This is a genomic window from Serratia sp. Z4 (genome assembly GCF_009900725.1).
In the GTDB taxonomy this organism is placed as follows: Bacteria; Pseudomonadota; Gammaproteobacteria; order Enterobacterales; family Enterobacteriaceae; genus Serratia; species Serratia nematodiphila.
On the sequence record NZ_JAAABD010000002.1, the window covers coordinates 917,332 to 1,284,674 of the forward strand.

At 59.5% G+C, this 367,343-nt stretch carries 339 protein-coding genes, 10 tRNA genes, 2 other RNA genes and 1 pseudogene (1 of these 352 running past the window's edge); 141 read left to right on the plus strand and 211 right to left on the minus strand.

Annotated features, from left to right (window positions below; genetic code table 11):
* Positions 1–807: the 3' portion of a LysR family transcriptional regulator gene (locus tag GT753_RS12215; protein ID WP_004935498.1), read on the plus strand. 102 nt of this gene lie to the left of the window's left edge; only the last 807 of its 909 coding nucleotides appear in the window; its start codon lies beyond the left edge, outside the window; its stop codon occupies positions 805–807.
* A gap of 122 nt (positions 808–929) precedes the next feature.
* Here the strand turns inward: GT753_RS12215 and GT753_RS12220 are convergent, their stop codons facing one another.
* Positions 930–1,232 (minus strand): XRE family transcriptional regulator, encoded by a 303-nt coding sequence (locus tag GT753_RS12220; RefSeq protein ID WP_004935502.1) that lies wholly within the window; start codon positions 1,230–1,232, stop codon positions 930–932.
* Positions 1,233–1,236: 4 nt separating this feature from the next.
* On the minus strand, positions 1,237–1,590 hold the full coding sequence (locus GT753_RS12225; protein WP_160125615.1) for a type II toxin-antitoxin system RelE/ParE family toxin: 354 nt from the start codon (positions 1,588–1,590) through the stop codon (positions 1,237–1,239).
* A 438-nt stretch (positions 1,591–2,028) separates the two neighbouring features.
* Between GT753_RS12225 and GT753_RS12230 the strand changes: the two genes are divergently transcribed.
* Together GT753_RS12230 and GT753_RS12235 are read left to right on the plus strand one after the other, a co-directional pair.
* Positions 2,029–3,324, plus strand: coding sequence for an MFS transporter (locus GT753_RS12230; protein WP_004935508.1), 1,296 nt, complete (start codon positions 2,029–2,031; stop codon positions 3,322–3,324).
* 26 nt (positions 3,325–3,350) lie between these two features.
* Positions 3,351–4,157, plus strand: a complete 807-nt coding sequence (locus GT753_RS12235) for a substrate-binding domain-containing protein (RefSeq protein WP_160125616.1) — start codon at positions 3,351–3,353, stop codon at positions 4,155–4,157.
* On the opposite strand, the gene GT753_RS12240 is transcribed toward GT753_RS12235, so the two are convergent.
* The 3 genes from GT753_RS12240 to GT753_RS12250 all read right to left on the minus strand — a co-directional run bounded on the left by GT753_RS12240 (position 4,132) and on the right by GT753_RS12250 (position 6,845).
* Positions 4,132–5,031, minus strand: a complete 900-nt coding sequence (locus GT753_RS12240) for a LysR family transcriptional regulator (protein ID WP_015378480.1) — start codon at positions 5,029–5,031, stop codon at positions 4,132–4,134. The genes GT753_RS12235 and GT753_RS12240 overlap by 26 nt on opposite strands.
* 104 nt (positions 5,032–5,135) lie before the next feature.
* A complete protein-coding gene (locus tag GT753_RS12245; RefSeq protein WP_004935528.1) occupies positions 5,136–5,501 on the minus strand; it encodes a diacylglycerol kinase in 366 nt (121 codons plus the stop codon).
* Between the two features lie 219 nt (positions 5,502–5,720).
* Positions 5,721–6,845 (minus strand): hypothetical protein, encoded by a 1,125-nt coding sequence (locus tag GT753_RS12250; protein WP_016927031.1) that lies wholly within the window; start codon positions 6,843–6,845, stop codon positions 5,721–5,723.
* A gap of 738 nt (positions 6,846–7,583) precedes the next feature.
* On the opposite strand from GT753_RS12250, the gene GT753_RS12255 reads away from it, so the two are divergent.
* The 4 genes from GT753_RS12255 to GT753_RS12270 are packed head-to-tail and all read left to right on the plus strand — an operon-like array spanning position 7,584 to position 11,685.
* Positions 7,584–9,323 carry a fatty acyl-AMP ligase gene (locus GT753_RS12255; RefSeq protein ID WP_075686272.1) on the plus strand — a complete coding sequence of 580 codons (1,740 nt, stop codon included), beginning with the start codon at positions 7,584–7,586 and terminating at the stop codon, positions 9,321–9,323.
* Positions 9,320–10,234, plus strand: a complete 915-nt coding sequence (locus GT753_RS12260; RefSeq protein WP_004935535.1) for an NAD(P)-dependent oxidoreductase — start codon at positions 9,320–9,322, stop codon at positions 10,232–10,234. The genes GT753_RS12255 and GT753_RS12260 overlap by 4 nt, the downstream gene beginning before the upstream one ends.
* A 31-nt stretch (positions 10,235–10,265) precedes the next feature.
* The gene (locus GT753_RS12265; RefSeq protein WP_015378483.1) at positions 10,266–10,526 is read left to right on the plus strand and encodes an acyl carrier protein; all 261 of its coding nucleotides are present in this window, start codon (positions 10,266–10,268) and stop codon (positions 10,524–10,526) included.
* Entirely contained in the window at positions 10,513–11,685 is a 1,173-nt protein-coding gene (locus GT753_RS12270; RefSeq protein ID WP_004935542.1) for an aminotransferase class I/II-fold pyridoxal phosphate-dependent enzyme, read from the plus strand. The genes GT753_RS12265 and GT753_RS12270 overlap by 14 nt, the downstream gene beginning before the upstream one ends.
* Before the next feature lie 70 nt (positions 11,686–11,755).
* Here the strand turns inward: GT753_RS12270 and GT753_RS12275 are convergent, their stop codons facing one another.
* Positions 11,756–12,487, minus strand: coding sequence for an ATP-binding protein (locus GT753_RS12275; protein ID WP_015378484.1), 732 nt, complete (start codon positions 12,485–12,487; stop codon positions 11,756–11,758).
* A gap of 372 nt (positions 12,488–12,859) precedes the next feature.
* On the opposite strand from GT753_RS12275, the gene GT753_RS12280 reads away from it, so the two are divergent.
* The 10 genes from GT753_RS12280 (at position 12,860) to GT753_RS12325 (ending at position 22,384) form a co-directional block, all read left to right on the plus strand.
* Positions 12,860–13,585 carry an ATP-binding protein gene (locus GT753_RS12280; RefSeq protein ID WP_015378485.1) on the plus strand — a complete coding sequence of 242 codons (726 nt, stop codon included), beginning with the start codon at positions 12,860–12,862 and terminating at the stop codon, positions 13,583–13,585.
* Positions 13,586–13,615: 30 nt separating this feature from the next.
* Positions 13,616–14,410 (plus strand): hypothetical protein, encoded by a 795-nt coding sequence (locus GT753_RS12285; RefSeq protein WP_004935550.1) that lies wholly within the window; start codon positions 13,616–13,618, stop codon positions 14,408–14,410.
* A gap of 72 nt (positions 14,411–14,482) precedes the next feature.
* Positions 14,483–15,820 (plus strand): lipopolysaccharide biosynthesis protein, encoded by a 1,338-nt coding sequence (locus GT753_RS12290; RefSeq protein WP_004935553.1) that lies wholly within the window; start codon positions 14,483–14,485, stop codon positions 15,818–15,820.
* Entirely contained in the window at positions 15,817–16,686 is an 870-nt protein-coding gene (locus tag GT753_RS12295) for a hypothetical protein (protein WP_088381771.1), read from the plus strand. Before GT753_RS12290 ends, GT753_RS12295 begins: the two co-directional genes overlap by 4 nt.
* A gap of 20 nt (positions 16,687–16,706) precedes the next feature.
* Entirely contained in the window at positions 16,707–17,273 is a 567-nt protein-coding gene (locus tag GT753_RS12300; protein WP_015378488.1) for a YtfJ family protein, read from the plus strand.
* 28 nt (positions 17,274–17,301) lie between these two features.
* Positions 17,302–18,372, plus strand: coding sequence for an LPS export ABC transporter permease LptF (gene lptF, locus GT753_RS12305; RefSeq protein ID WP_004935565.1), 1,071 nt, complete (start codon positions 17,302–17,304; stop codon positions 18,370–18,372).
* Positions 18,369–19,448: an LPS export ABC transporter permease LptG gene (lptG, locus tag GT753_RS12310; RefSeq protein ID WP_004935566.1), complete on the plus strand. Its 1,080-nt coding sequence runs from the start codon at positions 18,369–18,371 to the stop codon at positions 19,446–19,448. Before lptF ends, lptG begins: the two co-directional genes overlap by 4 nt.
* Positions 19,449–19,550: 102 nt before the next feature.
* Entirely contained in the window at positions 19,551–20,300 is a 750-nt protein-coding gene (locus tag GT753_RS12315) for a glycosyltransferase family 2 protein (protein ID WP_049242484.1), read from the plus strand.
* Between the two features lie 407 nt (positions 20,301–20,707).
* Positions 20,708–21,466 (plus strand): ankyrin repeat domain-containing protein, encoded by a 759-nt coding sequence (locus tag GT753_RS12320; RefSeq protein WP_166445254.1) that lies wholly within the window; start codon positions 20,708–20,710, stop codon positions 21,464–21,466.
* A gap of 144 nt (positions 21,467–21,610) precedes the next feature.
* The gene (locus GT753_RS12325; protein WP_160125617.1) at positions 21,611–22,384 is read left to right on the plus strand and encodes an ankyrin repeat domain-containing protein; all 774 of its coding nucleotides are present in this window, start codon (positions 21,611–21,613) and stop codon (positions 22,382–22,384) included.
* Positions 22,385–22,490: 106 nt separating this feature from the next.
* On the opposite strand, the gene GT753_RS12330 is transcribed toward GT753_RS12325, so the two are convergent.
* Positions 22,491–23,798 carry a serine hydrolase gene (locus tag GT753_RS12330; protein WP_160125618.1) on the minus strand — a complete coding sequence of 436 codons (1,308 nt, stop codon included), beginning with the start codon at positions 23,796–23,798 and terminating at the stop codon, positions 22,491–22,493.
* 107 nt (positions 23,799–23,905) lie between these two features.
* On the opposite strand from GT753_RS12330, the gene GT753_RS12335 reads away from it, so the two are divergent.
* The gene (locus GT753_RS12335; RefSeq protein WP_160125619.1) at positions 23,906–24,796 is read left to right on the plus strand and encodes a LysR family transcriptional regulator; all 891 of its coding nucleotides are present in this window, start codon (positions 23,906–23,908) and stop codon (positions 24,794–24,796) included.
* A gap of 345 nt (positions 24,797–25,141) precedes the next feature.
* Here the strand turns inward: GT753_RS12335 and GT753_RS12340 are convergent, their stop codons facing one another.
* Both GT753_RS12340 and GT753_RS12345 read right to left on the minus strand, forming a co-directional pair.
* The gene (locus GT753_RS12340) at positions 25,142–26,236 is read right to left on the minus strand and encodes a hypothetical protein (protein WP_160125620.1); all 1,095 of its coding nucleotides are present in this window, start codon (positions 26,234–26,236) and stop codon (positions 25,142–25,144) included.
* A gap of 153 nt (positions 26,237–26,389) precedes the next feature.
* Positions 26,390–27,898 carry an AAA family ATPase gene (locus tag GT753_RS12345; RefSeq protein WP_160125621.1) on the minus strand — a complete coding sequence of 503 codons (1,509 nt, stop codon included), beginning with the start codon at positions 27,896–27,898 and terminating at the stop codon, positions 26,390–26,392.
* A gap of 581 nt (positions 27,899–28,479) precedes the next feature.
* Here GT753_RS12345 and GT753_RS12350 point away from each other — a divergent pair.
* Positions 28,480–29,484: a LacI family DNA-binding transcriptional regulator gene (locus tag GT753_RS12350; RefSeq protein WP_160125622.1), complete on the plus strand. Its 1,005-nt coding sequence runs from the start codon at positions 28,480–28,482 to the stop codon at positions 29,482–29,484.
* A 6-nt stretch (positions 29,485–29,490) separates the two neighbouring features.
* Here GT753_RS12350 and araD read toward each other — a convergent pair whose 3' ends face one another.
* The 8 genes from araD to GT753_RS12390 all read right to left on the minus strand — a co-directional run bounded on the left by araD (position 29,491) and on the right by GT753_RS12390 (position 38,420).
* On the minus strand, positions 29,491–30,183 hold the full coding sequence (gene araD / locus GT753_RS12355; RefSeq protein WP_033632583.1) for an L-ribulose-5-phosphate 4-epimerase: 693 nt from the start codon (positions 30,181–30,183) through the stop codon (positions 29,491–29,493).
* Complete coding sequence (locus GT753_RS12360; RefSeq protein ID WP_160125623.1) at positions 30,177–31,046, minus strand: L-ribulose-5-phosphate 3-epimerase; 870 nt, start codon at positions 31,044–31,046, stop codon at positions 30,177–30,179. Before GT753_RS12360 ends, araD begins: the two co-directional genes overlap by 7 nt.
* Complete coding sequence (locus tag GT753_RS12365) at positions 31,033–32,520, minus strand: FGGY-family carbohydrate kinase (protein WP_160125624.1); 1,488 nt, start codon at positions 32,518–32,520, stop codon at positions 31,033–31,035. The genes GT753_RS12360 and GT753_RS12365 overlap by 14 nt, the downstream gene beginning before the upstream one ends.
* Before the next feature lie 8 nt (positions 32,521–32,528).
* Entirely contained in the window at positions 32,529–33,518 is a 990-nt protein-coding gene (locus GT753_RS12370; RefSeq protein WP_015378500.1) for an ABC transporter permease, read from the minus strand.
* Positions 33,515–35,005 carry a sugar ABC transporter ATP-binding protein gene (locus GT753_RS12375; RefSeq protein WP_160125625.1) on the minus strand — a complete coding sequence of 497 codons (1,491 nt, stop codon included), beginning with the start codon at positions 35,003–35,005 and terminating at the stop codon, positions 33,515–33,517. The genes GT753_RS12370 and GT753_RS12375 overlap by 4 nt, the downstream gene beginning before the upstream one ends.
* A gap of 54 nt (positions 35,006–35,059) precedes the next feature.
* Positions 35,060–35,977: an ABC transporter substrate-binding protein gene (locus GT753_RS12380; protein ID WP_015378502.1), complete on the minus strand. Its 918-nt coding sequence runs from the start codon at positions 35,975–35,977 to the stop codon at positions 35,060–35,062.
* Positions 35,978–36,114: 137 nt separating this feature from the next.
* The gene (locus GT753_RS12385) at positions 36,115–37,182 is read right to left on the minus strand and encodes a zinc-binding dehydrogenase (protein WP_033632578.1); all 1,068 of its coding nucleotides are present in this window, start codon (positions 37,180–37,182) and stop codon (positions 36,115–36,117) included.
* Positions 37,183–37,466: 284 nt separating this feature from the next.
* On the minus strand, positions 37,467–38,420 hold the full coding sequence (locus GT753_RS12390; RefSeq protein ID WP_075686129.1) for a LysR family transcriptional regulator: 954 nt from the start codon (positions 38,418–38,420) through the stop codon (positions 37,467–37,469).
* Between the two features lie 139 nt (positions 38,421–38,559).
* Between GT753_RS12390 and GT753_RS12395 the strand changes: the two genes are divergently transcribed.
* Both GT753_RS12395 and GT753_RS12400 read left to right on the plus strand, forming a co-directional pair.
* Positions 38,560–39,741 carry a M20 aminoacylase family protein gene (locus tag GT753_RS12395; RefSeq protein WP_015378504.1) on the plus strand — a complete coding sequence of 394 codons (1,182 nt, stop codon included), beginning with the start codon at positions 38,560–38,562 and terminating at the stop codon, positions 39,739–39,741.
* 22 nt (positions 39,742–39,763) lie between these two features.
* Complete coding sequence (locus GT753_RS12400; protein WP_015378505.1) at positions 39,764–40,552, plus strand: ABC transporter substrate-binding protein; 789 nt, start codon at positions 39,764–39,766, stop codon at positions 40,550–40,552.
* A 158-nt stretch (positions 40,553–40,710) separates the two neighbouring features.
* On the opposite strand, the gene tmaR is transcribed toward GT753_RS12400, so the two are convergent.
* The 3 genes from tmaR to GT753_RS12415 form a co-directional block, all read right to left on the minus strand.
* On the minus strand, positions 40,711–41,028 hold the full coding sequence (gene tmaR, locus GT753_RS12405; protein ID WP_004935612.1) for a PTS system regulator TmaR: 318 nt from the start codon (positions 41,026–41,028) through the stop codon (positions 40,711–40,713).
* A 160-nt stretch (positions 41,029–41,188) separates the two neighbouring features.
* A complete protein-coding gene (locus GT753_RS12410; RefSeq protein WP_021505906.1) occupies positions 41,189–42,256 on the minus strand; it encodes an FUSC family protein in 1,068 nt (355 codons plus the stop codon).
* 94 nt (positions 42,257–42,350) lie between these two features.
* On the minus strand, positions 42,351–43,118 hold the full coding sequence (locus GT753_RS12415) for an N-acetylmuramoyl-L-alanine amidase (protein WP_021505907.1): 768 nt from the start codon (positions 43,116–43,118) through the stop codon (positions 42,351–42,353).
* Positions 43,119–43,294: 176 nt separating this feature from the next.
* Here GT753_RS12415 and GT753_RS12420 point away from each other — a divergent pair, with 176 nt between their 5' ends.
* Entirely contained in the window at positions 43,295–44,041 is a 747-nt protein-coding gene (locus GT753_RS12420; RefSeq protein ID WP_004935623.1) for a helix-turn-helix transcriptional regulator, read from the plus strand.
* 36 nt (positions 44,042–44,077) lie between these two features.
* On the opposite strand, the gene GT753_RS12425 is transcribed toward GT753_RS12420, so the two are convergent.
* Positions 44,078–45,187 (minus strand): SDR family oxidoreductase, encoded by a 1,110-nt coding sequence (locus GT753_RS12425; protein WP_049189265.1) that lies wholly within the window; start codon positions 45,185–45,187, stop codon positions 44,078–44,080.
* A 258-nt stretch (positions 45,188–45,445) separates the two neighbouring features.
* On the opposite strand from GT753_RS12425, the gene GT753_RS12430 reads away from it, so the two are divergent.
* The 3 genes from GT753_RS12430 to sbcB all read left to right on the plus strand — a co-directional run bounded on the left by GT753_RS12430 (position 45,446) and on the right by sbcB (position 47,413).
* Positions 45,446–45,652 carry a hypothetical protein gene (locus GT753_RS12430; RefSeq protein ID WP_044030834.1) on the plus strand — a complete coding sequence of 69 codons (207 nt, stop codon included), beginning with the start codon at positions 45,446–45,448 and terminating at the stop codon, positions 45,650–45,652.
* A gap of 54 nt (positions 45,653–45,706) precedes the next feature.
* Positions 45,707–45,895, plus strand: a complete 189-nt coding sequence (locus GT753_RS12435; RefSeq protein WP_004935635.1) for a DNA polymerase III subunit theta — start codon at positions 45,707–45,709, stop codon at positions 45,893–45,895.
* A gap of 90 nt (positions 45,896–45,985) precedes the next feature.
* Positions 45,986–47,413 carry an exodeoxyribonuclease I gene (sbcB, locus tag GT753_RS12440; protein WP_015378509.1) on the plus strand — a complete coding sequence of 476 codons (1,428 nt, stop codon included), beginning with the start codon at positions 45,986–45,988 and terminating at the stop codon, positions 47,411–47,413.
* A gap of 71 nt (positions 47,414–47,484) precedes the next feature.
* On the opposite strand, the gene GT753_RS12445 is transcribed toward sbcB, so the two are convergent.
* A complete protein-coding gene (locus GT753_RS12445) occupies positions 47,485–48,852 on the minus strand; it encodes an APC family permease (RefSeq protein WP_004935642.1) in 1,368 nt (455 codons plus the stop codon).
* 535 nt (positions 48,853–49,387) lie between these two features.
* Complete coding sequence (locus GT753_RS12450; protein ID WP_031300715.1) at positions 49,388–50,806, minus strand: glutamine synthetase family protein; 1,419 nt, start codon at positions 50,804–50,806, stop codon at positions 49,388–49,390.
* Positions 50,807–51,201: 395 nt separating this feature from the next.
* Here GT753_RS12450 and puuR point away from each other — a divergent pair, with 395 nt between their 5' ends.
* From puuR to GT753_RS12475, 5 genes are all read left to right on the plus strand, one after another.
* Entirely contained in the window at positions 51,202–51,759 is a 558-nt protein-coding gene (gene puuR, locus GT753_RS12455; RefSeq protein WP_004935648.1) for an HTH-type transcriptional regulator PuuR, read from the plus strand.
* A 157-nt stretch (positions 51,760–51,916) separates the two neighbouring features.
* The gene (locus GT753_RS12460; protein ID WP_160125626.1) at positions 51,917–53,428 is read left to right on the plus strand and encodes a sugar ABC transporter ATP-binding protein; all 1,512 of its coding nucleotides are present in this window, start codon (positions 51,917–51,919) and stop codon (positions 53,426–53,428) included.
* Complete coding sequence (locus GT753_RS12465) at positions 53,425–54,420, plus strand: ABC transporter permease (RefSeq protein WP_075685454.1); 996 nt, start codon at positions 53,425–53,427, stop codon at positions 54,418–54,420. Before GT753_RS12460 ends, GT753_RS12465 begins: the two co-directional genes overlap by 4 nt.
* A gap of 244 nt (positions 54,421–54,664) precedes the next feature.
* Positions 54,665–56,653: a ligand-gated channel protein gene (locus GT753_RS12470; protein ID WP_004935657.1), complete on the plus strand. Its 1,989-nt coding sequence runs from the start codon at positions 54,665–54,667 to the stop codon at positions 56,651–56,653.
* Positions 56,654–56,708: 55 nt separating this feature from the next.
* Positions 56,709–57,656 (plus strand): siderophore ABC transporter substrate-binding protein, encoded by a 948-nt coding sequence (locus GT753_RS12475; RefSeq protein WP_075685456.1) that lies wholly within the window; start codon positions 56,709–56,711, stop codon positions 57,654–57,656.
* 33 nt (positions 57,657–57,689) lie between these two features.
* Here the strand turns inward: GT753_RS12475 and GT753_RS12480 are convergent, their stop codons facing one another.
* Complete coding sequence (locus tag GT753_RS12480) at positions 57,690–58,478, minus strand: ABC transporter ATP-binding protein (protein WP_004935663.1); 789 nt, start codon at positions 58,476–58,478, stop codon at positions 57,690–57,692.
* The gene (locus GT753_RS12485) at positions 58,475–59,557 is read right to left on the minus strand and encodes an iron ABC transporter permease (RefSeq protein WP_004935667.1); all 1,083 of its coding nucleotides are present in this window, start codon (positions 59,555–59,557) and stop codon (positions 58,475–58,477) included. The genes GT753_RS12480 and GT753_RS12485 overlap by 4 nt, the downstream gene beginning before the upstream one ends.
* Before the next feature lie 364 nt (positions 59,558–59,921).
* On the opposite strand from GT753_RS12485, the gene GT753_RS12490 reads away from it, so the two are divergent.
* Positions 59,922–61,022: a GGDEF domain-containing protein gene (locus GT753_RS12490; RefSeq protein WP_015378516.1), complete on the plus strand. Its 1,101-nt coding sequence runs from the start codon at positions 59,922–59,924 to the stop codon at positions 61,020–61,022.
* 45 nt (positions 61,023–61,067) lie between these two features.
* Here the strand turns inward: GT753_RS12490 and GT753_RS12495 are convergent, their stop codons facing one another.
* From GT753_RS12495 to GT753_RS12505, 3 genes are all read right to left on the minus strand, one after another.
* Positions 61,068–62,546 carry an amino acid permease gene (locus GT753_RS12495; RefSeq protein WP_015378517.1) on the minus strand — a complete coding sequence of 493 codons (1,479 nt, stop codon included), beginning with the start codon at positions 62,544–62,546 and terminating at the stop codon, positions 61,068–61,070.
* A 221-nt stretch (positions 62,547–62,767) separates the two neighbouring features.
* The gene (gene yieE, locus GT753_RS12500; protein ID WP_021505917.1) at positions 62,768–63,634 is read right to left on the minus strand and encodes a DNA-binding transcriptional regulator YeiE; all 867 of its coding nucleotides are present in this window, start codon (positions 63,632–63,634) and stop codon (positions 62,768–62,770) included.
* 98 nt (positions 63,635–63,732) lie between these two features.
* Positions 63,733–63,930: a hypothetical protein gene (locus tag GT753_RS12505; protein ID WP_015378519.1), complete on the minus strand. Its 198-nt coding sequence runs from the start codon at positions 63,928–63,930 to the stop codon at positions 63,733–63,735.
* 192 nt (positions 63,931–64,122) lie between these two features.
* On the opposite strand from GT753_RS12505, the gene GT753_RS12510 reads away from it, so the two are divergent.
* Complete coding sequence (locus GT753_RS12510) at positions 64,123–65,196, plus strand: YeiH family putative sulfate export transporter (protein WP_015378520.1); 1,074 nt, start codon at positions 64,123–64,125, stop codon at positions 65,194–65,196.
* Between the two features lie 89 nt (positions 65,197–65,285).
* Positions 65,286–66,125: a deoxyribonuclease IV gene (nfo, locus tag GT753_RS12515; protein WP_004935697.1), complete on the plus strand. Its 840-nt coding sequence runs from the start codon at positions 65,286–65,288 to the stop codon at positions 66,123–66,125.
* 61 nt (positions 66,126–66,186) lie between these two features.
* On the opposite strand, the gene fruA is transcribed toward nfo, so the two are convergent.
* From fruA to fruB, 3 genes are read right to left on the minus strand one after another with little or no spacing between them, the layout of a single operon-like run.
* Entirely contained in the window at positions 66,187–67,872 is a 1,686-nt protein-coding gene (gene fruA / locus GT753_RS12520; RefSeq protein WP_160125627.1) for a PTS fructose transporter subunit IIBC, read from the minus strand.
* A gap of 11 nt (positions 67,873–67,883) precedes the next feature.
* Entirely contained in the window at positions 67,884–68,825 is a 942-nt protein-coding gene (gene fruK, locus GT753_RS12525) for a 1-phosphofructokinase (protein ID WP_004935702.1), read from the minus strand.
* Complete coding sequence (fruB, locus tag GT753_RS12530) at positions 68,822–69,955, minus strand: fused PTS fructose transporter subunit IIA/HPr protein (RefSeq protein WP_015378524.1); 1,134 nt, start codon at positions 69,953–69,955, stop codon at positions 68,822–68,824. Before fruB ends, fruK begins: the two co-directional genes overlap by 4 nt.
* A 247-nt stretch (positions 69,956–70,202) precedes the next feature.
* On the opposite strand from fruB, the gene GT753_RS12535 reads away from it, so the two are divergent.
* From GT753_RS12535 to torA, 3 genes are all read left to right on the plus strand, one after another.
* Positions 70,203–70,625, plus strand: coding sequence for an NUDIX hydrolase (locus tag GT753_RS12535; RefSeq protein WP_004935707.1), 423 nt, complete (start codon positions 70,203–70,205; stop codon positions 70,623–70,625).
* 233 nt (positions 70,626–70,858) lie between these two features.
* On the plus strand, positions 70,859–72,019 hold the full coding sequence (locus GT753_RS12540) for a NapC/NirT family cytochrome c (RefSeq protein ID WP_015378525.1): 1,161 nt from the start codon (positions 70,859–70,861) through the stop codon (positions 72,017–72,019).
* Between the two features lie 12 nt (positions 72,020–72,031).
* Positions 72,032–74,506 carry a trimethylamine-N-oxide reductase TorA gene (torA, locus tag GT753_RS12545; RefSeq protein ID WP_118891851.1) on the plus strand — a complete coding sequence of 825 codons (2,475 nt, stop codon included), beginning with the start codon at positions 72,032–72,034 and terminating at the stop codon, positions 74,504–74,506.
* 237 nt (positions 74,507–74,743) lie between these two features.
* On the opposite strand, the gene GT753_RS12550 is transcribed toward torA, so the two are convergent.
* A complete protein-coding gene (locus GT753_RS12550; RefSeq protein ID WP_015378527.1) occupies positions 74,744–74,998 on the minus strand; it encodes a YkgJ family cysteine cluster protein in 255 nt (84 codons plus the stop codon).
* A 265-nt stretch (positions 74,999–75,263) separates the two neighbouring features.
* On the opposite strand from GT753_RS12550, the gene mtr reads away from it, so the two are divergent.
* Positions 75,264–76,508, plus strand: a complete 1,245-nt coding sequence (mtr, locus tag GT753_RS12555; RefSeq protein ID WP_160125628.1) for a tryptophan permease — start codon at positions 75,264–75,266, stop codon at positions 76,506–76,508.
* Positions 76,509–76,634: 126 nt separating this feature from the next.
* Positions 76,635–77,207, plus strand: coding sequence for an elongation factor P-like protein YeiP (gene yeiP, locus GT753_RS12560; protein WP_004935725.1), 573 nt, complete (start codon positions 76,635–76,637; stop codon positions 77,205–77,207).
* A gap of 42 nt (positions 77,208–77,249) precedes the next feature.
* On the opposite strand, the gene uxuA is transcribed toward yeiP, so the two are convergent.
* Positions 77,250–78,440: a mannonate dehydratase gene (uxuA, locus tag GT753_RS12565; protein ID WP_015378529.1), complete on the minus strand. Its 1,191-nt coding sequence runs from the start codon at positions 78,438–78,440 to the stop codon at positions 77,250–77,252.
* Between the two features lie 292 nt (positions 78,441–78,732).
* Between uxuA and GT753_RS12570 the strand changes: the two genes are divergently transcribed.
* Entirely contained in the window at positions 78,733–80,205 is a 1,473-nt protein-coding gene (locus GT753_RS12570; RefSeq protein WP_160125629.1) for a mannitol dehydrogenase family protein, read from the plus strand.
* A 62-nt stretch (positions 80,206–80,267) separates the two neighbouring features.
* Here the strand turns inward: GT753_RS12570 and GT753_RS12575 are convergent, their stop codons facing one another.
* Positions 80,268–80,576: a type 1 fimbrial protein gene (locus GT753_RS12575; protein WP_004935734.1), complete on the minus strand. Its 309-nt coding sequence runs from the start codon at positions 80,574–80,576 to the stop codon at positions 80,268–80,270.
* 318 nt (positions 80,577–80,894) lie between these two features.
* On the opposite strand from GT753_RS12575, the gene GT753_RS12580 reads away from it, so the two are divergent.
* The 8 genes from GT753_RS12580 (at position 80,895) to yejF (ending at position 91,262) form a co-directional block, all read left to right on the plus strand.
* Positions 80,895–81,869, plus strand: a complete 975-nt coding sequence (locus GT753_RS12580; protein ID WP_160125630.1) for a GTP-binding protein — start codon at positions 80,895–80,897, stop codon at positions 81,867–81,869.
* Between the two features lie 77 nt (positions 81,870–81,946).
* Positions 81,947–82,657, plus strand: a complete 711-nt coding sequence (locus GT753_RS12585) for a phosphatase PAP2 family protein (protein WP_004935741.1) — start codon at positions 81,947–81,949, stop codon at positions 82,655–82,657.
* 410 nt (positions 82,658–83,067) lie between these two features.
* Complete coding sequence (gene mepS / locus GT753_RS12590; RefSeq protein WP_025303553.1) at positions 83,068–83,643, plus strand: bifunctional murein DD-endopeptidase/murein LD-carboxypeptidase; 576 nt, start codon at positions 83,068–83,070, stop codon at positions 83,641–83,643.
* 411 nt (positions 83,644–84,054) lie between these two features.
* Positions 84,055–85,641, plus strand: a complete 1,587-nt coding sequence (locus tag GT753_RS12595) for a cyclic di-GMP phosphodiesterase (protein WP_160125631.1) — start codon at positions 84,055–84,057, stop codon at positions 85,639–85,641.
* A gap of 89 nt (positions 85,642–85,730) precedes the next feature.
* A complete protein-coding gene (locus GT753_RS12600) occupies positions 85,731–87,539 on the plus strand; it encodes an extracellular solute-binding protein (protein WP_015378533.1) in 1,809 nt (602 codons plus the stop codon).
* Positions 87,540–87,548: 9 nt separating this feature from the next.
* On the plus strand, positions 87,549–88,640 hold the full coding sequence (locus tag GT753_RS12605) for a microcin C ABC transporter permease YejB (RefSeq protein WP_015378534.1): 1,092 nt from the start codon (positions 87,549–87,551) through the stop codon (positions 88,638–88,640).
* On the plus strand, positions 88,637–89,662 hold the full coding sequence (locus tag GT753_RS12610) for an ABC transporter permease (protein WP_015378535.1): 1,026 nt from the start codon (positions 88,637–88,639) through the stop codon (positions 89,660–89,662). The genes GT753_RS12605 and GT753_RS12610 overlap by 4 nt, the downstream gene beginning before the upstream one ends.
* Before the next feature lies 1 nt (position 89,663).
* Positions 89,664–91,262 carry a microcin C ABC transporter ATP-binding protein YejF gene (gene yejF, locus GT753_RS12615; RefSeq protein WP_160125632.1) on the plus strand — a complete coding sequence of 533 codons (1,599 nt, stop codon included), beginning with the start codon at positions 89,664–89,666 and terminating at the stop codon, positions 91,260–91,262.
* 8 nt (positions 91,263–91,270) lie between these two features.
* On the opposite strand, the gene GT753_RS12620 is transcribed toward yejF, so the two are convergent.
* The 3 genes from GT753_RS12620 to rsuA all read right to left on the minus strand — a co-directional run bounded on the left by GT753_RS12620 (position 91,271) and on the right by rsuA (position 94,161).
* On the minus strand, positions 91,271–91,615 hold the full coding sequence (locus tag GT753_RS12620) for a YejG family protein (RefSeq protein ID WP_004935763.1): 345 nt from the start codon (positions 91,613–91,615) through the stop codon (positions 91,271–91,273).
* 594 nt (positions 91,616–92,209) lie between these two features.
* Positions 92,210–93,406, minus strand: coding sequence for a Bcr/CflA family multidrug efflux MFS transporter (locus GT753_RS12625; protein WP_160125633.1), 1,197 nt, complete (start codon positions 93,404–93,406; stop codon positions 92,210–92,212).
* Between the two features lie 41 nt (positions 93,407–93,447).
* Complete coding sequence (rsuA, locus tag GT753_RS12630; RefSeq protein WP_004935770.1) at positions 93,448–94,161, minus strand: 16S rRNA pseudouridine(516) synthase RsuA; 714 nt, start codon at positions 94,159–94,161, stop codon at positions 93,448–93,450.
* Positions 94,162–94,480: 319 nt separating this feature from the next.
* Between rsuA and GT753_RS12635 the strand changes: the two genes are divergently transcribed.
* Together GT753_RS12635 and rplY are read left to right on the plus strand one after the other, a co-directional pair.
* Positions 94,481–96,238: a DEAD/DEAH box helicase gene (locus tag GT753_RS12635; RefSeq protein ID WP_160125634.1), complete on the plus strand. Its 1,758-nt coding sequence runs from the start codon at positions 94,481–94,483 to the stop codon at positions 96,236–96,238.
* A 162-nt stretch (positions 96,239–96,400) separates the two neighbouring features.
* Positions 96,401–96,685: a 50S ribosomal protein L25 gene (gene rplY, locus GT753_RS12640; RefSeq protein WP_004935776.1), complete on the plus strand. Its 285-nt coding sequence runs from the start codon at positions 96,401–96,403 to the stop codon at positions 96,683–96,685.
* Between the two features lie 84 nt (positions 96,686–96,769).
* Here rplY and yejK read toward each other — a convergent pair whose 3' ends face one another.
* Positions 96,770–97,777, minus strand: a complete 1,008-nt coding sequence (yejK, locus tag GT753_RS12645) for a nucleoid-associated protein YejK (RefSeq protein ID WP_004935779.1) — start codon at positions 97,775–97,777, stop codon at positions 96,770–96,772.
* Between the two features lie 211 nt (positions 97,778–97,988).
* Between yejK and GT753_RS12650 the strand changes: the two genes are divergently transcribed.
* The 3 genes from GT753_RS12650 to GT753_RS12660 all read left to right on the plus strand — a co-directional run bounded on the left by GT753_RS12650 (position 97,989) and on the right by GT753_RS12660 (position 100,162).
* The gene (locus GT753_RS12650; RefSeq protein WP_004935782.1) at positions 97,989–98,216 is read left to right on the plus strand and encodes a YejL family protein; all 228 of its coding nucleotides are present in this window, start codon (positions 97,989–97,991) and stop codon (positions 98,214–98,216) included.
* 9 nt (positions 98,217–98,225) lie between these two features.
* On the plus strand, positions 98,226–100,007 hold the full coding sequence (gene yejM, locus GT753_RS12655; RefSeq protein WP_076740595.1) for an LPS biosynthesis-modulating metalloenzyme YejM: 1,782 nt from the start codon (positions 98,226–98,228) through the stop codon (positions 100,005–100,007).
* Positions 100,008–100,085: 78 nt separating this feature from the next.
* Positions 100,086–100,162, plus strand: a tRNA-Pro gene (locus GT753_RS12660).
* 458 nt (positions 100,163–100,620) lie between these two features.
* Here the strand turns inward: GT753_RS12660 and GT753_RS12665 are convergent.
* From GT753_RS12665 to GT753_RS12680, 4 genes and pseudogenes are all read right to left on the minus strand, one after another.
* A protein-coding gene (locus GT753_RS12665) for an IS3 family transposase (RefSeq protein WP_160125635.1) occupies positions 100,621–101,741 on the minus strand; the annotation gives its coding sequence in 2 pieces (ribosomal slippage) (positions 100,621–101,483 and positions 101,483–101,741; 1,122 coding nt in all).
* Positions 101,742–101,890: 149 nt separating this feature from the next.
* Positions 101,891–102,370 carry a hypothetical protein gene (locus tag GT753_RS12670; protein WP_160125636.1) on the minus strand — a complete coding sequence of 160 codons (480 nt, stop codon included), beginning with the start codon at positions 102,368–102,370 and terminating at the stop codon, positions 101,891–101,893.
* The gene (locus tag GT753_RS12675; protein ID WP_160125637.1) at positions 102,370–102,645 is read right to left on the minus strand and encodes a hypothetical protein; all 276 of its coding nucleotides are present in this window, start codon (positions 102,643–102,645) and stop codon (positions 102,370–102,372) included. Before GT753_RS12675 ends, GT753_RS12670 begins: the two co-directional genes overlap by 1 nt.
* A 113-nt stretch (positions 102,646–102,758) precedes the next feature.
* A pseudogene (locus GT753_RS12680) lies at positions 102,759–102,965 on the minus strand (ISNCY family transposase); the annotation flags it as partial.
* 467 nt (positions 102,966–103,432) lie between these two features.
* Between GT753_RS12680 and GT753_RS12685 the strand changes: the two are divergent.
* On the plus strand, positions 103,433–104,746 hold the full coding sequence (locus GT753_RS12685; protein ID WP_160125638.1) for a nucleotidyltransferase: 1,314 nt from the start codon (positions 103,433–103,435) through the stop codon (positions 104,744–104,746).
* The gene (locus GT753_RS12690; protein WP_054179553.1) at positions 104,739–105,293 is read left to right on the plus strand and encodes an SLATT domain-containing protein; all 555 of its coding nucleotides are present in this window, start codon (positions 104,739–104,741) and stop codon (positions 105,291–105,293) included. The genes GT753_RS12685 and GT753_RS12690 overlap by 8 nt, the downstream gene beginning before the upstream one ends.
* 172 nt (positions 105,294–105,465) lie before the next feature.
* Here GT753_RS12690 and GT753_RS12695 read toward each other — a convergent pair whose 3' ends face one another.
* Together GT753_RS12695 and GT753_RS12700 are read right to left on the minus strand one after the other, a co-directional pair.
* Positions 105,466–106,797 (minus strand): DUF4062 domain-containing protein, encoded by a 1,332-nt coding sequence (locus GT753_RS12695; RefSeq protein ID WP_160125639.1) that lies wholly within the window; start codon positions 106,795–106,797, stop codon positions 105,466–105,468.
* Between the two features lie 157 nt (positions 106,798–106,954).
* On the minus strand, positions 106,955–107,800 hold the full coding sequence (locus tag GT753_RS12700; protein WP_160125640.1) for a DUF6387 family protein: 846 nt from the start codon (positions 107,798–107,800) through the stop codon (positions 106,955–106,957).
* Between the two features lie 251 nt (positions 107,801–108,051).
* On the opposite strand from GT753_RS12700, the gene GT753_RS12705 reads away from it, so the two are divergent.
* A non-coding RNA gene (locus GT753_RS12705) (RtT sRNA) lies at positions 108,052–108,170 on the plus strand.
* Positions 108,171–108,896: 726 nt separating this feature from the next.
* Positions 108,897–109,043, plus strand: a complete 147-nt coding sequence (locus GT753_RS12710; RefSeq protein WP_160125641.1) for a hypothetical protein — start codon at positions 108,897–108,899, stop codon at positions 109,041–109,043.
* A 559-nt stretch (positions 109,044–109,602) separates the two neighbouring features.
* On the opposite strand, the gene ttrA is transcribed toward GT753_RS12710, so the two are convergent.
* From ttrA to ttrB, 3 genes are read right to left on the minus strand one after another with little or no spacing between them, the layout of a single operon-like run.
* On the minus strand, positions 109,603–112,674 hold the full coding sequence (ttrA, locus tag GT753_RS12715; protein ID WP_160125642.1) for a tetrathionate reductase subunit TtrA: 3,072 nt from the start codon (positions 112,672–112,674) through the stop codon (positions 109,603–109,605).
* Positions 112,667–113,692 carry a tetrathionate reductase subunit TtrC gene (gene ttrC / locus GT753_RS12720; RefSeq protein WP_088381794.1) on the minus strand — a complete coding sequence of 342 codons (1,026 nt, stop codon included), beginning with the start codon at positions 113,690–113,692 and terminating at the stop codon, positions 112,667–112,669. Before ttrC ends, ttrA begins: the two co-directional genes overlap by 8 nt.
* A complete protein-coding gene (ttrB, locus tag GT753_RS12725; protein WP_015378545.1) occupies positions 113,689–114,426 on the minus strand; it encodes a tetrathionate reductase subunit TtrB in 738 nt (245 codons plus the stop codon). Before ttrB ends, ttrC begins: the two co-directional genes overlap by 4 nt.
* A 196-nt stretch (positions 114,427–114,622) precedes the next feature.
* On the opposite strand from ttrB, the gene ttrS reads away from it, so the two are divergent.
* The 3 genes from ttrS (at position 114,623) to GT753_RS12740 (ending at position 117,282) form a co-directional block, all read left to right on the plus strand.
* Positions 114,623–116,374, plus strand: coding sequence for a tetrathionate respiration histidine kinase TtrS (gene ttrS / locus GT753_RS12730; RefSeq protein ID WP_160125692.1), 1,752 nt, complete (start codon positions 114,623–114,625; stop codon positions 116,372–116,374).
* Complete coding sequence (gene ttrR, locus GT753_RS12735) at positions 116,349–116,948, plus strand: tetrathionate respiration response regulator TtrR (protein WP_021505932.1); 600 nt, start codon at positions 116,349–116,351, stop codon at positions 116,946–116,948. Before ttrS ends, ttrR begins: the two co-directional genes overlap by 26 nt.
* 91 nt (positions 116,949–117,039) lie before the next feature.
* Positions 117,040–117,282 carry a DinI family protein gene (locus GT753_RS12740; RefSeq protein WP_004935803.1) on the plus strand — a complete coding sequence of 81 codons (243 nt, stop codon included), beginning with the start codon at positions 117,040–117,042 and terminating at the stop codon, positions 117,280–117,282.
* Positions 117,283–117,469: 187 nt separating this feature from the next.
* Here GT753_RS12740 and GT753_RS12745 read toward each other — a convergent pair.
* The 4 genes from GT753_RS12745 to blaSPR form a co-directional block, all read right to left on the minus strand.
* Positions 117,470–117,545: transfer RNA gene (locus tag GT753_RS12745), tRNA-Thr, on the minus strand.
* 6 nt (positions 117,546–117,551) lie between these two features.
* Positions 117,552–117,639: transfer RNA gene (locus GT753_RS12750), tRNA-Ser, on the minus strand.
* Positions 117,640–117,796: 157 nt separating this feature from the next.
* A complete protein-coding gene (gene osmE, locus GT753_RS12755) occupies positions 117,797–118,126 on the minus strand; it encodes an osmotically-inducible lipoprotein OsmE (protein ID WP_004935874.1) in 330 nt (109 codons plus the stop codon).
* Between the two features lie 102 nt (positions 118,127–118,228).
* Entirely contained in the window at positions 118,229–119,128 is a 900-nt protein-coding gene (blaSPR, locus tag GT753_RS12760; RefSeq protein WP_160125643.1) for an SPR family subclass B3 metallo-beta-lactamase, read from the minus strand.
* Positions 119,129–119,210: 82 nt separating this feature from the next.
* On the opposite strand from blaSPR, the gene GT753_RS12765 reads away from it, so the two are divergent.
* A complete protein-coding gene (locus GT753_RS12765; RefSeq protein ID WP_015378549.1) occupies positions 119,211–120,113 on the plus strand; it encodes a LysR family transcriptional regulator in 903 nt (300 codons plus the stop codon).
* Between the two features lie 6 nt (positions 120,114–120,119).
* On the opposite strand, the gene GT753_RS12770 is transcribed toward GT753_RS12765, so the two are convergent.
* On the minus strand, positions 120,120–120,587 hold the full coding sequence (locus GT753_RS12770) for a nuclear transport factor 2 family protein (protein WP_160125644.1): 468 nt from the start codon (positions 120,585–120,587) through the stop codon (positions 120,120–120,122).
* A gap of 105 nt (positions 120,588–120,692) precedes the next feature.
* On the opposite strand from GT753_RS12770, the gene GT753_RS12775 reads away from it, so the two are divergent.
* Positions 120,693–121,271, plus strand: coding sequence for a TetR/AcrR family transcriptional regulator (locus GT753_RS12775; RefSeq protein ID WP_015378550.1), 579 nt, complete (start codon positions 120,693–120,695; stop codon positions 121,269–121,271).
* Here GT753_RS12775 and GT753_RS12780 read toward each other — a convergent pair.
* Positions 121,265–121,681: a VOC family protein gene (locus GT753_RS12780; protein ID WP_015378551.1), complete on the minus strand. Its 417-nt coding sequence runs from the start codon at positions 121,679–121,681 to the stop codon at positions 121,265–121,267. The genes GT753_RS12775 and GT753_RS12780 overlap by 7 nt on opposite strands.
* Before the next feature lie 153 nt (positions 121,682–121,834).
* On the minus strand, positions 121,835–122,965 hold the full coding sequence (gene ompC / locus GT753_RS12785) for a porin OmpC (RefSeq protein WP_031300730.1): 1,131 nt from the start codon (positions 122,963–122,965) through the stop codon (positions 121,835–121,837).
* Between the two features lie 695 nt (positions 122,966–123,660).
* Here ompC and GT753_RS12790 point away from each other — a divergent pair.
* From GT753_RS12790 to rcsB, 4 genes are read left to right on the plus strand one after another with little or no spacing between them, the layout of a single operon-like run.
* Complete coding sequence (locus GT753_RS12790; RefSeq protein ID WP_160125645.1) at positions 123,661–124,068, plus strand: DUF4186 domain-containing protein; 408 nt, start codon at positions 123,661–123,663, stop codon at positions 124,066–124,068.
* 54 nt (positions 124,069–124,122) lie between these two features.
* A complete protein-coding gene (locus tag GT753_RS12795; protein WP_031300733.1) occupies positions 124,123–125,277 on the plus strand; it encodes an MFS transporter in 1,155 nt (384 codons plus the stop codon).
* A gap of 20 nt (positions 125,278–125,297) precedes the next feature.
* Complete coding sequence (gene rcsD / locus GT753_RS12800) at positions 125,298–128,000, plus strand: phosphotransferase RcsD (protein WP_160125646.1); 2,703 nt, start codon at positions 125,298–125,300, stop codon at positions 127,998–128,000.
* Positions 127,993–128,643 (plus strand): response regulator transcription factor RcsB, encoded by a 651-nt coding sequence (rcsB, locus tag GT753_RS12805; RefSeq protein WP_004935900.1) that lies wholly within the window; start codon positions 127,993–127,995, stop codon positions 128,641–128,643. Before rcsD ends, rcsB begins: the two co-directional genes overlap by 8 nt.
* Before the next feature lie 61 nt (positions 128,644–128,704).
* On the opposite strand, the gene rcsC is transcribed toward rcsB, so the two are convergent.
* Both rcsC and gyrA read right to left on the minus strand, forming a co-directional pair.
* Positions 128,705–131,566, minus strand: a complete 2,862-nt coding sequence (rcsC, locus tag GT753_RS12810) for a two-component system sensor histidine kinase RcsC (protein ID WP_160125647.1) — start codon at positions 131,564–131,566, stop codon at positions 128,705–128,707.
* A 166-nt stretch (positions 131,567–131,732) separates the two neighbouring features.
* Positions 131,733–134,375 carry a DNA topoisomerase (ATP-hydrolyzing) subunit A gene (gene gyrA / locus GT753_RS12815; RefSeq protein ID WP_060388057.1) on the minus strand — a complete coding sequence of 881 codons (2,643 nt, stop codon included), beginning with the start codon at positions 134,373–134,375 and terminating at the stop codon, positions 131,733–131,735.
* A 212-nt stretch (positions 134,376–134,587) separates the two neighbouring features.
* Here gyrA and ubiG point away from each other — a divergent pair, with 212 nt between their 5' ends.
* The 4 genes from ubiG to yfaE all read left to right on the plus strand — a co-directional run bounded on the left by ubiG (position 134,588) and on the right by yfaE (position 139,502).
* Positions 134,588–135,313: a bifunctional 2-polyprenyl-6-hydroxyphenol methylase/3-demethylubiquinol 3-O-methyltransferase UbiG gene (gene ubiG, locus GT753_RS12820; protein WP_075684550.1), complete on the plus strand. Its 726-nt coding sequence runs from the start codon at positions 134,588–134,590 to the stop codon at positions 135,311–135,313.
* Between the two features lie 438 nt (positions 135,314–135,751).
* Positions 135,752–138,040: a class 1a ribonucleoside-diphosphate reductase subunit alpha gene (gene nrdA / locus GT753_RS12825; RefSeq protein WP_004935912.1), complete on the plus strand. Its 2,289-nt coding sequence runs from the start codon at positions 135,752–135,754 to the stop codon at positions 138,038–138,040.
* Positions 138,041–138,107: 67 nt separating this feature from the next.
* Positions 138,108–139,238: a class Ia ribonucleoside-diphosphate reductase subunit beta gene (gene nrdB / locus GT753_RS12830; RefSeq protein ID WP_004935915.1), complete on the plus strand. Its 1,131-nt coding sequence runs from the start codon at positions 138,108–138,110 to the stop codon at positions 139,236–139,238.
* A gap of 3 nt (positions 139,239–139,241) precedes the next feature.
* Positions 139,242–139,502, plus strand: a complete 261-nt coding sequence (gene yfaE / locus GT753_RS12835; protein ID WP_015378558.1) for a class I ribonucleotide reductase maintenance protein YfaE — start codon at positions 139,242–139,244, stop codon at positions 139,500–139,502.
* 59 nt (positions 139,503–139,561) lie between these two features.
* Here the strand turns inward: yfaE and GT753_RS25930 are convergent, their stop codons facing one another.
* The gene (locus GT753_RS25930; RefSeq protein WP_004935921.1) at positions 139,562–139,714 is read right to left on the minus strand and encodes a Hok/Gef family protein; all 153 of its coding nucleotides are present in this window, start codon (positions 139,712–139,714) and stop codon (positions 139,562–139,564) included.
* A gap of 217 nt (positions 139,715–139,931) precedes the next feature.
* Positions 139,932–140,753, minus strand: coding sequence for a helix-turn-helix domain-containing protein (locus GT753_RS12845; protein WP_160125648.1), 822 nt, complete (start codon positions 140,751–140,753; stop codon positions 139,932–139,934).
* A 116-nt stretch (positions 140,754–140,869) separates the two neighbouring features.
* On the opposite strand from GT753_RS12845, the gene GT753_RS12850 reads away from it, so the two are divergent.
* Entirely contained in the window at positions 140,870–142,078 is a 1,209-nt protein-coding gene (locus GT753_RS12850) for an NAD(P)/FAD-dependent oxidoreductase (protein WP_230857997.1), read from the plus strand.
* A 3-nt stretch (positions 142,079–142,081) separates the two neighbouring features.
* Here GT753_RS12850 and GT753_RS12855 read toward each other — a convergent pair whose 3' ends face one another.
* On the minus strand, positions 142,082–143,278 hold the full coding sequence (locus tag GT753_RS12855; protein WP_075684552.1) for a nicotinamide mononucleotide deamidase-related protein YfaY: 1,197 nt from the start codon (positions 143,276–143,278) through the stop codon (positions 142,082–142,084).
* Between the two features lie 245 nt (positions 143,279–143,523).
* On the opposite strand from GT753_RS12855, the gene tyrP reads away from it, so the two are divergent.
* Positions 143,524–144,732, plus strand: a complete 1,209-nt coding sequence (gene tyrP / locus GT753_RS12860; RefSeq protein ID WP_015378562.1) for a tyrosine transporter TyrP — start codon at positions 143,524–143,526, stop codon at positions 144,730–144,732.
* A gap of 61 nt (positions 144,733–144,793) precedes the next feature.
* Here tyrP and GT753_RS12865 read toward each other — a convergent pair whose 3' ends face one another.
* A complete protein-coding gene (locus GT753_RS12865) occupies positions 144,794–145,333 on the minus strand; it encodes a YfaZ family outer membrane protein (protein WP_004935943.1) in 540 nt (179 codons plus the stop codon).
* 338 nt (positions 145,334–145,671) lie between these two features.
* Between GT753_RS12865 and katA the strand changes: the two genes are divergently transcribed.
* Entirely contained in the window at positions 145,672–147,108 is a 1,437-nt protein-coding gene (gene katA, locus GT753_RS12870) for a catalase KatA (RefSeq protein WP_015378563.1), read from the plus strand.
* A 43-nt stretch (positions 147,109–147,151) separates the two neighbouring features.
* Here the strand turns inward: katA and menE are convergent, their stop codons facing one another.
* From menE to GT753_RS12940, 14 genes are all read right to left on the minus strand, one after another.
* Positions 147,152–148,537: an o-succinylbenzoate--CoA ligase gene (menE, locus tag GT753_RS12875; protein WP_160125649.1), complete on the minus strand. Its 1,386-nt coding sequence runs from the start codon at positions 148,535–148,537 to the stop codon at positions 147,152–147,154.
* Positions 148,525–149,508: an o-succinylbenzoate synthase gene (gene menC / locus GT753_RS12880; protein ID WP_160125650.1), complete on the minus strand. Its 984-nt coding sequence runs from the start codon at positions 149,506–149,508 to the stop codon at positions 148,525–148,527. Before menC ends, menE begins: the two co-directional genes overlap by 13 nt.
* Positions 149,508–150,365: a 1,4-dihydroxy-2-naphthoyl-CoA synthase gene (gene menB, locus GT753_RS12885; RefSeq protein WP_015378566.1), complete on the minus strand. Its 858-nt coding sequence runs from the start codon at positions 150,363–150,365 to the stop codon at positions 149,508–149,510. The genes menC and menB overlap by 1 nt, the downstream gene beginning before the upstream one ends.
* A gap of 11 nt (positions 150,366–150,376) precedes the next feature.
* Positions 150,377–151,147 (minus strand): 2-succinyl-6-hydroxy-2,4-cyclohexadiene-1-carboxylate synthase, encoded by a 771-nt coding sequence (gene menH / locus GT753_RS12890; RefSeq protein WP_076740587.1) that lies wholly within the window; start codon positions 151,145–151,147, stop codon positions 150,377–150,379.
* Positions 151,144–152,820, minus strand: a complete 1,677-nt coding sequence (gene menD, locus GT753_RS12895) for a 2-succinyl-5-enolpyruvyl-6-hydroxy-3-cyclohexene-1-carboxylic-acid synthase (protein WP_160125651.1) — start codon at positions 152,818–152,820, stop codon at positions 151,144–151,146. Before menD ends, menH begins: the two co-directional genes overlap by 4 nt.
* A 380-nt stretch (positions 152,821–153,200) precedes the next feature.
* Complete coding sequence (gene elaB, locus GT753_RS12900) at positions 153,201–153,512, minus strand: stress response protein ElaB (protein ID WP_004935964.1); 312 nt, start codon at positions 153,510–153,512, stop codon at positions 153,201–153,203.
* An 81-nt stretch (positions 153,513–153,593) separates the two neighbouring features.
* Positions 153,594–154,625, minus strand: a complete 1,032-nt coding sequence (idnD, locus tag GT753_RS12905) for an L-idonate 5-dehydrogenase (RefSeq protein WP_021505555.1) — start codon at positions 154,623–154,625, stop codon at positions 153,594–153,596.
* Positions 154,626–154,647: 22 nt separating this feature from the next.
* Entirely contained in the window at positions 154,648–155,412 is a 765-nt protein-coding gene (gene idnO, locus GT753_RS12910) for a gluconate 5-dehydrogenase (RefSeq protein ID WP_033632515.1), read from the minus strand.
* Positions 155,413–155,775: 363 nt separating this feature from the next.
* Positions 155,776–156,285: a DUF1097 domain-containing protein gene (locus GT753_RS12915; RefSeq protein ID WP_004935976.1), complete on the minus strand. Its 510-nt coding sequence runs from the start codon at positions 156,283–156,285 to the stop codon at positions 155,776–155,778.
* Between the two features lie 234 nt (positions 156,286–156,519).
* Positions 156,520–157,764, minus strand: a complete 1,245-nt coding sequence (locus tag GT753_RS12920) for an MFS transporter (RefSeq protein WP_004935980.1) — start codon at positions 157,762–157,764, stop codon at positions 156,520–156,522.
* A 137-nt stretch (positions 157,765–157,901) separates the two neighbouring features.
* A complete protein-coding gene (locus tag GT753_RS12925) occupies positions 157,902–158,438 on the minus strand; it encodes a DUF2938 family protein (protein WP_160125652.1) in 537 nt (178 codons plus the stop codon).
* A gap of 19 nt (positions 158,439–158,457) precedes the next feature.
* Complete coding sequence (locus GT753_RS12930) at positions 158,458–159,321, minus strand: DMT family transporter (RefSeq protein WP_044030799.1); 864 nt, start codon at positions 159,319–159,321, stop codon at positions 158,458–158,460.
* A 43-nt stretch (positions 159,322–159,364) separates the two neighbouring features.
* Positions 159,365–159,790, minus strand: coding sequence for a cupin domain-containing protein (locus tag GT753_RS12935; protein WP_160125653.1), 426 nt, complete (start codon positions 159,788–159,790; stop codon positions 159,365–159,367).
* A gap of 82 nt (positions 159,791–159,872) precedes the next feature.
* Positions 159,873–161,702 carry a thiamine pyrophosphate-binding protein gene (locus GT753_RS12940; protein WP_160125654.1) on the minus strand — a complete coding sequence of 610 codons (1,830 nt, stop codon included), beginning with the start codon at positions 161,700–161,702 and terminating at the stop codon, positions 159,873–159,875.
* A 347-nt stretch (positions 161,703–162,049) separates the two neighbouring features.
* Between GT753_RS12940 and GT753_RS12945 the strand changes: the two genes are divergently transcribed.
* Positions 162,050–162,922, plus strand: a complete 873-nt coding sequence (locus GT753_RS12945) for a LysR family transcriptional regulator (protein ID WP_004935995.1) — start codon at positions 162,050–162,052, stop codon at positions 162,920–162,922.
* Positions 162,923–162,982: 60 nt separating this feature from the next.
* On the opposite strand, the gene nuoN is transcribed toward GT753_RS12945, so the two are convergent.
* From nuoN to lrhA, 14 genes are all read right to left on the minus strand, one after another.
* On the minus strand, positions 162,983–164,440 hold the full coding sequence (nuoN, locus tag GT753_RS12950) for an NADH-quinone oxidoreductase subunit NuoN (protein WP_004936000.1): 1,458 nt from the start codon (positions 164,438–164,440) through the stop codon (positions 162,983–162,985).
* 6 nt (positions 164,441–164,446) lie between these two features.
* Positions 164,447–165,976, minus strand: a complete 1,530-nt coding sequence (gene nuoM / locus GT753_RS12955) for an NADH-quinone oxidoreductase subunit M (protein ID WP_004936002.1) — start codon at positions 165,974–165,976, stop codon at positions 164,447–164,449.
* Between the two features lie 95 nt (positions 165,977–166,071).
* A complete protein-coding gene (gene nuoL / locus GT753_RS12960; RefSeq protein WP_015378577.1) occupies positions 166,072–167,919 on the minus strand; it encodes an NADH-quinone oxidoreductase subunit L in 1,848 nt (615 codons plus the stop codon).
* Positions 167,916–168,218 (minus strand): NADH-quinone oxidoreductase subunit NuoK, encoded by a 303-nt coding sequence (nuoK, locus tag GT753_RS12965; protein WP_004936014.1) that lies wholly within the window; start codon positions 168,216–168,218, stop codon positions 167,916–167,918. Before nuoK ends, nuoL begins: the two co-directional genes overlap by 4 nt.
* Positions 168,215–168,772 carry an NADH-quinone oxidoreductase subunit J gene (nuoJ, locus tag GT753_RS12970; RefSeq protein ID WP_004936018.1) on the minus strand — a complete coding sequence of 186 codons (558 nt, stop codon included), beginning with the start codon at positions 168,770–168,772 and terminating at the stop codon, positions 168,215–168,217. The genes nuoK and nuoJ overlap by 4 nt, the downstream gene beginning before the upstream one ends.
* A 13-nt stretch (positions 168,773–168,785) precedes the next feature.
* Positions 168,786–169,328: an NADH-quinone oxidoreductase subunit NuoI gene (gene nuoI, locus GT753_RS12975; RefSeq protein ID WP_004936019.1), complete on the minus strand. Its 543-nt coding sequence runs from the start codon at positions 169,326–169,328 to the stop codon at positions 168,786–168,788.
* A 14-nt stretch (positions 169,329–169,342) separates the two neighbouring features.
* On the minus strand, positions 169,343–170,320 hold the full coding sequence (gene nuoH, locus GT753_RS12980; protein WP_004936022.1) for an NADH-quinone oxidoreductase subunit NuoH: 978 nt from the start codon (positions 170,318–170,320) through the stop codon (positions 169,343–169,345).
* Entirely contained in the window at positions 170,317–173,055 is a 2,739-nt protein-coding gene (gene nuoG, locus GT753_RS12985) for an NADH-quinone oxidoreductase subunit NuoG (protein WP_080347707.1), read from the minus strand. Before nuoG ends, nuoH begins: the two co-directional genes overlap by 4 nt.
* Positions 173,056–173,132: 77 nt before the next feature.
* The gene (gene nuoF, locus GT753_RS12990; RefSeq protein ID WP_004936030.1) at positions 173,133–174,479 is read right to left on the minus strand and encodes an NADH-quinone oxidoreductase subunit NuoF; all 1,347 of its coding nucleotides are present in this window, start codon (positions 174,477–174,479) and stop codon (positions 173,133–173,135) included.
* A complete protein-coding gene (gene nuoE / locus GT753_RS12995) occupies positions 174,476–175,027 on the minus strand; it encodes an NADH-quinone oxidoreductase subunit NuoE (RefSeq protein ID WP_004936034.1) in 552 nt (183 codons plus the stop codon). The genes nuoF and nuoE overlap by 4 nt, the downstream gene beginning before the upstream one ends.
* A 2-nt stretch (positions 175,028–175,029) precedes the next feature.
* On the minus strand, positions 175,030–176,826 hold the full coding sequence (nuoC, locus tag GT753_RS13000) for an NADH-quinone oxidoreductase subunit C/D (RefSeq protein WP_004936036.1): 1,797 nt from the start codon (positions 176,824–176,826) through the stop codon (positions 175,030–175,032).
* 96 nt (positions 176,827–176,922) lie between these two features.
* The gene (locus GT753_RS13005) at positions 176,923–177,597 is read right to left on the minus strand and encodes an NADH-quinone oxidoreductase subunit B family protein (protein ID WP_004936039.1); all 675 of its coding nucleotides are present in this window, start codon (positions 177,595–177,597) and stop codon (positions 176,923–176,925) included.
* Positions 177,598–177,612: 15 nt separating this feature from the next.
* On the minus strand, positions 177,613–178,050 hold the full coding sequence (gene nuoA, locus GT753_RS13010) for an NADH-quinone oxidoreductase subunit NuoA (protein WP_004936040.1): 438 nt from the start codon (positions 178,048–178,050) through the stop codon (positions 177,613–177,615).
* Between the two features lie 707 nt (positions 178,051–178,757).
* Positions 178,758–179,702, minus strand: coding sequence for a transcriptional regulator LrhA (gene lrhA / locus GT753_RS13015; RefSeq protein ID WP_004936045.1), 945 nt, complete (start codon positions 179,700–179,702; stop codon positions 178,758–178,760).
* A gap of 855 nt (positions 179,703–180,557) precedes the next feature.
* On the opposite strand from lrhA, the gene GT753_RS13020 reads away from it, so the two are divergent.
* Both GT753_RS13020 and yfbR read left to right on the plus strand, forming a co-directional pair.
* Positions 180,558–181,772: a pyridoxal phosphate-dependent aminotransferase gene (locus GT753_RS13020; RefSeq protein ID WP_004936047.1), complete on the plus strand. Its 1,215-nt coding sequence runs from the start codon at positions 180,558–180,560 to the stop codon at positions 181,770–181,772.
* 107 nt (positions 181,773–181,879) lie between these two features.
* On the plus strand, positions 181,880–182,479 hold the full coding sequence (gene yfbR, locus GT753_RS13025; RefSeq protein WP_015378582.1) for a 5'-deoxynucleotidase: 600 nt from the start codon (positions 181,880–181,882) through the stop codon (positions 182,477–182,479).
* Positions 182,480–182,506: 27 nt separating this feature from the next.
* Here the strand turns inward: yfbR and GT753_RS13030 are convergent, their stop codons facing one another.
* From GT753_RS13030 to yfbV, 4 genes are all read right to left on the minus strand, one after another.
* Positions 182,507–184,357, minus strand: a complete 1,851-nt coding sequence (locus GT753_RS13030; protein WP_071796811.1) for an SLC13 family permease — start codon at positions 184,355–184,357, stop codon at positions 182,507–182,509.
* 79 nt (positions 184,358–184,436) lie between these two features.
* Positions 184,437–185,093: a sugar phosphatase gene (locus GT753_RS13035; protein ID WP_015378584.1), complete on the minus strand. Its 657-nt coding sequence runs from the start codon at positions 185,091–185,093 to the stop codon at positions 184,437–184,439.
* Positions 185,094–185,110: 17 nt separating this feature from the next.
* Positions 185,111–185,605 (minus strand): YfbU family protein, encoded by a 495-nt coding sequence (locus tag GT753_RS13040; protein ID WP_004936059.1) that lies wholly within the window; start codon positions 185,603–185,605, stop codon positions 185,111–185,113.
* 142 nt (positions 185,606–185,747) lie between these two features.
* Positions 185,748–186,203, minus strand: a complete 456-nt coding sequence (gene yfbV, locus GT753_RS13045) for a terminus macrodomain insulation protein YfbV (RefSeq protein WP_160125655.1) — start codon at positions 186,201–186,203, stop codon at positions 185,748–185,750.
* A 358-nt stretch (positions 186,204–186,561) separates the two neighbouring features.
* Between yfbV and ackA the strand changes: the two genes are divergently transcribed.
* A complete protein-coding gene (gene ackA / locus GT753_RS13050; RefSeq protein ID WP_004936063.1) occupies positions 186,562–187,764 on the plus strand; it encodes an acetate kinase in 1,203 nt (400 codons plus the stop codon).
* 74 nt (positions 187,765–187,838) lie between these two features.
* Positions 187,839–190,001: a phosphate acetyltransferase gene (gene pta, locus GT753_RS13055; RefSeq protein ID WP_031300545.1), complete on the plus strand. Its 2,163-nt coding sequence runs from the start codon at positions 187,839–187,841 to the stop codon at positions 189,999–190,001.
* Between the two features lie 63 nt (positions 190,002–190,064).
* On the opposite strand, the gene GT753_RS13060 is transcribed toward pta, so the two are convergent.
* The 5 genes from GT753_RS13060 to GT753_RS13080 form a co-directional block, all read right to left on the minus strand.
* Positions 190,065–191,024 (minus strand): transketolase family protein, encoded by a 960-nt coding sequence (locus tag GT753_RS13060; RefSeq protein WP_021505560.1) that lies wholly within the window; start codon positions 191,022–191,024, stop codon positions 190,065–190,067.
* Entirely contained in the window at positions 191,017–191,868 is an 852-nt protein-coding gene (locus GT753_RS13065) for a transketolase (protein WP_004936071.1), read from the minus strand. Before GT753_RS13065 ends, GT753_RS13060 begins: the two co-directional genes overlap by 8 nt.
* 13 nt (positions 191,869–191,881) lie before the next feature.
* The gene (locus GT753_RS13070) at positions 191,882–193,261 is read right to left on the minus strand and encodes a PTS ascorbate transporter subunit IIC (protein ID WP_043140091.1); all 1,380 of its coding nucleotides are present in this window, start codon (positions 193,259–193,261) and stop codon (positions 191,882–191,884) included.
* Positions 193,262–193,284: 23 nt separating this feature from the next.
* Complete coding sequence (locus GT753_RS13075) at positions 193,285–193,566, minus strand: PTS sugar transporter subunit IIB (RefSeq protein WP_015378585.1); 282 nt, start codon at positions 193,564–193,566, stop codon at positions 193,285–193,287.
* 92 nt (positions 193,567–193,658) lie between these two features.
* Positions 193,659–194,102, minus strand: a complete 444-nt coding sequence (locus GT753_RS13080) for a PTS sugar transporter subunit IIA (RefSeq protein ID WP_021505562.1) — start codon at positions 194,100–194,102, stop codon at positions 193,659–193,661.
* 310 nt (positions 194,103–194,412) lie between these two features.
* Between GT753_RS13080 and GT753_RS13085 the strand changes: the two genes are divergently transcribed.
* Positions 194,413–195,432, plus strand: a complete 1,020-nt coding sequence (locus GT753_RS13085) for a LacI family DNA-binding transcriptional regulator (protein WP_004936083.1) — start codon at positions 194,413–194,415, stop codon at positions 195,430–195,432.
* A gap of 55 nt (positions 195,433–195,487) precedes the next feature.
* Here GT753_RS13085 and yfcD read toward each other — a convergent pair whose 3' ends face one another.
* Together yfcD and yfcE are read right to left on the minus strand one after the other, a co-directional pair.
* Positions 195,488–196,033 (minus strand): NUDIX hydrolase YfcD, encoded by a 546-nt coding sequence (yfcD, locus tag GT753_RS13090; protein WP_004936086.1) that lies wholly within the window; start codon positions 196,031–196,033, stop codon positions 195,488–195,490.
* A 99-nt stretch (positions 196,034–196,132) separates the two neighbouring features.
* Positions 196,133–196,684, minus strand: coding sequence for a phosphodiesterase (yfcE, locus tag GT753_RS13095; protein WP_021505564.1), 552 nt, complete (start codon positions 196,682–196,684; stop codon positions 196,133–196,135).
* A gap of 233 nt (positions 196,685–196,917) precedes the next feature.
* Here yfcE and yfcG point away from each other — a divergent pair, with 233 nt between their 5' ends.
* The 3 genes from yfcG (at position 196,918) to GT753_RS13110 (ending at position 198,963) form a co-directional block, all read left to right on the plus strand.
* Positions 196,918–197,547, plus strand: a complete 630-nt coding sequence (gene yfcG, locus GT753_RS13100; protein ID WP_004936091.1) for a GSH-dependent disulfide bond oxidoreductase — start codon at positions 196,918–196,920, stop codon at positions 197,545–197,547.
* 113 nt (positions 197,548–197,660) lie between these two features.
* Positions 197,661–198,032: a dihydroneopterin triphosphate 2'-epimerase gene (gene folX / locus GT753_RS13105; protein WP_004936094.1), complete on the plus strand. Its 372-nt coding sequence runs from the start codon at positions 197,661–197,663 to the stop codon at positions 198,030–198,032.
* Positions 198,033–198,048: 16 nt separating this feature from the next.
* Positions 198,049–198,963, plus strand: coding sequence for a TIGR01777 family oxidoreductase (locus GT753_RS13110; protein ID WP_004936096.1), 915 nt, complete (start codon positions 198,049–198,051; stop codon positions 198,961–198,963).
* Positions 198,964–198,970: 7 nt separating this feature from the next.
* On the opposite strand, the gene hisP is transcribed toward GT753_RS13110, so the two are convergent.
* The 15 genes from hisP to GT753_RS13185 form a co-directional block, all read right to left on the minus strand.
* Complete coding sequence (gene hisP / locus GT753_RS13115) at positions 198,971–199,744, minus strand: histidine ABC transporter ATP-binding protein HisP (protein WP_004936098.1); 774 nt, start codon at positions 199,742–199,744, stop codon at positions 198,971–198,973.
* 20 nt (positions 199,745–199,764) lie between these two features.
* Positions 199,765–200,469 (minus strand): ABC transporter permease, encoded by a 705-nt coding sequence (locus tag GT753_RS13120; protein ID WP_015378589.1) that lies wholly within the window; start codon positions 200,467–200,469, stop codon positions 199,765–199,767.
* On the minus strand, positions 200,466–201,152 hold the full coding sequence (locus GT753_RS13125; protein ID WP_015378590.1) for a histidine ABC transporter permease HisQ: 687 nt from the start codon (positions 201,150–201,152) through the stop codon (positions 200,466–200,468). Before GT753_RS13125 ends, GT753_RS13120 begins: the two co-directional genes overlap by 4 nt.
* 82 nt (positions 201,153–201,234) lie before the next feature.
* Positions 201,235–202,017, minus strand: a complete 783-nt coding sequence (gene hisJ, locus GT753_RS13130) for a histidine ABC transporter substrate-binding protein HisJ (RefSeq protein ID WP_004936109.1) — start codon at positions 202,015–202,017, stop codon at positions 201,235–201,237.
* 304 nt (positions 202,018–202,321) lie between these two features.
* The gene (locus tag GT753_RS13135) at positions 202,322–202,894 is read right to left on the minus strand and encodes a UbiX family flavin prenyltransferase (RefSeq protein WP_004936112.1); all 573 of its coding nucleotides are present in this window, start codon (positions 202,892–202,894) and stop codon (positions 202,322–202,324) included.
* 132 nt (positions 202,895–203,026) lie between these two features.
* Complete coding sequence (gene purF / locus GT753_RS13140; protein WP_004936117.1) at positions 203,027–204,544, minus strand: amidophosphoribosyltransferase; 1,518 nt, start codon at positions 204,542–204,544, stop codon at positions 203,027–203,029.
* Between the two features lie 21 nt (positions 204,545–204,565).
* Positions 204,566–205,066, minus strand: a complete 501-nt coding sequence (gene cvpA, locus GT753_RS13145) for a colicin V production protein (RefSeq protein ID WP_004936119.1) — start codon at positions 205,064–205,066, stop codon at positions 204,566–204,568.
* A 234-nt stretch (positions 205,067–205,300) separates the two neighbouring features.
* Positions 205,301–206,038: a cell division protein DedD gene (gene dedD / locus GT753_RS13150; RefSeq protein ID WP_015378591.1), complete on the minus strand. Its 738-nt coding sequence runs from the start codon at positions 206,036–206,038 to the stop codon at positions 205,301–205,303.
* A complete protein-coding gene (folC, locus tag GT753_RS13155) occupies positions 206,039–207,304 on the minus strand; it encodes a bifunctional tetrahydrofolate synthase/dihydrofolate synthase (protein WP_160125656.1) in 1,266 nt (421 codons plus the stop codon).
* A 190-nt stretch (positions 207,305–207,494) separates the two neighbouring features.
* Complete coding sequence (gene accD, locus GT753_RS13160; RefSeq protein WP_004936126.1) at positions 207,495–208,403, minus strand: acetyl-CoA carboxylase, carboxyltransferase subunit beta; 909 nt, start codon at positions 208,401–208,403, stop codon at positions 207,495–207,497.
* A 232-nt stretch (positions 208,404–208,635) separates the two neighbouring features.
* A complete protein-coding gene (locus tag GT753_RS13165) occupies positions 208,636–209,298 on the minus strand; it encodes a DedA family protein (protein ID WP_064289764.1) in 663 nt (220 codons plus the stop codon).
* Between the two features lie 78 nt (positions 209,299–209,376).
* Entirely contained in the window at positions 209,377–210,198 is an 822-nt protein-coding gene (gene truA / locus GT753_RS13170; RefSeq protein WP_015378593.1) for a tRNA pseudouridine(38-40) synthase TruA, read from the minus strand.
* Positions 210,198–211,208 carry an aspartate-semialdehyde dehydrogenase gene (locus GT753_RS13175; RefSeq protein WP_015378594.1) on the minus strand — a complete coding sequence of 337 codons (1,011 nt, stop codon included), beginning with the start codon at positions 211,206–211,208 and terminating at the stop codon, positions 210,198–210,200. The genes truA and GT753_RS13175 overlap by 1 nt, the downstream gene beginning before the upstream one ends.
* A 110-nt stretch (positions 211,209–211,318) precedes the next feature.
* Positions 211,319–212,440 (minus strand): 4-phosphoerythronate dehydrogenase PdxB, encoded by a 1,122-nt coding sequence (gene pdxB / locus GT753_RS13180; RefSeq protein WP_160125657.1) that lies wholly within the window; start codon positions 212,438–212,440, stop codon positions 211,319–211,321.
* Between the two features lie 53 nt (positions 212,441–212,493).
* Positions 212,494–213,267, minus strand: coding sequence for a helix-turn-helix domain-containing protein (locus GT753_RS13185; RefSeq protein WP_015378596.1), 774 nt, complete (start codon positions 213,265–213,267; stop codon positions 212,494–212,496).
* A 117-nt stretch (positions 213,268–213,384) separates the two neighbouring features.
* Between GT753_RS13185 and GT753_RS13190 the strand changes: the two genes are divergently transcribed.
* Entirely contained in the window at positions 213,385–214,305 is a 921-nt protein-coding gene (locus GT753_RS13190; protein WP_004936141.1) for a DMT family transporter, read from the plus strand.
* Here GT753_RS13190 and GT753_RS13195 read toward each other — a convergent pair.
* The 3 genes from GT753_RS13195 to GT753_RS13205 all read right to left on the minus strand — a co-directional run bounded on the left by GT753_RS13195 (position 214,302) and on the right by GT753_RS13205 (position 216,794).
* Positions 214,302–215,720, minus strand: coding sequence for a sensor histidine kinase (locus tag GT753_RS13195; RefSeq protein ID WP_004936144.1), 1,419 nt, complete (start codon positions 215,718–215,720; stop codon positions 214,302–214,304). The genes GT753_RS13190 and GT753_RS13195 overlap by 4 nt on opposite strands.
* Positions 215,707–216,381, minus strand: coding sequence for a transcriptional regulator TctD (gene tctD / locus GT753_RS13200; RefSeq protein ID WP_004936146.1), 675 nt, complete (start codon positions 216,379–216,381; stop codon positions 215,707–215,709). The genes GT753_RS13195 and tctD overlap by 14 nt, the downstream gene beginning before the upstream one ends.
* Positions 216,382–216,548: 167 nt before the next feature.
* The gene (locus GT753_RS13205; protein ID WP_021505572.1) at positions 216,549–216,794 is read right to left on the minus strand and encodes a hypothetical protein; all 246 of its coding nucleotides are present in this window, start codon (positions 216,792–216,794) and stop codon (positions 216,549–216,551) included.
* Positions 216,795–217,154: 360 nt separating this feature from the next.
* On the opposite strand from GT753_RS13205, the gene GT753_RS13210 reads away from it, so the two are divergent.
* Genes GT753_RS13210 through GT753_RS13220 form a run of 3 tightly spaced genes read left to right on the plus strand, consistent with a single transcriptional unit; the run spans position 217,155 to position 220,111 of the window.
* Complete coding sequence (locus tag GT753_RS13210) at positions 217,155–218,135, plus strand: tripartite tricarboxylate transporter substrate binding protein (protein WP_015378599.1); 981 nt, start codon at positions 217,155–217,157, stop codon at positions 218,133–218,135.
* A 15-nt stretch (positions 218,136–218,150) separates the two neighbouring features.
* A complete protein-coding gene (locus tag GT753_RS13215) occupies positions 218,151–218,582 on the plus strand; it encodes a tripartite tricarboxylate transporter TctB family protein (protein ID WP_004936154.1) in 432 nt (143 codons plus the stop codon).
* A gap of 11 nt (positions 218,583–218,593) precedes the next feature.
* A complete protein-coding gene (locus tag GT753_RS13220) occupies positions 218,594–220,111 on the plus strand; it encodes a tripartite tricarboxylate transporter permease (protein WP_015378600.1) in 1,518 nt (505 codons plus the stop codon).
* A gap of 34 nt (positions 220,112–220,145) precedes the next feature.
* Here the strand turns inward: GT753_RS13220 and GT753_RS13225 are convergent, their stop codons facing one another.
* Positions 220,146–220,775 carry a CatB-related O-acetyltransferase gene (locus GT753_RS13225; protein ID WP_015378601.1) on the minus strand — a complete coding sequence of 210 codons (630 nt, stop codon included), beginning with the start codon at positions 220,773–220,775 and terminating at the stop codon, positions 220,146–220,148.
* A 156-nt stretch (positions 220,776–220,931) separates the two neighbouring features.
* Positions 220,932–221,927: a DMT family transporter gene (locus GT753_RS13230; protein WP_015378602.1), complete on the minus strand. Its 996-nt coding sequence runs from the start codon at positions 221,925–221,927 to the stop codon at positions 220,932–220,934.
* 172 nt (positions 221,928–222,099) lie between these two features.
* Here GT753_RS13230 and GT753_RS13235 point away from each other — a divergent pair, with 172 nt between their 5' ends.
* Positions 222,100–223,566: a PLP-dependent aminotransferase family protein gene (locus GT753_RS13235; RefSeq protein WP_044030784.1), complete on the plus strand. Its 1,467-nt coding sequence runs from the start codon at positions 222,100–222,102 to the stop codon at positions 223,564–223,566.
* Here GT753_RS13235 and GT753_RS13240 read toward each other — a convergent pair.
* From GT753_RS13240 to GT753_RS13255, 4 genes are read right to left on the minus strand one after another with little or no spacing between them, the layout of a single operon-like run.
* Positions 223,563–224,048: a protein disulfide oxidoreductase gene (locus GT753_RS13240; RefSeq protein WP_160125658.1), complete on the minus strand. Its 486-nt coding sequence runs from the start codon at positions 224,046–224,048 to the stop codon at positions 223,563–223,565. The genes GT753_RS13235 and GT753_RS13240 overlap by 4 nt on opposite strands.
* Entirely contained in the window at positions 224,041–224,757 is a 717-nt protein-coding gene (locus tag GT753_RS13245; RefSeq protein ID WP_015378605.1) for a DsbA family protein, read from the minus strand. The genes GT753_RS13240 and GT753_RS13245 overlap by 8 nt, the downstream gene beginning before the upstream one ends.
* Entirely contained in the window at positions 224,754–226,790 is a 2,037-nt protein-coding gene (locus tag GT753_RS13250; RefSeq protein WP_160125659.1) for a protein-disulfide reductase DsbD, read from the minus strand. The genes GT753_RS13245 and GT753_RS13250 overlap by 4 nt, the downstream gene beginning before the upstream one ends.
* Positions 226,791–226,839: 49 nt before the next feature.
* On the minus strand, positions 226,840–227,202 hold the full coding sequence (locus GT753_RS13255; RefSeq protein ID WP_015378607.1) for a hypothetical protein: 363 nt from the start codon (positions 227,200–227,202) through the stop codon (positions 226,840–226,842).
* A gap of 205 nt (positions 227,203–227,407) precedes the next feature.
* Here GT753_RS13255 and flk point away from each other — a divergent pair, with 205 nt between their 5' ends.
* The gene (gene flk, locus GT753_RS13260) at positions 227,408–228,436 is read left to right on the plus strand and encodes a flagella biosynthesis regulator Flk (RefSeq protein WP_021505579.1); all 1,029 of its coding nucleotides are present in this window, start codon (positions 227,408–227,410) and stop codon (positions 228,434–228,436) included.
* A gap of 4 nt (positions 228,437–228,440) precedes the next feature.
* Here flk and GT753_RS13265 read toward each other — a convergent pair whose 3' ends face one another.
* On the minus strand, positions 228,441–228,896 hold the full coding sequence (locus GT753_RS13265) for a rhodanese-like domain-containing protein (RefSeq protein ID WP_021505580.1): 456 nt from the start codon (positions 228,894–228,896) through the stop codon (positions 228,441–228,443).
* Between the two features lie 93 nt (positions 228,897–228,989).
* Between GT753_RS13265 and GT753_RS13270 the strand changes: the two genes are divergently transcribed.
* Positions 228,990–230,423 carry a PLP-dependent aminotransferase family protein gene (locus GT753_RS13270; RefSeq protein ID WP_174242126.1) on the plus strand — a complete coding sequence of 478 codons (1,434 nt, stop codon included), beginning with the start codon at positions 228,990–228,992 and terminating at the stop codon, positions 230,421–230,423.
* Between the two features lie 27 nt (positions 230,424–230,450).
* Here the strand turns inward: GT753_RS13270 and GT753_RS13275 are convergent, their stop codons facing one another.
* Positions 230,451–231,347 carry an endonuclease/exonuclease/phosphatase family protein gene (locus tag GT753_RS13275; protein WP_015378611.1) on the minus strand — a complete coding sequence of 299 codons (897 nt, stop codon included), beginning with the start codon at positions 231,345–231,347 and terminating at the stop codon, positions 230,451–230,453.
* 217 nt (positions 231,348–231,564) lie between these two features.
* Between GT753_RS13275 and pepT the strand changes: the two genes are divergently transcribed.
* Positions 231,565–232,812, plus strand: coding sequence for a peptidase T (gene pepT / locus GT753_RS13280; protein ID WP_004936192.1), 1,248 nt, complete (start codon positions 231,565–231,567; stop codon positions 232,810–232,812).
* Here pepT and GT753_RS13285 read toward each other — a convergent pair.
* Positions 232,809–233,921, minus strand: a complete 1,113-nt coding sequence (locus GT753_RS13285) for an SLC13 family permease (protein WP_060559993.1) — start codon at positions 233,919–233,921, stop codon at positions 232,809–232,811. The genes pepT and GT753_RS13285 overlap by 4 nt on opposite strands.
* Before the next feature lie 152 nt (positions 233,922–234,073).
* On the opposite strand from GT753_RS13285, the gene apbE reads away from it, so the two are divergent.
* Positions 234,074–235,105: an FAD:protein FMN transferase ApbE gene (apbE, locus tag GT753_RS13290; protein WP_160125660.1), complete on the plus strand. Its 1,032-nt coding sequence runs from the start codon at positions 234,074–234,076 to the stop codon at positions 235,103–235,105.
* A 52-nt stretch (positions 235,106–235,157) separates the two neighbouring features.
* On the opposite strand, the gene GT753_RS13295 is transcribed toward apbE, so the two are convergent.
* Together GT753_RS13295 and fabB are read right to left on the minus strand one after the other, a co-directional pair.
* Entirely contained in the window at positions 235,158–235,379 is a 222-nt protein-coding gene (locus GT753_RS13295; protein WP_004936201.1) for a hypothetical protein, read from the minus strand.
* A 212-nt stretch (positions 235,380–235,591) separates the two neighbouring features.
* The gene (fabB, locus tag GT753_RS13300; protein ID WP_004936203.1) at positions 235,592–236,812 is read right to left on the minus strand and encodes a beta-ketoacyl-ACP synthase I; all 1,221 of its coding nucleotides are present in this window, start codon (positions 236,810–236,812) and stop codon (positions 235,592–235,594) included.
* A gap of 170 nt (positions 236,813–236,982) precedes the next feature.
* Between fabB and mnmC the strand changes: the two genes are divergently transcribed.
* Entirely contained in the window at positions 236,983–239,004 is a 2,022-nt protein-coding gene (mnmC, locus tag GT753_RS13305; RefSeq protein WP_160125661.1) for a bifunctional tRNA (5-methylaminomethyl-2-thiouridine)(34)-methyltransferase MnmD/FAD-dependent 5-carboxymethylaminomethyl-2-thiouridine(34) oxidoreductase MnmC, read from the plus strand.
* A 40-nt stretch (positions 239,005–239,044) separates the two neighbouring features.
* On the opposite strand, the gene GT753_RS13310 is transcribed toward mnmC, so the two are convergent.
* The 6 genes from GT753_RS13310 to prmB form a co-directional block, all read right to left on the minus strand.
* Positions 239,045–239,326 (minus strand): YfcL family protein, encoded by a 282-nt coding sequence (locus GT753_RS13310; RefSeq protein ID WP_004936209.1) that lies wholly within the window; start codon positions 239,324–239,326, stop codon positions 239,045–239,047.
* Positions 239,327–239,358: 32 nt separating this feature from the next.
* The gene (locus GT753_RS13315; protein WP_015378615.1) at positions 239,359–239,916 is read right to left on the minus strand and encodes an elongation factor P hydroxylase; all 558 of its coding nucleotides are present in this window, start codon (positions 239,914–239,916) and stop codon (positions 239,359–239,361) included.
* Positions 239,917–239,996: 80 nt separating this feature from the next.
* Complete coding sequence (locus GT753_RS13320; protein WP_015378616.1) at positions 239,997–240,803, minus strand: sulfite exporter TauE/SafE family protein; 807 nt, start codon at positions 240,801–240,803, stop codon at positions 239,997–239,999.
* A 3-nt stretch (positions 240,804–240,806) separates the two neighbouring features.
* Positions 240,807–241,634 (minus strand): penicillin-insensitive murein endopeptidase, encoded by an 828-nt coding sequence (mepA, locus tag GT753_RS13325; RefSeq protein WP_160125662.1) that lies wholly within the window; start codon positions 241,632–241,634, stop codon positions 240,807–240,809.
* Positions 241,635–241,639: 5 nt separating this feature from the next.
* Positions 241,640–242,725 carry a chorismate synthase gene (aroC, locus tag GT753_RS13330; RefSeq protein WP_004936219.1) on the minus strand — a complete coding sequence of 362 codons (1,086 nt, stop codon included), beginning with the start codon at positions 242,723–242,725 and terminating at the stop codon, positions 241,640–241,642.
* A gap of 65 nt (positions 242,726–242,790) precedes the next feature.
* Positions 242,791–243,723 carry a 50S ribosomal protein L3 N(5)-glutamine methyltransferase gene (gene prmB / locus GT753_RS13335; RefSeq protein ID WP_025160157.1) on the minus strand — a complete coding sequence of 311 codons (933 nt, stop codon included), beginning with the start codon at positions 243,721–243,723 and terminating at the stop codon, positions 242,791–242,793.
* A gap of 170 nt (positions 243,724–243,893) precedes the next feature.
* On the opposite strand from prmB, the gene smrB reads away from it, so the two are divergent.
* Positions 243,894–244,424: an endonuclease SmrB gene (gene smrB / locus GT753_RS13340; RefSeq protein WP_004936226.1), complete on the plus strand. Its 531-nt coding sequence runs from the start codon at positions 243,894–243,896 to the stop codon at positions 244,422–244,424.
* Positions 244,425–244,493: 69 nt separating this feature from the next.
* On the opposite strand, the gene sixA is transcribed toward smrB, so the two are convergent.
* From sixA to GT753_RS13360, 4 genes are all read right to left on the minus strand, one after another.
* On the minus strand, positions 244,494–244,976 hold the full coding sequence (gene sixA / locus GT753_RS13345; protein WP_004936230.1) for a phosphohistidine phosphatase SixA: 483 nt from the start codon (positions 244,974–244,976) through the stop codon (positions 244,494–244,496).
* Between the two features lie 388 nt (positions 244,977–245,364).
* Complete coding sequence (gene fadJ, locus GT753_RS13350; protein WP_160125663.1) at positions 245,365–247,530, minus strand: fatty acid oxidation complex subunit alpha FadJ; 2,166 nt, start codon at positions 247,528–247,530, stop codon at positions 245,365–245,367.
* Positions 247,530–248,840, minus strand: a complete 1,311-nt coding sequence (fadI, locus tag GT753_RS13355) for an acetyl-CoA C-acyltransferase FadI (RefSeq protein WP_004936237.1) — start codon at positions 248,838–248,840, stop codon at positions 247,530–247,532. Before fadI ends, fadJ begins: the two co-directional genes overlap by 1 nt.
* A gap of 197 nt (positions 248,841–249,037) precedes the next feature.
* Positions 249,038–249,334 carry a YfcZ/YiiS family protein gene (locus GT753_RS13360; protein WP_004936240.1) on the minus strand — a complete coding sequence of 99 codons (297 nt, stop codon included), beginning with the start codon at positions 249,332–249,334 and terminating at the stop codon, positions 249,038–249,040.
* Between the two features lie 405 nt (positions 249,335–249,739).
* On the opposite strand from GT753_RS13360, the gene fadL reads away from it, so the two are divergent.
* Entirely contained in the window at positions 249,740–251,062 is a 1,323-nt protein-coding gene (fadL, locus tag GT753_RS13365) for a long-chain fatty acid transporter FadL (protein WP_004936243.1), read from the plus strand.
* Between the two features lie 117 nt (positions 251,063–251,179).
* Here the strand turns inward: fadL and mlaA are convergent, their stop codons facing one another.
* The 10 genes from mlaA to ccmA all read right to left on the minus strand — a co-directional run bounded on the left by mlaA (position 251,180) and on the right by ccmA (position 259,033).
* Positions 251,180–251,938, minus strand: a complete 759-nt coding sequence (gene mlaA / locus GT753_RS13370; RefSeq protein ID WP_044030769.1) for a phospholipid-binding lipoprotein MlaA — start codon at positions 251,936–251,938, stop codon at positions 251,180–251,182.
* A 28-nt stretch (positions 251,939–251,966) separates the two neighbouring features.
* Complete coding sequence (gene ccmI, locus GT753_RS13375; protein WP_021505591.1) at positions 251,967–253,181, minus strand: c-type cytochrome biogenesis protein CcmI; 1,215 nt, start codon at positions 253,179–253,181, stop codon at positions 251,967–251,969.
* The gene (locus GT753_RS13380) at positions 253,181–253,648 is read right to left on the minus strand and encodes a cytochrome c-type biogenesis protein (protein ID WP_015378622.1); all 468 of its coding nucleotides are present in this window, start codon (positions 253,646–253,648) and stop codon (positions 253,181–253,183) included. The genes ccmI and GT753_RS13380 overlap by 1 nt, the downstream gene beginning before the upstream one ends.
* Complete coding sequence (locus tag GT753_RS13385) at positions 253,645–254,196, minus strand: DsbE family thiol:disulfide interchange protein (protein ID WP_015378623.1); 552 nt, start codon at positions 254,194–254,196, stop codon at positions 253,645–253,647. The genes GT753_RS13380 and GT753_RS13385 overlap by 4 nt, the downstream gene beginning before the upstream one ends.
* On the minus strand, positions 254,193–256,163 hold the full coding sequence (locus tag GT753_RS13390; RefSeq protein WP_160125664.1) for a heme lyase CcmF/NrfE family subunit: 1,971 nt from the start codon (positions 256,161–256,163) through the stop codon (positions 254,193–254,195). The genes GT753_RS13385 and GT753_RS13390 overlap by 4 nt, the downstream gene beginning before the upstream one ends.
* Positions 256,160–256,654 (minus strand): cytochrome c maturation protein CcmE, encoded by a 495-nt coding sequence (ccmE, locus tag GT753_RS13395; protein ID WP_004936264.1) that lies wholly within the window; start codon positions 256,652–256,654, stop codon positions 256,160–256,162. Before ccmE ends, GT753_RS13390 begins: the two co-directional genes overlap by 4 nt.
* Positions 256,651–256,887, minus strand: a complete 237-nt coding sequence (ccmD, locus tag GT753_RS13400; RefSeq protein ID WP_004936267.1) for a heme exporter protein CcmD — start codon at positions 256,885–256,887, stop codon at positions 256,651–256,653. The genes ccmE and ccmD overlap by 4 nt, the downstream gene beginning before the upstream one ends.
* The gene (locus GT753_RS13405) at positions 256,884–257,621 is read right to left on the minus strand and encodes a heme ABC transporter permease (protein ID WP_004936270.1); all 738 of its coding nucleotides are present in this window, start codon (positions 257,619–257,621) and stop codon (positions 256,884–256,886) included. The genes ccmD and GT753_RS13405 overlap by 4 nt, the downstream gene beginning before the upstream one ends.
* Positions 257,622–257,741: 120 nt before the next feature.
* The gene (gene ccmB, locus GT753_RS13410) at positions 257,742–258,401 is read right to left on the minus strand and encodes a heme exporter protein CcmB (protein ID WP_015378625.1); all 660 of its coding nucleotides are present in this window, start codon (positions 258,399–258,401) and stop codon (positions 257,742–257,744) included.
* Positions 258,401–259,033: a cytochrome c biogenesis heme-transporting ATPase CcmA gene (gene ccmA, locus GT753_RS13415; protein ID WP_015378626.1), complete on the minus strand. Its 633-nt coding sequence runs from the start codon at positions 259,031–259,033 to the stop codon at positions 258,401–258,403. The genes ccmB and ccmA overlap by 1 nt, the downstream gene beginning before the upstream one ends.
* A 229-nt stretch (positions 259,034–259,262) precedes the next feature.
* Between ccmA and GT753_RS13420 the strand changes: the two genes are divergently transcribed.
* On the plus strand, positions 259,263–260,189 hold the full coding sequence (locus GT753_RS13420) for a formate/nitrite transporter family protein (RefSeq protein ID WP_160125665.1): 927 nt from the start codon (positions 259,263–259,265) through the stop codon (positions 260,187–260,189).
* Between the two features lie 129 nt (positions 260,190–260,318).
* Positions 260,319–260,393: transfer RNA gene (locus tag GT753_RS13425), tRNA-Arg, on the plus strand.
* 93 nt (positions 260,394–260,486) lie between these two features.
* Here the strand turns inward: GT753_RS13425 and GT753_RS13430 are convergent.
* The 4 genes from GT753_RS13430 to GT753_RS13445 all read right to left on the minus strand — a co-directional run bounded on the left by GT753_RS13430 (position 260,487) and on the right by GT753_RS13445 (position 264,479).
* Positions 260,487–261,761 (minus strand): lactonase family protein, encoded by a 1,275-nt coding sequence (locus GT753_RS13430; RefSeq protein ID WP_230857998.1) that lies wholly within the window; start codon positions 261,759–261,761, stop codon positions 260,487–260,489.
* A gap of 20 nt (positions 261,762–261,781) precedes the next feature.
* The gene (locus tag GT753_RS13435; RefSeq protein ID WP_160125666.1) at positions 261,782–262,582 is read right to left on the minus strand and encodes a helix-turn-helix domain-containing protein; all 801 of its coding nucleotides are present in this window, start codon (positions 262,580–262,582) and stop codon (positions 261,782–261,784) included.
* Between the two features lie 702 nt (positions 262,583–263,284).
* Positions 263,285–263,506, minus strand: a complete 222-nt coding sequence (locus tag GT753_RS13440) for a hypothetical protein (RefSeq protein ID WP_004936288.1) — start codon at positions 263,504–263,506, stop codon at positions 263,285–263,287.
* Between the two features lies 1 nt (position 263,507).
* Positions 263,508–264,479, minus strand: a complete 972-nt coding sequence (locus GT753_RS13445) for a hypothetical protein (RefSeq protein ID WP_015378630.1) — start codon at positions 264,477–264,479, stop codon at positions 263,508–263,510.
* 227 nt (positions 264,480–264,706) lie between these two features.
* Here GT753_RS13445 and GT753_RS13450 point away from each other — a divergent pair, with 227 nt between their 5' ends.
* The 3 genes from GT753_RS13450 to dsdC all read left to right on the plus strand — a co-directional run bounded on the left by GT753_RS13450 (position 264,707) and on the right by dsdC (position 267,988).
* Entirely contained in the window at positions 264,707–266,203 is a 1,497-nt protein-coding gene (locus GT753_RS13450) for a helix-turn-helix transcriptional regulator (RefSeq protein ID WP_160125667.1), read from the plus strand.
* A gap of 134 nt (positions 266,204–266,337) precedes the next feature.
* Positions 266,338–266,589, plus strand: coding sequence for a CsbD family protein (locus GT753_RS13455; protein ID WP_004936297.1), 252 nt, complete (start codon positions 266,338–266,340; stop codon positions 266,587–266,589).
* 466 nt (positions 266,590–267,055) lie between these two features.
* Positions 267,056–267,988: a DNA-binding transcriptional regulator DsdC gene (dsdC, locus tag GT753_RS13460; protein WP_160125668.1), complete on the plus strand. Its 933-nt coding sequence runs from the start codon at positions 267,056–267,058 to the stop codon at positions 267,986–267,988.
* A gap of 11 nt (positions 267,989–267,999) precedes the next feature.
* On the opposite strand, the gene GT753_RS13465 is transcribed toward dsdC, so the two are convergent.
* From GT753_RS13465 to GT753_RS13475, 3 genes are read right to left on the minus strand one after another with little or no spacing between them, the layout of a single operon-like run.
* Positions 268,000–268,302: a hypothetical protein gene (locus GT753_RS13465; RefSeq protein WP_015378633.1), complete on the minus strand. Its 303-nt coding sequence runs from the start codon at positions 268,300–268,302 to the stop codon at positions 268,000–268,002.
* Between the two features lie 3 nt (positions 268,303–268,305).
* On the minus strand, positions 268,306–269,229 hold the full coding sequence (locus tag GT753_RS13470) for a DMT family transporter (protein WP_031300558.1): 924 nt from the start codon (positions 269,227–269,229) through the stop codon (positions 268,306–268,308).
* A gap of 46 nt (positions 269,230–269,275) precedes the next feature.
* The gene (locus GT753_RS13475) at positions 269,276–269,566 is read right to left on the minus strand and encodes a hypothetical protein (RefSeq protein ID WP_015378635.1); all 291 of its coding nucleotides are present in this window, start codon (positions 269,564–269,566) and stop codon (positions 269,276–269,278) included.
* 397 nt (positions 269,567–269,963) lie between these two features.
* Between GT753_RS13475 and GT753_RS13480 the strand changes: the two genes are divergently transcribed.
* Positions 269,964–271,115, plus strand: coding sequence for a porin (locus tag GT753_RS13480; protein WP_015378636.1), 1,152 nt, complete (start codon positions 269,964–269,966; stop codon positions 271,113–271,115).
* Positions 271,116–271,172: 57 nt separating this feature from the next.
* On the opposite strand, the gene mltB is transcribed toward GT753_RS13480, so the two are convergent.
* Positions 271,173–272,261, minus strand: a complete 1,089-nt coding sequence (gene mltB, locus GT753_RS13485) for a lytic murein transglycosylase B (protein ID WP_088381823.1) — start codon at positions 272,259–272,261, stop codon at positions 271,173–271,175.
* 285 nt (positions 272,262–272,546) lie between these two features.
* Here mltB and GT753_RS13490 point away from each other — a divergent pair, with 285 nt between their 5' ends.
* A complete protein-coding gene (locus GT753_RS13490; protein WP_015378638.1) occupies positions 272,547–273,002 on the plus strand; it encodes a DUF805 domain-containing protein in 456 nt (151 codons plus the stop codon).
* On the opposite strand, the gene pgaD is transcribed toward GT753_RS13490, so the two are convergent.
* Genes pgaD through pgaA form a run of 4 tightly spaced genes read right to left on the minus strand, consistent with a single transcriptional unit; the run spans position 272,999 to position 279,240 of the window.
* Positions 272,999–273,439: a poly-beta-1,6-N-acetyl-D-glucosamine biosynthesis protein PgaD gene (gene pgaD, locus GT753_RS13495; RefSeq protein ID WP_015378639.1), complete on the minus strand. Its 441-nt coding sequence runs from the start codon at positions 273,437–273,439 to the stop codon at positions 272,999–273,001. The two genes, GT753_RS13490 and pgaD, sit on opposite strands and share 4 nt — an antisense overlap.
* Positions 273,436–274,770, minus strand: coding sequence for a poly-beta-1,6-N-acetyl-D-glucosamine synthase (gene pgaC, locus GT753_RS13500; protein WP_160125669.1), 1,335 nt, complete (start codon positions 274,768–274,770; stop codon positions 273,436–273,438). Before pgaC ends, pgaD begins: the two co-directional genes overlap by 4 nt.
* Positions 274,767–276,773 carry a poly-beta-1,6-N-acetyl-D-glucosamine N-deacetylase PgaB gene (gene pgaB / locus GT753_RS13505; protein ID WP_015378641.1) on the minus strand — a complete coding sequence of 669 codons (2,007 nt, stop codon included), beginning with the start codon at positions 276,771–276,773 and terminating at the stop codon, positions 274,767–274,769. The genes pgaC and pgaB overlap by 4 nt, the downstream gene beginning before the upstream one ends.
* Before the next feature lie 10 nt (positions 276,774–276,783).
* Entirely contained in the window at positions 276,784–279,240 is a 2,457-nt protein-coding gene (pgaA, locus tag GT753_RS13510; RefSeq protein ID WP_160125670.1) for a poly-beta-1,6 N-acetyl-D-glucosamine export porin PgaA, read from the minus strand.
* 580 nt (positions 279,241–279,820) lie between these two features.
* On the opposite strand from pgaA, the gene GT753_RS13515 reads away from it, so the two are divergent.
* Positions 279,821–280,258 carry a hypothetical protein gene (locus GT753_RS13515; protein ID WP_004936322.1) on the plus strand — a complete coding sequence of 146 codons (438 nt, stop codon included), beginning with the start codon at positions 279,821–279,823 and terminating at the stop codon, positions 280,256–280,258.
* Positions 280,259–280,532: 274 nt separating this feature from the next.
* On the opposite strand, the gene GT753_RS13520 is transcribed toward GT753_RS13515, so the two are convergent.
* The gene (locus GT753_RS13520) at positions 280,533–281,306 is read right to left on the minus strand and encodes a CDP-diacylglycerol diphosphatase (protein WP_076740565.1); all 774 of its coding nucleotides are present in this window, start codon (positions 281,304–281,306) and stop codon (positions 280,533–280,535) included.
* Between the two features lie 364 nt (positions 281,307–281,670).
* Between GT753_RS13520 and ypdK the strand changes: the two genes are divergently transcribed.
* Positions 281,671–281,745: a membrane protein YpdK gene (gene ypdK / locus GT753_RS13525; RefSeq protein ID WP_099782600.1), complete on the plus strand. Its 75-nt coding sequence runs from the start codon at positions 281,671–281,673 to the stop codon at positions 281,743–281,745.
* Positions 281,746–281,811: 66 nt separating this feature from the next.
* Here ypdK and GT753_RS13530 read toward each other — a convergent pair whose 3' ends face one another.
* The 3 genes from GT753_RS13530 to GT753_RS13540 all read right to left on the minus strand — a co-directional run bounded on the left by GT753_RS13530 (position 281,812) and on the right by GT753_RS13540 (position 284,335).
* Positions 281,812–282,336, minus strand: coding sequence for a cytochrome b (locus tag GT753_RS13530; protein ID WP_044030756.1), 525 nt, complete (start codon positions 282,334–282,336; stop codon positions 281,812–281,814).
* A gap of 110 nt (positions 282,337–282,446) precedes the next feature.
* Positions 282,447–283,676 (minus strand): alanine transaminase, encoded by a 1,230-nt coding sequence (alaC, locus tag GT753_RS13535; protein ID WP_004936329.1) that lies wholly within the window; start codon positions 283,674–283,676, stop codon positions 282,447–282,449.
* A gap of 119 nt (positions 283,677–283,795) precedes the next feature.
* Positions 283,796–284,335 (minus strand): GNAT family N-acetyltransferase, encoded by a 540-nt coding sequence (locus tag GT753_RS13540; RefSeq protein ID WP_015378646.1) that lies wholly within the window; start codon positions 284,333–284,335, stop codon positions 283,796–283,798.
* A 168-nt stretch (positions 284,336–284,503) separates the two neighbouring features.
* On the opposite strand from GT753_RS13540, the gene GT753_RS13545 reads away from it, so the two are divergent.
* From GT753_RS13545 to GT753_RS13555, 3 genes are all read left to right on the plus strand, one after another.
* The gene (locus GT753_RS13545) at positions 284,504–285,748 is read left to right on the plus strand and encodes a DUF1479 domain-containing protein (RefSeq protein ID WP_044030753.1); all 1,245 of its coding nucleotides are present in this window, start codon (positions 284,504–284,506) and stop codon (positions 285,746–285,748) included.
* 92 nt (positions 285,749–285,840) lie between these two features.
* Entirely contained in the window at positions 285,841–287,532 is a 1,692-nt protein-coding gene (locus tag GT753_RS13550; RefSeq protein WP_033632451.1) for a sensor histidine kinase, read from the plus strand.
* Complete coding sequence (locus GT753_RS13555; RefSeq protein ID WP_004936341.1) at positions 287,529–288,263, plus strand: LytTR family DNA-binding domain-containing protein; 735 nt, start codon at positions 287,529–287,531, stop codon at positions 288,261–288,263. Before GT753_RS13550 ends, GT753_RS13555 begins: the two co-directional genes overlap by 4 nt.
* 4 nt (positions 288,264–288,267) lie before the next feature.
* Here GT753_RS13555 and GT753_RS13560 read toward each other — a convergent pair whose 3' ends face one another.
* On the minus strand, positions 288,268–288,600 hold the full coding sequence (locus GT753_RS13560) for a DUF2502 domain-containing protein (protein ID WP_033632450.1): 333 nt from the start codon (positions 288,598–288,600) through the stop codon (positions 288,268–288,270).
* A gap of 397 nt (positions 288,601–288,997) precedes the next feature.
* Here GT753_RS13560 and GT753_RS13565 point away from each other — a divergent pair, with 397 nt between their 5' ends.
* Positions 288,998–290,227 (plus strand): OFA family MFS transporter, encoded by a 1,230-nt coding sequence (locus tag GT753_RS13565; RefSeq protein ID WP_160125671.1) that lies wholly within the window; start codon positions 288,998–289,000, stop codon positions 290,225–290,227.
* A gap of 69 nt (positions 290,228–290,296) precedes the next feature.
* On the opposite strand, the gene glk is transcribed toward GT753_RS13565, so the two are convergent.
* Positions 290,297–291,259, minus strand: a complete 963-nt coding sequence (glk, locus tag GT753_RS13570; RefSeq protein WP_015378652.1) for a glucokinase — start codon at positions 291,257–291,259, stop codon at positions 290,297–290,299.
* 310 nt (positions 291,260–291,569) lie between these two features.
* Between glk and GT753_RS13575 the strand changes: the two genes are divergently transcribed.
* Positions 291,570–292,817, plus strand: a complete 1,248-nt coding sequence (locus GT753_RS13575) for an ion channel protein (protein ID WP_021505606.1) — start codon at positions 291,570–291,572, stop codon at positions 292,815–292,817.
* Here GT753_RS13575 and GT753_RS13580 read toward each other — a convergent pair.
* Together GT753_RS13580 and GT753_RS13585 are read right to left on the minus strand one after the other, a co-directional pair.
* Positions 292,814–293,506 carry an aspartate/glutamate racemase family protein gene (locus GT753_RS13580; RefSeq protein ID WP_015378654.1) on the minus strand — a complete coding sequence of 231 codons (693 nt, stop codon included), beginning with the start codon at positions 293,504–293,506 and terminating at the stop codon, positions 292,814–292,816. The genes GT753_RS13575 and GT753_RS13580 overlap by 4 nt on opposite strands.
* A 66-nt stretch (positions 293,507–293,572) precedes the next feature.
* Positions 293,573–294,025, minus strand: a complete 453-nt coding sequence (locus tag GT753_RS13585) for a multidrug/biocide efflux PACE transporter (protein ID WP_160125672.1) — start codon at positions 294,023–294,025, stop codon at positions 293,573–293,575.
* Positions 294,026–294,124: 99 nt separating this feature from the next.
* Between GT753_RS13585 and GT753_RS13590 the strand changes: the two genes are divergently transcribed.
* The gene (locus GT753_RS13590; RefSeq protein ID WP_044030749.1) at positions 294,125–294,994 is read left to right on the plus strand and encodes a LysR family transcriptional regulator; all 870 of its coding nucleotides are present in this window, start codon (positions 294,125–294,127) and stop codon (positions 294,992–294,994) included.
* Here the strand turns inward: GT753_RS13590 and GT753_RS13595 are convergent.
* Positions 294,991–296,652 (minus strand): alpha-keto acid decarboxylase family protein, encoded by a 1,662-nt coding sequence (locus tag GT753_RS13595; protein WP_160125673.1) that lies wholly within the window; start codon positions 296,650–296,652, stop codon positions 294,991–294,993. The genes GT753_RS13590 and GT753_RS13595 overlap by 4 nt on opposite strands.
* A 188-nt stretch (positions 296,653–296,840) precedes the next feature.
* Between GT753_RS13595 and mgrA the strand changes: the two genes are divergently transcribed.
* Together mgrA and GT753_RS13605 are read left to right on the plus strand one after the other, a co-directional pair.
* Positions 296,841–297,830 (plus strand): L-glyceraldehyde 3-phosphate reductase, encoded by a 990-nt coding sequence (gene mgrA / locus GT753_RS13600; RefSeq protein ID WP_160125674.1) that lies wholly within the window; start codon positions 296,841–296,843, stop codon positions 297,828–297,830.
* 222 nt (positions 297,831–298,052) lie between these two features.
* Positions 298,053–298,463 carry a DUF2502 domain-containing protein gene (locus GT753_RS13605; RefSeq protein ID WP_004936369.1) on the plus strand — a complete coding sequence of 137 codons (411 nt, stop codon included), beginning with the start codon at positions 298,053–298,055 and terminating at the stop codon, positions 298,461–298,463.
* Positions 298,464–298,504: 41 nt separating this feature from the next.
* Here GT753_RS13605 and GT753_RS13610 read toward each other — a convergent pair whose 3' ends face one another.
* The gene (locus GT753_RS13610) at positions 298,505–299,740 is read right to left on the minus strand and encodes an Nramp family divalent metal transporter (RefSeq protein WP_004936371.1); all 1,236 of its coding nucleotides are present in this window, start codon (positions 299,738–299,740) and stop codon (positions 298,505–298,507) included.
* Positions 299,741–300,117: 377 nt separating this feature from the next.
* Between GT753_RS13610 and GT753_RS13615 the strand changes: the two genes are divergently transcribed.
* A complete protein-coding gene (locus tag GT753_RS13615; protein WP_004936373.1) occupies positions 300,118–301,305 on the plus strand; it encodes a NupC/NupG family nucleoside CNT transporter in 1,188 nt (395 codons plus the stop codon).
* 118 nt (positions 301,306–301,423) lie between these two features.
* On the opposite strand, the gene GT753_RS13620 is transcribed toward GT753_RS13615, so the two are convergent.
* Positions 301,424–301,499, minus strand: a tRNA-Ala gene (locus GT753_RS13620).
* A gap of 59 nt (positions 301,500–301,558) precedes the next feature.
* Positions 301,559–301,634: transfer RNA gene (locus GT753_RS13625), tRNA-Ala, on the minus strand.
* Between the two features lie 308 nt (positions 301,635–301,942).
* Here GT753_RS13625 and GT753_RS13630 point away from each other — a divergent pair.
* A complete protein-coding gene (locus GT753_RS13630) occupies positions 301,943–302,728 on the plus strand; it encodes a formate/nitrite transporter family protein (RefSeq protein WP_015378658.1) in 786 nt (261 codons plus the stop codon).
* Between the two features lie 70 nt (positions 302,729–302,798).
* On the opposite strand, the gene gltX is transcribed toward GT753_RS13630, so the two are convergent.
* Entirely contained in the window at positions 302,799–304,214 is a 1,416-nt protein-coding gene (gene gltX / locus GT753_RS13635; protein WP_004936379.1) for a glutamate--tRNA ligase, read from the minus strand.
* A gap of 294 nt (positions 304,215–304,508) precedes the next feature.
* Between gltX and GT753_RS13640 the strand changes: the two genes are divergently transcribed.
* The 9 genes from GT753_RS13640 to GT753_RS13680 all read left to right on the plus strand — a co-directional run bounded on the left by GT753_RS13640 (position 304,509) and on the right by GT753_RS13680 (position 309,416).
* Positions 304,509–304,584, plus strand: a tRNA-Val gene (locus GT753_RS13640).
* A 29-nt stretch (positions 304,585–304,613) separates the two neighbouring features.
* Positions 304,614–304,689: transfer RNA gene (locus GT753_RS13645), tRNA-Val, on the plus strand.
* Between the two features lie 39 nt (positions 304,690–304,728).
* Positions 304,729–304,804, plus strand: a tRNA-Val gene (locus GT753_RS13650).
* A gap of 7 nt (positions 304,805–304,811) precedes the next feature.
* Positions 304,812–304,887 (plus strand) — tRNA-Lys (locus GT753_RS13655).
* A 75-nt stretch (positions 304,888–304,962) separates the two neighbouring features.
* Positions 304,963–305,086: non-coding RNA, RtT sRNA (locus tag GT753_RS13660), on the plus strand.
* Positions 305,087–305,279: 193 nt separating this feature from the next.
* On the plus strand, positions 305,280–306,287 hold the full coding sequence (gene fepB, locus GT753_RS13665; protein ID WP_004936399.1) for a Fe2+-enterobactin ABC transporter substrate-binding protein: 1,008 nt from the start codon (positions 305,280–305,282) through the stop codon (positions 306,285–306,287).
* Positions 306,288–306,499: 212 nt separating this feature from the next.
* Complete coding sequence (gene fepD, locus GT753_RS13670; RefSeq protein ID WP_015378660.1) at positions 306,500–307,555, plus strand: Fe(3+)-siderophore ABC transporter permease; 1,056 nt, start codon at positions 306,500–306,502, stop codon at positions 307,553–307,555.
* Entirely contained in the window at positions 307,555–308,592 is a 1,038-nt protein-coding gene (gene fepG, locus GT753_RS13675) for an iron-enterobactin ABC transporter permease (RefSeq protein ID WP_004936405.1), read from the plus strand. The genes fepD and fepG overlap by 1 nt, the downstream gene beginning before the upstream one ends.
* Positions 308,593–308,609: 17 nt before the next feature.
* On the plus strand, positions 308,610–309,416 hold the full coding sequence (locus GT753_RS13680) for an ABC transporter ATP-binding protein (protein WP_075684646.1): 807 nt from the start codon (positions 308,610–308,612) through the stop codon (positions 309,414–309,416).
* 28 nt (positions 309,417–309,444) lie between these two features.
* Here the strand turns inward: GT753_RS13680 and GT753_RS13685 are convergent, their stop codons facing one another.
* From GT753_RS13685 to budA, 3 genes are all read right to left on the minus strand, one after another.
* Positions 309,445–311,031: an ABC transporter substrate-binding protein gene (locus GT753_RS13685; RefSeq protein ID WP_004936411.1), complete on the minus strand. Its 1,587-nt coding sequence runs from the start codon at positions 311,029–311,031 to the stop codon at positions 309,445–309,447.
* 140 nt (positions 311,032–311,171) lie between these two features.
* Entirely contained in the window at positions 311,172–312,857 is a 1,686-nt protein-coding gene (alsS, locus tag GT753_RS13690; RefSeq protein ID WP_004936413.1) for an acetolactate synthase AlsS, read from the minus strand.
* A 32-nt stretch (positions 312,858–312,889) separates the two neighbouring features.
* The gene (gene budA / locus GT753_RS13695) at positions 312,890–313,669 is read right to left on the minus strand and encodes an acetolactate decarboxylase (protein ID WP_004936416.1); all 780 of its coding nucleotides are present in this window, start codon (positions 313,667–313,669) and stop codon (positions 312,890–312,892) included.
* Positions 313,670–314,119: 450 nt separating this feature from the next.
* Here budA and GT753_RS13700 point away from each other — a divergent pair, with 450 nt between their 5' ends.
* Complete coding sequence (locus tag GT753_RS13700; protein WP_049188764.1) at positions 314,120–315,022, plus strand: LysR family transcriptional regulator; 903 nt, start codon at positions 314,120–314,122, stop codon at positions 315,020–315,022.
* Here GT753_RS13700 and eutC read toward each other — a convergent pair.
* On the minus strand, positions 315,001–315,792 hold the full coding sequence (eutC, locus tag GT753_RS13705) for an ethanolamine ammonia-lyase subunit EutC (protein ID WP_160125675.1): 792 nt from the start codon (positions 315,790–315,792) through the stop codon (positions 315,001–315,003). The two genes, GT753_RS13700 and eutC, sit on opposite strands and share 22 nt — an antisense overlap.
* The gene (locus tag GT753_RS13710; protein ID WP_160125676.1) at positions 315,789–317,174 is read right to left on the minus strand and encodes an ethanolamine ammonia-lyase subunit EutB; all 1,386 of its coding nucleotides are present in this window, start codon (positions 317,172–317,174) and stop codon (positions 315,789–315,791) included. The genes eutC and GT753_RS13710 overlap by 4 nt, the downstream gene beginning before the upstream one ends.
* Before the next feature lie 159 nt (positions 317,175–317,333).
* Between GT753_RS13710 and GT753_RS13715 the strand changes: the two genes are divergently transcribed.
* Both GT753_RS13715 and GT753_RS13720 read left to right on the plus strand, forming a co-directional pair.
* The gene (locus GT753_RS13715; RefSeq protein ID WP_015378665.1) at positions 317,334–317,882 is read left to right on the plus strand and encodes a nucleotidyltransferase family protein; all 549 of its coding nucleotides are present in this window, start codon (positions 317,334–317,336) and stop codon (positions 317,880–317,882) included.
* A gap of 52 nt (positions 317,883–317,934) precedes the next feature.
* The gene (locus GT753_RS13720; RefSeq protein ID WP_044030741.1) at positions 317,935–318,402 is read left to right on the plus strand and encodes a FlxA-like family protein; all 468 of its coding nucleotides are present in this window, start codon (positions 317,935–317,937) and stop codon (positions 318,400–318,402) included.
* Position 318,403: 1 nt separating this feature from the next.
* Here GT753_RS13720 and GT753_RS13725 read toward each other — a convergent pair whose 3' ends face one another.
* The gene (locus GT753_RS13725) at positions 318,404–319,324 is read right to left on the minus strand and encodes a LysR family transcriptional regulator (RefSeq protein WP_075684643.1); all 921 of its coding nucleotides are present in this window, start codon (positions 319,322–319,324) and stop codon (positions 318,404–318,406) included.
* 97 nt (positions 319,325–319,421) lie between these two features.
* On the opposite strand from GT753_RS13725, the gene GT753_RS13730 reads away from it, so the two are divergent.
* The gene (locus GT753_RS13730; protein ID WP_085337354.1) at positions 319,422–320,420 is read left to right on the plus strand and encodes a bile acid:sodium symporter family protein; all 999 of its coding nucleotides are present in this window, start codon (positions 319,422–319,424) and stop codon (positions 320,418–320,420) included.
* A gap of 28 nt (positions 320,421–320,448) precedes the next feature.
* On the opposite strand, the gene GT753_RS13735 is transcribed toward GT753_RS13730, so the two are convergent.
* The 3 genes from GT753_RS13735 to zipA all read right to left on the minus strand — a co-directional run bounded on the left by GT753_RS13735 (position 320,449) and on the right by zipA (position 323,790).
* Positions 320,449–320,664, minus strand: coding sequence for a DUF3820 family protein (locus GT753_RS13735; RefSeq protein ID WP_004936441.1), 216 nt, complete (start codon positions 320,662–320,664; stop codon positions 320,449–320,451).
* Positions 320,664–322,685, minus strand: a complete 2,022-nt coding sequence (gene ligA, locus GT753_RS13740; protein WP_103086342.1) for an NAD-dependent DNA ligase LigA — start codon at positions 322,683–322,685, stop codon at positions 320,664–320,666. Before ligA ends, GT753_RS13735 begins: the two co-directional genes overlap by 1 nt.
* 79 nt (positions 322,686–322,764) lie before the next feature.
* Positions 322,765–323,790, minus strand: coding sequence for a cell division protein ZipA (gene zipA / locus GT753_RS13745; protein WP_021505621.1), 1,026 nt, complete (start codon positions 323,788–323,790; stop codon positions 322,765–322,767).
* A 221-nt stretch (positions 323,791–324,011) separates the two neighbouring features.
* Between zipA and cysZ the strand changes: the two genes are divergently transcribed.
* From cysZ to crr, 5 genes are all read left to right on the plus strand, one after another.
* On the plus strand, positions 324,012–324,770 hold the full coding sequence (gene cysZ, locus GT753_RS13750; RefSeq protein ID WP_033632432.1) for a sulfate transporter CysZ: 759 nt from the start codon (positions 324,012–324,014) through the stop codon (positions 324,768–324,770).
* Positions 324,771–324,955: 185 nt separating this feature from the next.
* A complete protein-coding gene (gene cysK / locus GT753_RS13755; protein ID WP_004936453.1) occupies positions 324,956–325,924 on the plus strand; it encodes a cysteine synthase A in 969 nt (322 codons plus the stop codon).
* 399 nt (positions 325,925–326,323) lie between these two features.
* Positions 326,324–326,581: a phosphocarrier protein Hpr gene (gene ptsH / locus GT753_RS13760; RefSeq protein WP_004936458.1), complete on the plus strand. Its 258-nt coding sequence runs from the start codon at positions 326,324–326,326 to the stop codon at positions 326,579–326,581.
* A gap of 46 nt (positions 326,582–326,627) precedes the next feature.
* On the plus strand, positions 326,628–328,355 hold the full coding sequence (gene ptsI, locus GT753_RS13765; RefSeq protein WP_015378671.1) for a phosphoenolpyruvate-protein phosphotransferase PtsI: 1,728 nt from the start codon (positions 326,628–326,630) through the stop codon (positions 328,353–328,355).
* Positions 328,356–328,404: 49 nt separating this feature from the next.
* Positions 328,405–328,914: a PTS glucose transporter subunit IIA gene (gene crr, locus GT753_RS13770; RefSeq protein WP_004936467.1), complete on the plus strand. Its 510-nt coding sequence runs from the start codon at positions 328,405–328,407 to the stop codon at positions 328,912–328,914.
* Positions 328,915–328,998: 84 nt separating this feature from the next.
* Here crr and GT753_RS13775 read toward each other — a convergent pair whose 3' ends face one another.
* From GT753_RS13775 to GT753_RS13820, 10 genes are all read right to left on the minus strand, one after another.
* Positions 328,999–330,321 carry an ATP-binding protein gene (locus tag GT753_RS13775; protein WP_160125677.1) on the minus strand — a complete coding sequence of 441 codons (1,323 nt, stop codon included), beginning with the start codon at positions 330,319–330,321 and terminating at the stop codon, positions 328,999–329,001.
* 6 nt (positions 330,322–330,327) lie between these two features.
* Positions 330,328–331,008 carry a response regulator transcription factor gene (locus GT753_RS13780; protein WP_021505622.1) on the minus strand — a complete coding sequence of 227 codons (681 nt, stop codon included), beginning with the start codon at positions 331,006–331,008 and terminating at the stop codon, positions 330,328–330,330.
* A 256-nt stretch (positions 331,009–331,264) separates the two neighbouring features.
* Positions 331,265–332,146, minus strand: a complete 882-nt coding sequence (gene cysM / locus GT753_RS13785; RefSeq protein ID WP_004936477.1) for a cysteine synthase CysM — start codon at positions 332,144–332,146, stop codon at positions 331,265–331,267.
* An 81-nt stretch (positions 332,147–332,227) separates the two neighbouring features.
* Entirely contained in the window at positions 332,228–333,316 is a 1,089-nt protein-coding gene (cysA, locus tag GT753_RS13790) for a sulfate/thiosulfate ABC transporter ATP-binding protein CysA (protein WP_033632430.1), read from the minus strand.
* The gene (cysW, locus tag GT753_RS13795) at positions 333,306–334,181 is read right to left on the minus strand and encodes a sulfate/thiosulfate ABC transporter permease CysW (RefSeq protein ID WP_033632429.1); all 876 of its coding nucleotides are present in this window, start codon (positions 334,179–334,181) and stop codon (positions 333,306–333,308) included. The genes cysA and cysW overlap by 11 nt, the downstream gene beginning before the upstream one ends.
* A complete protein-coding gene (gene cysT / locus GT753_RS13800; RefSeq protein WP_060560017.1) occupies positions 334,181–335,020 on the minus strand; it encodes a sulfate/thiosulfate ABC transporter permease CysT in 840 nt (279 codons plus the stop codon). Before cysT ends, cysW begins: the two co-directional genes overlap by 1 nt.
* Positions 335,021–336,043, minus strand: coding sequence for a sulfate ABC transporter substrate-binding protein (locus GT753_RS13805; protein WP_033632428.1), 1,023 nt, complete (start codon positions 336,041–336,043; stop codon positions 335,021–335,023). It lies immediately after the preceding gene.
* Between the two features lie 200 nt (positions 336,044–336,243).
* Positions 336,244–337,143 (minus strand): Dyp-type peroxidase, encoded by a 900-nt coding sequence (locus GT753_RS13810; RefSeq protein ID WP_160125678.1) that lies wholly within the window; start codon positions 337,141–337,143, stop codon positions 336,244–336,246.
* Positions 337,144–337,320: 177 nt separating this feature from the next.
* Positions 337,321–337,908 (minus strand): RpoE-regulated lipoprotein, encoded by a 588-nt coding sequence (locus GT753_RS13815; protein WP_004936494.1) that lies wholly within the window; start codon positions 337,906–337,908, stop codon positions 337,321–337,323.
* A gap of 156 nt (positions 337,909–338,064) precedes the next feature.
* Positions 338,065–338,529: a DUF2919 domain-containing protein gene (locus tag GT753_RS13820; RefSeq protein ID WP_048324662.1), complete on the minus strand. Its 465-nt coding sequence runs from the start codon at positions 338,527–338,529 to the stop codon at positions 338,065–338,067.
* A 173-nt stretch (positions 338,530–338,702) separates the two neighbouring features.
* Here GT753_RS13820 and GT753_RS13825 point away from each other — a divergent pair, with 173 nt between their 5' ends.
* On the plus strand, positions 338,703–339,101 hold the full coding sequence (locus GT753_RS13825; RefSeq protein ID WP_004936500.1) for a YgiW/YdeI family stress tolerance OB fold protein: 399 nt from the start codon (positions 338,703–338,705) through the stop codon (positions 339,099–339,101).
* A gap of 41 nt (positions 339,102–339,142) precedes the next feature.
* On the opposite strand, the gene GT753_RS13830 is transcribed toward GT753_RS13825, so the two are convergent.
* Positions 339,143–339,568 carry a GNAT family acetyltransferase gene (locus GT753_RS13830; protein WP_004936504.1) on the minus strand — a complete coding sequence of 142 codons (426 nt, stop codon included), beginning with the start codon at positions 339,566–339,568 and terminating at the stop codon, positions 339,143–339,145.
* Between the two features lie 205 nt (positions 339,569–339,773).
* Here GT753_RS13830 and amiA point away from each other — a divergent pair, with 205 nt between their 5' ends.
* The 3 genes from amiA to GT753_RS13845 all read left to right on the plus strand — a co-directional run bounded on the left by amiA (position 339,774) and on the right by GT753_RS13845 (position 342,096).
* Complete coding sequence (amiA, locus tag GT753_RS13835; protein ID WP_021505629.1) at positions 339,774–340,655, plus strand: N-acetylmuramoyl-L-alanine amidase AmiA; 882 nt, start codon at positions 339,774–339,776, stop codon at positions 340,653–340,655.
* A gap of 65 nt (positions 340,656–340,720) precedes the next feature.
* Positions 340,721–341,641 carry an oxygen-dependent coproporphyrinogen oxidase gene (hemF, locus tag GT753_RS13840; RefSeq protein WP_015378680.1) on the plus strand — a complete coding sequence of 307 codons (921 nt, stop codon included), beginning with the start codon at positions 340,721–340,723 and terminating at the stop codon, positions 341,639–341,641.
* The gene (locus GT753_RS13845) at positions 341,641–342,096 is read left to right on the plus strand and encodes a YaiI/YqxD family protein (RefSeq protein ID WP_004936514.1); all 456 of its coding nucleotides are present in this window, start codon (positions 341,641–341,643) and stop codon (positions 342,094–342,096) included. Before hemF ends, GT753_RS13845 begins: the two co-directional genes overlap by 1 nt.
* 22 nt (positions 342,097–342,118) lie before the next feature.
* Here the strand turns inward: GT753_RS13845 and GT753_RS13850 are convergent, their stop codons facing one another.
* The 4 genes from GT753_RS13850 to GT753_RS13865 form a co-directional block, all read right to left on the minus strand.
* Positions 342,119–344,380, minus strand: a complete 2,262-nt coding sequence (locus tag GT753_RS13850; protein ID WP_004936517.1) for a TonB-dependent receptor domain-containing protein — start codon at positions 344,378–344,380, stop codon at positions 342,119–342,121.
* Between the two features lie 122 nt (positions 344,381–344,502).
* A complete protein-coding gene (locus tag GT753_RS13855) occupies positions 344,503–346,629 on the minus strand; it encodes a S9 family peptidase (RefSeq protein WP_160125679.1) in 2,127 nt (708 codons plus the stop codon).
* A gap of 54 nt (positions 346,630–346,683) precedes the next feature.
* A complete protein-coding gene (locus GT753_RS13860; RefSeq protein WP_021505631.1) occupies positions 346,684–347,481 on the minus strand; it encodes a TonB family protein in 798 nt (265 codons plus the stop codon).
* A 102-nt stretch (positions 347,482–347,583) separates the two neighbouring features.
* Positions 347,584–348,423: a ChaN family lipoprotein gene (locus GT753_RS13865; protein WP_015378685.1), complete on the minus strand. Its 840-nt coding sequence runs from the start codon at positions 348,421–348,423 to the stop codon at positions 347,584–347,586.
* A 177-nt stretch (positions 348,424–348,600) separates the two neighbouring features.
* Between GT753_RS13865 and mmuP the strand changes: the two genes are divergently transcribed.
* On the plus strand, positions 348,601–350,010 hold the full coding sequence (mmuP, locus tag GT753_RS13870; protein ID WP_015378686.1) for an S-methylmethionine permease: 1,410 nt from the start codon (positions 348,601–348,603) through the stop codon (positions 350,008–350,010).
* A complete protein-coding gene (gene mmuM, locus GT753_RS13875) occupies positions 350,000–350,938 on the plus strand; it encodes a homocysteine S-methyltransferase (RefSeq protein WP_021505634.1) in 939 nt (312 codons plus the stop codon). Before mmuP ends, mmuM begins: the two co-directional genes overlap by 11 nt.
* A gap of 9 nt (positions 350,939–350,947) precedes the next feature.
* Here the strand turns inward: mmuM and GT753_RS13880 are convergent, their stop codons facing one another.
* The 7 genes from GT753_RS13880 to GT753_RS13905 form a co-directional block, all read right to left on the minus strand.
* A complete protein-coding gene (locus GT753_RS13880) occupies positions 350,948–351,304 on the minus strand; it encodes a type II toxin-antitoxin system death-on-curing family toxin (RefSeq protein ID WP_044030725.1) in 357 nt (118 codons plus the stop codon).
* On the minus strand, positions 351,301–351,612 hold the full coding sequence (locus GT753_RS13885; protein WP_226883089.1) for a type II toxin-antitoxin system Phd/YefM family antitoxin: 312 nt from the start codon (positions 351,610–351,612) through the stop codon (positions 351,301–351,303). The genes GT753_RS13880 and GT753_RS13885 overlap by 4 nt, the downstream gene beginning before the upstream one ends.
* A 7-nt stretch (positions 351,613–351,619) precedes the next feature.
* Entirely contained in the window at positions 351,620–353,899 is a 2,280-nt protein-coding gene (maeB, locus tag GT753_RS13890) for an NADP-dependent oxaloacetate-decarboxylating malate dehydrogenase (protein ID WP_004936542.1), read from the minus strand.
* Positions 353,900–354,113: 214 nt separating this feature from the next.
* Complete coding sequence (locus GT753_RS25715; RefSeq protein WP_165385135.1) at positions 354,114–354,287, minus strand: hypothetical protein; 174 nt, start codon at positions 354,285–354,287, stop codon at positions 354,114–354,116.
* Entirely contained in the window at positions 354,268–354,648 is a 381-nt protein-coding gene (locus tag GT753_RS13895) for a DUF2570 family protein (protein WP_160125680.1), read from the minus strand. Before GT753_RS13895 ends, GT753_RS25715 begins: the two co-directional genes overlap by 20 nt.
* Entirely contained in the window at positions 354,645–355,046 is a 402-nt protein-coding gene (locus tag GT753_RS13900; RefSeq protein WP_033643981.1) for a M15 family metallopeptidase, read from the minus strand. The genes GT753_RS13895 and GT753_RS13900 overlap by 4 nt, the downstream gene beginning before the upstream one ends.
* Positions 355,036–355,362 (minus strand): phage holin, lambda family, encoded by a 327-nt coding sequence (locus GT753_RS13905; RefSeq protein WP_004936551.1) that lies wholly within the window; start codon positions 355,360–355,362, stop codon positions 355,036–355,038. Before GT753_RS13905 ends, GT753_RS13900 begins: the two co-directional genes overlap by 11 nt.
* 294 nt (positions 355,363–355,656) lie before the next feature.
* Here GT753_RS13905 and GT753_RS13910 point away from each other — a divergent pair, with 294 nt between their 5' ends.
* The gene (locus tag GT753_RS13910; RefSeq protein ID WP_160125681.1) at positions 355,657–357,156 is read left to right on the plus strand and encodes a glycosyl hydrolase family 18 protein; all 1,500 of its coding nucleotides are present in this window, start codon (positions 355,657–355,659) and stop codon (positions 357,154–357,156) included.
* Between the two features lie 85 nt (positions 357,157–357,241).
* On the opposite strand, the gene GT753_RS13915 is transcribed toward GT753_RS13910, so the two are convergent.
* Positions 357,242–358,183: a LysR family transcriptional regulator gene (locus GT753_RS13915; RefSeq protein ID WP_015378692.1), complete on the minus strand. Its 942-nt coding sequence runs from the start codon at positions 358,181–358,183 to the stop codon at positions 357,242–357,244.
* Between the two features lie 404 nt (positions 358,184–358,587).
* On the opposite strand from GT753_RS13915, the gene GT753_RS13920 reads away from it, so the two are divergent.
* A complete protein-coding gene (locus GT753_RS13920) occupies positions 358,588–359,181 on the plus strand; it encodes a lytic polysaccharide monooxygenase (protein ID WP_004936574.1) in 594 nt (197 codons plus the stop codon).
* Between the two features lie 63 nt (positions 359,182–359,244).
* Here the strand turns inward: GT753_RS13920 and GT753_RS13925 are convergent, their stop codons facing one another.
* The 6 genes from GT753_RS13925 to GT753_RS13950 all read right to left on the minus strand — a co-directional run bounded on the left by GT753_RS13925 (position 359,245) and on the right by GT753_RS13950 (position 365,247).
* Positions 359,245–360,207: a sugar-binding transcriptional regulator gene (locus GT753_RS13925; RefSeq protein WP_004936575.1), complete on the minus strand. Its 963-nt coding sequence runs from the start codon at positions 360,205–360,207 to the stop codon at positions 359,245–359,247.
* 95 nt (positions 360,208–360,302) lie between these two features.
* A complete protein-coding gene (dhaL, locus tag GT753_RS13930; RefSeq protein ID WP_004936578.1) occupies positions 360,303–360,959 on the minus strand; it encodes a dihydroxyacetone kinase subunit DhaL in 657 nt (218 codons plus the stop codon).
* 3 nt (positions 360,960–360,962) lie between these two features.
* Positions 360,963–361,964: a dihydroxyacetone kinase subunit DhaK gene (locus GT753_RS13935; protein WP_004936581.1), complete on the minus strand. Its 1,002-nt coding sequence runs from the start codon at positions 361,962–361,964 to the stop codon at positions 360,963–360,965.
* A 29-nt stretch (positions 361,965–361,993) separates the two neighbouring features.
* The gene (locus GT753_RS13940) at positions 361,994–362,764 is read right to left on the minus strand and encodes an SDR family oxidoreductase (protein ID WP_131165018.1); all 771 of its coding nucleotides are present in this window, start codon (positions 362,762–362,764) and stop codon (positions 361,994–361,996) included.
* 35 nt (positions 362,765–362,799) lie between these two features.
* Positions 362,800–364,068: an MFS transporter gene (locus tag GT753_RS13945; RefSeq protein ID WP_004936588.1), complete on the minus strand. Its 1,269-nt coding sequence runs from the start codon at positions 364,066–364,068 to the stop codon at positions 362,800–362,802.
* A 66-nt stretch (positions 364,069–364,134) separates the two neighbouring features.
* On the minus strand, positions 364,135–365,247 hold the full coding sequence (locus tag GT753_RS13950) for an alcohol dehydrogenase catalytic domain-containing protein (protein WP_031300581.1): 1,113 nt from the start codon (positions 365,245–365,247) through the stop codon (positions 364,135–364,137).
* 318 nt (positions 365,248–365,565) lie between these two features.
* Between GT753_RS13950 and rpiB the strand changes: the two genes are divergently transcribed.
* The 3 genes from rpiB to GT753_RS13965 form a co-directional block, all read left to right on the plus strand.
* The gene (gene rpiB / locus GT753_RS13955) at positions 365,566–366,024 is read left to right on the plus strand and encodes a ribose 5-phosphate isomerase B (RefSeq protein WP_004936593.1); all 459 of its coding nucleotides are present in this window, start codon (positions 365,566–365,568) and stop codon (positions 366,022–366,024) included.
* 193 nt (positions 366,025–366,217) lie between these two features.
* Positions 366,218–367,168 carry a transaldolase gene (tal, locus tag GT753_RS13960; protein ID WP_004936597.1) on the plus strand — a complete coding sequence of 317 codons (951 nt, stop codon included), beginning with the start codon at positions 366,218–366,220 and terminating at the stop codon, positions 367,166–367,168.
* An 18-nt stretch (positions 367,169–367,186) separates the two neighbouring features.
* A partial coding sequence (locus GT753_RS13965) for a hypothetical protein (RefSeq protein WP_174242134.1) occupies positions 367,187–367,343 on the plus strand: 157 nt, incomplete at its 3' end.

A 367,343-nucleotide genomic window follows, 5' to 3' on the forward strand; every position in this document is an offset into this window, starting at 1 on the left:
TTAAGCCAGATCGTCCGCCGCATCGAAGAACGGCTGGGGTTTCGTCTGCTGACGCGCACCACGCGCAGCGTAGTGCCCACCGAGGCCGGGGAGCAGCTCTTGTCGACCCTGGGTCCCATGCTGCAAGACCTGGATTCCGTCATGACTTCACTGGGCGAGCTGCGCAACCGCCCTTCCGGCACCATACGCATCACCACGGTGGAGCATGCCGCTAAAACCCTTTTGCTGCCCGCCATGCGCATGCTGCTGAAATCTCACCCAGAAATTAACGTGCAGCTCATCATCGATTATGGTCTTAGCGATGTGGTCGCAGAACGTTTCGATGCCGGCGTCCGTCTGGGGGGAGAGATGGATAAGGATATGATTGCCGTGCGGATTGGGCCTGATATTCCGATGGCGATCGTTGGCGCGCCGGATTATCTTGCCCGGCGAGGCACCCCGACCTCGGTGGCGCAACTGGTCGATCATCAGGCGATTAACCTCTATCTTCCTACATCGGGCACCGCCAACCGTTGGCGGCTCATGCGCGGGGGACGTGAAGTTCGGGTTCGCATGGAAGGTCAACTGTTGTTAAACACCATCGACCTGATCCTGGACGCCGCTCTCGACGGGCACGGCCTGGCCTACCTGCCTTGCGATCAGGTGCAGAACGCCCTTGACGAGAAAAAACTCGTCCGCGTGCTGGACAAGTTCACCCCGGACTTGCCGGGGTATCATCTTTACTACCCACACCGCAAGCACCCAGGATCGGCCTTTTCTTTGCTTATCGATGTGCTTAGGTTTAACGACGCGCAGAAGCCCAAATAGCGTGCTGCCGCCTGCATCCACTCCGACAGGCACAGGTATCGTCTCCTGTCAGAGAAACTCTGGTTGAGAAAAGCCCGCTCAGGAAGACCTGAGCGGGCTTTGTGCTTTTCTGCCGTTAGCGCTTACAGCACAAATTCGTAGTGCGAACCGTCCGGCAGTTCGACATCCAGGCGCAGTTTGCCGCCCGCCGCCTCAACATAGCGTTTGAGCGAAGACAGTTTCAGATCGCGGCCCGGTTTTTCCATCACGGCGACGGTCGGTTGCCTGATACCCAGCGCCTGCGCCATTTCAACCTGGGTTTTCTGCACCTTCTCGCGCAGCTCGGCAAGATGGATGTTCAGCATAATGTCCGTCGCCATTGCCTGCGCTTCGGCCACGACCTCGGGCTTTTCCTCCGCAATAAGCTGTTCCAGCGTTCTGCCCATCGCGTCACTCCTTCTCTTTTAGTGTGTTCAGCCAATTCGTGAATTCCCGATCGGCAATCTGCAGCATTCGATCGTAAAAACGTTTTTCATCGCCCGCTTTATTGCCCGCGCAAAGCACCATGCCGACGCGGTACGGATCGAAGGCGAAAAATGCCCGCAACGGTTCGCCACGGCTCTGAATACGCAGCTCTTTCATGTTGCTGTAACGCGAGCCTTTAACCGTATCGGCATAGGGCCTGGACAAGCCGGGCCCTTTTTCCCGCAGGACCATCAATGCAGCAAGCACGCAGGCCCGGTCGGCATCGCTGAGTGATCTGAACCAATGATCAAATGCATCCGTTGTTTTAATTTCCCACACGGGACCCCCCTAAAATATAGATCAATAGCTATATAGATGTAAAGCTATAGCAGAGAGGCGCTGGGATAGCATGCAAAGGCATGCGTTGTTACTGCAAGGCTGAACGTACATCCACGCATTTTGCAAACGCAGTACGGGGCATTCACCTTTTTACGCGCGGTATCGAATAATCGTTCAGAGGCACGGGGCGTTTCCCCGCCGCCCCTTTATGAACCCTGTCACAAAAAGCGCATAACGTTTTCGGCGTTCTGCGCTGCGGGCGGTGAGCGGCAAACTTGTTAACGCCACGTTACATCGGGTTAGGCAACATTGTTAACGCCGATTGATGCGTCAAACGCATCGCGCCATGCGTTTATTGCGCTTATTTACTTTATTTTCCTGAGCGAGTCTTCAGCAACAGGCGCGGCGTCAGGCGCCAATAACAAACTGGAGATAACGATGCATTCCTCTACCTCACCCATGACCATCCGGGCCAGATCCGGCGCGATACTGCGCGTCACCTCCGGCAACTTTTTAGAGCAGTTCGATTTTTTCCTGTTCGGCTTTTACGCTACCTACATCGCACACACCTTTTTCCCGGCCAGCAGCGAGTTCGCCTCGCTGATGATGACCTTCGCGGTATTCGGCGCGGGCTTTTTGATGCGCCCGATCGGCGCCATCGTGCTGGGCGCTTACATCGATAAAGTCGGCCGCCGCAAAGGGCTGATCGTCACCCTGTCGATCATGGCCGCGGGCACCTTCCTGATCGTGCTGATTCCCTCTTACCAAAGCATCGGGCTTTGGGCGCCGCTGCTGGTGCTGTGCGGGCGTCTGTTGCAAGGCTTCTCGGCGGGCGCGGAGCTGGGCGGCGTGTCCGTCTATCTGGCCGAAATCGCCACGCCGGGCCGTAAAGGCTTCTACACCAGCTGGCAGTCCGGCAGCCAGCAGGTGGCGATCATGGTGGCGGCGGCCATGGGCTTCGCGCTCAATGCGGCGCTGGAAGAAAGCGCCATTCGCGAATGGGGCTGGCGCCTGCCTTTCCTGTTCGGCTGCCTGATCGTTCCCTTCATCTTTTTCCTGCGCCGCAAGCTGGAAGAGACGCAGGAATTTACCGCTCGCCGTCACCACCTGGCAATGCGCGACGTGTTTAAAACCCTGCTGAAAAACTGGCCGGTGGTGATCGCCGGCATGCTGATGGTCGCCATGACCACCACCGCGTTTTACCTGATCACCGTGTATGCGCCAACCTTCGGCAAAAAGGTGCTGCTGCTCAGCGCCTCCGACAGCTTGCTGGTCACCCTGCTGGTGGCGATCTCCAACTTCATCTGGCTGCCCATCGGCGGCGCGCTGTCGGATCGTTTCGGCCGCAAACCGGTGCTGGTCGCCATGACGTTGCTGACGTTGGCCACCGCCTACCCGGCGCTGAGCCTGCTCGCCGCCGCCCCCAGCTTCGGCATGATGCTGGCCGTGCTGCTGTGGCTGTCCTTCATTTACGGCCTCTACAACGGCGCCATGATCCCGGCGTTGACGGAGATCATGCCAACGGAAGTGCGGGTGGCCGGGTTCTCGCTGGCCTACAGCCTGGCGACGGCGGTGTTCGGCGGCTTTACGCCGGTAGTCTCCACCGCGTTGATCGAATACACCGGCGACAAGGCTTCACCGGGCTACTGGATGAGCTTCGCCGCGCTGTGCGCCCTGCTGGCGACGCTGTATATGTATCGCCGCATCGCCATGCCGCTGCAAACCGCGCGCTAAGCCGCCATCTCAAAAGGAATGATGCCATGCAAAAACTCACTCGTTCGATCCTCGCCGCGCTGGTGTGCGCCTCCTGCAGTACGGCGGCGCTGGCCAAAGACGTGACCGTCATGATCTCCGGCGGCTTCAAAGCCGCACTAGAGAAGCTGGCTCCGGAATATGAAGCTCAAAGTGGCGACAAAATCATTCTGGTGTCCGGCCCCTCGATGGGCAAAACGCCGCAGGCGATCCCCGCGCGGCTGGCGCGCGGAGAGCAAGCCGATGTGCTGATCATGGTGGGCGACGCGCTCACCCAACTGGAAAAAGAGCGCTGGACCCAGCCGGGTTCGCGCGTGGAGCTGGCCGATTCGCCGATCGGCATGGTGGTCAAACGGGGCGCGCCCAAGCCGGTGATAAAAACGGATGCCGACCTGCGCAATGTCTTGCTGCAGGCTGACTCTTTCGCCTATTCCGACAGCGCCAGCGGCCGCTATGTCAGAGGCCAACTGTTCAAAAAGCTGGGCATCGAGGAACAGGTGAAAGGGAAAGCACATAAGGTTGAGCGCATTCCGGTGGCCTCTGAAGTAGCGCAGGGGAAATACGCGCTGGGCTTCCAGCAGGTCAGCGAATTGCTGCCCGTGGCGGGCGTCACCTTTATCGGCGAGCTGCCGGAAAACGTGCAGTACATCACCCGCTTCGCGGGCGCGGTGACCGCCAAGGCGGAGCACCGCCGCGAAGGCAAAGCGCTGCTGGACTTCCTCGCTTCCCCTCAGGCGCAGCCGACCATTCGCGCGACCGGCATGCGAACCGTGCCGGCGCCGCAGCCGGTCAGGCAGAGTGATATTGTTCAGTAATCAGCTTTTCCAGCTCGGCGGCGACGAAAGACTGCATGCGGCCGCCGCGTCTGATGAGACCCACGGTACGTTTCACCACCGGATCGACCAGCGGCACCGACGTCAACACCGAGTGCTCTGAAGCAGGCATCGACATGGCGGGCACGGCGGCAATGCCGATGCCCGCCTCAACCATGCCCAGCATGGTCGTCACATGGCGAGTTTCACACACGCTGGGGCGTTCCGGCACGAGGTGTTCCAGGCGCTGATCGAGCAGATTGCGATTGCCGGAGGTTTTATCCAGCGAGACGTAATCCTGCTGATAGAACTCTTGCCAGGTGAGGCTCTTTTTAGCGGCGAGCGGATGGTCGCGCCGGCAGGCGGCCACGTAGACGTCCCCCACCAACGGCACAAATTCAAGATTAGGCTGCAGCCGCCCGGCGAAGCAGATGCCGAAATCGGCCTGGCCGCCGGTGACCGCCTCGATGACATGACCTGCGCTGCCGTCGATCAGCTTGACGCGCACGCGCGGATAGCGCAGCCGGAAACGGCGTATCACGTCGGGCATGAAATAGTAGGCCGCCGAGGGCACCGTGGCGACGGTAACCAGCCCCACCCGCTCCTGGCTGACCTTGTCGATATCGGCCAACACCGCTTCGACGTTCATCAGCAGCTGATCCGAACGCTCGGCAAAAGCCTGCCCGTACAGCGTCAAGGTCACGCGCCGGGTGGTGCGATCGAACAGTTTGCTGTCCAGCGCGTTTTCCAGCTTCTCAATCCTGCGGCTCAGCGCCGACTGCGACAGGCAGATGGACTCTGCGGCCAGCCGAAAATTGCCGTACTCCACCAGCGCGCGAAACGCATAGAGATCGTTGAGATCAAAATTCACGGGCATAACGACCAACTCTCCTTGCTGAAAATGGCAGAAGACGCAAAACAGCGATGATAACCGCTTATATCGCCACGTTCACCGACTGGGTGGTTGAACCACCCAAGCCCCTATCGCCCCAGCAGCACCATTCCCCAAATAATGATAGTCATCACCACGGCTACCAGCTGCGCTGCGCCGCCCAAATCTTTGGCGCGTTTGGATAACGGATGCAATTCCAGCGAAATGCGATCGACCACGGTTTCAATCGCCGTATTAAGCAGCTCAACCACCAATAGCAGAAAACTGCAGGTGATTAATAACAGCCTTTCTATATTTGTAATATCTAAACCAAATGTAACAACCAGTAAAATGGCGTTAATAACCAATAATTGGCGGAACGCATCTTCGGTAAGCACAGCATCAATAAACCCGGCCCAGGAATTCCTAATGCTGTAGGTTAATCGGCTTATTCCTTTTTTCTTTTCCACAGGCATACAATCAGCTCTCGTCAAAACTACGACAGTCACTCACAAATAAATCACGCAGCGTGAATTTATCTCGAGTTTATTAATTAAAAACCTTAACCGTTCTCTTTCAGGAAACGATGCATTCACTCACTCGCCGTCCCCCTGCTCCTGAAACGCCACCGCCCGAAAATGCCCTGGCGCGGTTATTATTCTGGGAGCGTAAAAAGGGGACGCGATATCAGCCGCTTAAAGCGTTTTCTCGTACAAGCGGTAACGCTTGTACGGCACCGCGCCGATGCGTTCTAAAATCGTCCGCATGCCGGTATTGGTTTCCAGGATCCACGACATTTCCAGCGCGTCGATATTGCGCTTCGCGAAAGGCTCGCGCAGCGCCTCAATCAGCAGCAGCGCAATAATGGGCCCGATGCGGCTGAATTGATATTCCTGGCGTACGCCCATCAACGGCACGCGCGCGGTGCGCACGCCGCTGACTTTCAGGCGCCACAATAGCTTCGCCCAGCCGAACGGCAATAAACGCCCCTGCAGATCGGCAATCGCTTCGTTAATGTTCGGCAGACCGACGATAAAGGCGCAGGGGGCGCCATCCACCTCGGCGATATGGATCATATCGTCGGGCACCAGGAACTTCAGCTGATCCCCCATGGTGGCGAACTCGTGCTCGGTGAACGGGACAAACCCCCAGTTATGTTGCCACCCGGAGTTGAACACCTCGCGCAGCACCTGCATCTCCTCGCGAAAGCGCTTGCGATTGAGACGGCGGACGGTCACCTTTTTACGCACCTGATCCATCATCCGGGTTAACGACGGCGAAAAATGCAGGTCGGTTCTTTTCATCCAATAGGCAAGCAAATCAATCCCTTCACTGTAGCCCTGCTGCGCTATCTGGGCCGCGTAGTAAGGTTTCGCGTGCGTCATCAGGGCGGAAGGCGGGGTATCGAACCCTTCGACCAACAGGCCGCTTTCCTGATTGATATTGAGGCTGAATGGCCCGGTGATTTTACGCGCGCCTTTCGACCTCAGCCACTCCTCCGCTACCGTGAATAAGGTGCTGAACACGGCGGGATCGTCAACGGCGTCAATCATGCCGAAATGGCCGGTATCCTCACCATGCAGCTCCCGGTGCAGAGAATCGATTTGCGCAGTGATGCGCCCAACCACTTTGCCCTGTTTTTTGGCCACCCATGCCTGCCATTCAATATGGTCGGTCCCGGGATTCTTCTTTGACAGGTGCTCTTCGCGCTCTACATGCAGCGGCTCAATCCAGTTCGGATCATCGCGAAACAGTTGCGAGGGGAAAGCAATAAATTCTTTAAGTTCGCGTTTATCCAGAACTTTCTCAATACGGATCATAAATAGCCTTACGTTTTAATAAAATAATTAAATAAGCACGCGACAACGCCTTTAGCATTTTTTATGCTGTTGCCTTTTATTGAATTGTGTATTGCCTCCGGCTCACTGATAAGAAAAACCGAATATTCCCCCCCGGCGAATCAGCAACGTGTTGCCTGACATTCACCCTGTGATGTCCATAATTGATAAAAAAAGGAAACAGAAAGCGGCGCAGCCAGGCTACGCTAATAGTGCTCTTTTATTATTTCGTGCTGTTATGGTAAAAGAAACTCGCCGCTTTTAGTGTACCGACTTTAATCAGGAGGTGCGCCGCCATTTTTACCACTTAATGCTATTTTTAAGATTAGCCTTAAATGAATCGTTCACTTTTGAATTTCTTGCGGCATACTGTTTAGGAAGTGTTTAAGTTCCAAGATAGCCATGCATGAGGTCATAACCTATGAGCCGACAGTTATTTCCTGCCCGACAGATGCAGACTAAAGAACGGCGAAGTCCGGATATTACAATAGTCTCTCATATCTCGCCAGGGTGCCGCTCAAGGCTGATGACTCGGGCTACTTACGTTCTGCCCGGTTAATAACCGGCATGCCGCTCGAGCACGGCAATATACGCTGTTCGCGGAATGAAGATGGTTGAATAACAAACTTATTCAAAACCTATTCATAGTAAAACATCAATTACCTCGCCAAGAGTGATTTCTCTCTTTTGGTGATTTTTAATCTATGGCTAAGTTTGTCTATGTCTGAAACAAGTTCCGTTCATTCTCTTCCCATGCGCTATGCGGACTTCCCCACGTTAGTGGACGCGTTGGATTACGCGGCACTCGGTAATACGGGAATGAATTTTTACGACCGTCGCAATCAACTCGTGACCGTTCTCGACTATCGCACGCTGCAGCAAAAAGCGATCGCGGGCGCGCGGCGTTTATTGTCCCTGAAGCTCAAGAAAGGCGATCGCGTGGCGCTTATCGCCGAAACCAGCCCGGGCTTCGTCGAAGCCTTTTTCGCTTGCCAATATGCCGGCCTGGTGGCGGTGCCGTTGGCGATCCCGATGGGCGTTGGCCAGCGCGACTCCTACACCGCCAAACTGAAAGGGTTGATCGCCAGCTGCAACCCTGCGGCGATCATCAGCAGCGAAGAGTGGACACCGCTCATCTCGTCGGCCACGGAAAACTCTTCGGCGATGCACATCCTCAGCGACGCAGACTTTAACGCCTTGCCAGAACCGGAAATCGCGTTGCCGGCGCCTTCGCCCGACGATATCGCCTATCTCCAATACACCTCGGGCAGCACCCGCTTTCCGCGCGGCGTGATCATTACCCAGCGGGCGGCCATGGCGAACCTGAACGCGATCAGTCGCGACGGGATCAAGTTGCGCGCCGGCGACCGCTGCGTTTCGTGGCTGCCCTTCTATCACGATATGGGCCTGGTCGGTTTCCTGCTTACGCCGGTGGCGACCCAGCTGTCCGTCGACTACCTGCGCACGCAAGATTTCGCCATGCGCCCGATGCAGTGGCTGAAACTGATCGCCAAGAATCGCGGCACGGTGTCCGTCGCCCCGCCGTTCGGCTACGATCTGTGTCTGCGCCGCAGCAACGCCAAAGAGCTGGCCGATCTGGATCTTTCCAGCTGGCGGGTTGCGGGCGTGGGCGCCGAGCCGATCCCGGCCGAGCTGCTCGCCCAGTTTGGCGAACACTTCAGCAGCATCAACTTCGACAGCAAAGCCTTCATGCCGTGCTATGGCCTGGCCGAGAACACCCTGGCGGTGAGTTTTTCCGACCCTTGCTCCGGCCCGCAAACCAACGAGGTCGACCGCGATATTTTGGAATACGAGGGTAAAGCGGTCGCGCCGGGCAAGAAGACCCGCGCCGTCTCGACCTTCGTCAACTGCGGCCGTGCGCTGCCCGGCCACCGCATCGAGATCCGCAGCGAAACCGGGCAACCGCTGCCGGAACGTCAGGTCGGCCATATCACGATTTCCGGCCCCAGCCTGATGAACGGCTATTTCTGCGACGATGAGTCCCAGCAGCAGATCCAGGTGACCGGCTGGATGGACACCGGCGATCTCGGCTATCTGCTGGACGGCTATCTGTACGTCACCGGCCGCAAGAAGGATTTGATCATTATTCGCGGCCGCAATATCTGGCCGCAGGATATTGAGTACGTCGCGGAATCCGAACCGGAAATCCGTTCCGGCGATGCGATTGCCTTCGTGACCGAAGAACACGACGAAGCGGCCAGGATCATTTTGCAGATCCAGTGTCGAGTCAGTTCGGAAGAACGCCGTGAACAAATCGTGCATTCGCTGAGCGCGCGCATTCAAAGCGAGTTCGGCATCGCGGTGGACATCGAGCTGCTGCCGCCGCACAGCATTCCCCGCACGTCGTCGGGCAAACCCGCACGCGCGGAGGCCAAGAAACGCTGGCTGAGCGCTTCGCTCTACCCGCAAATGCCGCAGCTGGCCGGTTTCGCGCAATGAGCGGCACCGTGGCAGTGACGGGCGCGACCGGCTTTATCGGCCGGCACATCGTCCAGGAACTGCTGGCGCAAGGGTTTAGCGTGCGCGCCCTGACGCGGCAAGCCGGAAAAGCCGCCGCAGACAACCTGCAGTGGATCCCCGGCGCGCTGGAAGATCGGCCCTCGCTCACCGAACTGGTGCGCGGCGCGGAGTGCGTCGTACATTGTGCGGGCCAGGTGCGCGGGCATGCGGAAGCGGTGTTCACCCGCTGCAACGTCACCGGCAGCCTGAATTTGATGCAGGCGGCCAAACAGAACGGCCGCTGCAATCGCTTCTTGTTCATGTCGTCGCTGGCGGCCCGCCATCCGGCGCTGTCCTGGTACGCCCATTCAAAACAGGCCGCCGAGCAGCAACTCATCGCCGCCACGGGCGATATCGCGCTGGGGATTTTCCGCCCGACGGCGGTTTACGGGCCCGGCGATAAAGAGCTGAAACCGCTGTTCAACGGCCTGCTGCGCGGCGTGCTGCCCCGGCTGGGCGCGCCTGACGCCAGGCTCTCTTTTCTGCACGTGAGCGATTTGGCAAAGGCGGTCAGCCAATGGGTGCAAACCGAACCCGCGCAGCCGAATATTTACGAACTGTGCGACGGCGTGGCCGAAGGCTATAACTGGCTGCGCCTGCGGGACATCGGCGCCGCCGTGCGTCACGGGCCGGTGCGTCTGGTGGGCATTCCGCTGCCGCTGCTGAAAGCCCTGGCGGATATCAGCGTGGTGTGGAACCGCCTGGTAAAAAAAGAGCCGATGCTGACGCGCAGCAAAATACGCGAATTAACGCATCGCGACTGGTCCGCCAGTAATCAGGCGCTGTCGCAACAGATTAATTGGTTTCCACAGGTGAGTTTGGAACGCGCGCTGCGTGAAGGGCTGTTTTAATTATTCCAAGTAGAGGTGTGTCAACGTTCTTATGCTAAATCGCGATGCTGTAATGGATTATATCCTGACGTGTTTGCAAGGTATCGTCGAAGGCGGAGTGGAAATAAAACCTGATAGCGATCTCGTCAATGATCTTGGCCTGGAATCCATCAGAGTCTTGGATCTGCTGATGATGCTGGAAGATGAATTAGATATCTCCATTCCTATCAATATATTGCTTGATGTCAGAACGCCTGAGCAACTGCTTGACGCGCTGCGCCCTTATCTGGAGAAAAACCATGGGACTGTATGATAAGTTTGCGCGGCTCGCCAATGACCGTGAACAATTTCAAACGTCCGGTCTGAATCCGTTCGGCACCTGTATCGACGAAGTGTATTCCGCCACCCAAGGGCGCATCGGCGATCAAAAGATTGTCCTCGCCGGCACCAATAATTACCTTGGCCTGACGTTCGATGCGCAGGCGATCGCCGCCGGCCAGGCGGCTCTGGCCGCGCTCGGCACCGGCACCACCGGCTCGCGCATGGCGAACGGCAGTTACGGATCGCACCTGACGCTGGAACGGGAGCTGGCGGAATTCTTCGATCGCCCGAGCGCCATCGTGTTCTCCACCGGCTATACCGCCAACCTGGGCGTCATCAGCACGCTGGCGGGGCCGGGTGCCGTGGTGCTGATCGACGCGGACAGCCACGCGAGCATTTACGACGCCTGCGCCCTCGGCGGCGCGGAAATTATTCGCTTCCGCCACAATGACGCCGCCGATCTGGAGCGCCGCATGGTGCGCCTGGGCGAACGCGCCCGCGAGGCGATCATTATCGTGGAAGGCATCTACAGCATGCTGGGCGACGTCGCCCCGCTGGTGGAAATCGTCGACATCAAGCGGCGATTGGGCGGGTATCTGCTGGTCGACGAAGCGCACTCCTTCGGCGTGATGGGCGAGCACGGCCGCGGCCTGGCCGAAGCGCTGGGCGTCGAGCAAGACGTGGATATCATCCTGGGCACCTTCAGCAAAAGCCTGGCTTCGATCGGCGGCTTCGCCGTCGGCGGCAAGGGGATGGACGTGCTGCGCTACAGCAGCCGGCCGTATATCTTTACCGCTTCGCCGTCGCCGTCCAGCATCGCTTCGGTGCGCACGGCGCTGCAAAAAATCGCCCGCCATCCCGAGCTGCGGGAAAAACTGTGGAGCAATGCGCACCGCCTGTACCACGGCCTCGCCGAGCTGGGCTATACCCTGGGGCCGCGCATCAGCCCGGTGGTGCCGGTGATGATCGGTTCAAAGGAAGAAGGGTTGCGTTTCTGGCGCGAGCTGATCGCCCACGGCGTCTATGTGAACCTGGTGCTGCCACCGGCCGCGCCGGCGGGCGTGACCCTGCTGCGCTGCAGCGTCAATGCCGCGCACAGCGATGAAGAAATCGACACCATCGTGCGCGCCTTTGCGGCGCTGAAAAAATAAAGCCTTTCCTTCTCGGCCGCGGCGGCGGTGCCGAAAATGGCCACGCCGCCCTGCCGAACCGATGCGCACCTCAGTGCGCAGCCGTTGATACTCCATCAGCCGAATAGCGATACCCCTGCGCCGCCATAAATTCCGCGATGGCTTTTTCCGCCGCCGAAAGCACCTCCTCGATCGGCCGATCGGCATCGAGATCCACGATGTCGGCGCCTTCGAACGTCAATAGCGGCGTGACGGCGATCTTCTTCTCCAGCGCCGCTTTGCGGTGATCGGGTTTGCGCGCGCAGGCCACGTCCAGACTGACATTCAGCTTGAGCACCAGATCCGGTTTTTGCCCCGCCATCCATTGAAACGCCGCCCGTTCACGCGCCGCCAGCCAACGGACGAAACGGCTGCCTTCAACGTCGACGGGAAAAACCGTGCCGTCGTAAGCGCCAGGGATCTGCGCCTGCGGAAAACGGTCGGTCAACACGATGAACCCTTGCCGGCGATACGCCAGCATGCGGCGAAAACGCAGCAGCCGCCGCCCCACGAAAGCGATGATCACCGCCGACGGCAACAGGCCGATCCGGGATTTTTTCGTTTTGACTTTTTTGGTATTGCTCTCGATAGCCTTGCCCACCGAGCGCCCGAGCAGCGGCAATTTCGCCGCCGCGCGCCCGACATTGCCCGCCTGTTTGCCCAGATGCACCTGCACCGCCGGGCCATAATGTTTCACATACTCGATCAGATGTTCACAAACGGTGGACTTACCCGATCCGTCGCTGCCGATAACCGCAATCAGCGGCGGAAATTTTGCACTCATAATAAGACTCTCTTTCAATACACCAGAAACGGCGTGCCATATTTGAAGCGAACGATCGCTTATCATTGCCGCGGTGGCTGCGTGAAAAAAAATTTGCCATACGCAGCGCCAAAAAGCACAAAAGATTAAGCGAAAATTGAAAACCTCTGCTCTTTTTTCGCCGTGAGCCATGCCGAGAATTAACATAAAAAGCGAAACCAGCCCACGCACGAAAAATTAGCACAAAATAACAAGAACAAACGCCATGAATATCAATTCAAATAACGAAAAGGAATACCGATCTCATTATTTTATCGCAGCAAAGCACAATAAATATCTTGAACCCAAGGCGTATTGGAATACAATAGTTTTTTTCGCATTGGATCAATTATTGTGAGTCAGCAGATAAGACCTTCATCTGATCGCTCGCCCGTGCGCGTAATAGCGATAACCGGCTGTGACGGCTCGGGAAAATCCACGTTAGCCGCCAGCCTGGTCAACGCTTTATCGGCACAAGAACCTGCCGAACTGCTGTATCTCGGCCAGTCTTCCGGGCGTATTGGCGAATGGATCAGTTCGCTGCCGATTATTGGCGCGCCCTTCGGGCGTTATTTGCTGAAGAAATCGGAACGCGTGCATGAGCGCCCTTCCACACCGCCGGATAATGCCACGGCGCTGGTGATATTTTTACTCTCCTATTGGCGCGTTTATAAATTCCGTCGCATGCTGAAGAAAAGCCGCAGCGGCGCATTACTGATCACCGATCGTTATCCGCAAGCCGAAGTGGCGGGGTTTCGTTTCGATGGCCCGCAGCTGGCGAAAACCGCCGGCGGCAATCGCTGGATCCGCTGGCTGAGAAAGCGCGAACAAAACCTGTACCAATGGATGGCGTCTTATCAGCCCTTATTATTAATTCGGCTGGATATTGACGAACAAACGGCCTATTCACGCAAACCCGATCACTCGCTGACGGCGTTGCGTGAAAAGATCGCCGTCATCCCGCACCTGACGTTTAACGGCGCTAACATATTGGATTTAGACGGCCGCGAACCGGCTGACCGTATTTTCGACGCATCGCTGCGCGCCGTTAAAATATCGCTGAGGGCCGCCAATGCCTAGCCGACAAATAACCTTTCCGTACCGAAACAGATGAAAAAAAATAAACTCACCGCCGAACAGGATACCTCTCCCACCTGCATCACCGGGCTGATTGCCGTGGTGGGCAGCGACGGTACGGGCAAGTCCACGCTGACCGCCGACCTGGTGAAAAACCTGCAGCAACATCGCCCCACGGAGCGGCGCTATTTGGGGCTGATCTCCGGCGAAGACGGCGACAAAATCAAGAAGTTGCCGTTCATCGGCGTGTGGCTGGAACGGCGCCTGGCGGCCAAGTCCGACAAAACCCAGCGCATGAGCAACAGGCCGCCGGCGCTGTGGGCGGCGCTGATCATGTACGGCTTTTCGCTGTGGCGCGCATCCAACCTGCGCAAGGTGCGGCGGCTGGCGCAGAGCGGCGTTCTGGTGATCAGCGATCGCTACCCGCAGGCGGAAATCTCAGGTTTTTACTACGATGGGCCCGGCATCGGCGTGGAACGCGCAAAAGGGTGGCTATTAAGCCGCCTGGCGGCGCGCGAACGCCGTTTATATCAACGCATGGCCGTCTATCGGCCGGAGCTGATCATTCGCCTTGATATCGACGTCGATACGGCCTTTTCCCGCAAGCCCGATCACAGTTACGAAGAGCTGAAAGACAAGATCGCCGCCATGGTGCGCCTGCAATACAACGGCTCGCGCATCATCGAGCTGGACGCCAGAGCCCCTTACGACGAGGTGCTGAGCAATGCGCTCAACGCCATTTCCGCCGTGGTGAACCCCGCGAAGCGCCCGCAGAGCGATCTCGGGCAACCCGGCGAGAACGCCGGTAAAGAAACTCAGGTTTATTAAACGAATACAGGGCAAACGCATGACTGCGGAACACAAAATGCAGCAAAACAACGATAACGGCTGGTTTGGGCTATGAAACGGTGGTTTTCCGACGGCGCGTTTCGTTCCATTTTACGTAATGCCGCCTACCTGGGCTCCGGCAGCGTCGCCAGCGCGCTGCTCGGCCTGCTGGCGCTCTCCTGCGCCGGTAAAGGCATGTCGCCTGAAATGTTCGGCGTGCTGGTGGTGATTCAGGCCTATACCAAAGCGGTCAGCGATTTCATCAAATTCCAGACCTGGCAGTTTGTGGTGCAATTCGGCACTCCGGCGCTGGAACATCAAAATACCGGGCGCTTCCGCGACGTCGTCGCCTTCTCCTTTGGCCTGGATATCGCCAGCGGCGTCATCGCCGTGCTGGGCGGCATGATCATGCTGCCGTTCTTGTCTCACGCTCTGGGGCTGGACAGCGAAAGCTTCTGGCTCGCCATGCTGTACTGCACCCTGATCCCATCGATGACCTCGTCCACGCCGACCGGCGTGCTCCGCGCCTTCAACCGCTTCGATTTAATCGCCATCCAGCAGGCGATCAAACCGTTCCTGCAGGCGGTGGGCAGCGTCATCTCCTATTATTTCGATCTGGGGTTCCCCGGCTTTATCGTCACCTGGTACGCCTCTAACCTGATCGGCGGCACGCTGTTTTGGTGGTTCACCGCGCGCGAGCTGCGCCGCCGCGATATCCATGGCGCGCTGAGGCCGCGCCTGTTCAACGTCGCGCGCCGCATCGAGGGCGCCTGGAACTTCGTCTGGACCACCAACATCGCCCATACCATCTGGGCCGCCCGCAACTCCTGCACCACCGTGCTGGTGGGCGTGGTGCTCGGCCCGGCCGCCGCCGGGCTGTTCAAGATCGCCATGACCTTCTTCGATGCGACGGGCACCCCGGCCAAGCTGCTGGAGAAAAGCTTCTATCCCGAGATCATGCGCCTGGATCCGCGCACCAAGACCCCGTGGCTGCTCGGCCTGCGCTCTTCGCTGCTGGCCGGCGGCATCGGCCTGGCCGTTGCGGTGTTGATGTTGCTGGTGGGCAAGCCGCTTATTTCCGCGGTATTCGGGCAGCAATACCTGGAAGCCTATGACCTGATTCAAATCATGCTGGGCGCGATCATCGTCTCCATGATGGGCTTCCCGCAGGAATCCTTACTGTTTATGGCGGGCAAACAGCGCGCCTTCCTGATCGCGCAGGCGACGGCCTCGGCGGCCTACATTGCGCTGCTGGTGTCGATGGCGTATGCCTTCGGCGTGCAGGGCGCCGCCTTCGCTTATTTACTTGGGCAATGTTTAGACGTTCTGTTATCCCTGATACCGACGATCGGCGCCTACCGCAATCGCTTTATGTTGGGGCTGAATGTGCCCAAAGAGAGTAATCAATGACCGCTAGCAATAATTGGAAAAAGTTCTCAGCCGAAACCACCCAGGCGCTGTTTGTCGCGGTGGAAGAGGACGACCTGGTTGAGGCGAATATCAGCCTGCCGCAGCAGATTGATCTGGAATGCTCCCCCGAGAGCATTCGGGACAACTACGCGCTGTGCCTGCAGTTTTGGGAAGACGGCTTTTCCCGCCGCGAGCTGCTGCAATTGGTGAACGGTTTCCTGCAAGACCCGCAGTTGGCGGCGGCTACCCGCATGCGCTACAAATATATCCGCGCCCGCTATAAGCACCTGCGCTTCGCCCAGCAGCTGTACGGCGCCCCGCACCGCGCCAACCGCCTGTTCCACACCACCACCGTGGTGCTCGGCCATTTTCAGGACGCGTTTCGCAACGGCAACCAGAAGAACCTGACGCTTTACGGCAACCTGCTGCGGCTGCTGCTCAGCAAGCCGGTGTGGTCTTACGTGCGCTATGCGCTGCGCCACACCCGGCTGGAAAGCGCACAGGGCTTTATCGCCTACCGCCAGGAGCAAATGCGCCAGCTGCAAACGCTGATCGCCGGCCCGTCGCTGACCGGGCATCAGTTCCATGACGTGCGCAAAATCGTCAGCCGCCAGGTCTCGTTCTACGACACGCTGAGATCGATCGATCCCGACAACCGCGAGGCCCGACAGATCTCGCGCTTCCTGGCGGCGATTAACGGCCTGATGGGCGACCGGCATGACGTGATGGTGGCGGACAAGCTGGCCGGCGGCGATATCTATGATCGGCCGGCGATCCTGGATATCGACATCCGCCAGCGCCTGGAGCTGCTGCTGGCGCGTTTTCCGCTGTCGTTTTCCCAGCCGGCCATCGCGGCGGGCAGATAAGCGGGTTGCACGGAGCCATGATGACGTTACGTCGCTTGCTGACCCTTGCGCTGCTGCTGTCGCCGCTGACGGCATCTGCACATAACTTCGTGCATGGCCGGCCGGTGGCGCCGATCGCCATCGCCGATCGCGGCGAGCTGCTGCTGCGCAACGGCGATTTCAGCTACCGGCCGTGGAACAGCGCAAAACTGGCGGGCAAGGTGCGGGTGATCCAGTACATCGCCGGGCGCACCTCCGCCAAAAAGAAGAACTCGCTGCTGATCAACGCCGTTAAGGACGCGAACCTGCCGGGCGATCGCTTCCAGCCGACCACCATCGTCAACACCGACGACGCGATACCGGGCTCCGGCTTCTTCGTGCGCGGCAAGATCGAGAAAAACAAGCGGCATTACCCCTGGGCGCAATTCATCGTCGACAGCGACGGGCTGGGGCGCATGGCCTGGCGGCTGCCGGAGGAGAGCTCCACCATCGTAGTGCTGGACAAGGCCGGGCGCGTGCAGTGGGCGAAGGACGGCGCACTCACCCCGCAGGAAGTTGACCAGGTGATCGCCCTGCTGCGCGCGCTGATCGCGCAGGAGACGCCATGAAGCGCACGCCGCCGGGAACCGATAACGCATGTCTTTGATTGAACGCTATATCACGGTTGAGATCCGCCGCCTGGTGATGATGATCGCCGGGTTTCTGATCTTCATGTTCGCCAGCTACTCCGCTCAGCGCTACCTGACCGACGCCGCCAACGGCACGCTGGCGCTGCGGGTGGTGGCCGACGTGGTTTTCTATAAGTCGCTGATCGCGCTGGAGATGATATTGCCCGTCGCGCTGTATGTCTCGGTGGCGGTCGCGCTGAGCCAGATGTACAGCGATGCGGAGATCACCGCCATGCTGGCCGCCGGCGCCAGCCCGCTGCGGCTGTACAAGGCGGTGCTGATACTCGCCGTGCCGCTGGCGATAGCGGTCACGCTGCTGTCGCTGTATGGCAGGCCCTGGGCGTATGCCAATATTTATCAGCTGCAGCAACAGTCGCAATCGGTGCTGGACGTGAGCCACCTGCAGGCCGACAAATTCAACGTCAGCGGCAACGGCCGCATGATCCTCGCCAGTCACGTCGACAAAACGGCCAACCACCTGACGGACGCCCTGATTTATGTGCGCGGCGGCCATCACACCAACCTGTACCGCGCGCAGTCGGTGGAGGTGCTCGACGCCTCCCCCGCCAGCCCCGCCGTGCGGCTGAAAACCGGCACCGCCTATGTGCTGGATCGTGAGGGCACCGACGACAACGGGCAGAACTACGACAACTTCGACATCGCGCTCAAACCGTTCGTGCCCAGCGCCGAGAGCCGGCACAAGTCGGCCTCGCCGGCGGAACTGGCGCGCTCCGCCGATCCGGGCGACGCCGCCGAACTGCAATGGCGCGAGAGCCGCGGGCTGACCACCGTGCTGATGGTGCTGCTGGCGATCCCCTTTAGCCGCATCAAGCCGCGGCAGGGGCGCTACGCCGCGCTGCTGCCCCTCACGGTTCTGTTTACCGTGATTTTCTATGGCGGCAACATTTGCCGCACGCTGGTGGCCAACGGCTCTCTGCCGACGATCCCCGGCGTTTGGCTGGTGCCGATAGCGATGGCTGTCGGTATCGCCCTGCTGCTGGCGCGCGACCTCTCCCTGCTGCGGAAACCCTCCCGATGACCCTTTTTAGCCGCTATCTGATCCGCAACGTGTTCATCGGTTTCGCCGCCGCGGCCGGGCTGCTCATCCCGCTGTTCACCACCTTTACGCTGATCAACGAGCTGGAGGACGTGACCCCAGGCGGCTACCGCTGGCAGCAGGCGCTGCTGGTGACCGTGATGACCCTGCCGCGCAGCCTGGTCGATCTGGGGCCGTTTATCGCGCTGCTCGGCGGCATCGTTGGGCTGGGGCAGCTCTCCAAGAGCCTGGAGTTGACGGCGATCCGTTCCGCCGGGATGTCGATATTCCGCATCGCGCTGGTGATGCTCGCCGCCGGGCTGCTGATGAACCTCTCGCTCGGCGCCCTCGATGAATGGGCCGCCTCGCCGCTGCAGCAACGCGCGCTGCAAATGAAGAATAACGCCCTGGCGCAGTCGAATAATAACGACGTTACCGTTAACCCGCTGTGGGCGCGGCGCGGCAACGAGTTTGTGACAGTGAAGACCGTCGATGAGAACGACCAGCCCCACGGCATTGAGATCTTCCGTTATCAAGCCAACCGCGCGCTGGAGTCTTACATTTACGCCGACAGCGCCAGCACCGCCGCCGACGGCAGCTGGCTGCTGCACAACGTGATGCAGAAAAGCTGGCAAGGCAGAAAGGAGACGATTGCGCGACAAGACAGCCTGCTCTGGCGCTCACTGTTCGCCGTGCCGAGCCTGAAAGAGCTGACCCTGCCGGCGGGCAGTTTCTCGCTCCAACAGCTGGATCGCTATATCGATTACCTGCAAGGCTCGGGGCAACCCAGCACCGAATACCGCCTGGCGCTGTGGAAAAAACTCGGCCAGCCCCTGCTGGTGCTGGCGATGATTTTGCTGGCCATCCCGTTTACCTTCACCGCCCCGCGCGCCCCCGGCATGGGCAGCCGGCTAGCGCTTGGCGTCATCATCGGGCTGCTGACCTACATCGCTTACCAGATCGTTCTCAACCTGGGGTTGCTGTTCGCCCTCAACGCGCCCTTCACCGCCCTCGCCCCACCGCTTTTGCTCCTGGCGTTGGCGCTGGCGCTGGTTTATCGGTTTGACCGGCGGGGTTAAGCATTTTCTGAGGTTGATAAGGGATAAGAAGAGAATCGCAATTTCCATTCCAGAGAAAACATCACGCACTCACCTGCTCGCGATTTTTAAGGATGTTAGTTAATGGCAAAGATAGCTGTTTGTATACTGACTTTTAACTCCTCTCGTTTATTACACGAGGTGCTTTCTCCACTCATGGGCATTGCGGATGAGTGGATTGTGGTGGACTCCGGCAGTACGGATAAAACGCTGTCTATTTGCCAAAGCTTTGGAATAAGCCCTATTTATCATCGTTTCGAGACTCACGGACGGCAAATGAACTTTGCGATTTCTCAAGCTCATCATGACTGGGTGTTGTGCCTGGACAGCGACGAAATTCTTGATGCCGAAACCATAGCGTCCATTTTAAAATTCAAAGCGCAGGAAAACCCACCGCCACAGCAAGCCTTTAGAATTAAAAGGAATTGGTTTGTTCTCGGACAGCCAGTCAGAACGATTTATCCCATCTCCTCACCGGACTACCCCGTTCGGCTGTTCAATAGAACGCAGGTCAGGTTCAATGATGCTCCGGTAGATGATGCCGCTGAAGGCTATATTCACACGTCGGTCATTCCCGGCAATGTTAAGCACGATACCTTTTACTCTCTCCATGAAATATTCAACAAGCTCAATAGCTATACGACAAGAGTAGTAAAATACAGAAACATTAGGCCCTCGATATTTCGTGGTGTCGTTAGCGCGATCGGCGCATTTTTCAAATGGTATGTCCTGAGCGGCGCATGGAAGGAAGGCAAAGTCGGCGCCGTCACTGGGTTTTATGCCGTGGCCTACAGTTTCCTGAAGTATTTTAAATCCTGGTATGGCAAAGATTGATAACGTTAAGGACAGAAACAGGGGCACATCTCCGCCGATACTGATCCTGGCGTTGGTTTATCGATTTATGCGGCGGAGTTAACACCCTACAGCAGCCTTTAGAAAACAAGAACTTTCCGGTTAATAGTTGGCCGGCTTTACAAATTGGCCTGAGCCGTTATCATCCTTTATTTGGTGTCCTATGCGCCGTTAGCTATCGCTGGCTGCCGTTCGATAACATGCCCCTCAGGGGGCCATCGAGTGCAAGGAGTGCGAGCGCCCGCCTGAACAGGCCAAGACGCAGCAAGCAAAGGAAGAGACACACTATGTTTTCCAGTTTGAAACTGCTGTATATCGCCGATGATATTATTTCACCTGATGATTGAAGATCAGAAAGACGAGGATGTCGCCACTATCAGGGGGAGAATATGAGCAAATTGATAATGGCAATGGCGTTACTGTTTACTGTTCTCATGATGCAAGGATGCAAAAAAAACATGGAATATGAACCACAGGATTTTTTTGAAGGCCGTCAACTGGACATCGCACAGCTGATTTATGATGGCGATGAAGTGAAACTGAAAGAGAAACTTCCCTCTGTCAGCAAGGAAGAACTGAATCGACCGGTTAAGGCGGACATGACCCTGCTGTTTTGGTCGGTGCTAAACTCAATCTATGATAAAAACACGCCAGAAAGGCTGAAAATAATAACCGACCTGGTAAAAGCGGGCGCAGACCCGCTGCAACCCAGACCAGAAGGAGGAAGCAGCCCAGCGGAATTCGTCATGAAAGCCGACAAGGGGATTTGGGTCAAAGCCATGCTCGACGGCGGTTTACCGCCAAACGCAAAAGATAAGGTATTCAATGAACCCATTGTATTCCAAACAATCAAAGCAAAAAACACTGAAACGTTAAAGGTGATGCTGGAGTACGGAGCGGACATAAATATCAGAGACTCCTTGCAACAAACCTTATTAATGGATGCTTTTTTTAGCTCAGCCTTTGAGCACATGACCCTACTGCTCAATCGGGGTGCGAATCCTAACCCAGTAAATATAAACAATCTTTCGCTGTTAACAGCAGTGAATCGGCAAATAAAAGACAGCCAAGATGGCTCAGAATACAATGAACAGTGTAAGAAAATACTCGAGCTCATGCTTTTGAAAGGGGCAAAGGAAACGCAGTAATTTCATCAACGCAGATCTGACAGTTGCCGGTTATTTATACTGAGGCTGTCAGATGGCATCTGGCTTTAGCTAAACACGCTATAGACCACACAATAAAACTGATTGAAGAGACGAGGATGTCACTATTTATTCTCAGGGGAAAACATGAGCAAATTGATAATGGCAATAGCGCTGCTGTTCACTGTTCTCATGGTGCAAGGATGCAACAAAAGCATGGAATATGAGCCACAGGATTTTTTTGAAGGCCGGCAGCTGGACATCGCACAGCTGATTTATGATGGCGATGAAGTGAAACTGAAAGAGGAGCTTCCTTCTATAAGCAAGGAAGAACTGAATCGACCGGTTAAGGCGGACATGACCCTGCTGTTTTGGTCGGTGTTGAACTCAATCTATGATAAAAACACGCCGGAAAGGCTGAAAATAATAACCGACCTGGTAAAAAGTGGCGCAGACCCGCTGCAACCCAGACCAGAAGGAGGAAGCAGCCCAGCGGAATTCGTCATGAAAGCCGACAAGGGGATTTGGGTCAAAGCCATGCTCGATGGCGGTTTACCGCCAAACGCAAAAGACAAAGTATTCAATCAACCCATTATATTCCAAACAATCAAAGCCAAAAACCCTGAAACGTTAAAGGTGATGCTGGATTATGGCGCAGATATAAATACAAGAGACTCATTGGGAAACACCTTGTTAATAAGCTCATTGGATTCTCATTCGTTTGATCATACGATTATTTTGTTAGAGAGAGGTGCGGATAGTAAAATCAAAGGGAAGTTTGGTTGGACTATGGGCAATCAGCTTCAGCGCTTTATAGATAGAGGTGTAGGCGACACCGAGGATAAAGAAAAAATCAACAAGATAAAAGAATTGTTAATTAAGAACGGGGGAGACTGGCCTCCACTACCTATAGAGAATTGATACACCCCTCCCCTACGGCATGGATAGGTCGACGTCGAAGACATGTAACATGCCGCTCAGGGGCTGAATGGCAACCGCCATCCAGCCCCTGCTTGCCCAGCCGACGTTAACGCAACTCCTTCGCTATCGCGCTAAACATCAGCGACGCCTCCAGCGGTTGGGCGCTGAAAGAAGGTTCCGCCTGCGGCCAGGTGGACCACTGGACGATCACCAGATTCTCCGCCTGATTGACCATAATCATCTGGCCGAAAATCCCCAGCGCCCACAGGGAATGCTTGAGGGACGCCTGCGGAGTGGGTTCTACGTTAGTCGCATTCACCGGCACTTCATTGTTCCACCACTGGAAGCCGTAAATGCCGTCAGGATACGCCGCCGATACCGAGCCCGCCGCCCGTGTCCAGTTGGCCGACTGGGCTACCCAATCTTCCGGCAGGATCTGTTTGCCGTTCGGCAACGTTCCGTTATGCAGAATGAATTCGCCGAAGCGCCCCCAGTCTTCCAGCGTGGCGTTGAACCCGTGCGCGCCCACGTCGTGCTTGCCTTTCGCGTAGGCATGCCACACGCCATCGCTCGCCATGCCGTACGGCTGCCAGATGCTTTGCTGCAGATAGGCCGCCAGCGGCATGCCGGTGGCACGCTCCAGCACGTCGCCCAGCAGCCAAGCGCCGCCGGAGGAGTAAGACCAGTTCTGCCCGGCCGGATGCGCACGCTGCAAACCGGCCACCAGCTTGCGCACGCAGGCATAGGTGCCGGGTTTGGCTTCACACTCGGTCAGCTGCGCGAAGTCCGATTTCGGGTTGGTGTAATCCTCATTCCACGCCACGCCGGAGGTGTGGGTGATCAGCTGCCTGAGGGTCACGCCGTCCCACGCGGTGCCTTTCAGGTCGGGTTCGTATTGGGTGATGAGATCGTCGAGCGAGTGGATTTTGCCCTGTTTAATCGCCACGCCTACCAGCGTGGCGACCACGGATTTGCCCACCGAACGCGACGTCCACAGGGTAGCGTCGGTATTGCCCTGCCCCAGATATTTCCAGGCGATTTTGCCGTCTTTCAATACCAGCATGCCGCTGACGTTCTGGCGCTGCAGGTAATCCTGCAGGTGGTAGGTTTTGCCATTAACCCGATAGCTGGCGTCGGTTAAAGGTTTAGCGGCAGCCGGCAGCGGTGTGGCATTGCTGTGGTGAAATACATCCCCGGCATAGTTGCGGTAGTCGTTACGAAAACCGATCACCCGGTCGCTCTGGCTCCAGGTGAGCATCTTGTGCGTGTCCGGTAATTGCGCATCGAAAGGCGCAGGACAGGCGCTGAGTTCGGTGCCCGCGCAGGCGGCCAGCGCGGCGGGCGCCAGCAGGCCGCTGCAGAGACTGATGACGACGCCCGCCAATAGGCTGCGGTTAAACACTTTGCTTTTCATATTATTTCTCGCATAGCTCAGGAAGGCGTTCAGCTTAAAAAAACGCGGCCTATAATAAAAAACGCCTGATGGGGGAAAATCCCCCGAAAAATCGACGGGAGAACCGCGTGCCGAGCCTGATTTATTCCTTTGCCCAACTGGAAGCCTTCACCGCCGTGGCCGAGCACGGCAGCCTGGCGAAAGCCGCGCTCAAGCTGGGCAAAGACCGCACGACGCTGCGCGATTTGATTGATTTTCTCGAGGATGGCTTGGGCTATGCGCTGTTCCTGCGCGAGGGGCGCAGCCTGCACCTGACGCCGGAGGGCGAACAGCTGCAGCGCCAGGCGCACCTGCTGATGCGGCAGGTGAAAGCGTTTGAGGCATTTGCCAAAGACGTGCCGAACAGCGCGGCGCAGGAAATCTCGCTGGTCTACGATCCCTTTACGCCCCGCGCGTTGCTGCAGGCGCTGATTGCCGCCATGGCCCAACGCAACACGCGCCTGAGCCTGATTAACGCCTCGCGCGACGAAGCGGAAAGGCTGCTGGCAAGCGGCCAGGCCGATTTGGGCATCTGCCAGGCGCGCAACCGCAGCGTGGGCGACACCATGGAGTGGCGCGCCCTAGGGGCGATAGAGATGGATTTTTACGCCTCCGAAGCGCTTTTCCCCGGCGCGGAACAGCCGCTTTCGCTGCTGGAGCTCTCGCTCACGCCGCAGGTGATCATGCACCCGGATTCTGACGAACCGGTGGCGCGCCGCCTGCAAATTTCCGGGCACACTATCTTTACCAACGAACTGGAGATGCTGCGCGCCCTGCTCGAACAGGGCTGCGGCTGGGGATTCTTACCGACGCATATGCATGCCGAACAGTGGAAAAACGTCAACACGCTGCGCACCGAAGTAGGCAGCCAGGGGATCAGCCAAACCATGGTGACCATCTGGAAGCCGGGCAATGACCGGCGGGCGCTGATTGATGAGACGTTGGGGTTGTTGCCGGGGTTGTGGGGGGGTTGGGAGTGAAAAGCCGCTGCTAGATTAGTGGTGGTGTTGTTACCGGTAGTCGATCGTGGAACTCATCGTCCGCGTTGCTTTTTCGATCGTTCTTTAGCGGGGATTGTTGTTTTCACCCAATGAGAGCCCCTCACCACCATCGTTCCAGCGCTGCTGGCGCTGGTTTGTTGCTTTGATAGGCGGCATTTGAGGGGGGGCTTTGAGCGAAGAGCGGAAGTTGTACTTCTTTTGGAGTTGTCTAAGCAGCACAGTTGAATAAATGTTGAATCCGAACCGTGCTGCTATAGGTGTGTATGATTTCAACACAAATTAATCATAATATTTTAAATGGCTAGTTAATTACAGACCGTTCTGTTATGAACGTTTTTTTAGATTCGGCTTTACTTGCTCCCAAAAATCAAGATAGAACTTACCTTTTTGATAATAAGGTATTTCATTGCTGTTTTTCGGTATTTTTTGCCTTCCACACGCGTAAATTTGGTCTTCTATTTCTTGTAAACTTCTATCTCTATAGTTAAATATCTCATTCAAAAAAACACTAATCTCACCTTTATATTCTTGATATCGATTCTCAAGTTGCAAATCAATTGCTGTTGTGTCATTAACTCTTGCAGATTGCTCGTTGATGCCTAGATTTAAATTAGTGACTTCAGAGTTCCCCATAAGTGTTGCCATTAGGATATCTTCCTTACTAAAATTAAACTTGTAATGAGAATCAAATGAATCAGCATAAGGGTTAATATGTGTAGTTATGTCAAATTCTTTTGTGGAGCGAATTCGGCTATTACATATACCACAGCACGGTATGAGGTTATAAAAAGACAAGGATAGAAAAGGATACTTACTTTTTAAATAAAAATGGTCCAAGTCGAAAAGAATTTTATTATTTCCGTCTCTATAGTTATTATTTATGGTTGGTTTTATATTTGATATAACTTTCAGATCATAAATTCCGCAGTAAAAGCAATGCATTCTTTTAATGTGAGTGTTTTTATAAAACTCAACACATTTAGAACTACTTCTAAATGTGTCATAGAAAAACACTCGTCTTAATAAAAGTTCTCCAAGTTTAATCGGCTGCCAAACTCCATTTACACATTGAGAAATATCGTCAGCTTCTAAAATATTAAAAGCCTCACGAATTCTAATAGGGAAGTACTGAGGCTCTGAGGTTATTAATTCTTTTAATTTCTTGTAATTATTGAATTCTAACCTTTGAAGGTATTTTATATGGCGTTTTTGCGTTTGTTTGGAGCCTGATGCGGAAGTATTTAAGTGCTGCCCGAGCCTATATTCGGTCAATAACTTGGAAAGTCTGCCACATAAAGATTTTTTAAATAACTCATTATTTTTTGTTCGCGGATTTAATACATCCCAAAACTCTGACACCTTACCATTCAAATATACCTTAGGGTTAGCAGATGAAATACTATTTATAAACTTAATCATTCTCAACCCCCTTATTTATTCTTGGGGTGCTTTCATTTTCATAAAGCATAGCCTTTAATTGGTTATGAAGAAACTTATCACCAATCATATTTATGAATTTATTGATCTCTTCTTTTTCTAAGTTACTATAGGATCGGTTGGAAATTTTTCGTATTATTTTTTTATATGGTTAGTTGCAAACGTACCATATCTTTGGTTGTCAAGAAAAAATATGGTTGAGTATAAATCATAAATATTAGAGCCAAAAGTTCTGACATCCTTATTTTCAGAGAGCAGAACACTTTCCTCTTCCAAAATTATCACATTACTATGTGGCAAATCTGTCAACAAAAAAGGAGAATGTGATGTAAGCACTAACTGAATATTATAATTCGAAAAGTTAGGAAGCATTTTATTTAAATTATTTAAGAAGTCAATCTGCCATGAAGGATGTAGATATAAATCCCCTTCATCAATACATATTAAAGTATCAGTTCTTACATTCTTCAATCTTTCTCTAAGCACAGTAAATAATGTTAAATAAGCTTTTGAACCTGAACTAACACCTTCCCAATCGGCCCGAAAATCCCCTCTTTTCCCGAAGAGATAGTTTATATCTTTAATTACCTCTAAATTTTTCTCACTTACTTCTATCGTATAGCGAGTGTAAGAACTGAAACCACTAACCGTATTATTAATAATTGGATTGATCGTATTTAGATTATTTTCAATTTTAGAAAGATCACTAAAACCTGCCTGTAAATCAGAGTATTTTTCATGCTTTTTATTATCTATTTTACAACCATCTATAATTTCAGCAATGCAACCAGATACTTGCTCGCCAATTTTTTGCAGATATAAATCCGTTGATTCATTGTCCATTGATTCGAAATTAATTTGTTCTAGATGTTTTTTTTCAAAATCATTTGATATATTGTTTATTAGTTTAACTAAAAACATATACTTTAAAGAGTGGATGAATTTATTTTTAGGGTTAACAATATCTTTAATCCTTTTTCTTACCAGGCTTGTGAAGTTTTGACCGTCTTCAAAATCCAGTTTCTCGGAAAAAACGTATAAGTCTATCCCAAGAGATGTAGGTATCGATATTTTAATTTCATTTTTTAGAATGGTTCGATGTTTTGTAATTAAATCTATTTGTGAAGATAATAAGTTAACCTTGTCTCCGCTTGAACTGTAATTACGATAGCCATAGTTATTATTTGAAGTGGCATATGTAATCTCTCGACCAAAATTATACCTCCTGTTATCATGAATATTTGAGAAGAACATCCCCCTAATTCCTTTTATTTTACTTCTATCTGACTCATATTCATAATCAAAGTTAGCTTCAATACCTTGTTCTAGATTGTGATAAATAGTGTATTTTTTCTCATCATCTTCTACAATAGCCAAAAAACTTGTGTTGTACTGACGCATGGTTCCTTCTAGGATAGTACATATCAACTCTAAGCAATTTGTTTTCCCAACACCATTTTTTCCAACAATGGCTGTGACATCTGTTATTTTAGTAGAGAATAAATTAGCAATGTAATTTTCATTGTCCATCATATTTAATGAACATGAGTCTTGATTGTATGAAAACCTCTTATCGCTTGCTAAATTTATGGCGAAATTCGTAAATCCTTTATATTTCTCAACCCATACATATGAAATTTTCATTCTAAAACCCTTACCATTGTTGTTATTTAGAGCTGTATTGGTGTTTATCCTAGCTTATTGCATGGACAGCTAGAATGCATTGGCTTAATTTAACATTTATTTCAAAAATGTAAACTTACATAAGAGGAAGAGCTACAGTACTTTGACTTGCACTATTTCTTTAAGAAACCAGAACATTAAAACCTGTCCATTTCTGACTGGGGCTGCTTACAGTTGCAGCTTGACCATTTTAGACTTCAATCGACTCAGTGGTCTCCAACGCATCATCGGCTTTATTCGCGCCCCATTTTTTGACACACAATTGCTATAGAAACGTCCGCTCCTGGCATAAAGCAATCATTGTTACCTAACTTTGACCATGAAACACACCTTACCAAACTCTCCGTCAACAAAATATAGACACATAAAATGATTTAATTTGTAACTAATAAATAAATGAAATTATTACTTTCGTTTTCATTTCGTTATTTTCCCTTTCCCACTTCAAAAGCACCCAACCATCCCCCCAACTCCCCCCTAGCACCGCCCCCGCCCTTTCCCTACAATAAGGGATCTGTTGAGGCATAACGCAAGGAAAGACGGTGTCGAAAGCCAATCCCAATGCCACTATCGTGGATATCGCCCGCCGCGCCAGGGTGACCAATATCACCGTTTCCCGCGCCTTCAATAAGCCCGAGCTGGTCAAGCCGGAAACCCGCGAGCGCATTCACGCCATCGCCAAAGAGCTGAACTATGTGCCCAACGCCTTTGCGCAGGGGCTGAAAAGCAGCAGCAGCCAGATTATCGGTATCGTTACCAGCAGCATGTACAACCCGTTCTATTCCGGCCTGATCAAGACCGTGTCGCGCATTGCGCGCCAGCAGGGCTACCAGATCATGCTGTTCGACACCGACGGCAGCGAAGAGGCGGAAATGCGCGCCATTCAGGCGCTGTTCGGCTACAAGGCGCGCGGCATCCTGCTCTCGGCGGTACGCGACGACAAGCGCTACCGCCCCGCCTATCTCGAGCTGGCCGAGGTGTACGGCGTGCCACTGATCCTGATCGACCGCGATCTTTACGATCAGCAGCTGAGCGGCGTGTTCCTCGATAACCGCGAGATTGGCGTGCTGGCTGGGCGTTTTCTGGCGGAGCAGCCGGATAAGAAGCTTTTGATTATCGGCGGCCCGGCGGATTCGGAAATTACGCTAACGCGCACCGCCGGCATCGTCGCGGCGCTGCAGGGCAGCGGGCGTGAGATTCATATCATCAATGGCGACTACGATTTCACCTCGCAAGAGAGCGAGGTGCGCGCCTATCTGGCGCAGCCGGAGAACCGCCCGGATTACATCATCGGCCTGAACGGCATCATCACGCTGGGCGCCATCGCCATCTGCCACGAGATGGGGCTTTATGAACAGGTGAAGTTCTTCTCGATAGACGAACCGCCGCGCGCCGGCGCTTACGGCCTGCATATTCCGGGGGTGTATCACGATACGCAGAAACTGGGAGAGATCGCCGCGGAGCTGCTGTTCAGCGCCATTCACAGCCCGCGCGGCGAGCTGCCGGTGCGCAGAGAGTTCTTCACCGGCTCGCTGTTGAATCGCTGACGGGCGCTATTGCCCGTAGTAGGCGTGTTTGCCGTGCTTGCGCAGGAAATGTTTGTCCAATAGCTCCGGCTGCATCGGGGCGATGGCCGGCGCCAGCTGGCGCGTCGCCATCGCCATGATCGCCACCTCTTCCAGCACCACCGCGTTGTGCACCGCATCCGCCGCGTCCTTGCCCCAGGCGAACGGGCCGTGGGAGTAAACCAGCACCCCCGGCACCTGCTGCGGATCGCGCCCCGCCTGATTGAAGGTTTCGATAATCACCTTGCCGGTTTCCCCCTCGTAATCGCCGGCGATCTCCGCCTCGCTCATCGGCCGGGTGCAGGGAATGTCGCCGTAAAAGTAGTCGGCGTGGGTGGTGCCCAGCGCCGGAATCGGCTGCCCGGCCTGCGCCCAGATGGTGGCGTTGCGGCTGTGGGTGTGCACCACGCCGCCGATGTCGGCGAAGGCGCGGTACAGCGCCAGGTGGGTGGCGGTGTCGGATGAGGGCTTGCGGTGCCCTTCGCGCACCTTGCCCTCCAGATCCACCACCACCAGATCCTCCAGCGTCATCGCCTCGTAGGCGATGCCCGAAGGCTTGATTACCACCAGCCCGCTCTGGCGGTCGATCGCCGAGACGTTGCCCCAGGTAAAGGTCACCAGCCCGTATGCCGGCAGGCTGAGGTTAGCGGCCAGCACCTGCCGCTTGAGTTCGTTCAGCATGCGATGCCTCCCTCATTCATCTGTTGTTCGATCCAGGCCTTGGCCTGGGCGATGCGTTGCTTGTCCTGCCCGTCTTCGCGCGCCCACATCTCCAGCAGGTAGGGGCCGCGATAGCCGAGCGCATTGAGCACGGAAAAGGCGTGGGCAAAATCCACGCAGCCCTCGCCGAACGGCACGTCGCGGAACTGCCCGGCGCTGCCCGGCCCCACCGCGACGGTGTCTTTGAGGTGCACGGCGGTGATGCTGCCGATGCCCAGCGCCAGCTCGGCGGCGACGTCGTTGCCCCAGGCGCTGAGGTTGCCGAGATCGGGATACACCGTGAACCACGGGCTGTTGACGTGGCGGGCGATGTCGCGCCATTTGCTGATGCTGTTGATGAACGGCGTGTCCATCACCTCCACCGACAGCATCACTTGCGCCCTGGCGGCCTGCGCCGCCGCCCACTGCATGCCCTCGATAAAGCGCTCGCGGCTGTGGCGATCGGCGGGTTCGTAATAGACGTTGTAGCCCGCCAGCTGGATGTTGCGGATGCCGAGATCCGTCGCCAGTTCCAGCGCCTTGCTCATCAGCATTCGCGCCCGTTCGCGGGTGGCAGCCTCGGCGCTGCCGAACGGATCGCGCCGGTGTGCCGACAGGCACAGGCTCGGCACCGTCACCCCACTGTCGAGCCGCGCCTGGATAAACGCCAGCCGCTGGCGGCGATCCCAGTCCAGCCGCTGCTGGCGCGCCGGCTGCTCGTCGATCGACATCTCCACAAATTCAAAGCCCAGCTCGGCGGCGGTGGCCAGCCGCTGCGGCCAGCTCAGTTCGGCGGGCAGCGCCTTTTCATACAGCCCCAGACAGGCGGCGTTAGTCGTTTGCATCAGTCACCTCACTCAAAGCCTGAGCGACCGCCAGATAGCGCGCCTGCTGGGCGCGCAGGCGCCGATGGGCGGCGGTCGCGGGATAATAACAGCGCAGTTTGGGCGGCGCGGCGGCGATCGCTTCGGCGAACCCGGCGTACTCCCCGGCGCCGACGGCGGCGCACAGGGCGGCGGCGCGGCAGCCGCTCTGGCGCGTTTCCACCACCTCGAGCGGCAGGTTGCCGGCGTCGGCGTACATCTGCATCCACACCTCGGACTGCGTCGGCCCGCCGGTCATGCGCACCCGCTCGATGCGCGGGTTCAGCTGCACCATGCGCTCCTGATGGATCAGGTGCGAGAACACGATGCCCTGGTAGATCGCCTGCACCACGTCCGCCATCTCGTGGTGGGCGCTCAGACCGATCAGCCCGCCCGGCGTGTTGCCGCCGAGGTTGGAGCCGTACAGATAAGGCAGGAACAGCAGCCCGCTGGGCTGCTCGCGGCGCTCGTCCACCCAGGCGTTGAACTGGGCGTAGCGCTGCCGGTCGTCGGCGCAGAACTGGCGCAGGAACCAGGCCAGGTTGCCGGCCGAGGTCGGGCTGCCTTCGTGCACGAAATAGCGGCCGTCGATACAGTAGCGCCCCCAGGCGTAGGGGTAATCGGCGGGAATGATGCGCTCGGCCACGCAGGTGGCGATCGACCAGGTGCCCGCCACCGCGCTGAGCGTGCGATCGTCGGCCACGCCGGAGCTGAGCGCCGCGCCCACCACGTCGAACAGGCCGCCGTACACCGCGGTGCCCGCTCGCAGGCCGCACTGCGCCGCCGCAGCGGCCGTCACCCGCCCGGCCAGCTGCGCCGAGCCGATCGTTGGCGCGGTCTTCTCCTGCGCCTCTTCGATGCCGAAGGCGGCCATCAGCGCCGGATCGTAAGCGCCGCTGCGCTGATTGAACAGGTTGCTGCCGGAGATGTTGGTCACTTCGGCCGCCGCCTCGCCGGTGAGGCGAAAGCGCAGGTAGTCGTGCGCCATCAGGATGCGATCGACGGCGGCGTACTGCGCCGGTTGCCGCTGCTTCAGCCAGCGCAGCAGCAGCGCCGGGTGGCTGGGCCACAGCGGCTGCAGGCTGCGCGGGTAGCTCTGCGCGTCCACCCCGGCGCAGCGCAGCTCAGCCACCGTGGCCGCCGCGCGGTTGTCCGAAGACAGAATGCCGTTGCCGACCGGCTTGCCGTGGCGGTCGATGGCGTACAGCCCTTTGCCGTGCGCCGAAAAGCTGACGCCGCGCACCTGCCCGGCCGCCAGCCCCGCCGCGTGCAGCGTCTGGCGGATCGCCGCGCACACGTCATCCCACAGCGCGTCCATATTGCGTTCGCTAAAGCCCGGCTGGGCGGCAATCGCCGCGCCGTCGCGCTCGGCGATCGCCAGCTCTTCGCCGCTTGCCCGGTACAGCCCGGCCTTGATCACCGTGCCGCCGACGTCTATGCCAAGAAAGACTGACATCGCGCCTCCTATTTGCGCCGCACGGAGCTGAGGTAGATGGCGGCCAGGATGATGCCGCCCTTCACCACGTTCTGGATATACGGCGACACGTTCATCAGATTGAGGCCGTTGTTGAGCACCCCGAGCATCATCGCCCCCACCAGCGTGCCGACGATGGCGCCGCGCCCGCCGGAGATCGCCGCCCCGCCCAGCACTACGGCGGCGATGGCGTCCAGCTCGAAGCCTTCGCCGGCGTTGGGCTGCCCGCTCATCAGGCGCGAGGTCAGCACCAGTCCGGCCAGCGCGGCGGTCAGGCCGCTTATCACGTACACCAGCATCTTGTAGCGCGGCACGCGGATGCCGCTCAGGCGCGCCGCCTCTTCGTTGCCGCCCATCGCGTAGACGTAGCGGCCGAACGGCAGCTGGTTGAGCATCAGCCAGGCCAGCAGGTACACGCCGAGCATGATCAGGATCGGCACCTGAATGCCCAGCACCGTGCCGCGGCCGAAGAACGAGAAGACGTCGGGCAGGCCGGAGATCGGGTAGCCGCCGGTATAGAGCAGCGCCAAGCCGCGGGCGATGCCCATCGACGCCAGGGTGACGATGATCGGCGGCATGCGCAGGTAGGCGATGCAGGCGCCGTTGGCCAGGCCGAACAGCGCGCCGAGCGCCAGCGCGGCCACCATCGCCAGCGGGATCGGCACCGCCGCCAGCATCAGCCCGGCGGCGACCGAGCCGGCCAGCGCCATCACCGGCCCCACCGAGAGATCGATGCCGCCGGTCAGGATGGCGCAGGTCATGCCCACCGCGATGATGGCATTGATCGACACCTGGCGTGCCACGTTGGTCAGGTTGTTGACGCTGAGGAAGCTGTCGTTCAGCAGGCTCATCAGCACGAACAGGACAGCGAAGCCGATAAACGGCAGGACCGCCGGGTGATGCAGCAGTTTTTCCCAGCGCTTGCCGAGGCTGGGGCCGGCGGCGCGGCGCGCCACGGCGGGTTGTTCAATTCCGATCATAAGGCACTCCCGGTCGCGTGAAGCATGATGTGGTTGGATTCGATGTCGTCGCCGGTCAGCTCGGCGACGATGTGGCCGCCGCGAAACACCAGCACGCGGTCGCACACGCCGATGATCTCCGGCAGTTCGGAGGAAATCATGATGATGGAGATGCCCTGCTGGGTCAGTTGCTGCATCAGCTGGTAGATCTCGGCCTTGGCGCCCACGTCGATGCCGCGCGTCGGCTCGTCGAAGATCAGGATGTTGCAGTCGTTGTTGAGCCAGCGGGCGATCACCACTTTCTGCTGGTTGCCGCCGCTCAGGGTGCTGACGGCGGTCTCGGCGTCCGGGGTTTTCACCCCCACGGCGCGGATCAGCCGCTGCACCACGTCGCGATCCTTGCGGGCGCTGACGAAGATCTTGCCGCGCCGGTGGTGCCGGTTGAGGGTGATGTTCTGCGCCACCGAAAACGGCAGCACCAGGCCCTCGGTTTTGCGGCTCTCCGGCAGCAGGCCGATGCCCTGCGCCAGCGCCTGCGCCGGGGAGCGCAGCGCCGCCGGTTGGCCGCCGAGGCTGACGCGTTTGCGGTGGCAGCGGCTGGCGCCGATCAGCGCCGAGACGGTCTCGGTGCGCCCGGAGCCCACCAGCCCGGCGAAGCCGAGGATCTCACCCTTGTGCAGCCGAAAACGGTCGGTCGCGCCGTGCTTCTCGCGCTGGATCTCCGCCTCCAGCAGCACCGTCTCGGTATCAACCGGATGCTGTTTCACCGGGAAGGCGTTCTCGATTTTGCGCCCGACCATCAGCCGCACCAGCTCTTCCACGTTGGTGTCACTGGTGGCCAACGTTTCGATGTAGGCGCCGTCGCGCAGCACGGTGATGCGATCGCAGATGGTGAAGATCTCGTCCAAATGGTGCGAGATAAACACCATGCCAACGCCCAGCAGCCGCAGATCGTTCATCACGCTGAACAGGTGTTCGGCCTCGCCCGGCGTCAGCGTGGCGGTCGGTTCGTCCAGCACCAGCACCCGCGCCTCCAGCGACAGCGCCTTGGCGATCTCCACAAACTGCTGCTGCGCCACGCTCAGCTGCTCCACCGGGCAATCGAGATCGATAGCCACCGTCAGCCGCTTGAAGATCGTCTCGGCCTTGCGCCGCATCGCCCGCCGATCCAGCAGGCCCCAGCGGTTCCTGATCTCCCGGTTGAGGAAGATGTTGTCGATGGCGCTCATGTAGGGAATCAACGAGAATTCCTGAAAAATAATGCCGACCCCGGCCTCGATCGCCTGGCGATAGTTGTTAAAGCGGCGCTGCTCGCCGTCGATAAAAATGTCGCCCTCGTCCGGCTGATGGATGCCGCACATGATTTTCACCAGCGTCGATTTGCCGGCGCCGTTTTCGCCCAGCAGGGCGTGCACCTCGCCCCGTTGAATGGCCAGATCGATGCCGTCCAGCGCCTTCACGCCGGGAAAGCTCTTTTTTATTCGCTTCAGTTCCAGTAAAGGTGTCACCGCATTGCCCTCCGCGCCGAACGCCCCGCCGCAGCGGGGCGAACCTGGCCGCTGTTACCAGCTAAAGCCGGCCGCATTGCTGCGGTCGATCAGCTTCACTTTGACCGGCACGGTTTTCGGCACCGTGGCGCCCCAGTAGCGGGCCAGCGCAATGCCGAGCGCGATGCGCAGCTGGTCGCGCGGGAACTGCGCCGAGGTAGCGATGAACGGCGAATTCGGCTTAAGGATCTCTTTGATGGCTTCCGGCTGGCCGTCGACGCTCACCAGCTTGACCTTGGCGCCGTTGCTTTCGATCGCCGCCAGGGCACCGAGCGCGCCGACGTCGTTGACGCTGAAGATGCCCGCCAAATCCGGTGCCGACTGCAGCATGTTTTCGGTGACGGTCAGCGCGGTGTCGCGCTCCTGCTTGCCGTTTTGTTTGGTGACGATCTTGATGTCGGGGTATTTTTTCATCGCCGCTTCAAAGCCGCGCACGCGCTCCAGGATCGGCACCACCGGGATGCCGTCGAGGATCGCCACCTTGCCTTTGCCGCCCAGCGCTTTCGCCAGGTATTCGCCCGCCTGGAAGCCGGCGTCGTAGTTTTCCGAGCCGACGAACGAGTCCAGCGGCCCTTCGGCCTGCGCGTCGATCGCCACCACCACCGCGCCGGCCTTATGGGCGGAGATCACCGCCGACTGCACCCCCACCGAGTCGGTCGGGTTGATCAGCAGGATATCCACCTTCTTCTGCAGCATGTCTTCCACGTCGCCGATCTGCTTGGCGACGTCATGGCGGGCATCGGCCACATACACCTTGGCGCCGATATCCGCCGCCGCCTGATCCAGCGCCTGCTTCATGGTGACGAAGTAGTCGTTGTTCATTTCCTGGAACGACATACCGATAGTGATTTGCTTGGCCAGCGCCCCATGGCTGGCCGCCAACATTCCACCGGCGACGATAAAAGGCAGGGTCTTTTTGAATAATGAAAACATAGCCAATTCTCCTGTAGGGAAGCTTCTTGTTGTGGTTATCAGAGCAACAGCATGTCTTTACGTTTGGCCGACCGGCCGGCCCCTCCATTGCGGAGCGGGCCGGCGATCGTGACTGCAACAGCGGTACGGCGGGAGGGTCAGGGAACCAGGATCACCTTGATGGAGTCGGTCGAGTCCGCCAGGGCGAAGGCTTCGTCCCAGTCGTTCAATGAATAGCTGTGGGTGACCACGCCGCTTGAGGTCACCAGCCCGCGCTCGAACAGATCGATGGCGATCTCATAGCTGTAGGGCGCCAGGTGCGCGCCGCGAATGTCCAGTTCCTTGCGATCGCCGATGATCGACCAGTCGACGGTGGTTTCCTTGCCGAACACGCTGAACTCCACGAAGCGGCCCAGCTTGCGGATCATCTGCAGCCCCTGAGTAACGCCGATCGGCGCGCCGGTGGCCTCGATGTAGACGTCGCAGCCGTAGCCGCCGGTCAGCGATTTGACGATCTGGTCGGCGTCTTCCTTCAGCGGGTTGATCACCACGTCGGCGCCAAACTCCTTCGCCAGCGCCAGCCGCTCGTCGATGGCGTCGATCACGATCAGTTTCTTCGGCGTTTTCAGGCGTGCCACCTGCACCATGCACAGCCCCAGCGGCCCGGCGCCGGCCAGCACCACCACGTCGTCCAGCTGAATGTCGCCGCGCGCCACGGTGTGAATGGCGCAGGCCATCGGCTCGATCAATACCGCGTCTTCATGGCTCAGGCTTTCCGGGATCTTGTGCACGATGGCGTTCTCGGAAAAGCGCATGTATTCCGCCATGCCGCCCTCCGCCACGTCTTTCTGAAAGCCGTAAATGTTATGCGTCTCACACATCCAGTAACTGCCGGATTTGCAGTAACGGCACTCCCAGCACGGCACGATCTGCTCGGCAATCACCCGCTCGCCGATCCGGTATTTGCCTTCCGCGCCCTCGCCCAGCGCGGCGATGCGGCCGTAGAACTCGTGCCCCGGCACCACCGGCGGTTTGACCCACGGGGTCTCCCCCCAAAACATCTGCGCGCCGTTCTTGCACTTGCAGTCGCCGGCGCAGATGCCGCAGCCTTCCACCTTGATCACCAGCTCGCGCGCCTTCGGCAGCGGCGTGGGCACCTGTTCGAAACGGTAGTCCTGCGGGCCGTGGCAAACGACCGCGCGCATTTTTTCCGGCAACTGGCTCATCTATCCCTCCAATATTCTCGTTAAACGCTTGAAAATTATAAATGTTGACGTTGTCATTTTTATCAAACAAAAAACAAACTGAGTTATAAAATTATAAATTTCAACAAATTAACCATTACACATCCCGATAACTAAAAATGACAACGTGAACATAGAGCGACATATAACCAAAGCTGCAAAAATAATTATTTGAGCAAAATCACAGTTCGTTAACATTGCGGCTAAAAATGCTACAAATGCGGATCGCGATCCCATTTACGGAATCGGCGATCCGGGCAGATCCGCTAAATCAGCAGGCGCACGCGATCGTAGATCTGGCGATCCTCCGGCCGCGACGATCGCACCTGCTGGCGCAGGGTGCGCACCAGCGTGTCGATAAACGCATGGGCGGCGGCGCTCAGAATGCTGTTGCGCCGGGTGACGATATTCAGCTGCGCCGGTTGGCAGCTCTCGCGCAGCGCCAGCGGCTGCACGCGGGAGGCAAACTGCGGCAGCGCGGCGATCGGCCGCGGGCACCAGGTACACATCTCGGCGGACTCCACCAGCGCCTGCAGCATGCCGAACGAGTGCGCCTGGATAATGCGCTGGCGCGGCAGGCGCACGCCGTGGCGGTGGAACACCTCGTCGAGCAGCGCATCGAAACTTTCCTGGGTATAGCTCATCACCCAATCCTGCTCCAGCAGCTGATGCAGCGAGGTGCTGTGCGCCAGCGGGTGGCCGCGCCGCACCATGTACGCCGTTTCATACTCCAGCAGCGGCTCGCAGTGAAACTCCTGCGGCGCCGACGACGCCGGCAGCGGCGTGATGGCGAAATCCATCGTGCCCTCACGCAGCTGCGACTGAGCGTTGGCCATCAGGCTTTCCGACAGTTCCAGCCGCACCGCCGGCACCTTGCTGCGAAACGCCATCACCGCCGGCGGCAGCACCGTCAGCATCAGCCAGGGGGTAATCGCCGCCTTGACCAGATCCGCCGCACTCCCGCGCAGCGCCGCCATTTCGCCCTGCGCCTGCTCCAACTGGTTCAGCACCAGCCGGGCGTGCGCCAGCAGGGTTTTGCCGTAGGGGGTAAAACCCAGCCCGGTCGGCGTGCGGATCAGCAGCGGCAGCGCTTGTTCTTGCTCCAGTTCGCGCAGTGCGCGGGTCACCGCCGCCTGCGACAGCCCCAGATGCCGCGCCGCCGCGCGAATGCTGCCGCTGTCGGCGCTGGCCACCAGCGCCTGCAGTTGGTGCAGTTTCATGTCCACCTCCTGACAATCATAGGTTGTCAGCATAACCGAACGGCGGCTACCCGGCAAAAACGGAGTTTGCTAGTCTCGATGCCTGTCCCTCTGCCTCGTTCCGTGCCCGTTGGCCGGAATCCTTTTGCCGGAGACCGTGATGAACCCTTCACTGGTACTGCCTGAGATCGCCGCCGTTCATGATGAGATGGTCGCGCTTCGCCGCCACATTCACGCCCACCCGGAGCTGGGCTTCCAGGAGTTTGCGACGTCGGATCTGGTGGCGCAGCGGCTGGAGGAATGGGGTTACCGCGTCACGCGCGGCGTAGGACAAACCGGCGTTGTCGCCACACTGCAGCGCGGGCCGGGAAAATCGCTCGGCATCCGCGCCGACATGGACGCCCTGCCGATTGCCGAAACGACCGGCTTGCCGCACGCCAGTACCCATTCCGGGGTGATGCACGCCTGCGGCCACGACGGGCACACCGCCATGCTGCTGGCGGCGGCGCGCTATCTGGCGCGGCAGCCGAACTTTTGCGGCACGCTGCACCTGATCTTTCAGCCGGCGGAAGAAGGCGGCGGCGGCGCCAGAGTGATGATTGAAGACGGCCTGTTTGAGCGCTTCCCCTGCGACGCGGTGTTCGCCATGCACAACGTGCCCGGCTTACCCACCGGCCACCTGGGCTTCGCCTGCGGCCCCTTCATGTGCTCGGCCGATACGGTGCACATCACCCTGCACGGCCACGGCGGCCACGGCGCGGTGCCGCAGAGCACCGTCGATCCGGTGGTGGCCTGCGCAGCCATCGTTATGAGCCTGCAAACCATCGTGGCGCGCAATATCGATCCGCAGGAAACGGCGATCGTCACCGTGGGGGCGATGCAGGCCGGCCAGGCCGCCAACGTGATCCCGGCGACCGCCACCCTTACGCTCAGCGTGCGCGCGCTGACGGCGGCGGTGCGTGCGCGGCTGGAACAGCGCATCACCGAACTGGTCACGGCGCAGGCCGCCAGCTTCGGCGCCCGCGCGGAGATCGACTATCAGCACGGCTACCCGGTGCTGGTGAACCACCCGGCAGAAACCGAACTGGCGCGCGCGGTGGCGCTGGAATGGGCCGGAGAGAGCCGAGTGCTCCCCACGCTGCGGCCGTTCACCGCCAGCGAAGATTTCGCCTTTATGCTGGAGAAGTGCCCGGGCAGCTACATCTCGATCGGCAACGGCCCCGCCACGCCGGGCAATTCCCTGCACAACCCCGGTTATGACTTCAACGACGACAGTCTGTCGTTGGGCGCCACTTACTGGGTCAAATTGGTCGAGCGCTTTTTGGCTCGCCCCGCGGTTTAATCGCCAACACAGAGGAAATGACATGAAAATCATCAAAGGGCTGTTGTTGTTGCTGCCGCTGGCCGCGAGCTTTCCCGCGCTGAGCGGTGAATTCAGCGGCAAAGTGATCAAGCTGGGCATCGATCCCACCTTTCCGCCGCTGGAGTATAAAAATCCGCAGGGCAAGCTGACCGGCTTCGGCGTCGATATCGCCCAGGCGCTGTGTGACCAGATGCAGGCCAAATGCGTGTGGGTGGAAAGCAGCTGGGACGGCATGATCCCCGGCCTGCAGGCGAAGAAGTTCGACGCCATCGCCTCGTCGATGACCATCACGCCGCAGCGCCGGCAGCAGATCGCTTTCTCCAGCAAAGTCTCCAACGCCCCGGCGCGGCTGGTGGCGCATAAAGGCAGCAATCTGCAGCCTACCGCCGCCTCGCTGAAGGGCAAATCGGTCGGCGTGCAGCAAGGTTCCAGCCAGGAGGCCTACGCCAACGCGCTGTGGCGGCCGGCCGGCGTCAACGTGGTCGCCTACCAAAGCCAGCAGGAGGTGAACGAAGATCTGGCCAACGGCCGCCTGGATGCGTCGCTGCTGGCCAGCGTCAGCGCCAGCGAATTCTTCAAAACGCCTGGCGGCAAAGACTTTGCCTTTATCGGCGCCGAATTGAGCGACAGCAAGTACTTCGGCGTCGGCGACGGCATCGGGGTGCGCAAAGAGGATACCGCGCTGCTTAACGCCTTCAACGCCGCGCTGCAGGCGATCCGCGCCAACGGCACTTACAAGAAAATCAACGACAAGTATTTCGACTTCGACATGTACGGCGCGGAGCAGTAACACGCGTTCCCCGGCGGTCACCTGCAGGTCCTGCAGGATGGGGAGGCGCCTTCGGCCGCCGGGGAACGCCCCAACGGAAACGGCAGTGTCGGCAAGAACGGAAAATCAGGCGGGACAAGGATGCGGGCCAGGCAGGACGCCCGGCCCGCTAAAGCGGGTTACTTCACTTCGCCCATCGCTTTCAGCTTTTTGGACAGCTCGCGGCGTTCTTTGGACAGATCGGCATTTTTGATGATGTAGTCATCAACGCGATCTTCGTAGTCGCTGCGCATGTTGGCGATGATGCCCTGAATGTCTTCAATGCTCATGCCGGGCTTGATGTACTCACTCAGGTTGTCGAGCAGCAGCACGCGCTTCTGGTTATCACGAATTTTCTTTTCGTTGTCGACGATCTCGCGTTGCAGTTTGTTTTTGCGGCGGAACATACGCACAAACTCCAGCACGTCCTGGAAACTCGGCTTATTTGCATTATCCATCTTTATACCCTTGCTTTAGTAATACACAGATTCATTTGCTTACGGCCACATGGCACCAAGATACAGGTTTGTGGCGGTCCGGCACAACAGTGATTGGCTTATCTTACCCACTTTGCCCCGGCGGCCAAAACCCAAAGCGCCGCCTTCATGATCTGACCCCTTATTCGCGCCCGGCGGCGGTGCAGACCTGGAGCAGATCCCCCAACTCTTCCAACTGCTGCGCCAGCTCCATGCTGAGCCAGACATAGCCGTAAATCGGCGCTTCGCCGTGCTGGCCAAGGCTGACCTCTTGCATCAGCGTTTTCAGCTCGCCGGCGATCTCCGCCAACTGCCCCGCCGCCGCCTGCCGCTGCGCCTGCGGCCCTTCGCGCATCAGCACCGCCAACGACTCCAGCGAGCTCAGCGTCAGCAGCTGGGTGCTGCGCAGCGTGCGGGCGTTCAACATAATGAAGTGCGTTTCGCGCGAGGCCCAGTAGGCGTCGGCCATCAGTTCCAGCGTGCACACCAGATTGCGGCTGAGGGTTTGCACCGCCTCGAACACCGCTTTGGGGATGCGGGTTTCCTTGCTGGCGGGCACGATCAGGCTGCGCAGCTTCACCACCTGATTCAACAGATCCTTGAGCTGCGGCTCCAGCCGCGGCCGCTCAATGACGTTCGGCGAAAAATACGCGCCGTAGATACGGGCGGCGGTTTGCAGACAGTCCGCCATTTGCATGCGCCACAGAATATAGGCGCGCTGCGGGTAGATGCTGGTGAACAGCAGCGCCAGCAGCGAGCCGAAGATCACGTCGCCGCTGCGCCACAACGCGGTGTGCATGTCACCGGCGCCCGCGCCGCACACCACCGCCAGCGTGATCCCCACCAGCAGCGCCATATACGGCCGTTTGCCGAGCGTCAGGTAACCGCAGACGAACATCACCACGCCGCACCATGCCAGCATCAGCGGCAGCGAATAGAGTTCCAGATACAGGGCGATCAGGCCGGAAGCCGCGCCGAACACCGTGCCGGCAATGCGTTGCAGCGCCCGCTGCAGCACGTTGCCCCAAAACGAGATCGGCCCCATCACCACCACCAGGGTGATCAGCGGCCAGGTGCCTTCGGGCACCGCCAGCAGGCGGATCAGCAGAAAGGTCAGGATAAACGCCAGCCCGATGCGCACGCCGTGAACGATGCGATAGTGGCGATAGGTCAGCAGTTCAAGTGAAGAGATTTTTCGATCGAGGCGCACAGTGCCTCCGATAAACACCAGCCAGGCCGCTATTTTAGCGGAGGAAGCCCGGCAAGGAAAAGGCGAATGAGGCGTCCCTCATTCGCACTCAGGCTCAGGCGGCGTATTTGTCGACCAGCGCGCGCAGAACGGCGGCGGTTTCAACATCCATCACGCCGTCATACTTCTGCGGACGGAAGTGCAGCTGGAACGCGCGCACCAGCTGGCGATAGCCTTCTGCGGTGTTCGCCGCCGAGGTGTCGTAGCCGTATTGGGCGAACAGTTTCAGCAGCTCAGCCTGCGCCGGCAGACCCTGGCTGCAGTATTCCTGCTGGCGCTGCTGCTTGGTCGCTTCGTCATACCAGGCGCCGACGCCGGCCTGATACAGCTGCTGCCACGGGAACTGCGGGCCCGGATCGCTCTTGCGGCCCGGCGCGATGTCGGAGTGCGCCACCACGTTCACCGGCGAGATGTCCGGATAACGCTGCAGGATGTTCTGCGCCAGCTGGGTGACCGCCTCGATCTGCTGCGGATTGAACGGCGGGAAGGTGATGTTTCCACCGTCGCCGCTCGCCAGGTTGACGATCTCGATGCCGATCGAGGTGTCGTTGATATTGCTGCGGGTGCCCCACTGGCTGGTGCCGGCATGCCAGGCGCGCTCGTTCTCGTCCACCAGGTTGAAAATGCGCACGCCGCTGAAGCCGGCGGCCTGATAGGTGGCATCGGTCGGATCCGGCACCAGATAGTGCGCGCTGACCGATTTTCCGGTCAACGACGTCACCGAGTCGGCGAAGTTTTGCGCCGTGTAGTGCAGCACCAGAAAGCGCACGCGGTGGCCGAAGCTGGCGACCGATCGGTAGCTATTGTAATCAATCTTGTACATCGTAAAGTCCCTCTCTTGTTTGATTTCACTGAGCGGCCTCTCATCATGACAGGCCGCTCCGCACAGGTGAACCCTTGGCTCACCCTTTTTGTTTTAGCTAATTGCTAAATAATGCGCAAGCGTTTTTTAGCAAAACCGTTATTTACCTTTTTGCTAAAGAGTGCGATCATTGCACGATGGAAACTAAAGAAATCAGGCGCAACAATCTGCGCGAATTAATGGCCCGCTACGCCCGGCAAGGCGTCAACCAGAATGAGTTCGCCACGCTGGTTGAGTCTTCCGCGCCGACGCTGAGCCAAATCATCGGGGAAAAATCCTCCCGCAATCTTGGCGACAATCTGGCCAGGCGGATCGAGGCCAGGCTGAATTTGCCCAAGGGCTGGTTCGACGTGTTTCATGAAAAGCAGCTGGTGCGCCCGTTTGACAACGTGGCGGCGGAGTCGGACTTCCAGCCCGCCCGCTTGAAACCGGTGGTATGGGAAGATACCGAACAAGACAAGGAAGAGTTTGTGGAGATCCCGCTGCTGGATATCGATTTTTCCGCCGGCGACGGCTGCTACGAAATCGTCGATCGCGAGGAGTTTTCGCTGATCTTCCGCCGTTACTATCTGCACAAGATGGGGGTGGCGGTCAACGCCGCGCGCATTATCCGCATCTCCGGCTCCAGCATGGAACCGCGTCTGCAGGACGGCGACGTGGTCGGCATCAATACCGACGACACGCGCATCCGCGAGGGCAAGACCTACGCCATCCGCCACGGCAATTTGCTGCGGGTGAAGGTGCTGATCGAACAGCCGGACGGCGGCGTCGTCATCCGCTCCCTCAACCGGGAAGAGTACCAGGACGAGCATCTCAGCTATCAGCAGCGCAAGGAGCAACTGGTGGTGCTCGGCCGCGTCTTCTGGTCGTCTTCGTCCTGGTAACGGACGGTAACCTCGGGCGCCCGTTGCGCCCGGCGGTTATTTGAAGTCCACCACCATCTGCTGCTGGATAGACAGCCCGCGCGTCGACTGCACGCAGCCGGCGATGTAGTCGGTGAAACGCGGCGGTTTCGGCATGCCCAGCTTGAGGATCTTCTCGTTGCTGAAACGCACGTTGAGCATGGCGAACGATCCGTACAGGCGCATCGCCTTCAGCATCAGCCGCTCGTTGCACGGGCCGAAAATGTCTTTCAGCTGGCGGCGCATTTTCACCAGCGCGTCATAGGTCACCTGCGCATACTCATCGCCCACCGGCGCTTTTTCCAGGGCCGCCGCCATGGCGTTGTCAATTTCGGCAAAGCTGACGCTGCTCTCCTCACCGGCAGAGATGTGATAAACGTCGTTCTCCAGCGTTTCGCTGTTCATCAGCATCACCAGCGCATCCGCGCAGTAGTCCGCCGGGATCACGTCGATATTGTCCTGCAGCGAGCACATGAACTTGCGCAGCATCAGCGCCATGCCAAACACCCAGAAAATGCTGCTGGAAGGCTGGCAGCCCAGGCGGGTGTGCCCCACCACGATCGACGGACGAGCGATGGTCAACGGCATTTGCGGGCAGCGCTGGCGCATCAGCTGTTCGATGGTGGATTTGGAACGGGTATATTCCACCAGGTGTTCGGCGTCTTCCTCAAACTCGCCGCTCTCCGCCACCAGCGAACCCGGCTCCGGCGAACAGGACATGGCGGTGCCGACGTGCAGGAAACGTTTTAATCCCGGCACCTGCGCCATTCTTTCGGCAAAGGCCAGAGTGCCTTCTACGTTTACCTTCCAAATGAGCGGGTTATTACCAAATGAAGCAACGGCCGCGCAGTTAATAACGTGCGTAACATTGTTAATACGAGCGTCAGTTAAAAAGTCGGCCGGCTCGGAAAGGTCGCCCAATAATATATTTTCAATCGTAATTTTAGACAGCAGATTCGCATCGATATTAAACTTTTCCATATTCGTGCGAATACGGGCCAGCCCTTGCTGCGCATCGTCTGCACGCACCAGCAAAAGATAATTAACAGACTGATTTTCAATCAATAATTTTTCGAGAACCGCACCACCAAGAAAGCCGGTAGCGCCGGTCAACAGTAGCGTTTTCATCATTGTCACCCACATTGGCATTGAATGTGGTTGATTGTATCCGCGGATATTTAAACAAATATTAAATAGAATTACGGCGCCCTTAAACACTTTTCTTAATATTATCTTAAGGAATCTTTTGAAACATCCATCATGGGTTTAGTAACAAAAGAACCGCGTAGACTCCATGATTAATCTCCGCCGTTTAAATACCATTGATGTAGTGCCTGATTAAATTTAACGGTCAATGTTATTTCTCTTCTCGTCCGTGGAGGACTTATGACCTATAACCAAAAAATCTGGTTGGGGGTTTTGCTGCTGTGCACCCTGTTTTGGGCGGCAGTGATAAGCGGCGCCTGTTCGCTGTATAATCGGGCAGATCGCCTCAATGCGCACCAGGCGCAGAGCGAGTTCGCCGCCCGCCACAGTCTGCCCCCCTGCCCGCAGCAAAGCGTTCAGGCCTCCGCCGCCCCCCGGAATGGGTAGGGACAAGACCAGCTAACGATCCTATTATACCCTAAGATTAACAGGGAGATAACGATGGCTCGAAAGCTGGATAGCTTACCGCAGGCGCAACGCGAGAAAATAGAAACCGATTTGCTGGCCATCAGCGTGATCTACAACGAGCGCTACGGCATCGCCTCGACCCAGACGGAAACGGAACAACAGATCCCCGACCACCTGCTCCCCTACTTTCATCAGCGGCTGGATTACTATCGCCGTGCGTAATTGCGCGCATTTCGCTAACCGCCGCTTGGCATCGCTCCCCACGCCGTTACAATAGAGGCATATTGTATCCGCCACTGAAGAGACGCGATTTTGAGCAGCAAGGCAACGGCCACATTTTATATTCACGATTACGAGACCTTCGGCAAGAGCCCGTCGCTGGACCGCCCGGCGCAGTTCGCCGGCGTGCGCACCGATATGGATTTCAACATTATCGAAGAGCCGCTGGTCATCTACTGCGCCCCGGCCGACGATTACCTGCCGGAACCCGAGGCGGTGATGATCACCGGCATCACGCCGCAGGTGGCGCGCGCCAAAGGCGTTAACGAGGCCGAGTTCACCCGCCAAATCCATCAGGCCTTCAGCGTGGCCGGCACCTGCATTCTCGGTTACAACAACATCCGCTTCGATGACGAAGTGAGCCGCAATATCTTCTATCGCAACTTCTACGATCCCTACGCCTACAGCTGGCAAAACGGCAACTCGCGTTGGGATCTGCTGGATGTGATGCGCGCCTGCTACGCCCTGCGCCCGGACGGCATCGTCTGGCCGGAAAACGAAGACGGTTTCCCCAGCTTCCGCCTCGAACACCTCACGCACGCCAACGGCGTCGAACACACGCAGGCTCACGACGCGATGTCAGACGTATACGCCACCATCGCCATGGCCAAGCTGGTTAAGCAGGCGCAGCCGCGGCTGTTCGATTTCCTGCTGCAGCACCGCAACAAGCACAAACTGAACGCCCTGATCGACGTCGCCGAAATGACGCCGCTGGTGCACGTCTCCGGCATGTTCGGCGCGGCGCGCGGCAACACCAGCTGGGTGTCGCCGCTGGCCTGGCACCCGGACAACAAAAACGCGGTGATCATGTGCGATCTCGCCGGCGACATGACGCCGCTGCTGACGCTGAGCGCTGAGCAGCTGCGTGAACGGCTCTACACCCGCCGCGACGATCTGGCGCCGGATCAGACGCCGGTGCCGATCAAGCTGGTGCACATCAACAAATGCCCGGTGCTGGCGCCGGCCAAAACCCTGCTGCCGGAGAACGCCGAGCGGCTGGGCATCGATCGCCAGGCCTGCCTGCAAAATCTGCAGCTGCTGAAACAGCACCCGGAAGTGCGCGAGAAAGTGGTGGCACTGTTCGCCGAAGCCGAGCCGTTCAAAGGTTCCGAGGACGTCGACGCCCGCTTGTACGACGGTTTCTTCAGCGACGCCGACAAGGCGGCGATGAGGATTATCCAGCAGACCAAGCCGCAGAACCTGCCGGCGCTGGATCTGGCCTTCAGCGACGGCCGCATGAAAGAGCTGCTGTTCCGCTTCCGCGCGCGCAACTATCCGAATACGCTGGACGACGCCGAGCAGCGCCGCTGGCTGCAACACCGCCAGGAAACGTTGAGCGCGGAGCGCGTGCAGAGTTACCTGCTGCAGCTCGAATCGCTGTATAACCTGCACGAAGGCGACAAAGAAAAAACCGCCCTGCTGAAAGCGCTGTTCGATTACGGCAAAGAGTTGGTGGGATAAAACCCGCAGCAAGCAGAAAAGGAAAAGGCCGCGAAAGCGGCCTTTTTTGTGGCTGAGGAGACGGCTCGCGCTTAGGCGGCGTCTTCGCTCGCTTGCGGCACCGGCAGACGGAAGCTGCGGGTAACGAAGGCCAGGTAGATCAGACCGATGGCCGCCCAAACCAGGCCCAGCGTCATCGAGCTGGCTTCCAGGTTGATCCACAGCGCGCCGACGGTCAGTGCGCCCATCACCGGCAGGATCAGGTAGTTGAACGTGTCCTTCACGGTGCGGTTCATCTTGTCGCGAATATAGAACTGCGAGATCACCGACAGGTTGACGAAGGTGAAGGCCACCAGCGCACCGAAGTTGATCAGCGCGGTCGCGGTCACCAGGTCAAACGACACCGCGGACAGCGCGATGGCGCCAACCAGCAGCACGTTCAGCGCCGGGGTACGCCACTTCGGATGCACATAGCCGAAGAAGCGAGTCGGGAACACGCCGTCGCGGCCCATCACGTACATCAGACGCGAAACGCCCGCGTGCGCCGCCATGCCTGACGCCAATACCGTCACGCAGGAGAACACCAGGATCACCGACTGGAAGAACTTGCCCGCCACGTACAGCATGATTTCAGGCTGCGACGCGTCAGGATCCTTGAAGCGCGAGATGTCCGGGAAGTACAGCTGCACGAAGTAAGACACCACGATAAAGATGATGCCGCCGATCAGCGCCGTCAGGAAGATGGCTTTCGGGATCACTTTCTCTGCGTCTTTGGTTTCTTCGGACAGCGAGCTGATGCCGTCGAAGCCCAGGAACGAGAAGCACAGGATGGTCGCGCCGGTAATCATCGGCACCACGTGAGCGTTATCGGACCAGAACGGGCGGCTGCTGACCAGCGTACCGGCGCCTTCGCCGTGGTAAACGCCGTTGATCACCAGACCCAGGAACACGATCATGATCGCCACCTGTACCACCACGATGATGGAGTTCAGGTTGGCCACCAGCTTGATGCCGCGCAGGTTGAAAATCGTCATCAACCCGACCAGCACCGCCACGAAGATCCAGGACGGGACGCCCGGGAAGATCGCTTCCAGGTAAATCTTGGCCAGCAAAATATTGATCATCGGCATGAACAGGTAGTCCAGCAGCGATGACCAGCCCACCATAAAGCCGACGTGCGGGCTGATGGCTTTCTGGGCGTAAGTGTAGGCGGAACCGGCGGAAGGGAACTTCTTCACCAGCTTGCCGTAGCTCAGGGCGGTAAACAGGATCGCCAGCAGAGCGAAGGCGTACGCGGTCGCGACGTGACCATCGGTCAGGCCGGATACGATGCCGAAGGTATCGAAGATGGTCATTGGCTGCAGATAAGCCAGACCCATCATCACTACCGGAACTAATGTCAGGGTTTTACGCAGCTGAGTGCGCTGAGCCGGAGCGGCGTTAAGGGTGTTATCGGACATTGTTCAGCCCCCCCTTACCTTGAGCCTTGCGGATGGCGGACACGCCAAGACTTAAGGTTGCGGGGAAACTTCGCAACGAGCGACTTAATTCTAAAAGAAGGGGATTGTAAGCTGGATAACGGGTCGAGGTAACCTCGGCTGCTCCATAGTCGCTGCGGCCACAGCGGAAACCGGCGGGCACCGGCGCTAAAGTGAAAAATTGCCCCATCTTTCTAATCCTCATGAGTCACGACCATAAAGTTTTGTTTGATCGTGCACGAAACTATTTATCTATCCGGATCGGTGTCCGGCCTCGCTTGGTGTATGAAACGCTACGTTGGTAAAACTTAATGCAAAAAAAATAACCGACGCTTTCAAAACGTCGGCTATCTGCATTTGAGATATTTTGCACCAGAATGCCTCCGGATGACAAGATCCGGAAGCCCTCAAATACAAATTCTTTTTGTCGATCGAACGGAAAACCAGCCCGGCAGGCGAATTAATCCGCTACCGGCAGGCCGGTCGCCCGCACATACTTCTTACTTTATACGCCCATTCAGGCATTTTTCAACATCCAGTCGATCTCGGTTTCCGTCACCCGCCGTTCAAACTGCAGCAATTCGTCCGTCTTGCAGGCGTGATAAACCTGGGTGAAACGCTCGCCCAGATAGTGGGTCAACGCATGCTGATGTTCAAACTCGTACAGCGCATCGCTCTGGCGGATCGGCAGCGGCAGCCCCTCCTGCTCCAGCCCGTTGCCGGTCACCGGCTCAGGCAACGGCAGCGCGTTGTCCAACCCGTACAACATGCCGGCCAGGATCGCCGCCATCACCAGATAGGGGTTGGCGTCGGCGCCGGCCACGCGGTACTCCACCCGATGATTCTCCGGTTCGCCGCAGGGAATGCGCAGCGCCACGGTGCGATTGTTGTGGCCCCAGGCGGCCTGGATCGGCACATACATCCCCGGTTGGAAACGCCGATAGGCATTGACGTTCGGCGCCAGCAGCGCCATCGACGCCGGCATCAGGGTGATCATCCCGGCCAGCGCCTGTTTCAGCAACGGTGAATCCTCGCCTTCGCCGTCGGCAAACAGGTTGTTGCCCGCCCCGTCCTGCATGCTGACATGCACATGCATGCCGCTGCCGGCGTAATCCTCATAGGGTTTGGCCATAAAGGTGGCGTGCATACCGTGGTTCTCGGCCACCAGCCGCACCAACCGTTTCAGCGCCAGCGCGTGGTCGCAGGCCAGCAAGATGTCGTCGGAATGGCGCAGGTTGACCTCGAACTGCCCCGGCGACGCCTCCGCCACCGCGCCGTCCGCCGGCAGCCCCTGCAGCTTCGCCAACGCGTCGATATCGTTCAGCACCTCGGCGAAATGGTTCAGGTTATCGACGGAGTACACCTGGCTTTGGGTATTGCGCTCCTGAGTGCCGGGCGCACACGGCGGCTGCAAATCGCCTTCTGCGTCGCGCTGCCTGTCGATGAGATAGAACTCCAGCTCTACCGCTGCCACCGGGAACAAGCCGCGCTGTCGCAGCGCCTGCCACACGCGGTTCAGCACATTACGGGGTTCAACGTCAAAGGGAGTGCCATCTTCATCCAGCATGGTCAGCAACACCTGGCCGATATGCTCCGGATCGGCGGCCGACGGCGTCAGCGAACCGGGCACCGGCAGGCAAATGCGATCCGGCTCGCCGAGCTCCTGCCCAAGACCGGTCTCCTCCACCACGTTACCGAGGATGTCCATGGCGAACACCGACGCGGGGAAGTAGCTGCCTTTTTCCAGTTTTTTCAACCCTGAGACGGGTATACGTTTGCCGCGGAAGGAACCATTGAGATCGGTAAGAAGGATATCGACATACTGCGTGGCGGGATGGCGTTCCAAATAATGAGCAACCTCATTTTGGAACGCGCTACTTCGCCTCTCTTCATGATGCTGTGCAAAATGTTCAACTGCTGCGCTATTGGTTTGCATACGTCACCCGCCATTATGCTCTTAAGGCGCGTTAGCGCCCGTCCGCCGTTCGATTCAACACATGATTGGATTTCTCGCCAGGTCGCGCCGCTGCCGGGCGCTCAAAATAACATCCACAATATGAAACATAGTCTTAACAGAATGGGTTTGCAAATGTTACAATCCTGTTTGATTATTCACCACCGGCTGCTAAATTGATAAAATATTGACCGAAAAGGCCTTGCTGCCATTTTTACGTCAACTATTTCGTCCAACGCACCGAGAGTGAACATGGGCAATATATTTTCCAAACCTGCCCTAACTATCGATATCATGCAGCATCGTTATCGCCCAGACAGGCGCCCGATAACGATATTCATGTCTGCCTGTCGCCCCTACCAGAAGGAAGTACCGCTATGAGCGAAGCCAGCTTGGCACCGGGCAAACGCCTGTCACAGATCCGTCAGCAATTGGGTTTGTCGCAGCGCCGGGTCGCCGAACTGTCCGGGTTAACCCACAGTGCGATCAGCACCATCGAACAGGACAAGGTCAGCCCGGCCATCAGCACGCTGCAAAAGCTGCTGAAGGTGTATGGCCTGTCGCTGTCGGAATTCTTTGCCGAACCGGAGGCCGTCGACGAGCCGCGCGTGGTGATCGACGCCGAGGATCTGATTGAGATCGGCAGCCAGGGGGTGTCGATGAAGCTGGTGCACAACGGCAGCCCGACGCGCAACCTGGCGATGATGCTGGAAACCTACCAGCCCGGCACCACCACCGGCGAAAAGATCAAGCATCAGGGCGAAGAGATCGGCACCCTGCTGGAGGGCGAGATCGTGCTGACCATCAACGGCCAGAGCTATTGCCTGAGCGCCGGTCAGAGTTACGCCATCAACACCGGCATTCCGCACAGCTTCAGCAATACGTCGGCTCGCGTTTGCCGCATCGTCAGCGCACACACCCCTACCACCTTCTGACCGCTTCTCGCACCGGCGCAGCCTGACGCGGGTTGCGCCCCTGCCCACCCACGCTTTTTTCATCGCCGTTATGCCATTTTGTGGGTTGCCAACGGCGCAATCTGTGTTACAACAGAGTAAAACAGCCATCTAAACATCTAAACGGCCTTAACACCCTATGTCAACCGCAACGCCTTCACGCCTCGAGATGCGCAATATCTCGATCGCCTTCGCCGGCTTCAACGCGCTACAGGACGTGGACTTCACGCTGCAGGGCGGATCAATCCATGCGCTGGTCGGCGCCAACGGCGCGGGCAAGTCGACGCTGATGGCGATCCTCTCCGGCGCCCACGATCATTATCGCGGCGAGATCCTGATCGACGGCCAGCCGGTGGCGATCCACTCCCCGTTGCAGGCGCGCCGTCACGGTATTCACGTGGTGCAGCAAGAGGTCGACGTCGCGCTGATCCCCACGCTGTCGGTAGCGGAAAACATCATGCTGGACTGGCTGAACGAGCCGGGCCACTGGCTGAACTGGGCGGAGCTGCACCGCCGCGCCGTGCAGCTGCTGCAGCAATGGGCGCTGCCGCTCAACCCGCGCAGACGCCTGGCGGACTGCACGCTGGCGGAAAAACAGCAGGTGCTGCTGGCGCGCGCGCTGTCGCACCGCTGCCGTTTTCTGGTGCTCGACGAGCCGACCGCGCCGCTCGATCGCGCCGAGAGCGAGCGCCTGTTTAACGTGGTGCGCCGCCTGCAATCCGAAGGCATCGGCATCGTGTTTATTTCCCACCGCATCCACGAACTGAGCGACATTTGCGATCGGCTGACGGTGCTGCGCGACGGCCGGCGCGTCAGCGAAGACGCCATGCGCGGGCTGAGCGGCGAACAGATCGTCGAGAAGATGCTCGGCCATCGGCTGGACGACATTTTCCCGTCGCCGCGCCCGCCACACCCTGAGCGAACGCTGCTGCAGGTGCAGGGCTTGCACGATCGCCATAAGCTGCGCGACGTTTCGCTGCGGTTGCATGAAGGCGAGATCCTCGGCATCGCCGGGCTGGCCGGGGCGGGCAAAACCGAACTGTGCAAGGCATTGTTCGGCGCCAGCGCCGTGCAGCTCGAGCGCGGCGAACTGCGCGGGCAGCCCTGGGTGCCACGCGCGCCGCATTTGTCGGTCGAACAAGGATTGGCGCTGGTGCCGGAAGAACGCCGCAAAGAAGGTATTTTCATCGACGAGGCGATCCCGATGAACCTGAGCGTCAGCGCCGACGACAGCTTCTCGCGCTGGAGCCTGTTCAGCCGGCGGCAAGAGCTGCGCTGGGCGCGCGAGATCATGCAGCGTCTGAATATTCGCGCCTCCGGCCCGCAACAGCGGCTGGCGCGCCTGTCAGGCGGCAATCAACAAAAAGTGGCGATCGGCAAATGGCTGCGTGGCGACGCCGAGGTGCTGATCTTCGATGAGCCGACCAAGGGCGTGGACATCAAGGCCAAACAGGAGCTGTTCAGCCTGATCGACGGCCTGGCCCGCGCCGGCAAAGGCGTGATTTACGCCTCCGGCGAGTTCGCCGAGCTGATTGGCCTGTGCGATCGCATCTGCGTGCTGTGGGACGGCCGCATCGTGGCGGAATTGAACGCCGCCGACATCGACGAAGAAACCTTATTGCTCTATTCCACCGGAGGAACCCCTGCGTGAGTAAAGAATTTGCCTTGCGGCCTGCGCTGCCCTGGCGCCAACAGCTGTTTGATTTCCTCTACAAGTGGGGCATGCTGCTGACCGTAGCGGCGCTGATCGCCCTGTTTGGCCTGGCGTCGGACAACTTTCTCGATGCCAACAACATCATCAATATCCTGCGTTCGATCGCCATCGTGACGGTGATCGCCATCGGCGTCTCCATCTCGCTGTCGGTCGGCGGTTTCGATCTGTCGGTCGGCTCGACCGCCTCGCTGGCCAACGCGCTGGTGATTTCGCTGTTCGTCTGGCACGGTTTCGGCACCGCCGGCGCCATCGTGGTGACGCTGTTGCTGTGCACGCTGGTCGGCCTGTTCAACGCCCTGCTGATCGTGGTGCTCAAAATCCCCGATATGCTGGCGACGCTGGCCAGCCTGTTCGTGATCCAGGGCGTGGCGATGACCTACAGCTACGGCGGCTCCATCACCCAAAACATGGTGCTGCCGAATGGCGACATGGCCGAAGGCCTGATCCCGGAGGTGTTTTCCGCCCTCGGCCAGGTGCCGGTGATCGTGCTGATCATGCTGGCGGTCACCGTGGCGGTGCAGCTGTTCCTGTCGTTGACCAAGCACGGCCGCCGCATGTACGCCATCGGCGGCAACCCCGAGGCTGCGCGTCTGTCGGGCATCCGCACCGTGCGTTACAGGGTTGCCGCTTACGTCATTTCCTCCTGGCTGGCGGCGCTTGGCGGCATCTTACTGGCGTCACGTATTGGCTCTTCGCAGGTCAATGCCGGCGGCGGTTATCTGATGGACGCGGTGGCGGCGGCCTATATCGGCTTCTCGCTGGCCGGCGCCGGTAAACCCAATGCGCTCGGCACCCTGATCGGCGCGGTGATCCTCGGCGTGCTGCAAAACGGCCTGGTGATGCTGTCGGTGCCCTACTACGCCATGGACATTATCAAAGGCCTGGTGCTGGCGCTGGCGCTGGCCATCACCTACATCCAGAAACGCTGATCCTTCCCGGCGCACGCCCGCTGCGCCGCTTTTCCCTTTAATTCATCCGGTTACCCTTTTCCGTCAGCAGAACAAGCATACAAATGATATGAATTATCATTAGCGTTTACATTAAGAAAAAAATCCTTACAATACCCTCACGCAACGCTGACGAAGCGAAGTATTTCTCAGCGAACGATGAATAATTTCATTAGAAATTCAATTGGTTAATTACTTTCACTTCAATCCAGGAAAGGTTTACCTCATGGAAACGCCACGTTACAGCAAGCTCGCCGCTCTGGTGATCGCCTCACTCAGCGCCACCGCCGCGCTGGCCGCGCCGCAGGACGACACCCAGGACACCATGGTCGTCACCGCCTCCGGCTTTCAGCAAAAAATTCAGGACTCTGCCGCTTCCATCTCGGTGATCCCGCGCCAGCAGATCGAAGATAAAGCCTATCGCGACGTGACCGATGCGCTGAAAGACGTACCGGGCGTAGTGGTCACCGGCGGCGCCAGCAGCAGCGACATCAGCATTCGCGGCATGTCTTCCAAGTACACGCTGATCCTGGTGGACGGCAAGCGCGTCGACACCCGCGGCACCCGGCCGAACAGCGATAACGCCGGCATCGAACAGGGCTGGCTGCCGCCGATGGAAGCCATTGAGCGCATCGAAGTGGTGCGCGGGCCGATGTCTTCGCTGTACGGTTCCGACGCCATGGGCGGCGTGATCAACGTCATCACCCGCAAAACCTCGCGCACCGAGTGGAAAGGCTCGCTGCACGGCGACGCCACCCTTCAGGAAAACCGCGATTCCGGCGATCTGTTCCAGACCAACGCCTACGCCTCCGGCCCGCTGGTTGAAGGCCTGCTCGGCCTGCGGGTCAACGGCCTGCTGTCGCGCCGCGCGGAAGATAAAATCACCAACGGTTACAACGAGCAGCGCATGCGCAGCGGCACCGCGGTGTTCACCCTGACCCCGGACGAGAAAAACGAATTCGACTTTGAAATCGGCCGCTCGCTGCAGGATCGCAACAGCACGCCGGGCAAATCGGTGGTAGCGGAACGCTGCAGCAAAGGCAAATGCACGCCGACATCGCGCAGCGAAAGCCTGTATACGCGCACCAACTACGCGCTGACCCACAACGGCTATTACGACTTCGGCAACTCCACCAGCTACGTTCAGCGGGAAGAGACCAACAACCCGGGCCGCAAAATGAAGATGTACAACACCATCTTCAACACCCAGAACCAGTTCGAGCTGGGTTCACACATGCTGAACCTCGGCGGTCAGTATCGCTATGAAAAACTGAGCGACAGCGGCAACCAGCTTGAATCGGCACAAGGTCTCAGCAAGCTGACGCGCTGGAGCTGGGCGCTGTTCGCCGAAGATGAGTGGGCATTGACCAACGACTTCAGTCTGACGACCGGCATCCGCATGGATCAGGACGAAAACTTCGGCAGCCACTGGACGCCGCGCATGTACGGGGTCTGGCACCTGACCGAACAGTGGACGCTGAAAGGCGGCGTCTCCGCCGGCTACAAATCGCCGGATCTGCGCCAATCCTCCGCCAACTGGGGCCAGGTCACCGGCGGCGGCGTGCGTAAAGGCATCATCGTCGGCAACCCGGATCTGCAGCCGGAGAAGAGCCTGAGCGAAGAGATCGGCCTGATGTGGGATAGCCTGAAAGGCGTCAACGCCGGGGTGACCGTCTTCAACACCGACTTCAAGAACAAGATCACCGAAGTGCGCCGCTGCGAAGACACGCCGGACTGTAAGATCGGCAATGACGTCTACGACTTTATCAGCGATCGCGTCAACGTCGACAAAGCCAATATGCGCGGCGTAGAAGCCACCTTCGGCTGGCAGATCAACAAAGACTGGAAGTGGAACACCAACTACACCTACACCTCTTCCGAGCAGAAGAGCGGCGAGTTCCAGGGCAAGGCGCTCAACCAGATGCCGAAGCACATGGTTAACACCGTGCTGGATTGGCGCGCCACGCAGGACCTCAGCCTGTGGTCGCGCGTTAATTTCCGCAGCAAAACGTCTGAGTATCTGAGCCGTACCTCGATGGCCAAGAGCACGCCGTCCTACACCTTCGTCGATGCGGGCCTGAGCTACCAGGCGGCGAAAAACCTGCAGCTGACCGGCGGGGTCTACAACATCCTCGACAAGACCGTGGATTACGATCACTACAACACCACGCTGGACGGCCGCCGTTACACCGTCGGCATGACCTACAACTTCTGATGCCCCCGGGCGCGCGCTGCGCGCCCTTTTCATTCCATCACCGTGAGGAAGCCCCATGAAATTACGCCGCTCCCCCCTGATGATCGCCCTGCTGGCCGCGATGGCGCTGGCGGGTTGCCACAGCAAAACCGACGCGCCGGCGGCCCCGGCCACCGTCAACGTTCAGCACCTGAACGGCAGCACCGAGGTGAAGAAACACCCGCAGCGCATCGTGGTGCTGGATTACGCCTCGCTGGAAACGCTGCAGCTGCTGGGCGTCGAGCCGCTGGCGCTGCCCGGCAATCGCAAAAACTTGCCGGATAGCCTGAAGCGCTATCAGGACGACAAATACCTCAATGCCGGCACCCTGTTCGAGCCGGATATGGCCGTGCTGCGCGCCGCCAAACCGGATCTGATCCTGATCGCCGGCCGGGCGTCCAAAGCCTATGACGAGCTGAACACGCTGGCGCCGACGCTGAATATGTCCGTCGATCAGCAGGATCAGTTGGGCAGCCTGAAACAGCGCACGCTGCAGCTGGGTGAGCTGTTCGATAAGCAGCAACAGGCGCAGGCGGCGATCAATAAGCTGGATGCGCAGATCGCGGCGGTCAAACCACAGGCCGCCCAGGCCGGACGCGGGCTGGTGGTGCTGTTCTCCGGCGGCAAGATCAGCGCTTACGCCCCCAAGAGCCGTTTCAGCTTCGTCTATGACGCCCTCGGCTTCGCGTCCGCGTTGCAGTCCGATGAAAAAGACGTGCGCGGCAACAAGCTGACGCCTGAGCAGGTGGCCAAACTGAATCCGGACTGGCTGTTCATCATCGACAGAGACGCCGCGACCGGGCGGCCGAACGCGGTGGCGCCGCAGAAAATCCTTACCACCACTGCGCTGAAGAAAACCGCAGCGGTGAAGAAAGGCCAGGTGGTTTACCTGCCGGCGGCCGAGGTTTATCTGTCCGGCGGCATCGTCACCGCCCAGCACGTCGTCGAACGCGTGAGCGAGGCGCTAACCCACGCTGCGCGATAAAAAAAGCCCGGCGATGCCGGGCTTTTTCCTGGATTAAATCGTCGGCTGGTTTACCAGGCCGTCGATCAGCACCTGCGGCGTGCCCTGCGAACAACGCTCGATGCGCCCGCGCACGCCGTAGACCCGCGCCAGGCTCTGCGGCGTAATCACCTGATCCGGCGCGCCGTCGGCGATCAGATCGCCATCCTGCAGCATCAACACGTGGTCGCCGTGGCGCAGCGCGATGTTGATGTCATGCACCACCACCACCGTCACGATATTGCGCTTGCGGGTTTCACGGCGCACCAAATCCATCACGTGGAACTGGTAGTTGAGATCGAGCGCGCTCAGCGGCTCATCCAGCAGCAGCAGCGACGGCTGACGGATCAGCGACTGCGCCAACCCCACCAGCTGTTTCTGGCCGCCGGATAGTTGATCGAGGTAGCTCAGCGCCAGGTGGGCGATGCCCAGCTGTTCCAGCAAAGCCATCACTTCCGCTTCGCTGCCGGCGTTGCTGCGGCCGCCCGAGGCGCGCTGCGCCACGATGATCGACTCCAGCACGTGCAGATGCACCCCGGCGGGCAGCGACTGCGGCAGGTACACCACTTTCTCCGCCCGACGGGCGAACGGCATCTGCATCAGATCGCCGTCGTCCAGCCACAGCTTGCCCTGCGCCGGGTTCAGCCCGGCCAGCGAGCGCAGCAGCGTCGATTTGCCGCTGCCGTTCGGCCCCAGCAGCACGGTGATTTGCCCGCGCGGCAGCATCGGCACCGAGAGATTGTCGATCACCTGACGCTTCGGGTAACCCGCCGAGAAGTTTTCTATCCGTAAACCCTGGCTCATACGTTCCCCCGATGGCGCAGAATAATGCTCAGGAAGAACGGCACCCCGACCAGCGAGGTGACGATGCCCACCGGAATGATCACGCCGGGCACCAGATTTTTGGACGCCACCGAGGCCATCGACAGCACCAGCGCGCCGATCAGCGCGCTGGCCGGCAGGTAGAAACGGTGATCTTCGCCGAAGATCATGCGGGCGATGTGCGGCGCCACCAGGCCGATAAAGCCGATCGGCCCGACGAAGGCCACCGCCAGCGCCGAGAGCATGCTGATGCGCAGCAGCGTGGTCAGCCGCAGACGGCGCACGTCGATGCCGAAACTCACCGCCCGGTCTTCCCCCAGACGCAGCGCGGTCAGTTTCCACGAGCTCATCATCGACAGCGGCAGCAGCACGGCGAATACCCCGAACAGAATACCCAGCTTGTCCCACGAGGCGCGCGCCAGGCTGCCCATGGTCCAGAACACCAGCCCCTGCAGCGTGTCCTCGCTGGCGATGAATTGCATCATCGAGACCAGCGCGTTGAAGGTAAACACCAGCGCGATGCCGAACAGCACCACGCCGGAGGTGGCGACCCGCGTCCAGCGCGTGATGCCGTCGAGCATCAGCGCGGCGAACAGCGCAAAGATAAAGGCGTTGGCGGAGATGAACCACTGATCGGGAATACCCGGAATGCCGATGCCGAGCACGATCGCCAGCGCGGCGCCAAAGGCCGCGGCGGATGATACGCCGAGGGTGAAGGGGCTGGCCAGCGGGTTATTCAGGATGGTCTGCATTTCCGCCCCGGCCAGACCGAGCGCAAAGCCCACCACCACCGCCATCAGCGCATAGGGCAAGCGGATGTCCCAGACGATCACCCGCGTGCCGGCATCGGCCGCGGCGGGGTCAAGCAGCGTTTGCCACAAAGACGACAGCGACAGGCCGGATGGCCCCATGGTGAAATCCAGCAGCAGCGAACCCAGGATCGCCAGTGCCAACACGCCCATCATCAACAGGCGATGGCGAAGAATATGCTGATAACGCCCCATCACGCCGGCGTTGGGTTGCCCCTTGGCGTCAGTCATGGGATCGGTGGATACGCTCATTCGTTAAGATACCTGTTACAACCATCATGACAGCGGCGCGAAGGCGTCCGCCGTAAACCGGAAAGCGCGCGGCGACCGCCTGCGCGCAGCCGCCCACAATAAAGCAAACGATAATACTTATCAATCATATCAATAGGTGAAAACAGCGTTGTCGAAATGTAATAATTTGTTTTTTCTCGCCATTTTTCAAACCACCACGCTTTCCCCCGCCAACGGCCAGTAGGTTAATTATTCTGAAAATTATTCCTGATCCGACCAGACTCTGACAAATAGCGGCAAAACCACATAGAATCCAAAACCACAGCACCGCGCGTGCAAAAAACTTTCAGGCCGCCGCAAGAGCGGCCTTATTGACGAGGCTGTAATGAGAAGTCCATCTCCGGCGGTAACGCCCAAACGCCCGGCGCTGCTGAACTGGCTGTTGCACAGCCCGCTGCACGCCGATGACGAACCGTTTCAACGCCAGCTGCGTCTCACGCTGACGCCCTCTCCTCTCACCCCCTGGCTGAATGCCGTGGGGCCAGCCGCGCTGTTGGTGGGGTACGCCTGGCTGAACCAACCGCTGGTCGGTATCGGCCTGCTGCTGCTGTTGCTGCTGTTGACCGCCGGGCGTGCCAGGTTGGCGCAAAGGCGCCAACCCGCTTGGCCGAACGCCATGCTGGTGACGGTGTTGTTGTGGGCGCTGCTGGTTGGCGCCAGCGCCGCGCTGGCGATGCTGTCGGGCCGCTTCGTGCTGATCCTGTTCGCCGGCCTGACCATCACCGCCCTGGCCTGCTGGTTGATGCAGCGCCATGCCGCCGCGCCGCGCTTCGCGCTGCTTGAGGTGATCGCGCTGACGCTGCCCTACCTGCTGGCGGCGCCGCTGTCGCGCGTGCAAAATCTGTTTGTCATGGCGGATCTCGCGCCGCTGTGGCTGGTGCTGGCCCATGGCATGATCGCGCGCTACCACCGCCAGTTGGTGCAGCACGTCACGCTGGCCTGGGAGAAGCAGCAGGCATCGCACCGCGATCGCCTGACCGGCTTTCTCAACCGCGCAGGCGGCGAGGTGGTGATGCGCAGCATCTGCCGCCCCGCAACGGCGCAGCCGATCTCCCACCTGTTCATTCTTGAGTTCGGTCCGCTGGCGGCGCTCTACCAAAGCCATGGCGTCCAGATCGGCGACGACGTACTGCGCACCGTCGGCGAGCGTCTCAAGACGCTGATCCGCCCGAGCGACTACGTCTGCCGCTATACCGGCGGCCTGTTTTTGATTCTGGTGCACGATCTGCCCTACGGCGCGGAAAGCGAGTTCCTGGCGCGCATCGTGCCACCGCTGGAGGCGCCTTACGATTTTGGCGCATTCGGCGAGGTGAACATGCAGCTCAACGCCGGCATTGTGGCGCTGACGCAGCATTATGCGACGGTGGAAGATTTGATGAGTTCGGCGCAGCAGGCGCTGGCGGAAGCCAAAGGCGGGAAAAAGTAAAGCCAAACGCGGCGGGAACCCCCGCCGCGTATCACTCACCGAAAATTACTTCACGTCCATCTTCGGAAATTCCATTTCGCTGTACTTCACGACACGGGTGCCTTGCGACAGCTTGTAACCGAACCAGATCAGCAGGAACAGCGGAATGCCGATGTAGGTCGCGGTCACGCCGTACCAGTCAATCTTGTCTTGCAGGAAGGCCTGGTAGTTCTGCCCCAGGGTAATGATCAGACACAACACGAAGGCGAAGATCGGCCCCAGCGGGAAGAACCCGGAACGGTACGGCAAGTCGTTGAGATCGTGTCCCTGCAGCATGTAACCGCGACGGAAACGGTAGTGGCTGATGGCGATGCCCAACCAGGCGATGAAGCCGGTCATGCCCGAGGTATTCAGCAGCCACAGGTAAACCGACTGGTTGCCGAACATCGAGGTCAGGAAGCACAACCCGGCCACCACGCAGGTCGCGTACAGCGCGTTGCGCGGCACGCCGCCTTTCGACAGCTTGGCGAAGATGCGCGGCGCTTTGCCTTCCGATGCCAGGGTGTACAACATGCGGGTCGATGCGTACATGCCCGAGTTACCGGCGGACAACACCGCCGTCAGGATCACCGCGTTCATCACCGCCGCCGCCGACAGCAGGCCGGCATGCTGGAACACCAGGGTGAACGGGCTGACGCTGATGTCTTTCACGTCATTGCGCAGCAGGCTCGGATCGGTATACGGAATGATCAGGCTGATGATCAGGATGGCGAAGATATAGAACAGCAGGATACGCCAGAACACCTGACGCACCGCGCGCGGAATATTTTTACCCGGGTTTTCCGATTCGCCGGCCGCGATGCCGATAAGTTCAGTGCCCTGGAACGAGAAGCCGACGATCATGGCCACGCCGATCATCGCCGAGAAGCCGCCGGCGAACGGCGCATCTCCAATGGTCCAGTTCTGCCAGCCGGCATGCTCGCCGCCTTTCAGAATGCCGACAATCATCAGCACGCCGACGGCGATGAAAATAATCACGGTGCTGACCTTGATCAGCGCGAACCAGTATTCCGCCTCGCCGAACCCTTTCACCGAAATGTAGTTCAGCAGGAACATCAGGCCGAGGAACAGCGCGCTCCAGATCCAGCCGGGCGTGTCCGGGAACCAGTAGCTCATCACCAATTGCGAAGCCACCAGGTCAACGGCGATGGTCACCGCCCAGTTGTACCAGTAGTTCCAGCCCAGTGCGAAGCCGAAGCCTTCTTCCACGTATTTGGCGCCGTAGGTGGAGAATGAACCGGAGACCGGCATAAAGGCCGCCAGTTCGCCCAGACTGGTCATCAGGAAGTACACCATCAAACCGATCAGAGCGTAAGACAGCAGCGCCCCGCCGGGACCTGCCTGAGAAACCGTGGCGCCCGAGGCGACGAACAGGCCGGTGCCGATGGAGCCGCCGATGGCGATCATGGTCAAATGCCGGGCTTTCAGCTCGCGGCGCAATCCGGGTGCTTGCTGCCCCGATGTTTTTATATCCTGCTGAGCCATTCGTTCCCTATCTATCTGCTCTTCGAAAAATGAGGGCGGATTGTAACAAATACCCGCCGGTGAACTAGCAACATTGCACCGATATAAGATAGCTTCATAATTCAGAGGCAATTATTAGCCGCGCCCCTTATGGCCTTACTTACTCTCATTAATGTGAGCGCGCGCAGGTTTTTATGCTTTCTTTGGCCTGCGCGGCGATAGAAGACGTGACGCGCTGTCGATCACAGCACGCAATAGCTGAGAAAACGTTGCAACGCGTTGGAGACGTGCTTTTGCCGATGGCGGATCAGGTACAGGGTGCGGCGCAGCGGCGGCAACGGCACCGGCAGTTCCACCAGCGCGCCGCTGGCCAGCTGCTCAGCCACCACCCGCCGGGACAGGCAGCTGATGCCGATACCGTGCCGCACCGCATGCTTGATCGCCTCCGAGTTGCCGAGCTCCATCACCAGCTGAAAGTGCGGCAGGTGTGCCAACAGCAGATGATCCAGCACCTCGCGGGTGCCAGAACCGCGCTCACGCAGGATCCAAGGCGCATTCGCCAGCGCCTCCAGCGTCGGCGGTTGACGGGTCAGCGGGTTATCCGGCGCAGCGAACACCACCAGCTCGTCCTCCAGCCACGGCTGCGTGACCAGCTCCGGCATATGGCAAGGCCCTTCGATCAGCCCCAGATCGACGCGAAAATCCGCTACCGCCACGATCACATCCTGGCTGTTGCCGACGTTCAGCTCCAGCGGCGTGGCCGGAAAGTCCCGGCGGTAACGGGCGATCATCTCCGGCAGCATATAGTTGCCGATGGTGCTGCTGGCGGCGATGCGCAGCGCCCCGCCATCATGGCGAAACAGCTGCTCGATCTCCCCCGCCTGCTCCAGCAGCGCCAGCGCCTTGGGGTACAGCAAGCGGCCGTGTTCGTTGATCACCAGCCGTTTGCCGACGCGATCGAACAGCTGCACGCCCAACTGCCCCTCCAGATCCGCCAGCGCCGCGCTGACCGCCGACTGCGACAGCGCCAGCACCACCGAGGCCTGAGTGGTCGAACCGCTTTTCAGCACTTCGGTGAAAACTTCCAGTTGACGCAACGTGATATGCATAGCCGTCCCGGTATTAAAAGAAGGTTCTGCCAGAGAACCCCAACATGGTGATGTGGGCAGCCCGGCCAGGCTACCCCGTTTGCGGCCAGATCGGCGCGCTATTTGCCCAAGGCGACCAGCTGCGCCGCCGCGGCCAGCACCGGCTCTCGCGGCGTGCCGGCTTCGTCCCGCAGTATCAATTGCAGCATCGCCGCGAGATGCTCGCGGTCGATCGTCTTGTTTTCTTCAATCAACCGCCGCACCGCGCGCCCCACTTCCTGATCTACCTGCTCTCTGCGTTGATCGTCGGTATCCATCGCCTGCTCCTGTTAGTTGGAAAGTTGACGGCGGCTCGCCGCACTTCCTCACCCTAGCCGCAATGCGGCGTTATGCCAATGCCTGATCCCATACCACTTATTCAGATAGGTTATAAATATATAATCAATTTCTCTTTTATTCAGCCCAAACGTACTCTTAGCAGCAAGAAACAGACTGAAGGACTGACTTTTATGGCGACTGATACCACTCACACTTATCCCGAGCGACGCTTTTCGCTGTTTGGCCTGCCGCGGCTGGTGCCGGGGCTGGCACTGACCGGCGCGCTCACCGCGCTGGCCGTCTGGGCCGGCGATATTCCCTGGGTGGCGGAGCTGGGGCTGGGGGCGCTGACGCTGGCGATCCTGCTCGGTATTCTGGTGGGCAACACGCTGTACCCCCACTGGCAAACCGTTTGTCACAGCGGCGTACAGCTGGCCAAACAGCGTCTGCTGCGTCTGGGCATTATCCTTTACGGCTTCCGGCTGACCTTTCAGCAGATCGCCGACGTCGGCGCCAGCGGCATCATCATCGACGCGCTGACTCTGATCACCACCTTCCTGCTGGCCTGCTGGCTCGGCAAGAAAGTGTTCGGCATCGACAGCCAAACCGCGATACTGATCGGCGCCGGCAGCAGCATTTGCGGCGCGGCGGCAGTGATGGCCACCGAGCCGGTGCTGAAGGCCGACTCCAGCAAAGTGGCGGTAGCGGTCTCGACCGTGGTGGTGTTCGGCACCCTGGCGATCTTCGCCTACCCGTGGCTGTATCAGTTGAATGAACACTTCCAGTGGCTGCCGTTCAGCCAGGAAACCTTCGGCATCTACGCCGGCTCCACCATTCACGAAGTGGCTCAGGTGGTCGCCGCCGGGCACGCCATCGGGCCGGACGCCGAAAATGCAGCGGTGATCGCCAAGATGATCCGCGTGATGATGCTGGCGCCGTTCCTGCTGCTGCTGTCGGGCTACATCAGCCGCGGCAGCGCAGGCAAGGCGGAAAAATCCGCCATCACCATTCCGTGGTTCGCCGTGCTGTTTATCGCCGTCGCCGGGCTGAACTCCTTCAACCTGCTGCCGGCCACGCTGGTGCGCCATCTGATCACCGCCGACACCTGGATGCTGGCGATGGCGATGGCGGCGCTGGGGTTGACCACCCACATCAGCGCCGTGCGCCAGGCCGGGGTGAAACCGATTCTGCTGGCCACGCTGCTGTTCGTCTGGCTGCTGGTCGGCGGCGGCGCGATAAACCAACTGGTGCAACACTGGTTCTAAACTCCCCTTCTGCGGCCCGCTTCGGCGGGCCGCATTTATTCCGCCCGCCATCAATGCCATAATGTCACCGATAACACAGGAGAATGAAGATGAAGTTTGTCGGTGCACATGTCAGCGCGTCAGGCGGCGTGGATCAAGCGGTTATCCGCGCGCACGAATTGGAGGCGACCGCGTTCGCCCTGTTCACCAAAAATCAGCGTCAATGGAAGGCCGCGCCGCTGGCCGCGGACGTGATCGATAAGTTCAAGAGCGCCTGCGCCCAGTACGGTTATGGGCCGGGGCAGATCCTGCCGCACGACAGCTACCTGATCAACCTCGGGCACCCGGTGGCCGAGGCGTTGGAAAAATCGCGCGAAGCGTTTATCGACGAGCTGCAGCGCTGCGAACAGTTGGGGCTGACGCTGTTGAACTTCCACCCCGGCAGCCACCTGCTGCAAATCGATGAAGATAAATGCCTGGCGCGCATCGCCGAATCGATCAACATCGCGCTGGACAAAACCGCCGGTGTGACGGCCGTGATCGAAAACACCGCCGGCCAGGGCAGCAATCTGGGCTTCAAATTCGAACACCTGGCGGCGATCATCGACGGCGTGGAAGACAAAAGCCGCGTCGGCGTCTGCATCGACACCTGCCACGCCTTCGCCGCCGGGTACGATCTGCGCACCGAAGAGACCTGCGAACACACCTTCAAACAGCTCGGTGACATCGTCGGTTTCAACTACCTGCGCGGCATGCACCTGAACGACGCCAAGAGCGAGTTCAACAGCCGCGTCGACCGCCACCACAGCCTGGGGGAAGGCAACATCGGCAAAACGGTGTTCAGCTACATCATGCGCGATCCGCGTTTCGACAATATCCCGCTGATTCTGGAAACGGTAAACCCGGATATCTGGGCGGAAGAGATCGCCTGGCTGAAGGCGCAGCAGTAACGCGGCGCCCAAACGACAAAACCGGAGCCTGGGCTCCGGTTTTTTTATGGCTGGATCGCCGTTACGCCACACTGGCCGCCGGTACTTCAGCACGTTTCAGCAGGGCATAAGCCACCCCGGCCAACAGCGTGCCGGCGGCGATCGCCACCAGGTACAGCAGCACCGGCGAAATCGCGCCCGGGATCAGCAGCACGAACAGCCCGCCGTGCGGTGCCATCAGTTTGGCGCCGAAGGCCATCGACAGCGCGCCGGTCAGCGCCCCGCCGGCGATGCAGCACGGCAGCACGCGCATCGGGTCGCGGGCGGCGAACGGAATCGCCCCTTCAGTGATGAAGCACAGCCCCAGCACCAACGCCGCCTTACCGCCTTCCTGTTCGGATTTCGGGAACTTGCGGCGCGCCAGCAGCGTCGCCAGCCCCATCGCCAGCGGTGGCACCATGCCCGCCGCCATGATCGCCGCCATCGGCGCATACACCGAAGAGCTGAGCAGCGCCACGCCGAACGCGTAGGCCGCTTTGTTCACCGGGCCGCCCATGTCGGTACACATCATGCCGCCGAGGATTGCCCCCAGCAGTACGGCGTTGGCGGTACCCAGCGATTGCAGCCAATGGGTCAGACCTTCCATGATCTTCGCCACCGGCGTGCCGACCACGTAAATCATGATGAGGCCGGTGATCAGGCTGGCGACCAGCGGAATGATCAAGATGGGCTTCAGCGCTTCCATACTTTGCGGCAGGCGCAGCTTGCTGCTGATCGCCTTGGCGACATAACCCGCCAGGAAGCCGGCGATGATGCCGCCGAGGAACCCGGCGCCGGTGCTCACTGCCAGCATGCCGCCGATCAGGCCCGGCGTCAGGCCCGGACGATCCGCGATGGAGAAGGCGATGAAACCGGCCAACACCGGCACCATCAGCGCAAAGGCGGAGCCGCCGCCGATCTGCATCAGCGCCGCCGCCAACGTGCCTTTGACTTCAAACGCCTTGATGCCGAACACGAAAGACAGCGCGATACACAGGCCGCCGGCCACCACCATCGGCAGCATGTAGGACACGCCGGTCAGCAGGTGACGATACGGGCCGTTGCCCTCTTTCTTTTTCGCCGCCGGCGCCGCGCCACCGCGCTGCTGCGGCTGGAACACTTCGGCTTCGGCCTGCGCCTTGTCCAGTTCCTGGGCGGTTTTCTTCAGCGCCAGACCGGTGGAAGTACGATACATCGGCTTACCGGCAAACTTGTCCAGATCCACTTCGATGTCCGCCGCGACGATCACCAGATCCGCCGCCGCCACTTCTTCCGGGGTGATGGCGTTGCCGGCGCCGACGGAACCGCGCGTTTCCACCTTCACCCACCAGCCGCGTTTCTTGGCTTCACTTTCAATGGCTTCGGCCGCCATAAAGGTGTGCGCCACGCCGGTAGGGCAAGCGGTGATCGCCACGATGCGTTTTTGCCCATTGGCTTTCACCGGTGCCGCCGCCTGCGGCGCCTGATAGGTTTCAGCTTCGGCCTTGGCACGCGCCAGAAAAGCGTCCGGTTCCCGCACCGCCTGTTCTACCTCGCCCACATACACCAATTTGCCGTTCAGCCCGGCGTCAGCAGGAGCAGCCTGCCCCGCCACCGCCACCAGTTCGGCGTCCTGCAGTGACTCGACCAGCGTCAGGCCAGTTTTGGCCGCGGCGGCCTCCAGCATGCGTTTCGCCAGGTGGCCACGGGCCTGCCCCAGCGAACTGTCTACCATCAGCAGCGTTTTCATTCTGCCTCCTGCTATTGATTGAAAGGTTTCAGATCGACGCGCGCCATCATCGCGGCCAACTGGGGACGATCGGTCACGCCGACGTTGCTTTGGCTGACCGCCAGCGCCGCTACCGCCGTGGCCAGACGCAGGGTGTGTTCGCTGGATTCGCGCATCAGCAGGCCATAAATCAGGCCGCCGACCATCGAATCGCCGGCGCCCACGGTGCTGACCACCTCACAGGACGGCGGTTTGGCGATCCAGGCACCGGACGCGTTAACCCACAGCGCGCCTTCCGCACCGAGGGATATCACCACGTGGGCGATGCCCTGCTCGCGCAGCGCATGCGCGGCCTCAACCACGTCCGCCAGCGCTGGCAGCGGGCGGCCGGCCCAGATTTCCAGCTCGCGGCGGTTCGGTTTGACCAACCACGGCGAGGCCTTCAGCCCGGCGACCAGCGCTTCGCGGCTGCTGTCGAAAATGATGCACGGGCACTTGGCGCGCAGCTGGGTCATCCAGTCGGTAAAGGCGTCGGGATCGACACCGGCCGGCAGACTGCCGCTCACCGCCACCATGTCGAACTGGCCCAGCCAGCTCAGCGAGTCGCTGACGAAGCGATCCCAGTCCTGCGGCGTCACTTCGAAACCGGAGAAGTTGAAGTCGGTGACTTCGCCGTCTTTTTCCGTCAGCTTGACGTTGATGCGGGTACGGCCCGGCACCACCTGAAAGCGGTTGGCGATCCCCAGATCGCTGAACAGCAGCTGGAAACCGTCCTGATTGTCTTTGCCCAGGAAGCCGCCGACGGTGACGTCGATGCCTAAATCCTTCAACACCTTGGCGACGTTGATGCCCTTACCGGCGGCGTGCAGGCCGGCGGTTTTTACCCGGTTGACTTCCCCGCGCTCGATCTGCGGGCAGAAACCCACCAGATCGTACGCCGGGTTCAGGGTGATCGTTGCTACTCTTCTGCTCATGCTGCGCCCTCGCCCAGTCCTTCATTAATCGCTTCGCCAATCGCCTTCAGCGCGGCTTCAGCATCTTCTCCATTGGCGGTAAAGCGCAGGTGATGCCCTTTCTTCACGCCCAGCGCCACCACCTTCATCAGGCTGCGCCCGTTGGCCGGCTTGCCGCTGCCGTCCAGGTTGGTGACGGTGATGTCACTGTTGAAACTTTTGATCACGTTGACCAGCGCCGTGCCCGGCCGCGCGTGCAGACCGTGCTCGTTGCGGATCACGAACTCGGCGCTCAGCACGCTGCTCTCCTCAGCCACTTCGCTGGTCAGCAGCGCCAGCACGCCGGCGGCATCCGCCTTCAGCAAACGTTCAGCTTTATTGGCCAGCAGCAGATCGCTGAGGTAGTTGAGCACCGCCAGCGGCTGCGCGTCGGCGACCGACACCGTCAGCAGCAGCGCCACCGGCTCGCCGTCTTCCACGAAAGCCTGCGCCGGGCGGCTGACGGTGGCCGCGCTGGCCAGGTTGCCTTCGACGCTGTCGCTCAGCCAGATGCCCTGCCCCAGGTTCAGCGGCTTGCGGGTGATGACATCGCTGACGAACTGCGCGTTGACCGCGCCGGCCTTTTGCAGCCGGCCGGCGTTCAGCGCCTGCAGCGTCATCAGGCTGTCGGCGGCGACGTCGAGCGCAATCAGCGAGACGTCGAACTGGAATTCGGCGCTCTGCTGCTCGCCCATCAGCAGGCTGCGCAGCTCTTCCGCAGAGGTGGTTTGTGCCAGCCGCTCCGCCACGCTGTCATCACTCAGGACGTGGGTGAGCTGGCGCAGCAGCGCCAAATGCTCGTCGGAGCGGGCGGCGATGCCGATCGCCACATAGGCGGTCTGGCCTTCGCCCCACGCAATGCCCTGCGGGAACTGGAACACCTGCACGCCGGTTTTCAACACCAGATCGCGGGTATCGGTGGTGCCGTGCGGAATGGCGATGCCGTTGCCCAGATAGGTGGACGTCTGCAGTTCGCGCTGCAGCATGCCGTCCACGTAACCGGCGCTGACGCAGCCGGCTTCGGTCAGGGCGGCGGCCACCAGGTGGATGGCCTCTTGCTTACCGTCGGCAACGGCGCCCAGATGAATGTCTTGCGGTGACAACTGGAACATGATTCTCCTCTCCTGCTGAATTGAATCGTTTCAGCTTCATTGAGAAAAAGGAGCGTTATCCGTTCGCCACAAGCGGCCGGACAACGCTGAAACGTTTCAAGGAGTGTGTGAGCAGCACAAGGCGAAAGCAAGCTTTCTCCCTTTCGCCATTGCAGATTTTTGAGCTTACGCACACTTTTTCCGGCGTATTGGCCAGCGCCGGGGCAAAATGACATACTGTGCTGAAAGCTTGCTGACGGAGAAAAGCATGAACGTAGTGACAGGCGTCGGGGTGATCATCGTCAACCCGCAAGGCGAGATTTTGTTGGGCAAACGCTGCGGTTCCCACGCGCCCTTTTGGTCGATCCCCGGCGGGCATCTGGATGCCGGTGAAACCTTCGAGCAGTGCGCCCAGCGCGAAATCGCCGAAGAGACCGGGTTGCTCATCGACCCGCCGCGCTTTGTTGGCGTCAGCAACAATCTGCAAACCTGGCGCGCCGAAGGCAAACACACGGTGTCAATCTGCCTGCAGGTGGATCACCCCGGCGGCAACGCCGAGCTGAGAGAGCCCGAGAAATGCGCCGAGTGGCGCTGGTGCGCGCCTGAAGCCCTGCCGGAACCCCATTTCGAAGCCAGCCGCACCGCCATCCGCCTGTGGCTGAGCGGCCTGGCCTATTTGCCCACGGCCTGACCCATCGCGAGCGCGTGCTGCGCTCGCTTCCCCTGCCGCAGCGCCCTATCGCTATATAAATTGGAATATAACGCTATTTTTTGCGATATACGCCATTTTTTTGACTACGGATAACCCTATGGGGTTAACCCTCTTCTATCATTACCCCTGCAATCGACGTGGCATTCTGACCTCCGGTCGGCGGCCTTTTGGCAAGATTTTATTTTAAATTCATAATTATAAGCGGGTTTACCATGAGCAAAAAACTGACTGGCTTTGAAAAAAAGCGTCGGTGGGGATGGCTATGGCTTTTGCTGCTGGGGATTATCCTCGGCGCAGCGCTGTTGGCCGGGACCGCCACCGTCTTCCATAAAACCAGCGATACCGCCTTCTGCGTTTCCTGCCACACCATGCAACAGCCGCTGGCCGAATATCAAGGCAGCGTCCACTTCCAGAACACCAAGGGCATCCGCGCCGAGTGCGCCGACTGCCACGTGCCGCACCAGCCGATCGACTACCTGTGGACCAAGATCCGCGCGGTAAAAGACATCTACGGCGAGATGGTCGGCACCATCGATACGCCGGAGAAATACGAAGCGCACAAGCTGGCGATGGCACAGTCGGTCTGGAAGACGCTGAAAGAGAACGACTCGGCCACCTGCCGCTCCTGCCACAGCTACGACGCCATGGACATCACCGCCCAGCGCCCTGAGGCGCGCCTGCAGCACCCGGTGGCGATCAAACAGGGCGAAACCTGCATCGATTGCCACAAGGGCGTGGCGCATATCCTGCCGGACATGAGCGGCGAAACCCAGGCCGGCGCCGCCGAGCTGGCGAAGGCCGCGGCGCTGACCGCACCGGACGCCACCACCCTTTACACCATCGCCACCGAACCGTTCTTCCTCGGCGCAGACGACAGTCATAACGCCGGCAACCTGATGCCGTCCACCGAAGTGCAGGTGGTCAAGCAGGATGGCGACAAGGTGCTGGCCACCGTGAGCGGCTGGCAGCAGGACGGCGTCAGCGAAGTGTTCTACGCCGCGCAGGGCAAGCGCATCCTCAGCGTGCTGCTGGGTGAGGATGCGCGCCAACAGCTGAAGACCGCGTCGACTCAGACCGATGCGGAAACCGGCCTGATCTGGCATCAGGTCTCTCTGCAGGTGTGGCTGCCGCGCAAGCAGCTGATCGACGATCAGCAAAAAATCTGGCGCTACGCCGCGGACATGATGTCGGCCAACTGCACCGGCTGCCACGGGCTGACCGCGCTCGATCGCTTCAACGCCAACCAATGGATCGGCGTCATCAAAGGCATGGCGCCACGCACCTCGCTGACGCAGGAACAGCTGCGCGTGCTGACGCAATACGTACAAAAACACGCCAGCGACATGCCACCTGCCGCACCGGCCAAGCTTTAAGGGAGAAGCGCAATGAGCAACCAACAACCGTTAACCATGAGCCGCCGCCGCTTCCTGACCGGCGCCGCCGCGCTGGCCGCCGCCCCGCTGCTGGCGGGCTTATGGCCCAAAGCGGCGCTGGCGCAGGCCATCAGCGAAGCGCTGCCGCAGTTCATCGTCTTGCGTCAGGCGCAAAAAGGCATTCTGACCGGCGCCCACTGGGGCGCGTTTGAGGCCATCGTGCAGGACGGCAAGATGGTCGGCGTGCAGCCGGTGCAGGACGATCCGTATCCCAATGAGCTGATCACCATGGCGCCTTATCAGGTGCACGCCGAGAACCGCATCAAATATCCGATGGTGCGCAAAAGCTGGCTGGAAGGCGGCCCCGGCAGCCGCACCGAACTGCGCGGCCGCGACGAGTGGGTGCGCGTCAGTTGGGACAAAGCGACCGAGCTGGTGTGCAATGAGATCGTTCGCCTGCAGAAAGATCACGGGCCGCAGTCGATCTACGCCGGTTCCTATGGCTGGAAAAGCGTCGGCATGCTGCACAACAGCCGCACGCTGCTGCAGCGTCTGATGAACCTGACCGGCGGCTTCCTCGGCTACGCCGGCGACTACTCCACCGGCGCAGCGCAGGTGATCATGTCGCACGTGGTCGGCTCGATGGAGGTCTACGAACAGCAGACCGCCTGGCCGAACGTGATCGAGAACAGCGAGCTGGTGATCCTGTGGGGCTGCAACCCGATGGTCACGCTGAAAAACAGCTGGAACGTGCCGGATCACGTCGGCCAGACCGGCTTCGAGGCGCTGAAGAAGAAAGGCACCCGGGTGATCAGCATCGATCCGGTGCACAACGACAGCGCCAAGTTCGTCAATGCGCAGTGGATCGCCCCGCGCCCTTATACCGACGGCGCGATGCTGATCGGCATCGCCCACACGTTGCTGACCGAGAAGCTGCATAACCCGGACTTCCTGAAAACCTACACCGTCGGCTTCGACAAGTTCCAGGCCTACCTGCTGGGCGAGAGCGACGGCGTGGCGAAAACCGCCGAATGGGCGGCCGACATCAGCGGTGTCGATGCCGATACGCTGCGCGGACTGGCGCGCGAGATGGCGAAGCATCGCACCATGATCATGGGCGGCTGGGGCATCCAACGCCAGCACCACGGCGAGCAGCAGCACTGGCTGCTGGTGACGGTGGCGGCGATGCTCGGCCAGATCGGCCTGCCGGGCGGCGGCTTCGGCTTCAGCTATCACTATTCCTCCGGCGGCAGCCCGACCGCCAAGGGCGGCATCATCGCCGGCATCTCCGCCGGCAACGCGCCGAAGAACTCGCCGGCGCCGATCCCGGTGGCGCGCATCGCCGAATGCCTGAGCAACCCGGGCAAAACCATCGACTTCAACGGTGCCAAGGTCACTTACCCCGAGGTGAAAATGGTGTATGTGGCGGGCGGCAACACCTTCCACCAGCATCAGGACACCAATAACCTGGTCAAAGCCTGGCAGCGGCCGGACACCATCGTGGTTAACGAGCCTTACTGGACCGCTACCGCCAAGCATGCCGATATCGTGCTGCCGGCCACCACCAGCTACGAGCGCAACGATCTGGAAATGGGCGGCGACTATTCGCAGCTCTACGTGTTCCCGATGCATCAATGCGTGCCGCCACAACACGAGTCGCGTAGCGACTTCGACATCTTCTCGGCAATGGCGGCCAGGCTGGGCGTACAGGAAGCCTTCACCGAGGGCAAGGATGAAACCCAGTGGCTGAAAGGCATGTACGACGACATGAAGAATCAGGCGCGCGCCGCGCGGGTGGCGCTGCCGCCGTTCGACATGTTCTGGCAATCCAACAACTACGTGCGCTTCCCGGTGCCGGAGACCAATAAGCAGTGGGTGCGCTTCGCCGACTATCGCGACAACCCGCTGCTGAACCCGCTGGGCACGCCGTCGGGCAAGATCGAGATCTACTCCGACGCCATCGCCAAAATGCATTACGAGGATTGCCCCGGCATTCCGACCTGGATGCCGCCGCACGAGTGGTATCGCGGGCCGGAAGCGGCCAAATATCCGCTGTCGCTCAATACCGCGCACCCGACCAACCGGCTGCACTCCCAGCTCGATAACACGCCGCTGCGCGAGAAATACGCGGTGGCGGATCGTGAAGCGATCCTGATCCACCCGCAGGACGCGCAGCCGCGCGGCATCAGCGGCGGCGATCTGGTGCGGGCGTTTAACGATCGCGGTCAGATCCTGGTGGGCGCGGTGGTCAGCGAAGACGTGCGGCCCGGCGTGGTGCGCATCAGCGAAGGCGCCTGGTTCGATCCGGCCGATCCGGCGCAGCCCGGCTCGCTGTGCAAGAACGGCAACGTCAACTGTCTGACCTTCGACATCGGCTCTTCCAGCCTGGCGCAGGGCAACTGCGGGCAGATGGCGCAGCTGCAGATCGAGAAGTATCGGGGGCCGGTATTGAAAAATACCGCGCACGCGGTGCCGCAAGGCGCCTGATCCCGCAGTAAACAGAGGGCGCAACGCGTAATGCCGGTCAGTTAAGCCTGACCGGCATTTTTTTATCCAGTCTCAGTACGCGCCGTGCAAAAGGAATAGCCTTAAATATCCGGTATTTCTCTGCGACCGCCATGAACGGTATCTGGAGAGACGGCCACTACGCCGGTCCCCCACACCATTCGGGGCGGCTGCGATGGCGGCAGGCGCGACGCTGTGTCTGTGGAGGCTGAAGGCAGCTTAAGGCGCGGTGTCCGCTTCCAGTCTGGCGAGGTAGATCAGCGCCTGATCGCGGTGATCGTGGCACATGTCGCGGCTCGGCTGCAGGCTGCCGCACACCTTCGGCCGCAGCGGCGAATGAAACAGGCCGCAGCGCAGCCGTTCATCCAGATGAATGCAGCGGGTATTGGCGGGCTTGCCGTTCGGCATGCCGGGGATCGGGCTGGATATCGACGGCGCGATACAGCAGGCGCCGCAGTCGCTGCGACAGTCCATCAGCGCTACTCCTGGTGGGCTGGGGGGAAAGAAGCGCGACAATAGCAGCCGCACGCGGCCACCGCCAGCAGAATCCCTGCGTCCCCGCGATCTTTACACTCATCGCTCTGCGCCGGCCGGCTGCACCCGATGGCGAATAAACGCCCAACAAACCTTGATTTAAAGAAAAAAACGCGTGAAACGTGCAATTCCTTCGCTTTACATGCGCCATGCGCCCATGTACTATTGAGCTAGTACAAAAGAACTTCTTCCCTCAGGAGCACACATGTCTACGGACACCATCCAGAAGCTGGCCCGCCCTTCCGTCCTCGGCGGCGCGATGATCATTGCCGGAACCGCCGTTGGCGCCGGCATGTTTTCCATTCCGATCGTCACTTCCGGTGTCTGGTTCAGCGGCTCCGTCGCGCTGCTGGTGTATACCTGGGCCTGCATGCTGCTGTCCGGCCTGATGATCCTCGAAGCCACGCTGCACTACCCGAGCGGCGCCAGCTTCAACACCATGGTCAAGGATCTGCTGGGCAAAGGCTGGAACGCCGTGAACGGCCTGTCGGTGGCGTTCGTGCTGTACATCCTGACCTACGCCTATATCTCCGCCGGCGGCTCGATCATCGCGCACACGCTGGAGGGCATCGTCGGCGTCGGCCAGACTACCGCCGGCCTGGTGTTTGCGCTGGCGGTGGCGTTTATCGTCTGGCTCTCCACCCGCGCGGTCGATCGCCTGAGCACCATTCTGATCGGCGGTATGGTGATCACCTTCGTGATGTCGGTGGGCGACATGTTCACCCACGTGCAGCCCGCGGTGCTGTTCAATACCGGCGATGACCAGGCCAGCTATCTGCCTTACGCCCTGGCGGCGCTGCCTTACCTGCTGACCTCGTTCGGCTACCACGGCAACATTCCCGGGCTGGTGAAGTACTACCACAAGGACAGCGGCTCCGTGGTGCGCAGCCTGGTGTACGGCACCCTGTTGGCATTGGCTATCTACATCCTGTGGCAGTATGTGATTCAGGGCAATATCGCGCGCGACGCCTTCAAGCAGGTGATCGCCGAGGGCGGCAATATCGGCAGCCTGCTCAAGCAAATGGGCAACGTCTCCAGCAGCCAGACCGTCAGCCAACTGCTGAACGCCTTCTCCTATATGGCGCTGGCCAGCTCGTTCCTCGGCGTGTCGCTGGGCCTGTTCGATTATCTGGCGGACTTCTGCAAGTTCAAGGACGACGCCGTCGGGCGCAGCAAGACCGCGCTGGTGACCTTCGTGCCGCCGACCCTGGCCGCGCTGCTGTTCCCGAACGGTTTCCTGTACGCCATCGGCTTCGCCGGGCTGGCGGCCACCGTCTGGGCGGTGATCGTGCCGGCGCTGATGGCGCGCGCCAGCCGCCGCCGTTATCCGCAGGCCGGTTACCGTGCACCGGGCGGCAACGGCGTGATCCTGTTCGTCATCCTGTTCGGGTTGATCAACGCCGCCGCGCATATTCTGTCGCTGTTCGGCCTGCTGCCGGTCTTCCGGTAATCCTCGAAGGGAGAGCGCCTGCTCTCCCTTTCCTGCACTGTTTTTACGCCGGGCTATTGCCTGAAATCGGCGGCGCGAGTACCTTGTCGCAACTTCTCTAATACTCTTCATTGCGGATGAATTGAAATGGCAAGAGCTAACGAAATTAAGCGCGGCATGGCGATCAGCTACAACGGCAAGCTGCTGCTGGTAAAAGATATCGACGTGCAGAGCCCGAGCGCCCGCGGCGCCAGCACCCTGTACAAAATGCGCTTCTCCGACGTGCGCACCGGCCTGAAAGTGGAAGAACGCTTCAAGGGCGACGATATCCTGGACACCATTTCCCTGTCGCGCCGCAAGGTGAACTTCTCCTATATCGACGGCGAAGAATACGTGTTCATGGATGACGAAGACTACACCCCGTACATTTTCAAGAAAGACCAGATCGAAGACGAGCTGCTGTTCATTCCAGAAGGTGGCCTGCCGGGTATGCAGGTGCTGACGCTGGATGGCCAGGTGCTGGCGCTGGAGCTGCCGCAGACCGTGGATATGGAAATCGTCGAGACCGCGCCGGGCATCAAAGGCGCTTCCGCCAGCGCCCGCAACAAACCGGCCACCATGGCGACCGGCCTGGTGATCCACGTGCCGGAATACCTCAGCGCCGGCGACAAAATTCGCATTCATATCGCCGAACGCCGCTACATGAGCCGCGCAGACTAGTCGCGCCTACGGGGCCGATACTCGGCCCCGTTTCATTTTCCGCTACGGCAATTCCGGGAAAAAGCGCCGCTTGAGCGCCAGCTCGACGCCGCGCAGCTCCGCCAGCCCTTTCAACCGCCCGATGGCCGAATAGCCCGGATTGGTTTTCTTTTTCAAATCGTCCAGCATCTGATGCCCATGATCGGGGCGCATCGGGATCGGCCGCCGATCGCCCGCCCGCTGCCGACGCAGTTCTTCGGTCAGGATCGCTTCGATCACCGCCACCATGTCAACATCGCCCTGCAGATGCGCCCCCTCGTGGAAGCTTTTCGGGTTCTCCTCGCGGCAGGTGGCGCGTAAGTGGGTAAAGTGAATGCGATCGCCGAAGGTTTCAATCATCCGCACCAGATCGTTGTCGGCGCGCACGCCGTAGGAACCGGTGCACATGGTGAAGCCGTTATGAATGCTGTCGACGGTCTGCTTCAGCCACTGCATGTCTTCGATCGTGGAGACGATGCGCGGCAGGCCGAGGATCGGCCGCGGCGGATCGTCGGGATGCACCGCCAGCCGGATGCCGGCCTCTTCCGCCACCGGCACGATGGCGCGCAGAAAGACCGCCATGTTTTCGCGCAGTTGCGCCTTGTCGATGCCGTCGTATTCCGCCAGGCGGCGACGGAACTGCTCCAGCGTGTAGCCTTCTTCCGCACCCGGCAGCCCGGCGATGATGTTGCCGGTCAGCGTGGCTTTCTCCTCCTCGCTCATGGCGGCGAAATAGGTCGCCGCCTGACTGCGCTCTTGCGCCGTATAGTCCGCCTCGGCGCCGGCGCGCTGCAGGATGTGCAGCTCGAACGCGGCGAAGGCTACCTGATCGAAACGCAGCGCTTTGGAACCGTCCGGCAGCGGATAGGCCAGATCGGTGCGCGTCCAGTCGAGGATCGGCATGAAGTTGTAGCAAACGGTGTCGATGCCGCAGGCCGCCAGATTGCGCAGTGACTGCTGGTAATTGGCGATGTACCGCCGCCAGTCGCCGCTGTGGGTTTTGATCTCCTCATGTACCGGCACGCTCTCCACCACCGACCACACCAGCCCCTTTTCCGCCAGCAGCGCCTGCCGCGCGCGGATCTCGTCGATCGGCCAGACTTCGCCGTTCGCAATATGGTGCAGCGCCGTGACCACCCCGGTCGCCCCGGCCTGACGCACGTCATCCAAAGAGACCGGATCGTTCGGGCCATACCAACGCCATGTTTGTTCCATGTTGTGTCCTTATGCCTGTCTCGCATCGCGATGTTGTTATACCAGTTTAATTTAGATGTCAGCTAGCTTTAACTTACTCTTTCGCCGCGCGCTGTCAAAATTGAACCGTTCATTGGTTGATCCGCTTCACGATTCTGGCTTATTTTGGCCTGACCAATTCCCTTAACCTGCCGACAACTTTAGACTGGTGGCAGTTTTTTATCGCCGGCGCCCCGCTGTCCATGCGTCGGCAAACTGGTCCGCTAACTTGGCGCAAGTGGCCCGCCAGCTGTCTACTCGCTTTGGAGATGAGATGAATACGATCGCCAACACCCCGCTGCCGGGCACCGTCCGGCAACCGAATTATGATCGCCGGGCCCTGCGCAGCCGCATCGTGCACCTGGGTTTCGGCGCGTTCCACCGCGCGCATCAGGCGCTGCTGACCGATCGGGTGCTGAACGCCCACGGCGGCGACTGGGGCATTTGCGAGATCAGTCTGTCCGGCGGCGTGCCGCTGTTTGAGACGCTGCGGCAACAGGATCATCTGTACAGCGTGCTGGAGAAAGGCGCGGACGGCCATCAGGCCATCGTGATCGGCGCGGTGCATGAGAGCCTGCACCGCAAACTGGAGGGCATCGCCGCGGTGCTGGAGAAGCTGGCCGAACCGCAGGTGGCGATCGTCTCGATGACCATCACCGAAAAAGGCTACTGTATCGAGCCCGGCAGCGGACGGCTGGACCGACAGCATTCGGGGATCGTCGCCGATCTGGCGTGGCCGCATCAGCCGCAGACCGCGCCCGGCATTTTGGTGGAAGCGTTGCGGCTGCGGCGCGAACGCGGCCTGTCCGCCTTCTCCCTGCTTTCCTGCGACAATATTCCGGAGAACGGCCACGTGTTGCGCCGGGCGGTGCTCGATCTGGCGCAGGCGCGGGATCCGTCGCTCGCCGACTGGATCGCCACCGCCGCCACCTTCCCCTGCACCATGGTGGATCGCATCGTGCCGGCCGCCACGCCGGCCACGCTGGATGAGATCGCCGCCGCGCTGGGCGGCGTGCGCGACGAATGCGCCATCGCCTGCGAGCCCTTCATTCAATGGGTCGTGGAAGACAACTTCACCGCCGGACGCCCGGCGTGGGAGTTGGCCGGCGTCCAGTTGGTCAGCGATGTGCTGCCGTTTGAACACATGAAGCTGCGCATGCTGAACGGCAGCCACTCGTTCCTGGCTTACTTAGGCTACCTGGGCGGCTACCGCTATATCAACGAGTGCATGGCGGATGAGCACTACCGCCGCGCCGCCCTGCGGTTGATGCTGGACGAACAGGCGCCAACGCTGAGCGTCACCGGCATCAGCCTGCCCGATTATGCCGCACAGCTTATCGCGCGCTTCAGCAATCCGGCGCTGCAACACCTCACCTGGCAGATCGCCATGGACGGCACGCAGAAGCTGCCGCAGCGGCTGCTGGATGCCGTGCGCTGGCATCTGCGGCACGGCGGCGACTATAGCGGGCTGGCGCTGGGCGTGGCGGGCTGGATGCGTTACGTCGGCGGCGTCGATGACGCCGGTGAGCCGATCGACATTCGCGATCCGCTGGCAGACCTGCTGCAGCAGACGATCGCCGCAACGCAGGACGATCGACGGCGCGTAGCGGCGCTGTTGGCGTTGAAATCGGTATTCGGCGAAACGCTGGCGGCGCATGCGGCGTTTAGCGAAGCGGTGACGCAAGCCTATTTATCGCTGCGCGATCGCGGCGCGCGTGAAACGGTGAAGGAGTGGGTGATGCGGTGAGGAGCCTGCAGGGCCGAGAATAACCATGCCGGCGTAACGTTACGCCGGCATGGCGGAACGACTTAACGATAAACGACCGTCATAACAGCGAGTTTCTTCTGTTGGTCTACCCACTTCATTTCGGTTGTGCCTAGATTTAGCGGAAGTTCTTTGCGTGTAGTATCAAAACCTGACAACGCTTGCTGGGCCTGATAATGCTGGCCGTTGCGGTAACATTGCGTATTCGCCTTAGAATCTGCAATCTTGACCGTGCAAGGACTTTCAACGATAGAGCCGACGAAGCGAATTACCCCGCCGGCCACTCCTGCCTGACTCACTGCCGTCCATGAAAACAACATTCCTACGATCAAAAATAACCGAAAGGTATTCATGGCAACCTCATTTTTAGTTAAGCCAATTTAACCATAGAGGATCTTGTTAGGAATAATCGCAAGGAAAGGGACGAGATTTGATCGTTAATCTCGTCATTAACAATGTAAAAACAAGCTACTAACAAAAGTTAACCGCATCTAATACAGGGTTTTATCTAAGAATTTTCTTGTTATAAACGGTGGATTTTGTCGGTTGAAAAGCGCATGGTGACGTGCAAAATTTGCGAGATAGAGCACAAATTAAATCGCGGCCGTTTCACCGACACGGCTGCGTAACTCATTTATTAAGCAGGTTAATTTTTGCGCCAGGAATTATTAATGACCAAAACCAATTTGATTACCGGTTTCCTCGGCAGCGGCAAAACCACCACTATCCGCCATTTGCTGGCTCATAAGCCCGAACATGAACGCTGGGCGGTATTGGTCAATGAATTCGGCGAGATCGGCATCGACGGCGCGCTGCTGGCAGACAGCGGCGCGGTGCTCAAAGAGATCCCCGGTGGCTGCATGTGCTGCGTCAACGGCCTGCCGATGCAGGTGGGCTTGAATATGCTGTTGCAGCAGGCCAAACCGGATCGGCTGCTGATCGAGCCGACCGGGCTCGGGCATCCGAAACAAATCCTGTCGCTGCTGACCCAGGAGAGCTATGCCGGTTGGATCGATCTGCAGGCCCCCCTGTGCCTGCTGGATGCCCGCCAGCTCAGCCAGCCGCGCTACCGCGACAACGAAAACTTCCGCGATCAGCTGGCCGCGGCCGACATTATTTTGGCCAGCAAAAGCGATACCTACCGGCCGGAAGACAGGCTGGCGCTGGAGGCCTGGAAGGCGCAAGACCCGCTGCAGCGGCCCTGCTACGCCATCGCGCAAGGCGAAGCGGATGTCGCGCTGTTGTCACTTCCGCGCACGAATCGTACAGAATTGCCGGACGCGCAGCATCATCATGGTCAGGCGAAAAAGCAGGGGCTGGCGGCGCTGCGGCTGCCGGAGCACGCCCGCTGGCGGCGAGCGTTGAATGAAGGGCAAGGCTTCACCAGCTGCGGCTGGATTTTTGACGGCGATACCCGGTTCGACACCGTCGGCTTCATGGAATGGGTGCGACTCGCGCCGGTCGAACGCGCCAAAGGCGTGGTACGCATCCCCGAAGGCACATTGCTGATCAATCGTCAGGGGCAGGATCTCAACATCGAAACCCGCCCGGTCGCGCCGCTCGACAGCCGAATTGAGCTTATCCACAGCGAAAATGCCGACTGGAACGCCCTGCAATCCGCCTTGTTTAAGATTCGTTTAAGTTAGACCCCGTACCGTTGCCCCCCGGTTGCCGCAGGGCTGCCGGGTTTTATTTCGTTTTCATTTTTCCAACAGGTTATGTCATGACACGCCGCAATTTACCCCTCATTCTCTTCTTCAACTTACTGGGCGTTGCGCTGTTTCTGTCCTGGTTCCTGCCGGCCAATCACGGCGGCTGGTTTACCCTGGATTCGGCGATTTTCTTCTTCTTTAACCGCCATCTGGCCACCGACCCGGCGTTTTTACACCTGGTCGCCATCACCAACAACCGCGCGTTCGATGTGATTTCGCTGCTCGCCATGGGGCTGCTGTATCTGTACTTTTATCTGAAGCAGGACGCCGCCGGCCGCCGCCGTCTGGTGATCACCGGCGTGGTGATGCTGCTGACCGCCGTGGTGCTGAACCAGCTTGGCCACCTGCTGCCGGTGAAACATCCAAGCCCCACCCTGACCTTTGACAATATCCATCGCGTCAGCGAGCTGACCGGCATCCCCACCAAGGACGCTTCCGGCGACAGCTTCCCCGGCGACCACGGCATGATGCTGATTATTTTTTCCTGCTTTATGCTGCGCTATTTCGGCCGCGGCGCCTTCGCCGTCGCCCTGCTGATTACGTTGGTCTTCTCATTGCCGCGCGTGATGATTGGTGCCCACTGGTTTACCGATATCGCCGTCGGCTCATTGTCCGTGGTGCTGGTTGGCGCCAGCTGGGTGCTGATGACGCCTTGCAGCGACTGGATCGTCGATCGGTTGAATCGCCTGTTGCCCGGTAAGCACCGCCCCGGCCAACCATAATTTGTGTCTATGACTCATGCCGGGAGGCTTACGCCTCCCGCCCTCTTCCCCTCGCCGCGCGCAAAAATTTCCCCACCGTTCGTTAACGCTTTTGCAACCTGATTTCACGCCAGATTCATACATCGGACAATTGGCGTTTTTTATATGAAGATTTACATTATGTTACATCACAAATTCATATAAAAAAGACGGGAAAAAGGCTCGCAATCCCCTATTGGTTCCGGTAATCTCAGATGCGTTTGTGCCTGGTTTAAGTCGAATCAGTATGAAATCCGATAAAAATGTGCGTTCTCGCACGTTTTCAACGGTAACTGGTTGTCGATGCAACAGGTGCGGACTAGGCTCGTTTCGTTTGGCATTTTTCAGGTAGCGACTTTCGTCGTTAAGGACTTCAAGGGAAAACAACAACAATGGTCAAATCTCAACCGTTTCTGAGATATTTTTTGCGGGTAGTCCCTGCAATTGCCGCTGCGGTTATGCTGTCAGCGTGCAGCTCGACTCACACTTCGAACTTGAATAACGCACAAACTGAGATGCGTGCAGTTAATGACAAAGACGGTCTTTTACTGCAAGCCTCTCAGGATGAATTCGAAGCGATGGTCCGCAACGTTGACGTCAAGTCAAAGATTATGGATCAGTATGCGGATTGGAAAGGCGTTCGCTACCGCTTAGGCGGTGACACCAAGCGCGGCATCGATTGCTCGGCGTTTGTACAGCGCACCTTCCGCGAACAGTTCGGCATGGATTTACCGCGTTCGACCTATGAACAGGAAGATCTCGGCAAGAAAATTCAGCGTACCAAGCTGCGCGCCGGCGATTTGGTGCTGTTCCGCGCCGGTTCTACCGGGCGCCATGTCGGCATCTATTTAGGCAACGATCAGTTCGTTCACGCCTCCACCAGCAGTGGGGTCATGATTTCCAAGCTGACCGATAACTATTGGAATAAACGTTATCGAGAAGCGCGCCGGGTGCTGACCAACGGTTAACGGCGCAACGCCCTGAAGATCCTGAATACCAAACGAGCGATAAGCGCCGCCCACGGGCGGCGTTTTTTTTGGTTGTCGAACAGGTATCATCAAAATTGATCCCTGCCTTATCGTCACTTTTCCCTGCTTAACGCCGCCGCACGCCATTATTTTGATAAACTGTTGGCGGGAAATCGCCCCGTCGAGGAAAAACTCGCCTATTATCGTCAGATGACGGCAACGGCGCCCGGCGTTATTTAAAACGTTTCCGCTGATATTATGCGCATGATATTTCTGTCGGCGACGCCGCATATTTAAATGGCGCCGCCGGTTGGTACGGGATAAAAAGGCAAAAATGAAAAAAAAGCCGTTGGCACAATCCATTAACTGGCTGCGCGACATGCCTGACGCCCGGTTGCAGAGGACTCGGTTATGGGCTTGAAAAGAGCTTTCGCCCGCAGCGTGTCTCACCGACAACGCAGCCTGGCTAAAAGCGGTGTCGCCGCCCTGGTATTTTTTACGCTATTCACCGCGGTCACGCTTTCTTTGATCAACCACCAGCGCACGCAATATCAACATAAGGTCGAAGCGCGCACGCAAAAGTTCACGCTGGGTTATATCTCGCATCTGACGGCGGTGATGCGGCAAATGATGCCGCTGCTGGACAAGCCTTGCCTCTCCAGCCAGTCGGATATTACCTACCAGGCGGCCTTTACCAGCGGCGTGCGCACCTTCCTGTTGGTGAAGGACGGCTACGCCTATTGCTCCTCCGCCACGGGCGACATGATGTTGCCGATGAAAAATATCTATCAGGATATCGACTGGGATCTGCCTCTGGATCTCAAGCTGCAGCAGGGTACGCCGATGGTGCCAAATAAACCGGCGGTTGCGGTTTGGCTGCGACATCCCGGCGAAAAGGCCACTGGCATCCTCGCTACGCTGGACATCGATCTGATGCCCTACCTGCTGTTCACCTCGCACGACGAACAGGCGCCGGGCATCGCCATCGTGATGGGCAACCGCGCGCTGACCACTTTCAGCCCGAACCTGATGCCGATCAATCAGCTACCGAAGGGCAAGGCGGATACCCTGACGCTGCCCAATCTGCCGCTGACCATCCTGTTCTACAACGAGAAACTGACCCCCAACGACATTCGCCTGACGCTGCTGGGCAGCCTGGTGCTGTCATTGATGACCGGCGTACTCTGCTACTACATGCTGCTGCTGCGGCAAAGCCCGGAACGCGCGCTGCTGCGCGGCATCAAGCGCAACGAGTTCTTTATCGAATACCAGCCGGTGTTCCATACCGATAGCAACAGCATAGGCGGGCTGGAAGCGCTGATCCGCTGGCAGCATCCGATCGAGGGCCGCATCCCGCCCGATGTCTTTATCCCCTACGCCGAAAGCAACGGGCTGATCGTGCCGCTTACCCGCCACCTGTTCAGGCTGATCGCCGAAGATGCGCCACAGCTCGCCAAAGCGCTGCCACGGGGAGGTAAAGTCGGCCTCAACATTTCCCCCGCCCACCTTAGCGCACCGTCGTTTCACCAGGACGTGTATGAACTGTTGACGCAGCTGCCGGGCGATTACTTTACGCTGGTGTTTGAAATCACCGAACGCGGCATGGTGGAAGAAGAGAGCGCGCTGACGGAGTTTGACTGGCTGCACAAACAGGGCATCGAGATCGCGGTGGATGATTTTGGCACCGGGCACAGCGCGCTTATTTATCTTGAGCGCTTCACCATGGATTATCTGAAGATTGACCGTGGCTTCGTCAACACCATCGGCCAGGATACGGTCACCGCGCCGGTGCTGGATGCGGTGATCTCGCTGGCGAAAAAGCTGAAAATGCTGACGGTGGCCGAAGGCGTGGAAACCGCCGAGCAGATGCAGTTTCTGCAAGAACACGGCGTCAACTTCATGCAGGGGTACTACTTCAGCAAGCCGCTGAGCATCGATGATTTCGTCGCTTACTGCAATGCTAATCAGGTCTTTGATTATCAGGAAAAAAATAGTTAATCTTTAAGCATCTTTACCCTGCGCCCGTCCGAAGAATGTTATGCTGGGCGCAGGTTGTACTTTATTCCACAGCAGGAGCTTACTGTCTGATGTCCGTGCGCATTTTCGCTGCTCTGGTGCTCTCGGCACTGAGCTTCGGTCTGCGGGCCGAAGCCCTCAACGAAAGCTATGCTTTCGCCCTTCTCGGTGAACCGAAATACGCCACCGACTTCAGCCATTTTGACTACGTCAATCCGGCGGCGCCCAAGGGCGGCGACGTGCGACTGGCGGCCATCGGCACCTACGACAACTTCAACCGCTTCGCTACCCGCGGCGTGCCCGGCGAGCGCACGATGGAGCTGTACGATACGCTGTTCACCAACTCCGACGACGAACCCGGCAGCTATTACCCGCTGATTGCCGAATCGGCCCGTTTCCCGGCCGACATGCGCTGGATGGAATTGGATATCAACGCCCGCGCGCGCTTCCAGGACGGCAGCCCGATCACCGCCGCCGACGTGGCCTTTACCTTCAATAAATTCATGACCGAAGGCGTGCCACAGTTTCGCTCCTATTACAAAGGCGTCACGGTCAAGGCCATTTCCCGGTTGACGGTGCGCATCGAGCTGCCTAAGGCGAACCGTGAGCAAATCCTCAGCCTGCTCAGCCTGCGCGTATTGCCGGAAAGCTTCTGGAAAAACCATAAGCTCAACGAACCGCTCAGCACCCCGCCGCTCGCCAGCGGCCCGTATAAAATCGGCGATTATCGCCTCGGCCAGTACATCACCTATCAGCGGGTGCGCGACTACTGGGCCGCCAATCTGCCGGTAAACCGCGGCCGCTACAACTTCGACAGCATTCGCTACGATTATTATCTGGACGATAAGGTATCGCTGGAAGCCTTCAAGGCCGGCGCCTACGATTTCCGCATCGAGCCGTCGCCCAAGAGCTGGGCCACCCAATATCAGGGCGGCAACTTCGCGCGCAACTACATCATCAAGCAGGACGAGACCAACCAGGCGGCGCAGAATACCCGCTGGCTGGCGTTCAATCTGCAAAAACCGCTGTTCGCCGATCGTCGGGTACGGGAAGCGATCGGCCTGGCTTTCGATTTTAACTGGATGAACAAGGCGCTGTATTACAACGCCTATCAGCGCGCCGACAGCTATTTCCAAAACACCGCCTACGCCGCCCGCGGCTACCCGGACGCCGCTGAACTGGCCTTGCTGGCACCGCTCAAGGGCCAGATACCGCCGGAGGTATTTACCAGTATCTACCAACCGCCCGCCTCCGACGGTAGCGGCAACGATCGACAAAACTTGCTGAAGGCGACCCAACTGCTGAAAGAAGCCGGTTGGGTGGTCAAAAATCAAAAGCTGGTCAACGCCAAAACCGGCCAGCCGTTCACCTTTGAACTGATGCTGCTGAGCGGCAGCAACTTCCAGTACGTGCTGCCGTTCCGCCACAACCTGCAGCGGTTGGGCATCGAGATGCAAATCCGCGAGATTGACGCCTCGCAGTACACCCGCCGCATGCGCGAGCGCGATTTCGACATGATGTCGACGGTGTATATGGCGATGCCGTTCCCCAGCGCCGATCTGCAAATTCTGTGGGATTCGCAGTACATCGATTCCAGCTATAACACCCCCGGCGTCAAAGATCCGGCGGTCGACAGCCTGGTCAGGCAAATCGCCGCCCATCAGGGCGACGAAAACGCCCTGTTGCCGCTCGGCCGCGCGCTGGACCGGGTGCTGACCTGGAACAACTACATGCTGCCGATGTGGTACTCCAGCCACGATCGCTACGCCTATTGGGACAAGTTCTCCACGCCGTCGGTCCGCCCGGCCTATGCGATCGGCTTCGACAACTGGTGGTACGACGTCAACAAGGCGGCGCGCTTACCGGCTCAGCGGCAATAAGGAGTCGGAATGGCGGCCTATCTGATACGCAGACTGTTACTGGTGATCCCCACGCTGTGGGCGATCATCACCATCAACTTTTTTATCGTGCAAATCGCCCCCGGCGGTCCGGTCGATCAGGCCATCGCCGCCATTGAGCTGGGGCACGGCAGCGGGTTTGGCAACGGCGGTGTCGGCGAAGGCCTGGGCCACGCCCGGACGGGCATCGCGGCTGGCGACGGCCAATATCGCGGTTCGCGCGGCCTGGATCCGGAGGTGATCGCCGAGATCACTAAGCGTTACGGCTTCGACAAACCGCTGCACGAGCGCTACTTCACCATGCTGTGGAACTATATGCGCTTCGACTTCGGCGACAGCCTGTTTCGCGGCGCTTCGGTGATGCAGCTGATCGGCCAGAGCCTGCCGGTCTCCATCACACTGGGCCTCTGGAGCACGCTGATCATCTATCTGGTGTCGATCCCGCTCGGCATCCGCAAGGCCGTCCACAACGGCAGCGCGTTCGATACCTGGAGCAGCACGCTGATTATCATCGGCTACGCCATTCCGGCTTTTCTGTTCGCCATTCTGATGATCGTGCTGTTCGCCGGCGGCAGCTACCTGGACTGGTTCCCGCTGCGCGGCCTGGTATCGAGCAACTTCGACACCCTCTCATGGCCGGCGAAGATCGCCGACTACCTGTGGCACATCACCCTGCCGGTGCTGGCGACGGTGATCGGCGGTTTCGCCACCCTGACCATGCTGACCAAGAACTCATTCCTCGACGAGATCCGCAAACAGTACGTCACCACCGCCCGCGCCAAGGGGCTGGACGAGAAAAAAATCCTCTACCGCCACGTGTTCCGCAACGCCATGCTGCTGGTGATCGCCGGTTTTCCGGCCACCTTTATCAGCATGTTCTTCACCGGCTCGCTGCTGATTGAAGTGATGTTCTCGCTCAACGGCCTGGGGCTGCTGGGCTACGACGCCACGCTGCAGCGCGACTACCCGGTGATGTTCGGCACGCTGTATATCTTCACCCTGATCGGCCTGCTGTTGAATATCCTCAGCGATATCACCTACACCCTGGTCGATCCGCGCATTGACTTCGAGGCCCGCCAATGAGCCGCCTTAGCCCGATCAACCAGGCGCGCTGGGCGCGTTTTCGCCGCAACCGCCGCGGCTACTGGTCGCTGTGGATCTTTTTGGTGCTGTTCACCCTGAGCCTGGCCGCCGATCTGATCGCCAACGACAAACCGCTGTTGGTGCGTTATGAAGGCCGGTTGTACCTGCCGTTTATGATTAGCTACAGCGAAACCGCCTTCGGCGGCGAACTGAATACCGAAGCCGACTATCAGGATCCGTTCGTGCAGCGGCAGATCGAACGGCACGGCTGGGCGGTCTGGGCACCGATCCGCTTCAGTTACGACACCATCAACTTCGCCACCGAGGTGCCCTTCCCTTCGCCGCCTTCGCGGCACAACCTGCTGGGCACCGACAGCAACGGCGGCGACGTGCTGGCCCGGGTGCTGTACGGTTTTCGCATTTCGATGTTGTTCGGTCTGGCGCTGACGCTGTTTTCCAGCCTGATCGGCGTGTGCGTCGGCGCGACGCAGGGGTATTACGGCGGGCGTTTCGATCTGTGGGGGCAGCGCTTTATCGAAGTGTGGTCGGGCATGCCGACGCTGTTTCTGATCATTCTGCTGTCGAGCATCGTCCAGCCCAATTTCTGGTGGCTGCTCGGCATCACCATCCTGTTCGGCTGGATGAGCCTGGTGGGCGTGGTGCGCGCCGAATTCCTGCGCACCCGCAATTTTGACTATATCCGCGCCGCGCGCGCCATGGGCGTGCCGGATCGGGTAATCATGTCCCGCCATATGCTGCCCAACGCCATGGTGGCGACGCTGACCTTCCTGCCGTTTATCCTCTGCGGCTCGATCACCACCCTGACGTCGCTCGATTTCCTCGGTTTCGGTCTGCCGATAGGCTCGCCGTCGCTCGGCGAATTGCTGCTGCAAGGCAAAAACAATCTGCAGGCGCCGTGGCTCGGCATCACCGCCTTCCTGGTATTGGCAGTGCTGCTGTCGTTATTAATCTTTATCGGCGAAGCGGTGCGCGACGCCTTTGACCCCAGCAAGGCGCATTGATATGGCCACTCCTTTGCTCGCTATTCAGGATCTCAGCATCGCCTTCCGTCAGGGCGACACCGTCACGCCGGTGGTCAACGAACTCTCGCTGCAAATAGCGCCGGCGGAAACGCTGGCGCTGGTAGGGGAATCCGGCTCCGGCAAAAGCGTCACCGCCCTGTCGATACTGCGTCTGCTGCCCGCGCCGCCGGTGGTTTACCCTGCCGGCGATATTCTGTTCAACGGCGAGTCGTTGCTGCATGCGCCGGAGACTGACCTGCGCAAGGTGCGCGGCAATCAGATCGCGATGATCTTTCAGGAACCGATGGTGTCGCTTAACCCACTGCACACCATCGAGAAACAGCTGGCGGAAGTGCTGATGCTGCACCGCGGCCTGCAGCGCGAAGCCGCCGCAGAGATCGTCGAATGCCTGGAGCGCGTCGGCATCCGTCAGGCCAAAAAACGGCTGCAGGACTATCCGCACCAGCTGTCCGGCGGCGAACGCCAGCGGGTAATGATCGCCATGGCGGTGTTGACCCGCCCGAAACTGCTGATCGCCGACGAACCCACCACCGCGCTCGACGTGACTATCCAGGCGCAGATCCTGACGCTGCTGCAAGAATTGAAGCAGGAGATGGGCATGGGGTTGCTGTTCATCACCCATAATCTGAATATCGTGCGCCGCCTGGCAGACAACGTGGCGGTGATGCGCCAGGGGCGCTGCGTAGAGCAAAACGGCCGCGCGCAGCTGTTCAGCCGGCCGCAGCATCCCTACACACAGCAGCTGCTGGCCGCCGAAGACGTCGGTGAGCCGCTGCCGCTACCCACCGCGCGCCCCGGCGACGAGCGGCCGCTGCTCAAGGTGGAAGATCTGCAGGTGCGCTTCCCTATCCGGCGCGGCCTGCTGCGCCGCACGGTGGATTATCACTATGCATTGAAATCATTGAGTTTCGAGCTGCGCGCCGGGGAAAGCGTGGGGCTGGTGGGAGAATCCGGCTCGGGTAAAAGCACCACCGGGCTTGCGTTGTTGCGTCTGCTGGCCTCGCAGGGCGCCATCTGGTTCGACGGCGAACCACTGCACCCGCTCACGATGAAGCAGATGCTGCCCTACCGCAGCCGAATGCAAATCGTCTTCCAGGATCCTTATTCCGCCCTGAATCCGCGCCTGAACGTGCAGCAGATCATCGCCGAGGGGCTGGAAGTGCACCAGCGGCTTAGCGCCGAGCAGCGGGAACAACGCGTGATCGAGGTGTTGCGGGAAGTTGGCCTGGATCCGCAGCTTCGCCACCGCTATCCCACCGAGTTTTCCGGCGGCCAGCGCCAGCGTATCGCCATCGCGCGCGCGCTGATCCTGCAACCGCAGCTGCTGATCCTCGACGAGCCAACCTCTTCACTGGATAAATCGGTGCAGGCGCAGATCCTGACGCTGCTGAAATCGCTGCAGCAACGCCACCGGTTGGCTTATCTGTTCATCAGCCATGACCTGCAGGTGGTGCGTTCGCTATGTCACCAGGTCATCGTACTGCGACAGGGGGAAGTGGTTGAACAGGGAGACTGCCGGGCGATTTTCGCGGCGCCCGCAGCCGACTATACCCGTCAACTGCTGCAGTTGGCGGATTAGCGGCGAATTCAGAAGGGGTATTGCGCGCTGAGTGGTTCGGCGATCGCGGCACCGACGTTTTTCAGCCGGCACATGGTGGCGCTCTCGTCGCTGCGCTGCACGAACAGGCAAGGTTCCCCTTCCCATTCGACGATCGCACAGTCGACCTGAATCTCCTGCAGCGACAGATTGAGCTGTTGCATGACCTGCCAGGCCTCGGCCCCTTCATGGCTGAGCAGCTTCAGCCCAATCAGGTTGTTATCTTCGTCTATTCCGTTAAACGGAATCGGTTCGACCTTCACGCCGGTGAAACCGGATAGCCAACGATAACTTTGCGGCAAGCGATGCACTACCGAAAGTTGGATACTCTCCACATGAAATCCCTAGTTTGAAAAGGTGAAACACTTTTACCTGACAGGGTTACTAAGTTATAGCCGTTGACTCCCGACTCTGCCGCGCACAAATGTTATTTAAATGTAAATTTTGCCGCAAGCCATTAACCTGACCCCGTGCTTGCCGATGCCGTGCCACTTTTTGGCGCGCCGTGCGGTGTTATTTCACGGCATTTTGCGACTCAGCTCGCATTTTTGCGTTATATGTAACCCTTTCCCGCAGCGATCTCAACTCTTTTTTCTTGCAATGCGACTACTTTTTCGTCGCCATATTTTTACAATGAAGAAACATCTTACCCGTCACGTTAGCGCCGCCACCGCTGCTAATACCTTGATTTACATCAATCCTAATACAAACCCCCCGCGCGGCTCAGCCGACAGCGCGCCGCGCCTCCCGGGGAATATTGGGCGGCACGACGGCGGAATTTTTTAACAAAAAGCACACAGGTGAGAAAGTGGCCAGTTGATTAGCTTGCGTATATTTAGCAACAAATTTTTCATTGCCGGTTGCACCCTGAAATGGCAGGGCGCAACCCCGTGACGATGCGGAGCGACACGCCCCGAATCGGGAGAACGTCAGGCTGCGCGATCGCGCGGCCGACTGGCGTAAACATAGAACAGCACCGCCACGATGCTGCACAGCGCCATCGAGGTGACCATTGGCCAAGCGCTTTTGCCCGGCGCCATCGACAGCACCGCCCCCACCAGCGCACCGATGCTGAAGCGCAACGTGCCGGCCAGGGAAGAAGCGGTGCCCGCCATATGCGGAAAATCATCCAGGATCACCGCCATGGCGTTGGAGGAGATCATCGCGATGCACCCCAGATAGACCGCAACGCCGATCACCAGCGCCCAGAAGCCCAGGCCCACGGTGCTCACCGCCATTAGCCACAGCCCCATCGCCAGCTGTACCAGCAGCCCCAGCTTGAACATCTTGACCGCGCCGAAGCGCCGCACGTTGCGGCTGTTGATCAGCGTCGTCAGGAACAGGAAGACGATGTTCAGCGCAAAATAGTAACCGAAATGCTGCGGCGAAACGTGGTTCAGTTCGATGTAGACGAACGGCCCGGCGCTGAGGAACGAGAACATGCCCGCAAACGAGAAGGCGCTGGCCAACATGTAACTCAGCACTCGCTTGTGGCGGAACAGCGAACCGAAATTGCCCAGCGTAGTGCGCAGGTGGAACCGCTGGCGCCGCTCTTTCGGCAGCGTCTCCTTGATGAACAAGGCCACCAGCAGCGAACCGATCAGCGCCGCGGCGCCCATGGTCCAGAAGATGGCGTGCCAGCTGAACCACAGCAGCAGCGCACCGCCGATCATCGGCGCCAGCAGCGGCGCAATGGTCATCACCAGAATGACGAACGACATCATGCGCGAGAACTCATCCTTGGTGAACATATCGCGCATCAGGGCGTTGATCACCACGCTGGCGGCGGCCGCCGCCAAACCGTGCAGGAAACGCAGCCCGATCAGTTGATCGATCGACTGCGCCATGGCACAGGCGCAGCCGGCGATGGCGAAGATCAGCGTTCCCCACAGGATCACCGGTTTGCGGCCAAGGCTGTCCGACATCGGCCCATAGAACAGCTGCCCGAAGGCGAAGCCGAGCATATAGGCGCTGAGCGTCATCTGCACGCTGCCGGACTCGACGCCAAACTGGGCGGCGATCACCGGCATGCTGGGCAGGTACATGTCGATGGCCAGCGGCATCAGCATGGACAACAGGCCCAGAATGAAAATCAAACCGAGATGAGAGGTTCGGTTCTGTTGCACGTTCCACGACTCCTTAATCGGCCGCAATCAATGATCGGTTATCAGTCCTGCAGGTGCGGCGCGCCCACGCTGGCGATCTCTTCTTCTGTCAATGGGCGGTATTCGCCCGGCGCCAGATCGTCATCCAGCACGATGGCGCCGATGCGCTCGCGGTGCAACGCGATCACCCGGTTGCCGACGGCGGCGAACATCCGCTTCACCTGGTGGTAGCGCCCTTCGCTGATGGTCAAGCGCACCACGTGCTCGTCGACCTGCTCCAGCGTCGCCGGCCGCGTCAGATCTTTCTCGTTGTGCAGTTGCACCCCTTCAGCGAAACGCTGCGCGGTGTCTTCCGCCAACGGGTGCTCCAACGTGACCAAATAGGTTTTCTCGCAGTGGTGGCGCGGCGACGTGACACGGTGCGACCATTGACCGTCGTCTGTCATCAGCACCAGCCCGGTGGTGTCGATATCTAACCGCCCGGCGGCGTGCAGCTTGTACGCGACCGGCTCATCGAGGAAATACAGCACCGTCGGATGATCGGGATCGTCGGTAGAGCAGACGTAGCCCTGCGGTTTGTTGAGCATGAAATAGCGCGGGCCGTTCTGCTGCTGCAGCGGATTGCCGTCGAACGCCACTTCTTGCTCCGGGGTCAGTTTGACAGCCCCGCTCTTCACTACCTCACCGTCCACGGTGACGCGTTTAGCCCGAAGTTCGCGCGCGACCAGCGCACGGCTGATGCCTAACTGCTGAGATAAAAACTTGTCCAATCGCATGGGATCTGCTTTGCCTGTCGTTGTTATGATCGCATTGATCGTATTGCCAAAATATGACGCCCGCCGTTGCACCGGGTGCAAATAGCAGGTTCAGGGGGGGAATCGCGTGGGGGAACAGCGATTGCTGTCACACAAGTATAGCGACACAACGCGTTGCCCGACAGAGGTAATTTTCACGCTTCTCGCACCGCGCGTGCGCAGAAGGCATAATAGTAGAAATTTTTCGGCCGCCCGGGGCGTAAAATGTCGCTGTTTCTGTGGGAACGGGGGCGACAAGACCTGTACCCGGCGGCCCATTCCACTCTACGGCGTTCATTTTATGGCCTTTACCCTACGCCCCTACCAACTGGAAGCGGTCGAAGCCACCATCAACCATTTCCGGCGGCGTCCCGAACCGGCGCTGATCGTGCTGCCGACCGGCGCCGGCAAAAGCCTGGTGATCGCCGAACTGGCGAAGCGAGCCCGTGGGCGGGTGCTGGTGTTGGCGCACGTCAAGGAACTGGTGGCGCAAAACCACGCCAAATACTGCGCCTACGGCCTGGAGGCGGACATCTTCGCCGCCGGTCTGCAACAAAAAGAGAGCGCCGGCAAAGTGGTGTTCGGCAGCGTGCAGTCGGTGGCGCGCAACCTGCCGCTGTTCGACGGCGCCTTTTCGCTGCTGATCGTCGATGAATGCCACCGCATCAGTGACGACGACGACAGCCAGTACCAACAAATCATCCAGCATTTGCAGAAAACCAACCCGCAGCTGCGGCTGCTGGGGTTGACCGCCACGCCCTATCGTCTGGGCAAGGGCTGGATTTACCAGTATCACTACCACGGTTTTACCCGCGGCGACGGCGCCAGCCCGTTTCGCGACTGCATCTATGAGCTGCCGCTGCGCTATATGATTAAGAACGGCTTCCTGGTGCCGCCTGAGCGGCTGGACATGCCGATTGTACAGTACGATTTCAGCCGGCTGGAGGCCAGAAGCAACGGCCTGTTCAGCGAAGCGGATCTGAACCGCGAGCTGAAGCGGCAAAACCGCGTCACGCCGCACATTATCAGCCAGATTGTGGAGTACGCCGACGATCGCAAAGGGGTAATGATCTTCGCCGCCACCGTCGAGCACGCCCGCGAGATCCACGGCCTGCTGCCGAACGGCGAGGCCGCGCTGGTCAGCGCAGAAACGCCGCCCGCCGAGCGCGATGCGCTGATCGAGGCGTTCAAACAGCAGCAGTTGCGCTATCTGGTCAACGTAGCGGTATTGACCACCGGTTTCGACGCGCCGCACGTCGATCTGATCGCGATCCTGCGCCCGACCGAGTCCGTCAGCCTGTATCAGCAGATCGTCGGCCGCGGGCTGCGGCTGGCGCCCGGCAAGGAGGATTGTCTGATCCTCGACTATGCCGGCAACCCGCACGATCTGTTTACGCCTGAGGTCGGCGTCAGCAAGCCGCACGGCGACAGCCAGCCGGTGCAGGTGTTCTGCCCGGCCTGCGGCTTCGCCAATCTGTTCTGGGGCAAGTGCACCGAGAACGGCGATATCATCGAGCACTACGGCCGCCGCTGTCAGGGCTGGCTGGAAGACGACGACGGCCACCGCGAACAGTGCGATTACCGCTTCCGGTTCAAGAGCTGCCCGCACTGCGGCGCGGAGAACGACATCGCCGCACGCCGCTGCCATCAGTGTCAGGAGGTGCTGGTCGATCCCGATGACATGCTGAAGGCGGCGCTGAAGCTGAAAGACGCGCTGGTGCTGCGCTGCGGCGGCATGGAACTGCAGAGCGGCCGCGATGACAAGGGCGAATGGCTGAAGGCCACCTATTACGACGAGGACGGCACCAGCACCAGCGAGCGCTTCCGCCTGCAGACGCCGGCGCAGCGCAAAGCCTTCGAGATGCTGTTCCTGCGCCCGCACCAGCGCGCGCCGGGCGTGCCGTTCGCCTGGCACACCGCCGCCGACGTGCTGGCGCAACAACAGGCGCTGCGCCATCCGGATTTCGTGGTGGCGCGCAAACGCGGCCAGTTTTGGCAGGTGCGCGAGAAAGTGTTCGATTATCAAGGCCGTTTCCGCCGCGCCAATCAATTGACCTGAGCGAACGGTCCCCAATCTGGACAGGTTTTCGTTGCCCTGCAGGCGGCTTTCCGTTAAAATGCCGCGCGCTTTACCTGGGCCTGCCCAGCGTTAAAGCGGATTCCCGAACTTGCTACTTGGGTCGCCTGTAGCAGGGTAAATTTTCTTTTAAGAGAAAAAACAATGTTCACTATCAATGCAGAAGTACGTAAAGACCAGGGTAAAGGTGCGAGCCGCCGCCTGCGTGCAGCAAACAAATTCCCAGCTATCGTTTACGGTGGCAAAGAAGCTGCAGTTTCCATCGAATTGGACCATGATTCTGTTAAGAACATGGAAGCTAAACCAGAATTCTACAGCGAAGCAGTAACTCTGGTTATCGACGGTAAAGAAACCAAAGTTAAGGTTCAGGCTGTACAGCGTCACCCGTTCAAGCCAAAACTGGCTCACATCGACTTCGTTCGCGTTTAATCGCTACGTTTTCGAACCTTTCGGGACGCCGAAATAAAGAACGCCGCAATTGCGGCGTTTTTTATTGTCTGCGATCCGGCGCGCTTACTTGCCGCTGCCGGTCCGGCGCTGCAGCTGATCGCGCAGGTTCGGCGGCGTGCCTCTGATAGTCAGCGTGTCGGTGGCCGCATCCCAGAAAATGCGCTCGCCCAACAGCATGGCGTCGAAATTCAGGCTGATGCCGCCGCCGCTGCCGGCAAATTTGGTCAGCTGGCGCAGCGTGCCGCGATCCGCCGGGAAGCTTTCCTCCAACTCATACCCTTGCTCGCTGGAGAACTGCATGAAGTCTTTCTCACCGACCGGCGACAGCTCCTGCGACAGGGCCTGCAGTTCAATCTCTTCGCCCGCCTGCAGCTGTTCGTTGCAGTAGCTGTACACCTGTTGGCGCACCGACTGGCGCTCGTTCTTGTCCAACTGCGCATCGGCGCAGTAGTCGTCCACCGCCTGCAGCAGCCCGCGGTTTTGCGCCTTGGTGTCCAACCCTTCGGACGCCGCCAGGAAATCCATGAAGAAGTCGGCGACCTTGCGGCCTACGCGCCCGCGCAGGAAGGTCAGATAGCGGGTCGATTCCGGGTTGGTTTCCCATTCGGTCAGATCGATGCGCGCGACGATATCGGCGTTGTTGATGTCCAGATAGTGCGTGGTGTTGATATCCAGCTCTTCGTTGACGCGCATGCTGTTACGGCTGTTCAGCACCGCGATCAGCAAGTACTCCACCGCCAGATAACGGTATTGGCCGAACAGCACCACGCCGCCTTCGGCAAACGGATACTTCGCCAGTTCGTCGCGCAGGCGGCCGGTCGCCGCGCGGCTGAAGGCCAGAAAGTCCTTATCGTCCTTGCGGCAAGTGCGCAGCGCTTCCGCCAGTTCGCTGCCTTCGTTGAACAGGCCCAAGGCCTTGCTCTTGGCGCTGTAGACGCGATGCAGTTCCGTCATCATTTCTTCCACCGCCGCGTTGGTGGGAAGCAAGGTATCACGCAACACCACGTCCAGCGTTTGCTCGTCGCGTTTCACCAATTGGTGCAGAGCGATCTGGTCGATATCCAGACTCATGATAAATCCTCCTGTTCTTTAGGCGCGTATTCAAACACTGAAGACCCCGCCCTGCAATACTAAAAAGCTGTGGCCAACCGGAAAGGCGCAGCGGGGCCCCGCCCCGGCGCGGGCGAACAATTTCCCGAATGACAGGAAGTGATAAAAGAGCGGAAAATCACTGCCCTATACGGTAAGATAGGGCACTTTGCAGATTACTAAGCGCAATTTTATGCCACAATCATCCCGTTACAGTGACGAACACGTTGAACAACTGCTCTCAGAGCTGGTCAATGTTCTGGAAAAACACCATACCCCCACCGATCTTTCCCTGATGGTGCTGGGCAACATGGTCACTAATTTGATCAACACCAGCGTTGCCCCCGCGCAGCGGAAAACCCTGGCGAGATCGTTCGCGGAAGCCTTGCAGGCTTCTGTCCGTGAAGATAAAGCACATTAATATTGACTTATGGTGACAAACCGTCAGCGTTATCGTGAAAAAGTCTCCCAGATGATCAGCTGGGGGCACTGGTTCGCCTTATTCAACATCCTGCTCGCCCTTGGGCTGGGCAGCCGCTACCTGTTTGTCACCGACTGGCCCGCATCCCTGCTGGGCCGGGTCTATGCCTTTGTCAGCCTGCTGGGGCATTTCAGCTTTATCGTGTTCGCCGGCTATTTGCTGGTGATCTTCCCGCTCACCTTCGTGGTGATGTCGCAGCGGCTGCTGCGATTTATTTCCGCCGCGTTGGCCACCATCGGGCTCACGCTGTTGCTGGTCGACAGCGAAGTGTTCTCCCATTTCCACCTGCACCTCAATCCGGTGGTGTGGGATCTGGTGGTCAACCCGGATCAAAGCGAGCTTTCGCGCGACTGGCAGCTGATGTTTATCTGCGTGCCGGTGATCTTCCTGGTGGAGATGCTGTTCGGCACCTGGAGCTGGCAGAAGCTGCGCAGCCTGAACCGCCGCCGCTTCGGCAAGCCGCTGGCGGCGCTGTTTATCAGCGCCTTTTTCGCGTCGCACCTGATTTATATCTGGGCCGACGCCAACTTCTATCGCCCGATCACCATGCAGCGAGCCAACCTGCCGCTCTCGTACCCGATGACCGCGCGCAAGTTCCTCGAGAAACACGGCCTGCTCGACCAGCAAGAGTATGAGCGCCGTCTGGTGCAACAGGGCAACCCGGAAGCGGTGTCGGTAGAGTATCCGCTCAGCGATCTCAGCTACGGCGATAAAGGCAGCGACTATAACCTGCTGATGATCGTAGTGGACGGCATTCGCGCCAAAGACGTGGCGCAGGACATGCCAACCCTGACCCGCTTCGCCCAGGAAAACGTGCGTTTCAGCGATCACTACAGTTCGGGCAACCATGCCGATACCGGGCTGTTCGGCCTGTTCTACGGCATTTCCCCGACCTATCTGGACAGCGTGCTCGCCGGCCGTAAGCCGTCGGCACTGATCAATGCGCTAGGCGATCGGGGCTACCAGCTGGGGCTGTTCTCCTCCGATGGCTTCAATGCCAGCCTGTACCGCCAGGCTCTGTTGACCGACTTCTCGCTGCCAACGCCGGCGCCGCAAAGCGACGCCCAGACCACCCAGCAATGGCAACGTTGGTTGGCGGACCAGGGTAGCAAAGAGCCGTGGTTCTCCTATATCAACTTCAGCGGCGCCGAGCCGACCGAAGGCGACAAAAAACCGGTTCCTGCCGACTTTATTCGGCGCTACCGCACCGGCGCGCAAGATGTGGATGCTCAGATAGCCCGGGTGCTGGACACGCTGAAACAGCGCGGCCTGCTGGATAAAACCGTGGTGGTGATCACCGCCGAGCACGGCGTCGAGTTCAACGACAGCGGCAAAGGCCAATGGGGCGCCGGCACCGCCTTCAACCAGGCGCAACTGCAGGTGCCGTTGGTGATCCACTGGCCGGGCACCCCGGCGCAGACCATCAGCAAGCTGACCGGCCATAACGACGTCATGCGCACCTTGATGCAACGCCTGCTGCACGTGCAAACCGCGCCGAAAGACTATTCGCAGGGCGAGGATCTGTTCACCGCCCAGCGCCGCAACAACTGGATCGCCACCGGCGATGGCAACCAGCTGGTGATCACCACGCCGACACAAACGCTGATGCTGGACAACAGCGGCAACTATCGCGTCTACGATCAGAACGGCGATGAAATAAAAGACGAGAAACCGCAGCTTGCTCTGCTGTTGCAGGTGTTGACCGATGTAAAACGCTTTATCGCCAACTAACTGCTTAAAACTAAAGCAATCAAGTGGCGAGGCGCTTGCATTAACATCGGGAATCGGTAGTATGATTTTTCATAGCGTCGGCATGTAGCGCAGCCTGGTAGCGCACCGTCATGGGGTGTCGGGGGTCGGAGGTTCGAATCCTCTCATGCCGACCAAACATTCCAAATAGGTCAAGGGGTTAATCGAAAGGTTAGCCCCTTTACTTTATGCAGAACACTGCACATGTGCAATAGCCAAATGCACATGCTCATATCAATCCATGACGGTTAACAGGGAGCGTCACAAGTTCCTTCCCCTGTCTCGCCTGTCGCCCTGCTCCAGTCTCCTCCTATTCGCTATGCTCATAGGCAGCTACAGGCTGCGCTACATGCCATATGCACTAACGCAATGTGAACGAATCAACCTAACGCATTGAAGGTAAAGCAAGTAATACAGACTACATGAGACACGGGGTCATTAAATTTGTAGGGAAGGATTGTCTACGGGGGGATAAGGGGGACTAGGGGGGGAAGCATCTACAGTGCATTCTGCCTTAAATGTATCTAGCAGAAATTAGCCTATCGGCAAAAAGCCTATCGGAGGAATGACCTGCCCCCAGGATTAGATACAACCTTCAGTTAGTAATGTCGGTTGGTTTTTCTTCATATTTCCTGTTTCGCCAGTCCGTTGCGAATTCAGCTGGTGTCTGGTAATCCAACGATGAATGGGGACGGCACTCGTCATAATCCTGCCGCCAGTCATTAATCGTTTTCCGGGCATGAAGAATATCGCTGAACCAGTGTTCATTCAGACACTCATCGCGAAAGCGTCCGTTAAAACTCTCAATAAATCCGTTCTGCGTTGGCTTACCTGGCTGGATAAGCCGTAGTTCCACACCATGCTCAAAGGCCCATTGATCGAGCGCGCGGCAGGTAAATTCCGGACCCTGATCGGTTCTTATTGTCGCCGGATAGCCCCTAAACAGCGCAATGCTGTCCAGAATACGCGTGACCTGAACGCCTGAAATACCGAAAGCCGCGGTGATCGTCAGACACTCCTTCGTGAAATCATCCACACAGGTCAGGCACTTGATCCTCCGACCGTTGGCCAGTGCGTCCATAACGAAATCCATCGACCATGTCAGGTTCGGCGCATCCGGGCGCAGAAACGGAAACCGTTCGGTTGCCAGCCCTTTACGGCGTCGTCTGCGTTTTACGCTCAGTCCATTAAGGTGGTAAATACGGTATACCCGCTTGTGATTGACGTGAAGGCCCTCCCGACGCAACAGCTGCCAGATGCGGCGGTAGCCAAAACGCCTGCGCCCCAGTGCCAGCTCAGTGATGCGCCCTGATAAATGCGCATCAGCTGCCGGACGCTGAGCCTCATAGCGGCAGGTCGACAGGGACAAACCTGTAAGCCTGCAGGCACGACGTTGCGACAGACCGGTCGCATCACACATAAACTCAACGGCTTCCCGCTTCTGGCCTGTCGTCAGTACTTTCGCCCCAGAGCCACCTGAAGTGCCTCCTTATCCAGCATGGCTTCGGCAAGAAGCTTCTTGAGGCGGGCGTTATCCTCTTCAAGAGATTTAAGCCGCTTCACCTCAGGAACTTCCAGGCCACCAAACTTCTTGCGCCAGGTGTAGAAAGTGGCATCGGAAATGGCGTGCTTACGGCAGAGCTCACGGGCAGAAACTCCAGCTTCCGCTTCGCGAAGAATACTGATGATCTGTTCGTCGGAAAAACGCTTCTTCATGGGGATGTCCTCATGTGGCTTATGAAGACATTACTAACATCGCGGTGTATTAATCAACGGGGAGCAGGTCAGCCAGCAAAGTTGAAAAGGCTGCTGAGAAATATCTTCCACAGCGGCCTTTTTAGCATACAGTCATTGAGTGAGTTAATTCATATTGAAATGAAAAACTCCTCTTCATTTCTCCTCTTATAATCATCATCCCATATGAGTTTTATTCGATATTTAGTTTTGCTACCGAAACTTAGTCCCGCGATGATCTCAATTCCGTGTTGCGGATGCAGTATCTCATATGGGAACTTGTCTTCTACATCCGATATTACAAGGTATTCATCACCGTCATTATCAGGAAAGTGAATTTCTATATTCCTAGCTTCGACTTTGCCTCTATTGTATATTTTTAGCCTGTAATTGTTTCTGGATATTTTTACCAAGCGAGCACCAAGCTCAGCCTTCATTTCATTGATAGCTGACTTTGTTTCTTTTTCCAGAAGCAACTTACGCAATCTATCTTGCTCATCTTTAATAACCTTTTGTTCTCTATCGCTTTTTCTTGATTTAAGCTCGGATGATATGATGGTGTAGATTGATACTGCAAGCGCTCCTAAAGCGATGACGTCACTTGTAGTCATTATTTGATCCTTATGTTTTTACTTCCCTTAAAAGCTTTCTTCAGCATGTCGTTAAACTGCTTTTGTATATCCTTCGTCAATTCTTCTTTTACTTCATTAACATGCGCATCAATACTTACGCCATTTTCTTGGATTAACTCATCGTTAGTGAGTATTTTTCCGCATCCTATGCATTTGACGATCTCCGAGTCTTCGGCATGTTCCATTTCTGAGTTCCCGCATACAGGACATAATAGAGTGATTTTTCTATTGTATTTTTCAGGATTCAATTTCATCTATTTTCACCTTTCTTATATACCATTTTTAGTTTCTGACAATATGGATGCTACTGGATTAAAACTTTGGAGATTCACTTAGATTCTCCTTAAATATCATAACACTGAAGCTATTACCTTGTACCAAACATTTCCTCAGAACGTGACTGTAATGTCTTCAACGCATTGAGCATATCGTCACCATTCAGCGAACGTTGGGATTTCTTTTCTGCTGGTTTTCTACGTCGCCGTGATGGGCCATCACCGGCAGGTATTGCCTGCGAACGATTATTGTCACGCTTATCCTGAACCAGTTTAATAAATTCGAGTGTACGACCGAGGTGACCTGTCCCCTTTCAATACGATACGCCAATGTTAGTAGTGCCCCTATCGGCTGTAGCGACAATTGTGAGCTTCCGCTTCTCGCTCACAGCGTCCCCTCAACTTATTGTATATGGCAGCTTTCTGCCAGGAGCGGAAGTTGATGACATATTCTATGTTAATCAATTAGATACAGATTGATTAACTTGCGTTCTTTCCTTCGTTGATGTAAATACGGCGATCACGAAAAAAACCGAAATGCCGTTTTTATGCCTTTTCTGTAGGGAGTGCCGCCAAGTAGGATCAGAGGGCATATTACATAAAAATAACTATAGATCATTATGTTAATGAATAAAAATAAACACCTGAACGTTCGATTAAGTTATGCTAAGATAACTGTTTATTCATACAGCATAAATCCAAAGTGAAGTTGTAGCAAACCCTTAGCGTACATAAACAAAAAATCTAAGAGTGAGGAGTTCATTCGATGACTATATCTGAAATGTTTTCAGGGTTTATATCAAATTTATCTATCAATAATGCAGAAACAATCAGCTCTCGCTATGGTGAGTTAACCACTGCTTTAAACAAACAGTTCAGAGATACCGAATCTAATACAGCAAATACTTTACAAGTGGGTTCATTTGGGAGAAAAACGGGAATCAGAGGTATTTCAGATCTAGATATGCTATATATTATGCCTAAATCAAAATGGGATAATTACAAAGACGGTAAACAATTAGAACTACTTCAAGATGTCAAATCAGCGATATTAAAAAGGTATCCGACGACGAAAGTTCGTGTGGACAGACTTGTCGTTACTGTAACTTATACCAATTTCCATGTTGAAGTTCAGCCTGTTTTTGAACAAGAGGATTGTAGTTATAAATATCCTGACACGAAAAACGGTGGCAGTTGGAAAATAACGAAGCCCAGAGCTGAAATGACAGCTATAAATAACCTTGACGCAAACAAAAATAGCAACCTCCGTCGGCTATGTAAAATGATAAGGGCATGGCGTAACAAACATGGCTTAGCTATGGGAGGGCTTCTGATTGATACTCTGGTATACAATTTTCTAAACTCAACAACTGAGTATGATGATAAGAGCTATCACTATTATGATTGGTTAAGTAGAGATTTTTTCAAGTATATTCATGAAATTGAAGAACAGACTGAGTATTCAGCCCCTGGCAGTCGTCAACGAGTGAAAGTTAAGAAAAAATTTCAAAAGAAAGCTAAAAAAGCATACCATCTGTGTCTTGAAGCAATTGATGCTAACGGTCAATCGAATGAAAATGATAAATGGAAAAAGGTCTATGGTCGCCCGTTCCCGAAAGCTGAAACTGTATCAAAGGCATCCTTTTCGATCCATACCCACGCAACATGGAAAAACACAGAAGAATTTATCGAAGATAAATTCCCTGTGGATATTAAAGAAAACATAAAAATTGATTGTGAAGTGAAACAAAATGGTTTTCGAGAGTTTTTTCTGCGTGATATGATCTCAAGACATATTCCTCTACGAAATAAAAAGGATTTAAGGTTTGAGGTGAAAGAGATTTCAGTTATACAACCTTATGATATATACTGGAAAGTATTGAATAGAGGTGAAGTGGCAAAGAGAAAAAATAATATTCGAGGACAAATAGTTGCAGATGCCGGGATGAGACAAAAAATAGAGTCCACCAATTTTCGTGGGGATCACATTGTCGAATGCTATTGTGTTAAAGACGGAGTTGTCGTTGCCAAAGATAGAATTCATGTACCAATAATAATCGAGGGTAACCGTGATGAATGAAGACCGTTTAATCCTTGAAGGGCAGATAAGAGAATGTTACGGACGGGTCGTTTACTCCCATAAAACTCATGAAAAATGTGCTGACATACTCATCCGTAAGCATGAAAACATAAAATTATGGCAAATAGTCGTATCAGCATTAGTTACAGGTGGAATAGTTTCAACTTTCTTTGACAAGGGCAACGTTAGCGCTATTATCAGTGTTGTCCTCTCAACCATCCTTTTGATTTTAAATACATATACAAAAAATTATGATTTAGGAGAACTAGCTCAAAAGCATCGGCAAGCTGGCTGTGATCTATGGATTATAAGAGAAGAATATCTTTCATTGTTGACTGATATTCGTATTGGGGATATATCCCTTGATAAAATAAGAGAAAAAAGAGATAAACTCACAAAAGAATTACAGTCTGTATACGCAGGTTCTCCGAGCACAAATTACAAAGCTTATATAGCCGCGCAAAAGGCTCTAAAGGAACTGGAGGATATGACTTTTTCAGATAGCGAAATTGATGCCTTTTTACCAAAAGAATTAAAGCGGTCTTGAACTTATAGCCTAAAAACTTAACATGAGTGATAATTATAAGATATGATAGTTAATACTCAGCTTGACAAATTTCACTAATTCAACTGTTTTAGATCAGACCTGACCTGACAGTTACCGATTATTTCTACAAGTTTCTGTCGGATCAGGTGTACACTATTAATCACATAATTTTTTATATATCAATTTCAATATATCTAGTTTCTATTTCTTCATATTCCTCACATATAATCCTGACCTCAATCATATGCTTTCCTGTTGTTAAAGGAACTATCATGTATTCATCATCAAATGATGACTCTCTCGTGTGTAATAAATTATCAATTTTTATCGTGATTTTTCTTCCATCAAGTTTTGTCCACCACTTTTGATTGATAGGTGGAATTTTACTCAGAAATGATAGATTATTATTCAAAGATGGAAAACGATCCATCACACTATAACCACCACCTAACTGTGTCTGTAAACGGGATAATGCAGAATTTTGCATATATTTATTTTTACTATATTCCGATTTCGCTCGAATTATAGGATTAACTGGAAGGGGCGATTCAGGCTCACTGAATGTGTCGTCATTCTCATAAATTAAAAAAGCATCAGGAAATTCGATATCTATATATACATTAGTTGCTTTTATACTTCCTATATTAGACACTAATATTTCAAGTGCTGATGAATAATTATTTATCTTATAAAATCTTTCAATTTCTTTATTATAATTAAATAATTCATTTTGACTTGGAATCTCCCTATTATATTTCTCTATGTCATCTTCAGAGATATACTCATGTAAATGTGATGGCACATTTTGTAACCTCAAAACATCAGGCATCGTTAGGATTTCATATGAATTGAAATTTTCATCGATAGTCGGTTTATTTATGGAAACATCGACCGATGGCTTTCTAAATGAAATTTTTGATTCAAGATCCAAAACTCTTTTTCGTAACTCTCTGTTTTCTTTACTCAAAGATGTTAACTCTTTTGAAAGAGCTCCATCGATATCTGCCTTATCACCACGAATCCATCCTATCCCAGGTTTCTGCATGATCTGCTTCATCAATGAAATTGATACGCTTTTTATAAGCTGGTCTTTTGTCTCCCAAAATTGAGCCATTTTTGAATTTCTTAACACTAATTCTCTAAATCCATTAATTTCTGAGAGATCATCGTCCCTTCTATCTATTGGTAGAGGCACATTGTCTTTCATGACAAACGCAAGAATAGGTATCTTTCTTTCTAAGGCATACTCATATTCTTTTTGTGTGAAACTAATGCCATCTGATGTTTTTGAACCATATCTTAAACCTAAAACAAGAATATAATAATCACTAACTTCAATCGTTCGTCTGATGATTTCCCACTGGTCTTCATCTTCAGCACTGAACATCTCCATCCCAATAGGGATATGATACATTTCCAAAATAGCTTTTATAATACTTTCTCTTTCTTCTGCTAAGTCAGAATATGTGGAACTCAGGAAAACTTGATATTTAGTAGATTCCAAGATAACCTCGCATTTCTCTTAATTGCTATACTTTTTGAGCATTAATTACGTATTTTAAATTTCATAGTAAGCCAGCGAAAACCAAAAGAACATTTTTATAATAGAAACAACCAGTTGAGGTTGTCATATCCAAACATAAAGGTATGTTATATTAACATTAATCTGTAAGTTTAATTACATCAGAAATTTTCATTTTTTTCAAATGATTGTTCTTGTTTATAAAAAAATGAAACTGCCTGATGAAGTCAATTGTTGAGGCTTTAAGGGCAAGAGGTCGGTCAGTATCCTTGATCTGCTGGGGTAGTCTCATTTCACTTTCTGCGTCATCATATGTATATAGCAACCTGGATAGTCTGTCGTCAGAGACACGGATCTTTTTAATGGCGGCCCAGACCAGAATATCCAGCATAGGTATTACACGATAGTTGATCAGTTTCTTGATAGTTCCATACCTAAACCGAACTGACTCCAGGGGATTTTCTTCTATACCCTTAATTTTTCGCCATTGAGGTAGTGCAGCCTTAAGTGATTCAGCAATTTCCTCGTCAGTCCCACTTGCTAAATCTATTTCAAACATAACTGTCCGGGGAAACTGATCTGGCATACTCTCAGAGACAGGTTTTCCTTCAAGCTCTTTATTTACAGCATACCCATCCCCGCCATTCCAGAAATACATTTCTCTTTTCAAAGAAAGTATGCTTAATCGAGCAATATCATCTGTTGTAGTAAGCAAGAAATGAGGAGGTTGAAACAACTTGTTTTCGGGAGTCATATACCCAAGCTTTTCCTCTTCTATAAGAAAAGGATTCCCACTAAAGATTTTCGAGAAGTATCCCATAAGAGCTTTGCTCTCAAAATTTTCTCTGTAGCTTTTGAAGAACAACGTCCTTGCCCATAGCTCATGATAGAACCGTATAAGCGTAAGCTCTTCGAATTTGCGGTAAGTATCAATGTCGAGACAAGATTTGATCTCTTTCGTATGTTCCGTTGACCAGTTTTTCATCATCCCTTTCCTTCTAAAAGCGATTTTAATCATTTTAGCTTACAGTAATACTATTATCGCTTGAAACGTTGGGGCTCGGGACAGTTTTTCGCTGGTGCGATGATTTTCACTTTTAGGCATACGCTTAGGCATACACAGATAAAAAACAATTGCATAAACTCATGAAAATCAATAAATTACATTATTTTATTTAATCCTCTCATGCCGATAAAATTCAAGAAAACCTGCTGTTACAGCAGGTTTTTTTTCGTCTGCACTTTGAGAGGATGAGAATCTCCGAAGGAGGTTTGAGCCGAACGAAGTGAGACCACGTTGCTTTAGCAACGGCCCGCAGGGCAAGCATCGAAGATGCGCAAAGAACCAACAGTTAAGATCTGGCGGGGCGGTCGACGTGCCGGCGCTAGCGCCCCCATCGGCGACACGAACGCGCTGCAACACGGCGAGCGAAGCCGGCGGGCATTCTTGCCGCTGTTCGATGGCGAGACATTACTCCGCTGGAGTCCTGCGAATTTGCCATCTGATGATTGCCGAGTGTGTGGGGGGCTGTGGCGTATATCCCCATCCCCTGCTTCTGACTCGCAGCCTGTCGCGTACCGATGCTGCTGGACGGCATCATACGGCAACATACCAATGGCATGGTTCGGCTGGAGAAATCCGAGGCCAAATTAACGCCTGATATAGCCAGATTGGAATTGGTGCGGACAAGGGTTCGCCTTGCTCAAGCAAAAGCCGCCAGGCGCTCAGTAATATTTTGATCGAAGTATGACAGGGCGCGAAGCCCCTCCGTAGCATAATGAGTGCGAATTCCTTTTTGTTACTTTTAAGCCCCCCTTTAATGCGGTTGCCTAACTTAATTCATTCATTTTGGTACGCGCACCGAAGCAAATGATAAATATGAATACAATGCCTACCAGCTGCGGCCAAGTTACACTACAAAAGAGTTAATTCATAAAATATTTTTATACTTAATGCAATAATATTTCGTGATAGCTATGAGCAATTAATTTAAATTTGACTACCCGCTGAAAAGAGCTAATCATAAAAATCCTTACAAAGGTTTATGCAAGATAAACTTAGCAATCAAAAGGAGTTGTTTATGAAAGTTATTGATTTTTCAATGCTGGATTATATTGCTGGTGGCCGTGGCAATAATGGCGGCGACCGTGTTGACAATGGTGGCAGAACTAGCAACGGGAAAAGTGGGGGAAGTAACAATAGCAACGGTAACTATTACTCAAAATAAGGTGATGCCATAACCAATTGTAATAATGGCATTATCGGTGGGATGATTGCAGGATCGCTCGGAGGAGTTCCGGGTCTCGCTGTTGGGCTTGTCGGCGGCGCAATAGCTGGCGGTTGCGTCAATAATCAAGGTTCCAATGGGGGGCAGAGTAGCAATGCAGGCAGTAAAAATAATTGCAACAACTCAATAGGCGGTTCTTGTAAGGTTTAACTTTACCTTCAAGAACATAACACTACAATATCAGACAGGACTAAGACGGTGACAAGGATTATCAGTTCATTAATTGTGTTTTTATCCATCCTGGCCGGTTCTTTTTTTCTGAGTGGCGCCGGGGTAATTGGTTACCAACCGTGGTTTTCTGCACCCGTGAATTTGTCAAAATTTGTGATTATCGTTGTCACCTACTGCTCTTTTGTTTACGGCGCATTAAGTATTTATAGGAAACTTAAAAAATAAACCCCATAAGAAAGCCATAAAACAGGCATACTGTTTAGTTTTGGGTTAAAGAATAGAATTAACTATAAATTAACCCTCAATAATTCAGTTTTTCGTCTGCCGTTTACGCGGAAAGTTTGACGATCGCCGCCGGAATACCCTGACGCACCGCCGCACCGGTCACCCAATCCAGCCAGGTATTCGGCACTTCGCGCGTCGGATCGGCAAACCCCAGATCGTTGAGGTTGATGCCGGCGGCGATGCTCTCATCCATCGCCAGCGGTTCGCCATCCAGGTAGTGCTGGCTGGCCCCCATCTCCCGGTGGCCGTAGCCGTGTTCCACCGCGATCACGCCGGGCATCACCCCCGCCAGCAAACTGATCTGCGCCTCGCGGCTGCCGCCCGGCGTGCTGATGCGCACCCAATCACCGTGTTGAATACCGAAACGCGCCCCGTCCGCCGGGTTCAAGGCCACCAGGTTCACCGGCTTCACGTCGTGCAGGCGCCGGATCACCGCGGTGGAGCTGCTCATCACATTCGATTTGAAGGACATCAGGCGCAGCGGCCACTGCCGTTCTGGGTAGAGCGCTTCCACCGCGCGGCCGTCCGACAAACGCGCCGGGTAGCAGGTGGGGCAGCCGCTGAAACGCTCGCCGGTGATCGCATGCCGGTGCTTCGCCACTTCCGCATTCCAGATCTGCAGCGGTTTCTCCCAGCGGTTGCCCACGCTGCCGTCGCGGCGGCCGCTGTCGTGATCGGCGAAGCGGCCGCCGCGGCTGTAGATAAACGCCACGCGGTCGATCTCATCGGCGCGCAGCGTCTGCGCCAGCTGCGGCAGCAAGCGATCGACACCGCTCAGCGCCAGTTCGTCCGCCCTCGCGGCCGGCACCGGCGCCTTGCCGGCAAACGCCACGTTGGCGGCGGCGCGCAGATAATAATCCTCCGCACGGTTGAGCGGCAGCAGCCCGCCCTGGCCGTCGCCGATAGCGCGATCGCCGAACCCCGGCAATGCCAGGCGTTTGGCGATGGCAATGCAAAACGCCTCCATGGAAATCGGCTGCCCTTGCGCCGTTTGCGCAGTCGCCGGCGTCACTATCGGCCAGCGCGCGGTGGTGGTCTTACTGGCGACGCCGCCCCAGGGGGCGCTGAATCCCCAACTCTCAAAATTATGGGTGTCCGGGACGATATAGTCGGCCAGCGCCGTCGTTTCGTTGATAAACGCATCGATAGCGATAAACAGCGGCAAACGCGCCGGATCTTTCAGCCGCTCCTCCGCCACGCCGCGCAACCCGGCGATACCGTACAAGGGGTTGGTCATGTTCGAGATCCAGGCTTTCAGCCCGTACGGGTACCCTGCCAGCGCCGAGGTCAGCAGCTCGGTCAACTGCCCGGCGACGAACGGATACCAGGGCGCTTTGGCCGGCCAGGGCGAAATGCCCGCCGCCACTTTTTCGCGGTATTCGTCGGAGGTTTCATAGGCGGCCTTGCTGCGCGCGATATTCAGCCCTTTCGGTTTTACCAGGCCAGGAAACTCGACCAGGTTATAGCGCGGCCCCTCGGCGAAGCCGTTGAATTTACCGCCGCCGACGAACACGCCCCCCGCCAGGCTCAGGTTGCCGATCAGCACGTTAAGCATCATCACCGCCCAGGTATTGTAAAACCCGTTCGCCGCCATCATCCCGCCATGGGCGATCACTGCCGCCTTGCGCCCGTGGGCGGTAAAGGCCTCGGCCAGTGCCGCGATGCGTGCCACCGGCACACCGCATTGCCGGCTGTACGCCTCCGGCGACAGCTTGTCGGCGGCCTCTTTCAAACACTGGAAGCCGCTTTTCACCTCCACCTGCGCGCCATCGTACAGCGTCACCGTACGGGTTACCCACAGCTCGGCGCTGTCGCACGTCTCGGCCGCCACCAGCTCACCCGCGCCGTTGACCACCAGCGGTGACGCCGACCCGGTGCCGTTGAGATCGGCCAGCGTCAGGTGCTGCCCCGCGCGCGGATGCTCGCTCTCGGCGATCACCAGATGCGTGGCATTGGTCCAGCTCTTCTCGCCGGCGCGTTGCATGGCGGCCTCAGACGGGATGGCGAGATAATCGGTCTGATAACGCCGGTGGTCGAGGATCCAACGGATCATCGCCATCGCCAGCGCCGAGTCGGTACCCGGCAATATCGGGACCCAATGGCCATGATCGTCCGCCAACGTGGTGGTCAGCGGCAGCGCCGGCGCCACCACCGCATAACGGAATTCGCTGCGCAATCTGGCGCTGGCCAATTGCCGGGCCTGGCGCTTGAACGGGTTGCCGGACTGCGCCGGTGAGGTCCCCATAAACAGCGCGAATTCGACCTGTTCCCAGTCCGGTTTCACGTGCGGGTTCTTGTCCAGATCGTTCATCAACGCGCCGGAACCGGCACGGTAGGCCAGCCCGCAGTAAGCGCCGTGCGCGCCGAAGTTTTTGCTGCCGAAACTGTTCTGGGCGAAGCGCCGCAGGAAGCTATCGCGCCCGTCGTCACCGGCGTTGGTCACCAATAGCTGGTTGGCTTTCGGCCCCAGCCCCGGCCGTCGGGCATCGATCGGCGTCTCCAGATCGCGGATCGCCCGCAGGCCGTCCACATGCCCCTCGCCGAACAGATTGCCGCCCTCCACCACTTCGGCGATCAACTGCTCAAAGCTGATGCGCTGCCACTTGCCCTCGCCGCGTTTGCCGACGCGCTTCATCGGCTCCAGCACGCGCATCGGGCTGTAAAGCCCCTCCAGCAGCGTGGCGCCGCGTGCGCAGGCGGTGGAACGGGCATCGAGGCCGCGTTCGCCACCCAACTGCGCCAACGCATCCTGCAGCGGCAACGCAGAGTCGACGTGCCGTTCCTGAGACAGCGGATGATAAGGGTTGCCAGCAATGCGCAATACCCGGTCGGTCTGCCTGTCCACCCGTACCCGCACGCCGCATTGCGTCCAGCAGCCGAAACACTGGGTCATCGAGATGGCCTGCTGCGGATTGCCTTGCCATTCCGGCATTGCCCGCCCTTCGGGCGACAGGGAGTTGCCGTTGATGCGATCCAGAGTCACCCGCCCTGAGGTGCCGTGAATCAAGCCGTCGATCGCCCGTTTGGCGACTTCGCGATAGCTCAGGCCGAAAGCGGACAATCCGCCGAAGGCCAGGCCCACTTTCAACCACTGACGCCGGGTGAGTTTAGCCATGTTGTTTTCTCCGCAGTAAAAACGCCTGTGCTTCACGCACCATGATCATTAACGCCAGCCACAAGCCGAAGGTGCCGACGATCGCCAGCAAACCGTCGGTGCCGAGCGGCAGGCTATAAGAGGAGTTAGACGCGCTGTATTTCGGGATGGTTTGTACCTCGATCAACAGCGTCCAGCGCATCAGCCAGCTCAGCACCAGAGCACCGGCCACCAGCAGCGGCGCACCGCCGCGCGGCAAGCGCCGATAGCCGGCCCAGGCGGCGCACGCCAGCGTCAGCCCCCACAGCGCAATCCATCCTGCGGCATACCGGCGCGCCATCGCCTGCGTCTGCAGCCAGTGGCGTACCGCCGCGCCGGATAACGTATCGCCGCATACCCACAGCAGGATCGCCCCGCCGAGCAGCAGCAGTGTCAGCAACATCCCGCGCGCCAGCGGCGCCTGCTGACCGGGCCGTTCGCGCATCGCCAGCAGCAGCAAAGCCAAGAGCGCCTGCAGCGCGCTGAGGAACATCACGATCGGAAACCCGTAGCTGAACCAGATTGGGCGGGCGCGCACGATGGAAACCTCTCGCCCGGTGTACAACAGCAGGCCGATAGCCACCAGCGCGCAGGCGGGTGCTATCCCACGCAACAGCGCAACCGGTCTGCCCGTCAGCCGCGTAAATTCAATCGCGATAAACCACAGGCCGATCAGCAGGGTAAACAGCGGCAAGAACAGCGCGCCCCACGGCATCCACGACCAGGGCGTCGGGTAGGCGTAGAAATGCCAGAAACGGGCGGTTTGATGCAGGTCGGCGGTCAACGCCAGCGGCGCGGTAATGGCGCACGTCAGCCCGATAAACAGCGCCATGCGCTCCAGATGCGCGGCGTTATCTCCACCGCGCCAGCGCCACACGCAGGCCAGCAGCGCGGCGCAGGCGGCGATGCCGATAAAGAAGAAATATTGTACGGCCCACGGCAGCCAGCTCACCGCCTGCGGCTGGCTCAGCACTTCTGCGATCATCAGTTGGCGGCTCATCGTCTTTCTCCCCATAAGGCGACCTGCGCCCGCCCCGGCAGCGGCGTGACGAAGGCGTCATCCAGCCCCAGATAGAACACGTGGGGCGCGGTTTGGTTCTCCGGCTTGAGGACTTTTATCTCGACCTCGTGGCGCCGCAGCAGCTTGCTCAGCGTGCTGTGCGGATCGCGCATATCGCCGATGATCCGCGCCCCTCCCACGCACGACTCCACGCATGCCGGCAACAATCCCGCCTCCAGCCGGTGCACGCAAAAGGTGCATTTGTCCGCCGTTTGGGTTGTGTGATTGATAAAACGGGCATCGTACGGACAGGCCTGTACGCAATAGGCGCAACCCACGCAGCGTTTGTTGTCGACCACCACGATCCCGTCCTCGCGCTGAAAGGTGGCCTGTACCGGACATACCGGCACGCAGGGCGGGTTGTCGCAGTGATTGCACAGCCTGGGCAACAGCACGTTGGTCGCAGCGGCTTCGCCTTCGAGGCTGACCTGATACTGGTTTACCGTGGTGCGAAACTCCCCGTGCGGCGTCTGGTTTTCAATGGCGCAGCTCACGGTACAAGCCTGGCACCCTACGCAGCGCCGCAGGTCGATCAGCATCGCGTAACGGCGGCTCGCATCCCCCTCGCGCCGCGTCGGTGCTAACGTCAGCCCGGCCTCCGCCACGGAGATCAGCGAAGCCCCCGCCGTCAATACACCCAGCCGCTGTAAAAACTGCCGTTTACCGAAATCCATGCGCCTCTCCCACGTCCTGGGCATCACCCCGATCACGCTATTGATGCCCGTTAGATGAATAAACAATGTCGATGATTTACAGTGTAAAAATGACATTGGGCTCAGCTCTATTGTGGTTAACCACATACCGGACCTAACGTTGATCTAAAACAAGTGACGGCAGGCAGATTACCCATCAGGAGGGGCCGTGAGGGTCGTGTTATTACTGCTGCTCAGTCTCGGCTGGGGTATAGCGGCGCAGGCGGGCGAGTGGTCGGTCGGCGTGCTGGCGATGCGCGGCGATGCGGCGACCGCGCGTGACTGGCAGCCGCTGATCGACAGGCTCAACGGCAGCGTCGGCGGTGAACGCTTCCGCCTGCAGCCGCTCGATCTGGCGCAGATGCGCGAAGCGATCAATCGGGGCAGCGTGCAGTTCGTGGTCACTAATCCGGCGCAGTTCGTGCAGTTGAACAGCCACTATCATCTGCGCTGGCTGGCGTCGTTGCGCGCCGCCAACGGCGATCGGGCAACGGGCAACATCATCGGCAGCGTGATTTTGGTGCGGCGCGACAGCGGTATAACGACGCCGCAGGCACTGATGGGCAAAACGGTGGGCGCCATCGATCCGCAGGCCTTCGGCGGCTATCTGACCGGCTATAAGGCGCTCAGCGATGCCGGTATGCGGCCCGAGCGCGATTTTCACCTGCGCTTTACCGGTTTCCCTGCCGACGCCCTGCTCTATCTATTGCGCGAGCGCGCCATTCAGGCCGCTATCGTTCCCGTCTGTCTGCTGGAGAAAATGGGTCAGGAAGGCTTGATCAACCCGGCGGATTTTCGCCCGCTGTTGCAACGGCCCACATCGGTTCCCTGCGTCACCAGCACGCCGCTTTATCCCAACTGGTCGTTCGCCGCCCTGCCCGGTCTGGATAACTCACTGGTGGATGCAGTAGCAAGAGCCTTGCTGACCGCACCGCCGCAGTCTCCCTTTCAGTGGGGCGCACCGGCCTCGACCAGCGCAGTGGAAGCGCTGCTGCGCGCCGTCAATCAGCACCCGGAACAGCGGCGCCTGTGGCTGGATATCAAGAGCTGGCTGATCCAGCATCAGACGGCCGTCAGCCTGTCGCTGGCGGTGCTGGCGCTGTTGATCGTCAACCATATCTGGATCGCGCTGCTGGTGCGCCGGCGTGGGCGACAGCTGCTCCATGCCGGAGAACAACTGCGCCGTCAGGAGCAGGCGCTGGAGAACGCCAGGCAGTTGAACGTGCTGGGAGAGATGGCCTCCGGCTTTGCGCATGAGCTCAACCAGCCGCTGGCAGCCATTCGCCACTATGCGCAAGGGTGCCTGATCCAACTGCGCAAAACGGACGCCGGGCACCCGCTGCTGACGCCGCTGGAAAATATTGATCGGCAGGCGCAGCGCGGCGGCGATACGATTCATAACCTGCGCCAGTGGGTGCAGCCCCCCACCGAGAAGGTAGACAAGGCGAGCTGGCGCCCCATCTCGATAAACGAAACCGCCGAGCGGGTGTGGGCACTGCTGCGCCTGACGCAACGCTACCCCGACCTGAAACTGTTCAACAACGTGGCACCTTCGCTGACGCTAACCCTGCCGCCGGCGCTGCTGGAACAGCTGCTGGCGAACCTGCTGCTGAACGCGGCGCAGGCCGGCGCCAACGCCGTCTGGCTTTCCGCCGACGAACACGAACGGGCGCTCGATGTGCGTTTGCAGGACAACGCGGGCGGGATGAGCGCGGCCGGGCTGGAGCAGGCTTTCCGCCCCTTCAACACCACCAAGGCCGGCGGCATGGGGCTGGGGTTGGCCATTTGCCGCCGCCTGGCCCGGTATGGCGGCGGCGAGATCCAACTGGCTAACCGCCCCGCCCCCGACAGCCGCAATGGGCTATGCGTCACCCTGCATTTCATATTTAACGATGAGGAAAACCATGCCGCTAATTCATCTGGTGGATGATGACGTCGCCGTCACCGACGCCTGCCATTTTTTACTGACCAGCCTCGGCCACGACGTGCAATGCTGGAATGACAGCACCGACTTTTTGGCGCAGGCCGATCTGTTTCAGACCGGGATCGTCTTGCTGGACATGCGGATGCCGAAACTCGATGGGCACCAGGCCTACGCTGAACTGCGCCGCCTCGGCAGCACGCTGGCGGTGGTGTTCCTGTCCGGCCATGGCGACGTGCCGATGGCGGTGGAGCAGATGAAGTACGGCGCGGTGGACTTCCTGCAAAAACCGATCGCCGCTGAACCGCTGATCGCCGCCCTCGAACGGGCGCGGCAGGTCTCGGCCAAAGCCTGGCGACGCCATGAAACTTGCGGCCGCTACCGCACGCTCACGCCGAAAGAACGCGACATCGCGCAGCTGGTGGTGCGAGGCATGATGAACAGGGAAATGGCGGAGCGGTTGAATATCGCCCTGCGCACCGTAGAGGTTCATCGGGCGAAAGTGATGGAGAAAATGCAAGCCGCCAGTCTGGCGGAATTAGTGATTCAGTTGCAGGGATTACCGCACGCCGCGCAAGAATGATCGCATCATACAAAATTCCGCCCCCCCTCTTGCCAACCGGCCTTCCTCAGGCCAGAATACTGTACATTAATTCAGTATTTACAGGTGAGTCATGTTTGTAGAATTGGTGTACGACAAACGCAACGTCGCTGGGCTGCCCAACGCCGCCGAGATTATTCGCAACGAGCTGGAAAAACGCGTGCATGCGCTGTTCCCGGAAGCTGACGTGCGCGTGAAACCGATGCAGGCCAACGGCCTGAACTCCGACGCCAGCAAAAGCGATCGTGAGAAGCTGAACCGAATGTTGGAAGAGATGTTCGAAGAAGCAGATCAGTGGCTGGTCACTGATATATAAACCCAACCTGATGGCTGGGCTCCTCAACCGGCTATTTTACCGCCAGAATACAGCAAACGCTCAGCCCTTGATTAATGGGCTTGACGCGGTGCCTCCCCCATCCGGTTATCGGTTGGTTAGTGTGCACTTTTCCAGCGCATATATACCATAACAAAAAGCCCCAGCATCGCTGCTGGGGCCTCTGTCATGGTGCCGGCTACCGGAATCGAACTGGTGACCTACTGATTACAAGTCAGTTGCTCTACCTACTGAGCTAAGCCGGCTGAATTTGGCGGAAGGACAGAGATTCGAACTCTGGGAGCTGTTACACTCGACGGTTTTCAAGACCGTTGCCTTAAACCACTCGGCCATCCTTCCAATGGGCGCTGATATTAGCGATACCGTTATGAAATGTCTATCATTTTGATGCAAAAAAATGGCATGGGCGGTGCAGTTGCCTAAACTTCAGGCCTTAAACGCTTAAAAAATGAAAAGCCCCGCAAAAGCGAGGCTTTTATGTTCGGCTGAAACGCGATTACTTCGGCTGCGAATCGTAGTCGGAACAGGTTTGATAGCCCTTGTTCATGACATGGCCCGTGTCGTTGTAGCTGACAAAGTACGTTTGCACTTTGCCATCGCGCGGCGCGACAGCATAGGTATCGCAAGTGCCTTGCGCATGAATCAGCGTGGCAGACGTCGACGGCGGACCGGCAATCGCCCGCACCTGCTGCTTGGTCATCCCTACTTTGACATCGCTGACCACCGGCTCATTGACATAACTGGTTGCACGGTCATAGGCGGTGCAGCCGGCAAGAATGGAAAATACCGCTGCAGTACCGACGGCCAAAACCAACTTCTTCGTCATAGCTTGTCCTCTTGGAGTACGTTTGTTGTCCCCTAAGTCTAGAAGTGGAAAGGCTTTTCTACAAATTCCCGTTTGTCGATCGGTGCGGTTTACGCTCGTCGATCAGCGTTTGACGTTTTCCTGTCGTTTCAGCTGCTCTTCAAACCCCTGCTGTGACTCCTGCACGTAACGCTGCAGCCCTGCGGGATCGATAAATGCCTGCGCATCGCCGGCCTGTAAACGCCGCCATTTGTCGGCTAAAGCGAAACGCGTCCCTTTATTGGCGATAAATATATCCGCCTGCACCCGTGCCAAACGGGCGAAACTGCCGCGAATGTCCTCAATCAGCTGCGGATAGTTTTTGTTGCCGATCAGGTAGTAATCCGGTGTAGCCAGGCTGTCAGCATAGATAAAGCGATACGGCTTGCCGTTATGCCGTAGCGTGGTCAACCACGACGTCGCGCCCGGCAGATGCCCCGGCGTCATCATCGCGGTCAGCGTCAGGCCGCCAAGGGTGATGCTGTCGCCATCGGCAACCACAATATCCGTTTGCACGGCCGGGAAAGTGAGCGAATCCCCCAACGCGAAATCCTGCCGTCCACCTAACGCCAACTGGCGCGCATTGGCCGCGCTGGCCACCAGCCTCGCGCCGCTCCAGCGTTTCAGCTGCGCAATGCCGCCGGCCTGATCGAGCCTTGCATGGCTGTTCAGGATATATTTCAGATCCTTAATGCTGAACCCCAGCCGTTCGATATTCGCTTTGATGCCCGGCGCACTGCTCTCCAACCCCGCATCGATCAAAATCAATCCCTGCGGCGTGCTCAACAATACCGACGACAGGTTGCTCGTGCCGACGTAATACACCTGCTCAAAGATCTGGAACGGCGCTATCGGCTGCGCCCACTCTTCAAACAGCGAGTATGGCGGAGCGCTAGACAACGGCTGCGCCGGGTCTAACTTCGCCTGCGTGGAGAAGCTCAAGGAAAAGGCCATCGCCATCAGATAATGCATGCTTTTTTTCATTTTTCTCTTCTGTCTGTGTCAACCGGGCAGGAGTATACTCGGCCTTATATTGAACAGTATTCAATTAAAAAAAGGACAATTGATGAATATTCTACAAATGGACATGAATCTGCTGAAAGTGCTGTATCTGCTGATGGTAACGGGTTCCAGCCGTAAAACCGCCGAGCGGCTGGGCATCAGCACCTCCGCCGTCAGTCATGCGCTGGCTCGCCTGCGGGAAGTGTTGGATGACCCGCTGTTTCGCCGAGAAGGCCATCGCCAGGTTCCCACCCTGTTTGCACTGTCGTTGAAAGACAAATTGGCGCCGCTGTTCTCCTCGCTGGACAGTGAAATGTTCGGCCAACAACCGCAGGCGCCGCGTCGCTTCACGCTGGTGGCGCCCCCCGCTCTGCACCCTATTCTGTTGCCTTTGCTGGCGGAAAAGGGCGCCGCTTGCCATGCCGATATTCACTGCCAAAACTTTGAACGACGCGCCTGGCGCGAAGAGCTGCTTGAGGGGAGCGTCGATCTGGTGCTGGCGGTGGGCGATCATCAACAACGCACCAGCGCACTGCATTATGAAGCGCTTGGGCGCACTCGCCTGATTGCGCTGTATGGCCCGCCGCTATACCCAGTCCTGCAAGATAAACGCGCGCTGGCCTTCAGCGAACTGGCGGATTACGCGCATTATTATTGCCATCCGTGGCCACAAACGGAAAACGAGCTGGATCGGCAGCTTGAGCGCCAGGGGTTGCACCGCCGCATTGCCCTGAACTGCGCCGACTACGCACAACTTCCACCGGTGCTGCGCCGCGCGCCGTTGCTGGCGGTAGTGCCTCAACCATGGTTTACCGCCCAGCCCGACAAGCACGGGTTAAGCGCGCTGCCGATTAGCGATAACCTGGCTATCGGTCACCTTTTTTCTCAATACCGAAAAGGCGAGCCGGAGTGGCGAAAGCGGCTGATTTCCGCCATCCACGCCGAGCTGCGACACTACTACCGCTAAGTAGGATCAGAAACTGAAGTCGCTCAGCGCCGGGACATCGTCCGGGCGCCGACCGAGCGGCCAATGAAAACGCCGATCCTGTTCGCGAATCGGCATGTCGTTGATGCAGGCATGGCGGTTAATCATCAATCCATCCTGATTAAACTCCCAGTTTTCATTGCCAAAGCTGCGATACCAGTTGCCGGAATCATCGCGCCACTCATAGGCGAAACGCACCGCGATGCGCGCGCCGTCAAACGCCCACAGTTCCTTAATCAGCCGATACTCCAGCTCTTTCGCCCACTTGCGTTGCAAAAATGCGACCACCGCCGCGCGGCCGTCGACAAACTCTGCGCGATTACGCCAATGGGTATCGAGAGAATAGACCTGTGACACCCGCTCAGGATCGCGGCTGTTCCAGGCATCCTCCGCCAACCGCACTTTTTCGCTGGCCGATTCACGGGTGAAAGGCGGCAAAGGGGGTTTAATGCTCATGATCATCTCCTGCGTAATAATGTAGACAACTTTGTCTACATTATTACGCTAGCGCATGTAGACAGAGTTGTCTACAATCACTCGGAAATAGCCTGGGAGAAAATGATGACCGCCGATCGCAATACCTTACCCGCCCGCCAGCGTATCCTGTTGACGGCCCACGATCTGTTTTATCAGGAAGGGATCCGCGCCACCGGCATCGATCGCATCATCAAGGAATCAGGCGTCACTAAGGTGACGTTTTATCGCCACTTTCCCAGCAAGAACGATTTGATTACGGCGTTTTTGGCCTATCGCCACCAGCAGTGGCTCACCTGGTTCAGCACAGCGCTGGATCGCCATGTGGCACAAACCGGCGGGTTGCTGCCGGCGCTGGCGCCCTGCCTGGCGGAATGGTTCGACGATCCGCGCTTTCGCGGCTGCGCGTTTATCAATACGGCGGTGGAAATCGCCGATCTGCTGCCGGAAAGCCTGCAAATCGCCGGCCGGCATAAACGGCAAATGGCGGATGAACTGGCGCGTCACCTGCCCGCCGGCCCACAGCGGGAACAGCGGGCGGCAATGCTGGCGATGCTGATCGACGGCGCCATCGTCAGAGTGCAGATAGAGCGGCAACCGCAGGCCGCGCTGCAGGTGCTGAATGCCGCGTTGGACATGTTGGCGCAAGGCGGGTTCGATCAGTAATTGGCCCAAATGCCCGGCGTCACCAGTTCCAACAGATGGGCGTCGGGATCGCGAAAATAAATGCTCTCCCCGCCGTGTTCCCAGCGCATCCGCCCCTCAATCTCCACGCCGTTGGCCACCAGATGCCGTTCCCAGTGCGGCAACTGCTCTTTCGCTACCGCCAGCCCGATATGCGCCGGCCCCACGCCATCGTGCGCAGGAATAAACCCGGTCGGGTAGTGCGCCCCGCGCAGCGAATCACCTTCGATAAACAACAACAGTACGCTCCGATCGCCGACGTTGTAGGCGCGAAACCGTTCGTTGGCGACCATCGTCGGCAGCTTCAGCACCTCCTGGTAAAACGCGTCCGCGCGTTCAATATCGCTGACGTACAGCACCGTTTCTATCACCCTGTCGATCTTGAGTTCCATAATAGCCTCCGCTCTGTTTTCCGTTCTGACAGCGTAGGTCGAACGGAGGCGAGCCGAAGCGCTTCCCGAGCCGACAACGGATCAATCCGTGCTTTTTACCAGCAAAAAAAAACGCGGCCCGAAGGCCGCGCTGTGTGATTCACACGCTGGTGCTTAGAACTGGTAAACCAGGCCCACGGCAACCACGTTGTCGGTGTTGATGCCGGCAGCGTCGGTGAAGTCGTTGTTGTCCACCAGGTTGATTTTGTAATCAACATAGGTAGACATGTTTTTGTTGAAGAAGTAGGTCGCACCCAGGTCGACGAATTTGACCAGATCTTGATCGCCGTAGTCCTTGCCGTTGCCGGCGCGGCCCAGGTCTTTACCTTTGGTCTGGTTATAGCCCACAAACGGACGCAGACCGAAGTCGAACTGGTAGTGCGCATAGGCTTCGAAGCTCTGCGCCTTATTGGCGTAGCCGTAAACGCTGCTGTCGGAGCTGCCGAAACGCGCCGCGTTATAGGACTGGGTGAACATCACCGCCAGGTAGACATCGTTGGCGTCATATTTCAGACCGCCGGAGTAGCCTTCCGCCTTATCGCCGCGGCCCATGATGTTCTGGTGACCGTTACCGCCGTTCTGCTCGCTGGTGCGGCGAGAGTTGAAGAAGGCGCCCGCGGCGCTGATGCCGTAGCCCATGTCATAGCTCATGGACATGCCGTAGCCTTCGCCGTTTTGGCCCAGAACGTCACGACCATTGTTGGTCTCTTCGCCGTTGCCGTTTTTACCCTGGTACTGCAGGGCGAAGTTCAGGCCGTCAACCAGACCGAAGAAATCATTGTTACGGTAGGTCGCCAGGCCGCTGGAACGCTGGAACATGAACTGGTCGGCGCCGTAGGTCATACCGTCGAACTCAGGCTGCAAGTCGGTATACGCCGCGACGTCGTACAGCACGCCGGTGTTACGGCCGTAGTCGAAGGAGCCGTAGTCGCCGAATTTCAGACCGGCGAAGCCGTAACGGGTGAAGTTCTTGTTGTCCTGGCTTTCAGCGTGGTTCAGGTTCGCCTGATATTCCCACTGGCCGTAACCGGTCAGCTGATCGCTGATTTGCGTTTCGCCGCGCAGGCCAAAACGCATATAAGACTGATCGCCGTCCACGCCGTTGTTGCTGGAGAAATAGTGAAGCCCGTTTACTTTACCGTACAAATCCAGTTTATTACCGTCTTTGTTGTAGATTTCCGCCGCGCCTGCTGTGCCTGCAACCAGCAGTGCGGGTACCATCAGAGAGAGTACTCGAAGTTTCATCGTTATTATCCTCGTTAATTATGTCGAGCTACGGCCACTGCCCTTTTCGAGCATTATTAGCACGACTGTGCATTACCATTCTGGTAACAAGGGTTATATTAATCCAGAAAGAAAATGATACCAAGTATCCGATAGTGTTTCATTGTAATTAATAAAGGTTTCAAAATGTAAATACGCGCGAACTTTCACAAAACATTACAGACAAACAAAATAAAGCACTTAAAGATAAAAAATAGACTAACTGATAAAAAATCATGTAGTTATACATATCTTTAAGAAAAAAAAGCCAACCATACAATTGAGCGAGACAATAAGCACATTGTGCCAAAACGCGAACCACGCGCAGCCGCTATAATCACCTCGCTATCATCATTATTTTCATTATTACCTTCATTATCCGAAGATAATTTCTGCATTCCTTTAACCGGCTTCTGGCCGGTTTTTTATTTTCCTCCCTACTCTCCTCACAATTTCAGCCCGTACAAATAGCACGCAAATAAATAACCTAATGATATAGTTTCATTAATTTACTTTCGCACTAATTGCTAATCTTTTTCCTTATTTTAGCCTACAAATTGAACTTGCTTTTCATTTCGTGCTTTATCTCATCGATTATTTCCCGCCGCAGGCACAATTAGCCGCAGAGATTCAGTTCTGGTAATCTGAAAAAAGCGCACCTTCAGCGAGTAAAATTCATGATGCCCTTTCAACCCGAAGTGCTGTGGCGGCGGCTGCAAAGTTCCCCCTTCCGCGCTCGCTTCCGTTTAAATGCCAAGGACCAGACTTATCTCGAGGGTAAGGGATTGCCGCTGATCCTCAGCCATGCCCGCGATTTTATCGACCGCCGCCTGGCCGCCGCCCACCCTAAAAACGACGGCAAGCAAACCCCGATGCGTGGCCACCCGGTGTTCGTCGCCCAGCACGCCACTGCCACCTGCTGCCGCGGCTGTCTGGAAAAGTGGCACGGCATACCGCAGGGCGTCGCACTGGACGAACAGCAAAAGGACTATATTGTCCAGGCTATCGCGCTGTGGCTGGTGCGCAGAGGCGGTGCCAGGGATGTGTCAGGCACGAATATTTTCGACCCGGATCGCGGATTGTGATAAAAACTGTCAGTAACTTTCACCATTCTTTTGACCCAAGATCCTGACGCTTACATGACAGCCACCTTGTGCAATGAACAGCAAACGCCCGGCGTTCCTCAACAGATCGCCACCCGTCTGGCCTTTTTCGTCGCCGGTCTCGGCATGGCCGCCTGGGCGCCGCTGGTCCCCTTCGCCAAAGCGCGCATCGGTATCGATGACGGCTCGCTCGGCCTGTTGCTGCTCTGTATCGGCGCCGGCTCCATGTTGGCGATGCCGCTGACCGGTTTCCTGACCGGCAAACTGGGTTGCCGTGCGGTGATCCTGATGGCCGGGCTCGGGTTGTGCATCGATCTGCCGCTGTTGGCGCTGATGGACTCCCTCGGCGGCATGGCCGCGGCGCTGCTGCTGTTCGGCGCGGCGATCGGCATGATCGACGTAGCGATGAACGTGCAGGCGGTGATCGTCGAACGCGCCAGCGGCAAGGCGATGATGTCCGGTTTTCACGGTTTCTTCAGCATCGGCGGCATTGCCGGCGCCGGCGGCGTCAGCGCGCTGCTGTGGCTGGGGCTGACGCCGCTGCAATCCACCCTGCTCACCGTGCTGGCGGTGATCGCGCTGCTGACGCTGGCCAGCCGCCATCTGCTGCGTGAGAGCGGCGCCGATGACGGCGGGCCGATGTTCGTCTTGCCGCGCGGCTGGGTGATGTTCATCGGCATTTTGTGCTTTATCATGTTCTTGGCGGAAGGATCGATGCTCGACTGGAGCGCGCTGTTTCTCACCACATTGCGCGGCGTCGAACACAGCCAGGCCGGTCTGGGCTATGCGCTGTTTTCCATCACCATGACGCTCGGCCGGCTCAATGGCGATCGGGTGGTTAACTCGCTGGGCCGCTACCGGGTGCTGCTGCTGGGCAGCCTGTGTGCCGCTCTCGGCCTGAGCCTGGCCATCGCCTTCAATCACGCTACCGTTTCGCTGGTCGGTTTCATGCTGGTCGGCCTGGGCGCCTCGAACGTCGTGCCGATCCTGTTCAGCGCCGCAGGCAACCAGCGCGACATGCCGGCCAACTTGGCGATCGCTTCCGTCACCACCGTCGGCTATGCCGGTATTCTGGCCGGCCCGGCGCTGATCGGCTTCATCGCTCAGTTTTCCAGCCTGACGGTGGCCTTCGCTTGCGTAGCCGCTCTGCTGTTGGCGGTGGCCGCCAGCGCCAGGGCCGTCACTCGCTGATTCAGGAATGCGCAGCCACTATGCAAAATAAACAATTGACCATAAGCTCCAGCAACATTACCCGCTGCTTCCTGCTGTTTATCGTGCTGCTGACGATCGGCATCGGCCTGTATGGCTACAACTACACCAACGCCTGGCTGGCGGAAAAGAAGTACACGCTGAACAGCATCGCCGGTTCGCTGCAAAAGCGTATCGATGCCTACCGCTATATGACCTATCAGGTCTATGACAAATTCGGCAATGCGCCGACGCAGAATGTCGATCCCGGTTTGCAGGAAACCCGCCTGCGGCCCGATGTCTATTATGTCGAGAAACCGCACAAGAAAACCGACGCGGTGATCTTCGGCAGCCATGACGAAAACACGCTGGCGATGATCGCCAACATCTCGGACTACCTGGACACCCGCTGGGGCGCCAAGACCGAGAACTACGCCATGTATTACCTCAATGGTCAGGACAATAGCCTCAGCCTGATCACCACACAGCCGCTCAAAGAGCTGGCTTCGCGCTTTCGGGAAAGCTACCTGACCACCTCGGCGGACGAACGCCGCGCCGAGATGCTGCAACAGGCCAATATGCTCGACGAACGCGAGAGCTTTTCCGACCTGCGCAAGCAGCGCTTCCAGAACGCCTATTCGTTCTCGATTCGCACCACTTTCAATCAGCCGGGGCATCTGGCGACGGTGATCGCCTTCGATTTGCCAATCAACGACATCATTCCGGCCAATCTGGCCCGCGCCAATTTCCTGCTGCTGCCGGACGATGTCGATCTCGACGATAGCGCCATCCCGGCGGAAACCGTCCTCGGTACCCATGCGACGATGAGCGGCGGCTGGGTGGAGTTCAGCGCCGCTCTGCCCAATGCGCCGCTGAAGGTGATGTATCGCGTTTCGGCCATCAATCTGGCCATCGATCTGCTGCGCAACAACATTTGGCTGATCGCAGTCAACTTGCTGCTGCTGGCGCTGTCGATGCTGAGCATCTACTTTATCCGCCGCCAGTACATTCGCCCGAGCGAAAACATGGCGGTAGAGCTGGAGGCCGAGCGCGCGCTGAATCAGGAGATCGTCTCCAGCCTGCCCTCCGGCCTGCTGGTCTACAGCTTCGCCAACAATACGGTGATCGCCAGCAACAAAATCGCCGAGCACCTGCTGCCGCACCTCAGCCTGCAAAAGATCGCCCATATGGCCGAACAGCATCACGGTGTGATCCAGGCGACGGTCAACAACGAGGTGTATGAAATCCGCATTTTCCGCAGCCAGCTGTCGCCGGACACCTACCTGTTCCTGATGCACGATCAGGATAAAGAGGTGATGGTGAACAAGCGGCTGCAGCAGGCGCGGCGCGAATACGACAAGAACGTGCAGGCGCGCAAACTGATGTTGCACAACCTGGGCATCGAACTGAATCAGCCGGTGCGCCAGATGCACGATCTGGTCGACCGTCTGCACAGCCGGCCGGATGAGGAACAACAGCAGGCGCTGCTGGGCCAGCTGACGGCGGCGTCGGCTTCGGTGCTGGAGTTGATCGATAACATCACCCTGCTGACCCGGCTGGAAACCCAGGACTGGCAACCCACGCGCGAACCGTTCAACCCGACGGCGATGATCGACGAGTTGCTGCTTGAGGCCCTGCCTGCCCTTAATCAGAAGGGGCTGGCGCTGTTCAAGCATTTCCAACTGGACGTCGAGCAGAACTATATCGGCGATGCCAACGCGCTGCGCAAGGTGATCTCGCTGCTGGTGCATTACGCCATTATCACCACCGCCTGCGGCAAGGTTTCTCTGGTTATCGACCATGAGCCCGAGCACCCTGACCGCCTGATTTTCCAAATTAACGATACCGGCTCCGGCATCTCCAACGAAGAGATCAGCAACCTTAACTATCCGTTCCTCAGCCAGACGCTGGTGGATCGCTTCAACCACGGTTCCGGCCTCACTTTCTTCCTGTGCAATCAGCTGTGCAAGAAGCTTAACGGCCAGTTGGACATTCGCAGCAAGGTGGATATCGGCACTCGCTACACCATTCGCGTCGCCATGGAGATGGAGAAAAAAGAGCCGCAGGAGCAGGAAAAGCTGCTCGACGGCGTCACCGCCTTGCTGGACATCACGTCAGATGAAGTGCGCGGCATCGTGACCCGTCTGCTGCAGGCCTATGGCGCCGACTGCCTCGTCGCCGAAGATCGCGCGGTCAACCGCGATTATGGCGTGCTGCTGACCGATAACCCGCAGCGCGCCGATGATTACACCCTGTTGCTGGCGACCGATGAGCCGGGCTGGCAAGCGCTGGATAAACGCTACATTCGGGTGAACTATAATCTGAACGGCGCATTAATCGACGCCGTGCTGATGCTGATCGAACAGCAAATGGCCGCGCTGGAACAGGAAGAAAGCCCGCTTTCATTGAGCTCAGAAGATATCCAACTCTATGAAAAACAATTGAAATCAAGTGATTACTATGGGCTGTTTGTCGATACAGTACCCGACGATGTCAAAAAACTGTATACTGAGGCGGGCAGCAGTGATTTCAATGCGCTGTCACAAACCGCACACCGCCTGAAAGGCGTGTTTGCCATGTTAAATCTGCTTCCCGGCAAGCAGCTGTGCGAATCGTTAGAACAGCGCATCGCAGAAGGTGATGCGCCCGAGATCGAGAATAACATCAGTCAGATTGATTTTTTCGTCAGCAGACTGCTGAAGCAAGGTAGCCAACAACATGAATAACCTGAACGTAATTATTGCTGATGACCATCCTATCGTACTGTTTGGCATCCGGAAGTCACTTGAGCAAATTGAATGGGTGAATGTCGTTGGGGAGTTCGAAGACTCAACCGCACTGATCAACAATCTGTCCAAGCTGGACGCCAACGTGCTGATCACCGATCTGTCGATGCCGGGTGACAAATATGGCGACGGCATCACGCTGATTAAATACATCAAGCGTCATTATCCGCAGTTGTCGATCATCGTGCTGACCATGAACAACAACCCGGCGATCCTGAGCGCGGTATTGGATCTGGATATCGAAGGCATCGTGCTGAAACAAGGCGCGCCGACCGATCTGCCTAAGGCGCTGGCCGCCCTGCAAAAAGGCAAGAAGTTCACGCCGGAAAGCGTCTCCAAACTGCTGGAGAAGATCAGCGCCAGCGGCTATGGCGACAAACGCCTGTCGCCGAAAGAGAGCGAAGTGCTGCGTCTGTTCGCCGAAGGTTTCCTGGTGACCGAAATCGCCAAGAAACTCAACCGCAGCATCAAAACCATCAGCAGCCAGAAGAAATCGGCGATGATGAAGCTGGGCGTCGAGAACGACATCGCCCTGCTCAACTACCTCTCGTCCGTCAGCATGACGCCGTTGGACAAAGACTAAAGCCCGCCTCACGGCAGGTTAACGCCAAACAGGCACGGCATCCGCCGTGCCTGTTTGCTTTTCAGGCCTCGCTGCGGTTGTAGCGTACCTGCTGGCTGTAATAAGCCAATGTCTGCTCCAGCGTCTCCAGCGTAACCGGCTTCGACAGGCAATTATCCATGCCCGCCTCGAGACAGCGCTGCTTCTCTTCCGCCAACGCGTTCGCCGTCACGCCGATCACCGGCGCGCTGAACTGCATCTCCCGCAGCGCCTGCGTCAGGCGATAGCCGTCCATGTTCGGCATATTGACGTCGGTCAACACAATATCAACGTGGTGCTGTTTCAGTACGGCGAGCGCGTCTACGCCGTCGTTGGCGGTCACCACCTGATACCCCAGCGACCCCAGCTGATCGGAAAGCAGGCGACGGTTGATCGGATGATCGTCAACCACCAGCAGATAGATATCGCCGTTGTCCGCCGCACTGGCCTTGGCGGGCACCGGCAGCTGTACCAGCGCCTCTGCCGCGCCGTTGCCGACGCCGAACAACCGGTTGATTAAGGTCAGCGTTTCACGCGGCGTAGAGGTGCTGTGCATCCAATAGCCTGGCCGGGTTTCCAGCGACGGGCCGATATGTTCGGTCGAGAACTGGATCTGAGCCAACAGCGGCGTGTTCAGCATCAGCGGGTAATCGCTGAGCATCACCTCGCCGGCGGCGGTATCCTGCCCGTCATAGCGCTGGATATCGGCGCCGTAGCCGCCCAGAATCGCCATCAGGTAACTTTCCAGGCGCTGATTGCGGATATCCAGCCACAGCCGCCGGCCCTGCCAGGTATCGCTGGCCTGCGGGATCGGGAACTGGGCGTTAAACAATGGAATGCGAATGCTGAACAAGCTGCCCAACCCCGGTTCGGACTCGACGGAGACGTCGCCGTCCATCAGGTTGACCAACTTCTCGCAGATCGCCAGCCCCAAACCGGTTCCCTGGAAGTGGCGCTGCACGCCGGTTCCCACCTGGAAGAACGGATCGAACAGGCGCGAGATTTCCTTCTCCGGGATACCGACGCCGGTATCGCGCACGCTGAACTCCAGGTAACTGCCGCGGGTGCAGACCTGCAGCACAATACAGCCGGTATCGGTGAACTTGATGGCGTTGTTCACCAGGTTGGACAGCACCTGCTGCAGCCGCACCGGATCGCCGAAAATGCGCTCCGGCACGTTCTGTTCGATAAAGCAGTACAGCCCCAGACGTTTCTTCACCACCAGCGGCAAATAGTTGCCGGCGATATGGGTGATCACCTCCAGGCAGGAGAACTCGCGCGGTTCGATCTTCAGCTGCTCGGACTCGATTTTGGAGAAATCGAGAATATCGCTGATGATTTTCAGCAGCAGGCCGGAAGAGTTATTCATCGCGTTGACCAGCCGATCGACCCCTTGCGGCAGCGCCTTGGTCTGCAGCAAATCGAGGTTGCCGATAATGCCGTACAGCGGCGTGCGCAACTCATGGCTGACGGTGGCCAGGAACATCGATTTGGACTGGCTGGCCTGCTCCGCCGCCGCCGCCATCTCCTGCAGCGACTCTTCCATCTTCACGCGCGCGCTGACGTCCACCAGTACGCAGATCGCCACTTCTTCGTTGCGGTAGCGCGAGTGGACAAAGCTGATCTGCAGGTTGTTATTGTTGCTGGTCATCACATCGACGAAATTCGCCTGCTGTTCGCAAATGATGCGCGTAATGCGATCGCGATCTTCGTGGGTCAACAGGTTGATGTAGTTGTGCGCCAGTTCGTTACTCAGGATATTGGTGCCGTCGCTGATACGCAGGATGCAGATGCCCACCGGTGCCGAGGCGACAATCTTGCGGTTGAACTGCTCGTGTTCTTCCAGACGGAAGGCGTTCTCCTCCGCCGGCAAGAACATCTTGCGCTCAAACAGCCACGCCAGCGTGAACAGCACGATAGCCGATAACAGGTTCAGCAACAGCGCGTTGAGGATCAGCATCTTGAAGCGTTCCACCACGCTTTTCACCGGCAGCGCATAAACGATGCTCAGCGATGAAGGCGGCAGCGCTTTTTTCAGGATCAGATCGCGGTAGTTGTCGACATAACCGAAGTAAGCATGCTCTTCGGGGTAGCTGTTGAGCGCAGCGGCATAGCGATCGCCATCCGCCAGGCGCAGTATCGGATCGTTGTTTTCATCCAGCAGCGTGACGCCGATCGGCAGGTTGCCGGCGGTGACGAAATCTTCCAGCCGGACAGTTTGCTCGATGCCCAGCAGCGCCTCCAGCTTGTTGCCGATATAGAGAGGCGTCAGCACATACAGATAACCGATATCAGGCCGCTGCGCGCTGGGGCTAATCCAATACAGGTTGTTGTCTTTGTCCAGATTCTTGGCGTTGCGGTATTTCAGAATGCGCTCGTGCAGCAACTTCAGCATGTTTTCCCGGTTGGCGACCGCGTTGCCGCCGCCGAATTCCGCCAGACACAGGCTGTCGCCGCCGATGAAGAACACCCGGTTGAGATCGTAGGCCGCCACGAAGTTCTCTTTCCAATACTGGATCAGGCCGCTCAGCGAATCGAGTGAACTGCGGTAAGTGGCGCTCAGGGCGCAGTTAGACTCCGGATACAGCGGGTAGAATTGCGGTGGGCTGCCCTTGCCGGGGATCACGCCGCTGAACATGTCCATGCCGCTGACCGAACCGTTGAGGCGGTTTTCCGCCATGTACTTGATGTCGCGTATGATGTCGGCAGAATGGCGGATATAGCCCTGCGCCTGATCGAAGCTGAGGTTATACTCCTGGCGGATGTCCGATTCTTTCTGATGCAGGATATTCAGAATATAAAAGGTGGTGAGCAGCGCTCCCAACGACCACAGCAAAATCGCCAGCACCCGGAACAGATAGCGGGATATCTTCAGCGTAGTTCGAAAAGAGGCTAAGTATTTCAATCGGATACCATACGAAAGTCAGTGGCGGCGCGCGTTGTCGCCGGCGCGGCGGCCGGCGGCTCGGTGCGCCAATTAAACCATATAACTGAAAAAGGGCCTAGCATCGCTGCCAGGCCCTTTTGTCTCAGTGCATTACGGTGTCGGCATGCCGACGCCCTCACCTTGCTTAAACGTTGTCGTCGTCCATCGGCTCAGCCGCGTCGTCGCCATCGTCCAGCGGCGTGGTGTCTTCTTCCACCGCTTCCGCGCCCGGTTCCAGGCTGTCCAGCTCTTCGTCTTCCACCGGTTCGGCCACGCGCTGCAGACCGACGACGTTTTCGTCTTCCGCCGTGCGGATCAGCGTCACGCCCTGGGTGTTACGACCGACCACGCTGACTTCCGAAACGCGGGTACGCACCAGCGTGCCGGCATCGGTGATCATCATGATCTGATCGCTGGTTTCCACCTGCACCGCGCCGACCACCTGGCCGTTACGCTCGCTCACCTTGATGGAGATAACCCCCTGGGTGGCGCGTGACTTGGTCGGATACTCGGTCACCGCGGTGCGTTTACCGAAGCCGTTTTGCGTCACGGTCAGGATGTCGCCCTCGCCGCGCGGCACGATCAGTGAGATCACGCTGTCGCCTTCGCCGAGGTTGATGCCGCGCACGCCGGTCGCGGTACGGCCCATCGAACGCACCTGCGTTTCCGGGAAGCGCACCACTTTACCGTTGGCGGAGAACAACATCACTTCGTTGCTGCCGTCGGTCAGATCGACGCCGATCAGCTCGTCGCCCTCGTTAAGGTTGACGGCGATGATGCCGGCGCTGCGTGGGCGGCTGAACTCGGTCAGCGCGGTTTTCTTCACGGTACCGCTGGCGGTGGCCATGAATACGTGGCGCCCTTCTTCATACTCGCGCACCGGCAGAATGGCGGTGATACGCTCATCGGCTTCCAGCGGCAGCAGGTTGACGATTGGGCGACCGCGCGCGCCACGGCTGGCTTCAGGCAGTTGATACACCTTCATCCAATACAGGCGGCCACGGCTGGAGAAGCACAGGATCGTATCGTGGGTGTTGGCCACCAGCAGGCGATCGATAAAGTCTTCTTCTTTAATACGCGCGGCGGACTTGCCTTTGCCGCCGCGGCGCTGCGCTTCATAGTCGGACAGCGGCTGATACTTCACGTAACCCTGGTGAGACAGGGTCACCACCACATCTTCCTGGTTGATCAGGTCTTCGATGTTGATGTCGGAAGTATTGGCGGTGATCTCGGTACGACGGCCGTCGTTGTATAGCTCTTTGACCGCCACCAGCTCTTCGCGGATCACTTCCATCAGGCGCTCTGGGCTTTCCAGAATAAAGATCAGCTCGGCGATAAAGTTGAGCAGTTCTTTATATTCGTCCAGCAGCTTCTCGTGCTCCAGGCCGGTCAGTTTCTGCAGGCGCAGATCCAGAATCGCCTGAGCCTGCTGCTCGGTCAGGTAGTATTTGCCGTCGCGGATGCCGAACTCCGGTTCCAGCCACTCAGGGCGAGCGGCGTCGTCACCGGCGCGTTCCAGCATGGCGCTGACGTTGCCCAGATCCCACGGCTGCGCCACCAGCGCGACTTTCGCTTCCGCCGGGGTCGGCGCACGGCGAATCAGCTCGATAATCGGGTCGATGTTGGCGAGCGCGATAGCCAGCGCTTCCAGAATATGGGCGCGGTCGCGGGCCTTGCGCAGTTCGAAGATGGTGCGGCGGGTGACCACTTCGCGGCGGTGGCGCACGAAGGCTTCGAGGATGTCTTTCAGGTTCAGCAGCTTAGGCTGCCCCTGATGCAGCGCGACCATGTTGATGCCGAAGGTGACCTGCAGCTGCGTCAGCGCATACAGGTTGTTCAGCACCACTTCGCCGACCGCGTCGCGTTTGACTTCGATCACGATGCGCATGCCGTCTTTATCGGACTCGTCGCGCAGCGCGCTGATGCCTTCCACGCGTTTTTCTTTCACCAGCTCGGCGATCTTTTCGATCAGACGCGCCTTGTTCACCTGATACGGGATCTCGTGAACGATGATGGTTTCGCGCCCGGTCTTGGCGTCGGCTTCCACTTCCGCGCGCGCGCGCAGGTAGACTTTCCCGCGCCCGGTGCGGTAGGCCTCTTCAATGCCGCGGCGGCCGTTGATGATCGCCGCCGTCGGGAAGTCCGGCCCCGGGATGTGTTCCATCAGCCCTTCGATGCTGATGTTTTCATCGTCGATATAGGCCAGGCAGCCGTTGACGACTTCCGCCAGGTTGTGCGGCGGAATATTGGTGGCCATGCCCACGGCGATGCCCGACGAGCCGTTGACCAGCAGGTTCGGGATCTTGGTCGGCATGACGGCCGGGATCTGCTCGGTGCCATCATAGTTAGGCACGAAGTCGACGGTTTCTTTTTCCAGATCCGCCAACAGTTCGTGAGCAATCTTGGACATGCGCACTTCGGTATAACGCATCGCCGCCGCGGAGTCGCCGTCGACGGAACCGAAGTTACCCTGGCCGTCCACCAGCATGTAGCGCAGTGAAAACGGCTGAGCCATACGCACGATAGTGTCGTAAACCGCGCGGTCACCGTGCGGGTGATATTTACCGATCACGTCCCCGACGACACGGGCCGATTTCTTGTATGGTTTATTCCAGTCGTTACCCAATACGCTCATCGCGTACAGAACGCGGCGGTGAACCGGCTTCAGTCCATCACGAACATCTGGCAGCGCACGTCCGACAATAACGGACATCGCATAGTCCAGATACGAGTTTTTCAACTCGTCTTCGATGTTTACCGGTGTGATTTCTCTGGCAAGGTCGCTCATGGAGCTGCTATCCCTCTACTAATGATTCATCTGCCCGCTGCCATAGTGGCAAAGGTGTAAAACTATATCACAAAGCACGCTTTACGGGAAAATAACCGCCGCTGTTTCACGGAAATTGTGCAGATAAGTGCGCTAAAAACGCATCGGCACAGACGATGCCGCGCCGGAACATGTATAATCCGCGCAACGAGAACAAGGAGCCAGACAAGCCCATGAACGCAGAATCATCCAGCCGAGTGCAAAACGTTGACCACCAGGAAATCGCCAAGTTCGAGGCCGTCGCCTCCCGCTGGTGGGATCTGGAAGGCGAGTTCAAACCGCTGCACCGCATCAACCCGCTGCGCCTGAACTACATCATGCAGCACGCCGGCGGCATTTTTGACAAGCAGGTGCTCGACGTGGGCTGCGGCGGCGGCATTCTGGCGGAGAGCATGGCGCGCGAAGGCGCCAAGGTAACCGGGCTGGACATGGGCGCGGAGCCGCTGCAGGTCGCCCGGCTGCACGCGCTGGAAAGCGGCATGGACGTCACCTATGTGCAGGAGACGGTGGAAAGCCACGCTCAGGCCAACCCGCAGCGCTACGACGTGGTCACCTGCATGGAGATGCTGGAGCACGTGCCGGATCCGGCCTCGGTGGTGCGCGCCTGCGCCCAACTGGTGAAACCGGGCGGCCACGTGTTCTTCTCCACCATCAACCGCAACACCAAAGCCTGGCTGATGGCGGTGATCGGCGCGGAGTACGTGCTGAAGATGGTGCCGCAGGGCACCCACGATCATAAGAAGTTTATTCGCCCTTCCGAACTGATCGGCTGGGTCGACGGCACGCCGCTGCGCGAAAAGCACATGATCGGCCTGCATTACAACCCGATCACCGATCATTTCAAGCTTGGGCGCAACGTTGACGTGAACTACATGGTGCACACCCAGCACGAAGGCTGAGCGCTGTAAACCGCGCCGGCCCTGCGTTATCGGGGTTCGGCGCCAACGCGCTGTTAGGAAAAATACCTAATTTCCGCGACTTCGATCAAAATCGTGGTTGTAGACAGTTTTTTAGAATATTAAATCAGATCAATATGCCGTTTTTTTCTAACGTTTAATAAAGCGCCAAACGATCGGTTTTTTCAGTTTTTCAGTAAAATCTGATCTCGCTTATTGACAAGCTTGTCGCGCCAGTCACGGCGCGCACTGCGAACGGCAAGTTACATTTCACCCCCAAGTTATCCACAAATTAGGCCGGTTTTGTTCACTTGCAAACGCCGTTTTTTCTCACTATCTTGTTACCTCACCGACATACAACCCCTATATATAGTGTTTACATACTGAGCAGAGCGACTACACTTCTGCTTAGGGGCACCATACGGACAGGTAAAACACCACATGAACCAAAGTCTGCTTGTAACTAAACGCGATGGCCGTAAAGAGCGCATCAACCTCGACAAAATCCACCGGGTCATCGATTGGGCCGCAGAAGGATTGCACAACGTCTCGGTTTCTCAAGTAGAGTTGCGTTCCCACATTCAGTTTTATGACGGCATCAAAACCGCCGACATTCACGAAACCATCATCAAAGCCGCTGCCGATCTGATCTCCCGCGATGCGCCGGACTATCAGTACCTGGCCGCTCGCCTGGCGATCTTCCACCTGCGCAAAAAGGCTTACGGCCAATTCGAGCCGCCGAAGCTGCACGCTCACGTGACGCGCATGGTCGAGATGGGCAAATACGATAAACATCTGCTGGAAGACTACAGCGCTGAAGAGTTCGAGCAGATGGACTCCTTTATCGATCACTGGCGCGACATGAACTTCTCTTATGCCGCCGTCAAGCAGCTGGAAGGCAAGTATCTGGTGCAGAACCGCGTCAGCGGCGAGATTTACGAAAGCGCCCAGTTCCTGTACATGTTGGTGTCCGCTTGCCTGTTCTCCAACTACCCGCGTGAAACTCGTCTGGACTACGTCAAACGTTTCTACGACGCGATTTCCACCTTCAAGATTTCGCTGCCAACGCCGATCATGTCCGGCGTGCGCACCCCAACCCGTCAGTTCAGCTCCTGCGTGCTGATCGAGTGCGGCGACAGCCTGGACTCCATCAACGCCACCTCCAGCGCCATTGTGAAATACGTTTCGCAACGCGCCGGTATCGGCATCAACGCCGGCCGCATCCGCGCGCTGGGCAGCCCGATCCGTGGCGGGGAAGCTTTCCATACCGGTTGCATTCCGTTCTACAAACATTTCCAGACCGCCGTCAAATCCTGCTCGCAGGGCGGCGTGCGCGGTGGCGCGGCAACGCTGTTCTACCCGATGTGGCACCTGGAAGTGGAAAGCCTGCTGGTGCTGAAAAACAACCGCGGCGTTGAAGGCAACCGCGTGCGCCACATGGACTACGGCGTGCAGTTGAACCGTCTGATGTACCAGCGCCTGATCAAAGGCGAAGACATCACCTTGTTCAGCCCGTCCGACGTGCCGGGGCTGTATGACGCATTCTTCGCCGATCAGGACGAATTCGAGCGCCTGTACACCCAGTACGAAAAAGACGACAGCATTCGCCAGAAGCGCGTGAAAGCGGTTGAGCTGTTCTCGCTGATGATGCAAGAGCGCGCCTCTACCGGCCGCATCTACATCCAGAACGTCGACCACTGCAACACCCACAGCCCGTTCGATCCGCAGATCGCGCCGGTGCGTCAGTCCAACCTGTGCCTGGAAATCGCCCTGCCGACCAAGCCGCTGGAAGACGTCAACGACGAGAACGGCGAAATTGCGCTGTGCACCCTGTCCGCCTTCAACCTGGGCGCGATCGACAGCCTGGACGATCTGGAAGAGCTGGCGACCCTGGCGGTGCGTTCACTTGACGCCCTGCTGGATTATCAGGATTATCCGATCAAGGCCGCGCACCGTGGCGCGATGGGGCGTCGCACCCTGGGCATTGGCGTGATCAACTTCGCCTATTACCTGGCGAAGAACGGCGTGCGCTACTCCGATGGCAGCGCCAACAACCTGACCCACAAAACGTTCGAAGCCATTCAGTACTACCTGCTGAAAGCCTCCAACCGCCTGGCTCAGGAACAAGGCGCTTGCCCGTGGTTCAAAGAAACCACCTATTCGCAGGGTATCCTGCCGATCGACACCTACAAGAAAGACCTGGATGCGATCTGCAACGAACCGCTGCACTACGACTGGGAAACCCTGCGTAAAGAGATCCAGGAAACCGGTCTGCGCAACTCGACGCTGTCCGCCCTGATGCCGTCGGAAACCTCTTCGCAGATTTCCAACGCCACCAACGGCATCGAGCCGCCGCGCGGCCACATCAGCATCAAGGCGTCGAAAGACGGCATCCTGCGCCAGGTGGTGCCGGAGTATGAGCGTCTGAAAGACAACTACGAGCTGCTGTGGGAAATGCCGAGCAACGACGGCTATCTGCAGCTGGTGGGGCTGATGCAGAAATTCATCGACCAGTCGATTTCGGCCAACACCAACTACGATCCGACCCGCTTCCCGGGCGGCAAGGTGCCGATGAAGCAGCTGTTGAAAGACCTGCTCACCACCTACAAGTTCGGCGTGAAAACGCTGTACTACCAAAACACCCGCGACGGCGCGGAAGACGCCCAGGAAGATTTGCAGCCTGCCAAGGCCGGCGATGATGACTGCGAAAGCGGCGCCTGCAAGATCTAAAGTTTGACCTAGCGGGCCGGAATTTTCCGGCCCCTTCATTTAGCCACGTTACGATGGATTCAGGCTTATGGCTTACACCACTTTTTCTCAGACCAAAAACGACCAGCTGCAAGAGCCGATGTTCTTCGGCCAGTCGGTAAACGTTGCGCGTTTCGACCAGCAAAAGCATGAAATCTTCGAAAAACTGATCGAAAAACAGCTCTCCTTCTTCTGGCGCCCGGAAGAGGTTGACGTCTCTCGCGATCGCATCGATTATCAGGCGCTGCCGGAGCACGAGAAGCACATCTTCATCAGCAACCTGAAGTATCAGACCCTGCTGGACTCCATTCAGGGCCGCAGCCCGAACGTCGCCCTGCTGCCGCTGATCTCGATCCCTGAACTGGAAACCTGGGTGGAAACCTGGTCGTTCTCCGAGACCATCCACTCCCGTTCCTACACCCACATCATCCGCAACATCGTCAACGATCCGGCGCTGGTGTTCGACGACATCGTCACCAACGAAGAGATCAAGAAGCGCGCGAAAGACATTTCCGGCTACTACGACGATCTGATCGAGATGACCAGCTACTATCACCTGCTGGGTGAAGGCACCCACCAGGTGAACGGTAAAACCGTCACCGTCAATCTGCGTGCGCTGAAGAAGCAGCTGTACCTGTGCCTGATGAGCGTGAACGCGCTGGAAGCGATCCGTTTCTACGTCAGCTTTGCCTGCTCCTTCGCGTTCGCCGAGCGCGAATTGATGGAAGGCAATGCCAAGATCATCAAACTGATCGCCCGCGACGAAGCGCTGCACCTGACCGGCACCCAGCACATGCTGAACCTGATGCGTTCAGGCGCGGACGATCCTGAAATGGCAGAGATCGCCGAGGAGTGCCAGCAAGAGTGCTACGATCTGTTCGTGCTGGCCGCTCAGCAGGAGAAAGAGTGGGCGGAATACCTGTTCCGCGACGGCTCGATGATTGGCCTGAACAAAGACATCCTGTGCCAGTATGTGGAATACATCACCAATATCCGCATGCAGGCGGTCGGCCTCGGTCTGCCGTTCGAAACCCGCTCCAACCCGATCCCGTGGATCAACGCCTGGTTGGTGTCCGACAACGTGCAGGTAGCGCCGCAGGAAGTGGAAGTGAGCTCCTACCTGGTTGGCCAGATCGACTCGGAGATCAACGCCGACGACCTGAGCGACTTCGAACTGTAAGCGATGGCGACGCCAACCGTAACGCTGCGCGCCGCTGGCACGCAGCTCTCTTGCCCCAACAGTGAAAACTGCCTGCTCGACGTGCTGGAGCTGCACGACGTGCAGGTGGAGTACCAATGCCGCTCCGGTTATTGCGGCGCCTGCCGCCTGAAGCTGGTGAAAGGCGAAGTGGCCTACCGCCAACAGCCGCTGGCGTTTATCAACGCCGGCGAGATCCTGCCCTGCTGCTGCATGCCGCTGACGGATATCGAGCTGGAAATGTAAAGTCGGGTGCCGGAAACCGCGCCTGGAGACCAGAAGGCGGGGTTGCCCCCGCCCTAGTATTACCGCTTCACCTCACACGCCAACCTGATCAGGATAGTGATATTTTCCTGGTAGATTTTCAGCTCGCACAGCGAGTCTCTTATCATCCAGATAAATAACAAAACCGTAATACATACAACGGTTAGCGAGTGAAACACATGCCTTAAGCGCATGCTTGCCTCCTTGCTGTGAAGGGGCTACCATAACGGTGTCTAGGCGTTAGGGCAGCCCCATTCTGATTGAGAGTCAGTCTGGGGCTTTCATCTATCCGCCTTGTCACACAATGCCCAAGACGAACAGTCTCAAGCACCCCAGCATTCCCTCACCGCGAATATCCCCTATAAGATTATGATTAATCAGGGATATATAACTATCCTCAAAGTATTTCGCTTAGCGCTCCTTTCCCGCCGATGCGGCAAAATAACGCGCCGGAGAATCGCCGAAGGCTTTGCGAAACATGGCGATAAAGTTGCTCGGCGAGGCATACCCCAGCGCTTCCGCGATCTGCAGCACCGTTTCGCCTTCGGCCAACTTCGCCAATGCATATGACAACCGGGCCTGCTGACGCCACTGGGCAAAACTCAACCCCGTCTCGCCGATCATCAGCCGCCGCAGGGTACGCGGCGACATCGCCCCCCATTCAGCCCACGCCTCCAGTGAACGTTCGCTCCCCGGTTGCGCCAGCAAGGCCTGCAGAACGCCGGCCAGGCGCGGATGGGACGACATCGGCAAATACAGCGGCTCCGTCGGCGCCTGACGTATCTCATCCCGCATCACCTGCGCCATACGATCCTGCTCCAGGGTAAGCGCGCAGCGTTTATCCCAGCCTTCCGCACGCTGAGCCAGCGCCTGCAGCACGGCGCTGATGCCGATAACGCAAGGTGTATTCGACAGCTCGTGGCAGGCCTCCGGCGCCAGCAGCAAACTCCAGCCGCTCAGCGCGCCGCAGACCTGTACCCGGTGCTCCGTCGCCGGCGGGATCCAACCCGCCCGCTGAGGCGGCAGCACCCAATCGCCCTGCGCCGTGCGTACATGCAACAAGCCGCTTTCGACGCACAGCAACTGCCCGCGCACATGCTGATGCCAGTCGTATTCTCGCGTGCCCAACCGATACTCCCGGCCTGCCGCGTCGCGGCCGCCAAGGGCGATCAGCCAGGGGCCCGTCGACCATTCGCTGCAGTCAGCGTCGAGGGCGTGAAGGTTCGCATTCATATTGGCCACTAATCACTATTTTTAGTCCAGATACCGTTATACCAACCTTTTCCTGCGCCGACATAATGAAATGCTTCCGGCCGCGACCGTCTGTGGCCACTGTTTCACGAGGGAATATGATGACAACACTCAGCATTGGCATTATCGGCGCAGGGCCCGGCGGCCTGTGTCTGGCTCAGGGACTGCGCCGCTTCGGCATCCACGCCACGGTATTTGAACGCGACGCCACACCGCAGGCGCGCGATCAGGGCTACCGGCTGCGCATCGATCCGTCGGGCCAGCAGGCGCTGGCCGCCTGCCTGCCGCCGGCACACTACCGGTTGCTCTGCGCCGGCAGCGCGCAAAACAGCGGCGAGAGCAATCTATGGGATCCGCAGCTTGCCCCGCTCACCAGCCGACGCCCCGAGCACTGGTTGCCCTCCAGCCAGCGCCAAACGCAAGAACCGAGCGGCGATCTCGGCATTCATCGCCAAACGCTGCGCGAGATCCTGCTTGCCGGCCTGCAAGACCAGGTGCGCTTCGGCCATACCTTGCGTGAATTTGCACAAACGCCGCAGGGCGTGGAACTGCAGTTCGCCAACGGCGAGCAAGTGCGGGTCGATGTGCTGATCGCCGCCGACGGCGTCAACTCGCTGGTGCGGCGGCGCTGCCTGCCCGAGGCGGGGCCCGAAGACAGCGGCGCGGTCACCCTTTACGGTAAAACGCCGCTCGATGCGGCGACCCGGGCCCAATTGGCCCCCGAGCTGCTGAACGGCGTATCGGTGATCTTCGCCGACGGCGTGTCGCTGGTGGTTGAACCGATGCGCTTTCAGGCCCCCATGGCGCAGCTGGCGGCCGACTACGCACCCGATTGCCGCCTCTCACCGGTCGACGACTATCTCTATTGGGCCTGTATCGGATCGGCTGGGCGTCTCGGCGGGCCGGTGCGAACTGAGGGAACCGCTGCGCTGCAGGCGCGCGTACGGCATATCTCGCAGGGATGGGCGCCCGCCTTGCAAACGGCGTTAGCGCTGGCGGATCCCCTGTCGCTCAGCGTGCGGACGGTGCAGGTTACGGCGGCGATACCAGAATGGCACAGCGAACGCATCGCCTTTCTCGGCGACGCCGTGCACGCCATGAGCCCGGCGGGTGGGCTCGGCGCCAACACCGCGCTGGTAGACGCCGCCAGCCTGGCGGCGCATCTGGCGCACTCAGACAGCGCCGCGCAGGCGCTCAGGAACTACGGTACAGAGCTGCAAACGCGAGGCGCCGCGGCAATACGTCTTTCACGCCTGGCGTCCGAACGGCTACAACAAAACAGTGAGGCAGACAACTCAGCGCCATGAGCGTCACTCGATAATGTCCACTACCTCCAGCCAGGCGTTTTTACCGCACGCCTGGCCCCCATTCAGCCAGCGGCGCAGCATATCCAACGCCAGCATCGCGACCGACTCCTGCCGCAGCCGCAGGCCGTGGCGCGACGCGCGATAACGCACGGTCTGGCCAATGCCGCCGCGCGGCGTGTGCAGCGCAATGCTCACCTGCTCATCGCGCATGGCGCTGACCGCCAACGCCAACGGTGCACCGGTCAATTCCGCCAGCGAGCGGGCGCGCGCCAGCGTCGTTTCCAGCGTTTCGATGCAGTGCGCCGGCAGCAGCTCGCCCCCCGCCAGCGGCGCCCCTTCGCTCTGCAGCTGCAGATTGATCAAACCGCCGCTGAACTGCTCGCTCAACGCCAGCTTCAGCCCTTGCTGATTCAGACGCTGCGTCAGCGTCGCCGGCAACCCGTCGGTGCCTTCAAAGATGCAGTTGTCCCCCGCCACTTCGCGCACGCGTCGCCAGGCCAGCTCCATCTCCGCACGCCGGCTTTCCGGCCCGGTCAGCTTCAGTTCGATGATCGGGCTGGAGGAACGGTAACCCAGCACCACGTCCGGCGGCAGCGGCAGGCTGTCCAGCTCGGCGGCCAGATCGCTCTCGGAGGTGCCGAAGGTCGTCAGGCGCAGGCACAGCGGCGGCGCCGGCAAGGTGAAGCGCTGGCGCAGACGCGGCACGATCTGCTGTTCGACCATCACTTTGAATTCCGACGGCACGCCGGGGGTGAAGAACATCAGGCATTGGTTCAGCTGCAGCGCGAACCCGCAGGCGGTGCCTACCGGGTTATCCAGCATTTCCGCGTTGGCCGGGATCTGCGCCTGCTTGCGATTGGAAGGGGCCATCGGCCGCCCGCGCTCGGCGAAATAGGCTTCCATGCGCGCCAACCAGTCAGCCCGTTCGACCAGCTCTACGCCGCTGGCTTTCGCGGCGGCCAGCGCGCTGAGATCGTCGCTGGTCGGCCCCAGGCCGCCGTTGACGATCAACACATCGGCGATGTGGCTGCGTTCCTGCAGGATCTCGATCAACGCAGAGAGGCTGTCCCCGACCGTTTCACGCCCGCTCATCGGCACCCCCTGCTGGAACAGGTAGTCCGCCAGCCAGGCGGCGTTGGTATCAATAATTTGCCCGTGCAGCACCTCATCGCCGGTGCTGAGCATCTCCACCCTTAACATTGATCTCTCCCACATTTTTTGGTCATTCCACTATAGAAGCCCGTAAATAACTTTTCACTAGCCGCCTGCGGATAATTTCAGCCATGGGTTCGTTTCTCATGCGCCATGCAGCACGCTGCAATGTAAACATTAATGTACATCATGCGTAACGTCGGTTTGACACAAATTAGGGCTTCCACTATCCTGCCATCCTCATAAATCGTTACCTATAATTTTCAAAATCTTTCGGCTGGTAGAGAAAAAACGTGAAGAATCGCACTCTTGGCAGTGTTTTTATCGTGGCGGGCACCACCATTGGCGCCGGGATGCTGGCGATGCCGCTGGCGGCGGCCGGCGTCGGCTTCGGCGTCACGCTGGCCTTACTGGTCGGGCTGTGGCTGTTGATGTGTTACACCGCGCTGCTGCTGGTAGAGGTTTACCAGCATGAGCAGGCGGATACCGGTCTGGGTACCCTCGCCAAACGTTATCTCGGCGGCGGCGGCCAGTGGCTGACCAGCTTCAGCATGATGTTCCTGATGTACGCCCTCACCGCCGCCTACATTAGCGGCGCCGGCGAACTGCTCGCCACCAGCATCAGCCAATGGACATCGCAGGACTTCCCGGTGTCGCTCGGCGTTCTGTTGTTCACCCTGGTGGCCGGCGGCGTGGTGTGCATCGGCACCCACTCGGTCGACTTGTTCAACCGTATCCTGTTCAGCGCCAAAGTGGTATTTCTGGTGGTGATGCTCGGCCTGATGTTGCCGAATATCCACCAAACCAACCTGATGACGTTGCCGCTGGAGCAAGGCCTGGCGCTGTCGGCTATTCCGGTGATCTTCACCTCCTTCGGCTTCCACGGCAGCGTGCCGAGCATCGTCAACTACATGGGCGGCAACATTCGCAAACTGCGCTGGGTGTTTATCATCGGCAGCGCCATCCCGCTGATGGCCTATATCTTCTGGCAGCTGGCGACGCTGGGCAGCATCAGCTCCGACACCTTCGTCGGCATTCTGGCGCAGCAGGCCGGGCTGAACGGCCTGTTGCAGGCGGTGCGCGACGCGGTGGCTTCGCCGCACGTTGAACTGGCGGTGCACCTGTTCGCCGATCTGGCGCTGGCGACCTCGTTCCTCGGCGTGGCGCTCGGGCTGTTCGATTTCCTGGCCGACCTGTTCAAGCGGCAAGATAACGTGCGCGGCCGCCTGCAAACCGGCGCCATCACCTTCCTGCCGCCGCTGGCCTTCGCGCTGTTCTACCCGCGCGGTTTCGTGCTGGCGCTGGGATTCGCCGCCATCGCCCTGTCGGTACTGGCGCTGCTGCTGCCTTCGCTGCTGGTGTGGAAAACCCGCCAAAAACATCAGGCGCAGTATCGCGTCTGGGGCGGCACCCCTGCGCTGGCGCTGGTGTTTGTCTGTGGGGTAACGGTGATCGCCATCCAACTGGGCATCGCCAGCGGCATGCTGCCGGCGGTCGGGTAAGCGACGAAAGACAAGAAATGATAAAGAGAAAGGGGCCGCAATGGCCCCTTTTTGCTGAGCGTCAGAAGCTCAGCCCTACGCCGACATAAGGGCCATCGGCCAGGGTGTTGTCGCGACGCCCGTCTTTGCCTTCCATCTGCATGTAACGGTAGCCCACGTCCACGCTCAGCGGACGGAACTTCCAGCGCAGGCCGCCGCTGGCTTCGTTATAGGCCTTCACGCCGCTGGTGAAAGACTCAGGGGCAAAGTAACCTTCGCCGTGCAGGCTGAAGTAACGGTTAATCTCCCACTCCAGGCCGCCGCCCAGCGCCACCGCCCCGCCGCTCTTCCCGTCTTTCGGGCTGAGGTACAACGCTTTGGCGCCCACGGTCGCCGTCAACGGCCCCAGCGGCACGCCGAAGTTCAACCCCACGCTGCCGACGTTGCCGTCGTGGTCGCTGCGCGCCCAGTTGCCGGTCAGGCCCAGACCTGAAGAGCCGGTGCTCATGCCAACGCCCAGGTTGGTGTAGTGCTGCCCGGCTTCGCCCGACACGCTGATGGCGTTCGCCGCGCCGGTCACCAACAGCAATCCTGCCGCGCACGCGACCCAAGTCTTTTTCATCATCTTTCCCTCTGGTTTGTCATCCGTATCGAATGATCGAATCAACGCATAATAATAACGTCACGAGTCTATACCAAAGCGCAATGCGTATTTAAGGGATAAAAGCGAAAAAATTCTTCAATAATCAAATAAATGTAAATATTTGCAAACAACAATCTATATTCGTCAAGGCGATGCCAACGATAACCGAGACCTATTTGCCGTCGCTCGGCAATAGGGCTACAACTAGTAGTGGCTTTGACCAAGGTCAGGGGAAGAAGCCCCGCCAAAGGACTATGCTGATGAACGCTTAAACCGCCCGAGTCTTTACTTAAATGCACTACGATAAGGAGCAAGTGATGAGCAAGAAAGGACTGACCACCGCAGCCGGCGCCCCGGTTGTCGATAACAATAACGTGATCACCGCAGGCAAACGCGGCCCGATGCTGTTGCAGGACGTGTGGTTCCTGGAAAAACTGGCCCACTTCGACCGTGAAGTCATCCCCGAGCGCCGCATGCATGCCAAGGGATCCGGCGCCTACGGCACCTTTACCGTCACCCACGACATCACCCGCTACACCCGCGCCAAGATCTTCTCCGAAATCGGTAAGCAGACCGACATGTTTATCCGCTTCTCCACCGTCGCCGGTGAACGCGGCGCCGCCGACGCCGAACGCGACATTCGCGGCTTCGCCATGAAGTTCTATACCGAAGAAGGCAACTGGGATCTGGTGGGTAACGATACGCCGGTGTTCTATCTGCGCGATCCGCTGAAATTCCCCGATCTCAACCACGTGGTGAAACGCGATCCGCATACCAACCTGCGCAACCCGGTCTACAAGTGGGACTTCTTCTCCCACCTGCCGGAATCACTGCACCAGTTGACCATCGACTTCAGCGATCGCGGTATTCCGAAGTCCTACCGCCACATGCACGGCTTCGGCAGCCACACCTTCAGCTTTATCAATGCCGCCAACGAACGTTTCTGGGTGAAATTCCACTTCCGCTGCGAACAAGGCATTGAAAACCTGATGGATGAAGAGGCAGAAGCGATCATCGCCAAGGATCGCGAAAGCTCACAGCGCGATCTATTCGAGGCGATCAAACGCGGCGACTTCCCGCGCTGGAAGCTGCAAATTCAGATCATGCCGGAACACGAGGCCTCGCAGACGCCCTATAACCCGTTCGATCTGACCAAGGTGTGGCCGCACGGCGACTACCCGCTGATCGACGTCGGCTATTTCGAGCTCAACCGCAATCCCGACAACTACTTCTCCGAGGTCGAGCAGGTGGCGATGAACCCCGCCAACGTGGTGCCGGGCATCAGCTTCTCGCCGGATAAAATGCTGCAGGGCCGTCTGTTCTCCTATGGCGATGCGCACCGCTACCGCCTGGGCGTCAATCACCACCAGATCCCGGTGAACGGCGCCAAATGTCCGTTCCACAACTACCATCGCGACGGCGCGATGCGCGTGGACGGCAACAGCGGCAACGGCGCCACCTACGAACCGAACAGCTTCGGCCTGTTCCAGGAGCAGCCGGACTTCAGCGAACCACCGCTGAGCATTGAGGGCGCGGCCGACCACTGGAACCATCGTGAAGACGACGATTACTACAGCCAGCCGCGCGCGCTGTTCAACCTGCTGAGCGCCGAAGAGCACCAGCGCATGTTCACCCGCATCGCCGGCGAACTGTCGCAGGTGCCGGAACAAATTCAGCGCCGTCAGGTCGAGCTGTTCACCAAGGTGCACCCGGACTACGGCGCCGGCGTCGCCAAGGCTTTGGGGCTGAAATAACCTCCTGCTGCCATCCACTCAGCCGCCCTTTCGGGCGGCTTTTTTATGCCTGGGAGAGACGCTGCGCCACCCACTGCTGCAACTGGCGGCGCGAAATCTTGATGCCGCCGTTTTTCAGCTCGTCAGGCAGCGGAAGCAATGCCGTCGGGCGTTGGAAATTGGCCAGCTTATCCTGCGACCAGGCGAGCAGCGCCCCCAACGACAGCGCCGGATCGCCGTCGATCACCGCCACCGGCCGCTGGCCGAACTCAGCGTCCGCCATCGGCACCACAAACGCCTGCGTGATCTGCGGGTGCGCCGCCAGCACACGTTCGATATCCTCGGGCTGCACCCCTTCGCCGCCGCTGAAAAACAGGTTGTCCAGCCGGCCGAGAATGCGCAGTTCCCCCTCCGCCATCACGCCGCGATCGCGGGTCGCGAACCAGCCCTGCTCATCGGCCAACGGCTGCAGATGCCCATGACGCCAGTAGCCGAGCGCCAGGCTGTCGGCGCGGATCCAGACCTCTTCGTCCACCAGTTTTACTTCGCGGCCGCCGAGCGGCAGGCCGACGCCTGGCCGCGCATCGGCGCGCTTGGCGCACACCGTGGAGGCCAGTTCGGTCAGCCCGTAGCCGCACCAGCAGCGGATCCCCGCCGCCTCCGCCCGTTCGGTCAGCTCCACCGGGATCATCGCGCCGCCGAGCAGCACCGCTTTCAACGTCATGCCCGTCAGCGGTTGCGCCAACAGCCGCCAGAGCTGCGTCGGCACCAGCGAAGCATGCGTGCATCCTGCCAATGCCTCCGCCAGCGGGTGCGTCTCGCGCACCGCCAGCCGCGCGCCCGCCGCCAACCAGCGCCAGACGATGCCCTGGCCGGAGACGTGAAACAGCGGCAGTGACAACAGCCAGCAATCCTCGCGTTGAAAATCCATCAGCTGCAACACCCCGGCGGCGCTGGCCAGATGGTTGGCGTAGCTGTGCGCCGCCGCCTTCGGCATGCCGCTGGAACCGGAGGTCAACGTCAGCGTCGCCAGACGCTGCGCCTCCCACGTCGGCAGGTCTGGCCAACGCGGCTCGGTCGAGGGCGGGGTCAATCGAATCATCTCTTCCGGCAGCGCCGGCAACGAGTCCGGGCCGAAGACAAAGGTCATATCCAATTCCGGCAACAGCTTCGCCAGCAGCGGCGTCGGCAAGGCGGGATTGAGCGGCAACAGGCGTGCGCCGCACTGCAGCAGCGCCAGATAGGCCAGCAGCAACGGATAGCTGTTTTTACCGCACAGCGCCACACCGCAGCCCGGTTCTACGCCCTGGTGCTGAAAATCCGCCGCCAGTTCATCCACCTGGCTTTGCAACGCCAGCCAGCTCAGCGGTTGTTCGCCGAGCAACAGCGCCGTCGCCTGCGGCTGAAAGCGCGCCCAGTGCCGCCACGGCCAATCGTTCAACGGCGCCATAGGCACTCCAGCGCCGAGACATCCAGCAGCGGCAACGCGCTGCCCGGCCACGGGCGCAGCACCTGCGCCTGCATCAATCCCAGCGTGTCCAGGCCCGGCACGGTATCCGGCGTCAGCCAATGGGCAATGCGCGCCAGTTGGGTCAACCCCAGGCTGGATTCGAGGCTGGAACTGATCACCGCCGTCAGGCCCGCCGCGTGCGCCTGCGCCACCAGCGTCTGGCAACGCGCCAGGCTGCCGACCAGCGTCGGTTTGATCACGATGGCCGCCACGCCCGGCTCGGCCTGCACCACAAAATCCGCCTCGCGCACGCTCTCATCCCAGGCGATGGCAATGCCGGTCGCCCGGGCGAAGTCGCGCGATTCATCACGGGTCTTGCAGGGCTCCTCCAAAAAAGCGATGCGATCGCGCCACGCTGGGTTAACGTACCTGGCGAAGCCGTCGGCCTTGGCGCGGGTCCAGCTGCGGTTGGCGTCCAGCCGCAGCCGCAGATCCGGCAGCGCCTCCAGCAGCACGTTGACGATCATGCCGTCACGCACCGCCTCATACAGCCCTACTTTCACCTTGGCGACTTTCTCGCCCGGCAAAGCGCTCAATGTCTCGAACAGCTCGTCCGGATCGCCGGTGCACAGCGGCGCCTTGCGAAAATCCGCCTGCGTCGGCAAACGCTGCTCCAGCTCGGCCTGCGCGCAGCTCAGCCCAAAGGCCACCGAGGGCAGCTCGCTGTCATCCGGTTCGTTGCCCGCCAGCCACGCCTGCAGCCAGTCCAATGCGGCCCGTTCGGCCTGCGCCGGCGTTTCCCGGCTGAACTCCGGCAGCGGCGCGATCTCGCCCCACCCCTCACGCTCGCCCTGACACAGCTGCACCACCCATCCGTCACGCGTTTTCACCCGCTGATTGCGCAGCACCACGCCCGCCTCCATCGGCAGGCTGTAACGGTATAGCGCCGCGCTGCGGTTTGCCCCGCTCATTACGGGTTACGCTTGAATTTGCTGAAATCCGGCTGGCGCTTCTCGTTGAACGCGTTGCGCCCTTCCTGCCCTTCGTCGGTCATGTAGAACAGCATGGTGGCGTTGCCCGCCAGCTCCTGCAAACCGGCCTGGCCGTCGCAGTCGGCATTCAGCGCCGCCTTCAGGCAGCGCAGCGCCATCGGGCTGTTCTGCAGCATTTCGCGGCACCAGCGCACCGTCTCTTTTTCCAGATCGGCCAGCGGCACCACGGTATTGACCAGCCCCATGTCCAGCGCGGCGGCGGCGTCATACTGGCGGCACAGGAACCAGATTTCGCGCGCCTTCTTCTGACCGACGATGCGCGCCATGTAAGACGCGCCCCAGCCGCCGTCGAACGAGCCCACTTTCGGGCCGGTCTGGCCGAAGATGGCGTTATCCGCCGCGATGGTCAGATCGCACATCATGTGCAACACGTGGCCGCCGCCGATCGAATAGCCGGCCACCATCGCCACCACCGGTTTCGGGCAGGTGCGGATCTGGCGCTGGAAGTCCAGCACGTTGAGGTGGTGTACGCCGCTGTCGTCGCGATAGCCGCCGTAGTCGCCGCGCACTTTCTGATCGCCGCCGGAGCAGAATGCCTTATCGCCGGCGCCGGTGAGAATAATGACGCCGATGCCGTCGTCGTAACGGGCGTTGGCCAGCGCGTCGAGCATCTCTTTGACCGTTTGCGGGCGAAACGCATTGCGCACCTGCGGCCGGTTGATGGTGATTTTGGCGATGCCGTCGGCGGACTTGTGATACAGAATGTCTTCGAAATCGCCGGTGCAATCCTGCCAGGCGATGGCGGCATACAGCTGTTCTTCATTCGGATAAAGCATGTTCGGTTCCTTTAACCAGGGTTAACGAGAAAGGTCTGCAGCTCGGCGACGAACTCCTGCGGATTGGCCAGATGCGCGTTGTGGCCGGCCTGCGGCACGATGCGCAACGGCAACCCGGCGTCGCGCGCCAGCCGTTGAAATTTGGGGTCGTTCTCACCGCACAGCACCCGCAGCGGCACGGTCAGTTGGCGCAGCTGCGGCGCCAGATAGGGCTGTCGCCCGAGCGACGTGGCTTCGAGCATGTCGGCGATCGCCGGGCCGCTGTTGACCGAGCGCGCGGCGATCAGCGCCTGGCGGTGCACGTGGCTAAGCTCTTTGAACACCGGTTGCTGATACCAGTCCGCCAGGACTTCGGCAATCGGCTCACTGCGAAAACGCGCCGCCCACCGCGCATCCTGCTCGCAACGGTCGCGGCGCAGTTGTTCGTCCTCAAGCCCCGGATTGCCGCCCTCGACCAGCACGCCTTGCAGACCGTCGTGGCGTCCGTGGCAAGCGTGATACATGGCGATGCGCCCGCCAAGCGAGTAGCCCACCAGCCAATAACGTTCGATATTGCGCAGTTGCAGGGTCGCGGCGATTTGCGCGCTGATGTCGTCGAAGCCGCGGCAGCTCACCGCCACGGAATCGCCGTGGCCGGGCAGATCGATGGCCAACGACGGCCATTCCGGGCAGCGCGCGGCGATCACCCGCCATTCATTGTTGTTGCCGAGCAGGCCATGCAACCATATCAGCCAGGGGCGGCCCGCTTCGCCCTGTTGCAAAATTCGCGTCGCCAGCATCATTGCACCGCCATCTGTTGCACCAGGTATTGCAGGCTTTCGGCCCCTGCGCTCGGCGGCACCTGCAGCTCTATCAACGTGGCGCCGCCGCGCCGCCAGCCTTGCTCAACCGCCTGTTGCAACTGGCTCCAGTTTTCCGGCCGCGCATAGTCAAGCTGGAACATCGCCGCCGCGTGGCTGAACTCAACGTTCTGCGGCATGCAGTAAAAGCGCTGACGCTCCTCTTCCGGCGTCGGCAGCAGCGAGAAAATTTGGCCGCCGTTGTTATTGACGACGATCAGCACCGTCGGCGCCGAACAGTGGCGCAGCAGCGCCAGCGCATTGAGGTCATACAGGGCGGAAAGGTCGCCCACCACCGCCAACGTCGGCCTGGCGGTGGCGCGCTGTACGCCGGCGGCGGTGGAAATCAGACCGTCGATGCCGCTGGCGCCGCGGTTGCTGAATACCGGGTAAGCGGCAGGCAGCATCGTTAACGCGTCGATCAGTCGCACCACCAGGCTGTTGCCGAGAAACAGCTGGCCGTTCTCCGGCAGCAGTTCCGGCAGGCGGTGCGCCAGCTGCGCTTCGCCAAAGTTATCGTGCAGATGCGTGGACGCCGCCGTCAGCGCTTTATCCGCCAGCGCTGCCAGCCCGGCGGCCCACGGCGCGCGCGGTTGCGCGGGATGCTGCGCCAACCACTGCGCCACGCCGGCGCGCAGGCGCCGCCCCCGGTGTTGGGCCGGATCGAGCCGCCCCGGCAGCTCGTCGATAATCCAATATTCTTCCGGCTGACACTGCGCCTGCCATTGCAGCAGGCGTTTGCCGGTCAGGCTGCCGCCGAACTGCACCACCAGCTGCGCTTCTTGCAGTACGCGCTGCGCCTGCGGATGCGCGAGCCACAAATCGGCGCAGGGCAGCGGTTGCCCGGTCTGCGACAGCACATCGCCGATCAGTGGCCAGCCCAGCGTTTCGGCCCAGTCGGCCACCTGCGCGCCCTCTTGTGCGCTCATGCGACCGGCCAGCACCACGCCGCGCTTTTGCCGCCAGGAGAACCAGTCCGGCTGCGGCGACGGCGCCGTACGCGTCTCGCTTTCCTGCAGCCACGGACGATCGCTCTGCCACCAGTCGCCCAGCGCGGCGGACCAATCGGCATAGTGACGCTCATCGCCGCCGTACAGCGGTTCGGCGAACGGGCAGTTGATATGCAAAGCGCCATGCTGCAGGCGCGCCATCGCGCTGTCGACGCTGGAGGCCAGCCACGCGGCCGGAATATCCGGCGTCGGACGCGGCAGATCGATCGCCAACGTCGGGTGGCTGCTGTAGAGACCGTTTTGACGGATCGCCTGATTGGCGCCGCAGTCGATCAGTTCCGGCGGCCGATCGGCGGTGAGAAACACCAGCCGTTCACCGGTCAGGCCGGCTTCGATCAACGCGGGATAAAGGTTCGCCGCCGCGGTGCCGGACGTAACGATCACCGCCACCGGCTCACGCGCCGCCTTCGCCAGCCCGAGCGCCAAATGGCCGAGCCCGCGCTCATCAAAATGGGTATGGCAGATAAACGATCGGTTGGCCGCGGCGGCCAGCGTCAGCGGCGTGGAGCGCGATCCCGGAGCGATACAAACATGCCGCACCCCATGGCGGGCCAGCGCCTCGAGCAGCACAGCCGCCCACCGGCGATTAAAAACACTTGTCGACATAGTTCGCTCACAAGTCAGTTAGCAGAGATCGTCCCCGGCGCAGCCGACGGACGCCGCGCCTGTAGTTACGTTCTGTATTATATGAGGTGTTATTTTCACGGCTTTTGCGCCAGCGCAAGAACGCCGTATATCCCTGGGTGTTTACACCAGATAATTGTTTGATTTAGAACAAAAAACAAACAATTAAAACACAAACACTTTACACTTGCGGCGACGCCGGCTCAATCCGTCCATACAAAAACAAGGGAGATAAAGGTGCTCCAACGGCGGCCAGCGGGAAGTATAGGCGGGATAAGGGAAAGCGATCGGGGAAACGGCGGGATGAACGACACAGTCTGCAGAAAAGCACGAGGCGGCCTGCGCCGCCCCGATGACATGATTTATTTGCGGGCCAGCAGCAGCCCCAGCACCAGCCCGACGGTGGCACCGATGCCTACGCTGTGCCAGGGTTTATCCCGCACGTAGTCGTCGGTGCGGTGCACCGCTTCTTTGGCGCGCGCATAGTAGGATTCGCCGGTGTTCGCCCAGCGCGCCTTGACCTCACTCAGCGCCTGCTCGGCGTGCGACTTGATGTCAATGTAGGCCTGATCCGCGCGATCGCCGGTGTATTGCAACACTTCTTCCAGCGTCTCGGTCAGCATTCTCAGATCGTCATCCAGCGTAGTTTGCTCAGCATCCGAATGTCTTGCCATAGTGAGATCTCCGTGGTTGAAAAATTAAGCGTTCCTACACTATAGACAAGGATCGTCGCCTGCGGCCATCGGACTTTTACCCTAAAACACCAATTGCACCTTGGCGGCCTGGCGCTTGTCGCCGGCAAACTCCAGCGCCTGCGCCAGTTGGTCCCCGGCGAATTCCGCCGACAACAGCGGCAGCGGATCGACCACATCGCCAGCCAGCCAGGCCACCGCCAGCGCGAATTCCGCCACGAAGCGAAACGATCCGAGCAGGTTCAACTCTTTGGCGATCAACAACATCAGCGGGAAATCAGGGAAGCTGCCGCCCATGCCAACCTGCACCACGGTGCCTTTGGCGCGGGTGATCTCCAGACAGCGCTGCAGCGACAGCGGGTGCCCCGCCACTTCGAAGGCGACATCGAAGTAGCCCTTGTCCTGCTGATAGTCGCTAAAATCGTCATCCGCGGCATGCAGGCACCGATTGGCCCCCATTTGGCTGGCGATCGCCAGGCAGCGCGGACTGAGATCGGCGCAGACAATCTCGGCGGCGCCCAGCGCTTTCAGCGCCGCCACCAGCAGACAGCCGATCGGGCCGACGCCGGACACGAAGATCTTTTTCCCCGCCACATCGCCGGGCTGCTTCGCCGCGTGGACAGCCACCGCCAGCGGTTCGGCGAACACCATCACCCTGTCGTCGCGATCGGCGGCGTAAGGAATGCACTGCGCGCTATCCACCACTTTGTATTGGGTAAAAGCGCCGTCGACGTGCGGAAAATACATCGCGCTGCCGAAAAAGCGCATCTCGACGCATTGATTGCTTTGCTGCTCCAGACAGTATTTGCACTGCCCGCAGGGTTTGCTGGGATTGAGCGCCACCTTCTGCCCGGCCGGCAACTGCGGCGAATCGCTGGCGACCACCTCACCGATCACCTCATGGCCCAGCACCATCGGCTGACGCACCTGAAAATTGCCGACCTTGCCTTCCTGGAAGTAATGCAGATCCGAGCCGCAGATGCCGCCGCGGCTGATTTTCACCAGCGTTCCCTGCCCTCGATAATCCACTTCTTGCGCGATCACCGCCACGTCTCGCTTGCCTTTGACCACGCAGGACTGAGTTTGAATTTTCATCGCAAGACTCCACGGAAAAAGATTACACCGCCGCCGACATGCCGCCATCGACAAACAGCAGTTGCCCGTTGACGAAGGCGGAGGCGTCGGCGGCCAGGAACACCGCCGCGCCGATCAGCTCCTGCGGATCGCCCCAGCGCGCGGCGGGCGTGCGTTGGGTCAGCCAGGCGGTGAAGGCCGGATCGTCGGCCAGCGCCTGCGTCATCTCGGTTTTGAAGTAGCCGGGGGCAATGCCGTTGACCTGAATGTTGTAGCGCGCCAGCTCCACGCACATGCCGCGCGTGAGCATTTTCACCGCCCCTTTGGACGCCGCATAAGGGGTGATGGTGTCGCGGCCCAGCTCACTTTGCATCGAGCCGATGTTGACTATCTTGCCGCGCCGGCGCGGCACCATGTAACGCGCCACGGTCTGCGACACGATGAAGACCGCCTTCTGGTTGACGGCAATGATGTCGTCCCAGTCTTGCTCCGGAAACTCGGTGAACGGGTGGCGGCGCTGGATGCCGGCGTTGTTGATCAAAACGTCTATCGCGCCGATGTCCGCTTCGATACGGTCGATGGCGGCATGCACCGCCTGGGAATCGGTGACATCGAACGCCGCCGCCTCGGCGCGCAGCCCCTCTTCGCGCAAACGTTCGGCGGCGTGCCGGGCATGCTCTTCGGTGGTGGCGTTGACCAGAATATGCGCGCCTTGCTGCGCCAGGCCGCGTGCCAGCAGAAAACCGATGCCGCGCGAGGCGCCGGTGATCAAGACGGTCTTGTTATCCAGTGAAAACAGATTGTTCATAGTGATTCCCGGCCATCAGGCCTCCAATCGGACAGGCTTCTATCTCAGCCGATTGTTACCGGTAAAAACGTGATGGAAATCACTGAAAATCATGTTACGAAACCCTGTTACCCTTAACGTGATCTCACGCAGGCAGTCAGCGGGTAAAACTTATCTATCCGATTGAAAAACGGCTATTTTCAATAGAAGTACATTCATTGTTATCGCCAAATCGATGGGTTAACATGCCGCTATCCCCCTTGCCGCGCCGCCCGTGAAGGCCACCGAATGAAACACCTCCGCGTTACGCGACAGGACATCGCACAATGGGCCGGCGTAACCCAAACTCCGGGTAACCAAACGCTGGTGGTGAATTGCCGTCTCTCACTCGGCCGCACCGTTTGAGCCGGCATTCGGGCCAATCGGCGGCGTAGCGCGGGCTTTTTCGCTGCGCGCCGCCCACCACAGACCGCTGTTTTTCATCGCATAGCCGAATAGCAGGCCCACCAGCAGGGAAAGCGTCACCAGCGGCCAATCGCCGCCGCCGGCGAAGGTCGCACAGGCGCCGATAAAGGTGCCGGGCACGAACCCCAGCCACTGCTGTTTGGCCTGAATGCACATCAGGAACGCCACGACGCCGGTCAGCAGATACCCCAGCAGATTCCACTGCGGCGCCAGTTCGCTGCCGTGGATGATCGCCATTGCCCAGAAGACGCCGCTGCAGCAGGTCAACGCGCCGATCAACAGCCCTTTCAGCCCGCCCTGCGGGCAGGCGAAATACGCCGTGCAGCCGAGAAAACCGGCCCAACCGATCAGCCCCAGGCTGACGGCAACCCAGCCCCAAACGCCGGAGAGGATCCCGGTAGTAACGGCAATGGCGAAAAGAACGTTCATAAAGTGACCTGCGGCAAAAATAAAGCGCGCAGTTTACCCGAAGCGAGTGATTTTTTCGTGACTAAAATCACGAAAAAAATGCAAATAAGGAAATGTAAATATCAAAAAAGCAATGTGTATCACAAAAAAAGCCAGCGTGACGAGCACGCTGGAATAACACAACACCAGGGAAATCACGATCTCAAATGAAATGCCTACATGCGACGCCTGTCGCCCCCCTCCCGAACGCCGGTTTCAGCGAGGGAAGCCCGCACGCGTTACCATGACGCTCAACATCAAACAAATCACGGCGCTGCTCAGGAATAACAAGTGGGTCGCCAAATGCAAATCGGCGTGGTCGATCACAACGCCTAACAGGATCGGCACCCAGTTAGCGATATACGCGATCACGTAGAACAGGGAGATCAAACGCGCATGGCTGGCTTTCGGTGAAATCAGATTCACCAGCGTGGCGCTGCCGACGAAGATCGCGCCATAGGCGTAACCGGCGATCACCATGCCTGCGGCGGCCAGCGCCAGCGAATGGATCTGAATCGCCACGGCGAACACCCCGACCGACAAAGCCTGAGCCAGGCAGCCGAACATCAGCGAATGGCGGGCGTTGATGCGACGACTCAAAATCTGGCTGATGCCGGCAATCACCAGATAGACGGCGACCACATAGCCAAAGACGCCACGGCTCTGCATATCCAACAGTTTTTCGGCGACGCTCGGCCCTATCGCCAGAATGCTGGCGGCAACCGCCCAACAAATGAACAACGCCCCGGCGCACAGGAAGAATTTACCGCCGGTCGCGCGCAGGCCATCCGCCAGAGAGCTTTTCGCCACCGGCGCGTTATCCGCCGCTGCGCTATCGGCCTGCGCCGCCACCGCCTCTCGCGGCCAGCGCAGCATCACGCCCAGTGCGGCGACGGCGGCAATGGCCATGATGATGATGAACGGCAATGACGTGGTATGAAAACCGGTTTGCAGTGCGACGCCGCTAAAGATCGGGCCCAGGGCCAATCCGGTGGTAAAGGACAGCGTCGCGATCAACGCCGCATTTTTTCCGCCGTCCTGCGGCCCGAAACGCACCAACGCGATATTCGCCGCACCGGTCAGGGCGCCGGTGCCGACGCCGGCCAGCAGCCGTGCCATAAACATCATGAAGAACGACGACGCCACCGAAAACAGCAGCGCGCCAAGCAACACCACCAACAGCGCCGGCACGATCATGCTGCGCAGGTCTTTTACTTTCCCCGCCATATTGCCTACGCCGAACAGCGAAATCAGCACGCCGGCGGCATAAGCGCCGTAGATGATCGTCAGGCTGACCGAGCTCAACGCCAGCTCATGTTGATAAAGCGGATAAAGCGGCGTCGGCGCGCTGCTGTTCAACAGCGCTGACATCAATGCCAACGCCAGAAACAGCAAGATAGCGAAATGCGATGTACCCGCCTTCGCTTTAGCCGTTTCTTCAACGGCGATACTTTCTGACATGTTCAACTCCCGAATCGATCAGGCATTCGCCCTAAATAAATGCGTCTTCCCGCATGCCACGCGGCTTCAGGAAGCGCGCTTATCATAGCGTTGGGCTATCACGCCCAAAATAGCCAAGAATGCATCATCGTGATTCATTAATGCAGCATCGCAGCGTCAGGCATGCATTTCTGCAGCATGCGATGCCGCCAAGCGATGGCGCAACCGCCCAATGCCACGCCATACACTGCATGGTTGGCCAGGCTGGCGATCAGCAAAGCCGGATTTTTGCCGGCCATTCCCCAAAGCCCCAACCCCACCGAGGGATAAATGAAGCACAGCGAGATCAGCGAACAGGCCAGGCCATACGTCAGCGCCCCAACGAGCAGGCCGCCCCCCGACTTAACGCGCGGGCAGATCAGGCAATAGAACGGGATCGCCAGGCTAATGCCGGCAAAATAGTGCGCGCCGTAGCCCATCATCAGAGCCTCTGGCACATCGGGAATGTCGCCAGGCCGCAAAAACCAAAATTGCCCCTGCAGCCATTGATTCATCAGTTTGCCGATGAAGGCCAGGTTGAGCTTGCCGATGAGACCGACGCTGGAGGCGACACTGTTCACCCCATCCATCGTCAGCGTCGCCACTATGCCAAACAAGACCGCCATCGCCATGACGCCAACCGGACGCATGTTCATTGTTTCGTTCCTTATCACGTTATGCCACCGCCGCCTGCTCGGACTTGGCCGAAGCACGCTTGCGCACCGCCAACGCGCCGGACAACACGATCAGCGCCATACCGGCGGCGGCGATATAAGACAGCTGCTCGCCAAATATCAGATAGCCAAGCAGCGTAGAGAAAATAATGGTGCTGTAAGAGAGAATGCTGACAATCACCGCATTGCCGCCCCCGTAGGCGCGAGTCATGGCGATCTGCCCCAGACTGCCGAAGACGCCAATGGCGCAGACGCACAGCAGCATTGCGCCGTCCAGCAAGGAAAAGCCCAGCAACGCAGTCATCAGGCCGCCAACCAGCGTTCCCACCAGCGAGAAATAGAACACCACGCGCAGTTCCGGCTCACCGCGCCGCACCAGCTTGCCGACGTTAAAGTAAGCCAGCGCGGTCAACAAACCGGCCGCCAGCCCGACCAGCGTGGCAACGTACTCCCCGTTGGGGGCGTCGGGGCGCAGCAAGACCAAAATGCCGGCAAAGCCCAACAGCACGGAAAACAACAGCCGACCGGTCAGCTGCCCTCGGGTCGTGATGAACGCGATCGCCGACTGAAAGAGGGGGTTGGTATAACCCAACGTGGTGGCGGTGGCGATCGGCAGATGTATCAGCGAATAAAAACCGCAGTACATCGCCGCATTGCCTATCGCCGCCCGCTTCATATGCAATCCGAGATGACGGGTGCGAAAACCGAGGCGCTGGATCTTGATCAGCGCCGCGACGATCAGCACATTGATGAGAGAACGATAAAAAATGATGTCGAAAAATCCGACCGTCGTCGACGCCAACTTGATGCAAGCACCCATCAGCGCAAAGAATCCGCTGGCGACGACCATCCACAAAGCTACCATGATCTTCTCTTATTAACGGCCTTTGGACAGGGCCGTATCAACACTACCCGGCGGCTTTCACCGTCAACGGTTTATCGTCCGCGCAAGCGAAGAACACCAGCATTTCGGCGCCTTGCTCGCCGGAAACGCCCTGATGCACGATATCCACGGTATCGGTAAACGAATCCCCCTGCCGGAACGTGCGGCGTTCATCGGTTTTCCTCACGGTGAGCGAAACGCTGCCGCCGCTCATGTACACTGCGCTGATGCAAGGATGCGTATGCCAGGCCAGTACCTTGTTCGGCTCTACCGTCACCTTCAGCATGGTGATCTGCGGCGCGCCTGCGGGATACTGACGATATGCCGAGCCCTCCCATGCGCTGTCGGTCTTGAGCAACGTCGTTTTGACGATGCCTTCGCCATGCCCCTCGGCAGCCTGAACCGGCCCCTGAAATACTGCCAACAATGCCAAAATGCCCCACTTAACCATCTTATCGCTCCCTGACTGCCGCGAGTAAAAATGCCAGGCGCCGCGCGCGGTGAACCTGGCGAGTTGAAAAAACAGCGTTGTGCTACAGTCCTTTGATGCGCTGCTCGTATTCTGCGATGCTCTCGGCGTAGTAGCGGTTAGGCGCCGCAAAGTTGCCCACCATCACTTCGATGAGGTACGGCCCCGGATGTTTCGCTGCGGCGCCGAGGGCCTCGTCCAGATCCTCCAGCGTCTCCGCCTTCGCGGAGGCGACCCCCAGGCTGTTGGCAAACGCTTTCCAGTCATGGTTGGGCAAGGCGGTATAGTCGGCGGAAATGCCGCGATTTTGCAGCGTGTCGATGTGCATGGCGCCGTGCGCGCTGTTGTTCATCACCACGAACACCACCTTCACGCCATAACGCGCGGCGGTCTGAATTTCGATGCCGTGCATCAGCATGCAACCGTCGCCGGTCACCACGAGGCAATCCCGCTGCGGTGCCGCCAGCTTGATGCCGATGCCCGCGCAAATGGCCCACCCCATCGGCGCCAGGGAGCTGGAGGTGTGATAATCCCCCCGCCCGGCCGCCAGCCAGTGATGCGCCATGAAAATGCGGTGTGCGCCCGAATCGACCACGACGTTGGTATCCGGATTCATGCGGCTGCGAATGTGTTTAATCGCATCGCCGGGATACAGCCGGCTTTCGCCCTGGGCGATGCGCGCCTGCAACGTCGGCTGCAGCTGTTCCAGCGGCAGTGCGCGAACCCCTTCCAACCAGGCGTCACGCAGGTGAGCCGCGTCGCCAAGCCGCGCGTCCTCATCGCCAACCGCGGCCAACAAACAGTGCAACGTACCGCTCAGGCTGGAAAATATCTGCAGATCCGGCTGGTAATGCGAGCTCACTTTGTCGAAGTCTTCGTCGATCGCCACCAGCGTTTTATTGCCGTGCAGTCTCGGGTTCCAGTTCAGACTGTCGCGCTGGCTGAGATCGCAGCCCAGCACCAGCAGCACGTCGACGCCTTCACCGTTGAGGGTTTCTACCGCACGGGCATGGCCGGCAAAACCGTAGACCCCTAATGCCAGGGCGTGCCCTTCGGGAAACGCGCCCTTGCCGGACAACGTCGTGGCGACAGGCAAGCAGTATTTTTCCGCTACCCGCAACAACAGCGCGGCATCCTGCGGATTGTTCATTCGGTTGCCCACCAGGCAGGCGACGTTGAGACCGCGCAGCAGATAATCATGCAGCAGCTGTTCCACCGCTTGCACATCCACGGCCGCTTCACGGTGCTGCGGCACTCGCTCAGGCTGGTCGCGACGATCGCCGAACGCGGTTTTCTTCTGCATGTCGACCGGCACGCTCAGATAGGCGCGCCCTTTCCGCTGTGGGTTCAGGCTGGAGAGGCTGCGGCGCAGCTCATGCTGCAAGGTCAGGTTGTTTTTCGTTTCTATCGCGGCGCAAAGCAACGGTTTGACGATGGTCAGCTCATCGATGCCGCTGTTGCTGCCGTCCTGAAAAGCGCCCTGCGCCTCATGATAGGTGGCGATGCTGCCGGCCAGGTACAGCACGGGGATCTTATCGGCTTGCGCGGCGGCCATCGCCGGCAGGAAATTCATGGTGCCGGGACCTGAAATGCCCAAACAGACGCCAAACTTTCGGCTGGCGCGGGCATAGCCATCGGCCATAAATCCGCATGCGGTTTCATGGGCACCGACGATGCCGACAATCTCGGAACGGTCAATAGAAGTGATTAACGGATAAACCAGTTTGCCAGGGACCAAAAAGATATGTTGAATGCCGCGCGCTGCAAGGCCTTGAATAATGACATCGGCGTTGTTGCGTTCCATCTTCTCGGCGCCTGGCGCCACGGTAACTCTGACTCCGTCCTCCGTCGCCAACGCAACGGGGGGGCACAGCATCTCTGCGTGAGACTCCATTTTTTTATATCCAGTCATATCATCGTGAGCTAACTTGATTCAGAGTCGATCCCACTTGGCGGTCGCCCAGAAATAACGGGAACCGGCTCTTATTCGTATTGCTTATGCATTAGGGTGGCCTTGGTGTAAAATGTGCGTCGGGTCGCAGCATAAGCGCCGATAAGAATAAGCATTACCAGACAAAAATAAAGGTGCAAAACCGCTTCACGGTGATGCATTTATACATATCCTGAAACATTATAAATAATGATGATACGAAGCATTTTTTTCGGTCTCCACACCAGAATAAACACCGCATCACACCGCTTCCTTCCCCCTCCCGCCAGTCTGTACAGAGGAGGTGTGCAATGAACTGGGACGACGCTCGATTTTTTCTCGCCGTTGCGCGCTGCGGCACGCTACGCAAAGCCGCCAGCCAGCTGCATGTCGATCAGGCGACCGTCGGCCGACGGCTCTCCGCTTTCGAAGATGCGCTCGGCTCCAAGCTGTTTATCCGCACGCCGAAATCCTTCGCCCTCAGCCCGCTGGGGGAGGAAATGCTGGCGGACGTGATGAAGATGGAAAATGCGGTGCAGGCGATCAACCGTAAAGCCGCCAGCGGTGACGAAAGCCTGTGCGGCAACGTGCGCATCGCCACCACCGATACCCTGGCCGAAGCCTTCGTGATGCCTGCGCTGCAAGATCTGCGGGAACGCTATCCGGCCATCACCGTCACGCTGCTGACGGCGGTCAACATCGCCGATATTTCTTACCACGGCGCAGATCTGGCGATCCGCGGCGCCCGTCCCGATGACGATGAGCTGATCATCAAACGGTTAGCCACCATCGAAATGGGCCTGTATGCCACTCAGCACTATTTGGCGCGGCGCGGCATGCCGGTCAAGGGCGAACAGTTGCGCGGCCACGATCTGCTGATGTTCCCGCGCGAGCTGGTGCCGCGCCACTGGAACAATTTCTGCGGCGAGGCTCTGCACGAGCCCAACGTCGTGCTGCAATGCAATTCGCAGCTGCTGCTGCGTTCCGCCACCCGCAGCGGGCTGGGCATCGGCCTGCTCTCCGCTTTTTTGGCGGACAAAGACCCGGAACTGGTGCGTCTGTTCCCGGAGAACAAAGACTGGGTGGATATCTGGCTGGTGCTGCATCCCGATTTGCAACGCGCCGCCCGCGTGCGCGCGGTAGTGCAGGCGCTGGAAACGTCGTTTAGCGCCCATTACGGCTGAGTGCCGTTTCGCCCATAAAAAAAGGCCGCCGAAGCGACCTTTTTACCGTCTGAAGCGTTATCAGAACGTCGGCTGCGCCATCTGCACCAGCGAAATCAGCGGCTGCGGATAAACCCCCAACAGCAGCACCAGCGCGGCGGAGATCAGCACCACGACGCCACCGGCGGTCAACGCCCAGTTGTTCGGGGTGTCGCGCTGCAGCGATTCCGGCGCGCTGAGGAACAGGCTGACGGTCACGCGCAGGTAGTAGTACAGACCGATGGCGCTGCCTACCACGACTGCGCCGGTCAGCCACCACAGGTGTGCGCTGACGCCCATCGCGATCACGAAGAACTTACCGATAAAGCCCAGCGTCATCGGGATACCTGCCAGCGACAGCATCATCACCGTCATCACCGCGGACAAGATTGGCTTGTGCCAGAACAGACCACGGTAAGAGAACAGCGAATCCGCATCCGGGCCGCGGTATGGGCTGGACATCAGGCTGACCACGCCGAAGGCGCCCAGGCTGCTGAACAGGTAACCGGCCAGATAAACGCCGGCGGTTTCCAGCGACAGCTGATGGGTTTGCACCGCAATCAGCGCCACCAGCAGGTAGCCCAGGTGAGCGATCGACGAGTAGCCCAGCAGACGCTTGATGTTGGTCTGGCTGATGGCCATCAGGTTACCGAACAAGATGGAGCAGAACGCGATGATCGACAACACCATGCGCAGCGCTTCGTTGTCGGCGGCCGGGGCATACAGGAACAGACGCATCACGACCGCGAAGATCGCGATCTTGCTGGCGGTCGCCAGGAAGGTCGAGACCGGCGCAGGCGCGCCCTGATACACGTCCGGCGTCCACAGTTGGAACGGCACCAGCGACAGCTTGAAGCCCAGACCGACGATCATCATGCCCATACCGGCCAGGATCAGCGGCTGGTGCATCATGTTTTCCTGCAGGCTCTTGCCAAGGCCGGCCAGCGACAGATCGCCGGACTCGGCATACAGCAGCGCCATGCCGAACAGCAGGAACGACGACGCGGCGGCGGACAGCAGCATGTACTTAATGGCGGCTTCCAGCGGGCGCTTCTGGCGATAGGCGTAGCCCACCAGGCCGAACAGCGGCAGCGAGATAAGCTCGATACCGATGAACAGCGAAGCCAGATGGTTGGCGCTCGCCAGCAGGATGCCGCCCAGAGCGGCGATCAGCACCAGCAGGTAGAACTCTTCGCGGTTATCCGGATAGCCGACCAGCCACGGATAGGCGAAGGTGCAGGTCGCCAGACTCGCCAGCAGCACCAGCCCGGTGTAGAACATCGAGTAGCCGTCAACCCGCAGCAGCGGGGTGACGTCCATTGGGCCTGCCTGGCCGACAAAGTACAGCGAAAGCAGCGCCAGGTTGAGACCGATCACGGTCAGGGTGGCGTTGATAAAGTGGTCGCGTCGCCACGCAATGCCTAGCATCACAACCACCACCGTCAATCCGACGATCAACAGCGGCAGCAGTGCGATCAGTTGTTGAGGAGTTATTGTCATGGCGAATTACGGCCTTGTTGTTGAAATTGCTGAAACTGACGAACCAAACCAGTGTTGCACGTTGCTCATCGCCGCGTTGGAAGTATCCAGAATCGGCTGCGGGTAAACCCCCAGCAGAACCAGCAACACCACCAGCAGCAGAATGATGAACAGTTCGCGCGCGGTCATGCCCTGCAGCGGCTGGTCTGACTTAGGCGCACCGTAGTAAGCGCGCTGCATCATGATCAGCGAGTAAACCGAAGCGAACACCAGACCGAAGGTGGAGATCACGGTGATCACCGGCACCACCTGGTAGCTGCCGAACAGAATCATGAATTCGCCGACGAAGTTACCGGTACCCGGCATCCCCAGCGTAGCCACGGCGAAGAACAGCGACAGCGCAGGGATGAACTTGATACGCCCCCACAGGCCGCCCATCTGACGCATGTCGCGGGTGTGCAGACGTTCATACAGCTGGCCGCAGATGATAAACATACCGGCGGCAGACAGACCGTGCGCGATCATCTGGATCACGGCGCCCTGGTAAGCCAGCTGGCTGCCGGTATAGATGGCGATCAGCACGAAGCCCATGTGCGAGACCGAGGTGTAAGCGATAAGACGCTTGATGTCGGTCTGCGCGAACGCCATCCAGGCGCCGTAGAAGATACCGACCACGCCCAGCCACATGGCGATTGGGGCGAACTCGTGTGAAGCCTCAGGGAACAGCGGCAGGCTGAAACGCAGCAGGCCGTAGGCCGCGGTTTTCAGCAAGATGCCCGCCAGGTCGACGGAACCTGCGGTCGGCGCCTGGCTGTGCGCATCCGGCAACCAGCCGTGCAGCGGCACCACCGGCATTTTCACCGCGAAGGCGATGAAGAAGCCCAGCATCAGCAGATATTGCACGTTGTGGGACATCGGCGTTTGCAGCAGGTCTTCGTAATCGAAGGTCCACACGCCGGTGGCGTTGTAGTGCACGAACACCAGGCCCAGGATCGCAATCAGCATCACCAGACCGCTGGCCTGGGTGTAGATGAAGAACTTGGTCGCCGCGGTGATGCGGGTTTTACCGTCCGACGCCTTGTGGCCCCACAGCGCGATCAGGAAGTACATCGGCACCAACATCATTTCCCAGAAGAAGAAGAACAGGAACATGTCGATGGCGAGGAACACGCCGATAACGCCGCCCAGGATCCACAGCAGGTTGAGGTGGAAGAAGCCCTGATACTTCTGGATTTCACGCCAGGAACAGAGGATCGCCAGCACGCCCAGCAGACCGGTCAACACCACCATCAGCAGCGACAGACCGTCCAGCGCCAGGTGGATGGAGATGCCGAAGCGCGGGATCCACGGCAGCAGGAATTCGCTCTGCCACTGCGGAATGCCTTTCGGCGTGGTCAATGTATAGCCGCCCTGCATCCACAGCTGCAGAGAGAGCGCCAACGTCAGCCCCATTGCGATCAGCGCTATCCAGCGCGGCACCTTAGTACCGAAGCGCTCAAGCTGCCAGCACAGCAGACCGCCGATAAAGGGGATAAGAATTAGCCAAGGTAATAGCATGGCGTTTTGTGTCCCTTATACGAATAATTTCAAACTTTGTACGTAGCGCCTGCCCGGCGCTACGCCCGAAAAATGCGTCTGTTTAAATTATTCAATTAAACCAGAATCAACAGAGCCAATACGACCACTGCACCCACACCCATAGACGCTATATACCAACGCACCTGGCCGTTCTCGCTCACCGTCAGACCGCGGTTCCCCCAGCGGGAGAAGACGGCCGGCAGGTTCATCAGCGAGTTCAGCGGATCGCGTTGCAGCAGCTTCGCAATGCCCAGATACGGCTTGACGAACACTTTGTCATACAGCCAGTCGAAGCCCCAGGCATGGAACCACCAGGTCGAGAAGAAACGCCCCGGCGCGCTGTTGGCAATGCTGTTGACCAGGCTGCGTTTGCCCAGCCACAGCGCGGCCGCCAGCAGAATGCCGACGATAGCCACCACGCCGGAGGTGATTTCCAGCGTCAGCACGCTGCCGTGCGCCAGTTCGGTCGTCTCCGGCAGCACACCCTGCAACGGCGGCACGATCATCGCGCCGACGAAGGTGGACAGCACCAGCAGAACCAGCAGCGGCAGGTGGTGAGTGATGCCTTTACCGGCATGCGCTTTGATTTTCTCTTCGCCATGGAACACGATGAAAATCATACGGAAGGTGTACAGCGAGGTCATGAACGCACCGACCAGGCCGGCAACCATCAGGTTGATGTGGCCGTTGGCCATCGCGCCCGCCAGGATCTCGTCCTTACTGAAGAAGCCGGCCGTGACCAGCGGCAACGCAGACAGCGCCGCGCCGCCCACCAGGAAGCAGACGTACACCAGCGGGATGCTCTTGCGCAGGCCGCCCATCTTGAAGATGTTTTGCTCGTGGTGGCAGGCCAGGATCACCGAACCGGACGACAGGAACAGCAGCGCCTTGAAGAACGCGTGAGTCATCAGGTGGAAGATCGCCGCGTCCCATGCCTGCACGCCCAGCGCCAGGAACATGTAACCGATCTGGCTCATGGTAGAGTAAGCGAGCACGCGCTTGATGTCGGTCTGCACCAGCGCGGCGAAGCCGGCCAGCAGCAGAGTGACCGCACCGACGATGCCCACCAGATGCAGCACTTCCGGCGCCATCAGGAACAGGCCGTGCGTGCGGGCGATCAGGTAGACGCCTGCGGTCACCATGGTCGCCGCGTGGATCAGTGCGGAAACCGGGGTTGGGCCCGCCATCGCGTCCGCCAGCCAGGTTTGCAACGGCAGCTGCGCCGATTTACCGACCGCGCCGCCCAGCAACATCAGCGTCGCCCAGGTGATGGCCGTATCGCCCACCGCCAGTTTCTGCGGCGCCAGGATCATCAGCTCACGGATGTTCAGCGTGCCCAGCTCGTTGTAGAGGATGAACAGCGCGAACGCCAGGAACACGTCGCCCACGCGGGTGACGATAAAGGCTTTCATCGCCGCCGCGCCGTTGGCCGGATCTTTGTAGTAGAAGCCGATCAACAGGTAGCTGCACAGGCCCACGCCTTCCCAACCCAGATACATCAGCAGCAGGTTGTCCGCCAGCACCAGGACCACCATGCTGGCGATAAACAGGTTGGTGTAGGCGAAGAAGCGCGAATAGCCCTCTTCACCGCGCATGTACCAGGAAGCGAACATGTGGATGAAGAAGCCGACGCCGGTGACCACCGACAGCATGGTCAGCGACAGGCCGTCCAGCACCAGAGTCACGCCGATATTGAAGTTGCCGACGGCCATCCAGGTCCACAGGCTTTGCTCGAACAGCTGCACGCCGGCGGCTTTCTGGGCGAAGAAATCCATCGCCACATACACCGTGACCAGCGCAGCCAGGCCGATAGAGCCCACGCCGACGGTTGCCGCCGTGTTCTCAGACCAGCGACCGCGGGAAAATGCCAACAGCAGGAACCCGATCAGCGGTAGCAGAATTGTTAAATATAATAGGTTCATCCGCGCATCTCACTGACAGTATCAATATTCAGGGTATGACGACGACGGTAGAGCTGCAGCAGCAGCGCCAGGCCGATACTGGCCTCGGCTGCCGCCAGGCTGATCGCCAGGATGTACATCACCTGCCCGTCCGCCTGGCCCCAGTAGCTTCCCGCCACGATAAACGCCAACGCCGCAGCGTTGATCATCACTTCCAGGCTGATCAGCATAAACAGCAGGTTGCGGCGCACCAGCAGCCCGGTCAACCCGAGCACAAACAGGATAGCCGCCAGGATCAGGCCGTGTTGAAGAGGGATCATGCTTGCTCCTCCGATTTTCTTCTCGCCATTTCGCCACCCACCGGCGCGTTGCTCAGCACCTCGCCAGGCTTGTGCTCGCGGCCGATATGGAAGGCGACAACCAGCCCCGCCAACAGCAGCATTGAAGCCAGCTCAACCGCCAGTACGTAAGGCCCGAACAGGCTGATGCCCACCGCCTTCGCGTCGACCATCTCACCGCTGATGCCCTGATCGGATACGCTGCGGATCGCAACGATCAATACCACCAGCAGCGCCAGTGACAGCAGGCCAGGCCCGATCCACACCGTCGGTTTCATCCAGTCGCGCTCTTGCTGCTGCACGTTGCCGAGGTTCAGCATCATCACAACGAACACGAACAGCACCATGATGGCGCCCGCATAAACGATGATTTCCAATGCGGCGGCAAAATAGGCGCCGAGAGAGAAGAAGACTGCCGAGATCGCCAATAACGAGACGATCAGATACAGCAGCGCATGCACAGGGTTGGTATGGGTGATCACGCGAATCGTCGCGGCCACCGCAATCAAACCTGCCAGATAAAATGCAATTTCCATGCTTGCTGGCTCCTTAGGGCAACAGACCTTTGACGTCGATCGGTTTGGCTTCGTTTTCGGCTTCGCCTTTGGCTTTGCCGTCAATCGCCATACCGGCCATCCGGTAGAAGTTATATTCCGGATATTTACCCGGCCCCGAGATCAACAGATCTTCTTTTTCGTACACCAGATCCTGACGCTTGTACTCGCCCAGTTCGAAATCCGGCGTCAGCTGGATAGCGGTAGTCGGGCAAGCCTCTTCGCACAGGCCGCAGAAGATGCAGCGCGAGAAGTTGATGCGGAAGAACTCCGGATACCAACGGCCATCTTTCTGTTCTGCCTTTTGCAGCGAGATACAGCCGACCGGGCAGGCAACCGCACACAGGTTACAGGCGACGCAGCGCTCTTCGCCGTCCGGATCGCGCGTCAGCACGATGCGGCCGCGGTAGCGTGGCGGCAGGTACACCGGTTCTTCCGGATACATCTGGGTTTCGCGCTTGGCGAAGGCATGCATGCCAATCATCCAAATGCTGCGCATCTGGGTGCCGAAACCAACCACTAACTCTTTCAATGTCATGGTTTATTCACCCCTTATTGAGCGTTGTACAAAATGACCGCGGCGGTTGCCAGCAGGTTCAGCAGCGTCAGCGGCAGGCACACTTTCCAGCCGAAGGACATCACCTGGTCATAACGCGGACGCGGCAGCGCGGCGCGGATCAGGATGAACATCATCATGAAGAAGGCCGTTTTCAACGCGAACCAGATGAATGGCGGCAGGAACGGACCCTGCCAGCCGCCGAAGAACAACGTCACAATCAGGGCGGACACGGTGACGATACCGATGTATTCCCCCACGAAGAACAGACCGAACTTCATGCCGGAATATTCGATGTGGTAACCGTCGGCCAGTTCCTGCTCGGCTTCCGGCTGGTCAAACGGGTGACGGTGACACACCGCCACACCGGCGATCGCGAAGGTCACGAAGCCGAAGAACTGCGGAATGACGTTCCAGACGTGCGCCTGAGATTCAACGATGGCCTGCATGTTGAACGAATCCGCCTGCATCACCACGCCCATCAGCGACAGGCCGATGAACACTTCGTAGCTCAGGGTTTGCGCGGAGGCGCGCATCGCGCCCAACAGCGAGTATTTGTTGTTGCTCGACCAGCCGGCGAACAGCACGGCGTACACCGCCAGGCCGGCCATCATCAGGAAGAACAGAATACCGATGTTGAGATCGGACACCGCCCAGGTCGGGCTGACCGGCACGATGGCAAATGCCAGCAACAGGGAAGTAAAGGCGATCATCGGCGCCAGGGTGAAGATCACCCGGTCGGAGAATCTCGGCACCCAGTCTTCCTTGAAGAACATTTTGATCATGTCGGCGACCAGCTGCAGCGAGCCGCCCCAGCCTACGCGGTTCGGTCCGTAACGGTTCTGGAACAGGCCGAGCAGGCGGCGTTCGCCGAAGCTCATGAACGCCCCGCACGCCACGACCACCAACAGGATCACGACCGCTTTAAGAATGGCGATCAAGATGTCGATCACCTCAGGGGTAAACCAGCTCATCGTGCCGCCTCCCGCAGATTGTCTACCTTAGCACCCACCAAGATCGGCGGGATCCCTGGCAAGCCGAGCGGCAAACCAACCTGGCCCTGGGTCAGGGTTTCACTCAGACGCACCGGCAGACGCAGAGTCTGGCCCGCGCAGCTGAACTCCACCAGGCTGCCCGCATTAACGCCAAGCGTCGCCGCATCGGCCGGGTTGACCATCACGTAGGCTTCCGGCATACGCTGCTGGATCACGTGAGAGCGCTGCGACATTTCATCGCTGCCGAACAGGTGGTAGTAAGGCGCGACACGCCAGCCGTCGACCGGATTGAACGCGGCAGGCACGCGGTCGAAGTAACCGAGGCTGCCCTCCCCCGCTTCGATCAGGCGCACGCCCGGATCGCCGTGGCGCAGTTTGCCGCCCACTTCGGCCTGGAACTTGTTCCATGCCTGCGGTGAGTTCCAGCCTGGCGCCCAGGCGAACGGGATCTGCTGACGATCGGCCAGCGGGCTGTTGTTCCCTTCCATCGAGAAGGCGAACATGGTGTCTTTATCCTGCGGCTGACGCGGCTCGTGCACGCTGATGTTGGCGCGCATGGCGGTACGGCCGCTGGAACGGTGCGGCGAACGCGCCAGCTTCTGACCGCGAATGCGGAACGTCGCGTCCGGCGCGGCGTCGACGATGCCCTGCAGCTGCGGCAACGCGGCGACGCAAGCGGCGATCACGTCATCGAGCTGGGTCCAGTCCACGTGGCGGCTGGTGTAGGTGGAGTGCAGCGAGTGCATCCAGCGCCAGCTTTCCAGCATCACGGTGAACTGATTCTTCTTGGCGTCGTCGTAGTAAGCCGGATCGTATACCTGGAAGAAGCGCTGCGCGCGGCCTTCCTGATTGATCAGCGTACCGTCGCTCTCGGCAAAGCTGGCCGAGGAGAGGATCAGATTGGCTTTGTCCATGATCGCGGTGCGCTGGTGGTCGGCGACGATCAGGTTATTGACCTTGGCCAACGCCGCGTCCACCTGCGCCGCCGGCGCATGGCGATAGAGATCATTTTCCATCACGATGGCGGTGTCGGCTGCGCCGCTCGCCAGCTGTTCCAGCGCCTGATCGAGCGAACCGCCGCCGATCATCGCCAGGCCCATGCTGTTGGCTGCGCCCGCCACGAAGGTGATGCCGACATCGGCACCGCGGCCCTTCAACGCTTTGGCGATGTTGGCCGCCGCTTCGATGATGGCTTCGCTGCCGGCGTTGCTGCCGGTCACGATCAGCGGTTTGCGTGCGCCGGTCAGCGCCTGCACGATGATGTCGACTTTCTTGTTCAGGCCTTCAGCCAGATCGTTCACCGCCGGTGCCGCGCTATCCAGCGCGTGCGCGATGGCGAAACCGAAGCGCGCCTGCTCGTCTACCGGCGCGCGGTAGTTCCAGGCGGCGATGTCATCCAGACGAGTGTTGTCGACGTTGGTGGTGAACAGCGGGTACTTGGCGTGCTGACCGATGTTCTGCACCGCCGCGATCTGCCAGTCGGCCACGCGTTGCGCCGCCGCCATCGCGCGGGCTTTGCCCTTGACGGCCTGTCGCACGGACAGCGCGATGCGCGCACCGGTTTGCGTCAGGTCTTCGCCCAGCACCAGCACCGCGTCGTAATCTTCGATCTCACGCAACGCCGGCGTATGAACGCCGCCGTTCTTCAGCACGTTCAGCATCAGCGCCAGACGTGATTGCTCCGCCTGAGCGATACCGGTGTAGTAGTTCTCGGCGCCGACCAACTCGCGCAGTGCGAAGTTGCTTTCCAGGCTGGCGCGCGGGGAGCCGATGCCGATGGTTTTCTTCGCCTGACGCAGGATGTCCGCCGCGCCCTGCATCGCCTGCTCGGCGTTCAGGGTGATCCAGTCGTCGCCGCGCAGCTGCTGCGGTTGACGCGGACGATCTTTCTGGTTGACGTAGCCGTAACCGAAACGGCCGCGGTCGCACAGGAAGTAGTGGTTCACGCTGCCGTTGTAACGGTTTTCGATACGGCGCAGCTCGCCATAGCGCTCGCCCGGGCTGGTGTTACAGCCGATGCTGCACTGCTGGCAAATGCTCGGTGCGAACTGCATGTCCCATTTACGGTTGTAGCGTTCGGAGTGCGTTTTGTCGGTGAAAACGCCGGTCGGGCACACTTCCACCAGGTTGCCGGAGAACTCGCTTTCCAGCGTGCCGCTTTCCGGGCGACCGAAGTAGACGTTGTCGTGCGCGCCGTACACGCCGAAGTCGGTGCCGTCCGCATAGTCTTTGTAGTAACGCACGCAGCGGTAGCAGGCGATGCAGCGGTTCATCTCGTGCGAGATAAACGGCCCCAGCTCCTGGTTGTTGTGGGTGCGTTTGGTGAAGCGGTAGCGACGGAAGCTGTGGCCGGTCATTACCGTCATATCCTGCAGGTGACAGTTACCGCCTTCCTCACAGACCGGGCAATCGTGCGGGTGGTTGGTCATCAACCACTCGACCACGCTTTCACGGAACTGCTTCGCTTCGCCGTCATCGATGGAGATGAAGGTGCCATCGGATGCCGGGGTCATACAGGACATCACCAAACGGCCGCGCGTATCTTCCGCGTTTTGGTATTGCTTTACCGCACATTGGCGGCAAGCGCCGACGCTTCCCAGCGCCGGATGCCAGCAAAAGTAAGGAATATCAAGGCCGAGGGAGAGACAAGCCTGCAGCAGGTTGTCCGCCCCGTCTACCTCATACTCTTTGCCGTCTACATGAATCGTAGCCATAGTCAGCATGCTTCCAAGTGGCCTGCCTTGCGGCAGGCGTTAATCAAAAATTCTGGCCGTGTTCGGGCGAGTTCGGCTTACCAGCGCTGCTTCAGCAGATTGTTCGGCTGAATGCCGCCAATCGCATGCGCGTTGCCGAAGTGCTGCACGGCGATACCCGCCTCGAACTCTTCACGGAAATATTTAATCGCGCTTTGCAGTGGCTCTACGGCACCTGGCGCGTGGGCGCAGAAGGTTTTGCCCGGGCCGAGGGAACGGCACAGCTGTTCGAGGGTTTCAATATCCCCCGGCTGCCCTTCGCCGTTTTCCAACGCGCGCAGGATCTTCACGCTCCACGGCAGACCATCGCGGCAAGGCGTACACCAGCCGCAGGACTCGCGGGCGAAGAACTCTTCCAGGTTGCGCACCAGCGGCACCATGCCGATCTCGTGGTCTACCGCCATCGCCAACGCGGTACCGAGACGGCTGCCGGCTTTGCCGATCGCGCCGTATTCCATCGGCAGATCGAGATGATCGGCGGTCAGGAAGTCGGTGCCCGCACCGCCCGGCTGCCAGGCTTTGAAACGCAGACCGTCGCGCATGCCGCCGGCGTAGTCTTCCAGGATCTCGCGCGCGGTGGTGCCAAACGGCAGCTCCCAGACGCCCGGATTTTTCACCCGGCCGGAGAAGCCCATCAGCTTGGTGCCTTTGTCTTCACTGCCGGAGATGCCGGTGTACCACTCCACGCCGTTCGCCAAAATGGCCGGCACGTTGCACAGCGTTTCGACGTTGTTGACGCAGGTCGGCTTGCCCCACACGCCGGCGCTGGCCGGGAATGGCGGCTTGGAGCGCGGGTTGGCGCGGCGGCCTTCCAGCGAGTTGATCAGCGCGGTTTCTTCGCCGCAGATGTAACGGCCGGCGCCGGTGTGCACGATCAGCTCGAAATCAAATCCGGTGCCGAGAATGTTCTTGCCCAGATAGCCGGCTTCGGTGGCTTCCGCGATGGCGCGACGCAGGTGCGCCGCCGCTTCGATGTACTCACCGCGCAGGAAGATGTACCCGCGGTAGGCTTTCAGCGCGAACGCGGAGATCAGCATGCCTTCCACCAGCAGGTGCGGCAGCTGCTCCATCAGCAGGCGGTCTTTATAGGTGCCCGGCTCCATCTCATCGGCGTTACACAGCAGGTAACGGATGTTCATGGATTCGTCCTTCGGCATCAGGCTCCACTTCAAACCGGTGGAGAAGCCCGCGCCGCCGCGGCCCTTCAGCCCGGAATCTTTCACCAGGCTGACGATCTCGTCGGGCGCCAGGCCCTTCAGGGCCTTTTCCGCACCGGCATAGCCGTTTTTGCTGCGGTATTCGTCCAGCCACAGCGGCTGCTTGTCATCGCGCAGACGCCAGGTCAGCGGATGCGTTTCGGGAGTGCGTACAATGTGCTTGGTCATTGATACTGCTCCAGTAGCGTCTCGATATCTTCAGGCTTCAGCTGACTGTGAGTGTCCTCATCAATCATCATGGTCGGCCCTTTATCGCAGTTGCCCAGACAGCAGGTCGGCAACAGCGTGAAGCGGCCATCAAAGGTGGTTTGACCCGGTTTGATGTTCAGCTTCTTCTCGATAGCGGCCTGAATGCCCTGGTAACCGGTGATGTGACAAACAACGCTGTCACAATAACGGATCACGTGACGTCCTACTGGCTGACGGAAAATCTGGCTGTAGAACGTGGCCACGCCTTCTACGTCGCTGGCGGGGATGCCCAGCACTTCCGCGATGGCGTAAATCGCACCGTCCGGAACCCAGCCGCGCTGCTTCTGCACAATTTTCAGTGCCTCGATGGAAGCGGCGCGCGGATCCTCGTAATGGTGCTTTTCGTGCTCGATCGCATCACGTTCTTCCGCGCTCAGTACAAATGCATCAACGCCGCTCTGAGGAGCGGCTGCGTTGATGGGCTCGAGCGCATCATTGACTGCGTGATTGTCTTTTTGATCATGCATAGTTAGCGGTCCACATCTGACATTACAAAATCGATACTACCCAGATAGACGATCAGGTCGGAAACCAGGCTGCCACGGATGACCGATGGGATCTGCTGCAGGTGCGCAAAGCTCGGCGTACGTACCCGGGTGCGGTAGCTCATGGTGCTGCCGTCGCTGGTCAGGTAGTAGCTGTTGATCCCTTTGGTGGCTTCAATCATCTGGAATGATTCGTTGGCTGGCATCACCGGGCCCCAGGAAACCTGCAGGAAGTGGGTGATCAGCGTTTCAATGTGCTGCAGCGTGCGCTCTTTCGGCGGCGGCGTAGTCAGCGGGTGATCGGCCTTGAACGGGCCTTCCGGCATGTTGTTCAGGCACTGTTCGAGGATGCGCAGGCTCTGGCGCAGCTCTTCCACCTTTAGCATCACGCGGGTGTAGCAGTCGCTGGTGCCGTCGCCGACCGGCACTTCGAAGTCGAAGTTCTCGTAGCCGGAGTACGGGCGCCATTTACGCACGTCGAACTCAACGCCGGTCGCGCGCAGGCCGGCGCCGGTCACGCCCCACTCCAGCGCTTCTTTGGCGTTATAAGACGCGACGCCGATGGAGCGGCCTTTCAGGATGCTGTTCTTCAGCGCCGCTTTCACGTAGGAATCCAGACGCTTCGGCATCCAGTCGAGGAATTCACGCAGCAGGCGATCCCAACCGCGCGGCAGATCGTGCGCGACGCCGCCGATGCGGAACCAGGCCGGGTGCATACGGAAGCCGGTGATCGCTTCCACCAGATCGTAGATCTTCTGACGGTCGGTAAAGGCGAAGAACACCGGGGTCATCGCGCCGACGTCCTGAATGAAGGTGGAGATGTACAGCAGGTGGCTGTTGATGCGGAACAGCTCGGACAGCATCACGCGGATGGTGTCGACGCGCTCAGGCACCTTGATGCCGGCCAGCTTTTCAACCGCCAACACGTAAGGCATTTCGTTCACGCAGCCGCCGAGGTACTCGATGCGGTCGGTGTACGGAATGTAGCTGTGCCAGGATTGACGCTCGCCCATCTTCTCGGCGCCGCGGTGGTGATAGCCGATATCCGGCACGCAGTCGACGATCTCTTCGCCGTCCAGCTGCAGAATGATGCGGAACGCACCGTGCGCGGACGGGTGGTTCGGGCCGAGGTTGAGGAACATGAAGTCTTCGTTCTCGGTGCCGCGCTTCATGCCCCAGTCTTCCGGCTTGAAGGTCAGCGCTTCCATCTCCAGATCTTCTTTCTGCTTGGTCAGCACGAAAGGATCGAATTCGGTGGCGCGCGCCGGGTAGTCCTTACGCAGCGGGTGCCCTTCCCAGGTCTGCGGCATCATGATGCGCGACAGGTGCGGGTGGCCGTCGAAGGTGATGCCGAACATTTCCCAGGTTTCGCGCTCGTACCAGTTGGCGTTCGGGAACACCTTGGTCGCCGTCGGCACGTGCAGGTCTTTTTCAGACAGCGCCACCTTCAGCATGATGTCGCGGTTGCGTTCGATGGAAATCAGATGGTAGAAAACGGAGAAATCCGCAGCGGGCAGGCCGTCGCGGTGGGTGCGAAGACGTTCGTCCACGCCATGCAGATCGAACAGCATGACATACGGCTTCGGCTGTTTTCTCAGGAACGTCATTACTTCCAGTAACTGGTCAGGTTTAACCCATACCACGGGCATGCCGGTGCGGGTGGCCTGAACAGTAAAGGCTTCCGGCCCAAAACGGTTGCGCAGTTCGCCGATCACCGGGTCGTCAAGGTGATCTCGGGTCTGCCAGGCAGGCAAGGCGTCGTGCGTCGTCAAATCTGTCATAATTTTTTTTCACCACACTAAAGGGTTATTCGCCGCAAGTTTCACTTTTCGCTGTGTTAACCAATAGCGCACTAAGATGGACGTTAAATGAACGTCTTAAATCTCGTCAGGCGTCCGGAGGTTGGTCACCGCGATGCGCTCGCCGTGTTTACGCTCTCTTTCAGACTGCATATTGGCGCGGTAAACGCCCTGATCGCCGACAACCCACGACAGCGGGCGACGTTCTTTGCCGATAGATTCCTGCAGCAGCATCAGCGCTTGCATGTAAGCTTCCGGACGCGGTGGGCAGCCAGGAATGTACACGTCGACCGGCAGGAACTTGTCCACGCCCTGCACCACGGAATAGATGTCGTACATGCCGCCGGAGTTGGCGCAGGCGCCCATCGAGATCACCCACTTGGGCTCCAGCATCTGCTCGTACAGGCGTTGGATGACCGGGGCCATCTTGGTGAAGCAGGTGCCGGCCACCACCATCAGGTCAGCCTGACGCGGGGAGGCGCGCAACACTTCCGCACCGAAACGCGCCACATCGTGAACGGCGGTAAACGACGTCACCATCTCCACGTAACAGCACGAAAGGCCGAAGTTATACGGCCAAATAGAGTTTTTACGCCCCCAGTTCACCATGTCATGCAGCGCATGTTCGAGTTTACCCATGTAAACCGTGCGGTGGACCTGTTGTTCCAGGGGATCGGCGACGATCTCCTGTTTTTGCAGGGGATAACGGTCGTTCTCACCGTTCGGGTCTATGCGGGTGAGCGTATAGTCCATCTTAATGCCTCGCTGTTACTGCGGATGACTGTTGGTGTTAGTGATCGTGCTTGGTTTGCTGCGGCGTTGGGAACGCGCCGGAGTCCAATCCAACGCGCCGATGCGCACCAGATAAACCAGACCGGCCAATAGCACCAAAATGAAAATGGCGGCTTCGATAAAGCCCACCCAGCCGCTCTCGCGAATCGAGACCGACCAGGCATACAGGTATAAGGCTTCAACGTCGAAAATAACGAAGAACATGGCCACCAGGTAGAACTTGGCGGACAAGCGCATGCGCGCCGTGCCGACGGAGTCGATACCTGATTCAAACGGGGTGTGTTTGGCGCGCGCCCGGGCTCTCCCGCCCAAGAAGAACGCACCCAGCAGCATTAAGCCGCAAAGCCCGATAGCCACGACGAGAAATACGGCGAGCGCCCAGTGATGAGCGATAACTTCAGTGGTTGTTGACATACTCTATGCTTACTCATCAAAAGTGGCGTCGATCGCACTGCTCTTGTCACCGGCAGTTAGTGCGCCACATCGATTTAAGGGAAGGATAAATAACCACACAAACAAACTGCTTTTACAGCGAGTTAGGCAGCGTTTTTCTGTGGGCTTTTTACTCCTTTCTATAACCTTTTGTCAACTTTGACAAAAGTATCTACACACTAGTTTACATACGTATCATTTGATTAACATTTGATGCGCCAGGGACAGGCTAAATCGTGTCAGTTAATTTTTGTGTAGAAACAGATAGATATAAACCAACATGCACATTTCAGTTTTACTATACCATTGTCTCAGGAATTCCCTGTTCTTCCACTCACTACCTAGGGGTATTTTTTTGATCCAGGACACGTTTTCAGCATAAATCCTCAAAAAAAGTGTGGCCCTTTAACAATTTTCCTCAAATTAAGCCGCAAAAACGGCCGCCATAAGCTAACAAAATAACCCTAACATTACCATGCCTTTAACTCATTCAATCTTATTGTTCAAAAAATAAACCCAGCATCTTAAACCCGGTCAAATTCTCTTTTCAGCAACGCTTAAAAGTTAATAAAACAGCCAACTCATAACAAAATCGTCATTAAATCCCTATAACAGTAAAAATCGCCAAAAACGGCCAAAAAAAACCTCCGCCGAAGCAGAGGTTTTTCATCAGATATCACGCCGCGGCGTTATTCTTCTTCGTCCACCAGGCTGGCATCATCCTGATCGCCCTGGAGACCGGCTTCCGCGCCGTTGAAGCCATAGCCGTCATTGCCGCCCTGCATCGCGCTGAAGATGGCCATTGCCAGTTCGTTGCTGCACTGCGCGTTTTTGCACAGCGCATACTGGGTATCCGGCAGCGGCGGCAAACCTTCCACCGCGCCCAGCACCCGCAGATCGGGGCTCATCATCTCGATCGGCCGCGCGGTCACACCCAGACCGGCCTTACAGGCCGCCCGCACCGCAGACAGCGTGGAGGCGACGTAGGCGATACGCCACGGGATACCGGCTTCGTCCAACTGTTTGATCGCCAGCGCGCGGAACGGGCTTGGTTCATCCATCACCACCAGCGGGATAGGTTCGCCGGCCTGATAGTGGTAATCGGCAGCGCAGTACCACAGCGTCGGCGACGTGCGCAGCACGATGTGCGGGTGCCCGGCCGGATCGGCCGTGGTCACCGCCAGATCGATCTCACCCTCTTCCAGCAGATCGACCATCGTCGTGCTGCGCTTTACGCGCACGTCAATGGCCAGCTTCGGATAGATGGCGGTCACGCGGTTCAACAGGAAAGGCAGAATGGTATCGGCGGTGTCGTCGGAAGCGCCGATGGTCAGAACACCTTTAATATTGTTGTACATCAGCGAGGTACAGGCTTCGTCGTTAAAGCGCAGGATCTTCCTGGCATAACCGAGAAGCTGAATACCATGCTCAGTCAGGAGTTTGTTGCGCCCATGGCGGGCAAACAGTTCTTTGCCGACCAGTTGCTCTAATCGCTGCATTTGTTGGCTGACGGCTGATTGCGTACGGCAAACGGCAACAGCCGCCGCCGCGAAGGTATTCAAATCAGCAACCGCAACAAAGGTTCTTAGCAGATCGAGGTCGAGATTAAGTATCGGACGATTTGCAGTTGTCATAGTGTATTCTTCACTTTTTTAAATTCTAATTTACGAACTACTACCCTGGTGTGTTTCTCAGACGCCGTTGAAAAGGACGGAGCCTGTTATGACAGTACCCCACTCATAAGTGGAGGGCAAAAAAATTACTTATGATTCGTTACCTCTATCGCCTTTTAAAATGCGATCTATCGATGGTGCTTATAGAACGCGGGGGACTGAATACCGGTGGAAAGGGAAAACCCCCACCGTACCTGAGATTTTACTCATTGATACCGCCTAATTTCCACTCCATTCGTGCTACTGAGAATCCTTATCAACCGGCGTTCAGACTGCATTACAGAGTAAGAAAAATAAATAATTAACGGCACCAACTTCGTGTTATCACTCAATGAATTTAATAAATTCAATCAGTAAGATTTTTACTTTAAATAATAATCCTATAACCACATAAACAATGCTTAAGCTGAAATATAAAGTAAAGCTAATGTAAATATGCCATTTTCTTAGTGTGGTGCGCTAACCGGCAACCCGCTATCAGACAACTCCGGTATTATCGTTCCTTTACAGTTTATTGAAGCCCATTCTCACTTTCGGCTTATCATTTCACTGCTACCGGCCGCGATCGCCGGCACGTCTCGTTTATCGACACGCAATTTAACAGAACAAAACCCTAGTAAAATTATAGTTCATGAAATTATGAACCACAAAATAACTTTACCTTTGCTTATCATAACTAAAATCCCCCTTTACGACATGCATTTGCACCAAAGGCGTGCAAAACCCTTCAAAAGCAACTACGCCAGGAGTACATTGGGCGGGTTGCGGCGTCCCACGGTAGGAGCGCCCCTATCCCAGCAAAAGGCTCAACTTTTTATGTCCCCCATTGAGAAATCCAGCAAACTGGACAACGTCTGCTATGACATTCGCGGCCCGGTGCTTAAAGAAGCTAAACGTCTTGAAGAAGAAGGCAACAAAGTCCTGAAACTGAACATCGGCAACCCTGCCCCGTTCGGTTTCGACGCCCCGGACGAAATCCTGGTCGACGTGATCCGCAATCTGCCCACGGCGCAAGGTTACTCCGACTCCAAGGGCCTCTTCTCGGCGCGTAAAGCGATCATGCAGCACTATCAGGCGCGCAACATGCGTGACGTGACCGTTGAGGATATCTACATTGGCAACGGCGTCTCCGAGCTGATCGTTCAATCCATGCAGGCGCTGCTCAACAGCGGCGACGAAATGCTGGTGCCGGCGCCGGACTATCCGCTGTGGACCGCCGCGGTCTCGCTGTCCGGCGGCAAGGCCGTACATTACCTGTGCGATGAGCAGGCCGGCTGGTTCCCGGATCTGGACGACATCATCAGCAAGATCACCCCGCGCACCCGCGGCATCGTGATCATCAACCCGAACAACCCGACCGGCGCGGTGTACAGTAAAGCGCTGCTGGAGCAGATCGTCGAGATCGCCCGCCAACACAACCTGATCATCTTCGCCGACGAAATCTACGACAAGATCCTGTATGACGAAGCGGAGCATCATTCGATCGCTGCGCTGGCGCCGGATCTGTTGACCGTGACCTTCAACGGCCTGTCGAAAACCTACCGCGTGGCGGGCTTCCGTCAGGGCTGGATGGTGCTGAACGGGCCGAAGAAGCACGCCAAAGGCTATATCGAAGGGCTGGAGATGCTGGCTTCGATGCGCCTGTGCGCCAACGTGCCGATGCAGCACGCCATTCAGACCGCGCTGGGCGGTTATCAAAGCATCAGCGAATTCATTCAGCCCGGCGGCCGTCTGTACGAACAGCGCAACCGCACCTGGGAACTGCTCAACGACATTCCGGGCGTCTCATGCGTGAAGCCGCAGGGCGCGCTGTATATGTTCCCGCGCATCGATGCCAAACGCTTCAATATCCATGACGACCAGAAACTGGTGCTGGATCTGCTGCTGCAGGAAAAAGTGCTGCTGGTGCAGGGGACCGCATTCAACTGGCCCTACCCGGATCACGTGCGTATCGTCACCCTGCCGCGCGTAGACGAGCTGGAAATGGCGGTCGGCAAGCTGGGCCGCTTCCTTGAAGGCTACCATCAGTAATCGCCTGGGGCGCAGCGCCTTGCTGCGCCCTTCTCTCATTGCCCGGTTGCAAAATTCGCCGTCACTGCTTCACAATGGGGCCCTCACTTGCCGTTAAAGAGAGCACCATGAGCCAGAGCCATTTCTTCGCCCATCTGTCCCGCCTGAAACTGATCAACCGCTGGCCACTGATGCGCAACGTGCGTACCGAGAACGTCTCCGAACACAGTCTGCAGGTGGCCTTTGTCGCCCACGCATTGGCGGTGATCAAGAACCGCAAATTCAACGGCAACCTCAACGCCGACCGCGTTGCGCTGCTGGCGATGTACCACGACGCCAGCGAAGTGATCACCGGCGACATGCCGACGCCGATCAAGTACTACAATCCGCAGATCGCCCATGAGTATAAGAAGATCGAAAAGATCGCCCAACAAAAGCTGCTGGACATGATCCCCGCTGAGCTGCGCAACGATTTCCGCACCATTCTCGATGAGCACTACTACAGCGAAGATGAAAAACAGGTGGTAAAGCAGGCGGACGCACTGTGCGCCTACCTGAAATGCCTGGAGGAGCTGTCTGCCGGCAACAACGAATTCACCCTGGCCAAGGCGCGGCTGGATAAAACCCTGGAGCAGCGCCGCAGCCCGGAAATGGACTACTTCATGGAGGTGTTCATTCCCAGCTTCAGCCTGTCGCTGGACGAAATCAGCCTCGACAGCTCGCTGTAACCCCGCCGGCGCAGCCTCGCTGCGCCGTTAAAAACCGTAGAGCCACGGCACCACAATCACGCTGACCGCCATCACCAACAGGGTGAACGGCACGCCGAGCCGCACGAAATCGCCGAACTTGTAATTGCCCGGCCCCAGCACCAGCGTATTGACCGGTGAAGAGACCGGCGTCATAAAGGCGGCGGACGCGGCGACGGCGATAATCATCGCGAACGGGTATGGCGATACCCCCATTTCGCGCGCGGCGGCGATGGCGATCGGCGCCATCAGCACCGCCGTCGCGGTGTTGGAAATAAACAGGCCGATGGTGGCGCACAAGACGAACAGGCACAGCAGCATCACGCGCGGCCCCGCGCCGCCGGCGACGTCCATCAGCCCGCTGACGATCAGATCCACCCCGCCGGTCTTTTGCAGCGCCTGCGCGAACGGCATCATGCCGACGATCAAAATAATGCTCGGCCAATGGATCGATTTATAGGCGCTCTCCATATCAATACAGCGGAACTTGCCCATCAACAAACAGGCGATCAGCGCCGCGATTGGGTTGGGGATTTCGTCGGTCAGCATCATCGCCACCATCAGCGCCAGACAAAACAGCGCGTGCGGCGCCTGCGTGATGGCCGGTGCCACTTCGTCCACCTCGGCCGGCAGATTGAGCACGATAAAGTCGTGAGTTTTGGCCTGCAGCTGACGAATCGCCTTCCAGTCGCCGATCACCAGCAAGATGTCGCCCAGTTCCAGCGGCTCGTCCACCAATTTGCCGCCCAGCGTCTCGCCGTGGCGGCGGATACCCACCACGTTCAGATCGTAGCGGCTGCGGAACGCCGCTTCGCGCAGGCTTTTACCCAGCAGCGCCGAGTCCGGGATCAGCGAGACCTCCGCCATACCGACGTTGCGCGACTGTTCAGAGAAGTAATCACCGCGCAGCACCATCGGCTCCAGCCGCTGTTCGCCGCAGAATTCGCGCAGATCGACCTGGCTGTCCGACATGTCGATCAAGAGGACGTCGCCCTCGCGCAGTTCGGTGCTGCCAGAGGCGCTGACCATCACCCGCCGGAAGCGTTTCCAGCGCTCGATGCCCACCACGTTGGCGCCATAGCGCGCACGCAGGTGCAGCTCGTCCAGCGAACGCCCGATCAGCGGCGAAGCGCTGCGGACAGCCAACCGCCGCGCACGGCCGGTCAGCTTGTAATCGCGGATCAGGTCACGGAAGGTGCGGCGCTGCCAGTCGTCGCCGGCTTTGCCCGTGTCACTGCTGCCCAGCCAACGGCGGGCGATCAGCATGTAGCCGACGCCCAGCGCCAGCACCGCCAGGCCGATGGGCGTCACGCTGAAGAAACCGAAACCATGGATGCCTTCGCGCACCAGTTCGCTGTTGACCACCATGTTGGGCGGCGTGGCCACCAGCGTCATCATGCCGCTGATAAGCCCGGCGAAACTGAGCGGCATCATCAGCCGCCCCGGCGCGATCTTCATTCTCGCCGTCACGCTGAGCACCACCGGGATAAAGATCGCCACCACGCCGGTCGAGCTCATAAATGCCCCCAGCCCGGCGACCGTCACCATCAGCAGCATCAACATTTTGGTTTCGCTGCTGCCGGCGACTTTGACCAGCCAGTCGCCCACCTGATAAGCCACGCCAGTGCGCACCAGCCCTTCGCCGATCACGAACAGCGCGGCGATCAAAATCACGTTGGGATCGCTGAAACCGACCGTCGCCTCCTGCAGGCTGAGCGTGCCGCTCAGCACGAAAGCGATGATCACCAACAGCGCCACCACGTCCATACGCAGCTTGTTGGTGGTAAACAGCACGATGGCAATCAGCAGTAAACTCAGCACCCACAGTAATTCGCTGTTCAAAACGGCCTCATCCGGCAAATGTCCAAAGGCCTAAAAAATAGCATAAAAAAACCCCGCCGAGGCGGGGTCTAATCAATTAGGGTGAAGATAATGCCACTTAGGCCAGCCGGCGAACGATCGCGCCCTGCGCCGTTTTATCGACGGCGATCTGCGCCAGCGAATCCAGCCGCAGGTCGACCTGCTCCAGCTTCGGCGCATCGGCCGGGGCGTTGACCGCAATCACCTGGCACCCCGCCGCCAGGCCGGAGAGAATGCCGGCCGGTGCGTCTTCGACCACCACGCACTCGTGCGGCGCCAGCCCCAGGCGCTCGGCGCCCAGCAGATAGGCGTCGGGCTGCGGTTTACCGTGTTTAACCTGCTCGGCGGTGATAAACACCGCCGGCTGAGGCAAGCCGCCGGCCTGGCGACGGGCGCCCGCCACCGGCACCGAACCGGAGGTGACGATCGCCCAAGGGATGCCGAGCGCGTTCAGGCGCTCCAGCAATGCAATGGCGCCCGGCAGCGCGCGAACGCCGTCGGTATCCTGCGCTTCCACCTGCTCCAGCAATTGGAATTCACGCTGAATTTCCGCTTCGCTTTCGCCCGGCATAAAGTGGCGCAGAGAAGTAATGGCCTGTTTACCGTGAATGAAGTCCAGCACCGTTTGCGGGTCGACGCCGCGGCGCTCGGCCCAGTGCGTCCAGGCGCGCTCTACCGCCGGCAGCGAATCCACCAGGGTGCCATCAAGATCGAACAGAAAACCCTTACACTCCACAGAAAACCTCTTCTTAATCAAGCATTGATGATTTGCGCTATCTCAACGGCGCTCAAGTGATACTGGCGCGGGCAGGCCTGCCAAATCGCCAGCATACGCTGATATTTTTCCCACATTTTGGTCTGGGCGTTAAAACCGTGGCTGCCGGAATCAAAGTGAGTATAGCGCCCCTCGGTGCTGACCAGGAAACGCACGTAACTCAGGTAGCGCGCCTCGGTCGCGGCATCGAAACCGAGAAACGCCAGGCGGCGCTCGTCCAGATCCTGCTTCTCTTTCAGGTTGCCCCAGGAAACCTGCAGCGCATGATGCATCTCCATCACGTTGATGATGGTGCGGCACACCTCTTCGCTCAGTTCGCCGAAGTCGCGATCCAGCTCGCGCATTTGCAAACCGAAGCCGCGTTCGACGATGGTTTGCAACCGGCGATAACGATCGCCGTTGTCCGGATCGAGCAGGGTCATCATCTTGTACTGATTCGACAGGATCAGCCGCTGGGCGTTGGTCATTTCCATCAGGATTTCCTCATTTCTGTGTGATGGCGGGAGCATCGCACAGCGCAAGAACGCAGGAAATCACAACTCGACCGTTCTTTGATTTAAACCGGGGTTATTGGCGCTTAGACGAAAAAGGCCGCACAGCGCGGCCTTTTTTCATTTACAGATCGTCGAGGAAGGTTTTGTCCAGCTGCTTGAAAGCGCGCTTGAGCAAATCAGCCAACGTCTGATAGGTCGGCGTGCCTTCGAGCGGCGCCACCGCCTGTCCGGCTTCCGTCAGCTTGTTGCGCACCTCATGGAACCATTGCAACAGCGTCGGCGGCAGCGGCGTGACCGAACGGCGCCCCAGCCACCACAAGCCCTGCATCGGCAGGCTGCAAGCGAACAGCGCGGTGGCGATCGCCGGACCGATCTGGCCGCCGAGCGCGATCTGCCAGGTCAGCGTGAAAATCGCCAACGGCGGCATGAAACGAATAGCGAAACGGGTGGCACGCGCAACGCGGTTCTCCGGAAAGACCGGTGCCAGACGTTTGTCTGACGGCCAGGTTTTCATATAATGCTGCCCGCGCTGGAAGACCTGAAACCAGCTTACGGAACCGGACGGTTTGCTCGTCATTGCGTACCTCAACGTCACGTAAAGAAACTAAAAGCGTGCTGCCAGAGACCATACTAAAAAATTTGAAGCTTTAAATTTATTTTGTGTTTGCACCGGGCTATCGGTATCCTAAGCCGGCCTTGTGGCCGGTAGAAGATGACGTAAATTTTGTCAACTTTTAGCCCTATAAAAATCAAGATTATTTAAACCGCAGAGAAATCATCGGTTTTTCCATCATCCTGTGATTTGTGCACTTCACATGATGTTAATCATAAATGTCATCGGCACTATGCGCTACGCTTGTTGTCTGATTGACGATTAATTCACCACGTGTGTTCGATTTTCTTTTAACAACACGACTATTTAAGTAGGTACTTCCATGTCGAGTAAGCTAGTACTGGTTCTTAACTGCGGCAGTTCTTCTCTGAAATTCGCCATCATCGATGCCGTTAACGGCGACGAATTCCTCTCCGGTTTGGCCGAGTGTTTCCACCTGCCTGAAGCTCGCATCAAGTGGAAAATGGACGGCGCCAAACACGAAGCTGCCCTGGGGGCCGGCGCTGCACACAGCGAAGCGCTGAACTTCATTGTTAATACTATTCTGGCACAAAAACCAGAGCTTTCCGCGCAGCTGACCGCCATCGGCCACCGCATCGTGCACGGCGGCGAGAAGTTCACCGCCTCCGCCGTGATCAACGACGAAGTTCTGCAGGGTATCAAAGATTCCGTGCCGTTTGCACCACTGCACAACCCAGCTCACCTGATCGGCATCGCGGAAGCGCTGAAATCCTTCCCTCACCTGGCTGACAAGAACGTTGCCGTGTTCGACACCGCGTTCCACCAGACCATGCCGGAAGAATCTTACCTGTACGCCCTGCCGTACAGCCTGTATCGCGACCACGGCGTTCGCCGCTACGGCGCACACGGCACCAGCCACTTCTACGTGACTCAGGAAGCCGCGAAGATGCTGAACAAGCCGGTGGAAGAAGTGAACGTGATCACTTGCCACCTGGGCAACGGCGGTTCCGTCACCGCAGTGCGCAACGGCCAGTGCGTTGACACCTCCATGGGTCTGACCCCGCTGGAAGGCCTGGTAATGGGCACCCGCAGCGGTGACATCGATCCGGCTATCATCTTCCACCTGCACGATTCTCTGGGCATGAGCGTTGATCAGATCAACAAGATGCTGACCAAAGAATCCGGTCTGCTGGGCCTGACCGAAGTCACCAGCGACTGCCGTTACGTTGAAGACAACTACGACAGCAAAGCCGACGCCAAACGCGCCATGGACGTGTTCTGCCACCGTCTGGCCAAATACGTCGGCGCCTACAGCGCGCTGATGGAAGGCCGTCTGGACGCGGTGATCTTCACCGGCGGCATCGGCGAGAACGCCGGCATGGTGCGTGAGCTGACCCTGAACAAACTGGGCCTGCTGGGCTTCGAAATCGACCACGACCGCAACATGGCCGCTCGCTTCGGCAAATCCGGCGCCATCACCAAAGACGGCAGCCGCCTGGCGCTGGTGATCCCGACCAACGAAGAGTTGGTCATCGCGCAGGACGCATCCCGCCTGACCGCGTAATGCTCTCAAAACACCGTCAGCCCAGGCTGACGGTGTTGTTTTAGCCTCATGTTAATCGTGAAGAGGACTATTCTGTGTCACGTACTATTATGTTGATCCCCACCGGCACCAGCGTCGGCCTGACCAGCGTCAGCCTGGGTGTCATCCGCTCCATGGAGCAAAAAGGCGTTCGTCTGAGCGTGTTCAAGCCTATCGCTCAACCGCGCACCGGCGACAACGCACTCGACCAGACCACCACCATCATCCGCAGCAGCAACTCCACCATTACGGCGGCCGAACCGCTGCGCATGGACTACGTTGAGGGCCTGCTGAGCTCCAACCAGCAAGACGTGCTGATGGAAGAGATCGTGGCGCGCTACCACGAGAACACCAAAGACGCGGAAGTGGTGCTGATCGAAGGCCTGGTGCCGACCCGCAAACACCAGTTCGCCAACGCGCTGAACTACGAGATCGCCAAAACCCTGAACGCCGAGATCGTCTTCGTGCTGGCGCTGGGCAACGACTCCCCGGCGCAGCTGAAAGAGCGCATCGAACTGGCGCGCACCAGCTTCGGCGGCAGCAAGAACAAAAACATCACCGGCGTGATCATCAACAAGCTGAACGCACCGGTCGACGATCAGGGCCGCACCCGTCCTGACCTGTCCGAAATCTTCGACGACTCCACCAAGGCCAGCATCGCCCACGTCGATCCTGCGCAGCTGTTCGCCAACAGCCCGCTGCCGGTTCTGGGCTGCGTGCCGTGGAGCTTCGATCTGATCGCCACCCGCGCCATCGACATGGCTCGCCACCTGAAGGCCCGCGTGGTCAACGAAGGCGACATCATGACCCGCCGCGTGAAGTCCGTGACCTTCTGTGCGCGCAGCATTCCGCACATGCTGGAACACTTCCGCCCAGGCTCCCTGCTGGTGACCTCCGCAGACCGTCCTGACGTACTGGTCTCCGCCTGCCTGGCGGCGATGAACGGCGTGGAAATCGGCGCTATCCTGCTGACCGGCGGCTACGCCATCGACGAGCCGATCAAGAAGCTGTGCGAACGCGCCTTCCAGACCGGCCTGCCGGTGTTCATGGTCGACACCAACACCTGGCAGACCTCGCTGAGCCTGCAGAGCTTCAACCTCGAAGTGCCGGCGGACGACCACCAGCGCATCGAGAAAGTGCAGAACTACGTGGCCAGCCACATCAGCACCGAGTGGATCGATTCGCTGACCGCCACCTCCGAGCGTTCACGCCGCCTGTCTCCACCGGCGTTCCGTTACGAGCTGACCGAACTGGCGCGTAAAGCCGGCAAGCGCATCGTGCTGCCGGAAGGCGACGAGCCGCGCACCGTGAAAGCGGCGGCCATCTGTGCCGAACGCGGCATCGCGGAATGCGTGCTGCTCGGCAACCCGGACGAGATCCAGCGCGTCGCGGCGGCGCAAGGCGTTGAGCTGGGCAAAGGCATCGAAATCGTCGATCCGGTCGCCGTGCGTGAAAACTACGTGCCGCGTCTGGTTGAGCTGCGCAAGAGCAAAGGCATGACCGAAGTGGTCGCGCGCGAGCAGCTGGAAGACAACGTGGTGCTCGGCACCCTGATGCTGGAACAAGGCGAAGTCGACGGTCTGGTCTCCGGCGCGGTTCACACCACCGCCAACACCATCCGTCCGCCGTTGCAGCTGATCAAAACCGCGCCGGGCAGCTCGCTGGTATCCTCCGTGTTCTTCATGCTGCTGCCTGACCAGGTACTGGTCTACGGCGACTGCGCGATCAACCCGGATCCGACCGCCGAGCAGCTGTCTGAAATCGCCATCCAGTCTGCGGATTCCGCCGCCGCCTTCGGCATCGAGCCGCGCGTAGCGATGATCTCCTACTCCACCGGCAACTCCGGTGCGGGCAGCGACGTCGAGAAAGTGCGCGAAGCGACCCGTCTGGCGCAGGAAAAACGCCCGGACCTGATCATCGACGGCCCGCTGCAGTACGACGCCGCCATCATGGCCGACGTTGCCAAATCCAAGGCGCCGAACTCACCGGTGGCCGGCCAGGCGACCGTGTTCATCTTCCCGGATCTGAACACCGGCAACACCACCTACAAAGCGGTACAGCGTTCCGCTGACCTGGTCTCCATCGGGCCGATGCTGCAAGGCATGCGCAAACCGGTGAACGACCTGTCGCGCGGCGCACTGGTTGACGATATCGTCTACACCGTTGCGCTGACGGCGATCCAGTCTTCCCAGGCTGACGCTGCCGCCGCCAAGGCCTGATATTCCTCAGGTTGAGCGATAAAAAAGCGCCGGTCATTGACCGGCGCTTTTCTTTTGCGTTCCCTAACGCGCCAGCAACTGCCCGGCGGCCTCCAGAATATGTTCGGCGGTCAGGCCGTACTCCTGCTGTAAAAACGCCTGAGTGCCCACCTGGCCGTAACGCTCCTTCACCCCCACGCGCCGCATCGGCGTCGGGCACTCCTCCGCCAGCACTTCCGCCACCGCCGATCCCAGCCCGTTATGAATGCTGTGGTTTTCACAGGTGACGATGCGTCCGGTCTTGGCCGCGTAGGTTTTGATCAGTTCACGGTCAATAGGCTTGAGGGTGAACATATCGATCACCGCCGCGCTGACGCCCTGCCGCGCCAGCATCTCCGCCGCCTTCAGCGCCTCCGCCACCATGATGCCGTTGGCGATCAGCGTGATATCGTCGCCGTCGCGCAGCAGGTTGCCCTTGCCGATGGTAAAGCGCGAGCCCTCCTGGTAGATGCGCGTCGCCTGCTTGCGGATGGTGCGCACCCAATAGAAGCCGCGCAGATCCATCAGCTGGCGCAGAACGTCGGCGAACATGGTGGCGTCGGTCACCTCCAGCACCACCGAATGCGCCAGCCCGCGCACGATGCCCATGTCTTCGAACGACATGTGGGTGCCGCCGTTGTGGCAGGCGCTCACCCCCGCGTCGGAGGCGATCACCTTGACGTTGTTGCGCTGGTAATCCAGCGACATGAACAGCTGATCGAAACAGCGGCGGCTGGCGAAGGCGGTGAAGGTGTGCACGAACGGCACCCGGCCGGTGAGCGACAGCCCGGCGGCGACGCCGATCACGTTGGCCTCCATGATGCCGCAGTTGATCACGTGCTGCGGGTGATCCTTGTGCACGCCGTCCATCGCCATCGAGCTCATCAAATCCGCCTCCAGCGCGATGATCGGCGCGCCCGCCTCAATCTGCCGCCGCACCGCGCCGGCGTAGACTTTGCGCATTTCGACGGTGTCGTTTTCCAACTGCGTCACTACGTTAAACATGGGCGGCCTCCAGTTCGGCGATGGCTTTTTCGATCTCCAGCTGCACGTCCGGCGTCAGGCGCAGGTGGTGTGAGTTCGACAGGTTTTCCAGATAGGTCACGCCCTGCCCCTTGATGCTGTCGAGCACGATCGCCAGCGGCCGCTGTTCACCGCCGCGCGCCGGCGCTACCGCCGCCAGCAGCGCCGCGATGTCGTCGCCCTTGACAGTCTGCACCTCAAAGCCGAAGGCGCGGAACTTGGCGGCCAGATCGAACGGTTGGATCACCTCGTCCAGCGCGCCGTCCAGCTGTTGCTTGTTGTAATCGATGAACAGCGTCAGGTTGTTCAGGTTGTGGTGGGCGATAAACTGGAACGCCTCCCAGCACTGTCCTTCATTCAGCTCCCCGTCGCCGAGAATGCTGAACACCCGATTGCGCCGCCCCGCCAGCCGATGGGATAACGCCATGCCGGCGGCGATCGACACGCCCTGCCCCAGTGAGCCGGTGGTGGCGTCCACGCCGCGCGTGCGCAGCCGGTCCGGGTGGCTCGGCAGACGCGTGCCGTTCTGGTTGAGGGTCTTCAGTTCCGCCAGCGGGAAGTAACCCTTGATCGCCAGCGTGCTGTACAACGCCGGGCCGGCGTGCCCTTTCGACAGCACAAAGTCATCGCGTTCCGGCCAGTCCGGATCCGCCGGATCGATGCGCATCACGCCGCCGTACAGCACCGCCAGCGTCTCTACCACCGACATGCAGCCGCCATAGTGGCCGAAGCCCAGCCCGGTCAGCGCTTTCAGCGTTTCCAGGCGGATCGCGCGCGCCAGGGCACGCAGCTCTTCAATTTCCGTTTCGCTCGTTGTGTCGTTCATCACTCTGCCCTCGTTATTTCTCGACGCGGTCAGCGGCCGGCGCGCCTTTGCGTTTTCCCAGGAAGTTATGCGCCACCAGCAGCGCGAACACGGCGACAATCGCCAGCATGATCATCTCTTTCGACATAAAGCGTGCCATATTGCCCAGCAGGATGCCGATCACGCCGAAGTCGGCGTCGGAGAAGGTGGTGTTGGCAAAACCCAGCGCCCCCAGCACCGGCAGCAGCAGCACCGGCAGGAAGGTGATCAGCAGCCCGTTGGCAAAGGCGCCCAGCATCGCGCCGCGCCGCCCGCCGGTCGCGTTGCCGAACACCCCGGCGGTAGCGCCGGTGAAGAAATGCGGCACCACGCCGGGCAGGATCAGCACCATCTTCAGTTGCCCCAGCAGGAACAGCCCGGCCAACCCGCCAAGGAAGCTGAACAGGAAGCCGATCAGCACCGCGTTGGGGGCATAGGGATAAACCACCGGACAATCCAACGCCGGCCGCGCGTTAGGCACCAGTTTTTCCGAGAAGCCGGTGAACGCCGGCACGATCTCCGCCAGAATCAAGCGCACGCCCTGCAGAATGATGAACACCCCGGCGGCGAAGGTGATGGCCTGGATAATCGAATACACCAGGTAGTTCTGGCCGCCGCTGAGCTCGCTTTCCACATAGGCCCGCCCGGCGCAGATCGCCAGGATCAGATAGATGACGATCATGGTCATCGAGATCGAAATAGAACTGTCGCGCAGGAAGCTGAGATTTTTCGGTAGGTTCATCTCCTCGGTTGAGCGCGAATTTTTGCCCACCTTCGAGCCGATCCAGCCGGACAACACATAGCCCAGGGTGCCGAAGTGGCCGAAAGCGATATCGTCGTTGCCGGTGATGCGGCGCATATAGCGCTGGGCAATCGCCGGGAAGAACGCCATCACCAGCCCCAGGGTCAACGCGCCGGTAAACACCAGCTGCACGCCCTCGAAGCCTGCCACCGTCAGGATGATGCCGATCATGCAGGCCATGTAGAAGGTGTGGTGGCCGGTGAGGAAGATGTATTTCAGCCGGGTGAAGCGCGCCACCACGATGTTCGCCACCATGCCGAACGCCATGATCAAGGCGGTGGAAGCGCCGTATTTCTCCAGCGCGATAGAGACGATCGCTTCGTTGTTCGGAATGATGCCCTGAATATTAAACGCGTGTTCGAACATGCCGCCCAACGGATTGAGCGACCCGACCAATACCGTGGCGCCGCCGCCCAACACGATAAAGCCGAGAATGGTTTTTACCGTGCCTTTCACCACGTCGGAAAAGGATTTCTTTTGCGCCAGCAAACCGATCAGCGCAATAAGCCCGACCAGCACCGAAGGCACCTTTAATATATCCACCACAAACTTGAGCGTTTCCTGGATAAACATATCCACCTCGCCAATCGTTTTATTCAGAGGATTGAGTGGGCTTCGAAGTAAGCGCGCAGCTTGGCTTCCAGCTCATTGATGTCGATGATGTTGCTGATCACCACCAGCTGCTCGGCCGGCACGCTGGCGCTGTCGGCAATGTCTTTTGCCATCACGAACACGTCGGCCGCGCCGGGAGTGGCGGACGACAGATCGGAGTGTTCAACCTCGGCCTCCACCCCCATCTTTTTCAGCACCTTTTTAATGTTCATTTCCACCATAAAGCTGCTGCCGAGACCTGAACCGCAAATCGCCATGATTTTCATGATATCCACCTGTTGAATTTAGCGTGTAGGGTAGCGCCGCCGGTCATATTCCCGGCGTTGTTAGCATTAATAATGTTCCTGGTGATTAAACGTTAATAGCGGGCGATAATATCCTCGATTTGCCGTTTATCTTTGGCGTGAAATAACGCCTCCATGGCCTGGTTATCGGAAAATAATTCCGCCAGTTGCGAAATCAATTCGATGTGGCTGTTGCCGTCGGGTGCGGAAAGCATCACCACCACCTGAACCGGATCGTTATCCGCGGAATGAAAGTTCACCCCCTGATGGATCTTCAACAGCGATAACCCCAGCGCGCTGGCGCCTTCCTCCGGCCGGGCGTGTGGCATGGCGATGCCCGGCGCCAGGACAAAGTAAGGGCCGAGCTTCTCCTGCTGATGAAAGATGGCCGTCAGGTAATTCGGCGTAATCACACCGTCTTGCAGCAGCGGCTGCGCGCTCAGCGTTACCGCCTGGCGCCAGTCCTCCACCCGTTCGCACAGCTGTATATGATCGGCGGTCAGCCACTCTTTCAGCACGTTATCCTCCCGAGAGTCGATGATTGCGGCCGGTGATTAATTCACCGGCGACGGTAAAACTTTAATCAACCCCTCCTGGCCACACAGTGATGGATATCACAAAGATAGCGCTACCAAAGCGCTATCATGCAGATCTGTGATAGCGCTATCAAAACGCCGTGCTGCGGTATGACGTTAACCACAATTTTTTCTCGCTCTTTCGGGTAACGGGGTAGAATGTGCCGCATACGGGGATCGTCGAAGCCGCGCCGTCGGCTTCCCACCCTCACCATTTTTATGCGCCGCGCGCGCATTTCAGTCGGGATTTGGCATGTCGATCGGTAAAAAACGACGCAGCACGGGCAGGGTGACGTTGGCTGATGTAGCGCAGCTGGCGGGCGTCGGCACCATGACGGTGTCGCGCGCGCTGCGCACGCCGGAGCAGGTTTCAGACAAACTGCGCGAGAAGATTGAAGCCGCGGTGAGCGAGTTGGGGTATCTGCCCAACCTGGCCGCCAGTTCGCTGGCGTCGGCCTCCTCCTACACCATCGCCATGGTGGTGCCCAGCCTGTCCGAATCCGGCTGCGCCGAGATGTTCGCCGGCCTGCAGAAAGTGCTGCAGCCCGCCGGCTATCACATCATGCTGGCGGAGTCGCAGCACCACCTGGAACGCGAGGAGAAACTGCTGGAGACCCTGCTCTCTTACAACCTGGCGGCGGCGGTGCTGCTCAGCGTCGAGCATTCGCAAAATGCCCGCAACGCGTTGATCGCCGCCAACATTCCGGTGGTGGAGATCGGCGCCGTGCGCGCCGATCCGATCGACATGAGCATCGGCATCGATTACGTGGCGGCCATGTATCAGCTGACACAAACGGTGATCGCCAGCGGCTATCAGAATATCGGGCTGCTGTGCGCCAATCAGGAACAGTGGATTTTCCAGCAGCACCTGCAGGGCTGGCACAAGGCGCTGCTGCGCAACCATATGTCGCCGCATCGGGTGATCAACGCCGCGCAGCCCGCCAGCTTCAGCACCGGCGCGCAGCAGCTGCCGGAATTCTTGCTGGCCTGGCCGGAGCTGGACGCGCTGGTGTGCGCCTCGGACGAACTGGCGGGCGGCGCGCTGTATGAATGCCAGCGGCGGCGCATCAAGGTGCCGGACAATCTGGCGGTGGTGGGATTCGGCAACAGCGAGTTCAGCCGGGTGTGCCAGCCGCCGCTGACCACCATGACCATTCCGCATCGCGATATCGGCATTCAGGCCGGTCAGGCGCTGCTGGCGAGGCTGAACGAGCAACCCTGGCAGCCGGCAGGTTCCCTGCCCGCCACGCTGTGCCGCCGCGACAGCTGCTGAATCCACAGCATAAAAAAAGCCGGTCGATGACCGGCTTTCCTCACGCGTTGGCGTCTCAGTGGTTATCGAGCGGCTTACCGTAATCCTGCTCGTTGTTGCGCGTCAGCCACAGCGACAGCGCCTTCAGCGAATCCGGGGTAAATTCGTCGCAGCGCGCGGTGATCTCTTCCGGCGTCAGCCAGCACACTTCAGCCACTTCTTCTTCCTGCAGCGCGAACGGGCCGTGCGACACACAGCTGAACAGCGCGCCCCACACCCGGCACTGCTCTTCTTCGAAGTAGAACAGACCGTGTTCGGCGAAAGGCACGCCGGCGATGCCCAGCTCCTCTTCCGCCTCGCGGCGCGCCGAGTCCAGCACGTTTTCACCGCTTTGCACTACGCCGCCCGCCGTCGCGTCCAGCCAGCCCGGGTAGAAGTCCTTGATCTCGGTGCGACGCTGCACCAGAATTTTTCCCATCCCATCATGCACCACAATATAGGTAGCACGATGACGCAGCCGCTCCGCCCGCATCTGTTGACGACTGGATTGCGCAATCACCTCGTTTTGCTCGTCGACGATATCAACCCATTCGGTATCTGCAGCCTGACCCTGTTCCGCCATCCTCTAAAACCTTCTATTTTGGCGCGATGCATCCCGCGCGCTGGTTAATCAATGAGTGTTTTTCAAAGATTTTTATTGTGTGTGTATAAATTAGTGCGTTTAGCGTGTTAACGCCACCTCCGCGACGACCTTGCCGTCGTCGAGCGCCAGCACGCGCAAAGTGCCCCGATCCAACATGCCGTAGCTGGCCGGAAAACCCCCTTTCGGGATGCTGACCGAGCCCGGATTGAAGCAATAGATCTCACCCTGCCGCTCCGCCTGCGGCAGATGCGTATGGCCGTAGGCCAGGACGTCACCGCGGGATAACGGCGGCAGTGCCGAGGGATGATAAAGGTGACCGTGGGTCAAAAACAATCGTCTTTTTTGCAGTAAAACCTGTTGCCAGGGCGCCTCGATAGGGAACGTCAGCAGCATCTGATCGACCTCGCTGTCGCAATTGCCGCGAACGGCGATGATCTTGTCGCTATAGCGATTCAATCGTTCGGCAACCTGAGCGGGCTGATACCCGGCCGGCAGCGCGTTGCGCGGGCCGTGATTCAGCAAATCGCCCAGAAGAATCAGCCAGTCGGCGCCCTGTTGTGCGAACAATTCCAGCACGCGTTCGGTAGCCGGCAGCGATCCGTGGATATCCGAGGCGAACATCAGCTTCATAACCTTGTCCTATAGAGGGAAATAAGCGCCATTTTACCGCGCCGGCGCCGTGCGGCAAACCGCCGCCCGCCCCGGTGTAGAATTGTGATCCAACTGCGCAGATAGCATCGGACGAATCCCACATAGCCTGCTATCCTTAGCTGCTATTGTTGGATCTCTGATATACCTTTGTGCGCGGCGAAGACCGCAGCAACGTGTAATGAATTACAGATCACCTTACCGCAGGAGGCAACATGATTGACCTGTATTACGCGCCTACTCCCAATGGTCACAAGATCACCTTGTTTCTGGAAGAGGTCGGCTTGCCCTACCGTATCCATCGCGTAAACATCAGCGCCGGCGAGCAGTTCAAACCGGACTTTCTGAGCATTTCTCCCAACAACAAAATCCCGGCGATTGTCGATCAGCAACCGGTGGACGGCGGCGCGCCAATCAGCCTGTTCGAGTCCGGGGAAATCCTGCTGTATCTGGCGGAGAAGACCGGCAAGCTGCTGAGCAAGGGCCTGCGCGAACGCGCCGCCACCCTGCAGTGGCTGTTCTGGCAGGTGGCCGGATTCGGGCCGATGCTCGGGCAGAATCACCACTTTAACCACTACGCGCCGCAGCCGGTGCCTTACGCCATCGAGCGTTACCATCTGGAAACCAAACGGCTGTACGGCGTGCTGGACGCTGAACTGCAAAAACACCCGTACCTGGGCGGAGATAACTACAGCATCGCCGATATCGCCACCTACCCGTGGGTGGTGTCGCATCCGCGCCAGCGCATCGATCTGGCAGATTACCCGGCGGTGCGCAACTGGTTCGAGCGCATCAGCAACCGCCCGGCGACCGAGCGCGCCTACAAACTGGCCGAACAAGCCTAAGCGCCCCCCCCCCGACTCCCCGTCGGCCGGGGAGTCACATCGTCCTCACGTTATCATTTCCTTACTTTCCGTGTATTCTGAACGCTAATAATCAGACCTATGGAGAATCTCTGATGTCTTTCAGTCAACCCGACGCCGTTATTCGCATTAAAAATCTGCGGCTGCGCACGTTCATCGGTATCAAGGAAGAGGAAATCAACAACCGGCAGGACGTGCTGATCAACGTGGTGATCCACTACCCGGCGGACAAGGCGCGCAACAGCGAAGACATCGCCGACGCGCTCAACTACCGCACCATCACCAAAGCGATCATCCGCCATGTGGAAGATAACCGTTTCGCGTTGCTGGAAAAATTAACGCAGGATGTGCTCGACATCGTAAAAGAACACGCCTGGGTAACCTATGCTGAAGTGGAGATAGATAAACTTCTGGCTCTGCGCTACGCCGATTCGGTCTCCATGACCATGAGCTACCGCCGGGGCTAACTCAGGGAGGTAGACCATGCGGATCCTGATCACCGGCGCAACGGGATTGATAGGCAGCAGCCTGACGGCAAGACTGCTGGCGCTTTCTCACCACATTACGGTACTGACCCGCGACGAGCGGCGCGCCCGAGCCAAACTGGGCGATCGGCCGAGCTATTGGCAAACGCTGGACGACCGGCAGTCGCTGGATGACTTCGACGCGGTGATCAACCTGGCCGGCGAACCTATCGCCGACAAGCGCTGGAGCGCGCAGCAGAAAGAGCGCCTGTGCCGCAGCCGCTGGGATCTGACCGAACGCCTGGCGCAGCTGATCAAGGCCGGCAGCACGCCGCCCGGCGTGCTGATTTCCGGTTCCGCCGTCGGCTACTACGGCGATCAGGGGCAGGCGGTGGTCACCGAAGAGGAGCCGCCGCACGACGAATTCACCCACCAGCTGTGCCAGCGCTGGGAAACGCTGGCGCTGCAGGCGCAGAGCGACGCCACCCGCGTCTGCCTGCTGCGCACCGGCGTGGTGCTGGCGCCACAAGGCGGCGCGCTGGCCAAAATGCTGCCGCCGTTCCGCTTCGGACTGGGCGGCCCGATCGGCGACGGCCGCCAATATCTGCCGTGGATCCATCTCGACGACATGGTCAACGGCATTATTTATCTGCTGGATCACGCCACGCTAACCGGCCCGTTCAACATGGTCGCCCCCTACCCGGTGCACAACGAGCAATTCGCCGCCCAATTGGCCAACGTGCTCGATCGCCCGGCGTTTCTGCGGGTGCCGGCGTTCGTCATGCGTTTGTTGATGGGGGAAGCGGCGGTGCTGGTGCTCGGCGGCCAGCGGGCGGTGCCGAAGCGCCTGGAAGAAGCCGGCTTCCACTTCCGCTATCTGGAGTTGGAACAGGCGTTGGATGACGTTGTCAATCAGCGGGCCGAAGCCCGCTGATCTGAGGTTACTTCAACGCGCCGGACAGGAACTGCTGCAGGCGCGGGCTTTTGGGGTTGCCGAACAGCTCGGCCGGCGGCCCCTGTTCTTCAATCAACCCTTTGTGCAGGAAGATCACGTGGTTGGAAACGTGGCGCGCAAACTCCATTTCGTGCGTCACCACCACCATGGTCTTCCCCTCCTCCGCCAGCTTCTGCATGATGCGCAGCACCTCGCCCACCAGTTCGGGATCCAGCGCCGACGTCGGTTCGTCAAACAGCAGCACCTCCGGCTCCATCGCCAATGCGCGGGCGATAGAGACGCGCTGCTGCTGACCGCCCGACAGGTGCACCGGGTATTTGCCGCGCGCCCGCTCGTCGATGCCCACTTTGTCCAGGTAGCGCACCGCGCGCTCGTGCGCGTCGGCCTTGCTCAGCCCCAGCACCTGCACCGGCGCTTCCATCACGTTCTCCAGCACCGTCATGTGGCTCCACAGGTTAAAGTGCTGGAACACCATGGTCAGGCGGGTGCGCAGCAGCTGCAGCTGCTTCTTGTCGAATACCTTCAGCTGGCCGTCCTTGTCGCGCACCATGCGAATATCTTCGTTGTTCAGACTGATCGAACCTTCGCTCGGCTTCTCAAGGAAGTTGATGCAGCGCAGAAAGGTGCTTTTGCCGGAGCCGGATGAGCCGATGATGCTGATCACATCCCCGGCGTTGGCCGCCAGCGAGACGCCCTTCAGCACTTCGTGGTCGCCATAGCGTTTGTGCAGTTCCGTGACGGCTAATTTATTCTCAGACATGGTTTTCTTCCCGTCATTTATCAGTGACTAACGTGTGCCATCCAGCGTTTCTCAGCTTTGCGGAACAGGCTGATTAACACGTAGGAGATGATCAGATACAGCACCGCCGCGATGCCGAAGGCGTAGAACGGCTGATAGGTCGCGGCGTTGATGTCGCGCGCGATCTTCAGCAGATCCGGCACGGTGGCGGTAAACGCCAGCGCGGTGGAATGCAGCATCAGGATCACCTCGTTGCTGTAAGCCGGCAGCGCGGTGCGCAGCGCCGAAGGCAAAATGATGCAGCGATACATCTTGAAGCGCGAGAAACCGTAGGCGTTGGCGGCCTCGATTTCACCGTGCGGCACCGAGCGGATCGCCCCGGCGAAGATCTCGGTGGTATAAGCGCAGGTGTTGAGCGTCAGCGCCAGGATGGTGCAGTTGAGCCCGCTGCGGAAAAACGCATTGAGAAACTCGCTGCCGCGCACGATCTCGAGGCTGTACATGCCGGAGTAGAACACCAGCAGCTGCACGTACAGCGGCGTACCGCGAAACACATAGGTGTAGAGCCACACCGGGAAACGCACCCAGCGAAGGGAAGACACGCGCGCCACCGCCATCGGGATCGCCAGCAGCCCGCCCATCACCACTGAAGCGATCAGCAGCCACAGCGTGATCGCCACGCCGGTAAAGCGGTAGCCGTCGCTCCACAGCAGCGACTGCCAGTACTGTTGCAGGATATCGATCATAGCTCGGCCCTCTTGACGCCCAGTGAGTAACGCCGTTCAAGCCACAGCAGCACGCCGTTGGAAACGGTAGTGAAGACCAGATACACCACGCCGGCCACGATGGCGAAGAAGAACGGCTGATAGGTGCCTTTCCCCGCCAGCTGCGTGGCTTTGACCACGTCGTTCAGGCCGAGAATCGACACCAGCGCCGTCGCCTTCAGGATCACCTGCCAGTTGTTGCCGATGCCCGGCAGGGCAAAACGCATCATCGCCGGGAACAGAATGCGCCGGAAGATCTGCGCGCCGCTGAAGCCATAGGCCGTCGCCGCTTCGATCTGCCCTTTCGGCACCGCCAGATAAGCGCCGCGGAAGGTCTCGGTAAAATAAGCGCCGTAGATAAAGCCGAGGGTTATGATGCCGGCGCCGAGCGGATCGATATCGATCTGCGCGAAGCCCAGCAGCGTAGTGATATTGTTCAGCGCGATTTGCAGACCATAAAAGATCAGCAGCATCAGCACCAGATCGGGCACGCCGCGGATCAGCGTGGTATAGGCGCCGAACAGGCCGGAGATAAAGGGGTTATGAGACAGTTTGCCACCGGCGCCGATCAGGCCGATCACCACCGCCAGCAGCACGGAACTGAGGGCCAGCTCCAGCGTCACCAGAGCCCCCTCGAAAATCAGTTGGGAATAGCCTTGCAGCATCTACTTCACCCTGTGGTCTAGGATCCGAACCATCGGGGCCGGCACGCCGGCCCCACAGTCACAGCATGGAACGGTAAGCGGATTACCCGCCGTAGACGTCAAAGTCGAAGTACTTTTTCGCGTATTTGTCGTAGGTGCCGTCTTTGCGCATCTCGGCGAAAGCTTTGTCCAGCGCCGCCTTCAGCTCGGTATCGGTCTTGCGCAGACCCATGCCGGTGCCGACGCCGAAGAACTTGTCATCCTTCACCGATTCGCCGGCGAACGCATAGTCTTTGCCCGGCGGCTGTTTCAGGAAGCCGTCGCTGCCCGCCACTTCATCCTGGAAGGCGGCGTCGATACGCCCGGAAGCCAAATCGGCGTAAACCAGATCCTGGTTCTGGTAAGGCACGACGGTGATGCCCTTCGGCTGCCACATGGCGTTGGCGTAGGCTTCCTGGGTAGTGCCCTGCAACACGCCCACGCTCTTGCCTTTCAGGGCGTCCACGGTAGGCAACAGCTTGGATCCTTTCGGCGCGATCAGACGCGCGTTGGCTGCATACAGCTTGTCGGTAAAGGCGATTTCCTGCTGGCGTTTTTCGGTGATGGACAGCGAAGAGATGATGGCGTCGATTTTCTTCGCCTTGAGGGATGGGATCAGCGCGTCGAAGTCGCTCTCCACGAAGGTGCATTGGGTATTGATGCGTTTGCACAGCTCTTTGGCCAAATCGATGTCAAAGCCAACCAATTCGCCTTTGGCGTTTTTGGATTCAAACGGTGCGTAAGTCGGATCGGTGCCAATCTTCAGCGTGGAAGGAATGGCGGCAAAGGCGCTGCTGGCGGCGCTCAAAGCCAGAACTAACGGCAAAATCAAAACCCGCTTTTTCATAAATTACCCTCAAATTGATTTTTTTGATGCCACTACGGGCATTACTTTTCCCCACCAAATCAATTTGCAGTAATCGTGCCACATTAGGTGCTACGGGCGGAGGGAACGGCTCCGGCCTTCACAATACTGTTTCCTGGGACGATAACCGCAAAATTAAATCGGCCGCTCGGGGCCGCGCCACTGGCAGCCGCGATAAGGCGGCGCCATGAAACAGTGAACGTGATGAAGTGGGATCATTATGGTGCATGCGCCGCCCTAATTCAGTGCGGTGTTGCACAAATGTACCAATTTGGGGATGAAAATGTTAATCAGCGCCCTGCCAGCGGGTGAACAGATCGGCCGGCAGTTCGATATCAAACTGATCGATCACCCGATTGACGGTCTGATCGATGATGTCTTCCACGCTTTTCGGCTGGTGGTAAAACGCCGGCACCGGCGGCATGATCACCGCCCCCATCTCCGCCGCCTGCGTCATCAGCCGCAGGTGCCCAAGGTGCAGCGGCGTTTCCCGCACGCACAGCACCAAACGGCGGCGCTCTTTGAGCACCACGTCGGCGGCGCGGGTCAGCAGCCCGTCGCTGTAGCTGTTGACGATGCCGGACAGGGTTTTGATCGAACATGGCAGGATCGCCATACCCAGGGTTTTGAAAGAGCCGGAGGAGATGGCGGCGGCGATATCGCGCGCATCGTGCACCACGTCGGCCAGCGCCTGCACTTCACGCAGGCTGTACGGCGTTTCCAGCGCCAGCGTCTGCCGTGCAGCGTTGCTCATCACCAGATGGGTTTCCACCTCTGCGACGTCGCGCAAAACCTGTAACAGGCGCACGCCGTAGATCGCGCCGCTGGCGCCGGAAATGCCGATGATGAGTCGTTTCATGGAAAATGGCCTCTGCCGTAAAAAGTAAGATCAGGCAGACTTTGCCGCAATGGCGAGGGATAAGCAAGTTCACAGGAGCAAGGCGCACCGCCGCAGACGCGGCGATGCCCCCCGAGTAATCAACGCGGCCGGTTAGCCTTCGTTGTGCAGTTCCAGATTTTCCGCTTCGGTTTGCCCTCGCAGCGCCTTGGCGTCGTCGCTGCGCAGCGACTCCAGGTATTCCAGATAGCTTTGATCGACGTCTTTGGTCACGTAGATGCCGTTGAATACCGAGCATTCGAACTGGGTGATGTCCGGGTTCTCTTCGCGCACCGCTTCGATCAGATCGTCCAGGTCCTGGAAGATCAGCCCGTCGGCGCCGATGATCTGGCGGATTTCATCCACTTCACGCCCGTGGGCGATCAGTTCGTTGGCGCTCGGCATGTCGATGCCGTAGACGTTAGGGAAACGCACTTCCGGCGCGGCGGAAGCCAGATAGACGCGCTTGGCGCCCGCTTCGCGCGCCATTTCGACGATCTGCTCCGAAGTGGTGCCGCGCACGATGGAGTCATCCACCAGCAGCACGTTCTTGTCGCGGAATTCGGCGCGGTTGGCGTTCAGCTTGCGGCGCACCGACTGACGGCGCGCCTGCTGGCCCGGCATGATGAAGGTGCGGCCGACGTAGCGGTTCTTCACAAAGCCCTGGCGGTAGGGCTTCTCGAGAATACGCGCGATCTCCAGCGCGATGTCGCAGGAGGTTTCCGGGATCGGGATCACCACGTCGATGTCCAGATCTTCCCATTCGCGGGCAATCTTCTCACCCAGCTTCTGGCCCATGCGCACGCGGGCGCTGTAGACCGAGATCTTGTCCATAAAGGAGTCCGGGCGAGCGAAATAGACGTATTCAAACAGGCACGGGTTGGTTTTCGGGTTCTCTGCGCACTGGCGGGTGAACAGCTGGCCCTTGGTGGTGATGTACACCGCTTCGCCCGGCGCCACATCGCGCAGGAACTCAAAGCCCAGGGTATCCAGCGCCACGCTCTCGGAAGCCACCATGTACTCGCTGCGGCCATCCTCCAGCGTGCGCTTGCCGATCACCAGCGGGCGAATGCCGTTCGGATCGCGGAACGCCAGCAGGCCATGGCCGATGATCATCGCCACGCAGGCGTAAGCGCCGCGCAGTTGCTGATGCATGGCGGCGACCGCGGTAAAGATGTTGTCGGCCTCCAGCGGGTAGTGCGGGAAGCGATCCAGCTCGCTGGCCAGCACGTTCAGCAGGATTTCCGAGTCGGAGGTGGTGTTGACATGGCGGCGGCCGCTTTCGAACAGCTTTTGGCGCAGCTCATGGGCGTTGGTCAGGTTGCCGTTGTGGGCCAGCGTAATGCCGAACGGCGAGTTGACGTAGAAAGGCTGGGCCTCAGAGGCGCTCGAGCTGCCGGCCGTCGGGTAACGCACATGGCCAATGCCCATGTTGCCCTGCAAGCGTTGCATATGGCGCGCCTCAAACACATCTTTCACCAGGCCGTTGGCTTTACGCAAACGGAACCCGTTGTGGGCGTCAATGGTGACGATGCCTGCGGCATCCTGGCCACGGTGCTGAAGCACCGTCAGCGCATCATAAATCGACTGGTTTACCGGCATGAAACCGGCGATACCGACAATACCGCACATGTTGTCTTTTCCTCATCAGCGCTACCGCCCCGGCAATTGGGTCGGCAAGAAACTCGACGTGCTCTGCAGGTAGTCAAAGAACCACCTGATGACGTAACTGAACTGGGGAATGAGCTGCGACTGTTTCCAGTCGGCACTCTGTGAAAAGCCGGTAAAGGTATCCAGGAAGAACAGGATCGCCGCGACGATCAATACTCCGCGCAGCGCGCCGAAGCAGATGCCCAACACCCGGTCGGTGCCCGACAACCCGGTTTTCTCTACCAGAGAGCTAATCACATAGTTAACAATAGCCCCTACGATCAAGGTCGCGATGAACAAAATCGCGATCGCGATGCCGTTTCGCACCAGTTCATCTTCAAAACGAGTGAAATAGACCGCAAGGTAAGAGTAGAAATGGCTGGCAACAAAAAACGCACATCCCCATGTCACAAGTGACAATGCTTCGCGAACAAACCCTCGGATCAGGCTCACCAGAGCCGAAAATCCAATCACCGCTATAATGACGTAATCAATCCAGACCATGAACTATTCCAATGATGAATCGCCCCTGCATCCAATTCGCGGCGAATTCTAACAGAAAAAGAAAACGTTTGCGTAGGGGATTTCCTACCACGTTACAAATAAAAAGCGGCGATCAAAAAATTCCCAATCGCCGCGCCTACATAGGTGATTTCGCCTGTAAAAGGCGCGGTTTTTCTCGCTTTCTCTCCACCACTCCTTAATTCAGGGGCGCATCGTGCTGCGCCCCTGCGGGGTTTAACGGCCGTACGGCTTCACCTGCCCGCTCAGCCCGCTGATCGAGTTCAGCGACGGCAGTGCCGCCTGCAGCTTCTGCTTGGAGGCATCCGGGCCGACGTAGATACGGGTGATCTGCCCCTGCACCGGCGTTGACGGCACGGTAAAGGCGCGATAGCCCGAGAGGCGCAGCGAGGCGACAATCTCGTTCGCCTTGGCGGCATTTTTCAACGCCCCGAGCTGCACGACGTAGGCTTGCCCGGCCGGCGCTTTTTCTTCCGCCGGTTTCGGCTGCGGCGTCGGTTCAGGTTTCGGCGTCGGCTCCGGCTTCGGTACCGGCTTCACTTCCACCGGTTTCGGTTGCGGCGCCGGTTTCGGTTTCACTTCCACCGGTTTGGTTTCTACCGGTTTCGGCTTGGGCTGCGGCACCGGCTGAGGACGCGTTTCGACCGGCGGCGGCGCCACCTGCGCCGGCTGCTGAGCACCTTGCCGCACCGCCTGTTGCGCCGCCGCTTCATTGGCCGCCTGCTGTTCGACCAGCGCGCCCGCCCCTTCCGGCGGCTGCGCCGGCAACGGTTGCGTCACCGGTGGCAGCACGTCGTTCTCTTCGACGTCGCCCGCCTTCGGCACCAACGGAATGGCCGCGAATTCATCCTCGTAATGCTTCTTTTTACCGTCCAGCAACCCTGGCAGGATGATCACCCCCAGCGCCACCAGAATCACGGTTCCGACCAGTCGGTTCTGAAATTTACTCGCCACTCACACTCCCCGCATCTCGTCTGACGCCGCCATCACCTGCGCCACGGTGTGGAACGATCCACAGACGATCACAATATCCTGTTTATCAGCATCCTGCATAGCCTGCCGCCAGGCAGTTTCGACATCATTAAAGCGTCGCGGTTCCGCCAGATGTTGCGCCAGCTGTTCGACGCTGGCGCCGCGCGGCCCGTCGAGCGGCGCGCAGTACCATTCATCCACCTGCTCGCTGAGGCAGGCCAGCGTGCCGGCGATATCCTTGTCCGACAGCATGCCCACCACCGCGCGCACCTTGCCGCCGTTGCGCGGCAGTTTGGCCAGACGCCCGGCGAGATAGCCGGCGGCGTGCGGATTGTGCGCCACATCGAGGATCAGCGTCGGCTCACGCCGCACGATCTGGAAGCGCCCCGGCAGCGTCGCCTGCTGCAGCCCGGTGAAAATCGCGCGTTCGTCGATTTCCAGTGGAGAACTGTTGAGCGCCGCCAGCGCGGTAGCGGCGTTGGCCAGCGGTACGTTCGGCGTCGGCAGATCGGTCAGCAGCGTGTCGCCGCCCTGCCACTGCCAGCGATCGCCCTGCTCGCTGAAGCGCCAGGCTTCGCCGCGGCGAGACAGCGGCGCGCCCAGCGTTTCGGCAACCTGACGAATGCTGTCCGGCATGTCGGGTTCACCGACCACCGCCGGTTTGCCGCTGCGGAAAATGCCGGCCTTTTCACGGCCGATGCTTTCGCGATCGTTGCCCAGCCAGTCGGTGTGATCGAGCGCGATGCTGGTGATCACCGCCACGCTCGGATCGACGATGTTGGTGGCATCGAGACGCCCGCCCAGGCCCACTTCCAGGATCACCACGTCGAGCCGCGCCTGTTTGAACAGCTGCAGCGCCGACAGGGTGCCGAATTCGAAATAGGTCAGCGACGTTTCGCCGCGGCCGGCTTCAATGGCGGCGAACGAGCGGCTGTGCTCCGCTTCGCTCAGCTCTTCCCCCTGAATGCGCACGCGTTCGGTATAGCGCACCAGATGCGGCGAACTGTAGACGCCGACGCGCAGGCCGGCGGCCAGCAGAATCGCTTCAAGGGTGCGACAGGTGGTGCCTTTGCCGTTGGTGCCGGCAACGGTGAACACCGTGGGTGCGGGGGTCAGTAAATCCAGATGCGCCGCGACGCGCTGTACGCGCTCGAGGCCGAGTTCGATCGCCTGGCTGTGCAGACGTTCCAGATAATAAAGCCACGAGCTCAATGGCGACGTGGCTTGGGGAATTTGGTGGTTTTGCATGAGTCCCATCACTGAACTTGGGTTCATTAATCCATCAGGGCACCACCCTCACCGCGGTAAAGGCGATGCGCTTCGTGACTGCCGCCAGCCTGCCAACCACAGCGGATAGGCTACGGCCGGCGGAGAGCGGGCATCAGCCGTCACTTAGCCACAAAGTGGCGGCTGAACCCGGGCGGGATCTGTCTTTGCCTCAGGCGTCGGCCTGCTGCTCCGGCTCAATGACCGGCGCGGCCTCATCGAAATGCGGCTGCGGCTGGTTGGTCAGCTTGGACAGAATGCTCGCCAACGTTTGGCGCATTTCCGGACGGCGAACGATCATGTCTATCGCGCCTTTTTCGATCAGGAACTCGCTGCGCTGGAAGCCTGGTGGCAGTTTCTCGCGCACGGTTTGCTCGATAACGCGCGGGCCGGCAAAACCGATCAGCGCTTTCGGCTCGGCGATGTTGATGTCGCCCAGCATCGCCAGGCTGGCGGAGACACCGCCCATGGTCGGGTCGGTCAGCACGGAGATATACGGCAAGCCGCGCTCCTGCATTTTGGCCAACGCCGCGCTGGTTTTCGCCATCTGCATCAGCGACATCAGCGCTTCCTGCATACGCGCGCCGCCGCTGGCGGAGAAGCACACCAGCGGACAGTTGTCCTCCAGCGCCTGCTCAACCGCACGCACGAAACGCGCGCCGACCACGGAAGACATCGAGCCGCCGATGAAGGCGAATTCGAAGGACGCGGCGACGATCGGCATACCGTACAGCGTGCCCTTCATCACCACCAGCGCGTCTTTCTCGCCGGTCGCTTTCTGTGCGGCGACCAGACGATCTTTATAGCGCTTGGAATCCTTGAATTTCAGAACGTCCTTCGGCTCCAGATCGCTGCCCAGCTCCACTTCGCTGCCTTCGTCCAGCAGGGTATGCAGACGCGCGCGCGCGCCCATACGCATGTGGTGGTCGCACTTCGGACACACTTCCAGATTACGCTCCAGCTCGGCGCGGTAGAGAACCTGGCCGCAGCTGTCGCATTTAGTCCAGACCCCTTCAGGAATGCTCGCCTTACGGGTTTGTGTGATATTGCTCTTGTTAAGAATTCGTTCAATCCAGCTCATCGATGACCTTTCTGTTTGAACCTGGCACACGCCAGTCCGCTGTTCATGCTTTAACAATCCCCCCGAAAACACCCCAATGAAAAAATGCCCGTTCGCGGCGCGGCAAGCGCGGCGACTGAGGCATCGGCTTCAGGGTTGTTCGCAGGAACAGACCATAATGTCGCTCATTAAACCATATCGGCCCGACGCTGTGGACAAAAAACTGGTCGAACCGACAGGTTAAGCGATGTTTTTACTGTTTTTGCTGGCGGGCGGCCGCGCGCTTGTGGCGCCAAATTTCAATCACCCCCGGCAGAATCGAAACGATGATGATCCCGACGATCAACAGTTTCAGGTTCTCCTGCACCACCGGCAGATCGCCGAACAGGTAGCCAGCATAAGTGAAGAGCAACACCCAAACCAGTGCGCCAATCACGTTGTAGGCGGCGAAGTGGCGATAGGACATATGCCCCATACCGGCGACGAACGGCGCAAAAGTACGCACGATCGGCACGAATCGCGCCAGAATAATCGTTTTCCCGCCGTGCTTCTCATAAAACTGATGTGTTTTATCCAGGTAGCTGCGGCGGAAAATTTTCGAATTCGGGTTGCTGAACAGCTTCTCGCCGAACAACCGCCCGATAGTGTAGTTCACCGCATCGCCGAGGATCGCCGCCGCCACCATCAACGCCACCATGGTGTGCACGTTCAGATCGTTGGTCGGCAACGCCGCCAACGCGCCGGCGACGAACAGCAAAGAATCCCCCGGCAGGAACGGCGTCACCACCAGACCGGTTTCACAAAACAGGATCAGGAACAGAATAGCGTAGACCCACATGCCGTATTGTGCGACCAGTTCGGCCAAGTGCACATCAATATGCAGAATGAAATCAATAATAAACTTGATGATGTCCATAAATTCTCTCATTGATGCCGGGCGTTTCAATCACCCGGCAGAAGCACAAGGGAGCGACGCTTTCAGGCGTGCCGGCGTTTAATCGTCGGGCAAAAACAGCGGCCCCATCGGCGGCCGCGGCAGACCAAAGTGGTCAGGGTAATCCACGGCAACCAGATACAGCCCCTCGGCTCGCGCCGTCGCCGCCGCCAGATTGCGATCCTTCAGCGCCAGCAACTCGGCCATCCAGTTCTCATCCTGATTGCCGCAGCCGATCTCCATCAGGCTGCCGACGATGTTGCGAACCATGTGATGCACGAAGGCATTCGCCTTGATATCTACCACAATATATTCGCCGTAGCGCGTAACCTTAACGTGTTTTACGCAGCGCCACGGGGTGCGCGACTGGCATTGCACCGCGCGGAACGACGTGAAATCGTTCTCGCCCAGCAGCGCCTGCGCCGCCCGATGCATGCGATCGGCGTCCAGCGGGTGATAAAAATGCGTTACCCCCTGCTGCAGCACCGCCGGCCGGTAGCGATGGTTGAAAATGATATAGCGGTAGCGGCGCGCGGTGGCGCTGAAACGCGCGTGAAAATCGTCGGCAACGGGGCTCACCCAACGCACCGCAATATCCGGCGGCAAATGGGTATTCACCCCCATCGTCCAGGCGGCGTCCTTGCGGCGCGCAGTGGTTTCGAAGTGCACCACCTGCCCGGTGGCGTGCACCCCGGCGTCGGTACGCCCGGCGCACAGCACGGTAATCGGTGCATCCGCCACCTTGCTCAACGCCTGCTCCAGGCGTTCCTGCACGCTGGCCACTTCTTGCTGCCGCTGCCAGCCGTAATAACGGCTGCCGTCATATTCGATGCCCAGCGCTACCTTCAGCGTCGGCTGAGCGGGCGAGACCACCTCAGACATCAGTACATCTGCTCCTGCACCAGACGCTCGGCGGTTTCGACAGCCATCAACGCGCCGCCGAAGCGCACGTTGTCCGCCACCGTCCAGAACTGCAGCAGCTCGGGGATGCCGTAATCGTTACGCAGGCAGCCGATGCTGAGCGCATCGCTGCCGGAAGCGTCGGTGACCTGGGTCGGGTAATCGTCCTCTTCGCTCAGCTGAATATCTTCGACCTCTTCGAGCTCGCTGCGCGCCTCTTCGGCGGACAGCGGGCGCAGCGCTTCCAGGTGCACCACCTGCGCGTGGCCATAAAACACCGGCGACTGAACGCAGCTCACCGAAATCGGCAGCCCTTCATCCTGCAGCACCTTGCGCACCTGATCGACGATCAGGCGCTCTTCGCGCACGCTGCCCTGCTCGTCGGCGACAAGCGGCAGCAGGTTGAACGCCAGCTGTTTACCGAAAACGCCTTCCTCGGCCGGAATGCCGTTCAGCAGGCGCGCGCTCTGGCCGGCCAGGTCGTCCACCGCCACCTTGCCGCGCGACGATACCGACATCAGCGTGGTGACGTGCAGACGCGACAGCCCCGCCTGTTCGGTCAGCGGTTTGATCGCCGTCAGCAGTTGGCTGACCATGCTGTCGGCCACCGCCACGATATTGCGGTTACGGTAATCCGCCAGCACCTGCGGGTTCACGCCCGGCACCACCAGCGGTACATCCGGCTCCATGGCGAACAGGCCGCTGGTGTCGATCACCAGGCAGCCCATGTTGCCGGCTTCTTCGGCATAGCGCGCGGAAGCGTCGCTGCCGGCGACGAAGAAGGCCAGCTGCGCCTGCGACCAGTCGAACTCTTCGGCGTTTTGCACCAGAAGAGACTTGCCGTTGAAGCGCACATTGGCGCCCGCGCTGCGTTCGCTTGCCAGAGGATAGAGCTCACCCACCGGGAACTGGCGTTCCTGCAACAATTCCAGCAACGCTTCACCTACCGCGCCAGTGGCGCCGAGCAGCGCGATATTCCAGCCGTCAGACATCGGGTTTTCTCCAGAGTATTTCATTCATAAAAGCACACGGGCAGTGCAATCACCGCCCGATAATCTTTACCGCTCACTGTAGCGGCGTTGGCTTAAGACAACCTTACGCCCTACACCACGCTGAAGCCCAGCTTGCCGAGCAGCTCGGCGCTGGCGCTGTCATCGCATTGCACGGCCAGCGAAGACCACTCGCGGCGCTCCTGGTAGTGCTTGCGCAGGCGATCGAATTCGCCCGGTTGCCCGGCGACTTTGCGCAATGGCGCATCATCGCGGCGCACATCATACACCAAGTGCATCAATCGTTTTAACCGCGCTTCATCCAGCGGCCCGTTGAGGCGGATCTGGCTGAACTCCGGCACCGGCAGCAGCGAGGCCAGCGCCACCTGCTGCGGCTGCCCCAGATGGCGGCTGAACGCTTCGAACACCTGGGTGGTGCCGCGCGCCTTGCCTTCCAGCGTATACCCGGCGATGTGCGCGGTGCCGATATCCACCCGCGCCAGCAGCGGCAAGGCGAGGTCCGGCTCCGGTTCCCACACGTCCAGCACCGTGCTCAGCTTTTTGCCCTTTTCCAGCGCCTGCAGCAGCGCGGCGTTATCCACCACCGGCCCGCGACAGGCGTTGATCAGAATGCGGTTGTCCGGCAGCGCCGCCAGCAGGTCGGCATCCGCCAGATGCAGCGAATGGTATGGGCCGGATTTATTCAGCGGCGTATGGAAGGTCAGCACATCGGCCTCGGCCACCAGCTTCTCCAACGGCCAGAACTCCCCGGCGTCGCCGCGATCGGCGCGCGGCGGATCGCACAGCAGCGTGCGCACGCCCAACGCTTTGAGGCGCGCGTCCAGGCGGGAACCGACGTTGCCCACGCCGACGATGCCGACGGTTTTATCCCGCAGCTGGAAGCCGTCGCGTTCGGCCAGCAGCATCAAGGCGGAGAACACATACTCGACCACCGCGATGGCGTTGCAGCCCGGCGCGGCGGAAAACCCGATGCCCTGCCGTTGCAGCCAGGCGTCATCGACGTGATCGGTGCCGGCGGTGGCGGTGCCGACAAAGCCGATGCGGCTGCCGGCCAACAGGGCTTCATTGACCTTGGTGACCGAACGCACCATCAGCGCATCGGCATCCGCCAGCGCCTCAAGCGGGATCGGACGCCCCGGCACCGCCTGCACGTCGCCCAGGCGGCTGAACAGCTCGGCCGCGTACGGCATATTTTCATCAACCAGAATTTTCACTGCGTTCTCCGACGGTTTACGGCTATTGGTCTGCGAAATAGTGTGCCACTGAATCAGGCACGGCGAAAGCGCTCAGGGGTGGTGCCGGCGATCTGCTGGAACATGACGATAAAGGCCGACGCGGAGCTGTAGCCGACGTCCAACGCCACGTCCTGCACGGTTTTGCCCTGCTCGAGCAACGACACGGCATGCAGAAAACGCAGGCGCTGGCGCCACTCGCTGAACGACATGCCCAGATCCTGCTGGCAGCGGCGCGACAGCGTGCGCTCGGTGGTGTAGACCCGCGCCGCCCACGTTGCCAGCGAGGTGTTGTCCGCCGGGCAATGCTCCAGCGCTTCCAGCACCGGCGCCAAAAATTTGTCGTCCGACGACGGCAGATAGGTTTGCTGACGCGGCGACAGGCGCAGCTGGTCGATCAGCACCTGACAGAGGCGCAAATCCTCCTCCGCCTGCGGAATGTACTGCTTGCGCGCATAGAAATCCTCGGCGATGGCACGGAAGATGGGCGTTACGCTCACCAGACAGGGGTCGGCCGGCATGCCGGCGCACAGCGCCGGCGTAATGTCCACCATGCGGCACTGCGCCAGTCGCTGGTTGTAGCAGGAGTGTTCGATGCCCGCCGGCGCCCACAACACGAACTCCGGCGGCGCCAGAAAGCGCTGCCCGCCGATGCGCAGCACCATCACCCCGGCTTTGACCCACATCAACTGGCCCCAGGTGTGGCTGTGCGGCTGGAATTCGGTGCGCGCGTTAAACTCTTCACAGCGGAACTGCACCGGGTTGGGCGCCGGGATCAGCGACTCAGGGAAATGGCGGATTTCTGGCATGGTTTCGTCCCGTGATTTGTCTTGTTTACGCCGATTTTTGTCTGGATATCGCTATATATGATAAACCGGACACGCGTAGACTAGCCAGCATATTGGACGTTATTGAGAATAATTATCATGAATATGCTCTTCCCACTGTTGGCCGTGCTGATATGGTCGATTAACGCCGTTGTCAGCAAACTCTCCGCCACCGCCATCGATCCGGCGGCCATTTCACTTTACCGCTGGCTGCTGGCGCTGATCGCCCTGACGCCGTTCGTGCTGCCGGGCGTGCTGCGCAATTGGGCGCAGGTGCGCGCCAACTGGTGGAAACTAATGATCCTCGGCTTGCTGGGCATGGTGCTGTATCAAAGCCTGGCCTATTACGCGGCGCACAGCGTCAGCGCGCTGTTTATGGGCATCATCGTGTCGCTGATCCCGCTGCTGACCATCCTGATCAGCATCGTCCTGCTGCGCATTGCGCCGACCGTCGGCGTGCTGCTCGGCAGTATTCTCTCCTTCGGCGGTTTGATCTGGCTGGTCAGCGGCGGCCAGCCCGGCGTGCTGCTGCAGCACGGTATCGGCAAGGGGGAATTGATGATGCTGCTCGCCACCGCCTCTTACGCGCTGTATGGCGTGTTGACCAAACGCTGGGCCATCGCGCTGCCGAACTGGCAATCGCTGTACGTGCAGATCCTGTTCGGCGTGCTGCTGCTGCTGCCTAATTTCCTGATGGCGCAGGATGTCGGCTTGAACGGCCATAACCTGCCGCTGGTGCTGTTCGCCGGCATTCCGGCTTCGATCATCGCCCCGTTCCTGTGGATCCAGGGCGTGATGCGCCTGGGCGCCAACACCGCCTCGATCTTCATGAACCTGGCGCCGGTGTTTACCGCCGCTATCGCCGTGCTGTTCCTACATGAGCAGTTGCACGGTTATCACCTGATCGGCGGCGGCATTACCCTGCTGGGCGTTATCCTGTCGCAGCGGCTGCGCACGCCGCTGACGCGTAAAGCCAAAGCCCCGGCGGCCGACGTCGAGTCCTGCAAAGAACAGGCTTAAGGCAACAGCCTGAAACGCACCCGCACCAACAGACCGCCCAGCGCGGCGGAGCTCAACAGCTCCGGGCGGGTGCCGTGATAGGCGGTGATGTCCTTCACCAGCGCCAGCCCCAGGCCGGCGCCCGGCTGATCGCCCACGTTGTCCAGCCGGTGAAATGGCTGCAGCGCCAGCGCCTTGTCCTGCAAGGCGATGCCGGGGCCGCTGTCTTCAATCTCCAGCACGCCTTCCCCCGTCGCCTTCTCCTGCGTGAGGCGAGCGGTGACCACGCCCTGACGCGGTGTGTATTTCAACGCGTTGTCCAACAGGTTGGCGCACAGCTCGGCCAACAGCAGCGGTTCCCCCGCCACCTGACACGCCGCTTCACCTTCGAAGCCGAGATCGATCTGTTTGCTGCGCGCCTGCGGCAAGCGGGAAAAACAGGCGTCGCGCAGCACCTGCGCCAGGTTGACCGGCTGCAGCTTGCGCTCGGCCTGGTGCTCGCTGGCCTTCAGGCGTGAGAGATACAGCAGGCGGTCGGTCAGTGCCACGGTATTGTCCAGCGTCGCGCTCATCGCCTGCAGGCTTTCGCGCCACTGCTGCGGCCGATCGCTGGCCAGCGCCACCCCGACCTGAGTCTTCAACACCGCCAGCGGCGTGCGCAGCTGGTGGGAAGCGTCGGCGCTGAAACGTTCCTGACGCGCCACCATCAGCCGCAGCCGTTCGATATAGCGATTGAACGCCACCAGCAGCGGCTGCATCTCCGACCACGGCAATACCCGCGGCAAGGGCGTCAGCTCGCCCGGATCGCGCCGCAGCATGATACCGGAGAGTTTACGCATCGGCTTCAACACCCGCTTGAGCAGCGCGAACGCCAGGATCAGGGTCAACACCACCACCGTGCCCTGGCTCAGCAGCGCCGCGATCATCATCTGCCGCGCCAGGTAACGGCGCGACTCCAGGGTTTCCGCCACCAAAATGGTCGCCATGCCGCTCACCCCCGACTCGTTGACCGGCTGAAACAGCGCCGCCACGCGGATCGGCCGGCCGAGATATTCCGCATCGTAAAAATGCACCAGCGCCGGGTAGAGCGTGGAGCGCGGGATATGGGGCGGCAGCGACGGCAAATCGTCATAACCCGAGATGCTTTTTCCCTGCGGCGAAATCACCTCGTAATACAGCTGATCGTTCATGTTGCGCTCGAAGCTGTCGAGCACCACATAGGGCACATCGACCGCCAGCTTGCCTTCGCGCACCACCAGTCGCTCCGCCACGGTGCGCGCCGACGCCAGCAGCGTGCGATCGTAAGCCAGAGTGGCGGCGCTCATGGCGCTGAAATAGTGGGTGTAGATGGAGATACCGCCCAACGCCAGCAGCGGCAGGCCAAAAAACAGCAGCAGTTGATAGAACAGCGAACGCGGGGCGTTAAACCACCGCATTGCACAGCTCCAGACTGTAGCCCAGACCGCGCAGCGTGACGATCGCCACGTCGCTGCCCTGCAGCTTTTTCCGCAGGCGGTGTACGTAAAGCTCGATGCTCTCCGGATTGGCCTCGTCGGACAGCGTAAACACCTGCTCGAACAGCTGTTGTTTGGCCACCGGGCGGCCGCGCCGATGCATCAGCGCGGTCAACACCGCCAGTTCGCGCGGCGTCAGCGCCAGCGGCTTGCTCTCCAGCAGAAAATAGCCTTCGTCATGGTAGGTCAACGCGCCGTACTGCAACGCCGGCTGTGGGGCGCCGACGCTGCGGCGCAGCAGCGCCCGAATACGCGCCTCCAGCTCGTCCAATTCGAACGGCTTGGTGAGGTAATCGTCTGCCCCCAGATTCAGGCCCCTTACCCGATCGGCCACGTCGGTGCGCGCCGTCAGCAACAGCACCGGCAGATCCTGCCCGCGCTTGCGCAGGCGCGCCAGCAAATCCAGGCCGTTCAAACGCGGCAACGCCACATCCAACACCGCCAGCGCATAACGCTCGTTGAGCAACAGATGATCGGCCGCCACGCCGTCCGGGGCGACGTCGACGGCAAACCCGGCGCCGGTCAGCGCCTTTTGCAACCAGTGAGACAGCTCGGGGTGATCTTCAACCAATAACAGTCGCATGTTCCCATTCCATTGATTTACCTGAACAACCTGGCGCCGACACGGCATCCGTTAACAGGCTGATAACAAAGGATGGCATGGAAAATAAGGGGATAAAAGAGCGCCGCGCCGCCAGTTTTGGGAGCTGGCACACAATTATGCGTATGGAGCGCGATCGCAGGGCGGCGTCAGATCAGCGGAATGGGGCTATCGGCAACGGCAATGTCCAGCACCGGGCGCAGCTTGTCGGCGGTAAACGGCGAAGAAACCAGCACGGAGCGGTTGTTGGCGGCAAACACCAGATCGATGCCGGTCACGCAGGCGGTCATCTGACAGGCATACTTTTCACCGTCGGCGTTGACGAAATGCAGCTCAAACACGCCAACCTCGGGGCGCAGGCGCTTCAAACGACACTGCCCGCTTTCTCCCGCCATCTCGGCGTAGACCTCAGGCAACCGTTTAATTGCGCATACTTTGGCGCTGTCCCTGCCACCAAACAATTTCCCTAACGAAAACATATTACTGCGTCTCTATTCATTTCACTGATCATGATTTTATCGCAAAAGCAGAACGACAAACCTGATATTACGCAGGATTTTGGCCGGTTTAGCGCCCTGTTCTTGTCCTCGTTTCTATGGTAGCGCACCCGCCATTCGCTGGCGACAAGAGACCCTAATCACAGACTGGAAACTTTTCCGGCCACTGAAAGGTAAATGAAAGGTTGTTGTTTTAACAATCCTGCAACCGCACCCGGCGGGATTTCACAACCAGAACAATACCGAGGGCAAGTCACAATGAAAAAAATAATGACCCGAACCTTTACCGCCGCCGCCCTGTTGCTGGCGGCCTCTCAGTCCTTCGCCGCAGAGGCGCCCAAACGCACCGAATGCATTGCGCCGGCCAAACCCGGCGGCGGCTTCGATCTGACCTGCAAACTGATTCAGGTGTCGCTGCAGGATACCAAGGCCATCGATAAACCGATGCGCGTCACCTATATGCCCGGCGGCGTCGGCGCGGTGGCCTACAACGCCATCGTCGCGCAGCGCCCGGCGGAGTTCGGCACCGTGGTGGCCTTCTCCGGCGGCTCGCTGCTCAATCTGGCCCAGGGCAAGTTCGGCCGCTACAACGTGGACGACGTGAGATGGCTGGCGGCGGTCGGCACCGACTACGGCATGATCGCAGTGCGCGCCGACTCGCCTTACAAAACCCTGAAAGACCTGATGGACGCTTTCCAAAAAGATCCCAACAGCGTGGTGTTCGGCGCCGGCGCCTCCATCGGCAGCCAGGACTGGATGAAAACCGCGCTGCTGGCGCGCGAAGTCGGCGTGGATCCGCGCAAGATGCGCTACGTGGCGTTCGAAGGCGGCGGCGAGCCGGTCACCGCGCTGCTGGGCAACCATATTCAGGCGGTTTCCGGTGACCTGAGCGAGATGGTGCCTTACCTGCAGGGCGACAAGATCCGCGTGCTGGCGGTGTATGCCGAGCAACGTCTGCCGGGCCAGCTGGCCGATATTCCCACCGCCAAAGAGCAGGGATACAGCCTGGTGTGGCCGATCATTCGCGGCTTCTACGTCGGGCCGAAAGTCAGCGATGAAGAGTATCAGTGGTGGATCGACACCTTCCAGAAAATGATGGCGACCGACGAATTCAAACAGCAGCGCGATCTGCGCGGCCTGTTCGAATTCAACCTGACCGGCAAAGAGCTGGACGCCTACGTGAAGAACCAGGTTGCCCAATACCGTGAGCAGGCGAAAGTGTTCGGCCTGGCCAAATAACCGCAGGGGAAAACCATGAGCGATCGTATTTTTGCCGGTTTTTGGCTGCTGCTGTGTATCGGCGGGCTGTTCATCGGCTGGGGCATCCAGAGCGAATACAGCTATGAACCGCTGGGGCCGCGCCCGTTCCCGCTGGCGATCCTCAGCCTGATGGCGCTGTGCGCGGCCCTGCTGTTGCTGCGCCACCCGCAGGCGGTGGAGTGGCCGCACAGCAAGGTGTTGCAGCGGCTGCTGGTGCTGGTGATCACCCTGGTGCTGTATGCCTGGGGCTTTGAATGGCTCGGCTTCCCGCTGGCGACCGCGCTGCTGACGTTCAGCATCGGCCTGTTGTTTCAGGCCAGCCTGCCGGCGGCGGCCATCTCCGGCGTCATCATGGGCGCAGCGTTGTACTACGCCTTTGACCAACTTCTCGATGTCACACTGCCGCTCGGCGCCTGGCTGAGCTAACGGGAGCGATGATGGATACCTGGATGTATTTGACCCAAGGGTTTGAAGTGGCGCTGGTGCCGCAGAACCTGATTATCGCCCTGATCGGCTGCTTCGTCGGCACCATCGTCGGCCTGTTGCCGGGGCTGGGGCCGATCAACGGCGTGGCGATCCTGCTGCCGCTGGCGTTCGCCCTCAAACTGCCGGCCGAATCGGCGCTGATCCTGCTGGCGACGGTGTATATCGGCTGCGAATACGGCGGGCGCATCTCGTCGATTCTGCTCAACGTGCCGGGCGACGCGGCGGCGATCATGACCGCGCTGGACGGTTACCCAATGGCGCAGCAGGGGCGCGCCGGCGTGGCGCTGTCCATCTCGGCGGTCAGCTCGTTCGTCGGCTCGATGATCGCCATCGGCGGCATCATTCTGTTCGCGCCGCTGCTGGCCCGCTGGTCGCTGGCCTTTGGCCCGGCGGAGTATTTCGCCCTGATGGTGTTCGCCATCGCCTGCCTCGGCAGCATGATGAGCCAGAACCCGCTGAAATCGCTGCTGGCGGCGCTGATCGGCCTGGGGCTGGCAACGGTGGGCGTCGACGCCAACACCGGCGTTTACCGCTTTACCTTCGACAGCGTGCACCTCTCCGACGGCGTGCAGTTTATCGTGGTGGTGATCGGCCTGTTCTCGGTCAGCGAAATCCTGTTGATGCTGGAAAGCACCAGCGCCGGGCAAAAGCTGGTGCGTAAAACCGGCCGGTTGCTGTTCAACCGCAAAGAGGCGGCGCAGTGCGCGGGCCCGACCCTGCGTTCGTCGGTGATCGGTTTCTTCGTCGGCATTCTGCCGGGCGCCGGCGCCACTATCGCCAGCGCGCTGACCTACATGACCGAGAAGAAAATCAGCGGCAACAGCGACACCTTCGGTAAAGGCGATATCCGCGGCGTCGCGGCGCCGGAAGCGGCCAACAACGCCTCGGCCTGCGGTTCGTTCATTCCGATGCTGACGCTGGGGGTGCCGGGCTCCGGCACCACGGCGGTGATGATGGGCGCGTTGACGCTGTACAACATCACCCCCGGCCCGGCGATGTTCACCGAACAGCCGGATATCGTCTGGGGGCTGATCGCCGCGCTGCTGATCGCCAACGTCATTTTGTTGATCATGAACCTGCCGCTGGTCGGTCTGTTCACCCGCATGCTGACCATCCCGTTGTGGTTCCTGGTACCGGCGATCGCCGCGGTTTCGGCGGTGGGGGTTTATGCGGTGCACAGCACCACCTTCGACCTGCTGCTGATGGTCGGATTGGGGGTGTTCGGCTACATTCTGCGCAAAATGCATTTCCCGATGTCGCCGCTGATTCTGGGCTTTGTGCTGGGTGAGATGCTGGAACAAAACCTGCGCCGCGCGCTGTCGATCAGCAACGGCGAGTTCGGCATTCTGTGGAGCAGCAGCATCGCGCAAACGCTGCTGGTATTGGCGGTCGCGGTGCTGGCGTTGCCGCCGCTGCTGCGCCTGATGCGCAAACGCCGCCAACCGACGGCCGAGGCCAAGGCCGAATAACGCGAAACGGGCGGGGATCCCCCGCCCGTAGTGTTTAACGGCGCAAGGCCGCCATTCCCCTTTCCAGCGCCCCGATATCGTTATCGGCAAGCAACGGCTGAATCACCGCAAAGTCCACCTCGGACAAGTCATAGAGGCGCAAGGCAAGCAACCGTGCGATGACTTCCGGCGCGAACCGCCAACGGATAAACCTCGCCGGGTTACCACCGACGATGGCATAAGGCGCAACATCGCCGGCCACCACGCTACCGGCGGCGACGATCGCCCCCTCGCCTATCGAGATCCCCGGCATCAGCATCGCCCGCATGCCGATCCAGCAGCCGTCACCCAGCCGGGTATCACCTTTGGGACGGTATGCCTGCTTGATGGTTGCCATAAACGGGTACAGGCTCAGCCAGTCGATGCGATGGGTGTGATTACCGCCCATCAGGATCACCGCTTCGGCCGCGATGCACACATAATCGCCGATCAGCAGGCGATCTATTTCGCCCAGCGGCTGCCATTGGCGGCTGACCGCGTCGCCGTGCAGATAGCGCACCACCGAGCGTTCGAAGCCGTTATCCCAGCAGTCGCTGTAGTAGCTGTGGGTGCCTTTGACGATGATATTCGGGTTGGTCACCGTCTGATGCAGCAGTTCGGTTTGGGACCAGTGTTTTTCGGACATGGCGTATTCTCTTGTTACCGGAATAAAAGCCACGGAACGGAATGTCTGTGGCCGTGTTGTCGTTCACTCAACACGGCCATTCAAGCGATAAGCGCTCGTTTCAATCTCGGGTTATTCATCATTAGTGCCTCCCTTGCGAGGCACAAGGGTAACCGATCACGCCTCGGCGGTCTTGCTTTTCAACAGCAGCACCCCGCCCATCACCAACGCGCTGCCCAGCAGCTGCAGCTGATTCATGCTTTCCCCCAGCAGGAAATAGGCGATCACCGCGGTGAACACCAGTTCCAGCGACAGGATCAGGTTGGCCACCGCCAGCGGCAGCGTTTTCAGGCTGATGTTATACAACCCGAAGCCCAACAGCGTCGGCCCGGCGGCCAATGCCAGCAGCAACAGCCAGCCGCTCCACTGGATGCCCTGTGCGCCGTGCGACAGGAACCACAAATCGCCGGCCATGCCGTGGAACACCGCCAACGGGAACGCCGTCAACGCCGCGTTGAACGCCAGCTGATACAACGCCGAAAAACCGAACACGTACAGGATGGTGTTCCACACCGGATAGCCGCGTTCGCTGGCCACCCGCCCGCCGAGGGTATACAGGGTATAGCCGATGCCCGACAGCATCCCTACCAGCAGCCCCAGCAGATCGAAGTGGCTGTTCCCCATGCTGTCGCCGTTGCTGACCAGGAAGCAACCGCCCAGGCTGATGGCGATCACCAGCAGTTGGCGCAGCGTCAGGCGCTCGCTGTACATCACCCAGCCGAGGAACACGGTAAAGCCCACCGAACAGTAGGTCAGTATGGTCGCCACCGACGCGCCATTCAGCGCTACCGACAGCGTCCACAGGCTGTTGAACAGCGCCAGCAGCAGCCCGTAAAGCGCGTAGAACACCACCTGCTCACGGCGCAGACGCGCCCACTGCGGTTTCACCAGCAACAGCAGCGGCAACAGCACCAGCGCCACCAGCGCCGCGCGCCAGAACGCCAGCACGAAGGTCGGCAGCTGATAGTACTCGGTCAGCGCGCGGATGATGATGGCGGTAAAGGCCAGCAGCATGGCGCTGATAATGGCGATGACGTAACCCTGGCGGCTGCCCTGCAAGAGACGCGCGCCGGGCAACAAAGGCCGGGCGGAAACGCCTGACGGTAATGACATGAGATCCTCGGGAAAATGGCGACATAAATGCTCAGGCGCACAGTGTAACGCGGCCATATTTTCCCACTATAGCCACTTTTCGGCCTTGTCATGCAGGCCACTTTTCTGCGCTTGAAGCCCTGTTGACATGGGGTATAGTAAAAAACCATCTCCCTAACCGGGCCAATTTCGCATGCACATCCCGTTAGATCGCGAACAGGACGTTCCGCTGTATTTGCAGATCGAAGAAGCGCTGCGGCGCGCCATCCTCACCGGCGTGTTCGTGGATGGCGACAAGCTGCCCTCGACACGCACGCTGGCGGCCGAATTGGCGGTCAGCCGTTTGACGGTGGATAACGCCTATGCCGAACTGGCGGCCAAGGGCTTTTTGCACCAGCGGCGCGGCAGCGGCGCCTATGTCGCGCACCCGCAGGCGCAAACGCGCCCGGCCCGGCCGACCAGCAACGCCCCTTTCCCGCTGGAGAGCTTCACCACCCTCACCTCGCGGCTGGACGGCTATGCCGACGCCCCGCTGCCGGAGGGGCTGATCAACTTTGCCGCCGGCGTCGGCAGCCCCAAGATATTTCCTCTGGAGGCGTTTCGCAAAGTGCTGCTGTCGGTGCTCAGCCGCCACGCGGAAGAAGCCTTCAGTTACGGCGAATACTGCGGCTACTACCCGCTGCGCGATACGCTGAGCCGCATTCTCAGCGCCCAGGGCATCCCCACGCAGGCCGAACAGGTGCTGATCACCAACGGTTCGCAGCATGCCATCAGTCTGGTGGTGCAAAGCCTGCTGGCGCCGGGTGATACGGTGATCGTCGAAGAGCCGACCTACGCCGAAGCGCTGGGCCTGCTGCGCCAGCACCGCATCAATATCGTCTCCGTGCCCGGCGATCGCCACGGCATGCTGGTCGATCGACTGCCCGAGCTGCTGGAACGCCACCGCCCTAAACTGATCTACACCATCCCCAACTTCCACAACCCGACCGGCCGCTGCCTGAGCGAGGCCCGCCGGCGGCGCCTGCTGGCGATCGCCCAACAGGCCGGCGTGGTGATCCTGGAGGACGACTTCGTCGGCGATCTGCGTTATCAGGGCAAACAGCTGCCGTCGCTGCGCGCGCTGGCGCAGCCGGGCGCGGTGATCTACGTCAGCACCTTCTCCAAAATGCTGCTGCCCAGCATGCGCATCGGCTATCTGGTGGCGGACAGCGAACACTATCAGCGTTTCGCCAGGCTGAAACACGTCGACAGCTTCACCAGTTCCAGCCTGATCCAGCGGGCGCTGGACGCGTTCGTCACCGTCGGCCGTTACGACAAGCAGCTGCGGCGCGCCGGACGCGTCTACCGCCTGCATCTGGAAGTGATGATCGACGCGTTGCAACATCGGCTGCCGCCGGGGTGCCGTTTCGAAACGCCGCAAGGCGGCTTGTTTATCTGGCTGACGCTGCCGGAGACGGTGACCACCGCCGAGCTGATGCCGGTGGCCTGGCGACACGGGGTGACCTTCGCGCGCGGCGAATGCTTCTATGCGCAGGAACAGCTGGGCGCACACGGCCTGAGGCTGAATTTTGCCGCCAACTCGCCGCCGCAGATTGAAGAAGGTATCGCCCGGCTGTGCCGGGCGATTGAGGAAGTGATAGCGGAGAAAAGCGCCGGTTAGACGGCGGCCCACCACAGCCGCAGCTTCATCCCCCAGTAGCTGGTCCAGCCGGTGGTGCTTTGCACCACCTTGCCCTGCGAGATCACCACGAAGGTCGGCGTGACGCCAATCCGCCACTGCGCCGACAGCGCGCCGGCCGGATCGTTGACCACCGGCAGCGCCAGCCACTGCTTCACCTGGGCATCATCGCCCGATCGCAGCGCGACGGTCAGCACGTTGCCGCCCGCCGCCTGCAAGCGGGCGACGTCCGGCGTGGTGAAACGGCAAACGCCGCACCAGCTGGCCCAAAAGTAAACCAGCAGCGGCCGCTCATGGCTGAGCTGCGCCAACGACACGCGCTCGCCGTCCAGCGAGGTCAGCGTCTGGGCATCGAAGGCCGGCGGCGCCTGCGGCGCATTCAGCCAATCCATCACCGTCACCACCGCCAATGCGATCAGCGCCAGCAACAACAACTCGCGCCCCCAGCGCTTGAGCTTAGCCATTGTTAGCCTTCGCCAACTGCTGTTTCACCATCGCTTCCAGCTCTTCATACGACACCGCCCCCGGCAGCATTCGATCGCCGATCAGCGTCGCCGGCGTCCCTTGTACGCCCAGTTGCTCCGCCAACGCCATATTGGTGCGCAGCGTGGTCATGCTCTGTTCGCTCGGCGCCACCGCCTTGACGCCGGTTTTCTCTTGCGCGGCGGCGATGCTGGCATTGTCGTGGAAGCCCTTTTTCGCCATCAGCCGCTGGTGCAGGGCCCAGAATTGATCCGGGTGCTGTTGCCAGGTGGTGAGCGCCACGCGCGCCGAACTGACCGAGCTTTCGCCCTTGAACGGCAGCAGCTTCACCACCAGCGCCACGTCCGGGTATTGCTTGACGATCTTCTCCAGCATCGGATCAAAACGCTTGCAGTACGGGCAGTTATAGTCGGTAAAGGTCACCAGCGTCAGTTTGGCGTTGGCGGCGCCCAGGCGCGGGCTGGCCGGATCCTGGTACAGCGTTTTGGCGTTCTGCTTGATAGCCTGGCTGATTTGCTCGCCGGCGGTTTGCTGCTGCCAGGCGTCCACCGCCTGCGCCAGAATGTCCGGATTGGACACCAGCGTTTCGCGGATCATCTCTTTGATACGCGCCTCTTGCGCCGGGGTAAAAGGCTCGGCGGCCCACGCTGGGGCGGCGATGATCATCAGTAAAATCAGTAGTTTTTTCATTGTTCGGTTCCTTTGGCATGGGAAAGCGTTTGCAGCACGGCGTCACGGGTCAACAGCGGGGATAGCACCACGCCGTCCGGGCTGCCGGGGCCATAGACTTGGTTGAAAGGCACGGCGACGCTGCCGCGCTTTTGCAGGAAGGCGCCGATGTCGGCCGATGGACGGCTCCAGTCGCCGCGCAGCGCGACCACATCGTCGGCGCTCAGCGCGCGCTGTACGTCATCACGCAGCAGCACATTGAATTTGTTGGCTTTACAGGTCACGCACCAGTCGGCTGTCACGTCGACGAACACCCGCTTATGCTGCGCCAGCGCCTCGGCGATCGCTTGCTCGCTCAGCGGTTGCCACTGCACCCGATCCTGCAACGGTTGGCGCCACAGGCCGGCGCTCAGCGATCCGGCCAGCAGGACCACACCCGCCAGCACCACAGTGCCCGCCGCCAGCTTGGCCGCCAAGCGTGCCCCCTGTTGGCGCCACACCGCCAGCAGCAACGCCAGCAGCGCCAACGCCCCCAGCCACAGCGTGGCCTGCACGCCGATATGGTTGCTCAGCAGGCTCAGCAGCCACAGCGACGACGCCAGCATCAGCAGCCCCATCGCCAGCTTGACGGTATTCATCCAACGGCCGGGGCGCGGCAAACGCAGCGCCAGCGACGGCCAGGCGGCGATCAGCAGCCACGGCAGGCTCATGCCGATGCCGAGCGCGATGAACATGCCCCACAGCACCGGCAGCGACGCCGCCAGCGCGAAGGCCACCGCCGTGCCGAGAAACGGCGCCGAGCACGGCGTCGCCAGCAGCGTGGCGAACGCGCCCTGCCAGAAATGGCCGCTCAGACCGCGCCCGTTATGGGTCGCCAGCGAGGTATTCAGATCGGACGAGAGACGCAAATGGAACAGGCCGAACAGGTTGGCGCTGAACAGCAGCGTCACCAGCACCATAAAGCCGATAAACCACGGATTCTGGAACTGAATGCCCCAGCCGAGCGCGTGGTTGCCGAGCCGCAGCAGCGTCATCAGCAGGGCCAGCGCCATAAACGAGGCGACGATGCCCAGCGACGACGCCAGGAACTGCAGACGAACGCTGCGCCGATCGCGCCGCTCCACCTGCAGGATCGAACCGAGCTTGATGCCCAGCACCGGCAGCACGCACGGCATCAGGTTGAGGATTAACCCGCCCGCCAGCGCCATCAATACCGCCTGCCACAACGGGAACGCCGCACCGGCGGGCGCGGCCAACGCATCGCCAATCGGCAACGTAATCTGCTGCGCCATGCCGCCGTCGTCGATCACCAGCGTCAGCGTTTTGCCGCGCAGGTCCGGCGCCGCATCGCCCCAGCCATCGCTGACCGGCACTCGCGCCAGCAACCGAGCGCCGTCGGTTTCAACCTGCGGCTTGCCGAGATCGGCATCCGCCAGCGTATCGAAGAACAGCGCAGGCTGTTGCCAGCCGGCGGCGCGTTCGGCGGCAATCTGCAGCTCGCCGCTGCGATACCCGGCCTTGACGTTATCCGCCAACCCGGCGGTGATCGGCACCTGCCCCATCGCCTGCGCGAAATCGTGATTAAACTGCGGATCGTGAGGCGTCGCCAGATCCAGACTGAACGGGTAGTCGGTCAGAATGCAGACGTTGCTGCAGGTGGACAGCGTCAGCGTACCCGCCAGCGGGCCGGATACCTGGCCTGACATCACGATCGGCAACGTGACCCGATCGTGATAGCCCTGGGTGGAAATGCCGGCCACCTCGAAACGCTGCGGCGTCGGCCAGTGCCAGGTCGCCGGCGGTGGGTTGCCTTGCCAGACGATAGCCGGCGCGATGCCGCCTTCGCCCGGAGAGCGCCAATAGGTTTTCCAGCCTTTTTGCAGCTCGACCGACAGCAGCAGGCGGGTCTCACCCGGCTGTGACGTGTCGGCGCGCAGCCGCACCTTGGCATGATCGTTGGCCGGATTTTGCAGCCAGCCGCTGTCCGCCGCCTGCAAGGCAGGCAGCCACAGCATAAACAGGCAAGCGCAGGCCAGCCTGATGATTTTCAACATGTTAATTCTCCATAAATGATTAATTCACCACGAAAAACGGGCGATTAACTCATTCACGGAAGACGCATAATCGAAGGTGCACCCTGAGGGTGGGCGGAGAAATGGCGCGAGGAGGAGGAATGCGTAGACGCGCGGCGATGGTCGGCGCCAACAGCGCCAGCAGCAGACCCAGCCCGAACAGCACGGTTTCGAACATCACCGGCGGCGCGGCCAGCAATGACTTGGCACTCAGCTCACAGGGCGTCGGCTGCGCTTCGGCGGCCTCATCGCCGGATTGAACGGCGGTGGCGGCCGGGATCCCCAGCGTTTGCTGCAGCGCATGCAGGCCCGCCATGCGCTGGGTCATGCACGTCAGCACCACCAGGCAAGCCAGGCATAAAAACCATTTTGCAATCCGCTGCCGTTTAACCATGCCATCCTCATGTTCAGATCTGGGGTTATCTTAGCGGCGCAGACGCGATTAGCAACGTTTTGTCGGTAAAGAAATGTCTGAGCGGCGGTATTGATGGCGGCGATTTACAGGTATCATAGTGGGTAAGCCTGCGCTTTTCGCCGGGTACGATGACGATTCTCTCCTCCAGGCATTCTGCGGGGATACACAGCGAAGGACTGGTGATATGCAACCTTTGAGTGGGCCGGGCACCCCAATCGCCGGCGAACGCCCCCCCTCCCCGGGCAAAACGGCGGCCACTGACGATCAACCCCTCTCTCCGGCGCAGCGCACGACGCTGGAAAAACTGATCGTGAAAATCATGACGCTCAGCCCGGTCAAATCGGCGGAGATCTGGGCGTCTCTGCGTCACGATCTCGGCGCCGACAAAGGCGGCGAACTGCTGGCGCGCCATTTTCAACCGGCGGAACAGCTGCTGCAAACGCGCCTGACGCAGGCGCAACAAAACCATGCCGGGCGCCAACTGCTGCAACAGCTGGCCGAATTGCTGCCGCAGGGCAATAACCGCCAGGCGGTCAGCGACTTTATTCGCCAGCAGTTCGGCCATACGGTGTTGAGCCAACTGAGCCCACCGCAATTGCAACAGGTACTTAATCTGTTGCAAACCGGCGGCCTGACCATTCCCCAGCCGCAGCAAACCGCCACCAGCGATCGCCCGCTGCTGCCCGCAGAGCATCAAAGCCTGCAGCAGCAGATCACCAAACTCAGCGCCGCCACCGGCGAAGCGCCGGCTAAAATCTGGCAAACGCTGTTCGATCTGGCGGGCGTGAAAACCAACGATCCGCTGCCGGCGCGCCACTTCCAGCTGCTGAACCAGTTTTTACAGGTGAAGGTGGCGCTCAGCCCGCAGAACGCGCCGACGCTGAACAACCTGCTGGCGGCGCTCAAGCAGCCGGCGGACGAGCGAGAACTGCAGCAGATGAACGACTATTGCCAGGCGCGCTTCAACTGCGGCGCCAATGCGCCGCTGACGCATCCGCAAATGAGCGACGCCATTCATCAGCTGTTTGCCCGCCGTCTGGATAAAGCCGGCACGGCGCAGCCGATCGCCAGCCACCCTGTCGAACCGCAGCCGCTGCTCAACCCGCTGATCGCCGCCTTGCCTCTGCCGCTGCAAAAAGCGCTGAGCAAGCCGGCCGTGGCGCTGATCCTGCTGCTGTTGGCGTTGGCGGTCGTGCTGGCGCTGGTGTTTTAACGCCTCAGGCGCAGCCGCAGTCCTCAGCAGCCGCCCGATCGCGCAGCGATCCCGGCTGTTCTCCGATGGCCAATGGATGGCCATCGCGCAGCCAGAAGTCCAGCCCGCCGATCAGCTCCTTCACCCTGAATCCCAGTTTCGCCAGCTTGTAAGCACCTTTGGTGGATCCGTTGCAGCCAATGCCGTCGCAGTAGGTCACATACACTTTCCGGCGATCCAGCTGCGCCGTGCCGGCTTCATCCATCAGGCGATGCGGCAAACTGAGCGCACCGGGGATATGCCCGGCGGCGTACAGCGCCTGCGCGCGGGTGTCGATCACCACCATCCCGTCCACGCCATTGCGCAGATCTTCCGCCACATCCCAGGCATCCGCATAGCGGCTCAGTTTAGCCGCCAGATAGGCCAGGCTTTCTTCCGGCGCCGCCGGCGGAAAAGCCAGCACCAATGATTCTTTCGACATATCACTTACTCCCGTGCATCAAGACAGATGACAATAGTGCCCCATTTTGGTCTTATGATTGATACCCATTATCCACAGATGATAAGACCCATTATGCGGCACACGCTGATCACGCTGTTTCAGCAATCGCCCCAGGCCGTCGGCACGCTGCGCGAACGTCTTTGTGCAGCATTGCGGCAGGCCATCCACCACGGCGCATTGAACATTGGGCAACGCCTGCCCTCCAGCCGAGTGCTGGCTGGGGATCTGAAACTCTCAAGGGTGACCGTCGAAGCAGCGTACGGCCAGTTGGAGGCGGAGGGGTATTTGCAGCGCCGCGTCGGCCAGGGCACATTTGTGGCTATCCGCATCGCCAAATCGCTGCCGCCGCCGCCTCGCACCGCCATGCCGCGCCTTTCGCAACGCGGCCAACAGATCGTGCAAACCGGCGGCTGCCGCGATCCGCAGCAGCCACAGGCGTTTGCCGCCGGCTCGCCGGATCTGCGCGCGTTTCCGCTAGCCTTGTGGAAGCAACTGACCGCACAGCGCCTGCGGCTACAGGGAGAAAGCCTGCTGCGCTACGGTGACCCGCAGGGCTATTTGCCGCTGCGTGAAGCGATTGCCGCCCACGTCAACCAAACGCGCGGCGTAATCTGCGATGCAAACCAGGTTATCGTGCTGACCAGTTCACAGCAGGCGCTGCAGCTGATCGCCACGTTGCTGCTGGACAGCGGCGACAGCGTCTGGATGGAAGAACCGGGTTACGCCGGGGCGAGAAACGCCTTTATCAGCGCCGGCGCCGCCCTGACGCCGGTGGCGGTAGACAGCGACGGCCTGCGCGCTGAGCCCTCCTTGCCCGAGCCGCGTTTGATTTATTTGACGCCCTCGCACCAATACCCAACCGGCGCAGCGCTCAGCCTGGCGCGCCGCTTGGCACTGCTGACGCTGGCGGAAAAGCAGCAGGCCTGGATCATTGAGGACGATTACGACAGCGAGTTTCATTACGACGGCCTGCCGATACCGGCGATGCAGGGTCTGGATCGCCGTGGCCGGGTGCTGTACCTCGGCACCTTCTCCAAATCGCTGTTCCCTTCGCTGCGGTTGGCGTACCTGATCGTACCGCCCACGCTGGTTGAAGCGTTCGTCACCGCACGCACGGTGTATGACGGCCACAGCGCGCAGCTGATGCAGGCGGTCACCGCCGAATTCATCCGCCAGGGGCACTTCGCCGCGCATATCCGCTACATGCGCCAACTCTACCATAGCCGGCGCGATGTGTTGCTGGCGGCAGTACGCGAAAAACTCGACCACTTCGCCACCCCCGCTCCCGCCGCCGGCGGCCTGCAGCTCAGCGTCTGGCTGCCGCCCGGCCAGGAGGCAGCGCTCAGCCGGCAAGCGCGGCGGCTCGGCATCCTTACGCCCGGGTTAACAGCGCAATACCAAACGGTTCAGGCGCAGCGCGACGGGTGGCTGCTGGGCTTTTCGGCCCTGACACCGGGCGAGATCCGCAGCGCCGTCGAGCGGCTGGCGCGGATCACCGTGGCTTAGCCTGGCCCCAATGGGACGCCGATCGGCTTATTGTTCGGTCAGGCGCATCTCCGCCACCAGCGGCAGGTGGTCGCTTACCGCCGGCCAATGCACGCCGTTCCAGTCGCCGCTGGCGTTCGGCACCGTCAGGCTGTCCAGATGCCAGCGCTGCGCGTTGCCGGTGAAGATGTAATCCACCTTGATCTCGGCGTTTTCCGCCGGCCAGCTGCGGCCGTCCTGCCCGTTGGGCATGATATCGTTCCAATAGCGGCTCAGCTCCAGCCAGGTGACGCTGCCCGGCACATCGTTCATATCGCCGAACAGCAGCTTGATGCCGCGCACTTCGATGGTGCGATCGTTCAGCTCCCGTACCTGATCCAGACGCATCGTCGGATCTTCCTTGGTATCGAGGTGGGTGTTGAACAGGGTGATCGGCGTCGGGAACTCCGGCACATCGACCTTGGCGCTGAAGGCGATGCGCTGTTCGCGCTGGCCGGACGGCAGCGGATAGATCACGGCGTCGTGCAGCGGATACTTCGACAGAAACGCCAGGCCGTATTCACCGCCGTCGAAATCGATCGCCCGGCCGAACACCGCCTGCATGCCGGTCAGTTTCGCCAGTTCCGCCGCCTGATCGACCCGCCCGCTGCGGGCGGTGAGTTTATCCACCTCCTGCAGCGCCACCACGTCGACATTCATCGCGCGAATCGCCTTGGCGATGGCGGTCATGTCGCTGACCTTGCCGGCGGCGATATTGAAGCTGGCGACGCGGATCTTCGGCGCCTGCTCCAGTTCGTAGGTTTTGTTCTTCAGGCCGCCCAACGCGCTGGCCACTTCGCGGCTGTTGGCGTTGCTGTTGGCGTGCCCGGTATCGGCAGACGACCAGGCGCTGTGAGAGATGCCCAGGGACAGTAAGGTGATAAGCAGAGCGTGACCGGTGTGCATGAATTCTCCTTGAGGGACAGATAAGTGTTATGTGGGCGCTTCCTGGCCCACAGCTAACACCGATTTTGCCGCAGAAACCTGCGACTATTTCCTAGTTGCACCGCTATTTTTCGTTTCTGCGCGATGCTTCGCATTCTGGCGGTTTACGCATTGCACCGTTGGACAAACGGCTGATTTCGTTTTAAAACCGGTAGATTGCCAACCGCGAGGAGTTCCGATGACCAGCCCGATTGCCGAACAGCTTACCGAACGTTTCTTCCGCTATCTGGCGGTGACCAGCCAGAGCAACGCCGCCGCAGCCACCCTGCCCAGCACGCCGGGGCAGCATGAGATGGCGCAACTGTTGGCCGACGAGCTGCGCCGGCTCGGCCTGGCCGACGTGCAGATCGACGAGCACGCCACCGTCACCGCCCGCAAGCCCGGCACCCAACCCGGCGCGCCGCGCATCGGCTTCATCACGCATATCGACACCGTGGACGTCGGCCTGTCACCCGAGATTCGCCCGCAGCGCCTGCGCTTCACCGGCGAAGATTTATGCCTGAACGCCGAGCAAGGCATCTGGCTGCGTACCGCCGAGCATCCGGAGATCCTGCCCTACCGAAACGAAGAGATCCTGTTCAGCGACGGCACCAGCGTGCTGGGCGCCGACAATAAGGCGGCGGTCACCGTGGTGATGACGCTGCTGGCCAACCTGACCGCAGCCGATCGCCACGGCGATATCGTGGTGGCGTTCGTGCCGGACGAAGAGATCGGCCTGCGCGGCGCCAAAGCGCTGGATCTGCAGCGTTTCCCCGTCGATTTCGCCTACACCATCGACTGCTGCGAACTGGGTGAAGTGGTGTACGAGAATTTCAACGCGGCGGCGGCGGAGATCCGCATCGAGGGAGTGACCGCCCACCCGATGTCGGCGAAAAACGTATTAATCAACCCGATACGCATCGCCAACGACATCATCAATCGATTCGACGTGCAGGATACCCCGGAGCACACCGAGGGGCGCGAGGGTTATTTCTGGTTCACCGATCTGGCCGCCAACGCCAATCAGGCGACGCTGAAGGTGTCGATTCGCGACTTCGATCGCGCGGCGTTCGAGGCGCGCAAGGCCCGCCTTGAGGAGACGGTGCGCCAGGTGGCGGCCAACTATCCGCGCGCCAACGTCAGCTGCAGCGTCAGCGACATCTACAGCAACATCAGCAACGCCATCGGCGAGGACCGGCGCGCTATCGATCTGATCTTCGGCGCCCTCGCCGCCCACGGCATCCCGCCGAAGGTGATCCCGATGCGCGGCGGCACCGACGGCGCGGCGCTCTCCAGCCGCGGCATCCTGACGCCCAATTACTTCACCGGCGCGCATAACTTCCACTCGCGCTTCGAGTTTTTACCCGTCAGCGCCTTCGTGAAATCCTATCAGGTGACCCGCAGCATTTGCCTGCTGGCCGCGCGGCAAAGCGGCCAACCGGCTTAGCTCATCACCCAACCGAGCAACGCGGCCCATGCCAACAGCGGCAGCGAATAATAGTGGAAGCGCAACCAGATCTTGCGCTCCCCCGCCATGCGCAACGCAATCAGGTTGGCGAGCGATCCGATCGCCAACCCGAAGCCGCCGGCGTTGACCGCATAGGCCAGCTGAGCGCTGGAAGGCACATAGTTGAGCAACAGTATGGTGGCCGGCACGTTGCTGACGATCTGCGACAGCCCGACGCCCAACGCATACACGCTCCCCTCGCTCAGCCCGGCGATGGCGGCGAACGCCGGCTGAAGCGGCGGCAAACGGGTAAACAGGCCGACATCGATGAACATGGCGGCGAACACGAAAATCAGGCTCCAGTCGATCTGCAACAGCACTCGGCGCGCCAGCAGCAAGAAACCGGCGAACACCGCCAGCAGCCCATACAACGGCAGATCGAAATCGAGACACAGCAGGAAAACCGCATACAGCCCTACACAGCTCAGCAACAGCGGCCGCTGGTAGGGATAGCCCTCGGTATTCGGCGTTTTCACGATGTCGCGCGCCGGGAAGCTGAACCAGGTCAGCGCCAGCAGGCTCAACATCATTGCGGCGCCAAACGGCGCCATCTGGCCGATGAAACCGAGGAAAGAGAGGCCGGAACGGCTCCACAGCAGGATATTTTGCGGGTTGCCGATCGGCGTCAGCAGCGAACCGGCGTTCACCGCCAGCGCCTGGAAGATGATCAGGCGGCCGACCGGCAGCGCCGACAGCTTTTTCAGCGTGATGGTGAGCGGAATGACGATAAACAGCGCTACGTCGTTAGTCAGAAATGACGACAACAGCGCGGCGGAGAACACCAGGAACAGCGCCAGCCGCCGTTCGCTGTGCAAGCGGTTGATAATCTTGCGGCCGACAAAATCGAAGTAGCCGCTGACCTCCACCCCTTTGGTCAGCAGCATCAGCCCCAACAGGGTGATGAGGGTACGGCCGTCGATAAAACCACCCAGCGCTGCCAGCGGCTGCGGATGAAAGGCGAACATCGCCACGCCGGCCAGCAGCAATGCATGCAAGAAACGGTCTTTGGCAAAGGGATGGATGAGCCGGGAAATGGCGGTTGAACTCATAGCGGCAGTGTGAACCTCACCGAAAAGAATGGGCAGACGTTAGCTCAGACGCGGCTTCAGCGCCAGCAAAATGCTATTTTACCTTTATCCGCTTTTCATTTGCCGCACTTTACTTTATTTGTAGCGGCTTTCACGGTTTCAAAGGACATGTTATGGCTTCCCTGTTCGCCAAAGGAGCGCTGTTGAGCGCCTTATGCGCCCTGCTCGCCGCCTGCGACGACGCCTCCTCCCGCCCGCAAATCGATATTGATGGCAAAACCATGGGCACTTTCTACAGCGTAAAAGTCAGCGGTGACGTCGCGATCGGCAAACAAGAATTGCAGCGGCAGATCGACACGGTGCTCGAACGGGCCAACGACGACATCTCGACCTACCGCGCCAATTCGGTGCTGTCGAGGTTTAACCGCAATGTTAGCCTCGAACCGCAGCCTATCCCGCGCGGCATGGCGGACATCGTGTTGATGGCTCAACGCATCGGCCGCGATACCGGCGGCGCCATGGACATCACCGTCGGCCCCTTGGTGAACCTGTGGGGGTTCGGTCCCGACAAACATCCGGTCAAGGTGCCGGAACAGGCGCAGATCGACGCGGCAAAGCAGCGCACCGGCCTGCAGCACCTGAAGCTGATCAGCGACAACCGCGGGGAGTGGCTGCAAAAAGATCTGCCGGGCATGTATGTCGATCTCTCGACGCTGGGCGAAGGCTATGGCGCCGATGAGCTGGTGCGCCTGATGAACCGTCACGGCATTACCAACTACCTGGTATCGGTCGGTGGTGCGGTCTCTTCACGTGGCGTCAACGGCCAGGGCAAGCCCTGGCGGGTGGCGATCCAAAAGCCGACCGACCGTGAAAATGCGGTACAGGCGCTGGTGGATCTGCACGGTTACGGCATCAGCACCGCCGGCAGCTATCGCAACTACTTTGAACAAAACGGCCAGCGCTACTCCCATGTCATCGATCCGACCACCGGCAGGCCGATCAACCACCGGCTGGTTTCCGCCACGGTGATCGCCCCGACCGCGCTCGAGGCCGACGGCTGGGATACCGGTTTGATGGTGCTGGGCCCGGAGAAAGCGTTGCAGCTCGCGGAAGAGAAAGGGCTGGCGGTCTACCTGATCAGTAAAACCGACGACGGCTTCAGCGCCGTGATGACGCCGCAGTTCAAAGCGTTTTTGGTGCAGTGAGATAAAAAAAGCCCAGCACGCAATGGCCGGGCTTGGTCCTGTTCCGCGCCGATCACTTGGTCAGCGCGATGATGCCAAGGGTCAGACCGGCAACCGCCGCCGCGCCGCCGGCGATCGCGCCCGCGGTTTCCCAGTTATCCTGAGTGGTACCCTTCATGCAGGTGTTGGTGTGCACCAGACGCCCCTGGTCATCATAGACCGGCACGCAGGGAGAATCGGTGGCGCATCCGGCCAACACGGCCGACAGTAACCCAACCGCAATTAACTTTTTCATACTTCTTGCCTCAATGTTCGATCACTTTAGAAAGCTACGCCGAGCGATAATCATGCTACCAGGCTATTGTATGCCCAACGCGTGTAATGGCGAGGTAATGATGTGTCAGGGGATGTGATTTGGGAAAACTCCGAGCGCCCGTCAAATGGGCTTAGGGCAGTAAAAAGCCCGCGAAAACGCGGGCTTGATGGCGAGGTGAAGCTCAGGCGGAATTATTTCGCCAGTTTGCGCATCACCAGGGTGGCGTTGGTGCCGCCGAAGCCGAAGCTGTTGGACATCACGGTGGTCAGCTCGCGCTGAGTCGGCTGAGTCACGATGTTCATGCCGACCGCCTGTTCATCCAGGGTTTCGATGTTGATGCTCGGTGCGATAAAGCCGTGCTCCAGCATCAACAGGCTGTAGATCGCTTCCTGCACGCCCGCGGCGCCCAGCGAGTGACCGGTCATCGCCTTGGTGGAGGAGATGGCCGGGGTATTGTCGCCGAACACTTCGCGAATGGCGCCCAGCTCTTTCACGTCGCCCACCGGTGTGGAGGTGCCGTGCACGTTGATGTAGTCGATCGGCGCGTCCAGATCCTGCATCGCCATCTTCATGCAGCGCACTGCGCCTTCGCCCGAAGGTGCAACCATGTCGGCGCCGTCAGACGTTGCGCCGTAGCCAACGATTTCTGCGTAGATATGTGCGCCGCGCGCCAGCGCGTGCTCCAGTTCTTCAACCACCACCATGCCGCCGCCGCCGGCGATGACGAAACCGTCACGATCGGCGTCGTAGGTGCGAGAGGCTTTTTCCGGCGTGTCGTTGTACTTGGTGGACAGCGCGCCCATCGCATCGAACTCGCAGGCCATTTCCCAGCACAGCTCTTCGCCGCCGCCGGCGAACACGATGTCCTGTTTGCCCAGCTGGATTTGCTCAACCGCGTTACCGATGCAGTGTGCGGAGGTCGCGCAAGCGGAGCTGATGGAGTAGTTCACGCCGTGGATTTTGAATGGCGTCGCCAGGCAGGCGGAAACGCCGGAAGCCATGGCTTTGGTGACCACGTATGGGCCAACCGCTTTCAAGCCACGCGGGCTGCGCATCGCATCGGCGCCGAACACCTGGAAGCGCGGAGAACCGCCGCCGGAACCGGCGATCAGGCCCACGCGCGGGTTGTTTTGATACTCTTCTTCCTTCAAACCGGAAGAAGCGATCGCTTCTTGCATCGCCAGGAAGGCATAAATGGAAGCGTCGCTCATGAAACGCACCGCCTTGCGGTCGATCAGGCCGGTAGTGTCGAGCTTAACTTGCCCCCATACGTGACTACGCATGCCGGAATCTTTCAGCTCCTGGGAGAAAGTGATCCCAGAACGTCCTTCCTGCAGGCTTGCCAGGACCTCCTGCTGGTTATTACCAATGCTGGAGACAACTCCCAGGCCAGTAATCACTGCACGTTTCATTCAATACCTCTTCCACTATTTACCTACGGGATTTTGCATCGCACTTTAGCGTACAGATGTAAGCCGAACAAGTCCGATCAGCGTTTTTCAGCTTTATTGTCGTCCAGTTTGCGCCGGGGCGCCAGCGCCGTTAGAATTCGCGGCATCCCTTGAATTTCGAGCCATTGACCGTGAACCACGCCCCCATCCAAACCGCAACGCTAACCTGGAACGAACAGGGTACACCTGTTTCGAAACAGTTTGATGACGTCTATTTTTCCAATCAGGATGGGCTGGAAGAAACCCGCTACGTCTTCCTGCACGGCAATCGGCTGCCGCAGCGTTTCGCCGCCCACCCGCGCTCACTGTTTGTCGTGGCGGAAACCGGGTTCGGCACCGGGCTCAATTTCCTCACGCTGTGGCAGGCCTTCGCCGGCTTCCGCCAGGCCGAGCCGGACGCGACGCTGCAGCGCCTGCACTTTATCAGCTTCGAAAAATTTCCCCTGCAGCAGGCTGACCTGGCGGCGGCGCATGCGCGCTGGCCGGAGCTGGCCCCTTACGCCGACGAACTGCGCGCCCAATGGCCGCTGCCGTTGCCGGGGTGCCATCGCCTGCTGTTGGCCGAAGGCCGCATTACGCTCGATCTGTGGTTCGGCGACGTCAACGATCTGCTGCCGCAGTTTGACGCCAGCATGAATAACCAGGTGGATGCCTGGTTCCTCGACGGCTTCGCGCCGGCAAAAAACCCCGACATGTGGACCGATCAACTGTTCGCCGCCATGGCGCGTTTCGCCCGGCCGGGAGGCAGCTTCGCCACCTTTACCGCCGCCGGCTTCGTGCGTCGCGGCTTGCAACAGGCCGGTTTTCAGGTCAACCGCTGCAAAGGCTTCGGCCAAAAGCGTGAGATGCTCGCCGGCGAACTCCCGGCCGATACGCAGCCCGCCGCACATCCGGCGCCTTGGTATCGACGCCCGGCGGCGGACAACACCGCCGACATCGCCCTGATCGGCGGCGGCGTCGCCAGCGCGCTCACTGCGCTGGCCTTGCTGCGGCGCGGCGCCACCGTCACGCTGTACTGCGCCGATGAGCAGGCGGCCGAAGGCGCATCCGGCAACCGCCAGGGCGCGATTTATCCTTTACTGAACGGCAGCGGCGACGTGTTGGAGAGTTTCTTCAGCGCCGCGTTTCCCTTCGCCCGTCGCCAGTACGACGCGCTGTTGCAACAAGGCGTCGCCTTTGATCACCAGTGGTGCGGCGTCAGCCAGTTGGCCTATGACGAAAAGAGCGGCGCCAAGATCGCCAATATGCTGAAAACCGACTGGCCGCAGGCCTTGGCGACGGCGGCCGACCGCGAGACTCTCAGCGATCGGTGCGGCGTCGATACCGGCTTTGGCGGCATCACCTACCCGCTAGGCGGCTGGCTGTGCCCGGCCGAGCTGACGCGCGGCGCTATCGCGCTGGCGCAGCGTCAGGGCTTGGTCTGCCACTACCGGCACGATGCACAGAGGCTGACGCAGGAAGAAAACGGCTGGCGCATCGATTTCGCCCACGGCGACAGCCGGCGCCATGCGACGGTGATCCTGGCCAACGGCCACCGGCTGGCCGAACTGGCGCCGACGGAAGCCCTGCCGCTGTATTCGGTACGCGGGCAGGTGTCGCATATCCCAAGTTCGCCGGCCCTCGGTCAATTGAAACAGGTCTTGTGTTACGACGGCTACCTGACGCCGGTTAATGCCAACAACGGCCAGCACTGCATCGGCGCCAGTTACCAGCGCGGCGACATCGCCACCGACTACCGCGAGCAGGAGCAACAGGAAAACCGTGAACGCCTGCTGCGCTGCCTGCCGGAACAGACCTGGCCGCAGCAGGTGGACGTCAGCGCTCAGCAGGCGCGCTGCGGCGTGCGCAGCGCCACCCGCGATCATTTGCCGATGGTCGGCGCGCTGCCGGACTATCAGGCCACGTTGACGCAGTATCAGGATTTGCAGCGGCAGAACCAGCGCGGCGAAACCGTCGCCGATGCGCCGGTCTATCCCGGCCTGTTCGCTATCGGCGGGTTAGGCTCGCGCGGCTTGTGCTCGGCGCCCCTGGCGGCGGAAATTTTGGCGGCGCAGCTGTTCGGCGAGCCGTTGCCGGGCGATGCGCGCCTGCTGGCGGCGTTGAATCCGAATCGGATGTGGGTGCGGAAATTGCTGAAAGGACGTGCGGTTTAATCAACCTTGAGGGGCGCGGCGACGCGCCCCGGCATGACGATCAGGCGGCAGGGGTTGCAGCCTGATAGAGGTTTTCCCACATGCCACGCACCAGGATCTGATCCGGCGGCGAGAGTTCCCCGGCGGCGATCGCTTTGTGCAGGCTCTCCTCCACCCGCGCTTTCAGCGCTGCGGCGGTGTGTTCGCCCTGCTCTTCCGCCTCGGCCACCGCCAGCGTCAGATGACCGCGCAGGTAGCCACCGGCAAACAGTTCATCATCGCTGGCGTGCTCTACCATGTCATCAATCAGCGCCAAAATGCGCGCTTCAAATTCTGCGATCATCAAATTTCCTCATTAAATAACGGGCTGTGGCGTCAGTTGAGATCTTCCGGATACGGAAAATGCTCGGCCGCCAACGGTGGCGTATTGTAGAACGATTGCAGCGCCTGAATAAAGCGCGCAGGCCTTGTGGGTATTCCCTGCTCCAGCAGCGCCAATACCCGGGCGCGCACCTTGCGTTGAAACGCGATGCGATCCGGCTCGCAGTCGCCGTTCAGGTTGTCGCAGCTGACGTTGAACGGGAAACCGGCCGCCACGCAGAACATCCATTCCAGTGCCTGCGGTTTTATCTCCACGGCTTCGAATTCGCTCTGGGTCTGCGCGTCGCGCCCGTCCGGGCAATACCAATAACCGAAGTCCACCAATTGGCGGCGCGCTTCACCGGCGATGCACCAGTGCGAAATTTCGTGCAGGCCGCTGGCGTAGAAACCGTGGGCGAACACGATGCGGTGATACGGCAATTCGTCGTCGGCCGGCAGGTAGATCGGTTCGTCGTCGCCCTTCACCAGGCGGGTGTTGTAGTCATCGCTGAAGCAGCGATTGAAGATCGCGATCAACTGCTCATAGTGATGACGGGTCTGCGTGTCTGACATAAAAACTCTATAACCACAAAAATAAAGAGGCCATTATACCCGATAAGACAGGGCGCGTAAGCAGCGCACCCTCTTCATCTTTAACCGTGCAAGAAGGCGGACAGCCACTGCTGAATCTCTGCGCCGTGATTGTCGTACAGCAGCTTGAGGCTCATCACCAGCGAGACGATCACGATCATCGGCCGAATCAGTTTCTGCCCGCGAGTCAGCACCATGTGCGCGCCCAAACGCGCCCCCAGCACCTGCCCCACCAGCATCACCAGACCGATGCTCCACACCACCTTGCCGCCGATGATGAACAGCGCCAGCCCGCCGACGTTGGAGGTAAAGTTCAGCACCTTGGCGTGCGCCGTGGACTTGGCGAGGTTGAAACCGCACAGCGTCACATAGGCCAGCGCGTAGAATGAGCCGGCGCCGGGGCCGAAGAAGCCGTCGTAAAACCCGACGCAGCCGCCGGCCACCAGCCCGAACGGCAAGGCGCCGAGGCGGCGTTGACGATCTTCCTCACCCAGGCGCGGCATCAGCAGGAAGTAGAGACCGATGCCGATCACCAGCAGCGGCAACATCTGCCGCAGCACATCGGCGCGCATATGCTGCACCAGAATGGCGCCGGCGATCGAGCCGATCAGCGTCAGAAAAATCGTCAGCTTCTGGTCGTTGAGGTTCACCGCTCGCCGACGAATGAAGTACAGACTGGCGGAGAAGGAGCCGCCGACCGACTGCAGCTTATTGGTCGCCAGCGCCTGCGCCGGAGGAACCCCCACTGCCAGCAAGGCCGGCACCGTCAGTAATCCGCCGCCGCCGGCGATAGAGTCGATAAACCCCGCCAGCAGCGCTACCGCAAACAACACCCCGAGCATCTCGGGGCCAATGACGAACCAGTCCATGAGTTATTCCGCTGAGAAATGGTGATCCAGCAATGCCTGACAGGTCGGCGGCAACGGCGGCGGCACGGATTTGCCCGGCTTCGCGTTCGGCTGATGCGGCACGAACCAGCTCGCCAGTTCGGCGCCGCAGCCGTCGCCCGGCGGCGGCGTATCCTGCTCCTGGCACTCCAGGCTGCCGGCCGGGCAACGCAGGTGCACGTGCATGTGCGCACGGTGGCCGAACCACGGCCGCACCTTGTGCAACCAGGCGCGATCGGCGCCGGCGTCCAGACACAGACGCTGCTTGATCGCCGGGTTGACGAAGATACGCGTCACCTCCGCATCCTGCGCCGCCAGCTTGATCAGCGACTCAATTTGCGGTTGCCATTGGTTCGCCACCACCTGCTTGCCGTCGCCCGACACCAGGTCGATCGGCTGCGGCTTGAGCAATTGCTGCGCGCTCCAGCGTTGGCGCGGCAGCTGCAGCCAGATGTCGACGTCGAGCCCAGACTGGTGGCTGGCGTGGCCGCTGCTGAAGCGCCCGCCGGCCGGCATCGCCATATCGCCGATCAGCACCGTGCCCAGCGCTTTCTGGTTCGCTTTGCTGCTGAGGCGCTGTATGAACGCCAGCAGATCCGGATGGCCGAAATAGCGGCGCTGGTCGGTACGCATCACCTGGTAGTTCGGTGAGTTCAGCGGCAACGGCTGCGCGCCGATGACGCAGCCGTTGGCGAAACCGCCCACCGCCTGCGGCGCGCCGGCCACCGGATGATCGATTTTCTGCCACGGCGTCAGCGCCATGGCGGAAGCGGAGGCCGTCAGGGCCACCAGGCCCAACATCCAGTTTTTCATGGCGATTACCAGCGCGGTACGTCGGAAACCACATCACCGTTTTGCGCGCGCTGGCGCAGCAGGTGATCCATCAACACGATCGCCATCATCGCTTCGGCGATCGGCACGGCGCGGATGCCCACGCACGGATCGTGGCGACCACGGGTGACCATTTCCACCGCTTCGCCCTGGCGATTGATGGTGCGCCCCGGCACCATAATGCTGGAGGTCGGCTTCAGCGCCAGATGCGCGATCACCGGTTGGCCGCTGCTGATGCCGCCGAGAATGCCGCCGGCATGGTTGCTCTGGAAGCCTTCCGGGGTGATTTCATCGCGGTTTTCGCTGCCGCGTTTGGTCACCACGGCGAACCCGTCGCCGATCTCCACGCCTTTCACCGCGTTGATGCTCATCAGCGCGTGCGCCAGATCGGCATCGAGGCGGTCAAACACCGGCTCACCCAGGCCAACCGGCACGTTTTCAGCAATCACGCTGACCTTGGCGCCGATGGAGTCACCCTCTTTTTTCAGCGCGCGCATCAGTTCGTCCAGCGCTTCCAGCTTGTCCGGATCCGGGCAGAAGAACGGGTTCTGTTCGACCTGATCCCAGTCTTTCAGCTCGCAGGTCACGTCGCCGATCTGCGCCAGATAGCCGCGCACCTGCACGCCGAACTTCTGCTGCAGGTATTTCTTGGCGATAGCACCCGCCGCGACGCGCATGGCGGTTTCACGCGCCGAAGAGCGGCCGCCGCCGCGATAGTCGCGCAGACCGTATTTCTGTTCGTAGGTGTAGTCGGCATGCCCTGGACGGAACACGTCTTTGATGGCGCTGTAGTCTTGCGAGCGCTGATCGGTGTTTTCAATGATCAGACCGATGCTGGTGCCGGTGGTCACGCCTTCGAATACGCCGGAGAGAATGCGCACCTGATCCGGTTCACGGCGCTGGGTGGTGTAACGCGAGGTGCCCGGACGACGGCGGTCCAGATCGTGTTGCAAATCGGCTTCGGTGAGCGGGATGCCGGGCGGCACGCCGTCGACGATACAACCCAGCGCCACCCCGTGAGATTCACCGAAGGTGGTGACGCGGAAAATCTGCCCAATACTGTTTCCTGCCATCACGGCTCCTTACCGTTAGTCTTTTATCGTTATGCGGCCCGCCATGCGGGCCTTGGAAATGCGGCTTAGCTGCGATAGAGGCTGAAGTGATCCTTGCAATCCACCAGCTGCTGCTTGGTCAGCATGAACACGCCGTCGCCGCCGTTTTCGAATTCCAGCCAAGTGAACGGGATGTCCGGATATTGTTCCATCAGATGTACCATGCTGTTGCCCACTTCACAAATCAGCACGCCGTCGTCGGTCAGATAGTCCGGCGCGCACGCCAGGATGCGGCGCACCAGCTTCAGGCCGTCGCTGCCCGCCGCCAGCCCCAGTTCCGGCTCAAAGCGGAACTCCTGTGGCAGATCCGACATGTCTTCCGCATCGACGTACGGCGGGTTGGTGACGATCAGATCGTACTGGATCGCGGGAACGTCGCGGAACAGATCGGAACGGATCGGGATCACCTGATGTTCGACGCCGTGCGCCTGAATATTGCGCTCGGTTACCGCCAGCACTTCGCTGGAGATGTCCACCGCGTCCACTTCCGCTTCCGGGAAAGCGTAGCCGCAGGCGATGGCGATGCAGCCGCTGCCGGTGCACATGTCGAGGATATGGCGCGGCGGGTGCGGGATCAGCGCGCTGAAACGATCGTTGATCAGCTCGCCGATCGGTGAACGCGGCACCAGCACGCGCTCGTCGACGTAAAATTCCATGCCGCAGAACCAGGCCTTGTTGGTCAGATAGGCGACCGGGATGCGTTCGTTGACGCGGCGGATCACGCGCTCAACGATGCGATGGCGCTCGCTGGAAGTCAGACGGGCGGTGTGCATGTCCTCCGGAATGTCCAACGGCAGGAACAGGCTTGGCAGCACCAATTGCACCGCTTCGTCCCACGGATTATCGGTTCCGTGACCATAATAGATATTGGCGGCGTTGAAGCGGCTTACCGTCCAGCGCAGCATATCTTGAATGGTGTGCAGTTCGTTCACTGCTTCGTCGACGAAAATTTTGTCCAATTTGCCCTCCGGCAGGCGCTGTGTTTCATGATTTAGCCGCATAGTTTGCCATGAAGCCCGCGACAAATCACGCTTGCCCCTCGCGCTTTTCACTCTGGCCCGAGTTTTGCGTCGACAGCGCTCATTCACAAGGTAAACTAGCGAAATAAACGATTTCCGGTGAATGAAGCATGAAGAACAAGCCCCCTCTGAGCAAAGACGAACAACAGCTCTTCAGAGAGTCGGTGGCGGGCGCGAAAAAGCTGCGCCAGGACACCATCGTCCACCGCCCGCCGAAGCCCAAGGTCAAACAGATTGCGCCGCAGCGATTGCTGCAGGAGCAGGTCGATGCCAGCTATTATTTTTCAGATGAATACCAGCCGCAGCTGGAAGAGGAAGGTCCGACGCGCTACGTGCGCCCCGGCAGCAGCCCGTATGAGCTGAAGAAGCTGCGGCGCGGCGATTATTCGCCGGAGCTGTTTCTCGATTTGCACGGCCTGACCCAGCTGCAGGCCAAGCAGGAGCTGGGGGCGCTGATCGCCGCCTGCAAACGCGAGCACGTGCACTGCGCCTGCGTGATGCACGGGCACGGCAAGCATATCCTCAAGCAGCAAACGCCGCTGTGGCTGGCGCAGCACCCCGACGTGCTGGCGTTCCACCAGGCGCCGAAGGAATGGGGTGGCAACGCCGCCATCCTGCTGCTGGTGGAGCTGGCCGAGTAACCCCCCTCAGAAACGACTCAGGGCGATGTCAGACATCGCCCTGAGTTTATTCCGCACCGCATCCGCGGTTCACACTTTGGCCATCACCTGCGATGGGCTGACCTGCCATTCAAACTTGCCGTAGCTGCCGTCCGCCGGCAGATCGACGTTGGCGATCGCCGAGGTCGCGAACATCGGCGGGCACTCGCCCGGACACAGTTCCGCCACCAGATACCCCACCAGCGGCAGGTGCGACACGATCAGCACCGAGCTCACCCCTTGCATCGCCAGCGCCTGCAGATAGCTGCCGACCTGTTCGGCGTTGCCGCCCGGCGTCAGCTCGGGCAGCACTTCTTCGCCCTCCGGCAGCGTCAAGGCTTCACGCACCGTCGCCAGCGTCTGTTCGGCCCGCAGATAGGGGCTGACCAGCACGCGTTCAATATCCACAGACTTGGTGTTCAACCAGGCCGCCATCTGACGGGACTCGTCGCGGCCGCACAGGGTAAGGGGCCTTACCGCATCGCTGGCTGCCTCGAGCGCCGCCTCTCCGTGACGCATAATCAAAACTTGCATATTGCACCGCTGTTGTTGACAAAGTAACGCTATACAGAAACGCCGTGCGTGCTGTACCGCCGAGTTTTCCAACCCAAAGCCAAAGCTTTAAAACGATAACGCGCCGTCTCTTTATGGCGGCCGGGCATTTTGCCTGAAAGTTTGCCTAAAGAAAACGCTGTTTTTTACAGCAACCCTCCCCGGGCAAACCTCGATTGCTCACAGAACAATCAATTCAACGGGTTAAATTTTAACCTTGCCGCCATGAAATTTATTGATGGCGGTCAAGCTAACTTACCGCTGCCTCAGCCTTGCTGTACAGCCTCACCGGCTGACGCTGTCGCAAGGAGTGATGGCGATCACAACGCGGCCCTGTTGCAACTATAGTGCAAATCGGGCCGCCCTGCGTTCAGCTCCCCAGCGGGTAAAAGCGCTCGCCCTGCTGCGCCATGCGCTGCAAGCGCTCGCACGGCGCGAAGTGCTCGCCGTGCTGCTGGCGCAGGTAGTCCAGCGTCTTCACCACTTTCTCGGCGCCGAGCTCGTCCATATAGCGGAACGGGCCGCCGAGGAACGGCGGGAAACCGATGCCGAACACCGCACCGATATCGCCGTCGCGCGCGCTGCGGATCACGCCTTCATCCAGGCAGCGCGCCGCTTCGTTCAGCATCATCATCACGCAGCGCTGGGCGACGGTCGCCGGCAGCATGTGCGCCTTCGGCGTGACGCCGAGCAACGTATACAATGAGGTATCCGCGCGCTTACGCCGCTGACGCTGCTGCCCTTCGCTCGGGTAGAGATAGAAGCCGCGGCCGTTCTTGCGCCCTTTGCGCCCGTCTTTCAGCACCGCATCGAACGCGGCCGGCGCGGCGAAACGCGACCCCAGCGCCTCGACCAGCACGGGAATGATTTTGGTGCCGACGTCGATGCCCACTTCATCCAGCAGGGTGATAGGGCCGACCGGGAAGCCGAAGTCCACCAGCGCTTTGTCCAGCGATTCAATGGGCTCGCCTTCCAGCAGGCAGCGCGCCGCTTCGTTGATGTACGGCGCCAGGATGCGGTTGACATAAAAACCGGCGCTGTCGCCCACCACGATGGCGGTCTTGCCCTGCTTGTGCGCCAGCGCTACGGTGGTGGCGATGGTTTGTTCGCTGGTGCCGGCGTGCGGGATCACTTCCACCAGCGGCATTTTATCCACCGGGCTGAAGTAGTGCAGACCGATCACCTGCTGCGGCCGCTGGGCCTGTTCGGCGATGTGGCCGATAGGCAGCGAAGAGGTGTTGGAGGCGAACACGGTATGCGGCGCGCAGTTCGCTTCGACCTCGGCCACCATTTTCTGCTTCAGCGCCAGATCCTCAAACACCGCCTCGACCACGATATCCACCTGCGCGAAGCCGGTGTAATCGGTGGAGCCGGAGATCAACATCATCTGCTTTTGCCGCTCCGCCGGGCGCATGCGCTTGCTGCGTACCCGTTTGCCGAGCACGTCCCAGCTGTATTTCAGCGCATGATTGATGCCGGTTTCATTGATGTCTTTGATGCGCACCGGCAAACCGCCGCGCGTGGCGGTGACACAGGCGATGCCGCCGCCCATCAGGCCGCCGCCGAGAATGCCGACGCGATGCAGGGCATGCGGCTGAGCATTGCCGCCCCGCTCTTTTTTCAGCGCGGTGGAGGCGAAGAACAGGCTGCGCAACGCCGCCGACTGCGGCGTCATCGCCAGCTCGCCAAAGGCGCGCGCTTCGGCCTCATAGCCGCTGGCGCTGCCGTGATCCAGCCCGGTGCGCACCACCTGAATAATGCGCTCCGCCGCCGGGTAGTTGCCGTGGGTTTTCGCCAACGTTTTCTTGCGCACGATGCTGAACAGCAGATTTCTGCCCAGCGGGCCGTTGAGCAGGCGATCCTGCCACGGCAGCTCGCGCTGATGTTTCCAGCCCTGTTTCACCCGCTCGATGGCGGTCTGCAACAGGATCGATTGCGGCACGGCGTCGTCCACCAGCCCCATGCGCAGCGCCTGGCGGGCGCGAATGTGCTTGCCGGTCAGGATCATGTCCAGCGCCTTGGCGGCGCCTATCAGGCGCGGCAGGCGCTGAGTGCCGCCAGAGCCCGGCAGCAGGCCCAGCTGCACTTCCGGCAGACCGAGCGCGGTTTTGTCATCCAGCGAACAGACGCGGCCGTGGCAGGCCAGCGCCAATTCCAGCCCGCCGCCCAGGCAGGCGCCGTGGATGGCCGCTACCACCGGCACCGGGAAAGCGGCGATCTGCGCCAGCGTGCTCTGCCCTTTCTTGGCCAGCGTTTCCGCCTCTTTGGCGCTGGTGCAGGCGGCGATCATGGTGATGTCGGCGCCGGCGATAAACGAGTCCGGCTTGCCGGAAACGATCACCAGCCCTTCCAGTGCAGTGTGCTGCTGCGCCCGGATCAGCACGTCGTTCACCTGTTCGACGAACTCGGCCTTGAGCGTATTGACCTTGTCGCCCGGCACGTCGATGGTGATCACCCCGATGTTGTCGGGGCGGATCGTCAGTTGAAAGGCCGACGGTTTGGCGCGCTGTTCATGCAATGCGTTTTCGAAACTCATTATTCCACCTCCACGATCATCGCGGCCCCTAACCCGCCGGCGGCGCAGGCGGTGGTCAGGCCCAGCCCGCCGCCGCGGCGTTTCAGCTCACGCAGCGTCTGGGTGATCATGCGCGCGCCGGTGGCGGCGAACGGGTGGCCATAGGCGATGGAACCGCCCAGGACGTTGAATTTGTCCATGTCCACCTCGCCGATCGCCTGGCTGCGGCCAAGCTTCTCACGGGCGAACGCTTCGCTGGCGAACATCTTCAGGTTAGCCAGCGTTTGCGCGGCGAAAGCTTCATGCATATCGATGAGCGTCAGATCGGCCAGACCGATGCCGGCGCGATCCAGCGCCAGCGGCGTGGCGTAGGAAGGCCCCAGCAGCATGTCTTCCCACACGTCGATGGCGGCGAAAGCGAAACTGCGCAGATAGCCGAGCGGCTGCAGGCCCAGCTCTTTGGCGCGCGATTCGCTCATCATCAGTACCGCCGCCGCGCCGTCGGTCAACGGCGTGCTGTTGGCCGCAGTGACGCTGCCGTGTTTGCGATCGAACGCCGGTTTCAGCTTGGCGTAGGACGCCAGGCTGGAGTCTTTACGGATGTTGTTGTCTTCGGAAAGCTGCGCGCGGTATGGCGGCACGTAGGCGGTCATCACCTCATCGCGCAGCCACCCCTCCCGCCAGGCCTTGGCCGCCAGCTCGTGGGAACGGTGCGCCAGCGCATCTTGCGCTTCACGGGTGATGCCGTGGCTTTTCGCCATCTGTTCGGCGGTATCGCCCATGCGCAGGCCGGTGGAATACTCCGCCACCGCCGGCGGCACCGGCATCAGATCGCGGAATTTCAGCCGGCTGAACAATTTGAGGCGCTGCGACAGCGTGCGCGCCTTGTTGACGTCCACCAACGTGCGCGCCAACGCCTTGCTGACGCCGATCGGCAAGACGGAAGAAGAGTCCGCCCCGCCGGCGATGCCGACGCTGATGCTGCCGGCCATGATGCTCTCCGCCACGTTGGCGATCGCCTGGAAGCTGGTGGCGCAGGCGCGCGACACGCTGTAGGCGTCGGTATGGACGCTCATGCCGGTGCCCAGCACGATTTCACGCGCGATGTTCGGCGCCTCGGGCATTTGCACCACCTGGCCGAACACCAACTGCTCGATAAGCTGCGGATCGATACCGCTGCGCGCCAACAGCTCGCTCACCGCCGTTTTCCCTAAATCCACCGCCGGAATGCCGTGATAGGCGGTCGCCTGTTTGGCAAAGGGGGTACGCAGTCCATTCACAATCGCAATGCGGTCACCATGACGGGTCACCAACGGCAGTGCCTTACTCATAAATGCTCCTGAAGAAAATAACGTCAGCGCAATGGGCAGAAAGAGGTCTGACCTGATGAGGTCATTGTTAACCAAACGGTTACATTTGGCAAACCGGCAGAGATCAAAACTGCGAGCAGGCGCACTTTCTATCGGGAGGGGGTACGGGAAAGGAAATCCCCGGCGCACAACAGGCGGCGCCGGGGGTAAAGTCGGGATTAACGCAGGCCGAGCTGGAAGATCAGAGTTTCCGCCTGGCAGGCGAAGGTGAAATCGGCCTCCAATTGCACGCCGCCGTCAACCGGTTTAATGCTACTGCTGATGTCACAAGGGTCGGATTCGACCGCGCGCGCCTTTTCGCTCAGGGCCGCCAACATCGCCTCCGCATCGTGTTGATTACTGAACACCTGGCTGTAGGATGCGGTGCAATCGGTGTTATCCATCACGGTGCCGACATCCACGCAGCAACACGCGGCGGTTTCCTGGGCGCTGCATTTATTAATTGCATCTGACATGATTGGTTCTCCTCAAGGGCCTCGGTTATCAGCCCAAATTGCCGTTTCACTCACCGGCACAAAGCCACAAAATTCTGCAGGTATTTTACGCTTCCGCGCCGGCAATCACTAGCACTTACTTTTACTGGGTGTTTTAAGTGATGGAAATCACAAATAAAAATGAGCGACTGCTAAGGAATGGTAAGAATTTTGTTATTTACCGCTGGCTTTTTGTTAAGCAGATCTCTTTTTTGATATCAGGTTGGAAATATTTCAAAAACAAACTTGCAACATTTTCACAGGTCAGACCTATACTTCAGCCACTGGTCTGATTTGTCTGAACGATAACGGACCCTACAATCCCGCGCTCCTTGTTACTTCGTGTAACAATAGTTTAAATAATAAACACATAATGAGGTTTTGGTCATGAGCCAGAAAAACCTATTGACTAAATCAGCTCTCGCAGCTGCAGTGGCAATTATTTCTTCAAACGTGTCTGCCGCAGGATTCCAGCTGAATGAGTTCTCATCAGCTGGTTTAGGACGTTCGTATTCTGGCGAAGGCGCCATGGCGGATACGGCGGCTTCCGCAAGCCGCAACCCGGCGTTGTTGATGATGTATACCCGCCCGGAACTTTCTTTCGGCGCAGTCTTCATCGATCCGGACGTCGATATCAGTGGCCGGTCCCCTTCCGGCGCCAGCCTGGATGCGAAAAACATCGCGCCGACAGCCTGGGTGCCGAACCTGCATTATGTTCACCCGATTAACGATCAATTCGCTGTAGGCGGCTCAGTCACCAGCAACTTCGGTTTGGCGACCGAATACAACGACGGTTACGCGGCGGGCTCCATGGGCGGCAAAACCGACCTGGAAACCTTGAACCTTAACCTGAGCGGCGCTTATCGCCTGAACAAGAACTTCAGCTTCGGTCTGGGCTTTGACGCCGTTTATGCCAAGGCCAAACTCGAGCGCTATGCCGGCGATCTGCCAAAACTGATCGCCGGATCGGGCAAGTTACCGCCACAGTTGGCCGGCCCGGTTTCGCAGATCCCGGCAGATACCCAGATTTCGCACCTGAAAGGCGACGAATGGGGCTTCGGCTGGAACGCCGGTATTCTGTACGAAGTGGATGAAAACAACCGTTACGGCTTCACCTATCGCTCAGAAGTGAAAATCGACTTTGACGGCGATTACAAAAGCAGCCTGCCTTCAGCCTTCAACCCGTTGCTGGCCTCTCAAGGTCTGCCGTGGGGCACCAACGGCACCACCATTCCGGGTTCTCTGAGCCTGCACCTGCCGGAAATGTGGGAACTGTCCGGCTACAACAAAGTGGCGCCGCAGTGGGCTATCCACTACAGCCTGGCCTACACCAGCTGGAGCCAGTTCCAGGAGCTGAAAGCCACCGGCAACAACGGCCAGACCCTGTTCCAGAAGCATGAAGGCTTCAAAGACGCTTACCGTATCGCGCTGGGCACCACCTACTTCTACGACGATAACTGGACCTTCCGTACCGGTATCGCCTTCGATGACAGCCCGGTGCCTGCCCAAAACCGTTCGATCTCCATTCCGGATCAGGACCGTTTCTGGCTGAGTGCCGGTACCACCTATGCGTTCAACAAAGACGCCTCGGTTGACGTCGGCGTGTCCTACATGCACGGCCAGAAAGTCACCATCAATGAAGGTCCTTACACCTTCACCTCCGAAGGCAAGGCCTGGCTGTACGGCGCCAACTTCAACTACCGCTTCTAATCTCGCCTGAGATGGATGCCAAAGCGCCCCGCGGGGCGCTTTTTCTTTGCCTGTCGCTCGCCGCGGGCGTAAAAAAACCCGCCAGACGGCGGGTTTTCATTGGCATAAGGCCGGCGGTTACTGCGAGTCGATCTCGTCCAGATCGCCCTGAATCGCCTTGGCGTTCGGGTTCTCTTCCGGCTTGAGCGAACCGCCGTTGGCGATGAAGTCGTGGCGCTGGAAGTAAGCTTCGCGCACCATGACATAAGGATCGGAGGAGTTGCGCAGCAGGCCGTCGGAATCCAGCAGTTGAGCGCGGGTTTCGATACCCTCGACCACCCATTTGCCCGCCGACATCCAGAAGGTCAGGTAACTCAGCATCGGATACAGCGTATCCGCAAAATCGCCGCCTTCGTCACGCAGCGTGAAGCTGCCGTAGCCCGGCAGCATCACGTACGGGCCGTAACCCACATCGTAATGGCCCAGCGTGCTGCCGAAGCGGTTCGGCTCTTCGCGCGCCAGTTTCGGGTTGGCCATGCCGGCCACGTCGATCAGGCCGCCCATCCCGAGCAGGGTGTTCAGGAAGAAACGGTTGAAGTGGATCATCCCGCGGTAGGGATCGCCCTTGAGGAAGGCGTTGACCATGCTGGCCGGCTCTTCCAGGTTGGAGGTGAAGTTGCTGATGCCGTTACGCGCCGGCATCGGCACGTAGTCACGCCAGGCCACCGCGACCGGACGCAGGATATAAGGATCCAGGACGTTGTAGTTGAAGTCGAACATCGTCCGGTTAAATCCTTCCAGCGGATCGGAACGCCCTTGCGGATCGTTGTCTGGCGCGCTGGCACAGCCCACCAGTAATACCGTTGCGAATGCCACCCCAGTCAGGCGAAAGTTCATATTTTTCTCCATAAAAACACGTTCGGTCTTATTTTTCAGGGACCTGCTTGTTTATCTGAACGCTAACCTGCTCTTTACCGCTGAATGTCTGCAGCGAGCTTTCGCCGAACCAGTCCCCCGGCTGCGGCGTGGCCAATCCGTCCTGTGAGAGGCGCACACGCACCTGCACCTGATGCTGCGCCGAGAGCAGACGCTCGGGCATCATGGCGTTGCTGTCATCCAGTGAGAAAGACAGCGGAAAACGGCTCAGCGGCAATTGTTTTACCGCGACCGGCACCGGGCTGACGCCGTCGGTGACCGAAATGACCAGCGTCCCCTGCGGCGGCATGGCTTTCGCCGCCTGCGGTGACAGCGCAACGGTCACATTCAGTTTAACATTTTCTCCGCCTGCCTGGGCTTTTGCTTGTGCAATACTGCGCTTTATCACTTCCGCGCGCGGATCGTTGGCCGGCAGCAGCTGCAGCATCACCTGCCAGGCGCCGATCGCCTGCTTGAAATCGCCCTGTTCGAAGGCATTGAACGCCAGCAGGCTCAGCACCCGCGGATCGCCGTGGTTTTCCGCGATCATGCGCCGCAACAGCTGCGCCGCCTGCTTGTTATCCTCCGGATCGTTGGAGCGCGTCAAGACCTCGGCATAGCCGAGCCGCACTTCCAGACTATTCGGATCCAATTGATAAGCATGAGCAAACGCCTGCGTAGCGGTGGTGGCATTATTCAGCGCCATGCCGACGCGCCCCAGCATCATCCAGTCACTGATGTTGCGATCGTCCTGTTGCAGCGCGGTGCGCAGCCCCAGCCCGAGGCGAGCAATCTCTTCCATGCTCAGCGGTTTGGCGCGCTCATTGGCAACGCGCTCGCGCAATTCCGGCATTTGCGCCTGCACCAGACGCCAGTCCAGCACCTGCGCCAGCCCGCCGGTTTTCAGATAAAAGCCAACGGTCACCGCCAGCAGTAACAGCACGCCCGGCACCAGCGCCCAGCGGTTGATCGGCTTCGCCTGCGCCATCTGCTCGGCCGGGATGTCGTTCAACAGGTTCTGTTGCAGCTCTTTGACCAGTTCCGGGCGCTCGGCCACCACGCCCTGCTGCTCATCCTGCTCCAACTCGCTGAGGCGATCCTGATAAAACGCCTTGTTCAGCGCATCGCGCGTGGCGGCGCTCTGCTTGCCGAGGCGCATCGCCGGCACCACCAGCAACGCGGCAGCGCCGGCCAGCAACACGCAAATAATCAGCCAAAAAGCCATTAGGGTTTCTTCCTGTCAGTCTCTTGCAACAGCGCAGCCAGGCGCTGCCGTTCCCGTTCGGAGAATGCATCGTCCACCGCCGCGTCGGGCTTGCGACGGGTGCGCAGGATCACCACTGCCCCGCCGATCAATACGAACAGCAGCGGGCCGATCCACAAGATCAGCGTCGCCGGCGTTACCGGCGGCTCGTAGGTGACGAAGTTGCCATAACGCGCCACCATGTAATCGATGATCTGCTGCTTGCTTTGCCCCTGCATCATCAGCTCGTACACCTTGGTGCGCATGTCGGCGGCGATAATGGCGTTGGAATCGGCAATGCTGTTGTTTTGGCATTTCGGGCAGCGCAGCTGTTCGGTCAACTCGCGATACTGCTGCTCCTGCTCGACGGAGTTGAAGCGATAGGTATCGATCGCCGCGGCGGCGCTCCAGCTCAGCAGCGCGGCGCACAGCAGAACAATCAGCCTCATGCCTCACCCCCGTACTTTTTATACAGCGGCAGCACTTCCTGCTGCCAGACGCGCTCATTCATGTCGCCGGCGTGGCGATAGCGAATAATCCCCTGGCCGTCGATAAGGAAGGTCTCAGGCGCGCCGTACACCCCGAGATCCAACCCCAGCATGCCGTCGCCGTCGTACAGACTGAGGGCGTAGGGATTGCCGAGAGAGTTGAGCCAGGTCACCGCCTTGGCGCGATCGTCTTTGTAGTTCAGGCCGACCACCCGTACGCCGCGCGCCGCCAGCGTATTGAGATACTGATGTTCCGCGCGGCAGGTTGGGCACCAGGTGGCCCAGACGTTGAGCAAGATCGGCTTGCCGTCGCGCAGCACCGCCTGATCGTAGGTTTTGCCCGGCTGATCCAACGATTCCAGCCTGAAGGTCGGCACCGGCTTACCGATCAGCGCCGACTCCAGCATGGTCGGATCTTCGCCGCCCGCGTTGCGCGTGAGCTGCACCATCAGGGCCGCCACCAGCAGCAGGAAGAGCACCAACGGGATAAACAGCAGCTTACGCTTCATGATTGCGCCTCCAGTTTGCCTTCACGCTTGAGCTTTTTGCTCATGCGATAACGCGGGTCGAGAATGCACAGCAGGCCGCCGATCGCCATAAAGACACCGCCGAACCAGATCCAGCGCACGAAGGGTTTGTAATACAGGCGCACCGCCCAGGAACCGTCTTCCAGCTCCTCGCCCAGCGCCGCGTACAGATCGCGGCTGAACCCGCCGTCGATCGCCGCCTCGGTCATCATGCTGCGCGCCACGCTGTAGTAACGTTTCTCCGCGTGCAGCGTCGCCTCCGGCTTGCCGTTGCGCGTGACGTCGATGATGCCGACGCCGCCGCTGTAGTTCGGGCCGCGAATGTCATGCACGTCGCGGAACACGAAGTGATAGTTGTGGATATCCACGCTGTCGCCGGCCTTCATCCGCACGTCGCGCTCCACGCTGTAATTCTGGCTGAAGGCGATGCCGATTACCGTCACCGCCACGCCGAGGTGGCCGAGCACCATGCCCCAGTGGCTGCGAGACAGCTGCCGCAGACCGCGCCAGAAACCGTGGCGGTGGGTGGCGCGCTCATGCAGCTCCATCAGCGTCAGAATGATCACCCACAGCGCCATAATCAGGCCCACCACCGTCATGCCGGCGATGCTGTCCTGCAGCAACCACGGCAGCAGAATCGACAGCACCAGCGTCGCCAGCAGCGCCACGCCGAGGCGGCGCCACAGTTTGCCCGGCTCATCGCGGCGCCAGCGCACCAGCGGCCCGATGCCCAACAGCAGCGCCAGCGGCGCCATCAGCCAGGTGAACATGGTGTTGAAGAACGGCTCGCCGATCGAGATGCTGCCCAACCCCAGCTGTTTGTGCACCAGCGGCAGCAGCGTGCCCAACAGCACCACCAGCATGGCGGCGATCAGCAGCACGTTGTTGCCCAGCAGGAAGGTCTCGCGCGAGAAGGTCTCGTGCTGCACCCGGCTGCGCACCTGGCCGCCCTTGACCGCGTACAGCAGCAGCGAACCGCCGATGACGATCATCAGATAGGCGAGAATAAACATGCCGCGCGCCGGGTCGGAGGCGAAGGAGTGCACCGAGACCAGCACGCCGGAGCGCACCAGGAAGGTGCCCAGCAGGCACAGCGAGAAGGCGGTGATCGCCAGCAACACCGTCCAGGCTTTGAACGTGCCGCGTTTCTCGGTCACCGCCAACGAATGCATCAGCGCGGTGCCGGCCAACCACGGCATAAAGGAGGCGTTCTCCACCGGATCCCAGAACCACCAACCGCCCCAACCCAGCTCATAGTAGGCCCAGGCCGATCCCAGCACGATGCCCAGCGTGAGGAACACCCAGGCGGCGGTGGTCCACGGGCGCGACCAGCGCGCCCAGGCGGTGTCGAGCCGGCCGGCCATCAGCGAGGCGATGGCGAATGCGAAAGCGACCGAGAAGCCGACATAGCCCATATACAGCAGCGGCGGGTGGAAGATCAGGCCGATATCCTGCAGCAGCGGGTTGAGATCGCTGCCGTCGATCGGGAAGTTCGGCAGCGTGCGGGTGAACGGGTTGGAGGTCATGATGATGAACAGCAGGAAGCCGGCGGTGATCATGCCCATCACCGACAACACCCGCGCCACCGCGTCCTGTGGCATCGCCCGGCTGCACAACGCCACCGCCAGCGACCAGCAGCTCAGCAGCAGCACCCACAGCAGCAGCGAACCTTCGTGCGCCCCCCAGGTGGCGGCGATGCGGTAATACACCGGCAGTTGGGTATTGGAGTTGGTGGCCACGTAGGCGACGGTAAAATCGTTGACCACGAAAGCATGCACCAGGCACAGGAACGCCAGCGCAATCGCCGCGAACATGCCATAGGTCAGCGGCCGAGCCACCGCCATCATGCGGCTGTCCTGGCGCGCCGCGCCCCACTGCGGGTAAATGCTCAGCAGCAGCGCGATCGCCAGCGCCAGGCACAGCAGAAAACTGCCCAGTTCCGGCATCATGACTTGGCGCCCTCCGCCTGCGGCGCGTTATACGCTTCCGCCGGCCCTTTGTGATTCTCTTTCATCGCGTCGGCCACTTCCGGCGGCGTGTATTTCTCGTCGTGTTTGGCCAGCACTTCGCGCGCATTGACCACGTTGCCCTCGCCCAGCACCCCTTGCGCCACCACGCCCTGCCCTTCACGGAACAGATCCGGCAGAATGCCGGTGTAGGTTACGCCGATCGCGCCACGCGCGTCGTAAATCTTGAAGCTGACCTGCAGCGTATTGGGATCGCGTTTCACCGAGCCGGGCATCACCATGCCGCCGATGCGCAGCCGCTGGCCGACTTCGGGCTTCTCATGGTTTTCGCCCTTACCCTGCAGGATTTCCCCCGGGGTATAGAACAGATCGATGTTGGAGCGCAGCGCGTACAGCATCAGGGTTGCGGTCAGCGCGATGCCGATCAGCACAACGATCGCCAGATAAAGGCGGCTTTTACGACGTGGATTCACAATGATTTCTCCCGCGGTGCGGCGGATTTTTGTTTTGACTGTTGCGCATGGCGAATGCGCCGTTCGCGCGCCTGACGGCGACCGATCTCGGCGAGCAACTGCCGCCGCTGCCAGACGGTGTGCGCCACCAGCCCCAACAGCGAAATCAGCGTGGCGGCGACCGCCAGCCAGACATAAAAGGCATAACCGCCCATGGCGAAAAACGCCGACCAGGAATCAAATGCGGCATTCATGACTGACGCTCCTTATTCACCAGCCCGGCGACCCACGGGCGCTGGCGCTCCTGGAACAGGATCAGATTGCGCAGGCGCATCAGCGTCAGCGTGACAAACAACAGCAGATAGCCGAGGATCGCCCAGCGCAGCGGGGTGCGCATGCTTGGCGCGATGGATTGCTGCATATTGGTCGAACCCTGATGCAACGTATTCCACCATTCGACGGAGAAATGGATGATCGGGATATTCACCACGCCCACCAGCACCAGAATGCCGGCGGCGCGGCCCGCCAGGCGGCGGTCTTCGAAGGCGTTATACAGCGCGATGACGCCCATATAGAGGAACAGCAGCACCAGCTCGGAAGTCAGACGCGCGTCCCACACCCACCAGGTACCCCACATCGGCTTACCCCAGGCGGAGCCGGTCACCAGCGCGATAAAGGTGAACACCGCGCCGATCGGCGCCATCGCCGCCACCACGGTATCGGACATTTTCATCTGCCACACCAGGCCGATAAACGCCGCCACCGCCATCGAGGCGTAGATGCCCATCGACCACATGGCCGCCGGCACGTGAATATAAATGATGCGGAAGCTGTCGCCCTGCTGATAATCCTTCGGCGCGAAGCCAAAGCCCCATGCCCAGCCAAGCAGCAGGCAGGCCGCCGCCGCCAGCCCCAGCCAGGGGATAAAGCGGCCGCAGACGTGATACAGCCGTTCAGGCCGCGCCAGTTGATGTAACCATTTCCACATTGTCGTCAGTGCTCACGGTAATTTTTATGCGTCGGCCGCCTCGAGCGTTCGAAACGGCGAAAATCTTCTGCGGGGTACGCTCTTGCCGGCCTTGCCCCGTCTGTTCATTCAATTTGTTAGCTAGTGCACGCTCACTCGCAGCGCCGCTGCGGCGGCAAACGGCGCCAATGTCACGCTGCCCGCCAGCATCGCGCCGAGTATCGCCAGGTAACCATCAATCGGCATACCCATCGCGGCGGCGTCGATCGCGCCAGTGGCGAAGATCAGCACCGGGATATACAGCGGCAGCACCAGCAGGCTGAGCAGCACGCCCCCTTTGCGCAGGCCGACGGTCAGCCCCACGCCGATAGCGCCGATCAGGCTCAGCGTCGGCGTGCCGAGCAGCAGCGTCCCCGCCATCGCCAGCCAGGTTTGCATATCAAGCGACAACAGCAGCGCCACCAGCGGCGACAGGATCAGCAGCGGCAATCCCGTCACGACCCAGTGAGCACACACTTTTCCCAGCACCGTCATCGGCAGCGGCGTCGGCAGCAGCAACAGCTGCTCCAGCGAGCCATCGAGGAAATCGTCGCGAAACAGCCGCTCCAGCGACAGCAGCGAGGCCAGCAGCGCCGCCACCCACACGATGCCCGGCGCAATGCGCGCCAGCAGCTGCGGTTCAGGGCCAATCCCCAGCGGGAACAGCGTGATCACAATCAGGAAAAACCACAGCGGGTTGACGATCTCCGACCCTTTACGGCAGGCGATCTTCAATTCGCGACGCACCAGAGTCAAAAACATCACAAACTCCCCGCGTCGTGTTCCGCCAAACGAATTTTGCCCACCGTTTGGCTGACGCCGGCCAAATCCTGATGCGTGGTCAACAATACCATGCCGCCCCGCTGCGCATGTTGTTCAAAAAGGCTAATCAACTCGGCCACGCCCTGTTTATCGATTGCCGTCAACGGTTCATCGAGGATCCACAGCGGCGCCGCGCTGAGCCACAATCGCGCCAGCGCCACCCGTCGCTGCTGCCCGGCCGAAAGCTGCGCCACCGGCAGATCTTCGTAGCCCACCAATCCCACCTGCTCCAACGCGCGCCAGATGGCCTGATGCTCGGCCGCGCCGCGCACCGCCTGATAAAACTGCAGATTTTCGAAGGGTGTCAATACGGCTTTGATGCCCGGTTGATGGCCGATAAACAGCAAATCTTGCTGATACGCCGCGCGATCGCGCAGCGTGTTGCGCCCGCGCCAGCACACCTCACCGCCGTCCGGCCGCGCCAGACCGGCGAGGATGCGCAGCAAACTGGTCTTGCCCGCGCCGTTCGGCCCTTCTACCTGAATGATATCGCCCGGCTGAACTGAAAAGCTTAGCTCGCTAAACAGGATGCGTTCATCGCGCACGCAACTCAGACTTTTGGCTTCCAGCATCGGGGAACTCATATTTTTCTTTGGGATAGCGAATCATAGCATAAGCCTTTCCCCACACGCAGCCTGCGGCGGGCGCGCCGGGGGGCCAATATGGCGAGCAGGATCAAGAATGCGCGGAAAAAAGCGGCGGATTTTAACTCTTGTTACCTTTTTCTGTATTTCGCCGCATTTAGGCTGGGCAACTACGCTTAATGACGTGACCTCACCCTTATTGAGCAGGAGCGACAGCATGAACGAACAGCAACGCCAGGAGCACGAGCAGGATGAGACGATGCGGGTAGAGAGCGAAGAGCAGGAACAGGGCAAGCGCGAAATCGAAGTCAGGGAAGAAAATCTGCCGTCGCGCGCGGCGGCGGTGCATGAACAGATCCGGATGGAAGGCGAAAAAGAGCTGGAGCGCGACGGGCTGGCGCTGCTGTGGTCGGCGATCGCCGCCGGGCTGTCGATGGGCGCCTCGCTGGCGGCGAAAGGCATTTTCCACGCCCGCCTGCCGGACGATCCCAGCCGTTTCTTCCTCGAGAACCTCGGCTACACCTTCGGTTTTATCATTGTCATTATGGCGCGCCAGCAGCTGTTTACCGAAAATACCGTCACGGCGGTGTTGCCGATCATGCATAAGCCCACGCCGCGCAACCTGCTTATTTTGCTGCGCCTGTGGGGCGTGGTGCTGCTCGGCAACCTGATCGGCACCGGGCTGGCGGCGCTGGCGTTTACCCATATGCCGCTGTTCGACGCCGGGACGCGCGGCGCCTTCATCAGCCTGGGCGAAGAGGTGATGCGCCATACGCCGGGAGAAATGTTCGCCAACGGCATCCTGGCCGGCTGGATCATCGCCACCATGGTGTGGATGATCCCGGCCGCCGGCGCGGCGAAAATCTGGGTGATCGTGCTGATGACCTACCTGGTAGCGATTTGCGATTTGACCCATATCGTGGTCGGTTCGGTAGAGATCCTCTATCTGGTGTTCAACGGCGCGATTGGGTGGCAGGAATTCGTCTATGCGTTCGCCCTGCCAACGCTGGCGGGCAACATCATCGGCGGCACCTTTATCTTTGCGTTGATAAGCCATGCGCAGATCCGCAACGATTTGAGCGCCCAAAAACGGGCGGAGCGGCAGCAAGAGGAAAAACGGCGCCACGGCGGGGAAAAACCGTGATCGCCGTCGGTCAGGCGAGGAAATTTCGGCGCTAACTGGCGAGGTATTGAGCAAACGCACCGCTAAGCGCTTATTCTGCGGGTAAAAAAAGGTATAATGCCCCGGCAGCTTCGGTTGCCGGCCCGCAGCGTCCCCGTAGTTAAACGGATATAACAAGCCCCTCCTAAGGGCTAGTTACTGGTTCGATTCCAGTCGGGGACACCATTATTTATTATCAAGCCATTCCCCATCATCGGCACCCGCAATCCCCCTTCTCCACGCCTCAGATCCGATTTCCCCCGCGCGTTATGATGGGCGTTAATTAAAAAACTTAATATCCGTCGGCGTAGCAATCGTCGCCGCCTCGCCTCTGGCCTTCAACTCGCCCGTCTCATCATCGAAATCGAACAGCGTAACGGTATTGGTGAACACATTCGTGACATAAAGATGCTTGCCGGTGGCATCGAAAGCGAGCGCACGCGGTTCAATGCCGCCGGCCTCATAGCGCCTCGTCTCCCCTGGCAGCCCATCCCCACCAATTTTTAATATCAGCAAATGGTTATCGGCACCGCGATTGGTGGCAATAAGATATCTGCCGCTCGGGCTGAGGATAATGGCTCCGCCGCTTTTCGCCTCCGCTGAATCCTGCCCGCCGTTCAGTTTCACTTTCCCTTGTTGCGTCAATCGATGGTCGCTGACGGTAAACACCTCGATTTCACCCGCCATTTCGGTGATGACATAGGCATACTCGCCTTTCGGCGAGAACACCATGTGCCTTGGGCCGGCGCCTGGCGCAAAGCTGACATCGCGCGATGCGTCCGCCTGCAGCGGCTGTGCGCTATCCGAGCGATAGCGATAGGCGTGCAGCTTGTCCCCGCCGAGATCCGCCGCATACAGATATTTACCATCGCGGCTGAAGATGGTTGAGTGCGCATGGCCCCCTTCCTGACGCCCCTGCACGGCGCCAGAACCTGATATAAACGGATAATGCTGCACCTGTTCACCCAGTTTGCCGTCACTGCCAATTGGCAATACCGTCATCCCCGCGCCGCCTTTGGCGACGGAGTAGTTGGCGACAAACAGAAACTTGCCATCCGGACTGAGGGTGGCATGCGTCGGCTGCTGGCCCGCACTGCTCACCGTATTCAGCACCCGCACGCTGCCGGCTTCGTCTATTGCCAAGGCGGTCACCGTTCCCGCGTTCTCCTCATTGGTGGCATAGGCGAAACGGCCATCGCGAGATTTTACGATCCACGATGGGCTGTTCATTTTAACCACGTCGAGCAGCGTTAACGTGCCGTCGCCATTAACCGCCAGGCGATAGAGCCCTTCACTGGGTCTTGCCGGTTTCTGCACCGCAGGCGCATTCGGAATATGGGTCCAGGTACCGACTAACGCTATTTGCTGATGTTCCCGATTATTGGCCATCGCATTTCCTGAAAACATGAGAGAAATTAACACCGCAGTTAATTGAATGGCTTGCCAGCCTGAGCCGGCAACGATTGTTCGACCAAGTTCAGACAATATAGAAGGTAGCATAAAGCGAGCTGGATGGCGCTTATTAATCGAGTCGAGAGTTTTTTCTCTATTCATGATATCTTCTTGCCTCATCACTATGTCACAGGAATAAGTATATCGACATTGACAACCTTGCCATTTAGATCCTCTTGCCTATATAACTCTATAAAAAAGCTCTCCCTCATTTTGACATTGATGGCAGGCAGATAAGCGTCATACATTACATCGAAAAAGTCAATATATTCTGAAAGCTCCCCCGTAAAGGGGATGACAATATATTTACCCATAGGGATATAGAAGTTAAAGATGGAATGAAAAACCTCTTGCCCCTTGCTGTTGGAATGCCATTTATTACTCCTGTTCTTTTCCACATTACATCCCCCCCGCTGCTTGCTTAACCATTTTTCATTGGTCCGTGCAATGTCGCCGGTATCTCTGAATTTTCTTATAGAATGAAAATTCAGTGATTTGTAATGCTTTAACATCTCAATGTCATCCGGCATGACCGTGTGGTAGAAGTAGGGTTTCTTATCGTTGCCATACGGCGGGATCTGCGTGGAAAAATCCCATCCCCGGCTGTTTCTAAAGCTGTTGGGCGTTTCGCCAAAGAAACGTTTGAATGCCCGCGTGTAACATTGCTGAGAGGCAAACCCGGATGCCAGGGCGACATCCAATATGTTCCCTTGGTGCTGTTTGAGCAGAATAGCAGAGCGACTCAGTTTTCTATTCCTTATATAAGTCCCTAACGTTATACCAAAATAATGCTTAAACAGCCGTTGCAAATGCCATTTAGAGTAACCTGAGATAATGGAAACCTTTTCAACTGTCAGCCCCTCGACAATATTCTTTTCCATATACTCCAACACCTGCAAAAGAATATCTTTTCTGTAATCCATATGTGCTCCTTGCTTTTATAAGATTTGCGTCCTTTTTATTAAAATCGTTAACCAACCAAACCAAGTCATTAAGATTAATCCTAAAAAAAACCAGCCTGTCAATTCATTTTTTTCGGTATGGGAAAAACTATCGCATAAATAACTGAAAATGATCATGTTATATAAATCTCTCCGCAAGAAACCCATAAAACAAAATCAACTCGCGTAAAGTGCACTCATCAAAGATGCACTTGCCACACCAGGCAGAATCACACTTTTTGATAATTGTTTTACCTTAAAGTGTTTTTTACAGCCAGATTGCATGGCCGAATAGGAATTTCATCATCACAAATGAAAACGCATTTTATATGCCTGGCCCGCCGATAAAACGTACTGCGAAAGAGATATAAAGTATGACCGACAGTAAAAGAAGACGGGAGGGATAAGCTCAAGGCTGAACATCGGTCTCAATAATCTCGCGTCGCGATAGCGCGTTTCTTTTTTATCGTTCCTGCGCAGAGAAAACGGATATTTTAACAAACCTTGCTCGATGCCCTGTTTTACAAACCGCGCCCATTGGGAACCCTGCCTACTCCCATGAATCGCCCATCTCTCCCCCGGTAAAATGCCGAGCCGACTCGCCCGCGCCTTGTTGTCAGAACGGCCTGCGGCCGCAAACAAAAAGCCCAGCACGCGAGGCTGGGCTTTTCATTAACGGCCTGATTAATCAGCCAGGTTGTCGATCTCTGCGGACCTGTGCTTGCGCAACAGGTACAGCAGCAAAGATACCCGCCGCTCGGTGCGTTCCGGGGTATCCGGCGGCAGGTTGTAGCGCAAGGTATAACGCTCGTTGTTCTCGTTGCAGAAATCGATGACGAGCACGGGAGCAGAGGCCCCCGCTACTTTTCGATAATTCAGCGAGATGCACGACAGGTTTTTTTTCATCTCAACTTACCGCGACAGTGCGGCGGGTTGATTCGGCAATCCGCCCCACGCCGGCGCTCAACGCAGCGCCCAACAGCAGCACCAACAGCGAACCCCACGCGGCGCGAGACAGCTGTTTGGCCGCTTCATCGGCCGCTTCACGCGCTTTCTGCTCAGCCTCGGCCTTGAGTTTTTCCACCTTCTGCGCCGCCTGCTGGTAAGCCTGGGCGTAGTTATCGACGATTTGGCTCGCTTCATCGCGGCTCTTGCCGGTGCGTGCCGCAACGATATTCACCAGCGCGTCCTTATCGGCGGCGCTCAACGCCGGCTCACCGGACTGCTTGACGCGCTCGAACCACTGCTTAAGCTCGGTGGCGGACTGCGCCGGATCGGCCGCGGCATCCACGGCCGACTGTTTGCCGTCGGCGGCCGCCCGATTGGCTCTCTGCTCCAACCGAGCAGGATCCAGCTCCGGCTTACCGGTCTGCTTAAGGGTGGCGTTCAACTGATTTTCCAGGCTTCCCCAGTCAAGGCTGATGCCCTTTTTATCCAGCTGTTGCTTGAGGCCTTCGCCTACGTTTGGCGCTGCCGCCGCCAGGCCGCTGCCTGCCAGCGAAAGCCCTTTACCCACCGCGCTTCCCGCCAGCCCCACTACGCCGCTCGCCAATGAAACCATCAGCCAGGTGGTCAACAAGGTGGTGATCGCCCAGCTCAGCAAGCCATGCAAGCCGCCGCGATTCGGTGCGGAGCGGCCGGCGACGAACGCGCCTGCGGCCAGCGATGCCAACGTTGAAACCAGCAGCCAGATCCCGGTGCCGGTGCCAAAGCCGCTCAGCGGGTTGCCCTTTTGCATCATATCCACGGCCTGGGCACCAATAGCCGTGCCCAGCACGCTGAAGGTCAGATAAGTCACCAGCGCCACGGCACTCCCGGCCAATATCGAGCCCCATGACACCTGAAACGCTAAGCGATTTGATTCATAGACAGTGGTCATCGTTGTTCCTTATATTTTCTGGACAAGTGATTGCACGCACGGCGGGTAACCGCGCAGACAAATTCAGTCTGCCGCGCGGCGTCGTCGGCCGTCCCGGTTCATTTGCATCAGAATGCCTGGTGCATTTATACCCTGCGAATACGCACGTTATGCACTAAGCTGCTCAGCGAATAGCGTAACCCGCGGCCGCCTTAAGAGGCCGCCCCCTTCTGTCTAGCGGAGAACACATGAGCCAATCCGTTTTGGCCAGCGAAACCCACCGCGGCCACCTGCAGCAAATCATCTCCGGCTTGTCCGACGGCGTGATCCTGACGGATACCGATCAAACCTTGCTATGGGCCAACGAGGCCGCGTTGACCATGCATGGCGTGAGTCATCAGAAAGCTCTGGGGGCCAATGCCGGCGAATACGCGGCGCGTTTTGCCCTGCGCTATCGCAACAATCATCCGCTGGTTTTGGAACAGTACCCGCTGAACCGGGTTGCCGAAGGCGAAACCTTCACCGATGTGGTGGTGGAGGTTCGGCAGGTCGACGATCCGGACAGCTTCTGGGTGCACCGCCTGCGGAGCCTGATTATCACCGATGCGCAGGGGCAACCGGAGCTGCTGGCACTGATCCTGAGCGACGCGACGGAGTGGGCCAGCGCCGAACAGCGCTTTGAAAAAACCTTCAACGCCAATCCGGCACCGGCAGTCATTTGTCGGCTAAGCGACCTGCGTTACGTCAAGGTCAACCAGGGGTTCCTTGATATGACCGGTTACCAACGTGAACAGGTCATGGGGCGTTCGGTTTATGAACTCGACGTTTTGGAACAGGCGGAGCACAAAGAACTGGCCGTTCAGCGCCTGGGGGAAGGCGCTACCATTCCGCAGATGGAGGCCGAGCTGAAGCTGCCCGGCGGCGGAAGCAAGCTGGTGGTGGTTGCCGGCCAACCCTTGGATATCAATGAAGACGACTGCATGCTATTCACGTTTACCGATCTCGAACCCCGGCGCCAGGCAGAATCGGCGCTGCGAGAAAGTGAAGAACGGTTTGCCAAGGCATTTCGCCTGAGCCCGGTGCCGACGTTGTTATGTACCGCGCACGAGCGGCGCGTGCTGGATGTCAACGAAGCCTTCACCCGCACCACCGAGTACGACGCCGAAGACTTGATCGGCAAGACGGTCGGAGAGATCCCGTTTATTGACGATCCGGAGGCGAACCGCCGTTTGTTTGCCGCCCTGGAAAAAAGCGGCAACGTCGAAGGGCTGGACATCCGGGTGCGCAAGAAAGGGAGCGAGTCGATTGACTGTGTGGCCTCGGCGGATGCCGTCAGCATCCACAATGCGCCCTGTTATCTGCTGGTGCTCATGGACATTACCGAACGCAAACGCTCGGAGCTGGAGCTGGTAAGCGCCATCGAAGAAGTGATGCAGGACGCCTCCTGGTTCAGCCAAACCCTGATCGAAAAATTGGCCAACGTGAAAAGCATCAATCGGCCCGACCAGGCTGGATTTACCGCCAGCGATCTCACGCCGCGCGAGCGCGATGTGCTGGAATTGATTTGCGAGGGGCTGCCGGACAAGAAAATCGCGGCGCGTCTCAATCTGGCGCTCAACACCATCCGCAACCATGTCGCGACGGTCTATTCCAAACTCGGCGTGCATAGCCGCAGCGAAGCCATCGTCTGGGCCAGAGAACGCGGGCTGTTTACCGGTGTGCTGGCCTTCAGGAATGGCAAGTAGCCTGCAAATGCACTACCCAAACCGATGCAAACGCCCCTTATAGGCCAAAAGTGAAGTGCATAACATGGCGGTGCAAATGCAGGCTTCCGTCCTGTGCGGAAGCCAAACGGATCGAACCTTAGGAGCGCATCACAATGAACAGCGAAAAAGCCAATGGCATGATGGAAAAAGTGGCGGGCAAGGCGCAGGAAATCGCGGGCGACGTCACCGGCAACGAACGTTTGCAGGCCGAAGGCGCCGCGCGCCAGGCAGCGGGCGTGCTGCAAGAAAAATACGGCGATGCCCTGAGCTGCGCCGGCAACATGATGAAGAAAAACCCCCTCGCCGCATTGGCCCTCATTGCCGGCGCAGGCCTGTTGACCGGCCTGCTGCTGCGCCGCCGTTGATGCGCGCCGGCGAACAAACCGCTTTTCCCTGAATGCCGCGCCCGGTGGGTAGCCACCGGGCGCGGTTCTATCGGCCTGAGGGACGCAGTATTATCGATTGATGCCTCCGCTCGTTTGCCGCTGGAATTAACGCGTATTCTGTGTCGCCATGCGACGAATTATTGCGGTGAAACCGCTATATCCCGCAGGGAACATGAGCCTTTATCGTTCAGGCTGCCGCACACCGTCTTTACTCGCTGCTTATACGGCACGTCTTTTTATTATATTCGTCCTATTGCAGATTATCATCACCCTCTCACTCAACGCGCCCACCACCTGTTATTTCCGGTTGTTATGCAAGCCAGTTAATTCCCCTGCAACATAACGATATTTCTCAGCGTAAAAACTGAATATATCAATCAGCCTGGGTTTATCCTCCGCGCCATTAAATGTTAATATTGCCGGATTATGCGCATGGAGAAATAGCATGTTCCCCAGTAAAAAACATTCGCAGCGGGCGACCCCGCTGACCAGCTATCAATTTTCCCGGCTGCATACTTTCGAATGCGTCGCCCGTCATTTATCTTTTGCGCTGGCGGCGCAAGAATTGTCGATCACCCCCAGCGCCGTGAGCCACCGCATTAATTTGCTCGAAAAGGAATTGGGTTTTCTGCTATTCCAACGCTTTCATCGCCGGATTACGCTGACGCCGGAGGGCGAACGCATGCAATGGGCGCTGGACAGTTCCTTCAACACCTTGAATCAAGAAATTCTGGACATCAAAAATCGCGAGTTGACGGGGACCTTGACCCTCTACTCGCACCCATCCCTGGTGCAATGTCTGCTGCTGCCGCGCATCGGCGACTTTATCGCCCAGCACCCCACCATTCACCTCAATATTCTGACCGGGCAGGAAATCATCAACCTGGCCAACCGCGGCGTGGATCTGGCGATGTACTTCGGCAAACTGCCCTCGGGGCGGCATCTGGACGAAGCCTTTATGCAGGAATCAATGGTGCCGATCTGCACGCCGCAGTACGCCGCCACGCATAACCTGTACGATGCGCCGGAAAACCTGGCCCTCTGCACGCTGCTGCACGATCGCTACAACTCCGGCGAAGATGAGTGGCAAACCTGGTCGCAACACTTTGCGCTGGGGCTGGATACCGACAGTAAAAGCATGGAGTTCGACCGTTCCGATCTTGCCGTGCTGGCCGCGACGCGACACCTTGGCGTCGCCATGGGGCGGCTCAATCTGGTGCAGGACTGGATCAAAAGCGGCGAACTGATCATTCCGTTCACCGACATGACCGTGCCCTGCGAGCACTGCTATTTTACCTCGACCATCTCCGAGCGGCAGTGGCCGAAGATCCTCGCGTTTAAGCAGTGGATCATGAAAATCTCCCCTCTGGTCTGCTGATGGCCAGAGGATTATCGCCATACTTTGGGGGAATAAGAAAAATGCAGCGCGCAGGCGTAGAGCCGGCCGGCCTTTGAATAAGAGATATTTTTGCGGTTTTTATCCCAGGTCAGCAGAGAATTATTGGCAAAATAATAAACCTCCAATTGCATCCCATTAGCCAACCTCGACCAACCTCGGCTTCTTATCACGGTAAAATCACCGTTATCGCTGAGCGTAATCAGCGGCACGCCCCAGGCATAGCGGGATATTTGCAGCTGAATAATGAATTGGCTTTCGCAGCTTATTTGGTAGTTCTGTACATCAACATCCATAATTTATATTTTTGGTGCCACCCTTCGGTCAACATAAATAAGATATGAACAACTCACTACGACTAACCCCAGTACGATCAACACAGCACCCAATACAAATTCAATTTGCAACGGTTCGCCGAGAATGACGGCCCCCGCCAGGATGCCGAATACCGGCGTCATAAAGGTGAGAATGCCCAGCGAGGAAGCCTGATAACGGCGCAACAATGAAAACCAGATCAGGTAGCTGAAAAACGACACGATCACCGTTTGGAACAACAGGCTGCTCCACGCCACGGGGCTCAGGACGACGTGCAAATTGTCCGTAGCCAGCGCCAGCAGCGACAGCAGCACACAGGCGCCCGTCAACTGGAACAGCAGCGTCTGTTTAGCCGGGCACTCCGCCAGGCGCGTGGTACGGATCACCAGGGTAGAACCGCCCCAGGCGATCCCCGCCAGCAGGCCATAGAAATCGCCTTTCAGCCGATCGGCCCCGCCGCTGCCCTCGGCCATGCCCGATATGGCCAGCACCACACCGCCAAAGGCGATGAGCATGCCCAGCCACTGCACCGGCGACAGACGCTCCTGACGATTCAGGAAATGCAGGCCAAGGGCAGAAAACAGCGGCGCGGTGTACAAAAACACCGCCATATGCGAGGCGCTGGTATAGCGCAGCCCTTCGGAGACAAAAAAGAACTCCAGCGCGAACAATGCCCCTACGCTCAGACCGGCGCTCAGCGTGGCGCGATCCCAGGTGAAACACTCGCCGCGGCAACGCGCCAACAGGTATACCCCCAGCGCGGCGAGACCCGAACGAATGGCAATTTGCAGCACCGCCGACACATCCGCCTCGGCAGCCTTGATCGCCACCTGCTGCATTCCCCAGATGGCGCAAAGCATCACCATGGCGGCGGCAGCTCTGCCGTCAATACCGATTCTTGCATTCATAATAGGGTTCTCGTCGCCGTTGAAATAATAACAGGCTGCCGTCGCGTTATTCTTTATACACCACGATTTCCTGATAAAGTTTAATAACCTCGCCGTCGCTGTCGACGGAGTCGGTATATTCAGTTTGCTGCGCTAAATGAATCACCTTCCATCCTTTGCGCGCCAGTTCCGGGATCGTCAGGCGCCCCACGCCGCGGCAGGAAAACAGGGTGTCGTCAGACAACCTGAGCTTACTAACCTCTGCATAATCATAAGCTTGAGAATGACAAACGTGCGATTCCGCCGCCATCGCCGGTAATGAAAACAGCCCCACCAACAACATTAACAGATTCCTCATGGCGACCTCCCAATCGCTTATTCCTGCCGACCGATTACGCAGAAAGCGGCTAACGTTAATACGGCGGTGACAGGCTTTAATTAATTATCTCTTGCACGGATAAAATTACAGGCTGACGCCGATGACTGACAAATGAAAAATATAAACCTTGGCGTTAGATGAATTCATCCGAATCGAAAGGCATGAAAAGCGGCCCTTTTCACCGCACGAAATGGTCAAAAACCGGCCAATAATTAGCAAGAAAAGTAATTATTTATTTTACCGTTTATGTTACAAATGCCGCCCGCCGCTAAAACACCAAAAAAACCGTCAAAATGCGTGAAAACGCAGCGTTATGCGCAAAACATCGGCATGGCGGCGCTGATGGGGGCGGTCATACATAAAACAGGGATAACACATGGCAATGAAATTGCGCGTATTGACTCAAGCGGTGGCGCTGGGTCTGGCGATCGGCAGCGCGTCGTTCGCCGCTCAGGCGGAAATCACCCTGCTGAAGCAGGATCCGCAGGCTGGCGATCCGCTCAGCCGCCTGAACTTCACCGTTGGCGGCAGTATCCGTCCGCAGTTCAACAACATGACGGGCGACGGTGACAAGGGCTCCTACAAGCGTAACGGCTTCGACGGCGGCACCCGCTTCCGTTTCGCGGCGGACTACTACCTGTTCGACGATATCAGCTGGATCAGCTACTACGAGCTGGGCGTGAACATTCCGGCGCTGTTCGACTGGGATCACCACTATGCCGACGGCGCGAGAAACACCAGCCGCCGCATGCTGTACACCGGCCTGAAAAGCAACACCTGGGGCCAGATGACCTTCGGTCAACAGAACAGCGTTTATTATGACGTGGTGGGTGCCAAAACCGATATCTGGGACTACGACATGCTGGCCCAGGCACCGGGCAACGGCATCAACGGTGACTACGACGGCTCTTACCGCTCACGCAAAATGCTGAAGTACAAGAACCGCTTCGGCGATGCGGACGTTTACGCTTCGTACCTGTTCAGCGACAGCGACTATCTGCCGGGCAACGGCCTGCGCTACAAGCGCAAAGGCGGCGGCTCACTGGGCGTGGATTACCACATTACGCCGGATTTGACCTGGGGCACCGCCTGGAACTACACCCGCGCCGAAATGCGCAATCCGTCCACCAGCGGCAGCAAGAGCTATGACCAGAACATTTTCGGTACCGCCATCAGTTGGAAACCGGACAACTGGACCCTCACCTTCGGCGGCGGTTACTACAACGACTTCCTGACCACCAAGAAAGCCGACATCAATAATTACTTCGCCGGCGACGCATGGGGTATCGAATACCTGGCCGGTTATACCGTGCCGGTTGGCCAGTACGCGGTGAAATCGGTGATGCCGTACTTCATGGGCGACCGCCTGGAATACATCACCGGCCGCAACTACCAGCGCATCGACAACGGCCTCGGGGTTACCGTGCAGTTTGACTACGGTTTCCGCGTTGACGTGGAGCACGTGCTGACATCGAGCACCGACAACCTCGGCGATATGACCGTGGTGCGCCTGCGCTACGATTTCTGATTGCTCAGAACGCAAAAAAGGCCGCGCAAGCGGCCTTTTTCGTTTATTGACGCAGCGTCAGAAGCCGCCGCGCGCCGAGCGCCCGACCGCCTCGCCCAGCTGCCATACCGCCATGGCGTAATGGGTGCTGTGGTTATAGCGGGTGATGACGTAGAAGTTCGGCAGGCCATACCAATACTGGTAGCCGGTGCCGATGTCCAGCCGCAGCAGGCTGGCTTCCTGATTATCGCCGAGCGAGCCCTGCGGGCTTAGGCCGGCTTCCGCCAGCGCGGCAACCGAGTAGCGCGTCTTGAAGCCGTTTTCCAGCCCCGGTGCCTGGCCGTTGGCCTGAATGGCGACCGGTTCGCCTTTGGACCAGCCGTGCGCCTTGAAGTAATTGGCCACGCTGCCGATGGCATCGACCGGATCCCACAGGTTGATATGCCCATCGCCGTTGAAGTCGACCGCATAGCTTTTGAAGGAAGAAGGCATGAACTGCCCATAGCCCATCGCGCCGGCAAAGGAGCCGCGCAGTTCGAGCGGATCGTCACCTTCGGTGCGCGACATCAGCAGGAAGGTTTCCAGCTCACCGGCGAAGTAATCGGCGCGGCGCGGGTAGTCGAAGGCCAACGTCGCCAGCGCGTCGATAATGCGGGTTTTACCCATTACGCGGCCCCAGCGGGTCTCCACGCCGATAATCCCCACGATGATCTCCGGCGGCACGCCGTACACCTGCCAGGCGCGCTGCAGCGCATCCTGATATTGATTCCAGAACACCACGCCGTTTTGCACGTTATCCGGGGTGATGAACTTGTTGCGGTAGCGCAGCCAGGAGCCATTCGGCCCGGTTGGCCCCTGGGTAGACGGCGTCGGCGCCTGCCTGTCCATCAGCCGCAGCACCGAATCCAAACGCCGTGCCTGCGCCAGCACGTCGTGCAGCTGCTGCCGATCAAAGCCGTGTTCCTGCACCATCTTATCGATAAAGCGCGCGGTATTCGGGTTATTGGCGAAATCCCCCCCCAGCGGCGCGCCGCTGTGCGCCGGGCTCAGCAAAAAGCCGCCCTTTACCGGGGTGCTCTGCGGCGTAGCGGTGGTACTGGGTTTCGGCGTGCTGCTACAGGCAGCAAGCAAGGTAATCAGCGGTAAAAGCGCAACCAGGTGACGCATCGGATATCCATATAGCCATGCAAGAGATAAGTGGGAGTTATGTTAATGCATTGTTCAACGCGAACAAACAGGATTATGCCGCCAATTACCGCGCCAGGTAGCCAAACGTGCCAAATTGTGACGTTTTGCACGGTGAAGGGACGCTCGATGCGGCCGCGTGGAATCTCAACCGCAACTAAATGAGAAAAATTATCACCTTGACGCCCGCATTTACCCCGATAAAATGCCCGGCTGCTTGCCATCCGGCCACCGCCGGGCGGTCAATGATTATGACAACGGATTGTGATGGACTCTCTCGGACAACTCGCCAAAGACCTTTATCGTGGGCGCATCTCGCGCAAACCCTTTGTTTTTTCGCTGGCGATCTTCGCCGTTGGCATCGTGCTACTGTCGTTTCTGTCGACCTATCTGGATAAAAACCATTTTCGCGCCCATGCGCACGGCGATACCGAGGAATTCGTCTCGGTGCTGCTGTATCTGCTGTGCATCATGGTGTGGGCGCTGTTCTGTTTTGGCCTGGTGGCGTGGTTTATGGCCAAAACCGCGTTTCGGCTCAACGATATCGGCCTGCCCGGATGGGCGCTGGCCGTGGCGTGCTATGTGTGTTCGGTGCTGAACAATTACTCTCCCGGCCCGGTGGCGCGCTGGCTGCCGCTGTTCAGTCTGGCGGGGATGATCTGCGCCCTGCTGTTGCCGCCCGACGGGCTGCGCCGCAAGCCGGACGGCAACGCTGACGATTAACGCAGCTGCACCACCTTGTTCGCTGCCGGTTCGGCCGCCGTCAGCCTGCCGCTAACCTGGCTGATACCGCCGCCGCTGTTGTGGGACACTACGGCGATCGGCAAACGCCGCAACTGCCGGGTCAGCTCCGGCGTGATATAGCCGATGTGGGTGTTCTGTTGCTGTTTCCGCCAGCGGTCGGCCGCCCTGCGACGGGAGAAATACTGGTTGTATTTGGCCCAGGCGATCAGAGTGACGGCATTGAACAACGCCACAATGATATACAGCGAGATCACTTCCAGCAGCGACAGGGCGGAGCCCACCCCGTGCTGATCCATCACCGACATCAGGCCGCGGCTGAACAGATAAAGAAAGCCGCACCAGGCGAAAAGCGTCAGCAGGCTGTCTACCACGCGCGGCAGCAGGCCGCGCTCGGAATAAATCAGGACGTCCGTCATTCTTTGATCCTCCCAATGCCCCGGTCGGGGCTTATCCAGCGCGCACGCCCGCGCCGAGCTTTCAACATCACTTTGGAAAACGCCACCAGCGTGGTCAGCAAGCTGAGCAGCCAATACACCAGCGGATACCAGATGATCCAGAACAACGAGCGGCCAAAGCCCTTCTCATAGCGCTTCTCCAGCAGCAGACTGACGGTGAACTGCAGCAAGCACACCACGCCCAGCACCAGGCCGGTAAACGCCGGCGTCAGCAGCGAGTGAATGCGGATGCCCTCCGGCAGCGGTATCGCCAGTCCAACCAGAAAAATCAGCACGCTGACCAGGTAAGTGAACGCCCACAGCGTGGAGAGGCAATACTCGGCGAACAGCAGCCACATATGCCGGTGCTCCCAGGCCCACAGGTTGCGCAGATTCTTTAAAAACACCTCGGCGCCGCCCTGCGCCCAGCGCAGGCGCTGCTTCCATAGCCCGCGCAAGGTCTCCGGCATCAGGATCCAGCACAGCGCTCGCGGTTCGAAGAAGATAGCCCAGTGCTTCAGCTGCAGCTTCCAGCTGATGTCGATGTCTTCGGTGATCATGTCCTGACTCCAGTAACCGACATCGGTAAGCGCTTGCTTACGAAACGCCGCGACCACGCCGGAGATGGTGAACAGGCGGCCATAAACGCGCTGCGTGCGCTTGATAAGGCCGATGATCGACGAAAACTCACCGACCTGGATGCGGCCGATCAGCGTGGAGCGCGTGCGGATGCGCGGATTGCCGGTCACCGCGCCGACATGCGGATTGGCCAACAGCGGCGCCACCAAATAGGCTGCCGCATCGCGATCCAGCAGCGCATCGCCGTCGATGCACACCAGATACTCGCTGCGCGCCGCCGCTGCGCCCGCCTGCAGTGCAATCGCCTTGCCCTGATTTTGCGCCAGATGGATCACTCGCAGCCGGGGGAACTCCAGCGTCAACTGGTCCAACACCTCGGCGGTGTCATCGCTGGAGCCGTCGTTGATGGCGATCACTTCGATATTGTCATAGCGCTGCGCCATCGCCGCCGAAATGGTTTCACGCGCGTTCAACCCTTCGTTGAAACAGGGGATCAGCACGCTGATCGACGGGTTGCCCGGCAGCGCCGGCGCGGGCATGTTCGGGCTCCAGCGCCAATGCCGCTCGCGATGCAGCCAGAAATAGATGCCGCCGGCGATCCAGATGCCGGACATGAACAACGGCCAGAAGAACACGAAGTTGAGCAGCATTTCGCCGGTAAACAGCAGGACAATGCCGAAAGGCACGCTCAACACCAGACACAGGATAAATAAGGCAATTAAACGATCGGTCATGGCAGTGGGAACCAGGCTGAGGACAACACCGGGCGAACGGCATCCAGCTTAGGCCGATCGTCGAGGAAGTTGTCGGGGTAATAACCAAAGCTCTGAGCGCCATTGCGCTGCAGGCGACGCATCCATTCGGCCAGCAGTTGACCGTCATCCAGGCTGATTCGGCGCTCCTTGCGCCAGTCGACAGCCTGCAACTCAAACACCGTTTTATCGAGCGCGCCGGGGTAAGCGGCCACTTTGCCCACCAGTTGATCCAGCCAGCGGCCGCTGTCGGCGCGCGGCACATTTTCCATCAGCGGCATCGCCATCGGCGCTACCCAGTCGTAGGCCTGCAGGAAATCCGCTAAATTCTGGCCGAACCAGGCTTCACTGGCGGGATCGAGTACCGGCATCGCATAAATATTGCGCGCGGTTTGCACCTGCGGACCGCGGATCGCCCGCACCCGTTCGGCCAGCGACTGGGTAAAGTCGATCAGCGCCCGGCTCTTGAAGCGCGTCCAGCGCGCCATCGCCTGCGGATCCTGACGAATCGCCGCCACCGAATCGGCGAAACCGGCCTGGCGATAGGCCGCAACGGCTTCGGGGCCGGCATCTTCGAAGTCCGACAGCAGCGCATCGTCGTGGAACAGGATCCCTTTGAAAGTGGCGTGGGCCGCCAGATCCTCGTAGATCTCACCGATGCGCTGGCGCGCCACCGGACTGAACGGCGACAGGCGACGATACTGCTTGTCGTCTACCGACAGCTGCCCGCTTTGCGGATCGAGGCGCTGCACGCGCGGCACGTCAGACCCCAGCTCGAACGCCAGCACCGGCATCCAGGCATACACGGCCACGCCGGTGCGCGACGAGAGCTGCCAGGAGACCCGGTTGAACAGGTCGGCCTTCATCGGCAGCCAGCGGTTGGGGAAATAGAGCTCGCGCACGTTGCCGTCGCCTTTTGGATCGGCGAACGCCTGCAGGAAAACGGTATTGATGCGCAGGTCGTAGATGCGCTGGATCAGCTTGTCGAGATTTTTGGCCTGCTGCTGCGGATCGGGATCGTAGAGGTAGTCGAGATCGACGTGCGCCACCCGCATGATCTGTCGGTTCTGTATCTGCGTCAGCTGCTGGGCGAAGCTCGTCAGCGACGGATTGCCGGCCACCAGCATGCGCGGCACGTTCTCAGGCGCGTTGACGTCTCCCAGCCCGTTCTCCAGCGTCAGCGCCATGCGGTAACCGTGCTTGCGCGCGATATCCAGCGCCACGCCGCCGGCCGCACCGTACGGCCAGACCCACACGCGCGGCGCCTTACCGGTGGCAGCGGTGATGCGCCGGGTGATCAACGCCACGTCCTTCTCGATGCGTTGGCGGTATTCCGTCTCGCTTTCATAGCGGCCCTGCTTGGCGTCGTACAGCCGATTGGCGACCGCCGGTTCGGTATTGCCCTGCGGGTTGGCGATGCCGCCATAATGCGAGGCGTAGGTATGCGCGCCGATCTCCACCAGCCCGGAGTCCGACACTTCCCGCACCTGCTGCCAGGTGAGGAAGCGATCGCGCGGCGTCATCAGGCCGCCGAAATCGACCGGCTTGTCGGCCGGCGCATCCAGCCAAACGCCGACCGGCGCCAGCACCGCCGGCCAGTTGTAGGCCTTCAGCAACGGGAATACCCGGCTGTAGAAGCTGCGGTAGCCGTCGTCGAAAGTCAGCAGCACCGCCTTGTTCGGCAACGCCGGGCCGCCGTTCTGCGCCTGCAGGATCTGCTCGACCGACACCGGCTGATAGCCGTTTTGCTTCAGCCAGGCGAACTGTTCGTTAAGCGCGCTGGTGCGCACCGACATGTAGCGCTGGTCCGCCGCGCCGTCTTCCACGTCGTGATACGCCAGCACCGCGTAGCGGTTGGCCGGCCACGGGCGTTCCATTGGCCCCACGGATCGCTCCGCCGGCGGCGTGAAGCGCGGTACGTCCGCCTGACTGCAGGCGGTGGTCAGCAACGCGGCCAGCACTAAAAGCGAGGATCGAATAAGCATGATGATTCCTTTAAAAACGATAATTCAGATCAAACGTCACGCCGATGTTCCGCTCGCGTTTGCCGTCGTACGGATGCTTCTCAAACTGCAGCATCACGCCGGCGTCCAGCACTCCGTTCCAGCTGACGCGCTGGCCGTAACCCAGCTGGGTGATCGGCTTGCGCGCATAGTCCCGCTGCCAATAGCTGCCGGCGCCGGCCTGGAACTGCTGGCTCCACTCGGTCTGATAATGGCGATACAGGGTGTGATCGAGCGTTAACGACGGCAGCAGCGTGAAGTCGCGCTTCGGGTTGTAATACGGCACGTTCTCCTGGCTGTTGCGGCTGCCGGACAGCGTCAGGTTCATGTCCAGCCGATAACGGGCGCCGGCGAGCAGCCGTTGCCGCCCTTCCAGGCCGTATTCCAGCCGGTTGTTGCCGTCCGAGAAGTGCGAAGGCGCCACGCTGGCGCGCAGCTCGCGGCTTTCGTTCTGCTGCCAACGCAGCCACAGGTTGCCGCCGTTGGCGCTGATGCCGTTGGTCAACGCGCGCAGCGGCGTCTCGGCCGACAGGCGCGCCACCGAACCGCCGAGGCGCCATTGATCATTCAGGTCATACCAGGATGAGAGGCGCAGGCCGAGCTCATTGCCGTGGCCGTAGTTGCGGTTGGCCACCTCGGCCTCCAGCCACAGATCGCGCGAGCGCCACTCGGCACCGGCGCTGAGATCGCGGTTGATGCCCTTGCCCTCGTCGAACTGGCCGGTGTTGAATCCCCAGCCGGTGAACAGCCGCCAGTTGTCGTCGATCGGCGGTGAATAGAGCGCGGCGTGTATGCCGAAATCGTGGCTGCCGCTGACCGGCCCGTCGGAATCGATGCCCTGATTGCCGCTGATGCGCAGTTCAGACATATGGTGAATGCGGCGCGAACGTTCAAACTGCTGAGCGGCGACGCTTTCCGGCGCGCGCTGGATGACGTCGTCGGCCAGCAAATCCAGTTGGCGCCACTCCTGCAACCCCTGCGCGACATAGCCCTGCTGGATCTCCAACGGCAGGCTGCGCGGCTCCAGCCCTTCCACCTGTTTCAACTCCTCCTCGGCGCGACGCGGCCAGCCGCGCGCCAAATAAACGCTGGCCAAGGAGATGCGCAGACCCTGATTGCCCGGCGCCGTTCGCGCCAGATGGGTCAGCTGCCGTTCGGCCTCGGCCAGATCGCGTTGATAAACCCGCGACTGCGCCAGCAGCGATTGGCCGACCAGCCAATCATCGTTGTAGGCCAGCGTCGGCAGCTGGTACAGGCGGGTCGCGTAGGGATAGCGCTGGCTGACGCACTGCGCCAGCAGCGCCGCCTGATCGATGCGTTCGTTCTCCGCCTGCGCGTAAAACAGATCGGTTTCGTCTTCGGCGGTCACCGCCTGCGGTGCGGCGGCGTTCAGGCGGCCGAAAATGGCCTGCGCCTTGTCCGGCTGCTGCAGATAGAGGTAGGCGGACGCCGCCCAGCGCTGGGCATAATCCGGCACCGTGCGCCCTTCCGCCTGCAGGGTTTGATACTCGCTCACCACGTCGGCCATTCGATAACGCGCCAGCAGCGCGCCAAGGCGATCGATACGCGCCTGTTGGTAGCTGTCCTGCGCCTCCGGCAGCGGCCGCCACTGCGTCAGCAGTTGGTCATAGCGCGCCAGCGCGCGATCGGCGATGACGAAACGTTCCTGTTCGCCGCGAGCATCGATAAACGACAACCGCACCAGCTCGGCGGCTTCATCCGCCTGCAGGCGCCGCTGCTGCACGGGCGGCAATGTCAGCCCCTGGCTTTCACGCAGCGCCGGATCCGCAACCCGATTCGCCGCCAGCAGCGTCACGTAATAAGCCTGAATTCCGGTGTCGGACGGCGCCAGCGCGCGGGCATGAGTGGCGTTTTCCAGCGCCGCCCAGCTGCGGCCGGCGGCCTGGTCCACATAGGCGCGCGTCAGATACCACGTCGCCGGCTCCAGCAGCTTCTCCGCTTTGGCCGCCTCCGTTTGCGCCTGCGCATCCTGCCCGGCATCCGCCAGCGTCATCACATAGCCACGCTGTAAGCCGCCGTCGGCGGGAGCGAGCTGCAACGCCGTACGCCACAGTCGCAGCGATGGTTGCCACTGCTTCAGGTTGCGATAGGCGCGAGCCGCCGTCGCCAGACTGGCGCTATCCCGCTGCAGCGCGGCGCCGTCGGCACGCCAAAGCGCGACTACCTCTTCATCGTGGCCGGCCCACCCGGCCACCTGGATATAATCGGCTCGCTGCTGCAGGCTCAACCCCTCCTGAGCGCGCCGCTGCGATAAATACGCCAGCACCGGCGCAGTATCGCCCGATCTGGCCTGACGGATCAGCGCGTCATAGCGTTCATCCGCCAGCGCGGTGGCCGGCAGGGATAAACCGATAAACAGCAATGACGCCGCATATTTGGTAGCGTGGCGTTCGGTAAAGCGTAATGAACGCGAGTTAACTTTAGGCACGAGGTATTCCTTTAATCCGTGAGCTGCTGTCCTGGCAAAGTAGAAATGCGAGCAGGCACCCGAAAAGTCGGCTAGAGCCGCCGGGTAATAAGCATGGAGTAATGAATATTTCTGTCTGGCGCACGCTTAAATAGAATCGAATGCGCCTTTGCCTAAAAAGAGTATTTTATAAATCTGCCAATGAATACCGCAGCCAGGTGATATCTGCCTGAAACTGGAATTTCACAATTATCAATAAGTGAAATAACAAAAATTAAAACAATATAAATCAATAAGATAAAACACATTAATGATCAGTATTCTTAATTTCACTCTTTCGTGTGAAATTGTATAAAACCGGTGTGATATTTGATTTTAATTCTCATTATCACCGGTCGACAGGAATATTAATCCAAACATCCAATTAAATAACCTGCCTTGTTGGAGAAAATAACAAGATTATTGTTAACACGAACATTAAATTTGCCTGCTAATAATTATTCAATTCAATTTAAATTCCCCCACGGATACATTCATGCTGGCTATCTCCCGAGCATGCCGTCACAATAGCGCCTCATTCTGGTTTCAATCAGGGATTGCCATGTACAGCCACTACCCCGCCCATTACACCTTCGATAGCGACAGCGACGCCTGGCAGATCGGTTTCCACGACTTCCCCGAGTGGCAATCTGCCTGCTATAAACGCGAAGACATCGAGCTGGAAGCGCAGGAAAGCCTGCTGGCCGCCATCGCCGCCGCGATGGATGAAGGGCTGCCCCTGCCCGCCCCTTCTCCTTCGCAAACCGATGACTTGAGGGTACATCTGCCGGCGCTGGTGGCGCTGAAGATCGAACTGCACAACGCGATGCTGCGCAAAAACACCGGTAAAGCGGCGCTGGCGCGCAAGCTGGGTTTCAACGGCGGGCAAATGGAGCGGTTGCTGGATATCGGCTACGCTTCAAAAGTGGAAGCGCTGGAGCAGGCGTTGTATCTGCTGGGCTACGAAGTGCGCGTGACGATAAGTGAAGTTTGCCAATAAGTTAGCGGCAGGTAAGCGAAATATTATCCAAGGGGGCTAAATTTCCCCCGTTTTGCGCCGATATGATGGCTACCTAATCACTTGTCGCAACAACGAAGGCTAAAAATGGAGTGGAGTCGCCGTCATATTTGGGCCGTTATTCTGCTGTCTTGTCTCGTTTTTTGGGTCATTTTGGCGACCGGCATCAACGCCGTCGCCTGAGCGCCTGCCACCGTATTGCAATACCCGATTTTAAAGCCCGCCACACGGCGGGCTTTCTGTTCACGACGTATCGCTAACTGGAATGCGTGGTAAAGTTCTTACAAGAAAAATCAAGCAAATTCTCAGTGTGCCCCGTATTGTTTTTCATCGCCCCTTCCTCGTCAGCCAATAAAATAAACCCTTGTTGTTTATCTTCAAAAGTAACGGGGACGACCGCCACACCAAACTTTCTCATATCCGCGTTTTTTTTAATCAGATCATGACCTATATTGATAAATGGAAACACACCGTCCAAATCCGCTTGCCTTATTCGCATACCTAAATAATGTTGCCCAACCAAGTTGTCTTTCAACGGTGTCCATTCATCCCCAATATTAGGTAGCTGGCGGTCTATACTGCGTCTGACATGCGGTTTCAAGCATGAAATGTGAATGTGCAATTGCCCTTGAGTACGGCCTCGCTGCGAGTTTATTGTTAAAGCATAAGCTTCTCGTGGCAATGAAGAGCCATAAACCTCTTCCAGAACATGTCGATTCTGCCAAGCCAACGCAAAATAATTTGGCGTATCAGCTAATAACAGTTCCGGACTTTCGACTCCCGCCATTTTCAACGTTGGCACGAGCAAATAATGATAGCGGCTTTCAAGATCGCGTACGATGGCATAGCCACGAGCGACACCTTCATCCATTGAAACTTTATCGCAGGGAAATGGTGTTCCTAAATATTGATAGTTAAACACACATAGATTATTCACTACGCGCCACAAAGCATTACTGGCAAAAGCAGACGGCGGGGCCGCTATCAAAAAAAGCACCGATGCTTTAAAAAAAAACTTTAATAACAACAAATTAAAAATCCTTTTCGATTGTAGCCAGCCTACGTTACAACGCTATCCTAGCGTCGAAACTTACTATAGGTAAACATAAATAAAAAGCGTTATAAAACAGCGCGCCCTGTTTAAAAAATAGCCTAAAATTGTGATCAAAAACACAGTATTGAAATCAGACCAGTATTGAGAGTACATTAGCGCCGATCCTGTCGCGGTTCGGATTTTACCTCACGGAGCATGAGGCGCGACAACCGGACAACCCGCGCTCGAGGACGTTGTTCTTCCGCTTGGAAGAATCCGCCCGACAAGCAGGTTGCCCATAAAATACTCAGCACAACAATCGGGATCATTGCTGGCGAGGACTCCAGACAGGAGTTGTTCAGTGAAATATTTTTTGATGGGCGTGTCATTCATGCTGGTTGCCTGGGTTGGCACCTTCATGTTGATGGTTGCCTGACAGCAGCCACACCAGGAACACAGACAAAGGGACGCGCAAGCGTCCCTTTGTCGTTTCGGCTAGCGCTCATTTGCCCGGCATCATGCGGCGCAGGGTGTCGTCCTTGCGCAGGTAGTGGTGATACAGCGCCGCCAGCGCATGCGCGCCAATGATAAAGTAGCCAACGTTTGCCAGCGTCTCATGCACCGTTTTGACCAGCTTGCGCATCACCGGATCCGGCGTCACCCACTGCGGCATCGGCCAGCCCAGCAAAGACCACGATTTCCCACCGTAGGCCAGGGTTAACATGCCCAGCAGCGGCAACATCAGGAAGACCACGTACAGCAGCCAATGGAAAATCTTCGCGCCTACCTCCTGCCATTCTTCCAGCGGTGGCGTGGTCGGCGGCGCAGCGTGGAAAGAGCGCACCGCCAACCGAATCAGCATCAGGGCAAAGACCGATACCCCAAAGTTGAAATGCAGATTTTTGACCATCGGCACCCACGCCTCCGGCACCGAATCTTTCAGCAACATCGCCGCATAGGTGAGGATCACCATCAGCAACGTCAGCCAATGTAAAACGATTTGCGATCGCGCGTAGCGGTTGCTCATACACTCTGTCCAAAAAATAAAATTCAGCGTAGTTGAGCATAATGGGGAAATAATGAAGAAAACCTTGGGACGGAAAAAATAAGGCCGGGCGAACGCCCGGCCTGACAGGGTTATTTGGCGCTGCCGGCTTTACCCGGCTTCAGCAGCCCGTCCGCGCGGAACATCGCCTTGATGCCGCGCACCGCCTGGCGGATACGATCCTGATTCTCGATCAGCGCGAAGCGCACGTGGGTATCGCCGTAGTCGCCGAAACCGATGCCCGGCGAGACGCAGACCTTGGCTTCCGCCAGCAGGCGCTTGGCGAACTCCAGCGAACCGAGGTGGGCATAAGGCTCGGGGATTTTCGCCCACACGTACATCGACGCCTTCGGGTTTTCCACCATCCAGCCGGCCTCGTGCAGCCCCTTCACCAGCACGTTGCGGCGCTGCCGATACTGCTCGGCGATATCGCGCACGCACTGCTGATCGCCTTCCAGCGCGGCGATGGCCGCCACCTGCAGCGGCGTGAAGGTGCCGTAGTCGTGATAACTTTTGATGCGCGCCAGCGCGCTGACCAGCTCAGGGTTGCCGACCATGAAACCGATGCGCCAGCCGGCCATGTTGTAGCTTTTCGACAGGGTGAAGAACTCCACCGCAATGTCTTTCGCCCCCGGCACCTGCATGATCGACGGCGCTTTCCAGCCGTCATAAACGATGTCGGCATAGGCCAGGTCGTGGATCACCAGCACGTTGTACTGTTTGGCCAGCGCCACCACCCGCTCGAAGAAATCCAGCTCCACGCACTGCGCAGTCGGGTTGGACGGGAAGCCGAGGATCATCATTTTCGGGCGCGGAATGGTTTCCCGAATGGCGCGCTCCAGTTCACTGAAGAAATCCACGCCGTCCACCAGCGGCACCGAACGCACCTGGGCGCCGGCGATCACCGCGCCGTAAATGTGGATCGGGTAACTGGGGTTCGGCACCAGCACGGTATCGCCGTGATCGAGGGTCGCCAGCATCAGGTGTGCCAGCCCCTCTTTCGAACCGATGGTGACGATGGCTTCGCTTTCCGGATCGATATCCACCTGATAACGATCGGCATACCAGCGCGAAATGGCGCGGCGCAGGCGCGGAATGCCGCGCGAGGTGGAATAACCGTGGGTGTCGTCGCGCTGGGCGACGGCGCACAGTTTTTCCACGATGTGCGGCGGCGTCGGGCCGTCGGGGTTCCCCATGCTGAAATCGATAATATCCTCACCGCGACGGCGTGCGGCCATCTTCAGTTCGGCGGTGATGTTGAATACGTAAGGGGGAAGACGTTCAATGCGCGTAAAACGGCGCTGTGGACTGTTATCAGCCATAGGGGATTCCTCGATAAACGTTAGCGCCCGGACCGTCCGAGCGACGCTGGCCAGCGAACTGACCGAATATCGAACATAGCGCAGCGCCGGCGAGCTTGTCGATACCCGGCGCGATATTTTTATTTGCCGCCCTGAAACTCCGCCGCCAACAGCCCGAACAGCCAGTCGTCGCGCCACTCTCCCGCCAGGCGGAAATTATCGCGCAGCGTGCCTTCCAGCTGAAAACCACATGACTCCAGCAGGCCGCGCGAGGCGAGGTTGCCGGAGGTCACGGTAGCGGTCAGCTTGTGAAAACCGCAGGCGTTCACCGCAAAATCCAGCACCGCCCGCAGCGACTCCTTACCATAGCCCTTGCCCTGGCCGGAGGGCAAACTGCCATATCCCACCTCCGCCTGCCGATACGGCAGCCACTGCGGGCGAAAGCCGGTAATGCCCACCGCCTCCCCGCTGTGCTTCTCACGCATCACCAGACACAGCCACTGATCGCCGTGTTTGTCCCAGGCCGGCAGCCGCGCGTCGAAACGCTCGCGGATCGCCGCTTCGCTGAGCGGATCGGCGATATAGCGGATCACCTCAGGATCCTGGTAAAGGCGCAGAAACAGCGGCCAGTCCTCGGCGGTTATCGACTGTAAGTACAAGCGTTCAGTGACCAGCTTCATAAAATCTCCGAAAAACGAAAAAGAGGAACTTACGAATGAAAGATATCTCTTTATTTTCCCCGATTGGTTGCCGATAATCATTCACGTTAAAACCACAAAACCATAACGTCTTGCCCGATTCCCTACAACCGTCCGCCGCAGTGACTCACGCGGCACCAGGAGAACACCATGGCCTCTTTAGTCATCGATGATATTCCGCAGACGATCGTTAACGTCAAGCGCCAGCTGCGCCAGGCCTTGCCGAACTACCGCGAAGTTTTTCTGGCGCTGGAGGAGAACATCCGCGGCCAGGTCGACCAGATCCGCCGCGAACTGGCCGCCGGCCATAATCCGGTGCCGCAGATCGACGCGGAAGATATCCTGCAGCAGCGCGTCAGCGATCAACAGATAGCGTTGATCAAGCAGCGCGGCGCCTGCGCCATTCGCGGCGTGTTTCCCCGCGCCAAGGCCGAGGGCTGGAACCGGGAAATCGGCGACTATCTCGAGCGCAACAACTTCGTCGAGCGGTTGAAAAACGCCGCCGAAGACAACTATTTCGGCAAGCTGGCCGCCAGCAAGCCACAGATTTATGGCATCTATTGGTCAAAGCCGCAGGTCGAAGCGCGGCAGGATGCGCGCATGCATGCGGTGCAGGTGTTCCTCAACAGCCTGTGGGCCACCGAAAGCAACGGCAAGCAGCATTTCGATCCGACCCGCATCGCCACCTACGCCGATCGCACTCGCCGCCGCCCGCCGAACTCCTCGTCGCTGGGCCTGTCGCCGCACGTCGACAGCGGCACCATCGAGCGCTGGCTGGACGAGAATTTCCGCTATGTGTATCGCCACGTGTTCTCCGGCGACTGGCAGCAGTACGATCCCTTTGCCGCCGACGGCCGCACCGAAGTGCGCGAAATAGCCTCCCCGGCAGTCTGCTCGATGTTCCGCACCTTCCAGGGCTGGACGGCGCTGACGCCGCAACGCACCAACGCCGGCACGCTGAACCTGGTGCCGATCGCCAACGCCATGGCCTATGTGCTGCTGCGCGCGCTGCAGGACGACGTCGCCGACGACGATCTGTGCGATGCGGCGCCGGGCCGCGCGCTGTCGATCTCGGAAAAATGGCATCCCCTTTTATTAAGTGGGATTTCCCCTATTCCCGATCTGGAGCCGGGCGACACGGTATTTTGGCATTGCGACGTGATCCACGCGGTGGAGAACGAGCATAACGGCGAGTTCGACAGCAACGTGATGTACATCGCCGCCGCGCCGGGCTGCGCGAAAAACGACGCCTACCTGCAGCGCCAACTGCCGAGCTTTATCGACGGCAGAACGCCGCCGGACTTCGCTCCCGACGACTTCGAAGTGGATTTTGACGGCCGCGCCACCGCCGATCTGCTGACGCCGCTGGGCAAAGCGCAGCTCGGCATGCGCTGACCGCCGGCCTGAGCCACGGGCCTTTCTCGCTGTGGTATACTGCCGTCATCCGTAGGCCGCAGCGAGAACCCGTCGTGCACCCTTTTTTTGAAATGCTGTTGGCGGTGTTTGATCGCGCCGCGCTGATGTTGATCTGTCTGTTTTTTCTGACCCGCACCCGGCTGTTCCGCCAACTGCTGCAAAAAGAAGACCATACGCCGCTCGAGCTCGGCATCGTCACGGCGATCTTCTCGCTGTTCGCGCTGTTCAGCACCTACTCCGGCATCAACGTTGAGGGCTCGCTGGTCAACGTGCGCGTCATCGCCATCATGGCCGGCGGCATCCTGTTCGGCCCCTGGGTGGGGATCGTCACCGGCATCATCGCCGGGGTGCACCGCTATCTGATCGACATCGGCGGCATCACCTCGGTGCCCTGCCTCATCACCAGCATCATCGCCGGCATCAGCGCCGGCTACATCAACCTCAAGGTGAGAAAAGAGCAGCGCTGGCGCGCCGGCATCGTCGGCGGCATGCTGTGCGAATCCCTCACCATGCTGCTGATCGTGCTGTGGGCCAAGCCGACCGAGCTTGGGCTCGACATCGTGTCGCAGATCGCGCTGCCGATGATCCTCGGCACGGTGTGCATCGGCCTGATCGTGCTGCTGGTGCAGAGCGTCGAAGATGAAAAAGAAGTGATCGCCGCACGCCAGGCCAAGCTGGCACTGGATATCGCCCACAAGACGCTGCCCTATTTTCGCAACATCAACAGCGAATCGCTGGCCACCATTTGCGATATCATCCGCCAGGACATCCGCGCCGACGCGGTGGCGATCACCGATACCCATCAGGTGCTGGCTTACGTTGGCGTGGGGCGCGAAGCCTACCCGATCGGCCGCGAAGGGCTGAGCCGCGTTACCCGCGAAAGTATTCGCCACGGCAAAATCATCATCAAAAACAACCTGGAAAACCCGGCCGCGCCGCAGATCCATTCGCAGCTGGTGGTGCCGCTGTGGGAAAAGGGCGAAGTGACCGGCGCGCTGAAAATTTACTACTGCCACGCTCACCAGATCACCAACACGCTGAAGGTAATGGCGGTCGGGCTGTCGCAGATCATCTCCACGCAGATGGAGGTTTCGCGCATCGAGCATCTGCGCCAGATGGCGGATAAAGCCGAAATGCGCGCGCTGCAGAGCAAGATTAACCCACACTTCCTGTTCAACGCGCTGAACGCCATCTCTTCCTCCATCCGCCTGAATCCGGACACCGCGCGCCAGCTGATCATTAACCTGTCGCGCTACCTGCGCTACAACCTGGAGCTGAACGACGAACTGATCGATATCCGTAAGGAACTGCATCAGATTCAGGACTATATCGCCATCGAACAGGCGCGCTTCGGCGCCAAGCTGACGGTGATTTACGACATCGACGACGACGTCTCGGTGCGCATTCCGAGCCTGCTGATCCAGCCGCTGGTGGAGAACGCCATCGTGCACGGCATCCAGCCCTGCAAGGGTAAAGGGGTGGTGGTGATCGCGGTGAAAGATCAGGGCGATCGGGTGAAAATTTCGGTGAAGGATACCGGCCACGGCATCAACCAGGAAACCATCGACCGGGTGGCGCGCAACGAGATGCCGGGCCACAATATCGGCCTGCTCAACGTGCATCACCGCGTGTCGCTGCTGTACGGTGAAGGGTTGCATATCCGCCGCCTGGAGCCGGGCACCGAAATCGCGTTCTACATCAGCAAAAACGGCGGCAAGCTGCATCAGGAACCGAGCGCGCCGCCGGTCGGGGAGGCCTCATGAAAGCTATCATCGTGGAAGACGAATTCCTCGCGCAGGAAGAACTCAGCTACCTGATCAAGAAACACAGCAATATCGATATCGTCGCTACCTTCGAGGATGGCCTCGACGTTCTGAAATACCTGCAAACCCACCAGGTCGACGCCATTTTCCTCGACATCAACATCCCGTCGCTGGACGGCGTGCTGCTGGCGCAAAACATCAGCAAGTTCGCCCATCGGCCATCGATCGTGTTCATCACCGCCTATAAAGAACACGCGGTGGAAGCCTTCGAGATCGAGGCGTTCGACTATATCCTCAAGCCCTATCACGAGGCGCGCATCGTCACCATGTTGCAAAAACTGGAGGCGCTGCATCATCGCCCCGCCGGCGCGGCGGAACCGACCAGCGCGCCGAGCCGCGGTAGCCACAGCATCAACCTGATCAAAGACGAGCGGATCATCGTTACCGACATCAACGACATCTATTACGCCGCCGCCGATGAAAAGGTGACGCGGGTCTATACTCGCCGGGAAGAATTCGTGATGCCGATGAACCTCACCGAGTTTTACGGCCGGCTGCCGGAAGAGCATTTCTTCCGCTGCCACCGCTCTTACTGCGTTAACCTGGCCAAGATCCGCGAGATCGTGCCCTGGTTCAACAATACCTACATTCTGCGGCTGAGCGATCTTGAGTTTGAAGTGCCGGTCAGCCGCAGCAAGGTGAAAGAATTTCGCAAGCTGATGCGCCTGTAAGCGCTTACCAGCGCGGGCCCGGACGGTAGTAATAGCCGGGCGGCGGTGGTGGCGGCATGCGGTAATGCGGCCGATCTCGCCAGTCGCGCCGCGGCGGCCCGTAGTAAATCACCCGTGGCGGCGGGCCATAATAGTACCCGCGCGAACGTTCATACCGGTGATGATCGGCCCACCAGCGCGGATCGCGCCAGCGATAGCCGTCCCAGTAGTGGCCGCGATGATCGCGATCGCCGATATGCAACGACAGGCCCGGCACGTTCACGCCGATGGAGACGTCGGCCTGGCTCGCCAGCGGCAGCGCCAGCAGCGCAGCCAGTAACAACAGCGTTTTTTTCATTTCATGGACTCCTGCAGAGCGGACCTCGTCCGATCGCAGATAACATAGTCCCGCGCTCGCCGCCGCTCTATAGGCGCAATGCCGATTTACGCCTTGCAGACGCATCCTTCACAATTTCACCACAATCGTTCACCGGCGATTAACAATAAATCGTTGATATCTTTGATGTAGATCACGTGTTACTCCCGGCATTTCACGCGCTTTTAGGCGTAAAAACGGCAACTCACGCCGTATAAAATGCATTTCATTCCTTCTGCCGTGCAATTCATTCCCGATCCGCCGTCCGCCGGGGGGGCCGGCCATATAATAAGCCCAGACCGCGGGAACACAGATTCACCCCGCAAATTTCAGCCAGCGGCTCACGCCCGGCAACGCACACACAGGAAGGAGACCGGCCATGAACACCAAACCGGCAAATCGCAGCTTAATCGTTCTCGGCACCATCATCTGTCAGATGGGTCTGGGCACCATCTACACCTGGAGCCTGTTCAACCAGCCGCTGGTCGACAAGTTCCACTGGGGACTGGCGGACGTCGCCACCACCTTCTCCATCACCAGCTTCTTCCTGGCTTTCGCCACGCTGTTCGCCGGCAAGCTGCAAGAACGCTTCGGCATCCGCAACCTGACGCTGTGTTCCGGCATCCTGGTCGGCCTGGGCCTGATCGCCAGCGCCCATGTCAGCTCGCTCGACATGATCTACCTGCTGGCCGGCGTGGTGGTGGGCTTTGCGGTCGGTATCGCCTACATCTCCACCCTGTCCAACCTGATTAAATGGTTCCCGGCCAGCAAAGGCCTGATTTCCGGCATCTCCGTCGGCGCCTTCGGCAGCGGCAGCCTGCTGTTCAAATACGTCAACGCCGCCCTGATCGCCGACGTCGGCGTTTCAGGCGCCTTCTTCTACTGGGGTGCCATCGTGATGGGCCTGATCGTCGTCGGCTCCCTGTTGCTGAAAGAGCCGGTGCTGACAACCAGCGCCGCACAGCCAGGCGCCAACGGTCTGGGCAACGACTTCAGCGTGCGCCAGATGCTGGCCACCAAAGAAGCTTACCTGCTGTTCACCATCTTCTTCGCCGCCTGCATGAGCGGTCTGTACCTGATTGGCATCGTGAAAGACATGGGCGTTCAGCTGGCCGGGATGGATTTGGCCACCGCCGCCAACACCGTGTCCGCCGTCGCCATCTTCAACACCGCCGGCCGCATCATTCTGGGTACGCTGTCTGATAAAGTAGGCCGTATGCGCGTCATCAGCTTCACCATGCTGGTTACCGTGCTGGCGATTGTCGCGCTGAGTTTCATGACCCTGAACCACACGCTGTTCTTCATCTGCGTTGGCGCGGTGGCCTTCTGCTTCGGCGGCAATATCACCGTGTTCCCGGCGATTGTCGGCGACTTCTTCGGCCTGAAGAACCACAGTAAGAACTACGGCATCATCTATCAGGGCTTCGGCCTGGGCGCGCTGGCCGGTTCGTTCGTCGCCAAATACTTCGGCGGCTTCCACGCCACCTTCATGGTGATTGGCGTCCTGTCTGCCGCTTCTTTGCTGATTACACTGTTCATCAAAGCGCCGAAAGCGGTGGAAATGGAAAGCGAAGAAACCGCACAGGCGGCGGAGCTGGCCAAAGCCTGATCCCCTGCGAAAACGACAAGGGGCGCAACCTGCGGGTTGCGCCCCTTTTTTATTGCCCCGCCGCGCGGCTTACAGCCGCATGCCCAGCGTCTGGCGCAGATGCGCGCCGGCCCCCAACAGGCCCGGCTGGCCATGGGTTATCATGAACACCGGAATGTCTCGCACATAGTCACGGAAACGCCCTTTGTCTTCGAAGGCGGCGCGGAAGCCCGAGGCCTTGAAGAATTCCATAAAGCGCGGCACGATGCCGCCGGCGATGTACACACCGCCGAAGGTGCCCAGATTCAGCGCCAGGTTGCCACCGAAGCGCCCCATGATCACGCAAAACAGCGACAGCGCGCGGCGGCAGTCGATACAGCTGTCGGCCAGCGCCCGCTCGGTGATGTCCTTCGGCTCCAGTTTCTCCGGCAGGCGGTTGTCCGCCTTAACGATGGCGCGATACAGATTGACCAGGCCCGGCCCGGACAGCACGCGCTCGGCGGAAACGTGCCCCACTTCACCGCGCAGCACCTCCAGAATAATGTCTTCTTCTTCGCTGTTCGGCGCGAAATCAACATGGCCGCCCTCGCCCGGCAGGCTGACCCAGCGGCGATCGACCTGCACCAGGTGGGCGACGCCCAGCCCGGTGCCGGCGCCGTACACCGCGATCGGTTTGCCCGGCTGCGCATCGCCGCCGCCAAACTGCAGCACGTCGTCCGGCGAGAGCATCGGGATCGCCATCGAGACGGCGGTGAAATCGTTGATCACTTCCAGGTGACTCAGCCCCAGGCTGGCCTTCATTTCTTTGATCGAGAACGCCCAGCTGTGATTGGTCATCGCGACCCAGTCTTCCGTCACCGGGCAAGCGATCGCGATGCAGGCGTCCTGCACCTCGATCTCGCACTCTTTCAGGTATTGGCGGATCACCGCCTCCAGGCTGTCGAACTCCAGGCCGGAATAGGTTTTCGCCTGGGTAATCTCACCCGTCGCAACAGTGCACAACGCCAGGCGGGCATTGGTGCCGCCAACATCACCCACGAGGGCATAGGTCATTGATTTCGTCTCCGCAAAATGAAAAATAAAACGCTGCCCACACTGTAAAATCCTGCTGCGAAAACAACAATCACCCGCCTCGGATCTGCACCTCAATAGCGATCCGGATCACAAAAAACGTTTCAGCTTGTCCGCTATGCCGCGATTTGAAACAAATTGCGGCAAAAAACGCCCCCCGGCGACTGTTAACCGTCATCGCCGCCGGGCAATATCAATGCGTGCCTGCGCGCCGATAGTCTGGCAAGCTGTGGCCACTGCCCAACCACCCGCACTCCCTGCCCCGCAGGGAGGCATCGACAAGGGATTATTCATGCTGCATCCGCGCGCCAATGCCATGTTGGCCTTTGCTTTGCCTGCGCTGATTATCGGTTCCGTTTCCAGTCTGGTGCTGCTGTTGGTGATGAAAATTGCCGCCGCATTGCAGCAATTACTGTGGGTGACGCTGCCCGATGCGCTGAGCCTGGACGCCCAGTCGCCCTGGTGGCCGGTTGCGATGCTGACGCTGACCGGCGTGGCGGTCGGCCTGATCGTGCGTTATATGCCGGGTCACGCCGGGCCGGATCCGGCGACGGAATCGCTGATCGGCATGCCGCTGCCACTCTCCGCCTTGCCGGGGTTGGGGTTGGCGCTGATTGTCGGCCTGGCCGGCGGCGTCAGTCTGGGGCCGGAGAACCCGATCACCGCCATCAACATCGCACTAGTGGCGGCGGCCGGCGCGCGCCTGCTGCCGAAGGTGCCGCGCATGGACTGGATCATCCTGGCGGCGGCAGGCACCATCGGCGCAATGTTCGGCACACCGGTCGCCGCCGCGCTGATCTTTTCGCAAACCCTGGCCGGCAATAACGAAACGCCGCTGTGGGATCGGCTGTTCGCCCCGCTGGTGGCTGCCGCCGCCGGCGCGGTCACCACGCAGATGTTCTTCGTGCCCAATTTCGCCCTGCAGCTCGATGCCTACGACGTGACGCGGCTGCCGGACATTTTCAGCGGCGCCATCGTGGCGCTGATCGCCATCGCGCTCGGCATGGTGGCGCTGTGGTGTTTCCCGCACGTTCACCGCCTGTTCCATTCAATGAAGAATCCGGTGTTGATGTTAGGGCTGGGCGGCTTTGTGCTGGGGCTGCTGGCGCTGTTGGGCGGAGAGATTACCCTGTTCAAGGGGCTGGATGAGATGAAACGCCTGGCGGTGGACGACAGCTATTCGGTGCCGGCGCTGTTGACCATTACCCTGACCAAGCTGGCGGCGCTGGTGATCGCCGCCGCCTGCGGTTTTCGCGGCGGGCGCATCTTCCCGGCGGTGTTCGTCGGTGCGGCGCTGGGCCTGATGCTGCACCAGCATGTTCCGGCGGTGCCGGCGGCGATCACCGTCTCCTGCGCCATCATGGGGCTGGTGCTGGTAGTGACGCGCGACGGCTGGCTGAGCCTGTTTATGGCGGTGGCGGTGGTGCCGGATCTGCACCTGCTGCCGGTCTTGTGCATCGTGATGCTGCCCGCCTGGCTGGCGCTGGCGGGCAAGCCGCTGATGCTGGTAAACCGCCGGCAACCGCCGCGCGACGATTAGGCCAGCGCGAACGCCGCGGCGGCGCGGGCGTGGATTGCAGTGGTGTCGAACACCGGCACCGACGCATCCCGCTCGCTCACCAGCAAGCCTATTTCGGTGCAGCCGAAAATAATCCCCTGCGCCCCCTGTTGTTCCAGATCGCTGATAATCCGGCGATACTCGTCGCGCGAGGCGTCGCGAATTTTACCGAGGCACAGCTCGTCATAGATGATGCGGTGTACGATGTCGCGATCGGCGCTGACCGGCGTCACCACGTCGATGCCGTGCAATTCCTGCAGGCGGCCGCGGTAAAAGTTTTGCTCCATGGTAAAGCGCGTGCCCAGCAGCCCAACGCGGCAAATGTTTTTTTCCCGCACCTGCAGCGCCGTGGCATCGGCGATGTGAATCAGCGGCAGACCGCTGGCCTGCTCGACCGCCTCCGCCACCTTGTGCATGGTGTTGGTGCAGATCACGATAGCTTCGGCGCCGGCGGCGCGCAAAGCCACCGCGGCGGCGGCCAACAGCCGGCCGGCGCCGTCCCAATCGCCCTGGTGCTGCAAGCGCTCAATCTCCTGGAAATCGACGCTGTAGAGCACGATTTTGGCCGAATGCAGCCCGCCAAGGCGCGCCTTTACCTGCTCGTTGATGGTGCGGTAATACGGAATGGTGGATTCCCAGCTCATGCCGCCCAGCAGACCCAACACTTTCATCCTTCGTTCCTCAGCATTTCCGACGATCCTCTGACCTTACCTGAGAATCGTCGGTCTGACGACGCCTTATTTGGCGCCGGAATTGATCGGCTGGCGCGCCTCGAACCAGCGCTGACGCAGCATGTCGTACAGCCAGTTATAGGCCATGGTGTACGGCAGGAAGAACAGGAAGAAACCGATTTCCAGCATAAACGCCTGCGTCCAGGAGATGCTCAGCATCCAGGCGGCGATCGGCACGCCGATCAGGATAAAACCGGCTTCAAAGCCGACGGCGTGCAGCGCACGCACCTTCAGGTTACGCACCACCCGGCTGACCGGCCACAGGCGGTCGAACACCGTGTTGTAAACCATGTTCCACAGCATCGCGACGGTGGAGAGCATTACCGCCAACGCACCGACCTGCACCATTGAACGGTTCAGCAGCCACGCGCCCAGCGGGGCGCAAACCATCACGGCGATGACCTCGAAACCGACGGCGTGGACGATACGTTCAATGAGAGACTTGTTTTGCAGTTGCATACATCACCTTTTTTTCAACAGTTGTTGCGAAAGCCAGGTGATTATCATCGCTTTTTTGGGTAGATTAAAAATAGGTTCCATCGATAAAGTAGATATATCATGCACTATTCCCCGGAAGCGTTGCACGCGTTTGTCGAAGCCGCCGCCCTCGGCTCGTTTTCCGCCGCCGCGCGCAAACTGCGCAAAAGCCAATCCACCATCAGCACCGCCATCGCCAATCTGGAGGCTGACCTGGCGCTGACCCTGTTCGATCGCGGCGCGCGCCAGCCGGTGCTCACCGCTGCCGGCCGCAAAGTGCTGGGACATGTGCAGGCGATCCTGGCCGCCAGCGAACGCCTCGACGCCCTGAGCATTCAGTTGGCGGGCGAGGTTGAACCGCGCCTGAGCATGGTGTTTTCCGATACCTACCAGCCCAAGCATCACGATCGGTTGATGCAACTGTTCGAACAGCGCTACCCGGAGATTGAGCTGGAATGGATGATCGCTGAGGAAGGCGACGTAATCGATCTGCTGCAAAGCGGCCGCGCGCATTTGGGCATGGTGGAAGTGCAAAAAAGTTATCCGCCGGATATCGCCTTCTCCCGGCTGCCTGAGCAGACCGAAATGGGGCTGTTCGTCGCCCATCAGCATCCGCTGGCGCAGGTCGCTGCGCCGACGCCGGAGCAATTGTCCAGCACCCGCCAGTTGATCCTGAACACCTACACCGGCGCCGAGGCGGCCAGACAAGGCGGGCTGGTCTGGTCGGCACCCAGCTATCTGCTGTTGCTCGAGATGGCGGAACAGGGATTCGGTTGGGCGGTGTTGCCGCACTGGCTGGTGCAGCAATACGGCCACGGCAGGCTCACCCAGCTGCGGCCGCGCGGCTGGCCCAAACTGATTTCGGTGGATGCGGTCTGGTCCAAACTGACCCCGCCGGGCCCGGCGGGGTTCTGGATGCTGGAGCGCCTGCTGGGCGACACCCTGCCTTAAGCGGCGGCGTTGCGCGCCTGAATGGCGCGAGAGACGGTATCGAGGAGTTCCGGAATGTCCATCTTCGGCAGCATCACTTCGATGAAGGCCAGCCGCTCGTCGTCCGCTACCTCGCGCAGCGCCTGACGCAATCCGTCCGGATCGCTGACCCGCAACGCCTTCACCGGCCGATCACCGGCCAACGCCATCGGCAACTGCGTCCAGTTCCAGCGCGCGATGTCGTTATAACTTTGCTCCGGCCCGTGAATCGCGCGCTCAACGGTATACCCCTGATTGTTCAACACGAAGATCACCGGTTTAAGCCCGTCGCGCAGCATCGATCCCAGTTCCTGCACGGTTAACTGCGCGGCGCCGTCGCCGATCAGCAATACTGCCCGGCGCTGCGGTTCGGCGGTCTGCACGCCGAACGCCGCCGGTAAGGTATAGCCGATCGATCCCCAGAGCGCCTGCACGATCATCCGGCTGCCGCGCGGCAACGTCAGCGCCGCCGCGCCGAAACAGGCGGTACCCTGATCGGCCAGCACGATATCCCCCGGCCGCAGGAAATCCTGTACTTGCCGCCAGAAGGCGTGCTGATCCAGCCCTTCCCCATCGCCTTCCGGCAGCGCCGGGCGGACGATCGGCGGCAACGGCCAACGCGACGCCAGCGACAGGCTCAGGCGGTGCAATGCCTGCACCGCCTCGCGCATCGGAATGCGGCTAAAGCGCTGCCGCCCGACCCAGGCTTCGAACGGTTGAATATCGATGCATTTTTCCACCGGCAGGTGATGCGTGAACCCCGCGGTAATGGTGTCGGTCAAGCGTACGCCGACGTTGATCACCACATCCGCGTTTTCGATCAATTGTTTCACCGCCGGATCGCTGGCGCCGCCGCAGTAGGTACCGACAAAACCGGCGCGATTCTCGTCCAGCAGGCCCTTGCCGAGCAACAGCGTCGCATGCGGCATATCGACCTCCTGCAGCCACTCGTCCAGCGCCGCTTCGGCGCCGAAGCGATCGGCCAGGAAGTCCGCCAGCAGCGACACCCGCCGTGCCGACAGCAGCTTTTCGCGCGCCGCGGCGATAAACGCCTGCAATGCGCTCTGCGACAGTTTGGCCTGGCGCAGCATCAGCGGCGCCGGTTTACTCGGCAGCGGCGCCTGCGCGACGTCGCTGGGCAACATCAGGTAAACCGGGCGATGCTCCAGCAAGGCGGCGCCGATCAGGCGGTCTATCTCCAGCGCAGCGTTGTCGGCGGTCAGGTCGGCCTGCGCGACGGTCACCTCTTTGGCTATCCGGGCGAAATGAGTGAAGTCGCCATCCCCCAGCGAATGATGCAGCAAATCACCGGCGCGCTGGGCGCGCTGCGCCGGCGTGCCAACCACGTGGATCACCGGCAGGTATTCGGCGTAGCTGCCGGCCACCCCGTTCAACGCGCTCAGCTCCCCCACGCCGAAGGTGGTGAGCAGCGCGGCCGCCGGTTTGCAGCGCGCATAGCCGTCAGCCGCATAGGCGGCGTTCAACTCGTTGGCGCAGCCTACCCAGGTGATTTGCGGATGCGCGAGGACGTGATCGAGAAATTGCAGGTTGTAATCCCCCGGCACGCCGAAGAAATGACGGATGCCGATTTGGGCCAGACGATCGAGCAGATAATCGGCCACCGTATAGGTCTGAGTCATGATCATCACCTGTCTGCAGCTGAAGCGATTATCTTAATTATCGAAGATGCCATTCAAATTTCGAACAATCATCCCGGCATCGAACGGCAACCTGGCGTTACATGCCGGCGTCGTGATCGCTCCCGCGGCAACGCGGTGTGGAAACGTATACACTCAAAGCACTTCACCTTTCGCCGACAAGGATAACTATGTCTTACCCAGCCTCCCCCTCGCGTTATCAAGCTATGGAATACCGGCGCTGTGGCCGCAGCGGGCTGAAGCTGCCCGCCGTCTCACTCGGCCTGTGGCACAACTTCGGCGACGCCACTTTGTACGACAACGCCCGTACCCTGATCCGCTGCGCCTTCGATCGCGGCATTACCCATTTCGATCTGGCCAATAACTACGGCCCGCCGCCCGGCGCCGCCGAGGAGAACTTTGGCCGCATTCTCAACGCCGATCTGCGGGCCTGGCGCGATGAGCTGATCGTCTCCTCCAAAGCCGGTTACACCATGTGGCCCGGCCCCTACGGTGATTGGGGCTCGAAAAAGTACCTGGTCGCCAGCCTCGATCAGAGCCTGAGGCGCATGGGGTTGGAGTATGTGGATATCTTTTATCATCATCGGCCGGATCCGGACACGCCGCTGGAAGAAACCATGGCGGCGCTGGATCTGCTGGTGCGCCAGGGCAAAGCGCTGTATGTCGGCCTGTCCAACTACCCGGCCGAGCGCGCGCGACAGGCCTTCGACATTCTGCAGCAGCTCGGCACGCCGTGCGTGATCCACCAACCGAAGTATTCGATGTTGGAACGCGGGCCGGAGACGGCGTTGTTGGATACGCTGGAAGAACATGGCGTCGGCTCTATCGCCTTCTCGCCGCTGGCGGGCGGCCTGCTGACCGATCGCTACCTGCACGGCATCCCGCAAGATTCTCGCGCCGCCAGCGGCAGCCGCTTCCTGCAGCCGGAGCAGCTGACCGCCGAGCGACTGGACAAGGTGCGCCGCCTCGATGCGCTGGCGCGGCAACGCGGGCAGAAGCTGTCGCAGATGGCGCTGGCCTGGGTGCTGCGCGGCGATCGCGTGACCTCAGTGCTGATCGGCGCCAGCAAGAATGCGCAGATAGAAGACGCGGTGGACATGCTGGCCAATCGTTACTTCAGTGAAGAAGAGCTCGCGCAGATCGAGAACATCTTATTGTAATCGCTTACAAATTCCGCCGTTCAATCGAGCGGCGATACTCCAGAAAAATCTCAAATCTTAACTTCCTGCATCATTTTCAGAGTGGCTCTCAGATTCAACCCTATATGCCGGCGCTATGATGCCGATATTGCAACAAAAATAACGATAAGGCCGCTTTTAAACTGATGAACGCGCTTCATAAAGTGACAAACGGCCAGGCCGCGCAAGCGGGAAGGAGAAGCCATGTTTAAACCTCTGCTCTTGGCCGCCATTTTGGCGGCGACGGTACTGCCCGCCGCACAGCAGGCGCATGCCGAAGGGATCAGCATCGATCTGATGCCGGGCGTTTCATTGCGCATCGGCGATCAGGATAACCGCGGCCGTTACTGGGACGGTTACGATTGGCGGGATCGCGACTGGTGGCAAGGCCATCAGGGCCGTTATCTCGGCGACCGCAGCCGTCGCGGTTACTACTGGGACGGCTATCGCTGGCGCGATGGCGACTACTGGCGTAAACACTATTACTATCATGAAGGACGCTATCGTAAATACGACAAACACTACGATAAGCACCACTGGAAGAAAGAGAAAAAGCACCATCACGATCATGACCGCGATCGCTGGCGCCGCCACGGCGATGACGACCGCGATTAAAGACGACGGGCCGGCGCAACGCCGGCCCGCACTGTTTTCGCTTACAGCACGCTGCCGATCAGCAGGTAGCCGTTCAATCCCACCACCACCAGTACGATCAGCTTGCCCAGATTTTGCACCAGCGGGCCGTTGACCATTTCCCCCATCAGCGCCCGATTGCCGGTGAAAGCCAGCAGCGGCACCAGCGCCAGCGCAATGCCGAAGCTGAGCAGCACCTGGCTCAGCACCAGAATGCGCGTCGCATCCATCCCCAACATGATGACGATAAACGACGGCAGCATGGTCACCGCGCGCCGCAGCCACAGCGGAATATGGAAACGCACGAACCCCTGCATCACCACCTGCCCCGCCAGCGTGCCCACCACGGTAGAAGAGAGGCCGGCGGCCACCAGGCTCAGGCCGAACACGGTGGCGGCGGCGTGCCCGAGCAGCGGTTGCAGCGTCAGGTAAGCCACGTCAAGATCGGCGATGCCGCTGTGGCCGCTGAAATGAAACGCGGCGGCGGCGGTGGCCATCATCGCCAGATTAACGAAACCGGCGATGGTCATAGCCACGGCGACGTCGACTTTGGTGGCGGCATAGCGTTCCGCCTTGTCGTGCTCGCCGCCGATTTGGGTGAGCGACGAATGCAGATAGATCACGTGCGGCATGATGGTGGCGCCCAATACCCCGGCAGCCAGGAATACCGCATCGCCATTAGGCAAATCGGGCAGCGCCATCCCCTTCAGCAGCGGCGCCAACTGCGGCTGGGAGAACGCCAGCTCGACGATGTAAGCGGCGGCGACGAACAACAACAGCCCGCCGATCACCAGCTCCAGCGGCTTTTGCCCGCGTTTTTGCAGCATCAGAATTAAAAAGGTGGCGATGCCGGTCAGCACTGCGCCCTGCAACAGAGAGACACCGAGCAGCAGCTTGAAGCCGATCGCCGCGCCGATAAACTCAGCCAGATCGGTCGCCATGGCGATGATCTCCGCCTGTACCCAATAGGCCCACACCGCCGGCCGCGGAAAGCGATCGCGAATATGCTCGGCCAGATTTTTCCCGGTGGCGATGCCCAGCTTGGCGGACAACAGCTGGATCAGCATCGCCATCACGTTGGCCCAAACCACCACCCACAGCAGGCTGTAGCCGAATGAGGCGCCGGCCTGGATGTTGGTGGCGAAGTTGCCGGGATCGATATAGCCGATAGCGGCGATGAAGGCGGGCCCCATGAGCGAGAGTTTAATTTTTCTGGCGGAGCGACCGGAGGTGGTTTCAACCACGCGACTGTTCAGCATATGTTGAACCCTTACTGAAATTACGTTTATCTCCACTCTATATAAATGATAATAATTATCAAGCGCATTTAGAGCGGTAAAACTTATCTCTGTAATAGCCAACATTAACGGTTTTATCGAAGGGTTCAGCGCGGAGCTTGCCGATTTCCGTGCTTTTCTAATGGGATTTTGGCTGCAATACCCCTGAAAGACAGGTTAGCACAAGAATACGAATTTCCTATTGCTGCTTTAACATCTTGATTTTTTATGCTTTTGCGCAACACTTTAGGAGAACTCCCACTATGATTTTCCATATTTGCAATAGAAGTCTCGTTTTTAAACGTAGCGTTACATAAAATGACAGCCGAAATTCAGCCTGCCTCAAATTTGGAGCAAACATGTCCCATATTGCGCACTTTGCGTTGGCGATAGTGGTGGTAGCGATCCTGGCCCTGTTGGTGTGCCGCGATCGTAAAAGCATCCGCATTCGCTATGTTATTCAACTACTGGTTATCGAAGTACTGCTGGCCTACTTTTTCCTGCATTCGGAAGCGGGTTTGGGCTTCGTAAAAGGATTCGCCGCGCTGTTTGACAAACTGCTCGGGTTTGCGGGACAAGGGACTGATTTCGTGTTCGGCGGCATGGGCGACAAAGGCCTGGCGTTCTTCTTCCTGAAGGTGCTGTGCCCGATCGTCTTCATTTCGGCGCTGATCGGTATTCTGCAGTACATCAAAGTGCTGCCTTTCATCATCCGCATTATCGGTACCGTGCTGTCGAAAGTGAACGGCATGGGCAAGCTGGAGTCGTTCAACGCCGTCAGCTCGCTGATCCTGGGCCAATCCGAAAACTTCATCGCCTACAAGGATATCCTGGGCAAGATGTCGGAAAAGCGCATGTACACCATGGCGGCGACCGCGATGTCTACGGTTTCCATGTCCATCGTCGGCGCCTACATGACCATGCTGGACGCCAAGTTCGTGGTGGCGGCGCTGGTATTGAACATGTTCAGCACCTTTATCGTGCTGTCGCTGGTCAACCCGTACGACACCAATAAAGAAGAAGAGCTGCACCTCGGCAACCTGCACGAAGGCCAGAGCTTCTTTGAAATGCTGGGTGAATACATCCTGGCGGGCTTCAAAGTAGCGATTATCGTCGCCGCGATGCTGATTGGCTTCATCGCCCTGATCGCCGCGCTCAACGGTGTGTTCAGCGCCATTTTCGGCCTGAGCTTCCAGGAAATCCTCGGTTACTTCTTCTATCCGTTCGCCTGGATCATGGGCATTCCTAAGCACGAAGCCCTGCAGGTTGGCAGCATCATGGCCACCAAGCTGGTTTCCAACGAATTCGTGGCCATGATGGAACTGCAGAAAGTCTCTGCCGAGCTGTCGCCGCGCAGCCTGGGGATCCTGTCGGTGTTCCTGGTGTCCTTCGCCAACTTCTCTTCCATCGGCATCGTGGCCGGTGCGATCAAGGGCCTGAACGAACACCAGGGCAACGTGGTGTCACGCTTTGGCCTGAAGCTGGTGTACGGCTCTACGCTGGTCAGCATCCTGTCCGCTTCTATCGCGGGTCTGGTGCTGGGCTAAGCCTGAAATTCACAGCAATGATAAGGCGCCTGCGGGCGCCTTTTTTATTGGCCGGCATTCGGCGAAGGTTAAATGACACAAAGCAAAAAGCCGACCCTAAGGTCGGCTTTTTAAATGGTGGTGGAGCTAGACGGGATCGAACCGTCGACCTCTTGCATGCCATGCAAGCGCTCTCCCAGCTGAGCTATAGCCCCACAAAAGTGGTACGCTTTGACCGGCGTTACGGTATCCCCAACCTTTCTGAGAAGAAGATTGGTGGAGCTAGACGGGATCGAACCGTCGACCTCTTGCATGCCATGCAAGCGCTCTCCCAGCTGAGCTATAGCCCCGTTCCACAATCACTTTGTGCTGTGAACGGGGCGCATAATATGAAACCCGCTCAAAGCTGTCAACGGCTAAATTGAATTACTGAATCAAGCGTTGAAAAAGCCGCCAAATCAGCATCTTTGGCGCCAAAAAATCATCACTTTGCGCAGAGTTCATCCATTTTGCGCGCTACATCTCAAAATGGCGAAAGACCCTGCATATCACGTTGATTTTTAATTAACGGAATGTTAGCGAAATGCGCTTGAGTCGGACTCCCGAGCGGCATAGACTGCCCGCGCCATAAACTTCATTACTATAAACCGAGTCCGTCATGTCTTTGCATTCACCAAAAGAAATCGCCGCCCTCGCCGTTCAGGCCGGGGTAAACAAAAGCCGCGCCCCGCTCGCTAATCTGCTGATTCTGGGCTTTCTCGCCGGCGCCTTTATCGCCACCGGCTTCCTGCTGGATATTCACGTCATCGGCACCCTGCCGGCCGAATGGGGCTCTTTCGGCGCGCTGTTGGGCGCAGCGGTGTTCCCGATCGGCCTGATCCTGACCATTCTGGCCGGCGGCGAACTACTGACCGGCAACATGATGACCTTGCCAATGGCCTGGTTCGCTCGTGAAATCCCCGCCATCGCCGTGCTGCGCAACTGGTTTTGGGTCACCCTGGCCAACTTCGCCGGCAGCGTGGCCGTCGCCTACTTCTTCGGCCACCTGCTGGGCCTGACCGAAGGCGCGTTTTTACATAAGACGCTGGCGATCGCGCAGGCCAAAGTGGATGCGGACTTCCTGCACGCCTTCATCTCCGGCGTCGGCTGCAACTGGCTGGTATGCCTGGCGGTGTGGTTAGCCTTCGCCAGCAAAGATGTGCCGGGCAAAGTGATCGGCATGTGGTTCCCGGTCATGGCTTTTGTCGCCATCGGCTTCCAACACGTGGTGGCGAACATGTTCATCATCCCGGCGGCCATCTTTGCCGGCGGCATGGGCTGGGAGCAGTATCTGCCTAATTTCGTCGCGGTATTTCTCGGCAATGCGCTGGGCGGCGCCGGCTTTGTCGGGCTGATGTATTTCCTCGCCTATCGCCCCGGTTTGCCGGCCAGCGAACACGCCTGACAACCGCCATGAAAAAAGCCCCGAGATTGCTCCTCGGGGCTTTTTCTTTATGGACAGCGTATCAGCCTAATCAGGCCTGCGCTTCACGCTCGGCGATATAAGCCAGCGCCATATCGATGCGCTGCAGCGAACGCTTCTGGCCGATCGCATGCACGGTCACGTCCATGCCCGGCGACTGACCGGCGCCGGTCACCGCCACGCGCAGCGGCATGCCAACCTTGCCCATGCCGACGCCCAGCTCGTCCGCCGTACCCTGAATGGCATCATGCACATTTTCCGGCGTCCAGACGGTGATGGCGGCCAGCTTGGCGCGCACCGCTTCCAGCGGCTGACGTGCAACCGGGCGCAGGTGTTTCTTGGCGGCGTCGGCGTCGAACTCGCTGAAGTCTTCGTAGAAGTAACGGCAAGACTCCGCCATTTCCTTCAGCGTCTTGCAACGCTCGCCCAGCAGCTTGACGATGTCCTTCAGTTCCGGACCGTTGCGGGTTTCAATGCCCAGTTGCTCAACGTGCCATGCCAGATGCACCGCCACTTCTTCCGCCGGCATATGGTTAATGTAGTGGTGGTTCAGCCACTGCAGCTTCTCGGTGTTGAAGGCGCTGGCGGATTTGTTGATCGCTTCCAGCGTGAAGAACTCTTTCATCTCGTCGATGGAGAAGATCTCCTGATCGCCGTGGGACCAGCCCAGACGCACCAGGTAGTTCAGCAGCGCCTGCGGCAGATAGCCGTCGTCGCGGTACTGCATCACGCCCACGGCGCCGTGACGTTTGGACAGCTTTTTACCGTCGTCGCCGAGGATCATCGACACGTGCGCGTATTCCGGCACCGGCGCGCCCAGCGCTTTCAGAATGTTGATCTGGCGCGGGGTGTTGTTGATGTGGTCTTCACCGCGGATCACATGGGTGATTTCCATGTCCCAGTCATCGACAACGACGCAGAAGTTATAGGTTGGCGAACCGTCGGTGCGGCGGATGATCAGATCGTCCAGCTCCTGGTTGCTGAATTCGATCGGGCCGCGAATTTTATCGTCGAAGATCACCGACCCTTCCTGCGGGTTGCGGAAGCGCACCACGTGCGGCTCGTCGTCGGTGTGGCTGCACTGGCTGTCGCGGCAGTGGCCGTCGTAACGCGGCTTTTCGCCATTTTCCATCTGCTTCTCGCGCAGCGCTTCCAGACGCTCCCTGGAGCAATAGCATTTATAGGCCGTGCCCTGCTCCAGCATCTCATCGATGACCGCGTTGTAGCGATCGAAACGCTTGGTCTGGAAATACGGGCCTTCATCCCAATCCAGGTTCAACCAGTTCATGCCATCCATAATTGCGTCGATCGCGTCCTGGGTAGAACGTTCCAGATCGGTATCTTCGATACGCAGAACGAACTCACCGCCCGCATGGCGGCTGAACAACCAGGAATAAAGTGCGGTACGCGCGCCGCCGACGTGAAGATAGCCGGTCGGGCTCGGTGCAAAACGGGTTTTGATTTTCATTGGGTTCACTGCCTTATTACGCAACGCGTGTCGGCGGTTGCCGACGATTGCTCGGAATTGAAAAAAGAGTGGACGACATTGTATCACCACGCGCTAATTCCTCAACGCCGACACGATATTGCACCGGTCGATTTCGCGCGTTTTGCGGCGAGTTTCGCATAGCATCGCGCAAAGAATCGGCGCTGCTGGCGATTATTATCGCGCCCTGCCTAAATTTGCGGCGAACGATTGAAATCATTTTAAAAACCGTTGACTCACTTTGAACTATCCCTATAATGCGACTCCAACAAGACGGGGCGATTAGCTCAGTTGGTAGAGCATCTCCTTTACACGGAGGGGGTCGGCGGTTCGAGCCCGTCATCGCCCACCATCTTGTTGAGAAAAAATGAGAACGAATGAGGGTGATTAGCTCAGTTGGTAGAGCATCTCCTTTACACGGAGGGGGTCGGCGGTTCGAGCCCGTCATCACCCACCATCATTCTCTCGTTTAGCAGTAACCTGGAAGTCCTGAAGTGGGTGATTAGCTCAGTTGGTAGAGCATCTCCTTTACACGGAGGGGGTCGGCGGTTCGAGCCCGTCATCACCCACCACTTCTGCGGGTCGTTAGCTCAGTTGGTAGAGCAGTTGACTTTTAATCAATTGGTCGCAGGTTCGAATCCTGCACGACCCACCAATTCAGAAAAAAGCGCCTTTTGGCGCTTTTTTCGTTTCTGCGCCACCCACCTCTGACTTCATCTTCTCGCAGGCATAGTTTACCGAGTCGTGCAGGATGAAGAACCGTAGAGGTTCGAGCATCGCGCAGCGATACGACAACGCGCAGCGTTGCCCGCAGGGTGAGGCCACAGGCCGAATCAATCCTGCACGACCCACCAATTCAGAAAAAAGCGCCTTTTGGCGCTTTTTTCGTTTCTGCCGTTCGCCTCCCTTTCTTCTTATTCACCACGCGCTGAGATACGAATGGTTATCATTTTGGCGGCTTGAATGGTAAATTAGCCGGCATCCACCACATAGCCAATCCTCAGCCGGATTGATACGCCTTAGTTCAAGGAAAGAAAGAGCCCGCTCATGACCCTATCCTTACGCCAGCTGTTCATTGCATTTATCGCCACTTCCAGCCTGCTGCTCAGCGGCTGCGGCCCGGACGACAAGAGCGACGGGCAGAAACCGTCCGCCCCCGCAGCCGACGGCAGTTGGCCGCGCACCATCGACAGCGTCAAAGGGAAATTCACGCTGGAAAAACCGCCGCAGCGCATCGTGTCCACCAGCGTCACCATCACCGGCACGCTGTTGGCTATCGACGCCCCGGTGGTCGCCAGCGCCGCCACCAGTCCAAATCCGCTGGTGGCCGATAAACAAGGTTTCTTTACCCAGTGGAGCGAGGTGGCCAAACAGCGCCACGTCGAGCGGCTGTACCAAGTGGAGCCCAATGCCGAAGCCGTCGCCGCCGCCGCGCCGGATTTGATCGTCGTCGCCGCGACCGGCGGTGATTCGGCGTTGAAACTTTATGACCAGCTGTCCGCCATTGCGCCGACTCTGGTGCTCGACTATGGCGACAAAAGCTGGCAACAGCTGGCCAGCGAGCTCGGCGAGATCACCGGTCATGAAGCCGGCGCCAAACAGGCGGAAGATCGTTTCGAGCAGCGCGTGGAGCAAGTGAAACAGGCGATCGCGCTGCCGCCGCAGCCCACCACGCCGCTGGTGTATGCCGACAACGGCCGCGAGGCCATGCTGTGGACGCCGGGTTCCGCCCAGGGCAAACTGCTGACCCAGCTCGGCTTCCAGCTGGCCACCCCGCCGGAAAGCGCCAAAGGCAACACCAGCATGGGTAAACGCCATGACATCATCCAGATCTCCGGCGAAAAAATGGCCGAAGGTCTGAATGGCAAAACCCTGATCCTGTTCGCCACCAATGAGCGCAAAGTGCAAGAGGTGCTGACCAACCCGTTCCTCAAACATCTGGAGCCGGTGGAACAGCGGCACGTCTACGCCGTCGGCAACGACACCTTCCGCCTCGATTACTACAGCGCCACCAACATGCTGAATCAAATCGAACGGTTGTTCAAAAAGCCCTGAATCACGCCGTCGGCAGGTCAGCCCCCTGCCGACACTTTCCGCAAGCGGGGCGAACGTTCACATTCAATCAATTGAAATATCAATAGTTATTAACATTGTCCACGCACCTTTGCCACCAACCGGCGGGTGCATGCGGGCGTAAACTCGTGCTACTATTGCCCCGCATGAACGCAAATAACAATGAGAATAAAAATCATACAGGAGTTACCGGTGTGAACGTACCCACTCCGACTGAGCGGACGCTTTCGTCCGCACCGCACGCAGCTTACGCCAGTGGCTTCAAACGCATCGCCGGGTTCGGTATCGGTTTGGCGCTGTTGCTGCTGTGCATCATGGCCAGCCTGATGCTGGGTTCCAAAGCCATCCCCTTCCATACCGTCTGGCTCAGCCTGCAGGGCGCCGCGAGCGGTTCCGACAGCACCATCATTCTCAATGCCCGGGTGCCCCGTACGCTGGCGGGCATCCTGGCCGGCATGGCGCTCGGCGCCGCCGGCGCGCTGATCCAGGCGCTGACGCGCAACCCGCTGGCCGATCCCGGCGTGCTCGGCATCAACGCCGGCGCCAGCTTCGCCGTGGTCATCGGCATCATGTTTTTCGGCGCCGCCACCACCGAAAGCTACATGGCCTACGCCTTTGCCGGCGCAGCCCTCACCACCCTGCTGGTCTACCTGATCGGCACGCTGGCGGGCGGGCGCATCAACCCGGTGCGGCTGACGCTGGCCGGCGTGGCGATCGGCGCGGTGCTGCTCGGCATCACCACCGGGCTGTCGCTGATCGATCCGCAAACCTTCGACCAACTGCGCTTCTGGCAGGCCGGCACGCTGGATATCCGCACGCTGTCCACGCTGCCGGTCACCGCCCCCGCCATTTTGCTCGGCTGCCTGCTGACGCTGCTCATCGCCCGGCCGCTGAATACCATCGGCATGGGGGAAGATCTGGCTATCGCACTCGGCGCGCGCGTGGTGCTGACTCAGGTGATCGCGGTGATCGCCATCACGCTGCTGTGCGGCGCGGCGACCGCCACCGTCGGCCCGATCAGTTTCATCGGCCTGATGGTGCCGCATATCGCCCGCTGGTGGGTCGGCCCCGACCAACGCTGGATCCTGCCCTACTCCATGCTGCTGGCGCCGATTTTACTGCTGTGCGCCGACGTGGTCGGCCGCTTGCTGGCGGCCGGTGAACTGCGGGTTTCCATCGTGGCGGCCTTCATCGGCGCGCCGGTGCTGATCTGGCTGGTGCGCCGCAAGAAAACGCTGGGGGGTCTGTGATGAGTCTGCCGCATACGCTGCATATCGGCCGCCCGGACGGCGTCATCAACGGGCGCCTGCCGCTGCGCCTGCTGCTGGTCAACCTTTCACTGTTGGCGCTGTGTCTGGCGATGGCCGTCGCCGCCCTGTGCTACGGCACGCTGCAACTTTCGCTGGAGCAGGTTTTTGCCGCGCTGACCGGCGAGGCGCCGAAAAACCTGGTCACCGTGGTCACCCAATGGCGCTTGCCGCGCATCGCCATGGCGCTGCTGTTAGGCGCCGCGCTCGGCATGAGCGGCGCCATTTTCCAGTCAATTATCCGCAACCCGCTCGGCAGCCCGGACGTGATCGGCTTTAACATGGGGGCTTACACCGGCGCGCTGATCGCCATCACCCTGTTCAACGGCGGCTACTATTACATCGCCGGCGGCGCGCTGGCCGGCGGCATTCTCGCCGCGCTGGCCATCTATCTGCTGGCCTGGCGGCAAGGCATCGCCGGCTTCCGGTTGATCATCGTCGGCATCGCCATCAGCGCAGTGCTGGTCTCCACCAATACCTGGCTGATCATCACCGCCTCGCTCGAGCGCGCCATGGACGCCGCCATGTGGCAGGCCGGTTCGCTCAACGGCATGACCTGGCAAAAAGCCCAGCCCGCCACGGCGTTCATCGTGCTGGCGGCCGCGGCCGCGCTGCTGATGGGCAAACGGCTGCAGCTGCTGGAAATGGGCGATGACACGGCGCGCGCACTGGGCGTTAACGCCGAAGGCAGCCGGCTGTGGCTGATGCTGTTCGGCGTTACCCTCACCGCCGCCGTCACCGCCACCGCCGGGCCGATTTCCTTTATCGCGCTGGCGGCGCCGCAGATCGCCCGTCGCCTCGCCGGCCAATCCTCGGTCACCCTGACCTCCTCGGCGCTGATGGGCGCGGCGTTGCTGCTCGGCGCCGACGTGGTGTCCCAACATCTTTTCGCACCGATCCAACTGCCGGTCGGGGTTGTGACCGTCTGCATCGGCGGCCTGTACCTGATTTGGCTGCTCATCCGAGAGGCCCGCAGATAATGAAGAGTGATAATGCCATGAGCCACCGCCTGCACGCCTCGCACCTGAAGCTGGGCTACGACAATAAAATCATCGCTGACGATCTGAGCGTGGCGATCCCCGACGGCGCTTTCACGGTGATTGTCGGGCCGAACGCCTGCGGCAAATCGACGCTGTTGCGCGCCCTGTGCCGCCTGCTGAAACCCAGCGCCGGCGAGGTGATGCTGGACGGCAAGAACATCAGCAGCTTCGCCACCAAGGTGCTGGCGCGCGAGCTTGGGCTGCTGCCGCAAACTTCGATCGCGCCGGACAGCATCACCGTGGCGGATCTGGTGTCGCGCGGCCGCTATCCGCACCAAAGCCTGCTGAAACAGTGGACGCAGGCCGACAAACAGGCGGTGGAAGCCGCCATGGCGGCCACCAACGTCAGCCAGCTGGCGGATCGCAGCGTCGACGAGCTGTCCGGCGGGCAGCGTCAGCGCGTCTGGGTGGCGATGGCGCTGGCGCAGCAAACCCCGCTGCTACTGCTGGATGAGCCGACCACCTATCTGGACATCGCGCACCAGATCGAACTGCTGGATCTGTTCCGCCAGCTCAACCGCGAGCGCGGTCAAACCCTGATCGCGGTGCTGCACGATCTCAACCACGCCTGCCGCTATGCCGATCACATCATCGCCATGCGCGACGGCAAGATCGTGGCGGAAGGGAAACCGGCGGAGATCATCACCGCCGAACTGGTGGAGCGGGTGTTCGGCATGCCGTGCATGATCATCGACGATCCGCTGTCCCACACGCCGCTGGTGATCCCGCGCGGCCGCTACCACTGCGACGCGCCGCAGGCATGAAAAAGGCCGGGTTAACCCGGCCTCTTGGTTATTTCTCCAGCGACACCTGTTTGAAGATGTGTTTGCCGAACGGGTCTATCTCGTAGCCTTTCACTTCCTTGCGCACCGGTTCGAAGATGGTCGAGTGCGCGATCATCAGCGCCGGCATCTGATCGTGCATCACCACCTGTGCCTGCTGATACATCGCCACCCGTTTGGCGTGATCGTTCTCCTCGCGCGCCTGCAGGATCAGCTGGTCGAACGGTTTGTAGCACCATTTCGCCGAGTTGGAGCCGCCGAGCGAAGCGCAGGTGAACAGCGGGCCGAAGAAGTTGTCCGGATCGCCGTTGGCGGTGGTCCAGCCCATCAGCGCGGTTTGGTGCTCGCCGTTTTTAATCCGCTGCAAATACTCGCCCCACTCGAAGGTGACGATTTTGGCGCGCACGCCGATCTTGGCCCAGTCGGCCTGGATCATCTCCGCCATGCGCTTGGCGTTGGGGTTATAGGGCCGCTGCACCGGCATCGCCCACAGATCGATATCGAACCCCTGCCCCAGCCCGGCCTCCTGCAGCAGCTGCTTCGCCCGCTCCGGCGAATACGGATAATCTTCAAGCTGCGCGTTGCTGCCCCATTGGGTCGGCGGCAGCAGATTCTTGGCCGGCTGGCCGGCACCGTGGAACACCGCGTCGATGATCGCCGGCTTGTTGACCGCCAGCGCCAACGCCTGGCGCACCTTGACGTTATCCAACGGCTTCTTCTGGGTGTTGAACGCCAGGAAGCCGATATTCAGGCCGGATTTTTCCATCACCTGCAGGTTGCCGTCCTGCCGCATGCGCGCCAGATCCGCCGGGTTGGGGAACGGCATCACCTGGCACTCGTTCTTTTGCAGTTTGGCGTAACGCACCGTCGCATCCGGCGTGATCGAGAACACCAGCCGATCGATCTTCGGTTTGCCTTCCCAGTAGCGGTCGAACGCCTTGTAGAGGATTTTTGCGTCCTTCTGGTACTGCACCAGTTGGAACGGCCCGGTGCCGATCGGATCGTTGTCCACCCGCTGCGGCGTGCCGGCCTTCAGCATCGCGTCGGCATATTCCGCCGATAAAATGGTGGCGAAGTACATGCCCAGATCGGCAACGAACGGCGCCTCGGCGCGGGAGAGCTCAAAGCGCACGGTGTGGTCATCCACCTTGACGATCCGGTCAATCAGCGTGCCGAACTCCATCGACTCGAAGTTGGTGTAGGCACCGTTGGAGACCTTGTGATACGGGTTGTTGGCGTCCTTCTGGCGCATAAACGAGAAGATGACGTCATCCGCGTTGAAATCGCGGGTGGGGGTAAAATATTTATTGCTCTGGAATGCCACGCCCTTGCGCAGGTGGAAGGTATAGCGCTTGCCGTCTTCGCTGACCTCCCAGCTTTCCGCCAGGCTGGGTTGCAGCTCGACGGTGCCGGGTTTGAAATCCACCAGCCGGTTGTAGATCGCCGCCGAGCTGGCATCCACCGTGGTGCCGGAGGTGAACAGCTGCGGGTTGAAGCCTTCCGGCGAGCCTTCAGAACAGTAGACCAGCGTATTGGCCCGCGCGCCGCCGGCAATCGCCAACGCCAGCAGCCCGATCGTTATTGCTTTTCTTTTCATTGCGCTATCCCCAGTGGTGAAAAAACAACCCAACGGATAGCAATAAATCATACAGTTAGCGATGTAAAGGACAAATTCCGCGCATAAAAACGGGCAGGCGCGCAAGCGGCCTGCCCCGGTGAAACCACGCGATGATGAAATTAAATCATCTGGCTGAAGTTCATCTGCGCCATCAGCTTATAGTTGTCGGCGTAGTCGACCGGAATGGCCACCACCACCGGCCCCTGGATCGCCATCGCCTTGCGCAGCATCGGCCGCAGATCGTCCACCGACTGCACGGCGAAACCGACCGCGCCGCAGGATTCCGCATAGGCCTTGAAGTCAATCGGCCCGAACTCCACGCCGGATTTGCGCTGGTATTTGTTCACTTCCTGCATCTCCACCATGTTGTAGGCGTTATCGACCCAGATCACGTGCACGATGTTGTTTTTCAGCCGCACCGCGGTCTCCAGCTCCATGCTCGACTGCATGAAGCCGCCGTCGCCGGAGATCGACACCACCTTGTCGCCGGGGCGCACCAACGCCGCGCCGATGGCCCACGGCAGCGCCACCCCCATGGTTTGCTGGCCGTTGGAGATCAACAGCTGGCGGGCGCGGAAGCTGTAAAGATAGCGGGCGATCCAGATGTGGAAGCTGCCCATGTCCACGCACAGCGTCACGTCGTCGCTGACGATGTCCTGCAGCTCCTTGACGATGCGCAGCGGGTGGATCGGCATGCCGCCGCGGCGCGCGGCGCGCTCCGCCAGTTCTGTGCGCTGGCGGCCGAGATCGGTGAGGATCAGCTCCACCTCCGGCGGCACGCAGACCGCCTCATTGAACGTTTCGGTCATCATGTTCAACGTGGCGCTGATGTTGCCCACCAGCTCGACGTCAGGCCGATAGCAGGTATCGATATCCGCCGGCAGCACGTCGATGTGCACAAGTTTCAGCCGCCCATGACTGTTCCACATGCAGGGATCGTATTCGATCGGATCATAGCCGACGCTCACCACCAGATCGGCCTTCTGCAACAGCTGATCGGCCGGCTGATTGTTGAACAGGCCAACGCGGCCGGCGAAACGGGCGAAGTGGTTGACGTCGATCACTCCCGCCGCCTGATAGGTGCCGACCACCGGCATGTGGGTGCGGTACAGCAGATGGCGCACCGCCTCGCTGTTCTCCGGCCGGCTGGCCTGCAAACCGAGCAGCAATACCGGGCATTTGGCCTGGCGGATCAGCTTCACCGCCGCCTGGATGTCGTCCGCCGCCGCGGCCCCCATGCGCGGCAAGCGGCAGCCGGCCAACACCGGCGCGCTGACCGGTTCATTGACGATATCCATCGGCAGGCTGACGAACGAGGCTCCCGGCCGGCCAAACTCGGCGCGGCGGAAGGCGTTGGCGATCACCTCGGAAATCGCCGAACCGGCGTGCACTTCGGCGCAATACTTGGTCACCGGCCGGAACATGCTGACGGTATCCATGCTCTGGTGCGTCTGCTTCAGGCTGTCGGCGCGCTTCACCGCCCCGCCAAAGGCCACTACCGCGTCCCCCTCCGAGGTGGCGGTGGCCAGCCCGGTGATCAGGTTGGAGCTGCCCGGCCCGGAGGTGACCAGCGCCACCCCGGCCTTGCCGGTCAGGCGGCCGACCGCCGCCGCCATAAAGGCCGCGTTGGCCTCATGCCGCACCACCACCGTTTCAATCGATGGCGCGTCCTCCAGCGAGTCGAACACCCGGTCGATCTTGGCGCCCGGAATGCCGAAAACGTGTTTGACGCCCTGTGCTTCCAGATTTTTCACCACCAAATCGGCGCCGCATTGCCAGTCATTGCCTGTTTTTTCCTGTGCCATGGTTCCACCTCCTAAGAAAACGATCGCCGGGGTTAGCCCTCGGCGGAACGAATCGCGCGATCCAAATCCTCTGGGCAGAGGTTGGCGCGCAAGAAATCCGCATCATGCGGCAACTGAAGATTGAGACGGGTGATGACGCCGAACTGCAGGCGGCCGTGATCGAGCTGGTAGTCCAGCACGTGGCCGCCGCCGCTGCGGTCGTCGGTAACGAAGTGTTCGTGATAGCCGGCCACGCCGATGCCCTGCATGTAATCCGGCGAGCGGAAGCCGACCAGCGTGCCGCGCCGTTGATGAAACGAGAAGGTCGGCTGCTCTTCTATCGCTTCCAGCATCGGGCGATAGGGCCGTTCCTGACGCGGCACGGTGCGGGTTTCCACGTGGCTGAACTCACCGTCGACCCGCACCGCGCAAAACAGGTTCGGCGAGGCGACCTGTTCATCGATGCATTGGTGCAGCTGCGCCTTGGTGATCGGCCGGTCGAACTGCTGGCTGATACTGGGCTGGAAAAAGGTGACGACGGCGAAAGGGGTTTTCTGTTGCAAACCGGCTGGGCGGGCGCTGCCGTCGGCGCGTAGCTGGTGTATTTCCTGGTCGAAAGCGATCAGTTCGCCATCCAGGTGATTGAAGGTGCCGAGGCCGAAATCACCGTGTTTGAGCAACTCGGCAATGGTGGTTTCACCCTCGTAGACCCCGTCGATGAGCGCGCTCATCAGCGAGATTTGATAGATTTCGCCCTCCCCAGCGTTGATCGACTGCCTGGCAAAACCCTGCGCCAAATGGCGCGCACAGGAACACCCGTGTTTTTCGTTCATGACTCACTCCTCCACCAGCGCGGGATCGCGATTCCGCGCGTTCAAAAGACCCACCGACGGTGGGCCAAGATGCCCCCCAAGGCGCGTTCATCAGTTGGAACGATTCAGCCTGAGGCGACAAAAAAACCGGCACGGCTGGCCGGCCGATATCCAGAACCCACGGCATGACGTGTGAAAGTAAAGGCTCACTAATCATTAATGCCGAGTCGGATATCAAATTGAACGGTTAATCTGGTGTTGGAGCGACAATCAACTCCGCAGGCGGCTCATGCAACCTGGGAAAAACATCTGTTATTTAGTGCTAAGCGCCGCGAGGTTTATGCGTTTTCTCTCTATACGGCCGGGATGCAGCGGCGTTGAAGCCGCCGTCAACCCGCAGCCAGAGTAGCCGCAGCGCCGCCGACAGAGAAGCGGGTATTCATAAGAAACGCTTTTGCATATAATGCAAAAATGAATGACGCCCGTTATGTTGAACATCTGCCGATCTTTCTCGACGTGGCCCGCCTGGGCAGCTTTTCCGCCGCCGCTCGCCGACTGGGCATGGTGCCCTCCTCGCTGGTGCGCCATATCGACGCCCTGGAAAGCGCGCTCGGCGCCACGCTGTTCGTCCGCTCCACCCGTGGGCTGCTGCTGACCGACGCCGGCGAGCTGCTGCTGACGCGCGCCGCCGCGCTGATGACGGACATTACCGGCATTCACGCCGAGCTGAACGCGCTGAACGAAACGCCGCAGGGCACGCTGCGCATCAGCTGCCTGCCGACCTTCGGCAAAACCTATGTGCTGCCGCTGCTGCCGACGCTGGCGGAACGCTATCCGCAGCTGTCTATCGATCTCGATCTGACCGAACGCCAGACCGATCCGACGCAGGAACGGCTGGACGCCGCCCTCCGCATCGGCGAACAGAAGGACAGCGCGCTGTACGCCAGCCGCATCGCCACGCAACGCTGGGTGATGTGCGCCAGCCCCGCCTACGTCGCCCGCTATGGCCTGCCGAGCGATCTGGAAGCGTTGCCGCAGCATCGGCTGATCGCCCGCTACCACAAACAGCAGCCGGCCTGCTGGGCGCAGATCCTCGACGCGGCGCTGATGAGCCGCTGCACCATGGCGCTGCGCTGCGACGACTTCACCGCGCAGCGCCAGGCGGCGCTGCTCGGCCTCGGCATTGCCTTCCTGCCCAACTGGGTGGTGGGGCCGGACGTGCAGAATGGGCAACTGGTTCAGATGCTCGAAGATCCGCGCCATGAGCAGCAAGGCATCTATCTGCTGCGCCCGATGGCGAAGGTGTCCGCCCGGCTGGCGGCCTTCACCGCCCTGCTGCAGCAAACCCTCGGTCAGCCGCCCAGCTGGGGGTAAAGCGGTGTCACCCGGTTGTGCAGCGCCGGATTGTCGCTCTCGTCCTTCAGCTCGATGCCGCTCAGCCGCCGCTGGAACGCCTGCTCCAGCAGCCAGGCCAGACGGAACGCCGCCTGCGGGTAATCCAGCCCCTCCGGCCGCACGTTGGAGATGCAGTTACGCTCGGCGTCCGTTCTGCGCGCATTCGGCTCCCAGGTCAAATAAATGCCCAGGCTGTCCGGCGACGACAGCCCCGGCCGTTCGCCGATCAGCACCGCCACCGCCCGGGTCTGCAGGCACTCGCCGATCTTATCCCCCAGCGCCACTCGCGCCTGATGCGCCAACACCACCGGCGCGATCGCCAGCCCCAATGTATCGAGATAGGGCCGCAGCGCCTGCAGCAGCGGCAATGCCTGGCGGTGCACCGCCTTGGAAGAAAGGCCATCCGCCACCACCAGCAGCAGATCGGTCCGGCGCGGCGGCACGCCGAGCAGCAGGCGGCGGCTGTCCGGCGCCAATCGCCGCCCCAGATCCGGACGGCGCAGATAGGCGGCGCGGTCGGCGGCCTGGCTGTGCACCGCCAGCGTGGGCCAACCGGCATCGTGCAGATCCGCCGCCAGCCGTTCGCTGTCGAAAGGCTGATGCACCGCGTCGCGCGCCTGGGCATGGGCCAGGCCGAAGCGCAGCAGCTCGTCGGTCGGCAGGCTGGCGCCGGTGCGCCCCAACGCGATGCGCGCGTCGGTAAAGGCGCGCAGCGAGTCCCAACTGTTGACGTGAACCGGTTTGCTCATGTGCGTTCTCCCTGCAGCGCCAGCAACAGCGGGTGATTGGCGGCGGCGTCGCGCAGCCGCCCGCGCTCGTCGGTGATGTTCATCGCCGCCAGCCAGGCGGCGAACTCCGGCGCGTGCTTCAGCCCCAGCAGTTCACGGATATAGAGCGCATCGTGGAACGAAGTGCTTTGGTAGTTGAGCATGATGTCGTCCGCGCCCGGCACGCCGATCAGGAACGTCAGCCCGGCGGCGGCCAACAGCGTCAGCAGCGTGTCCATGTCGTCCTGATCGGCTTCGGCATGGTTGGTGTAGCAGACGTCGCAGCCCAGCGGCAGGCCGAGCAGCTTGCCGCAGAAGTGGTCCTCCAGCCCGGCGCGGATAATTTGTTTGCCGTCATACAGGTATTCGGGGCCGATAAACCCCACCACGGTGTTGATCAGCAGCGGCGAGAAATGGCGCGCCACCGCATAGGCGCGCGCCTCACAGGTCTGCTGATCGACGCCGTGATGCGCGTTGGCCGACAGGCAACTGCCCTGCCCGGTTTCGAAATACATCACGTTATCACCCAGCGTGCCGCGCCTGAGGCTCAGCGCCGCCTGCTGCGCCTCCGCCAGCAGCGCCAGGCTGATGCCGAAACCGCGGTTGGCCGCCTCGGTGCCGGCGATCGACTGAAACACCAGATCCACCGGCGTGCCGCGCTCCATCAGCCGCAGCGTGTTGGTCACGTGGGTCAGCACGCAGGATTGGGTGGGTATGGCGAAGCGCTGGATCACGTCGTCCAGCATGTAGTTGAGCTTTTCCAGCAGCGGCAGGCTGTCGCTGGCCGGGTTGATGCCGACCACCGCGTCGCCGCTGCCGTACAGCAAACCGTCCAGCATGCTGGCGGCGATGCCTTGCAGGCTGTCGGTCGGGTGATTGGGCTGCAGCCGCACGCTGAGGTGGCCCGGCAGGCCAATCGTATTGCGAAAGCGCGTCACCACCCGGCATTTCTTCGCCACCAGGATCAGATCCTGATTGCGCATGATCTTGCTTACCGCCGCCGCCATCTCCGGCGTAATGCCGGCGGCCACCTGCGCCAGCATGGCGCTGTCCGCCTGCTCGCTCAGCAGCCAGTCGCGAAAATCGCCGACCGTGAGGTGCGAGATGTGCTCAAAAGCGGCGGCGTCGTGGCTGTCGATGATCAGGCGCGTCACCTCGTCCTGTTCGTACGGCACCAGCACCTGCTGCAGGAACGCCTTGAGCGGCACATCCGCCAGCGCGATGCGCGCCGCCATGCGCTCTTCGGCGCTCTCCGCCGCCACCTCCGCCAGATAATCGCCGGAACGCGCCGGCGATGCTTTCGCCATCAGCTGGCGCAGATCGCCAAAGCGATAGCCGCGTTGGCCCACCGTTGCCTGAAACATAGCCCCCTCCCTTGCCCTGCGTGACGAGATAAAAGCCCTGCACCAAGTGTAGTCAGTGGGAAAAGAAAATTATTTTGCACGCGATCGCCGCCATCACGCTTTCCCCCATTTCACCCGTTGCCGCTTCGGGTTACAGTAGCCGCGAAAACAGGAGGGGTGATGGATCCGCAACGGCAAATTATCGACTGGCTGCAACAAGATAACGCACGCATGGCCGCCCTGCGCACCGTGCGCCGGCTCGGCTTGAATGACTGGTGCCTCGGCGCCGGCTTTGTGCGCAATCTGGTGTGGGATCGGCGCCATGGCTATACGGAGCCCACGCCGCTCAACGATATCGACGTGATCCACTTCGATGCGGAGCGTGCGGACGCTGAGCGCGATCGCATGCTGGAGGTGCGTTTGCAACAGTGGCTGCCGCGACCTTGGTCGGTCAAGAACCAGGCGCGCATGCACCTGCGCGGCGGCCGGGCGCCTTATCGCGACAGCGAAGAGGCCATCAGCTTCTGGACCGAAGTGGAAACGGCGATCGGCGCGCGCCTGAACGCCGACGACAGCATCACGCTGGTGGCCCCCTTCGGGCTCGCGGCGCTGTTCGACGACACCATTACCTTTAACGCGAAAAACGGCGATCGCGCGGCCTATGCCCAGCGCGTGCTCGACAAAGGCTGGCTGCAGCGTTGGCCGCGCCTGCGGCAGGTAAAGATTTAGCCGCCGCTGCCGATACCCTGAACAGCGATATACCGACTCAGGGAGAGCATTCATGTCGACCACCATCACCATGATCGTACCGATCAAAAATACCGTTCCCGGCGTCAGCAACGTGTTCAGCGCGCCGGGCCATCAGGGCGAATTGCTGATGGCCAAACCGGTCAACAACCAGCCGCAAGGCGGCAAGATGGAGAAAAACGAACGCGCCAACGGCAATGACGAACCGGTCAACCTCAATGAAAGCCGCGCCTCGGCCCGCATCAAGGCGCTGAACCGGCAGATTCAGGCGCTGCAGCAAAAGCTGGTGGAACTGAAGGATTCCGACGCCGATCCCAAAGAGATCGAAAAGCAGAAACAGCTGATCGAAGCGCAGATCAAGATGTTGCAAGCCGAGATCGCGCGCATCCAGAAAGAAGAAATGGAAAAGCAACAGCAGGAGCAGATGGCAAAAGCCGCGGCGCAAGCCGGCGACGGCGTAAACCGCCCAACGCCGCTCAACGCGGTGGACGTCTATATCTGAGTCAATATGCCGCGTTTTCCTGCCGGCGCTGGTGCAGCAGCGCCGCCTGCTGACGCGCCACCTGCCAGATGGCCTCCGCCGCCGGCGTCAGTGAGCGGTTCTTACGCCGCACCAGCATCAACGCGCGGTTGATCTCCGGCACCAACCGCCGCACCCGAAGCAGCCCCCCTTCCGGCAACGGCAGCGCCAACGCTGGGAAGATGCTGATGCCAATCCCTTCCGCCACCATCGGGAACAGCGTCGCCGGATGGCCGATTTCCTGCACCACCTGCGCCTCCACGCCCTGCTGTCTCAGCGCACTGTCGATCAGCGGCCGGCTGCCCGACGCATAGTCCTGCAACACCAGGCGGCAGCCGTTTAGCGCCGACCAACGCACCTCTTGCTGCGCAGCAAACGGGTGATCGTCGCGGCACAGCAGCAGAAACGGTTCATGCAGCACCGCTTCGCACTCCAGATCCACCGCCTGCACCGGATCGACCACGATACCGAAATCCACCTCGGCGTTACGCACGCTGTGCAGCACCTGCTGCTGCGCCTGATCGCGCAGCATGATGCGGATCTCCGGGTATTCACGCTCGCCGGCGGCGATGCACTGCGGCATCAGATGGGCGGAAATGGTCTGGCTCGTCGCCACCCGCACCGTACCGCTGCGCTGTACGCCAAAGCTGCGCACATCCAGCAGAGTGGTCTGCAGCTCGTCCAGCAACCGTTCGACCCGGTTGGCCAGCCGCAGGCCGGCATCGGTCAACACCACTTCACGCGTGGTGCGATCCAGCAGGCGAACGCCGACCTCCGCTTCCAGCTCTTTCACGCTGTGGCTGACCGCCGATTGCGTCAGGCCGATCGCCTCACCGGCGCGGCTGAAGCTGCCGTGGCGGGCGATGGCGACGAACACCCGCAGCTGTTTGAGTGAATAATTCATGTGTTTTATTCATATATGAATTAAATAAATCAATTTAATTATTATATGTCCGCGCGGGAGAATAGCCCCATCGATTTTCTACCCTGAGCGCACCGCCATGAGATTTCTGCCCGATCGTTTTACCCTGACGCTGATCGCTACCGTGCTGCTGGCGTCGTTCCTGCCGGCGCGCGGCGAGTTCGTCGGCTGGCTCAACGCCCTGACCATCGCCGCCATCGCCCTGCTGTTCTTCATGCACGGCGCCAAGCTGTCGCGCGAGGCCATCCTGGCCGGCAGCAACAACTGGCGGCTGCATCTGTGGGTGATGTGCAGCACCTTCATCATTTTTCCGGCGCTGGGCATGCTGTTCGCCTGGTGGGCGCCGATCGACGTCAGCCCCGAGCTGTACGCCGGTTTTATCTACCTGTGCATCCTGCCGGCCACCGTGCAGTCGGCCATCGCCTTCACCTCGCTGGCGGGCGGCAACGTGGCGGCGGCGGTGTGCAGCGCCTCCGCTTCCAGCCTGCTGGGGATCTTCGTGTCGCCGCTGCTGGTCGGCCTGCTGATGAATGTGCACGGCGATACCGGCAGCCTGCGGCAGGTGGGCTCGATCGTGCTGCAGCTGCTGGTGCCGTTCGTCGCCGGCCACCTGCTGCGGCCGCTGATCGGCGGCTGGATCGAACGCCATCGGCCGCTTATCGGTAAAACCGATCAGACCTCGATTCTGCTGGTGGTGTACGCCGCCTTCAGCGAGGCGGTGACGCACGGCATCTGGCATCAGGTAGGGATGGGCTCACTGGCGTTTATCGTCGGCGGCAGCATCGTGCTGCTGGCTATCGTGCTGGTGGTAAACACTTACATGGCGCGCTGGCTGGGGTTCAGCAAAGCGGACGAGATCACCATCGTATTCTGCGGTTCGAAGAAGAGCCTGGCGAACGGCATTCCGATGGCCAATATCCTGTTCCCGACGGCGACGGTGGGGATCATGGTGCTGCCGCTGATGGTGTTCCATCAGGTGCAGTTGATGACCTGTGCAGTGCTGGCCAAAAGGTATCAGCGCAAGCAGCGGGCACAACAGGCAGTGCCCAACGCCAACGCGCAGGCGTCGCGCGGGTAAAAAAAAAGACGGGCCGAGGCCCGTCAGTTCAGCTTTTCTTCAACGGCTTGACCAGGTGGTCAAGCCCTTCGATTTTAATCGCCAGCGTCATCTCCATCAGCATGCCGAGCTTGCCTTTGGGGAATTCACCCTTGCGGGCGAACCACAGCAGGTACTCTTCGGGCAGATCGATCAGCACCCGCCCCTGGTACTTGCCGAACGGCATCACGGTATTGGCGATCTCCAGCAGGTTTTCTTTTTCCATCACTCACCCAGCAGGCGGATCATTTCCGCTTCGTCGATCACGGCGATACCCAGCTCCTGCGCCTTCGCCAGCTTGGAGCCGGCCGCCTCGCCGGCGATCACCAGGTCGGTTTTCTTCGACACGCTGCCGCTGACCTTGGCGCCCAGCGCCGTCAGGCGATCTTTGGCCTCGTCGCGCGACAGCTGGCTCAGCGAGCCGGTCAGCACCACGGTTTTGCCGGCGAACGGGCTGTCTATCTCTTCCGCCACCACCACCACCGGCGCCGGCCAGCGGATGCCGATCTCGGCGCCCACCAGCTCGTTGATCACCTGCTGATTGAGCGCTTCATCGAGGAAATTGCGGGTGTGTTTGGCCACCACTTCGCCGACATCCGGCACCTCTTTCAGCGCCTCAATGTCGGCGGCGAACAGCTTCTCCAGCGAACCGAAATGCGCGGCCAGGTTGGCGGCGGTCGCTTCACCGACCTCGCGAATGCCGAGCGCATACAGGAAGCGAGCGAAGGTGGTCTGCTTGGATTTCTCCAGCGCGTTGACCAGATTCTGCGCCGATTTCGGCCCCATGCGATCCAGGCCGGTCAGAATGCCGGCGGACAGGCGGAACAGATCGGCCGGGTTCTTCACGTACTCCTTGTCCACCAGCTGCTCGATGATCTTGTCGCCCATACCTTCAACGTCCAGCGCGCGGCGGGAAACGAAATGCTTCAACGCCTCTTTGCGCTGCGCGCCGCAGATAAGACCGCCGGTGCAACGCGCCACGGCCTCGCCTTCCACGCGCTCAACGTCGGAGCCGCACACCGGACAGTGCAGCGGGAACACCACTTCGCGCGCATCCTGTGGCCGGCGGTCTTCCAGCACGCCCACCACCTGCGGGATCACGTCGCCGGCGCGGCGCACGATCACCGTATCGCCGATGCGCAGCCCCAACCGCTCAATTTCATCGGCGTTGTGCAAGGTGGCGTTGCTGACGGTCACCCCGGCCACCAGCACCGGCTCAAGGCGCGCCACCGGCGTAATCGCGCCGGTGCGGCCAACCTGAAACTCCACTTCGCGCACCACGGTGATCTGCTCCTGCGCCGGGAATTTGAACGCCGTCGCCCAGCGCGGCGCACGCGCCACGAAGCCCAGCGTTTCCTGCAGATCGATGTCGTCAATCTTGATCACCACGCCGTCAATATCGAAACCGAGCTGTGCGCGGTCCCGCTCGACCTGGCGATAGAACGCCAGCACTTCCTCGCTGCCGGTGCGGCGCTGGGCGCGATCGCTGACCGGCAAGCCCCAGGCCTTGAACTGCATCAGGCGCTCAAAGTGGCTGCGCGGCAGCTCGCCGCCTTCCAGCAGGCCAACGCCATAGCAGAAGAAGGTCAGCGGGCGTTTGGCGGTAATGCGCGGATCGAGCTGGCGCAGCGAGCCGGCGGCGGCGTTGCGCGGGTTGGCGAATACCTTGCCGTCTTTGCGCCGGGCTTCTTCGTTCATCTGTTCAAACCCGGCCTGCGGCATGAACACTTCGCCACGCACTTCCAGCCGGCGCGGGATGTTGTCGCCGGTCAGGCGCAGCGGGATGGCTCGAATGGTGCGCACGTTGGAGGTGATGTTCTCGCCGGTGGTGCCGTCGCCGCGCGTCGCCGCGCGCACCAGCTCGCCGTCTTCATACAGCAGGCTGACCGCCAGGCCGTCCAGCTTCAGCTCGCAGCAGAAGGTCAGCGGATCGCTGCTTTTGAGCCTGTCCTGCACGCGCTTGTAAAACGCCAGGAAGCTCTCTTCGTCAAACACGTTGTCCAGCGACAGCATCGGCACTTCGTGACGCACCTGGTCGAACGCCGCCAGCGGCGCCGCGCCCACGCGCTGGGTCGGCGAATCGGCGGTGATCAGCTCCGGATGCGCGCTCTCCAGCTCGCGCAGCTCGCGCATCAGGCGGTCATATTCCGCATCCGGCACTTCCGGCGCATCCAGCACATGATACTGGTATTCATGATGGCGCAGTGTGGCTCGTAGTTGATTGATTTGTTGGATTATCGATTCCATGGCTCACCATCAAAGATAAAAAACCCCCGGCTAGCGGGGGCTTTGTTGTTACGGATGTTCAGTGCGCGCGGCAATCCGGTCAGGCGTTGTTTTCCAACACTTCACGGATACGCGCTTTGTAGGTTTCCAGCTTCTGCGGCGTCATCATGCGACGCTCGTCGTCCAGCACCACGCCGCCCACGTCGTCGGCGATGCGCTGTGCCGACTGCAGCATCAGCTTGAAGTTCTGATTGGCGTCGCCGTAAGACGGCACCATCATGAACATCGACACGCCCGGTGTGGAGAAGTCGGACATCATGTCAGGATCGAACGACCCCGGCTTGACCATGTTCGCCAGGCTGAACAGCACCGGGCCGCTGCCGGCCGGGCTGATATGGCGGTGGAAGATGCCCATCTCGCCAAACTGGAAGCCCGCCTGCAACACGCTCTGCAGCAGCACTTCGCCGCCGATTACGCCGCCCTGATGGGCCGCGACGTGCAGCACCAGCACGGTCTCTTTCAGCTTGGCCTGAATTGGCGCAGCCGCCGGCTGTTGTGGCTGTGGCGCAGGCTCCTGCGCCGGCTTCACTTCCGGCGCGGGCTGCACAGGGGCCGGCTCGGCGTGGAATGCCGGTTCAGCCCCCTGCGGCGCCTCATGTTCATGCGGCAGATCGTCGACGCGCGGCTCACGGCGCGCGGCCGGTTGCGGTTGCTGCGGTTCGGCCGGTTCTTCGTCCGGCGCGTAGTTGTTCAGCAGGATGTCATCGTACTCCGGCCGCTGAGACAGCGGAGGCGGCGTCTGATGAGCAGTCGGCTGAACGGCGCGGGGCGCAGGCGCAGCCGCCGGAGCGGGCTTCGGCGCGGCCACGGGTTCTTCGCGTGCGGCATCGAAATGGCCGAATGACGGCTCGTCTTGCGGGTGAGCGGCGCGTACGCGCACCTCACCGACGCCTTCTTCGAGATCGTCGATCGGAGTTTGTTCACGTTCCTTTTGGGAACGTTTGGCTGGGCGATCGCGGAAGAGCGCTGACCGTTCTTTGCGACTGGTCCACAGACCGTGCAATAACAGCGCTATTATGGCGATCGCGCCAACAACGATTAATATCAGACGCAAATCCTGCATCATTGCTATCTCTGTTGTTCCAATACATTGCCACCGCGGCAAACATTCACTCTTTAACTCTATTTGCCCGCGCACACAAGTGCAAGTCCGTGCTGAACTTTATGCCAATAAAGATGATTATACTGCCTTTTTCTGCTGGTTTTTCAGCCAACCCTACCCTAGCCAGTGGAAAATCATCCCTATATGATAATGATGCCTGTTCAGACAACGAGATAACTTAAGATATGTCCTATACGCAGCCCTCTCCCCGATCGACCAGCGGCATTCACTATTTCGCCGAAGGCTGGCGTCTGATTTCACGCCCGGGGATTAAACGCTATGTGGTTCTGCCGTTGCTGGTCAACGTGCTGCTGATGGGTTCCGCTTTCTGGTGGCTGTTCAGCCGCCTCGGCGACTGGATCCCGGCGATGATGAGCCACGTTCCCGACTGGCTGCAATGGTTGAGCTACCTGCTGTGGCCGCTGGCGGTCATTTCGGTGCTGCTGGTGTTCAGCTATCTGTTCAGCACCATCACCAATCTTATTGCCGCGCCGTTCTGCGGCCTGCTGGCGGAACAGCTCGAAGGCAGCCTGACCGGCAAACCGCTGCCGGACACCGGCCTGCTCGGCATCGCCAAAGATCTGCCGCGCATCATGGCGCGCGAATGGCGCAAGCTGATGTATTACCTGCCGCGCGCGCTGCTGCTGCTGGCGCTGTACTTCGTGCCCGGCATCGGTCAAACGGTGGCGCCGGTGCTGTGGTTCCTGTTCAGCGCCTGGATGCTGGCGATCCAGTATTGCGACTATCCGTTCGACAACCACAAGGTGAGCTTTGCCGACATGCGCCGCGCACTGCGCCAGCACAAAACCGACAACCTGCAGTTCGGCGCGCTGGTCAGCCTGTTCACCATGATCCCGATCCTCAATCTGGTGATCCTGCCGGTCGCCGTCTGCGGCGCCACCGCGATGTGGGTCGATCGCTACCGCTCGCAATTCGTCCGATAACCGCCGTTTTTTGCCGCCGATAGCGCGGAAATTTTCGACAGGGCGCGCATTTCGCGCCCTTATCATTGTGCTTAAAACTTATTTCCTAATAACATATAGATATACCAATTCTTTACTTCCCTGCCGGTACTGTTAGCGTATGCTTTCGATGTTCCCCACATTTTCATAGAGTTAAAGGACGGGCTATGAGCAAGATATATGAAGACAACTCATTAACAATCGGCCATACGCCGCTGGTTCGTCTGAACCGTATCGGCAACGGACGCATTCTGGCCAAGGTTGAATCACGCAACCCGAGCTTCAGCGTCAAATGCCGCATCGGTGCCAATATGATTTGGGATGCGGAACAACGCGGCGTGCTGACCGCCGGTAAAGAACTGGTGGAGCCGACCAGCGGCAACACCGGCATCGCGCTGGCCTTCGTCGCCGCCGCGCGCGGTTACAAGCTGACGCTGACCATGCCGGAAACCATGAGCATCGAGCGCCGCAAGCTGCTCAAGGCGCTGGGCGCCAACCTGGTGCTGACCGAAGGGGCGAAAGGCATGAAGGGCGCCATCGCCAAGGCGGAAGAGATCGTCGCCACCGATCCGAACCGTTACCTGATCCTGCAACAGTTCAGCAACCCGGCCAACCCGGCCATCCATGAAAAAACCACCGGCCCGGAAATCTGGGAAGACACCGACGGGGAAGTCGACGTGTTCATCTCCGGCGTCGGCACCGGCGGCACGCTGACCGGCGTTAGCCGCTACATCAAAAACACCAAAGGCAAAGCCATCACCACCGTGGCGGTAGAGCCGACCGACTCGCCGGTCATCAGCCAGGCGCTGGCCGGTGAAGAGCTGAAGCCGGGCCCGCACAAGATCCAGGGCATCGGCGCCGGCTTCATTCCGGGCAACCTCGATCTGGATCTGGTGGATCGCGTCGAGAAAGTCTCCAACGACGAAGCCATCAGCATGGCGCGCCGCCTGATGGACGAAGAAGGCATCCTGGCGGGCATCTCCTCCGGCGCAGCGGTCGCGGCGGCGGTGAAACTGGCCGAAGAACCGGCGTTCGCCGACAAGACTATCGTGGTCATCCTGCCCTCTTCCGGCGAACGTTATCTCAGCACCGCGCTGTTCGCCGATCTGTTCACCGAGCAGGAATTGCAGCAGTAATTCCGCCACTGCACAAATCGCTAAAAAAGCACCCTGCAGGGTGCTTTTTTGTGGACTGGATCAAACTTTATAGCAGTCCAAGATTGCTTTTGCCCGTCGCCTTTAGTATTTAACGGTGCATTATTTCGATGCGCAAAATTAATCACTCTCCGAGCCCGGTCGAGGCTGAATCGATTTACTCATCTGTCGCCGACGCGGCGAATCGGGCATAATGGGGAGCGGATTGGAACGACGTCTAAAGCCGAGTTTTTTGATCTGAAGTGCCTAACGCGTCGTTTTCTGTTGCATCAACGTTCGCCCCTGTCCATAGTCAGGCGCTATAACCAGACAAGTTAAAGTCAGCCCCCTGGGCTAAACTTTAACTCCACAACATTAATCCAATAAGTTGGGGAAACATCAATGTTCCAGCAAGAAGTTACTATTACCGCTCCGAATGGTCTGCATACTCGCCCTGCCGCTCAGTTCGTTAAAGAAGCCAAAGGCTTCACGTCTGACATCACCGTGACCTCCAACGGCAAAAGCGCCAGCGCTAAAAGCCTGTTCAAACTGCAAACTCTGGGGCTGACTCAAGGGACCGTAGTGACCATCTCCGCTGAAGGTGAAGACGAGCAGAAAGCCGTTGAGCACTTGGTAAAACTGATGGCAGAGCTTGAGTAATCGGCCCGTCTTTTTAGTTAACACCAGTCAAGAGTAAGGTAGGGTTATGATTTCAGGCATTTTAGTATCACCGGGCATCGCTTTTGGTAAGGCTCTCTTGCTGAAAGAAGACGACATCGTCATCAACCGGAAGAAAATCTCTGCTGATCAAGTAGAGCAGGAAGTCTCGCGTTTTCTGGCCGGCCGCGCGAAAGCGTCCGAACAGCTGGAAGCGATCAAGACCAAAGCTGGCGAAACCTTCGGCGAAGAGAAGGAAGCTATCTTCGAAGGCCACATCATGTTGCTGGAAGACGAAGAGCTTGAGCAGGAAATCATAGCCCTAATCAAAGACGATCTGGCCTCCGCAGACGCCGCCGCCTACACCGTGATCGAAGGTCAGGCGAAAGCGCTGGAAGAGCTGGACGACGAATACCTGAAAGAACGCGCCGCCGACGTGCGCGACATCGGTAAGCGCCTGCTGCAGAACATCTTGGGCATGCCGATCGTCGATCTGGGCTCCATTCAGGACGAAGTGATCCTGGTGGCCACCGATCTGACCCCGTCCGAGACCGCGCAGCTGAACCTGGACAAAGTGCTGGGCTTCATCACCGACCTCGGCGGCCGTACCTCCCACACCTCCATCATGGCGCGCTCCCTGGAGCTGCCGGCGATCGTCGGTACCAGCGACGTGACCAAGCAGGTGAAAAACGACGACTACCTGATTCTGGACGCGGTTAACAACAAAATTTACGTTAACCCGACCGCTGACGTTATCGATCAGCTGAAAGCCGCCCAGAACCAATACATCACCGAGAAAAACGATCTGGCCAAGCTGAAGGACCTGCCGGCGATTACGCTGGACGGCCATCAGGTTGAAGTCTGCGCCAACATCGGCACCGTGCGCGACGTCGCAGGTGCAGAGCGCAACGGCGCGGAAGGCGTCGGCCTGTATCGTACCGAGTTCCTGTTCATGGACCGCGACTCGCTGCCGACCGAAGACGAGCAGTTCCAGGCTTATAAAGCCGTGGCGGAAGCCATGGGCTCGCAGGCGGTGATCGTCCGCACCATGGACATCGGCGGCGACAAAGACCTGCCGTACATGAACCTGCCGAAGGAAGAGAACCCGTTCCTCGGCTGGCGCGCCATCCGCATCGCGATGGACCGCCGTGAAATCCTGCACGCCCAGCTGCGCGCCATCCTGCGTGCCTCGGCGTTCGGCAAACTGCGCATCATGTTCCCGATGATCATCTCCGTGGAAGAAGTGCGCGATCTGAAAGGCGAAATCGAGACGCTGAAGGCGCAGCTGCGCGAAGAAGGCAAGGCGTTTGACGAGAGCATCGAAGTGGGCGTGATGGTGGAAACACCGGCCGCGGCGGTCATTGCTCACCACCTGGCGAAAGAAGTCGACTTCTTTAGTATTGGGACAAACGATCTAACCCAGTATACTCTGGCGGTAGATCGCGGCAACGAGCTGATTTCTCATCTCTATAACCCGATGTCCCCATCAGTGCTTGGCCTGATCAAACAGGTTATTGATGCATCTCACGCGGAAGGCAAGTGGACCGGCATGTGCGGCGAACTGGCTGGTGATGAGCGTGCTACACTGTTGTTATTGGGCATGGGGCTGGATGAGTTCAGCATGAGTGCGATTTCAATCCCGCGCATCAAGAAAATTATTCGTAACACGAATTTCGAAGATGTGAAGGCGTTGGCAGCGCAGGCCTTGGCACAGCCAACGGCACAAGACCTGATGAATTGCGTCAATAAATTCATCGAAGAAAAAACGCTCTGCTAAACTTCCACGACACTGGAACGCCGCCCAATTTAATGCTTAGGAGAAGATCATGGGTTTGTTCGATAAACTGAAATCTCTGGTTTCTGATGACAAGAAAGACACGGGCACTATCGAGATCGTCGCTCCCCTTTCTGGCGAAATCGTCAATATCGAAGATGTGCCGGACGTAGTGTTCGCTGAAAAAATCGTTGGCGACGGTATCGCCATCAAACCGGCCGGCAACAAAATGGTTGCTCCGGTTGACGGCACCATCGGTAAGATTTTCGAAACCAACCATGCATTCTCTATCGAATCCGACAGCGGCATTGAGCTGTTCGTCCACTTCGGCATCGATACCGTAGAACTGAAAGGCGAAGGCTTCAAACGCATCGCCGAAGAAGGCCAGCGCGTCAAGAAAGGCGACGTCGTTATCGAGTTCAACCTGCCTCTGCTGGAAGAGAAAGCCAAGTCGACCCTGACGCCGGTCGTTATCTCCAACATGGACGAGATCAAAGAGCTGATCAAACTGTCCGGCAGCGTAACCGTTGGCGAAACCCCGATCATCCGCATCAAGAAGTAATCGAAGTTATCGCGAATGAGCAGTAAAAAACGGCGCCCTTGGCGCCGTTTTTTTATCCCTTCGGGGTATCCCCATCTCGCTGCGTCATGACGACCAGCGCGGCACGCGCAGAGTGATGATCAGCCCCTCTTTGTCGCCGTTGCGAGCCTCAACCTGGCCGCCGTGCGCCAGCACCACCTTGCGGGTAATCGCCAGCCCAAGGCCGTAGCCCTTGCCCGACAGCGCCGATTTCACGCGTACGAAAGGATCGAAGATGCTCGACAGCTTCGACTCCTCGACGCCCGGCCCCTGATCGCTGACGGCGATCTGAAACTGATTGTCGACGCGCGACAGCGCCACCGTCACCCGCTGGCCGTGGCTGGAGAAGCGCAACGCATTACGCACGACGTTATCCACCGCACGCCGCATCAGCTCCGCATTGCCCTTGACGGTGTACTCCACGTCCGATTCGGCCTGCAGCACGATATCCACGCCGGGCACCTGCGCCTCGTAGCGCGCATCGCTCACCACCGCGTCCACCAGGCCGTACAGATCGAAATACTCTTCGTCCGGCAGGCTGCTGTGTTCGGTACGCGACAGAGCCAGCAGCTCGCCGATCATTTTGTCCAACCGCCCCGACTCATGTTCGATGCGCTTCAGCGAGGTTTCGACGTTGCCGGCATTCTGCCGCGCCAGACCGATGGCCAACTGCAGGCGCGCCAACGGTGAACGCAGTTCGTGCGAGACATCGTGCAACAGCTGCTCGCGGGCGCTGACCAGCAGCTCCAGCCGCTCGGCCATGGTATCGAAATCGCGCGCCACGTCAGATAGTTCGTCATGACGCCGCCGCATATTCGGGTACAGCCGCACCGACAGATCGCCCTGCGCCACCCGATCCAGGCCGCCGCGCAGCTGGCGCATCGGCCGGGTCAGGTTCCAGGCCAGCACGGCGCTGAACAGCAAACCGCCCAGCCCGCCGACCCACAGCATCGGCGCAGGAATGTTGAAGAAGTGGGAACGCCGCTCCGGCCGATACTCTTCCCGCAGCCCGCGCACGTTATAACTCAGCCAGTAACCCTGCCCTTCTTCGGTCTGCACCCAGGCGGAAATCGCTTTCGGCATCCGTCGCCCTTCAAACACCGGTTCTTCCGGCTCAGGCGGCGGTTGGGTCATCGGCGTAACGGACAGCAGACGCCGATCGTCCTCCGGCCAGTCGCGCATCAGGGCTTCCAGCGCCGGCATGCCGCCACTGCGCAACTGGGTGGCGGCGGAGGTCAGCTGCAGGCCTATCGCCCGCCGCGCCATGGAATTCTCCGGCGGCACATAGCGGTCGCCATAAAGAGAAAACGCCACCCACAAGGCCTGCGTCATGATGAGAAAGGTCAGCCAAAAGCCGAGCAAAATTTTCCAGAACAGTCTTCCGCGCATGTCTGGTTACCGTATGCGATAGCCGATGCTGCGCACCGTCTCGATGCTCAGCTTACTGCCGGCCAGCGCGCTCAACTTCTGGCGGATATTGCTGATATGCACGTCCACGCTGCGATCATAGGCCTCGCGCGGGCGCCCCAGTCCTTTCTCGGACAGTTCGTCCTTCGACACCACGCGGTCCGGCGCGCGCAGCAACAGCTCCAGCAGATTGAATTCCGAAGCCGTCAGATCAAACGCCTTACCGCGCCATTCGCTGCTGCGGGTAGAAGGGTTCAGCGTCAGCTCGCCGAAGCTGATGGCGGCCTCGTCCTCCGCCTCTTGCGGCCGCTCTTCGAAACGGCGCAGCACCGCGCGCAGACGCGCCACCAATTCGCGCGGATAGCATGGCTTGGGCATGTAATCGTCGGCCCCCATCTCCAGGCCAATCACCCGATCGATGTTGTCGCCTTTGGCGGTCAGCATGATGATCGGCAGCCGGCTCTTTTTACGCACGTCGCGCAGCACGTCGATGCCGCTCATATCCGGCAGCATGATGTCGAGGATCATCGCGGTATAGTCGCCCGACAGCGCGCCCTCTACCCCCGCCTTGCCGGTCAGCACCAGCGTGGCGTCGAAGCCTTCGCCCGTCAGGTATTCGCTCAGCATGGTGCCAAGCTCCAGGTCATCGTCGACCAGTAAAATTTTCATGCCTTGCTCCTTCACCGATTTTCGTTATTTTCCCGCCAATTCCGCCGGCCCGCAGCCGGTTTTACTCAATCCTTACACATCGCTCTTGGCGTCTCGCCACCGTTAGTGTGGCCGCTGTCGCGCGATTTCTCTACTTCAGTCAGGGGATTGGCGCGCGAGCAGGCGATAGCCGCCGCGTCGGCGGGCCGGACAGGCAGTCTGTAACAGGGAGGTGAGAAGGCGTTTCCCGGCGGGACGCGCCGCCGGGAAGGAACGGTCAGTCGAACACGCCGGTGGAGAGGTAACGGTCGCCGCGATCGCAGACGATCGCCACCACCACGCTGCCGGGATTAGCCGCCGCAACGCGCAGGGCGCCGGCCACCGCACCGCCGGAGCTGACGCCGCAGAAAATGCCTTCACGCTGCGCCAGCTGGCGCATGGTCTGCTCGGCATCGCGCTGCTCGATATCCAACACCTGATCCACCAGCTCCGGGCGGAAAATACCCGGCAGGTAAGCGGGCGCCCAACGGCGAATGCCGGGGATGCTGCTGCCTTCCGCCGGCTGCAGGCCAATGATCTGCACCTGCGGATTCTGGCTCTTCAGGTAACCGCCCACGCCGGTAATGGTGCCGGTGGTGCCCATGCTGGAAACGAAGTGCGTGATGCGCCCTTCGGTCTGGCGCCAGATCTCCGGGCCGGTGGTGGTGAAGTGGGCATAGGGATTGTCGAAATTGTTAAACTGATCCAGCACTTTGCCCTGCCCCTGGCGCTGCATCTCCAGCGCCAGATCGCGCGCCCCTTCCATCCCCTGCTCACGGCTGACCAGGATCAGTTCCGCACCGTAGGCGCGCATCGCCGCCTGCCGCTCCAGGCTCATGTTCTCCGGCATCAGCAGCTTCAGCGCATAACCTTTCAATGCAGCGATCATCGCCAGTGCAATGCCGGTGTTGCCGCTGGTAGCCTCGATCAGCACGTCGCCGGGCTTGATCTCACCGCGCAGCTCCGCCTGCTGGATCATCGCCAACGCGGCGCGATCCTTCACCGATCCCGCCGGGTTATTGCCTTCCAGTTTGACCCATACCTCGCTGCCCGCCTGGGCGGCCAGCCGTTGCAGTTGTACCAGCGGGGTATTCCCGATGCATTGTTCGAGCGTTGTCACGATCTTTGCCTGTGTGTTGGTGTGCGTAAAGTAAAAAGGCAACCCCGGGGTTGCCTTGAAGAAAAGGACTGCTAAAACCTATCAGGCGCTTTTGGCTAACGCAACAGGTTGCAGCAGTTGATCGCCAGCATACAGCCGCGCATTGAGGCTGCCGACGTAATAACGGCCGCCGCGCACCGGCGTAGCGTTGCCTTCCGGCAGCACCACGCCGATCGGTTCCTGGTGCCAGCCGATCGGCTGCACCGTCAACTGCCAGAAATGGCCGCGCGGGCTGACTTCCAACACCTGAACCGGCAGTGGGCAGCGCTCGCTGCTCTCGGTCGCCACTTCCATTTCCCACGGGCGCAGGAACAGATCGACGCTGCCCTGGTGCATCGGCTGGAACGACAGCGGCCACTGGTGCGCGCCGACGAACAGCTGGGAGCCACGAATTTCGCCGTTCAGACGGTTCACTTCCCCCATAAACTCCAGCACGAAGCGGCTGGCCGGCTCGCGCATAATCTCCTCCGGCGAGCCAACCTGTTCGATATTGCCCTGGCTCATCACCACGATGCGGTCAGCCACTTCCATCGCCTCTTCCTGATCGTGGGTGACGAAAACGCTGGTGAATTTCAGCTCTTCATGCAGCTGACGCAGCCAGCGGCGCAGCTCTTTGCGCACCTGCGCATCCAGCGCGCCGAACGGTTCATCCAGCAGCAGAATCTGCGGTTCCACCGCCAGGGCGCGCGCCAGCGCCACGCGCTGTTTCTGGCCGCCGGACAGCTGCGACGGGTAGCGGGTAGCCAGGTGGCCCAGCTGCACCATGTCCAGCAGCTGAGTGACTTTCTGTTTGATCGCCGCGGCGTTCGGCCGCTCGCGGCGCGGCAGCACGGTCAGGCCGAAGGCGATATTGTCGAACACCGTCATATGGCGGAACAGCGCATAGTGCTGAAATACGAAGCCCACACGCCTGTCGCGCGCGTGCATGTGGCTGACATCGGTGCCGTGGAAGCCCAGCTTGCCGCCGCTCTGGCTTTCCAGCCCGGCGATGATGCGCAGCAGCGTGGTCTTGCCGGAGCCGGATGGCCCGAGCAGCGCCACCATCTCGCCGGAAGCAATATCGAGCGAGATATCGTTCAATACCTTGGTGCGACCGAAGTACTTGTTGATGCCGTTAATCTCAATGCTCATGATTTTCCTCCCGCTCGAGACGCGCGTTTTGACGTTCCAGACGCCACTGCAGCGCGCTCTTCAAAAATAGGGTAACGATCGCCATCAGGGTCAACAGGGCGGCGGCGGTAAAGGCCCCGACGGTGTTGTAATCCTGCTGCAACAGCTCAACCTGCAGCGGCAGGCTGTAGGTTTCGCCGCGAATCGAACCGGACACCACCGACACCGCGCCGAACTCGCCGATGGCGCGCGCGTTGGTCAGCACCACGCCGTACAGCAGCGCCCAGCGAATGTTGGGCAGCGTCACGCGGCGGAACATCTGCCAACCGGACGCCCCCAGCAGAATGGCGGCCTCGTCTTCCTGGCTGCCCTGGCTGAGCATCATCGGCACCAGCTCGCGCACCACGAAAGGACAGGTGACGAAGATGGTCACCAGCACCATGCCCGGCCAGGAGAACATGATCTGGATGTTATGCGCATCCAGCCAGCCGCCCAGCAGGCCGTTGCTGCCGTAAAACAGCAGATAAATCAGCCCCGCCACCACCGGTGAGACGGCGAACGGGATATCGATCAGCGTCAGCAGCAACTGGCGGCCGGGGAAGGTGAAACGCGTCACCAGCCACGCCAGCAACGTGCCGAACACCAGGTTGAACGGCACGGTGATCAGCGCGATCAAGACCGTCAGCCAGATGGCGTGCAGCATGTCCGGATCGAGCAAGTTGCTCCACATCGCGCCAACCCCTTTGGAGAAGGCCTCGGCGAAAATCGACATCATCGGCACCACCAGCAGCAGCACCGAAAACAGCGCGCCGATGGCGATCAACGTCCACTTGCCCCAGTTGACGCGCGGGCGCTCGGCGCCGTTGAAGGCGGAAACATCAGCCATCAGTGCCCTCCTCCCAAACGTCTGCCGAAGCGGCTTTGCAAGACGTTAATGCTGAACAGCAGCAGCAGCGACGCCGCCAGGATCACCGAGGCGATGGCGCTGGCCGCCGGGTAATCGAACTCCTGCAAACGCACAAAAATCATCAGCGAGGTCACTTCCGTCTTCCAGGCGATATTGCCGGCGATGAAAATCACCGCGCCAAACTCGCCCAGGCTGCGGGTAAAGGAAATGGCGGTGCCGGCCAGCAGCGCCGGCGCCACCTCAGGCAACACCACGCGGCGAAAGCTCTGCCAACGCGTGGCGCCCAGCGTCTCGGCCGCCTCTTCGTATTCCGGCCCCAGCTCTTCCAAAACCGGCTGCACGGTGCGCACCACAAACGGCAGGCTGGTGAACGCCATCGCCACCGCAATCCCAAGCCAGGTGAAGGTGACCTTAATGTCAAAGTGCGCCAGCCACTGACCGTACCAGCCCGTGGAGGAAAACAGACCAGCCAGCGTCAGGCCGGCCACCGCCGTCGGCAGCGCGAACGGCAGATCGATCAGGCCGTCCAGCAGCGAACGGCCGGGAAAACGGTAGCGCGTCAGGATCCAGGCCATCAGCATGCCGAACACCGCGTTGAACAGGCTGGCGACGCCGGCGGCCAGCAGCGTCACTTTGTACGCCGCCACCACCTGCGGGTTGGAAATCACTTCCCAATATTGCGCCAGGCTCATCTGCGCCAGCTGCATCACCAGCGCACTGAGCGGCAGCAGCAGGATCAAACAGGTATAAAACAGGCTGCTGCCGAGGCTGAGGCCAAATCCGGGCAGCACCCGTTTACTGGACGACAACGCCAACATTTACTTGCGCCCTGCCGCTAGCAGCTGATCCAACTCGCCGCCGGTGGCGAAGTGAGTTTTCATCACCTGCGGCCAACCGCCGAACTGGTCTTCCACCCGGAACAGTTGGGTGTCCGGGAACTGCCCCTTCGCCGCCGCCATCGCTTTCTGGTCATAGACGCGGTAGTAGAAGCTGGTGATCACCTGCTGCGCCGCCGGGCTGTAGAGGTAGTTCAGATAGGCTTTGGCCGCCTGCTCGGTGCCGTTGCGCTCTACGTTTTTGTCGACCCAGGCCACCGGGAACTCCGCCAGAATATCGACCGGCGGCACGATCACTTCGTACTTGTCTTCACCGTATTGCTTGCGGATGTTGTTCACTTCGGACTCGAAGCTGATCAGCACGTCGCCCAAACCGCGCTCGACGAAGGTGGTGGTCGCGCCGCGGCCACCGGTATCGAACACCAGCACGTTTTTCAGGAAGCGGGTCATGAAGGCGCGGGTCTTGGCCGCATCGTTGCCGTCAGCCTGGCTGGCGGCGCCCCAGGCGGCCAGATAGGTATAACGGCCGTTGCCGGAGGTTTTCGGGTTCGGGAACACCAGCTTCACGTCGTCACGCACCAAATCGTTCCAGGTGTGGATGCCCTTCGGGTTGTCCTTGCGCACCAAAAACGCCATGGTGGAATAGAACGGCGAGCTGTTGTTCGGCAGGCGCGCCTGCCAGTCTGCCGGGATCAGCTGCCCGCGATCGTGCAGGATCTGCACGTCTGTGACCTGGTTGTAGGTCACCACGTCGGCGCGCAGGCCCTGCAGGATCGCCAGCGCCTGCTTCGACGAACCGGCGTGCGATTGTTTGATGGTCAGCTTGTCGTTCGGATGCTGTTGATTCCACTGCTGTTCAAAGCCGGGATTCAGCGCGACGAACAATTCACGGGAAACGTCATAAGAGCTGTTCAGCAATTCCGCCGCCGACGCGGCGCCGCTCGCCAACAGCGCAGCCGCCAGCCAACCTTTCAGCACGAGATTTTTAACCCGGTTTTGTTTCATTCTGCACCTTATCACTGAGTCATTCCTTCAGGCTTTCGCCTTATTGACGACCAGTGTATTTATAACTCGGTGCGGAGCTGTAACGCTTTTATATACCGTTTAGTGATTTACAAGCATCAAACGCTATAAGGCAGGGAATGCGAGGCGTTTTGGGAAGGGAAAACAGACCGAAGCCGGACGCGCCGGCTTCGGCGACGGCGTCAAAGTGACAGCAGGCGCGTCAGCGATGGCGCAAAGTAGTAGCTGCCGGTCACCGCACGGCTGAAGCGCAACATCGCGTCGCGTTTGCCGTCCAGATCGCCGAACATGCTCAGCAGCTGCTGCTCGATATTGTGCAGGCGCGCACAATAGGCGATGAAGAACAGGCCGTGCTTGCCGCTGGCGGTGCCGTAAGGCAGGCTCTGGCGCAAAATTTTCAGGCCCTTGCCGTTCTCTTTCAGATCGACGCGGCTGACGTGCGAGGTATCCGGGCGCTGATCGGCCGGCAGCTCTTCGCTGTCGTGCTTGGTGCGGCCGATGATCTGCTCCTGCTGTTCGGTGGTAAAGCGCTGCCACTGGCGCAGGTTGTGCTCGTAGCGTTGCACCAGCACATAGCTGCCGCCGGCGTCCTCTTCGCCTTCGGCGATCGTCGCCACTGCCGGGCGCTGGTCGCCCTGCGGGTTTTCGGTGCCGTCGATGAAGCCGCTCAGATCGCGCTCTTCCACCCAGCGGAAGCCGTGGGTTTCTTCTTCGATCTTGATGACATTGCCGAACGCCGCCAGCGCCGCCTGCGCCAGCGTGAAGTTGACGTCGTGGCGCAGCGACTGGATGTGGATCAGCATATCGCGCTGGGTGGCCGGCGCCAGCCCTTTGCCGAGCGGCGTGAACGGCTTCAACTCTTTCGCGCCCTGGCCGCTGGAGAGATCGTGCCAAACGTCGTAACCGAAAGCGATCACCGCGCCGAGGCGCGCATCGGGGAACTGCTGCTGCAGCTCGCTCAGGATCTGACAAAACTGCTTGCAGCCCTGGCGCAAGTCGGCGAATTCGCCCTGTACGCTGGCTTCCATAAAAATGGCGAAACGGCAGTGCTCCAGCAGAATGCCGCTCTGAACCTGTGTCATGTTGTTATCCTCAATACCAAAACCAGGCAACAGGTATGGCGGTTGACGCGCGGGTTCCCTGTTACAAACGCGCGCTATCATACCGCAAGCGCGGACGATTGCCTTGCAGCAGCGCAAAGAAAATAGGGGTAATAGCTTGAAAAGGCAGGCGCCGCGAACCGGCGCCCGTTGAACACGTTACTGCTGCGGCTTGGCGTGCCAGATGATTTTGCTGACCGTCCAGCTTTTCAGGGTGTCGTCCGGCGGAATGATATCCTGCGCCCCGGCCCACTTGCCGCTGAAGATGTAGGTGACGTACTTGCTCTGCTCCGCCACGCACTCCACTTTACCGGCGTCTTCGCCGCTGCCCGGCTTACAGGAGCCGAACGCCTTGCTGTACATATCGCCGAACGGCGTGCCGAGCTTGTTGCCCCACTCCGTCGCCACTTTCGGATCCAGCACGTCCACGCGCTGCAGGCGCCCTTTCGGTTCGCCGGTGATCACCAGTTTCACTTCGTCGCCGGACAACGCCTGGTAATAAGAGACGATCTGGCCGTTGTTGGTCGCCATGCCGCCGCGCAGGCGGTAGTTGCCGTCCAGCCCGTCATTGATGGCGCTTTCCGACATCGGCGTGCCGGCGTTGAGCTTGCCGACGCCCTTGGCGCCGACCTCCAGGCTGCTGCCGAACCAGTTGAACGGCGACAGGCTGGACCAGGAGAAATTGGACATGCTCGAACAGCCGGTCAGTAACAACGGAAGCCCTAACAACAGGGGGCGAATATTCATCTCTAGCTCCTTAGACATCAATGGCACGGCGCGGTAGCCCGCGCCTGCCGCACTCGGCGTTTTGCTGCATGCCAGCCTCTCACAACGGCCCGCACTACGCCAACGGTTGCCAGCTTGGAGTGCGGAAAATGCGAAAAGTGCCGCACTTCTCGGCAATTAGTCGGCCTGCTCCGCCGGCGCGAAACAGGCTTTCAAGCGCGCATTCAGCAGCAGATAGCTCAGCGCCAGCGCGTCGAGCAACACCAACGCCAGCTCCAGCCCCGGCGCATCGCCGTCCTGGCGCCACAGGCTGAACAGCGAGCCGCCGAGCGACGCCAGCAGCGAGACAGCCAGCCCCCAGCGCCAGCCGCGCCACAGCCGCGGCCATTGGTGGCGACGGCCGCTCAGCAAAAACGCCAGCGCCGCCGGCAGGCCGAGCAGCATGCCGTACCAAAAACGTTGGGTATCCGGATAAAACAGCGCCAACAGGCTTTCGCCCTGCTCACGTGAAGCGCCGGCCATCACGAACAACAGCCAGGTGCGCGCCTGCAAAATCAGCACGGCCCAAAATCCCAGCGGCAGCCGCAGCGCGCCGTGCTGATCGTAATCGTCCGGGGAAAACCGGGGGGAGAATGGCTTCAACGCTCGTTCCTTGCCACAGAATAAAAACTATGGCTACAGATGGGCGCCGGCGATGGGAATTTCAATGCGTCGGCTTAAGAAGCTCTTAAGATCGGCGTGTTTTAATCCTTATCACTTAGCAAGCACCCGATATCAGCGGGATGTGATTTTCAATAACGATAAGGAAGCGCAACATGAAAAAACTGACTCTGGCCGCTCTGATCGCGCTGTGCAGCGCACCGGTACTGGCGCAACAAGGCGGGTTCCTCGATCCGGCCGCGCCGCAGGCACAAACGCAACCCGCTCCGCAGGGCGGTTTCTCCGGCCCCAGCGCGGCGCTGACCACCGTGGACAAGGTGAAATCGCTGAGCGACGACACCTGGGTGATGCTGCAGGGCAACATCGAGCAGCGCATCGGCGACGATACCTACACCTTCCGCGACGCCACCGGCACCCTGACGGTCGAGATCGATCGCAAGCGCTGGAACGGCCAAACCGTCACACCGAAAGACAAGGTGCAGTTGGAAGGGAAAGTGGATAAAGACTGGAGCAGCGTGGAAGTGGACGTAAAAACCGTCAAAAAGCTGCCGTAATGCGCTGCGGCGGGCGGGCTATACCGCCGTCCGCCGCTCGATCAATATTCCTGATCTTCGATCAGCCGCTTGCCCAGGCTGGTGATGCCCTGGATTTCGTAGCCGAGCTTCTCGTACATCTCAACCACCGTGTCGTTGTCTTCGCGCACCATGATCTGGATCTTCGGGCAGCCGCGGGCGATCAGCTTCTTCTCCAGACGGTTGATCAACGCATTGGCGATGCCGCGCCCGCGATAGTCGGGATGCACCCCGAGGTAATACGCCGAGCCGCGGTGCCCATCATAGCCGCCCATCACCGAACCGACCACTTCGCCGCCGACTTCCGCCACCAGGAACAGCTCCGGGTCGTGGTTCAGCTTGCGCTCGATGTCCATTTCCGGATCGTTCCAGGGGCGCAGCAGATCGCAGCGCTCCCACAGGGTAATGACTTCTTCAAAGTCGTCTTGTCGAAATACGCGAATTTCCATCGATGTTGGCCGCTGTTAATTAAGGTGTTTATCTGATTATCGCGTGATTATTCACTTACGCAATATCAAACTGCGATTTAGCGCGCTATTTTGCCCGGAAATCGCCGGTAACAGGCGTAATAAATGGAAATAGTTATCGGGTCGATTAATGATTATCAATACGATATAACGTCGCAAAATAGAAACGTCGACGGAGCGTTGCGTAATGAAAAAGCAGGGTAAACCCTTCCTCAATTTTAAACCGCTTGCCGTTTCCCCGACGCGACGCCAACTTTTGCTTTCCGGTCTGGCGGTGGCGCTGTTCGGCGTGAAAAGCCAAAACGCCAAGGCGGAAGGCCTGCTGCGCAATCAGCACAGCAAACCGGCGGCGAAACCGGCCGGCGGCAAAAAGCGGGTGATGATCGATCCCGGCCACGGCGGCATCGACTCCGGCGCGGTCGGCCATGAAGGCTCGCAGGAAAAACACATCGTGCTGGAAATCGCCAACCACGTGCGCCGATTCCTGCATGAGCACGATCACGTCGAGGCGCGCCTGACGCGCGAAGAAGACGAATTCATTCCGCTGTTCCAGCGGGTGGAGATCGCCCACCAGCACCAGGCCGATCTGTTCATTTCGATTCACGCCGACGGTTTCACCAGCCCGTCGGCCTCCGGCGCTTCGGTGTTCGCCCTCTCCAACCGCGGCGCCAGCAGCGCCATGGCGCGCTACCTGTCCAACCGTGAAAACGCCGCGGACGACGTGGCGGGCGGCAAGTACAAGGATCAGGACAACTACCTGCAGCAGGTGCTGTTCGATCTGGTGCAAACCGACACCATCAACAACAGCCTGACGCTCGGCCGCCACGTGCTCGGCCAAATTCGCCCGGTGCATCATCTGCACAGCGACAGCACCGAACAGGCGGCGTTCGCGGTGCTGAAATCCCCGTCCATCCCCTCGGTGCTGGTGGAAACCTCGTTCATCACCAACCCGAACGAAGAGCGGCTGCTGGGCACCACCGCGTTTCGCGAGAAAATCGCCCGCGCCATCGCGGACGGCATCATCAACTTCTTCGACTATTTCGACGCACACCAACGCAAACCCCGCTGATGCCGCGGGCGGCGAATAAGAGTATACTCAGCGCCTTGTTCAGCCAGACGCTATAAAGACCCCGCATGAGTTTACCTAACATCGCTGAAGTAAAATCCTTCCTGCTGGCGCTGCAGGATCACATCTGCGCGCAGCTCGCCCAGGCCGACGGCGGCGCCGTGTTCACCGAAGACCAATGGACGCGTGAAGAAGGCGGCGGCGGCCGCAGCCGCGTGCTGACCAACGGCGCGGTGTTCGAACAGGCAGGGGTCAACTTCTCGCACGTCTCCGGCGCCACTCTGCCGGCCTCGGCGACCGCGCACCGTCCGGAACTGGCCGGGCGCAGCTTCCAGGCGATGGGCGTCTCGTTGGTTATCCACCCGCTCAGCCCCTATGTACCCACCAGCCACGCAAACGTGCGCTTCTTCATCGCCGAAAAACCGGGCGAGGCGCCGGTGTGGTGGTTCGGCGGCGGTTTTGACCTGACGCCGTTCTACGGTTTCGCAGAGGATGCCGTGCACTGGCACCGCACCGCGGCCGAGCTGTGCGCGCCGTTCGGCGACGAGGTTTACCCGAAATACAAGCAATGGTGCGACGATTACTTCTTCATCAAGCACCGCAACGAAGCGCGCGGCATCGGCGGCCTGTTCTACGACGATCTGAACACCCCTGATTTCGACCATTGTTTCGCCTTCACCCGCGCGGTGGGCCAGGGCTTCCTCGACGCCTATCTGCCGATCGTCGAAAAACGCAAGGCCTTGACCTGGGGCGAGCGCGAGCGCCAGTTCCAGCTGTATCGCCGCGGCCGCTATGTGGAATTCAACCTGGTGTGGGATCGCGGCACGCTGTTCGGGCTGCAAACCGGCGGGCGCACCGAGTCCATCCTGATGTCGATGCCGCCGTTGGTGCGTTGGGAATATAACTACCAGCCGGAGGCCGACAGCCCGGAAGCGGCGCTGACGCGCGATTTCCTGCCGGTGCGCGACTGGCTGCAGGAGCCGAAATGATGCAGATTTGGGTCGATGCGGACGCCTGTCCGAACGTGATCAAAGAGGTGCTGTTCCGCGCCGCCGATCGCACCGCCATCACCGTCACGCTGGTGGCGAACCAGCCATTGCGCACGCCGCCGTCGAAGTACATCCGTTCGCTGCAGGTGGCGGCCGGTTTCGACGTGGCCGATAACGAGATCGTGCGCCGCTGCGAAGCGGGCGATCTGGTGATCACCGCCGACATCCCGCTGGCGGCGGAGGTGATAGAGAAAGGGGCGGTGGCGCTGAACCCGCGCGGCGAGCGCTATACGCCGGACACCATCCGCGAGCGCCTCAACATGCGCGATTTTATGGATACCCTGCGCGCCAGCGGCATTCAGACCGGCGGCCCGAACGCCCTGAACCAGCGCGACCGCCAGCAGTTCGCCAACGAGCTGGACAAATGGCTGCTGCAGGCGAAACGGGCGCAGTGACTGCGCCCTGCTCTGCTGCGGTTTAGAAGCGCACCTCCCCGCCGAAGATATAAGTCCGCCCACGGGCGGTGTTGGCGGCCGTCGCGTCATCCCCTTGGATCGGCAACATATTCAGTTTGTTCAACGCCTCGGAATAGCTCTTGTTCATCACGTTTTGCACGCTAAATTTCAGCATGACGTTGCGGTTGATCTGATAAGTGCTGTACAGGTCAATAATGGTAGGAATGTTCGGCATCTCTTGCTTCAGGATTTCACCGGTCACTTCGCTCTGTTCATAATCCGGCGACAAGCGACGCGTTTTGCCCGTGTATTTCACGATGCTGCCGACGGTTAGCGATTCATCAAGGAAACGCACCCCGGTATCCAACGTAAAATACATGTCCGGCAATTCATTGATATCCCCGGCGCCGAAATAGGTGCTGGCGATGGAGGTCGGCTGCTCGGTGTGTTGCTTGCTGAAAGAGACGCGGGCGAATGCTCGACCGGCGTCATAGTTGGCTTCAACCTCAACACCATGCATGCGTACCGGCGTCAGAGAGTTGACGTAGATATACATGTTGTCCGAGTAATCTTCGCTCGCATCGGCCCAATCGTTTTCCAGATTTTCGCGATAACTGCATTTCCGCCCATTGCGGCATACCATGTAGGACTCGCTGAAGATGTAATTACGTACCTTACTGGTATAGCCCACGACCTTAAGGCGCAATGAATCTTCCTTCACCAACAGATCGTGTCCGTTGGCATTGAAGCCGGCCTGCCAGGTTTCCGCCCGTTCCCCCTTGAGGAACGGGTTCATCGATGCGCCACCCGAGTTGGAATAGAACACTTCTTGAATGTTCGGCGCACGCATCGATTTGCTGTAGCTGACGAATGGCTGCAACCACGGCGTCACCTGCGCCGATAGCATTACCGAAGGATTGAACCCTTGCTCTTTCAAATTGATGTTCGCGGCCCCTTGCGGGAAGCATTCCACGCGATAATCGCATTCAGGCTTGTAGCCGGTCAGCTTGTTGCTGGTGTAGTTCAGATTGAGATCGAGTTGATAAATATCCCGGTTAAGCTGCAGGCCGGTATATAAACTGCCGATTCGCTGCTCGCCGGATGGCGCGAAGGTGTTATTTTCTATCGCCTCCTGCGCCGTCTGCGCATTCTCTATCGCCGATTCAACATGTTTGCGGTATTGGTTGCGCATCAGCTTGCCGCCATAACTGAAGGCTACATCAGTATCCAGCAGGCTGAATCGGCTGGTGTTGTTGATATCCAGCGCATCGGAGCGGTTTTTTGCATTGGTGTTAAAGAAGGTGAATAGCGAACCGCCGTCGTATTTCTGATTGCCTTTACTGGTGCTGACGGTGAAGTTTAAATCCACCAGCTCCGAAAACGGCGCATAGTGATATTTGAGGTAGAGGTCATGACTATCGATATCGCGCCGAGAAAAGCGGTTTTGGTAGTTCCTGGCGGAAAACTCAATGCTATTGAACTCGTTAGGCTTGATATCCAGTTTGAACAGCTGTGACTTGGGATTTTGCTTCATAAATTCATCGTACCCAAAATCTTCGCTGCTGATACCGTCGCCATTGTTGAAGTTCGAATAAATAGAGCTCCCACTGACCGCGGCCATCGCGCCAATGCTGCCGGTATCGGTAAACGCCTGTCCCTTACCGGCGACGGCGATCATGCCGCTGCGGCCAATGCCGTTGCTGCCGACCGAGAATTTGGTTCTCACGCCGAAAGGATTGCCGGAAAAGATCACATCATCAACACCGATAGTGCGGAAGTTGGCGCTGCCCGCCAACGCGTTTACGCCGCTGCCGCCGCTGTTCTCACCGCGCGCCACGTCCACGCCGACGATGAAATTGGGGTCAATCAAAACGCCCGCCTGGTTATTGGTCGAACCGTGCGATATCACGCCAGACGTGGAAGTACCGTAATAGTTTTGGGTAATGCCATCGACCATGGTGTTGACCCGACCAAAGCCGCTCAGGCCGCGAATATTGACGCTGACCGCCCCCTGACTGGGGTCGATCTGGGTATAGGTGCCCGGCATGCTGCGCAGAATGCTGTCTACCGACTCCAGATTTTTGTTTTCGTCGCGCGAGCTGAATGCGCCAGGCTTCGCCAACGCCTCTTTTTCGCTGCTCTTGCCGCCGTCGGCGGCCGAGACGTTAAGCGGGCTGAACGCCACGCTGCCTTTATTGTTTTCCGCCTGTTCCTGCGCGGCCGCAGCCGGCCCGTACAGCGCCAGTCCCGCGCCGATCAGGCTCGCTATCATTTTGATTTTCATATATCCCCAGAAATAGCCAATAAGGTTTGATGGCCGACAATGCCCAGCAAAAAGCCCGCCGAAACGCGCGGTAAAAGATTGTTATTGTTTTATTGCGCCGCAGCGTGCCGCGGCGCTGAAGGTTATTTCTGCGTCTGCCGATCCGCCGCCAAAATAAAGGCGTACTCCAGCGCGCCGTTTTCCAGCCGCGCCAGGCGGCCCGATTTGCCGCCGTGGCCGGCGGTCATGTCGGTGGAGAGCAGCAACAGCGAATCGCCCTGTTTGAAACGCCGCAGCTTCGCCACCCATTTGGCCGGCTCCCAATACTGCACCTGCGAGTCGTACAAACCGCTGGTGACCAGCAGGTTCGGATAATGCTGCTTGCGCACGTTGTCGTACGGGCTGTAGGACTTCATCAGCGCATAGGCGGCCGGCTGGTGCGGGTTGCCCCACTCCTCGTATTCCCCGGTGGTCAGCGGAATGCTGTCATCCAGCATGGTGGTCACCACGTCGACGAACGGCACCTGCGCCACCACCGCGTTGTACAGCTGCGGCGCCTGATTGATCACCGCCCCCATCAGCAATCCGCCGGCGCTGCCGCCCATGGCGTAGATGCGTCCCGGTTGGCCGTAGCCGCCGTTGATCAATGCCTGGGTGGCGTCGATGAAATCGTTAAAGCTGTTCGGTTTATGCGTCAGCTTGCCCTGTTTGTACCAGCTCTGCCCCAACTCGCCGCCGCCACGCACGTGGATCAGCGCATAGACGAAGCCGCGATCCAGCAGGCTGATACGGTTGGCGCTGAACGCCGGATCCATGCTCATGCCGTAAGCGCCATAGCCGTAGACCAGCAGCGGGTTATGCCCGTTTTTGAACAGCGATTTGCGATACACCAGCGAGACCGGCACCTTCACGCCGTCGCGCGCCGTGATCCAAATGCGTTCGCTGTGATACAGGCTGGGATCGACGCCTTTCACTTCCTGTTGCTTGAGCAGGGTGCGCTCGCCCTTGTTCAGATCCCACTCATAGGTGCGGGTCGGCGTGGTCATCGCCGAATAGCCGTAGCGCAACCGATCGCTGTCCGGCTCCGGGTTATAGCCCAGCCAGGCCATGTAGCTGGCGTCGTCGAACGGGATGGCGCGCTCGGTTTTGCCGTCCCAGCTGATTTGCCGCAGCTGCACCAGCCCGTTGGCGCGTTCCTGCACCACCAGCCAGTCGCGGAACAGGCTGAAGCTCTCCACCTCGTGCTGCGCCTGCGGCGCAATCAGCGTCTGCCAGGGGTTGCTCGCCGCCGCCGTGCGGTACAGGCCGAAGTTCGGATCCTGATGGTTGGAACGCAGATAGAACTCTCCGCGGTAGTGATCGAGGTAATACTCGCGGCCGTTTTGCCGGACGGCGAACAGCTGCGGCTCGCGCTGCGGCTGGTTGGCGTCGATCAGGCGCACTTCGGAGGTGGTGTTGCCGCTGATGGTGAGTATCAAGTAGTCACGCGAAGAAGAACGGCTGAGGCTGAGGTAGAACGCCGGATCGTTCTCCTGGTACACCAGCTTATCTTCCGCCGTCGGCGTACCGTACTGATGGCGATAGACCTGGTACGGCAACAGCGTTTGCGGGTGGTTGCGCACGTAGAACAGGGTTTGGCTGTCGTTGGCCCACACCATGTTGCCGGAGGTGTTTTCCAGCGTTTCCGGCGACCAACGCTCACTGTCTATCTCGCGCAGGGAGATGCGGTATTGGCGACGGCCCTGCAGATCTTCGGCTACCGCCAGGCGGCGGTTGTCCAGACTGACGTCCAGCGCCCCCAGGCGATAATAGGCATGGCCTGCCGCGCGCTGATTGGCGTCCAACAGGGTTTGCCACGGCGTGTCGCCGGTGAGCGCCTGGCGCTGATACCGCGCGAAATCTTTACCGGCGGCGTAGCTTTCCTGATAGCGATAGCCGTTGAGCTGATACGGCACCGAACGATCGTCAGGACTCATGCGGCCCAGCATCTCCTGATACAGCGTGGCGCGCAGCTTCTGGTACGGCGCCATCATCTGCTCGGTGTAGCGGTTCTCCGCCTTCAGGTAGTCCAGCACCTTCGGCTCTTTTCGGCTGTCGTCGCGCAGCCAGTAATAATCGTCGGTGCGCGTCTCGCCGTGGGCCGTCAGCGCTTTCGGCGCCCGTTCCGCCAACGGCGGCTGCGGTTGCGCCAGCGCGGCGCCGGCGACGCCTAAAGAAAGCCAGAGCGCGGCCGCGATGCGGCGACGCGGGGTGAATAACAGCGGATTCATAATCCCTCACGAAGTTTGAAAAGGCGGACGGCGGCGAGGCGGCGTCTGCGGGCATTAACGGCGGGCGTTCAGCTCCGCCAGATTGAAATCGATCGGCATCGTTACCCTGACGGCCCCCTGCTGCAGCATCTCCGGCGGCGGCGGCGGCAACGGCTGCGCGCGCGACACCACCGCCACCGCTTCCCGATCCAGCGACGCGGTGCCGGAACGCGCCAGCAGGATCACGTTCGATACCCGCCCCTGCGCGTCGACGCTGAAACTGACCTGCGGCATGCCGCTGCGCCGGCGGTTGCGGGCATCCGGGGGATATTCCTTGATGCGGTTCAGCTTGCCTTTCACCAGACTCTCCCACGACAGCTTGGCCTGCGCGCTGCTGTTGGCATCGCTGTTGATCGGCGCGGCGGTTTGGTGGGAGAGCGTCTGCGCCTGCGGCGCGGCGGCGCTGGACGCGGCGGCGTTGCGCGTCTCTTTGGCCTGTTCCTGCGGTTTCGGCTGCGCTTTTTGCGGGGGGCGGTGTTCGGCGCGCTTCTTCTGCGCCGTCACGATCTTCGCTTTATCGGCGCGCGCCAGCTTAGGCAGATCCGGCTGTTGCTGCTGCTCAGCGGGCTGCGCCGCGGCGGACTCCGCCTGCTGCACGCCCAGCGGCAGCGGTTTGCTTTCCGGCGCTTCAATCTGCGCCGCCCAGCTCATCATCACCGCCGGCGGCGGCAGCTCGACCGGCTCGAGCGCCGTCTGCGGCCAATAAAACAGCAGCACCAACGCCGCGTGCGCCGCCAGGGCGAGCAGCAGGCCGCGCGCCCAGCGCGGCTGCGGCAGCTCAAAGGCCGGAAGGGAATAAGACTGACTTAACATAGGGGCATTAGCTTGCTTAATTGCGAATGATTGCAGATCACATTTACTAATGATAATCATTTGCAACTATAATTAACACCCCTTTTCACTGCCTTAACGTATTCATTTCACTGATGGTGTGATCCACAGGTAGTCCGCCGTGTTCGCATCGACCTGTACGCCCGGCTCCGCCAGCATCAGCACCGTCGGCGCCGCCGCCGGTTGCAGATCCCGCACGTGCAGCGGCACGCCCACCGATTTGGCGGCGTGATAGCCGCCGGCGATCAACAGCGCGGGCGTGGGCGCCGCCAGCAAACGTTCCGCCATGCGCCGATCGCGCTGCTGCTGGATCGCCAACATTGCGTGCAGTTGGTCGGCCTCAATCTTGCCGCCGTGCGAAGTGCGGATGGTCTCTTCCAACGCCTTGCGCACCGCCGGCTGCGCCGATAGCTGCCCCGCCGGGAACTGCGGCTGCTGATAGAACGCCGTAATCTCGCTGCGATCCAGGTTGGCTGACCACAGCGGGTATGGCGCGCGCATCGCCGCCATCGTCACCCCGCCATACAGTTCCCACTTCCAGCCAGGCTGCCAGGCGATCAGCTCCGCCACGCGGCCGTCACGCACTGTGGGGTCGCTCTGCAGCCACTGCTTGACTTTGTCCACCTGCGCCTGCTGGTTCGGGTTGATCATCTCCATCAGCACGCTGCCCTGCGGCCGCCGCTGCGGCAGTTGCTGCACCAGCCATTGCTCAACCTGATGGTGGTAAGGATTGTCATGTTTTTCCCCGACGATCACCCGCGGCTGCTGCGCCAATCGCGTCAACAGCTGCTCCGGCGTCAGGCTCGCACCGCTGTGCAGATCGGTGATGCTCCCCAAACTCGCGATGTCATTGGCCGGTGCCTTCACCGGCGTTTGGCTGCAGGCGCCGAGCGCCAAGGCCGCCAATAAAATCAGATATCTCATCATGTTGTCCCATTAGCGAAAATGGCGACATTATAGATAATAATTATCATTTGCATATAGATCCGACTTAACGATTTTTTTACGCGGCGATCGCCGGTGGCGCATTGCGTTAAAAAGGCATTACGGGTATAACCAATAGCCATTCAGATATTTAGACGTCTATACGGATAGATTATTATGCACGCATCGGCGCCCGCCGCAGGGCAGTTCAAACGCAGCATGAAGGCCCGGCACCTGGTGATGTTGTCGCTGGGCGGCGTGATCGGCACCGGGCTGTTTTTCAACACCGGTTATATCATCTCCACCACCGGGGCGCTCGGCACCCTGCTGGCCTACCTGATCGGCGCGCTGGTGGTGTACCTGGTGATGCTGTGCCTGGGTGAGCTGTCGGTGGCGATGCCGGAAACCGGCGCTTTTCACGTCTATGCCTCGCGCTATCTGGGGCCGGCCACCGGCTATGCCGTCGCCTGGCTGTATTGGCTCACCTGGACGGTGGCGCTGGGCTCCAGCCTGACCGCCGCCGGATTCTGCATGCAGTACTGGTTCCCGCAGTCGCCGGTGTGGCTGTGGTGCCTGATCTTCTGCGCGGCCATTTTCCTGCTCAACGTCGTGACCACCCGTTTTTTTGCCGAAAGCGAATTCTGGTTTTCGCTGATCAAAGTGGTGACCATTCTGGCGTTCATCATTCTGGGCGGCGCCGCCATGTTCGGCCTGCTGCCGATGAAAGACGGCACGCCGGCGCCGTTCCTGCATAACCTGACCGCTTCCGGCTGGCTGCCGCACGGCACGCTGCCGATCCTGATGACCATGGTGGCGGTGAACTTTGCCTTCTCCGGCACGGAACTGATCGGCATCGCCGCCGGTGAAACCGAGAACCCGGAGAAAGTCGTGCCGCTGGCGATCCGCACCACGGTGATCCGCCTGATGCTGTTCTTTATCGGCACGGTCTTCGTGCTGGCGGCGTTGATCCCGATGGATCAGGCGGGGATCGTCAAAAGCCCGTTCGTGTTGGTGTTTGAACGCATCGGCGTGCCTTACGCCGCCGATATCTTCAACTTCGTGATCCTGACCGCCATCCTGTCGGCGGCCAACTCCGGCCTGTACGCTTCGGGGCGCATGCTGTGGTCGCTGGCCCACCAGCGTACCCTGCCGGCCTACTTTGCGCGCGTCAATGCACGCGGCATTCCGATCAACGCCCTGACCTTCAGCATGCTCGGCGGCGTGCTGGCGCTGCTGACCAGCGTGATCGCGCCGGACACGGTGTTCGTCGCCCTGTCGGCGATCTCCGGCTTTGCGGTGGTGGCGGTGTGGCTGAGCATCTGCGCCGCCCACTATGCTTTCCGCCGCGCCTATCTGCGCAGCGGCCAGCCGATAAGCGGCCTGAAATACCGCGCCCCCGGCTATCCATTGACGCCGATCCTCGGCTTTGCGTTGTGCCTGCTGGCCTGTATCGGGCTGGCGTTCGATCCGGAGCAGCGCATCGCGCTCTACTGCGGGCTGCCGTTCGTCGCCCTGTGCTACCTCACCTATTTCCTGACCCGGCGCGCCGGGCAAAAAACCGCTTTGGGAGAACAACATGTCGGTTAACAACCCCGTCGCCCGCCTGCTGGCCGAACGGCCGACGCTGATCCTGGACGGCGCGCTGGCCACCGAACTGGAAGCGCGCGGCTGCGATCTGACCGATCCGCTGTGGTCGGCCAAGGTGCTGATTGAAAATCCCGAGCTTATCTATCAGGTGCATCTCGATTATTTCAACGCCGGCGCCCAGTGCGCCATCACCGCCAGCTATCAGGCCACGCCGCAGGGCTTCTTGCGCCGCGGCCTGGATCAGGAGCAATCGCTGGCGCTGATCGCCAAAAGCGTGCAGCTGGCGCAACGCGCGCGCCGCGATTATCTGGCCGAACACCCGCAGGCCGCGCCGCTGCTGATCGCCGGTTCTGTAGGCCCGTACGGCGCCTATCTGGCCGACGGCTCGGAATACCGTGGCGACTATCGGCTGGCGCAGGATGACTTCATTGCCTTCCACCGCCCGCGCCTCGCCGCGCTGGCCGTCGCCGGCGTCGATCTGCTGGCCTGCGAAACGCTGCCGTCGTTCGCTGAACTGCAGGCGCTGCTGACGCTGCTGCAGGAGTTCCCGACGCTCGGCGCCTGGTTCGCCTTCACCCTGCGCGACAGCCAACACCTCAGCGACGGCACGCCGCTGACGGAGGTCATGTCCGCACTGCGCGGCAACCCGCAGGTGCTGGCGATCGGCATCAACTGCATCGCGCTGGACAAGGTCGCCCCGGCGCTGCGTCAGCTGAGCGCGCTGGCCGACAAACCGCTGCTGGTCTACCCGAACTCCGGGGAGCATTACGATGCGGTGAGCAAAACCTGGCACGCCTGCGGCGGCGAACACGGCAGCCTGGCCGATCAGGCGGTAGAGTGGCGTGCGCTCGGCGCACATTTGATCGGCGGCTGTTGCCGCACCACCCCGCAGGATATCCGCGCCATCGCCGCGCGCTGCAAGGCATGAGAATGGGAGTTATTCGGTTAGCCGGCGCAGTTGCTCCGCGGCTTGTTCAACGTTGAGGCGGCCTTGAGCTGCTTCAACCGTAATTTCGACCAGTTCTGCGTCTTCCCGCAGTGCAATGCCATTAATACCGAGAAATAGCGCCATGCTTTGGAAGGCCGTACGTTTGTTGCCATCAAGAAAAATGTGACCGTGGCTGATGGCGATGAGATAGAGCGCGGCCAAGCGGTAAACGTCGGTGACGTTCTCATAGTGGTAAGCATTGAGCACGCGGTTGGCTACAGCCTCAACTTTGCTGCCTTCCTGGCGGCCGTGAGGCACAATTTCAGCGTTGAATTCCGCAATATCCTCTGCGGTCAAAAAGATCATCTATTGGCCAGCGCCTTAATCGTATCCGCGTGTTTAGCCTGAATGCGCGCTTTCACTTTGGCTTTGACCAAAACCTCATAGTCGGCCTTACTGATGATGTAAACCTCATCGTGTCCGCGGCGCGTCACTTCCACCGGCTGTTTTTGCGCTTCCAAAAGCACCTCGGCCAAATTGTTTCTCGCCGCCGTGTAGCTAATCGTAGTCATTTTCTTTACCTGTACATGTACATATTTGACGATTATTTGTACCACGTCCGCTGGAAATAAAAAAGCCCCCGGCGCCAACGGCGCAGGGGGCCAGTCACTCATCCCGGCCTTACAGCGGTTCGGTCTGGGCTTCCACCACCGCCAGCGCCACCATGTTGACGATGCGGCGCACCGAGGCGATCGGCGTCAGGATGTGCACCGGCTTGGCGACCCCCATCAGCACCGGCCCGACGGTCACCCCTTCCGAGCAGGAGACGCGCAGCAGGTTGTAGCTGATGCGCGCCGCTTCCATGTTCGGCATGATCAGCAGGTTGGCCGAGCCTTTCAGCGGGCTGTCCGGCATCAGATCGTGACGGATGCTTTCCACCAGCGCGGCGTCGCCGTGCATTTCACCGTCGATCTCCAGCTCCGGCGCCAGCTCGTTCACCAGTTCCAGCGTTTTGCGCATCTTGCGCGCCGCCGGGCAGTCAGACGAGCCGAAGCTGGAGTGAGACAGCAGCGCCACCTTCGGCTCAATGCCGAAGCGGCGCACGGTTTCCGCCGCCATCAGGGTGATCTCCGCCAGCTGTTCCGGCGTCGGATCGTCGTTGACGTAGGTGTCGGCGATAAAGGTGTTGCCGCTCGGCAGCAGCAGCGCGTTCATCGCGCCGGCGACGTGCGCGCCTTCACGGAAACCGAACACGTTCTTCACCACGTCGTAATGCTCGTGGTAGCTGCCGATGGTGCCGCAGATCATCGCATCCGCTTCGCCGCGGTGCAGCATGATGGCGGCGATCAGCGTCGGGTTGCCGATCACCGCGCGGCGCGCCTGCTCTTGCGAGACGCCGCGGCGTTTCATGATCTGGTAGTACTCGCCCCAGTATTCGTTGAAGCGCGGATCCGACTCGTTGTTCACCACTTCGAAATCTTTGCCCGGCGTCAGCTGCAGGCCCAGCTTTTTCAAGCGCATCTCGATCACGCTCGGCCGGCCGACCAGGATCGGGAAGGCCAGCCCCTGCGACACCAGCTCTTGCGTGGCGTGCAGCACGCGCTCTTCCTCGCCTTCCGCCAGCACCACCCGCTTCATCTCTTTGCGCGCCTGCGAGAAGATCGGTTTCATGAACAGGTTGGTTTTGTAGACGAACTCCGCCAGCTTCTCCACGTAGGCGTCGAAGTCTTCGATCGGGCGCGTCGCCACGCCGGAATCCATCGCCGCCTTGGCCACCGCCGGCGCGATCTTGACGATCAGACGCGGATCGAACGGTTTCGGAATGATGTATTCCGGCCCGAAGGAGAGATCCTGATCGTCATACGCGGAAGCCACCACGTCGCTCTGCTCCGCCAGCGCCAGATCGGCGATGGCGTGCACGCAGGCCAGCTTCATCTCTTCGTTGATGGTGGTGGCGCCCACGTCGAGCGCGCCGCGGAAAATGAACGGGAAGCACAGGACGTTGTTCACCTGGTTCGGGTAGTCGGAACGGCCGGTACAGATGATGGCGTCCGGGCGCACCGCTTTGGCCAGCGGCGGCAGAATTTCCGGTTCCGGGTTGGCCAGCGCCATGATCAGCGGATCGCGCGCCATGGTTTTCACCATATCCTGCGTCAGGACGCCCGGGCCGGAGCAGCCGAGGAAGATGTCGGCGTTCGGGATGGCGTCGCCCAGCGTGCGCTGGCCGTTATCCTCGATGGCGTAGGCGGCTTTGGTCTGTTCCATATTGGCGTCGCGGCCTTTATAGATGACGCCTTTGGAGTCGCAGACGGTGATGTTCTGCTGACGCAGCCCCAGCGCCACCAGCAGGTTCAGGCAGGCGATGGACGCCGCGCCGGCGCCGGACACCACCAGCCGCACATCGGAGATGTTCTTCTTCACCACGCGCAGGCCGTTGAGCACCGCGGCGGTGGTAATGATCGCCGTGCCGTGCTGGTCGTCGTGGAACACCGGGATCTTCATGCGCTCACGCAGTTTCTGCTCGATGTAGAAACACTCCGGCGCCTTGATGTCTTCCAGGTTGATGCCACCGAAGGTCGGTTCCAGCGCGGCGATAATGTCGATTAACTTGTCAGGGTTATGCTCATCCACTTCGATATCAAATACATCGATACCGGAAAACTTCTTGAACAAAACGCCCTTGCCTTCCATCACCGGCTTACCGGCCAACGCGCCGATATTGCCCAGACCCAGTACCGCCGTGCCGTTGGAAATCACCGCCACCAGGTTGCCGCGCGCGGTGTATTTGTAGGCCGCCAGCGGATCTTCGGCGATCTCGAGGCAAGGCGCGGCGACGCCCGGCGAATAGGCCAGCGCCAGATCGCGCTGGGTCGCCAACGGTTTGGTAGGGGAAACCTGGATCTTCCCTGGGACAGGAAACTGATGGAAATCAAGGGCACTCTGTTTGAGCTGTTCGTCCATTATGGATTCCTTTGTTTTTTGCTTTTATGTTGAGGTAAGGCTTTGAGGCTGCGCCCTGCCGTGGGCCATGGCGCCCAATTACAATGACAGGGCACAGCCTTGAAGTATAGTGAGAGAAACATCACAAACTTTGAAGCACGCCATAACCTTGGTCGAAAGAGCGTTTTAAAAGTAAAAAAAGAAGGCCTGCGGGACGAGCAGAGAAACGCCGCCGTCAGCGCGGCGGCAGCGTGGCGCGCCAGGCGTTGAGCGTCTCCACCTGGCCGGCGCAAATGTGTAACGAGGTTTGTAACGCCAGGGCATAGCTCACCGCATCGCCCCAGCTCTCCCCCTGCAGCAGCGGCTGCTCACAGGGCGCGAACACCGACTCAGGGGGCAACAGCGGCACGGCCTGCGGCGCCGGCGGCCGGGCGCAGGAGCTCAAGCACAGCGCCAGGCAGAGGCTGAGCGGCGCAGGGATCGTTTTTAATCGCTTCACGGTATTTCCTCTGATAAGCCTCGTGTTGCTGGCGCAGCTGCTGTTCCTGCCGCTGCTGCGCCGCCATCAGCGCACGATTTTGCGCGTCCTGTGTCTGCAAGGTGGCGATAAGCCCCGCCTGCTGCGCCAGGCTTTTTTGCAGTTCCGCCGCCTGTTGCCGCGCGGACGCCAACTGGTGCGACAACAGCGCGCTGTAGCCGCCGAGGCAGATAGCCGCCAGCAACAGCAGCAGCAACCCGCCCTGCATCAGTTTTTGCAGCCAGCCACTCATGCCGGATAGTCCCGAAACGGCAGCTGGAAGTGCGGGCCATCCTTGAGGGTTTTCCATTCACCGCCCCATTCGACGTTGATGCCGCATTCACGCGCCGCGCGCCGCACCGCCACCGCAATTTGCGCGTAGTAATCCCACTCCCAGGAGACCACGCCCGCCGGCATCGCCACCACGTCCACCGCGTGTCCGGTCAGGTGGCGGCTGCGCAGCGTTTGGCTGTTGCCGGCGCGCACCATTTCCCGCTGGCGCGCCATGCTGCGCAGCCCCTCGCTGACGGAAAACGGCACCAGCGAATAGCGCAGCGCCAGACGAATAACGCGCACCAGATCCGGATGCACGCCGCGCAGATTCTCTTCGCTGCGGGCGGTAAAGCGAATCTCTTCGATGTCATTTAACATTTTTAAACCCCGTCTTTTTGCCGATGAATTTTTTAATTAAGGCGTTGATGTAATCCGCCCCCATAAAACCAATCAGGACGCTGGCCAAATTCGCCCACTTTAATTCCAGGCCCATCAACGCCAGCGCATCGCGCACCGTCCAGGCCAATAACGCGCACATCGCCGCATTCAATAAGCGTCGCCGAATGCCCACGTTGCGGTAGGCGCCATGTAATAGCGCCATCACGCCGGCCAAAATGGCGTTCAATACCGGCTGAAGATATTCACATACTCGCTGGACTATTAAGCCAACAGCGTCAGGCTCTATGCTGGACATAGCTCATCTCCTTTTTTATTTTTAATTAAATGCCAATCACGGCCGGTGGAACATCGGATAATCAAAATCTAGTTAAGGATGCTATTACAAAGCAAATGAATAAATACAGGCCCTATGGTCGAATTCATTCACGCTGAACGTTGGCACAACACATAAACGCCAAGACAGGCGGCAGTAAATAAAAAATTCATTCTTATGGTGATTTATTTCGACTTTTGTTTTTACGAAAAATAAACATTAATGGCGGTGGGGAATACTTCCCCATCATAAAAACATCCACTCTGGAGAAATACCATGTCCACACGCAAAGCCGTTATTGGGTATTATTTTATTCCAACCAACCAAATCAATAATTACACCGAGTCCGATACCTATGTCGTGCCATTCCCGGTTTCCAACATTACGCCGGCCAAAGCCAAACAGCTGACGCACATCAACTTCTCGTTCCTGGATATCAACAGCAACCTGGAATGCGCCTGGGATCCGGCCACCAACGACGCCAAGGCGCGCGATGTGGTCAACCGTTTGACCGCGCTCAAAGCGCATAACCCCAGCCTGCGCATCATGTTCTCCATCGGCGGCTGGTACTACTCCAACGATCTGGGCGTGTCGCACGCCAACTACGTCAACGCGGTGAAAACCCCGGCGTCGCGCGCCAAGTTCGCCCAATCCTGCGTGCGCATCATGAAGGATTACGGTTTCGACGGCGTGGACATCGACTGGGAGTATCCGCAGGCGGCGGAAGTGGACGGCTTCATCGCCGCGCTGCAGGAGATCCGCACCTTGCTGAATCAGCAAACCGTCGCCGACGGCCGCCAGGCGTTGCCGTACCAGTTGACCATCGCCGGCGCCGGCGGCGCCTTCTTCCTGTCGCGCTATTACAGCAAGCTGGCGCAGATCGTCGCGCCGCTCGATTACATCAACCTGATGACCTACGATCTGGCCGGCCCCTGGGAGAAGGTAACCAACCACCAGGCGGCGCTGTTCGGCGACGCGGCCGGGCCGACCTTCTACAACGCGCTGCGCGAAGCCAATCTGGGCTGGAGCTGGGAAGAGCTGATCCGCGCCTTCCCCAGCCCGTTCAGCCTGACGGTCGACGCCGCCGTGCAGCAACACCTGATGATGGAAGGCGTGCCGAGCGCCAAAATCGTCATGGGCGTGCCCTTCTATGGCCGCGCCTTCAAGGGCGTCAGCGGCAGCAACGGTGGGCAATACAGCAGCCACAGCACGCCGGGCGAAGATCCGTATCCGAGCACCGACTACTGGCTGGTGGGCTGCGAAGAGTGCGTGCGCGACAAGGATCCGCGCATCGCCTCCTATCGCCAGTTGGAGCAGATGCTGCAGGGCAACTACGGCTATCAGCGGTTGTGGAACGACAAGACCAAAACCCCTTATCTGTATCATGCGCAGAACGGGCTGTTCGTCACCTATGACGATGCCGAGAGTTTCAAATACAAAGCGAAGTACATCAAGCAGCAGCAGCTGGGCGGCGTGATGTTCTGGCATCTGGGGCAAGACAACCGCAACGGCGATCTGCTGGCCTCGCTGGATCGCTATTTCAACGCCGCAGACTACGACGACAGCCAGCTGGATATGGGCACCGGGCTGCGCTACACCGGCGTCGGCCCCGGCAACCTGCCTATCATGACCGCGCCGGCCTATGTGCCGGGCACCACTTACGCGCAGGGCGCGCTGGTGTCCTACCAGGGCTACGTCTGGCAGACCAAGTGGGGTTACATCACCTCTGCACCGGGTTCAGACAGCGCCTGGCTGAAGGTGGGCCGCGTAGCGTAAACCATAAAAAAACCCCGTAGCCGAATGCTGCGGGGTTTTCATTGAGTTAACCGTTTGATTTTCGCGTCCCTTCGTCTCTATTCCTTCAGTTGTGGCACCATGGATAGCCGCCATCCCGCACCACTTCGCGGCCCATCAGGCTGTAGACATCGCTTTTACGCGTCAGCCGCTCATGCCACCAGTTAAACCCGGCGCCCTTGCTGGCCGGATGCCACGCCAGCCAAATCATTTCGTCGCCCTTTTGCATCTCCACCGGCACCGTCACCAGTTCGCCGCTGGCCAGTTCTTTTTCGATCAGCGCAGGCGGCAGAAAAGCGTGGCCGATGCCGCGCTTGAGCAGCGCCAGGTTGCTTTCCACATCGCACACCACCAGTTGACGCTGCAAGGGCAGCGTACCGTGATTGCGCTTGGGCAGCTCATGGCTGCTGTCGGCGATCACCACCACGATGTCGTTCAACCGCTGTTTCTTGCACACCGGCTTTCTCTGCGCCGCGAACGGGTGCGAAGGCGATACGCACAGCACAAAGTTGAGCTTGCCGAGCATCAGGGTTTTGGCCTGCACGCTGTCGGGAATTTGGCCGATGGCGATGATCAGATCCGCCCGGTTGTTTTTCAGCGCATCCCAGGTGCCGTTCAACGCTTCCCGCTGCACCGAGATATTGGCGTTCGGGCAATGCTGAATATAGTCGCGGATATCCTGCGTCAGCGTTTCCAGCGGGAAGAAGGTGTCTACCGCCAGGCGGATATTATTGTCCAGCTTGGGGATGTTGCGCACCCGGCTTTCCAGATCCTGCACCGCATTTAAAATCCAACTGCCTTCCTGCAGGAGAAATTCCCCTTCATCCGTCAGGGTAATCATGGGGCCATTGCGATGAAAAAGTTTCACGCAAAGTTTGCTTTCAATATTGGAAACCCGATAAGAGATCGCCGAAGGCGTTTTATGCAGCGCCTCCGCGGCCATAGAGAAAGATCCGGTGCTCTTGATGGTGCTGATTATTTTAATCGCGTCCAGGGATAATCTAGTCATACAAATTCCTCTTTAAAATAAAATAAGAAAAATGACACTAAATTCCCAAGGTGGTGGCGCACAAAAATCGATCAAATCGAACAAGGGTACTCATAGCAACAAGCAATATACTTCATAAATGAGAGCGCTATCTTAAATACTATTCATCACTACTTGATATAAATTTCATCATAGCGCCGTGCTTTTACACTGTGACAGTTAAATAAATTCGGCCTAACGATCAAAGATTGTCATCATAATATTTTTCGTTAATAGCCGGTAAAACATTCCGATCTACGGCCAAACCAGAATGGTAAAAATAAAACAAGCCGACAGAAATGGTTATTTCCAATTGCGTTATTAGTCTCTCATTTTGTCGGTGAAATACGCTCAACTTACAACATAATTTCAGTCAGGAGTGACTTATGAACAAAACTTCCCGTACCCTGCTCTCTCTGGGCCTGCTGAGCGCGGCCATGTTCGGCGTTTCACAACAGGCGAATGCTCACGGTTATGTCGAATCGCCGGCCAGCCGCGCCTACCAGTGCAAACTGCAGCTCAACACGCAGTGCGGCAGCGTGCAGTACGAACCGCAGAGCGTCGAAGGCCTGAAAGGCTTCCCGCAGGCCGGCCCGGCTGACGGCCATATCGCCAGCGCCGACAAGTCCACCTTCTTCGAACTGGATCAGCAAACGCCGACGCGCTGGAACAAGCTCAATCTGAAAACCGGCCCGAACTCCTTTACCTGGAAGCTGACCGCCCGTCACAGCACCACCAGCTGGCGCTATTTCATCACCAAGCCGAACTGGGACGCTTCGCAGCCGCTGACCCGCGCTTCCTTTGACCTGACGCCGTTCTGCCAGTTCAACGACGGCGGTGCCATCCCTGCAGCACAGGTCACCCACCAGTGCAACATACCGGCAGATCGCAGCGGTTCGCACGTGATCCTTGCCGTGTGGGACATAGCCGACACCGCTAACGCCTTCTATCAGGCGATCGACGTCAACCTGAGCAAATAATCGGCCAAATGAGGAGATCGTTGAGGGTTCAGCCTGGCGCTGAACCCTTTTTTGCAGGTGCCGCTATTGCGACATGTTGAGGATAGTGCGCACATTGAGCGCGCTGGTGGCGATAATGTCGATGGCGCCGGTGCGCAAAGCGCCCAAAATCGCCAACGCCTTGGTATTCTCGGAAGCAATGGCGATCACACAAGGGATTTTGCGCAGCTCATCAATGCTCAGCCCGATCACTCTGTCATTCATCACCGTGTCGACATGCTGGCCCTGAGCATTGAAAAAATCATAGCCGGCGATGTCGCCGATCACGCCCTGATTAAGGCTGGCGTCGATAATCTCGTGCGGCGTAAACCACCCCAATTTCACCATATAGCTGTTTTCATTCATGTCGCCAATGCCGACTAACGCCACATCGGCCTTACGCGCACGATCCAGCGTTTCCTTGATCGTGCCGTTCTGCATGAAGGCGTCTTTCAGCGCGCGATTTTCGACGTAGGCCGGCGCATAGAGCGTCTCGCTGCTGCCGCCGAACTTCTTCGCCAGACGCCGGCTGATATGGTCGGCGTTGATCGCGTCGCCCGGACGGTGGGTGCCGCCGATGCCGCAGATGAACTTGCAGTTGCGTTCCGTCACGCTGCCGACATGATCGGCGATCGCCGCCACGTTGCGTCCCTGGCCGACCGCCAACACCATATCGTCTTTCAGCGACATCGCCAGATAATTGGACACCAGCGCCGCCACCTGCCGACGCTGTTCCTCTTCGTCCTGATGGTCGAGCGCGATCAACGCGCGGCTGATGGGAAAACGTTCCATCATCTGCTGTTCCAGCCGGGTGCTGAATACCGGGTGATAACGCACGTTGATCTCGACGATGCCTTCTTCCTTGGCGCGCTTGAGCAAACGACCGACTTTGATCCGTGAGATGCCGAACTTTTTAGCGATCTCTTCCTGCGTGATCTCATCCTGATAATAAGCAACGGCGATTTCGGTCAGCAGTTCGTTATCCTGGGACACAGTTTGTTTTTCCATCCGTTAGACGTTTCCCCACGGCAGGCCGGTTGATGATGGCGGAGGGACGATACACGCCCCTCCGACAAGGCTGAATGCCCGCTAGTATAACGCGTTCAGGCGGCAACGGTATTCAGTCGTTGCTCCACCTCGTCCGCCAATCGGGTCAAGAGCAGGCAGCAAGATACCGCGCCGGCGTCCAGTACGCCGCGCGAACGCTCGCCCAGACGGCTGGCGCGGCCGATTTTCGCCACCAGCTCGCGGGTGGAGTCCCGCCCGCGCTCTGCGGCGATTTTCATTTGTTCCAGCGCAGCGGCGAAGTCGTCACCGCGTCCCACCGCCTGCTCAAATGCCGCCACCGCCGGTATCAGCGTATCCATCAGACACTTATCGCCCACGCCCGCGCTGCTGATGTCCTGCAGTTCGCGCAACCCGCCGTGCAACATCGCCAAAAATGCCTGCTTGTCCAGCACGCTGCGCTCACGGACGCTCTCCGCCATGCCCATGAACAGGCTGCCGTACAGCGGCCCCATCGAACCGCCGATGCCCTCCATCAGCGCATCCGATACCGCATCGAACGCCTGCGCCAGCGTGAGCTCGCGGCCGCGAATGGCATCGCCGCACATCGCGAATCCCTTCGACATATTAATGCCGTGGTCACCGTCGCCGATGGCGCCGTCGATTTCGCTCAGATATTCGCGGTTGCTGACAATGGTTTCTATCAGCCCCGTAACGATCTCACTGCCGTACCGGGTTGAAATTTGTTCCGTCATGATTCACTCCACCTGGGTTAAGCCTAAAGATTGCGCCGGCATGTCCAGCAGCGTTTTCAGTTCGTCATCCAGCGTCATCAGCGTCAGCGTCACGCCCATCATTTCCAGCGACGTGAAGTAATTGCCGACGTAGCGCCGATGCACCCGCACGCCTTTCGCCGTCAACCGACGCTCTATTTCGGCATAATAGATATACAGCTCCATCACCGGCGTGGCGCCAAGCCCGGAGATCAGCAGCGCCACCTCCTGCCCCTGTTCCAGCGGCATGTCGTTGAGCACGAAATCGAGCATGGTGCCGGCCATCGCCGACGCCGACTGGATCGGCGATACCTCAATGCCCGGTTCGCCGTGATGGCCGATGCCGATCTCCATCTTGCCGTCTTCGATATGAAAATTGGGTTTGCCGACCGCGGGAATGGTGCAGGAACTGAGGCCGACGCCGATCGAACGACACCGGTCGATGGCCTTTTGCGCCGCGCCGATCACGCCGTCCAGATCGTATCCCTTGGCCGCCGCCGCCGCGCCGACCTTCCACATCAGAATTTCGCCGGCCACGCCGCGCCGTTTATCGATCTCACTGGCCGGCGCCGAGGCGACGTCATCGTTGGCCACCACGGTTTTCACCCGTATGCCGGCCGCCGTGGCCTTCTTGATCGCCATCTTGACGTTCATGTTGTCGCCGGCGTAGTTGCCGTACAGGCAAGCGACGCCCGCACCGCTGTCCGCCGCCTTGAACGCGTCGAGAAAAGCCCCCGCCGTAGGCGATGAAAAAATCTCGCCAATCGCGACGGCATCCAACATGTTTTTGCCGACATACCCCAGGAACGCCGGCTCGTGGCCGGAACCGCCGCCGGTGACGATGCCCACTTTGCCGGCGATCGGCGCAGGCGGATATTTCAACACCCGCGCATTGTCGGTGGCGGCATAATAGTTCGGGTGGGCCAGCCTGTAGCCCTGAATGGCGTCTTCCACTACGTGATCGGGATCGTTAATGATTCTGTTCATCGCGGCCTCTCTGTCGCCTGAATAAGAAATTATTGAATGGTGTAACCGCCGTCGACCACCAGGTTGGCGCCGGTGATCATCGCCGCCGCGTCGCCGGCCAAAAACAGGGCGCTGGCGGCGATATCTTGCGGCTCGGCGAAACGCCGCAGCGGGATTTTCTGCTTCATTTGTTCCGCCACCTCGCCTGACCAGGCCTTACGGCCCAGCTCCGTCAAAACCACGGTGGGCGAAATGGCGTTAACCCGCACGTTGTGCGGCCCCCACTCCAGCGCCAACACCTGGGTCAGACCGATTACGCCCGCCTTGCTGGCGCAATAGGCCAAGTGATTAGGCAAAGCCACCACCCCGGCCTGCGAGGCGAGATTGATGATGCTGCCGCCGCGCTGGCGAATGAAACGGCGGCCCACCGCCTGGCAGGTAAGAAACACGCCTTTCAGATTGACCGCCAGGGTTGCATCCCACGCCGTTTCCGGCAGTTCCTCAGCGGGATGCAGTGCAACGATGCCGGCGCTGTTGACCAGCACGTCCAGCCGTCCGAAATGCGCCTCAATCTGCGCCACTGCCCGCTCCACCGATGCGGCATCGGTGACGTCGGCCACGACGCCCACCGCCGCCTCGGCGTCCAGCTGTCGCGCCACTTCCGCAACCTGCGGCGCCCGATCGAGCAGCGCCACGCGCGCGCCGTTTTGCAGATAGCGTTCGGCAATAGCGAGACCGATCCCCGCAGCGCCGCCGGTAATCAGCGCCACCTTGCCCTGCAGCGAGAGCTCGCGCGGCGCCGTAGTTTGATGATTAATCATAAATTTCCCCTTAAAACTGTGAACTTCACCCTCGGTCAGGATATTTTCGCCAAACTCGCGCCGCGTTCTTCCTGCGCCGTCGCGCTTTCCTTCGGCAGCGTGACAAATTTCATCAGCACGCCGCTGAACAGGTACAAACCGGTAAAGATCCAGATCACGCCAACGGTGCCGAGGCTGCCGATAAACAGCCCCACCACCGCCGGGCCGACAAAGGTGCTCAGGCCGGCACCCAGATTGAGAATCGACATCGCCGCGCCCTTATTGTCCGGCGCCAGCGACGGCATGATGGCCGACAGCGGCACGAACGCCGCCAGGCAGGCGCCAAACAACCCGGCGGCGCACACGGTCAGCAGGTAGTTGGCGCCGAAGAATTGCGGCACGTAGTAGAACATCAGCGTGGTCAAGGCACAGCCAACGCAGCCGAACCACATCACCACATTGCGCCAGCCGAGCCCGTCGCTGATCACGCCGAAAATCAGGTTGAAAATGATGTTGACCGTCCACAGCGCGGCGTACATCTGCAGCCAATGCGTGCGGGTGAACCCCATATCCATCATGTACATGGGCATGAATACGACGAAGCCGTAAGCCGCAGAGGTATTAATGGTGCGCACGATGCCGCCCAGGCCAATCTTCGGGTTTTCAAACGCGATGGTGATGCCCTTCAAGACATAACCCAGCGACGCCTTTTCACGGTTGCCGCTCTGTGCCGCGCCGTCGTCGCGATTGAGCATCAGCGCAATCACCGCGCCCAGCACGACGAAAATCAGCGCGCTCCACAGCGTGTGGATCTCGCCGAGATAAGGCAGCATGATGCTGGAATACAGCACGCCCAGCACGCTGAGCCCGCCGCTGTAGACGAACCAGAAAATCCCCACCGCCGACCCCAGCCTTTCCGGCGGCGCCTCATACGCCACCCACACCAGAAAACCGTAGGCGAACAACGGATAACCCAAGCCGCGCAGCGCATAGGTCGGCACCATGATCGCCAGGTTGTTGCTCGGCAGGCCGAACGTCAAAAAACACACCGAACCGAACAGAAACAGCAGCAGGCCGGCCAACATCACCCGCCGGGCGGTAAAGATTTCCGCCAACACGCCGGAAAACCAGGCGGCGATGGCGGCCGCAAAGCCATAAACGCTGAACAGCAGCGCCGATTCCTGAATGCTCAGCCCTTTGCCAATCAAATAAGGCGACAGCCAGCCCTGTTCCAGCCCTTCGCCCATCATGAACACCAACACGCCGGCATAGCCCAGCAGCAGTTTCGGTGACAGACCAATGCGATGAATCAGTCCATGCAACATAGAACACCCCAGCACATGTGATTATGGAGGCGCAGGCTCGCCCGCACCCGAGGAACGACGCAGGTTTCAGAGGTTTGGATTAAGCACCACTTTGATTGAACCGATACCGCGCTTCATCAGCTCGAAACCTTCGGCGAACTGTTCCAGCGGCAACGTATGCGTCACCACGCCTTCGGTCGGCAGATCGCCATTGGCGATGCCTTCGATCACCAGCGGATAGCAGTAAGGGCCGAGGTGCGAACCGAGCACGTCCAGTTCCTTGCGGTCGCTGATGATGCTCCAGTCGACGGTCACCGGATCCTTAAACACGGAAAATTCGACGAAGGTGCCGAGCTTGCGGATCAGCGTCAGGCCCTGTTCCACGGACTTCTGTGCGCCGGTCGCCTCGATGTAGATGTCGCAGCCGTAGCCCTCGGTCATCGCTTTAACCGCGGCGGGCACGTCGTCACGGGTGGGATTGAGCGTCACATCCGCGCCGAAGCGCTTCGCCAAGGCCAGACGTTCGTCGGACAGATCCAGCACCACCAGCTTCGAGGGCCCGGATTTCTTGATGGCCCCGATCATGCCCAGCCCCAGGGTGCCGGCGCCGGCCAACACCACCACATCGCCCAGTTTGATATTGGCGCGTTGCACCGCATGGAAGGAGCAAGCATAGGGTTCGATCAGAATGGCTTTTTCGATCGGCAGGTCGGCCGGCACATGATAGTTAATCGCCTCTTTGGTGAACTTCATGTACTCGGCCATGCCGCCGTTAACGTTTTTCTGGAAACCGTACAGGTCATGCTTTTCGCACATCCAATACTGACCGCGGTTGCAGAAGCGGCATTGCCAGCAGGGAACGATTTGTTCTGATATCACGCGATCGCCGAGATTGAAGCCCTCGACGCCTTCACCGTACCCCACGACATGGCCGATGAATTCATGGCCGGGGATCATCGGCGCCTTGATGTACGCCGGTTGTTTTTCATCGCCCCAGAAGCTGGGCGCCCCTTCGAACGCTTTAACATCACCGGCGCAGATGCCGCAGGCTTCGATCTTCACCAGGATCTCTTTCGGGCCGATCGTCGGTACCGGCACCTGTTCCAGGCGGTAATCTTTCGGGGCGTACGCCACAACCGCCTTCATGATCTCGGGGATACCGGCCGCCATTTTCGCCTCTGTTATGCAGGTCTGACACATAGCACTCTCCTCTGGTAGGGAAACTTCTTTTGATCATTAACACAAACAAAGAACAAATGAACACTAACGCTATGCGTTCAATTTGCCCACAGTGAACTTATCAAAGTGTGATATCGCTCAAAAACCCGTCTCCACTAGAGTGAACAACGATTAAAAGCCCTTTTTTAGTGACTAAGATCACCTTTTACAGTGGCAAACTGAAAAGCCAGGCAAAAAACAAAAGAACACAGATTGAACATTTGATTAAACAGGGATACGGTAATGAACGTGGCGCCACCGAGGATCGCCACCCTTTTCATTACCAATCAGGAGATCGCTATGCTGCCTATCGCCATCGGCGCCGATGATGCCGCCATTGAACTGAAAGATCTGATCGTTGCCCACCTGCAACAACGGGACATCCCCGTCATTGACTACACGACGGATCGCGCCGCAGAAACGGGGATCTATCCCGATATCGCCTATCGCGTCGCGCAGGCGATACGGGAGGAAAAACATCGGCGGGGCATCCTGCTGTGCGGCACCGGCATCGGTATGAGCATCGTGGCCAATAAAGTGCCCGGCATTCGTGCGGCGCAATGTCACGATACCTACTCCGCCCAGCGGGCGCGCAAAAGCAATGATGCTCAGATCATCACGCTGGGCGCGCGGGTCATCGGTGCCGAACTGGCGAAAACCATCGTCGATGCCTGGCTGGAATCGGAGTTTGAAGGGGGAGGATCGGCGCCGAAAGTCGAGCGGATCGGCTATTACGAAAACGCGGCCGGACGGCGTTAAACCGCCTGCCGTCTCGATGGCGGTCGCGCGCAAGCCGCGCTCCGCCTGGGTTTATTCGGCATTCATTGTTATTATCCATCGCAACAATCAGAAAAAGCGCATTTTCATTCTCGATCCGATGATGCAGTGTGTTCCCCCTATGATGAAAAAGGTTCTCATTTCCCTACATTGAGCTTGGTCAAGGAGCTTATCAATGAATCAATTAGACGCACTCAAGCAGCTGACCACGGTGGTCGCCGACAGCGGCGATATCGAATCCATCCGCCAGTTCGAACCCCAGGACGCCACCACCAACCCTTCGCTGATCCTGAAAGCCGCCGCGCTGCCGCAGTACAAGGCGCTGATCACCGAAGCGTTGGAGTATGCCCGCCGCCAGGGCGGCAGCAAGGAAACCCAGCTGATCAACGCCAGCGATAAGCTGGCGGTCAATATCGGCGTCGAGATCCTCAAAAGCGTGCCGGGCCGCATCTCCACCGAAGTGGACGCCCGCCTGTCGTTCGACCGCGGCATGTGCGTCGCCAAAGCGCGCAAGCTGATCGCCATGTACCAAGAACAAGGCATCGACAAATCGCGCATCCTGATCAAACTGGCTTCCACCTGGGAAGGCATCAAAGCCGCCGAAGAGCTGGAAAAAGAAGGCATCAACACCAACCTGACGCTGCTGTTCTCCTTCGCCCAGGCCCGCGCCTGCGCCGAAGCCGGCGTGTATCTGATCTCGCCGTTCGTCGGCCGCATCTATGACTGGTACCAGGCCAAACAGCCTGCCGCCGACTACGACGCCGATCAGGATCCGGGCGTGAAATCGGTGCGCACCATCTATGAATACTACAAGCGTCATCGTTACCAGACGGTGATCATGGGCGCCAGCTTCCGCAAGGTTGAGCAGATCCTGGCGCTGGCCGGCTGCGATCGCCTGACCATCGCGCCAAACCTGCTGGAACAGCTGAAAAACAGCGAGCAGCCGGTCGAACGCAAGTTGACCCCGTCTACCGAGGGCTTCCACCAACCTGCCCCGCTGGCCGAAGCGGAGTTCCGCTGGCTGCACAATCAGGACGCCATGGCGGTGGAAAAACTCGCCGAAGGCATTCGCCTGTTCGCCGTCGACCAGCAGAAGCTGGAAGACATGTTGGCCGCTCAACTGTAATCGCACTGGAGTTTCGTTATGTCTTCTCGTAAAGAGCTTGCCAACGCTATCCGCGCACTCAGCATGGACGCCGTACAAAAAGCAAATTCCGGCCACCCGGGGGCCCCTATGGGCATGGCGGACATCGCCGAAGTCCTGTGGCGTGACTACCTCAACCACAACCCGACTAACCCGC

Coding starts and splice junctions, on each gene's coding strand:
- GT753_RS13700 (WP_049188764.1), top strand. CDS start 314,120: ATGAATGACGCCCGTTATGTTGAACATCTGCCGATCTTTCTCGACGTG.
- accD (WP_004936126.1), bottom strand. CDS start 208,403: ATGAGCTGGATTGAACGAATTCTTAACAAGAGCAATATCACACAAACC.
- GT753_RS13120 (WP_015378589.1), bottom strand. CDS start 200,469: ATGATCGATATCCTGCAACAGTACTGGCAGTCGCTGCTGTGGAGCGAC.
- GT753_RS13615 (WP_004936373.1), top strand. CDS start 300,118: ATGTCCCATATTGCGCACTTTGCGTTGGCGATAGTGGTGGTAGCGATC.
- GT753_RS13020 (WP_004936047.1), top strand. CDS start 180,558: ATGTCCCCCATTGAGAAATCCAGCAAACTGGACAACGTCTGCTATGAC.
- GT753_RS13910 (WP_160125681.1), top strand. CDS start 355,657: ATGTCCACACGCAAAGCCGTTATTGGGTATTATTTTATTCCAACCAAC.
- fepB (WP_004936399.1), top strand. CDS start 305,280: ATGACCCTATCCTTACGCCAGCTGTTCATTGCATTTATCGCCACTTCC.
- GT753_RS12580 (WP_160125630.1), top strand. CDS start 80,895: ATGACCAAAACCAATTTGATTACCGGTTTCCTCGGCAGCGGCAAAACC.
- folX (WP_004936094.1), top strand. CDS start 197,661: ATGTCTTTCAGTCAACCCGACGCCGTTATTCGCATTAAAAATCTGCGG.
- nuoM (WP_004936002.1), bottom strand. CDS start 165,976: ATGCTATTACCTTGGCTAATTCTTATCCCCTTTATCGGCGGTCTGCTG.
- GT753_RS13940 (WP_131165018.1), bottom strand. CDS start 362,764: ATGATTAATCATCAAACTACGGCGCCGCGCGAGCTCTCGCTGCAGGGC.
- GT753_RS12685 (WP_160125638.1), top strand. CDS start 103,433: ATGACTATATCTGAAATGTTTTCAGGGTTTATATCAAATTTATCTATC.
- fepG (WP_004936405.1), top strand. CDS start 307,555: ATGAGTCTGCCGCATACGCTGCATATCGGCCGCCCGGACGGCGTCATC.
- GT753_RS12425 (WP_049189265.1), bottom strand. CDS start 45,187: ATGAAAACGCTACTGTTGACCGGCGCTACCGGCTTTCTTGGTGGTGCG.
- GT753_RS13905 (WP_004936551.1), bottom strand. CDS start 355,362: ATGTCCAGCATAGAGCCTGACGCTGTTGGCTTAATAGTCCAGCGAGTA.
- GT753_RS13880 (WP_044030725.1), bottom strand. CDS start 351,304: ATGATCTTTTTGACCGCAGAGGATATTGCGGAATTCAACGCTGAAATT.
- GT753_RS13245 (WP_015378605.1), bottom strand. CDS start 224,757: ATGAAAAAACTACTGATTTTACTGATGATCATCGCCGCCCCAGCGTGG.
- mmuP (WP_015378686.1), top strand. CDS start 348,601: ATGCACGCATCGGCGCCCGCCGCAGGGCAGTTCAAACGCAGCATGAAG.
- GT753_RS12290 (WP_004935553.1), top strand. CDS start 14,483: ATGAAACGGTGGTTTTCCGACGGCGCGTTTCGTTCCATTTTACGTAAT.
- GT753_RS12470 (WP_004935657.1), top strand. CDS start 54,665: ATGGAAACGCCACGTTACAGCAAGCTCGCCGCTCTGGTGATCGCCTCA.
- GT753_RS13480 (WP_015378636.1), top strand. CDS start 269,964: ATGGCAATGAAATTGCGCGTATTGACTCAAGCGGTGGCGCTGGGTCTG.
- GT753_RS13085 (WP_004936083.1), top strand. CDS start 194,413: ATGTCGATCGGTAAAAAACGACGCAGCACGGGCAGGGTGACGTTGGCT.
- GT753_RS12430 (WP_044030834.1), top strand. CDS start 45,446: ATGACCTATAACCAAAAAATCTGGTTGGGGGTTTTGCTGCTGTGCACC.
- GT753_RS12935 (WP_160125653.1), bottom strand. CDS start 159,790: ATGGTTAAGTGGGGCATTTTGGCATTGTTGGCAGTATTTCAGGGGCCG.
- GT753_RS13950 (WP_031300581.1), bottom strand. CDS start 365,247: ATGTGTCAGACCTGCATAACAGAGGCGAAAATGGCGGCCGGTATCCCC.
- nuoK (WP_004936014.1), bottom strand. CDS start 168,218: ATGATCCCTCTTCAACACGGCCTGATCCTGGCGGCTATCCTGTTTGTG.
- GT753_RS13470 (WP_031300558.1), bottom strand. CDS start 269,229: ATGAATGCAAGAATCGGTATTGACGGCAGAGCTGCCGCCGCCATGGTG.
- GT753_RS12345 (WP_160125621.1), bottom strand. CDS start 27,898: ATGAAAATTTCATATGTATGGGTTGAGAAATATAAAGGATTTACGAAT.
- nuoN (WP_004936000.1), bottom strand. CDS start 164,440: ATGACAATAACTCCTCAACAACTGATCGCACTGCTGCCGCTGTTGATC.
- GT753_RS13225 (WP_015378601.1), bottom strand. CDS start 220,775: ATGTCCGAAAAACACTGGTCCCAAACCGAACTGCTGCATCAGACGGTG.
- nuoJ (WP_004936018.1), bottom strand. CDS start 168,772: ATGGAAATTGCATTTTATCTGGCAGGTTTGATTGCGGTGGCCGCGACG.
- GT753_RS13175 (WP_015378594.1), bottom strand. CDS start 211,208: ATGTCTGACGGCTGGAATATCGCGCTGCTCGGCGCCACTGGCGCGGTA.
- yejK (WP_004935779.1), bottom strand. CDS start 97,777: ATGAGTCTGGATATCGACCAGATCGCTCTGCACCAATTGGTGAAACGC.
- GT753_RS13915 (WP_015378692.1), bottom strand. CDS start 358,183: ATGACTAGATTATCCCTGGACGCGATTAAAATAATCAGCACCATCAAG.
- GT753_RS12610 (WP_015378535.1), top strand. CDS start 88,637: ATGAGCCGCCTTAGCCCGATCAACCAGGCGCGCTGGGCGCGTTTTCGC.
- ligA (WP_103086342.1), bottom strand. CDS start 322,685: ATGGAATCGATAATCCAACAAATCAATCAACTACGAGCCACACTGCGC.
- GT753_RS12865 (WP_004935943.1), bottom strand. CDS start 145,333: ATGAAAAAGACTTGGGTCGCGTGCGCGGCAGGATTGCTGTTGGTGACC.
- GT753_RS12540 (WP_015378525.1), top strand. CDS start 70,859: ATGAGCAAAAAACTGACTGGCTTTGAAAAAAAGCGTCGGTGGGGATGG.
- GT753_RS13945 (WP_004936588.1), bottom strand. CDS start 364,068: ATGTTGCATGGACTGATTCATCGCATTGGTCTGTCACCGAAACTGCTG.
- purF (WP_004936117.1), bottom strand. CDS start 204,544: ATGTGCGGTATTGTCGGTATCGCCGGTTTCATGCCGGTAAACCAGTCG.
- yejF (WP_160125632.1), top strand. CDS start 89,664: ATGGCCACTCCTTTGCTCGCTATTCAGGATCTCAGCATCGCCTTCCGT.
- menE (WP_160125649.1), bottom strand. CDS start 148,537: ATGGCGCCGTTGAACGATTGGCCGTGGCGGCACTGGGCGCGCTTTCAG.
- GT753_RS13490 (WP_015378638.1), top strand. CDS start 272,547: ATGGACTCTCTCGGACAACTCGCCAAAGACCTTTATCGTGGGCGCATC.
- GT753_RS12690 (WP_054179553.1), top strand. CDS start 104,739: ATGAATGAAGACCGTTTAATCCTTGAAGGGCAGATAAGAGAATGTTAC.
- zipA (WP_021505621.1), bottom strand. CDS start 323,790: ATGATGCAGGATTTGCGTCTGATATTAATCGTTGTTGGCGCGATCGCC.
- GT753_RS13565 (WP_160125671.1), top strand. CDS start 288,998: ATGAACACCAAACCGGCAAATCGCAGCTTAATCGTTCTCGGCACCATC.
- osmE (WP_004935874.1), bottom strand. CDS start 118,126: ATGACGAAGAAGTTGGTTTTGGCCGTCGGTACTGCAGCGGTATTTTCC.
- GT753_RS12260 (WP_004935535.1), top strand. CDS start 9,320: ATGAGCGGCACCGTGGCAGTGACGGGCGCGACCGGCTTTATCGGCCGG.
- GT753_RS13390 (WP_160125664.1), bottom strand. CDS start 256,163: ATGATGCCGGAACTGGGCAGTTTTCTGCTGTGCCTGGCGCTGGCGATC.
- blaSPR (WP_160125643.1), bottom strand. CDS start 119,128: ATGAAAAAAAGCATGCATTATCTGATGGCGATGGCCTTTTCCTTGAGC.
- GT753_RS12435 (WP_004935635.1), top strand. CDS start 45,707: ATGGCTCGAAAGCTGGATAGCTTACCGCAGGCGCAACGCGAGAAAATA.
- eutC (WP_160125675.1), bottom strand. CDS start 315,792: ATGAGCAAACCGGTTCACGTCAACAGTTGGGACTCGCTGCGCGCCTTT.
- GT753_RS12795 (WP_031300733.1), top strand. CDS start 124,123: ATGACAGCCACCTTGTGCAATGAACAGCAAACGCCCGGCGTTCCTCAA.
- yfaE (WP_015378558.1), top strand. CDS start 139,242: ATGGCGACGCCAACCGTAACGCTGCGCGCCGCTGGCACGCAGCTCTCT.
- ccmD (WP_004936267.1), bottom strand. CDS start 256,887: ATGAATGCCGCATTTGATTCCTGGTCGGCGTTTTTCGCCATGGGCGGT.
- yfbV (WP_160125655.1), bottom strand. CDS start 186,203: ATGACGAGCAAACCGTCCGGTTCCGTAAGCTGGTTTCAGGTCTTCCAG.
- ccmB (WP_015378625.1), bottom strand. CDS start 258,401: ATGTTTTTGACTCTGGTGCGTCGCGAATTGAAGATCGCCTGCCGTAAA.
- GT753_RS13590 (WP_044030749.1), top strand. CDS start 294,125: ATGCACTATTCCCCGGAAGCGTTGCACGCGTTTGTCGAAGCCGCCGCC.
- GT753_RS12320 (WP_166445254.1), top strand. CDS start 20,708: ATGAGCAAATTGATAATGGCAATGGCGTTACTGTTTACTGTTCTCATG.
- GT753_RS12855 (WP_075684552.1), bottom strand. CDS start 143,278: ATGTTAAGGGTGGAGATGCTCAGCACCGGCGATGAGGTGCTGCACGGG.
- yieE (WP_021505917.1), bottom strand. CDS start 63,634: ATGCATATCACGTTGCGTCAACTGGAAGTTTTCACCGAAGTGCTGAAA.
- GT753_RS13680 (WP_075684646.1), top strand. CDS start 308,610: ATGAGCCACCGCCTGCACGCCTCGCACCTGAAGCTGGGCTACGACAAT.
- nuoC (WP_004936036.1), bottom strand. CDS start 176,826: ATGACAGATTTGACGACGCACGACGCCTTGCCTGCCTGGCAGACCCGA.
- GT753_RS12275 (WP_015378484.1), bottom strand. CDS start 12,487: ATGAGTGCAAAATTTCCGCCGCTGATTGCGGTTATCGGCAGCGACGGA.
- flk (WP_021505579.1), top strand. CDS start 227,408: ATGCAACCTTTGAGTGGGCCGGGCACCCCAATCGCCGGCGAACGCCCC.
- GT753_RS12400 (WP_015378505.1), top strand. CDS start 39,764: ATGAAAATCATCAAAGGGCTGTTGTTGTTGCTGCCGCTGGCCGCGAGC.
- yejM (WP_076740595.1), top strand. CDS start 98,226: ATGGTGACAAACCGTCAGCGTTATCGTGAAAAAGTCTCCCAGATGATC.
- GT753_RS13830 (WP_004936504.1), bottom strand. CDS start 339,568: ATGGAAATTCGCGTATTTCGACAAGACGACTTTGAAGAAGTCATTACC.
- GT753_RS13285 (WP_060559993.1), bottom strand. CDS start 233,921: ATGAGTTCAACCGCCATTTCCCGGCTCATCCATCCCTTTGCCAAAGAC.
- GT753_RS13005 (WP_004936039.1), bottom strand. CDS start 177,597: ATGGACTATACGCTCACCCGCATAGACCCGAACGGTGAGAACGACCGT.
- pgaD (WP_015378639.1), bottom strand. CDS start 273,439: ATGACGGACGTCCTGATTTATTCCGAGCGCGGCCTGCTGCCGCGCGTG.
- ccmI (WP_021505591.1), bottom strand. CDS start 253,181: ATGGCTTTTTGGCTGATTATTTGCGTGTTGCTGGCCGGCGCTGCCGCG.
- cysT (WP_060560017.1), bottom strand. CDS start 335,020: ATGTTGGCGTTGTCGTCCAGTAAACGGGTGCTGCCCGGATTTGGCCTC.
- GT753_RS13445 (WP_015378630.1), bottom strand. CDS start 264,479: ATGACCACTGTCTATGAATCAAATCGCTTAGCGTTTCAGGTGTCATGG.
- GT753_RS13060 (WP_021505560.1), bottom strand. CDS start 191,024: ATGTTTAACGTAGTGACGCAGTTGGAAAACGACACCGTCGAAATGCGC.
- GT753_RS12255 (WP_075686272.1), top strand. CDS start 7,584: ATGTCTGAAACAAGTTCCGTTCATTCTCTTCCCATGCGCTATGCGGAC.
- ttrR (WP_021505932.1), top strand. CDS start 116,349: ATGCCGCTAATTCATCTGGTGGATGATGACGTCGCCGTCACCGACGCC.
- mgrA (WP_160125674.1), top strand. CDS start 296,841: ATGTCTTACCCAGCCTCCCCCTCGCGTTATCAAGCTATGGAATACCGG.
- GT753_RS12370 (WP_015378500.1), bottom strand. CDS start 33,518: ATGATCGGAATTGAACAACCCGCCGTGGCGCGCCGCGCCGCCGGCCCC.
- GT753_RS13255 (WP_015378607.1), bottom strand. CDS start 227,202: ATGGTTAAACGGCAGCGGATTGCAAAATGGTTTTTATGCCTGGCTTGC.
- nuoE (WP_004936034.1), bottom strand. CDS start 175,027: ATGCATGATCAAAAAGACAATCACGCAGTCAATGATGCGCTCGAGCCC.
- lptF (WP_004935565.1), top strand. CDS start 17,302: ATGTCTTTGATTGAACGCTATATCACGGTTGAGATCCGCCGCCTGGTG.
- GT753_RS12475 (WP_075685456.1), top strand. CDS start 56,709: ATGAAATTACGCCGCTCCCCCCTGATGATCGCCCTGCTGGCCGCGATG.
- GT753_RS13165 (WP_064289764.1), bottom strand. CDS start 209,298: ATGGACATCATCAAGTTTATTATTGATTTCATTCTGCATATTGATGTG.
- ttrA (WP_160125642.1), bottom strand. CDS start 112,674: ATGGCTAAACTCACCCGGCGTCAGTGGTTGAAAGTGGGCCTGGCCTTC.
- GT753_RS13545 (WP_044030753.1), top strand. CDS start 284,504: ATGGCCTCTTTAGTCATCGATGATATTCCGCAGACGATCGTTAACGTC.
- ompC (WP_031300730.1), bottom strand. CDS start 122,965: ATGAAACTTCGAGTACTCTCTCTGATGGTACCCGCACTGCTGGTTGCA.
- GT753_RS12250 (WP_016927031.1), bottom strand. CDS start 6,845: ATGATCCGTATTGAGAAAGTTCTGGATAAACGCGAACTTAAAGAATTT.
- GT753_RS12505 (WP_015378519.1), bottom strand. CDS start 63,930: ATGGATACCGACGATCAACGCAGAGAGCAGGTAGATCAGGAAGTGGGG.
- GT753_RS12495 (WP_015378517.1), bottom strand. CDS start 62,546: ATGGCTCAGCAGGATATAAAAACATCGGGGCAGCAAGCACCCGGATTG.
- GT753_RS12790 (WP_160125645.1), top strand. CDS start 123,661: ATGATGCCCTTTCAACCCGAAGTGCTGTGGCGGCGGCTGCAAAGTTCC.
- nuoF (WP_004936030.1), bottom strand. CDS start 174,479: ATGACCAAGCACATTGTACGCACTCCCGAAACGCATCCGCTGACCTGG.
- yeiP (WP_004935725.1), top strand. CDS start 76,635: ATGGCAAGAGCTAACGAAATTAAGCGCGGCATGGCGATCAGCTACAAC.
- GT753_RS13935 (WP_004936581.1), bottom strand. CDS start 361,964: ATGAACAGAATCATTAACGATCCCGATCACGTAGTGGAAGACGCCATT.
- GT753_RS12740 (WP_004935803.1), top strand. CDS start 117,040: ATGTTTGTAGAATTGGTGTACGACAAACGCAACGTCGCTGGGCTGCCC.
- GT753_RS13235 (WP_044030784.1), top strand. CDS start 222,100: ATGCACATCCCGTTAGATCGCGAACAGGACGTTCCGCTGTATTTGCAG.
- fruA (WP_160125627.1), bottom strand. CDS start 67,872: ATGAAAACGCTGCTGATGGTAGACAGTTCGCTGGGGCAGGCCCGTGGC.
- mepA (WP_160125662.1), bottom strand. CDS start 241,634: ATGAAAAACTGGATGTTGGGCCTGGTGGCCCTGACGGCCTCCGCTTCC.
- ubiG (WP_075684550.1), top strand. CDS start 134,588: ATGAACGCAGAATCATCCAGCCGAGTGCAAAACGTTGACCACCAGGAA.
- GT753_RS12340 (WP_160125620.1), bottom strand. CDS start 26,236: ATGATTAAGTTTATAAATAGTATTTCATCTGCTAACCCTAAGGTATAT.
- GT753_RS12670 (WP_160125636.1), bottom strand. CDS start 102,370: ATGACTACAAGTGACGTCATCGCTTTAGGAGCGCTTGCAGTATCAATC.
- GT753_RS12235 (WP_160125616.1), top strand. CDS start 3,351: ATGCAAAAACTCACTCGTTCGATCCTCGCCGCGCTGGTGTGCGCCTCC.
- GT753_RS13185 (WP_015378596.1), bottom strand. CDS start 213,267: ATGCCAGAAATCCGCCATTTCCCTGAGTCGCTGATCCCGGCGCCCAAC.
- GT753_RS13885 (WP_226883089.1), bottom strand. CDS start 351,612: ATGAGTGACTGGCCCCCTGCGCCGTTGGCGCCGGGGGCTTTTTTATTT.
- GT753_RS13310 (WP_004936209.1), bottom strand. CDS start 239,326: ATGATCGCAGAATTTGAAGCGCGCATTTTGGCGCTGATTGATGACATG.
- GT753_RS12415 (WP_021505907.1), bottom strand. CDS start 43,118: ATGTACAAGATTGATTACAATAGCTACCGATCGGTCGCCAGCTTCGGC.
- GT753_RS13220 (WP_015378600.1), top strand. CDS start 218,594: ATGGATACCTGGATGTATTTGACCCAAGGGTTTGAAGTGGCGCTGGTG.
- GT753_RS12650 (WP_004935782.1), top strand. CDS start 97,989: ATGCCACAATCATCCCGTTACAGTGACGAACACGTTGAACAACTGCTC.
- sixA (WP_004936230.1), bottom strand. CDS start 244,976: ATGCAAGTTTTGATTATGCGTCACGGAGAGGCGGCGCTCGAGGCAGCC.
- fadL (WP_004936243.1), top strand. CDS start 249,740: ATGAGCCAGAAAAACCTATTGACTAAATCAGCTCTCGCAGCTGCAGTG.
- GT753_RS12575 (WP_004935734.1), bottom strand. CDS start 80,576: ATGAATACCTTTCGGTTATTTTTGATCGTAGGAATGTTGTTTTCATGG.
- gltX (WP_004936379.1), bottom strand. CDS start 304,214: ATGAAAATCAAAACCCGTTTTGCACCGAGCCCGACCGGCTATCTTCAC.
- GT753_RS13360 (WP_004936240.1), bottom strand. CDS start 249,334: ATGTCAGATGCAATTAATAAATGCAGCGCCCAGGAAACCGCCGCGTGT.
- GT753_RS12550 (WP_015378527.1), bottom strand. CDS start 74,998: ATGGACTGTCGCAGCGACTGCGGCGCCTGCTGTATCGCGCCGTCGATA.
- GT753_RS13430 (WP_230857998.1), bottom strand. CDS start 261,761: ATGAATAGAGAAAAAACTCTCGACTCGATTAATAAGCGCCATCCAGCT.
- GT753_RS12380 (WP_015378502.1), bottom strand. CDS start 35,977: ATGTTTTCATTATTCAAAAAGACCCTGCCTTTTATCGTCGCCGGTGGA.
- GT753_RS13270 (WP_174242126.1), top strand. CDS start 228,990: ATGCGGCACACGCTGATCACGCTGTTTCAGCAATCGCCCCAGGCCGTC.
- mltB (WP_088381823.1), bottom strand. CDS start 272,261: ATGCGTCACCTGGTTGCGCTTTTACCGCTGATTACCTTGCTTGCTGCC.
- GT753_RS12395 (WP_015378504.1), top strand. CDS start 38,560: ATGAACCCTTCACTGGTACTGCCTGAGATCGCCGCCGTTCATGATGAG.
- GT753_RS13465 (WP_015378633.1), bottom strand. CDS start 268,302: ATGGATGTTGATGTACAGAACTACCAAATAAGCTGCGAAAGCCAATTC.
- GT753_RS12240 (WP_015378480.1), bottom strand. CDS start 5,031: ATGCCCGTGAATTTTGATCTCAACGATCTCTATGCGTTTCGCGCGCTG.
- GT753_RS13530 (WP_044030756.1), bottom strand. CDS start 282,336: ATGAGCAACCGCTACGCGCGATCGCAAATCGTTTTACATTGGCTGACG.
- yfbR (WP_015378582.1), top strand. CDS start 181,880: ATGAGCCAGAGCCATTTCTTCGCCCATCTGTCCCGCCTGAAACTGATC.
- GT753_RS13730 (WP_085337354.1), top strand. CDS start 319,422: ATGAGATTTCTGCCCGATCGTTTTACCCTGACGCTGATCGCTACCGTG.
- GT753_RS13725 (WP_075684643.1), bottom strand. CDS start 319,324: ATGAATTATTCACTCAAACAGCTGCGGGTGTTCGTCGCCATCGCCCGC.
- GT753_RS12385 (WP_033632578.1), bottom strand. CDS start 37,182: ATGAGCCAGTTGCCGGAAAAAATGCGCGCGGTCGTTTGCCACGGCCCG.
- GT753_RS13710 (WP_160125676.1), bottom strand. CDS start 317,174: ATGTTTCAGGCAACGGTGGGCCAACGCGGCTATCGCTTTGGCGATCTG.
- nuoL (WP_015378577.1), bottom strand. CDS start 167,919: ATGAACCTATTATATTTAACAATTCTGCTACCGCTGATCGGGTTCCTG.
- GT753_RS13420 (WP_160125665.1), top strand. CDS start 259,263: ATGAACGAACAGCAACGCCAGGAGCACGAGCAGGATGAGACGATGCGG.
- GT753_RS13720 (WP_044030741.1), top strand. CDS start 317,935: ATGTCGACCACCATCACCATGATCGTACCGATCAAAAATACCGTTCCC.
- GT753_RS13575 (WP_021505606.1), top strand. CDS start 291,570: ATGCTGCATCCGCGCGCCAATGCCATGTTGGCCTTTGCTTTGCCTGCG.
- GT753_RS13380 (WP_015378622.1), bottom strand. CDS start 253,648: ATGAGGCTGATTGTTCTGCTGTGCGCCGCGCTGCTGAGCTGGAGCGCC.
- GT753_RS13135 (WP_004936112.1), bottom strand. CDS start 202,894: ATGAAACGACTCATCATCGGCATTTCCGGCGCCAGCGGCGCGATCTAC.
- GT753_RS12285 (WP_004935550.1), top strand. CDS start 13,616: ATGAAAAAAAATAAACTCACCGCCGAACAGGATACCTCTCCCACCTGC.
- fruB (WP_015378524.1), bottom strand. CDS start 69,955: ATGTTCCAGTTGTCACCGCAAGACATTCATCTGGGCGCCGTTGCCGAC.
- fadJ (WP_160125663.1), bottom strand. CDS start 247,530: ATGAGTTTCGAAAACGCATTGCATGAACAGCGCGCCAAACCGTCGGCC.
- lrhA (WP_004936045.1), bottom strand. CDS start 179,702: ATGACAACTGCAAATCGTCCGATACTTAATCTCGACCTCGATCTGCTA.
- menH (WP_076740587.1), bottom strand. CDS start 151,147: ATGATGCTGGCGACGCGAATTTTGCAACAGGGCGAAGCGGGCCGCCCC.
- GT753_RS12265 (WP_015378483.1), top strand. CDS start 10,266: ATGCTAAATCGCGATGCTGTAATGGATTATATCCTGACGTGTTTGCAA.
- glk (WP_015378652.1), bottom strand. CDS start 291,259: ATGACCTATGCCCTCGTGGGTGATGTTGGCGGCACCAATGCCCGCCTG.
- GT753_RS13215 (WP_004936154.1), top strand. CDS start 218,151: ATGAGCGATCGTATTTTTGCCGGTTTTTGGCTGCTGCTGTGTATCGGC.
- GT753_RS12635 (WP_160125634.1), top strand. CDS start 94,481: ATGGCCTTTACCCTACGCCCCTACCAACTGGAAGCGGTCGAAGCCACC.
- GT753_RS13125 (WP_015378590.1), bottom strand. CDS start 201,152: ATGCTGCAAGGCTATTCCCAACTGATTTTCGAGGGGGCTCTGGTGACG.
- idnD (WP_021505555.1), bottom strand. CDS start 154,625: ATGAAAATTCAAACTCAGTCCTGCGTGGTCAAAGGCAAGCGAGACGTG.
- GT753_RS12595 (WP_160125631.1), top strand. CDS start 84,055: ATGGGCTTGAAAAGAGCTTTCGCCCGCAGCGTGTCTCACCGACAACGC.
- GT753_RS13210 (WP_015378599.1), top strand. CDS start 217,155: ATGAAAAAAATAATGACCCGAACCTTTACCGCCGCCGCCCTGTTGCTG.
- hemF (WP_015378680.1), top strand. CDS start 340,721: ATGAGTTTACCTAACATCGCTGAAGTAAAATCCTTCCTGCTGGCGCTG.
- GT753_RS12765 (WP_015378549.1), top strand. CDS start 119,211: ATGAATATTCTACAAATGGACATGAATCTGCTGAAAGTGCTGTATCTG.
- GT753_RS12920 (WP_004935980.1), bottom strand. CDS start 157,764: ATGTCAGAAAGTATCGCCGTTGAAGAAACGGCTAAAGCGAAGGCGGGT.
- crr (WP_004936467.1), top strand. CDS start 328,405: ATGGGTTTGTTCGATAAACTGAAATCTCTGGTTTCTGATGACAAGAAA.
- GT753_RS12775 (WP_015378550.1), top strand. CDS start 120,693: ATGACCGCCGATCGCAATACCTTACCCGCCCGCCAGCGTATCCTGTTG.
- katA (WP_015378563.1), top strand. CDS start 145,672: ATGAGCAAGAAAGGACTGACCACCGCAGCCGGCGCCCCGGTTGTCGAT.
- GT753_RS12930 (WP_044030799.1), bottom strand. CDS start 159,321: ATGGTAGCTTTGTGGATGGTCGTCGCCAGCGGATTCTTTGCGCTGATG.
- GT753_RS13825 (WP_004936500.1), top strand. CDS start 338,703: ATGAAAAAACTGACTCTGGCCGCTCTGATCGCGCTGTGCAGCGCACCG.
- ptsI (WP_015378671.1), top strand. CDS start 326,628: ATGATTTCAGGCATTTTAGTATCACCGGGCATCGCTTTTGGTAAGGCT.
- GT753_RS13475 (WP_015378635.1), bottom strand. CDS start 269,566: ATGAGGAATCTGTTAATGTTGTTGGTGGGGCTGTTTTCATTACCGGCG.
- yfcD (WP_004936086.1), bottom strand. CDS start 196,033: ATGGCGGAACAGGGTCAGGCTGCAGATACCGAATGGGTTGATATCGTC.
- GT753_RS13440 (WP_004936288.1), bottom strand. CDS start 263,506: ATGAAAAAAAACCTGTCGTGCATCTCGCTGAATTATCGAAAAGTAGCG.
- rplY (WP_004935776.1), top strand. CDS start 96,401: ATGTTCACTATCAATGCAGAAGTACGTAAAGACCAGGGTAAAGGTGCG.
- GT753_RS12535 (WP_004935707.1), top strand. CDS start 70,203: ATGAACGTAGTGACAGGCGTCGGGGTGATCATCGTCAACCCGCAAGGC.
- cysA (WP_033632430.1), bottom strand. CDS start 333,316: ATGAGCATTGAGATTAACGGCATCAACAAGTACTTCGGTCGCACCAAG.
- GT753_RS12325 (WP_160125617.1), top strand. CDS start 21,611: ATGAGCAAATTGATAATGGCAATAGCGCTGCTGTTCACTGTTCTCATG.
- GT753_RS13805 (WP_033632428.1), bottom strand. CDS start 336,043: ATGAAACAAAACCGGGTTAAAAATCTCGTGCTGAAAGGTTGGCTGGCG.
- GT753_RS13190 (WP_004936141.1), top strand. CDS start 213,385: ATGAATATGCTCTTCCCACTGTTGGCCGTGCTGATATGGTCGATTAAC.
- GT753_RS13685 (WP_004936411.1), bottom strand. CDS start 311,031: ATGAAAAGAAAAGCAATAACGATCGGGCTGCTGGCGTTGGCGATTGCC.
- GT753_RS12480 (WP_004935663.1), bottom strand. CDS start 58,478: ATGAGCCAGGGTTTACGGATAGAAAACTTCTCGGCGGGTTACCCGAAG.
- amiA (WP_021505629.1), top strand. CDS start 339,774: ATGAAAAAGCAGGGTAAACCCTTCCTCAATTTTAAACCGCTTGCCGTT.
- GT753_RS13735 (WP_004936441.1), bottom strand. CDS start 320,664: ATGGAAAAAGAAAACCTGCTGGAGATCGCCAATACCGTGATGCCGTTC.
- smrB (WP_004936226.1), top strand. CDS start 243,894: ATGAAGAACAAGCCCCCTCTGAGCAAAGACGAACAACAGCTCTTCAGA.
- pepT (WP_004936192.1), top strand. CDS start 231,565: ATGACCAGCCCGATTGCCGAACAGCTTACCGAACGTTTCTTCCGCTAT.
- GT753_RS13450 (WP_160125667.1), top strand. CDS start 264,707: ATGAGCCAATCCGTTTTGGCCAGCGAAACCCACCGCGGCCACCTGCAG.
- pgaB (WP_015378641.1), bottom strand. CDS start 276,773: ATGCTTATTCGATCCTCGCTTTTAGTGCTGGCCGCGTTGCTGACCACC.
- araD (WP_033632583.1), bottom strand. CDS start 30,183: ATGCTGAACGAACTCAAGCGGCAGGTGCTGGCCGCTAACCTCAGCCTG.
- GT753_RS13515 (WP_004936322.1), top strand. CDS start 279,821: ATGTACAGCCACTACCCCGCCCATTACACCTTCGATAGCGACAGCGAC.
- GT753_RS12230 (WP_004935508.1), top strand. CDS start 2,029: ATGCATTCCTCTACCTCACCCATGACCATCCGGGCCAGATCCGGCGCG.
- pgaC (WP_160125669.1), bottom strand. CDS start 274,770: ATGACCGATCGTTTAATTGCCTTATTTATCCTGTGTCTGGTGTTGAGC.
- GT753_RS13385 (WP_015378623.1), bottom strand. CDS start 254,196: ATGAAGCGTAAGCTGCTGTTTATCCCGTTGGTGCTCTTCCTGCTGCTG.
- uxuA (WP_015378529.1), bottom strand. CDS start 78,440: ATGGAACAAACATGGCGTTGGTATGGCCCGAACGATCCGGTCTCTTTG.
- GT753_RS13065 (WP_004936071.1), bottom strand. CDS start 191,868: ATGAACGACACAACGAGCGAAACGGAAATTGAAGAGCTGCGTGCCCTG.
- GT753_RS13195 (WP_004936144.1), bottom strand. CDS start 215,720: ATGCGGTGGTTTAACGCCCCGCGTTCGCTGTTCTATCAACTGCTGCTG.
- gyrA (WP_060388057.1), bottom strand. CDS start 134,375: ATGAGCGACCTTGCCAGAGAAATCACACCGGTAAACATCGAAGACGAG.
- mmuM (WP_021505634.1), top strand. CDS start 350,000: ATGTCGGTTAACAACCCCGTCGCCCGCCTGCTGGCCGAACGGCCGACG.
- GT753_RS13265 (WP_021505580.1), bottom strand. CDS start 228,896: ATGTCGAAAGAATCATTGGTGCTGGCTTTTCCGCCGGCGGCGCCGGAA.
- ttrC (WP_088381794.1), bottom strand. CDS start 113,692: ATGAGCCGCCAACTGATGATCGCAGAAGTGCTGAGCCAGCCGCAGGCG.
- lptG (WP_004935566.1), top strand. CDS start 18,369: ATGACCCTTTTTAGCCGCTATCTGATCCGCAACGTGTTCATCGGTTTC.
- cysZ (WP_033632432.1), top strand. CDS start 324,012: ATGTCCTATACGCAGCCCTCTCCCCGATCGACCAGCGGCATTCACTAT.
- GT753_RS12245 (WP_004935528.1), bottom strand. CDS start 5,501: ATGCCTGTGGAAAAGAAAAAAGGAATAAGCCGATTAACCTACAGCATT.
- GT753_RS12360 (WP_160125623.1), bottom strand. CDS start 31,046: ATGCAAACGACTAACGCCGCCTGTCTGGGGCTGTATGAAAAGGCGCTG.
- tctD (WP_004936146.1), bottom strand. CDS start 216,381: ATGCGACTGTTATTGGTTGAAGATCACCCCGAGCTGTCTCACTGGTTG.
- hisP (WP_004936098.1), bottom strand. CDS start 199,744: ATGTCTGAGAATAAATTAGCCGTCACGGAACTGCACAAACGCTATGGC.
- GT753_RS12710 (WP_160125641.1), top strand. CDS start 108,897: ATGAAAGTTATTGATTTTTCAATGCTGGATTATATTGCTGGTGGCCGT.
- GT753_RS12915 (WP_004935976.1), bottom strand. CDS start 156,285: ATGAACGTTCTTTTCGCCATTGCCGTTACTACCGGGATCCTCTCCGGC.
- nuoH (WP_004936022.1), bottom strand. CDS start 170,320: ATGAGCTGGTTTACCCCTGAGGTGATCGACATCTTGATCGCCATTCTT.
- GT753_RS13240 (WP_160125658.1), bottom strand. CDS start 224,048: ATGGCTAAGCTCAAGCGCTGGGGGCGCGAGTTGTTGTTGCTGGCGCTG.
- GT753_RS13205 (WP_021505572.1), bottom strand. CDS start 216,794: ATGGCGGGAGAAAGCGGGCAGTGTCGTTTGAAGCGCCTGCGCCCCGAG.
- rsuA (WP_004935770.1), bottom strand. CDS start 94,161: ATGCGATTGGACAAGTTTTTATCTCAGCAGTTAGGCATCAGCCGTGCG.
- GT753_RS13815 (WP_004936494.1), bottom strand. CDS start 337,908: ATGAATATTCGCCCCCTGTTGTTAGGGCTTCCGTTGTTACTGACCGGC.
- menC (WP_160125650.1), bottom strand. CDS start 149,508: ATGAGCGGGGCAAACCGCAGCGCGGCGCTATACCGTTACAGCCTGCCG.
- GT753_RS12675 (WP_160125637.1), bottom strand. CDS start 102,645: ATGAAATTGAATCCTGAAAAATACAATAGAAAAATCACTCTATTATGT.
- GT753_RS12450 (WP_031300715.1), bottom strand. CDS start 50,806: ATGCAAACCAATAGCGCAGCAGTTGAACATTTTGCACAGCATCATGAA.
- GT753_RS12600 (WP_015378533.1), top strand. CDS start 85,731: ATGTCCGTGCGCATTTTCGCTGCTCTGGTGCTCTCGGCACTGAGCTTC.
- tmaR (WP_004935612.1), bottom strand. CDS start 41,028: ATGGATAATGCAAATAAGCCGAGTTTCCAGGACGTGCTGGAGTTTGTG.
- GT753_RS13540 (WP_015378646.1), bottom strand. CDS start 284,335: ATGAAGCTGGTCACTGAACGCTTGTACTTACAGTCGATAACCGCCGAG.
- nuoA (WP_004936040.1), bottom strand. CDS start 178,050: ATGTCAACAACCACTGAAGTTATCGCTCATCACTGGGCGCTCGCCGTA.
- GT753_RS13295 (WP_004936201.1), bottom strand. CDS start 235,379: ATGAAAAAGTTAATTGCGGTTGGGTTACTGTCGGCCGTGTTGGCCGGA.
- GT753_RS13900 (WP_033643981.1), bottom strand. CDS start 355,046: ATGTTAAATGACATCGAAGAGATTCGCTTTACCGCCCGCAGCGAAGAG.
- GT753_RS12940 (WP_160125654.1), bottom strand. CDS start 161,702: ATGGAGTCTCACGCAGAGATGCTGTGCCCCCCCGTTGCGTTGGCGACG.
- rcsB (WP_004935900.1), top strand. CDS start 127,993: ATGAATAACCTGAACGTAATTATTGCTGATGACCATCCTATCGTACTG.
- GT753_RS12445 (WP_004935642.1), bottom strand. CDS start 48,852: ATGTCCGATAACACCCTTAACGCCGCTCCGGCTCAGCGCACTCAGCTG.
- torA (WP_118891851.1), top strand. CDS start 72,032: ATGAGCAACCAACAACCGTTAACCATGAGCCGCCGCCGCTTCCTGACC.
- tal (WP_004936597.1), top strand. CDS start 366,218: ATGAATCAATTAGACGCACTCAAGCAGCTGACCACGGTGGTCGCCGAC.
- GT753_RS12315 (WP_049242484.1), top strand. CDS start 19,551: ATGGCAAAGATAGCTGTTTGTATACTGACTTTTAACTCCTCTCGTTTA.
- GT753_RS12220 (WP_004935502.1), bottom strand. CDS start 1,232: ATGGGCAGAACGCTGGAACAGCTTATTGCGGAGGAAAAGCCCGAGGTC.
- GT753_RS13850 (WP_004936517.1), bottom strand. CDS start 344,380: ATGAAAATCAAAATGATAGCGAGCCTGATCGGCGCGGGACTGGCGCTG.
- puuR (WP_004935648.1), top strand. CDS start 51,202: ATGAGCGAAGCCAGCTTGGCACCGGGCAAACGCCTGTCACAGATCCGT.
- mepS (WP_025303553.1), top strand. CDS start 83,068: ATGGTCAAATCTCAACCGTTTCTGAGATATTTTTTGCGGGTAGTCCCT.
- fabB (WP_004936203.1), bottom strand. CDS start 236,812: ATGAAACGTGCAGTGATTACTGGCCTGGGAGTTGTCTCCAGCATTGGT.
- nrdB (WP_004935915.1), top strand. CDS start 138,108: ATGGCTTACACCACTTTTTCTCAGACCAAAAACGACCAGCTGCAAGAG.
- GT753_RS13585 (WP_160125672.1), bottom strand. CDS start 294,025: ATGCAACTGCAAAACAAGTCTCTCATTGAACGTATCGTCCACGCCGTC.
- GT753_RS13230 (WP_015378602.1), bottom strand. CDS start 221,927: ATGTCATTACCGTCAGGCGTTTCCGCCCGGCCTTTGTTGCCCGGCGCG.
- GT753_RS13315 (WP_015378615.1), bottom strand. CDS start 239,916: ATGTCAGACACGCAGACCCGTCATCACTATGAGCAGTTGATCGCGATC.
- cysK (WP_004936453.1), top strand. CDS start 324,956: ATGAGCAAGATATATGAAGACAACTCATTAACAATCGGCCATACGCCG.
- GT753_RS13110 (WP_004936096.1), top strand. CDS start 198,049: ATGCGGATCCTGATCACCGGCGCAACGGGATTGATAGGCAGCAGCCTG.
- cysW (WP_033632429.1), bottom strand. CDS start 334,181: ATGGCTGATGTTTCCGCCTTCAACGGCGCCGAGCGCCCGCGCGTCAAC.
- GT753_RS13920 (WP_004936574.1), top strand. CDS start 358,588: ATGAACAAAACTTCCCGTACCCTGCTCTCTCTGGGCCTGCTGAGCGCG.
- nfo (WP_004935697.1), top strand. CDS start 65,286: ATGAAGTTTGTCGGTGCACATGTCAGCGCGTCAGGCGGCGTGGATCAA.
- GT753_RS13580 (WP_015378654.1), bottom strand. CDS start 293,506: ATGAAAGTGTTGGGTCTGCTGGGCGGCATGAGCTGGGAATCCACCATT.
- GT753_RS25930 (WP_004935921.1), bottom strand. CDS start 139,714: ATGCGCTTAAGGCATGTGTTTCACTCGCTAACCGTTGTATGTATTACG.
- GT753_RS13275 (WP_015378611.1), bottom strand. CDS start 231,347: ATGCACACCGGTCACGCTCTGCTTATCACCTTACTGTCCCTGGGCATC.
- folC (WP_160125656.1), bottom strand. CDS start 207,304: ATGCAAAACCACCAAATTCCCCAAGCCACGTCGCCATTGAGCTCGTGG.
- GT753_RS12300 (WP_015378488.1), top strand. CDS start 16,707: ATGACGTTACGTCGCTTGCTGACCCTTGCGCTGCTGCTGTCGCCGCTG.
- elaB (WP_004935964.1), bottom strand. CDS start 153,512: ATGGCAAGACATTCGGATGCTGAGCAAACTACGCTGGATGACGATCTG.
- fruK (WP_004935702.1), bottom strand. CDS start 68,825: ATGAGCAGAAGAGTAGCAACGATCACCCTGAACCCGGCGTACGATCTG.
- GT753_RS13070 (WP_043140091.1), bottom strand. CDS start 193,261: ATGTTTATCCAGGAAACGCTCAAGTTTGTGGTGGATATATTAAAGGTG.
- budA (WP_004936416.1), bottom strand. CDS start 313,669: ATGAACGAAAAACACGGGTGTTCCTGTGCGCGCCATTTGGCGCAGGGT.
- GT753_RS12605 (WP_015378534.1), top strand. CDS start 87,549: ATGGCGGCCTATCTGATACGCAGACTGTTACTGGTGATCCCCACGCTG.
- GT753_RS12485 (WP_004935667.1), bottom strand. CDS start 59,557: ATGAGCGTATCCACCGATCCCATGACTGACGCCAAGGGGCAACCCAAC.
- GT753_RS13405 (WP_004936270.1), bottom strand. CDS start 257,621: ATGTGGAAATGGTTACATCAACTGGCGCGGCCTGAACGGCTGTATCAC.
- GT753_RS13435 (WP_160125666.1), bottom strand. CDS start 262,582: ATGGATTACAGAAAAGATATTCTTTTGCAGGTGTTGGAGTATATGGAA.
- GT753_RS12925 (WP_160125652.1), bottom strand. CDS start 158,438: ATGAACATGCGTCCGGTTGGCGTCATGGCGATGGCGGTCTTGTTTGGC.
- GT753_RS13845 (WP_004936514.1), top strand. CDS start 341,641: ATGCAGATTTGGGTCGATGCGGACGCCTGTCCGAACGTGATCAAAGAG.
- GT753_RS12850 (WP_230857997.1), top strand. CDS start 140,870: ATGATGACAACACTCAGCATTGGCATTATCGGCGCAGGGCCCGGCGGC.
- GT753_RS13040 (WP_004936059.1), bottom strand. CDS start 185,605: ATGGAAATGACCAACGCCCAGCGGCTGATCCTGTCGAATCAGTACAAG.
- menD (WP_160125651.1), bottom strand. CDS start 152,820: ATGTCGACAAGTGTTTTTAATCGCCGGTGGGCGGCTGTGCTGCTCGAG.
- GT753_RS13775 (WP_160125677.1), bottom strand. CDS start 330,321: ATGCGCGGAAGACTGTTCTGGAAAATTTTGCTCGGCTTTTGGCTGACC.
- ackA (WP_004936063.1), top strand. CDS start 186,562: ATGTCGAGTAAGCTAGTACTGGTTCTTAACTGCGGCAGTTCTTCTCTG.
- GT753_RS13630 (WP_015378658.1), top strand. CDS start 301,943: ATGTCTTTGCATTCACCAAAAGAAATCGCCGCCCTCGCCGTTCAGGCC.
- apbE (WP_160125660.1), top strand. CDS start 234,074: ATGGCTTCCCTGTTCGCCAAAGGAGCGCTGTTGAGCGCCTTATGCGCC.
- fadI (WP_004936237.1), bottom strand. CDS start 248,840: ATGAGTAAGGCACTGCCGTTGGTGACCCGTCATGGTGACCGCATTGCG.
- truA (WP_015378593.1), bottom strand. CDS start 210,198: ATGTCTGAGGTGGTCTCGCCCGCTCAGCCGACGCTGAAGGTAGCGCTG.
- GT753_RS13555 (WP_004936341.1), top strand. CDS start 287,529: ATGAAAGCTATCATCGTGGAAGACGAATTCCTCGCGCAGGAAGAACTC.
- GT753_RS12295 (WP_088381771.1), top strand. CDS start 15,817: ATGACCGCTAGCAATAATTGGAAAAAGTTCTCAGCCGAAACCACCCAG.
- GT753_RS13550 (WP_033632451.1), top strand. CDS start 285,841: ATGCTGTTGGCGGTGTTTGATCGCGCCGCGCTGATGTTGATCTGTCTG.
- GT753_RS13895 (WP_160125680.1), bottom strand. CDS start 354,648: ATGAGTGGCTGGCTGCAAAAACTGATGCAGGGCGGGTTGCTGCTGCTG.
- mlaA (WP_044030769.1), bottom strand. CDS start 251,938: ATGAACTTTCGCCTGACTGGGGTGGCATTCGCAACGGTATTACTGGTG.
- GT753_RS12845 (WP_160125648.1), bottom strand. CDS start 140,753: ATGAATGCGAACCTTCACGCCCTCGACGCTGACTGCAGCGAATGGTCG.
- GT753_RS12460 (WP_160125626.1), top strand. CDS start 51,917: ATGTCAACCGCAACGCCTTCACGCCTCGAGATGCGCAATATCTCGATC.
- yfcE (WP_021505564.1), bottom strand. CDS start 196,684: ATGAAGCTGATGTTCGCCTCGGATATCCACGGATCGCTGCCGGCTACC.
- rpiB (WP_004936593.1), top strand. CDS start 365,566: ATGCTGCCTATCGCCATCGGCGCCGATGATGCCGCCATTGAACTGAAA.
- GT753_RS13075 (WP_015378585.1), bottom strand. CDS start 193,566: ATGAAAATCATGGCGATTTGCGGTTCAGGTCTCGGCAGCAGCTTTATG.
- idnO (WP_033632515.1), bottom strand. CDS start 155,412: ATGAACAATCTGTTTTCACTGGATAACAAGACCGTCTTGATCACCGGC.
- rcsD (WP_160125646.1), top strand. CDS start 125,298: ATGCAAAATAAACAATTGACCATAAGCTCCAGCAACATTACCCGCTGC.
- maeB (WP_004936542.1), bottom strand. CDS start 353,899: ATGGACGAACAGCTCAAACAGAGTGCCCTTGATTTCCATCAGTTTCCT.
- GT753_RS12330 (WP_160125618.1), bottom strand. CDS start 23,798: ATGAAAAGCAAAGTGTTTAACCGCAGCCTATTGGCGGGCGTCGTCATC.
- GT753_RS13860 (WP_021505631.1), bottom strand. CDS start 347,481: ATGTTAAGTCAGTCTTATTCCCTTCCGGCCTTTGAGCTGCCGCAGCCG.
- GT753_RS13610 (WP_004936371.1), bottom strand. CDS start 299,740: ATGCTGAACAGTCGCGTGGTTGAAACCACCTCCGGTCGCTCCGCCAGA.
- GT753_RS13560 (WP_033632450.1), bottom strand. CDS start 288,600: ATGAAAAAAACGCTGTTGTTACTGGCTGCGCTGCTGGCGCTGCCGCTG.
- yfcG (WP_004936091.1), top strand. CDS start 196,918: ATGATTGACCTGTATTACGCGCCTACTCCCAATGGTCACAAGATCACC.
- GT753_RS13320 (WP_015378616.1), bottom strand. CDS start 240,803: ATGGACTGGTTCGTCATTGGCCCCGAGATGCTCGGGGTGTTGTTTGCG.
- GT753_RS12780 (WP_015378551.1), bottom strand. CDS start 121,681: ATGGAACTCAAGATCGACAGGGTGATAGAAACGGTGCTGTACGTCAGC.
- nuoG (WP_080347707.1), bottom strand. CDS start 173,055: ATGGCTACGATTCATGTAGACGGCAAAGAGTATGAGGTAGACGGGGCG.
- nrdA (WP_004935912.1), top strand. CDS start 135,752: ATGAACCAAAGTCTGCTTGTAACTAAACGCGATGGCCGTAAAGAGCGC.
- aroC (WP_004936219.1), bottom strand. CDS start 242,725: ATGGCAGGAAACAGTATTGGGCAGATTTTCCGCGTCACCACCTTCGGT.
- GT753_RS12945 (WP_004935995.1), top strand. CDS start 162,050: ATGAACTGGGACGACGCTCGATTTTTTCTCGCCGTTGCGCGCTGCGGC.
- GT753_RS12570 (WP_160125629.1), top strand. CDS start 78,733: ATGAATACGATCGCCAACACCCCGCTGCCGGGCACCGTCCGGCAACCG.
- cvpA (WP_004936119.1), bottom strand. CDS start 205,066: ATGGTCTGGATTGATTACGTCATTATAGCGGTGATTGGATTTTCGGCT.
- GT753_RS12420 (WP_004935623.1), top strand. CDS start 43,295: ATGGAAACTAAAGAAATCAGGCGCAACAATCTGCGCGAATTAATGGCC.
- GT753_RS12270 (WP_004935542.1), top strand. CDS start 10,513: ATGGGACTGTATGATAAGTTTGCGCGGCTCGCCAATGACCGTGAACAA.
- GT753_RS12365 (WP_160125624.1), bottom strand. CDS start 32,520: ATGTCAGTCTTTCTTGGCATAGACGTCGGCGGCACGGTGATCAAGGCC.
- ttrB (WP_015378545.1), bottom strand. CDS start 114,426: ATGGATTTCGGTAAACGGCAGTTTTTACAGCGGCTGGGTGTATTGACG.
- GT753_RS12490 (WP_015378516.1), top strand. CDS start 59,922: ATGAGAAGTCCATCTCCGGCGGTAACGCCCAAACGCCCGGCGCTGCTG.
- menB (WP_015378566.1), bottom strand. CDS start 150,365: ATGCTTTATCCGAATGAAGAACAGCTGTATGCCGCCATCGCCTGGCAG.
- alaC (WP_004936329.1), bottom strand. CDS start 283,676: ATGGCTGATAACAGTCCACAGCGCCGTTTTACGCGCATTGAACGTCTT.
- GT753_RS13605 (WP_004936369.1), top strand. CDS start 298,053: ATGTTTAAACCTCTGCTCTTGGCCGCCATTTTGGCGGCGACGGTACTG.
- mtr (WP_160125628.1), top strand. CDS start 75,264: ATGTCTACGGACACCATCCAGAAGCTGGCCCGCCCTTCCGTCCTCGGC.
- GT753_RS13250 (WP_160125659.1), bottom strand. CDS start 226,790: ATGTTGAAAATCATCAGGCTGGCCTGCGCTTGCCTGTTTATGCTGTGG.
- GT753_RS13715 (WP_015378665.1), top strand. CDS start 317,334: ATGGATCCGCAACGGCAAATTATCGACTGGCTGCAACAAGATAACGCA.
- GT753_RS12510 (WP_015378520.1), top strand. CDS start 64,123: ATGGCGACTGATACCACTCACACTTATCCCGAGCGACGCTTTTCGCTG.
- alsS (WP_004936413.1), bottom strand. CDS start 312,857: ATGGCACAGGAAAAAACAGGCAATGACTGGCAATGCGGCGCCGATTTG.
- GT753_RS13865 (WP_015378685.1), bottom strand. CDS start 348,423: ATGAGATATCTGATTTTATTGGCGGCCTTGGCGCTCGGCGCCTGCAGC.
- ptsH (WP_004936458.1), top strand. CDS start 326,324: ATGTTCCAGCAAGAAGTTACTATTACCGCTCCGAATGGTCTGCATACT.
- ccmA (WP_015378626.1), bottom strand. CDS start 259,033: ATGCTGGAAGCCAAAAGTCTGAGTTGCGTGCGCGATGAACGCATCCTG.
- GT753_RS13925 (WP_004936575.1), bottom strand. CDS start 360,207: ATGGAAAAACAAACTGTGTCCCAGGATAACGAACTGCTGACCGAAATC.
- dhaL (WP_004936578.1), bottom strand. CDS start 360,959: ATGACGGAACAAATTTCAACCCGGTACGGCAGTGAGATCGTTACGGGG.
- GT753_RS13595 (WP_160125673.1), bottom strand. CDS start 296,652: ATGACTCAGACCTATACGGTGGCCGATTATCTGCTCGATCGTCTGGCC.
- nuoI (WP_004936019.1), bottom strand. CDS start 169,328: ATGACATTGAAAGAGTTAGTGGTTGGTTTCGGCACCCAGATGCGCAGC.
- GT753_RS12770 (WP_160125644.1), bottom strand. CDS start 120,587: ATGAGCATTAAACCCCCTTTGCCGCCTTTCACCCGTGAATCGGCCAGC.
- GT753_RS13455 (WP_004936297.1), top strand. CDS start 266,338: ATGAACAGCGAAAAAGCCAATGGCATGATGGAAAAAGTGGCGGGCAAG.
- GT753_RS12700 (WP_160125640.1), bottom strand. CDS start 107,800: ATGAAAAACTGGTCAACGGAACATACGAAAGAGATCAAATCTTGTCTC.
- GT753_RS13855 (WP_160125679.1), bottom strand. CDS start 346,629: ATGAATCCGCTGTTATTCACCCCGCGTCGCCGCATCGCGGCCGCGCTC.
- hisJ (WP_004936109.1), bottom strand. CDS start 202,017: ATGAAAAAGCGGGTTTTGATTTTGCCGTTAGTTCTGGCTTTGAGCGCC.
- GT753_RS13780 (WP_021505622.1), bottom strand. CDS start 331,008: ATGAAAATTTTACTGGTCGACGATGACCTGGAGCTTGGCACCATGCTG.
- GT753_RS13810 (WP_160125678.1), bottom strand. CDS start 337,143: ATGACACAGGTTCAGAGCGGCATTCTGCTGGAGCACTGCCGTTTCGCC.
- dsdC (WP_160125668.1), top strand. CDS start 267,056: ATGTTCCCCAGTAAAAAACATTCGCAGCGGGCGACCCCGCTGACCAGC.
- GT753_RS12585 (WP_004935741.1), top strand. CDS start 81,947: ATGACACGCCGCAATTTACCCCTCATTCTCTTCTTCAACTTACTGGGC.
- GT753_RS12390 (WP_075686129.1), bottom strand. CDS start 38,420: ATGAAACTGCACCAACTGCAGGCGCTGGTGGCCAGCGCCGACAGCGGC.